Here is a 438986-nt window from a genome sequence, read left to right as displayed (position 1 = left end):
CGCGGGGTGCGCGGAAGCGCGCCCGGAGGTGGACGAGAAGGACTGGAATGACGAGCAGGCCGAAGCCGATGTGGACGTTGAGAAGCGTCCAGAAGGCGATTCGGACCTCGACGCCGAGCACCCACGCGATGCCGGTACCGAGTGCCGCGAGCGCGACGACCGCGAGGAGAATCGAGACGGCTGTGTGGCGGTCCCGGAGCCGCGAGTCGACCACGCGGTGGCGGACCCGATAGAGTTTGAAGCCGACGAGCGCGACCAGCGAGAGGCCGGCGACGCCGTGGACGACGAACAGGAGGACGTTGGCCGGATGGCCGGCTCCGAGGCTCAGCACGCCCGAGAGCGTCTCGAAGACGACGAGCGCGAAGATGGACCAGTCGACCGCCCGCGGCGGCGGTTCGAACCGCCGGAGCGCGCGGGTCGCGCGGCTTGCCATGAGAAGTGATAGCGTTTCGAACGGGAATAGGGTGTCGAGAGAGACGGCGAGAACGGAGCCGGGCGCGAAACGAAGATGGGGACGGAGACGGAGACGGGGACGGGGACGGGGACGGGGACGAAGACGAGCGCGAAAACCGAGCGGCGGTTCAGTCGTCGGCCGTCAGCGCCGCGGGGAGGTCCGCCGGAAGGCGGTCGCGGTCGTGTTCCGCCTCGAAGTCGAGGTCGGGGCCGACGCCGTAGATGCGCTTGGGGTTGATGTCGCCGTGGCTGACGAAGTAGTGCCGGACGATGTGGTCCATGTTGACCGTCTTTGCGACCCCCAGAAGCTGGTAGAGTTCCTTCGTGTAGTTCCAGAGGTTGTCGTACTCGTGGATGGCCTTCTTGTTACACTTGAAGTGCGTGTGGTAGACGTGGTCGAAGCGAATCAGCGTCGCGAACATCGCGATGTCCGCCTCGGTGAGCACGTCGCCGGCGAGGAACCGCTGGTCGTCGAGGACCTCGTCCCAGTGGTCCAGCGCGTCGAACAGTTCCTCGACGGCCTCCTCGTAGGCTTCTTGGGTCGTCGCGAACCCGGCGCGGTAGACGCCGTTGTTGACCGGCTCGTAAATCTCGTCGATGAGGCGGTCGACCTCCTCCTCGTAACCGTCGGGGTTGAGGTCCACGTCGTTGTCGGCGATGGGGTCGAACGCCTCGTCGAGCATCCGCATTATCTCGCGTGACTCGTTGTTGACGATAGTCTCGCGCTCTTTGTCCCACAGCACGGGCACGGTGACGCGCCCGGTGAACTCGTCGTCGGCGCGGAGGTAGATGTCGCGGAGGAACTCCTCGCCGTACAGCGGGTCCGGGAGGTCCTCGGAGAACTCCCAGCCGTCGTCGATGCGGACGGGTTCGACGAGCGACAGCGAAATCGCGTCTTCGAGGCCCTTCAGCGCGCGCGTCATCGCGGTGCGGTGTGCCCACGGGCACGCCCGACAGATGTAGAGGTGGTATCGCCCGGCCTCGACCGGGAACCGCTCGTCCTCGCCGACCCAGTTGCGGAAGTCGGTCGTCTGGCGCTCGAACTCGCCGTCTTCGTTGTTGGCGACGAACTTGTCGGTTCGCCACTCGCCTTCGTAGAGCATGTTCATGCTACCACGACCTGGAGTGCTCGCATGTCCGTCCGTTGGGACCTGAACACCAAAAGTTGGGAGGCGACATCGGTGTAACCGGCCGGCTATCCGGGGCGGCGACGCATGTCGTCACCTCGTGTAAGAGAGTCGTCAGAATCGGCACAGCCCCGTGTGATTCGATTACACAGTCACACCCGCGCGACTAACTCGGTGACTGTCAGTTTGAGAAAAAGCCATCATAGATTATGACAATTGTGGGGATGTCGCATGGTGGTACTAGACATCGAGACGGAGGATGGACAGCGCGAGGCGCTTCGCCGGATGCTCACGATTCGAGCGTTCGACACGAAAGCGGCCGACCTATTCAGCGACGGCGAACTCCCCGGGTTCGTCCACCTCTACGTCGGTGAGGAAGCGGTCGGGGTCGGCGCGTGTTCGGCCCTCGAATCGGACGACTACATCACGAGCACCCACAGGGGACACGGCCACTGCATCGCGAAGGGCCTCGACCCGGACCTGATGATGGCCGAACTGTTCGGCAAGGCCAACGGCTACTGTAACGGCAAAGGCGGGTCGATGCACATCGCGGACGTCGACGCGGGGATGCTCGGGGCGAACGGCATCGTCGGCGCGGGGCCGCCGCTGGCGACGGGTGCCGCGCTCACCTCGCATCTGAAGGGCGAAGACACCGTCGCGCTGGCGTTCTTCGGCGACGGCGCGGTCGCACAGGGACAGGTCCACGAGGCCATCAACCTCGCGGCGACGTGGAACCTCCCGGCGGTGTTCCTCGTCGAAAACAACCAGTACGGCGAGGCGACACCCGTCGAGAAACAGCACAACGTCCAGAACCTCAGCGAGACCGCGGAGGCGTACAACATCCCCGGTTTCACCGTCGACGGGATGGACATCACCGCGGTCTACGAGGCCGTCAAGGAGGCGCGCAAGCGGGCCGCCGACGGCGAGGGACCGACGTTCATCGAGGCCGAGACGTATCGGTACCACGGCCACTTCGAGGGCGACCAACAGCCGTACCGGACCGAGGAGGACGTCGCGATTTGGAAGGACCGCGACGCCATCGAGTCGTTCAAGCGACGACTCGTGGACGCGGGGACGATAACCGAAGACGAGTTCGACGAGATGAAAGCCGAAATCGACCAGCAGATCGAAGACGCCGTCGGGAAGGCGAAAGACGCGGCGTACCCGGACCCGAGCGAGGCGTACGAAGACATGTTCAACGCGGCCGTTCCGGAGATTAGCGACTTCTCCAGCGGGATGCGGGCCGACGGAGGTGAGGACCGATGAGCACCGAGACCAGCAGCGGGACCGGCCCGGACCAGACGAAGGAGATGACCATCCGGGAGGCGATTCGACTCGCCCTCCGCGAGGAACTCGAACGCGACGACGACGTGTTCGTCATGGGCGAGGACGTCGGGAAGTTCGGCGGCGTCTACGAGGTCACAGGCGACCTCGTCGAGCAGTTCGGCGAGGAGCGCGTCCGCGACACGCCCATCAGCGAAGCCGGCTTCATGGGCGCGGCGGTCGGCGCTGCGGCGACCGGAACGCGGCCGGTCGTCGAAATCATGTTCTCGGACTTCATCGGCGTCTGCTCCGAGCAGATAATCAACCAGATGGCGAAGAACCGCTACATGTTCGGCGGTAAGACGGAGATGCCCGTCACCGTCAGAACGACCGAGGGCGGCGGGAGCGGCGCGGCCAGCCAGCACTCCGGGACGATTCACACGTGGTTTGCCCACTTCCCCGGCGTGATGGCCGTCGCGCCCGCGACGCCGGCGTCCGCCAAGGGGCTGTTGAAGTCGGCCATCCGGTCCGACGACCCGGTCATCGTCTTCGAGAACAAGCAGATATACGAACAGAAGGGCGAGGTGCCGCTCGACGACGACTTCACCATCCCAATCGGCACCGCGAGCGTCGAGCGCGAGGGCGAGGACGTGACCGTCGTCGCCACCCAGCGCATGGTCGGCGAGTCGCTCGAACTCGCCGAGGAACTCGCGGGACAGACGAGCGTCGAGGTCATCGACCTCCGGTCGCTCTACCCGATGGACACCGAGACGCTGGTCGAGAGCGTCAAAAAGACCGGTCGCCTCGTCATCGCCGACGAAAGCCCGCTGTCGTACGGGACCCACGCTGAGGTGGCGACGCGCGTCATGGAGAACGCGTTCTACAGCCTCGACGCGCCCATCCAGCGGGTCGGCGTCGCCGACGTTCACATCCCCTTCAGCCCCGCGCTCGAAGAGGAGGTGCTTCCCCACGGCTCCGACGTGGAAGCCGCAATCAACCGCATCGTGTAAGTGACGACCACTATCGGTCTCGTCGTCAACCCCGCCGCCGGCCGCGACATCCGTCGGCTCACCGGCGGCGCGAGCGTCAGTAACAACTACGCGAAACGCCGCACCGCGGGCTGTGTCCTCGCGGGGCTGACGCTCGCCGACGACGTGGACGTGCTCGTCATGCCCGACAGCACGGGGCTCGCCGACCGCATCGTCGACGACGCGCCCGATGAACTCGGCGTCGAGTTCGTGGACATGACGGTCACGGCGTCGGGACGGGACAGCAGAACGGCCGCGGCCCACTTCGCGGACCACGCCGACGCCGTCGTCGTCCTCGGCGGCGACGGCACGACGCGGGACGTGGCCCAGACCATCGGCGACGTGCCGGTCGTGAGCATCTCGACGGGGACGAACAACGTCGTCCCGACGCCCGTCGACGGCACCGTCGCGGGCGCGGCCGCCGCGCTCGTCGGAAGCGGAGCCGTCCCCGCCGCGGAGGCGACGACGCGCCACGGGACCATCGAGGTCAACGTCGTCCGGGCCGAACAGACGACGGTCATCCGCGGGCTCGCAACCGTCGGCGTTCTCGACCGCCCCTTCGTCGGCACGCGGGCGATTCTCGACCCGAGCGACATCGTCGGCGGCGTCGTCTCGCGGTCGTCGCCCGCCGAAATCGGGCTCTCGGGAATCGCCGGCGGTCTCGTCACGCACCGGCCGGACGACCCCGGCGGCGTCGGCTTCCGACTGGCTCGCGACGGCGAGAGCGGAGCGACCGCCCCAACGACGGTCAGGGCGATTACCGTCCCCGGACGACTCTCGACGGTCGACGTGGCTGAACACCGCGTCCTCGACGACGGCGAGGACTACGCGTTCGAGGTCGACCGCGGGGTCGTCAGCGTCGACGGCGAGCGGGAACACGAGGTGCGAAACGGGACCGTCCGCCTCCGCCCGGTGAGCGACGGCCCGCGACTGGTCGACGTCGAGTCGGTCCTCGAACGAGCGGCCAGCGACGGGCGCTTCAGGCTCGGGTGAGCCGGCGGCCCCGACCCGGCCCGGCCTGACCGACCAGTTCGGCCGCCGATTTTTTCACCGCCCGCCGGCGGCGATGACGAGCGACCACGGGTTCTCGACGTGTTCGACGAGCGTGCCGAGCATGCGGGCCGCGTCCGCCCCGTCGACGATGCGGTGGTCGAACGACAGCGAAAAGGAGATAACTCGCCGGACGGCCACGTCGCCGTCGTCGGTCGGCACGGCCTCCCGGCGAATCGTGTTGACGCCGAGGATGGCGACCTGCGGCGGGTTGATGACCGGGTCGAACGACTCGACGCCGAGGACGCCGAGGTTCGAGACGGTGAACGTGCCCCCCGAGAGGTCGTCCATCGTGAAGTCACCCGACAGCGCCCGCTGGGTGACCTCGGCGCGGGTCTCGGCGAGTTCGGCGAGCGACAGCGAGGCCACGTCGCGGACGACCGGCGCGATGAGTCCCTCGTCGATATCGACCGCGATGCAGACGTTGTGCTCCCCGTGGAGCCTGTGGACGCCGTCCTCGAAGGTCGCGTTGAACTCGGGGTGTTCGTCGAGGGACGCCGAGAGCGCGAGGAGCAGTACGTCCGTTATCGACACGTCCACGCCGAGGGCGTCGTCGGCGGCGTTCGCCGCGGCGAGCAGTTCCTCCGCGTCGGCGCGGCGGTCGATTGTGACGTGGACCGCCTCACGGTAGCTCTCGCCGAGGCGGTCGGCGATGGTGCGGCGCATCCCCGACAGCGGCCGCTCCGTCTCGACCGGTTCGCTCGCGGCGGTCGCATCGGCCCCGGCGGTCGCCGGCGAGTCGGTTGCCGCCGCGCTCGCGCCGCCCGCCGCCCGCACGTCGGACTCGGTGATGCGGCCGTTCTGTCCCGTGCCCTCGACCGCCGCGATGTCGACGCCGAGTTCGCGGGCGAGGCGGCGGGCGCTCGGCGGGGCAAACACGCGCTTGTCCGCCGTGTCGGCGGTCGCTCCGGAGTCGTCGGTCTCGGCGGGCGTCGCGGACTCCGCCGCGGCTTCCACGTCGCTCTCGGTGATTGCCCCCTGCGGCCCGGTTCCCTCGACGGCCGTGAGGTCGAGCCCGAGGTCGTCCGCGAGTCGCTTCGCGCGCGGCGACGCGCGGACCTCGCCGTTCCCTGACGCCCCGCTCGACCCGCTCGACCGTCGTTTCGCCACCGACGAGGCGTCGCCAGTCGCCGCCGTCTCGGTCGTCTCGGCCGTGCCAGCGTCCGCCGCCGCGTCGTCAGTCGCGGCGGATTCCTCGCCACCCTCGCCGACGCCCGCGTCCGCCTCCAACTGGGTGATGTCCTCGTCCGCACCGGCGACGATTGCCAGCGCGCCGCCGGGCGCTGTCGACTCGCCCTCGGCGAGGACGACGCGCCGCAGGACGCCGTCTTCCTTGGCGTCGATTTCCGCCGTCGTCTTCTCCGACTCGATTTCGGCGATTGGCTCGCCCTCGGTGACCTCGTCGCCCTCCGAGACGAGCCACGCCGAGAGCTCGCCCGACTTCATCTCCAGTCCCAGTTTGGGCATCTTGACTACGTACGCCATGGCAGTAACATACACAATAGAACGTGATATACCTAGGTCGGCGAGTCCGCCGACCAACAGGCTTTACTACTGGGTGATATCACTAGGTGATATGTCGTTCGACGGATTCACCGACGCGACAGAAGCACAGGTCACACGCGCGATTTCGGACTCGTGGATGGAGGAGTTCCGCGAGCGCACCGACACCGAAGTCATCGTCGTCGGCGGCGGTCCCTCCGGCCTCGTCGCGGCCAAGGAACTCGCCGAGCGCGGCGTCGACGTGACCATCGTGGAGAAGAACAACTACCTCGGCGGCGGCTTCTGGCTGGGCGGCTTCCTCATGAACAAGGTGACCGTCCGCGACCCGGCCCAACGCGTCCTCGACGAGCTCGGCGTCCCCTACGAGGAGAGCGACGAGGCCGAGGGGCTGTACGTCGCCGACGGCCCGCACGCCTGTTCCGCGCTCATCAAGGCCGCCTGCGACGCCGGCGCGAAAATCCAGAACATGACCGAGTTCACCGACGTCGTCCTCCGCGAGGACGACCGCGTCGGCGGCATCGTCATGAACTGGACGCCGGTCCACGCGCTCCCGCGCGAACTCACCTGCGTCGACCCCATCGCGGTCGAGTCCGACCTCGTCCTCGACGCGACGGGCCACGACGCGGTCGTCCTCTCGAAGCTCTCCGAGCGCGGCGTCCTCGACGTCAACGGCATCGAACACGCCAAGGAACACAACACGGGCATGGACAAGACCGCCGACGGCGAGTACGGCGCGCCCGGCCACGACTCGCCCGGCCACGACTCGATGTGGGTCTCCGAGAGCGAAGACAGCATCGTCGACGCGACGGGCGTCGTCCACCCCGGCGTCGTCGCCTCCGGCATGGCCGTCGCCACCGCCCACCACCTGCCGCGCATGGGCCCGACGTTCGGTGCCATGCTGCTGTCCGGCCGACAGGCGGCGCAGTCCTGTCTCGACGAACTCGGCCGCGACGCGCCCGAAGTGAGCATCTCCGGGCCCGCTCCGGCCGACGACTGACCGTCTCCCGACGGTCCGATTGTCGGTTCCCCCGACGCCTCTGACACTTGTTTCGGGTCGCTCCCGACCCGTTTTCCGTTACTGCTGGACTCCCTCGCGTTCCTGTTCGTGAACCCAGCCGAGCGTTCGCCGGATTCGCGCCCACCCACGGTTCCACACGAGCAGGAAGCCGGGGACGGCACCGACAGCGAACAACGCGAGATAGTACTGTAACTCGACGACCGGCGGGTACGCCACCGACGCGACTACGTCAACGAGTCGCAGCGCGAACCAGAGCTGTGCCGCGACGAAGTGACTGATGACGAAGGTTCCGACCAGTCGCTCCTGAACGCCCGCCGGTTCGGGCCGCCCGCCGATTCGACTCCGGTAGAGCAGATACCCGACGACGAGCGGTTGGAAGACGACACAGCCGAGCGCCCACAGGAGACTCGCGTTACTCCCCCGCTCGGCGGCGTCGAGAGACACCCAGTAGCCGACGAGCCCCAAGAACAAGAGGTGAAACGCGTTGAAGGGCGCGCCGAGAAGTTCCGCGAGGAACGAGGCCATGCCACCGTTTGACACCGGGGCGACATATCGCTTCTGTCGGCCGGTCGGACCACACGCCGGCGATTGCTACTCGACCACGCCCGCCCGGACCCGCGCGAAGCCGAGCGCGTGGGTCGTCTCGTGGGTCACCCGACACCGCGATTCGAGCGTCCGGTGGGCCGCGACGAGCCGCCGGTTCAGCATCTTCGTCGGTGACGCGCGCATCGTGCGCGACCCCGGCGGCGCGGTGGCGCGGACGAGCGCCCGAAACACCGGATTGAGCGGTCGCCAGCGCGGGTCGGTCGTCTCCGCGAGGTCGACGAGACAGAGTCGCCCGCCGGAGCCGACGAGGTCCGCCCACGACGAGACCACGGCCGCGGGGTCGTCGAACATCCCCGAGACGAAGGTGGCGAGGACGGCGTCCGGGGACTCGGCGAGTCCGCGTGCGACCGGCGGCCGAGTCGCGTCGGCGCGGACGAGGTGGACGTTCGGGGAGTCGCGGGTCCGCTCGCGGGCCACGTCGAGGACGCCGGGGGAGAAATCGACGCCGACGACAGTTCCCTCGGGACCGACGCGCTCGGCGAGGTACGGGAGGTTCGCGCCCGTCCCGCAGCCCATCTCGACGACCGTCTCGTCCGGGGCGAGCGCGAGCGCATCGGCGGCTTCGGTTCTGACGCTCCCAACGCCGGGCGCGCGGCGGGCGAGCGCGTCGTACAGCGTCGCCCACCGGGTGTAGAACGACTGGGCGACCGACGACGGGGAGCGAGAACGGGAACGGGAGTTGGGCTGTTCGGCTGTCATGGGACGGGCCTCAGAGCAGGACGCGGACCACGTCGGCGACGGCGGGCGCGTCGGGGCCGAGGATGTACGTGATGGGTTCGATGCCGTAGCCGCCGCTCTGGTAGACGACGAACGTCTCCGGCAGGTCGCGGGCGGTGAGGAGTTCGCGGACCGGGTCGGTCGGCGCGTCCGGGTCGAACTCGATGCACTCGTAGCCCGCGGCTTCGAGGTCCTCGATGACGCCCGCGTCGTAGACGATGTTGAGCGCGGCGTTCACGTCGGCACCGGCGGCGCGGGCCGAAAGCAGGACGCCCGCGACGTGGCCGCTGACGCCGAACTCGGGTTCACCGGGAACGGTCGCCTGCCCCTTCACGTCGAAGATGCGGCCGGGGATGGCGGCCACGTCGTCGACGCTGTCGGCGTCCGGGAGCGACTCCACGAGGTTGGAGCCGACGTTCGGGATGAGCCCCGCGAAGCCGGAGGTGTTCGTGAGCATGCGGAGGCCGCGGCGGACCGACGAGCGGACCTGCTCGACGGTTCGGAGGCGACCCTCGGGGTCGTGGATGCTCCGGAAGCCGTCGTGGGAGGCGAGTTCGGGCATCTCCTCTTCGTGGAGGTCCGACAGCAGGTCACCCTCTTCGAGTTGGCGGATGAGGACCTCGGCCTCGACGAGCGCCTGCACGGGCGTCATGTCGCCGGTGGCGAGGCCGTCGCCGACGCGGGAGACGAGGTCGACGACGCGGGGGTCGGTGGCGACCCGCTCGTTCGTGGCGACCTCGCCGTGAGCGTACTTCGAGACGGCGCTCTGGCTGATGCCGAGCGCCTCGGCGACCTCCGACTGGGTGAACCCGCGGTCGCGGAGGTCCTCCGCGAGGAGCGCGCGGAACGTCGGGAGGAACGCGTCCACGACGATTTCTTCGATGAACTTCATTCGTCGCCACCGAACTCGGGGTCCGAGCTGAGCCGCGACGCCTGCGGCCCGCGCTGGCCCTGATACTTCGAGCCGCGTTCGACCCCGTAGGGGCGGTCGGCGGGCGACTTCATCTCTGTGAACACGAGCTGAGAGATGCGCATGCCGGGGGTGAGCGCGACCGGCGCGGTGCCGAGGTTCGACAGTTCGAGCGTGATTTGGCCCTCGTAGCCGGGATCGACGATGCCGGCGGTCGCGTGGATGACGACCGCGAGGCGACCGAGGGAAGAGCGCCCCTCGACGGTCGCCAGCAGGTCGTCCGGAATCGCCACGCGCTCTTTGGTCGTGCCGAGGACGAAGTCGCCGGGGTGGAGGATGAAGTCGTCGCCCTCCGGGACGTGCGTCTCGCGGACGTACTCGGAGACTTCGTGCTCTCGGTTCGGGTGGATACAGGAGATGTTCGTGCGCTGGAACTCCAGGAATTCGGTGCCGAGGCGGAGGTCGACGCTCGCTGGCTGGACCTGCATGTCCACGTCGTCTATCGGGTCGACCACGAGGTCACCCTCGGCGAGGCGTGCGAGGATGTCCGAGTCGGAGAGTATCATACTCGAAGGGAGCGCGACGCGGACAAGTAAATCCACCTTCTCGGCGGGAGGTGCCACCCAGTCTCGGCGGGGCGACACCGCCCCGTCTCGGTTCGGAGACGACACCCCGTCTCGGTTCGGAGACGACACCCCGTTCGGCGCGGCTCAGATGAGTTCGAACAGGAGACCGACGAGACTCAGGCCGACGGTGACGACCGCGGCCGACTCGACGTCGAGGTCGCGGGCGCGGGCCATCCCGTAGGTCCGGACGTACGTCGCCCACGCGACCGTGATAACCACGACGACCCCGCTGACGAGGCCGAAGCCCGACAGCGCGGACTGCATCGCGGTGACCGCGGCCTCGGGGGTCGACGGGAGGTCGATTCGCGGGAGGACGTAGGCGAGGTAGCCGGCGAGCGCGAGGGCGCGGGCCGCGCTCGGGACCATCCCCCACGCGGCGACCGTCAGGGACTCGGCGAAGCCGCCCTCGCCGCCGACGAGCGAGGTGCCGAGGTGGAGCATCGCCCCCTCGAAGAGCCAGAACAGCGGCACGCCGACGAGCATCGCCCACGGGACCCACGAGATTTCGTCCCAGACGAGGTCGCCGAGGCGCTCGTCGAACTGTTCGGGGACCGAGGGGTCGCAGCCCGCCGGCGCGTCCATGTCGGCGAACGGGCCGCCCTCTTCGTAGTTTTCGCACATCCATTCCGGCGCGTGCGCGGGGTTGTCGACGCTGACCTGCTGGTCGAGCTGTTGGGTGAACGTGACGAGGATGCCGCCGGTGGCGGCCGCGACGACGAGCGTCACGAGCGCGACGACGGCGAGCGCCCGCCCGGCGTCGAGCGGTCGCGGCCGCGACGCGAAGTACTCGCGCGGCTTGAGGAGGGGCGTTCGGGGACCTGCCATCAGTCGAATCACGAAGATGTCGGTGAAATGTCTTCTGCCCCGCACGCGACGCCCGCGATGGGAGGACATTTACCGCGTCGGCGGGGAGTAGCGGGCATGAAACAGGCCATCGTCGCACGCGCCGACCTCGGCATGGGCCGGGGAAAGCTCGCCGCGCAGGTCGCCCACGCCTCGCTGTCCGCCTACGAGGACACCGACTCGCAGACTCGGAAGCGCTGGAAGGGCGAGGGACAGAAGAAAGTCGTCCTCAAGGCCAACGGCGAGTCCGAACTGTTCAAACTCGCCGACAAGGCCGAGCGGGCGGGCATCCCCCACGCCATCATCCGCGACGCGGGGCACACGCAACTCGACCCCGGCACGGTGACGGCGCTGGCGGTCGGCCCCGCCGACGACGAATCGGTCGACCGCGTGACCGGCGACCTCTCGCTGTACTGATGCGCGAGGCACACCCGCTTGAGCGCGCAGTCGGCATCGACAGCTACGTGAGCGACGCCGACGGCGTCGGCGGCCGCCTTCGCGTCGCCCCCGAGGACTTCCGCGTGCGCGAACTCGAACTCGACTCGCTGAACGTCCGCCCGCCGGACGCGCCGACCGGCGACTTCCCGAACCTCGTGCTCCGCGTCACCCTCCGCGGCTGGGACACCAACGACTTCGCGGGGCGGCTCTCGGACGAACTCGACGCGAGCAGAGAGCGCGTCTCGTGGGCCGGCACGAAGGACAAACACGCCGTGACGACCCAGCTGTTCACGGTCAACGGCGGCGACGCCGACGACGTGCCCGAGATTCCGAACGCCGACATCGAGGTCGTCGGCCGCCTCGGCCGCACGCTGAACTTCGGCGACCTCGCGGGCAACGGGTTCCGCATCCGCGTCCGCGACCCCGAGAACCCCGAAAACGCCGCGGCCGTCACCGACGCCCTCGCCGAGTTCGGCGGCCGCGACGAGCGCGTCGGCGTCCCGAACTTCTTCGGCCACCAGCGGTTCGGCAGCATCCGCCCCATCACCCACACAGTCGGCCTGCACGTCGTCCGCGGCGAGTGGCGCGAGGCCGTGTTGGCGTACTGCGGCGGACCGACCGAGGACGAACCCGAGGAGACGCAGGAAGGCCGCGCCGTCGTCGACGAGGAAGCCGCGTCGGCCGACCCCGACTGGCACCGCGCGCTCGACCGGATTCCGGGCTACCTCGGCTACGAGCGCGGCATGCTCCACCGACTCGCCGAGGACGGCGCGGAGACCGACGAGGACTGGCGCAACGCGCTCGAATCGGTCCCGTCGAACCTCCAGCGACTGTTCGTCAACGCCGCGCAGTCCTACGCGTTCAACCGGATGCTCTCGGAGCGCCTCGACCGCGGCCTCCCGTTCGACGAACCCGTCGAGGGCGACGTGGTCTGCTTCGCCGACCGCGACGCGCCCGAGGGGCTGGAGCTCCCCGACGTGAGCCGACTCCAGACCGCGACGGGCCGCCGCGTCGAGGTCATGGGCCGACACATCGAACGCGGTCGCGCGTTCGTCACGGCCCCGCTCGTCGGCACCGACACCGAACTCGCCGAGGGCGAGCAGGGCGACATCGAGCGGGCTGTCCTCGACGACCTCGACCTCGAACCGGGCGACTTCGACCTCCCCGGCAACTTCCGGTCGACCGGGACGCGCCGGGCGATTCTCGTCCGCACCGACCTCGACGTTGACCGCGAGGGCGGCGCCGACGGCGATGGCGACGCTGACGACGCTGGCGACGACCTCGTCTTCGACTTCGCGCTCCCCCACGGCTCGTACGCGACGGCCGTGATGCGCGAGTACCTGAAGGCCGGCCCGCTCGACCTCTGAAACGGGAATCGAGACGCGAACTTACTGTTTTGCGGCGCTTGCCGCGGGGCTGGCTCCCGCCCGTCGCTCGGCGTCCGCGGTGCGCGTGGTCGCGTAGCCGATGGCCGCGAAGGGAAGCGAAAAGAGCGTCGCGGCGACCGCGAACCCGACCGCGAGACCGACGGTCTCCAACCGGAAGCCGGCGGCCTCCGCGGCCGGCGGGAAGTACGACCACGCGGGGATTGCGAACGCGAGCGCCGAGACCGTCGCGCCGAGGCGGAACCGGCCGCGGGCGCTGGCGACGCCGAGCGCGTATCCGACCGCCAGCGGGAGCGCCAGCGTCGCGGTTCGGGCGACCGAGGGACCGGCGACGAGCGACGCGGCGACACCGCCGAGCGCGACGGGGGCCATCGCGTACAGCGACCCGGTGACGACGCCCTCGGCGTTCGAGCGGCCGGCGAAGACGGCACCGCCGGCGGCGAGGAGCGCGACGCCCGCGCCGGCGACGACGACGGGTCTGTCGCGGGCGAAGACGACGACGAGCGGGACGGCCGCGGAGGCGACGAGCGCGAACGCGAGTTCGGCGGTCGTCCGCGTGTCCGAGGGGTCGCGGTGGGCGACGAACGCGCGGAAGCTCCCGGCGGCGACCCACGCGAGAACGGCGAAGAGCGCCGTCGAGAGAGGCGCGGCCCGGCGGAGGTACGAGGCGACAGCGAGCCCCGTATCGAGCGCCGACTGGCCCAGTTGCGTGGCGAGGCGGACGGTCGTCTCGGGGTCGAGTGCGAGCGCGACCAGTCCGACGAAACCGGCGAGCGCGAGCGGCGACAGCGATGCGAGAAGGGCGCGGCGGCGCATACGAAGTGGACTCTCGGACACGGGGACGAATATGTTTCGCCGGGCGAACCGCGCGTCGGGGACCGCGTCGCGTCCGGACCGACCCGCATAAACGGCCTTTTGTACGCGCACGCCCGACACGTCGATATGCACTGTCGGCGGTGTGGAAACCCGTTAGAGAAGCCGGGAGACTACTGTCTCACCTGCAACACCGCCAACTGCGACGCCGTCGTGGCCGTCTTCGAGGCCGACCGCGCGACGCTGACGTTTCTCGACGAGGAGGACGTGCTCGGCGAGACGACCGTCACGACGATTCCCGAGTCGGACGACGAGACGAAGGTCGTCCAGCTCCGCAACTTCGCCGGTCTCGTCGCCGACGAGATTCGGCGCAAGCGCCCCGAAACCGTGTACGCCGCGGGCGAGCGCGACCCGCTCCGAGAGACGCGCGCCCAACTCCACCACGAGTTCTACCGCGTCTCCGACGACGACCCGGTCCAGCGCGTCCTCGACACCCGCGGCGAGCGGACGCTGGAGGTCGTCGACATCCCGCCCGCGGAGAAGTTGGGCGGGAGCCACAGCACGCTCATCGGCGGGCGACGGGGCCGCCGGGCGATCGGCGTCGTCGCCGGCCACCCGCACGTCAAGAAGGTCATTCCCGGTCCCATCGACGCCGGGGGCACCGGGTCGCGGACGGGGCTCCGGGCGAAGGTCACCCGCGCCGACGACAACGGCAACGTCAGACTCCTCCTGCGAGACGGGTCGAGCGTCCAGGAGAACCGCATCGTCACGACGGCGATGAACCGCGAGACGGGCGAGCGCGTCCGCGACGACCTGAACGAGGCGCTGCGAAAAGACGAGTTACAAGACACGTAGCGGAGGAAAACACGCCGGGCCGGAATCGAGTGGCCGACTCAGGCCGACTCTGCGGCCCCCTCCGAAACCGTCTCGATGTGAATCGGCTCCGTCTCGGCTTCGTCGCGCTGCGTTTCGTACCACGCGACCGTCTCGGCGATGGCGTCTCGCAGCGGCGTCGGTTCGACGGCGTCGCCGAACGTCTCGCGGAACTTCGCGTCGCGGACGACGTACGGCTCCTCGAAGGCGTAGCGCATCTCGGAGAGTTCCTTCAACGGCGCGCTCAGGTAGCCGCCGAGGGTCAGCGCGAGCCCCGGAGCGGCGATGATGCGCGGGAAGCCGGGGTCGACGTCGGCGGCCTCGTAGACGAGGTCGACGAAGCGGCGCGTCGAGACCGTCTCGGGGTTCGGGACGTGCCAGACCTCGCCGAGGGCCTCGTCGCGCTCGCCGAGGAGGACGAGCGCCCGCGCGAAGTCGGGGACGTAGGTGTAGGTGTGGGCGAGTCGCGGGTCGCCGAACACCTTCGCGCGCTTGCCCGCGACGGCGGCTCCGAACACCTGCTCGCCGACGGCCGACTCGCGGACGCGCGGGCCGAAGAAGTCGCTGGCGCGGCCGATGGTGGCCTCGATGCGGCCCGCCTCGTGGGCGTCGAGGACGATGTCGGCGCACTCGGCTCTGGCCTGTCCCTTCGGGCCGGTGGCGGCGTACGGGAGGTCCTCGGTGAGACGGACCTGCACCGGGCCGTACATGTAGAGGTTCTCGGCGACGACGAGGCGCGCGCCGGCGGCTTCGGCTCCCGCGACGATGCCGCGGGTGAGGTCGGGGAACAGTTCGGGCCACTCGTCGTACGGCGGTTGGGCGCAGTGGTAGACGACAGCCGCGTCCGCGAACGCGGCGACGGCGCGGTCGGGGTAGAGCACGTCCGCGAGGCGGCTCTCGACGCCCTCGGGGAGGTAGTCAGGTTCGTGACGCGTCACCGCGGCCACGTCCGCCCCGCGCTCCCTGAGCTGTTCCATCACCGCGAGTCCGACCGGGCCGGCACCGACCACCACGTGTTGTGTCATGGTCTCCCGTACGCGCGCCGGCGACAAAGCGGTGTCTAGGCCCGTCACATGCCGAGACGACTCGTAGGGTTTATCCATACCGGCGAGGTAGTTCGCGGTACTATGGCCGACAAGAAGGCTCGATCCGTCGGTAGTTCCGGGCGCTTCGGCGCGCGGTACGGCCGCGTCGCTCGACGCCGCGTCAAGGAAATCGAAGCAGAGATGCGCAACTCCAAAGTCGACGGCGACGACGTCACCCGCGTCGGAACCGGCATCTGGAAGAACGAAGAGACCGGCGAGGTCTTCACCGGCGGTACCTACCGCCCGCAGACCCCCGCAGGCAAGCAGGTCCGCCGTTCCATCCGCGCCGCGCTCACCGGCGAGGACGAATAACTCCCAAGTAGCCTCGACTCTTCACATCTCACAATGAGCTACAAGTGTTCCCGGTGCAAGCGCGATGTCGAACTGGACGAGTTCGGTGGCGTCCGCTGTCCGTACTGCGGGCACCGCGTCCTCCTGAAGGAGCGGTCCCCCAACGTCAAAGAAGTCGCCGTCGAGTAGCGTGCGTCCAGCGCACAGCGCTTCGCTCGAATTCGACTATTCTGAGGAGCGGCGCGCACGCGTCGTCGAGCGGAGCGTCGCCGTCGAGGAAGGCGAGATAGACGACGCCCGGTCGGGTGCCCGCGTCGACCGCGAGGGACGGACCGTCGTCGTCACCGTCGAGGCCGACGACCTCGTCGCGCTCCGCGCGGGCCTGAACTCGTGGATACGCCTCGTCGAGACCGCAGAGCGCGTCGCGGACGTCGGCGAGCCACTGTCCGGGTCCGCGTAGGAGACCGCGGGTGTTTTAGGGCCGGCGTCCCGTCGGTTCGGGTATGCAGGGAAGTCTGCCGCCGGAAGCCCAAGAGAAGCTCGAAGAACTGCAGAACCTTCAGGAGACCGCCCAGAACGTCTCCGAGCAGAAGCAGTCCTCCGAGACCGCGCTCAACGAAGCACAGACGGCGCTCACCACGCTCGAGGAAATCGACGCTGACTCCAAGATGTACCGCGAGGTCGGCGAACTCCTCATCGAGACCGACTACGAAGCGGCCAAGGACGACCTCGAAGAGAAGGTCGAGAGCCTCGAAGTGCGCGTCGAACAGCTCACGAAGCAGGAGACGCGCGTGCAGGAGAAGTTCGAGAGCCTGCAGGAAGAGCTCCAGCAGATGCTCCAGGGCGGCGCGGGCGGCGCGGGTCCGATGGGCCCCGGCGGCGCGTAAATGCCACAGCCGACGGACGAAGAAGTGGTCCAGACCGCCGCGGAGGCGGCTGAGGGCCTCATCTTCGCCCGCTTCAAGCAGTCTCGCGTCAAGGACTTCGACGTCACCGTGACGTTCGAAGACGGCGTCCTCGACGTGGACGTGTACGTCAACGCGCCCGACGACGCCGACGACGCGGAAGCCGTCGCCGAGGAGGCGGCGCTGACGGCGCAGGAGGCCGTGGACGAACTGTTCGCGGCCGCCGACGAAGAGTAAGGGACGTTCTCGCGGGCACCCCCCGCACTCGGTTTCTCCCGGTGAGCGGTGCCGCCGACTCGACCCTCGAGCAGAGCGAGCGCCGTCGATTTACAGGGTTGGATTTGGATTCCGCAAGTATCACTCCATTCGGGTGTGGTACCACGCGACACAGTTATACATGATAGTGGTGTATGTTACCTCATGTCAATCAGAAGGACGCCGAGAGGGACGACCGCACTGGACCGGTTGCGAGAGCGATACAGCGAGGACGACCTCACCTGTTCGAAGTGTGGCTTCACCGACAGCGACGGTGAGTGGTCCGCCAAGACGACCGGGTCGAGCGTGTTCTACCGGCGGGTCTGTCCGAGTTGCGGCGCTATCGAGACGCGGACGCTCTCGCTGAAGTAGTGCGACGGGGGGTTCGCTCGTCGCTGGAATCGAACCGCGAGTGGCGACGCGGCCGGCGGCGAGAGCGGAACTGAGAGCGAAGGCGAGGGCGACGAGCGGCGGCGAGTCGCCTACGCGAGGAAGAACACGAGCAGGCTGACGGCCATCGCCGCGAGGATGAGCGCGAGCGCGAGCGCCCCGCCCATCGAGACGACGACGTTGGCGTGGCTGGCGAGCGTCTCGGTGCGGTCGTTGCCGAAGATCGTCACCTCGACGCGCTCGGTCGCCATGCCGGCGACGACGGGTTCGGCGTCCGCGAGCGCCTCGTCGACGAGGCGCTCGATGGTCTCGCGGAGTTCGTCGGGGTCGATGGCCGCGCCGACCTGATTTTCCGCCTCGACGGTGTTGACGATGTGCGTGTCGGTCGTCATCACCTCGGCGATGTCGGCTTTCGCGTTCGGCCCGGTCGTGAGTCCCTCGACGATGCGGTCGCGCAGCCCCGGTTCCATGTTGTTCCCGTCGATGAGGACGTACGCGGTCGTCTGGTCGCCGACGCTCGTCGCGGCCACGCGGATGCCCAGCGGCCCGATGCCCTCCCGGGGCGTCCAGTCGGTCGGGTCGAAGGCCGTCCCCAGCGAGAGCGAGTCGCGCGACGACGCCGAGAGTTCCTCGCCCGCGAGTCCGGCGGCGGTAATCATGTCGAACGACCGCTTGCTCCCCGGGGTGACGTGGCCGAGGTCGGCCCCTTGGAGCCCGTTGTTGCAGTTGTGGGCGTCGACGAGGAGCACGTCCCGGAGGCCGCTCGTGCGGGCCTCGGCGGACGCCGAGAGGCCGACCGCGTACTCGACGTCGTCGGCGAACTGCGGGGCGTACGTCGACACGAGGAGCGCGTCGTCGCCGAAGCGCTGGCCGAGCATCTTCGCGTCGCCGGACTGCACGCGGACGCTTTCTGTCACGTCGGAGCTGTACTCGATGCTCTCGTAGGCGTCGTCGGCCGCGTCGAGGACCACGTCGACCTCGCGCTCGGTCACGAGGTTGAAGTCGTGGCCGGCGGTCGCGTGCGGCGGGAACGCGAGGCCCTCGGCGCGTCGGGCGACGCGTTCGGGGAAGTTGCCGCCGCCGATTTCGCCCATCGGCCCGGGGTGAATCATCGGCAGGACGAAGCGGGCCTTCTCGGTGCCGTCCTCGCGCTCGAACGAGAGCACGGTGACGGGGACGATTGCCTCCTGGCCGAGCTGTTCGAAGAAGTCCTCAAGCTCGCGGGTGCCCTCGGCGATGTGGCCGATGAAGCCGCGGATGAAATCGAGAACCGACACCCCGAGGCTCCGACGCCACGGACGGTCGACGATGCGGAGGAAGACGTAGACGCCGAGAGCGTACACCACGCAGGTGATAGCGAGGAGTTGGAAGTGGCTCAGCGCGATAGCCGACAGCTCCGGCGGTGCCCGGTCGGGACGGGCGAGATACGGCATCAGATAGGCGTCGAGGATGGGACCGCCGACCTCGAAGAAGCGGAGCGTCCCGCTGTAGACGAACAGGAGCGCGGCGGACGTGAGGGTCTGGATGCTCGCCGGGACCGCCGCGATGAGCAGCGACGACCGCGAGACGGCCATCACGATGAGCAGGCGGAAGGCGAACACCGACGCGAGGGCGACCACGAGCGCGTCGAAGATGAACGTCTGACCGAGGCCCGTGAAGACGGAGACGATGGCGGCCCCGGTGAGGAACGTGACGATGATTACCTCGCCGGCGAGCGCGAGGAGCGACGAGCGGTTGTGCGTCAGTTTCCCGCCGACGAACCGGTCGACGCCGGTGGTCCCGAACGCCGCGACGACGGTCGGAATCCCGATGAAGAAGATGCCTTCCCAAGCGTCTCTGCCGAGGAAGAAGATACCCCGCCACGAGCTGGCGAGGTCCCCGGAGTCGAACGCCCCGATGCCCGCCATCGCGGCGACGAGCAGGGCGAACCCGAGACTCGTGTACCAGCTGGGCGCGCGGAAGATGAACCGCGAGAGCCCAGCGAGGTCGCTCTGGGTGGAGGTCATTTCCCGAACAGACAGAACGGAGGCCGGTAAATGTCTCGGCTTGCTTCCGAGGAACGACCGTGGGAGACCGCGTCGTGTCGCCGGGATGCGATTTTCTCCCGCGGCGGCGGGGAGAGTCTGGTCGCGGCGACAGACCAACGCGAGTCGCCGCGGACCGCGAGACGGCCTACTGCTCGCAGATGTCGATGAAGTTCTCGAAGACTTCCTCGCCCTCGTCGGTGTGGGCGACCTCGGGGTGCCACTGGACGCCGTAGAGGTCGCGGTCGGCGTCGCTCATGGCCTCGATGGTACACACGTCGCTCGTGGCGGTGTGGGTGAAGCCCTCGGGGACCTCCTTGACCTCGTCGGCGTGGCTGGCCCAGACGCGGGTCTCGGGGGCGAGCGAGCCGATGAGCGGGTCGTCCTCGTCGAGGATTTCCACGTCCACGTCGGCGTAGCCGCCGTAGTCGCCGGAGCCGACGCGGCCGTCGAGTTCTTCGGCGAGAATCTGCATGCCGAGACAGATACCGAGGACGGGCACGTCGAGGTCGAGGTAGTCGGGACTGCGGCCGATGCGGTCCATGTCGGGGCCGCCGGAGAGGACGATGCCGTCCGCGTCGATGTCCGCGGGGTCGGTGTCGTTGTCGACGAGTTCGGTGTCGACGCCGAGGTCGCGGAGCGCGCGCCGTTCGAGGTGGGTGAACTGCCCGTGGTTGTCGATGACGACGATGCGGGTCATGTCCCGGATTGGACCACCGTGCCTAAAAGTCAATCGAAGAGTGGTCGAGATACGCGTATCCGTGCATCAGATTGGCATGTCGGGGGTGGTTGGGGGCGAGAGTCGCCACGGCGACTCACTCGTCGCCGGCGCGGTCCCGGGCCGTCTGAAATCCGAGTTCGTCGAGTTCCTTCGTCCGGCGGCCCTCCCGCTCGGCGATGGCCTCGACGTCGGGCGAGGCGTCGTCGTCGATGCGGGCGAACGACTTGTGGACCTTCGTGTGGCACCACCGACACAGCGCGACCGTGATTTCGTGGGAGGGTTCGTCGCCGTCGCGGCCGCCGTACGACAGGTGGTGTTCTTCGAGTAACGGGCGGGCGGCCGAATCGTGGGCCATGCGAACCTCTTCGAGGCCGCAGCGGACGCACTCGCGGCCGTTCGTCGTCGACGCGTAGTGCGGGCAGTCGCGGAAGTCACAGCCCTCCGCGGCCGCGACGCACTCGTAATTCGCTCGGGCGCGCTCGCGAGCGAACGCCGGGTCGCGGTCGGCGTATTCGCGGGCGAGGCGACACGCGCCGTCGCTCGTGAGGTGGTCGCAGCGACCGGCGTGGTCGTAGGGGTCGTCGACTCCCACGGGCGTCCCTGTCGGCGTCCGCTCCATGGGGCGCGTTCGGGGCGGGGCGGGCCTAAACGTTGCTCTCGACGGCGGACGACCCGCCGTCTCGGCGGTGGATTCATCACGCGCGCCGTCGAAGCCGGCGTCGTGAGACTCGTCCACCGACAGAACGGAACCCAATCGACACTCGCGTCGGACGTCGAGACGGCCGACTCGTTTCTCTCGCAGGCGCGCGGGCTGATGTTCCGCGGCTCCGTGCCGGACGACTACGCCCTCGTGTTCCGGTTCGACGACGCCGACCGCCACAGCCTCCACATGGTGTTCGTCCCGTTCGACATCGACGCGCTCTGGCTCGTCGGCGACGAGGTGACGAAGAAAAAGCGACTGTCGGCGTGGACGGGTATCGGCTTCGGCATGGCCGACACCATCATCGAACTCCCCGCGGGCGCGGCCGACGACGTGGAACCCGGCGATTTGGTCGAACTCTCCGAGTAGGCGTTCGAACCGACAGCCGCGGGAGCCACCGACTGAACGCGCTTCCAACGACACCCCCGTCGAGACACCAATTTCTGTCGGAACCATCTCTTTTATACACTCGACGACATATGTGTTCAACTACTATGTCGGGACCTACCACACCGACGGAGGATAGAGTAAGTCGTCGCGAGACGGCTGGCTGTGAAATTCGACGGTTCTAACCTACAAGGACACGATTCTACCGTGAACGAACGATTCGGGAAGACCCCCGAGCTACGCACTTCTGATTCAGTACAGCTTCTAGACACAACGCTCCGCGACGGCGAGCAGGCCCCCGGCGTCTCGCTGACGCCGGCCGAGAAGGCCGATATCGCCCGCGCGCTCGACCGTGCGGAGGTCGATTACATCGAGGCCGGCAGCGCCTGCACCGGCCCCGGCGAGCGCGAGACGATAAAGCGCGTCACGTCGCTCGGCCTCGACGCGACCGTGACGAGTTTCGCCCGCGGCGTCCAGAACGACGTGGACCTCGCGCTCGACTGCGACGTGGACGGCGTCACGCTCGTCGTGCCGGCGAGCGACCGACACGTCGAGTCGAAAGTCGGGACGACCCGCGAGGACGTCGTCGAGACGACCGACGAGCTCGTCGCCTACGCCAAGGACCACGGCCTCTGGGTCGAGGTCATCGGTGAAGACGGCTCGCGGGCCGCCCCGGAGTTCCTCGAATCGCTCGCGCGCGCCAGCCACGACGCCGGTGCCGACCGCTTCTGTTTCGCCGACACGGTCGGCCACACGAGCCCCGAACACACCTACGAGGTCGTCTCTCGGCTCGCCGAACTGGGGCCGACCTCGACGCACACCCACGACGACCTCGGCCTCGCGATGGCGAACGTCCACGCCAGCCTCGCCGCGGGGGCCGACCTCGTCCACACCACGGTCAACGGCATCGGCGAGCGCGCCGGCAACGTGGCGCTCGAAGAGGTCGCCATCGCGCTCGACCACTGCTACGACGTGGAGTCGGTGAAGCTCGACGAACTCTACGCGCTCGCCCAGAAGGTCGCACAGGCCACGGGCGTCGCGCTCCCGCCGAACAAGGCGGTCGTCGGCCAGAACGCCTTCACCCACGAGAGCGGCATCCACACCGACGGGACGCTCAAGGACGACGCGATGTACGAGCCGTACCCGCCGGAGACGGTCGGCCGCGAGCGCCGCCTCGTCCTCGGGAAGCACGCCGGCCGCGCCGGCGTCAAGGCCGCCCTCGACGAACACGGCGTCGACGCCACCGACGAGGAAGTCGCGGCCGTCGTCGAGCGCGTGAAGGAACTCGGCGACCGCGGCAAGCGCGTCACCGACGCCGACCTCCTCGCGTTCGCAGAAGACGTCCAGGGCCGCGAGCGCGCCCGACAGGTCGAACTGCTCGACCTCACGGCCGCCTCCGGCGGCGGCACGCCGACCGCGAGCGTCCGCCTCCGCGTCGAGGGCGAAGAACGCGTCGCCTCCGGCACCGGGTCCGGCCCGGTCGACGCCGCGGTGAAGGCGGTCCGCGAGGCGCTCGGCCCCGACGCCGACGCCCAACTCGACGAGTACCACGTCGACGCCATCACCGGCGGTACCGACGCCGTCGTGACCGTCGAGGTGACGATGTCACTCGGCGACCGAAGCGTCACCGTCGCGGCGTCGCACGCCGACATCACGCGGGCGAGCGTCCAGGCGATGGTGAACGCGCTGGACCGACTGCTCGCGCCGAATCACACGTCGCCGACGCCCGCGTCGGCCGACGACTGAGAAAACGACCCCGCTTCTTCGCGCCCGCTCCCGCTCTCCGGGCCCTGCTCGCGGGTGACCGAGTTCGCTCTGAGACCGCAGTCTACACCGACTTACTGCGTGTCTTTTGCGACGAGGTAGGTCCAGCCGCCCCGGCGCTCGAACCCGATAGCGGCGTCGCCGAGTTCCGTCTCCGCGAAGTCGGCGACGCGGCCGGTCCGGACCGTCGTCACGTCGATGCGTCGCGTCCCGTCCCGTTCGCTCGTGTCCGCGCTTGCTACGTTCGCACTCATACGTTGGCCGACGCGGGCAGGGAATATGTATCGCATCCTAGTAGAGTGAAAGTGAAATCGAGGGACTGCGCGGGGGGAGGCGCTCACGCGGGGGAGAGCGTGACTCAGGTCGAACTCGGCTTCGAGCCCAGTCCGAAGGTGATGAGAGTGGCCACGATGACGAACGCGACGCCGAAGTAGCCGGCAAGTCGGTAGACCTCGATGGTGAGCAACAGGAACAGGAGGGCGATGATGACTTCGAGTCTGTGTTCGAGTGTGGCGTCCATACGGTCCACCATTCGTGTCTGATTAGTAACTATTTCGGCAGGCGAAGCGTGAGCCGTCTGGCGTATCAGAACCGATTTGCAATCCAGTCTGGACTACCGAAACGATGGTTGGGTTCACGGAGCGCGAGCGGTCGGGAGTGTACAAGTCGATATACGCGCGGCGGGATATCAGGCGGTTCGGCGACGATCCGGTTCCGGAGGAGACGCTGGCGCGACTGCTCGACGCCGCGCATCACGCCCCGAGCGTCGGCTTCTCGCAACCGTGGGACTTCGTCGTCGTCGAGGACGCCGAGACGAAGGCGGCCGTCGCGTCCATCGCGGAGCGGGCGATTGCGGCGGCCCGCGAGGGCTATCGAGAGCCCCGGAAATCGGAGTTTGGCCGGCTGAAGTTGGAGGGCATCACCGACGCCCCGGTGAACATCTGCGTCACCTGCGACCCGACGCGGGACGCGCCGCACGTCCTCGGGCGCAACACGATGCAGGCGATGGACGCCTACTCGACGTGTCTCGCGGTACAGAACCTCTGGCTGGCCGCGCGGGCCGAAGGCGTCGGCGTCGGCTGGGTGTCGTTTCTCTACCCGCACGAGGTCCGCGAAGTGCTCGGGATTCCGCACCACGTCGAGCCGATTGCGTATCTCTGCGTCGGCTATCCCGAAGCCGGCTTCCCGGAGGAGCCGGTGCTTCAGCGAGAGGGGTGGCGCGAGCGCATCGACACGAGCGAACTCGTCCATCGGGAGCGGTGGGAGTCCGGGTCGGCGGAGGACATCGACAAGTGAGACGGCGGCGCGACCAGAAGCACCGCTCAGAGTGTTGTGACCGCGGAGAAGCGCCGAGGGTGAGATTTGAACTCACGTGTCCGAATGGACAGTAGATTTCGAATCTACCGCCTTGGCCGGGCTAGGCTACCTCGGCTTCCATCGTTGTCTCTCTCGCGGATAGTTTAATCCGTTTCGATTTCCGAGGGCCGCGGCGAGGACTCACACGGACGCAGTCGGTGAGTCTGCGCCGAACGGAACCGGCCGGAGTGGGCGGATTCGAGAACTGGTAGACGACCGACCAGAGCGCCGCCGACCAATGGGAATAAGTCGCACGCAGACCCGGGAGGTGTATGGACATCGACACGGCCAGCGAGACGTGCACCGAGGTGCTCGACGCCATCTCGGAGGCCGTCATCGCCGACCGAGCCTTCCTCGAAACCGTCCTGACGGGCGTCCTCGCCCGCGGCCACGTCCTCCTCGAAGACGTCCCGGGAACCGGAAAGACACTCACCGCGCGGAGCGTCGCCACCGCGCTCGGACTGTCGTTTTCCCGCGTGCAGTTCACCCCGGACCTGCTTCCCGCCGACGTGACCGGGACGAACATCTACGACGAACGCGAGCGGACCTTCGAGTTCTCGCCGGGTCCCATCTTCGCGAACGTCGTCCTCGCCGACGAGATAAACCGCGCGCCGCCGAAGACGCAGGCCGCGCTCCTCGAAGCGATGGAAGAGGGACAGGTGACCGTCGACGGCGAGACCCACCAGCTCCCGAGGCCCTTCTTCGTCATCGCCACGCAGAACCCCGTCGAACAGGAGGGGACGTTCACTCTCCCCGAGGCGCAAGTCGACCGGTTCGTCGTGAAGTCGGCCATCGGCTACCCCGACCTCGACGGCGAGGTCGAACTCCTCCATCGGCGCGCCGGCCGGAGCGAACAGAGCCCGAGCGTCGAACGCGTCCTCGACCGCGACACCGTCGCCGCCATCCGCCGCGCGCCCGAGTCGGTCCGAGTCGAGGACGACCTGCTCGAATACATGGCGAGACTCGCGCGGGAGACGCGCACCGACCGCCGAGTCCGCATCGGCGTCTCGCCCCGCGGGACCCAACGGCTGTTCGAGGCGACCCGCGCCCGCGCCGTCATCGAGGGCCGCGAGTTCGTCACGCCCGACGACGTGAAACGCGTCTCGCAGTCCGTGCTCGCCCACCGGCTCGTTTTGACCCCGGACGCACGGGTCGAGGACGTGCGGAAATCGGACGTCGTCGACGACGTGCTCGGCCGGGTGACCGTGCCGACGCTGGAGTGAGTGGGAGCCGTGCGGCGGACACGCCGCTCAGCGCGTGACGACCGTCACGAGCGCGACCACCCCGACCAAGAGTAAGACGACGGCCGTGATGGGCTGGCCCCCGGCGGCCGCCCGGTCCGCGCCGTAGACGACCGCTGCCCCGACCGCGAGCACGACGAGCGTCGCCGCCGCGTGGACGAGTTCGAGCCGGAGCGTGTCGGTCTCGCGGCCGAGGTGTTCGCCGACGGACCGCGCGTTCTCCGCGATGTCCCACGCGAGTATCGAGCCGAGCGCGGCGAGGAGGAGCGCCTCCGTCCCGGCCCCGCTCGCGCCCGCGAAGAGAAGCGAGAGGAAGAACAGCCCGCCCGCGGCGTCGACGATGCGCCGCGAGCCCCGGAACAGCCCGGCGGCGAGCGCGACCGTCGCGACGAGGCCGCCGACCGCCGCGGTCGACGTGGTGAAGCCGAGCGTGAACGTCGTGAGCCCGGCGACTGACAGCGCCATCGCGGTCCCCGTCCGGGTCGGCTTGCGGGTGATTTCGCTCACCGCGACCACCCCGCTTCGGCCCGCGCGAGCGCGACGCCGAGCGGTTCGTCACCCCAGTCGAGGACGCGGACGCCGCTCCGCCGGAGTTCGCGGAGCCGCAGGTCGCGCTCGATGCGCGCGAGTCGCGCGCCGATGGTCGCGGTCGTCGTCGGGTCGGGCGAGACGACCGTCACGGCGTGGCCGTAGGCCTCCAAGCGGCGGGCGACCGACACGCCGTAGTCGTCCACGAGCGGCGAGCAGAAGATGACCTGCGCGTCGCTGGCGAGCCGACGCCGGAGCCGGCGGACCGCGACGGACGGGAAAAAGGCCCCGTCCGGCGGCGTCGGCGCGAACGCCGGGTGGGTCGCGAACAGCCGACGGGCGCGGGCGCGGTGGTCGGCGCCCGACGAGGGGGCGAGCCAGCACTCGTCGGGCCCGAACGCCGCGACGCCGACGCTGTCGCCGCTGTCGAGGAGCGCCGAGAAGGCGACGCTCGCGGCGTCGACGGAGCGCTCGACCGCAGTTTCCGCCTCGTCGTCGGGCGCGACGTGCGCCTCCGGGCGAGTGTCGACGACGAGGACGACGGATGCGGCGCGCTCCTCTCTGAACTCCACGGTGGCGAGTTCGCCCGTGCGAGCGCGGCGGTTCCAGTCGATGCGCCGAATCGGGTCGCCGTGGCGGTACTCGCGGATGGAGGCGAACTCCAGTCCCGACCCCGGCACGTCGGTCTCGACGCGGCCGGCGTACTTCGAGGTGAGGCCGCGAAGCGGCAGGTCGGCGGTCGCGGCGAGTTCGGGCTCACACCGGAGCGTCGTCTCGGCTTCGACCGTCTCGCGGGACTCGACGGCCCCGCTCGGGTCGCGGACGACGACGACCGTCTCCTCCCACGCGTGCTCGCCGCGGACGGCCGTGACCGTATAGGTCGCCGTCGCGGTCGCCCCCGGCCTGAGCGCCGTCCCCAGTCGGGCGGGGCCGTCGGCGACGCCGAGCGCCGGCGGGACGCCGTCGACGACGCGGAGGTCGAACAGCGTCCCTGACCCCTCGTTGGTGACCCGGAGCGTCACCTCGACCTCGTCGTCGGGGTCGGGCGTCGCGTCCGAGAGGTCGCGCTCGATTCGGAGCGACACCTCGGGAATCGCCGCGACCCGGACGTAGCCGAGCACGACGACGCCGAGGCCGGCCGCGAGGAGCAGCGACGCCTCGCGGGTGAACACGCCCGCGCCGGCCGCGACGAGAACGAGGCCGTCGAGACCGGTCCAGCGTTCGGTGTCGAACCCGCGGCTCATCGGCGCTCACCCGCGGGACCGTCGTCGGTGCCGATTCGCTCTATCGCGGCGACGGTTCGCCCGGCGCGGTCGGTGAGCGACGACTGTCCAGACAGGAAGAGCCGGACGCGCTGTCGGAGCGGAATCGAAACGGACGCGCCGAGAAAGCGCGCGGCGACCGGGTCGTCGGTCCAGCCGCCGGTGTCGAGGAGCGCGGCCGCTTCCTCGGGGGCGCGACCGTCGCGGGCGACGAGCGCCTGTGTCGCCCGCGATTCGAGTCGGTCGACGACTCGCTTGCGGGCGGCCCAGTGGGTGTGCCGACCCATCGCCGACACGAGGTCGTCGTCGAAGTCGGAGCCGGGTATCGGGACCGCGACTCTCGCTTCCGGGTCTCCGGTGACCGTGGTGTTCATCGGGGTTTCGCGGCGGCGCTGGACGTACCGAAGCCCCTGAAGCGCCGCGAGCGCTGCGACGAGACCGAGAAAGACGTCCGTCAGTTCGAGGCCGAGCGAGACGCCGGCGACGACCGCGAAGCCCGCGGCCGTGGCGACGACGCCGACGAGCAAGAACAGCCGACGCGCGAGCGTCATCGGTCGTCCCCCGTCGCGTCGGCGTAGGTGTCTTCGATGTTCCTGAGCGCGTCGACCGCGCGGCGCTCGCGCTCCGGCGTCGCCTCGAAGCCGCCGTAGCGGACTTCCTCGAACAGCGTCGTTAGGTCGCCCACGTCGTCGCGGTCCATGCCCGCGTCGACGGCGGAATCCGCGAACTCGGCCGGCGTCGCGGCGCGGCGGTTCGGTACGTCGAGGAGCGCCGTCATCTCTCCCCACGCGCGGAACACTTCGTTTTCCACGTCGGCGTCACCGTCTTCGATGCGCTGGGCCGCGGCCCCGGCGGCCCGGCCGACGGCGGCGACGTTCGGTCCCTCCTCCTCGGCAGCCGGGTCGATTTCGTCGTCGGCCGCGGGCGAGTCGCTGGTCCCGGTGACGAGCAGGAAGACCGCGACGACGAGCGCGACCCCCAACAGGAGGCCGAACAGGAGTGTCGGCGGCGAGACGGCCTGTGCCGCGCCGCCGTCGCCGAGACTGCCGCCGCCGCCGGCGGGGAGAAACGACACGTTGCGCGCGGCGGCCGCGGCGCGAGACGAAAACGAAAACTCGCGGCGACACGCCGTGAGGAGGGCGAACAGGAGAACGACCGGCGGGCCGAGCGCCACGAAGATGGCGAGCGGCGGGAGCAACGAGCCGGTCTCTCGGTAGGCGTACGCGCCGAGGAGGACGAAGACGAGGGCGACCCCGGCGAGGATTCCGGGCGAGAGCAACCACGGGAGACACGGCGTCGGAATGCTAAGGCCGTCGAACGACCCGCCGGTCGGTTGCACGCCGGTCTCGTCTGTGTCACCAGCGACTGCGCCCCCGGTCTCGCCGCCACCGAAGCCGACTGGACCGCCGTCGCTGACGACGGTCGAATCGATGGTGGCGGCGACGACCGAGAGGGCGACGACCGCGAGGAGGGCGAGCGCGAGTGCGCGGAGGGCGGAACGGTCCACGATGGTAGGTAACAGTATGCGGGGTAAAGACATTTCGAGGGACGAAGCGGTCGTCGGGACGTGAGCGACGTCACCTCGGTACCCGACCGGACCGGATGTTGCTGCTAAACTCCTCAACCGCTGCTAGCTTGTCGAGGCCGTGCTGAATACATCGCGCGAGTCGGTCACACACTCGGCCTCGTGATTTATGTTAATACTTTAGCACTACTACGGCATGGAACGATTTTACGTATTTAACGCACTCCTGGCGATATATGGTGCAGCCTTCGCAATCGAATCAATCTCCGCTCTCGCCGACGGGAGCACAAGCCTACCAATCATTTTGGGTAGCATCGCTGGAATAGGACTGGCGAGTGCATCCGTATACGAGATGACTACTGGCTCTCCATCCGACTTCGAGATTGGCGACATAGGGTTCTGGGCTGTCGTTTTGGGTGTTGTGGCACTTCTCTCACTTCAGGTTCTTGAGATTACTCAGATTGTGGGATAGTAACCATTCGAAAGAGACGAGACAGACCACCCGTGCAAGTGAACCACCCGCGGGTACGGCGGACGAAAGCCGAGGCACGACACCCACACACCACGTTTGCAAGTGAATTGGCGGTGGGAAGGAGGGGCTGGGGAGACACACAGACACCACCGTTGCACGTGAAGCGTGGTAACGCCGAGAAGGGGTGCCATCGGCGGGCACTCGGAGAGAGCACGGGTGCAAGTGAAACTCGGTCGCGACTCGAACGTCGTCACCCACCACCGTTGCAGGTGATTTCTCCCGAACTGGACCGTTTACGGGCCGTTCACGACAGAACCGTTTGACTACAAACTGCACCGCGGGCACCGAGACATGTCAACGCTTTAGTTGAACTCGCGCTCTGTTGTTCTACTAGCTACTCTCGTATCCTCCTATTCACTTGCAAAAGTGGTGTGTGTCTGTTCAAACGAGTTCACACGAACCACGGTATGCGGTACCGAGGGTCAGTTAGAAGGCGACGATTCCGACCCGAACACGCCGCCCATCACCCGACGACACCGCCGCCGCAATTCACATGAATCAGATGAAATCGGGGTTTTAAATAAGGGGACGCCACAACGGACCGACGCTAATGCGCCGGTTCGAGCGAAAACAAAACGTCTTCACCAACAAGGACGCCCTCGGGGAGTCCTACAAGCCCGAGCGCATCGAGGAGCGCGACGACGAGATTTCGGAGTACATGGACGCGCTCCAACCGGTCGTCGACGGCTGGGAGCCGAACAACGTCTTCCTGTACGGAAACACCGGCGTGGGGAAGACCGCGGTCACCGAGTTCCTCCTCGAGATGCTCCTCGAAGACGTCTCGCAGTACGACGACGTCGACCTCAGCGTCATCTCCATCAACTGCAAGACCCTCAACTCCTCGTACCAGGTGGCGGTCGAACTCGTCAACGAGCTTCGGCCACCGGGCGCGGAGATTAGCTCGACCGGCTACCCCCAACAGACCGTCTTCAAGAAGCTGTTTCAGGAGTTGGACGACGTGGGCGGAACGGTTCTCATCGTCCTCGACGAGGTGGACTCCATCGGCGACCGCGACGAACTCCTCTACGAACTCCCGCGGGCGCGCTCGAACGGCAAGCTCGAAGACGCCAAGGTCGGCCTCATCGGCATCTCGAACGACTTCAAGTTCCACGACCAACTCGACCCGCGCGTGCAGGACACCCTCTGCGAGCGCGAACTGCACTTCCCGCCGTACCAAGCGCCCGAACTGCAGAACATCCTCGAATCGCGGGCTGAGGTCGCCATCGCCGAGGACGCCTGCGAGGAGGGCGTGCTCAACCTCTGTGCGGCGCTCGCCGCCCGCGACAGCGGGAGCGCGAGACAGGCGCTCGACCTGCTCCGACTGGCCGGCGAACACGCCGAGAACAAAGACGACGAGCGAATCACGCTCGACCACGTCGACATCGCCCGGCAGAAACTCGAACAGGAGCGCGTCGTCGAGGGGATGCGCGAACTCACCGAAAACGGTCACTTCGCGCTCCTCGCGGTCGTCTCGAAGGCCGCCCACGACGAGACGCCGTGTCGGATGCGCGACCTCTATCAGGAGTACCTCCGGCTGTGCAACTCCGCCGGCATCGACCCGCTCGCCCAGCGGTCGGTCCACAACCACCTCTCTGACCTCCGGATGCTCGGCATCCTCTCGGCCGAGGAGAACCGCACCGGCTCGCGCGGGAACTACTACAGCTACGCGCTCGACGTCCCCTTCGCCAGCGCGATGGAAGCGCTCTCGGACGTGCTCGCTCTCGACTCCGTCCTCGACGAGATTCGGAAGACTGCGAAACAGGCCGAGGCAGTCTGAACCCCACCGGACGCCGCGGCCTCCCGAGACCTTTTTCTGAGGCGTGCTGTTCTGAGACGCGACACGCCATTCTCAGACGGTGGTAGTTTCTTAGTGTGCCAGTGAGACGTGAGTAGCATGACGAATCTCTCGCCACGACTCTCTACGGGTATCTCCGGACTCGATACAGTGCTGGACGGTGGGCTACTGCCGAACCGGACGTACATGGTCCGTGGAGCGTCCGGGGCGGGAAAGACCATCGTCGGCTACCACTTCCTGTCCACCGGGGTCGAACGCGGCGAAGACGTGCTTTTCATCTCCTTCGAGGAGTCCGCGGCCGACCTCCGAGCGAACGCCGAGACGCTCGGGTTCGACCTCGCCGCGGTGCCGATTCTCGACCTGAGCCCGTCGCCCGAGGCGTTCCTCGACGACGAGGCGTACACGATGCTGTCGCCGAGCGAGGTCGAAGGGAAATCGACGACGGCCGAACTGAAAGCGGCAATCGAGGAACGCGAACCCGACAGGGTGGTCATCGACCCGCTGAGCCAACTCGGCCGGCTCTCGTCGGACAAGCACCAGTTCCGTCGACTCGTCTCGTCGCTCCTGAGCTACCTCAAGCAGTCGGGGATGACGACGATGTTCACGAGCCAGCCGTCGAGCGACGACACCGACGAGACGCTCGCGTACCTCTGTGACGGGTCGCTGTCGCTCCTGCGGTCCGAGGAGGGACGGTCGGTTCGCGTCGAGAAGTTCCGCGGGTCGGACTCCCAGACGGGGCCGCACGCCATGCGAATCGACGGCGACCACGGCATACGCGTCTTCCCGCGGCTCGTCCCCGGGTCGCACCACCGCGAGTTCGCCATCGAACCGCTCTCGTCCGGCATCGACGACCTCGACACCCTGCTCGGTGGCGGCATCGAGCGCGGGAGCATCACGCTCATCAGCGGCCCGAGCGGCGTCGGGAAATCGACCACCGGAGCCGCGTTCGCGCGGGCGACCGCCGACCGCGGCGAGCGCGCCGCGGTCTACCTCTTCGAAGAGAGCAAATCGAGCTTCCGGCACCGCTCCAAGTCCATCGGCATCCCGATAGACGACCTCGTCGAGTCGGGGAACCTCCGGGTCGACGCCGTCGAACCGCTCTCGATTTCGACCGACGAGTTCGCCCACCGAGTCCGCGCCGAGGTCGAGGCGAACGGCACGGAGTTCGTGATGATAGACGGCACGGCCGGCTACCAACTCAGCCTCACCGACGAGCGAAGCGACATCCGCCGCGAACTCCACGCGCTGGCGCGGTACCTCAAGAACATGGGCGTCACCGTCGTGCTGACCGAGGAGGTACAGCAGGTCACCGGCGCGTTCTACGCCTCCGACAACCACGTGAGCTACCTCGCGGACAACATCCTGTTCATCCGGTACATCGAGGTGCGCGGCGAGATTCGCAAGGCCATCGGCGTCCTGAAAAAGCGGTTCGGTTCCTTCGAGCCGACGCTCTGGTCGTTCGAAATCGGGAGGGACGGCATCGTCGTCGGCGAGCCGCTGGACGAACTCCGAGGCATCCTCACGGGGACGCCGACGTGGAACGAGGATGAGTGACCGTGAGCGAAGACGCGTCGCGGAACGACACACGTTCCGCCGGAGACGCGTCCGGGGACGAACGGATACTCCTCGCGGTCCGCGGCGCTCGCGACCGCGAGCTACTGGCTGAACTCCTCGACGCGTACGAGGTCATCGTCTGGGAACGCGGCCGCGAAGGCGAAGACAGAGGTGCAGGCGAAGGCGAAGACGGAGACGAAGGTGCAGGCGAAGACCCGCTCCCGGAGTTCGACCTCTGTATCGTCGACATGGCGACGTACTCGGCCGTCGCCGACGCGCTCGCCGAGCGCAAAGCCGACGCCGGTGACCGGTTCGTGCCGGTGTTGTTGACGGTCGCCCAAGACGAACAGGCCGTCGCCGCGCGACGACTCGACGACGTTCCCGACGACGTGCTCGCGGTGCCCGCACCGAAGGCGGTCATCCGGTCGCGGGTCGAATCGCTCCTCCAGACCCGGCGGCAGTCGCTCCAACTCGCGTTGTACCGCCGCGCGATGGACAGCGCGACCGTCGGCATCACCATCACCGAGGCCGACGACGACCAGCCGCTCACGTACATCAACGACGCTTTCGAAGAGATGACCGGGTACGACCGCTCGGAGGTACTCGGTCGGAACTGTCGGTTTCTGCAGGGCGAAGAGACCGACTCCGAGCCGGTCGAGAAACTCCACGAGGCAATCGAAGCCGGCGAGAGCGTCGCCGTCAGTCTCACGAACTACCAGAAGGACGGGACGCCCTTCTGGAACGAACTGAAGATATCGCCGGTGTACGAGGACGGCGAGCTCACCCACTTCGTCGGGTTCCAGACCGACGCGACCGTCCGCCACGCGCTCAAGAACCAACTCGTCCACGAGACCCAAACGCTCAAACAGCTCTTCGAGACGAGTCCGGTCGGCATCGCGGTCCTCAACGACGACGGGATTATCGTGCGCGCCAACGAGGCGGCCCAGGAGGTCCTCGGTCTACGGCGGTCAGTCGTGCTCGGACAGTCGTACGACGCCCCCGAATGGGACCTCGTCGACGCACGCGGGGAGCCGCTCGACCACGAGGACCTCCCCTTCGACCGAGTGAGAAAGACCGGCGACACGGTCACGAACTTCGAACACGGCATCGAGGTCGGCGACGAGCGGCGGTGGCTCGTCGTCAACGTCGCCCCCCTGAACGGCGGCGATGGAGAGCGCGTCGGTGCGATTGCCGCCATCGAAGACGTGACAGCACAGAAGCAACAGGAGCGCGAGCGCGAGCGATTGCTCGATCTGTTCGACCAAAGCCAGAAAATCGCCTCGGTTGGCGCGTGGGAGGTCGACGCACAAAACGGGTCTGTCCTGTTTACCAGTGGACTCGCGGAGCTGATCGGTGTCGATCCCGGGGACGACTACGACCTCTCGGACGCGTTTTCGTTCTACCACCCCGAAGACGAACCCAGAGTCCGCGCGGCCTTCGAGCGGCTCGTTGAAACCGGCGAAGAACAATCTCTCGAGTGCCGACTGGAGACGACCGACGGCGAGACGCGCTGGGTGAACGTCCGCGGTGTCGCGACCCAGGACATCGACGCCCCCGTCTACCGGGGGACCGTCCAAGACATCACCGAGCGGAAAGCCCGCTCCCGGGAGCTAGAGCGCTACGAGCGAATCGTCGAGACGACCGCCGACCCGATTTACACGCTGGACGACAACCTCCGGTTCGTCCTCGCGAACAGCGCGACCGCCGACCTGCTGGGCCGCGACCCCGACGACCTCGTCGGCGAACACGTCTCGGCGGTGTTCGGCGAACGCCACTCGCAAGCGCTCTTGGAGGCCATCGCGTCGCTCCTCGCGGGCGATAGCGCCGAGGAGACCATCGAGACGGTCGTCGCCGGCCAAACCGGTTCCGAGCGGCAGTTTCAGACGACTATCGCGGCGAAGTCTTCCGAAGACGAGTTCGACGGTATCGTCTGTATCGGCCGCGACGTGACCGACCTCCACGAACACGAGCGTCGGCTGTCCGTCCTCGACCGCGTCATCCGACACAACCTCCGGAACAAAATGAACATCGCGCAGGCGCATGCGACGATGCTACTCGAAGGCACCGACGACGAGGACACGCGCGAATCGGCAGCGGCCATCGAGCGGGCGACGAGCGAACTCCTCTCGCTCGCCGAGACGGCCCGGAAGTTCAGTTCCGCGCTCGACCCCGACGTGACCGAGCGAGTGCAACCGCAGAACGTCGCTGACTGCGTCCGCAACGTGGTCGAAGGCGCTCGGATCAGCTACCCTGCGGCGACCATCACCGTCGACGCGCCGGAGAGCGCGCACGCGTGGGCGCACTCGACGTTCGAACTCGCGGTGAACGAACTCGTCGACAACGCCGTCGTCTACGGCGGCGACGAGGTCGAAATCGAACTCTCTGTCGCCGACGACGACGGTCCGGAACAGGTGGTCGTCCGCGTCGCCGACAACGGGCCGGGACTCCCACCGCTCGAACGCGAATCGATTATGACCGGGCGGGAGTCACCGCTCCAGCACACGAACGGGCTCGGTCTCTGGTTCGTCCGCTGGGCGGTGACGAACAGCAACGGCTCGATGGATATCGTGGACAACCAACCGAACGGGACGGTCATCGAGCTTCGACTGCCGAGAGCCTAACGCCGAGGCTTCGCTCGGCGGAGTCAGGCGACGGCGGAGACGGCCGTACCGACCGTCGTCGCCCCGAGCATCACGCCGAGTCCGAACCCGAGAATCCGGGCCATCGCCCGCCGAGCGTCCGCTTCCGTCCACCCCGTTCCGGTGTCGAGGTGCGTCTGCATCGACTCGATACCGCGGCCGAGCGCGACCGCCCCGGACCAGCCGAGGAGGCCGAACCCGAACGCGAGCGAGCCGAGCGCGAACGTCGTCTCGACGCTCCCCGCGAAATCACCGACGACCAACGTGGCGACCAGCCAGACGGCGGCGACGAGCGCGCCCGCGAGGGCCGCGGTGCCGACGAGGCGAAGGCGAACGGCCGCCCGTTCAAGCGCGGGGGGCGCGTCCGCGTCCGCCGGCTCCGGTGGCGCTGACACGGTCGGTCAGTCGACCGCTTCGCGCATCCGCGGGTCGAGCGCGTCGCGCATGCCGTCGCCGAGGAGGTTGAACCCCAGCACGGTGAGCGCGAGGAAGAACCCGGGGAAGAACGACCACCACCAGACGCCCGTGAGCAGGCCCTGACTCACGCCGTTCGAGAGCATGAGCCCCCACGAGGGCGTGCCGGCCTCGGCACCGAAGCCGAGGAACGACAGCGCCGCGAGGTCGATGATGGCCAGCCCGAAGTTGAGCGTGCTCTGGACCGTGATGGGCGCGAGGCAGTTCGGCAGAACGTGCCGAATCAGCACCCGCGGGTCGGCCGCGCCGAGCGCGACCGTCGCGTCGATGTACTCGTTTTCGAGCACGGTCAACGCGGCCCCGCGGACGACCCGGGCGAACCGCGGCGTGTAGACGAGCGTCAAGGCGGCGACCGCCCGCCACAGCCCGAGTTCGTCGGGGAAGATGGCGACGAGCGCCAGCGCCAACAGCAGCGACGGGAACGCGAGCAGCACGTCCATCGTCCGCATGATGACGTTGTCGGTCACGTCGCTGTAGTAGGCCGCGACGATGCCGAGGCCGACGCCGAGGACGGTCGAGGCGGCGACCGTGACGGTGCCGAACAGCATCGCGTACCACGCGCCGTAGGCAACCCGCGGCAGGAGACTACGGGCCTGTCCGTCGGTGCCGAACGGGAAGTCGAGACTCGGCGCGGCGCGGTTCGGGTTCGTCCCGAGCTGCGACTGCGTGATGACCTCGAGGTCCAAGAACAGCCGCGCGTACAGCGCGGCGACCACCATCGCGACGATGATGGCGATGCCGGCGAGCGCGAGGCGGTTCGACAGCAGTCGGGAGACGAACGGCGACGCAGTCAAGCGGTCGATGAGCCCGCGCTGGTTGACGTCCGCCGCCGTCTCGTTCGTGGTCGTGGTTTCCGTGCTCACTGTTCGATCCTCGGGTCAAGGACGGAGTAGGTGATGTCGACGCCGAGGTTGACCAGCGTGAACAGGAACGCGAAGGTCAGGACCGTCCCCTGAACGATGGGGTAGTCGCCGACCTTGATGGCCTCGACCAGAAGCGTCCCGATGCCGCCGATGGCGAACACCGTCTCCGTGAGTACTGCGCCGCCGAGCAGGCCACCGAACTGGATGCCGATGACCGTGATGACGGGAATCATCGCGTTGCGGAAGCCGTGTTTCAGGACCGTTATCTTCGCGCCTTGGCCCTTCGCGCGGGCGGTCCGCATGTAGTCCTGCCGGATGACCTCCAGCATCGACGAACGCATCATCCGGGAGATGAGCGCCATCGAGTAAACCCCGATGACCGACGCCGGGAGAATCATGTGGCGGACCGCGGAGACGAACATCTCCCAGTTGCCCGCGATGAGGGTGTCGACCGTGACGAGCCCCGTCACCCGGATGGCCTCGACGTTGTAGAGGACCGAGATGCGGCCGCTCGTCGGGAGCCACCCGAGCACCTGCGCGAACAGCAAGATGAGAAGCGGGCCGCTCCAGAAGATGGGCACGCTGATGCCGGCGAGCGCGCCGATGCGGGTCAGGTGGTCCGTGATGCTGTCCTGCTTGACGGCGCTCAGGATGCCGAGCGGGATGCCCAGCGAGATACCGATGAGCTGGCCGTAGATGGCGAGTTCGAGCGTGACCGGCAGCTTGTTGGCGAGCACCTCGCGGACCGCGGTGTTCCGCTGGATGATGAACGACTCGCCGAACTGGAACTGCGCGGCATCGACGAGGAACCGCCCGTACTGCACCCAGATGGGGTCGTTCAGGCCGAGGCTCTCTTCGATCTGCCGGACGAACTCCTCGCTGGCGCGCTCGCCCGCGATGGTGAGCGCCGGGTCACCCGGCGAGAGGTGCAGAATGGAAAAGACGAGCGACGCCACTCCCACCAGCACGGGGACGAGCAACAGCAGCCGCTTGAGTACGAATCGTGTGGAAATCATGAAAGTCGAGGGCGCGGTCAGTGCCTCAGTTCAGGCTGACCAGGTTGAGGTACGGACCGCTGATGGCGGCGATCTGGAACCCGCTGACGCGGTTGGAGACGCCGCGAAGCTCGTCCGCGTAGTCGAGGTAGACCCACGGGGCTTCGTCGTGTGCGATCTGGTTCGCCTCGTTGTACAGCGACTCGCGCTCGGCCTCGTCGTAGGTGCTCTGGCCCTGTTCGACGAGGTCCATGTAGTCGCGGTTCGCCCACGCCGAGCGGTTACTGGTGTTGTAGCCTTCGGCGTCGAAGCTGACCCAGTCCTGTCCCTCCGTGAGTTCGCCTTCCTCTACCTGCGGGTGCAGGAGGACGTACATGAAGTTGTCCGGGTCGGCGTTGTCGGTGTACCAGCCGAGGAAACACGCGTCGTGGCGGCCCTGGGCGGTGTATTCGAGGAACGGCCCGAACGACTGCTGGTTGATGTCGACCTCGATGCCGATTTCGCCGAGGTTGGACGCGACGGTCTCTGCGGTCTGAATCGGCGACGGGTTGTAGCCGCGGGGGTTCTGGAACGTCGCCAGTTCGAACGAGAAGCCGTCACCGTAGCCGGCCTCTTCGAGGAGGCGCTGGGCCTCCTCGGGGTCGTACGGGTACGGGTCGATGTCGTCGTTGTGACCGAGGACGTTCGGCGGGAGCGGCTGGCTCGCCTGCGTCGCGAAGCCCGAGTAAATCTCGTTGACGATGGCTTCGGTGTTGATAGCGTGGCTGACGGCCTGCCGGACGCGGCGGTCGCGGAACTCCTCGCGGCTCGCCATGTTGAACGCCATGTAGCCGATGTTGATACCCTCGGTGCGGACGAGGTTCGCGTTGCTGGCGTTTTCGACCTGGACGGACGACTGCGCGCCGAGTCCGTCGATGATGTCGAGTTCGCCCGACGCGAGCGACTGAGCGCGCGTCGAGTTCTGTCCGATGGTGACGAAGACGACCTCGTCCACGTTCGGCCCCTCGCCCCAGTACTCGGCGTTGGCTTCGAGGCGGATGCGCTCGTTCGCGTCGTCGAGGTTGCTCAGCTGGAACGGGCCCGTGCCGACGGGGTTCGAACTGAGGTCCGTGCCGTACTCCTCGATTGCGGCGAGAGAGTGCACCGACGCCGCGAACATCGCCAGGTTACGCAGGAACGGCGCGTACGACTGGGTCAGCTGAATCGTCATCGAGTAGTCGCCGTCGACCTGAATCTCGTCGATCCACGAGCCGAGGGTGAACGGCCCGTACGCCGAGACGTAGTCGTCGCCGGCGTAGTACTCGTAGTCGCTGTCGACGAAGCGGCGATACGTCGCCACGAAGTCCTCCGCCGTGAACTCCTCGCCGTTGTGGAACATCACGCCCTCGCGGAGCGTGATGGAGGCCGACTGGCCCTCCAGGGAGTACTCGGTGGCGAGCCCCTGCGTCAGCGTGGACTGGCCCGGCTCGAAGTTGATGAGCGTGTCGTAGAGCTGTTCGGTCACCTTCGCGACCTCGCCGCTCGTGCTGTTCTGGAAGTCGAGCGTCGGCGAGTGGCTGCCGCGACCGTAGCGGAGGACCGACGTCGACCCGCCGTCTTCGGTCTCCGTCTCGGTCTGGTCCGTCTCGCCCTCACCGGTCGTCTCACCGGATTCGGTGGTGGTGTCCTCACCGCCGCCGCCGGAACAGCCCGCGAGTCCGGCCGTCGCTGCAGCAGCTCCTGCGGCCGTCAGGAACCGACGCCGCGAAACATCATTGCCATCTTGTGACATACGTGTACCTATCAATGACTCCCTATAAAAATAACGAAGCGCTGAAGCGAGGAACGAGAGACACCGTCGACCTGTTCCGGTAAAAATACGAGACAATCAAAAAACGTCGAATAGGTGACGAGAGGCCGTATAGGCCCCGACGCGCCGCCTATTCGTCTACGAGGTGACACGCCGCGGGGTGCGCTTGCTCGCCCAGTTCGGGCGCGTCGCGCTCGCAGACGCTCTCGAATCGCTCGCGGAGAATCTCGCTCGCCTCGTCCCAGTCGTCGGCGACGACGCGTTCGAGCGCGCGGTCGACGACGCCCCGGAGTTCGGGCGACAGCGTGTGTGACAGGTGCGACTCGCGGAGTTCGTCCACGACGGCGTCCGCGCCGGCGGTGCCGCCGTCGGCGCTCACCGTCGCTTCGGCGCTCGGGTCGCCCGCGTCCAGCGCCGCGTCGCGGGCGGTCTCGACGTCCAGCGACTCGCGCTCGACGCGCTGGCGGAGGTCCATCACCTCGCGGTAGGCCGCCTGCTCGATGTCGAGGTCCGCGGGCGGGATGACCTGCGGGCACCGCGTCCGGAAGTGACAGCCCGACGGCGGGTTGATGGGGCTCGGCACGTCGCCTTCGAGGATGATGCGGTCGTCGGTCTCGGCGGCCGGGTCGGGCTCCGGAATCGCCGACAGCAACGCCTGCGTGTAGGGGTGCCGCGGGTCGTCGAACAGCTCGTCGGTCGCCGCGACCTCCACGATTTCGCCGAGGTACATCACGGCGACGCGGTCGGAGATGTGGCGAACCACAGAGAGGTCGTGGGCGATAAAGAGGTACGTCAGCCCGAAGCGCTCCTGGAGGTCTTCGAGCAGGTTGAGAATCTGCGCCTGCACGGACACGTCGAGCGCCGACACCGGCTCGTCGGCGACGATGAAGTCGGGGTCGACCGCGAGCGCGCGGGCGATGCCGACGCGCTGGCGCTGGCCGCCCGAGAGTTCGTGCGGGTAGCGGTCGTACTGGCCGACTTCGAGGCCGACCGCGTCGAGCAGTTGGTGGACCCGGCGACGCCGGCGCTCGCTGGTCGAGTCGCCCGGCGTGACGCGGACGGTGACGCCCGAGACGACGTCACCCTCGCGCTCGACTTCGACCTCGGCGCGGAGCCGCTCTTCGACGGCCACGTCGACCTCGCCGTCGGCGACCGTGACGGTCACGGTGGCCGTTGCGACGCCGTTCGAGGAGCCGACGATGGCGTCGATCTCGTCGCTCGCGGTGACCGAGACGCGCTCGGCGTCGATGCCGGTCACGGTGACGTCGGCCTCGCCGCGCACGTCCGGGTCGGACACGGGGAGGTCGTGGACGTCGAGCGGCTCGCGGATGGTCTGGCCGACGGTCATCCGCGGGTCCAGCGACGACAGCGGGTCCTGGAAGATCATCTGCATGTCGCGGCGCATCGCGCGGAGTTCGTCGCTGTCGAGCCCGGAGAGGTCCGTCCCCGAGAAGACGACGCGCCCGCCGGTCGGCGGCGTCAGGTGCAGGAGGCTCCGCCCGGCGGTGGACTTCCCGCAGCCGGACTCGCCGACCAAGCCGAGCGTCTCGCCCTCGTAGACCGTGAAGTCGATGCCGTCGACCGCCTTCACGCTCCGGTCGTCCGCCCCGAGGAAGCGGTCGAGGAGGCCGTCGGCCTGCTCGTAGTACTTCTGCATGCCGTCGACTTCGAGCAGCGGCGTGTCGGAGGGCTCGGTACCCGTCGACGATTCGATGGCGTCGCCGCCGTACTCGTCGGTGTCGAAGTCGTCGAGGATGCACTTCGAGCGGTGGTCCACGGCGTCGTCGCCGTGTTGCTTGTACGGTATCTCGCCCGAGGTACACTCCGGCTGGGCCCACGGACACCGGGGCGCGAAGTGGCACCCTTCGGGCATGTCGATGAGGTCCGGCACGTTGCCCTCGATGGGCGTCAGGCGCTCTTTTTCCTCGCTCGGGAGCGATTCGAGGAGCGTGTACGTGTAGGGGTGCGAGGGGTTGTGGAAGATTTCCTCGACCGGCCCCTCCTCGACGATTTCACCGGCGTACATGACCGCGACCCGGTCGCACGTCTCGGCGACGACGCCGAGGTCGTGGGTGATCATGAGCACCGACATGCCGAGGTCCTCCTGCAGGTCGTCGATGAGGTCGAGAATCTGCGCTTGAATGGTCACGTCGAGCGCGGTCGTCGGCTCGTCGGCGACGAGCACGCGCGGCTGACAGGCGAGCGCGATGGCGATGAGAACGCGCTGGCGCATCCCGCCGGAGAACTCGTGGGGGTACTCGTCGACCCGCGCGCCGGGTTCGGGGATGCCGACCGATTCGAGCACGTCGATGGTCCGCTCGACGACTTCGTCGTCGATGTCGCGGCTGATGCGGGGGAGCAGTTCGCGGACCGCGTTGAACCACGAGTCCTTGCGGCGACCGCCGTACTGGTGGAGTCGGAGGCTCTCTGCGACCTGCTCGCCGACCGTCAGCGAGGGGTTCAGCGAGGTCATCGGGTCCTGGAAGATCATCCCGAGTTCGCGCCCGCGGACGGCCCGCAGCGCCTCCTCGGGGGCGTCGACGAGGTTGACGACGTCGCCGTCGACGAAGGCGGGGTTGGTGTACTCCTCGCGGAACTCCTCGGCGAGTCGGGCGCTCTCGAGTTCGACCGACCCGGAGACGATTTCGCCGGGGTCGTCGACGAGTCCCATCGCCGACAACGCCGTCACACTCTTTCCGGACCCGGATTCGCCGACCAGTCCGACCGTCTCGCCCTCGCCGACCGTGAGGTCGAGGCCGTCGACGGCCTTGACCCGACCCCGGCCGGTCGAGAACTGGGTTCGAAGGTCCGAAAGAGAGAGTAGATTCCTCATTGACTGGGAATGACCTGCATGGCGTGAAATACCTTTTCAATTTTTGCCAATTGATACGTGGGAAACATAATGCTGAATCGCCTGCGGTCGCCCGCGTGACGCGCGAAAGCGCGCGACGGCGGCGGGAGAAGCCAAAGTTTAGGTAGCGGACTCCGACACCATGCCGCATGGAAGAACATCCGCTCTCGGACGAGTCGGGCACGTGGGAGACGGTGGTCGAAGAGTGCGAGGCGCTCGCCGACGACTATCGGGAGCGAGACTGGACGGTCGTCGTCGCCCTGCCGGGGGACGTGGTCCCGGTCCCCGGAGCGGGCGACGAAATCGTCGACCACGTCGGCCTCGACGTGGTCGTCGGCGACGACGTCTATCCCGACCTCGAAGCCGCCGTCACGGGCGCGACGTTCGACGAGTACGAGGCGTTCCGCGCGGTCACCGGCGGCCTCGTCTACCTCGCGCTCGTCGTCCGCGCCACCGACGACGAAGTCGCCGTCTGCCTCCCCTTGTACTACCGCCTCGCGGAGTCCGAACGCATGTTCTCGCTCCTCGACGCCGGCGAGACGATGCGGACGAAGGTCCACCCGCTGGACCCCGACAAGGGCGTCGAGTTCGTCCACGAGGACCCCGACCCGCTCCTCCCGCCGGACTGGGACGCCGATTTGTCGGACGAGTTCGCCTAGTCGTCGCGTCGCCGACCGTCGAAGACGCTTTTTTTCCGCTGCGGAACTTGTTCTCCGTCAGGCCCGCGGCGCGATATTCTGATTCACCCGGAACAGGTTCTCCGGGTCGTACTGGCGTTTCAGTTCGACCAACCGGTCGTAGTTGTCCCCGAAGGCGGCGCGAACGCGCTCGTTCCCCTCGCGGCTGAGGAAGTTCACGGAGACGCCGTCGGAGAGGTGCGGAGCCATCGCCGCGAAGAACTCCCGCGTCCACGCGACGTGTTCGTCGTCCTCGTCGGCGTCGGTCCATCGGGTGAAGATGTTGAACGAGTAGCCAGCGTCGCGGTGGGCATACGCGGACGCGTCCGAATCGAGACGCGAAATCGCGCCACCCAGATGCTCGATGACGATCGACGTGTACGGCGACGTCACCGAGTTCGCGTAGTCGACGAGCGTCTCGATGGCCCCGTCGGACAGCCCGGCCTCGCTAACGAACTGTGATTTCCAGTAGTTCCGGTACCCCGGCGGGTACACGTCGTCAAAGAGTCCCTGGAACTCCGTGTACTGGCGCGGTCGAACCAGGTCGACCGTCGGCTCTTGGAACTCTCGTAGTGGCCGAATCACACGCTCCCCGTCTTCGAGAGCGCCTGCGTAGCACAGGTAGGCGGTGACGACTCGTTCCCCACGGACGTCCGCCGGGACGAACGACGCGGACGGCGCGGTCCTGACCGAGGCGTAACAGCAGAGTTCGTCGGGGGCCGATGCCGTGAACTCCCGGTGGAACCGCAGGAGGTCGCCGGCGACCTCGAACGGGTAGACGAGCACCCCCGCGAGGACCATCGGCCCGACCTCGTGAAGGCGAAACTCGAAGGCGGTCACGACGCCGAAGTTGCCGCCGCCACCGCGGATTCCCCAAAAGAGGTCCTCGTGTTCGTCTTCGCTCGCGTGGCGTACCTCGCCATCGGCCGTAACGACCTCGACCGACCGGAGGGAGTCGATAGTGAGCCCATAGGAACGACTGAGCCATCCCCACCCGCCGCCGAGAGTCAACCCGGCGAGGCCCGTCTCCGAGATAATTCCGGCCGGCGCGCCGAGGCCGTGGACCTGCGTCGCCCGGTCGAACTCCCCGACGGTGACACCCGGTTCGACGCGGGCGGTGTTGGTCTCGACATCGAGTCGTATCTCCGTCATCGACGAGCAGTCGATCAGCAGCCCACCGTCACAGACGCCGTGTCCGGCGACGTTGTGGCCCCCGCCTTGGACCGCGACTGCCAGCCCGTACTGGCGAGCGAATGTGACGGCAGCGACGACGTCGTTCGTGTCCGCTGGCCGGACGACGACGGCGGGATACCGGTCGATCATCGCGTTCCATACCGTGCGGGCCTCCTCGTAGCCGTCCGCTTCCGGACCGAGTGCATCGCCGCGGAGACGAGCGTCGAGGTCGCGGATAGTGGCGTCGTCCACCGCTGGGTAAGACCGGTCCATAACGTATCTTCAGACGTTGTCCGTCGGAATAGGCATTCCTCAGCGAAACAGGAAGTAGTTCAAGACGTACTGACGAGTGGCGAGGTCCACCTCGCCCGCTCGCCGTCAGTCTCGGTCGATTCGGGGTCGATGCGTCCTCTCGTCCGGAGGAGTGCGTTCAGTTCGGACGGGCTGAACGTGAGCGCCTCGCAGACGACACACGCCTCGGGGGCCGTCGGCGACGCGGTCGCGTGGACGACGCCGCAGTGCTGGCACACGTGCAGGTGGTTTCTGTCTCCCATATGCACGCTCACAGAGGCGCTCGGACCACGTGATGATTCTTCCTGCTAAAATCACAGGGGGTGTGTGGGTTTCACCTAGTGAGCACCCACCCACACGCACAGGGGTCCTGAAGGTCACGACGCCCCGAAATCTCCGGGTGTCGCGCCTGTTCTCCCGTCACAACGCGAACAGCTATGCGCACAGCGTGCTAGATTATACCATGGACGAGGCGCTCGACGATATCAGGTACCTCGCGGACTCGCAGCACCGTCCGGTGGTGATTCGGATGCTCGCCGAGGGCCGGTGCTCCAGGGCGGCGCTTCGGGAGGTGACCGGTGCCTCGTCGGCCACCATCGGCCGCATCGTACAGGCGTTCGAAGAGCGTGGCTGGCTCGTCCGCGACGGCTCTCACTACTCGTTGACGCCGCTCGGCAGGTTCGTCGCAGCGTCGTTCGCGCGATTTCACGGTGACATGGCGGTCGCACGCGAGTTGAACGAACTCCTCCCGTACGTACCGCTCGAGGAGATTGGCGTCAGCGTCGAGCAGCTGACCGACGCGACCGTCACGCACGCAACGCAGTACAATCCGTTCGCCGTGGTCTCTCGCGTGCGGGAACTCGAACGAATCTCCGAGACCGCGCGTAGTCTCACCGACTTCTTCCCCGACCCGTGCATCGAGGGTCGATACAGGTCGATCGTCCACGGCACACAGACGTTCGAAGCGGTGTTCGCCCCGGTCGTCTTCGAGTCCGCCATGGACTCGGCGTTTCTCGACGAGTTCGAAGCCATCGTCGCCTCGGACCGTACTGACATTTACGTGTACGATGGCGAGATTTCGCATCCCGTGATGGTCCACGATGGGGTCGGCTGTCTCGTCGTGCGGAACGACGTAGACGTCTCGATCGGCATGATCGAATCGGACGACGACGTGTTCCTCGAGTGGGTGACGGACGTGTTCGAGACCTATCGGGCCGATGCGACCCTGTTGACCGCTGAAGACCTCGCGGCACCGCTCGAAGACGTGCTCGCCGAGGTCTGTGGCTGAGAGACGCGAACGAACGCTTCGAACAGCAGTCTCGACTGTCCTGCGGAGAAACGCGAGCCTCAGCCGAGGATTTCACCTAGTGAGCACTACGCAGCAAGAATCATGACAACACTTCGCACCGAACGTTCGGATGAAGAACTATGGAAATCGTCTTCGCCACGTTCGAATCCGAGCTAGAGCACGATGCCATCGAAGAGACCATGCGCCAGCGGGCGAAGCAGTTCCGAGCGGTGGACGGACTCGTACAGAAGTACTTCGTTCACGACCGAGAGCGCGACCGGTACGGCGCGTGTTTCATCTTCGATTCGGAGGAGTCCCGCGACGCGTACTTCGCGTCGGACCTCAGCGCCGGCGTCGGAGCGGCGTACGCCGTGAAGGGCGAGCCAGCGGTCACGAACGCCCACCTGTTGTTCCCACTCCGCGAGACCGAAGGGCTACCAGAAACCGCGTGAGCAACCACCCAGCGCTGCGCAACACAGGTCGTATAGGCCGTACACGCTACTCCCAGAAGGACTGAATCCGCTCGCTCAGCTCCGACAGCACACGTGAAATGACATCGCGCCAGTCTCCCGCAAACGCCGTGTCCTCACCAGGCGTCGCCGCGTCCGGCGGCGGGTGGAAATGCTCGCGGTCGTTGTGGCTGTTCGGGTGTCTGTCCCACCGACATTCCCACGACCCTCCGTCACGATACTGCTCGAGATAGTGTGCGCTGAAATCGTCCGTCACAAACCACCGAACACGAAGAGATGCACGCGCGACGGCCGCCGGAAAATATCTGGTGTCAAAATCAGCCACGAGGGCGTTCGGTGCGTATGATGGTCGATATTCGACGGTTGAGAACCGAGCGCTTCCACGCAACCGCCGACCAATCCGCTCCAACACATCGCTGTCGATACCGCCGGTACCGTTCGGCTCGTCCTCACGCATTGATGCTCCCAGCACGCCCGCCCGACAACTCATCGCGCCGCGCCGCATCTAACAAGGCTGCACGCTCCTCCAGCGTCTTCCACGTAGACACGGCCTCCCAACGCTCTTCGACAGACTCCTCGTGGCGCTCGTCTGCCAAGGAGACCTCATCAGGCGATGCGACGCCAAACCGTTCCCGGTACGCCTCGGCCGCATCGACCGTCTCTTTGAGCCGCTCGACAATCTCGATCTCCGAGTACTGCTGGCGGATTCGCTCGACTCTGCGCCACCGCAGATACGAATCGTTCCGCTCGTACCGAACCGGTCGCCCAGACAGTTCACGAACGATTCCCATCTCGGTAAACCACGCTAAGTAGTCCCGTGCGGTCTCCGTATCACAGTCTGCACGCTCAGCGATCACCGACACTTTCGTCGGTTCGCGCACCTGCAGGACGACATCCAGCAGACGCTCTCTCGTCGGCCCACCCTTCAGCAGTTCCCCTGGGGATTCCCACGAATCGAACGCAGGCGGTTCTTCGCCCGTGTCCGACATCTCATCGGGCGTATCAGTCGTGTCCATACACGTAGTAACGCCCTTCGCGGTGATATATCTACTGCGAACAGAATTATTTCAGGAACTTCGCAGTTGGTGTGGGAGAGCGTGCACGCAACACTCCGGATGAAAAACGCCTGAAAACCGAACCTATCCCCAAGCTCCGCGTCTATTCCTCGCGCTCCTCGTCGTCCGCCTCGCTAACCGAAATCTCCGTCTCGTGTTCCCGGTCGGCCGCCCGCTGTAACTCCTCGGCACGGAGTTCGGCGCGGGTGTAGGCGTCGTACACCGCGTAGAGCCACACGGCAGGCGCGAGGAGGAAGCCGATGAAGACCATCACCGAGACAGAGGCGACGATAAAGCCGACCGCGAAGACGAGGCCGCGTTCGAGTTCGCGGTTGTACAGCTGTCCGAGGCCGGGGAAAATCGCCGACAACACCGCCGCGACGAAGGGGTTGCCGCCTTCGAGGAGGTCGTCGAGCGCCGAGTCGATCGACGACTTCGGCGGGTCGCGCTGGCGAACCCCGCATTCGGGGCAGATTTCGGCGCGCGCGTCGATGACCGCGCCGCAGTCGCGGCAGAACGCCTCGTCGGGGCCGCGGTCGCGAGTCGAGTCGTCCGCGGAGGTCGATGACATACCTGCCATCTGTCGGCGGGGGACGTTAGTCCTGTGGCGGTCGGGCGTGGGAGCGACCCACCGCCATCTCCGAGGTACTCACCGACGCAGACGCCACCCTCACACACAGTACAAAAACGGCTTCATGAGCGCGACGCGGTCGCCGTCTTCGAGCAGCGTGTCGAAGCCGTCGAGGTTCTCGTTGAACACGCCGTTGACGAGGACACGAGCGTAGGGGCGCGTCTGCTCCCCTTCGGGGTTCTTCCGCCACGTGCCCGGGGGTTGTTCCACCCGCGCCCATCCCCGCGTCGTCGCGTCCGCCTCGCGCTCCGCGATGACGAGGTCACGCACGTCGTAGGCTTCGAAGAACGCGTCGAGGAACGCCCGGAGCGTCTCGCCCGCGAAGGTGAACTCGACCTGATGCGTGCCCGCGGCCGACCTGACGTGTCCGGTCAGGTTGACCTCGACCGTCGTCGTCACCGTCTCGGCCGTCTCCGACGCCGCATCTGTCGCTCCCATCTCTCTCCGTTCCGCCCGCTCGGCAGTCCGTGTCTCCATGCGCTCCGATACGCACCGAATCCGGATGAGCGAGGCCCCGAACACGTTCGGACGCGCCGCAGACCAGACCAGATCAGACCAGACTAGACTACTGCGCCGAACTGTTGTCTGGCTCACAACTAATCCGCTCGCGCCACGACACGAAGGCGCAATGCGAATCGTCCCACCCCGCCTGTACAGTGCAGTCGTCCATAGCTCAGTATTCCTCGGCGCGTCGACCATCGCCGAGGTGTTCGTCGCGTCCGCGCTCGCCGGAATCGCGCCGAACGCCGCCCTCGTCGTCGGCTTTCTCATCACCGTCGGCGTGTACAACTTCGACAAACTCGCCGACCTCGACGCCGACGCCGAGAACTACGCGGAGCGGACCGCCTTCGTGGCGTCCCACCCGCGGGTGTACGCCGCGTGCTCGGTGGTCGCCGTCGCCGTCGCGATCTGGCTCGCCGTCCGGCACGGCGGCGTCTACGCCCTCGGGCTGACGCTGTTTCCGGGCGTCGTCGCGGCGTTCTACAGCGTCCCGCTCGTCCCGCTGTCGTCTGTCGACCGACTCAAGGACGTCTTTCTCGTCAACACCGCGACGGTGTCGCTCGCGTGGGCGGTCCCCGTCGCGTTCATCCCGCTCGCGGTCGCCGCGACGGCACCCGAGTACGCCGCCGGCGCGGCCGGCGCGGCCGTCGCGGCGCTGTGGTTCTTCTTCCGCTCGGCCATCTCGGTCGAAGTCCACAACGTCCGTGACGTGACGGGCGACGCCCGGAACGGCGTCGAGACCCTGCCGACGGTCGTCGGCGTCCGCCGCACGCAACTGGGCCTCTACGGACTGGAACTCGTCTCGCTCGGACTCGTCTGGGCGGCGTCGTGGGTCGGCGTCGTCCCCGCGTGGGCTCCGGTCGCGCTCCTTCCGTCGGTCGCCTATTCGACGTGGATTACCCACGCGCTCACCGGGTCGTCCCGGTCGGTCGAGCGGCTCTGTACGCTCCGTGACGGCGAGGGCGTACTGATGGCCGTCGGCGTCGCGGTCGTCGCTTCGGTTGCCGGTCCCGCCGGTGCGTTCGTGTGATACACACCGAGCCGAGAGCCCGTTCGGAGTGACGCCGACGTAGCTGTCGACCCGAGGCGGCCACCCCGAATTCTCGAATACCCTTTTGTCACTCGATGAATAACTATCTGGATAGTGATTCCGAACATCGGGTGGCCTACTTTCGAACAGGTGGTGTTCGGGGGAACCGCCGGTGCGCATTTCCTCACGCAACCGGTGCCGCTCGTCGTCGTCATCGTGGGGCTGATGATACTCACCGCAGTGATAAGTGGCTACGTCGTCCTGTTCGCGTGGCGGCGACGGCCGACGCCCGGTTCGACCGGGCTGGTCGCGTTCGGCCTCGCCAGCGGGTGGTGGTCGGCGGGCTACCTCTTCGAACTCATCGTCGACGACATGGCGCTCAAACTCACGCTCGCGAACCTCCAGTGGGTCGGCGTCCTCGCGGCCCCGCTCGCGTGGTTCCTGTTTTCGTTTTCCTACGCCGGGCGAGACCGCTACACCGCACCGGCGTCGCTCCTCGCGCTCTCTGCGCTCCCGCTCGCCAGCCTCGTCGCCGTGTGGACCAATCCCCTGCATCACCTGATGTGGGGCTCCGTGACCGTCGTCCCCGCCGTCGGGCGGACGATTACCGTCCTCCAGACCGACTGGGGGCCGCTGTACTGGGTCGTGTTGGGATACAGCTACCTGCTGTGGGTCGCCGGCTCGGCCGTCATCTTGCGGACGGCGCTCGACATGCCGACGATCTACCGACTGCAGGCCGCCACCCTCATCGTCGGGGCGCTGATGCCCGTCCTCGGCAACGCCGCCACGACGCTCCTCGAACTCTACGGCCCGGCCATCGACATGACTCCCGCGGCCTTCGCGTTCGCGGGACTCGCCTGTACCGTCGCCATCAGCCGCTACGAACTCCTCGAAGCCCGACCGGTCCCGCGGTGGGTCGCCCGCGAACGCGTGGTCGAGACGATGGCCGACGCGGTGCTCATCACCGACACGAAGTGGCGCGTCACCGACGTGAACCAGTCGGCCGCGCGGATTCTCGGCGACGACGACGCCGAACTCAAGGGGCGGCCCATCGGCGACGTTATCGAGGAGTTCTCGCCCGACCAGCGGGACACAGACCAAGTCACCGTCAGGCTCGGGTCGGGCCAGCGGTACTTCGAACTCCGGACGAGCGCCTTCACCGACCACCACGGCCGCGACATCGGCCACGCGCTCGTCTTCCGCGACGTGACCGACCGCCGGCTGAATCTCCAGCAACTCGAGGTGATGAACCGCGTCCTCCGACACAACCTCCGGACCGAGGCGAACCTCCTCGAAGGCTACGCGAACCTCGTCTTGGACGACATCGACGGCGGCGAACTCGACGACGCGCGGGACCACGCCCAAACCCTCCACGACCACGCGTCGACGCTCGTCAACATCAGCCAGAAAGCGCGGAAACTCGGCGTGGCCCGCGATAACGACGGGAGCGGCGACATCCGCCTGCTCCCCGCGGCCGTCCAGATACGGGCCGCCGCCGACGCCGTCCGAGCCGACTCCCCCGGTGCGAACATCCGGCTCTCGTCGCTTCCCGACCCCGAAATCGTCTGCGCGCCCACGCTCGAACCCATCGTTCGCGAACTCGTCGAGAACGGCGTCCAGCACAACCCGTCGTCGACGCCGGTCGTCTCCGTGACGGCGACCGCGGACGAACGCGAACTCGTGATTCGCGTCGAAGACGACGGCCCCGGCATCAACGCGAGCGAACTCGCCGCCATCGACGCCCACGGCGAGACGCAACTCAGACACGCCAGCGGCCTCGGGCTCTGGCTGGTGAAGTGGGGCGTCGACCAACTCGGCGGCACCGTCGCGTTCCACCCCCGCGAGGAGGGCGGGACCGAAGTGGTGCTTCGGATTCCCGCGTTGCGGGACGAATGAGGTGTTCAGCGACCGGAGAGATCTGTTATCGCAAGTTTGCCACACTCGTCTCAGACGGAATCGTCGACCGAATACAGCCGACACCCCTATCGGCTGTCATAAAATCACAGTACGGTTGCTCGCTAATCGTAAATATCAATTCTAAGCTTTTACTGAGAAATCGTTGTCAAATTGCATTCAAACCGTTGAAATAGAGGGTTTGTTAATATCATAATCGATAATGCTGCGTCAAATTTATAGCTAGCTATCGAGAAAGACGAGCGATAGTCTCCGAATTCTACCCATTCGGTGACAGTTCGGTGGCAGTCGCCATTCGAGCGCGGTGCAAGCCCGCCTACCCAAGAAGTATGACTCGACCATTCACTCGGGTCCGAAGAGCAGCAGCACGCGCTCGCTCTTCCACCCACGCGCACGCAGTACCGACGGTTAGACATCTCGCTCGACACGGGCTGGTTGGATTCGTCTTCCTCAGTCTCATTGCTGTCGACCCGGCACTCGCCCAAGAGAGCGTCATCTGTCAAACAGACCGACTCCCGACGATGATCTCTGGATTCTTCCAGCTCACGACGACGATTGGACTCATCGGACTCGTCGTCGTCTGGCAGGGGAACTCACTATCGGAGATTTTCACGCTCAGCCCAGACCAACGAGAGAAGATTAAGCGACACAAGCGAACCGCACTCAAGTCGACGCTCACACTCGTCTTACTCGGCCCGCTCTACACCGTCGCTGGAGGAACCATGGGTCTCCCGCTCGCGACGTGTATCGACCTCGTCCCCATCTAGCGGTCGCGTGAGGTCTCACACTTCGGTCCGTAGTGTGACATGCATACTCGCCGCCATTGCGCTCGTCGTGCTGGCTGGCGTTGGAGCAGCAGCAGCCGAGAACGACTCGCAACCGGCCCCGCACACAAATGCGACACGGTGGTCGGACGATGCGGATACCTGTCTCACAACAGACGGCTACCGCGAGCAGTACGGACGCGACCCCCGGCCAGCCGAGCTACTCGCAACGTGTACGGACTTCACCTACGAGACGCCGCCCAACGTAACGGCGGCGAACGAACGCCTTCGGCAGTCGATTACGCCGGGTGACGAAAGCACGTCCATCGGTCCATCGTCGGCCCCGACCGGTTCCAATGGCCGACTCCAAGACGTTCGGGTGTCGCTGCTGACGGTGTCGCCATCGACGCTCGTTCACGAGAATGCGACGACAACGCGGTACGTCCGGCCGACGGGGACCGTCCATGGCTATGTCGATTATCGAGTCGACACCAGCCCAGTCACGACCGGAAACACGACCGTCACTTGGCGACTGCAGTCCCATCGTGTCGAATCCGTCTCGCTTGCCACCAAGACCGACGTTGTCGCGACCGACTCGAACACACAGCAACCGACGTTCACCTACCAGCAGGTGCCGACGGGGCGAACGCAGTTCCGACTCACAGCAACCGTCACCGCTGCGTTCGAACGGACAGTCACGGTCACCGCAAACGGCACGCGCGAGACGACAAGTGAACTCATCACCGCGAACGTCACAGTCACCGACACACGAGACGTCGTCGTCACGCGGCCGGCGGCAACGACGGCCGTCCTCGCGACTCACGACGGGACTCGCAAAGTCCTCCTCTCGAACATGACGTCGTGGAGTCGGTACACGCTTTCGGGGACACCTGACCACGCGGTTCAGAACGTGTGGCGGTTCTACACCGCTGAAGAGCCGGCGTGGCAGACGCTCGACAAAGCGACTGCGACGACAACAGAGACGGTTCGGCCGACAGTCCGACCGCTCGTCGTGCATGCCGTTCCAACACGCCCGCGGCCAGCGCCGACCCATCCATGGGGCCCGGTACAGGTTGCAGAACGAACGGGCACGCAGCACGCACGCCCACAGCTCGACGACTCGAACCTCTCGATTGTACCGACGGCGTACCAGCACGTCGACAGCCTCCGGCTTCATCATCCGGCTGCGTCGTCGGTGACGCTCCACGGACTCGTTTTCGGCCCACCGACGACACGCTCGCTCCCAGCGACGCCACAGCGTGTGCGGAATGTCTCGCTCGAACTGACGACTGTATCACACTCCACCACGGACGCAACGCTTCGCGTAAGCCTCACAGACGAAGCAACTGGCGCACCGCTGTCGACCGAGATACCCGGACCGAACCACTCCGGTGGCACGGTCATCGTCGCTGGAACGCCTGTGTCGCTCAATGCGACCGGACAGGCGACACTCGTCGTTTCTGAACCCGGCGTCTATCGGGCGACGTACCGTCCAGCGACGTGGCGACCGGGACAGCGTGCCTATCGCTCCGCCGATGCGACGACCACGTGGCACCCTCTCACCACGTTCCGGGGCCTTACTGACGCGTTCTGGGAGCTGTCACAACTCCTCCTCGCCGCTGGTGGCGTGTTGTACGCCGCTCGCCAGCTTGGCCACCTCAGTTCTCCAAACACATGATACGACGCAGTATACAACCCGTTTCACCGTTGTACCGATCACGACCGCCAGCGAGGCGGTTGCCCACGAAGACCCACAGTCGAACCCGGAGGCGGCATGGCTGACTCGACGCTGTCTGAACTCGGCAGCGAGTGGTTTGCCGACATTCTCACAGCCGTCACCGGCTGGTTTCAACGCGGCATCACTGACGGCTACGAACAGTTGACTGCGGCCGCCTTCGGAACGCCAACTCCCCAAACGGAGAGCGTCCTTGGCATCGGTGTCCCGACGAACGAGCCGTGGCAGTCACTCCACGAGACGCTCGTCGCTGGGGAGACCACCTTCCTCGCGTTACTGCTCCTCGTGATGGCCGTTCAAGCGAGAAACACGATTCGGGTGTTCAATCTCGGAAATCCGTTGATTGCGAGAGCGACATCGCGGTCGGCATGGACAGGCGGTGTTCTCATCGTCTGCTGGTATTGGATTGCCGCAACATCGCTCACACTCGTTGACGCAGTCACCCTGCTATTGCTCCCCCCGGTGACGAGCGTCGGCACGTTGCTGTCCGACCTGCTGGTCGTGACGATTACGAACCCGATTCTCGCGTTCGGGCTCGGCGCGCTCGGCGCACTTGGGATGTGGGCCCTCCAAGCACTGTTTGTCGTTCGTGATCTCCTGTTGTTCGGGTACATCTTCGCGATGCCGTTCGGCCTCGCAGTCACGTACGCCAACCTCCCCGTCGTCTCGCGACTCACAGCGTCGCTGTGCAGACGATTCATCCCACTCCTGATTGTCCCCCTGCCGATTGCCCTGCTGTTTGGTGCGTACGACCTCATCCTCACGTCGTTCGCTAACTTCGGGCTGCTGCCAGCAAGCGCCTTTGCTCGGTATCTGCTCGCGACGTCGCTCCCGCTCGTGTCGGTCTACATTGCATGGCGACTCTTCCGCGATGTCATCCCGCGAACGACGCGGGCGGTACAGCGGACTGGGCGACTCGCTGCCACCGCTGGAACGGTTGTCGGTGCGGGCGTCGTCAGCGGCCCAGCCGGTGCCGCCTCGGTCGCGAAACTCGGCGCGCGGTCTGCAGCGGCCCGGGCCGTTGAAACCACACTCGAGCCGTCGTCACCACCGCCGACGGCGACACAACACGACCACGTCGCTTCTGACGCGAACGGCCAGCGCGGCGTCCCGACGTATCGCCGAACTGAGAACGACCCTGGATACTACTAATGTCACAAGACACACCTGCAGAACGACGACTCCTGAAAACGCTCGGCGAAGAGGTTCGGATTCCGATCCTCAATATCGAAGAGGGCGACCTCTACCCACTCGTTGGCTTTCCAATCGTCGGGGTCTTCATCGCTGGACTGACCGGTATCGATTCGCTCCTCTGGCCCCTCGGGCTTGGCGGGCTGTGTTGCGGGCTTCTCACCGTCTACGCGACGCCGTCACACCAAACGACGACCGCCTGGCTCGGCGACCTCGTCCACTACTATCTCGGCCGATCATCAGTGACGACCGCATACGCCGACACCGAAGCCGACGCGACTGGGAGCCAAACACAGACACTCGGTGAGTACAACCCCTTCGTCCCGACTGAGCAGACCCAAGACCTCACGAATATCGCCGCTGCGTGGCCTGGCGCAGGCGCGCTCGAACGAACTGACGGGACGATGGTCGGGATGGTCGAGCTCAATCCATCGAACATGGATTTCGCGATGTCTGGCGACTGGGCCCAACGACAACACGTCGCCGAGACGTTCGCAAACAACGAACTCGACTTTCCGCTCGTCCTCCATGCAACGACGCGTCCGTTTCCCGTCGACCGACTGATCGACCGCATCGATGACCGACTCACCGACGAAGATGTGACCGAGAGTCCGGCGTTCGAGCGGCTCCTCACCGAGTATCGCGAAACCCGACCCGAAGAGATGGCTGGCACACAGGAGATCTGCTATTATCTCGGCGTTGAAGTCGACCCGTTCGAAGTCTACAGCGACCTGCACGAGGAGGACACACCGCTAGAGCGACTGACAGCGCTCCCACTCGTGGGGGTGTTGCTCACGCCGTTCGTGACGCGCCGAGAGAGACTGACCGAAGCGGAGGTTCGGGCTCGTCTCTTTGACGCCGTCGACACACGGTGCCGCACACTTGAAACAGAACTCATCGGGAAGCAACGCGGTTGGGCAGCCCGACGGCTCTCAACGACAGAGCAGTTCCTGCTGTCAGTCGAGTTTTGGAATGGAGCCGTCCACGAGTACGGCGACCCGGAAGCGAGTATTCGAACGGCACCAGCGCTCGGACACAGCCAGCGGGAGGAGACCGATGTTTGAGACGCCGGTGCTCCCGTTCCAGTCGAATCTCACGTCGCTGTCGGCACCACTCCTGTGGGCCGTCGTTGGGAGTGGACTGGCGTTTCTGGCTGGCGTCGCGCTCACGGTCGGCTGGCGTCGGCTGAACCAACCGACTGCGGCGTTCGACCCAACTGCCGTCTTCGATGAGTCGGTGTTACAGCAAGCAGACGACGACCGTCAAATACTGGACGCAATTGACACCGCACACGCCTCGATGGCCGCGCCCGCCGCAATCGAGTGGGATACCCGCGCCGCACGTGTCGGTGACCAATGGACGACGACGCTCTATCTGGCGTCCTACCCCGATTATCCCAAAGACGGCTATCTGAACGAACTGTTCAATCTCACCGATATCGAGTTTGACTGTACGGTTCGCTTACAGCCGAAAAATCAAGCTCGCGCTCGCGACCAACTGCAGACGCTCGCCGATAACCTCCAAGTCGACGCGAAACTCGAACAGACTGTTCGTGGCTCGTATCTCCAGACGCGGGCTGACGAAGCCACCGCGACCTACACCGCCGTCGAAGAAGGCCAACACGTCTTCTCACAGGCGATGTTTCTGACCGTGCGTGGTGAGACCCGAGGCGAGCTTCGCGAGGCGGTTCGAACCGTCAAGCGACGCCTTCGCGACCATCCCGCAAACCTCACGCCGAAGACGGCGACCTGTGCACAGGACCGCGGACTCCAAGCAGCCGCGCCGCTCGGTCCCAACCCGTTCGACGAAGACGTAGTTGCCCTCGGCGGGGCCGTGGGAGCGTTGCTTGCGTCGCCACACAATCCAACGATTCTCGAACCCGATGGCGTCGAAGTCGGCATTCACCGACACAACGACAGCCCGGTCGTTATCGATGCGTTCGCCCGCGAAAACGGCTATGCGATGTTCACCGTCGGCGACCCCGGCTCCGGAAAGTCGTTCGGCGCAAAACAGAACTTCATCCGCTCGATTGCAAACTCGAAAGACCGCATCGGCATCATTCTCGAACCACTCAATAACTGGGCCGGCGTCGCCGAAGCGCTCAACGCCCACCGGATTACGGTGGGTGGCAAGATGGGACTCAACCCCCTCGAAATCAAACCGATACCGCCGCGCGTCCAGCGAACGCTCGGCGATGATGCCAGTCCGTTCAACGAGAAAATCGATAGTGTGCTGAGCTTCCTGACGAACTTCTTTTCGCTCCGTGGCATCCACCTCGGCGACCACCGAACGACCCTCGAGTTGGCCATCACCGAAGCGTATCACGAACAGGGGATCACCGACGACGTGGCGACGCATGACAACGAGAGCCCGACGATGCGTGACGTCCTCGACGTGCTGACGACGATGTCCGAGACGCCCGAAGACTTTGTCGTTCGCAGTCCTGTCGAGACGGCGAAGCTCGAAGCGGACGCAGCATGGCTCATCGACCAGCTGCGCCCGTTCGCGGCCGGTGGCCGCTACGAAAATCTCGGCCGGCCGACTGAGTTCGAGATACGCGACGAGAAGCTCATCTATCTCGACCTCGGCCAACAGGAGGGAACCGTCGGTGGCAGTACGAGCCTGCTCATGCAGTTGCTCATCGCCGCCGTCTACGAGCGGGCCAAAGAGACCGACAACGAGGTCGTCTTCGTCATCGACGAAGCCCGCTACATCATGCAGGACACAGAGAGCCTGTCGTTCCTCGAGACGGTGTTCCGACACCACCGTCACCACGACCTCTCGATTCGGCTCGTCACCCAGACCGTCGACGAGTTCTTCCAACATCCGGAGTCGGAAGCGATTCTCGACCAATGTGCCATCAAACAGTTCCACCATCTCGACGGGATGGACGAGACCTGGGCGAACGAGTTCGGCCTCAACTACGCACAGATGCGGTTCGTCCAAGACGCCGTCCCCGGCTCTGACCGACTCGGCTACTCACAAGCGCTCGTTGGACTCGACGGCGAGTGGCGCGGGATTGAGGTGCGGGCGATGCCCGACGAGACCGAGGTCATCGATTACGACCCCGGCGCACACGACCGAGTAGAGAGCCCACTCGCTGACGACTAACGGGGTTTTTTGGTACTAATCTACAGATGAACAAGGCGAGTGCCTCGGGGCTTGACCCCGAGGCGGTTCACGACTCATCGAACAAGAAGGCGCGACGCGAGGGACCCGGTATCGGCTCGTCGAGCCGTGGTCCTCGCAGGCTACGGCGCGGCGGCACCAACGTTGTTGTTCGAGTTGTTGAACGGAAGGTCAATTTCGAGACCGTCGTAGGCTAGTACGGGTTTCTTCGGGAGTCCGGGGCCACCGCCTTCGAAGTCGATCACACCGATGTCAGCCAGTTCAGTCAGATTCCGGTGAACCTGCTTGTAATCACGGTCAACCAATTCTGCGGCTTCGCGGATGCTGTCCGGCTCGTCCTCAGAGATCGCCTCTAACAGTTCGAGGTTCTTCGGACTGAGCAGCCGACTGAGTTCTGCGAACGAGTCGAAGTTCAGCACCGGCTGAGCGTCTTCGAGTTCCTCACCTGCCTGTGCCGCCTTGAGTCGCTGTCTCGTGCGTTCGTCGAGGTCGTTCCCCTCACCAACCGTCACTTTGAGCTTCGTCATGTCGTGGTCACCTGTCGCGATTTCTCACGTTTCCCAGTCCCAGGAGACGGATGACATCTCCTCGGCCTCTTCTTTGAATCGGTCGTAGAGCGTCAGCATCCCAGGGAAGTCGATGATCTTGACTTCAGACCCGGTATGTCGCTCATGACCCTTCGTCCGTTCGTGGGCGTTGTCGTACCGGAGGATGGTGTCCCCACCGAGGCTGCCGAGATGGAGACTGTAGTCCCACCCACTAGGATACTTATCAGCCTCCGTTTGGCGGATGGTTACATTGACGACGTATTCGTCTTTGACAGCCTTCCAATCTGCAATCGTGATGTAGGACGCCATCCGTCACCCTATGTTATTACCTCCATAGGAATAAGCCTATGGACCGAAATACATACCCTACACAGACAGCGCTGTATTCAGCACTCCGTCTGTGTCAACTTCCAAGAATTTCAGAGGGCCACTAACAGATAAACCACCTGCCGCCGATATCGTCGTATGACGCTCCAGGTCCGGACGATTGCGGTCGTCCTCCTCGTTTTCATCGCCGGCTGTACTGGTGCCGGTGGCCCCGCACTCGACACAGGAACAACTGCGTCGCCGACAGCAACGACCACGACAACACCGACTGCGACGACACAATCATCCCAGACTGTCACGTCGGTCAACGGCACACTTGAGGTTCATTTCATCAACGTCGGACAGTCAGTCAGTACACTCCTCGTCGCACCCAATGGTGAGACAATGCTGATCGACACCGGTGATTTCCGAGACGACGGTGAACACGTGCTTTCGTACCTCCAAGCACACGAGATCGATCGCATCGACTATCTCGTGACCTCCCATTCCGATGCGGACCACATCGGTGGGAACGCGGCTGTTATCGACTACTTCGAAACGCAGGCGGACGGTATCGGTGCGGTGTACGACCCCGGGATTACCTCCACCTCCCAGACGTACGAGGCGTATCTCGATGCCGTCGAACAACACGACGTGCCGCTCTACCGCACGCAGGCCGGTGACGAAATCCAAATGGGAGCGGTGACCTCACAGGTCCTGTCACCACCCGAGGGCTACCTCGCCAACGAAGATCGCAACGAGAACAGTATCGTCCTCATGACGCAGTTCGGGTCGACGCGCTTCCTGTTTACCGGCGACGCCGAACACGAAGCCGAAGAGTATCTCGTCGACACGTACGGTTCGCAGTTGCACGCGACGGTACTCAAAACGGGCCACCACGGCTCCGCTGGAAGTACCACCGCACCGTTCCTCGAGGCCGTCCAGCCACAGGTCGCCGTCGTCTCGAGCGCGTACGACTCCCAGTACGGCCACCCGAACGAAGAGACGCTGTCTCGACTCGCAGCGCAGTCCGTCCCGACGTACTGGACGGCAACGCACGGAACGATTGTCTTCGAAAGCGACGGCCAGCAAGTCACCGTGAGCACCCAACGCGATGCACCGACTGACCCGACACAACTCCGTGAGGGGACGGCAGTCGAACCGGGAACGACTGGCGACGTGTCGGCCCGGACGACGATTACGACCGACGGAACGGTCGCGACGCTCACGCCGGTCGCAACCGACGGTGGGACTGAAACTGAGACCGAGCCGACAACTGCGTCGCTTGTCGTCGCTGATGTTCACGCCGATGCTGCGGGGGCCGACACGGACAATCTGAACGACGAGTACATTGTCTTCGAGAACACCGGAAGCGAGACGCTCGATATCTCCGGGTGGACTGTCTCCGATGCCGCAGGTCGGACGTACACCTTCCCATCGGGGACGACACTTGACGCAAGTGCGACGATTACCCTCCACACCGGGACTGGCACGGATACGTCGACAGACTACTACTGGGGCTCTGGGTCGGCCATCTGGAACAACGGTGGCGATACCATCACCGTGACGGATAATACCGGTGCGGTCGTAGTTGAGGAGACATACTGATGATTCCAGACGGGACGTACACGGCGACAGTCGACCGATTCGAGGACGACCGCGCGGTGTTGCTCGTCGAAGCAGACGGTCAAGATATCGACCAACTCGTCGTCGACCGCGATGCGTTGCCGTGGCGAGCGAGAACCCAAAACGCAGTCCTGACGATTTCCGTCGTCGACGGCGCATACGACGGTGGTCGATACGAACCCGACGAAACCGAGGCGCGAACCGAGGCCGCCCAGTCACGCTTCGACCGCCTCTCGCGACGCCCGCCGGCTGCTGACAACGCAGACGACGAAGACGCCTAAGCAGACGGCTGTCGCCGTTTTGTCCACGAGTTGTGCGCTCGAGGAGGCCCAGTTACTACAGAACGACTGTCAGGGACAGCTAAACAGCAGTTCGACGTCCCAATCTTTGGAACTAACTCCTGTTCTGGTGACGGTCAGCGTCTTCCGCTCGTTTGGTTCGAGAACGCCAAACCCCTTCTTTGCGATAGTTGATGGCTCGAACCCTCCTTTCTCCCTGTAGAAAAAGACTTGTGCGGCAACTTGTATCGGGAAATCAACAACACTCGTCACGGTCAAATCTACACTCTCAATTTCTGTCGTCCCATTCGCGTATCCTTCCCACCGAGCTTTGATGAGCGATTCATCCTCAACTTTAGACGTATCACACGTGGGCGCTGCTTGGCCAGACTCGTCGCTCGTCTGTGTCGGCTCAGGGTCCGGGCTCACTGCTTCTGCCTCACTGTCTCCCCCGGTACAACCAGCCAGCCCACCGAGCAGCCCAGTAGTCGTTGCTGCGATGAATGCTCGCCGTTGATAACTGCAATTGTCCATAAGCGAGTATCATAATAATCGCTGATAACGCTATGGACTAAAATACTAAATTTGAGAATTTAGTAGGTCGTTCGCCCAACTCACGCCAGTGCTGTCAGTTCGACGTACCGCGCTCTGAGCGTTGGGACCGAGACGTCCGCGAGTGCGGCGAGTGCAGTCTGTGTGGGTCCCACATCGAACTCAGTTCCCGCGAGGTAGAGACACGCCGCCGCGACGCCAGCCGGGTTCCGCCCGTTTGTGATCCCTTCTTCGTCCGCACTCGTCGCGAGTTCGTACGCCCGCGACTGCACCCGCGAGGAGAGGTCGCTCTCGGAGCCGAGTCGAGTGACGTACGTCCGCGCGGTGACCACCTGTGCATCGATTCCTAACTCGCTGTTGAGCGCCCGGTAGCCCGTCTGGACTTGGTCACACGAACAGCGCGCGACGCTCGCGATTTCATCACGTGGGCGTGGGAGGCCACGACGACGACACGTCGCATACAGGCTCCCCGCGGCGATCATCTCGACTGACCGCCCCCGAATGAGGTCTGCGTCTTGGGCGCGTCGGTAGAGCTGACTCGCCTCTTCGATGAGACTCCACGGCAAGTCGAGTGCGCTTCCCATCCGGCTGATTTCACCGAGCGCGGTCGCGAGATTTCGCTCCGCTTTCGTCTCGAAGCGTGCCCGGCGATGTTCGCGCCGAAGTCGGTGAAGTTGTCGTCGCTTCTTGGCAGACACCGTCCGGCCGTTCGCATCGCGGTTGTAACCGATTTCCGCGGAGACTCCTCTGTCGTGTCGTGCTGGAGTGAGTTGGCCACCCGTTCGCGGAACTGAGTGTGGGTCCTCGTCGAACACACGCGGGCCGTGGGTGTGGTCGAAATAGTACTGGTCGACGATGAGCCCACACGCCTCGCAAGCCGTTTCACCGCCGTCTGTCGCGAGTCGCCCGTCACATTCGGGACACTCGCTAGCATCGATGGATTTCCCGCACGATTCGTCGAAGGTTCGGTTGTAGATTTCTCTCAGAGACATGGGTGTCGGTCGTGAGATGGCCTGGTTCGCCACCCCGCACCCCGTTGGGGGGAATAAAATTGGCTGGCGGTGCGCTCCGGGTTGGAGCGTGTCGTCGTCGCGTTGCCCGCGACCTACACCGACTGAGACGGACAGTCCTGTTCGAACCCGGACGGCTCATGCCGTTCTTCGCCGCACTGGACACAGCGCCAGACGCGCCGCCGACCCTGGTCGAACTGCGCGAGTGTTTCGAGCGACGGTGTGTCGTCGTCCCACTCGGTGACGACGAGAATCTCGTGTCCGGTCGGTGTTCGTTCGGCGATGCCGCTGTCGTGGTTGGTATCGTTCGTTGCCATCAGAAGTGCGAGGTGAGTTCCCCCGCACCCCTCAGGGGGCGATACAATTCACCGCGATTGCCTGAACGCGCTCGTCTCTCGTCGCGACTCTCGTTCACACCGCGCGAAGCGGCCGTCCGGCTGCGGCAGGATGCGCGTCCGGAGTTCGAACAACACCCGCCTCAGGTGCTTGCACTCGACACCGCGTTTCTGGTGGTCCGGACAGCTACAGGTGCCAGCCGCAATATCGACCTCGTAGGTGTTCCCGCTTGAGGAGTCGACTTCGTAGCGCGGGCCGACGGTCCCGAATCGGACGGTCATCGATTCGGTGAGTGCTTTCCACGTCCGCGAATCTTCGACCGCGTAGCCGCCGTCACTCACGAGCGGGCGGCCCGGTGTCGCGCGACACGGCTCGCGGAACTCGTCGCGCCGATTCCGCTCGTGGCCACAGTTCCGACAGCGCCAAAAGCGCGTTCGGTAGCCGTCGCCGTCGGACAGTTCGATGTCGTAGTCAGTTGGCTTGCTTCCTGGCAGCCACTCCGTCACGCGGACGAGGTCGTGACCGCGGTGGGTCGATGTCGATACAGACTGTCTGGTGGGTGGTCGGGTCGTAGTCATTGGCACGGCGAGCGCTCGTGGTGAGCCCCCGCACCCTGTGTGGGGGCGATAAAATTGCTCGGCGGTCGCTCACGCCCATCGGGCCAGCGACGTCTCGGTGGTCTCCGCGAGCGCTCGTTCGATGCGTGCTTTGGTCCACCCACACGGAGCGAGCACGCTCGTTGCCGCCCGAATCAACGCCGTCGCGTAGAACTCAGCGTCGTACGTTGACGGCGCTTCTTCGCGGAGCGCAACGCGTTCACGTCCCTGCTTGTCGTCGTCGACGACAACGTATTCGACCGTGCTTCCTGCAGGCTGTGTGTCGTCATACAGTCCGTCGGCTCGCCGCAGCACCGCAACCGTTTGCGTCGCCTGGTCGTACTCGGTAAGCGGCTTCGACGTTCGCGTGGTGATCACGAGGTCCGAGGGATCGACACGGCCCGCGTGCAACGCATCGATGTGAGCGGCCAGTTTGTCGATGACCGGCCCAGGCTCGTGGTACTGGTCGAACGTCCGAATGAGTTCTTTCTGAGCGCTCCCAACGAAGGGCGGAGTACTCCGTTGGCGACACTCGATGCCTCGGTATTTGTACGCCGACCCAGCCGCTGTTGGCTCCGCGTATTTGCCGAAGTATTTGGTGAGGGCACCCTCCGTAGAGTCACGCTTCGGAACGAACGCAACCCAGTCGAACGCGCCCTCGTACTCTAAGCGAATACCGACATCATCTGTCACCGTTCGGCAGACCTCGGTGAGTGGTCGCTGGTCGTGGTTGGGAGCAGGCGTCACCCACAGACTATCGACGAGGCCGTGGACGACGTCCCAGCCAGCCGCTTCCAACTGATCTTTCGCATCGAGGAGAATCGACCGCGCGAACGCGTTGATCGCCTCGTGGCATTCGATGCGCCCGAACTTCGCGTTCGAAAATCCCTGATACCCAAAACACGAGACGAGAATCCATTTGAGCGCGGCCGACTCTCCCTCGAGGCGCGCACGCTCTGTTGGGTCGGTTGTTTCTTCGAGTTGGTCTTTGATCGCATCGCGGTCCGAGACGAGCGGGTCGAGTACGTCAGGGAGATAGCCGCCCCGGTCACAGATTGAGTACCCAAGCTCGGGCACGTCGGCAGTCGAACAGCAGTCACACCGCACCGTCTCCGGGCTGATGTTGCGGGTGATGATGATGTTCGGATACAGACTCGAAAAGTCAACTTCGTGAACGTCGGTGTGGACGCCAACGTCCGGGGTGAAAGTAAAGCCACCACGGTCGGCGGTGTACAGCGATCCCATCGTCTTCCACGATTCGGGACGCCACGCCCGCCATTGCACGAGCACGTCCCGACGCTGTGCGGCTCGAATCTGGATTGCGGTCAGCACGTTTCCGATAGAGGCCCACGCCTGTTCTTGGAGTGGTTTGCGTGACCGCTCAACGAGGTCGAGACAGCCAGCCAGATTCGTCTCTCGGAGGAAAAACGAGGCCGATCGATTGATGACGACGCGGCCGGGGACGTTGTAGCGCGCTGGCGAGTGGCCGACCTGTCCGTAGGAGTGATACGTCGACTCGCCAGCGAGTGTCTGATACGTCGCGGCGTGCGGGCCACGACCGAGTTCCAGCGTGTGTCCTTCGTCGCGTGCCGCCGCGAACAGTCGTGGAATGACCGAAGCCGCGTTGACAAACAGTACGTCTGGATCACACTCGGCGACGCGCGTCGCCACCGCGTCGACCACCGCCGCCTGCGACCCGCGAACCGCCTCGCCGTCAATCGTCACTCTCGTTAGCTCCTCGTCAGCCGCGCGCGCTCGCGGCAGGCTCAGCTCGACCGTTGTGAGTCGCGTCGTCGGCGTCGGGTCGGTGTTGGTTTCGAGGCAGTACCGGAACTCTGGAGAGAAATCAACGTTGTAACACCGAAGTTCGTCCGGGAGCGCGACCTGATTGGTTTGGCGGGCGAGCGTCGGCACCGCCTCGGCTGCGGTGGCCTCGATCATCGTCACCGGCTCGGGCGACTCGCCGAACCCCGGCCGCCGCTCGACCGTCTTCACAGTGGCAACCGATGGATGTGGTTCGAGTGCGCGTTCGTACGCGGCTCGCGTCTCGCGTGCCCCACGAACGTAGAACCGCGGCCGATACGTCGAATCGATATCGTACGTTGCGGTTCCGGTGTCGCCTGCGGGTGTCCAGCGATACACGTCGCCGTCGATGAAGTCGAACGTGTACCACATCGTCACTCTCGGTCGTCCGGGGGTGACCACGCCGCCTGGTCGGCCACGTCCAGTTCGTCGTAGAGGTCTTCGAGCGCCCGCTGGTGCGCCAAGAGCATCGAGAGAAACACCGCGTCCATCGGCTCCTGTGGGTTCTGATATCCTGCTGCGTCCGCGTATCGCGTTGCATTGCCCCACAAGCGGCTGTATGGGCCCGTGTCCTGGCGTCGAAGCGCGCGCTCGAAGTCGTCCCACTCATGTTCGAGTCGCCGCAACAGGTCGCGATAGGTCGGACTACTGCGTCCCATCGATCATCACCCCGCTTGGCGTCGCTGGTTCGACGGCCATGTCCGAGGCAGTCGCACGATGCGCTAAGACGTCACGCCAGAACGCGAGCGTCGTCTGCATGCCGGTCGCATCGGGATAGACGAGTGTCTCGAAGTCTGGACCGCGGAACCGCGGGCCGAACCGCGTCTGCTCGCAGTAGAGCGTCGATGGCACGGCCCTAGCAACGATTTCCGCGTACGGACTCGTCTCGGGACGGCCGAGGTGCGTCGCAAGCAGACTGGCGTCTGACTCCCGAGCGACTCGCTTGAGTGCGGCGACCGCCCGCGACAAGAGTGGCTTCCCGACCGCGTCGGCAACCTCGTCTGTATCGTAGAGTGCGTCGAGGCCGGGACAGACGACGAGTGATGGGTCGATGTCGCTCTCTGCAACCGTCGCCTGGAGCGTCGTCGCTAACTCCGCGTGCTGGTACGGCGTGAACGCCCGGGCGACGTGGATGCGGTTGAGGAGTCGGCGGCTCGGCGAGAGTCGCGTCAGCGATGCCGCATTCGCGTGATTGGCGGCGTCAAGCCACAACACGTCACCACCGGTGGTGAGGGTGTGGTCCAAGACGAGCGCCTGTAGAATCTGCACGGGCCGCGACTCGTTTTCGACGACGAGTCGGTGGACGTCTTGGTCGAATGTCGGCAGTTCAGGTGGGGACGACTTACGGGTTGCCTGCGCCGTCTCAGTCGCCGACTCGCGGCGACGCTGTTGAAACTGGTGTGGTCGCATACCTTGTTGTTCGCTCAGGAGTCCGATAAGCGAACTCGGGTCGGTACACGAGTTCACGAAACCCCGATGGTCGTGGTCAGAATCGCATGACTGCAGCAACCCATGTTTCGTGCAATTCGTGACCTGCACGAATCAATACGAGGGAGTCTGTTGAAATCGTTGGTCGGTGCTAGGTTGGTGGCGTCATACTGGAGCGAGAGGTATAGTCAGCAACCACAACAGTTTGTTTCGATAGAAATCAGATGGAATAGCCGATGGGTTCTGCACAGGCCCCACGTGTGGGATAAATTGGTTGAATTGTATGTATTCTCCGCCACTTCGTTTGTGCTCCGAGCCAACAACGATTGTAAATCGCTGTGTGTACACCAGGGCACGGATTCATATCACTAGAACTGAATTTTCAATACAGTATGTCTGACTTCCGTAATGAGATTAATGAGGTTCTTGACGAGAACACAAAAGCAGAACTGAAAGATGCGTTAGCAGATCGTTTTGGAGAGCGAACCACAAGCGTGAATCCGCTCACGAAAGCGATGTTCGCCGAGCTCAGATCGGGAACGAGACCGGTTGAATACGCTCGTGAGAGTGATTACTACTCCGACGAGATGTCTCGTGTCGCGAAGAATGCTACCGCGCTGAAGAGACTACTTCACGAACAAGTTGGGCGACCGTTATACGAACCAGTAGAAAGGCTCAGAAAGCGAGACTTTGCCGAGTGTGTCGTCGCTGTTGATGCTTTCCACGAGGGTCGTGAGTATGGAATTGGCCTCCATACACCAACGACACTCCCACTAGCTGTGTCCGAATTTGTTGGTGAGCCACCAGAGAGAAGTCAAACCCCGGATTCGGCCTTCAAAGTTACCGCAGACCTTGAATCATCAACTAGTGTTCAGGAGTTTGATTCAAAGTTCAGCAGCATGGATTCGCCCTACTACGTCTATGTATTGGATTGCACACCAGCCATCGATAATGAACCGGCCAAAATCTGGGATCGGCGCAGAGCTGTCCAGACGAAAGTCGAATCGGGGGTTTCAACCGCGACGCTAGAGCCCAAAGAACAGGCAGTGCACGAACTGAACCAGGGTAATCGAGTCTACTATGTTGGTTCAACGAACAACGTCGTCAAACGTGTCCGAGAGCACCTGACTGGAGCCGATAAAAGCGGGGTGAACTTCACGAATACCCTTCCACCACGAACAGTAGTTAAAATAAAAGAATGCGACTCAAGAGACTCTGCAAAGTCACTTGAGGGTGAGTTAGCGAGGCAGATTTCGAGGAAAGAGAACCTATTTGCCTATTCTGACGAGAAATAGCGACCGATGCTGTGACGACCGCACCATCGTCGATATAATTGAAATCGCTATATGTCGCACACCACTCCACGCCTTCGAGGATATCCAACAGCTCAACTAGGTCGACTGCACCGGCCGATACACCCGGTCTCTGGTCGACCCCTCAGCGTCGATGAGTCGGTATTCGGTCAGTTTTGAGAGATACGACTTCACCGTGCGAAGCTGGTTTGGGTCGTCCATCTGCTGTTCGTAGTGGTCGTAAATCTCCTGCGGGCTCAACGGCCCGTAGGCACGAACGGTATCTAGGACAGCTCGTTGGTGGTCGTTGAGCGCATCGACGTTTCGCTGGCGAATCTGTGCCCGTGCATCCGGCATCGCTGCTTCGAGTACCTCGAACGTGATCTCGTCTCGGTGCTCACGGACGGCGTAGTTGGCCGCCCGACGCAACATCCCAAGCGCGACGCGGGCGTCACCGGCGGCGGCATCCGCAATCCGCTCGAGGATGTCCTGTGAAACCGCACCGGTTTCGAGACCCCATCGGACGCGGACTGACAGAATCGACACGAGTTCGTCGGGAGGATACCGAGACATCGTGACGTGTTCGCCACTCTGCAGGCGACTCTGGAGTCGCGAATTCAGCCTCCCAAAGAGTTGGTCGCGGTCGTTCGCGACGATGAGTTGGGCGAACTTCGGCAGCGAGTGGAGGTCATAGAAGATGTCCGTTGAATCGAGTTGATCTGCCTCGTCGAGGACGACGACGACTGGATTGCCGTCGTACGCTTCGAGTCGCGAGATGAGTTCGTCGTGCGGCGTCGACCCGCGGTGGATATCCGTCGCCAATCCGAGTTCGTCGAGAATCCGATAGAATGCACGGAACTGCGTGTGACTCCGCCAGCAGTTCAGGTGAATCGACTGCACCGCTGGCGCGGCGTCTGTGAGCTGTTCGATGACGTATTTGGCCGTGACTGTCTTTCCAGCACCGGTTGGCCCGGTGATGATGACCGACTGGCCAGGTGCGCCGTCCGCAAACGGTCGCAGGACGGACTCGAGGTGCGTGAGTTCCGCATCTCGATGCTGGAGGTCGTTCGGCACAAAGCCCTCGTCCAACACCTCCGCGTCCCGAATCATGTCGCTGTGGTTGGTGGGCGTGCGTATAGGCGTCTGGTACAGAGTGAAACTGGAACCGGTGTGGTTCTGCGGGAGCGTACCCGCGTCTCCACACTACCGTACTCGTTGGCTGCCCCCGACTGTATCGTCAACCGCCCCGAGTATCGACGCCGTCACCGACCGAATCCGGTTGAGCCGTTCAAGCACCGACTCTACCTCCTCGCCCGCCCACGCAGCGAGATAGAACGCCGAATTACACACATCTAATCCGAACTGCCGACCGACGAGATACGCGACCGCTTCGGCTTCGACTTCGCGCAGCGACCGCTCTGGCAGGCTCGTCCGGTCTGCGTGCAGGAGTCCGTGAGCGAACTCGTGGACGAGCGTCGTCGCCATGTCCGCCTCGTTCGGCCGCTGTCTGACTTCGATGTTCGGCCGCTGTCCACGAGTGAACGTACACACGCCGCGCGCAGCGCCGTGCGACCACTCACTTGGAGAAACGAGTGTCACGTCCAACCCGAGTGGTTCCGCCGCGGCACAAAGCACGGAAACAAGGCCACTCGCGTCTCCGTACGTCTCCGTAGTTAGCGACGGAAGCGGCTCGCCCGTCGTCTGTGATACGTCGAACACGGGGACCGGCTTGAACGAACGCAGTTCCGTCGGCCACTCCGTGGACGGCACACCGTCGCTCTCACAGTCGTCGTCGTGGCTGGCTTTCGGGTCGCCACAGGCTGGACACACGTTCGCCGTGATTGGAGCCCAAATCCAAATCGCTGACTCGCCTTCCGAGACCTGTCTGTCGAACTCCGTTTGCCACGTTCGGTAGCCCGCGACGTGCGTCGCATCCGGACATTGCAGCGAGATTAACAGGGCGTTCCGCGCGGAGTAATCGTGGAATCGGCTTTGGACGTTGAGCCATCGTTGGAACGCCTCGCTTGTGCGTGCGGTGGTCGTCTCGTCGAGGAGGTCGGCAATCCAGTCGTCGATGGCGCTGTGCATCTCGTCGGCACGCGTTGTTCGGTCAGTAAACGATGCGTCTCTGTGGGTTGGTTCTGTCGTTGCCATCTGAATCCCACGGGACACTGAGTACGCCCCGCACCCGTCAGGGGGCGACAAAACAGCCAAAATCTCACCACCGACACAGATCTCACAGAGGAGACGGAGGGGCTCCACTACGTCAGTCGCAGGTCACACGCGCTCTACGATATCGTTGGGCGTGAACAGAGAGACATCCGAGCGCTCGTCAGCAACCGCTCGCAGGCCGTCGGAGAATCCTGAACGAGCGAAGCAACAGTAGTGGTACGTCGGATCACCACCCTCCGGTGGCGTCCAGTCGACCTGCGTAGTGCTCCGCTCTAGGTCGGCAAGGTCGCCTTCGTTCATTTCTCGCTGCGTGTACTTGCATTCCCCAGCGACGAGTGTGCCGTCACTCGCAAGGCCGACAACGTCCAGTTCGTGATGCTTGTGCCACCAATAGCCAATCCCGTGGTAGGTCTTGGGAACTAACGACGGGAGCGCATTCTGACAGACGAGTTCGAACATCGAGCCCATGTACTCCGAGAACGAAGGTGCGACCAACTCCTCGAAAGCATTGTCACCGAGCTGGGCGAGCGTCCCTTCTTGGCCGTACACATAACGGAACCAGAACCGAAACAGCGGTTCATTCAGTCGGTATCGGCTCTTTCGCGTCGCATTGGGATTCGCCGTGACCGGGATATCCCGTGTGACCAGTCGCAGTCGACGGAGCTTCGCGAGATACGATCCGAGTGCGTTCGAATCGATACCGGCGAAGTTAGCAATCTCATTCGCCTCGCGCTTTCCTGTCGCAATCGCGCGGAGGACTGTGTAGTAGGTCTGTGGCTCTCGAATCCCAAACTCTGTCCGGAGGAGGAACTCTGGCTCGTTGTGGAGCACACCGTGTTCGGAAAGCACGTGTGTCTGGATGTTCTCCGCGAGCGATGCCGTTGAGGTGAGCGCCTGAAGATAGTACGGCGTCCCACCGAAGACGCTCCACGTCTCAATCGTTGTCTCTGGGTCGTCTGTGGGGTACAGCTGTCGTGCGTCGGCCAACGCAAGCGGTGGCAAGTCAATGGTTCCGGTCCGGCGTCCGTACAGCGGGCTCCCGCCTCCGAGCACTTTCTCTTCCATCACGCTGATCGACGACCCGACGAGTACCAACGACGCCGCCGTCTGTTCGAGATGGAGGTCCCAGACCCGCTGTATCTTTGAGGGGACTGCATCGTCGGATTCGATCAAGTACGGAAACTCGTCGATGACAACGACTGCGTCCTGCCGCCCAAGCGTCTTGAGAATCGACTCCCAGTCACGCTTGATATCGTCAACGACCGGGTACGTCTCGCGAGCGGTCTCGACGAAGCTTGCGAGCTGTACGTCCGGAGTCTCCTCGGTCGCCTGCCAGTACACCGCATCGTCTCGGTCACGAATTGCTTCACGGACGAGCGCACTCTTTCCGAGCCGCCGCCGGCCATAGATGACGAGCAACTCCGCCGTATCACGGTCGAACCGGGATCGAAGAAACGAGAGTTCGTCGTCGCGGTTGACGAAGGCAGGCCGAGACATAGACTGTGTTTGGCTTGGTAGATCATAGTCGTTCTGATTATCTTAATCGTGATTTTACTAATCGTGATTTTACTATTGCTGGATGACCTGCCCAGCGCAGTTTGGCAGGATAGCCAAAATTAGAAATCTCCAGCAAAGCTATTTTACTCACCACGCTCGTACGACGACCAATGACCGGGGCAGACTCCTCCACAACACCGTGGCAAGGTGACGTCAACGAGGCAGTCATTGCTGACTGGAAAGCAGACACCACGACGTTCGAGCGGATTCGACAGGTAATCGACGTTACAACCAACCCGCAAACTGCCAGCGAAGTTGCTGAACGCGCCCACGTGAGTGAACCAACTGCACGGAAGCACCTCTCAGCGCTCGCTGAGACTGGCCGTGTCAAAGTGATTGCAGCTGACGATGCCACTCGCTACATGCGCGCACCGCAGATGCTGGCGATGCGGCGGATCGCCGACATTCACCGCGAGCACACGAAAGATGAGATTCGACAGGCGATTCGAGACCTAAAAGATGAACGGCAAGCGATCCAAGAACAGTACGACGCGACGACTATCGACGAACTGACCTTGGAACTGGAGTCCGGTGCTGACGGATGGGCAGACCTCACTCGATGGCAGCAAATTGAGCAGAACCTTGAGATCGCCCAGGCTGCGCTGACGCTCTACGACTTCGACCCAGATGATAGCCGGTCTGCAGCGGCTCGGCTCTCTGATCGTGGAAACACGATTCGCAGCCGAGGTGCACTACAGGACGACGGCTCTCACACCACAGCGTAAATGGCAGGTGAGACCGACATTGAGGGCGCGGTTGGCCCAATCGATGATGTCGCGCTTGAAGAGATTCGTACGGTCTTCACACGTGCCGACGGCCTCGTCGAAGATGCGGGATTCGATAGTCGCCTCGACCCAACGAAGCTACAGATTCACTTCCGAGACGGGATCGCCGAGGCGACGTGGTGTCGGTTCGATATTCGCTGGTTCCAGCGTCAGTACTACAGTTTCCACTATCTCGATGAGTGTGGTGTACAGTTTCGCTACGATTACCATCCCAAACCGGACGCACCAGCGAAGCACTTTCATACGCCACCCGACGCAAATTCGGACGATGTAGAGCAGTCCTGTATCGTGACGACAGAGCCAATGCTCGTTGCACGAGCGGTACATCAACTCTGGCGTCGAGCGTACGAAACGGCCTCATTCGGCGCACTAAACACAGCCGAAAATCCGCCGTGAGGTCGTGGCTGCGCGCGCAGCACCGCAGGTGCGAGCACGGAGCGGTGGGTGGGGAGGTGGGGCCGGGCTGGTGGATACGTCAAAAAGAAAACCCCGCCCGCGACGCCTACTCAGCCCACCACGCCTCGCGCGTGAGACTGACAGCTCGGAACGAATCGTCTAACGCACCGTAATTTGCGCTCGTTCCATTTTTGCTATTCACGGGAGTGGAGATTACGAATGACTTCCCGGACACTCTATCATAAGATAGTAGTGCTGAGTTTTTGATTCGTGCCAGAACATCCGGTCGAGCTATTGAGAATGCGAGATTACTATTTTGGTCTGAGGTCCAGTCGAAGTGGAGAAATTTGCTCCCACAGACGATGATGACTCTGGCATACAGTAACTAGATTATCAAGTGTATTTGCTTGCTTGTAATCAAGGACTCCTTCTTCATCAACGTATGCTCGGATTGGAACGATATGATGTACAGACAAGTCACAACCGAAGCGTTCCAGGTGTGACTGGGTCGTGAAATCACAGCCCGGTGTTTGACAGCAGTGATTGTCCCGTTCTAGTGCACGACTTCGTTGTCTTGGCCAGTTTGGACCGTAGTATAAATTACTAGGCTTAGTAGTCTCTATACTTCGACGGGGCTCGTGACCAGCTGCTTCAACAGAATCCTCCCAGTTCCCGAAATTGCGCCAGTAAGGACCAAGCGAGAACCGGCTATGCTTTTCGAATTCATTCGATGAAGGTACATAACCCAGTTTCTCAACCACCCGGTCAATCTCACCAAGAAGTATTGGTTCAGAGATATTGCGACGCATTCGTGGCTCGAACCCTGCAGCACGTAGGGCACGATTCCAACTCCCAAATAGACGCTGAGCGACTGCCGTAGAAAACTCACCACTAGCATCCATCTCCATTGACGATGGAGTCCGCCCAAGGTTCTCTGCTAACTGCCGAATTGCCTTAACCACATCACCCCGAGAAGCATCAAGCTGGAGATTAGGATCCAACCCTGTGGAACGCAATGCTTCGTTCCACGATCCGAAATGGTTTCGAACAGTTCGAACAGAGACGTTTCCATCACGTCTCATCTCTCTTGTAGTGGGTGTTCCGTTCGTCTCTCCAGCTAATCTGAGAATTTCTCCTCTAATAGAGTTCTTCGTGACGGATTTCCTAACGTTTGGCTTGAGCCCTGCTGCTTCTACTGCTGAAGTCCAACACCTGAAGTGTTTTCGAATAGGGGTTGTAGAGCATTCGCCTTCCTCATCCATTTCAGTAGATGTGGGTGTTCTACCTTTCTTTTCAGCCAGCTTTCGTATCGCATCAAGAGATTCCTCTTTAGATATTGATATTTGATGGCCTCGAGTATGACCTGCAATCTCAACGTTGGTTTCAAACGATTCACCACAGATTTCGCACGTATAGTCTCCTTCAACTCTCATTTCTGGATGACGGGATGACATGCCCGCACCCATCTGGGTCCGATAAAATCCCAATTTAAGGTAGCAAAAAAATACGCAATCGACGGCTACTCAGCCCACCACGCCTCGCGCTCTGGGAACGATAGCTCCGACCACCCCGTCACAGCCACCGACACGCGCCCACCGTACCAGCTCTTTGCGACGTTCCGCAGCGTCACCCGCTCGCCTTCTCTCACAACCGATTTTCTCGACTTAGCCCAAATAGTGAATTTTGTCGTTCCAGTCTCATCCTCTATGAGTCCCACTTGTTGAATCGCGCTACTCATAGGCTCCCAAAGTGTCTTCACACGACCTTCTATCGACACCTCACGACGACTGACCTCGCTGACCGCCGCAATCGGAATCACCGTCCCCGGAGCCTGTTGGAACTCTTCGAAGACACCCACGACCGCGCTCATCATCGACTGTCCGTCTGCGACCGCCTCGGCTAACCGCCTGCTGATCACCGACCGCGACCACCTTTCGAGTTTCGACTGCATTCGTCCTGCCTCTCTGTTCACAACGCCCAACTGCTCAGCCGTCAGTTGCTCACGTGGATCCGGTTCTTCCGGGTCAGCCCACCGATTGACACACCCCGCGCGTTTCTTGAACTCTCTCGTTGCCTCGATACTCGACTGTGCGACCGCCGTCGCCGTCCGCATCTCCCGACTCGACGTCTGTCTCCGGTCCCACCGCTCACGCGTCTGTTCGATCTCCCACTCACGTGCAGCCATTCGCTCTTCTTCGGCGAGGGTCAGCCCCCGACCAACCGCGTCCGGATTGTTCAGGTCAACTTTGGCCTGGATTTCGAGTTCAACCGTAGGATGGAGCGCTGGCGTCTCATCGACCACGTCGTCGTCAACCGCTCGAGGGTGGTTGGTGTGCGAAACTTCATTACGGAACTGCTTCTTACTACTCATTGTTGATATCTGAAGGCGCTCACTCGGCGTCTTCTTCCGACACTACGACTCTCCAGCCGCAGTCTTCTCACAGACTGACCGACACCAATCGTCTCACGGCGACGCCGCCGCGCCTTCGCCGGCTTGTCCGGCGCGGCGCGTCGCCAACAGGTGTCCCCCACAGACGAGCGCGGGGGTGAATCTCGAGGTGAGCGCGCGGTCAGGGCAGTCAATCCACCGACCCGCGGGTCGTCGGCCCCGTGCAGGCCGTCCGTCGCAGACGCAACGGCTGAACCGGGACGACGAGACGGCAAGCGGGGGGTTGACAGTCCTGAACGGCGTCGCATACGGCCACAGCGAGGCCGCAGAGAGCGAGGACCCGCCGGAACAGCACCGCGCCCGGACCCGCACGAGCCTGTCCCGTCCGTCGCAGACGCAACGGAAACGCCTCGTGCGGCAGCCCGGTGCGGGCTGGACGCCCGCGGACCCACAGCTCGTCGCGGCCGAGTTTGAGCGCATGCCCGGCAGGCCGCACAGCCAGCCCTGAGTGAGCCCCGGACCGTGGCATACTGGGGGTGAGCACGGCGAACCCCCAGTAGCCACCGCAGCCCGGGCGAACGAGGGGTGAGGGCAAGTGCCCGAACGGCGAGCAGCCCGCCCGGACCGCGCAAGCGGCCACGTCTGAGCCAGCCGGCCGTCGGCGCGACCGCATCGAGGGAGCGCCGACGCAACGGCTGGTGAAGATGCAGCCAGCCCGGTCTCGGTCACGGCCCGGATGCGGGTCGAGTGCTCGCAGACCCGCCCTCGGGGCTGACCGGTATCGGGTGGCTGCACCCGGCCCGACCCGGCCCCGTGACCGTGCCCCGTCCGTCGGAGACGCAACGGAAGCGCGAAACGCCCGGGCCCGGCAGGAACGGTCTGCCCGCCGGAGCGCGCACAACCCGAGCACGTCGCCCCCAAGCGTACGGACGCGCGTCGCTGTTCACTCCGAGAGCGACGAGAGCGACGCTTGGGAGACGCCCACTATTCGGTCACGCCGTCGATGAACTGCTTGGAGAGACCCGACGTGACAGCCAGCGATATCGTCACGTGACATCCTCCTCGCCGTAAACGGCGGGGCTTCCCACACATGGGGAATACCAGTCAGTCGTCGTCACCAGAACCGGCGGTTCTGGTTGGCTCACGAGACGGAGTCTCGTGAACGCTGGCAGAGGGTTTTGACTCTTGGAACGCCGTGAGCGTCATCTGCGCTGGGACGCTCTTCTCACGGTGTCGTTCGAGAGACGCAAAGCGTCTCTCGTGATCCCGAGACGGCTTTGCCGTCTCGGACGGAGTCGTGGCGGTGTCACAACCGCTCCCATCCCGAGGCGAGTCATCGCGTTCCGCCTTGTCAAGCGGGACGCTCTCTCCCCACGGGTCAACCCGTCGTGCGATATTCGCCGAAGCGTTGATATCGGCCTGAAACGTCGAAACGTGGCAGTCGTCGTGCGGACACCGGAACTCGGCCTGCGAGTCACGCCGACCAATACGGTGGCACGAGTGGCACGTCTGCGAGGTGTACGCCGGATTCACGTACTCGACTGGGATGCCTGCTTCCGTCGCCTTGTCCTCGATGCGCCCTTGGAGTCGGGCGAACGCCCACGAGTGAAGCCGACGGTTCATGTACTTCCCGTAGTCGAGTCGTTCGCGGATATACGTCAGATTCTCCATCACCAACACCGGGTTTTCGAACTGTTGGGCGTACTCGACGGCTTCCCGAGACGCCTTCTCCACGATGTCGGTGAGCGCGTTCTGGTAGTGCGAGAAGCGGTCTTGGATGCGCCACTCGGATGCGTCACGCTCTTGGAGTCGTTTCAGGGTCGTGTGCATCTCTTTGCGGAGCTGCTTCGCTCTGCTTCCGCTACACACGAACGGGTCAGTCGGAGAACCATCCTTGAGGGCACAGCCCGTGATGAGGGCAGTTTCTCCGATGTCTAAGCCGATGTGCGTGGCGTCACCGTCCGTCGCTGGTTCTTCGACCGGGTACTCGACGGTGACGTGCAGTACCCAGTTCTTCCGATGTTGTTGAAGTCGTATCTCGCCCGCCTTCGCGTCCTCCGATACGAGGTCGTGCCAGAGGTCTTCCTGTCCGGGGTTGATGCGGAGCGGTATCCAGAAGTTCGTTCCCCGACCGGGACGGGGAACCCACCACGTGAACTCGTAGTCGCGCTCCTCGGAGTGGTCGAACTTCGCGGCTTGGTTCGTGAGTCGTATCGGGTGGCCGTCGTCCAACTCCTTGGCGTTGTACGTCTTGCGGAGCTTCGGGACGTAGTTGCAGAGCGCGGCTTTGGCCTGATACGGCAGGTCGTAGGGCGTCACGATGTCGCTCACTGCCGACATGGTACTCGCCCCGGAGTCGAACGCCTCTTGCAGACCGTCACGGTAGGTTTCGAGCAGGTCGTTGAGTTTCGACTGCTTGTGCGCGGTGGGTGGCGCGAACGTCGCCTGCAACGTCTTCGTGACGGTTGTGGACATCGCTACTGTTCCTCCACGTACTTCATGAGTACGTCGATGCTCACTTGGCCGGTGGTGGCGAGGAAGTATCCCGGTTGCCAGAACGCCTTGTCAAGCGCCTGTCGAACCTCGGGATTCTCGTCACGGATTTTGCGGGACGTGACGCCCTTGAGTGAGTTGATGAACTTGGTGAGGTCGGTCGTTGGCTTCGCCGTGAAGAGGATGTGAACGTGGTCGGAACCGCCGTTGACGTTCTGGATGTTCACGCCGAAGTCCTCGGAGATGTCGCTGGCAATCTCACCGATACGTTCTGCGATTTCGTCGGTGAGTAGGTCTGCGCGGTACTTCGTGACGGTCACGAAGTGATATTGGAGCGCGTAGACCGTTTGCGACCCTTTTTCGAGGTTGTACTTCATTTGGTCGTGCCAGTTTCTATACACCCAATTCTACTAAAGGCTTGCAGTGGTGGGTATTCGGCCTGCAACTGACGGTAGAACGTGTAGGGGTTGTCGGCTTCACGCCCGCCCTAAAGGGCGGGATTCTCGCCTTGAAAAAGATAGCGGGCACCGGTCAGCTAGTGCGGTCGCATCGCAGACGGTCTCAGTCGTCGTCAGCAGTATACGCACCACCGCGACGCTTGATTCGAGCAACGACCATCCGCTGTTCGGACTGACGGAAGGTCACGGCGAGCCGAAAGCCACCGATGCGCACTTTCCGGTGGGGACTGTTCTGGAGTGGTTCGCCGTAATCTGGTGGGTCTCGCCACGGCGAGTCAACAATTTCGTCAAGCTTGTGCAGAATTCGCTCTTGGTCAGGTGGAGAGAGACTAGAAAGGTCGTCCTGCGCTGTTGCTGTGAGTGCCCACGTCCAGTCGCCGTCACTCATTGCGCTCCGTTCCGAACTTCTCACGAGCCTCGTCGGCACTCATCGTCTGTCCGTCACGGATGTCTTCCTCTGCTTGGAGGAGCGCGATGAGTTCATCGCGGTCGAACGTCGGGAATTCGGTCGCGTCTCGCAAGACATACCGGATGAATTCGCTTCGGCTATTGAACCCACGTCCCTGCCATGTGCTGTCGATATCGTCGAGGAACGACTGTGTAACCTTGAAATTCACCGTGACAATCTCATCAGCATCGTTTGAGTTCGTGGTTGCTCCAGACATACGTTAGTAATACGTGCGTCTTACCATATCAATTTCGACGGTGGAGGACATGGTCACTTTCGGGACAGGTAATTCGCCTCTTCGACACCTAACCGCTTTCGCACCTCGTCCGTCCGCGCTAACAGCTGTTTGTACGCCGTCGTATCACGGCCCGGTGGGGTCCGTGGCACGCCATCGAGTTCGTCGACGACGACTGCCGTCTGCAACAACAACTGGACGAGAGCCGCAGGGTCAACACCCTCGTCAGCATACAGGCGAAGCCACGCGTACAGTTCGAATTCCAGCTGTTGTTCGGTCGCGCTATCGACAATCGACTCCGTCTCGCAGTTTAGACACATTGTGAATCAACGCAGGCCAACACACGCGCCTGCACCCCTGCAGGCGCGCAATAAAATACTGGAGCGCACAGACGTCGAACACGGACGCGACGATGACCGACCAGTCACCGGGTGGGACTGAACGGGGCCGCGGCGAGGGCGACGACGGCCGACTGAAGCACCGCAGACGCGAGCAACGCGAGCGTCGAGGCGCGCACGGAGGCCCTCGAGTCGTCGCCGCGGGGGCGTTCAAAACGTCGGTACACCGTCGCTAAAGAGAATGAAAGAGAGATGAGCTAGCCGCCGAGTGCGTTCAGCAGTCGAGAAAGCCAGTAGTCAGTCACGCCAGTTGCTGCTGTTGGGTCAGTTCCAAGGGTAACCTCCTCAGTATCCCCATAGCCATCCCCATCAGTATCTGCCTGTAATGGGTCTGTGCGGTGGATCGTCACCTCGTCCCCGTCAGAAAGGCCGTCACGATCAGTATCTGCCTGCAGTGGGTTCGTGTCTGTCTCGGTGACCTCTCGTGCGTCGACAAGTCCATCGCGGTCCGTATCTTCCTGTGTTGGGTTCGTGTTGTGAATCGTGACTTCCGTCTGGTCTTCGAGGCCGTCACCGTCAGTATCCACCACCGTCGGATCAGTGCCGATATCGTTCACTTCCTCACCATCAGTAAGGCCATCTCCATCAGAATCCATCTCGGTTGGATTACTCCCGAGTGAGACCTCACGTCCGTCAGTAAGGCCATCCGTGTCACTATCGGCCATCACGGGGTCACTCCCCTGTGATTGTTCATCCCCATCAGAGAGTCCGTCTCCGTCGGAGTCACTCAGTGTGGGGTCAGTCGGTCCTGAAACCTCTGCACTATCAGTAAGCCCGTCGCCATCAGAATCCACTGACGTGGGACTCGTTCCGTACGAATTCACTTCTTCACCATCTGTGAGCCCGTCGCCATCGGAATCACTCATCGTCGGATTTGTTGGGCCGCTCCGCTCTCGGTTGTCACTGAGACCGTCACCATCCGTATCTGCCGAGCGTGGGTCTGTGCCAAGCGACCGCTCATCGCTGTCAGTAATCCCATCCCCATCTGTATCTTGATACGTGGGTTCGGATTGGGTACTCGACGATGCTTGGGCTTGACCACTTGGTTCAGACTGCTGATTCGTCGATTCCGACTGGGCTGCAGTATCCGCACCTGGCTGGTCTTGGCTGCTGGGCTCGTACTTTACAGTCCCTGACCAAGTATCGATTTTGTCGTCGACCTCCGTCGTGAGAATACCGGCATTCGGTGGTGGTGCATCGTCATCCCACAAGCTGATCTCGAGAGCCAATTCACGTCGCGAAAACTGCTTATCCCACAAGTCGTCTTTCGTCGAGAGCTCAACGAGCACATTGTCGTCGTTCATACCCACGTTCTTTCGACCGATTCGGGACCCCTCGATCGACATGAGAATGACTGGCTCCATCGCTGGGTCACTGATGATGCCTGTTTTGTCGTAACAACCCCAGCACTTGGTGTCGAGGAGGAGTTCAATAGTGAACGAGGAGTAATACCCGTCACCGTCGCGGTCAACAGTATCGATAATCCGCACGCGCTTGATTCCTGCAGTCTCGTCTGCGTATACTGCCCCGACAGGGACGAACAGCAACGAAATCACGACGAAGAGTACGAGAAGTGACTGTCGCTGGAAGAGCCGTTTGAGAGGTGGTTTTGTGTGTGGCATGCTACCATTTGAAATAGATGGTGAGCAGTCATTACGTCACGCGTCGGTTGGTTCGTCAACTCCTGCGAACTGATATAAGAAGCGTAGTCATAAATGGCAGCAACCAAACAGTACTCAGCAGATGGTCTGATATTTCGTCTGTTCAAACTCGGAGGTTGATGTCGATATTCGTCGATGCATCGGAGTTAGTGAACTTCTGGATCCATACACAATTTGTCAATTTATATATCATATCCGAACGAAGATATTACTCTAACGAGGCGACACCATGGTATCCATTGAGGCAGACATGATCGGTGTTTTGAACCGCCGCTCCGCACTCCTCGAGTGTCTCTTGCAGCAACCGAGAGACAAGCGCACACTTGTTGACAAATTAGATGTCTCTCGGTCCACGATTGACCGAGGCGTACGCGAGTTAGAGTCTGCAGGAATTGTGGCGTATGAAGGGAGGATGTATGGTCTCACCCCTGTTGGTGAGTTTCTCGGCCAGGCGTTTACCGACTTTCAGGACACAATTGAGACGACGACACGGCTCGCGCCGTTTTTACAGTTAGTCGACCCTGACTGGTTCGATATCGATCTCAGGAGTCTACAGACGGCACGAATCTGGGTTGCTGAGGCAAACGACTCATTTGGGCCACTAGACAGTCACATTGAGACGGTACAGGCGGCACATCGATATCGAGGCCTCTTACCGTCCGTCGGCCGAGAGTCGATGGAAGTCAAATACCGAAGTATCCTCGAACACGAGTCTGAACATGAGGTAATTGTCGACCGTACCGTTGCAGAGGTACTCCAGTCAGAGCCGGTGGTCGATCTCTTCGAAGACATGATTGCAACAGGTCGAGTGTCTGTCTACGTTTGTGACGACCCAATCCCACAGTATCTCGGATTGTTTGACCAGACCGTGATGCAGGTCGGAAGTTGCGGGAATAATGGGATTCCCTATGCACTTCTTGAGACCGCTGACGATGAGTCGTTTGCATGGGCAGCACGCAAATATGAATCATACAAGGATACCGCGACACTACTCGCGGGGCCATCGTAATTGACGGGAGCAATGTACGGGGACCACCCTTCGAAATACGCTGTGTCGCTGATCGATAGAACAGGCGAATGTCCTGTTATCACAACCACACATAGAGAAGGAATTATTTCGAATCACCGTGACCGTTGGGCACTATTCAATCCACAGCCACGCGGTCGTTCATTCGGTTGCGACCAACAACGGATTCGTTCGACCCCACGACCGTCGCCGCGCAGTTCACACGACTGTTCGACCTGCTTTCTGCGCCCACCGACCAACCAACGCTCGAATGGCTCCTCGTCACCGACGGCTCGCCGGCGAGTACCATCGACTACACGCTCAGCATCGATGGTGATCTCGGCGGAGCCATCGACTCGTGGTGTCGCGAACTCGTCCCCGACTCGTTCGAGATTACGACGACGACGACCGACCCGTTAGATCGACTCTCGCCTGCCGAGCCAGACGCCGCCCCTGAAGCCGAAGCGCTCGAACGCTACCGCCCACCTCGCTATCGGGCGGTCGAGTTCGTCGGCTGTCCCGACCGCCGCGACGACTGGCAGACGACTCTCACGCCGTACGACGCGTTCCACGAGACGGACACACGACCACCGCTTGCGACGGTCGTCTCGACGCTCGCGAACGCGACCGTTCCGATGGCCGTCCAAGTGCTCGTCACCCCGCATGCTGACTGGCGACACCACGCCCGCGACCGTCGCCGCCGCCTGACGAACGGCCGCGATACGCTGTCACAGCGACTCGTCGACGACTGGATTACCTCGACGAACACCGACGCCAACACCGCCGACCCGACGGTCAACTCGCGACTCGACGCCCTCGACGACAAGGACGCCCGACGGTCGTTCACCGTCACCGCCCGCGCGGTGGCGACGACGACAGACCCCGATGAATCACTCCCCGAGCTCACTACGTTGCAGACGGCGTTCGCGCCGCTCAGCGGCGATCACTACTACATCGAAGGCCGCGAGCGAACCGGCGACGACGCACAGGCGGTCTTCGAAGCCCTCCGCAATCGCGTCGCAGTCGACCCCGAACACATGAGTCTGCGGACGAAACTCCCGTGGACCGACCACGCGAGTCCCGCGCTCGTCATGGATGGGCGCGAACTCCCCGCACTCTGTCTCCTCGATGCGTCGGCACTCCCAGCCGATGCCCAGCGCGCACTCGCGCCGACGCCGACGGACGAACACGGGCTCACCCGACCGGCGCGTGACCGCCTCGAACGCTATCGCGACCCCGGGATGACGCTTGGCTACGCCCAGAGCGCCGACGGCGAAGCCGACGCCGCACCCATCTCACTTCCGCCGTCGCTCCAGCCGCTGCACGTCGGCTGGTTCGGCCGAACCGGCTCCGGGAAGTCGACCAGTCTCGTCACCGCCATGCTCGACAATCACGACGCGACCGCGGGCGCGGATATCCTCATCGACCCCAAAGGCGACGGCATGGCCGCGGACTATCTCCGCGCGCACTACGCTCGCCACGGCTCGCTCGAGAACGTCTACTACTTCGATTGCACGGAGACACTGCCGGCGCTATCGTTTTTCGATATTCGCGACCAACTCGATGCGGGCATCGACCGCACGACTGCCGTCGAGGACGTCGTCGACCACTACGTCGATATCCTCATCGGCATCATGGGTCGCGACCGCTTCGAGCAGGCCGTTCGGTCGCCCGACATCATCCGCTACGTCCTCAAGGCGATGTTCGACCCCGTCCACGGCGCGGACGCGTTCACCCACCGCGAGTTCCAGACCGCGGTCGCCAGACTCCACGAGACGCGCGACCCGCCACCGGTCGTCGACGACGACCTCCAAGCCATGCTCGCGGGCGTCGCGGCCAACTCCAAGCGCTCGTTCGACGAACTCATGCAGGGGGTCGCCAACCGCATCGAGAAGGTGCCGCTCGACGCCCGGCTTGCACAGCTGTTCAATCACGTCCACGCCGAGGACGGAACTGGCCCGCGATTCGACCTCCGAAGCCATCTCGACGACAACGCCGTCATCATCATCGACACGGGTGGGTTGCGACCGGCATCGCGACGCGTCATCACACTCGTGTTGTTGTCGTCGCTGTGGACGGCGCTGCGTCGCCGCACCCAACACCACCCCGACGGCGACCATGATCACCCACTCGTTAATCTGTATCTCGAAGAAGCCTCTCAGCTGTCGACGTCGTCGTTGCTGTCGAAGCTTCTGTCGCAGTCGCGGTCGTTCGGCCTGTCGATGACGCTCGCGATGCAGTTCCCAGCACAGCTTCGCGAGGCCAACCCCGAAGCGTATCGCGAGGTTCTGAACAACGTCTCGACGATTGTCACCGGCAACGTCGCGGTCGACCCCGAGTTCAGCCATCGCTTCGCGACGACTGACCACCCTGCAAACGAGGTCCAAGCCCGCCTTCGCGCGCTCCGCCGTGGCCAGTGGCTGACCACGCTCCCCGCTGGGTTCGGCCACGCCGAACCGACGCCGTTCGTCCTCCAAAGCGCGCCGCTGCCCGCGGGCCATCCCGAAGGGAACGCACCGTTTTCCGACGCCCGCGAGACGGCGTTCGCCGCGACGTGCGACCTGCTGGAAGCGCGGTCACGAGACGCCCATGGCCTCGATGTCGATGCACAGAGGCGCCGGTCACAACAGGCCCCCACGCCGACATCTGACGACCCGACTGGGACGCCCGAAGCGACTGCACGGACGCCCGAGTCGACCACACAGCCGCCCGAGGAGTCGGCAGACGCACCGTGGAACGCGCCGATTCCCGAAGCACGGGTCAACTCGACGCTCCCCTACACGAGTCGGCTCCCGCCGACGGTCGTCTATGACCCCGAGGCGCACGCGGCGAAATGCGACGAGTGTTCGACGCGCTATGACCCGTCGCTCACGGGGCTGAAAAACGCCATCGGGTGTTGTCACAGTCTCGACGAGGTCGACCGCGACGACATCCCGATTTCGAACGTGCCGCTGACGCTCACGCCCGAAGAGCGCCGCAAGAGCGTCTTCACGGATGCACAGCTTCGGTTCCTCCAGGCGGTGTATTCCGCACACCAACGCCGCTTTGACACGGAATTCGAGTACGACATCCTGTACGACAGTATGGTCCGCCTCCAGGAGTACACGGGCATCGACCACGCCTCGGTTCGCGAACTCGTCGATGGTGGCACGCTCGCCCTCGACTGTACCTATCCACACAAACTCTATACGGTCACGCCGAAGGGCCGCCGCGCGATTGGGGTTCGCCACCGCGAGGGCGTCGCGTATGGCCACCGCCGCGGCGACCTCAGCGAATCGAGTCTCCACGTCGTGATGGTCGAAGTCGGCCGGCGCTATCTCGAACAGGCGTTCGTCGAGGACGACGATTCGGCCGCCGTCGAGGCAGTCTCGTATTTCGACCACGAGGGCTCGCGACTCGACGCCGTCTGTCTCGATGCTGATGGAGAGATTGTCGTCACCCTCGAAGCAGAGCGGGTGAACAACGACCTGCTCACCGCGGTCCCCGAGGACTTCGATAAGATGGCCGCCTGCGATCCAGAAGCGGCCATCTGGGTGGTGAAAAATCGGGCTGATGCACACGAGGTGCTCCGCGGGCTCAACGAGCCGAAGGAGGGCCCGCCGCGCGTCGAGAAAACCTACAGTACGAACTCGCCGCCGAAGACGTTCCAAATCGACCAGCCCGGGTTTTCGGAGATGCACACGCTTCAGCAGTTGCGCGATTCGACGTTGGACCACTCGTAGCGGTGGCGTAGGCTGGGTGATGGTCTCGTCTTCGAAGGAGGGGAGCGCGTAGTGAGTTGTCGTCGGCACGATAGCCATTGCGTCGTCGGCGAACGAGTGCGAAGAGGAGTGAACACGACCAAGTAGCGTATCGAAACCCGGACCCGAAGAGGCGCTGTCGACGTTTCAGACCGTCAACGAGTGAACCACGCTGGATAGGTTCATCCCTCGTAGTTGTCCCAGACTACACCGACTCGCCGGTTGACCCACGGGACGACAACGTCCGCGAGAACGTCACCGAGATGCAGCGGGTAGTCTCGATTCACGCCATCGGTGTGTTGTGCCGCCGGCGGTTCGTGAAAATGATCCCGTGAGTAGTCGGGACTGTCGTGTCGGTCCCACCGGCACAGCCAGCGATCACCGTGTCGAGATTCGACGTACGTGATGTGGAAGGTCCCGTCCGTGTACGCCTGCACTTCGATGTATGCAGCGTCGACGACCGACTCCGGATAGTACAACGGACGAACCGTGAGGACAATCGAGTCCGGTCGGTTCGCAGGAAAGACGGCTATCGATGAAAGCCAGGGTTCATCCCCGAATCCGCTGGCAAGGTCTCGAAGGAGCGCACGGTTCGGCTGCCGTTTTGTTCGCTCGGGGGGCACGCTCAGGCGAGCCCTTCGTGCTCCGAGTGGTTGTCGTGTGCCTGTCGAAGGTCTCGAATCTCAGTCTGGATGGCCTCCCACGAGGTGATGTCGAGCCAGACCTGCTCTGGGTCGCCGTAGTCGTGATAGTCGAGTGGGTCGAGCGCACCCGGTCGGTCAACGCCGTAGTTGTCTCGGTATGCTGCGTCTTCCGCGAGGAGTTCCCCGAGGCGCTGTTTGTACTCCTGCTCGCTGAGCGAAGCCAGTCGGCGCTGGCGTCGCCACTCGAAGTAGGCTTCGTTGCGCTCAAAGCGTATGGGGTCGTCGCCAACCTGCGTCAACACGCCGATGTCGGCGAGTCGAGTGAGGTGCCGCCGCGCGGTGTTCGGGGCACATTCTGCCCGCGTCGCAATCTCCGAGACGCGCGTTGGCTCGGTGAGTTCGAGTGCGACACGGTAGACGCGGTCATCTGCCGGGGCTTCATCGAGTCGCTCACGGAACGATGTCGAAAAATCGGGTGGTCGACCCGACGACGGCGTGTCTGTCATGCGCATCAATATGCGCTTGCGCGCAATATAATTTCTGCCTACGCAATTATTCTTTCACAAGGAATGACACCCCACCTAACAGGGTGGGACTGAACGGGGCCGCGGCGAGGACGAAGACGGCCGACTGTAGCACCGCAGGCCGAAGGCCGAGGCGCGCACGGCGGCCCTCGAGTCGTCGCCGTGGGGGCGTTCGAGGTGACGAAAACTCCTTAGATGGTATCTCTGTTTCCGAGCACGTACCCAAGCAGAACAATCAACAGGGTTCCGACGTACGTCTCGAACAACACAACGAATTCAGTATACTGTCTAGGAACCCATGTCACGAGGTTTCTCGGTGGGTGTGGAGCCGACGTCACGAGCGTTGAAACACTATAGAAGAGACTCCCTCCAGTCCAACTATCTGCTGTTCCCACAATCGAATACCAAAATGTTGATATTAGTAACAATAACGCCGTCCAGATGAGGACGTAACTTACGCGTACCCCGTACCCAGTCAACCCTTGGGAAACCAAGTTTCCAAGATATTTGACCAACTGACCATTCTGAGAGGCTTCTTTCGTTCGGGCCTTGCGTTGCAGGTAGTACAGTCCCCGATGGGTGTCATCAAGCGCTTTCTGTCTGAACGCCTTGCGAATTACTTCGTATCCCTCTGCCAATACATTCCATTCCGATGCATTGGCGGGTTCCGAACAAAAGCCATGAAATGTGGTGTAGCCGCTGATTTCTACATCAGAGAATCGGATCCCCCGGACGTCTACTGAAACGAACGTAGTCCCACGGAGGTCAGAACCTGTGAGATCCGTATCAACGAGCTCTGCACGGTGGAACTTAGCTCGTTGTAACTTTGTACCAGATAGGTCTGTATTGTATAAATTTGCGTCCTTGAAATCAATATCCCCTAATCTTGAACCGCTGAGATCTCCGTTCGTGATATCAACACTAGCAAACTCGTTTCCCGTCAAATCTTTCTGGCTAAAATCTGCACCAAATGCAGAGATATTTTGAAAGTTACATCGGTGAATTTGTGTTTGTGACAAGTCAACACCGCTAAGATCCGCATGTGCAAAATCAGAATTTGACAACTTTGAACCCTCAAGACCCGAGTTAGTAAGGTCCGCTTTGCGTAGAGTGCTATTGGTGAAATCAGTGTATCTGAGATCAGCACCAGTAAAATCCGCATCAGATAGTTCTGCGTGAGAAAGATTCGCGTGTCTGAGATCAGCACCACGTAGATTCGCATTCTCAAGATTAGAGGAGCTGAAGTCCACTCCCTGAAGGTTCATCCCAGATAGATCTACTCCGTGAAGGTCTTCGCCAACTAAGTTGCGTCCACTCATTTATTTCATTTCAGATTTCGCCTGCTTGGGCCATTCAGTATCATTGTCACCAATACGAAGAATGGGTTAAATAGCTAAGGTAACTGCTCGTCAGTCACTAATTGGTGTGTGACACAGACGACGAGTAACGCCTCACTTCACCGCAACCACCCGAACAACGACCACCCCCCACGTTCCTCGTCTGCGTCTCGTTCTAACTCGCGAACCCGTGCTTCGGCCGCCTCGCGCGCCGCCCGTTCGGCTTCGAGTGTCGCCTGCAGCTGTTCGTTCTCGTCGAGTGCTGATTCGAGCTGCGTCGTGAGTTCTTGTATCCGACCACTCACTTCACGCCCGCCGAGTGGGGATGGGACTGTCGGCGGCTGGTCGGCCGACGAAGCACCTCGGTCAGTCGAGGACACGGTGTCACCGGCGTCGGTCGCTGCCCGACCGTCGGCTGCATCCGCCGCCGCCGACCGGCCCACACTCGACCCACTCGACGACTGATAGTACTCGCTCGTCCCGGCGATTGCCCGCTCGATGGTCGTCTCGCCGTAGGTCGACCCATCCGCGAAATGAACGGCGTCCCATTTCGGCCGAGACAGCCCCGAGTCGCGAATCAGGCGGTCGATCTGCTGGGCGTCACCGGCCGTCCAAAACGCGAGCATCGAACACAGCGCCATGTCCGCTTCGGAGTGGCTGTCGTAGCCGGTCGTGTCGCCGCGCCACAGGCGGCTGAACTTCTCGCCGTTCGCGGCGTTCGTAGCCCGCTCGATGAGCGCGTCGTCAGACAGGTCGTTGCCCGGGCCAGTCGACCCGTTGGTGGTCGTCGCTGTCGCTGTCGTCGGCGTCGTCGTCGCTGACTCCACAGCTGCCGGCGTCTCGAAGTACGCGGCGTGAATCGCTTCGAGTTCGTCGCCCCGTTCGGCAATCGTCGTCGGCGTCCCGTCGACGTGGTCGCCGGTCACGGTGAAAAACCGCGCATCATCGTACAGTTCGAGGTCCCCGGTCCGGTTGCCACCTGGGGGCAGCACCCCGCGGATGATGACGTGGTAGCCCGTCCCCGAGGGACTGACTTCCGTATACGAGTCCAGGCGGTCGATGAGTTCTTGTGCCCACTCGTCGGTCACGCCTGTCTCGGGGTCGCGACACTTGTCGAGGTCGATGCCGACGAACGGCCCGCCGTCGGTGAACACATAGCCCACGCCGTCCGCCGGGCCATCCTGGGCGTACGTGCGCGCCTCCTCGAACGTCGTCCATGTCGCCGGGTCGGTCGCCGATGCGTACCCCCCTGTCACGTCCCGCGGAACCTTCGTTTCGTCTCCACCACGCGTCTGTCTGCGCCATCCCACCCAGGTCGCCTGTTCGAGGAGTGATTCTGGAAGCTGGTCCCGGGTCGGGAGTGATGGCGTCATTGCGAGTTGTGGTCTCGACAGCCCCGTGATAGCTGTTTCCCGCACGTTCACAAGGTTGATACTCAGCGCCGAAACCTACACCCCTGATTGCAGGGGTGAACCGAACCACACGCGCTACACCCCCGGTTTCCAGGGGTGTACATGCACGCCGGTTCTCCGCAAGGGTGTACTCGGTTGTGACCCCTTCAGGGGTGTATCGAACCAGCCGTGAGCCCCCGCGAGTCGCTCCGATTCGAGACACCGATTCGTTCGTGTTCGCCACGCTCGACGCCCCTCGCGACGTGTTTCGGGTGATGAACACATCACTTGCTGGCGCACACGCCCGTCGTCACGCCGCGAGACGCGACTTCTCACACCCTCGATTCCCCGGTACACCCCATCGTACAGGGGGTGTATCGACCGATTTCGATTTCGCGTTCGAGGGGGAATCTGGCGTCGTACCCCCACATCTGTCGGCACTTTCCGTCCCGTGTTCCACCCCCCGCGACGACACCCGTCTCCCCTGTGGACGCTCGCCAGCACGCTTCTCTCGCGGGTCGCTCGACCCGAACGACTGGTATCGATGGCCGCCGTTGGTTGGCCCGCGCGATGGCTGTTTGGGTGGGTGTTGTTGCGGGAAAATCCAGGGGTGTACTCCAGTTGAAACAGAGGTCGCCGTGCGCCCGAACTGAAAGCGGTCGAAAAAGCGGTTAGGCGCTCGGCACGTAGCCGAGGACTTCGTATGTGTGTTCGGCGTCGTCTTCGGATTTGGGCTCGGTGTAGCGCGCCTCGTGGACTCGGTCCAGTCGGGCGGCGAGGAGCGTCTTGTAGGCGTCCAGAATCGGCGCTTCGGTGAGCGGCGCTTCCGGCCCCTCGTCTTGGCCGACGATGTTCGCCATACAGAGCACGCCGTCGGGGGAAAGCAGGCCCGCCACCACGTCGAGAAACCGGTGGAACTCCGGGACGCTCATCGTGTCCCCGAGATAGTAGATGGTCTCGCTCCAGACGATGACGTCGAACTGCTCGTCGAGGGAGTCGAGATACGCGCTCGCCTCGCCGGCGGAGAACGTCGCCCGGTCGCTATCGGTCCGCTCGCGAGCGCGCTCGACGGCAGCCTCGGAGATGTCGATGCCGTGGAGTTCCGCGTCGGGGAAGCGTTCTAAGAGGAGTTCCGAGTGAACGCCCTCGGCGCAGCCGATCTCCAGAATCGACTCCGGCGAGCCGACGTGGCTCTCGACGACGCGGTTCTGGCGGCGGTACTTGCGCTGCTCGTAGGTCGAAGAATCGAAGTCCCACGGGTCCGGTTCGTCGAACTCGTCGTCGAAGTAGTCGGCGTTCCAGCCGTCGTTCGGCACGTTAGTTCACCTCCGTGTCGCTGGTCTCGGCCGGATTGTAAATGCTCTGGATGACCCGAGATTGGAGCGCCGGGTCTTGGAGCCAGAGCTTGCAGAGAGCCCCGTAGGCGAACAGTTGAATCGCCACGAAGAGGATGAGGTCTCGGGCCTCGGGTTCGACGGCGTAGGCGTCGAGTCGGACGAGCCCGTCCCGACCGTACAGCGAGCGCTCGCGGACGGCCTGCTCTGCGGGTCCACCGTTCAGCGTGAACGCGATGAGCGGGACCTTCTGGTCGAAGTCCGCGGACTGGAGGACGTTCCAGACGGAGGTTTCGTCGCCGAACAGCACGTCGTTCCACTCGCGGTACGTCGCGGAGCCCTGTTGCGGAATCGCCGTCACGAGGTAGCTCGAACCGCCGTGGAGGACGTTGACTAGGCGGTGGACGATGTTCTGGAGGTTCGTCGCCTCGCCGTGGACGTGGAGGAACTCCGTGAGCTTGAGTTGCGCCTCGTTTCCGAGCCCGCGCTGCGACGCGAGGGCCCCGAAGATGGGGTCGCTCTGGAGGTCGTTGTGTCGCTGGAGCTCTTCGATGGCCGCGAGAATATCGCTTTGGCCGGAGAGGCCGGCGGCGTCGTCGCCCTGTTTGAACTGGCCTTCGACGAACTCGTCGAGGGCCCTGAACCGCGCCTGAAACCGCTGGAGGTCGACGTAGTCGTCGAGGAAGACGACCTGCAGGACGGCGAGCTGGGCGACGACACTTTTCGTCGCGTAGATTTCGATTCGCTCTTCGACGCCCGGAAGCGGGACGACGTGGTCGGCGCGCTCCGCGAGCGGGCTGTCCGGGTCCGTTACGGCGACGACGGTCGCCTGTTGATTCGAACAGAGGTCGAGTATCGAATCAGTCTTCCCGCTCCGCGAGATGGCGAGAATCGTGTCGTCGGCCGACGAGTGCATCCCGGTGGCTTCGACGCCGCTGCGGACCTGTGACCGGATGCCGCGGTCGCGGAGGCGGTCGGCGAGCCAGTAGCCAACCGACGTTGAGGACCCCTGCCCCGCGATTGTGACGGTGCCGTCGGCGTCGAACACCGGCCGCCGAACCTCCTGTCGGAAGGCGTCGTCGGAAATCGTCTCCCAGACCTGCGCTTCGATGGCCTCGTACACGCCCGTCCGCTCGCCCGTGTCGCGCGCAATCGAACGGAGGTCGTCTTCGAACAGCTTCGGGATGTTGACCGACGCGCTGTCGTCCGTGAGATTCGCCTTGATGACCGACCGGACGTATTCGGACGTTTTCTTGTTCTTCTGCTGGGCGATCTCGTCCACCTGTCTCTTGACCCGCTTCGAGACGCGGGCCTGGAGTATCTCGTCTTTCGTCATGACCGCCGGTATGTCAAACGGTGAGATAGTTCTTGTCATCGCGTATGTCATACGATTCTGCACTACTGTATACGCATATAAACTGTATACGAGGGTACAAAATACAGCCAATTATGTCACACGCAAGATATTTGTTTACAGTCATACAATCTGTTTGTGTGACGCGAAGACGAAAACGAGAACGTCACGAGAACCCCCACAAACCCGATACACAACAGATTACGATGACCAACGATTCAACCCATCCCAGCAAATCGACGGAATCGAATTCGAACACTCCGAATATAGACATGAACTCGCGGTTCGGACACGGGTGTACCCGCCCGGCGTCCGAAGAGACGGAGCGGCGGCCGTCCGTGACGACGGTGGTCGTCCGCGCCACCCTCGCGGCGCTCGTCGTGCTTTCGCTGTTCGCGGTCGCCGTTCCGGTCGTCACGGCCGACGCGGGGTCGGCGGCGCTGTCCGGACCCCCGACCGCTTCGGTGAGCGCGGACGAGGCGCTCGACGCCCGCGAGGCGGCGAAAGACAGACTCGCGGAACTCCGCCGCCTCGACGACCGACCGATGGTCTCGGTCGAGGCGAGCACGCTCCAGACGGTCCAGAACCGCATCGAGACGGGGAACCTGAGCTACACGCGGGCGAACTACGACACCGCAGCCGAACACTGGTCGGTCGCGGAGAAGCAGGCGACCGCGGCCCTCGCCCGCGCCTACGCCGAGGGGACCGCGCGGAACCTCAACGCGACGGTCGGCTTCATCGAAAAGCGCGAGGCGAAGGGCTACGCGACGGCCGACACCGCCGAGTTCGCCGAGCGCGCCGCCGAGCTTCGCGCGCAGACCCCGGAAACGCTCGCCGACCACCGGAAGCGCTACCGAGCGGCGCGACAGCTGAACAGCGACGTCGAGTCGTCGCTTCCCTCGATGAACGCGGTCCGACTGGCGAACTGGCTGTCGCCGATGTGGGTCGCTGGCGGGGTTGTCGTCGCCCTCGGTGCGGTGACGAGCGTCGTCGGATTCGCCCTTGGCCGTCGCGGACAGTCCGAACCGGAGACCGAAGACACCGGTACCGAACCCGAGGTCGAGGGGTCCGGCCTCAGATAACCACTCACGGAGACATCCATGAACATATCCAAATACGTACGCAACGCGGTTCCGTGGAGCGGCACCGACGAGTCGAACGACGACGCGGTCATCACCGACGGTGCGGGCGGCGGGGCGGTCGAGGCGAACGCGGCGGCGGACCGACCGAGCGCCGACGGCGACGACCACGACGAGAACAGCGTGGGCGTGTTCTTCCCGCCGAACACGCTCGCGGACGTGGTGCGGCGCGAGTGGATTTCCCGGGCCGAGGAGATGCTCGGAACGTCGATTCCGTCGCGGTTCGTCCAGGACGTGCAGCTCGGTCGCAACCCGCTTCGCATCGAGGACGTCACGCCGATGCTCGCCCCGGAAGTCGAGCGCGAACTGCTCAGGCTGTCGTACGACGCCGATCACGCGCTGGTCCCGTCGTCGCTCGGAACCGGCTTTCCGGCCTACAAGTTCGTCGACGTCGGCCTCGTCTTCGAGGAGACGGTCGACGTGGTCGTTCCCTCGCACAAGACCGCTGACGGGCTGCACAAGAACCCGCAGAACGCGCTGTTGGCCGGCCTCGGCGTCGCGGTCATGGACGCGCCGGCGATACTCATCGACCACCGGGCGCAGGCGGTCGGGATGGACGACGTGCCACCGGAACTGGCGAAGTTCCTCGCGGCGACGACCCACACCGACGTGGCGAACCGGTCGTTCGGCTACTGGAGCGCCGCGATGACGACGGTCCCCATCGGCGGCCGCGCCGAGATGGACCTCAACCCCGCGGTTCAGCGGGCGGCAAACAGCCTCACGCCGTGGCTGTCGGCCGAGCAGTGGGCTCCGTGGGCCATCGAAAACGGAGACATCGAACCCGACGCGACGGTCCCGACGCTGGCCGAACCGGACCTGATGGTCGTCCTCCCCCACGGCGTCACCCTCGGCCAGCACCACAACCTCCGGACAATTCACGCGGACGTGGCCAACGCCCACGTCGTCGGCTTCTGGCCGCTTGACGCGGCGTGGATACACACTCACGTCCGCCGGGCCGGCGCGGCGTACGTCGACGCGGAGGTCCACGACGAGTCGTCGCCGCTCCGGCAGGTGTGGGAGGCGCACACGGCGAAGTTCGGCGTGAGCGACCCCGTCGACCGGTGGGAGCGCTTCTTCGCCGACCACATCGAGCCGGCGCTCCCGGAGCAGTAAGCCGCACCGCCCGCAGACCACCCACGAACGCGCGTTTTCACCGACCATGACAGACGATATCCAACTCGTAGAACTGAGCGCAGTCATCGAGCCGACCGACGACGACCACGAGCGAGCCGACGAACCGATCGACAACGACTCCAGCTCCAGCCGACGCCGCCGCCTCCTTTGGGTCGCGCTCGGCGTGACGGCCGCCGTGCTCCTCGGACTGGGCGTGGTCGCGGTCGTCGCTCCGGAATCGGTCGAGGCGGTCATCACGACGAACCTCGGTCTCTTGGGGCTGATGCCCGCACTCCGTCCGCGCTTGTGGGCGCTCCGACGGACCGTTCGGAGGGTGGTCCCGTTCAGGACGACCCGAGACGAACCACCGGACTGCCAGCCCGAGGGTGCGCCTTCGCTCGATGGGGCGGACGACGCGGACGACGCGGACGACCCAGACGACCCAGACGACGAGACGAGCCCGGACGGCTCGGACCTCTCGGACGCGGACGACGCTCGTGGCGCGAGCGACCCGCCGTCGATTTCGGTGAGCCGCCTGTCCGACGAGCGGGACGTGTCCGTCATCGTCGACCACCTCATGCGCGCGTCGGACTCGCGGCCGCTCCCGGACGCGTTCGGCGTCGTCTCGCCCATCAAGCGCCCGCTGGCGTCGACGCTCGAAGGCATCCCGCAGGAACTCGGCGTTCACTGTCGGGACGTGAGTCCCGTTCTCGTCGGGACCGCGAACAACGAGACGACCGTCGAGCGACTCGGCCGGACGTACGAGCTACTGCTCGTGGTCACCCCGGACCACGAGGCCGTCCTCTCGGACGTGCTCCGGTACCTCCCGGCGCTGATTCGGACTGACGGGATTTCCGGCGTCGGTTCCGTCCGCACCGTGACGCTCCCGGCGGCGGAGCGACCCGGAACCGAACGCGAGAGTCAGGGGACGCTGAAGGCACTCCGCGGACACAAGGGGGAGCCTCGGCACCCGATGGCCCGGACCGAACCGGACTTCATCGCCGCGTCGGCACCGTCCGAGTGGACCGGCCCCGTCCGGTCGGTGCTGTCCGACTACGCGCCGGTCATCGAGGTCGTCGAGTGGGACCGCCCCGCGATTCACGTCGCGGGGTTCGTGTTCGCGTCGGCGGTCGACCTCCCCGACCACGTGACCGCGTCGGGCGACGACTCTCCGGGGCACGCGCCGTCCGGTGACTCGTCGTCGTCCGACGCCGACGGGCCGCCGACCGGGAGCGGCGGGTCGACACCGACGAGACGTTCGGTCCCCGCTGGCGAGTCGACGCCCACCTCGCCGCCCGATTCCGACGGGCCGCCGAGTACCGACGCTTCGCCCGAGTCGTCGGGTGAGGGCCCTCCGCAGTCGCCCGAGACGGACGAGAAGGCGGTGCCCCGCGACGGGACGACCCCGCAGACCACACCGGACGGCGGCCGCGCGTCGGGCGGGTCCACCCTGCCCCGTTCGTCGCAGTCGCCGCCGCAAACTGGAGGGGATGCGCCCGAGGAGGAGGCACCGGAGACTGGTTCGGAACCAGATGACTCGACGACCGGGCCGGAGCCCGACCAAGACGGATCGAACCGGACGAATCGCGGGTCCGATTCGACCCCGGCAAAAGACGATTCGAGTCCGGGCGCTGGGAGTTCGGGGACTGATTCCGACGACGACCAGTCCGACGCGGAGGGCGAGGGAGACACTCGTGGAGGCGAAGCCGGCGGCGGCGACGGTGCTGGCGGCGCTGGCGGCGCTCCCGACGCGGGAGACGACGCGTCATCGAGCGAAAGCGCGGCGTCGGACGAATCGCCCCCTGCGTCGGGCTCCGCGGAAGCGACGCCCGAGAGCCGGCCGGCCGCCCCTGAGAGCGGACCGAATCGCTCCTCGTCGGACGGAGCGCCGAGCGGTCGGGGGCCGTCCGGTGGCGGGGAGTCGCAGACGACACCGGAGCCCGAGACGACGCTCCCGGCAGAGTTTCCGGTCCCGGCGGGGACGACCCCGGACGACGGCGCGGGCAGTCCGCCGAGCGGTGACGGCTCGGAGTCGCCGTCGTCGGAAGCGACGCCGACCCGGCCCGAGGGGTCGTCAGCGTCGCCGTCGTCGACGCCGGAGACGCCCGCGGACGATATCGACGCCGGCGCGGGAATCGTCCCGTTCGGCGACGCGCCCGCGTCGAGCGACCCCTCGGTCGTCGACGTGACGGAGCACGTGCTGAACGAACTGACGTTTCAGGCCACCGCGACGCCGGGCCGTGAAGTCTACTCGACGGTGTACGCCGACGAGCGCGGTCTGATTCGCCACCACCACGCCATCGACCACCCGGACTTCCTCCGGAGTCGCACGGACTCCATCTCGTTCACCTCGGAGTTCTTCTCGCACCTCCGGCGACTGGCCAGCCTCCACAAGGACATCGACCACCGCCTGGCCGGCGGCGCACACTCCCACCCGGTGAGCGGGCGACCGCTCCAGAGCGGCGCGGACAAGCGGTTCGTCCGGAAGGTCTGGCGGAACACCCGAAACACCTCGTTCATCGTCGGCGTGACCGAAGGCGAGGGGCCGGACGAGTGGACCATCACGGACGACGGCCGCGAGGTCCGCCGCCAGTCCAACGACCACCTCGTGCGAATCCGCGCCTTCTCGGGGCGAAACGAGCCGAAGCGGATTCGACTCCATCAGAACATGGGTCAGTAGTCGCGCAGTAGGCGCCGAATAATATACATTTTGAAACATTTGGGTAAATATATTATTTTGAGTATTTCTCAGCACTGAAGTCGAATATCGGCGCGGCCACGAGAAAACACGGCAAGAACGCCCATAGCTGGAGAATACGACTAGATACTATCTATAGTGGTCGATGTATTCGAATCCAATGTCAGAGAAAGAGAAAATTGGCGTAGAGCGCGGTATTGAACATTCTGACCCCAATAGGAGGCGTGCACCTATCAGGTGAAAATTCAGAAAACGCTGTCTTGGTGACTCAGAGCTATCTATTTTCAGTACATAAAATTATTCTGTTAGAATGGGTGCGAACGCATGTGGCACTGTGTGTTCGAACGTGCGCCGAACGACACCACTGGTCGATTCAACCGACTCAGTACGACAGCGTCCACTCGCGGTCGATGAGCCAGGCGTCGAGCTTTCCGAGCGGGTCCTCGTCGACGTGCGTGCCGTGACTCACGAGGACCCGTTCGATGTCGTAGTCGAACAGTTTGACGAGGTTTCGCTCGGCTTCCTCGTGGCTCAGGTCGTTGAACTGCGCCGCGGGCGGGACGAGGAACCCCGGCGGGAGCCCGCGACGGTCCGACCCCTCCAAGACGTCACCGGCGATGAAGACGCCCTCGTCTTCCAAGAGCAGCCCGCTGTTCGCGACCGTGTGCCCCGGGACCTGTACGATTCGAATCCCGCCGTCGAGCACGTCGTCGTGGCGGAAGTGCCGGTCGGCCTCGACGTCGAGCGCGTCGTAAAAGCCCTTCGCGCCGCCGGGGACGAGGAGTTCCGGGTCGAACGCGTCTACCACGGCGGGCGTCCCGCCGAAGTGTCCCTCGTCGCCGTGGGTGATGACGAGCCGGTCGACGCCGCCGAACGCCGAGTCCAGCACGGACACCAACTCGTCGCCGTCGTCCGGAAACGCCGCGTCGACCAGCGTGGTCGTTCCGGACGGTCGGTCTTCGAGGACGAACACGCGGACGTGGTCGAACTGTACCGTGTACACTCCATCTGCGACTGCTGTTACCGTCATGTACGGTCGAGGCTACGGAGAGTTGCGGTAAAAAGGGGGACGCGCGTTCTCAGGGGCGTGTAACGGGTGGACGGGAAACGGCCCCGAGCGTCGACGGCCCGCGGAGCGAACGTCCCGGAAAACGGCTATTCCTGCGCGACGAGCGTCGAGACGACCGGACACGACGCGTTCAGGAGAATCGACTGAGCGACGCTTCCGAACAGCATCTTCCCCGTGCGCGAGCGGCGTCGCGGGCTCACCACGACGTAGCTCGCGTCCTGTTCGTCGGCGTACTCGGTGACCTCGTCGGCCGGGTCGCCGACGAGTCCCACCGTCTCGTACGGGACGGACAGTCCCGACACGGCGTCTTCGGCCATCTCGGCGGCGGCGGACCGAATCTCCGCCATGTCCTTCGGCTTCTCGGCCTGCGCGCTCGTCAGCCCGAGGTCGACGAACTCCGAGCGAGTCAACGCGTGGACGACGTGGACCGGTTCGTCGAACGCCGCCGCTAGCGATGCGGCTTCCGCGACAACGTGTGATGAGCGACCTGACCGGTCGACTGCTGCAACAACGACCATACCAGCGTGTACCACGGAGAGATATAATATCGTTTCGCCGAATCTCGTTCGGAGCAACCGCGTCGACGCGGCTCGCGGTCCCGACGGTCGTCCTCCGCCCACGGGTTCGCCCGGCGAGCAGTATCTGAGTTCAACGATGTCGTAATACGGGTCGGAATCGGCGAGCTTCGTTACATTTGTACTGCTGTAATTCCGATGCCAGACGGGAGAAAAATACCCCTGTATTTCAACATCCTCAAAACTGAGGGCGAGTCGAGCGGTACGCTCCGCTCTCGACGAAGGTACGACAGAGAGATGCGGAAGCGAGCGGGCCGAAACCCTGCCAGCCGCGGCAGGGGCTCAGCGAGGCGACGGGAGCGCAGCGCGGTTCGTGGACAGTCGGCGACGCGAGACGGCGCTCGACGGAACGCGCGTGCCGCGAGAAAAGAAAAGCGGACGAGGTCTGAACGCGGTGCTACGCGCGAATCGAGCGGACGGCGGGCAGCGCAATCGCGCCCAGGCCGAGCAGGATGATGACGAGGGCGATGGGGCTCGTGAGGAAGATGCTCGGCGAGCCGCCCGAGAGGACGAGCGACCGGCGGAGGTTCTCCTCCGCGATGGGGGCGAGGATGAGCCCGAGCACCATGGGTGCCAGCGGGTACCCCCGGAGCCGCATCGCGTACCCCAACACGCCCGCGCCGAGCATAATCCACGCGTCGAAGACGTTGCCCCGGAGGGCGATGGCTCCGATGACACACAGCACGAGGATGACGGGCCAGATGTGGGACTTCGGGATGTTGATGAGGCGCGCCCAGTAGTTCGCGCCGAGCAGGCCGAAGATGAGGATGAACACGTAGATGAGGAGGAACCCGACGAAGATGGTGTACAGCAACACCGGCTCTTCTTGGTACAGGCCCGGCCCGGGGTTCACGTCGTGGACCAACAGCGCGCCGATGAGGATGGCGGAGACGGAGTCGCCCGGAATCCCGAGCGTCAGCGTCGGAATCAGCGCGCCGCCGGTGCTCGCGTTGTTCCCGGACTCGGCGGCCGCGACGCCGCGGACGTTCCCCTCGCCGAACGACGGGATGCTGTCTTTGAGCCAGCGGGTGGCCTCGTTGTACGTGATGAACGCGGCGATGTCGCCGCCAGCGCCGGGAATCGCGCCGATGAACGACCCGAGAACGCCCGAACCGACGCTGACCGGTGCGATGGACCGCAGGTCAGAAAGCGAGGGGAACACGCCGGATATCTCCTGGTCGACGCGGTCGTTCCCGCTGTTGATGCCCTGCGAGTACTTGCGGAGTCCCTCGGCGATGCCGAAGAGGCCGATCATGACGGCGATGAACTCGACGCCCGTGAGCAGTTCGGGGATGTCGAACGTGAAGCGGTGGAAGCCGGTCACGGGGTCGATACCGACCGTCGCGACGAGCATCCCGAGCAGGCCCGAGACCATCCCCTTCGTGAGCGAGTCGCCGCTCACGCTGGCGATGATTGTCAACCCGAAGAAGGCGAGCGCGAAGAACTCCGGCGACCGGAACCGGAGGGCGGCGTCGGCGATGACCGGCGAGAAGAACATCAGCGCGAAGACGCTGATGACGCCGCCGACGAACGACGCGATGGTGCTCACGCGAATCGCGCGGCCCGCCTCGCCCTTCTGGGAGAGCGGGTAACCGTCGAAGATGGTCGCCGCCGCCGACGGGGTGCCCGGCGTGCGGATGAGAATCGCCGGAATCGACCCCGCGTAGACCGCGCCACCGTAGATGCCCAACAGGAGAATCATCCCCTGACTCGGCTCCATCGTGAAGGTGAACGACAGCAGGACCGCGATGGTCATCGTCGCGGTCATCCCCGGAATCGACCCCATGAGGATGCCGAGGAAGATACCCCCGATCATCAGCAGGAGGACGAACGGGTCGGCGAGGTTGACGAGCGCCTGCGAGATGTACTCAACCACCATCAGAAGGTCACCACCAGCGGGAGCTGCGGCAGCAGCCGCGACACCGGGATGATGCCCTCAGGCAGGCGCACGAGGAAAATCCGGCCGAAGATGTAGAATAGCGCGACCGGGAACCCGATCGACAGCGCCACGACGAGGAGCTTCGAGCGGATGTCCGAGTAGTAGAGGACGACCGGCATGAACAGCATGGTCGACACGAGGAACCCTAAAAGCGGCATCAACAGGACGTACCCGACGAGGAAGGCCGCGACGACGGCGGCGGGTCCGAAGTCGAACTCCGACATTTCGAGTTCCGTGTCGGAGCCCGTCAGCACGTCGATAGCGGCGAAGAAGATGATGCCGACCGACACCGCAATCGGGAAGAACGACGGCCCGACGCCGTCACCCGACGGGAACTGGCTCGCAAAGAAGATGACGACGACCGAAAACAGGATAAAGAGGACTGACAGCGGACTTGAACGAACACTCTCCAAGCCGATTCTATCAAGGACGGCCCCGACTTTCTGAATCACCATTATTTTTTCTGCCTCGTGGTATGATACCAAGCAATCGTTCGTAATAAACATATTGGTCTTTACGAGCCCGTTCGGGGCTGAAAGTCACGATTTCGACACGAAAGCCGCAGGCGGCCGAGTCGATTGTCCAGTCGCGCCTCGGGTTGGCCGTCGAGAGTGGACGACTGCACAACGAGAGCGGTTGCAACGGCCGGCCGGTACATTCACGCGTTCGACATGTCTACGGGCGACAACGCCGCGTTTCGCGGCCATCGATAGAATTAACCAGCGCTGCGAACTACCGTTCCACCGGAATGAGTGTTAGCAACGTCACCGAGGGTATCGACCAGATTCAGTTCGAACACGTCCGGGTGCTCGTGTTGAAGGACACGCCGACGGGGAAGACGACGCTCGTGGACACCGGCTTCGACGAGGACGGCGACGAACTCGTCGAGCTTCTGGAACGGGAGTACGGCGGCGTCGACCGCGTCATCATCACCCACGGCGACCACGGCCACCACGGCGGCCTCCCGTCGGTGATGGAGGCGTTCGACCCCGAACTCCTCGCGTCGGCCAACGAGTCGAAGCTCCACGAGGCCATCGACTACGAGCCGGACGTGACGTTCACCGACGGCGACGTGCTCGACGGAAACATCCGCGTCATCGAGGTGCCGGGGCACACGAAGGCGACCTCGGCGCTCCTGCTCGAAGACCGCGGCATCCTCATCTCCGGGGACGCCCTCGACGGGGCCGACCGCGCGGGCCTCCCGGCGGGCTACCTCCTCCCGCCGCCGGCGCTGTTCAACGACGACCACGAGGCCGCCGAAATCAACCTCTACGACCTGCTCCAGTACGACTTCGAGACGCTGCTCGTCTTCCACGGGTCGCACGTCTTCGAGGACCCGAAGGGCAAACTCGACGACTTCCTCGTCGAGCGCGAGTGGGACCCCCGTCCGGAGTGACCCTGACCCGCCGAACCGAGCGGCGTTGACGGCGTCACATCCTCGATAGCCGACTCCGCGGCATGCTTTTCCGACCGTCGACCCCGAGCGGCCGCGCCGTAAACGGCGTCCGACCGAGACACGAACGAGTGACGTGACAGACGAGCGGGGTGGTGAGCGACCTGCGTCTGAGAAAAACCGCGGTCGAGAGATGAATCGCTGAGGAGAGTCGGCTGCGAACGAGACGGAACTGGTCGCGTCAGTCTCGAAGGACCGAAACGTCGAACACCGGCTTGCAGGTCTCGCCGGCGAGGAACGCCTCGAAGGCGTCTTCGGATTCGGTGAGTCGGAACCGGTCGTCGAGGAACGTGGCGTGGTCCACGTCGCCCGAGCCGATGAGCCGGAACGCCCGCTCGAAGTCCTCGTAGGTCGCGCCGTAGGTACACTGGAGGTCGACCTCGGCGCGGACGAGCGGCGTGAACTCCATCGTGGTCTCGCCGGTCTGGCCGACGAGGACGATTTGGCCGCCCTTGCGGACCTGTTCGACCGCCATCGGCAGTCCCGACGGGTGGCCCGTCGTGTCGAACACCACGTCGAAGCCGACGCCGCCGGTCAGGTCGCGCTGGGTGGCGGTCAGGTCGTCTTCCTCGATGTTGACCGCGGGGTAGCCGAGTTCCTCCGCGAGCGGCAGTCGGTAGTTCGTGTCTCGACCGACGCCCGCGACGACGACCTCCGCGCCCTGCGAGGCGGCCACCTGCGCGCAGAGCAACCCGATGGGGCCGGGGCCGGCGACGAGCACTCGGTCGCCCGCCTCGACGCGGGAGTTCCGGAGGACCGCGCGCGTGCAAATCGCCGTCGGCTCGACGAGCGCCGCGTGCTTCGGGTCGACGTTCGAGGGCACGGACTGGAGCGCCGACTCGGGAACGGCGATGTACTCGGCGTACGCGCCGTCGTGGTCGATACCGGTCAGTTCCGCGTCCTGACAGATGCTCTCCTCGCCGATTTGGCACTGGAAACACTCGCCGCAGCCGCGAATCGGTCGCTCGACCACGCGCTCACCGACGGAAAACCGGGTTGCGTCGTCGCCGCGCTCGACCACGCGGCCGGTGTACTCGTGACCGATGATGGTCGGCATGGTCATCCGCTCGAAGGCGGACTTGAACTTGTAGATTCCCGCGTCGCTCCCGCAGAGCCCGGCGTAGTCGATTTCGATGAGGACCTCGTCCGACGCCGGTTCGGGTGTCTCGACGTCGACGAGTTCCATAGCTCCGGGCTCTCGGCTCGTTTTGGCTAACCCGCGCATACATCTCCTTGAATACCGCCGGGGTATAAATCTACGCTCTTGGGGGAGAAGCTTGCGGGCGGAAGCCGGCCAGACGTGCGCGAGCGTCCCGCCACGCGCCCGCTCGCCTCGGCGCTCGCGGACCTCGCGGGCGCACAGAAGCGAAGCACTGCGCCGACTCCGCTGGCCTCGCGTCATATTCAGAGGGACCGCAATGCTTATTGTATGGATTGTTCAAACATTCGGGTACAATGGGAGACGATACCATTAGCAATCGGAGTGGACGCAGCACGCTGAACAGACGGAACTTCATCAAGGCAGCCGGCGTCGGCGGCGTGGCGCTGTCTGCCGGTTGTCTCGGCAGTCTCTCCGGACAGCAGGAGTGGCCCTCTCGGCCGGTCGAAGTCATCTCCCCGTGGTCGGCCGGAGGTGGGGCCGACCGGACCAGCCGCGCGGTCGCCGACGCGGCCGAGAACCACACCGAGGTCTCGTGGAACGTCAGCAACCAGACCGGCGGCTCCGGCTCGGTCGGGATGAACGCGGCGGCCAACGCCGAGCCCGACGGGCACACCATCGGCTGTACGGCCCCCGAAATCGCGCTGTTCGAGCACCTCGGTATCGCCGACCTCAGCCCCGACGACATCACGCCCATCATGCAGTACACCGAGTTCCCCGCGGCGCTCGTCGTCAGCGAGGACGCCGAGTTCTCCACGCTCGACGAGTGGATCAACTACGGGAAGGACAACACCCTGCAGATGGCGAACTCCGGCTTCGGCTCGTCGTGGCACATGGCCGCGGCGGGTATCGCCAGCGAGGCCGGCGTCAACGTCGAACACATCTCCTACGAGGGTGCCGCGCCGGCCATGACGGCCGTCGTGAACGGCGAGGTGGACTGTACCGCGGTCGGCGCGGCGGAAGTCGCCCCGCAGGTCCAAGACGGCGGACTGACCGCCCTCGGCGTGGCGTTCGACCAGCAGGTCGACGCGCTCCCGAACACGCCGACGCTCGCCAACCAGGGCCTCGACATCTCCATCGGCTCGTGGCTCGCGCACTTCGCGCCCGCCGGCATCGACGACGAGCTGAAGCAGGAGCTCGCCGACGTGTACAGCGCCGTCTACGAGGACGACTCGTTCGTGGAGTTCATGGAGAACAACGACTTCATTCGCGTCGAACGCGGCCCCGACGAGCTCGCTGACTTCCTCGACCAGCAGTACGAGTTCTACGGCAACCTCGTCGACGAACTCGGCATCGAAAAGCAGTAACGCCGCAGTCGAATTCCGAGCCCCGCGACCGACTGACTCCCCACGCGACACGTACCTGCGCCCTTCTCCCTTTCGGACCCGCGTCACCGCGAGCGACGGCCGTACCGACCGGACCGGACCCGCGACGCGCGCCGCGAACCGCACGCGTTCGACCGACCGATAGTTTAACGTGAATCGTCCGCATCAGGTCGGGTATGCACACGATAGAGCCCGACGTAGAGCGACCGGACCGCGAACTCGTCGAGGCGTTCGAAGAGATTCCGAGCACCATCGTCTCCGACGTGACCGGTAACATCGGACTGACCATGGACGCCGGCCTCCGGCCCGCCTACGAGGGCGTCGAGATGGCGGGCACCGCGGTCACGGTGAAGGCCGCCCCGGGCGACAACCTCATCATCCACAAGGCAATCACGCTGACCGAGCCCGGCGACGTGCTCATCATCGACTGCGACGGCTACACCGACACCGGCCACGTCGGCGAACTGATGTGCACCTCCTGTCAGGCGAACGGCCTCGCCGGGCTGGTCATCGACGGCGCGTACCGCGACAGCCGGGAAATCGCCGAGATGGAGTTCCCGGTGTACGGCCGCGGCGTCAACCCGCAGGGGCCGCTCAAGCAGGACCCCGGGTCCATCAACGTCACCGTCTCCGTCGGCGGCGTGAGCGTCGACCCCGGCGACATCGTCATCGGCGACGACGACGGACTGGCGGTCATCCCCCGCGAGGGGGCCGAAGAAGTCCTCGAACGCGCCCACGAGAAGCTCAGCGCCGAGGACTCCGTCCGCGAGGAAGTACTGGACGGCGAGTACCTCTACGAACTCAACGGCTACGACGAACTGTTCGAGAACCTGACCATCGTCGGTCCCGAAGACTCGATTCAGTAACGCCACCGAAGCCGCGGCGGACAGCGACCGCGACTGACCCGCGAAGTCCGCATCTCGACTGGCATGCCACCCGGCGACCCGCGTTTTTTTGCGAGCACCCGACCCGTAGCGAGCGACGCCTCGACCCGTGACGCCGGTGGCCGAAGCGTTCGCCCCTCGAAATCCAACATCGTTGAAACGAATCGGTGCTATTAGGGACGCGGTGGTCAATTGTCGAATCATGACGAACTCCACCGGGTCGGGCTCGCGGCGGATACAGAGCGTCGAACAGGCGTTCGACATCATCCGGTACCTCCGCGAGGTCGACGGCGCGACGCTGTCGGAGACCGCCGAGGACATGGAGATGCCGGTCAGCACGGCGCACATCCACCTGGCGACGCTCGTGGACACCGACTACGTCGTCAAGGTCGGAAGCGAGTACCGCTGTAGTCTCCGCTTTCTCGAGATGGGCGGGGCGATGCGCGACGGGATGGCGCTGTACCGGGTCGCCAAGCCGGAACTCGACGAGCTGAAAGAACAGACCGGCGAGCACACCAACGTGACGGTCGAGCAAAACGGGTTCGCCGTTCAGCTCTACAAGGCCCAGAGCCCGGAGTCCATCGACGACGACGCGCCGCTCGGCGACCACCTCTACCTCCACTCGACGGCGACGGGGAAGGCGATGCTCGCGGAGCGCTCGCGGGACGAGGTCGACCGAATCGTCGACCGCCGCGGTCTCCCCGCCTTGACCGACGACACCATCACCGACCGCGGGGCGCTCCACGAGGAACTCGCGGCGATTCGCGACCGGGGGTACTCCATCAACCGCGGCGAACACTACCCCGGGGTCTGCGCCGTCGGAACCGCCATCGTCTCCGAACCGGACGACGCCGTCGGCGCGATAAGCATCAGCGGTCCGATGAGCCGCATGGAGCCCGAGCGCATCGAGGAGGAACTCGCCCCGTCGCTTCTGAACAAGAAGAACATCATCGAGCTGAAAATAAAGCAGTACTGAGCGGGCGGCCTCACCGCCGTCGGCCGTGGCCGTCGCTCTCGGAGTCGGTCTCTCGTCGGCTCACTCGGGCGGGCTGTCCCACTCGGAGCCGTCGTCGGCCGGTTCGTAGTCGAGGACCGCCTTCGCGTGGTCGATATCGAACCAGCGGGCCTTGTTGCCGCTCACCGCGTAGAACGTGTCGTAGGTGACCGACTCGTCTTCGAGACAGCATTCGAGCAGGTGCGCGAAGTCCCGCTGGGAGGTCCACGTCGCTTTGAGCCGCTTGACCATCTCCTCGTACTCGGGGCTGCCGCGCTCCCACGAACCGGTCTGGGACTGGTCCCACACCTCGCCCTCCTCGACTTTGTGCTCGTCGCCGCGGTCGACGCCGCGCTCCGCGTCGCCGTAGGGATGGTCGTACCGCTCGGTCCGGACGCTCGAGATGCGAATCGAGTAGACCTGGCTCGGCGCGCCGTCGCGGCGGGCGTGCGTCCGGCAGATGTGCTCGCCGAACACCTTCGAGGCCCCGTAGTAGCCGTCCGGCTTCGGGAGCGTCTCGTGGGTGAGCCGGAAGGGGTCGTACTTGCTGGGGTAGTCTTCCTCGTAGAGGTCGGGCGCGAGGTCCTCTTCGTACAGGCCCATCACGCGCTGGGAGGAGGCGTAGATGAGCTTCTCGACGCCGGCGTCCTCCATCGCCTTGAGGACGTTGTACGTGCCCGTGATGTTCGGCTCGATGATGTCCTCGAAGGACGCGCCCGCGTCGGACTGCGCGGCGAGGTGGATGACGGCGTCCTGCCCGTCGAACGCCGGGCGAATCGCCTCGTAGTCCGCGATGTCGGCGACAAACGTCTCGTACTCCGGATGTTCGGTCCGGTCGAGATACGTGAACTCGTACTCGTCTCGTTCCGCGAGGTGGTTGAGAATCGCTTCGCCCGCCTCACCGAACGGACCCGTGACTAGGACTTGCTGCGTAACCATCGTTACTGAGGGATACGGAACTCCCCGATTTAAATCTTGGTGGCGTCGGTAAGTTCAGCCCGGTCGAACGAGCGACGCGCTGACCGTCCGGATTTCGACATCGTTGAAACAAATTCGGTCTGTAAGACCATGATAATTACAGATTTAGGATTGTAATCCATCGCGGGGAAACGGCGTCGTCTCCCGAGATTTCGCGGCTCTCGCGTCGTTACAACATTGTAGAAACGACGGTGTCAGCGACTGCGACTGGAGTTTCACGGGGACGACAGGAATCGCCGCGGAGCGCTCTCGAGGGAACTACTTTTATACGAGTGCTTGGTATCAAATCTCATGGGTGCGGACGCATACGCGTTAGCCGGAGTGACCGACACGCTGACCGAAGCGACGGCCGCGGAGGGCATCGCGGACTTCGTCGAGTTCCGGATGGACGGGGCGGACCGCCCGCTCGACGCGCTCGGCGAGTACGAGGGAGCGCTCCCGCTCGTCGTCTCCAACCGGCCGGAGTGGGCCGGCGGCACCGCCGGTGAGTCCGAGCGACTGGAGACGCTCGCGGCCGCCGCCGCGTTCGACGCCGTCGAGATGGTCGACGTGGAACTGCGGACGATTCGCGAGTGCGAGTGGCTTCGGGACGAACTGCGCGGACACGACGTCGAACTGATCGTCTCTCACTACGACCGCCGCGAGACACCTCAGAAATCAGAGCTAAATAGAATCATATCAGAGTGTAATACGTACGGGGACGTGGCGAAGCTCGTCGTGTTCGCCGAGGAGAAGACGGACTCGCTCTCGCTGTTGCAGTCGCTCAACGCCGCCTCCGAGAGGGGAGTGCGAGTCACCGGATACGCGTTGGGGGATATCGGCCGGCACACTCGCGTTATCGGCGTCTTTTACGGTGCGTCCATCGCCTACGCGCCCGTCGTCAGCGACGAGCGCGGCCCGAACGACATCGACCTCAGAAAACTGTCGAACCTGCTCGATTGGGTCGCTTCCGCGCGCTGAGGCCGTACTGCCGGTGTCGAACACGTGGACACGGATACCCACCGAAGCGACCGGCCTGCCCGGGAGACAGTCCGCGACATCCGGGACCGCAGGACGAGCGCTTCGAAGACGACGGGCCGGAAGAAGGAAATTTGTATCAGAATTACATTATTCAATATTTTCCGATAGATTTGGTATAACTCGCTCTCTCGACCGCGCGTCGTCCAGCTATCGTCTGGCTCCGCGCAACTGAGCGGGCAGTCCCGAGCGCACGCACGCTCTCGATGTACCCAGCACCGACGACCACCTCCGCCGGTCCCAACTCGGGTTAACAGCGAATGGCCGACGATGAGCGACGAACACCGACGATGTCTCGGAAGCATTCAAAACCGCGCCGACAGAGCGTCGGCTCACGCCGATTATTCTGGATGAACATTCCGGAGAATCCGCCGAAGACGGCGTCTCTCACCGCCTACGAGGAGGTGAGAACTCTTGCACCGACAGCTAACATTTATACGCAGCGGAGTGATAGGCGTTCACATGAAACTCGACGAGTCTGCGCTGGCGGCAACAACAAACGACCTCACACGAGAGGTCGACGCACGAGGGGTGGCAGACCTCATCGAATTCCGAATGGACAAGGCGGACGACCCGCTCGAACAACTCGCCGCGTACGACGGCGAACTCCCGATAATCGCGACCAACCGCGCTCGCTGGTTCGGAGGAAAGGCCAGCGACTCCGGGCGGCTGGACGACCTCTTTTCCGCATCTCGATTCGACGCCGTGGAGTTCGTCGACATCGAACTCGAGACCGTTCGCGCCAAGGAGTGGTTGGCCCACGAGTTCCGCGAGAACGACGTCCAGCTCATCATCTCGCACCACGACTTCGACGAGACGCCCGACCGCGAGGTCCTCGACGCCATCATCGAACAGTGCGCGGAGTTCGGCGACATCGCGAAGGTGGCGGTCTTCCCGCGGAACCAAGGTGACACGCTCACCCTCCTCGAGGCCGTCAACGACGCGACCAACCGCGGCATCGACGTGGCCGGCATCTCCATGGGCGAAATCGGGAGCCACACGCGGGTCATCGGCCACCTCTACGGGTCGAAGCTCGGATACGCGCCCCTGCTCGCCGACGACAACGACTACGCGCCGGGGCAGATTCCGCTCGAAAAGCTCGCTTCGCTCATCGAACTCACGAAAAACGAGCGCGTCGACGGACAGGTCATCGACACGCTCCGGAGCGAAGTGTCGGTGCCGAAGGAACTGACGCTCTCGGACTGACGCCGGAAAACCCGACGGCCGTCCGCCGTCAACAGACTCGTTTCATCTCTTTTCGCCGCGAACTCGTCGCTCGCCGTCAGTCGGCGAGTCGCTCGACGTCCGTCAGCACCGCGCTCGCCGTCTCGGGACCGCCGGCCCCTCGGCCGGTGATACCCAGTCGACCGCAGTAGTCGGCTTCGATTTGAACGGCGTTTTCCGTCCCCGACGGGGCGACAGCCCCGTTTTCAGGTACCAGTCGCGGGCCGACGCGGACCCCGCCGTCCGCGACCTCGACGATGAGTCGAATCGTCTGGCCGTCTTCCTGTGCCAGGTCGAGCATGCTCCCCGAGAGTTCCTGAATCCCCTCGACGTCGGCGTCGTCGAGCGTGAACTCCGTCTCGCCGTCGGAGAGGACGTTGGCGACGATGACACCCTTGAGGGCCGTGTCCGTGCCGTCGACGTCGAACGTCGGGTCCGCCTCGGCGACGCCGAGGTCCTGGGCCTCCGCGAGCACGTGCTCGTAGTCGAGGCCCTCGGCGGCCATCCGCGAGAGGACGAAGTTCGCCGTCCCGTTCAGGACGCCGTAAACCGCCGACACCCGCGACGGACCCACGTCCTCGATAGTCGAGAGGATGGGAAGCGCGCCGCCGACGGTCGCGCCGAATCGGACGGTCCCCTCGCTTTCGGCTTCGAGCGCGCGCAGGTCGGCGTAGCGTTCCGCGACCGGACCCTTGTTCGCGAGCACGACGTGGCGGTCGTCCGCCAGCGCCCGCTCGACGTGCGAAAAGCCGGGCTCGGCGTCGCCGAGCGTCGTCGGCGTCGCCTCCACCAACACGTCGTAGTCGGCGTCGAACACCGCCTCGGGGGCCGCCTCGCCGACCACGCCGTCGTCTCGTTTCTTCGAGAGCACCGCGTCGGCGTCGAGGCCGTCGGCGTCGACGGCGGCGCTCTCGGAGTCCGCGAACGCGGTCACGGCGTGGCCGTGCTCCGCGGCCAGTTCGACGACGGCACTCCCGACCGCACCGGCGCCGAGGACACAGAGCCTCACGCGCGACCTCCCACGGTCAGCGGCTCGACGAGTTGCAGGTCCTTCTCGTCGGCGATTTCTCGCATCGCGGCGAGGACTTCTTCAGTCGCCCCCGACGCCGCGGCCAACTGGAAGCGGGCGCTGGAGACGTCGATGGAGCCGGCGGGCGCGGACAGCGAGATGTCGGTGACCGTCGCGTTCCGCGTCGCCTCGATCTGCGTCAGCGTGTCGGAGAGGTCCGTCTCGATGAGGTGTCCCGAGAGGATGATGGTCAGGCGCTCGCTGTAGCGCTCGGTTCCGGCCTGAATGACGTTGATGCCGGCGTCGCTCAGGCCCTCGACGATGTTGTCGAAGCGGTCGGGAGTCGCCTCAATATCGACTTCCACCGGGATGTAGCCGCGCGGGGTGACGTTGCCGCGCTCGTGGAAAATCGAGAGGAGGTTCCCCCCGTGCTCGGCGATGGGCTGCAGCGAGCGCAGGAGTTCACCGGGTTCGTCGACGAGTTCGAGCCGGAGCGTGTACGCTTGGACGTCGTTGTGCACCTCACTCATCCATACAACACCGTACCAACGTGTCGTTCATTGTCGGGAGTCGAGCGAGCACACCCATATACGTATTGCGTTCGAACGGCTCGGACGCCGACCGCGGACGCGGCCGTCGTCCCGCCTGCTGTGAGAGAGTCATCACTGAGGGTTCGCCGTACGCGCGTCGGCCCGAAATGTACTCAGGTTCGCTACAAAGATTACCGCGCCGAGGCGGCGATTTGGAGCGAGGAGAAAAACCAATTTTGCACAATACTCTTTGACGAGATATCACTGGCTACGAGCGACTTCTGAATCGATATTTGTCAAACAACATATAGTAGCATATATTTATTGAATTGCCAATGTCTTCCGGAAAATTTCAGAATATAGTTTCTGAGTATATTCGTTTGGGTTAGTTCTCAGATTCGCCACGCCATCTTTCGTGCATGAAATTTACATAACTATCCACCCGAACTACACGATTCTAAACAAACAATTGTTAACATCCCACACAGCGTAGAGACAACTGTATCCACCGCGGCGGCGAGCGAGAACGCGGCCGCTCGCGGACGGGTACGAGAGAGGGGAAACTCAGAATGGCATCAGCAAGCACACCGACACCGACGCCGACGGGGAACGAGCGAATCGCCCGACGCTTCCCGGAGGAAGTCGCGAGCGAGGGGAACATCGGCCTCATCGACGAGATTTGCGCCGAGGACATCCTCGACCACAGCCCGCTCGGGGAGGTTCACGGGCGCGACGAACTCAAAGCGCAGATTTCGGGACTCCGAGAGTCCTTTTCGGATTTCTCGGCCACGGTCGAAGACGCGATTACGGAGGGCGACATGGTCGCCATGCGCGTCACGCTCCGCGGGACGCACGACGGCGCGTTCATGGGCATCGAACCCACCGGGAAGACGGTCGAGGTCGGCAACATGGTGTTCAGCCGTATCGAAGACGACATGATAGTCGAGCGGTGGGTCCAACCGGACATGCTCGGCATGCTCACGCAACTCGGCGCTGTCGAACTACCTGAGGCGTGACCTGAACAGAGACCGATACTTTTTGTGCGACGGACGCGCCGCTCGGCAACTGAGAAGGAAGCACGGGCGACCGGGCACCCGCCCGCACTCCACGGACACTGGGGAAAAACTCCCCTGTATACGCAACCCAAGTGCAGGTATGTACCTGCAGTAGACGCCTACAACGTCCTCGGTTAAAACATTTTTCAAGTGTCATATGCGACGTGTGGACAGCAATCACCCCTCGGCGACCGGCGAGTCAGCCGTCGAACGCCGAGAGCCGGCGGCGTTCCTGTGCGAGGATTCGCTCCCAGTAGTCGAACAGGACGCTGTCGAGGTCGTACACGTCGGCGATGCGACGGACCCACTCGTCGTCCGAAAACAGCAGTCGCTGGAAGGTCCGCACGTCGGGGTCGAGTTCGGTCCGGCGGCCGGCGTAGTAGGCGACGGTCTGCTCGCGGGTCCGCTCGACCAACAGCGGCGGGACGAAGATGCCCGACTCGCGGGCGACGTAGGTGAACCACTCCAGATGGAGAACCGCGTCGGCGAGGACGAACCGCTCGGCGAAGCCGTCGACGTACGCCGTCGCGGGGCGACCGTCGACGTACACGTCGTCCGGGCGGGAAAACCGCGGCACCGACAGGTGCGGGAGGTCGTCGGCGTAGCGCTCGGCGACCCGCCGAAGCCGGAAGTCGGCGTAGGCACAGGGGGCCGCGAGGCCGAGTTCGTACCACAGCGGCATCCACTGACAGAACGGGTCGCAGAACACCGCGTCGGCCAGCAGGTCGGCGGCGACGGAGCGGGCGAGGTCCGGTGGGAGGTCGGTCCGCCCCGCCCGCATGGCGTCCGTCGCGCGGACCACCCGCGACTCGAAATCGCCGACTCGGAGTCCCATGCCCGCGGCCACGTCGTGGACGTACTCGGCACCGATTCGGTACCAGTCCGCGAAGTCGGCGGGCCGGCGGAGTCGAAGGAGGCGCAGAACGGTCACAGGAGAACTACGGACGACGGCGGTTTGGCTCTATCCCCGCGTGGGCGAGGCGAGGACGACACCTACCGTCGGTCGAACGAGAGCGCGAGCGGCGTCGCGTTGGTCAGGTTGTCGCTGACCGGGCAGCGCGATTCCACGGCGGCGAGCCACGCGTCGATGGTCGCCTCGTCGGCGTCCACGTCGGCGGTGACCGCGACGCGAATCTCCTCGTAGCCGGCGCGGCCGTCGTCGCGCTTGCCCATGAACTTCGCGGGGTTCAGGTCGCCCTCGATGGAGATTTCGAGGTCTCGTACGTCGAGGTCCATCTCGCGGGCGACCACGTGCCCCGTGACGTTCAGACAGCCGGCGAGCGCCCCGAGGACGTACTCGACGGGGTTCGGCCCGGCGTTCGCTCCACCGAGCGATTCGGGCTCGTCGACGACGAACTCGAAGCCGCGGGTGGAGACGCGGGTCTCGGTCGGGGATTCCGCGCGGGCGCTGACGTCGAAGGTGAGTTGTTGGGGTTTCTCTGCGGACATAGCCGTACAGACGCGCACGCGGCCGATAACACCAGTCGGCGGTTCTCAGCCCTCGGGAAGCGTGTTAGCGGCTGTCTGTCCCGGGTTCTATCGCGGCCGAGTCGCGCGCGTCGTCCGCCAGCACGTCGTCGAGTCCCCACTCCGACGCCCTCGCGCGAGCCTCCTCGCGGGCCTCGGATCGGATCTCCTCGATCGCGTCGGCGTCGGCGAGGAACGCCTCGACCGCGCTCTGGTCGCGGCCCTCTTCGCGGCGGGCGGCGGGGGCGGCGTCGACGGTCCGTTCGGCCAACCGCTCGTCGCCGGCGAGGACGCGGGCCGGCTCGCCCGGCAGGATGCGGAACGCCTCGACCTCGTGGGCGTCCGCGAGGGCCGCGGCGTCGACGGCGTGGACCGCGGCGCGGGTCGGGCCGGTGACGGCGAACCCCTCCAGGCCGTCGCGGCCGCCGACCTCGCGCTCCGTGTCGTAGGCGAGGACGGGAATCCCGTCTTCGAACGTGACGACGCCGCTGGTGGTCTCGCCGAGGAGGAGCGCGTCCTGCGGCTCGAAGACGACGTAGCCGGTCAGTTCCTCGTCGAGCACCGCCCGCAGGACCGCCGCGGCGTCGTCGACGACGCGCGACCGGCGGAGTTCGCCCCGCGGGATTCTCATATCCGCTCGGGGACGACGGCGCTCTTGAACCGCTCTGCCACGTCGCGGCCGTCGCCGTCGCGCACGTCGAGTCGAGCGGCCGCCTCGCGGAAGGCGTCCGCGGCCGGGTCCTCGGGAGCGTGCGCGAGGAGGGGCTTCCCCTCGCGGCGGGCCGCCCGGACCGCGTCGCTCTCGGGAACCGAGGCGAGCGTCTGCCCTCCGAAGTAGCGGCCGGCCTGCTCGGCGATTTTGTCGACGTTCTCGTCGGGTCGCACGCGGTTGAACACCACGCCCGCCGTGTCGGTGCCGTAGGAGTGAGCGTACTCCTGGACTTTCAGCCCGTCGGACAACGACGGCACGGTGGGCTGGAGGACGACGACGATGCGGTCCGCGAGGACGACCGGAAGCACCGCGCTCTTCGAGCCGAGCGCGGCGGGCGAATCGAGAAGCAGCACGTCCGTGTCGGCGGCGAGTTCGGCGACCACGTCCCGGAGGCGACCGGGGTCCGCGGCCTCGAACGCCGCGAGACTCGTCCCGCAGGGGACGACCGACATGCCGAACCGCTCGTAGACCGCGTCGGACACCGCGGCGTCGCGCTCGTCGACGAGTAAGTCGTGGAGCGTCACGTCGGCGTCGTCCAACCCGGCGTGGAACAGCAGGTTCGCCATGCCCGTGTCCGCGTCGATGACGGTCACGTCGTAGTCCTCGGCGAGCGCCATCCCCAGCGCGAGCGTACTCGTCGTCTTCCCCGTGCCGCCCTTCCCGCTGGCGACGGCGAACGCCTCGACCATGCCCCCACGTGTCCGGTGATTTCGCATAAGTGTTCGGAACGGCTGTGGACGCGCGCCGACGAATACTGTGTCAAACGGTAACAACCATTAATAGTGAGCACATCATGGTGCGAAACGGCCACTGATGTTCCGAATTGTAATCCAATCGTTCGCTTTCGTCGTCGACGACTCGACGTTCGCGGTGTACGCGACCCTCCTCACCATCGCGTTCATCGTCTATCTGAATCGGTGACTCGGCGTCAGCGAGACGCGACCGCGGCGACTCAGGCCGCCTCGGCGAGCGCGTCGAGCAGGCGGTCGTTCTCGTCCGGGCGGCGGACGTTGATTCTGACGTGCGAGTCGAGCCGCTGGTAGTCGCGGGCGTCGCGGACGGCGAAGCCGCGACGCCGGGTCTCGTGAAGGACGCGGTCGACGTCGTCGGCGCGGAACAAGACGAGCGTGCTGTCGGCCGGGTGCGGTTCGTAGCCGAGTCGGTCCAAGCCCGCGACCACCCGCGGGCGCTCCCGTTCGACCCGGTCCCGCGTGGCTTCGAGGAAGGCGTCCTGTTTGAGACAGAACGTCGCGACCTCGACCGCGGGGGCCGACAACACCCACGTACACCGCGCCCGCGAGAGCCGGTCGCCGAGGTCGCCCGTCGCGGCCGCGAACCCAGCTCGAAGCGAGGGGACGCCGAAGATATTCGTCACCGAGTGGAGCGCGATGACGCCGTCGAGGCCGGCCGTGCTCGGGAGGCGGGTGAAGCCGAGGTACGACTCGTCGACGATGACGGGCGTGCCGACCCGGCGGCAGGCGTCGATGAACGCCCGAAGCTCGTCTCTCGGGTACGCCGTCCCGACGGGGTTCGCGGGGTAGCTGAGAATCACCGCCGCGTGCTCGCCGGGGTCGACGGTTTCGAGCAGTCGGTCGTGGGGGACGTGGACCGGCTCGCCGCCTTGGAGCCGGATTTCGCGGGCGTACTCGCCGCAACAGGGTGCCGGGAGCGCCACGCTGTCGCCCGGCGAGACGGTCACGCCGACGGCGAGCCGCATCGCCTCGATGACGCCCGCCGCGGGGACGACCTCCTCGGGGTGACAGCCCACGAACTCCGCGGCCGCGACGCGAAACCGAGAGTAGTCGTCCAGCGAGTATCGCCGCGAGGTGGAGAGCGCCGACTCGTAGACGCCGGCGATGCCCGCCGGCCGCTCCGGGTTCGACCCGGTGCTGAAATCGACGAGGGAGTGGTCGGCGGTCCCGCCGTGGGTAACGTGGTCGACATCGGGAACGGAACCGGGATCCATACCAACGTGCTAGCCACCGACTATAATCAAGGCTTCTACGGGAACCATTTAGCTACCACCGTTGATTCCACACCCTACGGGCCGTTTTCTCGGTAGTTCTCAAATCGAAGAGACGGTCGCGCGGTCGTCGGCGACGACGCCGTAACTCGCCTCGTCGACGCCCCGCGGAATCGGGTCGTCGGCGTACCGCGAATCGAGGCTCGCGAGCACCGCGTCGCGGACGCAGACCCGCGCGGCGTTGCCGACCTCGGTCGCGCTTCCCGAGAACGTCACCGGGTCGCCCGCGGGGTCGCACGCGGCGACCACGGCGTCGGTCGTCGTCCCCGGCGCGCCGCAGCGAGCGAGGAGCGTCGCCGCCTTCGCCTCGGCGGCCACGGCGACGAGGTTCGCGAGCGCACCCGGCTCCAGCGACCGCGTCGTCCCGACGAAGACGTTGACCGTGCCTGTCGGGTCACCGCCGTCGCCGCCGGCCGTCACGTCAGCGGTGTCGGACTCGTCGTCCCATTCGCCCGACTCGTCGGCCCGCTCGCTCGGGTCGCCGTCTATCGGGAGTTCCGCCGGGTTCGACACGCCCGCGGTGGCGACGACCTCGACCGGGCCGAACCGGGCGCGCCGGGCGTGTTCCTGCCCCACGCCCGTCAGGAGCGTCGGCCCGCGCTCGTCGAAGCCGGCCGACGAGAGCCGACGTTCGACGTACGCGTCGAGGTCCGTCTCGGGCCAGCCCTCGGGGACGGTGACGTTGAACGCGGCGTCGGCTCGCGACTCGCCGCCGGCGTAGCCCGTCGAGAGCCAGCGCGTGTCCGGACGGCCCAGCCGACAGACGCCGTCGCGGCGCGTCGCCTCAAACATCGTCGGCGACGGCGGCGAGCGCCCGGAGCAGTTCGTCGTTCTCGTCGGGACGTTTCACCGCGACGCGGACGTGCGAGTCGAGCGTCGGGAACGTCGTCGCGTCCCGGACGGCGACGCCGCGGTCGCGGGCGGTCTCGACCACCGCGTCGACGTCGCGGTCGCCGACGTCGAGGAGGAGAAACGGCGCGTCCGACGGGTACACGTCGAAGGCCTCGGACAGCGTCTCGCGGAGTCGTTCGCGCTCGTCCGCGACGCGCTCTCGCGTGCGCGAGACGAACTCGGCGTCGTCCATGCAGTACGCGCCGACGGCGGCCGCGGGCGTCGAGAGCGACCACGCTCGTCGGGCCACGGCGAGTCGGTCGCCGAGGTCGTCGGTGGCGACGGCGAACCCGGCGCGGACGCCCGGCAGGCCGAACATCTTCGTCAGCGACCGGGCGACGACGACGCCGGGTTCGCCCGCGAGGCTCGGCTCGTCGGTGAAATCGAGGAACGCCTCGTCGACGACGAGGACCGTGTCGGCCTCGCGGCAGCGCGCCGCGAACGCCCGGAGGTCGCCGGCGGGCGCGAGTTCGCCCGTCGGGTTGTTCGGCGTGCAGACGACCGCGACCGCGTGGCCCGCGGGGTCGGCGTCGAGGAGTTCGTCGTGGGCGACGGGAACCGGCTCCGCGCCCTGCAGGCGAATCTCGCGGTCGTACTCCCCGAAGCTCGGCTCGGGGACGAGCGCGGTGTCGCCGGGCGACAGCGTCACCTCGAACGCGAGCCGCAGGGCTTCGAGGCCGCCGGCGGTCGGCACGACCGCTTCGGGCACACAGCCGACGTAGTCCCCGGCGGCCGCCCGGAAGTCGGCGTAGTCGTCGTCGGGGTAGCGGGTCGAGGCGTCGAACGCCTCGCGGTACACCGCCTCGACGCCCGCGGGCCGCTCGGGGTTGGTGTTCGCGCTGAAGTCGACGACGGTCGGGTCGGTGGTCCCACCGTGGGGGACGCGGCTCCCCGCCCGGACGGATTCAGGGTCCATCGTCGATGTCGGCGTCGGCCCCGTCGGTGTCGACCGCCGCGGTCTCGACGGCCTCGGGGTCCAGCGTCGAGAGCACGTCGAGCGTGGCCGCCTCCACGTCGTCGAGGACGCCCATTCGGTCGGCGAGCATGAGCGCGCCGCCCATGCCCGCGCCCTCCTTGGCCTCGCCCGCGGCGTAGCGGTCCAGCGGGTGCGTCTCGAAGCCGGGGTCGGTGACGGTCAACTCGAGGTCGAGCGCCTCGGCGGCGTCGGCCAACTCGGGCACGTCGTCGGCGAGGTACGAAGTGGTGGCGAGGGTCAGGTCGCCGTTCGCGCCGGCGTGGCGGGCGAGCGCGGCGGCCGCGAGCAGTTGCGTCCCGCCGCCGAGCGTCACGTCGATGCCGTTTTCGAGCGCGCCGACGGTGAGTCCGGCCACGACCGGAAGCACCGGGTCGCCGAGGTAGCGGGCGGCGCGCCGGGGCTTGTGGGCCGCGAAGCCGGGTTCGACGTCGCTGGCTTCGAACGCCTCGGCGACGACCTCCTCTTTCAGGCTCGTCGGGTTGTCCGGGAGCGACGACGAGACGGGGAACTCCTCGCCGAGCGCGCGGAACACCGCGAGCGCGGTGGTCGTCCCGCCGGGGACGGTCTCGCCGATGACGAGTTCGTCTTCGGGGAGCGCGAGGCCCATCCGCCGGGCCGCCTCGAACGCGCCGGGCGCGGTCGGGACCGGTTCGCTCTCGCGGATGTCGCGGCCGGGTCGCGCGCCCACGTCGATGGTCGGCGCGGCGCTCGGCTTGGCGAGGCCGGCGTCGACGGTGAGCACGTCGAATCCGGTGAGTTGCTTGACGGCGCGGGTGACGGCCGCGGGCGTCGGACAGCCCGTCGGGCTGACCGGCGTCACCGGCGAGCGGACGGGCTCGCCGTACTCGATGATTTCGGCGTCGGCGCTCGGCGTGTGGCCGACGAGCGAGGGGTCCGCGCCGGCGGCGCTGATACCGGGAATCTTCGCCGTCTCGGTCGTGCCGGCGACGAGGACTACTCGCATCGGTCCTCCGCGAGCGCGATGTCTGTCGGGCGGTTCACGTTGAGTGCGAGTCTGGTGTCTGTGGAGAGGTACATGGTCGAATCGGTGTTGGTGTCGGCGTCAGTGTTGGTGTCTGCGTCCGTGTTCGTCTCGGCGTCGGTCTCGCCATCTGCGTCCGCGGGACCGACGACGCCCAGTCCGGTCGGGCAGACTGCGGTCCCCTCGTGGTCGAAGACGAGCGCGTCGTCGACGCTGGCGCCGAGTTCTCGCTTCAGTTCGACGGGGACGCACGCGGTGGCGGCCCCGCCATCGGCGGCCGCGACGACGGCGTCGACGTGTTCGGGTGCCACGAGCGGCAGGTCGGAGACGACGGTGACGGCCGGTCGGGAGACGCGGGCCAGCGCGAATCCGAGGTCGGAGACGTAGCCGTCGCCGGGGGCCTCGATGGGGTCGAGGCCGAGGTCGGCGGCGCGGTCGCGGGTGTTCGGCGTGTGCGGCGAGGTGACCGCGCGGACGGTTTCGACGCTCGAATCGCGGAGCGCCGCGGCGACTCGGTCGAGCATGGGTCGCCCGCAGATGTCCACGAGCGGCTTTTCGACCGGCGCGTCGAGGCGGGTGCCGCGGCCGCCGCACATCACGAGAGCGTCCATACCACCACCCCCACGTGGACGGCCGCGGCGCGGGCTAGCTCGTTCGTCGCGCCGAGCAGGTCGCCCGAGACGCCGCCGAGTCGGGCGCGACCCCACGAGCGGACGAGCAGCGCGACGACCGGCCCGCAGCAGAGCGCCGCGACGACGGCGGGGCCGCCCGTGACCGGCGCGACCGCGACGACCGGGAGACAGGCCACGGCGACGGCGAGCAGCCCCGACGGGCTGTTCTCGCCGACGAGCGCCGAGCCGAGCCCCTCGTGGGCGGGCTCGCCGAGACAGACCAGCGTCGCCATGCCGGCTTTCGCGCCGACCTCGGCGGCGAGCGCGATTGCGACGGCGGCCGTGAGGCCGATACGGCCACCCGCGCCCGCGAGACCGAACGCGCCGAGCGCGAGGACGACGAGCGTCAGGCCGAACGCGAGCAGGCCGCCGACCCCCGTCTGGGAGTCCTTCAGGACCGACAGCCGCCGGTCGGCGTCGCCGTGGACGACCGCGGCGTCGCCGAGGTCTGCGAGGCCGTCGGCGTGGGTGACGCCGGTCACGAGGTACAGCGTCACGAGGTACAGCGCGGCCGCGGTCGGAATCGGGAGCGGGAGCAACAGCGGGAGCGCGGCGAGCGCGCCGACGACGTAGCCGACGAGCGGAAACGCCACGGGCGCGCGTCTGAAGGCGTCCCAGTTCGACTCGTCGCCGCCGACGGGGAGACGGGTGAGGAAGCCGAGCGCGCCGCGGAGCGCGGTCAGAACCACGCGACCACCCCCGCGACGGCGAACGCGGCGAGCCCCGCCCGCGAGACGAGTCGGACGCCCCGCGCGGCGGTCGCCGCGTCGGGGGCCTCGGGTCCCCCGTCGAGCAGGTAGTGACCGGGCTTTTCGAGTCGCGTTTCCAGCAGGACCGCGAGGGTCGCCATCGGCCACCCCGAGTTGGGCGACGACGGGCGACGCGCCAGCTCGCCGACCCGCGTCACCGTGGCCGGCGCGCCGGCGACGACGGCCAACAAGACGGCCGAGACGCGCGCCGGGAGCCACATCACCGCGTCGTCGAGGCGGGCCGGAACGCGACCGACCGGCTTGTGTCGGTAGCCGAGCATCGAATCGAGCGTATTGACGCCTTTCACCCACGCGGCCGCGCCGACCGCGAGCGGGAGCGAAACGGGCGCGAGGAGCGTAAACGCGAACAGCGGGGCGACGAGGCCGTCGGCGAGGTTCTCCGCGGCGCTCTCGACGGCGGCGCTCCGGATGTCGGCCGCCGAGAGCGACGACGGGTCGCGCCCGGCCAGCGCCCGGAGTTCGTACCGGGCGGTGTCGAGGTCGGCTTCGTCCGCCGTGGCCGAGACGACCGTCTCCGCCGCGTCGAGCAACATGCGAAGGCTCGTGGTCGAAAACAGCGCGAGCGCGGCGACGGCCGCGCCGAGCCACGGCGAGACGAGCGTCGCACCCCACGTCGCGCCCGCGGCGACGCCCGCGGCGAGCGCCGGGAGCGCGACGGCCGCGACCCCGCCGACGAGCGTCGGACGGGCCCACTCGCGGTCGACGGGGCAGACGAGTCGTCCGAACAGCGCGACCGGGTGGATTCGCGCCGGCGGTTCGGCGAACCCTCGGTCCAGCGCCGCGGCGGCGACGACGGCGGCCGCGGCGGTCACGGGCACGGGTCCTCCCCGGCGCGTAGCCTCGCCGCGACCGATTCGAGCGTCGTCTCCCGGAGGTTCACGAACCGGCCGCCGACGCCCTCGACGCCGCCGTCGGAGTCCGGGTCGTCGCCGACGTGGACTAACTCGGTCGCCTCGACGCCGAGGCCGCGAGCGGCCGCCTCGAACGCTTGCGGGTGGGGTTTCCGCCAGCCGCAGGCGACGCTCGTCGTGATGTCGTCGAAACCGCGTCTGTCGAGGTCCGACCGGATGAGCGTCCGCGCGACGAGTTCGGGGACCGAGCAGTTCGAGAGGAGGCCGACCGGGCCGGCCTCGCGGGCAGCCGCGACCGCTTCGACCGCGCCGGGACGGGTGGTCACCTCGGGGTCGAACGCCGTGATGACCGCCCGCCGAGCGGCGTTGTCCGGCGAGGCGACGCCCCGAGAGCGGAGCGCCGCGGCGACGTGGGCCGGAAGCGGGACTTCCGCGCCCTCGGGCGCGTCGATGTGGACCTCGCGGTAGGCGTCGTCCCAGTCGTCGGGGACGGCGACGCCGTACTCGCGGAGCGCGTCTGCGACCGCCGCGCCGGGGTCTGAGGGGTACTCGGCGTCGACGAGCGTACCGAAGAGGTCGAACGTGACTGCCACTAGAATTTCATTGGCGAAACTGTACTTGAATATAGCGAAGCGGGGGGTTCGGCTGTGGCGGCCCCATCGAGTGTCTCGCTGGTCGTCAGCGACGAACCTCGGGACCGTCCCCTCGAGCGCGTCGCCCCCACCGTTCGAGGACGTACCATCCCCCCGCGAGGAGCGCGATCCCACTCCCGAGCAGGTACCCCACGTCGTGGAGGTCAGTGCTCACCCCCGCGTATCGGGTTGACAGCGGTGGTTGAGTCACGTGGTAGTACCGCCCGTCGTGTGCGACGAGAACGGCGGTCAGGCGTTCGTGTGTGGTGAGTTCCCCCGTTCGAACGAGTTCGCGTAGTCGAGGGGTGGCGGCGGAAACCGCGAGGTCGTCGTAGAACGCGCGGAGTGTGACTCGCTCGGTGGTGACTCGTACCGTCCCGTCTTCCTCGTATTCGTGGAGGCGGTAGACCTCACTCACGTCTGAGGTGGTGCCGCTAGTCCCGACGACGGCATACCGGTGGTCGACGAGCGACCCGGGGAGCGCCGCTTTCGTCCGAGACCCGTTTGCCGCCTCGCGGAGCGCCGTCCGTTCCGGTCGGTCACCGGGACCGTCGCTGGCGATGAACGCCGCCGACGGCCCCGCCAGGTCGACCGTGGTGTCGTCTACGACCACCGCTGCGGCGCCCTCGGAGGAGGCAGACAGCTCTCTCACCTCGTAGGTGTACGTCCTGTCGGGGGTCGTCGCGTCGAGCGCAACGGACCCGCCGATGAGCGCGACCCCAACAGCGACTGCGAGGAGGAGCGTCTTGCGGGAGGGCACTACTGGGTTCGAACGTGTTGGCGGATAAGTATCTTCTGTGGATGGGTGGCAGAGACTCGGGCATTACCGAGCTGCAGATTCAGCCGGGCTATCACCGCTTGCGGAGTCTGACAAGACCCCCGGTTTCACTTCCGGGTGGTGGTGTGCCCTAGTCGTCCAACCACCGCACATATAGCTACGACCAGTTCGTCGCTTCGAGCCGTGAGTCTACAGGGAACCGAAGCACCCGACTTCACGCTCGAACGCACCGCCGGCGACGACGTCACCCTCTCGGAGACGCTGGAGACCGGGCCGACCGTCGTCCTCATCAACCGCGGGACGTGGTGTTCGTTCTGCGCCGAACAACTGCAGACGTTCGACCAGGTCGCCTACGACCTCTGGTTCAACGACGGCGTCGACGTGGTCCCGGTTGTCACGAGCGACCTCGGCGACGCGGTCGAGATGCGCGACCGGTTCGACTTCGACTTCCAACTGGCCGCCGACCCGGAAGGCGAGGTCGCTGCGCGGTACAGCGGGACTGAAGAGACCAGCCACGGCGTGACCGGCATCGCCGGCACCTACGTCGTCGACGAGGGCGGTGTCGTCCAGTACGAACAGGTCGCCGACCACCCGGCCGACCGGACCTACGGAAATTGGGTCCGGTACTTCATCCGCAACGAATACGAGGACGTCTTCGAGAGCTAACCGGCTGTCGCACCTCGGTAGCCGCTACTGGGACACCTCACCAGCGATGGTGAACGTGCTCGCGCGCGTACGCGTCATACGCTTCTTCGACGTGCTGGAACTGCTCCGCCGACAGCGGCGGGAGCGACGCCGCGGCGACGTTGTCGCGGATGTGTTCCGGCGACGTCGACCCGGGGATGATGGTGCTCACGGCGTCGAACGAGAGAATCCAGCGGAGCGTGAACTGTGCGAGCGACACTCCCTCGGGGACGACCTCTGCTATCGAGTCCGCGGCGGCGAGACCGTCTTCGAACGGGATTCCGGCGAACGTCTCGCCCACGTCGAACGCCTCGCCGTTTCGGTTGTAGTTCCGGTGGTCGTCCTCGCCGAACTCGGCGTCTTCGGAGAGCGCGCCGGTGAGCAGCCCCGACGCCAGCGGGACGCGGACGATGACGCCGACGTTCCGGCGCTGTGCCTCCCGGAAGAACAGTTCGGCCGGCCGCTGTCGGAGCGGGTTGAAGATTATCTGCACCGTCTCGACGCCGTCGTACTCGATGGCTTTGAGGCCGTCTTCGGCCTTCTCGACGCTCACGCCGTAGTGGTCTATCTTCCCGCCGTCGCGGAGGTCAGAGAGCGCGTCGAACACCTCCGGCTGGTAGTACACGTCCCGCGGCGGGCAGTGGAGTTGGACGAGGTCGAGCGAGTCGACACCGAGGTTGTCCCGGCTTCGGTCCACGAACCGTTCGAGGTTCTCGCGGTTGTAGCCGTCCGCCTCGTGCGGGTCGAGCCGTCGCCCCGCCTTGGTGGCGACGGTGACGTCGTCGTCGCGGTCGTCGAGCACGTCGCCGATTCGGCGTTCGCTGTCGCCGTCGCCGTACACGTCCGCGGTGTCGAGGAAGTTGATGCCCGCGTCGAGTGCGGCTTCGATGGCGTCGTACGCTTCCTCGTCGGTCACCGGGCCCCAGCTACCGCCGAGTTGCCACGTTCCCAGCGCGACCTCAGAGACGTCGAATCCAGTCGTACCGAGCGGTCGAGAATCCATGGCGTCCGATTTCGAACAGACGGGGGTAAATGACGGGGTCGCGGCGAGATATACGCCGATTGTTCGTGAGGATTCTAGCGGGGTAGAATCTGACCGCTCTCCCCGATTTGAACTCACTCGCAACGCTTCGCGTCGCTCGCTGCTCAAATCGGGTCGAGAAGTCCGTCACATGCAACACCGCTCGCTGCGCTCGCGGGTGTTGAAGTTCAGTCCGCTCTCCCCGATTTGAACCCAGTCAGACGACGCGTTCACTTCGTTCACGCGCTGCGACTGACCTGCTCAAACCGGCTCGACCGGGTTTTGCAAGCAAAATCCGCTCTCCCCGATTTGAACGGGGGACAAGCCGATCTACAGTCGGCTGCTCTGCCAGGCTGAGCTAAGAGCGGTCACCGATTGCTATCCGGTCGATGCGTTTAACCATTATCATTCTCGCCGCCGCGTGCACCGTGCATGTGTGCCGTGTGTCAGACAGGTGCGAACATTGATATGCCGCCGAGATAATCCCGGAGTAATGAGTAAAATCACGTTCCGCGCCGACGACGCCCTCGTCGAGCGCTTGGACCGCCTCGACACCTCGAAAAGCGAGGTGATGCGCGAGGCGCTCCGCCGGTACCTCGACGACCTGGAACGTGACGACGCCGCGGACGACGACGCGTCCGACACCGACGGCCTCGACGGCGCGCTCTCGGCGCGGGTCGAGGAACTCGTCGACGAGCGACTCGACGAACGACTCCCGACGCTCGTCGAGGAAGCGGCGGCGGCCCGCGAGTCCGAGCGTCCGACGCCCTCGGACCTGAACGTCAACATCAACGTCGATGGTTCGAACGGCGAATCACGCGTAAACGCGGGTGTAGCCCGGGAAGAAAACCCGAATACGGTTCGTAAGACACGGGACGAACTGCAGTCGTCAAAGGCTGACGACCGCGAGATGAGCTGTGGCCAATGTGGCGAATCCGTGGGGAAGGACCACGTGTACTGCCCGAACTGCGGCGAGAAAACCTCCCATCGCGTGTTCTGCGAGTGCGGCGACGAACTCCGCTCCGACTGGGCGTTCTGCCCCGACTGCGGTCGCCGGACGCCCGCAGCCGACGTTCTGGAATGAGCATAACCGGCGATTAAAGCGTCCTATACGGGATATTCAGCCCCGTCTTACAATCGCCGTTACATTTATATTCTATCCCTCTGTGGTGATTATCGCGTAAGACGGTTGTCTTACAGCCACCCGACGGCGGCCCGCATCCCGGCGTCGTCCGTCGGTTTTCGGGTGTAAGACACTCGCACACGAGTGCGGCGCGCCGTCTTACCGGGGGAATGTAAACATGGAGCGTGTGACACTACGAATTCCGAAGCAGCAAATCGAGGAGGTCGAGCGGATGGTCGAGACGGGAGAGTTCCCGAACCGATCCGAAGCCATCCGTTCAGCCGTTCGCGATATGCTCAACGAACAGACTACTGACAAGCGACAGCGCGAATCTACCAGCAAGCGCGGCTGGGCAAAGGTGTAACTATGCAGGATATCGTTCGCGAGGCGATGGAACGGGACGAGGCCGAGCGCAAGACGCAGTCGTCGCTCGACGACAGCGACGACCAGTTCGGTGACCCGCGAATCGTCATCGTCGGCGCCGGTGGTGCTGGCAACAACACCATCAACCGCCTGTACAACATCGGTGTCGAGGGGGCCGACACGGTCGCCATCAACACCGACAAGCAGCACCTGAAGATGATCGAAGCGGACACGAAAATCCTCGTCGGGAAGTCCCTGACGCAGGGTCTCGGCGCCGGTGGTGACCCGTCGATGGGTGAGCGTGCGACCGAGATGGCACAGGGCACGATCAAAGACGTGCTCGGCGACGCCGACCTCGTGTTCGTCACCGCGGGGATGGGTGGTGGCACCGGTACCGGTGCGGCCCCCGTCGTCGCGAAGATCGCAAAGGAGCAGGGCGCAATCGTCGTGGGCATGGTCTCGACCCCGTTCAACGTCGAGCGCGCCCGCACGGTCAAGGCCGAGGAGGGACTCGAAAACCTCCGCAACGAGGCCGACTCCATCATCGTGCTGGACAACAACCGCCTCCTCGATTACGTCCCGAACCTGCCCATCGGCAAGGCGTTCTCGGTCATGGACCAGATTATCGCCGAGACCGTCAAGGGCATCTCGGAGACGATTACCCAACCGTCGCTCATCAACCTCGACTACGCCGACATGTCGACAATCATGAATCAGGGCGGCGTCGCGGTGATGCTCGTTGGCGAGACGCAAGACAAGAACAAGACCCAAGAAGTGGTCAACGACGCGATGAACCACCCGCTTTTGGACGTGGACTACCGCGGTGCGTCCGGCGGTCTCGTCCACATCACGGGCGGCCCCGACCTCACGCTGAAGGAGGCCGAGGGAATCGCGAGCAACATCACCGAACGGCTGGAAGCCGCCGCGAACGTCATCTGGGGCGCTCGCATTCAGGACGAGTACAAGGGGAAAGTCCGCGTCATGGCCATCATGACGGGCGTCCAGTCCGCGCAGGTCCTCGGCCCGACGACGCAGAAGCAGGCCGACAAGTCGCGTCAGAGCATCCAGTCGCGCGAGTCGCAGCAACAACAGCACTCGGGTTCAAGCTCGGAGTTCGATAGCTCGGAACGAGCCCAGACGGCGCAGAGCGGCACGTGGTCCGACGGCGGCCGCGACGAGGTCGAGAAGAACAACGGTCTCGACGTCATCCGGTAACGCCCTGTCTGACCCGCGCGGACGCCGCCGCGCCCGTCGGGTACACTCGTGGGTTCTTTTTCGCTGACGCGGTTCTCCGACCGTGAGCGTCGACGATGGCTCGGTCGGTGTGACCTCACCCGTCGCTGTCTGACTGTCCGACTCGTAAGACACGGCGAGAAATCGGCGTTCCGTACCGCTCAGACCGCTTCTATCGACTCGATGAGCCGGCACTTCCGACAGACGTCGCCGGCGGTCTTCGACCCGCAGCGCTCGCAGTCGTTGAGGTCGACGCGGCCCTCGCCGCGGTACTCGCGGGCGGTCAGTTCGGCTAACTCCTCGTAGCCGGCCATGATGGAGTGGCGGGTGCCGGGGTGGTTCTCTTCGAGTTTCAACAGCAACTGCTGAATCTCGCCGCGGTAGGCCTCCGAGGAGTGGGGGCACTCGGTGATGTGCGCCGGGAGGTCCTTCAGGTGGGCGTAGAGCGCGACTTCCTTTTCGGGCACGTCGCGCAGCGGCTTGGCCCGCGGGATGAACTCCCCGGCGTCGCGGCGCTTTTCGAAGTCGCCGATGCTGGCGTCGAAGTGCTTTGCGACCTGCTTGAGGTCGCCCTCGAAGAAGTTCATGAGCGCCGTCTGCGCCTCGTCGTCGAGGTTGTGGCCCGTGAGCAGTTTGTCCGCCCCGAGCTCGTCGGCGAAGCGTTCGAGCAGGTCGCGGCGGAACACGCCGCAGTAGGCGCAGGCGGCCATGTTCTCGGGGTCCTTTTCGACCACGTCGTCCATCTGGACGCCGAACTCGTCTTCGTAGGTGACCAGTTCGTGGTGGATGTCGAGGTCTTCCGCGAGTTCGACGCAGGCGTCGACGGACTTGTCGCGGTAGCCCTCGATGCCCTCGTGGATGGTGAGGGCGACGAGTTCGATTCGGGGGTCTCGACCGAACGTGTCGTCGAGGATGTGTGTGAGGACGACGCTGTCCTTGCCGCCGGAGAGTCCGATAACCCACGTCTGAGGGTTCTCCGGGCTGGCGTCGCGGGGCAGCATGTTGTCCTCGCGGATGCGGCGGCGCACGCGTTTCTCGACCGAGGCGCAAAAGTGGTCTTCGCAGAGGTGGGCCCCGGAGTAGGCCGCGTGCATCACCGCGTCGCGGCCGCACTTGTCGCACTCCATTGCCGGTCGCTTGCCCGGCGGGAGGGATACGGGTTTCGCCTCGGGGCGGGCGTCGCTCGCTCGACCGGCGACCCGACCGCGCTCGGTCACACCCATCACGCTCGGTCGCAACCGGTTTGACCCTCCGAACCCCACGGACAGTCGATGGACAGAGACGCCGCCCTCGACCGAGTCGACGCCGTCGTCGACGCCGTCGAGTCCGAGACGCTCCCCGTTCCGGTCCGCGAGGTGTGGGTCTACGGCGACGTGGCGCTCGGCCTCGACCCCCTCGACCGACTCGACGTGTACGTGACGAAAGACATCCTCCTCCGCGGCGACCCCGACGCGGCCGAGGCGTTCGAGCGGTCCCACGGCGTGAAGGGCGTCGGCAAGAGCGTCCGCGCCGAGTGGGCGCGCGAGCATCCCGACCTGCTGCGAGCCAACGCGAACGGCTACGCGGCCCCCGAGAAATGCCTCGCCGCTCACCTGCTCCCCGACGACGACGAACCGGTCCACCTCGAAGTGTGCAACGCCTCGTTCGAGGACAACGTCACCCAGCGGCTGAAGGGCGCGGTCGCCCGCGAGGCCTACGAACAGATTCTCGACCCCCGCGGCGTCTGCCTCTACGCCGACGGCCAGCGCTCGCCCGACGCGATGTCGAAACTCCGGAACAGCGAGTTCGCCTTCCCGACGCTCTCGGGCGCGCTGGAGATGCTCGGACTGGAAGGCGACGAGGCCGAGACGGCCGTCGAGGCGATGCGAGCCTACCGGGCCGAACAGACCGGCACGTCGGTCCGCGGCGACGTGGTCTGAGGGCGGAACCGAGCCGGGCCGACCGGCTACCAGTCGCGGGCGTCGTCGCGGCCGCGGTCGCGGTCGTCGATGCGCTCGGAGCCCCAGCCAGAGCCGTCACCTCGGTCGTTCTCGTCCGGGCGGCGGTCGGTTCCGCGACCGTGTTTTTCGTTGTACCGCATCCCCTCGTCGCGGGCGCGGCGTTCCGCCTCCTCGCGACTCATCGTCGGTAAGTCGCTCGTCTCGCCTTGAATCGCGGCGTAAAGGGCGATTGCGGCACCGATGCTGAGGAGGACGAAGAGGAAGAACACGAGACCACCGGCGGGCATGTGCGTACTCGCGGGCGGGAGGCAGGAAATCGTTTTGGAGGTGGTTTTTTCACTGGAGTAGTTCAACTACTCAACATGAGCCCTCCACCAAGTGCCGACCGCGACGGCTGTCCGAAGTGCGGCCACTCCGAGACCGAAATCGACTCCATCGCGACCTCGGGGACCGGTCTCTCCAAGATGTTCGACATTCAGAACCGCCAGTTCACCGTCGTCTCGTGTGCGAACTGCGGCTACTCGGAACTCTACCGCGGGCAGTCGAGCGGGAACTTCGTCGACCTGTTCCTCGGCTGAGCGACCACGCTGCGCCGGTTACGATTCCGCGCCGCCGTCCTCGGACATCCATTTTTCGCCCCACTCCGAGATGTCGTCGAACGCCGGTAGCAGCTCTTCGCCCTTCTGCGTGAGCGAGTAGTACACCGCGATTGGACTGCCGTCTTCGACCTCCCGCTCGACGTACCCCAGTTCTTGGAGGTCGTCCAGCACGCGCGAGAGCGTCTGGGAGTTCGCGCCGCTCGCGCGCTTGAGTTCGTTGAACCGGAGGTCGCCCTCGCGCAGCACGTGGATGACCGTCATCCGCCACCGCGAGCCGATTTCTTCGAGCGTCTTGATGACCGGACACTGTTCGTACTTCGTTTCGAGGTTCTGGTGCGGTGACATCGGCGTGACCTACTCACACCGAGGTTCGCTTAGATATAATAAACTCACCCTCGTTGACCAAGTATGACGATGTGACCGCATCGTCGCGGCGAACCGAGCGACGAACACACTCACGACACGACCCACAGCACACCATCATGCACGTACTCCTCCTCGGTGCGAGCGGCCGAATCGGCACGCGAATCGCGAACGAACTCCTGAACCGCGGCCACGCGGTGACCGGCGTCTCCCGAAGCGGCGACGTCGACGGCGTCGACGACCCCGACTTCTCGGCGGTCGCCGGCGACGCGACCGACGCCGACCAAATCGCGCGACTCGCCGCGGGCCACGACGCGGTCGCCTCCGCGCTCGGCCCGGGCGACGACGAGTCGCCGGAGGTCCTCGTCGAGATGCTCGACGCCGTCATCGACGGGATGCGCCGCGCCTCGGTCGACCGCCTCGTCTGGACCGGCGGCGCGGGCATCCTGAACGTCGGCCCCGACACGCGGCTCATCGACTCGCCGGAGTTCCCCGACGAGTGGAAGCCGGTCGCCAGCGCCGCCATCGAGGCGTACGGCCTGCTCGAAGACGCCGACGACCTGCGGTGGACCTACGTCGCGCCCGCGGCGTTCATCGAACCCGGCGAGCGGACCGGCGAGTTCCGGACCGCACTCGGCGAACTCGTCGCCGACGAAGACGGCGAGAGCCGCATCTCCATGGAGGACTTCGCAATCGCGTTCGCGGACGAACTGGAGAGCGGCGACGCAGTCCACGAACAGCTCGCGGTCGGCTACTGAACAGATAGCTTTTTTCGGCCGTCGAGTCGGGTCGCGTTGAATCGGTCCGGCGGTGACCCGACTACACTCGCCCCGTCGTCACGTCGAACGGGACGACCTCGGCCCGGCGGTACTCCCCGTCCCGAATCTGCTGGACGACTTCGCGCCCCATCTCGCGCCACTCGCGGCGGACGGACTCGTAGGAGTCGTCGTCGAGGCCGCGGCGGAGGTCGGCCTCGTGGCGGTCGAGCCCCTCGCCGGTCGCCTTCTTGGCCGCGCTCCGCACGTCGTGGTCGTCGTACGGCGGCTCGGTCAGCTTCCGGTGGTGGTACCGGCGGGTTCCGACGACCGAGAGGCCGGCGTCGGCGAACAGCCCGCGGACGCGGTCGCCGAGCGCCACGTCGGTCGCCACGCCGTCGCGGAACGCGTCTCTGACGCGGCGGTCGAGCGCGGCCTCGGCCTCGACGGTCGAGTCGACGCCGACGGCGGCGTTGTCGGGTTCGACCGTCGCCACGAGGTCCGACGAGACGCGGGCGAACTCGGAGAGCGCGGCGGTCGGGTCGGGGAGGTTCACGAGGAGCGCCTGACAGACGACCAAATCGAAGCTGTCGGCGGCGAAGGGAAGTCGGGTCGCGTCGCCGGCGACCGCCTCGATTCCGGCGCGGTCGCTGGCGACAGAAAGCAGGTCGGTGTCGGCGTCGACGCCGACGACGCGGGCGTCCGAGGCCTCCGCGAGGACGCGCGTGAACTCGCCGGTCCCGCAGCCCACGTCGAGGATGCGAGCCCGGCCGTCGAGGTCGAGGTCGGCGAGGGCCGCGCGGGAGTCGTCCCACATGCCCGCTCGCGTCCGCCGGAGGTACGATTCCGAGAAACGTCGCACACGCGGTGTCGGGCGCGGCGACCCAAAAAACAGTCGATGCGACGGGTCAGTGACTCCCCGTCCGGTGTCTTACTCCGCGTCGGCGCGGAGTTCGCGGACGCGCTCGATGTTCCACGCGAAGCCCTTGCCGTCCTCGGTGGGCGTCTCCAGGACGAGCGGCACGTCGTTGTCGACGATGGCGTCGTGGTTGATGAACGCACGCATGCCCGCCTCGCCGATGAGCCCCTCGCCGATGAGGGCGTGTTCGTCCTTGTTCGTCCCGCACTCGTGTTTCGAGTCGTTGAGGTGGACGCACTTGAGGTGCTCCAGACCGACCTCGGCGTCGAGTTCCTCGAACGTCTCTTCGACGCCCGCCGCCGTCGAGAGGTCGTAGCCCGCGGCGAACGCGTGGGCCGTGTCGAGACAGACGTCGAGGTCCTGTTCGGACTCCTCGAGGACGTAGCCGAGGTGGGCGAAGTCGTCGCCCATCTTCGTGCCCGACCCCGCGTCGGACTCGATGAGAACGGTGACGCCGTCGGGGATGTCGAGGTCGTCGAGGACGGAGACGGCGTTGTCGAGGCCCTGCTGTTCGCCCGCGCCGGTGTGGGCACCGAGGTGGACGTTCACGTACTCGATGCCGAGTTTGTCGGCCATATCGACCTCCGTCTGCATCGAGTCCAGCGACTTCTGTCGGAGGCCGTCTTTGGGCGTACAGAGATTGACGAGGTACGACGAGTGGATGACCCACGGCCCCGACAGTTCGTCGGCGGTCTCCTCGCGGAACAGTTCGGCCTCCTCGTCGGAGATGTCGGGGTCGCGCCACACCTGCGGCGAGGTGGTGAAAATCTGCCCGCAGTTGCCGCCGAAGGCGACCTGCCGGAAGACGGCGTTGGCGACGTTACCGTGCGGTGGGGTCTCGTCGTCGGAGGAGACCTTCGAACTGGACATCGAGACGTGTGCGCCGACGTGCATGCAGAGTCCGACGGCGTACCCGAACAAAGGGACTTCGGAGTCGGCGGCGACGGCGACGGGAGCGGTGGCGGCCGGTCAGTCGGACCGCGACCCCGGACGCCGGCGTACCCAGTCGTCAGCGCGGTACTTCTCGTCGACCTTCGCGCGCGCCCGGTCGAGTTCGTCGTCGGTCCACGACCCCTCGTCGGCGTCGACGAACCCCGAGAGCGACTCGGTGAGCGCCGCGACGAACTCCTCGCGGGAGGCGTCGACGAGTTCGTCGATACCGACGACGCGCTCGCGGAACGCCTCGGGCGTCACGTCGTGGCCGTCGAACACGTCGAGGTGGGTCTCGGCGTCCACCGAGTAGGTGAGCGAGCCGTGCTGGACGACGGCGTCGCGGCGGCGGTACTGGGCGTTGCCCGCGACCTTCCGGCCCGCGGCGACCATGTCGTGGGCGGGGTGGAGCGCCCGCAGGTAGCAGGCGGGATGCCAGATGACGGGCACGTCGTCGTCGACGAAGTCCACGTCCACGCCGACCGCGCGAATCGCGTCGAGAATCGGCTCGCACAGGAGGTGATAGCAGTCCATGAGGTCGCCCGGCAGCTCCGATTTCGGCGCGGCGATGGAGTAGGCCACGTCGCCGTGGCGGTCGTGGTAGATGCCGCCGCCTCCCGTCTGTCGGCGGGTCACGTCGATTCCCTCGCGTTCGCAGTAGTCCCAATCGACGGTCTCGGGGTCCTGTCCGTAGCCGAGCGAGAGGCAACTCGGCTCCCACGAGTAGACGCGGACGGTCCGGGGGCCGCCCGCGGCGGCCGTCTCGCCCGCGACCTCGTCGAGCGCCATCTGCATCGGCCCCGGTCGGACCTCCTCGCGAATCACGCGCCACTCGCGGTCGGCAATCGACCCCTGCGAGTCGTTCATACGTCGGCTTCGTCCATCCGGGAGAAAGCGATTTCGACGCTCGGCCGCGAGCCGTCCGGCCTCGTCGCGACGGTCACCGGTCGGGCGGCCGACCGGCGGCGCAGTCGACGCGGCCGGCGCGGCCGACGCGAGCGATTCGATTAAACCGCACCGCGGTGACGTGGAACCATGAAGTTCAACCGCGTCGCCCTCGCCGCGACCGACCCCATCTCGCTGTGTGAGTTCTACGTCGAGACGCTCGGGTTCGCGCCGGTCACCGGGTCACAACGCTCGGCGACCGCCGGGGAGACGACCCTGTGGTTCGAACTCGGCGACGCCGACCCCGGCCACCTCGCCTTCACCGTCTCGGCCGCGGTCGACTCCGTTGTCGCGTGGTTAGACGAGCGCGCGGACGTTGACGTGCTCGACACCGACGGGGGGCCGAGCGTCCGGTTCGACTTCCTCGGCTGTGACTCCGTCTACTTCGAGGACCCCGAGGGCAACGTCATCGAGTACGTCTGCTACGACGGCGACGCCACGGGCGAGTTCGACCCGGCGACCGACCTCCGCGGCGCGACCGAGGTCGGGATGGCGGTCCCGAACGTCGAGGAGTTCGTGGCGTCGCTGACCGAGGCCCTCGGCATCGAGCCGCTGGAGTCGTTCGAGGGCGGCGACCTCGTGTTCGTCGGCGACCGAGACGCCCGCTTCGTCGTCTCGCCGGTCGGCCGCGCGTGGTACCCGACCGACAGCGAGGCGACCGTCGGCCCGGTCTCTGCGCAGTGCGACGCCGACGGCGTCTTCGACCCCGAGGGACTTCCGTACCGCGTCAACGTCGAGTGACAACTCGTTTCAGAGAAGCGTTATTACACTCACGAGAGTCAACGAACCGTGAACGTCTCTCGTCTCGTCGGCGCGGGGTCGCTCAGCCTCACCGGGCTGGCCCTGTTCGCCATCGTCTCGAACAGCGTCGCCTCGGTCGCATCCGACCTCGCGGGGCTCGTCGCCGCGGGCTTCGGCCTCCTCATCGCGGTGCTCTTCGTCGCCGTCGGCCCCGTCGTCTACCGAAGCGACCTCAAAACCGTCCATGTCGCCCGCGTCGCCGGCTGGAACCTCCTCGGCGTCGTCGTCACCGTGTTCGTCCTCGCGCTCATCGGGAGCTACCAGCGGGCCGCGGGCGGGACGGTCAGCGAACCGCTTTTCAGCGCCGCCGTGGTCGTCGGCGTGAGCGCCGTCGCGCACGTCCTCATCGGCCTCAACGACGTGCGCCGGATTCGAACCCGCGAGCTGTCCGAACAGTACAGGCGGTCGGCGGTCATCAACCGACTCGTCCGCCACAACCTCCGGCACACCGCGCAGTTGCTCCTCGGCTGGGGAGACCAACTCGCGACCGACGGCGGCGACGACGAGACCGTCCGCATCGGCGAGCGCCTGAAAGCGACCGGCGACGACCTCGGCACGATGAGCGACCAGGTCAAGACCGTCACCCAACTCGTCGACAGCGAACCCGAGGGCGAGACGGTCGACCTCAGCGCGCTCCTCGAATCGCTCGTCGACGACCGCTCGGCGGCCACCCCGGAGGCGACCATCACCGTCAGCGGCGACGGCCCCGCGACAGTCGTCGGCGGGAAGAAGCTGAAAATCGCCTTCCGCGAGGTCGTCGAGAACGCGCTCGAACACGCCGGCCCGGCTCCGACGGTCGAACTCGCGTACGAGCGCGTCGGAAGCGAGGTCGTCGTGCGCGTGACCGACGACGGACCGGGCATCCCCGACCACCAGCGCGAACTCATCGAGCAGAACGTCGAAGAGAGCGACCTCGCCCACGGCAACGGGCTGGGCCTCTGGCTCTCGAAGTGGATCGTGGAGGCCTACGGCGGCAAACTCCGACTCCCGCCGACCGAAGAGGGCGAGGGTGCGGTCGTCGAGTTCCACCTCGACGCGGCCTGAGTCCACAGCCTCGGAGGCGGGGAGATAGTGATTTTCGCGCGGTTTCGCCGATTGAACCGGGCGCTCGGAGACGTACTCCCAATCAGGAGCGCGTTTCTGGGATAGGAGCCGACCGGTTATACCCACCGAGCGGAATTATCCAATAATGCGCGAGGTCGTGTTTACCATCGAGTACGAGCGAGGGGTCGACCCACTGATGGACGTCTTCATCGAGTCTCCCGATTTGTACGCGCGGTCGATGCAGGTGCAAGCGACCAGCGAGGCGGTATGGGGCATCGAGAAGCTCGTCGGCACACCGTCCGTCCTCGACGAGTACGACGAGCGCCTCGAACGGGTCGCCCAAGAGTCGAGTTTGGTCGGGATGTGCGGCGCACCGGTCACCGAGTACAGGTACGAGATGCTCTCGTCGAACCCGGAATCGCGGAAAATCTACTCGCTCCAGCGGGAAGGTGACGGCCCGCGGTCACTCCCGATCGCCGCCGCGAACCACCTCGGTGAGGGAGTGATAATGCGGTCGGAACGCCACGGCGACCAGTTCCGCTGGCACCTCCTCGTCGACGGCTCGCTCGGAACCTTACACGACGACGTTCGAGCGAATCTCCGCGACGGACTTTCGCTGACGGTCGAACGACTCGGTGAACCCCCCTGTCTGCTCGAAGATGGACGGACACAGCACGACCTTACGACAGCGTAAAAGACAGCACTGGAAGCCGCGCTCACTCGCGGCTACTACGAAGAACCTCGGAAGGCCTCGGTTAGCGAGATCGCCGAGGAGATCGACGTGCCGAGCTCCACGCTCCAGTACCGACTCAACCGAGCCGAGGCGTGGCTTGCCGAACAGTTCGCCGCCGACTCGATGACCGTCGATATCGACACGTCCCTCGACCTCGGGGACGTTGAGTTCATCGAGTAGTTGCCACCACGCCCGAATCGAGGGAGTTGGAATATTTCAGAACAAATCGTAACCGGTCAACTCCCCAAGCGAGGTGCGTATGACAAACGACTCCGAGATTCGCGTACGACTCGTGCGAAACGCGACGGTGCTTGCGACGGTCGATGACACCACGTTCCTCGTTGACCCCATGTTCACGCCGCAGGGCGAGATGCCGACGGTGACGGACAATCCGGCGGTGCCCGAGTTCCTCACGACGGCGAACCAGAAGCGAAATCCGTTGGTGCCGCTCCCGGACGTCGAACTCGACTACGACGCCGTGGTCGTCACGCATCGTCACCCCGACCACTGGGACGAGGCAGCCAGAGAGAAACTCGATGCGGACGTGCCGCTGTTCTGCCAACCCGAGGACGCAGGCGCGTTCAGCGACGAGGGCTTCACCGACGTGCGACCCGTCGAGGACGAGACGTCGTTCGACGGGGTGACGATCCACCGGACGCCGGGACAGCACGGCCACGGCGAACTCGCCGAGGGGATGGGCCCTGTCTCCGGGTTCGCCTTCGAGGGCGAGAAGTCGCTGTACATCGCCGGGGACACCATCTGGTACGACCCAGTAGCGGAAACGCTCGACCGGTTCGAACCTGAGATGGTCGTCCTCAACGGTGGGGAAGCACAGTTCGACCAGGGCGAACCAATCACGATGGGCGTCGAAGACATCGCGGCCGTCCGGGAGGCCACGGATGCGACCGTGGCAGTTGTCCATATGGAAGCCATCAACCACTGTCTGCTCTCCCGTGAGGAACTGCGAGCGGAGACCGAGAACGTCCTCGTCCCCGAAGACGGTGAGCAGGTATCTCTGTAACGGCAGTTCCACGGGGCGACTACGGTACGAACGGTAGGTAGGCACTGTGCGTAGCAACTCTTTCGGTCAGTTCTGACGGGGACGCCGACCCCCACACCACCCTCCGAAACTGCGTGAGTCGTCACGCCCGATTTCGTATCGTCACATGCAATTTATCATGGGCGACATTCGCCGACTCGCGGGCCTTTTACGCCTCGCCGACGGACGGACGTGCATGGTACGGAACGTCGCCGGCGTCATGGCCGAACTCGAGCCCGAGGACTTCTACCTCCTCTCGGGCGTCGAGCAGGGCATGCGCTTCAGCGAGTGGGTCAACCGGGAGAAGCTCCCGAAGAACTCGGGGCTGACCGCCGAAGAGGTCGACTACCGCATCGACCGCTGTATGACCCGCGAGCTCATCGAGCGCAAGACCATCCAGTACGAGGGGTACAAGCTCACGGTCGAGGGGTACGACGCGCTCGCCCTCCGGACGTTCGCCCAACGAGACACCATTCAGGGGTTCGGCGCGCCCCTCGGCGTCGGCAAGGAAAGCGACGTGTTCGAGGTGCAGTCGTTCAAGCCGCTCGCGCTCAAGTTCCACCGCGAGGGGTACACCAACTTCCGCGAGGTGCGCCGCGAGCGCGACTACACCTCCGAGAACCACCACGTCTCGTGGCTCTACACCGCCCGCAAGGCGGCCGAACGCGAGTACGAGGCGCTCGAAACCCTCTTTCCGCAGGTGTCGGTCCCGCGCCCCGTCGACCACAACCGCCACGCGATCATCATGGCGAAACTCGACGGCGTCGAACTCGCCAAGGCGAAGCTCGAATCCGAGCAGGTGACGGGCGTCCTCGACCTGATTCTCTCCGAGATGGCCGAGGCCTACGAGGCCGGCTACGTCCACGCCGACATGTCCGAGTACAACGTCGCGGTCGGCGAGCGCGGCATCACGGTCTTCGACTGGCCGCAGGCCGTCCCGACCGACCACGACAACGCCCGCGAACTCCTCGCGCGCGACGCGAAGAACATCGTCGGCTACTTCCGCCGCAAGTACCCCGCCGAGATGCCCGACGACGTGGATATCGACGCCCTGTCGGCCGCCATCGCCGAAAACGAGTTCGAGAGCGTCACCACCCACGCCTGACGGCCTTTCGCTCGGCGACTCCGCGTGTCACCCGTTGCGAGCGTCAGCTACCGCTCTCGCTCGCCGAGGGGCCACTCGACGAGAGGATAAATCACATACCGCGATATGAAATCCCGAATCCGGCGTCTCAGTCCCGGAAATCGTCCGGGACCGACCCGATGAGCAAGGAGTCTTCGACGAGCGCATCTGTTCCCCGCCTGATTCGCTCGGAGAGCGACTGGTGAGAGACGCCCATCTTGTCGGCCAGTTCGGAGAGCGAGATTCGCCGGGGCACTTCGAAGTAGCCCTCTCGGGCCGCCGTCACGAGCGCCTCGAACTGGCTTTCGGTGAGACCGTACCGTCCGGCCGGTTCGGCGTCCATCTCTCGAATCGACTCGATTTCGAATCGCAGTCCGTGTTCCTCCGCGAAGTCGTGCGTCCGCGCGAAGTCGTCGCGAGCCGGGTAGAGTACGCGGAACTGCCACTCGTCGCCCCAACCGTACGCGTCGAGAATCGTCGCGTGAGAGTTCGTTATCATCTGCAGGAGCAGGTGAACGTGGTCGACCCACGCCATCCGGTAGAGATATTCGTCGTCGAACTCCGAGAGACAGGTAACTTCGTCGACCGACGGGTCTTCTCGCAGGGCGTCGTCGATGTCCGAGCGGTCGGCGTGACGAATCCACACCAAAGGCATCACGGTTTGTTCGCCGCTCTCGATGATACGCTCGCACTCGATTTCGACGCCCGGAAGCGCGGAGAGCGTGTGACCTAACGCTAATTCTTCGGACGGAATCGCGCCCCGTACGATAGTTGCCATGGCGGTGGATAGGCGAGCGTGGTACATTTGTCCGCGGGCGGCCCGGGGCACACGCAGGCCCGCCGGTTACACTGCTTCGGATGCTCGTTCAGAACGTGATTGGACGCCAACTGCTGGATTCGAAGTGGACGAGAACGCTGAGCGTGTTGACCTCGGCCGTCGCGGGGTTCAGGGCGCTGGCGAAGGGCCGAACCAAACAGGGAGTGCTGTTTCTGGCTGCCGGAGCGCTCTCGCTCCGGTGGAGTAGCGCCGGATTCGCGGCGCAACTCGCCGCCGAAGCGTTGAACCGTCGCTAACTCGGGGGTCGGCGTCGGCGAATCAGGCCCCCGCGACGGACCGAACCTTGCCAATGCAGGGGCCGACCTCATTGTGTGCGGGTGGCAATCACGAACGCGATGAGACACACAGTTCACGCCGATGAGACCGGGGACGCTCGCGCTCCGAAGCCGCCGAAACCCGTCGCACACGTGCGGGAGGTGAAACGCGGGGGCACGCGGCCCACCGCCGGACGATGACGCTCTCGGCGCTCGGAGTCGCCGCGCTCACGCCGCTGCAGGGCGGCGGCGGGTTCCTCTACTACGCCGTCGTGTTCCTCGTCTTGGCCCTCGTCGCCGGGCTCGCCGGCTTCCGTGGAATCGCGGGGCTCTCGATGAAAGTCGCGCGCATCCTCGTCGTCATCTTCCTCGTGCTGGCCGTCGTCACGTTCCTCCTATGACATCCTCCCCGGCGCGAACGCCGGGGTTTCCTCTCGCTGGGGGTATCGCTTACCAACCCACGGAGGCAACTTGCGGGTTCGTGCGCTCCTCGTTGGAACAAGAGCGTGGTGACTCTGACCAGCCGTGGTCGTTCCACTTGAGGCACACGGGCCGTGCCATCGGCCGTGCTACGTCGGTCTGCCGTTGACGAGACACACCGTGTCTCGTTCGCCAATCAGAACGTTCTGAGTTCTGATGACGTCTCAGGAACGTTTCGGACGCTGTGAGGTCTGCGTGGCCCTCGAAACCGCACGGGCACGTCAGCGTGTCGCGGTGGCGTGTCGTCCGATCTGTTGAACCGCAGTTCGGACACTCTTGAGAGGTCCATGCTTCCGAACGAACCTCCACCGAGATACCATACTCCTCGGCGGTACAGGCGAGGCGGTTGATGAACGCGCGGAACGCCCAGAAGTTGTGCGTCTTGGCGTTCGTCTCCACCGACCAGTGCGTATCGAGTACGTCCGTCAACGTCCCGACGTACACCGTCGAAACGCCTTCGCCGTGCAACCTTTCGATGAGGTCACGGACAAGTTGCTCCACGCGGCGAAGGATTTGGATACCCCGGACTGAGCATTGTCGGCGGTTGTGTCCCTGTTGTCGGATTCACGCCCGCCGTGAACGGCGGGACTCTCTCCTCGATTCAGGTAGGGGACGCTGAACGCTTTTTCGCGGCGACGCGCCACCGTCAGCCTCGCTCGTCACCCGTCGTCTCGTCACCCGCCGCCTCGTCGCCGGGGTACCAGTCGGCGTCGGCATCGACCCGGTTCGCCAGCACCGCGTTGACGACGACGCCGACGAGCAGGGCCAGCGAGCCGACGTACAGCCACGTCAGGATGAGCAAGACCCCGCCCGCGGCACCGTAGAGTTCGATGCTCTGAGAGACGCCGAAGTAGAGGCGGAGCGCCTGGAGCGACGCCGTCCACCCGAGCGCCGCGAGCGCCGCCCCCGGGACCGGTTCCAGTGGAGAGACGTCGACGCCCGGAAACAGCGCGTACATCGGAACGAAAAGCACGGTGAGCAGCGCCCACAGGAGAACCGGCGCGACGACCGACCACAGCAGTTGTGTCACGCGGAAGGAGACGACGAGACCGGCGGCGGCGATGACGCCGACGCCGACCGCGACCGTCGCCATGACGAGGACGCTGTTGAGGAATCGCCTGAGCGCCGAGACCTCTTTCCGCGTGCCGTACACCTCGCTGAAGACGCTGTCCATCCCGCGAAACAGCCGGAGCGAACTCCAGAGAAAGATACCGAGGGCGAGCGCCGCGGCGCGTACTCGCCCGGCCGAGTTCCCGCTCACCGCTCTGAGCGTCGGTTCGAACTGCGAGAGGTCGACGCCGACGAGCAGTTCGAACGTGGGGAGCAAGGCTTCGACGCGGCCGTACGTCGTGACGAGGACGAAAAGCAGGAGCGTCAGCGGGACGAGCGAGTTGAACGCGTAGTACGCGAGACTCGCGGCCGTCACCGTGACGTTCTTCTCGCGGATGACGGCGAGCGTCCGCGCGGCGAGGCGGCGGGCTCCGTCGCGGTCCATGAGCGTCCAACGCGAGGCCCACGTAATAATTCGGTGGCGGGTCCGCGAACGTACCACGCGGGCGGCGATGCGGGCGGTCTCGAAGGAACAGGAACGGGGTCAGGCAGGCTACTCGGTCGCGGTGAACTCGACCGCGTCGGCCTCGAAGTCCTCGACGAACGCGCCCTGTCCGCCGATGCTGTAGGTCCCCTCGTCCGTCTCGACGACGAAGGCGTTCTCGACCGGGAAGGAGTTGTTCGCGGGTTCGAGGAGCCCCTGCCGGATGTCGACCACGCGGCCGTGGAGTTCGGTCGGGCCGTCGGTGTGGACCATCCGCCCGCTGACGGTCACGTCGAGGTCGATGCCCGCGCGCTCGCAGAGCGCCGCCTGCAGGACGGCGTGGCGGAAGTTGTGGTACGTCGCCGGGAGCGGGTCGGGGTCTGTCGTGTACGCCTCGGCGGCCATCGGCCAGTAGTTCCCGAAGAAGGAGCCGACGATGACCGGGCCGAGGTGCGGTTGGGCGAAGACGATGGCCTGCGACTCGGAGTTCGACCGGGCGACCATCTCGCCGGGGGAGATGAGCCCCGTTCGCGAGTCGACGGTGAGCATCGTGGGCATGAGTTCGTGCCAGACGCGCACCAGCGAGGCCACGCCGTCGAGCGCGAGGTCGTCGTGCGGTTCGACGCCGCTGACGACGAGCGAGACGAGCACGCCGCGCTCGCGGGCCGCCCGAAGCTCGTCTTCGACCTCGTCGAGCACGTCGTAGGGGAGCGACAGCGTGATTTCGGACTCGGCGCGGCCGACGAGTTCGGCGATGCGCTTGAGCACCGTCACGCGGGACTTGATGACCTCGAAGCGCTCTTGGTCGCGGGCGGTGGCCGTGTAGCGTTCCTCCAGCGCGGGGCGCATGGACTCGACGCTCTCGGAGAGCGACTCGATGACCTCCATCGGCGGGAGGGGCCGAATCGTCGTCGGCACGACGTGGTCGTTGACCTCCACGAACCCGCGCGATTCCAGTTCCTTGCTCACGCTGTAGACGTAGCGCTTGGAGACGCCCGCCGCGTCGGCGATCTGGCTCGCCTTCGCCTCCCCGAGTTCGAGCAGCGTCAGGTACGTGTCGACGACCTTCTCTGAGAGCCCGAACTGCTCGAGGAGGTCGGCGAGTTCCCGGTCGTCCATGGTCGGACTGTCATCGACCATGATACTTAATGGCTCGAATCGCCGGCGGCTCGGAGCACGGCCGCGTCGGCGACGGTGACGCGAGCGCGCCCGTCGCCCCCGGCCGCGCCGCCAGCGTCGACTCGCTCGCCCGTCAGGAGGTCGGTCCCCTCGACTTCCGCGCCGAGTTCGACGGTCGTCGGCGCTCCGGCGAAGTTCAGGACGACGACGAGCCGGTCGGTGCCGTCGTCGCGGGCGAACGCGACCACGCGGTCGGACTCGACGCCGCCGTTTCCGGCGGGAGCGACGCTGGCGGGGACGAGTTCGACGTCGCCGACGCGGAGGACTTCGTGGGCGTCGCGGAGACGGGAGAGCCGCCGGTGGAACTCCACGAGGTCGGTGTCGGCGTCGTACCAGCGCATCGTCCCGCGCTGGGCTTCGACGCCGGTCTCTTGGCCGTAGTAAATCATCGGCGCGCCGGGGAGCGTGAACGTCGCGGCCGCGGCCGCCCGGAGCGCGTCCTCACCGACTTCGCTCCGGTAGCGCTCCTCGTCGTGGTTCTCGATGTACCGGAGTTGCACGGCGTCGTCGGGGAAGCCGTGCCAGCGGGCGTCTGCGACCGCGTCGAGGACGGCCGTCGCCGGTTTCTCGCCCGCGCCGACGTCGCGGAGCGACCCGTACAGCGTCGTGTCGTAGTGGGCGTCGAACTCGGTCTCGTGGTACGCGGGGTCCCGCGGGATGGTCTCGTCGAGGAGCAGGAAGTCGGGGTCGTCGGCCTTCACCCGCTCGCGGACCTCCTTCCAGAAGCCGTGGGGGACGCCCCACGCGACGTCGCAGCGGAAGCCGTCGACGACCGCCGCCCACTCGGAGACCACGTCGAGCATCCACGACCGGACCGCGGGCGAGTCGTAGTTGAGGTTCGGGATGCGCGTCCAGTTGAAGTAGTGTTCCGCCGCGCCGGGGCCGCCCCAGTCGACCTCGGAGGGGTCCTCGCGCTCGGGGACGCGGGCGTAGTGGTCCTCGTAGCCGGGGACGCCGGTCGAGTGGAACTGGAAGGCCGGGTGGTCCCGCGACGTGTGGTTGATGACGAGGTCGAAGACGACGCGGATGCCGGCGTCGTGACAGCGGTCGACGAGCGCCTCGAAGTCGCCGCGCGTGCCGAGGTCCGAGGCGGTCTCGAAGTAGTCGGTGACGTGGTAGCCGTGGGTCGTGTGGCTCTCCAGTATCGGCGTGAGCCACAGGCAGTCGACGCCGAGCGATTCGAGGTAGGGAACCCGCCGGGCGAGTTCGTCGAACGTCGGGTCGGGCGTCTCGCCGACGAACGACCGGACGAACACCTCGTAGACGGTCGCGTGATGCGCCCACTCGGGCGCGTCGCCGGGACGCGAGACGGCGAAGCCGGCGAGGCCGGAACCGGTTTCGTCACCCGTACCTCCGGACTCCACGACCAGCGTGTCGAGAACCGAGTGCCGGACGGACGACTCGCCCGACTCGGTCGTCGTCTGGACCGCGACGGCGTGGACGCGGACCGGCTCCGACGAGTCGAACTCGCGGAGCGTTTCGACCGGGACGCGCAGGCTGTCGCCATCGACCTCGCAGTCGCCCGGTTCGAGCGCGTCGCGGCCGTCGAACAGGAACTCGACCGAGAGAGTCGCCTCCTCGGCGTCGGGCGCTGGCTCCGCGTCCGCGACGACGACCAGTTCGTCGCTGTTCTCCTGCCCGACTCGCGCGTCGAGTCGAACCCGCGGGCGGCCCGGTCCGGGAACCTCGACTTCGCCGCGGACCTGCTCCGCGAGGTCGTCGTGCGGGGCGAACCCGAACGGGTGCGTTCCCGGCGGAAGATCCACGTCGAGGGCGTAGTCGTCGCCGACGCGGCGCGGGCGGTCGCGGCCGACGAGGCGATCGTTGAACGGCCCGATGACGGACACCTCGTCGGGCGACGCGGGTTCGAGGTCGGCCGCGGGGACCGCCATCGTCGCCGGGCGGCGGTCGTCGGGGAAGGCGCGAACGGTCTGTTCGTGGCGGCCGTCGGGCGCGTCGAGTTCGAGACGGTACGTGCCGGGAACGTCGGGGGCGAGGTGGGCGACCGGCCCGGAGCCGACCGCGACGGCGCTCTCTTCGGGCGCGTCGAGCACGCGCCAGCGGTACGTTGCGTCTCGTTCCGGGGCTCTCGGGGCGAGTTCGACGGGGCGGCCGACCGTCGTGACTCGCGGCGGACCGGGGTGATGCATACCACCTCTCCGGGGAGGGGGGCCCTTACCGTTTCGAAACGGCATGAAAGTTTGAAGGAACATTACACCAAGATTATTATCTGCGGGGGTCCCACGACTCAGCAATGCAACTACGCGACGCGCTGGCCGACTACAAGCGGCACGCAGACCACCCGACTCGGTTCCCGGGCGAGCGACGGACGACGAGCGGCCTGTTTTCGGGCCTCGGAAGCCGGTTAGTCCACGTCGAGACCGACGGCTCGCTCCGCGACTTCGGCTACCCGCTGTCCGGGCTCTGGGGGGTCGAGCGCTCCCGGTTCGGCGTCCGCCCCGTCGGCGACGAATCCGGCGTCCACTGGTTCGACGAGGGCGCGAGCCAGTCGTACGCGGGCGACGGCGCGCTCGTCGTCACCGAACACGAGACGCCCCACGGCGGCGTGACGCAGTACGACCTCGCGGTCGGCGACGGCCACGTCAGCCGGTTCGAGACCGACGCCGACGTGGAACTCGTCGCCTTCGTCCACTTCCAGCCGGACGGCCGCGACACGCTCGTCGGGCAACTGACCCACGGCGACGCCGTCGAGGCCTACCACGCCGAGGAACACGACTTCCTCGCGTCGTCGCCGGCGTTCGAACACGTCGAGGGTCGCGTGCCCGAGGGCTTCGACGAACTGCTCTCGGAGGGCGAGGTCGAACTGCCGCGCCCCCGCACCGACGACTGCTACGAGGAGGGCCAACTGAGCGGCGCGGTCGTCGGGACCGTCCCGTTCGAGGCGGGCGCGGCCGCCGTCGGCCACCTGCTCACCGACGACACCGAGACGAGCCGGGAGGACGCGCTGGACCGCGTCCGCGACCTCGTCGCCCGCGACCTCGACGACCTCCGCGAGCGCACCGCGGGACAGGTCGAAGGCGCGGTTCCCGACCACCGCGAATCGGCCGCGATGCGCGCTGACATCCGCGTGCTCTCGCTTCTGTCCGGGGCGCTCGGCCTCCGCATCGCCGGTCCCGACTTCGACCCCTACTACGCCTACTCCGGCGGCTACGGCTACACGTGGTTCCGCGACGACGCCGAAATCTCGACGTTCCTCTTCGAGTCCGACGAGCGGCTCGACCTCGGCCTCGACGCGTGGCACGAGCGGAGCGCCCGCGCCTACTGCCGAACCCAGCGCGAGGACGGCTCGTGGCCCCACCGCGTCTGGCCCTTCGACGGCTCGCTCGCGCCCGGCTGGGCGAACGCGCGCCTCGAATCCGGCGACGACGCGGACTATCAGGCCGACCAGACCGGGAGCGTCATCGCCTTCCTCGCGGCCTACCACGACCGCTGTGCCGACGACGACCTCCGCGCCGACATCGAGGAGACGCTGGCGAGCGCGCTCGACAGCCTCGACGACACCCTCGGCGACGACGGCCTCCCCGTCGACTGCCAGAACGCGTGGGAGAACATGACCGGCCGGTTCAGCCACACCGCGGCGACGTTCCTCGAGGCCTACGCCGAACTCGCGCTGTCTGACCTCGACTCGGCGCTGACCGACCGGGCCGCAGAGCGCGCCCGCGAGGTGTACGAGGGCATCGACCACCTCTGGAGCGAGGGCCGCGGCTGTTACGCCCTCCGCGTCGCCGACGGCGAACTCGACGACCGCTACGACTCCGCCGCGCTCGCGCTCGCGTCGGCCCACCGGACCTACGACCGACTCGACGGCGTCGACGACGACCGGCTGGACCGGCTCGTCCGCCACGTCGAGTCCGTCTTCGACGGCCTCTGGCACGACCCCGACGACAGCGACGTGAAGGGACTCGTCCGCTTCGAGGGCGACGACTGGCGGATGCGCGAGCAGTCCTCCGAGAAGATTTGGACCGTCTCGACCGCGTGGGGCGCGAACGCCGGCGTCGAACTCGCCGCCCTGCTGGCCGCCCACGACGACGACCGGGCCGGGGAGTTCGCCGACGAGGGCCGGGCGCTCCTTGACCTCGTCCTCCCCGACGGCCCGCTGTGCACCGACGAGGGCTACCTCGCGGAGCAGTTCTTCGACGACGGCACGCCCGACAGCGCGACGCCGCTCGGCTGGCCGCACGCGCTCCGGCTGGCGACGCTGGCGACGCTCGACGCCGACGACGCCTTCGACGGGGAGTAAGTCGGCGGCGACGCGGCTGTCGAACAGCGAGGGACCGCCGCGAGAAAACAGCGAACTACTTCTTCACGACTGCTGCGTCGGGGCCGCGCGCCGCTTGGACTCGCGGTAGAGGAGCGACTCGCCGGTCCGCGGGTGGAAGACGTGGAGGTCCGACTCGTCGAAGGTGACGCCGACCGTCTCGCCCGTCTCGGGTTCGATGTCCGAGTCGACGCGGGCGATGAAGTCGGGGCCGATGTCGAGGTGGAGGTAGTTGTCCGAGCCGATGGGCTCGACGACGCCGACGGTCGAGTCGACGACGTTCTCGCCGGACGAGGCCGTCACCACGTCCTCCGGGCGGACGCCGACTCGGAGGTCGGTCGCGTCGGTGGCCTCGCGGAGCGTCGCCGAGAACGATTCGGACAGGCGGTAGGAGAACGCCCCGTCGCCGACGAGGACGAGACGGTCGCCCTCGCGTTCGACCGACACGTCGAGGAAGTTCATCGAGGGCGAGCCGACGAAGCCGCCGACGAACTCGTTGGCGGGGTTCTCGTACACGTCCTTCGGGCGGCCGACCTGCTGGAGTTTCCCGTCGTTGAGGATGACGATTTTGTCGCCCATCGTCATCGCCTCCTCCTGGTCGTGGGTGACGTACAGCGAGGTGATTCCGAGCTCGTTCTGGAGGCGCTGAATCTCGGTCCGCATCGTGGTGCGGAGCTTCGCGTCGAGGTTCGAAAGCGGCTCGTCGAAGAGGAACACGTCGGGTTCGCGGACGATGGCGCGGCCGAGCGCGACCCGCTGTTTCTGCCCGCCGGACAGCTCGTCGGGCTTGTCGTCGAGGAGGTTCTCGATGCCCATCATCGCCGCCGTCTCGCGGACGCGCTCGCGGCGCTCGTCCTTCGAGAGGTCGGTGCTCATCCGCAGGCCGAACGCCATGTTCTGCATGACGGTCTTGTGCGGGTACAGCGCGTAGTTCTGGAACACCATCGCCACGTCGCGCTTGCGAGCGTGCTGGTCCGTGACGTCCTCGCCGCCGATTCGAATCGTGCCGCCGGAGGGCGATTCCAGCCCCGCGACCATGCGGAGCGTCGTCGACTTCCCGCAACCCGAGGGGCCGACGACGGTGATGAACTCGCCGTCCTCGACGTCGAGCGAGAGGTCCTCGACGGCGACGACGCGACCCCGGTCGTACTCCTTGCGAAGCGCTTCGAGCGTGAGACGTGCCATTACTCCCTGTCTAGCCCCATCGTCCATAACCGTTTTCCTATTTTCTGAATTTGTGATGCAATAGTTCGTATTATATTTTATCGCTTGTTTTCGGCTTACTGAAAGCCTCTACACCACATATCGCGAATCGAACCCGACCATCGGAGTGGCAATTTTCTCCGCGAATGCGGCCGTCATTCCGAACTATTAAATATATGAACACATAGTTCATCATAGATTCGTTATGCCAATGAACCGCCGCACAATCCTGAAGCAACTGGCAGGCACGACGGCCGTCGGCGCACTCGCAGGGTGCGTGGGCGTGTCGGAGACCGATTCGACGCAGACGCCCGAACAGAGCGGTGCGGAGGGCGACGACGGTGGCGAAGAGACCACCGCGGGAGCGGAGACCGAGTCCGCGGGCCCGAGCGGGACGTTCACGCTCTGGCATCAGCGCGCGGAAGCCGAGAAGAAGGCGCTCGAAGCCAACGCCGAGACGTTCACCTCGGAGACGGACCACACGGCCAAGCCCGCCGAAATCGCCGACCTCCGGAAGAAGACCACCTCCGCCATCCCGGCCGGACAGGGCGCGGGCATGTTCGACTGGGCCCACGACTGGACCGGCGAGTACTACCAGAACGGCTTCCTCTCGGACCAGAGCGACCAGCTGGACGTGGACCTCTCGGTCTACACCCGCCCCGCGCAGGAGGCGGTCCAGTTCGACGGCGCGACCGTCGCGCTCCCCTACGCGGCCGAGACCGTCGGCCTCATCTACAACAAGGAGATGGTGGACGAAGCGCCCGAGACCATCGCCGACATGACGGCCATCATGGAGGAGTACCACGACCCCGAAAACGGGATGTACGGCCTCAGCTACCCGCTGAACGCCTACTTCATGAGCGCGTGGGCTCACGCCTTCGGCGGCTACTACTTCGACGAGTCGAACGTCGAACTCGGCCTGTCGAACGAGGCGACCCTCGACGGGTTCCAGTTCATCCTCGACAACTTCGTCCCGTACCAGCCCAAGGACACGGGCTACGACCCGCAGGCGGCCGTCTTCCTCGAAGGCAACGCGCCCTTCGCCATCAACGGGCCGTGGTTCCTCGGCGACGTTCGCTCCAACGACATCGACGCCGGCATCGCCCGGCTCCCCTCGCCCGAGGGCGACGCCGAGCCCAAGCCGTACACGACGGTCAAGCAGCTCTACTTCACGTCGACGCTGGAGGGCGACGAGGCGACGGCGGCCGCGTCCCGCGCGTTCGCCGAGTGGTACACCACGAACACCGACGTGCTCTCGGCGAACGCCGAGGAGTTCGGCTACATCCCGGTCCACAAGGAACTCGCTTCGAGCAGCGACCTCCCCGAGGCCGTCAAGGGCTTCTCGGAGTCCGTCTCGCTCGGCACGCCCATCCCGACGCACCCGAACATGGGCGACGTGTGGGGGCCGCTCGAAGACGCCTTCAACAGCGTGAAAAACGGCGACGCGGAGCTCGAACCCGCGTTCACGAAGGCCGAAGAAAACATCCGGTCTAACTGGGAGTAAGGACGATGAGCGTCGTCGACAGCGCCGTCGAGCGCGTCGCGGACAGCCCGGTCGTGAGCAAGGACGACCTGCCCTTGCTGTTGGTACTGCCGGGGCTGTTCGTCTTCCTCGCGTTCATGCTCTTTCCCGTCCTGTACCTGGTGTATCTCTCGTTCACCAACGCGGAGCCGGCCACGCTGTTCCAGGGCAAAGAGCAATGGGTCGGCCTCGCCAACTACGCGACGGTCCTCTCGGACGGCCAGTTCTGGAACTCGATGGGCGTGACGTGGCTGTTCGTCGCCACGTCGGTCGCGCTCAAGGTGCTCGTCGGCCTCGGCATCGGGCTCGTGGTGACGGGCAACCGCGTCCGCGGCAAGCGGTTCATGCGGGCGCTCATCATCATCCCGCTGGGCCTGCCGGGAATCTTCACCATCACCATCTGGCGCGGCATCTTCAGCTCCGCCGAGTTCGGCCTCGCCAACCAGTTCCTCCGGATGGCCGGCCTCGACTCCATCGCCTGGCTCTCCGAGCGCTGGATGGCCTTTCTCGCCTACAACGTCACCGAGGCGTGGCTGGCGTACCCGTTCATGGTCATCATCACCGTGAGCGCCCTGCAGGACGTCTCCGAGGAGCTCCACGAGGCGGCGATGATAGACGGCGCGGGATTCTTCGCCCGCTTCCTGCACGTGACGCTTCCCTCTATCAAGCGCCCCGTGCTGTTCGCCTCGATTCTCACGGCCGCGGCGTCGTTCCAGCAGTTCCTCATCCCGTACGTGTTCAATCAGGGCGGGCCGTCGCGGACGAACGAACTGCTCATCGTCTACGGCTACCGCGAGGCGTTCCGCTTCCAGAAGTACGGTGAGGGCGCGGCCATCATGCTGGTCGCCGTGGCCGTCATCGGCGTCTTCATGATGCTGAACGTCAAGAAGGGACAGCTCGCCGAGGGGGTGGACGACGCATGAGCGCCATCTCCGACATCGCGGCCGAGCTCGCCGACGACGCGCGGACCGCCGCGATGGCCCCCGTCGAGTCGGTCAAGGACGCCAAGTACACCCTCGAAGGCATCCGCGAGGGGCGCGTCAGCCCCGCAACGGTGCTGAAGACCGCCGGCATAACCCTCGGTGCCGCGGTCGTCGTCGCGCTCCTGTTGTTCCCGCTGTACTGGGTCGCCGTCGGGGCCTTCTCGGGCACCGGCGCGTCGCTGTACTCGTCGAGCGGGATTCGCCTGTGGCCGGCCGACCCGACCATCGAGCCGTTCCTGTGGGTCATCGGCGACCTCATCGTCCCGAGCTACCGCATCAGCCTCGGCCTCGGCGGCTACGAGGTGTTCCTGCAGACGCCCGAACTGACGTTCCTCGACGTGTCGCAGTACGGGGTCACGGAGACTTCCGAGTTCAAGCGGTTCTTCGCGAACAGCCTCACCGTGGCGATTCCGACGGTGATACTGGCGATGTGTCTCATCGTCCCCAGCGCCTATGCGCTGTCGCGCCGGCAGTTCATCGGGCGCTCGAAGGTGCTGTACGGCTACGTGCTGTTCACGCAAATCGGCGGCGGCCTCGGCGTCGCGCTCCTCATCGCGCTGTACGCCCTGTTCGTCCAGTTCGGCTTCAACGACAGCAAGCTCGCGCTGTCGGCGTACTACGCCGCCACCGCGGTCCCGTTCAACACGTGGCTCCTGAAGACGTACATGGACGGGATTCCCGTCTCCTACGAGGAGGCCGCGATGATGGACGGCGCGCCGTCGTGGAAGATCGTCACCGAAATCATCCTCCCCCTGTCGAAGGCGGGGCTGGCGACGGTGTTCATCTTCACCTTCCTCACCGGGTGGACCGAGTTCGTCGTCGCCCAGACGCTGCTTTCGACGGACAACTACACCCTCCCCGTCGGGCTGTACTCGCTCGTCGGCCGGTACTCCATCCCGTGGGCCCGGTTCTCGGCGTTCGCGCTGACGTTCGCCGCGCCCATCATGCTCATCTACCTGTTCGCACAGCGCTACATCGAAGGTGGCCTGTCGTTCGGCGGGATGGAAGGCTGAGCCGCGTCGGCGGCACCCTCGATACCGTCTTTTTCGACCGTTTCACCGCGCCAGTCGGTGGCACGCGCGTCGCTCGAATCCGAAGTCCTTAACCCTCCCCTGTTGGTAGTTCCGCCAACTCGCTGGCAATGCGGGCACGCCAGAGGGCACCCGTCACGAACGGGACGAAATGTGGTCTCAGGGGAGTTCCCCGACGGACTGAATCGCAAGCGCCCGCGGTGATATACAATGGCACGAAGCTTCTATTCCCACATCAAGGAAGCGTGGAAGACCCCGAAGGAAGGCAAGCTGGCCGAACTCCAGTGGCAGCGAAAACAGGAGTGGCGCAACCAGGGCGCTATCGAGCGCATCGAGCGCCCCACCCGCCTCGACAAGGCCCGTGAGCTCGGCTACAAGGCCAAGCAGGGCATCGTCGTGGTCCGCGTCTCCGTCCGCAAGGGCGGCGCGCGCAAACAGCGCCACAAGGCCGGCCGCCGCACGAAGCGCCAGGGCGTCAACCGCATCGGCCGCCGCAAGTCCATCCCGCGCATCGCGGAGGAGCGCGCCTCTCGCAAGCACCCCAACCTGCGCGTGCTGAACTCCTACGGCGTCGGACAGGACGGCTCCCAGAAGTGGCAGGAAGTCATCCTCGTCGACCCCGAGCACCCGGCCATCCAGAACGACGACGACCTCAACTGGATCTGCGACGACACCCACGAGGGCCGCGCCTTCCGCGGTCTCACCAACGCGGGCAAGAAGAACCGCGGTCTCCAGAACCGCGGCAAGGGCACGGAGCACATCCGTCCGTCCATCCGCGCCGGCAACGGCCGCGGCAAGTAACGCCCCGCGCACCGCGCCAATCTCCTCTCTTTATCGACCGCCGAGCCGCGACTTCGTCGCCGTCGGAATCGACGGCCCGTACGCTTATTCCGGCCGCTCCGGACTACTGACACGACTGCATGGTCAGTATCGAAATCAGCGGACCGCTGCTCCTCGCCGCCGCGGTCCTCGGGGCGGCGTGGATATACCGGGACGCGAAGCGCCGCGCGATGGACACGGCGGACATGTGGGCGGTCGGGTTCTTCGTCGCGTTCGTCCTCCTGCCGGTGCTCGGCGGCCTCGCCGTCTTCGTCTTCTACCTCCGAAACCGGAACCGGCGGCGGGGGTCGCCCGTCGCGGTTCCCGGGGCGTAGGTTCGGGCGTCGCTCTGCGAGTCGAGAAGAGCAGTCGTGAAACCCCGTCGGCGACTCAGAACGGCGACGTGGGTCCGAGGTCCGCCTCGCCCTCGGACCCGTCTTCGACCTCCCACGCGTCGAAGCCGCCGCGGAGGCTGGACACGTCGGCGTCGACGTTGCTGTCCAGCACCGAGGCGACCTGCTTCGAACTCTTGCCGACGTAACACGAGACGACGACCTCGGCGGGCCACTCGCGGTCGAACACCTCGGGGCCGAGCGTCGCCGCCGGGAGGTTCTCCGAATCGGGGATGTGTCCGGACGCGTACGACGAGGGGTCTCGAATGTCGACGACGGCGATGTCTTCGTCGTCGGCCAGTCTCTCGCGTAGTTCGTCGGGCGTCGTCTCGGCGACCATACCCGACGTGACGGGCGGAGCGTCAAAGGCGCGTCGCTTCCGGCGATGTCGTCGTCGGAGACAGCGGTCCGCGACCCGGGCCACGGGAACCGGTCCGCCCGTGCCGCGGCTTTATTCGGGGGCGACGCCAACCTCGGGATATGACGCTCTCACTCGACGCCACCCAGTTGGACCGCTACTCGCGGCACATCATCATGGACGAGGTCGGCCCGGAGGGCCAAGAGCGACTGCTCTCGGCGCGGGTCGTCGTCGTCGGCGCGGGCGGGTTGGGCGCGCCGGCCATCGAGTACCTCGCGGCGGTCGGCGTCGGCGAACTCGTCGTCGTCGACGACGACGTGGTCGAGCGGAGCAACCTCCAGCGGCAGGTCATCCACCGCGACGACGACGTGGGCGTGGCCAAAGCCGAGAGCGCCGCCGCGTTCGTCCGCGGGCTCAACCCCGACGTGTCGGTCGAGCCGGTCGAAGCCCGCGTGGACAAGTCGAACGTCCACGAGATTCTCGCGGGCGCGGACGTGGTGGTCGACGCCTCGGACAACTTCCCGACGCGCTACCTCCTCAACGACGTCTGTCGCTTCGAGGGAATCCCGCTGGTCCACGGCGCGATATACAAGTTCGAGGGGCAGGCGACGACGCTCGTCCCCGAGGGACCGTGCTACCGGTGTCTGTTCGCCGAAGCGCCCGAACCGGGGACCGTCCCCGACTGCGCGACGACCGGCGTCCTCGGCGTCCTCCCCGGGACGGTCGGCTGTATTCAGGCGACGGAAGCGATGAAGCTCCTCCTCGACGAGGGCGAGGTGCTCGACGGCCGGCTCCTGTTTTACGACGCCATGGATATGACGTTCGAGACGGTCCCGTACCGGAAGAACCCGGACTGCCCCGTCTGCGGCGAGGGCGGCGTCGACTCCATCGAGGACATCGACTACGTCGAGAGCTGCGCAATCAGTCTCGACTGAGAAGAGAACTCCAACGCGGCGTCGTCGAACGCCCCGAGTCGGTCGCGCTACCGGTCGAACTGGAACCCGCCGAACTCGTCCGCAGAGCCGCCGTCGGTCGCCGTGCGAACCGAGTCGGCGTCCGCGCCGTCGACCACCTCGTCGAAGTCCATCGCGTCCAGTTCCTCGACCGCCGCCGCGTCGCCGCCGACGAGGGCGTCCACCCGGTCGGCGAGCGCGTCGAGCGCGACCGTCTGGTCGGCCGTCGCGTCGGTGATGTCGGTCGTCGACGCCTCGGCCGCGGTCGCGTGTTCCTGGGCCACCTGAATCGTGGTCGTGACCTCCTCGATGTTGGTCGCCTGCGAGTCGGTCGCGCGGGCGACCTCGGTGACGCCGTTGGCCGCGGAGTCGGCGGCGTCGGCGATTTCCGAGAGCGAGGCGAGCACGTCCTCGATTTCGCCGGAGGCGACCTGAATCTGCTCGTGGGACTGCTCGGAGGCCAGTACCGTCTCGTCGGCCTGTTCCTGAATCTCGGCGATGCTGTCGGCGATTTCCTCGGTGTGCTCGTGGGTCTGGTTCGCGAGCTGTTTGACCTCGTCGGCGACGACCGAGAAGCCCTCGCCGGCCTCGCCGGCGCGGGCGGCCTCGATGTTCGCGTTGAGCGCGAGCAGGTTCGTCCGGTCTGCGACCTCCGCGATGACCTCGACGACCTCCTCGATGACGACCATGCGCTGTTGGAGTTCGGTCACGCTGTCGAGCAGTTCGTCGGAGATGTCGATGACCTGGTCGGTCGCGGACCGGATGCTCTGGCCGGCCTCCTGCCCGTTTTCGGCGGCCGCGCGGGCCTGATTCGCCGCCGAGGCGACCTCGTCGGAGGTGGCCGCTATCTCCTCCATGCTGGCCGAGAGGTCCTGCATCTCCTCTGCGCCCGTCGAGAGGAGGTCCGCCTGCTCCGTGACCTGCGACTCGATGTCGGTCGCGGCGGTCGCGGCCCGCTGAATCGCGCCGCCGAGGTCGGCCGTCGTGGCGTCGACCTCGCTGGCGAGGCGGTCGAACCGGGTCGCCATCTCGTTGAGGTCCGAGACGACCGCCAGCGTCTCGTCGTTGAGGACGCCGCGGTCGTCCGTGAACGACGCGCGGGCCGAGAGGTCGCCGGCCGTGAGGCTCCCGATGGTGGTCGAGACCTCGTCGACGAGCGCCTCCGACGCCCGCTGTTTCTCCACGGCGTCGGTCCGGTCGTGGACCGCCTCGACGACGCCGACCAGTTCGTCGCCCTCGAACAGCGGTTGGGCGGTGAAAGCGATGTGCCGGTCCGCGCCGTGTCGGTCGGTCATGGTACTGGTGTCGCGGTAGAGCCGGCTCCCCTCGTCGACCACGTCGAGCCCGTGGACCTCGTCGGCGGTCCGCGGGTCGTCGAGCACCTTGTCGGCGAGCGTCTTCGCCCGCCGGCCGTCAGGGTAGAACAGTTCGCTCACGTGTTCCGACCCGAGCGCCTCCGCCGCGGGAACGCCCGTGAGTTTCGTAATCGGGCCGTTCCACGTGATGACCCGGCCGTCGGCGTCGAGGACGAACACCGGCATTCCCACGCCGTCGAGCAGGCTACCGGTGTCCAGTCGCTCCGCCGCCAGCGCGACCGTCCCTCGTTCGTCAGCCTGTGCGCCACCGTCGGTCCGCGTCCGAGCCCCGACCCCCGGGACCAGCGCCGCGAGTCGCGAAAGCAGGTCCATACGTCCACCTCACGCGGATTGCCGGTATAACGCTACGCTCCGAGATATCATATTTGATATTGTGTGGTATAAAAGTGATATTTTCTGGCGAACGGAGACGGAGAACGAACGGTCGAGAAACGCGGTCGTCGGGCGGGAGAGCCGAATGGGGACCGGGGAAGGCCGAGTGAGGGACCGGAGAGGGCCGGGTGAAGGACCGGAGGGCCGAATGGGGGACGAGTCGTTCGGAGGGTCGCAGGGTGCCCTGCGACGGGTGCGGCGTCAGTCGAGTCTGTCGGAACGGCCGTCGTCGGTGCGGTCGGAACGGCCGTCCGCGTCGAGACCGCCGTCGGTCGCCGGGGCGTCGAGTTCGGCGGTCGACGCGGCGTCTGCGTCGGCGAACGCGCCGTCGCGGTCGGCGGCGTCGTGGTCGACGGTGAACTCGGAGACGAGCGACATCAGCCGCTCGGACTGGGTAGCGAGACGGTCCGCGCCGTCGGAGACCTCGCTGAGCGAGGCGGTCTGTTCTTCGGCCGCGGCCGCGACCGACTCGGCGCGCTCGGCGGTCTCGTCGCTGATATCGGAGACGCGGTCCATCATCGACGCGACCTCCTCGGTCGAGGCGGCCTGTTCGTCCGTGGTCCGGCTGATTTCGTCGACGCCGTCGGTCGTCTCGCGGACGTTCTCGACGATGGTGTCGAGCGAGTCGCGGGCGGTCTGGACCGCGTCGACGCCGGAGTCGACGGCGTCGCGCGTCTCGCGCATCTCGGAGACGGACGCCGCGGACTTCGCTTGGACCTCCTCGATAGTCGCCTCGATTTCCTCGGCGGAGGCCTTGGTCTCGCCGGCGAGTTCCTTGACCTCGTTTGCGACGACCGAGAAGCCCTCGCCGGCCTCGCCGGCGCGGGCGGCCTCGATGTTCGCGTTGAGCGCGAGGATGTTCGTCTGCTCCGCGATGTCGGTGATGAGTTCGACGATGTCGCCGATTTCGGCCATGTCGCCTTCGAGGTCCTCGATGCGGTCGACCGTCCGGCGGGTCTGCGTCTCGACGGTCTCGATGGTGTCGATGGCGTTGGCGGCCGCCTCGTGGCCGTCCTCGCTCGCTTCGAGGGTGTGCTGGGCGGTCCGTTCGAGCTCGCTCGCCGAGGAGGCGACCTCCTCGATGGTCGCAGAGAGGTTGCTCGTCTCGCTCGTCGTCTGCCGGAGGTTCTCGCGCTGTTCGTGCGCGCCCTCGGCCATGACCTGCGTGGACTCGCTGACCTGTCGGCTCGCGCGCTCTATCTCCTGGGAGCTCGCGGTGACCTCCTGGCTGGCCGCGGCGACGGTCTCGGCGAACTCGACGACCTCCGCGACGGTCGCTTCGAGTTCGTCGGCCATGTCGTTGAACGACCGCGCCATCTCGTTCATCGCGTCGTTGTCGGCGTCCTCCGACATCCGGCGCGTGAGGTCGCCGTCGGCGGCGTCCGCCATCGTCTCACTGAACTCGGCGGCCGTCGCTTCGAGTTCGGTGATGAGGGCTTCGAGTTCCGTGTGCGTCTGGCCCATCGACTCGCCGAACGACCCCGGGATGTCCTCGTCGAGGACGGGGTCGTCGAAGCGCTTGTCCGCGAGCGCCTCGGCCTGCCCGGCGACGGTCGTCAGGTACGACTGCATCGACTCGAAGGAGTCGTACAGCCGGCCCATCTCGTCGATGCGGGCGGTGTTCGGGAGGTCGCCGTCGACCTCGCCGTTGGCGATGTCGTCGGCGTTGCGGGCGACGACCGAGAGGGACCGCGCGGTGCCGCGGCCCATGGTCGCGCCGACGAGGAACAGCGCGCCGACGCCGAACGCGACGAGGAGCATCACGTTCGTCGTCACCTGCGACTGGAGCGCGAACGCCCGGTCGGCCGGGACGTGGTAGGTGAGCACCCAATCGGTGCCGGTGATGGGCGCGTACGCCATCGCGTACTCGCCGGACGCCATGCCCGTGCGGGCGGAGACGACCTCGTAGCCGGTCTGTCCGGACAGCGCCGCGTCGATGGCCTCGATGGACGAGCCGTCGGCGGCCGCGTACTGGTCGAGGATGGACGCCTTCCGGTTGTCGAAGAGGATGGTTCCCGACTCGGAGACGACCTTGGTGTCGCCGGTCGCGTAGGGCGATTCGAACTGGTGGGAGCCCGCTGCGAGCGACGCCGTCAGGACGATTGCGCCGTTGGCTCCGGAGACGGGCGCGGCGAACGCGACGACCGGCTCGCCGCCGGACTCGTACGGCTCGGTGACGGTCACGGACTGGCCCGACGCCAGCGACGCGGCGTCGTCGGCCCACGGCGCGGACAGCGAGTCGAGCGACTGCCCGGTCGCGCTGTCGGTCGTGCTCGCGACGACCGCGCCGGTGTCGGCGTCGACGTAGTGGAGCGAGCGGACGTCGCCGGAGAGTTGGATGAGCTTCCCTTCGAGCCACCGCTGGTGGTCGGCGGGCGGAGTCCCGGCCGGTTGGTCCGCGAGCGACTCGGCGAGGAACGAGACGGTGGACTCCTTCGAGGTCACCCAGTCGGCGACCGACTTGGCCTCCGTCGCCGCCGCGCCGCGAATCTGCGACTCGGTCTGCGACTCGACGACGGATTTGGTGTCGAAGTGGATGTACGCGCCCGCGCCGCCCATGACGAGCGCGATGAGGAGGAGCACGACCCCGAACTTCGCCGCGTAGCGGCGGCGAATCACGTTCGGAAGCGCCCGTTCGAGGAGGCTCGTCAGCCGCGAAAACGGGTTCATTGGTCACCTCCGGACTCGAAGAACTGGCGCTGGAGGAGTTCGACCTGCTCGACCGAGCCGTTGTGGACCCGCTCGACGAGGTACGAACTCAGCGGTTCGAGCGCCTCGGTGAGGTCGACCCCGCTCGACGCGCCCTGGTAGTTCAGTTCGCGGCCGGCGTCGACGAGCGTTCGAACCCGGTCGAACTCGCCGACAGAGACGGTGTGTCCGGTTCCGCCCGAGACGGTCTGCAGGGCGTCTGCGATGGCCGGACCCGACGCCTCGCCCGCGTACTCCGCCGCGGTCGCCATGAGGAACAGGGCGTCGTAGGCGTTCGCCGCGTAGGGTTGCAGCGGCGCGATGTCGGAGAGCCGCTGGGAGAGGTGGAAGTAACCGTCAGTCCGAACCGACGACAGCGAGGCGCTGTAGAAGCCCTCGTAGTAGGGCGGAATCTCGCCGTCGAACAGGCCGGCCGAGAAGACCCACGGGGCCTCGTAGTCGGACGCGCCGTAGGCGTCGAGGACGCCCCCCTCCTGTCCGGGGACGCTGACGAAGCCGACCGCGTCGGGCGAGTCGGCGAACACCTCGTCGACGACGCCGCCGAAGTCGTCCGCGGCCGGGTCGTAGCTGACCTCGGTGACGACCTCCGCGTCGAGTTGGTCGCCGAGTGCGGTGCCGAGGTCGGAGCCGAAGGCCCCGTCGACGGTGAGCACGGCGACCCGGTCGGCGTCGGCGTACTGCGGCGCGTCGAGAATCTTCGCCATCGCGGTCGCCTGCAGGCTGTCGCTCGGGACGGTGCGGCCGAAGAACTTCCGACCGTCGGCGCGCCCGGCCTCCGAGAGCCGCGGGTTCGTGCTCGCCGGACTCATCTCCATGACGGCGTCGTCGGCCGCCTCGGGGGCGAGCGCGAGCGACACGTCGCTGACGAGGCCGCCGACGAAGCCGACGACGCCCGCGTCGGCCAGCGAGGCGTAGCCGTCCGTCGCGACCGACGCGGACCCCTCCGTGTCCACGGTGGTCAGTTCGACCGGCCGCCCGAGCACGCCGCCCGCGCGGTTGATGTCTTCGACCGCCTGCTCGGCGGCGCGTTTGCCGTGCACTCCCACCTGCTCCAGCGACCCGCTGACGGGCAACATCGCCCCGAATCGAACGGGCTCCCCGGACTCCGTTCCGAACGTCCCCACGCACCCGGACAGCGAGCCGAGCCCCACCGCGCCGGCGGCGGTGCGGAGAAACGTTCGTCTGTCGTACCTTGCTGTCACAGATTTCCCGAGACAACTCCCGTATATAATTTTGGGCCGCCGATTATCATACGCTGTATTTTTGGGACGATTGTCCAACATCGAACACGAGATATGGATGTGCTACCACGCAACAGCCGAGCGAGTCGTCGCGCCGAGGGGTCAGTCTCGGGGCGCTCGCACTCCCTCACGACTGGGGCATCGTAGCGTTTTATCCGCCGGCCCGCCCACGTGCGGACATGACTACTCAGGGAATCGTCGGACAGTTCCTCTCGCTGAAAGAGGAGACCGACGCCGACCTGCTCGCCATGCAGTGCGGCGACTTCTACGAGTTCTTCGCCGACGACGCCGAGACCGTCGGCCGCGAACTCGACCTCAAGGTCTCCCAGAAGTCCTCGCACGGGTCGTCGTATCCGATGGCGGGCGTGCCGCTGAACGACCTGACGCCCTACCTCAAGGCGCTCGTCGAGCGCGGCTACCGGGTCGCCGTCGCCGACCAGTACGAGACCGAGTCCGGCGACCTCCGCCGCGAAATCAAGCGCGTCGTCACGCCGGGGACGCTCCTCGAAACGTCGCGCGCCGACGCGCAGTTCCTCGCGGCCGTCGTGACCGACGGCGACGGGGTCGGCCTCGCGTTCGCCGACATCACCACCGGCCAGTTCCTCGTCACCGAGGCCGCGACCGTCGACGACGCCGCGGCCGAACTCTACCGCTTCGCCCCCGTCGAAGTCCTCCCCGGCCCGGAACTGCGCGGCGACGACGAGACCCTCTCTCGGCTGCGCGAGGCCACGGACGCCTCCTTCTCGCTTTTCTCCACCGAGGCGTTCGCGCCGGGTCGCGCCCGCCACGCCGTCCGCGAGCAGTTCGGCGCGTCCACGGTCGACAGCGTCGGCCTCGACTCCGACCTCGCGACCCGCGCCGCCGGCGGCGTCCTCGCCTACGTCGAGGAGACGGGCGCGGGCGTCCTCCGGTCGATGACCCGCCTGCAGGTCTACCACCCCTCGGACCTGCTCGAACTCGACGCGACCACCCAGCGCAACCTCGAACTCATCGAGACGATGCACGGCGACCGCTCGGGGTCGCTGTTCGACACGATAGACCATACCGTCACCTCCCCCGGCGGCCGCCTCCTCCGGGAGTGGTTGACCCGACCGCGGCGCGACCGCGACGAACTCGCCCGCCGACTCGACGCCGTGCAGTCGCTCGCCGCGGCCGCCCTCGCCCGCGAGCGCGTTCGCGAGGTGCTCGACGGGGCGTACGACCTCGAACGGCTCGCCTCCCGGTCGGCGTCCGGGAGCGCCGGCGCGTCCGACCTGCTGTCGGTCCGGGACACCCTCTCCGTGCTTCCCGCGCTCGCCGACGCCATCGAGGGGACCGAACTCGCGGACTCCCCGCTCGCGGAAGTCGTCTCGCGGCCGGACCGGGACGCCGCGGCCGACCTCCGCGCCGACCTCGCCGACGCGCTCGCCGAGGACCCGCCGAAGACGGTCACGCAGGGCGGGCTGTTCCAGAAGGGCTACGACGACGAACTCGACGCCCTCATCGAGCGCCACGAGTCGGCGAAGTCGTGGCTCGACACGCTCGCCGACCGCGAAAAGCGGGACCACGGCCTCTCGCACGTCACCGTCGACCGCAACAAGACCGACGGCTACTACATCCAGGTCGGCAAGTCGGTCGCCGACCAGGTGCCCGAACACTACCGGCAGATAAAGACGCTCAAGAACTCAAAGCGCTTCGTCACCGAGGAGTTAGAGGAGAAAGAACGCGAGGTGCTCCGGCTCGAAGAGGCCCGCGGCGACCTCGAATACGAACTGTTCGAGGACCTCCGCGAGCGCGTGGCCCGGCGCGCCGAACTCTTACAGGACGTGGGCCGGACCATCGCCGAGGTGGACGCGCTGGCGTCGCTCGCGACCCACGCCGCCGGCAACGGCTGGACGCGCCCCGAACTCACGGACGCCGGGGCGCTCGACATCGAGGCCGGTCGCCACCCGGTCGTGGAGACGACGACCGACTTCGTCCCGAACGACCTCCGCATGGACGACGAGCGCGGCTTCCTCATCGTCACCGGGCCGAACATGTCCGGCAAATCGACGTACATGCGGCAGGCGGCGCTCATCACGCTCCTCGCGCAGGTCGGTAGTTTCGTCCCCGCGCGCTCGGCGACCGTCGGCGTCGTCGACGGCATCTACACCCGCGTCGGCGCGCTGGACGAACTCGCGCAGGGTCGCTCGACGTTCATGGTCGAGATGCAGGAACTCTCGAACATCCTCCACTCGGCCACCGAGGACTCGCTCGTCATCCTCGACGAGGTGGGCCGCGGAACCGCCACCTACGACGGCATCTCCATCGCGTGGGCGGCCACCGAATACCTGCATAACGAGATACGGGCCAAGACGCTCTTCGCCACGCACTACCACGAGCTGACGATCCTCGCGGACCACCTCGACCGCGTCGCCAACGTCCACGTCGCGGCCGACGAGCGCGACGGCGACGTGACCTTCCTCAGGACCGTCGTCGACGGCCCGACCGACCGGAGTTACGGGATTCACGTCGCCGATTTGGCGGGGGTTCCGCGCCCGGTCGTCGACCGCGCCGCCGACGTGCTCGACCGGCTCCGCGAGGAGAAGGCCATCGAGGCGAAGGGGTCCGGAACCTCGGAGCCCGTACAGGCCGTCTTCGACGTGGGGAGCGGACAGATGAACGTCGCGGAGGGCGGCGACGCCGCCGGCGATTCGGCGGGCTCCGGCGCGCCCGCGAACGGCGCGACGGGCAACGGGTCGGCCGGGGCGCTCGCCGGGGCGAGCACCGAGGCGGCCGACGCCGAGACAGAGACCGAGTCCGGGGCCGCGGTGGACCCGGAGGCCGAAGCCGTCCTCGACGAACTCCGGGCGACCGACGTGAACGACACGTCGCCGCTGGACCTGATGGCGAAGGTGCAGGCCTGGCAGTCGAAACTGGACGGCGGTGACGGCGAATGAGCGACATCAAACAGCTCGACGAGAAGACCATCCAGCGCATCGCCGCCGGCGAGGTGGTCGAACGACCCGCCTCGGTCGTCAAGGAACTGTTCGAAAACAGCCTCGACGCGGACGCGACGCGCATCTCCGTGGCCGTCGACGCCGGCGGCGTGGAGGGCGTCCGCATCCGCGACGACGGCGTCGGCATGAGCGAGGAGGACCTCGAACTCGCCGTCCGCGAGCACACGACGAGCAAAATCGGCGACATCGAGGACCTCGAAGCCGGCGTCGGCACCCTCGGCTTCCGCGGCGAGGCGCTCCACACCATCGGCGCGGTCTCGCGGCTGACCATCCGGTCGAAGCCCCGCGGCGGCGACGTGGGGACGGAGCTGAACTACGAGGGCGGCGAGGTCGAGTCGATTCGGCCCGCCGGCTGTCCCGAGGGGACGGTCGTCGAGGTCGACGACCTGTTTTACAACACGCCCGCGCGCCGGAAGTTCCTCAAGACGACGGCGACCGAGTTCGACCACGTCAACGCGGTCGTCACCCACTACGCCCTCGCCAACCCCGACGTGGCCGTCTCGCTCGAACACGACGACCGCGAGGTGTTCGCCACCGAGGGTCGCGGCGACCTCCAGTCGACCGTGCTCTCGGTGTACGGCCGCGAGGTCGCGGAGTCGATGGTTCCGGTCGACCGCGACGCCCCCGGCGTCTCCGTCTCGGGGCTCGTGAGCCACCCCGAGACGACCCGAAGCACCCGCGACTATCTCTCGACGTTCGTCAACGACCGCTACGTTACCGACCGCGTGCTCCGCGAGGCCGTCCTCGACGCCTACGGCGGCCAACTCGACGCCGACCGCTACCCCTTCGCGGTGCTGTTCGTCGAGGTCGCGGCCGACGCCGTGGACGTGAACGTCCACCCGCGGAAGATGGAGGTCCGCTGGGACGACGAGGCCGGCGTCAAGCGCGACGTGACCGACGCGGTCGAAGACGCCCTGCTGAATCACGGCCTCGTCCGGTCGTCGGCCCCGCGGGGCCGGTCGAAAGCCGACGAGGCGGCCATCGAACCCGGCTCGCCGGACGACGACGACGCGGCGTCGATGGACCCCCACGAGGTCCGGGAAGCGGAATCGGCCGGCGAAACAGACGACGCGGACCCCCCGTCCGCGCGGGACGTGCAGTCGGCGCGGGAGGCCCGCGAGTCGGACGCGCGGTCGAATCCGGACCCAGACGCGGTCGCGGCCGACGACGCCGGACCAGACACCACGACTGCAACTGAACGTGGGGCGGGAGTCGGCACCGACAATCCGGCTGACGGCGACGCCGATGCGTCCGCCGAGACGCCCGAGGGTTCGGGGGGTTCGTCCGGTTCGACTTCGCCCTCGACGCCGGCGTCCGCGCCGCCGACGCCGCCCCGCGAGTACGACCTCGCGCCGGGACCGGAGACGACCGAGCAGTCGTCGCTTTCGACCGACGACGAGACTGAACCGGAGGCGGCGCAGGCACCGAGGCCGTCCGACGACCCCGAATCGGAGACCGAGTCGGACAGCGAAACCCCGCCACGTCGTCCCTCGCGCATTACCGCGCCGACGACCCAGCGCGACCTCTCCGGGGAGGAGGCGGACCTCTCGCCCGAGTTCGATTCGCTCCCGTCGATGCGAATCATCGGCCAACTCGCGGACACCTACATCGTCGCCGAGACCGGCGAGGGGTTGGTCCTCGTCGACCAGCACGCCGCCGACGAGCGCGTGAACTACGAGCGCCTGAAGGGCGAGGTCGAAGGCGACACGCCGACGCAGGCGCTGGCCGAACCGGTCGAACTCGAACTCACGGCGCGCGAGGCGGCGCTGTTCGAGGAGTACCGCGAGGCGCTGGCGCAGGTGGGCTTCCACGCCGGGCGGACCGGCGAGCGGACCGTCTCCGTGCGGACCGTCCCGGCGGTGTTCGACGCCGCGCTCGACCCCGGACTGCTCCGCGACGCGCTGACGGCGTTCGTCCGCGAGGAGGCCGACGGCGGCCGGAAGACCGTCGACGCCGTCGCCGACGAACTGCTGTCGGACCTCGCGTGTTACCCCTCGATTACGGGCAACACGTCGCTCCGGGAGGGCTCCGTGCTCGACCTGCTCGCCGCGCTCGACGACTGCGAGAACCCCTACGCCTGCCCCCACGGCCGCCCGGTCATCATCGAGTTCGACCGCGACGAAATCGCCTCGCGCTTCGAGCGCGACTACCCCGGCCACGGCGGGCGACGACGCGAGGAGTAGCCGGCGCGGGTCGGTCGCGTTGCCGCCGCTATCCGCGACCCGGCCTCCGATTCTCGGAACCGATAGCATCGGCGAGGATTCAAGTCGGGGCACCGAGACGGTGGAGGCGATGAACCCGCTGGTCTTTCTGGGCATCTGCTTCGGGCCGCTGGCGCTCGTCGTCTCGTATCTCTTCACGGCGGCGACCGGACCGAGCGTGCCGCCGTGGGCCGACGCGGCCGGGCAGGCGATTCGGCTCTACGGGACGGCAGCCGCCGTGGTCGTCGGCCCGCTGGCGCTCCACGCCGACCGGCTGGACCTCGCCCGCGAGAGCGACTGGGTTCCCTCGCCCGTGTACTACCTCGTGGCGATTCCGTTTCTGAGCATCCCAATCGCGTTCATCTACCTGGTCCGGCGATTGACCGCCGCGTGAGCCGGCGCGGGGGGCGAGCGAATCGACTGCATGCGTGTCATTCGACGGCAACGCCGGAGGTTTATATCGCGCCCGCGAACGGCCGTCCATGACAGCACTCGTGACCTTCGGCGAGACGATGCTTCGGCTGTCGCCGCCGCGTGGCGAGCGACTCGAGACCGCCCGCGAACTCGAAGTGCAGGCGGGCGGCGCGGAGTCGAACGTCGCCGTCGCCGCCACCCGACTCGGAGGGGACGCAGCGTGGTTCTCGAAGCTCCCGGACTCGCCGCTCGGCCGGCGAATCGTCGGCGAACTCCGGAGCCACGGCGTCGACACCGACGGCGTCGTCTGGACCGACGACGCCCGGCAGGGCGTCTACTACCTCGAACACGGGGCGTCGCCGCGCCCGACGAACGTCGTCTACGACCGCGCCGACGCGGCCGTGACGACGCTGGAGACGGGCGAAACCGACCTCGACGCCGTCCGCGACGCCGAGGTGTGCTACACGAGCGGCATCACCCCCGCGCTCTCCGAGACGCTCCGCGAGACCACGGCCGACGTGCTCGATGCGGCGCAGGACGCCGGGACGACGACCGCCTTCGACCTGAACTACCGGACGAAGCTCTGGTCGCCCGAGGAGGCGGCCGAGGGCTACCGAGCCCTGCTCGGCTCCGTCGACCTGCTGTTCGCCGCCGAACGCGACGCGGCGACCGTCCTCGGGCGCGACGGCGACGCCGAGTCGGTCGCCCGCGGGCTCGCCGAGGACTACGGTATCGAGACCGTCGTCGTCACCCGCGGCGAGGAGGGGTCGCTCGCCGTCTCCGGCGGAGCGGTGTCCGAACAGGGCGTCTACGAGGCGGAGACCCGCGACGCCATCGGGACCGGCGACGCCTTCGTCGGCGGCTACCTCGCCAAGCACCTCGACGGCGGGAGCGTGGCCGAGTCGCTGCAGTGGGCGTCGGCGACGGCGTCGCTCAAGCGGACCGTCGACGGCGACATCGCGGTCGTCAACCCCGAGGACGTCGAGCGCGTCGTCGCCGACGAGGGCGACGGCATCTCGCGGTAGGGTCGCCCGGCGACCGGCGGCGACCGGCAGGCGTATTTCCGTCCGTCCAGTAGCCGCCGACATGGAGGTCACGACGACCGGCCGGTTCCGGGTCTATCGCAGTCCGCGCGACGGAGACGAACTCCTCTTGCTCGAACTCCCCGAGGAGCGCGTCGACTGGACCGACCCGGCCGTCGAGACCGACGCCGACGACGCCTACTCACCGACCTACGTGCCACAGACCGGCTACGACGGCGACCTCGCAGAGCGCGTCTCGGCGCTCGAACCCGGAAACGAAATCGAGGCGACGTTGACGTGGGACGACGGCGACCCGCAGTTTGCGGACGTGTCGGTCCGCGACCGGACCCGCTTTCGGTTCGTCGGTGCCGCGACGGGGCTGTTCGAGGCCGCCCGCGAGACGTGGCAGGCGACCGGCGACGGCGAGGCCATCGGCTCGCGCGTCACCTACGGCACCGACGGCGACCCGAACGCCGTGCTCTACGTCTTCGCGAAACAGCCCGGCGCGCGCGACCTGTTCGACGAGTTCGGCGACGGCGTCGTCCCCGTGGACCCGCTTTTAGACCGCCTCGACGACGAGGCCGACGTCCCCGACGCGCCCCGCGAGGTGTTCGTCTTGCGCCCCCTCGACGAGGAGTTCGTCCTCGTCGCCATCGCGCTCGACCGAGACGGACTGTTCGCGCGGACGATGCGCGACACCTACTGCTGACGCGCCGCGGGTCGTCGCCGGTCACTCCCGAGGCGCACTCGGTCACTCGGCGTCGCTCGGCGCACGGGAACCGCACTCAGAACACCGATAGACGGCCCGCCAGCCGCCGCCGGTGACGAACCGCCGCCGAAACGAGTGTCTCGCGCCGCACTCGTCGCAGACCGTCGGCGGTCCGTTCGGGTCGGACGGGTCGCGCATACGCCGAGTCGTGGCGGAGAGGACTAAATGCCACCGTCGCCAGTCGTCGCCGACGCCGTCGTGTCCGGGCGGCGAGCGGCCGGCGAGCGGGCGGGGTGCGGCCGGCGACGAGTTCGACTGAACTGACAGACTCGACAGAAAAGCGGGGACGACGAAGCGTTAGTTCTCTTGGGTCCAGCGCTGGTAGACCGCGGAGCCGCCGAGAACGGCGAAGACGAGCGAGCCGAGACCGGGCGCGCCGACGCCGGAGATGACCGGGACGCCGACAGCAGCGGCGATCATGAGGACGATGCCGAGCGCGGCGAGCGCGGCGTAGTACTCGCTCCACGAGAGTTCGCCCTCGGGGACGACCTCCATGTAGACCGTCACGTCGCCCGCCTCGGCCAGCGAGACGACCTTCGACTCGTCGTCGTAGTTCACGATGTCCAGTTCGGCGAGTTTGGGGATGTGGGTCTGTTGCAGCGAGACGTAGGCGCTCTGGCGGATGTTCCGCGGCGGCGGCGACTCCCCGGTCTCCGCTTCCGCGATGCGCTCCGAGAGTTCGCGGAGGGTCAGGTCGCCGTCTTGGAGGAACTCGATGGCCATCCGACGGCGGTCGTTACTCAGTACCTCGTGGATTCGCGTCTCGGAGAGTCCGGGTTCGGATGTTGTCGCCATACGAGGATTCGATCGATTTGTGACTGGTCGCTTCTTCTATATTAACAGTTCGCCTCCGGAATCGCCGTCCGGAATAACGAGTATCGGCAGAAACCAAGGCCCTTATTTCACTCTAACGCCCGAATTGCGGCTCTATTTCGACTGCCAATCGGCCAAAAGATACATTAATGACACGTTCTGCGCCCGACGCGACCCGAAACGTAGTGGCCCGGTGACACGAATTTCTCGCACGCATCACCGGGGGTTACGATGCGGTCGTCGCCAACGGCCCCGCGCCTGCGGACTGTCAGGAACCGCTCGGCCCGTTCGCCAGCGAAGGGGCGTCCGGCGGAACGAGCCCGACGAGCCCGACGAGAAGACTCAACAGGCCGCGGCGACGACATCGGTCGATGAGCGACCCCGTCCCCGTCATCATCTACACGCGTACGGAGTGTCACCTCTGCGACGAGGCGGAGGCGACCGTCCGCGAGGTCGCAGGCGAGACGGACGTCCCGGTCGAAATCGAACTCGTGAACGTCGATACCGACGACGAACTCAGCGAGAAGTACGGGGAGCGAGTGCCGTACGTCTACGTCGACGGCCGACCGGCGTTCAAGTTTCGCGTCGACGCCAACCGGCTCAGGGAGAAACTGACCGCGGCCCAGGAGTGAGCGCCGTCACTCGGCGTCGTCGATGTCGACCCACTCGACGCCGCGGAACTCGAAGCGCGCGCCGCCGTCGGTGCCGTCGGTGAGCGTGACCGACCAGCCGTGGGCCTCGGCGATGTTTTCGACGATAGCCAACCCGAAGCCCGTCCCGGTTCGGTCGGTCGTGTACCCGTGTTCGAACACCCGCTCGCGGAGCGACTCGGGGATGCCGTCGCCGTCGTCTTCGACGTAGAAGCCCGCGTCGTCGTCGAGTCGGCCGACGGTCACGGTCGCGGCCGCGCCGCCGTGCTCGGCAGCGTCACCAGACGTAGTCTGATTGCCTGTGGAACCGTGTTCCACAGCGTCGTCGGATGGAGTCCGACTGCCTGTAGAACCATGTTCTACAGCGTTGCGAAACAGGTTCTCGAACAGTTGGAGGAGCCTGCCCGTGTCGGCGCGGACCACGCCGAGGTCGAGCGGTTCGAGACGGGCGTCCTCGGTGGCGACGAAGCTCCACGCGTGGGTGACCTTCGACCGGAGGTCGACCGCCTCGAACTCCGTGACCGGCGAGCCCTGTCGGGCGAGCGTGAGCAGGTCGCTGATGAGGGCGTTCATCCGTTCGAGCGCCGTCTCTATCTTTTCGAAGTGCTCCGGGTCGCCGGTGTCGGCCGCGATTTCGAGGTAGCCCTTGGCGACCGAAAGCGGGTTTCGGAGGTCGTGTGCGACCACGGAGACGAACTCGTCGAGGCGCTCGTTCGCCGCCGCGAGTTCGGCCTCGCGGTCGCGGAGCGTCTGTTCGCGCTTCGCCCGCTCGACGGCCGACGAGACGGTGGACGCGAGCAGTTGGAGGAGTTCGACGTCGACGTCGGTGAACGCCCCCTGACGGGTGTCGCCGGTGAGGAGGACGCCGTACTCGCCGAGCGGGACGTGGACCTCAGACTCGATGGACGAGTCGGGGTGCTGCACCTCCGACCCGCCGACGGTTCGCTCGTACACCCGCACCTCGTTGGCGTCGAACGCCTCCCAGATGAGCGTCTCCTCGCCGTCGCGGTGGAGGGTGGGCGACTCGCCGAACACCTGCCGGGCGGCGTCGGACTGCGCGACCGGGACGAGCGCGTCGTCGTCGGGGTCGTAGAACCACACGCCCGAGATGGGCCAGCCGACCACGTCGCGGACGGCCTCGACGGCGACGGCCGCGACCGCCTCGCTCGTCTCGACGCGGAGGAGTTCGCGGGCGACCGACTGCAGGTCGCGAAGCGCCCGTTCGAGGCGCTCGCGCTCGGCGGCGTCTCTCCCCGGGAGACGCGTCCCCGCGTTCACTCCGGCTCCGGAGTCGCACTGGTCCGCGACTTCCCCGGCGTCGAGGCTCGCATCGTCGGTACCGGCTCTGTCCGCCGCGGCTGTGGCATCGGAGGCGACCTCTCGGATGAAGACGCTTACCCCGCTGTCGTCGGGGTAGATTCGCGCCGAGACGCGAACGTCGAAGGCGTCGATTCGGGTGTCGAGTCGCGTCGTGGCTCCCGACGCCATCGCGGCTTCGAGCGCCCCGTGAATCTCGGAGCCGACCTCGGGGAACAGCTCGCGGAAGTCGCGGTTGAGTGCCTCCGCGGCCGGAACGCCGGTTCGCTCGGCCATCGCGTCGTTCCAGTAGCTGACGGCCCAGTCGTCGTCTAACGCGAAGATGCCGTCGGTGACGCGGCCGTAGACGGTCGCGAGGTGCGCGTCGGACTCGGTGAGTCGCTCCTGGACGCGGTACTGCGACACCGCGTTGAACACGCGGCTCGCGAGGAGGTGGAAGTCCTCGTCGCCGGCGGTCCGCCGGACGTAGTCGCTGACGCCGAGCGAAATCGCGCGGCTCGCCACCGCCTCGTCGCCGTGGGCGGTGTAGAGGATGAACGGCAGGTCGGACGAGCGGGCGCGAACGGCGGTGAGGAGGTCGAGGCCGTCGCCGTCCCGGAGGTGGTACTCCGAGACGACGCAGTCGACGCCGTCGTCCTCGACGACGGAGATACCGTCGATGACGGCGGTCTCGCCCCGGACGTCGAGCCGGTCGGACTCGCGTTCGAGCGCCGTCGCGACGAGGGCGACGAACTCCGGGTCCCGGCCGACGTAGAGGACGGAGATGGGGTCGTCACCGCCGTTCCCGGTGGTGTCGTCGGGGGTGGACATACTCGTTCGAGAGCCGTGAGTTCAATAGGTGTTTCGTCAGCAGCAGCGACCGACGGCCACGGGTTCAGCGACGGGGGCGAGCCGTACGGTTCGCGCTCCGGTCGCTCGGACGGGGCGGGCGTACGACTATGGCCTCGGCACCCCTTTGGATACTCATGGAAGCTGACAGACGACTCCTCCGACAGGCGCGCGAGCGACTCGACGGGTGGACCTACACGGCCCGCGACCGGGCCTACCGCGAGCTGTTCGCCGGCGACGACGCCGCCGTCACCGCCGAGGAGCGGCAGCTTCTCGACGAGGTGGACGCGGAGCTCGCCGGCGACGGCGGCGACGGACTCTGGGGGACGGACGAGTACGCGGTCGTCATGGGACACCCGAAGAATCACCCGATTTCGGTCGTCTGCACCCGTCACTCGGAGATTCCCTCGTCGTGGTCGCGGGGCGGGGAGAGCCTGACCGAACCGGAGCGCGAGCAGTTCAACGACCTCCTGTGGGACTACTGCGAGCGCGTCCGCCGGTACGTCCAAGACGAGGTCAACGAGTTCGTCGGGGTCGCCGGCGTCCCCGAGGAGTAATCCGAGGCCGATGCGCGTCATCCACCCGGCGGACCACCGGCCCTGTTATCGCTGCGGCGAGCGCGCCGACGTGGTCGTCGCCCGCGGCCACGACCTTCGGTACTGCTGTTGGGACTGTTCGTACTCGCTTCTCGAACACGGCGGCGTCATCGTCGCCGGCGAACTGGGGAAGTCCCGCCCCAGACCCCCGTGAGCCGGCGGCAGGCCGCCAGAGACCCCATATCGCCGCTCTGGAGCTCCGTTCGCCTCGATTCCGACGCCGTGAGAACGAGTCCCGCATTCAAGCCCGCGGAGACCCTAACAGTCGACTATGAGCGACGCAGATACGCTGGACGCCGTCCGTGAGTTCGAACACGACGGAACCACGTACAAGATGGCGGACCTGACCGTTCTGGAAGAACAGGGGCTCTGCGAACTCGACCGACTGCCGGTGAGCATCCGCATCCTGCTTGAATCCGTGCTTCGAAACGTCGACGGCGACATCGTCACCGAGGAGGACGTGCGGAACGCCGCCTCGTGGGAGCCGGACGTGCCGAACGTCGAAGTCCCGTTCACGCCGTCTCGCGTGGTGCTACAGGACCTGACGGGCGTGCCCGCGGTGGTCGACCTCGCGGCGCTCCGGTCGGCCGCCGACCGCGCCGGGAAGGACCCGAAACTCGTCGAACCCGAGGTCCCCTGTGACCTCGTCATCGACCACAGCGTGCAGGTGGACTTCTTCGGCTCGCCCGACGCCTACGAGAAGAACGTCGAACTGGAGTACGAGCGCAACGCCGAGCGCTACAAGGCGCTCAAGTGGGCGCAGAACGCCTTCGACAACTTCAGCGTCGTCCCGCCGGGGACGGGCATCGTCCACCAGGTGAACCTCGAACACCTCGGGCGCGTCGTCCACGACCGCGAGTGGCGCGGCGACCGCTGGCTCCTCCCCGACACGCTCGTCGGCACCGACAGCCACACGCCGATGATAGGCGGCATCGGCGTCGTCGGCTGGGGCGTCGGCGGCATCGAGGCCGAGGCGGCGATGCTCGGCCAGCCCATCACGATGAAGCTCCCCGAGGTCGTCGGCGTCAGACTCGACGGCGAACTGCCGGAGGGGGCGACCGCGACCGACCTCGTGTTGCACGTCACCGAACAGCTCCGCGAGGTCGGCGTCGTCGACCGGTTCGTCGAGTTCTTCGGCCCCGGCGTGGGGAACCTCTCGGTCCCCGACCGGGCGACCATCTCCAACATGGCCCCCGAACAGGGGTCGACCATCAGCGTCTTCCCGGTCGACGAGGCGACGCTGGACTACCTCGAACTCACGGGCCGCGAGCCCGAACACATCGAACTCGTCCGCGAGTACCTCGACGCGCAGGGGCTCTTCGGCGAGCAACACCCCGAGTACACGGAGACGGTCGAAGTCGACCTCTCCGCCGTCGAGCCGAGTCTCGCCGGGCCGAAGCGCCCGCAGGACCGCGTCGCCATGGGCGACATGAAGACGCACTTCCGAAAACTGCTCCACGGCGAGTTCGAGGAGGTCGTCGACGACGTCGACGAGGAGGCCATCGCCCGCTGGCTCGGCGAGGGAGGCGACGGCGGCGACGGCGAACTCGCGGGCGACGGCGGGACGCTGACCGAGACGCCCGAGACGGCCCCCGAAGAACCCGACCTCGGCGAACTGACCAAACGCGTCGAAGTCGACCTCGGCGGCGAGACGGTCGAAATCGGCCACGGGAGCGTCGTCGTCAGCGCCATCACGTCCTGTACGAACACGTCGAACCCGTCGGTCATGGTCGCCGCGGGCCTCCTCGCGCGCAACGCGCTGGAGCGGGGTCTCGACGTGCCCGACTACGTCAAGACGAGCCTCGCGCCGGGGAGCCGCGTCGTCACGGAGTACCTGAAGAAGGCCGACCTGCTCCCGCACCTCGAAGCGCTCGGCTACGACGTGGTCGGCTACGGCTGTACGACCTGCATCGGCAACGCCGGCCCGCTTCCGGAACCCATCGAGAACGCCATCGACGAACACGGGCTGTGGACGACGAGCGTCCTCAGCGGCAACCGCAACTTCGAGGCGCGCATCCACCCGAAGATTCGCGCGAACTACCTCGCCAGCCCGCCGCTCGTCGTCGCCTACGGCCTCGCCGGCCGGATGGACATCGACCTCGAGACCGACCCGCTCGGCACCGACGACGAGGGCAACGCCGTCTACCTCGCCGACATCTGGCCGGACGCCGACGAGATTCGAGCGACCATCCACGACAGCGTCGACCCGTCGATGTTCCGCGAGAAGTACGCCGAGGTGTTCGAGGGCGACGAGCGCTGGGAGGCGCTCGAAGCGCCGACCGGCGACGTGTACGACTGGGACGACGAGTCGACCTACATCCGCGAGCCGCCGTTCTTCACGGACTTCCCGCTGGAGAAACCCGGCGTCTCCGACATCGAGGACGCCCGCTGTCTCCTGACGCTCGGCGACACGGTGACGACCGACCACATCAGCCCCGCCGGGCCGTTCGGGTCGAAGCTCCCGGCCGGCCAGTGGCTCATGGACCACGGCGTCGACCCCGTGGACTTCAACACCTACGGCTCCCGCCGCGGGAACCACGAGGTGATGATGCGCGGGACGTTCGCCAACGTCCGCATCGAGAACCAGATGCTCGACGACGTGGAGGGCGGCTACACGGTTCACCACCCGACGGGTGAGGAGACGACCGTCTTCGAGGCCAGCCAGCGCTACCGCGAGGAGGAGACCCCGCTCGTCGTCCTCTCGGGCGTCGAGTTCGGGACCGGTTCCAGCCGCGACTGGGCGGCCAAGGGGACTGACCTCCTCGGCGTCCGCGCGACCATCGCCGAGAGCTACGAGCGCATCTACCGCGACAACCTCGTCGGCATGGGCGTCCTCCCGCTCCAGTTCGAAGACGGCGACTCGTGGGAGTCGCTCGGCCTCGACGGCTCCGAGCAGTTCGACATCCGCGGCCTCGACGACGGCCTCGAAGTCAACGACGAACTGACCGTGGTCGCCACGAAGGACGACGGAAGCGAAATCGAGTTCGACGTGACCGCGCAGGTCGGCACGCCCGCCGCGGTGACGTACGTCGAAAACGGCGGTATCCTCCACTACGTGCTCCGTCGGCTCCTGACCGAGAACTGAATCAGGACGCTGCGCCGGGGAACTGAGTTGGGGAACTGAGTCGGAGCGGCGACCGGCCGCCTCCGACCCACGCGTCGGACTCGCCGAGAATCACGAACCGCCGAAGACGCGTAGATTCATCAGCCACGGCGTGCTATGTGATGTCATGGCAACCGTGACACCCGCGGTCCGCCCGACGTGGACGGACCTCATGCGTCGCGGAGCGGCGACCGCGGCGGTCGCGACCGTCGCGAACGCGCTCCTGTTGACGCTCGTCCTCGAAACGGGTCTCGTCGAGGTCTTCGGACCGCTTTCGTACCCGCCGGTCGTGTTTCTCTCGGCCGCCGGCGCGGTCGCGGCGACGCTCGTCTACGGACTGCTCGCGGGCCGCGTCGCGGACGCGGACCGGACGTTCCTCAGGGTCGCCGTGGCGGTGCTCGTAGTGTCCTTCGCACCCGACCTCGGACTCCTGTACGTCGACCCCGGAGCGACGGTCCCGGGCGTTCTCGTGTTGATGCTGATGCACGTCGTGGTCGCGGCGGTCTGCGTGGCGTCGCTCACCGAACTCGGCTGGGGCGTCCCGGAGGGTAAACGACCGGACCCGACCGACGAGTGACCGCCTGACGCTCGACGCGCGGGCGCTTCCGTGCCACTCGTATTTAGGACGGCCTAAAAACCGAAGACACTATGTTGTTTTAGGTTGCCCTAAATGGTATGACCAGAGCGGATTCCGAGGCAACCGCGTCGACGGCGTCCTCGCAGGGAGATTGAGATGAACGCTGAGCGCACCGCGGGCGTCAGGGACGCGCTGGACCGCGTCGAACGCGAGCGCGAACAGGTGCTGGCGAAGCGGCGGGCCGTCAGGCGGTTCGAGCGGCGCGTTCGAAAGCTCGCCGCACGGCCGGAGCGCCCACCGAGCGGGACCGTCCGAGCGACCGCCTGCGGGACCACATCGATACCCGCGGCGACGCGACGAGACGCCGGCCCGGGGCGACGGCGGGTCCGGGAGCTATTCGCGGAGACGATACGCCCGCACAGCGTCTCCGACGTGAACGGGTCCGAACCGCTCGCGGTGACGATTCGCGAGGAGTTCGGCCCCGAGGTCGCGACGGCGCTCTCCCCCGACGCTGGGGGGCGGTTCACACCGGCGGTCAAGGAGGCGGTCGTGTCGGCGGCGACGGACCGGCAACGGTGCCTCGACGGGATGCGCCGGGCGCTCGACGCCGAGGAACGGTCGCTCCGGGCGGCGCTCGCCGTGCTGGACGAGTGCGAGAACTGGCTGGGCCGGGCGGACGCGACGCCGCTTTCGGAACTGGGGTTCGAGGGGCTCCGGCAGCGCCACGAGACGCTGGCCGACCACCGAGAAGCGTGCGACCGACTCGTCCGCGAGCGACAGCGGCATCTCGACGGGGCGACCCGCCACACCGCGGCGGTCGAAATCGACCACCGGTTTCTCGCCGAGTATCTCTACGAGGACCGCGCGACCGACTACCCGGTCTTGACGGCCGCGACCCGCGCGGCGGGCGTCTGCGCGGATTGCCAGCGGGCCGTTCGCGACCACCTCGTCCGCCGCGTATGATCGGCGCGCCGCAGTACCTCCTCACGCTGTACATCGCCGAGCGGGAGGACGACGAGGAGACGCCGATTTCGCCGGGCTACGTCGCCGACGCGCTCGACCGCTCGCCGCCCGCGGCGACCGAGCGCCTCCAGAACCTCGACGCGAAGGGGCTCGTTCGCTACGAGCCCTACGAGGGCGCGACGCTCACCGACGAGGGTCGCGACGCCGCCGGAGAGCTCTACGACACCTACCGAATCCTCTCGCGGTTCTGTCGGGACGTGCTCGGCGTCGACGACCACGAAGAGGAGGCGATGCAACTGGTCGGAAACGTCAGTCCGACGGTTGCCGAACGGCTCGCGGCGACGCTGCTCCGCGGGGGCGACAACCGCGGCGAAGCGACCGAGGCGAACGGGGCGGCCGAATCGGCCGAATCGGCGTCGCAACCCTCCCCCGACAGCCCCGCGAGCTGAACACGTCGCGGTAAAGTCGCCTCCGGTACTGATAGTTGTCAACAAATAGCACGCAAATACCGCCGCAGAACCGCACCCTTTTTGTTTTAGGTTTCCCTAAATCATCGTAATGGCCGCTGGTACGCAGTCGAACGCTGAATCCGCGTCGGAACCGGACCGACCCGACTCCCCCGAGATATCCGTCTGCAAGGGCGGGCCGGGGAAGTCGGTGTTCATGGAGTCGGGCAACAGCGACGGCTGGATTTCGAGCGACGTGACCGTCGACGTCACGCGGTAACTCCGTTCGGACCGGGTTGCGCGGAGTGCGGACCTGACGAGCGCAGTAGCTGAACAGCGCTGGCAGCTATCGCGAGAAAAAGCGTAGAACGTCGGAAACGTCGGAACGGGGGCGTCGTCCTCCGACGCGTCGGCGGCGGTGCTTACTGGACGAGCGTGTCGTCTTCGAGGTAGTGGTCGATGACGTGGGCGTGTTCTTCGATTTCGATGAGCTGCTCGCGGAGCATGTGCGCCGTCGCGTGGTCGCCGAGACCCGCGGCGAGTTCGATGTGCTCGCGGTAGCTCTCGATGATGTCGCCGTACATCTCGAGGTCGTTCGAGAGCGACGTGCGGATGTCGTAGACGTCCTCGTCCTCGGGCTCGACGGTCGCCGCCTCGCTCAGCGCCGGCATGCTGGCGTGGGGGACGCCGCCGATGGACTGGAGGCGCTCTGCGATTTCGTCCGCGGCCTCCTCGACTTCCTCGTAGGCCTCCTGGAGGAACTCGTGGATGCGGAGGTGCTCGGCACCCTCGACGTTCCAGTGGTGCTTGTGGAGCTGGTGGTAGAGGACGTAGGCGTCCGCGAGGTCGGTGTTCAGCGCTTCGATTATCTGTTCGGCCTTCTCGGTGTCGAGCCGAACGGGGTTGTCGCCGACGCTGCCTGCTTCCTTGAGGACTGACTTCTGCGTGCTCATTACAATCAGTAGTTGGGACCGAGGCCACTTAATACTTATCCGAGAACAAACAATTTTTCGTGTGGCCTAAAACATCGTTTGCCGGAACCGTCTGATTGCTTCTAAAACGGCGAATGACGTGTGTGAGATAGGCACACGACCTGGGCCGGTGAATACACCTGTCCGTGATAGGCACGCACAATATATCACATTCATTATGAATTTTCGAGTGGGTGGCGCGGCGTCTCGTGGGGCCGATTCGCGCGTTTCAACCGGGTCGTCGCGCCGCTCGAAGACGGACGGCGAGGGAACGACGCCAGAGTGGCTCGCAAGCAGTCGCCGGGCGGTCGCCGTCGACTCTATAGACCGCGGGACGGCGACGGGGTCCGTCAAGAAATCCGTTCGAATCACGTCCGCCGAGCGGACCGCTCGTGTTTCGAACGGCCGGAGCAGGGGCGGTATCGTACAGAATCGGCCGATGCGCTGTGGGCTCGATTCCGTGTGGAGAACGTATGGGCCCTATGGGTTTTGACATATTGGACTCTCGCCCGGCTCACGTGGCCCGGAAGTTCGTATTTAAACATCCTTACAAATCGTCCGGGATGAAGTCTTGTCGGCGGCGCATGCGCTGGCGAGACGAAGCACGGTCGTAGTGCTTCTCCAGAACCGTCTCACTCACATCGCCACGGTCGGACAGCACCTCCCGAGGAGTACCGGCATCGCGATACGCAGTAATCGAGCCAGCACGGAACGGGTGCGACGAAACCGAGAACGGACACGTACTCGCGTGTTCCAAGTACGTCGCGTCGCAGTCCTCGATGTCGCGGTTGTCCGGGCATCCCTCGCCGATTTCGCACGGACGCGTCCACTTGTAGCACCACATCCGAATCGTCGTCGTCGACGGCCGGCCGTGGGTCGTCGTAATCAGCGGAGCCCGACCGTGCTCGTCGGTCACCCGGTCGCGATGCGGACCATCGATGTACTCCTCAACGACCTTCGCGACGTGCGGCTTCAGCGACACGTCGCGTTCGCCGTGCGTCCTGTTCTTCAGGCCGGTCCCAGTCGCCGGTCGGTGCCGGAAACAGAGCGCACCCTCCTCGCGGTCGAAGTCAGACACATCGAGCGCCCGCAGTCCGCCGAGCCGGCACGACGTTCTCCAGAGGAGCAACAGCGCGACGTGTTCCACGGTCGCGTACTCCCACTGGTTGAGGTAATCGAGAATCGAGCGCGCACGCTCGGCCTCGAGCACAGCATCCGAAACTCCCTCTCCGTCGTCAATCCGAGGAATCCGAATGCGCTCGGCGAGTTCCTCCGAGACGCCCTCGATGTCGGCGATGAAGCTCAGGAACGTCCGAAGCGTCGAGACCTGCCCCTTCATCGTCACCGCGGCGCACGGTTCGTCGCCCTCGAAATTCTCCTCACGCTTGAACACGCGGTACGCGTGAACCGTCCGCAGGTCCACGTCGTTCATGTTCATCACTTCGCCCGACCCGTGGTCCGGCGACTGGAGCCAGCGGACGAACGATTTCAGTCGGTACCGATGGGACTGGAGCGTGTCGTCCGAGAGGTCGTATCGACGAGCATCGAGGTAGTACGACATCGCCGACTCGGGGGTAATCGGGTCGAGCTCGTCGCTCATCGAATCACCTCCGTGAGGTAATCACGAGTGAACCGAACGGATTCGAGATGTGCTCGGGTATCGTCGGAGCCGTCGAGTTCGTGAACGAGGTCGAGGAACCGACACCAGTCGACGCTCATCGAATCACCTCCGAACCGGATTCACTTCCGGCCCATTCGCTACGCTTACAACCGGGGTGCGTTAACTCAATCATGGCTTCCATTGTGAGGCCGCGGTCCGGGTCGAGGGTGCTAACTTTGGTAGGGTGAGCGCCCTCGAAAGGGACCGTCAGCCGGGTAATCCATTCGAGATGTCTACTTAAAGTCCTGAGCCATAGCTGCGGAGTGAAAGTGTACGTTTGAGCGAAAGTGAAACCAATTTCTGTCAATCTGTCAACAGCCATCTGTCGTGGGGCTTCAATAGCCCGAGTCGTGTAGGCAAACATGCTTCCGTACCTCGGTTACGGGAGCCACCGCGGGCCGGTGTTGGCGCACCGGGTCCGCTTCTGACGCGACTGAACAACAGTCAGCGTCGCGTGTAGCTCTCGATACTCTACCGTATTCTTTGAGTTACTAATAATTAACTCAGAATTGTCGATAGGCAATCTCTATTGTTTCGTAGATTATTCTACGTGAATTATACCAGTACCAGAGATAAACAACGAGTATGCGACTGGACGCGGATTGGATGACTCGCGCCGACGACCGAATCTTAGAGTTCCTTTCAGAGGAGGGTCCTCACCCACCGAAGAAGATGGCCGATGATGGTCGAGTCAGGTTCGGGAGACAGTATATCGGTGTCCGGTGTCGGGATTACTTGGTCCCGTACGGGCTCGCTCAGAATCTTGGAAACGGTGTCTACTCCATCACCGAACTTGGTGAGCAGTACCTCGCCGGGGAGATCGACGCCGCCGAGTTAGAGAACAGCGAGTGAGCAAGCACCCACCACCCTTACCCGTAAAGGGGGCGGGTGGATGGGTGGTTAGTGGTTGACAACAAGTATTTAATTTATGTTCTTTGGGAGCTTAGATAACACATTCTGATCAAAAGCGTGCTTTATTCCAGTAACTAACGAGGGATAGACAAACTCGCCTTCTATCGGGTCCGATTCAATTTCGTCGAGTGGTATACTTTTAGATCTTAGAATCCAACCGTCGCCAACGACGAATTTTAATTTAGACACATCTTTGTGTATCTCAAAAGATATAGTCCCTGTACCATCTGTCTTCCCAAATATCGTATTCTTGGAAGTCTCTATTTTAACAGGGAGACCAATTACTGGGCCTCCAGCTTCGTCAGTTATTTCCACAATTACCGTTCTAGACTTGTCTAATTCCGTCTCTGTTGAGGGCTCATACAAAACATCACCAGTAGACACATCCTGAAAATTCTCCGAATTATGAGGCATGTTATTTAGAGAGACGACCACGAGATACGCTATTTTAACGAAATACACAACCAAAATGACAAAAAAGAGAAGCACTCCAAATATCAGCAAAATAAGAGCGATCACCGGCTGAAAAGCACGCATCAAAAACGGATCTGAAGACATGAGTTATCTAATTGAATGACTCTTAGAACTAATTAAACCCTTGCCAGAGACTAACACTAGTGATATTAGACATATTCAGTCGACGTTCGCCGTCAACATAATCCTGATTCATCGCACCGAGTGTCAGATTATCTGGAGTCCCGTCACCAATGAGTGTTATTGTAGAACCTTCTTCAATCGATTTGAGTGTTCCAACAACAGACTTTCCATTGACAAATTCAACCTCAACCTCTTTTCCTAAAAGGTCACTATATGAATATTTATCTGACATCAATCACATGATGGATTGTCAACTAATAAATCTAATGAAAGATAATACAACCGACATGTGTCATTTAGTCTTAGTGTTCGCGAGCACCTCGTGAAACTCCTCCCAGTCTTCGAACTGTTCCTGAAACAGGTCACTCGGCAGGTTCCACGCCCACGGCGCGGCGTCGTCCGGATCGTACTTCTCTAACGTCGGTTCGAGGTTCACGAGCGAGCCGCCGAACAGCTCACCCGCGGGCGAGTCTGAATCGGCGTCCCAGTCGCGGTAGAACGTCACTTCGTCCTGTGCCTCTTTGTAGAACGACAGCGTCGAGAGCCGTTTCTGTTCTGGGTGGACGTCCTTCCCGGTGTGACTCACCACGCCGACGGACTCGACGCCGAGCTTCGAGAACCGCTTAATCGCGGGCGTCCACTGGGAGGCTACTTCCCGGCTGAACGTCCGGGCGTCGAAGTGCGTCGAGCCTTCGTCGATGGTGACGGTCTTCGGCCGTTCGCGGTGGGTCAGCAGTACGTCCATCAGGTCGTACATCGACCGCACCACGATGTCCGCGCCGTCCCACGTCCCCACGTTCGAGATGACCAGCAGGTCATCGCCGAAGTGCGCCCGCGCGAGGTCGCCGTTCAGCAGGAACATCGTATTCGTCTTGCCCGTGTTCGGGTTCCCCGCACCGGTGATCGTCGTGAGACCACCGCCGTTTTCCAGCTCGTCGACGAGCCGAAGCGGCAGCGTCAGCGAACTGGCGTCGAGGTCCTGCTGGGTCACGCCGACGAGGTACGAAAGCGCGGTCGCGTGCGACGACTGCACCGCGCGGGTCGCGGCTTGGGTCCGCAGCGACGAATCGACGAGCCTGCCCAGCGAGGTCTCGGCGAACGAGTCGGCCAGCTCGTCGTCGTCGGCGAGGTCGAGCGAGTTCAGGAACGACAGGTTCGCGTGGTCGCCCTGCGAGACCGGCAGTCCCGCGTGGTCGAGCAGTCGGTGGTCGCCGTCGATGCGTCCGCGGACCTGTTCGTACAGCTTCGCCGCCGTCAGCAGTCGTTCGTCGGTCACAGCCGGTCACCCACCTGAATGTCGTGGAGACAGCGCCGGCAGAGGTGGCCTTTCGCCGTGGGGTTTCGGGGGAACATCGACCGTCCGCAGTAGTCGCACTCGGCGGTAGCGTCCGGGTCGGTCACGCGGATTCACCTCCGTCGAGGGGATGCGGGCCGAACTCGCGGGTCGAACTGCCGTCGAGGTCGTGAGCGGAGTCGCGCCCATCTCCGTCCCCGTCGGAGCGGTCAAGCGTGAGCTCGTCCGCGTCGTCCGTCCCGTTCCGCGCGTGGTTCCGCACGAGGTACGCCGTCACCAGCGGCAGCGCCGCCGAGATGAACAGGTGCGTATTCGTCACCGGGTAGTACGACGCCGCCACCGCGCCGTCGTCGAGGAAGCGCATCGGCACGTCGAGCGCCCGCGGCGGTATCATCAGGATACCGAACCACAGGCCAGCGACGATACCGACCGATACCGAGAGGGCGATTATGTACTGTTCGCGCGTCGAGAGTTCGAGTTCGAGTTTCATTCTGATTCACCGTTGGCTGCGTGTTGCTTCCGCCGCTGGTCGAGGTCGGCCAGCGGGTCCGGTGCAGGGTCGCCGTCACCTGGAGCCCACTCGGTCGGGTCCTCGTCGAAGATTGAATCCGAGCCGTCCAGGTCGAAGTCTTCGAGCACGCTATCAATCTCCGCGTGCAACGCGTCGCCGTCGTCCGGCAGCGCGCCTTTCTCGAACGTCCGCACGACGTGTTTCACGGTCTTGACCGCCGCCGCCCGGACGATAGCGAAGGAGTTGATTTCGAGCGATTCGCCTTTCCGCGCCTTCGGTTCCAACTGCTTGCGATTGTACCGGAGGTATTCGAGCGCCCGCGCCAGCACCGGGTCGGGCAGCGAGCCGACCCACGTCCCGGCGACCTCCCGCGCGTCGAGGTCGACGCCGCGGCCGAACGCGAGGTTCGGCGTCGCCCACCACAGCTGTCCGTCGACGACTGTCCACTCGGACCACCGCGGCGTCGGGCAGGTGTAGACACCCGCGCCGTCGCGGTCGAGCAGGTCGAGGTCAACGAGCCACATCATCTGCGGACCGCCCATCAGGTCGACGGCCTGTCCGCCGACCCAGCGCCCGGCGATGACCGCCGAGAGGCCAGCCGTGAGGCCGATAATTTGGAGCGAGCGAGGCACGTGCACGTCGAGGACGAGCACGAGGCCGACGAGCAGCAGGGAGCCAGCCACGGCGAGGTGAACGCCGTAGCGCATCACCCACACGAACGCCGTGACGAGTCGTCCCGCGTCGCGGTCCGGTGCGACCGTCGTCGAGGACGCACCCATTTCTGGTTCGTCGGGAGTCTCCCGCTGAGGCGCAGCTGAGCTTTCGGCGTCGTCGCTCATGCGACACGCTCCATTCCCCGGTGGAGGCCGAAGCGCCGCCGGACGATTATCAGGAGCGCACCGAACGACGTGCCGAACGCGCCGCCGATAGCCGCGTCTCGCACGTCCGTTCCGGTGAACGGACCGGCGATGAGCGCCGAGCCATCCTCGAACCGGATTTCCGTGTACTGTTCGTTTCTGATGCTGGTCGAGGTCGTCAGCGTCACCCGCGGTTCGGGCGACGCGACGCGAATCGTCGAGCGTCCTTTCGGCACGGAGCGACGGACGATGTTGCCCGAGGCGACGCCGGCCGAAGTCGAGCCGGTCGGCGCGGTCACCGTCACCAGCCGAGGCGCGTCGGCTTCGAGCGTGATGATGGCGGTGCCATCGCGGTATTCCGCGTCGACGATACGTAGCAGCGGGTCGCCGGCTACGTCGCCGAAGTACGTCGTCTCGTTCGACGACTCCGAAGCCGTGGGCGGAGCCGCGGCTGTCGTCGTCTCTGTCGGAGCAGACGCGGTCGAGGTCTCTTGAGCGACGACTGTACCGGGAACGGCGAGCAGCAGAGCGATGCAACTGACGAGTATGATGGTGTGTATTCGAGTCATACGGGTAGGGGTGGGGCAGGAAGGTTGGCGAGCGTTACAGCAGCGACCCGAACCAGTCGCCCGACCAGTCGGGCACGCCGAGCAGGTCGAGCAGCAGGTCCGAGCCCATCCCGATGAGGTCGACGCCGATGAACTGGAGTCCAGCGGCGATGATGACCACGCCGAGGATGAGCCCGAGAGGGAGCTGCTTCAGCAGGAAGACGAGCATCCTACGTGTTGCCCTCCCGCTGGATGAGCAGCACCGCCGCCGCGCCGACCAGTAGCGCGCCGCCGATCAGTTGCGTGTTCAGTCCGCCAGCCGGGTTTCGACCGCCGTCGGTCGACCCGGCGGTGCCAGCCTCTTGTTCGAACCACTCGCGGAGTTCCAGCAGTTGGTCGAGTTGCGACTGGAGTGCGGTCGCGTTCGTGTCCTCATAGACGTACTGCTGGGTCGAAGTCGTGTTCACGGCCTCTCCGGTCTGGACGTTGAACGCCTCGACGATAGTGAAGTTATCACCGTACTCCGAGAGGTCGTATATCCCGCTGTCGTTGGCGTTCTGGTACGCGAAGTAGAACGTCCCGTTGTAGTCCGAGAACTGGTAGGTCGAGCCGGTGTCCCAGCCAGCGGGAGCGTCCTCGCCGGTGTAGAACATCGTCCCGTTGACGATGGTCGTCCCGTTCTGTCCTTCGACCGCGATGGTGTGCGAGGAGTTGAGGTCGCCGGAGTAGCCAATCGACGCGAGCTGCACGGCCGCGTACGAGTAGTAGCCGGTCGTGTTGAACTCGGTCGACGCTTCCGCGCCGATGGTTGACGGGTCGAGGCGGGCGAGGTCCGTCGAGTCGATATCGCCAGCGGCGTACTGAGCGTAGTAGCCTTCGACGACCTGCGCCATGTTCGCTTTTACCTGCTGTTGCTGGGCGTCGAGGCTTTCGAGCAACCCGGAGTAGTCCCGTCCGTGCAGGACATCAGTATGGTTCAGCGTCTCCGGCGACTGGACGGCGAGACTGTCATCCTCGTTGTAGTACTCGCCACCGTTTGACCAGCCGTGAAGCTCGTTCGAATAGGCGTACAGGTCTGGCGCGAGCGAGGTCTTCGGCAAGAGCCCGACTGCGGCGTTCGCGTCGGTCCCGTCCCCGTACTCGTTGTGCGGTTGGAGCCAGAACCGCATCGTGACGTTCGTCCCGTTGACGAGCGTGTAGTTCATCTCGTGAACGCCCGTCTGGAACCCGCCAGCGTTCTTCGCGTACTCGCCGGGAACTTGGTACTCGTGGTTGTCACCCGGCTCGTGGAAGGTGAGGTTCGTCTCCGTCTGGTTCAGGTACTCCAGTTCGGACATCTTTGCGTTCCAGTCGCGAATGATGTTCTGCTCGATTTTGGCGTAGTAGGCCGTCACCGTCTCGTTCGCGCGGTCTTTGGCGAGCGATTCAGCGGTCTCGTTGTTGATGTCGTTGACCACCTGAATCTTCGCCTTCGAGTAGGCGACCGTCCGGGTGTCCTGGAGCCGGTTGTCGAGCGTCGTGTTGAACGACTCTACGGAGTCTTTCACCGCGAGCCCGGACGCGTAGCCGTCGGTCGACGTGATGTTTTCGAGGTCGTCGTACGAGACACCGCCCTGCAGGCAGGCCTCCTTGTCGCCGCCGAGCAGCATCGAAAACGTCTGTTCGAGCAGGTCGGTCGGACCGCAGTTCTCGTAGTCGACGGTGACCGTCGTCGAGGCCGCAGCGACCGGGCCGGTCGCCGCGGTCGTGACCATCAGCACTACGAAGATGAACGCGAATCCGCGTCGAGCGAACTCACGCATCAGAGGCCTCCCGTGACGATGAACGCAGCTGCACCGAGACACGCGGCGAGGTAGCCGAGCGTCGCAGTCGCTTCGAGTCTGGTGAGGCCGAAAGGAAGGGTCATGGTCTGGTTACCTCACGGCGACCGCCCAGCCGACGACCGTAATCAGGAACGCGACTTGCGCGCCCAGCGGGTCGCCCAGTCCGAGCAGGAGGTCCTTCAGTTCGGTCACGTACTGCCATCCGAGGATGACAGCGGGCGACGCGACGATGAACGCCATTTCCCACGGCTCGTAGTGTTCGAGCGACTTCGTCTCGCTGGACATGAACGCCAGCGCGTACACGAGAATGCCGCCGAGCGTCGCGTGCTCGCTCGTCAGCGTATAGTTCGACAGCCACGTGATGGTGATGTCGGAGATACCGCCGAAGGCGTACAGGCCGGTCGCGACGAACACGACCGACAAGAGCGCCGGGATGGTCCGCAGCATCGCGTAGTCCGAGGCAAGACCGCTGAGGCCCTGCGAGTAGCGCGACGCCATTACTCGCCCCTCACGTCGAACACGTGGTACTCGCGTTCTTCGGTCGAGCCGTCGTCGTTTTCGAGTTCGTACGTCCGCGTCTCGGCGGTCTTCTTGACCGCGAGCCAGCTGCCGTTGCCGAGGCCCTTCTTGTCGATGGTCCGGCGAATCTGGCCGTTCGACCAGAACTTCACCCGGTCGCCGAGATCGCCGCCGCGGGCGAGGTGGATTACGTCGTTTTCGTTCGGTCCCACGTCGCGGTCGATGTCGACGATAACGCCGATGACCGGCTCGTCCACTTCGAACTTGATTTCCTCTACTCCGTCGTCGTAGTCGTCTTCGACTTGTGTTTCTTCGAAGTCGTCGAACGACATTGGTTCAGACGCCATACAAGAACAGGGTGGGTTCGAGGTACAGTAGTCCTAAAGGGAACTCTAGTGAAATTGGTAGGTACAGGCTCAGAAAACGCAGATTACTGATTCAGCGAGCAGATTTCAAGATAAGTCTGCTTATCAGCACCACCAATGGCACAGATATTCTTGAAAATTCTACACTAGAGTTGTATTGTCATCAAAAATCTACCCGCTGCAGCACAGCTATCTAAAACCAATGTATCTCTGAAAAGTTGGGAAGGGGAACCCAACTAACCCTAAACCGGCCGGGCACCCGGATTAGGGATGTTGCCGGTGTTAACACAGAGGCACCCCGGCATTGTGGACTCCACACAATTATTATTAAGTCTATTGATTGGACAGATATCTCTATAACATCTGGAGAAAGCCAAACACAGTTGCTCGAGACGGTCTCTGTATTCAGTCCGACCTCGCAGGATGCCGCATGCACTCGCGGTCTTTGTCGAAGTAGTCCTCAACGTGCAACACGTGGTCGGCACTCTCCGGTCGGTCGAGGCCGTGCTGTTCGACCAAGTGGCGCGCCATCCACTCCGTCTGGTAGATACCGACATTACACTCGGAACAGCGCCACATCTCGCCTTTCTGTAGGGTGTACTGAAGTCGCGTCTCTTGCAGCACCCGCTGGACGGGGAGTTTCAGCGGAGCCATGTCGACGCCGCCGCCTCCGGGCAGGTGCTCCTCGCCGTCGCGGTCGATAATCGCTTCCAGTCGCCACTCAGACGAGAGCGAGGCACGGCGGAACGACTCTGGTTCGGAGTCGTCCTCGCCGTTCATCACCGATTCGACGAACTCGGCGTGCTTCGGGTCAATCATGTTCCGGCCGAGCATCGACGCCACCGAAGGCGTCTCGTCGCTGTACTTCAGCTCCGTTTCTACGCGCTTCCGTATCCGTGTCTTTGTCGGCGATTCGCCGACACTCGCCGCCGCTTTGGCGCTCGGCCAGCGTTCAGCCAGCGAGAGTTCCGAATCCGAGGCGTCCGACTCGCCGCCATCCGCGAGGGCTTCGGAGAGATCGTCATCAGGTATCGGTTCGTCGAGCCGTTCCTGGTCGATAGCCCAGCCGGAGTTACAGCACGCGCACACGACGTCGGGGCCACGGCCGTCATTCCACACGACGGCCTCGCCGTGCGCGTCGGTCTGGTTCGACTCGCTAGACTCGGCGCGCTGTTCGCACGCATCCGCTTTGATGGCTTCCGTGACGATTTTCGACCGTGAGGTTCGACGTCGAGCAGCCGACCAGTAGATTGCACCCCACGCGAGGTATTCGACCGGCTTGTCCAGCAGCTCCTCTGTGTAGCCGCCCATGTACGCCGCGAGGTACGAGCCCATGTTTTCGACGCCGGCGTTGAGCGAGATACAGCCGTCAGAGTCGTTCAGGTAGTCCGTGTTTCTGTAGTCGTGGGCGCTGAACGAGGCGTATTCGCACTCCTCGACGTGTTTGTCTATCACTCGTTCGAACTCCGGGCCGACCACTTCGAGGTCGAGGTCGGCCGCGTCGAAGTAGACGCCCACGTGCAGGTGCGAGTAGCACGCGTTCATCCCGCTGCCGTCGCCACCCATTCCGTGCGGTTCTGCTTGGAGCCAGTAACCCCATTCGTCGGCCTCGAGGCCGAGATGGTATTCCATCGTGTTGCGCAGCGTGTCGCGCACGCCGTCGTACGAAAACGCGTCGTGGAGCGCGTCGGTGTGTTCGACCGGCGGCAGCCGCTCCCCGTTCGGTACGGACGAGGCGGTGAACGTGAGCATCGCGGTCGCGGGCGAGCCCCACGCCGCGACTGCTTCGCCGCCGGACGGCCGTTCGCCACCGCCCATCTGTCGCTGGAGCGCGAGCGCGCGAGCGTACTGCTTGCGCGAGTACGTCTCGCCCCACGCGTCGGTCAGCGGGAGTTCGAACTCATCGCCGTCGTCGTTCGCGAAGCGCGCGAGCAGTCCTTTGTAATCGACGTGAGAGGTAAGAAACGCGCTCAGGGCGTCGGCCCACGTCGCTGCGCGGCGTTTCTCTAACTCCGTCACGTAGAACCCGTTTTCCATCGGATCCTCTGCCTCTACGTACGTATCGCGCCAGTCCGCTTCGGTCACGATGCGCCGGAGCTTTCGACCGTGTGTTTCGCACACCGGCGTTTCGGCCAGTTCGGGGTATTTCTCGGTGAACTCCAGTACGCGTTCGTGGACTCGTTCTTCGTAGTTGTCCTCTGCTGGAGAACCGTCGGTAGAGGGCTCTACAGAGTTAGTCTCCTTGGAAGGCCGAGAGGCCACACCGTCGGCTGGTGAGTCGCGACCGCCGGGTGCGGGGGTGCCCTCGCTACTCACTGCTACCCCCGTCTGTGCGGATGAAATCGCTCAGACGGCACTGGGCCTTACCGCCACTCGTTTTCGGCCGGCGGCCGCCGGCCTCATGCGGACCGGCTTCCGGGTCAGGGGCAAGCCCCTGCTTCCGGCCGCTCCGGGCGGACTGGGACCCGCCCTCCGCTGTTCCGGTCCTTGCGGTGGTTTCCTCGGCCAACTGGTGCGCCCACAAAAGCGAGGTGAGTCGGTGGTCCCGCGTCTCGTCCTCGATGGCGGGGATGCGCGCGCAGTACTTGCACTCGCGCATCTTTGCCGCGCGCGTCGAGTGATCGACGAGGCACCACTCGTGGCAGCTCCGACATCGGTACTCGACGTACCGCCACAGGTTCGTCGCTCGACGAGCCTGCGACATCTACCGAACACCCCCGGCTAAAGTTATCGCCCGACCGCGGGCCGGTCCGTAAGCAGAGCTTATGGAATTGGGATTTTTGGGCGTTTTGAGATTTCGCGGAAACGGCGAATTTAGACGCCTGAGGGTCCGTAGAGTGCCTTTTTCATCAGCAACAAACCGACTAAAATTATTATGGGCCCTATGGGGTTCGAACCCATGACCACCCGGTTATGAGCCGAGCGCTCTGACCAGACTGAGCTAAGGGCCCTCGGTCGATTCTTTCCCGTCGTCCCTCTTATGTCTTATCAGAAGCCGCCGCCGGCGAATCGGAGACGCACCGCTCATCGACGTGAGAAACGGAGAAGCGCCACCGCCAGGACTCGAACCTGGGACAACCTCGTTAACAGCGAGGTGCTCTACCAACTGAGCTACGGCGGCTTTCGTCTGCACTCTCTCGTATTCGATGTTTCTTGATAGGGCTTTCGTTTTCACCCGACGGCTGGCGGATGCCACCGCCTGACGCGGTCGGGGGAGCACCGTCACGCTTTCGCCCGCCCGCGGGAAACCAGCGGGCATGACGAACTCGGACCTCGACGCGGTCGTCGCCGCGGTCCGCGAGCGCATCGACCCCGACGAGGCGGAGCGTCGGGCGCTCGCGGAGGCCGCGTCGGCCCTCGAATCCCGCGTCCGCGACGCCCTCGCGGACCTGCCGGTGGACGCCGACGCGCTCCAAGTCGGCAGCACCGCCCGCGGCACGTGGCTCTCGGGCGACCGCGACATCGACCTGTTCGTGCGCTTCCCGGCCGACCTCGACCGCGAGGAGCTCGAAACGTACGGCCTCGAAGTCGGCCACGCGGTCCTCCCCGACGGCCACGAGGAGTACGCCGAACATCCCTACGTGAAAGGCGACTACGACGGCTTCGACGTGGACCTCGTCCCCTGTTACGACGTGCCCACCGCCTCCGACATCCGCTCGGCGGTCGACCGGACGCCCTTTCACAACGCCTACCTGACCGAGCGCCTCGACGACGACCTCGCGGCCGACGTGCGCGTCTTCAAGCGGTTCCTGAAGGGTATCGGAGCCTACGGGAGCGACCTCCGCACCGAGGGCTTCTCCGGCTATCTCGCCGAACTCCTCGTGGTCGAACACGGCGGCTTCGAGCCGCTGCTTCGGGCGGCCGCCGACTGGAGCCCGCAGGTCGATTTCGACCCGGAAAGCCACGGAACGCGGCGTTTCTCGGACCCGCTCGTCGTCATCGACCCGACCGACCCCGAGCGGAACGTCGCCGCGGTCTGCTCGGCTGAGAACGTCGCCCGACTCCAGCACTACGCCCGCGACCTGCTCGCTGAGCCGCGCGAATCGCTGTTTTTCCGGCCCGGCCCGCCGGCGCTCGACGCCGACGGCGTTCGGAGCCACCTCGACCGCCGCGGGACCACGGCCGTCGCCGTCGTCTTCGACTGCCCGGACCTCGTGGACGACCAGCTCTACCCGCAGCTGAGAAAGTCGCTGACCGGCGTCACCGACGGCCTCGACAGGCGCGGCTTCGACGTGTTCCGGCGCGCGACGTTCGCCGCCGACGACGCCGGCGACGAAGCAGAGGCCGTCCTCTTCGCGGAACTCTCGGTTGCCGAGCGTCCCGCGGTCGAGCGCCACGAGGGGCCGCCGGTCCACGTCCGACGCCACGCCGAGGGGTTTTACGACGCGTACGAGGACGGCGACGACCACTACGGACCATTCCTCGACGGCGACCGCTACGTGGTCGAGCGGGAGCGGGAGTTCACCTCGGCGACCGACTTCCTCGAAAGCGACGCGCTGTTCGACGTGGCGCTCGGAAAACACGTGAAATCGACGCTCAGGGAGGACGGCTACGACGTGCTCGTCGGCGACGACGTGGCCGCGCTCGCCGAGTCGTTCGGCGCCGACTTGGGTCGTTACTTCGTGCCGAGACCGTGAGCAGCGCGCACGTCGTCGACTAGCTCGACGTTCTTCTCGTCGGGGTCTTCCTCGGGGTCCATCGCGATGCGGCCGTCGAACGTCTCGTGGACGGTCGCGACGCCCTCGGAGAGGGTGTCGAGGCCGTAGCCGCCTTCGAGGACGAAAGCGATGGCGGCGTCGGTCGCCTCACAGAGGTCCTGGACGCACTCGGTGAGCATCGCGTACCCCTCGGTCGAGACGCGCATCCGCGAGATGGGGTCGTGGCGGTGGGCGTCGAAGCCGGCGCTCACGATGAACAGGTCGGGGTCGAACCGTTCGACTGCGGGGGCGACCGCCTCGTCGAACGAGTAGACGTAGTCGGCGTCGCCCGCGCCGGCGTGGAGCGGCACGTTGAGAGTCGTCCCCTCGCCGTCGCCCTCGCCGGTCTCTTCGACCTCGCCCGTGCCGGGGTAGAGGCCGTCCTCGTGGATGGACGTGTAGAACACGTCGCCGCGGTCGTAGAAGATGTCCTGCGTGCCGTTGCCGTGGTGGACGTCCCAGTCGAAGATGGCGACGCGCTCGGCGAGGCCGTCGTCGATGACCGCCTGCGCGGCGACGGCGGCGTTGTTGAAGAAACAAAAGCCCATGGCGTCGTCCTCGACGGCGTGGTGGCCCGGGGGGCGGCCGAGCGAGAACGGCGTGTCGCGGCCGTCGTCGCCGTCGAGGGCGGCCCGGGCGGCCCACTCGGCGAGGCCGGCGGAGGTGAGCGCGGCGTCCCACGACGCCTCGACGGCGACGGTGTCGGGGTCCCAGTTACCGCCGCCGTCGCGACAGAAGTCGTGGAACTCGTCGACGTAGCCGTCTTCGTGGACGGCCGCGACGGTCGATTTCTCGGCGGGGGGCGCGTCGACGTACTCGACGCCGTGGCGCTTCGCCAGCCCGCGTCGTATCGCTCGGAGTCGGTCGGCCGTCTCGGGGTGTCGCGGCCCGGTGTCGTGGTCGAGACACGTTTCGCTGTAGCCGAATTGCATTATTCGAAGAGGGAGAAGTAGGTCTCGATGTCCTCGGATTGGACCGTCCGCCGGTCGGCGTGGTGGGCGAGTTTGACGGCGGCGCCCGCCACGTTGACGGCGTAGTCTTCGAGGATATCGGCCAGGGCGATTCGAGCGTCCATCGCGACGCGGTAGCGGTCGTCGATTCGGAGGCGGGCGATACGGTCGATGGGGGCGATAGGGAGGAGGAGTTCGTCGCGGTCGACGACCTGCTGGACGCCGAAGTCCTCGGCCATCAACGTCTTGCGACCGTCCGCCGTCGCCCGGTCGGCGGCGTCTATCGCGAGTTCCGCGCCGCGGTCCTGAATCCGGCGGGCGAGCGCCTCGGCGGCGCCGGCGCTCACTCGCAACTCACCTGCGTTCTGCCGGATAATCGCGTCTACCGGGGCGAACGGTAGCTCGACACTCATACCCACATATCGGGTCCGTGCGGCGTATAATCCTTTCCGTCGCGGCCCCTTCTGTATTTTATCGCACGCAGCGCTCCCGAGCGATGGGATTTCGCTGTGAGAACCCGCAAAACCGGACGAACGATGAGTGGGATTCGATGGCCCGCCGACGGCGGGACGATGGGCGACCGGCCGTCGCCTCGGCGCTTCGCAGCGCCGTCGTTTCGTCGCGCCCTCGTCGTTACCGCTGTGCGCCGGTGTGGACCTCGACCGTCTCGGCGCTGATGCGGCCGTCGGTCTCCGTGCCGGAGACCGTCACCTCGTCGCCGAGGCCGAGGTCGGCGTCGGTGTCGACGGTCTTGGTCTGCGTGCCGTCGTCGAGGATGACCGGCGTCCCGGCCTGCACGACCGTCCCGGTGAACTCGACCGACTCGCCGGCGGACTCCGTCGCGGTCGCGTCCGACGAGGACCCGCCGTTCGCGGCGGACGCGTCACCGGACGACTCGGACGAACCGCCGCCGGAGAACGCGCCGAGGCCCTGGTCGCTCGGCGGCGTCGGTCCCGAATCGCCGGCATCGGTCCCGGCCGCGCCCTCGGGGGCCTCGTCCATCACGGTGACGGACGACCGCCAGCCGGCGGAGGCTTCGAGGTCCTCCTGCCAGCCGTCTTTTATCTCCACGTCGGTGATGACGACGTAGTCCGCGAGGTCGACGTCGGCGTCGGCCTTCTCGCCCCAGAGGGCGACCCGGATGTCGCCGGTGTCGTCCTTGACGCGGATGTTGCGGACCTGTCCCTCGGAACCGTCGTCGCGGTCGAAGGTGCGCTTGCCGTCCGCCTCGATGACGCCGCCGGCGATGTCGACCGTCTGGCCGAGTTCGAGCGTGCCGATGTCGGTCGTCTCGGGGACGTACTCGATGTCCTCGTCGATGACTTCGACCGCGCCGCGGGAGCCGACGTGGAGTTCGAGCGAGCCGTCGCGCTCGCGGACGTAGCCGTCGACGACCTCGACCGACTGGCCGGTTTCGAGCTCCTCGGCGAGGTCCGCTCGCTCGTCCCAGAGCGTGACGCGGACGCGGCCGGTCGGATCGCCGACCGAGAGGTTCGAGACGCGACCCTCGGTACCGTCGTCGCGGTCGAACGTTCGGACGGTTCCGGTGTCGAGAATCTTGCCTTCGAGGTTCACGTCCGAGAGGCCGAGCGCGAGGTCTTCGACGCGGTAGGTGTCGAGCACCTGCACGTCGACCTCGGCGTCGAGGTCCTCTTCGACCTTGCTCGCGCTGACCTCGACGCCGTTGTAGCCGTCTTTCGGGCGACCGCCGATGCGGAGGACGGTGCCGACTTCGAGGTTCTCCTTCGCGCCGGCGGCCATCTCGTCCCACAGCGAGACGCGGATGCGACCGGTCTCGTCGGCGACCTCAATGTTGACGACCCGCCCGTCTTCGTCCTCGCCGTCGCGTTCGAACGTCCGGACCTCGCCGATGCTGACGACCTTGGCGAGGAACTTCACGTCCTCCATGCCCGGTTCGATGTCGGCGATGCCGTTGACCTCCTCGTCGCGTAGTTCGTGGGCGATGAGCATCGCCGCCGTCTCCTCGTCGGCGAGGCCGCCCATCTGTTCGACCTTATCGTTGACCGCCGCCTCGAACTTCTCGAACTCGACATCGGTGTCGAGGTCGTCGTAGACCTCCCGAATGACGCCCATCAGGCGTCACCTCCCGGAACGAAGCGCGCGCGTCGCGGCAGACCAAACGTCGTACTCATACTATGGACGAACAGGGAAGGGCGGCGCTTAAGCGTTGTTTTCCTCCGGATTGGACCGCCGAACCGGCCGCGCGAATCGAGCGACATAGCGGGGGTGGCCGCGGCCTCGGATTTGAACCTTCGGACCGTCAGGCGTCCGCGTCGACGCGGGCGACCTCGCGGCGACCGTCGGCGTCGTCGTGGACGACGACCGCCCGGCCGGGGAGGCCGCTTTCGAACCGGAGCGTCGCCTCGTAGCCGCGGGCGACCGGCGATTCGGCGCAGTTCTTCACGTCGGTCCGCTCGACGGCCTCGACGACGAGCGTGGCCGTGTCCGCGTCGGCGTCGTAGTCGGCCCGCGTGAGTCGGGCGATGGTGCACTCGGTCGCCCCCGAGACACAGCCGACGACCGAGAACCCGGTCTCGGTCTCGGTCGCGAGCGCCCCGTCGGCCGGACAGGCGTCGGCGCGGACGGGCGTGAACGAGCGCCCGACGAGTCGCGGACGGCGGGGTGTCTCCATCGGCGTCGACGACGCGGTCTCGGTCTCGGTGCTCGCGGTCGACTGCTCCGCCGCGTCGCCGCCGCTCGCGCACCCCGCGAGCGAGGTGCACAGCCCGAGGGTTCCGAGGAGGAGCGCGCGTCGATTCACACACGAGACTAGGCTCGCCGGCGAAAAAGTCCTTTGCGTGCGGTCCGCACGGTCGCCGCGGCGGACGGAAACGGGTCGGAAACGGGCCGGAAACGGCGTGGGAGACGACCGTCGTTCACGCCGGAGACCGGGTTCCGTGCCCGGAGTTCGACGCCCGCCTCGTGCCGTGGTCCCGCGGTTCACTGGGAGTTCACATCGTAACCGTCTTAAGTAACCGTCGAGTACCGAAGAATGCAGCAAGACAGTCCTGATAGGGTAGTGGACTATCCTCCTGGCTTGCGGAGCCAGGGACCGGAGTTCAAATCTCCGTCAGGACGCTTTCCTTTAGAACACTATTCTCCGAGAGCCCTCTGTGGCTCTCGGTCTGTCTGCGGTGAGCGGCCACCGAGGAGATTTGAACAGGGAGCGTAGCGAACGCAGTGAGCGAAGTGAGTGAGTTCAAATCTCCGTCAGGACGTTTCTCTCTAGAACTACACGACGAGCGAAGCGAGGAGTCCGTTCCTCGTTGAAACTCTGTCTCGGAGATTTGAACAGGGAGCGACCGAAGGGAGCGAGTGAGTTCAAATCTCCGTCAGGACGTTTCTCTCTGGAACTGACCTCCGAGAGCCTTCTGTTCTCCCGGGTCGGTCTACAGTCTCCGTACGAAATCTGAACGGCGAGCGATATCGCCGCGAGCGAGTTCAGCGCGCGTCAGGACTCGGCGTGGGCGGCCAGTCCGAGGTCCAGTTCTTCGACCCCGTCGAGCACTAGGTCGGCCATGCGGCGCGCTCCGTGCTCGCTGAAGTGCGTGTCGTCGGCGATTCCATCGGGGTAGTTCGGATGTTCGCCCGGCTCCAGATGGTTGTAGAGCGCCGTCGAGTCCGCGGGACCGAGTTCCTCCAAGAGCGAACGCGTTCGCTCGTCCATGTCGATAAACGGCACGTCGCGGTCGCGCGCGACGGCTCTCGTCAGGTCGGCGTACTCGCGGTGGGTGTCCTTCGGGACGCCGTCGTCGTCGAAGTGACGACGCGCGATGGAGGTGAGCAACACGGGCGTCGCCCCCTGCTCGCGCGTCTCGCCGACGAACGTCCGGAGGTTGTCGACGAACGCCTCCTCGGTCGTGTGCTGTTCCTTCGAGGGCACCTCGTCGTTGTGGCCGAACTGGACGAACACGTAGTCGGTCTCGGTCAACTGCCGGACGACGGGACGCCAGCGGCCCTCCTCCAGAAACGTGCGGGTGCTCCGGCCGTTTCGGGCGTGATTCGCCACCGCGACGGCGTCGTCGAAGCGGTCGGCGAAGGGCATTCCCCAGCCGGTTTCGGGACGCTCGTTGGCATCCTTATCGGCCATGGTGGAGTCCCCGACGAGATGGACGGTAATCGACTCGGACGACATTTCGATAGCGCTCGTCCGGGCGGCCTATAGAGTCACCGGTCGGGTCAATCCGCGGGGCGAACGCGTCCCCTAACCGTCGCTAACGGGTGCCTACCCGTCGCGGGTACGAGCGTGGCGGTTGACGAAACCGAACGCGGACTCCCGAGCGCACTCGGCAGTCTGGCCGGAAAAAACGAGCTTACGCCTCGTCGTAGGGCGGTTCGAGGTCGCGCGACCCGTCGTCGTCGCGGCGACGGACCGACGCGGTCGTGCGAGACCGCTGTGGGCGGGGACGAGGCGCCTCCTCGGACCGGGGCTTCGCGGCCCACGACCCGTGGCAGTCCCGACAGTAGTTGCCTTTGTACGCCCGCGTGAACAGGTACTGCTCACCGCAGCGGATACAAACCGGGGACTGGGTCATCGTACGACACCTCGGACGAGGGTTTCGAGGGCATTCATATGCTATCATACCACATATGTTCCCGAGAGGCATAAGTATGCAAGGCCTACAGCGGGTGCCCCCGCTTTTCGCGGAATCTTTACTCGTAGACGGCGAACGGTTCGCATGGACGATTCGCTTCGCGCAGGCGTCGCCATCTACAACGCGGGCGCGTACCGGGCGGCCCACGGCGCGTGGGAGGCGACGTGGCTCTCGCTCGACCGCGGGAGCGACGACGAGCGGTTCCTCCACGGCCTCATCCAGTTCACCGCGGCGGTCCACCACGCCCGCGACGGCAACGACTCGGGCGCGGTCGGCCTCGCCCGGAGCGCATGGGAGTACCTCGACGGCCTCGGCGACGACTACCGCGGCGTCGACCTCGCCGGCGTTCGGGCGTTTCTCGCACGACTCGAAGCCGACCCCGCCGTCGCCGACGACCCGCTCGCGCTCCGACTCGCCGGGCGAGTCGTCACCTACGACGACCTCGATTTCGACGCGGTCGCCGTCGCGGCCGAGACGCTCGCGGAGGAACTCGACGGCTACGACGAGGCTATCGTCGCCGACGCGGTCGGGTACGCCCGCGAGGAGGTCGCCGACGGGACGCAGACGCAGTTCACGGCGATGGTGTTCGACTTCGTGCGCAACGAGGCCCAGCGCGGGCTGGTGTTTCAGCGATTGAGTGAGCACGTCCGCCGTCGGCGGCGGCGCGAAGACGACGTGAGCGGCCTATTTGAGTGAGAAAAAGAGAGGTCTGTCGAACGTCGTTGGTGACGATATCGTTTCAGAAATACGCCTTCCTAATTACGAGCAGTAGCCAGACGACCGGGGCGAGGGCGATGAGCAAGCCGACGATGCCGATCAGATAGTCCCCTTCGACGAGTCCCCGCGCCCATCCCCTCCCGAGGTGAAAGACGAACAGGGAGCAGGCGAGCAAAACCGCGGTGCGGAGCGAGACTCCCGAGTCCTCCGCATTGGAACCAAGTAACGACATTACGCTCTCGTTCGTGTCGAATTTCTATAAAATTTCTCCCGTTCCGTTCGTACGCCTCCAGACCGGCTGTTTCACACGACGACCTAGCTGGAGAACGGGCGTTCAAGAGGCCCAAAAACCGAGGTTCCGACGCCGCAATCAGGCTTCGTCCAGCGGTTCGCCTTCGAAGGTGAACTCGGCGGAGTTGTCCTGGGGGTCGTAGCCGAGCACCGCGCGGGCGCGGTCGATGGAGTAGTACTTGCGGTCGTTGTCGGAGATGCCGTAGACGATTTCGTAGTCGTAGTCGGCCTCGATACAGCACTCGAAGAGGTGCGCGCAGTCGCGGTACGACAGCCACATCGCCTGGCCGCGCTCGTACTCCTTCGGCGGGTGGTGCTGGGTGAGGTTCCCGATGCGGACGTTCACGACCGAGATGTCGTGGTGGTCGTGGTAGTACCGGCCGAGCGTCTCGCCGGCGGCCTTGCTCACGCCGTAGAGGTTACTCGGGCGCGGGAGTTCCGTCCCGTCGAGTCGGAACTCGTGGTGCGGACGGTACATGTCCGGGGTCCGGTCCATCGTCTCGTACGCGCCGACGGCGTGGTTCGAGGAGGCGAACGCGAACTTCTCGACGCCCGCATCGACGGCGACGTCGAACATCTGCTGGGTGCCGTCGATGTTGTTCCGCAGGACGCTGTCCCACGGCGCTTCGGGACGCGGGTCGCCCGCGAGGTGGATGACGGCCTCGACGCCGTCCATGGCGTTTCGCACGGCGGTCTCGTCGGTGACGTCGGCGACGTACACCTCCGTGGGGTCGACCGAGTCGGGTATCTTCTCGTCGGAGAGTGGCTCGCGGTCCAGCAGCCGCCAGTCGTAGGCGTCGCCGATGTGCCCTAGTATCGCCTGGCCGACGCGCCCGCCAGCCCCCGTCAGCAAAACCGGCTGGTCCATTCGGTGTAAGTTCTAACAAGAGAGGCTAAGTAAGGACCGGTTCGCGCTCGCGCGACCCCTCAAACCGCCGAACTTTACCCGAGGGCGACGGAGTTCCGGGTATGGTCACAGACCCGCAGACGGCCTGCTTCGAGGCGGGCATCAAGTTCGGAACGCTCTACCACCAGTTCGCCGGGACGCCGGTCTCGCCCGACAGCGCCCGGAGCCTCGAACGGGCCATGGCCGAAGCCATCGAGAACCAACCGTACTGCGAGTCCGTGTCCGTGCACATCCTCGACGACGCGCTGGCAGCCGAACTCGCCGAGTCGACCGCCGACTACACGGAACTCACGGGCCGGTTCATGGAAGTCGAGATGGAAATCGACTACGAGGGCGTGCGCGTCCGGACGCGCATGGAGATGGAAGACGGCTACCCGCTGATGAAACTCGTGTCGGTCGAATGAGCCGGCCGCGAAGCGCCGCCCGCGGGCTCGTCGTCCGCGACGGCGAACTCCTCACGATTCGGTACCGCACCGACGGCGAGGACTGGTACGTCGCGCCCGGCGGCGGCCAACAGCGCGGCGAGTCGCTCGCGGAGACGGTCCGCCGGGAAGTGTACGAGGAGACCGGCTACGAGGTCGCCGTCGGGTCGCTCGCGTTCGTCAGGGACTTCGTCCCCTCGACGCACTACGACGACAGAGGCGACGACGGCCACCAAGTGGACCACTTCTTCTGGTGCGAGCGAGTGAGCGAGGACCCGGACGACCCGACAGAGCGCGATTCGGTTCAGGTGGGCGTGCGGTGGCTCCCCCTCGACGAACTCGGCGAGGTCCGATTCTTCCCCGGCCCGCTCGGCGACCGACTTCGGGACGGCGACCCCGACGAGATGGGCGGCGGACGCGACGCGGTCTACCTCGGCGACGTGGACTGAGAATCCACCCGCGACGAGCGCGGAGTCGTTCGATTTCACTTTCACTTTCGGGGTCGTTTTTAAACCCCCGCGCGCCGAACGTGTGAGCATGAGTCAAAGCACGCTCGGCGACGACGACCTGTTCGGAGAGGCGGCGGCGGAGATGCGCGCCGACGTCGAGGAGCACCTCGACGAGGCCCGGTCGGCGCTGCCCGACCCGGACGACGTGTGGGACGCGGAGGCCGACAACGTCCTCGGCGTCCTCAACGGTCTCCGCTCCTCGCTCGACGTCGAGGGCGCGGCCGAACACGTCCGACAGGCCAAGAAGTGGTACGTCATCGGCCAGCGCGCCGAGGCGTTCGACGACCCCGAGGACCTCGAAGAAGCCATCGAGGAGCTCCAGGAGCTCATCGAGATGGTCGAGGAGGCCCACGAACTCGTCGGGGAACTCACCAACACGATGCCCCAGCTCCGCGGCGCGCTCACCGACGCCGCGGAGGCGGCGGAAGCGGCCGACGACGAAGAAGAAGAGGAAGAGGAGTAACCCGCCGACCGGCCCGCCGGTGAGCCGGCGCGCCGACTTGCGAGCCGTTCAGTCGAGTTGCCGGCGCTCGACCGCGTCGAGGAGCGACGCGAGCGCCTCGGCCGCGAGCGATTCCAGCTCCGCGCCGCGGTCGGCGTCCCCCTCGGCGGGGTCGCCGACGACGCCGTTGTCGGTGAACTCGTCGGAGTCGTGGGCGAGGTTGACGCCCGAGACCCACTCGCCCCAGCGGTCGGCACCCCCATCGCGGGCCTCGTCGATTCGGTCCTCGCGGACCAGTTCGGGGTGCGTGTGACGGAGTAAGGCGGTTTCTAGCGGACCGCCGTGGCCCATGTCCGAGGAGTGGTCGCCGACGGCGTCGAACCACGTGAAGGCGACCGCGTAGACGTCGCCCGTCCGCGAGACGCGCCGGCAGAGTTCCGCGAGCGCGTCGATGTTGCCGCCGTGGCCGTTGACGACGACGACGCGGTCGAAGCCGTGGTGGGCGAGCGATTCGATAGTCTCGCGGACGTACGCGCGAAAGGTGTCCGGCGAGACCCAGAGCGTGCCGTCGAACGCGCGGTGTTCCTCGGCGACGCCGACCGGGATGGTCGGGCCGACGACGACCTCGCCGTCGAACGCGTCGGCACCCGCCTCGGCGACCGATTCGGCGTTGAGCGCGTCGGTTCCGAGCGGCGCGTGCGGGCCGTGCTGTTCCGTGCTTCCGACCGGGAGGAGCGCGAGGTCGCCGTCGAGGGCAGCGACCTCGGTCCAAGTGGCTTCGGAGAGTCGCATGCGCAAAGAAGTGTTTGCCCCCTCTTAGTGGTACGCGAAGCCTCAGTCGTCGCCGGCGTCGACCTCGGCCTGCCGGCGGGCCGCGCGCTCGACGAACTCGTCGGGGAGTTGGTCGATTTCGCCGGCTTGAACCCCCCACAGATGGGCGTAGAGACCGTCCTCCGACAGGAGGTCGTCGTGCGCCCCGCGCTCGACGATGCGCCCGTCTTCGAGGACGACGATTTGCTCCGCGTCCTTGATAGTCGACAGGCGGTGGGCGATGCTGAACGTCGTCCGGTCGGCCGTGAGTTCGTCCAGCGAGCGCTGGATGAGCATCTCCGTCTCGGTGTCCACGTCCGAGGTCGCCTCGTCGAGGACGAGGATGTCCGGGTCCTTCAGGATGGCGCGGGCGATGGAGACGCGCTGGCGCTGGCCGCCCGAGAGCTTCACGCCGCGCTCGCCGACCTTGGTGTCGTAGCCCTCGGGGAGGTTCGAGATGAACTCGTGAGCCTCGGCGGCTTTCGCGGCCGCGACGACCGCCTCGTCGTCGGCGTCGAACGTCCCGTAGGTGATGTTGTCGCGGACGGTCCCGTAGAACAGGAACGTCTCCTGGCTGACGTAGGCGATGGACTCCCGGAGGCTGGAGATGGTCACGTCGCGCACGTCTTGGCCGTCGATGTTGACGTGCCCCTCGTCGGGGTCGTACATGCGCATCAGGAGCTTGAGAATCGTCGATTTCCCCGCGCCCGTGGGGCCGACGAGCGCGAGCGTTTCGCCGCCGTCGACCTCGAAGGAGATGTCCTCGACGATGGTCTCGCCGTCGCCGTAGCCGAAGGTCACGTCGTCGTACTCGACGCGGCCCTCGGAGACGGCGAGGTCGGGCGCGTCGGGCTGTTCGGCCAGCCGCGCGGGCTCGTCCATCAGGCCGAAGATGCGGGCGCTGGAGGCGTGGGCGCGCTGGTACATGTTGATAATCTGCCCGAACTGGGCGAGCGGCCAGACGAACTGCTGGGTGAGCAGGATGAAGGTGACGAACTCGCCGACCGCGAGGTCGCCGGTGAAGGGACCGGGGCCCTCTCCGTTGATGACCCACAGGCCGCCGACGACGAAGGTGAGGGTGAAGCCGATGCCCGCGAGGATTCGGAGCGCGGGGAAGAACTTGATTCGGGTGTTGATGGCGTCCCAGTTGGCGTCGAAGTAGTCCATCGAGACGCCGTCGACGCGGTCGGACTCGTGGGGTTCGGCGTTGAACGTCTTGATGACCTGGATGCCGCCGAGGTTGTTCTCCAACCGGGAGTTGAGTTTGCCGACCGACGAGCGCACGTCGGCGTACTTCGGCTGGATGATATCGACGAACTTCCACGTGAACAGCGCGATGAGCGGGACCGGCAACAGGGCGACGAGCGCGAGTTGCCAGTTGTACGACATGAGGACCACCGCGATGGCGACGACCATCACGGAGAGGCGGAAAAACGAGTTCATCCCGTCGTTGAGGAACCGTTCGAGCCGGTTCACGTCATTCGAGAGGATGGACATCATCTCGCCGGTCTGCTTGTCGGCGAAGAAGTCCATGTTGAGCAGTTGCATCCGGTCGTAGGTGTCGGTCCGGACGTCGTGTTGAATCTGCTGGGCGTAGGCGTTCCAGCCCCAGTTTCGGAGCCAGTGGAACAGCGCGCCGGCGGTGAAACTGAACACGATGATGCCGACGGCAAAGAAGAACTGACCGTCTCTGGTCGCGGGGACGTACGGCGCTATCCACGCCTCGGGGAGGACGGGAAACCCGGCCGCGAAGGACTTGTCCTGCCGGATGATGGCGTCGATGGCGAGGCCGAGGATGACCGGCGGCATGAGGTCGAGCACGCGGGCGGCGACGCTCGCGAGGACGCCCACGACGAACTCGAAGGTGTTCTCGCGGCCGTACTCGGCGAACAGCCGCCGCATCGGGTTGTCGACCCGCGCTCGTTGGTCCTCGAACGGGTCGTCGTCGTCGATATCAGGGGGCACGACAACGGTTCAGGGGGCGCTCGAAGTAAAGTACTCGGGTGCGGGAGGGGTCCGCCGGTAGATTAGCACCGGGCGTTCCGGACCGTGTTCCCGGTCGAACCGCCTGATTCGACGACCGGTTGTTGGCTGACGCCGCAGAGGTCGTTCTGGATGAGCCGATTGCGGTGAGAGTCCTCCAGCGTGACGCCGTGAGCCAAGAGTCCCGTCGTGACGACGTTCTTGTGAATCGCGTTTCGGTCGCTTCCCGCGAGTTCGAAGCCGGCGATGAGAATATCGACCTCGTTCTCGACGAAGCGGTTCCGGTGGCTGTCGCGGAGTTGGAAGCCGGGACCACCGCCGTCGGCGAGGTTCTGTCGGAACAGGTTTCGATTGCTTCGGACGAGTCTCACCAGGAAGTCCTCGGTGAGGAACTCGCAGTCGACGAACTCGTTTCGGTGCGAGTCAGTGAGCGTGAGCACGACGGGACTGATGAGTGTACACGACTCGAACCGCGTCTGCGTGGTTCGTCTGAGAACCACGCTCTCCGACTCGAAGATGAAAAAGCTCGTATTCCTCACCTCACACCGCGTCGAGTCCGCGAGGACGAACTGCGAGAGCGGGTCATACTGGTCACCCGGATGGCCGACGACGCGCGAGTCCGCGATCGACACCCGGCTCGAATCGGTGATTCGGCCGCCCTTCGTCAGCACGATGTCGGTTATCGAGACGCGACTGCCCGAAATCGTCGTCTCGCCGTTCACGGCGTAGCCCCGGCCGTCGACGCGGACGTTGTCGGCGAGAACCTCCAGACAGTCGAGATTGCCGTCGAGGACGTACCGCCCCGATTCGGTGATGCTCGCGCATCCCGAAAGCACCACCTCGTCAGTTCTCAGTTGCAACACGCCCGGCATGAGCGCCGGAACTGCGGCGAGGCCCAGCCCCCGAAGCGCTCTTCTCCTCGTGAGTCGAGTCGACATGACACCTTCTCAACTACAACACGTCGGCACAAATACAGATATTGTGAGATGCATACCAATTACGTATCAGAATTCGTGACGTACTGTCATTCCGACCGGCGGGGTCGAGTGGGGTTCGGACTCGGCGCTCAGACGACTCGTTTTTCCACTTCTGGGTCGATACCCGCCTCGACGAGGTCCTGTCGGACGCGCTCGCGCAACGGGTCTGGGACCGTGTCGCGACTGACGGGGACCGCGACCTCGCCGTCGCCTTTCACCTTCCAGTAGAGGACGCAGTCCGACGGTTCGTAGTACTCGATGCTGTAGGCGTCGTCCGCCCCGCGGTAGTGGACCCGCGCGGCGAACCCCTCGGTGCGCCACCCTTCGAGTTCCGAGAGCGCCGCGACGTGTGCTGTCATAGTGGGGTCAACGGTCGCCGGCCCTTCGGGTGTTTCGCATCTACTCGACTTCGACACGGTCTCCCGCGTCGATGCCGGTCTCGTTCGTGTACCCGTACGGGAGTTCGAGAACGTACTTCCCGGTTCCGCGGTAGCGGGTGAGGTCGGACTCGCTCGTTCCCTCGGGGTCGAGTTCGGCGTGGTGGATGCGCGTGATGGTGCCGTTTTCGGCGACGAAGACGATGTCCAGCGGGAAGTCCATGTCGCGCATCACGTAGGCGTAGGTGCCAGACGAGTCGTGGACGAACCACATCCCTTCGTTTTCGGCGAGCGACTCGGTGTCGCTCAGGCCGGTAAAGCGCTTGGCGCGGGTGTCGGCGACGCGGGCGTCCACGGTCGCCAGCGTCTCGCCGGTCTCGTCGTCAACGACGGTGAGCGTGGTCCGTTCGTAGTCGTCGGTCGAGCCGGGGACGACCGCGGGGTTGGAGAGGTACGCGACGCTCGCGACCGCGACGACGACGGCGACGACGAGCAGCGCGGTTCGCGCGCGGGAGGTCATTGCCAGACGTGACGGTCGCCGCGGGTCTAAGGGTTCCGGGGGACCGGTCGAAACGAAAACCGTTATGAGCGCGAACCGGTTCGATTGAGATGCAGGGCTCGTGGTCTAGTTGGTTATGACGCGGCCTTTACAAGGCTGAGGTCGGTGGTTCGAATCCGCCCGAGCCCATCAAATTTCGTGACGAACCGAACGGTGAGTCACAAATCTGTTCCGTGAGGGCGGGAGAACCTTGCGGCAACCGAGCGTAGCGAGGTTGACGGAGTGGTTCGAATCCGCCCGAGCCCATCAAATTTCGTGACGAACCGAACGGTGAGTCACAAATCTGTTCCGTGAGGGCGGGAGAACCTTGCGGCAACCGAGCGTAGCGAGGTTGACGGAGTGGTTCGAATCCGCCCGAGCCCACTTCTGACGACACGCCACGACGAGCGTAGCGAACGGCAGAGCCGTGAGCATAGCGAGGAGTCTGTGTCGTCTGAGCCGACTCACACACTCCGTTGCATCACCAAAAGCGACATCGGGACGTTGGCGGCGACAAGACCGTACGCGCCGCCGAGGAGCGGTTCGACACCCAGCGACGGGGCGAGGAGGTAGCCGCCGACGAACCCGAGCGGGTCGAAGACCAACGCGAGGATGATGAGCTGTACTGCGAACGGTTTGGAGGTGAACCAGCGGGGGAGCATCTGTGACACAGTCGTCTCGGAAGTGTTGCCCCACAGACCATTTAGTTCTGTGTGGTCGCGCTCAGAGCCACGAGGACGCGAACCCTTTTAGCCCGACACGAACCCACCACCGAGTAGTGAACACAGTCGCACGACTCCGTGAGACCCCTTGGCGGGCGGCCGTCGCGCTCGGCTACGCGCTCGTCGTCCTCGTGGCGTCGATCGTTCCGACGCCGCCGGGGAGCCTCACACCGATGGGTCCGCTCGGACTCGTCGGACTCGATAAGTGGGTCCACGCGGCCGGGTACGCCGGTCTCGGGTTCGCCTTCGCGTCCGCGGTGCGCGCCAGGGGACGCAAAGAGGTCGTTGGAGCCGTCGTCGTCGCCGCCGCGTTCGGGGCGGGTATCGAACTCGTGCAGGCGGTGCTGCCGTACCGGTCGTTCGGCGTCGCCGATGCGGGGGCGAACCTCCTCGGTGCGGTCGTGGGCGGGGCGCTCTGGGTCGCGGTCGCGTGGGTCGCGGAACCCCGGAGGTAGGGTTATCTCACCCCCTCACGAAGGGCGAACGAACGGTGAACGCAATGGGCACGAGACGACTCATCCGGGCACTCGGTCTCGCGGGAATCGGCGTCGTCGGGACGTACCTCCTCGCGGTTCGACCGTGGCACAGGCGCTGGGGGACCACCGACGACGAGGCGACGGGCTGGCTCCCCGGCGATGATTTCGTCGGCGACGCGGACGTCACCTCGACGCGGGCGATTACGATTGCGGCCCCCGCGCGGGCGGTCTGGCCGTGGCTCGTCCAGTTAGGGCAGGACCGCGGCGGCTTCTACAGCTACGAGCGATTGGAGAACCTGTTCGGCCTGCAGATTCACGACGCGGACCAAATCCTCCCGCAACACCAGCGGCTCGACGTGGGCGACGAGATACGACTCGGCCCGCCGGGCTCGGGCGCGCCGTCGTTCCGCGTCGCCTTGGTCGAACCCGAGCGGACGCTCGTGTTGAGTGCGCCGGGCTGGGAGACCGGCGAGAGCCCGGCGGTGTGGACGTTCGCGTTGCACGAGGTGGCACCCGGCGCGACGCGGTTGATCATCAGATACCGCGGCCGGTCGGAGACGCTCCGCGGGCGCGCGATGAACCGCTTGGTCGTCGAGCCGGTCCAGTTCGCCATGGAACGAAAGATGCTCAAGGGGATTCGGTCGCGGGCGGAGCGGGCGCGGGCGAGCGCGACGGGCGGTCGGCACCGCTGACCCAGCGCCGACGGGCGATTCGAAAGTCTTTTTGATGCGGTCCGGCTTCGGAAGAGTGCGAGCCGCCTTAGCTCAGACTGGGAGAGCACTCGACTGAAGATCGAGCTGTCCCCGGTTCAAATCCGGGAGGCGGCATTTTCCTGCGAACTACCGAAGGAGCGTCGCGACTGAGTCGTGAGCAGTGAAAATGCGACCCGACCGGATTCTGAATCAGCGAGCAAATCGAAGATTTGCGAGCGAGGTTCAAATCCGGGAGGCGGCAGTCGAGTCCTCGACGACCAATCGGAACAACGCCCGAGTTCGGCGGCTCAGACCCGTAGACTCGAACACACAGCAGCACAGGGACCTGCGGCGTTCTTCAGAAGACTTATCCGCGTGAGGTCGCTGGATTCAAAGGCAATGGCGAAAGGTAAGGTCGACTTCTTCAACGACACTGGCGGCTACGGTTTCATCTCTACTGACGACGCGGACGACGACGTGTTCTTCCACATGGAAGATGTTGGCGGTCCGGACCTCGAAGAGGGTCAGGAAATCGAATTCGACATCGAGCAGGCCCCCAAGGGCCCGCGCGCGACGAACGTCACCCGCCTCTAAGCAGGCTTCCGTTCACCGCAGTACATTCACAAACTGACGAACTTTCCTCCGTTTTTCACGACCGCGAGCGACGGCGTTTCGGCGACCGGGTGAGTGAGTCACAGACATGCGGAAGGGTTATCCGTCCGCAGGGTCGTTGTACAGTCGCAATGGCGAAAGGTAAGGTCGACTTCTTCAACGACACTGGCGGCTACGGTTTCATCTCTACTGACGACGCGGACGACGACGTGTTCTTCCACATGGAAGATGTTGGCGGTCCGGACCTCGAAGAGGGTCAGGAAATCGAATTCGACATCGAGCAGGCCCCCAAGGGCCCGCGCGCGACGAACGTCACCCGCCTCTAAGCAGGCTTCCGTTCACCGCAGTACATTCACAAACTGACGAACTTTCCTCCGTTTTTCACGACCGCGAGCGACGGCGTTTCGGCGACCGGGTGAGTGAGTCACAGACATGCGGAAGGGTTATCCGTCCGCAGGGTCGTTGTACAGTCGCAATGGCGAAAGGTAAGGTCGACTTCTTCAACGACACTGGCGGCTACGGTTTCATCTCTACTGACGACGCGGACGACGACGTGTTCTTCCACATGGAAGATGTTGGCGGTCCGGACCTCGAAGAGGGTCAGGAAGTGGAGTTCGACATCGAACAGGCCCCCAAGGGCCCGCGCGCGACGAACGTCACGCGCCTGTAATTCGGTTTCCGAATTCAGTAACAGACGAATCGATTTCTGAGAGTTTTTTTACGCACCCCTGAGCCGTGAGGCTGTGCTGTAGGACCCCCGCCGCGAGTAGACGCAGTCCCGACCGGGCGTCACGAACCTGTCGAACCCAGAAGGCTCTTATCCTCTCGTAGTTGTGCATCAAACGAACAACAATGTCCGACGACGGGGAGCTGGAACCTCCCGCGGGAATAGACGACTCCCACATCGGCGCGGGCGTCTTCGACGAGACGATGGGCCCTGGCTCGTCGTTTGCGCACCTATACCGGGGTGAGATACACCGGATGAAGTCGTGGCGCGAGCGACTCGACCGGACCAGCAACTGGGCGATTACGCTGATGGCCGGGATTCTGACGTGGTCGTTTTCCGCACAAACGCACCCGCACTACATCATCCTCCTCGGGGTAGTGACGCTGAGCATCTTCCTCTGTATCGAGGCGCGGCGCTTCCGCGCGTACGACATCTGGCGCTCTCGGGTCCGAATGATTCAGCAGAACGTCTGGGCGTACGCGCTCGACCCGGACGGCGGCGTCCTCGACGAGAGCTGGCGGGAGAAACTCGGCGAGGACTACCGCACGCCGAACATGAAGATACCCTTCGAGGAGGCGCTGGCTCACCGACTCCGCCGGGTGTACCTGCCGCTGTTCCTCGTGATGCTCGTCGCGTGGGTCATCCAGCTCACGGCGTACACGGACGGGACGACGCTCGTCGGGAGCGCCGGCGTCGGCGGCGTCCCCGGAAACATCGTCGTCGCCCTCGTCGCCGGGTTCTACGCGACCCTGCTCGGCATCTCGTTCCGCCCGCGCGAGTGGCACGTCAACGGCGAACTCATCCCGAGCGACGTCACGGGATGGGAGCAGTCGGAGTACGGCGACTCGTAGCGTCGCAATTCGAAATGGTTTTTTCGCTCCTGCGCGTCTGTCGAATCGCGCCGCCTTAGCTCAGACTGGGAGAGCACTCGACTGAAGATCGAGCTGTCCCCGGTTCAAATCCGGGAGGCGGCATATTCTGAGATTCTGAGCGGAGCGAAGAATCGAAGAAACGACGCCGGACTGATTTGAACCAGCGAGCAAATCGAAGATTTGCGAGTGAGGTCCAAATCCGGGAGGCGACCCTTCTCAGACTGAGTTCAAATCCGGGAGAAAAACGAAACCGACACCCCGCTTAGGCCCGCGCCTCGTCGAGCCACGCGGGTTCGTCGACGGTCGTCGAACCGACGCCCGTAAGCGAGTACTCCCACGACCCGCGGACCTCGGTGCCGTCGTCCATCCGCCCCGAGAACGCCCACGATTCGTGACGCGAGAGGCCGTCTTCGTCGACGAGGACGGCGTACTCGAAGTTCGTAACCTCCAGGTTCCCGGGCTCGCCCTGCGCCGCGGCCGACCCGGCGAGAATCAGCGCCTCGCTCGCGGACGAAAGTTCGTAGCGCTCGACGGACACGCCGTCGAACGTCTCGGTGCCGGCGAACGTCAGGTCGTCGTCAGCGCCGTACGCGCGGGCCTGCGAGAGCGCGATGGCGGTGGCGAGAACCTCCATCGACCCCTCGTAAGAGGTGTACGTGGCCTCGTCGCCGTCGCCAATCCGGACGTACGTCACGCCGTCGGCGACGTACTGCTCGACGCCTCCCGCGTCGGGTTGGCCGTCGGTCGCCGAGGTCGTTCGACTGTACGACCGCTCGGCTTCGAGGTCGGCGTAGAACTCGCGGGTGACTTCGGTCTCGACGCCGTTCGCGTCGACGCCGGTGTACGACCAACTGACGGAGAAGCTCCCGGCGTCGCGGAGGAGACGCTCGGGGTCGCTCAGTTCGAAGTCGTCGGTTCCGCTCGCGTCGGAATCCGCGCTGTCGCCGCCTCCATCGGGCTCGTCGATGTCGTCGGTTGGGGCGGCCGGCGCGACGTCCGCGCCGCCGGTACAGCCGGCGAGGAGCACGAGAACCGCGACAATCAGGACGGGGATACGGTTGGAATACACGACAACCATACGACGAGTAGAATCTTAAGTAGGTACCGCAAATCGCGTCGGTTCGGCGCGGCCGGCGGGGAAACTCACGAGTGAAGAGGTGAGCGGAGCGTTCAGACCGTCACCGACGCCGACTTCGCCACGTCGCGGTGCGAGACGCGGACCTCGACGCCCGACGGGGTGACGGAGACGGTCACGTCGTCGACGGTGCGTTCGTACTCGGCGGTGTGGCTGCCGGACCGGGAAACGCGCAGGCGCTTCGAGAGGAGGCCGGCGTCCACGAGCGGGTCGAGTTTTCGGTACGTCGTCGAGAGCGGGAGGTCGCACGCCTCCGAGAGTTCGCTCGCGGACCGGGCGACGCCGTCTGTCGCGTCGAGAATGCATCGGCAGTCGTCGTCTTCGAGAAGCGAAAAGAGCGCGTCGACCGCGGCGTGGTCGTCGACGACGCGGGGTTCGGACGAGGCGGTCGGGGAGCGGACGGCGAAGGGAAACGAGGCCTGACTCATACTTCTGTAGACTCGACGGACGGGGACCAACGGATAACCACGATAGCGTGGGACGTTTATATACTCGGGCGGACGCGGGCGCGGCCGTCTCGACTGCTACCCCTCTTCGAGGACGTCGCCGAGCAGCTTCGTCAGGGCGGCCGCGAGATGTTCCGAAAAGGTCGACTGGTTGATTTCGAGTTCGGCCGCGACCTCGGTCGCGTTGGCTCCGCGCGGGCGCTCGAAGTAGCCCATGTCGTAGGCCGTCTGGAGGACTTCGAGCTGACGGGCGGTGAGCTTCCCGCGGTCGACGAAGACGCTGTCGCCGGGGGCGTCGCCGGTGGGCGAGCGCACGAGGCGCTTGATGTCGAGTCCGGGAAAGCGGTCGCGAAGCTCGCCGATGACGGCCTGCAGCTGTTCGTAGTCGGCGGCGTGGAAGACGAGCGTCAGACTGCCGCGCTGGGCGAAGTAGCGGTCGACCGGACAGCCGAACTCGCCGAGGCACTCGCACGGGCAGCCGGCGCTCCCGTCGTGGGTGTAGCGGTAGAGGTGCTTCGAGCCGTAGGAGAAGATGGGGTCGAGCGCGGACGCCTCCGGCGGGTCGTCGGCCTCGACGACGAACTCGGAGACGCTGACGTCGCCCGGCGTGGAGACGACGCTGGTCGAGACGGAGTCGACGACGGAGTCCGTCGAGTGAGCGACCGAGGCGACGGGGCAGACCGACGGCGAGTCGAATTCGACCGTGGCGCGGATACCGGCGGGCATGTGTTACGCGCGGGCGCGCCGGTGTTCGCCGCGGGACGCGACGACCGCGGACATTACTTGTCGGACTCCGCGGCGTCCAGTTCGACGGCCCGGCCGCCGAGCGTCTCGGGGTCGAGTTCGAACAGCTGGATGTCGAGGTCGCGCTTCGTCTCGCCCCAGATTTCGAACAGCGGGCGCTTGGCCTTGCCGTACTGGACGATGCGTTCGACGGTCAGCTCGTCGGGGTCGACGCGTTCGAGCGTCCCCTCGGCGATGATGCTCCGGTAGCTCCCGTCGTTCGACTCGTGGACGACGAGTCGGGCCCGCGGGGACGACGTGAGGAACTGCCGCTTTTCGCTTTCGGGCGTGGAGACGAGACGGAGATAGAAGCGACCGCTCTCGCCGTCGTAGCCGTAGGAGATTGGAATCGCGTATGGTTCGTCCGCCTTCGCGAGCGAGAGGACGCCCGTCTCGTGACGGGACAGGACCTCGCGTATCTCGTCGGGCGAGAGTTCGGTCTGTTGGTCCAGAGACATCGGTTCGTACCACCAGACTCGCGGCCGACGTAATTACTGTTACTTCTCGGCGGTGTCCGAGAGACCCCAATCGGGCGATATCGGCGGGGTCGGTCGCAGGCGCGAGTCGCTCAGGCGGTCGAAAATCAGGTGGTCGAGAAGGCGTCGGTCGTGAGCGCGGCGCTACAGATGACACAGCCGTTTTCGAGGAGGGCGTCGCGCATGGAGTCGTTGACCAGCATGGACTCCGCACACTCCGGGCAGACGAATGTGTAGTCCGCGCTGTCGCTCATGTGGTTCGTAGTACGCGTGGCACACGTATATGTAGCCTACTGTTTTTCGAACGCCGAGGGCGCGGTGGAGCGAACGCCCCAACCGGGCACGGAGAAGAATGGAACCTCACGCGGAACACGGAGCGAACGCCTCGGTCGAGGTCGGACTCCCGCAGATGGGACAGCCGCGTTCGAGGACCGCCGCGCGCATCCCGTCGTTGACGGCGAACCCCTCGCCGCACTGCGGGCACGTGAACTCGTAGTCGTCCGTCGGCGACGTGGCGCTCATCAGTCCACCTCCGGCGGTGCGAGCGTCGCCGTCATCGCGACCGCCCCTCTTCGCCGTCTTCGCCGCCGTCCGTGGCGACCTGCCGGAACGCGAGCGACACGCCGGCGTCGTCGAACGAAAACGAGAGCGTGTCGAAGGTGGTCGCGAACTCCCGCGGGTGGTGCGTCGCGGTCTGAATCCGCAGTCGCTCGTCGAGGAGCGACGCCTCGGTGAGCAGGTCGAGCTTCCGGTAGACCGTCGACAGCGGCACGTCGCAGAGTTCGGCGCACTCCTGCGCGGTCCGCGGGGCCCCGTCGCAGGCGGCGAGGATTCGCCGGCTGTCGCCGTCGCTGAGCGCAGAGAGGACGGCCGACGGCTCCGCGGCGACCTGCTGGGGTCGGGTCAGGTCGAGCGTCGATGCACCACGTGCGGCGAAAGCGGAAGAGGAGTTCATACTTCGATAGACGACGGACAACGGGAGGTATCTCCGCCCGCGCTATCCGGGGTGGTTTAAGTACTCGACCCGTCTCCGGCTTCGAGTTGGGCCAGTCTGCGGCGCACCGCGGGGTTCGAACTCGGCGCGAGGATGAAGTGGCCCGCACCCATCGTGAGACTCCGCAGGTACCAGTAGACCGCGCGCTCGACCGGGCGGAACCGGCCGTCGGTCAGCGCGACCGCGCCGCGCCACGCGTTCCGCCGTCCCTCGCGGAGCGTGAAAAACGACAGCGCCTCGTCGAACCGACCCAGCGACTCGTCGATGTCGGCGACGCCGTCGGCGTACCGCTCGGCGATGAGGTCCTGTTCCTCGTCGACGAGGCGGCGGAGGACCCGATTTATCCGGCGGTGGTCGTCGTACTTCGCGGGTCGGTCGGGGTCGATGCCGACCTCGTGGAGCGCCAGCGCGAGGTCGTAGTTCACGTGCGCGTTGACGCCGAGCAACACGTCCTGCACCACGAGCGACTCCCCGGCGAGCGCCGTCTCGAAGGAGAGTTGCCACGGGTCGGGCACGTCGTCGTGGTCGCCGCGCTCGAAGGCGCGGAACGCCCGGCGGTAGTGGTCCGCGAAGGTGACGAGGTAGTCGGCGACCCACTCGGGGTCGGTGAACTCGCCGCCGCCGAGTCCGCGGTCGACCTCGGCGGTCACGCGGACGTAGATGGTCAGGAAGGCGGCGCGGCGGTCGCCACGCTCGTACAGGAGCGATTCGAGCGCCGACAGCCGCTCGTGGGCGTCGGCCACGTCCCGGAACGGCGCGTCGACGAGTTCGAGAACCTCCTCGGTCGCGTCGCGAGCGACGCCGGCGAGCGACGGGTTCGGCGTCCGCACCGCGGCCGCGAGCTTTCGTCCCTCCTCGAACGTCGTCCGTCGCATGGGTTGGCCGTCCAGACGGTCCCGCCTTCGATAACGATACCGGCGCGCACGCGCTCGCGACCGAGAATCCGCGGGTGGGACGCTCACGCCCGGCGCTGGAGACCGGACCGCGAGTCGATGCGAAGCTCCCACCCGAGGATGTCCTGCATCGGCTCCGTCTCCGAAAAGAGGGTCGGATACCAGGCGTTGTCTTCGAGCACGTCGTGGACGCGGTCCCAATCGCCGTCGTCGACCCGGCGGAGTTCGCCGTCGACGACGACACTCTCCCATTCGTCCCGCGAGGGAGCGTTCCAGACGGCGAAGCTCGCGCGGGCGGTCCGCTCGGCGAACTCGGTCTTCTTCGAGGACTCGCCGGGACGGAGGAAGACGAAGTAGAGTCGTCCCCGGTCGGCGTCGTAGCCGAACGAGAGGGGAATCCCGTAGGCGACGCCGTCGTCGGCGAGCGAGAGAACGCCGACGCCCTCCTCGCGGAGCAGGCGGTCTATCTCCTCCGACGGCATCTCGATTCGGTTGTGTTCGGCGAAGTCAGGGGCCATGGGAAATATACGCACGGAGATGGCATAAGCCTGCCAGCGACCCGGAGACCGGCGACCAGCGACCGACGGGCGGCCTCGGCGCGCGACGCGGGGCTTATCCCCGGCGGCGACGAACCGCGGGACGACACCCGGATGACGGTGAACACACTCCACCGGCCGACGCACCGCGACGCCCTCGTCCACCTCGAAGCCGCCTTCGAACGCGGCGACATGGTGACCGTGTTCGGCCGGTGCACGGTCGACTACGACGGCCGCGCGACGAGCGAACTCGGCCCCGGCGACCGGCTCGTCGTCCTGAAGCCGGACGGCTCGATTCTGGTCCACACCGACGAGAAGCGGACGCCCGTCAACTGGCAGCCGCCGGGGTGTACCCACTCCGCGAGCGTCCGCGACGGCCGGCTTCGAGTCCGGAGCACGCGCACGAGCCCCGACGAGCGACTCGACGTGCACTTCGAGCGCGTCGAGCAGTGTTCGGCCTACGCCGTGAACGACCGCAGCGACCTCGAACTGGTCGGCAGCGAGGAGGACCTGCGGCAGCACATCCTCTCGGACCCCGACATCCTCGAACCGGGCTTCGAGCCGCTCGAGACCGAGCGGCAGAGCGACGCGGGCGCAATCGACATCTTCGGCGAGGACGCCGACGGCGTCCCGGTCGTCGTGGAGTTGAAGCGCCGGCGCGTCGGCCCCTCGGCGGCGAGTCAGCTCCGACGGTACGTGGACGCGCTCCACCGCGAGTTCGGCGACGACGAGCCGGTTCGCGGCGTCCTCGTCGCTCCCTCGGTGACCGAGCGAGCGGCGGACATGCTCGACCGCGAGGGACTGGAGTTCGTCGCGCTCGACCCCGAGACGGGCGCACCGCCGGTCGAGGAGGACGACGGAGAAGCCGAAGCGGGCGAAGAAGCAAACGACGGCGACGGCGGCGACGACGACGCCTAATCAATCCAGACCGGCGGCGGCGACGAAGTTCTCGACGGTCCGAGCGGCCGTCACGTCGTCGAAGTCGCGGTCGGCGTCGCCGTCGGGCCAGCCGAAGTCGTCGGCGATGCGGTCGAGGAGGTCGGCCGTGAACTCGGGGTGGTACTGGACCGTCCAGACGGGCGCGTCCTCGTGGCGCGTCGCGAGGTGGTCGTAGTAGTCCGCGGCGGCGACGGTCTCCATGCGGTCGCCGGGGGCGACGACGTAGTCGCCGTGGACCATCGGGATGCGCCCGGAGACGCCATCGAACAGGGGGTCGTCGCCGAGGTCGACGTCGGCGATGCCGCGGCGCTGGTCGCCGGCTTCGACGGTGCCACCGAGCGCGTCGTTGACGAGCTGGTGGCCGAAACAGACGCCGAGCGTGGGCAGTTCGCGGGCGACGAGGTCGCGAGCGAGCAGGCGCGCGTCGGCGAGCCACGGGCGCTCGTCGGCCTCGTAGACGCCCGCGGTGCTCCCGGTGAGCACGACGGCGTCGACGTTCGAGAGCGTCGGGAGGCCGTCGTCGGGGAGCGAGTGAACGGTCCCCTCGCGGCCGTCGAGGGCGAGGTCGGCGAGCGCGTCGGTGAAGTACGCGGGGCCGTCCGCAGGCATGCAGTCGCAGACGAGCAACATGGTCCGAACCGTAGCGACGGCGGCGCATAAGCGTGTCTCCCGGTCGCGGGGTCGACTCGTCCGCCGCCGGGGACCGGCGGGACTCGATACGGTTCGGTGGCCCATCGCGGCGAACCGACGTGCGAGCCCCTGACACGACCGCGGCGGGCGAATGAAGCTTCGAAGCGTTTTTAGCCCGCCTGACCCTTCGGTTTCACAAGTAACCATGTCAGACAAACCCGCCTCTATGTACCGGGAGATTACGAACCCGGCGTACACCCGACGCGAGTACATCACGGGTATCCCCGGTTCGAAGATCGCACAGCACAACATGGGCGACCTGAAAGCTGACCCCGAGGACTACCCCGTCCAGATCAGCCTGAAGGTCGAAGAGGAAGTGCAGATTCGCCACGGTTCGCTCGAATCCGCGCGTCTGTCTGCCAACCGTCTCATGCTCAAGCACGCGGGCGAAAAGCAGTACAAGATGATTCTGCGCAAGTTCCCGCACCACGTCATCCGCGAGAACAAGCAGGCGACCGGCGCGGGTGCGGACCGTGTCTCCGACGGGATGCGCCAGTCGTTCGGGAAGGTCGTCGGGACCGCCGCTCGCATCCCCAAGGGCGAGACCGTGTTCACCATCTACTGCGACGTCGAGGACGCGGAGACGGCGAAGGACGCCTTCCGCCGCGCGTACAACAAGATGTCGCCGCCGTGCCGCATCGTCGTCGAGCGCGGCGAAGAGCTGCTCGTCGCGTAAGTTCGCGACCTCGCGCCGGCGCGTGGTCGGAACGCGCCTCGCCTCGAACCCATCATTTTTCCCCCGGGACCTCACCTCGTAGCGTATGCTTCGGTTGGCGGTCACCACCTCCAGCGAGACGTTCGAGCGAATGCGCGGCCCGCTCGGCGACCGCGGCATCGACGTGGGACACCTCCCCGCCGAGGGGTTCGCGCTCGACCTCTCGACGCCGCCGGCCGAGTCGTTCGACGCCGGCTTCGTCTACCCCTCGCGTCCGATGGAAGGCGGCGTCGTCACCGCCAGACACGACATCCCGTGGGTGAACACGCGCGAAGACGTGCTCACCTCGCGGAACAAGGCGGGCGTCATCGCGACGCTCGAACGCGCCGGGCTGCCGGTTCCGCGGAGCGTCTACGTCTCCAACCCGGCCGACGAGTCCGACCTGCTCGACGCCGTCGAGTCGGCGGGTCTCGACTATCCGGTCGTCGTCAAGCCGAACTCCACGACGCGGGGCGTCGGCATCGCCAAGGCCCACGACCCGGACTCGCTTTCGGGGCACGCGGACGTGCTGAGCCTCGTCCACGACTTCCGCGCGACCGGCGACAAGTCGTTCCTGATTCAGGAGTGGCTGCCGGACGCCCGCGACTACCGCGCGATGGTGCTCGACGGCGAGGTCGTCGGCGCGGTGGAGCGCCGACTGACGGAGGGCGCGCGCGACGGCGGGCGCTGGAAGCACAACGTCCACCGGGGCGCGGAGGCGGTCGGGACGGACCTCCCGAAGCGACACCGCGACCTCGCCGAAGCGGTCGCCGACGAGTTGGGCATCCGCTATCTCGGGGTTGACCTGCTGGAATCCGACGGGCGGGTCGTCGTCTCGGAGACGAACGCCCGGCCGACCATCGACGACGACGCGAAGTACGACGCCGGCTTTTTCGACCGACTGGCGGCGCTCGTCGAGCGGGTCGCAAAGAAGTCCTGAGCGGGCCGCGCGAAGTCGAGTCGCTACTCGACGTCGATTGCGGCGGAGTCCTCGGCGCGGTCGAACGTGACCTGCAGGACGCCGTTGTTGAAGGTGGCCGATGCGGAGTGCTCGTCGACGCGGGCCGGGAGGCGGATGCGTTCGTCGTACTCGCGGCGGTCACCGGCGGCGCTGATAGTCAGCGTCTCACCGTCGCACTTGAGGTCGATAGCGTCTTTGTCGACGCCCGGGAGGTCCGCGACGAGTCGGAGTGTAGAGCCCTCATCGTACACGTCGATGTGGGTCTCGGAGGCGAATCCGGCGTCGCCTCCGGTCATGTCGTTCATCATCCGTTCGATTTCGTCGAAGATGTTGTCGAACGGGTCGTCGCGGTCGTCTCTGACCATGGGGGCCGCTATGAAATCGGAGGATAAAACGTTTCTGCCTGTGACAGTCACCTGGCAGCGAACCGCCAGTATTCGGCCGCGAGCGACCGTCTACGGACGGACGGCGCGTCCCCGTGCGGGCGTGTCAATTCTCGTCCGTGTCTGATTGGTTGTGTTTGTTTCTGTGTCAATATTGATTGCTGATGAAAGGTAACGTTCGATTCAGTCGGATTTACCGAAACAGATATACTCTTGCGCCCGGCATATCAATACGGATACTACTCGAACATGAGTGAAAAATCCTACCTCAGCGCGGGCGAGAACGTGGATGAATCGGACGTGGTGCGGGTGGCACTCAACGGCTTCGGCCGCATCGGCCGAAACATCTTCCGTGCCGTCCTCGACAACCCGAAGGTCGAACTGGTCGCCATCAACGACGTCATGGACTTCGACGACATGGCGTACCTCGCGAAGTACGACTCCGTCATGGGCCGACTCGACGGCGTCGAGCGCGACGGCGATTCGCTGTCCATCGGCGGCACCTCGGTGAGCCTCTACAACGTCCAGTCCCCCGCGGAGCTTCCGTGGGGCGAACTCGACGTGGACGTGGCGCTCGAATGTACGGGCATCTTCCGCACGAAGGAAGACGCCTCCGCACACCTCGAAGCGGGCGCGGACAAGGTCGTCATCTCCGCGCCGCCGAAGGGCGACGAGCCGGTCAAGCAGATCGTCTACGGCGTCAACCACGACGAGTACGACGGCGAGGACATCGTCTCGAACGCCTCCTGTACGACCAACTCCGTCACGCCGGTCGCGAAGGTGCTCGACGAGGAGTTCGGCATCGAGAACGGTCTCCTGACGACCGTCCACGCCTACACGGGCAGCCAGAACCTCATCGACAGCCCCCACGCGAAGCAGCGCCGCGGGCGCGCCGCCGCCGAGAACATCGTCCCGACGACGACCGGCGCGGCGCAGGCGGCCACCGAGATTCTGCCCCAGCTCGACGGCAAGCTCGACGGCATGGCGATTCGCGTCCCCGTGCCGAACGGCTCGCTCACCGAGCTCGTCGTCCGCCTCGAAGACAAGCCCTCCGTCGAGGAGATCAACGACGCCTTCCGCGCCGCGGCCGACTCCGGCCCGCTCGCGGGCGTCCTCGGCTACACGGACGACGAAGTCACCTCGCGTGACATCCTCGGCCTGCCGTTCTCCAGCACCGTCGACCTCAACACGACGAACCAGGTCAACGACGGCGGCCTCTACAAGATTCTGACGTGGTACGACAACGAGTACGGCTTCTCCAACCGGATGCTCGACGTCGCCCACTTCGTCACCCACCAGTAGACGCCCCCACGAACCGCCCGCCCTTTCAGCGCGACTTACCCACCACTAAGTAATTCCTCTACGTCCTTCCACCCGATGTTCAAGACCCTCGATGACCTCGACCCGGAGCAGCGCGTACTCGTCCGACTCGACCTCAATTCGCCGGTCGAAGACGGCGAGGTCCAAGACAACCGACGGTTCGACCGCCACGCGGAGACCGTCCGCGAACTCGCCGAGGCCGGCCACCGCGTCGTCCTCATGGCCCATCAGGGCCGTCCCGGCGACGACGACTTCGTCTCGCTCGAACAGCACGCCGACATCCTCGCGAGCCACATCGGCCGCGACGTGGGATTCGTCGCCGACACCTACGGCGACGAGGCCATCGCCGCCATCGACGCGCTCGAAGCAGGCGAGGTGCTCCTCCTCGAAAACACGCGGATGTGCGACGAGGAGCTTCCCGAGGAGGACCCCGAGGTCAAGGCCGACACCGAGTTCGTCCGGACCCTCGCCGAGCACGTCGACGCCTACGTCAACGACGCCTACTCGGCGGCCCACCGCTCGCACGCCTCGCTGGTCGGCTTCCCGCTCGTGCTCCCCGCCTACGCGGGGCGCGTGATGCAGACGGAGTACGAGGCCAACTCATCTATCGCCACCCGCGAGTTCGACGGGCAGGTGACGATGGTCGTCGGCGGGACGAAGGCCACCGACGTCATCGACGTGATGAACAACCTCGGCGACAAGGTCGACCAGTTCCTCTTGGGCGGCATCGCCGGCGAACTGTTCCTCCGCGCCGCCGGCAACGACGTGGGCTTCGACCACGAGGGCATGGACTTCTTCGACGACCAGTGGGAGGCGAACCGCGAGACTATCGAGTCGCTCCTCGACGAGCGCGGCGACCAGATTAAGCTCGCCGTCGACCTCGCCTACGAGGACGAGACCGACGACCGCGGCGAAATCGCGGTCGCCAACATCACGGAGAAGGACCGCGCGTACCTCGACGTCGGCTCGATGACGGTCGACGAGTACGACCCCATCATCCGCGACTCCGAGGCCGTGTTCGTGAAGGGCGCACTCGGTCTGTTCGAAGACGAGCGCTTCGCGGTCGGCACGACCGGCGTCCTCCGCGCCATCGCCGAGACCGACTGCTTCTCCGTCGTCGGCGGCGGCGACACCTCCCGCGCCATCGAGATGTACGGCATGGACGAAGGCGACTTCGGCCACGTCTCCATCGCCGGCGGCGCGTACATCCGCGCGCTGACCGGCGCGCCGCTCGCCGGCGTCGAGGCGCTGCAGCAGGACTGAATCCGCGCAGCGTCACCCGTCTCTCTTCTCGGCGAACACGCCGGCCGCGCCATCGACGAGAATCGCGACGCCGCCCGCGAAGACCAACAACGTGAGGAGTCCGCCGACGGCGTTGTCGTCGGGAAAATTTCCCGAGGCGCGAACCGCCAGCGTCCACCCGGCGCTGAACGCCGCGTAGCCCGCCATCGCCGCGCCGATGACGACGTTCGTGCCGCCGCCGAGCGTCACGCTGAGCGCCGGCGACCCGACTTCCCCGGCGTCGTCGGCGGCGGTCTCGTCGGAGCCGTCCGTCTCGCTCGCGTCGCCGTCGGTGCCGTCTCGTTCTGACACGCCCCGAACGGGGACCGCGCGGGACATAAGTGTCACCCAACGTTGATAGCCGACGCCGCCGAACCGACGCGCATGAAACTCGGCGTCGTCTCCGACACGCATGACAACCTCGACTACGTCGAAGCCGCGGTCTCGCACTTCGAATCCGAGGGCGTGGACGCGGTCGTCCACTGCGGCGATATCGTCGCGCCCTTCTCGGCCGCGCCGTTCGACGCGGACTTCGACTTCCACGCCGTCCGCGGCAACAACGACGGCGAGTGGGCGCTCCGCGAGACGGTGGACTCGTTCGGCACCTACCACGACGACTTCGCGCACCTGACGCTCGACGGCCAAGAGATAGCGGTCTACCACGGCACCGAGGCCGGCCTGGTCGACGCGCTCGTCGAGTCCGAGACGTACGACTTCGTCCTGCGCGGCCACACCCACGAGCGGGTGGTCGAACACCGCGGGAAGACGACGCACATCAACCCCGGTGGCCTGCCGATTCCCGGCGCGGACGACGAGTTCCACGTCGCGGTCGTGGACCTCGACACCGGGAACGTGGCGTCGCGGTCGCTCTGAGGGAGCGAAGCGAGTGGGAGGCCCGTTTGGTTTTCCCAGTCAGCTGTTTGTCGTGTGAAACAGCTGCTCGGTAGTGCGTACGAACGTTCCGACTCTTATTCGACGATCTCGAATGGTGCGGCGAGTGCGATTCCCGTATCGTTATCGGAGAATCCCCAGTAGATGAATCGGTACGTTCCTGCCGTATGTATCGTACACCGTTGAAATGGCCCCCAGAAGTCGTTCGCACTGAGTTCCATCTCCCATCGGAGCTCGTCGCCAGGGGCCAGTATTTGTTCAGAGGATGACCACTCGTACTCGTCTCGCACACCGATTGTGTTTCGCCACGTCCCCTTATCGACCAAGCGCTGAATCATGTATCGTGGTTTCCCGAGTGTGGTGAGGGAGTCAGTAGACTCGTTTGTGAGCGTCGCGACGAATTGCTCACCTGGCGAGATAGATTGTGGCACTGTCAGAGACGCATATCGAAGGTAGTCCACTATCGGTCGATTGGTAAACACGTCCCCAACGTCTCGATAACCCGAAGGACAGACGTTCTGGTCACGTCGCGTAATAGTATTGAGGCACCCAGACAGGGCCGCCGTTCCGATTGCACCGGCGAGTGCGAGAAATCGGCGGCGGGGAAGAGGAGGGCTCATATCAGTAACAGACGCTACTGCCGTCATATATTTATTCTAACCTGATACCGATGAATCCGACACCCCACGCGCTGGACTAGTTGAGATGTGGTTTCTCTGTACTAACCGCACAGCGTCAGACGACACCGTCTGCTGCGGATTCGAACAGCCGAATGGGTGAAAAAGCCGCGACTGCACCGAACTGAGCGGGCGATTCGCCGATTAGTCGTCGGCGAACTCCGCGCGCGCCTGCTCAGCGAATCCGGACGGACTACCGGAGATACCGATACCGAGCGTCTGGTCCGTGAGTTCCATGCTCGTCTGCTGGTCTTCGACGTCGAACATCGCGCGGATGGCGTCGACGTTCTCGGGAATCACGTCGGACTGCTGGTGGATGGCCTGGAACAGGTAGAGGTCCCGGCCGTTGACGCCGATGGACTCGCCCCATACGCAGTTTTCCCACATGTCGCCGCGCGGGCGGCCCGCGTCGAGCGCGAAGTCCATGAGCTTGCCCGCGCCGTCGATGCCCATCCCCTCCGGGATGACGTAGACGCGGTTCTCGCCTTCGAGCAGTTGCCGGACGTGCGCGCCGGTCACGTCGTCTTCGAGCGTGACGTTGAGCGCGTGGACGTGCATCAGCGTCGCCGGGACCTTCAGCCCGAGCGTGTCGATTTCGAGGTCCGGGAAGATGGTCTTCACGTCGGGGCCGTGGTGCGAGGGAATCTTGATGGGGTTCGGGAGAATGTCGTTTATCGGCCCGCGGGAGTTCTGACCGGGGTCGCCGCCGCGGCGGACGAGCGTCGCCCGGACCTTCTCGACGCCGTACTCGGCTTCGAGCGGCGCGATGATGCGCGAGAGACCGGTCGTGTTACACGAGACGACGCGGACGTAGTCGGCGTCGCGGGCGGCGTCGAAGTTGGCCCGCGCGTTGAAGCTCACGTCGGCCACGTCGGCGTCCTCGCCGCCCTGGAAGATGGCGGGCGTGTGGTGCGTCTCGTACAGTTCGCGGTTCTCCGCGCCGATGCCCGACGGCGTGCAGTCGACGATGACGTCCGCCTTGGCGACCAGTTCGTCCACCTCGCCGGCGAGGTCGACGCCAGCCTCGGAGAACAGCGGTGAACGTTCGGGAATCGCGGCGTACATCGGGTAGCCGCGTTCGCCCGCGGTGTGCGCTTCGAAGTTGGGCTGGGTCTTGGCCACGCCGATGAGTTCCATGTCGGGCTGCGCGTTGATCGCGTCGGCGACGCGCTTTCCGATTGTGCCGTAGCCGTTGACACCCACTCGTATCATGGGTGACAAACGACCGGGCCCGACCATAGTTATTTCGATGGTTAATACTTAGAAATTAACTCTCGGGCGAGTGAGTCCCTCGATTACCTCCGAGGCGAGTGAAACCGACGGTTCGGGGCGACGGGGCGGAAACCGAGCGCGAGGGGGCAGATGGGAACGCCTAACAGCGCCGGCGGCGCAGGTTCTCCCATGCCCGAATCCGACGCAGACCTCCGCGCCGCCAGCGAGACGGCGGTCCGCCAGTGTCTCGACCTCCAGCCCGACGAGTCGCTCGTCGTCGTCACCGACGACAAGCGCGAGCGCATCGGCGAAGCGCTCTACGAGGTCGCCGGCGAGGTGACCGACGACGCCACAATCGTCCGCTACCCGCCGGGCAACCAACACGGCGAGGAGCCGCCCGCGCCGGTCGCTGCCGCGATGAAGTCCTGCGACGCCTTCCTCGCGCCGACGACGAAGAGCCTGAGCCACACCCGCGCTCGCGGCGACGCCTGCGATGCCGGCGCTCGCGGCGCGACGCTTCCGGGCATCACCGAGGAGGTGTTCGTCACCGGCCTCGACGCCGACTACGACGCCATCTACGACCACAGCGCGGCGATGCTCGACGCCGTCGGCGACGCCGACGAACTCCGCGTCACGACCGAGAAGGGCACGGACATCACGTTCGTCCGCGGCGACCGCGAGTGGCTCGCCGACACCGGCGCAATCGCAGCGGCCGGTTCGTTCTCGAACCTCCCCGCGGGCGAAATCTTCCTCAGCCCCGCGTCCGCGACGGGCACCTACGTCGTCGACGGGACGATGATGCCCCACGGCCTCCTCGACGAGGGACGGGAACTTCGCTTCGAGGTCGAAGACGGCTACGTCACGGAGATTTCCGACGACGACATCCGCGAGCAGGTCGAGGCCGCGGCCGAGGAGGTCGGCGACGACGCCTACAACCTCGCCGAAATCGGCATCGGCACGAACGTCGGCGTGACCGACCTCGTCGGCTCCGTCCTGCTCGACGAGAAGGCCGCGGGCACGGTCCACATCGCCATCGGCGACGACGCCGGCATCGGCGGCGACACCGACGCGCCGCTCCACCTCGACGGTATCATCCGCGAGCCGACGGTGTACGCCGACGGCGAGGAAGTCGACCTGCCGCAGCCCTGAGCGGGTTCGCGCCGCGACCGCGGCCGGTTCGTCCGTGCGTCCGACGGGACACCTGCCACCGACTCCCACGCCGAAACGGAGAAAGGCGGCTTTTTACGGCCTGATGGGCTAGCGACCCGTATGAGCCTACCCGACGCCGGCGAGCGCGTCCCCCTCTCCTGCCCGACGTGTTCGCCCGACGAACCCACCGTCCACGAGGTGCTGAAGCCCGGCGGTCACTCGACCGTCCGGTGTACCGAATGCGGCCACGTCCACAAGGAGAACGTCGAGATTCCCGACGAAATCGAGATGAACGTCGTCGTCTCGCAGGACGGCGACTCCGTCTCGACCGGGGTGCCCGCGCCGGTCGGCGCGACCGTCGAGGTCGGCGACGAGTTCATCGTCGACACGCCCGAGGCGATTCAGCTCGTGCGCATCACGGGCATCGAAGTCGGCCCCGAACAGCGCGCCGACGAGGCCGCGGTCGGAGACGTGAAGACCGTCTGGACCCGCGTCGTCGACAACGTCGCGGTCAACGTCACCATCCACCCGAAGGACGGCAAGCGCGAGGACACCCGCAGCGTCACCGTCAACGTCCCCGGCGACTACGAGTTCGTCGTCGGCGAGACCGAGTCGTTCGGCGACGAGGAGGTCGAAATCGAAGGCCTCGTCGTCCGCTCGGACGCCCCGGAGTACCGCCACGGCAAGCTCGACCACCCCGGCGACATGGTGTACGCGAAGGACGCGAAACGCGTCTACGCCCGCGACCAGAGCTCGGCGGCGTGGTCGGCCTGGTAAGACGGAACCGAGCCACTCCGACCCGCCGACCCGCCGACGAGCTGTTCCGCTCGCCCAACGCACGACCTTTTGTTTCCCGACCCGTCGGTGCGACCATGCCTACCCGCGACCGGTCGCAGTCGTCGGTCGAATCGCTCGCGCTCCTGTGGGCCGCCCGCGAGAGCGGCGTCATCGACGCGCTCACGACGAGCGCCGGCACCGCCGAGGCCGTGGCCGAGACCGCCGGTATCGACCCCCGAGCCGCCCGCATCACCGTCGAGGCGCTGGCCGCGATGGGCTTCATCAAGCGCGTCGGCGACGAGTACGAGATAACCAACCGCGCGCTCGGCTTCCTCGCCAAGCGCGACGTGCGCTCCATCGGTCGCCTCCCGCACGCGCTCGACCGCTTTTCGCTCTACGCCGACCTCCCGGAGACGATGGCGACCGGCGAGTCGCCTGCGTTTCCGGACGACTGGCTTCGGAACCGACTCGGCGCGCACGACGCCGCCGGGGAGTCGGTCGTCCGCGCCTGCGTGACCGCCGCGGTCCGCGAGGCCCCCGACGCGACGCGCGTCCTCGACCTCGGCGGCGCGTCGGGCGTCTTCGCCCGCGAGTTCGTCGCCCGCGGCCGCGACGTGACGCTCGTCGACGACGCGGACACCGTCGAAGTCGTCCGGCCGCTCCTCTCGCGCGCCGGCGTTGACCTCGTCGCGGGCGACCCGACCGACCCGCCGGCGACGGGATTCGGCCTCGTCTTCGCCGGCGACGCCTTCGCCGGGCGCGACCCCGAGGCCGCGCGGGCGCTCGTCTCGGGCGCGCACGACGCCCTCGAACCCGGCGGTGCGGCGGTGTTCGTCGATAGTCTCCACGGGCGCTGCTCGACCGAGGCGACCGCGGGGCGGGCGGTGGACGCGCTCGCCACGGGCCGCGGCGACCTCCACGACGAGCCGACGGTTCGCTCGTGGGTCGAATCGGCCGGATTCGGCGGCTGTACGGTCCGAGACGTGCCGGGAACCGACCTGCAGGCGGTCGTCGGCGAGCGTGCGGTTGATTAGGACCGACCTCCGAGTTCGGCTATGGACAACTCGGTGCTGCGCGACGACATGGTCGACGGCCTGGAGCACTCGCTGGAGTCGCTCCCGGAGGCCGTCTCCATCGCCATGCGCAGCGTCCCGCGACACGAGTTCGTCACCGACTCGCCGTATCAGAACCGCCCGACCGAGCACCGCGACACGAACACGACCATCCTCGCGCCGACGACGGTCGCGCGCCTCCTCTCCGCGCTCGACCCCCAGCCGGACGACGAGGTGCTCGTCGTCGGCGCGGGCGTCGGCTACACCGCCGCGGTCCTCGCCGAAATCGTCGGCGACGCTCACGTCCACGCGGTCGACATCACGCGCTCTCTGGTGTACGAGGCGCGCGAGAACCTCCAGCGCGCCGGCTACGGCGGCGTCCTCGTGGACTGCCGCGACGGCGCGGAGGGGCTGGCCGACTACGCGCCTTTCGACCGCATCCTCGTCGAGGCCTCGGCGGTCCGCCCGCCCGCGCGACTCCTCGCGCAACTCGCCGACGACGGCCGACTCGTCATGCCGAAAGGCGTCGGCGAGCAGACGCTCGTCGCCGTCGAGGACGGCGAGGTGGCCGAATCGTTCGGCCCGCTGTCGTTCAAACCGCTGCTCGTTGACGGCGAGCAGACGGGGAGCATCGTCAGAAACCGGACGCGACGCGAGGACCCCGAGTACGAGGGCCGGGGCTGGCACGCCGGCCACGGCTGGGAACAAGACTGGATAGACTGGGGCGGTCGCGGATAGGAGACGGAACGACGCTGGCGGGTCGGGACGGGCGCGGCAGGCCGACGGCTACGTCGCGCCTTCGAGGTAGCCGTACCGGAGCCCCTGAATCGCGGTGGCGAGCGTCCAGACGGCCATCGCGAGACACATCGCCCAGAGGACGCCGAGAATTTCGAAGCCGCTGATGAGGGCGTAAATCACGAGCGTGAGCGTCAGAAACCGACCGATTGTGTCGTCTTCGCCGGGGAGGAGGAACGCGAGCCGGGACATACGCGGGGAGACGCGGCCGAGGGAGTTAGTGTTTGCCGACGTGTCGGCCGGCCCGACAGTCACGCTTCTCCGGGCGCGGGAACCACCAATGTACGATTTAGCCGCGGAGCGCGTAACTAGAGCCGGTGAATCAACCATGGAGAAGAACGTCGGCGGCTACGACCGCATCGCGCGCGCGGTCCTCGGACCGGTGCTCATCGTCGTCGGGGCGGCGAGCCTCGCGGGCTTCCTGACCATCGCGGCCGGAACCCTCGGACTCGTCATCGCGGTCGCGGCGCTCCTCGTCGGAGCGGTCCTCGCGGCCACGGCGGTCACCCAGAAGTGCCCGCTGAACGCCCTGCTGGGCTTCAACACCTACGAGGGCGCGAAGACGACCGAGACCGAATCCGCGGGCAAGCCCCGCGCGCAATAATCATTTTCGAGTGAGATGCGGGCATCGGCCCGTGTTCCGATGTGTGAGCCGCGCAAGCGGACGCCTCGCAGCCAACCTCGAATTATCAAAGCAGATAGCTCGCGGGAAACACCTTTCTCGCCCCTCCCGAGACCAGGAGTAGCGATGACGCCACCACTCCCGACGCGGGAACAGCTCCCGGACGACCTCCTCGAACGGGCCAACTGGGTCGGGTGGCGAACACAGACGCGCGGTGGAGCGGAAACGACGGTTCTGAAGGACGCGACCGGCGGGCCCGCGTCGGTGACCGACCCGTCGACGTGGACGACGTTCGACGAGGCGCTCGCGTCCGCGCGGGACGGCCCCGCCGACGGGGTGGGGTACGTCTTCACCGACGACGACCCGTTCGTCGTCGTCGACATCGGCGAGTGCCGGGACAGCGAGACCGGCGCGACCGAGCGCTGGGCGTGGGAACTCGTCGACCGCCTCGACTCTCACACGCAGATAAATCCCTCGGGGACGGGGTATCACGTCCTCGTCCGCGGGACGCTCCCGTCGGGGAGTGACCGAGCCGGAAGCCTCGGACTCTCGGACGACGCGGGCTTTTTCCCCGTGACCGGCGACCGACTCGAGGGCACGTCCGCGGCGATTGCCGAGCGGAGCGACGTGCTCGCAGCGATTCACGGCGCGTACTTCGAAGCCGACCCGGAGCCGTCGCCGACCCCGGCGGTCGAGTCGGTCGCGCCGGATTCGGACCGAGCGCCCGTCGACGCACGTCTCGACGAGGTGAGCGGCCCGGGCAACGACCTCGCGGACGACGAGGTTATCGACCGCGCGTCGACCGCCGTGAACGGCGTGAAGTTCACCCATCTGTGGCGGGGGGACACGAGCGGCTACGACGACCGCGACGAGGCTGACGCGGCGCTGTGTTCGATTCTCGCGTTCTGGACGGCCGGCGACGCGCGCCAGATGTGCCGCCTGTTTCGGGACTGCGGGCTCTTTCGGCCGAAGTGGGACGAGGTGGCGCACGCGGACGGGTCGACCTACGGCGCGAAGACGGTCCACCGCGCGATTCGAGAGACGAGCGAGTTCTACGACCCGTCCGGCTGGTCGAGCGCGGTTCGGCCCGCGGCGACGCCCACGGACGAGGACCGACGGGGGGACGGCCGGTCCGACAGCGCGCTCGACGGGCGGTCCGACGACCCGGAGAGTGAACCGCGGGGACCGCCGCCGACCACCGCGTCGCCGGTCGGCGAGCGCGACGCGTTCGACCGCTTCAGCGAGCTCCGGGCGCGGCTCGACGAGGCTGTCGACGAGAACCAGCGACTCCGCGACGAACTCGACGCGGAGCGCGAGCGACGACGCGACCTCGAAGCCCGGGGACGCGGCGGCGGGGCCGGAGAGAGAGACGAAAAAGCGGGGCGCAGGTGGTCGCTGTTCGACTGGCTTCGGTCGCGAGCGACGCTACGTTAGCCGTGTTCTGAGCTGATTCACGACTTGAGTCCGCTTCCGGTGAGCGGCACGACCACGTCGGCGTCGCGGTCGAGGACGCCCGAGAGCCGCAGTTCGCGGAGCGCCGCGGGCGCGACGGCGCAGGTCGGCTCCGTGTAGAAGCCGTGGCGGTGGAGCCTGTCGAGTTCGTCTTCGACCGCGTCGGACGAGAGCGCGATGGCGTCGCCGCCGGTGTCGTCGAGCGCCTCGTGAATCTGTGCCTCGCGGACGGGTTCGAGAATCTGGATGCCGTCGGCCACGTCGTTGGTCTCGTCGGGCGTGTGGTGGCGGGCGTCGGCGATGGGCGAGTAGCCGGCGGCCTGCGCACCGTACAGTTCGGGCATCCGGTCGGTCCAGCCCGCCTCGTAGAGCGCGCGGAAGCCGCGGTACGCGCCGAGGAAGAGCGTCCCGTGGCCGAGCGGCGTGACGACCGCGTCGGGGACAGACCAGTCGCGCTGGGCGGCGATTTCGTAGGCGACAGTGGCCGTCCCCGCGAAGAAGGCGGGGTTCCACGCGTGGCTCGCGTACCACGCGTCGTCGGCCTCGACGGCCTCGACGCAGGCGTCGGTCACGTCCTGCCGGGTGCCTTCAATGCGGACCGGTTTGGCCCCGGCGCGCTCGATGGCGCGGAGCTTCGAGGGCTTGACCGACGCGGGCACGTAGATTTCGGCGTCGATGCCGGCGCGCGCGGCGTAGGTCGCGACGGCGGCCCCCGCGTTGCCCGACGAGTCCTCGACGACGCGCTCGACGCCGAGTTCGGCGGCGAGAGAGAGCATCGTCGTCGCGCCGCGGTCCTTGAACGAGCCGGAGGGGAAGACGTACTCCAGTTTGAACGAGGCCTCCCACTCGGCGGCGTCGACGAGGGGCGTCATCCCCTCGCCGAGGGTCGCGCGCGGCTCGGTCGGAAGGAACTCGTCGAACGCCCAGAGCCCGTCGCGGTAGTCGAGGTCGGCGTCGCCGGGGGCGGCCGCCGACGGCGTCGGGTCGGCCGCGAAGTCCAGCGGCTCGCCGCAGGTGCAGCGCCAGCGCCACGCGTCGTACGTCTCGCCGCAGGCGTCGCACGCGAGTCGGAGCCGAGCGGGGAGGTCGTGTGATGTCGTCATGGGAAGTGAGGTGGGTGTGAGGTGAGGTGGTACGGGTGAAGTGAGCCAGCAGTCAGTACGTGTCGAGGTCGATGCCGACCGAGCAGACGTACTCGCCGGAGGCGACCTGCGGGAGGCGGCGCGCCCGCCAGAAGATGCCGTCGTGGTCGGCGGTGACGCGGGCTTTGAGCTTCCCGAACACGTCCGTCACCTCGAAGACCACGTCGCCGGCGGAGACGCGCTCGCCGAGGTCGCGCTTGAACCGGACGAGGCCGCCGACCGGCGAGCCGTACTGGTCGAAGCCGCGGGCGCGGGTCTGGGCTTCGAGCTCCACGTCGCCGTCGAGGAAGTCGTAGCCGCGGAGGACGTTGTAGACGCCGCGGACGCCCTTCTCGATGCTCTCTTCGTCCCAGCCGACGCACCCGCCGAGTTCGGGGTCGATAGTCGGGATGCCGGCGTCCGGGCCGGCGCGGGCGAGCTGGCCGTCCGGGCCCTTCTGGTCGAGGACGTAGCCGCAGCCGAACGTCTTGGCGAGCCGGAGGCATTTCGCGTGCATCCGGTGGTGGCGGCCGCAGCGGACGCGGACCTCGTCTATCATCTGGCTCGTCGAGCCCTGATGGAGGTCGACGATGAGGTCGGCGTCGCGGGCGGCGGCGAACGTCGCGGCCGCGATGCGCTCCGAGGAGGTGCCGCGCTCGTCGCCGGGGTACGCCCGGTTCATCTTCGTGTCGTCTATCGGGTTGCGGTGCTGTGCGACCTGAAAGGCGTGGTAGTTGACGATGCCGACGACGAGAATCGCGCCGGAAATCTCCGCGGGGTCGAGCTGCGGGACGACCCGCTGGATGACGCCGACGCCGTTGAGTTCGTCTCCGTCCGAGGCCGCCTGCATGTAGAGCGTCTTGCCCGACGACGCGCCGTTGATGACGGCGACGGGTAGGCCGACGCTCCCGCCGTCGCGGGACTCGCCGACTTCGAGACGGCCCACGTCCATCTCCCCGGGGGCCGCACTCGCCGTTCCCAAGGTAATCATATCGCCAACCTCGGACCGGCCTCCCTTTAGGGGTTCGGTCCGCTGAGCCCCCGAGGAAAGCGTTGCCGCTATGGTCTCGCGGCCGCTACCGGCGACCGTGACAGACGACGTTCCCGAACGGCCGCCGACGGGGGGACTGGTACAGGCGCTTGACGTGCCACGAAACGCCGCTATCGGGGCGGCCGTCGGCCTCGCGTTGGCCGTCGTCGCCTACCTCTTTCGGGTCCTCGAACTGTTCGGCCCGTTCGCCGGCACCCGCGAGTACCCGATACTCGGCCCCGAGGGCTGGTTCCTCATCCTCGCGTTCGTCCTCGCCTCAGCGACGGCGCTGCTCGTCGCGACAGTGCTCACGCTCGTCTCGGCGTATCGACTGAGTAAAACGCTCTGAGCCGTCGAATCGGTCGGGTCGGTCGAGTCTGGCTGAGTCGGGTCGGCCTGGACCGGCTCGGTCCCCGGCCTACTCGTCGAACTCGCGCTCGTCGCCGACGAGTTCGCCCAGTCGCTCCGCGCCGGCTCTGGTCCCCTTCGCGATGATGAGGTCGCCGCCGTGGAGCCGCGTTTCCGACCCCGGCGAGACGACCCACTCGCGGCCGCCGGCCCGGCGGACGGCGATGACGCGCATCCCCGTCTCGGACTTGACGCGCCGGTCGCCGAGGGTCGCCTCCGCGAGGTCGCTTTTCGGGGCGACCCGCAGGCGGATGATGACCTCGTCGGACTCCTTGACCGCGGCGGCGACGACCGGGTGGGCGTCGATGCCGCGGAGGACGCCCTCGGCGATTTCGAGCGCGGCGTCGGAAATCATCTCGGTCGCGCTCGCGAGTTGGACGAGTCCGCGGAGCGAGACGGGGTCTTCGACCCGACTCGCCGCGCGGAGCGTCCACGCCTCGAACCGGGACTTGAGCGCGTCCACCTCGGCTTCGAGCTCCTCGACCTCCTCGGCGACGCCCTCGCTGTCGAACAGCACCGCGCCGTAGGCGAGGTCGACCGCGAGTTCGCTCATGTCCTTCATCAGGACGATGGAGTCGACGGCGCGTTCGAGGTCCTCGATGGTCGGCTCCGGCACGTCCGGCGGGTCGTATCGGAGGCCCGTGGCGGCCTCGTGGACGGTCTGGAGGCCGTCGTCGCGGCCGCGGAGGAGGAGCACGTCGCCGGCGCGAAGCGCCGTCTCGTGGTCGGGGTTCGTCACCCACTCGCCGGCGCGGTGGATGGCGACGACGCGGACGCCCGTCTCGGTCTCCATGTTGATGTCGCCGAGCGTGCGACCCGCGTACGGCGACTCGTCGGTGAGTTCGCACCGAATCGTCGTCTCGACCGCCTCCGGAAGCGCCGCGCGGATGGCGTCCGGGAGGCCGATGTCCTCGATGACGACCTTGGCGATGTCGCCCGCTGCGTCCGAAATCTTCTCGGCCGCGCCGACGACGCCGAGGACGGGCGCGAGTTCCTCCGCGTCCTCGGGGCTCCGGGCCGCCATCATCAGGCTCATGCGCGCCTGCAGTTGGAGGATGTCCATCCGCTCTTCGAGGTCGAGGACCTCGGCCGCGAGGTCGTCGTTCGCGTGGAGGACGGCGGAGTACGAGAGGTCGATGAGTAACTCCGCGGTGTCTTTCATCTCGGCGAGGACGGCCTTGACGCTGACAGGCTCGTACTCGATGTCCTCCGGATTCATGCGCCCGCCTTCACGACGGGACGGCAAAAGACTTGCCAGGAATAGTGGTGCCACCGTGGTTCGAGAGAACTACGTCGCGGGCGCATATGACTCCGCGGGTCGCCCGAACCGCGCGCGGCTCCCTCGGTGAACCCCGTATAAGGGCACCGAAAACAACGACAATCGTCGAACACTATTTTAGACACCGACTGCCCACGAAATCGGCAGACGGGGCTGCCGTTGTATGTGTATGGCGGTCGATAACATATGAGTGAAAACGATAACGCTTTTTTGATATGGTAGGCAACGTTCTGGGTATGTCAGGCGAACTGAAGCGGGGGCTGGAAGGTGTGCTGGTCACCGAATCGAAACTCAGCTTCATCGACGGCGACGCGGGACAACTCGTTTACTGCGGTTACGACATCGAAGACCTCGCACGGGACGCAAGTTACGAGGAGGTACTCTACCTCCTGTGGCACGGAGAGCTGCCGACGCGCGAGGAACTGGACGCGTTCTCCGACGAGCTGGCGGCCCACCGGGGCCTCGACGACGGGATTCTCGACGTGACGCGCGAGCTCGCAGAGCAGGACGAGTCGCCGATGGCGGCGCTCCGAACGCTCGTCTCTTCGATGTCGGCGTACGACGAAAACGCCGACTTCGAGGACGTGACCGACCGCGATGTCAACCTCGAGAAGGCAAAGCGCATCACGGCGAAGATGCCGTCGGTGCTCGCGGCCTACGCCCGCTTCCGTCGCGGCGACGACTACGTCGAACCCGACGAGAGCCTGAATCACGCGGCGAACTTCCTCTACATGCTCAACGGCGAGGAGCCGAACGAGGTGCTCGCCGAGACGTTCGACATGGCGCTCGTGCTCCACGCCGACCACGGCCTGAACGCCTCGACGTTCTCCGCGATGGTCACGTCCTCGACGCTCTCTGACCTCTACAGCGCGGTCACGTCCGCCATCGGCACGCTCTCGGGGTCGCTCCACGGCGGCGCGAACGCGAACGTCATGCGGATGCTGAAGGACGTCGACGACAGCGACATGGACCCGACCGAGTGGGTCAAAGACGCCCTCGACCGCGGCGAGCGCGTCGCCGGGTTCGGCCACCGCGTCTACAACGTCAAGGACCCCCGCGCGAAGATTCTCGGCGCGAAGTCCGAGGCGCTCGGCGAGGCCGCCGGCGACATGAAGTGGTACGAGATGTCGGTCGCCATCGAGGAGTACATCGGCGAGGAGAAGGGCCTCGCGCCGAACGTGGACTTCTACTCCGCGTCGACGTACTACCAGATGGGCATCCCCATCGACCTCTACACCCCCATCTTCGCCGTCTCGCGCGTCGGCGGCTGGATAGCGCACGTCCTCGAGCAGTACGAGGACAACCGCCTCATCCGCCCCCGCGCCCGCTACACCGGCGAGAAGGGTCTCGACTTCCCGTCGGTCGACGAGCGATAGGCAGCGAGTCGACGAATCGCACGCGACTTTTTCCCGTTCCCCGTCTCCCGGAGCGACGCGTCGTCCCCCGCGGTCGCTCCCGTTCCCGCTTCCGCGTTCTCCGCGCCGTTCCGCGTCGCTGGTTCCGTCTCGCGGTCAGTCGTCTTCGCCCGCGTCGTCGACGCCGACGCTCCCGCGTTCGACCATGAGCGAGTCGGCGTGGCCCGCCCAGTCGGCGTAGTAGAACGCCACGAGCGCGAACAGCCCCATCCACGTGAACGACAGGACGATGCCGATTCGCGCGCCGAGCGGGCCGTAGCCGAACACCTCGACGAGCAGGTAGGACGCGCCGACGAAGAAGCCGAACACCCCGGTCAGCCGGGCGACGAAGGGGATTCGCGTCGCGCCCGCGCCCTGCAGCGACCCGGAGAGACCGACGAAGAGCGCCAGTCCCGGCGCGGCGAGGCCGTAGGCGACGGCGAACTTCACGGCCCATTCGAGGTCCGCGCCGCCGCCGGAGCCGACGAGGCCGACGATGGGCTCGGTGAACGCCGCGAGGAAGAGCCCGATACCGCCGACCGTGGCGACCGACAGGAGCGCCACCGCCCCGCCTTGATACCGCGCGGTCTCGCTGTCGCCCGCTCCGAGCGCCTGCCCGACGAGGACGCTGGCGGCGACGTTGTAGCCGCGCGCCAGCGGGCTGGCGACCTGCTGGTAGACCCGGCGGCCGATTTGGAAGCCGGCGTTGACGGCGTCGCCGAAGCCGAGGAGCAGGGCGTTGAACGGGAACTCGGCGAGTTCGGCGGCGAGGCCCTCGCCGACCCGCGGGGTGGCGATACGCACGAGTTGGCTGGCGACCGTCCGGTCGCGGGGCCGAACCAGCGAGGTCGGCGACGCGGGTCGGGCGAGCGCGGCGAGGAGCAGTCCCGCCGAGAGGACGTTGGCGGTCGAGGTCGCGAGTCCCACGCCCAACACGCCGAGCGCGGGCAGGCCGACGAGGCCGAAGCCGAGACCGACCGACAGCCCGATGTTGACGACGTTGGCGAAGACGTTGACCAGCATCGGCGTCCGGGTGTCGCCGACGCCCTGAAGCGACCGCGAGCCGACGAGCGAGACCAACCGGGCGGGCGAGGTGGCGAAGATGACCGCGAGATACGTCGTGCCCAAGGCGACCGCCCTGTCGCTCGCGGGAAACGCGCCGATGGCCGCCTCGCCCAGCGTGAACCCGAAAATCAGGAACGGGACGCCCGCGAGGAACGCGAGGAGGAGCGCCGTCGAGATTGCCTCGCTCCGGTTGGCGTCCGCGCCGCTCCCCGTGTCCTGACTGGAGAGCGCGATTGCGCCGCCGCCGAGTCCGAGACCGATTCGGAGGGGAAACCGAGCGTAGAGGTCGGCGAGGCCGATAGCGACGACCGCGGCGGGAGAGAGCGCGGCGGTGACGGCCACGTCCACGGTCCGCATCGCCGTCTGGGCGGTCTGCTCGGCCATCACCGGCCAGGCGAGCGAGAAGATACGCTTCCAGACCCGCCGGAGGCGGCCGAGGTTCATGCCGAGGCCACGGACCTCGCGCAGTTGACGGTATCGGAAGCGGCGGTCCCGTCTGGCACTCTCGATGCGACGCGCGAATGACGGGTGTCATACGCGAGCGATGGGTCTCCGCTGTCGTGCGGTTTCACTTTCACTCCGGGTGGGGGACGTTTATATGCACGGGGACCAGAAAGACAGTTGCACGTCACACGCGTGCATTCCCCCTTTCCCCTTTCCCGACCGGCGAGCGACGGCGACGGCGCGCGTCGACGGAGCCGAATCCGAGTCCTCAACCGACGACCATGAGGGTTGACATCACGGCCCTGATACGGACGAGTTCCCGAACGATTAAACACAGACACGGGCGATTTCTGACCATGCTCACGCTTGACGACGTACGCGCCGCCCGCGAGCGCGTCGAAGCGGTCGCCCGATGGACACCGCTGGAGTACTCGCACACCTTCTCGGAGATGACGGGTGCAGAGGTGTACCTGAAACTGGAGAACTCCCAGCGCACGGGGTCGTTCAAGATTCGCGGGGCGACGAACCGCATCACCACGCTCTCCGACGAGGAGAAAGACGCCGGCGTCGTGACCGCGAGCGCCGGCAACCACGCGCAGGGCGTCGCGCTCGCGGCGTCGCGAGCGGGCGTGAACTCGAAAATCGTCATGCCGGAGTACGCGCCGATTTCGAAGGTGAAAGCCACCGAGCGCTACGGGGGCGACGTGGTCCTCTACGGCAACGACTACGACGAGGCGCAGGCCAAGGCCCACGAAATCGAGGCGGACGAGGGCCGGACCTACGTCCACGCCTTCGACGACGAGTACGTCATGGCCGGACAGGGAACTATCGGTCTCGAAATCGCGGAGGACTGCCCCGACCTCGACACCGTGGTCGTCCCCATCGGCGGCGGCGGCCTCATCTCCGGCATCTCGACGGCGATCAAAGCGCAGTTCCCCGACGCCCGCGTCATCGGCGTGCAGGCGGAACAGGCCTCCAGCGCCGCGGACTCGTTGAACAAGGGGTCGATTCAGACCATCGACGAGGTGGACACCATCGCCGACGGCATCGCCGTCCGCAGAATCGGCGACAAACCCTTCGAGGTCATCCGCGAGCGCGTCGACGAGGTCGTCACCGTCTCCGACGAGGAAATCGCCGTGGCGCTGACCTACCTGCTCGAACGCTCGAAGACGCTGGTCGAGGGCGCGGGGGCCGTCGCGCTCGCGGCGCTGGTCTTCCAGAAGTTCGACTACGAGGAGGGCGAGGTCGTCGTCCCCGCGCTGTGCGGCGGCAACATCGACATGAACACGCTGACGACCGTGGTGATGCGCGGGCTCGTCGAGACCGGCCGGTACCTCAAGATTCGGACCGAGCTGAAGGACCGCCCCGGCTCGCTCGAACAGCTCATCGAGATAATCGCCGCGGAGAAGGCGAACATCTACGCCGTCAGGCACGACCGCACCTCCCGGAAAATCGCGCTGAACGCGACGGAGGTCGAAATCGACCTCGAAATGCGCGGGCCCGACCACGTCGATTCGCTCCTCGGAGAGCTCCGCGACGCGGGCTACGACGTGGAAGTCCTCGACTGACCGCGTCGCCGGGGGCGGTCGGGAACCGGGTTCGAGGCCGGCCGCTCAGACGAGTCCAGTGACGCCCATAAACACGAGGAGCGCGCCGATGCCGCGGTAGAGCCAGACGGGGGCGTCGGACTCGCGGGACTCCTCCGCGGGCGAGCGGCGGAGGAACTCGAACCCGAACGCGTGGATTCGCGCGGGGAAAACGAGGTACGCGACGCCGAGAACCACGGCTCCGGCGTACCCGGCCTGCCACAGGATGTTCATGTTCTAAATCCGAACTGTTCGGGCATATCTTCGTCGGTTCGCGGTATCCGACGAACGCCGCCTTTTTACCCGGACGATTATGTCGAATTCGGGCGGGAGACCCCGCCTACGATGATTTTCAGTTCGTGGGAAGCATGCGGGGATTGACTCTCCCCCAATACGAAGGCCTTTAAGAAGGAAGTCCCCGCTTCCCGGTTCGCCTCGGCGCCAGCGACCCCGCACCCAACCATGCTCGACCCAGTCATCGCCAGTCGGCTGCAGTTCGCGCTCACGACCATCGTCCACATCATCTTCCCGGTGATGAGCATGGGCCTCGCGCCCTTCCTCATCTACTTCACGTGGAAGGATATCCGAACCGACGACCCCGTGTACGAACAGCTCAGGCGGTTCTGGACGAAGATTTTCGCCGTCTCGTTCGTCGTCGGCACCGTGACCGGCATCGTCCTCGAGTTCGAGTTCGGGACGAACTTCGCGGCGTTCTCGACGGCGGCCGGCGAGCTGTTCGGCGGCCCGCTCGCCACCGAGGGGATGATGGCGTTCATGCTCGAAGCGACGTTCCTCGGGGTGTTCGTCTTCGGCCGCGAGAAGGTCTCGGACGCCCTGTACATGGTTTCGGCCATCGCCGTCGGCCTCGGTACGTGGCTCTCGGCGGTGTGGATTCTCGTCGCCAACTCGTGGATGCAGACGCCGCGAGGGTACGAACTCGCCAGCGAGAGCGGCCAACTCGTCGTCTCGCTCGTCGACCCCATCGCGGCGTACGCCAACCCGCGGTTCCCGTGGATGTTCGTCCACATGCAGAACGCCGCGGTGCTGTCGGTCGCGCTGTTCATGGCCGGCGTCGCGGCGTACCACGTCTGGCAGCGCGGCATCGACGCCGACGACGACCGCGAGGCCGCGCGCTTCTGGCGGAAGACGCTCAAAATCGCGCTCGTCGTCCTGCTCGTGACCGCGCCGTTTCAGGCGATTCACGGCGACGCCTATGGCCGCCACGTCTACGAGACCCAGCCGCAGAAGTTCGCCGCCATGGAGGCAGTCTGGGAGACCGACAGCTACGTCCCGGAGTACATCTTCGCCATCCCGACGAGCCTCGAACACATCACCGACCCGCGCGCCAAGGAACTGCTCGGCATCGGGATTCCCGGCGGGGCGTCGTGGCTGGCGAGCGGGGGTGACCCCCAAGCCGAAATCACCGGCCTGAACGAGTTCGACACGGAGGCCCCGCCGGTCGCAATCGTCTTCTGGTCGTTCCGGCTCATGGTCGCCGCCGGCTTCTGGTTCATCCTGTTGGCCTTCTGGGCGGCCTACCGCTGGTGGACCGACGACCTGTACGACGACGACCTGTTGCACAAGGCGTTCGTCGGGTCGTCGCTCCTCGGCATCTTCGCCGTCGAGGTCGGCTGGATAGTCACCGAGGTGGGCCGACAGCCGTGGGTCATCCAGGGCGTCCTCAAGACGAGTGACGGCGTCTCACCGGGGCTCACCGGCTTCGAGGCGACGCTCACGCTCGTCGGCTTCGCGGTCGTGTACTCCGGCCTGCTCGCGCTCTACACCTACGTGATTCGCCGCATCATCCGCGAGGGGCCGCCGAGCGTCGACGAGACGGCGGCGGGCGCGGAGACCGCTTCCCCCGCGGGGGTGAGCGGCGATGACTGACTACGGCGCGTTCGCCACCGGCCCGCTCTTCGGCCTGCCGCTGCAAGAGCTGTGGTTCGGGCTCGTGTTCTTCATCCTCGGGATGTTCCTGTTCCTCGACGGCTTCGACTTCGGCGTCGGGGCCATCTTCGCGACCCGCGACGACGACGAGGAGCGCGAGACGCTGCTCGCCGCCATCGGCCCCTTCTGGGACGGCAACGAGGTGTGGCTCGTCGTGTTCGGCGGCGCGCTGTTCGCCGCGTTCCCGGCGGTGTACGCGAACCTCTTCAGCCGCCACTACCTGCTCATGTTCGCCATCCTCGGGGCGCTCATCCTCCGCGGGCTCGCCCCCGAGATGTACGAACAGCGCCACGACGAGGCGTGGCAGACGTGGTGGGGCCGGGCGTTCGTCGTCGGCAGCGTGAGCACGCCCTTTTTGCTCGGCGTGTTCGCCGCCCACTGGCTCCTCGGCGTGGAGTCGCTCCTGTCGCTCCCCGGCGTCGTCGTCGGCCTCGCCGTCGTCGCGCTCACCGTCGTCGCCGGCGTCGGCTTCCTCGCCATGAAGACCCGCGGGAGCCTCCAGCGCGACGTGGCCGACTACGGCCCCCGTGCGATGGCGGCCTACCTCGCGCTCGTCGTCGTCACGCTGGGTTATCTCGTCGCCGTCCGGCCCGACCTCGGCGTCCTCGCGCCGATTCCGCTGGCGCTCGTCGTCGTCAGTCTCGCCGCCGCCGCGGGCTACCTGCTCGCGCTCCGCGACGGGCGCTACACGCTCGCGTTCGCGACCGTGCCGGTCCTCGTGTTCGCGTTCGTCGCGCTCGTGGCGACGCTCATGTTCCCCTTGGCCGACCCCGCGACCGGACTGACCGTCGCGGACGCCATCGTCTCGGTGCTCCCGTTGAACATCATGAGCGTCGCGTCGGCGCTCCTCCTGCCGCTCGTGTTCGCCTACTTCGGCATCCTCTACTCGACGTTCAGCGGGCCAATCGAGACCGGCGAATCGTACTCCTGACCGACTACAATCGACCCTTCCCCCACAACCAATCCACCCATGGCTACGCTCCCCAACACAACCCCCACCGCCGAATCGCTCACGAAACCGCTGACCCTCCTCGGCCTCGGACTGGTCGCCGTCAGCGTCGCCGTCGCGGGGTTCGCGCTCCGAGACGGCGACGTCGTCACCGCCCTCGGGATGGGGCTGTTGTTCGCCTCGGGCGTCCTCACGACCGGCATCAGCCTCTCCGGGAAGTCGATCTAACTGACGGGCTGCGACCGGCTCGCTCCGCCGCGGACCCGGTCGTTCCACCCTATTTTATCACGTCGTGGCGAAATCCACCGCGTATGAAGCGCGTCATCGAGACCGACGAAGCGCCGGCCGCGGTCGGTGCGTACAGTCAGGCGACGACCAACGGCTCGCTGCTCTACACGGCGGGGCAGATTCCGCTGACGCCGGACGGCGAGCTCCTCGACGACGAGGACATCACGACGCAGACGACGCAGTCGCTCGACAACGTGATGGCCATCCTCGCGGAGGCCGGCGCGGACGCGAGCGACGTGCTGAAGACGACCGTGTTCCTCGCCGACATCGACGACTTCGAGGAGATGAACGAGACGTACGCGACCTACTTCGACGAGGAGCCGCCGGCCCGCTCGGCGGTCGAGGTCGGCAACCTGCCGAAGGGCGTCGGCGTCGAAATCGAGGCCGTCGCCGTCGTCGACGAGGAGTAACGTGGCCCGCCGCGTCCGGTCCGCGCTCGCGTGGGGCGCAGCGAGCCTCCTCCTCGTGGGCGTCCTCGCGCAGGGCGCGGTCCTCCTCGGACTCGGCATCGACGTGTCGTTCGGGGCGGTCGCCGCGGTGGCGGTCGCGTCCGGCGTCGCCGTCGGGTCCGTGACATACGTCATCGAACCCCGACTCGAACGGAAAGGAAGGGCTTAAATTATCCAGGCGGGAACGTTGCGTTGTAAGCCAGGATGGCCGAGCGGTAAGGCGCACGCCTGGAAAGCGTGTTCCCTCTGGGATCGGGGGTTCAAATCCCTCTCCTGGCGCTTCTTCCGAACTCAACTCACGTAGCAGCGCGTCTCGTCGCGCTGCGGGCGGCGAGTTCGGGAGAACGCCGCCGGAGGATTTGAACCAAGGAGCGAAGCGAACAGAGTGAGCAATGTGCGACACGAAGTGTCGCAGTGAGACGAACGGCGGAGCCGCGAGTCGTGAGCGACTGAGGCTCAAATCCCTCACCTTCGCATCCGGTGCACATAGCTTCTCCCGCAATCGCCGGCCGGCGAGAACCGTCGCCGGAGTCTATGGCCCCACTCGCCAAGGACCACTTACGTCGAAACTGGCAGGGCACCCCCAGTTCGACGCGACCCGAGGCACTACCACAGACCCAACCTACGGTACCGCCACAGAAGCGACCGTATCAACTGTTCGGACAAAACATTCATCCCCATGAGATACGATACCACGATTGACAATGCCTGACACCAAGACCGGCCGCGAGAAGAAGGGCCTCAACAAGCGGACCCAGCTCACCGAGCGGCTGTACGAACGAGAGTTATCGGTGTTAGACGAAGACGACGACGAGCCCCCGCTCGACGCCGCGAGAGACGAGACCGACGGCGAGTTCCTCGCGGACGAACTCCCCGACGACGACTGACGGCGCGGCCAACGCTGCCGCCGACCACGCGAATTTTTATCGGGCGCAACAGAACGTGTGAGCGTGCACCACCGCGCGAACTACGCGACCGTGTTTATCGGGTCGCACCTCCACCCCGAAGGAGAGACGCTGGACCTCGACTGGGCGGACGACGCCGGAAACGAGACGGCGACGTTCGAGTTCGACGTCCCGACCGACGACCCGCGAGAGCCGTACCTCGGTATCCAGGCGTTCGACGTGGGCGAGTACGGCCACGAGATTCGAATCAACGGCGACTCGCTTTCGGGGTTCGACATCCCGCCGGGCGACGGCTGGCAGTACTGGGTCGACACCGTGACCGGCGCGAGCCTCGTCGAGGGCTCGAACACCATCCGAGTCGTCCGCGACGACGACGGCGACGACGCGTTCGCCGTCGGAACGGTGACGGTCCACTGGAAAGAGCCGGTCGAAGAGTAGCGTATAAAGCGCCCCGGCCGGGACAGAATTGTGGTGTGAAATGACGTACCACAGTAACTCCCCGAACACCCGAGAGGAGGCATCTGTCGCGCGGTTACCGGGATAACGCGGCGAACGCGCGGAGTTCAGTGCTCGATTCGTCGGCGAAGCTTTTTTATAGAATCACAAACAATCAAGGCCTGTCTATGAGCCAGCGAATGCAGCAGGGTCAGCCGATGATCATCATGGGCGAGGATGCACAGCGCGTCAAGGACCGCGACGCGCAGGCGTACAACATCCGCGCCGCACGAGCAGTCGCCGAGGCGGTACGTTCTACACTCGGCCCGAAGGGGATGGACAAGATGCTCGTCGACTCGATGGGCGACGTCACCATCACGAACGACGGCGTCACCATCCTCAAGGAGATGGACATCGACAACCCGACGGCCGAGATGATCGTCGAGGTCGCCGAGACGCAGGAGGACGAAGCCGGCGACGGAACGACGACGGCGGTCGCCATCGCGGGTGAACTCCTCAAGAACGCCGAGGACCTCCTCGAACAGGACATCCACCCGACGGCCATCATCCGCGGCTTCAACCTCGCCTCCGAGAAGGCGCGCGAGGAAATCGACAACATCGCGGAGCGCGTCGACCCCGACGACGAGGAACTCCTGAAGAAGGTCGCCGAGACCTCCATGACGGGCAAGAGCTCCGAGCTCAACAAGGAGCTGCTCGCGGACCTCATCGTCCGCGCCGTCCGACAGGTCACCGTCGAAGCCAACGATGGCTCCCACGTCGTCGACCTCGAGAACATCTCCATCGAGACGCAGACCGGTCGCTCGGCGTCCGAGTCCGAGCTCCTCACCGGTGCCGTCATCGACAAGGACCCCGTCCACGACGACATGCCGGTCCAGTTCGACGAGGCCGACGTGCTGCTGCTCAACGAGCCCGTCGAGGTCGAGGAGACCGACATCGACACGAACGTCTCCATCGAGAGCCCCGACCAGCTCCAGAAGTTCCTCGACCAAGAGGAGGCCCAGCTGAAAGCGAAGGTCGACCAGATCGTCGACTCCGGCGCTGACGTGGTCTTCTGCCAGAAGGGCATCGACGACCTCGCCCAGCACTACCTCGCGAAGCAGGGCATCCTCGCGGTCCGCCGGACGAAGAAATCCGACATCCGCTTCCTCAAGAACATCACCGGTGCGGCGGTCGTCTCCGACCTCGACTCCATCGAGGCCGGCGACCTCGGTCGCGCCTCCATCCGCCGCGACGAGGCCGACGAGCTGTTCTACGTCGAGGGCATCGGCGACGACGTCCACGGCGTCACGCTCCTGCTCCGCGGCTCCACCGACCACGTCGTCGACGAACTCGAACGCGGCGTCCAGGACGCCCTCGACGTCGTCGCGTCGACGGTCGCCGACGGTCGAGTGCTCGCCGGCGGCGGCGCTATCGAGGTCGAACTCGCCTCGCGCCTCCGCAACTACGCCGACTCCGTCTCCGGCCGCGAGCAGCTCGCGGTCGAGGCGTTCGCCGACGCGCTCGAACTCGTCCCGCGCGTCCTCGCGGAGAACGCCGGTCTCGACTCCATCGACACGCTCGTCGACCTCCGCGCGGCCCACGAAGAGGGTCAGGTCCGCGCCGGGCTGAACGTCTTCACCGGCGAGGTCGAAGACGCGTTCGAAGCGGGCGTCGTCGAGACGGCTCACGCGAAGGAGCAGGCCGTCGCCTCCGCCTCCGAAGCCGCGAACCTCGTCCTCAAGATAGACGACATCATCGCGGCCGGTGACCTCTCCACCGGCGGCGACGACGACGACGAGGGCGGCGCACCCGGCGGCATGGGTGGCATGGGCGGCATGGGCGGTATGGGCGGCGCGATGTGAAAATCGGCTAACGCCTTTCACCCATCCCCCGACGCCTGCACCGCGCGACGAATCACTCATTTTTGGCGCAAAACGGCTGCCGAGCATCCGAAGAGCCGCGGCTGTGCCTCCGAACGACGGTACGCGGGGGAGAAGCAACCGATGGGCGTCGATTCCGACTCTCGCGACGATCGGACGAGAGCCCCACGCTGATTCACCGATGTCAGAGAAGTTGGATAATTATCTCACTTTCTCAGATACACTTGCAGTTGTGTTCAGAAATGGAACGAACTAAGTAGCAGGTACGGCAACGTGTCTCTATGCGCAAGACGCTGCTGTTGAACAAGGACGACGTTCACGAGAACGTCCAGATGCCGGAGCTCATCTCGGCCATCGAGGACGCCTTCGCCGCCTACGAGTCCGGCGACGCCCAGATGCCGCCGAAGTCCTACATCGACCTGCCGCAGTACAACGGCGACTTCCGGTCGATGCCCGCCTACTTAGACGCGGGCGACTGGGACGCCGCGGGCATCAAGTGGGTCAACGTCCACCCCGACAACGGCGACAAGTACGACCTGCCCACCGTCATGGGCACGATGATTTACTCCGACCCCGAGAACGCCTTCCCGCTGGCGCTCCTCGACGGGACGGAGCTCACGATGCTCCGCACCGGCGCGGCCGCGGCCGTCGCCACCGACTACCTCGCCGTCGAGGACGCCTCCTCGATGGGTATCGTCGGCGCGGGCGTCCAGTCGTACACGCAGCTTCGCGCCATCAGCGAGGTCCGCGACATCGAGGAGGTCGTCATCTCCGACCTCGACGAGGAGCGCGTCGCCGACTTCATCGACGCCTTCGAAGACGAGTTCGACATCCGCGCCGGCTCCATCGAGGAGGCCGCAAGCTGTGACGTGCTGTCGACGGTGACGCCCGTCGAGTCGCCCATCGTCCCGCGCGACGCGGTCGGCGACCACACCCACATCAACGCGATGGGTGCCGACGCCGAGGGCAAACACGAACTCGCAGACGAGGTGCTCTTGGACGCCAAGCTCGTCATCGACGACCACGCCCAGACCACCCACTCCGGCGAAATCAACGTCCCGTACAATCAGGGCGTCCTCACCGACGACGACATCTACGGCGCAATCGGCGACATCGTCCTCGGGAACCTCGACGGCCGCACCGACGCCGACGGCATCAGCGTCTTCGACTCCACGGGACTCGCGATTCAGGACGTCGCGGCGGCCCACGTCGCCTACGAGCACGCGTTCGAGAACGACAACGGCTACGCGTTCGACCTCCTCGGTCTCGCCGAGTAAGGTCGACCGACCCGACGCTGCTGGCATTCACCGTTCTCTTTTGCGGTCCGACCCCCGAGCTACGGGCTCGGCCCCCGCTGTGCGTTGAGGTAGCCGAACACCTTCGAGAGCACGTAGACGATGGCGATGAAGGGCAAGAACGGAACCATCAGGACGACGAGGATGAGAAACATCGTCCACCCGATGGAGTCCATCTCGCTGTTCGTCCGCGGTCGGGTCCCCGGCGTAACGGTGTGGTAGGCCTTCTGTGCGAGGCTCAGCGAGTCGTCTTCGCTCATGAAATAGTGTTAGTTCGGCGAGACGATAAACCGAACGCCGGACCGCGGGGCCGACCTCACCAATGTCGGTACTTCGCCCGCTCTTCGGTCGCGCCGCAGTCGGGGCACTCGTAGGTCCGCCTGTCTTCGAGGTCGGTCCGCTTTTCGTCGTCCACGCGATACATCTCGACTTCGCATGCCTCGCACAGCATGTGTTAATTATCGTATGTGATACCGTAAATCTAGGGGAGCGCCCGGATAGTCGGCTCAGTTGGCGTTTTTAGCAGTGCTCGCGGCTGCGTATCAGCGCTGAAAAATAGAATCCGGTCGTGTCGCGGCGCGCCCGGCTATTCGAGGTGGACCGCGGGGCGGAACGGAATCGCCTTCGAGGCGCGGTCGGCGGGGTCGACGATGTCGGGGTCGTCCTCGGCGAACACCTCGACCTCGGCGTCGAACTCGCGGGCGAGGAAGTCGGCCGCGCGCTCGTAGGTGCCGGCCTCGTCCAGTTCGAGCTGCGCGCGGAGCGTCGATTCGTCGCGCCCGCGGGTCTGGTCGACGAGGTCCTGCACGAGGTCGTTCACGTCGTTGCCCTTCTCGCGGAGGTCGGGGTCCTGCATGACCTGACCCATGATTGCGCCGACGTTGTCGCCGTTGTCGACGACCGTCTCGAACACGTCGCGCTTCCAGTCGGCGGCGACGTAGACCCGGATGGTGTCGGGGTCGGAGTCGGTCACGTCGATGATGTCGCGCACGTCCTCGGTCAGGCGCTCGACCTGTCGCTCTTCGAGTTCGACCGGCTCGTCTTCGAACTCGGCGTCCGGTTCGGGCCATGGCGCGTCCTCCGCGGGCGTGCCGGTCAACTGCTCGTGCAGCTCGTTCGTCATGAACGGGATGAACGGCGCGAGCAGGCGCAGACGGGTTTCGAGGACCGTCCGGAGCGTCCACTTCGCGGCCGGGCGGTCGAGGTCGGTCCGGCGGCGGTACCACCGCAGCGACTCCTCGAAGTTGTAGAACGCCGCCTGACTGGCCGAGCGCGTCTCGGACTCGTCCATCGCGGTCGTCACGTCGCGGACGGTGTCCTGCAGCTTCGACAGGAGCCAGCGGTCGACCGTCTCCAGTTCGGGCCGCTCGTCCGGTCCGGGGTCGGCGATAATCTCCTGCGCGCGGTTCCAGAACCGTTCGAGCTGGTCGTGAACCGAGCCGACGAGGTCGTCGCGCCAGTCGTAGTCCTGCCACGGCTCCGCGGAGTTGAGCAGGAAGAAGCGGACGGTGTCCGCGCCGTACTCGCCGATGGCCTCGCCGGGGAGGACGACGTGACCCTTCGAGGACGACATCTTCTGGCCTTCGAGCAGGCCCATGCCCATGATGACGATGCCCTGGGGCCACTGCGGCTCGTCGAACAGTTCGCCGTGGTGGAACTGGTAGAACGTCAGGTGGTTCGTGATGAGGTCGTTTCCGGAGAACCGGTAGTCGACGGGGTACCAGTAGTCCCACTCCTCGCGCAGTTCGAGCGCTTTCTCGGGGGCGTCGTCGACCGCGTCGGCCCCGTAGAACAGCGCGTCGAAGAACTCCTGGGTGAGTTCCTCGGTCGGAATCTCCTGCAGGCGGTGGGCGATGGTGTAGTACGCCATGTAGATGGTCGAGTCCGAGAGGGGCTCGATGACGAACTGGTCGTCCCACGGCAGGCGGGTTCCGAGGCCGTAGTTGCGGATACACGGCCACCCGTTGAGCCAGTCGATGGTGTGGTGGTACTCGTCGCGGGTGTTCTCGGGGATGGCGTCCAGCCCGTCGGCCACGTCGTGGGCGAGTCGCTTCCAGTCCTCGTCGTCGTACGAGAGGAACCACGTGTCCTGTTCGGCGACGACGACGTCGCCGCCGCAGCGGCAGACGACCTCCTCGGAGAACTCCTGCATCACGTCGAACTGGCCGGCCTCGATGCCGTCGGCCTTGTAGTCGTCGCGGACCTCCTCGACGAGGCCGCCGGCGTAGTCGCCGTAGAACTCTTTGAGGCGACCCGCGTGGAACTCCTTGTTGTAGAGGTCCTTCGTGGCCTTTTCGAGGGCGGGGTCGTCAGAGGACTCGATTCCGCGGTTCTCGACGGCCGACTTCGCGGGAATCTCGCCGTACGCGTCGTCCTCGGAGTTGATGTCGAGAATCGGAATCGGTTCGATGGCCGCCACGTCGGCGGGGTCGATGCCGAACGATTCGAGGTAGTCGGCGTCGGCCTTGGCCTCCTGCAGCGCCACGTAGTCGTCGGGGCTGTGGGCCGGGACGGACATGACGACGCCCGTCGCGTTGTCGGCGTCGACGAAGTCGGCCGGCAGGACGAGCACGTCGTCGCCGGTGACGGGGTTCTCGACCGTCTGGCCGACGAGTTCGGCACCCTCGACGGTTTCGAGAACCTCCACGTCGCGGGCCTGATATTCGAGTTTGTCGGCCGCGTACTCGGAGACGAACCACGTCTCGCCGTCGACCTCGGCGACCACGTAGGTCGCCTCGGGGTCGATGTAGGCGTTGGTCACGCCGCGGACCGTCTCGGGGCGCAGGGTCGCCATCGGGACGACCACGTCGCCGCCGTCTCGCTCCCAGCCGAAGCGGACCAGCGTGTACTCCTGGAACTCGGCGTTCTCGCCTTCGAGCAGGTCGTGGGTCGTGACCGGCTGTTCCTCGTTCGTACAGAACTTGACGGGGTGGAGGCCCTTCTCCAGTCGCCCGCGCTCGCGGAGCGTCCGGTACTGCCACTCGACGAACTTCGAGTAGCGCTCGTTGTTCGTGGTGAACTCGCGCCGCCAGTCCACCGACAGACCGAGCGACTGCATCCCCTTCTTGTAGTGTTCCTCGATGAAGTACCGCGCCCAGCCCATGGGCGATTCGAGGTCCGAAAGCGTGTCCTCGGGGACGTTGTAGGTGTCGGTCAGAACCGAGAGCTGTTTCTCCTCGCGGTTTTTCAGGCGCTCGACCGCGCCGATGATGGGCGTGCCGGTGACGTGCCACGCGATGGGAAACAGGACGTTGTCGCCCTGCTGTCGTCGGTAGCGAGCGTACACGTCGGGAACGGTGTACGTCCGCGCGTGCCCGATGTGCATCCCGCCGCTGGGGTACGGATAGGGCACCGTCACGAACGTCGCGTCGTCGGCGTCTGCGTCCGGGTCGGCCTCGTATCGGCCGGTCTCGGACCAGCGCTCCCGCCAACGCGCTTCGAGTTCCTGCGGGTCGTAGTCCATATCCGTGGTAGTGGTACCCCGGCCTAAAATAACTCCTATACTCGACTTGTGTGGCTGTCTGATTGCGGCAGATATTGCCACACGGTGGCACGAGACAAACGGGAGAGACTGGCCGCGAAACGGCGTCGAGTCCTCGTTTCGCCAGAATCGAGACCGGTACAGAACTGACGGCGCAAATCGCGACCGAAACGCGCCGACGGGCGGGCAAAGAAACGAAAACGGGAACGAAAACGGAAACGAAAGCAGCGAGCGACCCACCAAGAGAGAGCCTGTCGCGGGCGACGCGCCAGCGGGTATCGGGGCGGCGACGCCGGCTCAGTCGATGTCGATGCGGCGGGAGTCGTCGGGTTCGACGTCGCGCTTGGGGAGGGTGACCGTCAGGACGCCGTTGTGGTAGCCGGCGGACGCGCCGTCCTCGTCGACCGACTCGGGGAGGCGAATCGTGCGGCGGGCGGACTCGTGGCGGCGCTCGCGGCGGAGGTATTCGCCGTCGGCGCGTTCCTCGTCGAGTTCGCGCGTCGCGTCGACCGTCAGCGTGCGGTTGGCGACCGACAGGGAGATGTCCTCCTTCTCGTAGCCCGGGAGGTCGATGGTGACGACGATTTCGCCGTCGTGGTCGGTGACGTCGATTGCCATCTCGTGGCGGACCTGCGCCATCACGCCCGAACGGTCGAACTGCCGTCCCATCTCGTCGAACTGGCGGGACATTCGCTCGAACAGTTCCTCGAAATCGTCGAAGGGGTTGGTACGTCGCATCATGTGTTTTTTCACCGAGGCATATGGACGCCGTCTGAGGAGATAATCGTTTCCGGAACGTAGATAGCAATTCGCACGCTACAGGACTTGAAACACCGATATTCAAAAGATGAGCCGCGTCACTCGATGTCGATTTGCGTGGAGTCGTCGCCCGCGGGTTCGGCCTTCGGGAGCGTCACGGTCAGGACGCCGTTTTTGTACGACGCCGTCACCTCGTCGCGGACGACCTCGGCGGGGAGCGTAATCGTCCGGGAGACGGACCGCTGGCTCCGCTCGCGGCGGACGTACCGGTCGTCGTCGACCTCCGACGACTCCTCGTGGTCGGCCGCGATGGTGAGTCGCCGCCCGCTGACGCTCACGTCGAGGTCGTCCTTCTCGAAGCCGGGGAGGTCGGCGACGACCTCGATGACCTCGTCGTCGTCGACGACGTCGAGGGAGATGTCTTGGAACCGACCGATACCGGACTCCTCGAACGACCGGCCCATCCGGTCGAACAGGTCTTCTATCTCGTCGAACGGGTTTCGCTGCATACGCGTCCGAGTACGTCGCCGACGGCAAAGAAAGATGTGCTCAGACCCACATATCGAGAGCGCCCGGCCGGACTGCGGAACGGGGGCCGCGGATGCTCAGTACAGGACGTGCCGCGTGTCGTACGACCCGAGGACGCGAACCCAGCCGTTGCGGGCGATGCCCTCGACCTCTTCGAGCGCCTCCTGCATCCGCTCTTCGTAGAGGCCGGCGTCGGCGTCGATGTGGAACAGGTAGTCGCCGAGGCGGTTGCCGCTCGGGCGCGACTCGATGCGCGAGAGGTTGATGTCGCGTTCGGCGAACGCTTCGAGCAGTTCCAAGAGGAGTCCGGGGTAGTTGGCGTTGGGGTAGACGACGAGCGAACTCTTGCCGCCGGCGTCCGAGCGGGCGGACTCGGGCGCGATGACGAGGAACCGCGTCGCGTTCGACGACTGGTCCTGGATGTCCTCGGCGATGATTTCGAGGTCGTCGCCAACGTTGTCGGGGTGACCGATGCCCGCGACCGACGGGTCCGCGCGGGCGCGTTCGACGCCGCGGGCCGTGCTGGCGACGGCTTCGAGCTTCGCGTCGGGGTAGTTCTCTTCGAGGTAGGACCGACACTGCGCGAGCGCCTGCGAGTGGCTGGCGACGACGTCGAAGTTCGCGCTCTGGGCCAACAGCGCGTGGCGGATGGGCGTGACGATTTCCTGGACGACGCTCACGTCCGAGTTCGCCACGGCGTCGAGGCTCTCGGTGACGCTCCCTTCGATGCTGTTTTCGATGGGAACGACGCCGCGCTCGAACGACCCGTCGGCGACCGCTTGGACGATGGAGGTGACCGATTCTCGGAAGGCGACGTCGTCGGCGACCGCGCGGGCGGCGCGATGGGAGTACGTGCCCGCCGGGCCGAGCGTGACTGCCTGCATGGACACCCCTTCACGAAGCGGCGACAAAAGACCGTCGGGGCAGGCAGATTCGGCCTATCGCTCCGCGCAGAACTCGACGAAGTTGCGGAGGATGGTCAGCCCGGTCTCGCCGGACTTCTCGGGGTGGAACTGCGTGCCGAAGACGGTTCCCTCCTCGTTGGCGACGACCGCGGGGAACTCCACGCCGTAGTCGGTCGACGCGACGACCGCGTCCTCGTCGTCGGGGTCGGCGTAGTACGAGTGGACGAAGTAGGCGTACTCGCCGTCGACGCCCTCGACGAGCGGGTGGTCGCGCCGGACGTTGAGTTCGTTCCAGCCCATGTGCGGGACCTTCTGTCCCTCGTCGAAGCGGACGTTGCGGCCGGGGATGAAGTCGAGCCCCTCGACCTCGCCCTCGCCCGCGTGGTCGGCCTCCTCGGAGGAGGTCAGCAGCATCTGCATCCCGAGACAGATACCGAAGATGGGCGTCCCGTCGGCGGCGGCCTCGGCGAGCGGTTCGCGGAAGGGGCCGGCGTTCTCCATCCCCTCGGAGAACGCGCCGACGCCGGGGAGAACGATGCCGTCGGCGTCGTCGAAGTCGGCCGGGTCGTCGGAGACGACGACGTTCGCCCCCGCGCGTTCGAGCCCTCGCATGGCGCTCCGGAGGTTTCCGAGCCCGTAGTCGACCATCACCACGTCGGCGAGGGTCTCTTCGGGCGACTGTGTCGTGCTCATGCGTACACGTGCGAGACCGGGAGGCAAGTGAGTTTCCGTCGCGGCGACGGTCGCCCGATGACCGCGGGACCGACGCGGTATCACAAAATCGCCCGACTGTTCTATGTTTACTCACAGAGTACGCAATATGACTTTATATCTATGTATCTATACGGAGAAAGAATAGGAAGATTTAACCTCAGTGTGTCTGAGTGTTCTGACGAATCACATGTCTTCCCGACGGAGTTTCCTCAAGAAGACCGGCGCGCTCGGCGCGCTCGGCGTTTCGGGGTTGAGCGGGTGTATCGGCAGCGTCACGGGTGGGTCGGACTCGGTCAACTTCCTCCTCACGCCGTCCGAATCGGACGTGGACATCAAACAGCAGTATCAGCCGCTGTTCGAGTACCTCGAATCCGAGGCCGACGTGACGGTCGAATCGTCGGTCGCCGCGGACTACGCCGCGGTGTACCAGGCGTTCAAGTCCGGGCAGGCCGACCTCGCCGACTCCTCGCCGACCATCGCCATTCAGGGCGGCAACGAGGGCGTGACCGAAGTCATGGGTATCCGCGTCGCCTACGGCGCGGCGAAGTACTTCTCCATCATGACGACGACGCCCGACAGCGGTATCGAGGAACTCGCCGACCTCGAAGGCGAGACCGTCGCGTTCGCCGACCGCCTCTCGACGAGCGGGTCGCTGTTCCCGCTTTTCATGCTGAATCAGGCCGGCCTCGACACGGGCAACGCCCCCGACGGCGAGCCCGTCGACTTCACCGGCCAGTGGTCCGACCACGCGACCGCCCGCGAGACGCTCGTCAACCGCGACGAGGTCGTCGCCGCCGGCACGGGCGCGTTCTCGACCGCGCCGCACGTCCCGAAAGACCAGTTCCCCCAGCAGTTCCTCGACACCTCCGCCGAGAACGACGGCGACCTCGGAACCGCGGACCCCGAACTCCAACTGCTCGCGGCTTCCGACCCCATCCCCCGCGCACCGATAATCGTGCGCTCCGAGCTGGAGTCCGGACTGAAGTCGTCGCTGACGGACGCGCTCACGAGCGTCACGCAGGACGACCTCATCAACGAGGACCTCTCCGACGACCAACAGCTCTGGTTCACCGGCGTCGAGCCGGGCACCGTCGAGGACTACCAGCCGATTCAGAACGTCATCGACACGCTCGGAATCTCTCTCGGACAGTAATCAACTCACAAACAATTCCATTGCAGTATCATTTTGGCGGTGCCGCGCCCACGAACCGTAGACGCGGGAAGTCCGCCCACACACTATGAGTACCATCGAAGTACGTAACCTCACGAAAGCGTTCGGCGACGTCCGGGCGTTGGACGACGTCTCTTTCACCATCGAGGACGGCGAGTTCGCCGTGCTCCTCGGGCAGTCTGGGGCGGGGAAGTCCACGCTCCTTCGCTGTCTGAACGGCCTGACGAACCCGACGTCCGGCGAGATTCGAATCGACGGCGAGCCGGTCAAAGGCCCGCGCGACGACGTGGCCATGATTTTCCAGCAACACTACGTGCTGGGACAGCTCAGCGCCTACGGCAACGCGCTGACCGGCGCGCTCAACCGCACCTCGTTCTTCCGTAGTCTCGTCGGCTGGCACGCGGAAGAAGACAAGTTCGAGGCGCTCCGCGCGCTGGAGACGGTCGGACTGCTCGACCAGGCGAACCAGCGGACCCGAAGCATGAGCGGCGGCCAGCAACAGCGCGTCGGCATCGCCCGCGCGCTCGTCCAGGGGCCGAACCTGCTTTTGGCCGACGAACCCGTCGCCAGCCTCGACCCCGCCAGCGCCGAGACGGTGATGGGGTACATCCGGAGCGCGGCCGCGGAGCGCGACCTCTCGACGCTCGCGAGCCTCCACCAGGTGAACCTCGCCCGGGAGTTCGGCGAGCGGTTCCTCGCGCTCCGCGACGGGAAGCTCGTCTTCGACGGCTACCGCGAGGACCTGACGGTCGACGTCATCGACCGCATCTACGGCGACGTCCAGACCGCGGACATCCGCGAGGGGACCGAGGTGAGCGCATGAGCGGCGGCGATTCGACCTCGGACGACGACGCGCGAAGCGGCGAGGACCGACCCCGCGACGCCCGAGCCGACGGCGGCACCGAGGCCCAGTCAGGGACGCTCGACCGCGCGCTCCGAGACATCACCCTCACCAAGCGCATCAAGTGGGGGATGGCGTTCCTCATCTCGGTCGTCTTCGGCTTTTTCTTCTTCGAGGCGCTCTCGGAGGTCGGCTTCTCGGTCGCGGAAATCCTCTACTACTGGCCCGAGTTCCAGGAGGCGCTCGGGGACTTCTTCCCGCGGACGACGCTGTTCGGCCTCCCGTTCGTCGATTTCGGCTCCTACTGGCAGTTCATCCAGGAGCGGGACCTGTTCGGCGCGGCCATCGTCACGCTGGCGATGGGCTTCGCCGGAACCGTCCTCGGCATCCCCGGCGCGCTCCTCCTCGGCGTCCTCGGCTCCGAGCGCGTGACGCCCTACCCCTTCAACTTCATCTTCCGCGGCACGATGAGCGTCATCCGCGCCATCCCGGCGCTCGTCTGGGCGCTCATCTACATCCCGCTCGGCGGCGTCTCGCCGTTCACGGCGACGCTCGCCATCGGGACCGACACGATGGGCAACCTCGGCCGCCTGTTTACCGACGCGCTCGAAGAGGTCGAAGACGGACCGATAGAGGCCATCGAGTCGACCGGCGCGAACCGCCGGCAGACGGTCGTCTTCGGGATGCTCTCGCAGGTCTTTACGCCCTTCATCGCGTGGACGATGTACATCCTCGAAATCAACACGCGCATCGCCGTCACGATGGGGCTCATCGGCGGCGGTGGCATCGGCTACGTCCTGCAGACCCAGCGGAGCCTGTTCAAGTACACGAACATGATGGCGACGATTCTCGTCATCTTCGTGCTCGTCGTCTCCGTCGAGTTCGTGAGCCAGCGCGTTCGCTCGTACATCCGCGGCGAGGAAGAAGAGGGCATGAGCGTCCTCAAACTCGTCATCGAGTTCCCCCAGCGGATGGCCCGCTCCATCTGGGAGTAACTCCGGCGACCCGACTCGGCGGTTCTCTCGCGGTACGGTTTTTATCGGTCCGTCGCGTCTCACAGCGTAGCCTATGCCGTCGTCGCCGCGTTCCACTCCTTCGCCGTCGCACGCCGCCTCCTCGGGGTCTGGTCTCGCCGCCTCGCCCGTCGCCCTCGCCGCGCTCGTGGTCGCGAACCTCGTCCCCCTCGTCGGCGTCGTCTGGTTCGACTGGAGCCTGAAGGCGCTGCTCGTCGCCTACTGGCTCGAAAGCGGCGTCGTCGGCCTGCTGAACGTCCCGAAGATTCTCGCCGCCAGCGGCCGCGGCGACGGCGGGTCGAGCATCAACGCCACCATCAACGGTCGGCGGGTTGACCTCTCGCCGCCCGAATCGCCCCGCGACGGCTTTCACTTCTACCCCTCGAACGTCCCCATCGCGGGCTTTTTCGCCATGCACTACGGGATTTTCTGGGTCGTCCACGGCGTGTTCGTCTGGTCGTTCGACGCCTTCGCGGGCGGGGCGGCCGGCGCGGTCGGCGGCGTCCCGCTCGGCGCGGTCCTCCTCGCGGCGGGCGCGACGGTCCTCAGCCACGGCGGGTCGTTCGCCGCCAACTTCGTCGGCCGCGAGGAGTACCGGAGCGTCTCGCCCGGCACGCAGATGTCCGAGCCCTACCGCCGAGTCATCGTCCTCCACCTGACCATCATCCTCGGCGCGTTCCTCGTCGCCGCCTCGGGCGCGCCCGCCGCGGCGCTCGTCGTCATGGTCGTCGTCAAAACCGCGCTCGACGCGGGCGCGCACCTCAGGGAACACGCCCGGGCAGAAAAGCGGGCGAAACCGCCCGAAGAACCGGTAGGCGAGCGAATCGAAGTCAACGACGCCTCGGCCTGAGCGCCGGAGTGAACGGGCGCTCTCGCGAACTCAGAAGTCGCCGAGGCTGGCCTGTCCGTCCGAGGAGTCGGCGAGTCCCGAGAGGTCGGCGGCGCGCGCGATGGTCTCGAAGAAGCCCTCGCGCTGGCTCCGGTCGTAGAGCGTCGCCGCGGGGTGAACCGAGAGGAGGACGCGGTAGGAGGCGTCGCCGACGCGGGCGTCCACGACCGACCCTGACTCGTTCGTGATGGCGACGCCGCGGTCGAGCAGGTGCTGCGAGGGCACTTTCCCGAGGGTGACGATTAGCTCGGGGTCGACGAGTTCGAGTTCGTGGGCGAGGTAGCCCCGGCAGTTCGACAGTTCGTCGCTCGTCGGGTCGCGGTTGTCCGGCGGGCGGCAGCGCACGCAGTTGGTGATGCGAACGTCGGCGCGGGCGAGGCCGGCCTCGCGGAGCGCGTCGTCCAGCACGGAGCCGGAGCGGCCCACGAACGGCTCGCCGCCCTCGTCTTCCTTCGCGCCCGGCGCTTCGCCGAGGAAGAGCAGGTCGGCGTCGTCGGGGCCGACCCCGTTGACGATGCGACTCCGCGAGTCGACGAGTTCGGGGCACTGCTCGCAGCCCGTCACGCAGAGGCCCTCCATGTGTTCCATACTCGGTTCGAGGGCGGGGACGGCTTAATCCCCGGCGAAGCGTCGCGCGGCGCGGGCGGCCATCCGGGCCACGCGAATCGGTTCGGGACGACCGCCGACCGGGGTGAACCCGCGGACGACCCGCGCGGCCTCGTCGTCGTCGCAGCCGGCGGCCCGGACGAACACCGTCTCGCCGTTCACATCGAGCCGTCGACGGGGCGGGGGCGCGCGGTACGTGGCGAGTCGCCGGTCGAGCGCCGCGCCCGAGAAGTGAGCCGAGAGCGCGGGTTCGAGCCCCTCGCTCTCCTCGAAGGAGACCGAGACCACCGGGAGGTCGAGGTCCGCGGCGAGGCGCTCGATGTCGACGAGGTTGAACCACGCCGGGGCGATGCCGGAGACGAGCAGGTAGCGCACGTCCTCGCGGTCGAGCGAGGCGTACAGCGAGGCGATGGCGTCGGTCGCGTCGTCGCCGCCGACGGTGCACGTCTCGAAGGCGAGGCCGTCGACGACCCGGTCGGCGCGGACGACCGCGCCGCAGAGCACGCTCTCCGGAGACGGGTCTGTCGAAAAATGAACGTCGTCAGCGTCGTCTGTGGGTGCGCGCGCCGCCCCGGGGGAAGATTCCGCGACCCCGAGGGCGCGAGACCCCGGCTTCACTCGTCTTTAATCTCCTGGAGCCGGTCGAGGAGTTCGTCGTTGGACGCGCCGATTTCGAAATCGACCTCGCCCTCGTGTTTCTCCTCGCTCGTCGTGACGCCGTCTTCCTCGTCGAAGTCGACGTTCTGGTCTCCTTGTTCGGACTCGTCGTAGCTCCCAAATCCCATACAGTCATACGTACACGACCGAGCCCCAAAAAGGATTTGTCGCGCGAGTTCGACGTTCGGTGGCGAGTTGCGGTGTCGCGGGGAACGTCTCGCCCGTCCGACTTTTTCCGTTCGGGCGCGTACGCGGAGGTATGGAAGTCATCCCAGTCACCGCCGACGCCGAGAGCTTCACCTGCAACGCCTACCTCGTCCTCGGCGCGCGAACCGTCCTCGTCGACGCCGGAACGATGCCCGGCGTCGAGGAGGTCGTCGCCGAGCACACCGACGACCTCGACGCGGTGGTCGTCACCCATCAGCACTCGGACCACGTGGGCGAACTCGACGCGGTGGTCGAGCGGTTCGCCCCGGACGTGTACGCCTACGCCGACCACCCGCTTCGAACGCACGAACTCGAAGACGGCGACCGCGTCGAGATGGGCGACGAATCGTTCGAGGTCATCTACACGCCGGGTCACGCCGACGACCACGTCTCGCTCGTGAGCGGGCGGTCGCTGTTTTCCGGCGACGTGTTCGTCTACAACGACGGCGCGTTCGACGACGGCAGCTTCGGTCGCACCGACATGCCGGGACAGTCCCGCGAGCGCCTCATCAGCAGCCTGCACACGCTCCTCGACCGCCTCCCGTCGACCGTCGAGGCGCTGTACGCCGGCCACGGCGACCCCTTCGAGAACGAGGTCGGGGGCGACACCGTCCGCGACGCGCTCGAACGCGCGCTCGAACGCGCGGAGCGCCGCGAACCGAAGTACCCGGAGGCCTGAGATGGCGACCGACACGACCGGGGGCGCGGGCGGCGACCTGACGCGACTGCACTACGTCGGCGTCGGCCTCGCGGCCGTGACCGGCGTGATTCACCTCGTCCTCGGGGCGGGCGCGCTGGCCGCGAACCTCGCCGACCCGCTCGGCATCGCGTTCATCGGGGCCGCGGCGGGCTTCGCCGCCGGCATCGTCGGCGTCCTGCGCGGCGACGAGCGCCTCCGCTCGCGGGTGGTGTTGCTCGGCATCCCCTTCACCGTCGGACAGGTGGTCCTCTACGTCGCGCTGAACTGGCCGAATATCTTCGGAATCGGCGGCATCGTGGACAAACTCGTCCAGCTCGCGCTGCTCGCGGTGCTGGTCGAACTGTATCGGCGAGACGCCTGAGAGAGAAGCGTGCGGGCTTACGCGGCGCGGCGTTCCTTCGACTTGGGTCGAAGGTGCTTGTAGCCGCACTTGCGGCACTGCTTTGCCTTCTGGGGGTTGCGCGCGTTGCACCGCATGCAGATCTGCTTCTCGAGCGTCCGCTTCGTCGCAGCGTCACTAGCCATGCATACGAGTCCCCCCGCCGGTCGTATAACGCTTGCGAGACACACCGCCGGCGCTCGCGGCGCTCTCGGCGGCCATCTGGATGGGTCGGAAAACGCGGCGGTCCGCGGCGCGCCTACGCGCCGGCCTGGCTCAGCGCCGATTCGATGTCGTCGCGCTGGGTGACGCCCACGAAGCGGTCGACGATGCCGTCGTCGTTCTCGACGATGAGCGTCGGGAGCGAGCGAACCTGATACTGGTTGGCAACGTCCTGTTCCTCGTCGACGTCGACCTTGACGAACTCGACGTTCTCGTAGTCGCCCTCGAGGTCGTCGAGAATCGGGTCCTGCGTCTTACAAGGGCCGCACCAGTCCGCGTAGAAGTCCAAGAGTCGAACAGTCATCGTATCCCGACGCAACTTGCCTGCCCCCGCGCATAAGGATTACTCATGGGCCCGCACCTCTCCGGTTGTGCTTCCGGTCATTCAAAACGGGTTCCGACCCGTCGACCCCCGAGACGGCCGCGAGCGGGCTCGTCCGATGAGCGAGGTTTTCCGGCCGCGGCGGGGCGCGTTCCGAGCGCGAGCCGAAACGTTTACGCGGCGGACGCACGGACGGTGGAACATGAGCAAGGGCCAGAACAGCGGCGGTCTGATGTCGAGCGCGGGCCTCGTCCGCTACTTCGACGCGGAGGACCGCAACGCGATTCGAGTCGACCCCAAGACCGTCGTCGCCACGGGAGCGCTGTTCGGCATCGGCATTCTGGTGCTGAACGCGCTCGCGCTCTGAACCGCGCCGACCGCCGAACGGACGCTTTTTGTCCGCGGCTTCCCGAGACCCCTCCATGACCACGCTACGCGCCGGCGTCGTCGCCGTGCAGGGCGACGTGTCCGAGCACGCTGACGCCGTCGAGCGGGCCGCCGCGGCCCACGGCGTCGACGCCGAAATCGTCGAGATTCGAAGCGACGGCCTCGTCCCCGACTGCGACGTGTTACTCATGCCGGGCGGCGAGTCCACGACCATCTCCCGACTCCTCGAACGCGAGGGCATCGACGACGAGATTCGCGCCCACGTCGACGCCGGGAAACCCGTCCTCGCCACCTGCGCCGGCCTCATCGTCGCCTCCCGCGACGCCAAGGACGACCGCGTGACCACGCTCGACCTCCTCGACGTGACGGTCGACCGCAACGCCTTCGGCCGGCAGGTCGACAGCTTCGAGGCTCCGCTGGACGTGGCCGGCCTCGACTCGCCGTTCCCCGCGGTGTTCATCCGCGCGCCCCTCATCGACGAGGTCGGCGACGGCGTGGAGGTGCTCGCCGAGTGGGACGGCAACCCGGTCGCCGTCCGCGACGGCCCCGTCGTCGGCACCTCCTTCCACCCCGAACTGACGCCCGACAGCCGCATCCACGACCTCGCGTTCTTCGACGAACTGGCGGTCGAAGTCGACGCCTGAGCGGAGCGCTCGACCGGCGGCGCGGACTCCCCGACGGGGGTGCCGCCGGTCACCGGAACCAGAGGGTCTTTTTCCGCGCCCGCCCGTCGTGCGACCATGGACGCCGACACCCCGACCGACGAGGTCCTAGACGAGCTCTTTGCGACCATCGAGTCGCGCAAGGTGGAACTCCCCGAGGGCTCCTACACGACGACGCTTTTCACCCACGAGAAAGGCGAGAACTACGTCCTCGAAAAGCTCGGCGAGGAGACGACCGAGGCCATCCTCGCGGCCAAGGACGACGACCGCGAGGAACTGCTCTACGAGAGCGCCGACCTCGTCTACCACCTGCTCGTCCTGCTGTCGATGAAGGACGCCTCGCTCGACGACCTGCGCGAAGAGCTGAAAGCCCGCTTCTGAGACGGCCGCGGCGGCTCCCGCGACCGCAACGTTCGACCGCCGCCGCTCGCCGCCCGCAGTTCCCGGACGAGACGGCCCGATTGCAAAGCACCAAGGGCGTGCACCCACGATAGCGCACTCTCTCGATGCACGCCTCCCGAAGCCGCGTCCGCCAGTTCGCTCCCGCGCCCTCCACGACCCACCGCGCCGCGCCCGTCACCCGAGGGTCGGCCGCGTGAGTCGGCTGTTCGGCGGCGACGAGCCGTCAGTCGAGTTCGTCGCCGGGAGCCTCATCGCGGGCGTCTTCTTCGGCGGCGTCGGCGCGGGCGTCGCCTTCCCGACGCTGCCGACGCTCGGTCCCATCATCGGCATCACGCCGTTCGTGGTCGGCCTCATCCTCTCGGCGAACCGCTTCACTCGGCTGGTCGTGAACACGCCCGCCGGGCAGATACTCGACCGGATGGGGACGCGCCGGCCGATGATAGCCGGGTTCGTCGTGCAGGGGCTGTCGCCGTTCGGCTACGTCCTCGGGCTGAACCCCGGCCCGATTCCGCTCGACAGCGCGACTATCTTCCTCCTGTCGCGGGCCTGCTGGGGCGTCGGCTCGGCGTTCGTCTTCGTCGGCGCGTTCAGCACCATCACGCACGTCACCTCGGGCGAAAACCGCGGGAAGTGGGTCGGCTACATGCGCGGCGGCCAGAGCCTCGGGTTCCCCGCGGGCCTCGTCGTCGGCGGTCTCGTCACCGACGCGTTCGGCTACGCCACCGCGTTCGCCGTCGCGGGCTGTGCGGGCCTGTTCGCCGCCCTCGTCGCCATCTCCGTCCTCCCGGACGTGCAGACCGACGTGACGGCGGCGAGTTCGCTCCGCGACGTGCCGCGGCTGGTGCGGTCGGACATCCGCATCTTCACCGTCGGCACCGTGAACTTCGCCGTCCGCTTTCTGTTTGCGGGCGTCCTCCTCTCGACGGCCGTGCTGTACGCGACGGCGAACGACATCTCGCTCGGCGGCCTCTCGGGGGCGGGCGTCAGCGGCGTCGTGATGGCCGTCGGCGTCGTCGCGTCGAGCGTCACGACGCTCGTCGTCGGGCGGTACTCCGACCGCCTGTCGAACCGCGCGGCGCTGACGCTGCCCGCGCTCGGCGTCCTCGCGTCCGGATTCACCCTGCTGGCGCTCGTGCCGACGCTCCCGTCGACGCTCGCGGGCGTGGCGCTCATCGGCGTCGGCGTCGGCGGGTCGAACCCGCCGCTGTTAGCCTACCTCGGCGACCTCAGCCCGGCCGACGACGTGGGCAAACTCGGCGGCGTCTACAACGTCTTCGGCGACTCGGGGTCGACCCTCGGCCCGCTCGTGGCCGTTCCGATGGCCGAGGTGGTCGGCTTCCGCGTCGAGTACCTCGCCTGCGTCGCGCTCGTCGCCGTCGTCGGACTGCTCGTGGCGCGGACGCTCTACGGGGAGGCGGCGACGGTGCCGCGGTCGGAACCGTCGTGAGAAATCGCGTCAGGCGCGGGTCGAACGCCGTTACTTGAACTCGATGCCGAGGTCGTGCATCCCGTCGTTGTTCTGTGCGACGTTGATGAGAAGCGGCGTCACCGCCTCGATTTCGGCGGCGTTGGCGAGGCCGCCGCCGTCGAGGGCGCGGAGGCCGTCGATGCCCTCGGCGAGCAGGCGCACGGTCTCCTTTGCGTCCTCGTCGTCGGCGACGAGGAGCGTGTCGATGCCGAGGTCGGCGTCGAGGTCGGCCAGTCGACCGGCCGCGAGGTTGTGGAACGCGCCGACCACCGGCACGTCGTCGGAGGCCGCGTCGGCGACGAGCGCCGTCACGCTCCCCGCTTTCGGCGGGTGGTAGTGGAAGCCGTCGTCGTCGCGCTTGATGCCCGCGGCGGGCGTGACGAGCACGTCGCCCTCGGACAGGGAGTCGGCGACGGCCTCGACGGTGTCGGAGACGTGGTACGGCGGCACGGCGAGGACGACCACGGAGGCGCGGTCGGCGGCCATCTCGTTCGTGAAGCCGTTTACCTTCACGTCGCGGCCGCGGCTGGAGAGTTCGGTCTCGTACTCGTCGGCCTTCTCGCGGGCCTTGTCGGGGTCGCGCGACCCGATGATGACCTCGTGGTCGGTGTGGTAGGCCCAGCGGAGGGCGAGGCCCTCGCCGATGTCGCCGGTCCCACCGAGGAGTGCGATTCGCATACTCACACCTCCGGACCGAGCCGACCTAAAGGGTTGTGCGACCGGTCGGTTCTGCCTGTGTCCGCGACCGGGGGGAACTATCGACTGTCGTCGTCGGACTCGACGAGCGCCTGCACCCGCTCGAAGCCGTCGCGGTAGACGAGCCACCACGCGACCACCGGGGCCAACAGCAACAGCGGCCCGACGAGGAACAACTGCGTGAACGGGTCCGGCGGGAGGAGGTACGTCCCGACGACGACCACGAGCGCGTCGAGCGCGAGCAGCGTGACGACGAAGGCGCGGAGGTGTCCCATCAGCGGCCCTCCGGCGGCGAAACGGGAGTCGGAGTCGGAGTCGGAGTCGGTGCCATCAGTCGAGGAGGTCCGGAACCTCGTTCACGTCCTCGACGACGGCGGCCGCGCCGATTTCGGAGAACTTCTGTCGGCCGTCGTCGCCGGTCAGGCCGCCCGAGAGGACGCCGACGCCGTAGTAGACGCGGTCGGGGTCCGCGGCGTCGGCGTTCAGCGCCGTCTTCACGTCGTCGAGGGTGTCGCCGACGAAGACGACCGACTCGGCTCCGAGGCGCTCCGCGACCGTCACGAGCGCGGCCGGGTGGGGCTTTCCCTCCTCCCAGTCGTCCATCGTGAACCGGTGGTCGTCGGCCACGTCGAGGGCGACGCGGTCGAGCGCGATGTCGGCCTCGGCGCTGGGCCGGCCGGTCACGACGCCGAGTTCGCGGTCGCCGAGCGCGTCGAGCGTCTCCGGGCGGAGGAGCACGGGTTCGTCGTGGATGTAGCCGGCGGCCTCGAACGGCGGCTCGCCGCCTTCGAGGTCGCCGTAAAGGTCGCTTCCGAGATAGAGCGCCTGAAACGTCTCCCGGAGCGCCTCGGGGTCCCACTCGTCGAAGACGACGCTCGGGTCGGAAAACAGGGCTTCGACGGTCGCCTCGGCGGCGTCGAGGCCGCCGCCGCGGGCCTCGATTTCGTCGGTGAACTCGGCGACCGACAGGTCGGTCTCGCGGACGGCGAGGACGTACAGCGCCGCCGCGTACGTCAGTTCCCAGTCGTTGTTGAAGCCGCCGGCGTCCTTGAACAGTTGGACCTCGTCGCGGGAGATGGTCGTGCCGTAGTGTCGGTCCACGGATTCGACGATGGCGCGCCGGTAGGAGTCGGCGACGTCGACGAGCACTCCGTCGATATCGAGGACGACAGCGTCCGCGTGCATACCGGAAGCGCGCGGCGAGCGGGCAAGTGCCTTACTCTTGGGCCCGGGCGGGCTAGTCCCGCCGGGCGCGCTGGCCCCGCCGCCCGTGCTCGGCGACGTACAGCGTGTCGCCCGGAAGCCTCTCGCGGGCGACCGGAATCGAGGGTTCGTCGTAGCCGAGCGTGGTAAACAGGAAGTCGGCGTCGGCGCGGCGGGCGACCTCGACCGCGGGTCCGTGGAGTTCGACGGGGACGTTCAGGGCGTAGACGACGCCGGCGTCGGCGTAGGGGCCGAGGTCGGAGGCGTCAGCGCGGGCGAACACGTCGTCGCGGACGAACGAGACGTCCTCGGGGACGGGGAACTCGTGCACGTCGACGGCGACCACGTCGACCCCGCGGTCGGCGAGGGCGGCCGCCACCGACGGCTCCCGACCGACCCCGAGTTCGACCGCGCGGTCGTACCCCGACAACCGTCCGACGAGCGCGTCGCGAAGCGATTTTTTCACGTCGGGATATTTATGAAGCGTCCCCGCTTAATCCCTCGCATGCTCGTCGATATCGTGCCTATCGGGGATATTTCTGCGGCCGTCAAGCGGGAGGCATCCGCCGGACTCCGCTCCGTCTACGACTGCGACGTGACCGTGCACTCGAATCAGGCGATACCCGAGGGCGCGTTCGACCGGAGCCGAAACCAGTACCGGGCCGAGCAGTTCATCGAGCTGGCGAGCCGCATCGGTCGCGGCGAGAAGAACATCGGCATCACCGAAAAGGACCTCTACTACCGCCGCCGAAACTACGTCTTCGGCCTCGCGTACCTCAACGGCAACGGCTCCGTCATCTCCACGTACCGCCTCCAGACCTCCACCGACGGCGGCATCACGAACAAACCCGCCGACGAGGTGCTGTCCGACCGCGTGCGAAAGGAGGTCGTCCACGAGATCGGCCACACCCTCGGCCTCGAACACTGCGACAACAACAAGTGCGTCATGTCCTTCTCGCCGACGGTCCGCGAGGTGGACGTGAAAGAAGAGAACCTCTGCGGCACCTGCAGTCGGCTCGTCCACTAGCGCTCGGGAACCGGTCTCGGTTCGTCTGGGCTCGGTTTGTCTCGGCTCGGCTCGCCCCGTCTCGTCTCACCCTTTTTCTCGTCGCGGCACGTGTGTACAACCATGAACTTCGTCGTTGCAGTAGACGGCTCTGCGGCCGCCGACAGAGCGCTCGACCACGCGCTCACGATGCTCGAACCGCTGGGTGCGACGGTCACCATCGTCCACGCGGTCGAACCGCAGGTCCTCGTCGAAGGCGGCGAGGAACCCGTCGCGGGCGTCGCCAGAACCGGCGACCGAATCGTCGCCGAGAGCCTCGAAGACGCGGAATCGCGCGCCGAACACGTCCTGCAAGCGGCCGCCGAACGCGCCGCCGACGCGGGCGTCGAAGCGACTACGGAACTCCTCTACGGCGACCCCGTGGAGGCGATTCCGACCTACGCCGACGAGGCGGGCGCCGACGGCATCTTCGTCGGCCACCGCGGCCTCTCGAAGCGCTACGAGGGGCTGGTCGGCAGCGTCGCCAAGGAACTGGTCGAGCGGGCGTCCTGCCCCGTCACCGTCGTCCGCTGAATGCGCCGACTCGACGGGCGCGACGGCGGCGGACAGCCCCTCAGGACCGCCCTCGCGCTCTCGGTCGTGACCGGCGAGCCGTTCGAGATGGCGAACGTCCGCGGAAATCGCTCGACGCCCGGGCTGAAGGCCCAGCACGTCGCCTGCGTCTCGGTCGCGGCCGCCGTCTCGAACGCCGACGTCGCCGGCGACGAGGTCGGGTCGTCGACGCTCCGCTTTTCGCCCCGCGAGGTCCGAGCCGACCCGGTCGAGGCGGCCGTCGGCACCGCCGGGAGCGCGACGCTCGTTTGCGAGACGCTGCTCCCCGCGGCCGTCGCTCTCGACGACCCGCTTTCGCTCACCGTCACCGGCGGCACCGACGTTCGGTGGTCGCCGCCGACGGACTACCTCCGGTACGCGAAGCGCCCGCTGTGTTCGGCGTTCGGCGTCGAGTTCGGCGTCTCGGTGCCTCGTCGCGGCTTCTACCCGGCCGGCGGCGGCACGCTTTCGCTCCGCATCGCGCCGGCCGAGCCGACACCGGTCGAACTGACCCGCCGCGCGGAGCCCGACGAACTCCGGGTCTACTCGGTCGCGAGCGAGTCGCTCGCGGACGCCGCGGTGGCCGAGCGACAGGTCGAGGGCGTCCGCGACGCGCTCGCCGAGGCGGGCGTCGACCTCCCGATTCGGTCGTCGGTCTCGTCGGCCGAGAGCGACTCGCCCGGTTCGGCCGTGGTCGTCGTCGCTCGGGGCGGAGAAGACGAGAGAGCAGGCGACGGTTCCGCGTCGCTCGTCGCCGGCTTCGACGCCTACGGCGAGCGCGGCACGCCGGCCGAGACGGTCGGGTCGCGGGCGGCCGACTCGCTTCTCGACTGGCTCGGCGGCGACGCGCCGGTTGACCGCCACATGGCCGACCAACTGCTCGTCTGGGTCGCGCTCGCCGGGGGTCGCGTGCGGATTCCCGCCGTCACGGACCACGTGCGGACGAACCTCGACGTGATTCGTGCCTTCGGCTACGACGTGACGCTCCGGGCGGGCGAAGACGGGGACCGCGGCGCGGGGGCGGGCGCTGGCGCAGGTCCGGGGGCGGAGACGGAGGCGAGGACCGGCGCGGTCGTCGAGTCAGACGGCGGCCGCTGACCCGAAGCTCCGGCTTCGGCAGCCTCAGGGCGCGTATTTTCCGGTCAGTTGCGTCTCGGCGGTGACGTGTCCCGCGATGGCGCGTTTCAGGTCGGCTTTCGTCGCGCCGGCGACGAGGTCGAGGGAGGTGTCGAGCGCGTACAACAGGAACCGATAGGTGTGCTCGCCGTCCGGCGGGTTCGGGCCGCCGTAGCCCGTCTCGCCGTAGCTGTTAGTTCCCTCGACCGCGTCCGGCGGCGTCTCGCCCGCCTCGATGGCGTCGGTGCCGGGGTCGATGTTCCAGACCAGCCAGTGGTCCCACACCTTGCCCGCGGGTTTCACCGCGTCGGGGTCGTCCATCACGAGCGCGAGCGAGGCGGTCCCGGGGGGAACGCCCCCGATTCGGAGCGGCGGGCTCTCGTTTTCGGTCGCGTAGCCGTGGGTGCGGGGTATCGGGCTTCCGTCGTCGAACGCCGGGCTTCGGAGGGTGAGCCCGCGGCGGCGCTCGCTCGAATCACTCGATATCATTACCCGCCCGTTGGGCGACCAACGACAAAACGATTCGTTCGGCCGAATCGACCCGTCAGCGGCCGTGAACGACGCGGATTTCGATTCCATCAGGGTCGGAGACGACGAGCGAGTCGGTCGCGCCGGCCGCGCCGGCCGCGTCGCCGTCGCCGGGTTCGTCCCCGCCGAACCCGCCCTCGTCGAACTCGTGGCCGCCGTCGACCAGCGACTCCCGGACCGCGTCGAGCGTCGCGGCGTCGGGGACGACGACTTCGAACCACTCGATGCCGCGGCCCTCGCCGGCGGGGGCGCTTCGGGTGTTCCAACTGTTCAGACCGACGTGGTGGTGGTACTCGCCGGCGGCGACGAACGACGCGCTGGGGTAACCCTCGTCGCGGACGCGCATGCCGAGCGCGTCGACGTAGAAGTCCCGCGAACGGGGGACGTTCGTGACTTCGAGGTGGACGTGGCCGAGGTCGGTGCCGTCGGGCGCGCGGTCCCCGCCGGCGGCGTCGTCGGCGAGCGACCCGAGGTCGAGCGCGAGCGTGTCCATCGACACCCGGCGGTCGTCGGTCCACGGCCACTCCTCGCGGGGCCGGTCGTAGTAGACCTCGACGCCGTTTCCCTCCGGGTCGCGGAAGTACAGCGCCTCGCTGACGAGGTGGTCGGACGCGCCGGAGAGGGTCGCGCCGGCGTCGGTTGCGCGGGTTCTGGCGCGGGAGAGCACGTCGCCGAGCGCGCCCCGGTCGGGCACGCGAACCGCGAGGTGGAACAGCCCGGCCTCCCGGCGACCGCGCTCCGGGGCGTCGGGGTCCTCGTCGAGGACGACGACGGGGGTCTCGCCGGCCGAGAGGACCGCCCGCGAACCGTCGCGCTCGCGCTCGACCGCGAGGCCGACCACGTCGCGGTAGAACGGGACGACGCGGTCGAGCGAGCCGACGCGAAGCGCGACCCGGCCGAGGTGGGTGTCGTCCGTGAGCGAGCCATCCGAGGGGGAAGCGTTCGTCATACCCACGTCTTCGAGCGTGACCGTGAAAACGCCCGTAGTAACATCGGAGTCACTCGCGGCGCGAGGCGTAACCGAGGGTGAGGGAGCGAAGAACGGAGAAACGGAGGGGTGGAAACGCGAGCGAACGGGTCGCTATTCGGCGTAGTAGTACTCGCCGGCGCGCTTCTGCTCGCGGTCGAGTTGCGAGTCGGGCTTGTTGATGCGCGGGCGCTGGGTGCGCTCGTCGCGGCGGAACGTGATGTCGAGGTCCGACAGGAAGTCGTTCATGCCGTCGCGCATCTCCTGGGGCTTCGAGGCGTGGCCCTCGATGGACGGCTCGCCGTCGAACACCATCAGGCGGTCCGCGAGCAGGTCCATCATGTAGATGTCGTGGTCGATGACCATGACCGTCGCGTCGTGGTTCTCGGCGTAGCGGCGGATGGCCGAGGTGGCCTGCACGCGCTGTTCCACGTCGAGGTGGGCCGACGGCTCGTCGAGCAGGTAGAGGTCGGCGTCCTGCGAGAGGCACGCCGCGATGGCGACGCGCTGGCGCTCGCCGCCGGAGAGGTCGGTGAGGTTGCGCTCCATGATGCGGTTGAGCTGGAGCGGGTTCGCGATTTCGGTGTTCCAGTACGACGAACCGAACTGGTCGGTGATAGACGAGAGGAACGCGTCGACCCGCATCGGCTGGTCGATTTCGATGTACTGCGGCTTGTACGAGATGTCGAGCGCGAAGTCGAGTTCGCCCATGTCGGGCGTCAGGTCGCCCGTAAAGAGCTGTGCGAGCGTGGACTTCCCGATGCCGTTGGGACCGACGATGCCGAGCACTTCGCCGTTGTAGATGGTGCCGGCCTCGACGTCGAGGGAGAACTCGCCGTCGCCGTAGGACTTGGCGAGTTCGGGGTACTCGACGAGGGGTTCGGCCTTCGTCGTCTCGCGCGGCGCGTGCTCCTCGAAGGTGATTGCCTCCGGGCGGATGCGCATGTTCTCGTTCGAGAGATACCCCTTCAGGTACTCGTTGATGCCGTTTCTGACCGACTTGGGGTCGGTGATGACACCGTACGCGCCGGGCTCACCGTAGGCGACGTGGAGCGTGTCGGCGAGCAGGTCGAGGATGGCGAGGTCGTGTTCGACCACGAGCACCGCGCGGTCTTCTTCCTCCGCGAGTTCGCGGATGAGCCGCGCGGCGGTGACGCGCTGGCCGATGTCGAGGTACGGCGAAATCTCGTCGAGGAAGTAGAAGTCGCGGTCGCGGGCGAGCGTCGCCGCGAGGGCGACCCGCTGAAGCTCGCCGCCGGAGAGCGTCTCGATGTCGTTGTCGACGACGGGACCGATGTCGAGGCGGTCGATGTAGGAGTCGAGCGCGCCGCGCTCGTCGGTCGCCTCCAGGAGGTCGCGGGCCGAGCCGTCGAACTGCTTGGGAATCTGGTCGACGTACTGCGGCTTGCGCGCGATGGAGACCTCGCCGTCGCGGACCTGCTCGACGTAGTTCTGGAGTTCGGTCCCGCGGAAGCGGTCGAGGACGGCCTCCCACGTCGGCTCGTCGCCGTAGTTGCCGAGGTTGGGGACCATCTCGCCTGCGAGGGCGCGGACGGCTGTGGTCTTCCCGATGCCGTTCGGTCCGAGGATACCCGTGACCGAGCCGGACTCGGGGACCGGAAGGCCGTACAGCGAGAAAGCGTTCTCGCCGTAGCGGTGGGTCGGCTCCTCGTCGAGCTCCGAGGGGAGGTTGATGATTTCGATTGCATCGAAGGGGCACTTCTCGACGCAGATGCCGCAGGTCTCGCCGAGGCAGATTTCCTCGGAGATGCGCACCTGGTCGGGACCGCCCTGCTCGGCGTCCTCGCCGCGGAGCGTGATGCACTCTTTGCCCGTCCGGTTCGGCGGACAGAAGTTCGAGCACTCGTAGCTACAGCGGTCGGGAGAACACCGGTCTAAGTCGACGACGGCGATACTATCGTCGGCCATCGTTAGATCTGAACACCCGAAGTCAGGAGGATGGCGAACGTGATGAACCAGAGCGCGAAGGTCATGAACACCACGTAGAGGTAGTCCTTCGCGCCGAACCCGTTGACGTCGACGCCGACGACGCGAAGCACCGGGAACTGGACGAGGACGAACGCCCCGAGGATACCCACGGCCAACTGATTGGTCGCGGCCTCGGGACTCGTCCCCACCACAGCCCCGGAGAGCACCGCGGCGGCGATGCCGGCGAGGCAGGAGAGTGTCGTGACCGTCACTCCGCGAATATGACTGGAGAGACCGGTCTGCGTTTCCGTGGCCATGTGTTCCTCTGCGATATCCGGCGTCAAAAGGCGTTCGTTCCTGCCGCCGCCGCGCGGATAAAGCGTTGTCGGCCGGTCGCGGGCCAACAAGGTTTATGCTGGTAGCGCGTTTCGATTCGTAACGATGGCTGGAACAGAAGAGGAGAGTCTCGACGACCTCCCACCGAGTGCGAAGCTCGTTTTCAAAGTGCTCGAATACAACGGTCCGCTCACCCAGAAAGGCATCGTCGAAGAGTCGATGCTCTCGGCGCGAACCGTTCGCTACGCGCTCGAACGACTCGAGGGAATCGGTATCGTCGACGAGGACGTCTACTTCGCCGACGCCCGACAGAACCTCTATCAGTTGACCGATCTCGCGCCGCAGCAGGCGCAGGCCAAAGCCGACGGCGGCAAGGAAAAGGCCTGCTGCGCCGAGTAACTAGAACCGCCGCGGAACCACCGCACGCTTCGCAGTCGGTGTCGGAAGAGACCAGTTGCGACGCGTCGCCCCGGTCGAAAACGACCGACAGACGACGAAAACGACGATTCGGCCGTTCTCCTAGGCCGGAACGACCGTAATCTGCTGTTTTCTATCGATAGCGTTCTCCAGTTCTTCGGCGATGGCGCTGCCGCGCGAGACCTGAATGTCCCCGCCGCGGCCGACCGTCGCCGTGAACAGGTATTCGTCGTCCGCGCGGACCTCGACGGTCTCGCCGACGTGGCCGTCCATCCGGACGATGACGTGCCGCGAGGTGACCTCGGGCGTCACGACGACACCCTCGCCGGCCCCGCCGGCCCCGCCGCCGGAACCGGACGCGCCGGACTGACCCCCGGCGTTCGCGCCCGCGTGCTGGCCCGACGACGAGGGCTTTTCGTCGTGGGTCCGCACGTCGATGTCGATGCCGAGGCGGTCTTCGACGTCCGAGATGCGGCCGCCGCCCTTCCCGATGACGTAGGAGATGTCGTCTTCCTCGACGTAGACGACCGCGCGGTTCTGTCCCTTCAGGTCGACGTCGACGTGGCCGCGGGCGATGGAGCGAATCTCGCGTTCGATCTCCTGTTTCGCCAGCCGGGAGACGCCGCTTTCTTTCTCTTCTCCGCCCTCGCCGAGCGGGACGGTGACGACCTGCCGGTTGAACGTGTAAATCTCGTACTCCGGCGTGCCGGTCTCGAAGTCCCGAATCTGGATGACCGGGCGGGCGAGGTCCTCCGCGAAGAGGCCCTCGGGCACCTTGACCTCGGTGCTCACGTCGTACACCGTGTGGACCTCGCCGTCCTCGATGTAGACGACGGTGTCGACGACCTGCGGAATCATGCCGAGTTCGACCCGGCCGACGAGGCGCTGGAGCGCGTCGATGGCGCGGGTGGCGTGGACGACGCCGACCATGCCGACGCCCGCGAGGCGCATGTCGGAGAACACCGAGAAGTCCTCGGTCTTTCTGACCTCGTCGTAGATGGTGTAGTCCGGGCGCACGAGGAGCAGGGAGTCGGCCGTCTTCGCCATGTCGCCGCCGAGGGCGGTGTACTGGGTGATGTCGGGGCCGACCTGCAGGTCGCGGGGCTTTTCCATCGTCTTGACCGCGTAGTCGCTGTCGTTGAGGAACTCGGCGACCGCCTGCGCGAACGTGGACTTCCCGGCACCGGGCGACCCGGCGATGAGGACGCCGCGCTGGCGCTCGGCGAGTCGGTCGCGGAGTTCGTCGGCGAACTCGTAGTCGTCGAGTTCGGTCTTGACGATGGGCCGGACGGCGGTGATTTCGATGCCATCGGCGAACGGCGGGCGGGCGACCGCGATGCGGTAGTCACGGAACTGGACGATGTCCATGCCCGGCTCGGAGAGTTCGACGAAGCCGTCGGTGGCGGCGCGGGCGGAGTTGACGATGTCGTCGGCCCACTCCTTCATCGTCGCCTCGTCGGTCGGCTCGTCGGCGATTGGCTGGTAGTGCATCTCGCCGACCGCGCCGCGTTTGGCCTTCGGGCGGGTGTCGGTCTTGAGGTGGACCGACATGGTCTGGTCGTCGAAGAAGCGCTCGATGATGAGTCCGCCGGAGCCGCGGACCGCGGCCTCGACGTACTCGACCGAGACGCCCTTCGCCTTCGCCACTTCGGCCTGCACCACGTCGCTCGTCAGGAGCGTCGCCGACCGCTCGGTGGCGATGTCGCGGATGAGCGCGTCGATGTCGCCCTCGCCGGCACCCTTCGTCTCGCCGGAGCTCGGGCGGCGACCGACGTACTTGAGGTCGATGACGCCGTCGTCGGCGAATTCCGCGAGACGCTGGAGCTCGGAGAGGCCCTCCCAGCCCGTGTCACGGCCGTCGTTGGCCTGCGATTCGAGTTCGCTGACGACCGCCTCGGGGACGAGTACGTCGGCACCCTCGTAGGTGCCGTCGTCGACTCGCTCGGACACGCGACCGTCGATGACCGCGCTCGTGTCCGGCACTATCTTCATGCGCGTGGGTTTGGGCGGGTGACGGATAAGGTTGTAGATAAAAGCGGTGACACCGCCGACGGGGCGGCGGGTGGTACCGCGGCTCTCGACTTCGATTCAGTCGTCGCCGGGCGCGACCGCTCGCCTCCCTCCGATGACTTCGAACGACCCGACGAGGCCGTCGAGGTCGGCCGCCCGCGACGACAGCACCTCGGTCTGGTCCGCGAGGTCGCCGATGGACGCGGACTGCTCCCGTGCCGTCTCGACGACGGTCCGCGACTGGCCGGCGGTCTCCTCGGAGATGTTGGCCACGTCGTCGACGCGGGCGGCGATGTCCGCCGCCGACGTTGCCTGCTGGTCGGTCGCGGCGCTCACCTCGGCCACGCTGGCGTCGATGTCCGTCACCATGTCCACGATGCTCTCGAACTCGCCGATGGCCTCGGTGACGGTCTCCAAACTGTCGGCGACCTGCCGGTTCATCTCCCGCACGTCGGCGAGCGTCTCCTCGGAGTGGTCGGTGATGTCGGCGATGAGGCCGGACACCTCGTCGGCCGAGTCGCGGGTCTCCTCGGCGAGCGACTTGACCTCCTGGGCGACGACGCCGAAGCCGTCGCCGGCCTCGCCCGCGTGGGCGGCCTCGATGGCCGCGTTGATGGCGAGCAGGTCGGTCTGAGAGCCGACGTGGTCGATGAACGCCGCGATTTCGTCTATCTCCTCGATGCTCTCGGTGAGTTCGGCGACCGCGTCGGCGGTGCGGTCGATTCGGGCCTCCACGGTGTCCAACTCCCGCATCGCCTCGGTCGCCGCGTCCCGGCCGACCTCGCCGCGCTCGGAGGCGGTCTCGGCGGTGGTGGCGACCTCGTCCGCGGAGGCGGCTATCTCCTCGACGGTCGCCGAGAGCGTGTTGAGTTCGTCGGAGACGGTCTGGAGGTGTTCGGTCTGCGCCCCCGCGCCGTCGGAGATTTCGGTGACCGAGGCGGCGACTTCCTCGCTGGCGGCGTCGGCCCGGCGGACGTGCTCGCGGGCGGTCGAACTCATCTCCGACACCGCCTGCGCGAACGACTGCACCTCGCCGATGGTCGACGAGAGGGTGCGGACGAGGTCGTTGTAGGTCGCCGCGACCTCCTCGTATCGCTCGTCGTCGACACCCCAGTCGTCGGTGTCGATGGTGGCGGTGAGGTCGCCCGCCTGCGCCCGCGAGGTCGCCTCGGCGAACGCTTCCACGAGGTGCTGGAGGTTGCGCGTGTAGTCGGCGAGGTCGCGCTGCATCCGGTCGAGCGCGTCGCCGAACTCGCCCGGCAGGTCCTCGTCGAGCGCCGGGTCGTCGAACCGCTGGTCGGCGAGCGCGCCCGCCTGCGAGGCGACGATACAGAGGTGGTCGTGCATCGCGCCGAAGTCGTCGGCAAGGCGGGCCACCTCGTCGTTCCCGGGCACGCCCGGGGGCCGGGCCGAGAGGTCGCCCGCCGCGACGCCCGCGGCCGCCGACGAGATGGACTCGATGGGCGAGACGATGTCTTTTCGCGTGATGATAATCGTGTTGACGAACGCGAGGCCGGCACCGAACAGGAAGAGCGCCGAGAGTTCGAGTCGGAGCGCGCCGGTCGCGACCCAGGGGAGCGCGGCCTGTGCGAGCGAGACCGCGAACTGGATGGCGACGGCTACGACGACCTTTCTCTCGACCGAATCCGAGATTCCGAGCGCGTCCATGCTTCCCCAGAGCAACCGTTCGTACGTCGAGACGAGTCGCATACTCGGACGTGCGGGGAACGCACAATAAGCCGGCCCGTGCATTCTCGTATTTTGATAACGTGGGGGTGCCGAGCGGCGCGACAGCAGTCGTCCTCCGGCGCGGCGGGCCGCGCGCGGACTGCCGGACGCCACACGCTTTTGAAGCGACCCCCCGAGGGGCCGGCATGGACGAACTCCGCGACCTCACGGCGGCCCTCGTGTCGGTGCCGAGTCACGAGGACGAGACCGCCGTCGGCGACCGCATCGAATCGTGGCTCCGCGAGGAGACCGACGCCGACGTGACCAGAGACGACGCGGGGAACGTCGTCGCCCGCGTCAACCCCGGCGTCGGCGAGTCGCTCGCGCTCGTCGGCCACCACGACGTGGTCCCGCCGGCCGACCGACAGACGGCAGACGACGGCGACTACGTGGTCGAGACCCGCGACGGCCGACTCTACGGCCGCGGCTCGGCGGACATGAAAGGGGCCGTCGCGGCCTCGATGCTCGCCTTCCGCGACGCCGCCGCCGAGGCCGATTCAGAGGTCGTCTTCGCCTCGTTCGTCGGCGAGGAAATCGGCGGGGAAGGCGTCCGCGCCGCCCTCGACGACGGCTTCGAACTCGACTACGCCGTCGTCGCCGAGGGGTCGACGAACTACACCGGCCCCGACCGGACCGACGTGGTCGTCGCCCACCGCGGCCGCCGGGCGAGCACCCTCGTCGCGTCGGGGACCGCCTGCCACGCCAGCGAACCCGAGCGCGGCGAGAACGCCGTCTACCGCGCGACCGACGCCGTGGACGTGGTCCGCGACCTCTCGGTGCCGGACGCCGAGGTCCTCGGCCACCCCGTCTCGGGGAGCATCGCCGTCACCGAAATCGACGGCGGGAGCGCGTGGAACGTCATCCCGGACCGCTGCGAGGTGACCATCGACGAGCGGACCGTCCCCGGCGGCTTCGCCGACCTCGCCCGGACGGAGGCAATCGAGGGCGTCGAGTGGGTCGTCGAACAGGACCTCCCGCCGATGGCGTGCGACGACGCCGACTTCGCCGAGCGCGTCCTCGACGCCGCCCGGTCGGTCCACGAGGCCCGCGGCGACGCAGAGCCGGAGCAGACGACGAAGCCCCACGCGACCGACGCCGGGTGGCTGGCGCAGGCCGGGACGACCTGCGTCGTCTACGGCCCCTCGGAACCCGGCGAGGCGCACACGAAAGACGAGAGCGTGTCGCTCGACGTGCTGGCGCGGTGTTACGAGACGTACCGTGACCTCGTTGAAGACTGGTGAGAGCGGTCAAATCCGCCGGCGACGACGCCTGAACACCCCACCCACGACGACTCCCGACAAACCACCGGGCGGGACTGAAAGGGGCCGCGAGCGAGGGCGAACCCCGGCGGCGTGAGCACCGCAGGCCGGAGGCCGAGGAGCGCGCGTCGCCGCGGGAGTCGTCGCTCGCGGGGGCTTTCGCGGTGGTATCGACCGCGGCCGTTACGGCGGGGGCGATTGCGGTATCCCCGAGGACGGAGCGACAAGCGACAACCGCGTATCAAAAGCCCACCACGGATAACCGGCTCCTGCGATTTAATACGCCTCCGAGACCACCATTCGTACCATGGCGCAATCCTCCGCAGAGTCCGACTCGGAGTCGGCGTACGAACAACTTCTCCAGAAGTACAAGCGAATCGCCAACGTCGAGAACGCCGGCGGCATCCTCTCGTGGGACCAGCAGGTCATGATGCCCGACGAGGGGACGCCCGCGCGCTCCCAGCAGATGTCGGCGCTGTCGGCGCTGAGCCACGAACTCCTGACCGACGACGAGTTCGGCGACCTGCTCGACGCGGCCGAGGCCGACGACCCGACCGACGAGCAGGCCGACGTGCTGCGCGAACTCCGCCGCGACTACGAGCGGGCGGCCCGCGTGCCGAACGACCTCGTCGAGAAGATTTCCGCGGCGTCGTCGGAGGCCATCCCGGCGTGGAAGCAGGCGAAGGCCGAAGACGACTTCGAGACGTTCGCGCCGCATCTGGAGAAGCACGTCGAACTGAAGCGGCAGTACGCCGAGCACATCGACCCCGACCGCGACCCCTACGAGGTGCTGTTCGAGGACTACGAGCCGTGTCTCCCCCTCGAACAGGCCGAGGAGATTCTCGCCGAGGTGCGCGAGGTGCTCGTCCCGATGATAGATGACATCCGCGAGTCCGACGTCGACCTCGCGGTGGACGCCTTCGAGGGCGAGTTCCCCGAGGAAGACCAGGAGGCGCTCGTCCGCGACGCGCTCTCGACGCTCGGCTACCCGTGGGAGCGCGGCCGCCTCGACACCGCCCCGCACCCGTTCTCGTCGGGGACGCAGTTCGACGCCCGCGTGACGACCCGCTACGACGACTCCGACGTGCTCGGGTCGCTGTTCTCGACCGTCCACGAGTTCGGCCACGCGCTGTACACCCTCGGCCTGCCCGACGAGCACTACGCGACGCCGCTCGGCGAGAACCGCAACCTCTCGGTCCACGAGTCGCAGTCGCGGCTCTGGGAGAACCACGTCGGGCGCTCGCGGGCCTTCTGGCGGCACTTCCTGCCCACGCTCGAAGAGCGGTTCCCCGAGGTCGACGCGACGGTTGAGGAGGCCTACGAGGCGGCTAATCAGGTGTACGACGACAACCTCATCCGCGTCGAGGCGGACGAGCTGACCTACCACCTGCACATCGTCATCCGGTTCGAACTCGAACGCGAACTCATCGCCGGCGACCTCGCCGTCGAGGACGTGCCGGAGGCGTGGAACGACAAGTACGAGGAGTACCTCGGCATCCGCCCGGACACCGACTCCGAGGGCTGTCTGCAGGACATCCACTGGGCGTACGGGAACTTCGGCTACTTCCCGACGTACTCGCTCGGCTCCATCATGGCCGCCCAACTGTTTTCGGCCGCCGAGGAGGACATCGACGACCTCGACGGGAAACTGGCCGACGGCGAGTTCGGCGACCTCCGCGAGTGGCTCCGCGAGAACGTCCACCAGCACGGCCGGCGCTACGAGACCAACGACCTCGTGAAGCGGGCCACCGGCGAGGACTTCGCCGCCGACGACTTCCTCGGCTACGTCGAGTCGAAGTACGGGTCGCTGTACGACCTGTAGGCGAGACTGACAGTCCGCCGCAGTCCCCCGATTTTCGACGCTTCGGAGTCGTCGCAGGAACTAAATAGGGGTATGCCATATCATACCACGTATGGCCTCAGCACCCAGTGACGACTTGTTCGACCAGTTCTTGACCGACCGCGGTCACGAGACAGAACCGGTACGCTGGGACCGATCCTATAACAAGCTGCAGTGTCCCGACTGCGGGGCCCTGCACGACATGGGCGCGGCGACCTGCTCCGTCTGCGGGTGGGTGCCGGAGGCCTGACGCGTCCGAACTGACCAAGCCACAAGCACCTGTTCTCGACGGTTTCTCACCCGTTCGGTGAGCCGTCCGCGAACGCCCGGCGAGTTACACTACTCCGGGCGCGTTCGCCCTCGTCCGAAGCACGTCGCTTATCACCGATAAGGCCGTGAACGTGCACAATGAGCGAATCCGACGTGACCGTCACCCGGCTGTTCGGCGGCCCGGGAAGCGGGAAGACCACGGCCTTGCTCGACAAGGTCGAGGAGATTCTCGAACAAGACGGCGTCACCATCCGCGACATTCTCGTTGTCTCTTACACTCGAGCCGCGGCGGCCGAGGTCCGCGACCGGCTCGCGGAGCGTCTCGACATCAACCCGCGGTCGCTGAAGGGGAACGTCTCGACGATGCACGCGAAGGCGTACGAACTGCTGAGCCTCTCGCGGAACGACGTGGTCGGCGAGAACGACAAACAGGAGTTCTGCGAGGACTACGGCATCGAGTTCGAAGACGAGTACGGCGGCGCGGGCCGTCGGACCGCTCGCTCGACCACCATCGGGAACAAGGTCATCGCCACGAGCCAGTGGCTCCAGCGCACCCGCCGCGACGTCTCCGACTGGTACGACGTGCCGTTCCAGTGGAACGTCGAGGAGGTCCGCCTCCCGCCTGAGGTCGACCCGAACGCGCAGGAAGGAAACAAGTACACGCCGACGTGGCCCTCCGACGACGACCGCATCGACATCCCCGAGGCCATCCGCGCGTGGCGCGCCTACAAGGGCGAACACGGGTTGGTCGGATTCGCTGACATGCTCGAACGCGTCAAGCAGCGCGCGCTCGTCCCCAACGTCGACTACCTCGTCATCGACGAGTTCCAGGACATCACGACCCTCCAGTACGACGTGTACGAGGAGTGGAAGCCCCACATGCGAGGCGTCCTCATCGCCGGCGACGACGACCAGGTCGTCTACGCGTGGCAGGGCGCGGACCCGAACCTCCTCCTCGACGCCGAACGCGACAACGACGAGATTCTCCCGAACTCCTACCGACTCCCGTCGAACGTCCTCAACGTCGTCAACCGGGAGATTCGCCACATCGACAAGCGACAGGAGAAGGACCTCAAGCCCCGCAAGGAAGGCGGCGCGGTCGAGGCCGTCGAGAGCCCGTCGATGCTCGAACTCGCCCGGAACGTCCGCTACACCGTCGAGAAAGACGAGGGCACCGTGATGGTGCTGTTCCGCGCGCGCTACCAGATGTTCCAGTTCATCGATGAGTTCCTGCCGTCGGGCATCCCCTTCTCGACGCTGACCGACCAGCGCATGTGGACCGACCGGCTCACGCAGTACGTCCGCGCGGTCGAGGCGCTGGAGGCCGAAGAGCCCGTCGACGGGCTGGAGGCCCGCCGGCTCGCCGACATGCTTCAGGACTCCGCGTTCGGCACGAACGACCGCGACGACCTCTTCGACGCCATCGACGACAGACAGGAGGAAGCCGGCGTCGACGACATCACGAACATCGAGTTCACGCCGAAGGAGATCAAGAACTTCGCGCCCTTCGCCCCCGACAGCGCGTCCGCAAGCGACATGGTGCGCAAGGTGACGAGCTTCCAGCGCAAGTCCGTCAACGCGTACTTCGGCGGCGACTACGAGGGGATGGACCCCAGCCGCGTCCGCGTCGGCACCATCCACTCCGCGAAGGGTCGCGAGGCCGACCACGTGTTCATGGCGACCGACCTGACCGAGAAGGTCGTCGAGCAGATGGCCGCCTCCGTCTCCGACGAGGAGCTCGAAGCCCGCGGCATCGAGGAGTTCACCGCGACGACGAGCCCCGTCCCGCTCATCACCGACAACGAGCGCCGCGTCTTCTACGTCGGGATGTCCCGCGCCAGAGAGCGCCTCATCGTCCTCGAAAACCTCGTCACCGGCGCGCCGACGCTCCCCATCAGCGTCCTCCTCCACAACGAGATTCGCGAGGACCCCGCACAGGAGCTCGTCGACGACGCGCAGGAACCGCCCGCGCCCGAACCCGAGGCGTAACGTCCCGTGCGAGGGAGACCTCGCGGCGGCGACGCCATCGACGCCGCCGTCGACGAGCGAGACGCCGTCGGCTTCGTCGCCGTCCCCCGCGGCCCCGACCCGACGAGTCGCTACCTCACGGGTCGTGACTTCGACGCCGACCTCGTGTTCGTCCGCGTCGCCGGCGAGACGCATCTTCGAGTGCCCTCGACCGTCGAACCGCCGTCCCTCCCGGTCGCCTCGGTCCGCGTCGACGACAGACCGCCGGGGAAGGCCGCCGCGGCCGTCCTCGCGGAACACGCCGCTTCCGAAGGGACCGTCCTCGCGCCGCAGACGATTCCGCACGACGCCGCGCTCCACCTCGAATCGGCGGGCTACGACCTCGCGTCGACCGCGGCGGTCGAAGACGCCCGCGCGGTGAAAGACGACGACGAGCGCGACGCCATCGAGGCCGCCCAGCGCGCGGCGACCCGCGGCGTCGGTCGCGCGGCCGCGATACTGTCGGCGGCGACGGTCGAAGCGGCCGACGACCGCGACGGCGGCCGCGTGGGTGACGACCGCGACGACGACGGCGAAGCCGTCCTCTCTTGGGACGGCGCGCCGCTGTCGACCGAGCGACTCCGCCGACAGGTGAACGCGACGCTCGCGGCCGAGGGCGTCGATACCGCGGGTGCGACGACGGTCCGGCCGGGAATCCGAGGCGACGGGAACGAACCGGTCGAACTCCGGCCGGGCGAGCCGATAGTCGTCTCGGTCGGCCCGCGCGGGCCGACGGGCTACCGCGGCGCGCTGGCCCGCACGTTCGTCGTCGACCCCGACGGCGGGTGGGAGCGCCGGGCGCACGTCGCCTGCGACGCCGCCAGAAAGGTCAGTCTGGTCGAGGCCGACCCCGGCGACGACGCCGGCTTCCTCGGGAGCGAACTCCGCGCGGAGACCGCCGCGTTCGGCTTCTCGATGGCCGACGAGGTGACGAGAGACGTGGGCGGCGGAATCGGCCTCGCGGCCCGCGAGGACCCGCCGCTCGACGGCGATAGAGAACTCGTCGCCGGCAACGTCCTTCGGATTCGGTCCGCGGTCACGCACCCGGACCACGGGCGAGTCGAGCTGACCGACGTGCTGGTCGTCGGCGAAGACGGGCCGCGACTGCTCGGCGACGCGCCGACCGGTCTCGACCCGAGTCGCTGGTAGTTACTCCTCTTCGTCCGGCTCTTTCGCCACGCCGCCGATGACTTTCTCGGCCGCGAGCGAGGGGATGTCCTGCGGCATGGTGAGGAACTTCGGGAGCGCGACCATCAGCACCGCGAGAAGGAGCATCGCGCCGCCGAAGACGGTCTGGCCGTCGGCGAGGAGCGTGAGTCCGAAGCCGCCGACGGGGATGGCGAAGATGAGAGTCGCCGCGAGACCGACCATCTCCAAGATTCCGAGTCGCATCGCCCGAGGGTACTCCGCGGGCGACTAAAAGCGTCGCGACCGGCGATGAACGGGGGCGTTCTCGCTCGTGGAGAACCGAACGACCCGTCGCCGCGGCCGACAGTCTCGCGGGGTAGGATTAAGCCGCCTCCGAATCGACTGCCCGCATGGTCGCCATCACGTCCGGGATGCTCGTCGTCTTCGGTCTCGTCGTCGTCACGATGGCGCTTTTCGTGACGGAGGCGGCCCCGCCGGACGTGACGGCAATCGGCGTCATCGTCGCGCTCGTCGTGCTCGAACCGTGGACCGGGGTCGACCTCCAGACGGGGCTGTCGGGGTTTTCGAGCGCCGCGACCATCACCATCCTCTCGATGTACGCCCTCAGCGAGGGGATTCGACAGACCGGCGCGATTCGCGTCCTCGGCGACGCGGTCGCGTCCTTTACGAACGGAAGCGAGAACCGACTGCTCGGCGCGGTCGTCGGCCTCACCGGCCCCATCGCGGGCGTCGTGAACAACACGCCGGTCGTGGCGGTGTTCATCCCGATGGTTTCGGACCTCGCCGACCAGGCGAACGTCTCGCCGTCGAAGCTCCTCATCCCGCTTTCCTACGCCTCGATGCTCGGCGGCACGCTCACGCTCGTCGGGACGGCGACGAACCTCGTCGCCAGCGAGGCCTACGCCGAGGCGACCGGGTTGCCGCCGTTTTCGATGTTCACGTTCACCCCCCTCGGCGCGGTGGTGTTCGTCGTCGGCGCGGGCTACCTGCTGACGGTCGCGCCGCGGCTCCTGCCCGAGCGAATCGAGCCCGGGAACCGAACCGGCAACTACGGCGTCGAGCCGTTTCTCGCCCGCGTGCTCGTCCCCGCGCGGTCGCCGCTCGTCGGCATCCCGGCGGGCGAGGTTTCCGACGACACCTACCGCGACCTCAACGTCGACATCCTGGACGTGCTCCGCGGCGGCGAGCACTTCATCGCCGCCGACTCCGACCGCGAGGTCGAGTCGCGGGACATCCTGACCATCCGGGGCGACCCGGCGACGATTCGGCGCTTCTGCGACCTCGCGGACCTGCGGTTCCTCCCGCGCGCGTCGGTCACCGACGCCGAACTCGACCTTCCCGACCGCGTGGCGCTCGTCGAACTCGTCGTCCCCCGCGAGTCAGGACTCGTCGGCGAGACCATCGGCGGGGCGCGACTCCGCGAGCGGTACGACGCGACCGTGCTCGCGGTCCGGCGGCGCGGCGGCGACCTCATCCGCGAGCACTTCCGAGACGTGGACCTCCAGGTCGGCGACTCGCTGCTCCTCCAGACGACGAACGAGACGGCGCGGTACCTCCGCGACAGCGGCGATTTCGTCGTGACGAGCGAGGTCGCCGACGAGTTCATCGAGGACAACGGCGAGCTGTCGCCCACGGCGCTCCGCGCGTTCGCCGTCATCGCGGCGGTCATCGGACTGGCCGCCCTCGGCGTCGTCCCCATCGCCATCGCCGCGCTCGGCGGGGTCGCCGCGATGGTCTCGCTCGGCTGTCTGTCGGCGAGCGACGCCTACGACGCGGTGAGCTGGAACGTCATCTTCCTGCTCGCGGGCGTCATCCCGCTCGGTCGGGCGCTCCAACTGACCGGCGGCGTCGCGCTGCTCTCGGAGTTCGTCGGCGTCGCCGCGACCTACCTGCCCGTCGTCGTCGTGGTCGCCGCGTTCTACCTGCTCACGGGGCTGTTGGCGAACGTCATCACGCCGGTCGCCAGCGTCGTCCTCCTGTTGCCGGTCGCCATCGACACCGCGTTCGGCCTCGGTGCCGACCCCTTCGGCTTCGCCATCGCGGTCACCTTCGGCGGGAGCACGGCGTTCATGACGCCTATCGGCTACCAGACGAACCTGATGGTGTACGGTCCCGGCGGCTACCGCTTTACCGACTACCTCCGCGTCGGCGCGCCGCTCCAACTGTTACTCACGGTCGTCACGACTGCCGGAATCGTCCTCATCTGGGGACTGTGAGGCCGCCGCGGCGACTCACTCGGCTCGCTTTTGGGTCTCGCCCGCGTTCCGTCGCTGCTCAGACTCCGACCGGACACCGTCGCGGACGCCGTCGCCGTTCGACGGGTCGTAGGCCGCCGGTCCCGAGGGGAGCGTCTCGGGGTCGTCGACGCTCAGGCCCGTGGTGACGAGCAGTCTGAGACCCCGGCGGACCGGCATGTCGAGTTCGCGAATCTCGTCGGGCGAGACCATGATGAGCGCCCCGGCGGTCGGGTTCGGGCTGTGCGGGACGAACACGGTGAAGAGTTCGTCGTCGGACACCGCCGAGACCGACGGGGGAGCCTCGTTGGTGACGAAGCCGATGGAGAACAGCCCCTCGCGCGGGTACTCGACCAACACCACGCGGTCGTAGCCGGCGGTCGGTTCCGTGAGCGATTCGGAGACCTGCCGGACGCCGAAGTAGATGGTGCGGACGAGCGGGAGGAGCCGGACGCCGCGCTCGAAGCTCCCGAAGAGCCGCTGGCCGAGGCTCATCGACGCGAGGTAGCCGAGAAGCGAGACGGCCACCGCGATGATGAGCGCCGACAACACCTGCGAGATGAAGACGATGTCGCCGGAGTAGTTGAGCGCCTCGGCGAGGAATGGCGACACCTGACGGACGACCGGACGGAGCGCGGCGGTGATTCGGTTGAACGCGAACTGGAGGACGAACACGGTCACGGCCAGCGGGGTGACGAGAATGAGACCGGTGACGAAACTGCTCCGCAGTCGGGCCAGAACGTCCATACCGACTCTCCGGACGACGGGCGTAAAATTGTATGGGCGAGAGTGTCACAGAAACGTGATAGAGAACGGAAACGATAGGCATTAACTTCACCCGTCCGAAGCCGCGGGTATGTTCACGGGAATCGTGGAGGGGCCGGGCGAAATCGTCGACGTGGCCGACACCGACGGCGGTCGCCGCCTCCGCATCCGCACCGACCTCGCGTTCGACGACCTCCACCACGGCCAGTCAATCGCGGTCTCGGGCGTCTGTCTGACCGTCGAGGCGTTCGGCGACGACTGGTTCGAGGTGTTCCTCGCGGCGGAGACCGTCGAGAAGACCTACCTCGGCGACGCGGTCGAGGGCGACCGCGTCAACCTCGAACGCGCCCTCGCGGCCGACGACCGCTTCGACGGCCACATCGTCCAGGGCCACGTCGACGGCACGACGACGGTCGCGAACGTCGAGCGCGTCGGCGACGACTGGTTCTTCGAGTTCGACCTCCCAGAGTCGCTGGCGAAGTACGTCGTCCAGAAGGGCTCGGTGTGTCTCGACGGCATCAGCCTCACCGTGGCCGACCGCCGCGAGGGCTCCTTCGCCGTGGCCATCATCCCGACGACCTACGACCTGACGACGCTCTCGGAAAAGGAGGTCGGCGACCCGATTCACGTCGAGGTCGACGTGGTGGCGAAGTACGTCGAGTCGATGCTCGACGGTTACGCCGAGCGGTTGGTCGCCGAGTAGGGCGACCGGTTCTTTCGTTTCGTACGTTCCCGCGCCGTCGCCGGCTCAGTCCTCGAACTCCGTCTGCTCCGACGCGAACGACGCCGCGCTCGGCCCGGGCGCGTGAGCGCTGTGGTAGGCCTGACTGTAGCTGCGGAGCTTCCCGATGAGGTAGAGCCCGAAGATGCCGTCGTAGATGATGACGTAGACGAGGAAGGCCGCGAGACCACCGATGCCGGTTATCCCCGCGATGACGGACGAGCCGAGGCCGACCGTCGAGTTGTACGTCGCGTGGACGAGCGCCGCGAGGATGAGGCCCTTGATGACGATGGGCCCGGCGTTCTCCTTGTTGAACTTGGCGAGGCCGAGGTAGTAGCCGGCGATGGCCGAGTAGATGACGTGGCCCGGACCGGCGAGCGCTCGGACCGCGGTAATCGTCCCGCCGGCGGCGATGATGCCGACGCCGCCGGACCCGACGTCGAGTCCCGACGAGGTGAGGTTCCGAGTGATGTACAGGGCGTTTTCGATGGTGGCGAAGCCGAGACCGGCCATCGCGCCGTAGACCGCGCCGTCGATGACGGCGTTGAAACTGTCGTGGGAGTAGGCGTACAGCCTGACCGCGAGGAGCTTGACGGTCTCTTCGACCGGACCGACCACGAGGAAGTAGAACACGATACTGCCGAGGAAGCCGATAGACAGCTGGAACTCGGCCGCGATAGTCTGACCGACGTTGCTCAGAAGCGAGTTGAGAATCGCGGCGAACGTGGCCGTGAGGACGCCGAGGAGGAACGTCACCACGAGCATCGACAGCGGCTCGTTTTGGGTCACGTCGGAGTAGTAGACGTAGCCCGCGAGCGCGAGCGCCGGAAGCGCCGAAAGCAGGGTGAGCGCGCCGACCTGCGGGTCGGTGAGCGCCGAGAGGCCGCCGATACCGACGAGGATGAGCAACGCGGCGAGGACGACCACCGCGCGGGTCGACGCGACCAGCACCCGGTAGAGCGCGACCGCGAGCCCGTCAACCGAGGTTCGTTCCTCCCACGTGGCGATGTCGTAGAGGTCGTCCGAGCCGTCGGACGCCTGCTCGACTGGGTCCTGCTGGTCCATCACGTGGCATAAAGGGTATCGCATCTGGTAATAGCTTCGGCCACGGCACCCCGCGGCCGACCGGCTGAACGGTCAATAGTCGGCTGGCCGGCGACCGTTCGTCCGGCCCAGCGACCGACTGCCGACCGTACGACGTTAATGCCTCCGCTCCGAAGGGCGGGTATGCACTTCGACCCCCGCGAACAGGCGGCGCTCCGCGAGGTCGGCCTCGACACCGACGACCTCCGGGCCGCGTCGGACCTCGTGAGCGACGCAGTCGAATCGGACGCAGACGCCATCGCCGCGTTCTTCGGCGACGGCGGGACGGTCTACTCGGACATGGAGATGGCCCACAGCGCGAGTGACGTGCAGGAACACGCCGTCGACCACGTCGACCTCTACACCCACGGCGCGGACCTCCGCGGCTACCTCAAGTTCGACTCGTGGGGCGTCCCCATCGAGGGCGGCCGCGTGCTCAGTGAGGAGAGAATCGAACTGACGCTCGGCCCGACGGTCGACGCTCGCGTCACCTTCGCCCGCGACCCCGACGAGCTATGAGGGTCCGCGTCCGCGGTATCTACGCCACCGCGCTCACGGGCGTCTTCCTCGACGACGGCCACGACGTGGTGCAGGCGTCCGGCCCGATTCGGGAGCGCTTCGACGCCGAGTTCGACTCGTCGGACCACGACGTGTCGGTCGAGACGACGCGGAACCGACAGGGCGTCGGCGCGACCGGCGCGCCCGAGGCGGTCGCGACGGCCACAGAGCGACTCACCGAGCTCGGCATCGACACCTTCGCGTGGGACGACCCCGCGCCGACCGGCGCGGTGTTCGACGCCCGCGTGACCGACACCCTCGGCGGCGGCGCGGTCTGCGACCTCGGCGAGGCCGAGGGCTACCTCTCGTACGGCGACTTCGACGGGCACGTGGAAGTCGGCGACGAGGTCCGCGTACAGGTCGCCGAGTCGGCCCCGCCGTGGGCCTCCCGCCGCGCCGAACTGACCGGCGACGTCCGCGCCGTCGCGGGGCTGGCGACGCTCGACCCCGATTCGGAGGGCGTCCGCGTCGACACCCGCGACGAGGCCGCAGCCCGCGAACTGGCGGGAATGACGGACCTCCTCGGCGGCGACCCGCCCGAGGGCTGGGGAATCCGCTGGCACCGCGACGCCGTCGACGCCGACATGAGCGCCCTGAACGACGCGCTCGACCGGGCGGCCGAGGTGGCCGCGGAACTCGATGGCGCGCTCTCCGAACCCGTCGACGCCCCGCGGGCGGTCGCGGCTCCCACCGCGACGACGTGGGTCTGGTTCGGCCGCGAGACCCGGTTCGAACTCGACGCCCAGCGCCGGGCCGTCGAGACGACGATGCCCGGCCACCACCGGACGAAGGCCGCCTCGCCGAAGGCCTCCGCCGGCGTCGACCTCGCGGAGTCGCTCTGCGAGTCGGTCGGCGACGGCGAGTTCCCCTTCGACGTGGTGACCGCGCAGTTCGGCCCGCTGGAAGGCGACGACGTGGAAATCGGCCACGGGAAGCCGGACGGTCGGCTCATCACGCTCGGCTCCGGCGAGGTGACGGACCGCGACCCCGAGGGAACGGTGGAACTCCGGCGCGGCATGACCGGCGGCGGCACCTACGACGCCCTCGGCGTCGACCGCGAGTCCGGCGACGTGGCGGTCACGAAGTTCCGCGAGGGGCGCTGGTGGTACCCGACGGTGTACCGCGACTCCGACGGCGGTGTCAAGGGCACCTACGTCAACATCTGCACGCCCGTCGAGTGCTTCCCCGACCAGATTCGGTACGTCGACCTCCACGTTGACGTGGTGAAACACGCCGACGGGACGGTCGAGCGGGTCGACGACGACGAACTCGACGAAGCCGTCGAGGCCGGCCACATCTCCGAGGAGTTGGCCGAAAAAGCGCGGTCGGTGGCGTCGAGTCTGGAGTCGGCGCTGTCGGGGGAGGCGTAGCAACTTCGGAAGACGGTCAGTCGTCGTTGCCGGGGAGGACTCAGTCGTCGTGGTGGCGGGAGTCGTCGATAGGTCGATAACTGGACTGGCAGACGAACACCCCGCGAGGGCAACGAGGTGAGCGAGCGCGAGGACGACCAATCTATTCACACGGCCGACACGGCTGGATACGTATCGAGAATCGCGGAGCAGAGTGCTCGCGTTGGAGCGAACCGTACGGCTACGACCGAAGGGAGTAGCCGCCTTTTTTGGTCCAGATTTTTTGGCGGGGGTTCGAGGCAACGAAGTTGCCGAGGACCCCGTCAAAAAAGGTGGGGGTTAGAAGTGACCCGGTCCCTCGTCGCCGTACTGCAGTTCGCCGCCGCGGCCGCCCTCGACGGTGCTGCTGCCGTGGTCGCCGGAACTGGGGACCTTGACCTGCACGTCGGTAATCTCGTCGAACGTCATGATGAGGTCCGACTGGATGTTCTGGGCGGTGATGTTCGAGATGCCGCACCCGGCGCACGCGCCCCCGAGTTCGACGACGACTTCCCCCGATTCCGCATCGGCCTTGCGCACGACGCTGTTGCCGCCGTGCATCTGGATGATGGGCATCTGGCCGACCATCCACGTCTCGACGCGCTCTTTGAGGCTCTCCGACTCGTCGCTCATACCCCGACGCTTCGAACCCCACGGATTAGAATGAAACGGTTCTCCCAACGCGCCGGCCGGCGAGAGAAAGGCTGTCTCGGTCGTTCGTGATAGATTCGGCGGGGGAACCACGGAAGCCGGGAAACCGGCGCGTCGGGCGTCGGAGCCGGTCGCCCGCAGTCGCGCCGCCCTCAGTCGCGCCGCCGGTGACGACGGGCCAGCCAGCCGGCGACGCCGAGGGCCGCCGCGCCGACACCGAGTCCGAACCCCGGCGCGTCGGTCGTCGATGTCGATTCCGACGACTCGTCTCCGGGTTCGGGCGCGGTCGTCTCGTTCGCGGTCGGCGTCGGCGTGTTGACGAGCGATTCGGTGGTCGTCTCGGGACCGAGCGTCGGCGGGTCGCGCTGGTCGCCGGCGTGGTCGGGGAACGTGTAGAGCGCGGGCGACGCGTCGCCGACGCCCCAACTCGACGCGACGAACACGCCCTCGTCGGCGAAGGGATAGGCGTACCGCGCGGTCCAGAAACTCGCGCGCTCGGGGTCGCGCCACCACGCGAGTTCGACGGGGTCGGTCGGGTCCGACACGTCGTGGCGCTTGACGCCGCCGCGGTACCACGAGGTGTAGAGCCTGTCGTCGCGGAAGTCGAAGTTGTGCGCCGTGGTCCAGACGCCGCCGACCGTCGGGTCCGGACTGGTCGGCGGCTCGATGGTCGAGAGTATCGTCGGATTCGCGGGGTCCGACACGTCCCAGAGTTCGACGCCGCTCGGCCCGCCGACGAGGTCGGTCGTCCCGTCGTCGCGTTCGACTTCGACGGCCCACGACTCGATGCCGACTCCGAGGAGGTCGCCCGAGTCGTCGGTGGCGACGTAGTGGTGGTTGCCGGGCGGCGTCCGCCCCTCGCGGTGGCGGTCGCGGGCACCCAACCCCGACAGCTCCTCGGGGTCGCCGGGTGAGACCGACCCGAGGACCGAGGGCGACGCGGGGTCCGAGAGGTCGACGAGCCACGTCCCGGCGTCCCAGAGGGCGACGTGCGCGACTCCCTCGCGGACCCACACGTCGTGGACGGACCGGACCGAGGCGGGTACGTCGGCCCAGCGGTCGTCCGCGGAGACGACCGACCAGCGGCCGAGTTCGTCGCCGGTGTCGGTGTCGAGAACGACCAGCGGGTTCCGGTCGCCGTCGTTGGCGGTGAGGTACGCCCGCCCGTCGGCGGCGAAGCAGTTGTGAATGGGGAACTCCGTCTCGTGGAAGGCGATTTCCTCGGGGGTCGCGGGGTCGGACACGTCGACGACGAGGACGCCCGCCGGCGCGCCCAGTATCGGGTTGGCCGGGCCGACGACGAGGAGCGTGTCCCCGTCGAGCTTCACGTCGTAGATGCCGCGGAAGGGACCGTCCTCGCGGTCGGAAAGCGGGTCGCGGCGCTCGGCGAGGAGTTCGGGGCGGTCGGGCGCGGAGATGTCGACGACGGCGTAGCCGCTGGTCGCGGCGACGAAGGCGGTCTGGCCGTCGGCGGAGACCACGGCCTCTTTCGCGCCGTCGATGTCGATTCGACCCAGCGGCTCGAAGGGACCGGGGTGGGCGGTGACGGGGCGGGAACCGGCGACGGAGACGGTCGTGGCGGCGACCGCGCTCGCGCCGATGGAGCGGAGGAACTGGCGGCGGTCCACGGTGAGTCTGAGAGTGCCGAGGAGAAAAATCGGACGGAGGTCCTTGGGTAGCGGGAGGGCCCGGGAACCGGGGGAAAGCGGGGACCGCTCAGTCTGCACTGGGTTGCGTGAGAACTGAAGCGACGCCGGCGGGGATGGGTGGGTGGGTGGGTGGGTGTGGGTACCCCGTCGGCGTCGGTCGGTCGACGATGGTGGTGGGGGTTGTCGACCAGTCCCGTTCTAGGCTTCCGGTGGAACGCCCGTGCACCGTTCGGTTCGACGAGAACGGGAACGCGCCGACCGGCGCGCCGAGCGACTCGGCGTCGTCGGGTGCACGTCATCGCGTTTCTCGACCGGGGTTATAAGAGTGCGCCACCGAGTATCAATCGAGATAACTCGGGGCGGAGAAGCGAAGCACCGCGTTACAGTCGAGACCGGTCGCCGGTGCCACCTGCGCCGGAACTGGCGAATCCTCGCCGCATCACAGCCGCGAGCGGTCGCCAGTCCCACCGGTCATCGCGCTCGCCAACGCCCCCTCGACCACGACCTCGTCGCCGAGCGTCGTCAGTTGAATTTCGGGGATGTTCGACATGACCATCTCGCTCATCTGCTCGCGGATGGGCTCTAACACGAGGTCCGGATTGTTGAGCGCGACCGCGCCGCCGACGTAGATGATGAGCGGCGCGTACGCGTGGACGATGTTGGCGACGCCCATCGCGTTCCAGTGGCCCAGTTGGTTGATGATGTGGTCGGCGAACTCGTCCTCGCCGGCGTGTTCGAACACGTCGACCGCGGAGAAATCGGGGTCCGACACGGGGAGTGCGGTGTCGACCGGGTCCTCCTCGTGGAGTTCGCGGGCGTACTTCGGGATGTTGTTCCCCGAGCAGTAGCCCTCCCAGTGACCGTTGTGGCCGCACCCGCACGTCATGAAGCCGTTCGGGTCGAGCGTCAGGTGGCCGACTTCACCGGCGTTGCCGTCCCAACCGGCGAGGACGTGCCCGTCGACGCAGACGCCCGCGCCGATACCCGAGGAGATGGTGAGATACACCATGTCGTCGGGGTTGCGGTCGGAGTGGAACCGCTCACCGATGACCCCGGCGTTCGTGTCGTTGTGCAGGTACACCTCGTCCGTCTCCAGGAGCACCGAGAGGGGACCGGTCAGCGGGATGCGGTCGATGGTGTCCGGTAGGTTCGCCGGGTTCTCGACCGCGCCCTCGGCCAGGTCGAGCGGGCCGATAGCACCGATGCCGGCCGCGACCGCGTCGCTCGGGTCGATACCCGCCTCGGCACACGCCTCGCGGACGACGCCGAGGACCGCCTCGGTGACCGCGATTCCGGTCGGGCCGCGCGGAGTGTTGTCACGGGCCTCCCCGAGGATAGTTCCATCGTCGTCGCCCACCACGGAACGGACGTTCGTCGCCCCCAGGTCGACGCCCACGTAGTACGCCATCGTTCCCATAGCGATGCGCCCTCCACTTAACTAAGCGGGATTCTCGGTAGATTTACTCGCCACGATGTAAGTCGGTGGCCGCGGCCTACGCGGAGTTGTTGGTCGGGAGCTTGGGGATGAGCCACGAGAGGAACGACTCCATGCTGCGCGACTGCATCCAGACGGTCCCCGGTCCGGTGAAGGTACAGACGAGCCCCTCGCCGCTGAACAGGGTGGACTTCAGGCCGCCGACGCGCTCGACCGAGAAGCTCGTCGTCTCGTCGAAGGCGACGATGTGGCCGGTGTCGACCGTGTAACGCTCGCCCTCGCCGAGTTCGACCTCGTGGATGGCGCCGTAGCTCGACAGGAAACTGTCGCCGGTGCCGGTCAGTTTGAGCAGGAACAGGCCCTCGCTCCCGAAGAAGGTCTTCGCGCCGCCGAAGGAGGTGTCGAGGTCGAGCGCGGGGTCCGAGGCGATGTACGACCCGGACTGCACGAAGAGCGTCTCGTCTTCGAGGCGGTGGTGGACGATGTCACCCGGGAGCGGGGGCGCAAAGGAGACCTCGCCCGCCTGCCGCGCGCTGAACGTGTTCTGGAAGAACGACTCGCCGCCGAGGACGCTCCGCTTGAGTGACCCGAAGAGGCCGCCTTTCGCGTTCGTCTCGATGTCGATGCCGTCGGAGTAGCTGACCATCGCGCCGGCCTCCGACCGGAGCGACTCGCCCTCGTCGAGCGAGACGGTGAGGAGGGCGAACGACGGGCGGTAATCGATGGAGTGGTCCATGCGGGAGATGACGGCGCGCTAAGATATGTAGTTGCCTGCGAAACCCGGTCGAGTCGGTGGTCTCGCCGGCGCTCGTCCGTTACGCCGTCACTTGGTGTCCGCGCGGACGAACGTCACGGGACACGACGATTCGAGCATGACCTCCTGTGCGACGCTGCCGAAGACGGCCTTACCGGTCGGCGAGCGCTTTCGACCGCCGACGATGAGGCGGTCGGCGTCGACCTCGCCCGCGAGTTCGACGAGCTTCTCGCCGTGGTGGCCGACTCGGCCGTGGACGACGTAGTCGATGTCCGCGTCGTCGAAGCGCCGCGTGAGCTCTCGGACGATGGCGTGTCGTCGGGCCACGTCGTCCGCGGAGACCTCCTCGGCCGTGATGTCGAAATCGAGGTTGTCGAGCGCCTCGTCGTACTCGTCTCTCGTGAAAACGTGCCCGATGACGACCGTCGCGCCGGTCGGTCCGGCCACGTCGATTGTCTCCTCGGCGAGTCTGTCGATTCGCTCGGCGTCGCCCGCGCCGACCGCGAGCAGGATAGTTTCGATAGCCATACCAGCCCGTTCGCCCCGGCGTCACTTAATCGTGCCGGGGATTTTTACTCAGAATCGAAATAAAAATTCGTGTTCGACGGTTTCGCAGTCGCTGACAGCGGGAGTGTCACGCGGTAGCAATATGTACGTTTCGCTGGCGGCACCACCGCTCGGCGGGTGGGTGCGCGAGAAAAACCAGCCCGCGTCGGACGGCTCAGACGTCGGGCGCGTCGTCTTCGACCGCGCGCTTCATCGAGTCGCGGCGGGACTTCGCGTCGCGGCCCGTCGCCTCGAGGAGGAAGTCGTTCTTCGCGCTGACGGCCTCGCCCGCGGCTTCGAGGTCTTCGGGAGCGAGGTCGGCCGGGTCGGCCTCCTCGAAGTTGACCGCGAGCTTGTCCTTCTTGCCGCTGTACTTGACCGCGCCGGCGACGATGCGGGTGAACACGGGGTTCTTGGGCTCGCCGACGACGTAGAGGTCGCTTCCTTTGAACTCCTCGGTGTCCGTGATGGGGCCGAAGTAGTCTTCGACCGTCGCTTTCATGTCCGGAATTCGCTCTTCGAGCGTCTCCCCACGACGCATCTTGTACTCCTTCATGGACGCCTTTTCGACAGGGGATGGTTTACCTGTTTCGCGACTCTGCGACGCCTGCGAGGGCGTGCCGCGGTCAGGATTCCCGCTCGGCGATGTAGCCCTTTTTACACTCGGGGCAGATGTCGCCGGCCCGCATCGACGACGAGGACGCGCCGCGGGCGTGACCGCAGTTCGGACAGTAGTACTCGACGGCGTCGTCGGGGGCCTCGTTTCCGACGTTCGACTCGTCGGCGCGGACGAAGTCGTCTTCCTCCGCCTCGACGTACTGACCGTTCGACTGCTGGCTTGGCGAGCTGTTGCCCTCCGGGGCCAGTCCGCCGCCGAACGAGACGGAGACGGGCTCGCCGTCGTCGGGCTGAGCGTTCCATCCCTCGTCGTCGCCCGGCGCGTCGGGCCACGCGCCGCGTTCGCGGGTCTGTGTCTGTTCGGGCTCCGCTTCGGCGTCGGCTTCGACGCCCGCCTCGGCGTCCGCGTCGATGAACTCCGCGTCGTCGCCGTCGGCCGGCGGCGTCGGGTCGTCGGTCTCGACCTCGTCGACCTCGTCGGGCCACTGCGTCCGGTCGCGGGTGGCCGACTGCTCCTCGTCGTCGTCGAGGATGATGCCGTCGTCGGTCACCGGCGGGGCGTCGACGCTCCCGGCGTCGTCAGCCGCGTCCGGCCCGTCTGCGGGTTGGGCGTCGGCGGCGTTCGCGGCCTCGGCCGGCTGTTGCGCCGCGGGGTCCGCGCCGGCGTCGGCGTCGGCGTCCGCAGCGGCGTCGGCGGCGGCGTTGGCGTCGTCGACCTCGGCCCGCGTCTCCGCGTCCGGAGCCGTCTCGATGGCGGCGTCCTCGCTGTCGGAGACGCCGGGCTGCGGGTTCGCCGGTTCGAAGCCCGCGGCCGCGGTCTCGACTTCGCCCTCCGTCATCCCGACCTCCTCGGGCGTTCGGATGGCCGTGACCTCCTTGTTCTCGCTCATCACCTGTTCGTGTCCGCACCGCGAACAGACCTGTATCTCCCGAATCGAGACGACCACCTCGTCGCCGCGTTCCTCTCGCTCCCGTTCCGTCTCGGGGTCTCCGTAGGAGTGCCCGAGAAGACGGCAAGTAAGTCCCATTACGCGAGGATTCCGGGGTTCGGAAACAAAAAGGTACCCCCTGCCTGTCGGACGTCCGTCAGACGGGCGGTACAAGTAAACAGGAGGCGAACGATGTACCCGCTATGAGAGCGAGGCGGGAGTTCCGGAACCGCCGCGACATCGAGGTCGCGGTGCTCGACGCGCTCGTCGACCGCCACGACGAGGGGATGACGGTGTTCGAACTCCGTGCCGCCGTGGACGCCGACATCGACACCATCGAAGAGGCGCTGTCGGCGCTGAAAGACGAGGGCCTCATCGTGGTCGAGGAGGCCGACACGCGGGTGCTCATCCACGCCGACGAGCGCGTCGTTCCGGACCCGAGCGAAGCCGTCGAAGAGGACGCGTCGTTGTTCGAGAAACTTCGCGAGCGGTTCGGGCTCTGAGCGAGCCAGCGCGGAGAACGGTCTCGTTTTGACTGTCCGGTCCGCCCGCGGCCGCCGCCGGCGGACCGCCGACCGAAAGCCGGGCGAGTCGTCCGGGAGTGGGAGGGTTTTACGCGCCGAAGGCGAAACGGGGGGTAATGACACTCGTCGCCGACATCCACGAGGCACACGGTGCGACGTTCGAGACGCGCGGCGGAATCGAGGTCGTGAGCCACTACGGCCGCCCCGAGCGGACCCACCGCGCCGTCAGAAACGGCGTCGGCGTCATCGAACACGGCTACGGCGTCGTCGTCGTCGAGGGCGAAGACCGGGTCGACTACGTCGACAACGCGGTGACTAACACCGTCCCGGACGAGGACGGCGAGGGCGTCTACGCCCTGCTTTTAGACCCCGACGGCCGCATCGAGACGGAGATGTACGTCTACAACGCGGGCGAGCGACTGCTGATTTTCACCCCGCGGGACCGCGCCGAACCGCTCGTCGAGGAGTGGCGCTCGAAGACGTTCCTCCAGCGCGTCAAACTCCGCGACGCGTCCGACGAGTTCGGCGTCTTCGGCGTCCACGGCCCGCAGTCGACCGAGAAGGTGGCGAGCATCCTCTCGGGGGCGGGCGCGCCCGAACCGGAGCTCTCCTTCGTCCGCGGCTCCATCGGCGGCGAACTCGGCGTCACGGTCGTCGCCTCCGACAACCCGACCGGCGAGGAGGGCTACGACGTCATCTGCCGCGCGAAGGACGCCGAAGACGTGCTCGACGCGCTGCTGTTCTACGGCAACCCCTCGGTCCCCGTCGGCTATCAGACGTGGGACAGCCTCACCGCCGAGGCCGGCACGCCGCTCTTCGAGTCGGAACTCCGCGGCAACCTCCCGAACGTCGTCGGCGTCCGCAACGCGCTCGACTTCGACAAGGGCTGTTTCGTCGGCCAAGAGGTCGTCTCGAAGGTCGAAAACCGCGGCCGGCCCTCGCGCCGACTCGTCGGCTTCCGCGCCGACGACCTCCCCGACGCGGGCGCCGAGGTCTCCGCCGACGGCGAGTCGGTGGGGACCGTCACCCGCGCCGTGGAGAGCCCGATGCTCGAATCCCCCATCGGCTTCGCGCTCGTGGACTACGGCCTCGACGCCGACGACCTCGAAGTCGCGGTCGGTGACGACCGCGTCGGCGCGACCCGCGAGTCGCTCCCGTTCGTCGAGGGAAGCGCGGTGTCGGCGCGGCTGCCGACGTATCCGGGCGAGAACTGAGAGGGAACGCTCGGGGGTCGCAGTCCCTCAGAACAGCTTCTTCAGGTGTTCGCGCGAGAAGAACGAGCTCGGTTTGTCCATGTGGACGCCGATTTCCCCCGACAGCGACCGGAGCCCGACCCGCTGGAGCCACTCGGGGAAGGAGTAACACCGGCGCACGAGGTGGCCCAGCCGAATCTCCCGGGAGAGTTCGTCGCGCCACGCGTCCTCGTAGGCCGACAGCGTCTCGGGGTCGTCGGGGTCGATGGTCGACGCGGCGATGTCGGCCGCGGTCATCCCGTAGAGGATGCCGCCGCCGGTGAACGGCTTGGTCTGGGCGGCCGCGTCCCCGATGAGGAACGCCCGACGGGTCGTCGTCCGGTCCGGCGGGCCGATGGGGATGGCACCCGAACAGAAGTGCTCGGTCTCCACGTCGTAGGTGTCGGTGAGCGCGTCGAACATCTCGTTGACCTCAGCGCCCGGCGGGGCCGCGAGGCCGTACTCGACGCCGGCGTCGCCGCGGGGGATGCGCCACGCGAAAAAGCGCGGGACCGTGAGGTGCACGTCCACGAAGTCGCCGTCGTCCGGGTCGGGGTCGAACGCGAGGACGCCGTGAAGCGTCTCCGACGGCTCCGGGAGGTCGAGCGCTCGGCGGACCCGCGAGGTCGGGCCGTCGCACCCGGCGACCATCTTCGCCTCGAACCGGACGGTGCCGGCCTCGCCGGCCACGCTGGCGGTCAGTCGGACCCGGTCGTCGAGTTCCTCGACGGCGGTCACGGTGTGGCCCTCGCGCACGTCTGCTCCGGCGTCGCGGGCGCAGTCGGCGAGGGTACGGTCGAGTTCGACGCGGTCGATGACGTTCGAGACCTCGGTTTGCTTGTAGAACGGGTAGGCCTTGGAGTTCGGGCCGCCGACGCGGAAGTTCGCCCCGTAGATGCGGTTCTGAAACAGGCGGTCGCGCGCCTCGTCGGGGACGTACTCCCAGATGTCGGTGCTGACGTGTCCGGAGCACGCGAGGGGCGTCCCGACCTCGCCTTTCTCCAGCGCGAGCACGTCGTAGCCCGCGTCGGCCGCGCGGCGGGCGAACCGCGCGCCGGCGGGACCGACGCCGACGACGGCGAAATCGTACATGCTTGGCCGTTGCCGCGCCGACCCATGAATCTTCTCGCTTCGGACGAGGGGACGACCCGGACGAAAAACCGCCCGACTACTCGACGACCGCCAGCCCCGCCGCAGTCCGTCGTGTCCCGTCCCACGGGACCTCGATTCGGTCCCACGAGTCGCCGAAGTCGGTCGTCCGGTAGAGGCCGCGGTCGTTCGCGGCGTAGCACTCGCCGCCGGACAGACCGGCGGCGAGAACCGCCCGCGTCGCGCCCGGCCCGGTCGGGAGTCCGGTCTCGTCGAGGCGTTCCCACGACTCGCCGCCGTCCTCCGACGAGTCCGCCCGGCGGTAGAGGTACGCCGCCGCCGACTCGACCCGGTGGGCGCGCATCGGCCCGGAGGCGGCCGACAGGAGCACCGAGTCCGGGTCCGCGGGGTCGACGACGACGCTCCAGCAGTAGCCGTGGCCCAGCCCCGCGGTCGGCGTCGTCCACGTCTCGCCCGCGTCGTCGGTCTCGGCGTAGCCGTCGCCCGCGGCGACCCGGACGCGACCCGGTCGGTCGGGGTGCGTCGCCATCGAGTGCGTGTCTCGCTTGCTCGACGGCACGCGGTCTTGCCACGTCTCCCCGCCGTCGAGCGAGCGGACGAGCGCCCCGGCCTCGACCGCGACGAACAGCCGGTCGGGGTCGGTCGGGTCCGGTTCTATCCAGCGGACGTGGTGGGTGTGCGGGCGGGGCGGAAACGCCCACGACGACGCCGAATCGAGGTCCGAAAGCGGCGCGAGTTCGGCCCACGTGTCGCCGCCGTCGGGAGAGCGGAAGACGGCCGAGGGCTCGGTTCCGGCGTAGACCACGCCCGGGTCGGCCGGCGAGACGGCGAGGCTCGTCACCGACTCGGGGAGCGCGTCGGTGCCGACCGCGTGCCACGACGCCCCGCCGTCGGTCGTTCGGAAGACGCCGGCGTCGAAGGTCCCGCAGAACGCCCGGTCCGGCGCGCGCGGGTCGGCCGCGACGCACTCGATTCGGTGGTCGGCGAGTCGCCGACGGGCGGTCGAGTCGTCGGGCGACCCCGAGACCGAGAGGACCGCGCCGTTCGCGGCGGCGTAGAGGTGCATGGGGGGACGTAGGGGCTCGACGGTGAAAAAGCGGGCGCGGGGCGTGGCTCGCGGCGGTCGCGCGGGCCGCGGGCGACTGAGAGCGGACCGACGACTACGACAGGTCGCGCCGCTCGAACACCTCGGCCGCGAGGACGACGAGGACGCACGTCACGGCGACGAGCACGGCGATGCCGCCCCAGTCCACGTCGCCGGCGACGAGGAGTTCGCCGGGGTCGAGGTAGCGCGTGAGCGACAGGGCTCCGAGGAACTCGTAGTCGGTGTCGACGGTCAGGGAGTCGAGGAGGAACGTCCCGAAGACGACGCCGATGGCCGCGCCCTGCGCCCGGCGGACGCGCCCGAAGAACGCCGACGCGAGGAGGCCGACGGCGACGCAGGCGACGAGGTAGAGGCCGCCGACGGCGTGGACCGCGAGGAGGCGAGTGAGGTGAATCTCCTCGTCGATGAGGCCCGCGCCGACGACGACGGCCGCGAGGAGCGCGAGGTCGACGACGGCGACCGCCGGGAGCATCGCGAGGAACTTGCCGACGACGAACCGGGTGCGCGAGACGGGCCGGACGAGGACGAGTTCGACCGACTGTCGGTCGACCTCGCCGGCGACGAGCGACCCCGCGGCGTAGGCGAAGTAACTCCCGACGATGAGGAGCCAGACGAGTTGGTAGAGTTCGACCACGAGGTAGCCTTCGAGCGAGGAGATGTCGGTGACGCTCCCGACGAAGGCCGCCTGGAACTCCTCGGGGTACGACTCCAGCAGTTCGGCGAAGTCGATGTCGGACTCGCCGAACGACGGGAAGACGGCGATGGTGAGCCCCGCGGTCGCCACGAGGAGCACGCAGACGATGACGAGGCCGCGCCGTCGCCGGGCGAACTCGAAGGACGCGATGTCGAGTTCACGCATTCGCGGACTCCTCGGCGTCGGCGGGCGACGGCTCCGCATCGTCGTCGGTCTCGCCCGACTCGTCGTCGGTGGCGGCGCTGTCGCCGGCGTCAACGCCGTCTTCTCCGTCGCCCTCGTCGTAGAAGTGCATGAACACGTCCTCGATGGCCGTCTCGCGGACTTCGAGGTCGTCGATTCGGTAGCCCTCGAGCGCGTCCACGAGCGCGTCGTAGTTGCCCGAGGTGACGAGTCGGAGGGAGCCGTCGGGTTCGATGCGGGCGTCGATGGTCTCCGGAAAGTCGAAGTCGGCGAGGTCGATGGAGTCGGGCGACTGGACCGTGACGACTTTCCCGCTCCGGGCGAGCAAGTCGTCGATGTCCTCGACGGCGACGAGCCGCCCGTTCCGGATGATGGCGACGCGGTCGCAGACCTCGCGGACCTCCCCGAGGATGTGCGTCGAGAAGAACACCGTCACCCCGCGGTCGCGCTCCTCGCGGAGGAACTCGTAGAACTCCTGTTGGACGAGGGGGTCCAACCCCGAGGTCGGCTCGTCCATCACGACCACCCGCGGGTCGTGCATGAACGCCTGCACGATGGCGAGTTTCTGCCGGTTGCCGCGGGAGTAGGCCCGGACCGGCCGGTCGAGCGGCACCGGAAAGCGGTCGAGGAGTTCATCGCGGCGGGCGTCACCGGAGAGCCCGGCGAAGTAGTCGAGGGTCTTGCGGCCGGTCACGTCGTCGTAGAACCGCGGATCGCCGGGGATGTGGCCGACGCGTCCGAGCACGTCGAGGAAGGCCGCGCGGTCGTCCACCGGAACGCCGAGGATGCTCGCCGTGCCGTCGGTCGGTTTGAGCAGGCCGAGAAGCAGGCGAATCGTCGTGGACTTCCCCGCGCCGTTGGGGCCGAGGAAGCCGAACAGTTCGCCCTCCGAGACGGAAATCGAGAGCTCCTCGACCCCGCGAACGTCCCCGTAGAACTTGGTGAGGCCGTCGATGTCGATGGCGGGGACGGACATACCGACACGTAGGCGCGCTCCGAACGTATCCCTTGCGTGACGTTACCACCGACTGAGAGCCGAGCGTGTTGTTAAGCTTACATACCGCGTATCTAGCGCGACTGAAGCGGGCTCGCCCGCCGATCACGTCGTCCCTTACACCATGACTCGTCGTCCCCGGCGGGCGAGCGCGGCGCTCCTCGCCACGCTACTGGTCCTGTCCGCCCTCGCCGGCGCAACCGGGAGCGCCGCGGCCGCCAGCCGAGTGACCGGAAGTCCCGACCTCTCGATTATCGCGCCGGAGAACCGGCTCGTCGCCGGCACCGAGACCGCGGTCGAAGTGTTCGTCGTCAACAGCGGGACGGTCACCGACGACGGCCCCGAGGAGTACGAGGCGCTCGTGCAGACGGCCCGCGCGCTGACCATCCGCGGCGAGTCGAAGGGCCCCATCACCGTCGTCAGCGGCGAGGTTCCCATCGGGACCGTTCCCGAGGGCGTCTCCGGGCCGGCGTCGCTCCGCCTCCGGGTCGCCGAGGGGGCGCGTCCCGACACTTACGAGGTCCCCGTCGAGTTCACCTACGACTACACCGCCTCGGTGTACGTGGACGGCGAGACGGTCCGGACGACCCACCGGAGTCGGACCATCACGCGGACGCTCGACGTCGTCGTGGAGCGCCGCCCCGCGTTCGCGGTCCGGACGGTCGACGCCGCCCTCGCGGTCGGCGACAGCGGGACCGTCGCGGTCGACATCGAGAACGTCGGCCCCGTCGGGGCCGCGGACGCGACGGTGACCGTCACCTCGACCGACCCGGAGATAACGTTCGGAAGCGGCGTCGCCTCCGCCGAGACGTTCGTCGGCGAGTGGGAGGAAGGTGCGACGGAGCGCGTCGAGTTCCGCGCCCGCGTCGCCGACGACGCCATCGTCCGCAACTACTCGGTCGACCTGACCGTGACCTACCGAGACGAGGACGGTCAAACGCGGACTTCGCGGTCGTTCGTCGCCGGGGTGCGCCCGACCCGCGGGGCCGACTTCGAACTCGCGGACGTGGACGCCGCGGTCGCCGTCGGCGACACCGGTACGCTGACGCTCGAACTCGTGAACGTCGGCGACGCGACCGCCGCGGCGACGACCGTCGGCGTGGCGTCCGCCGACTCCGAGGTGACGTTCGGGGCCGGCGCGCCCGCCGCGGAGGCCTACGTCGGCGCGTGGGAACCCGGCGAGACGAGGCGCGTGAGCTTCCGCGCCCGCGTCGCCGACGACGCGCTCGACCGGCCCTACTCGCTCGACGTGACCGTCTCGTTCCGCAACCCCGGCGGCGACCGGAAGGTCCAGTCGCTCGTCGCCGGTCTCGACCCCGGAGCCGGCCCGGCGTTCGCCGTGACGGTCGAAGAGAGCACGCTCAGAGTCGGCGGCGTCGGCCGCGTCGTCGGCACCGTCGAGAACGTCGGCGAGGGCGAGGCCCGAGACGTGGTGCTCCGCCTCGAATCCGAGGACGCGGCGCTGACGCCGACCGACCTCGACGTGACCGTCGGCACGCTCGCGCCCGGCGAGGCCGCCGAGTTCGAGTACGCCATCGGCCTCGCCGCGGGTTCGACGCCGGGGACGCGCCGACTCCCGTTCGTCGTCGAGTACCGACCGCCGGGCGACGAACTGCGCGCGGCCGACCGGACCGACGTGCTCGCGGCCGTGAGCACCGGCGACCCCGCCGTCGCGGTCGAACCGCGGAACGCGACGTTCGAAGTCGACTCGAACGGTCGGCTCGTTCTCGCGGTGACGAACACCGAGGCGACGCCGCAGACCGACGTGACGGTCAGACTCGTCGCCGAGGAGCCGCTTTCGAGCGAGGACGCCGTCGCGTTCGTCCCGCGGCTCGACGCCGGCGAGACGCGCCTCGTCGTCTTCGACCTCGAAGTGAGCGGCGACGCCGTCCCGAAGACGCAGGTCGTCGGCGTCGACGTGAGCTACGAGGACGACGCCGGCAGACAGCTCTCGACGGGCACCCAGCGGGTCGCCGTCGAGGTGGTCGAACCGGCGACGACGTTCCCCCTCTTCCCGGCGCTCGTCGTGGTTCTCGCGCTCGCTGGCGTCGGCTACTGGTGGTATCGGCGTCGCTGAGGGCACCGTCGGCGCTGAAGAAAAATCGGCGCGCGTTCAGTCGTCGTTCGCCACTTTCGCGGGCTTGCGACGGTCCGAGCGCGGGCCCTCTTCGTCCACGTCGGGGAGGTAGTCGCGGAGGTACCGACCCGTGTGGGAGTCGGGGTTCTCGGCGATTTCCTCGGGGGTGCCGCTGGCGACGACCGTGCCGCCGCCCGCGCCGCCCTCGGGACCGAGGTCGACGATGTGGTCGGCGTTCTTCACGAGGTCGAGTTCGTGTTCGACCACGAGGACGGTGTTGCCGTTGTCGACGAGGCGCTGGAGCACCTCGATGAGCTTCCGCTCGTCTTCCTTGTGGAGGCCGGTCGTCGGCTCGTCGAGCAGGTAGAGCGTGTCGCCGGTCTGCTTCTTGCCGAGTTCCTCGGCGAGCTTGACGCGCTGTGCCTCGCCGCCGGAGAGCGTGGTCGACGGCTGGCCGAGCTGCATGTAGCCGAGGCCCACGTCGTGGAGCAGTTGGAGGCGTCGGCGAATCTGCGAGTTCGCCTCGAAGAAGTCGAGCGCCTCGTCGACCTCCATGTCGAGCACGTCGGCGATGGTCTTGTCCTTGTACGTCACGTCGAGCGTCTCGGCGTTGTAGCGCGCGCCGTTACACTCCTCGCAGGGCACGTACACGTCCGAGAGGAAGTTCATCTCGATTTTGACGTTGCCCTGTCCCTTGCAGGCCTCACAGCGGCCGCCCTTGACGTTGAAGGAAAAGCGGCCCTTCTCGTAGCCGCGCTGTTTCGAGAGCTTCGTCTCGGCGAACAGTTCGCGGACGTAGTCGAAGACGCCGGTGTACGTCGCCGGGTTCGACCGCGGGGTGCGGCCGATGGGCGACTGGTCGATGAGCCGGACGGTCTCGATTTCGTCGTAGCCCTCGATGGCGTCGTGCTCGCCGGGGTCGACGGAGGTGTTGTCGTTCATCCGCCGGGCGAGTCCCTTGTAGAGAATCTCGTGCATCAGGGTGGACTTGCCCGACCCCGAGACGCCGGTGATGGCCGTGAACGTCCCGAGGGGAATCGGCACGTCGAGGTCGTCGAGGTTGTGCTGGCGCGCGCCGCGGACGACGAGTTCGCCGTCGCCCTCGCGCCGCGCGTCGGGCACGTCGATGTCCTTGCGGCCCGAGAGGTAGTCGGCCGTGATGGAGTCGTCGGCCGCGACGATATCGTCGAAGTCGCCCTGCGCGACGACCTCGCCGCCGCGCTTGCCCGGGCCGGGGCCCATGTCGATAATCTCGTCGGCCCGGCGCATCGTCTCCTCGTCGTGTTCGACGACGATGAGCGTGTTACCGAGGTCGCGGAGGCCTTCGAGCGTGTTGAGCAGTTTGTCGTTGTCGCGCTGGTGGAGGCCGATAGACGGCTCGTCGAGGACGTAGAGGACGCCCACGAGGCCGGAGCCGACCTGCGTGGCGAGGCGGATGCGCTGGGACTCGCCGCCCGAGAGCGTGGCGGCCTCGCGGTCCAAGGTGAGGTATTCGAGGCCGACCTCGGTCATGAAACCGAGGCGGGCGCGAATCTCCTTGAGAATCTCCTGTGCGATGGTGCGGTCGCGCTCCGAGAGGTCGGCTTCGAGGCCCTCGAAGTGTTCGAGCGCGCCCGCGATGGTCATGCGGTTGACCTCGGGGAGCGTCGTGCCGCCGACGCGAACGTGGCGGGACTGCTCTTTGAGCCGCGAGCCGTTGCAGTCGGGGCAGGTCGTGACGGCCATGAACTCCTCGATGTGGTCGCGCGTCCGGTCGGAGTCGGTCTCGACGTGGCGGCGTTCGAGGTTGCCGACGACGCCCTCGAAGGGGTGTTCCTTGTGGCGCGTGCCGTTCTTCGTCGTCCACTCGAACACCACGTCCTCGGAGGTCCCGAACAGGAAGGCGTCCTGCACCTCGTCGGAAAGCTCCTCGAACGGCGTGTCCACGCTGACCCCGAAGTGGTCGGCGACGTTGTCGAGCTGGCGGCGGTAGTACGTCCGGTTGTAGCTCCACGGCTCGAAGACGTGCTTGAGCGGCTTCGACGGCTCGGTGACGACGAGGTCGGGGTCGACCTCCTTCGCCTTGCCGAGGCCCTCGCACTCCGGGCAGGCCCCGTGGGGGCTGTTGAACGAGAACGACCGCGTCTCGATTTCCGAAAAGCGGAACGACGAGTTCGGGTTGCCGAGTTCCTCAGAGAACTCGACGACGAGGCGGTCATCGCCCTCGCCCGCGAGCGACCCGGTCGAACGGGTGTTGGACGCGAAGGGGAGGTCCTCGGGCGGGTCGGGGACGATGAGTTTGAGGACGCCGCCGGCCTCTTCGAGGGCGGTCTCGACGGAGTCGGCGATGCGCGAGCGCGCCTCGGGCGCGACCTTCACGCGGTCGACGACCACGTCGATGGTGTGGTCGTAGTTCTTGTCGAGCTCGGGCGTCTCGAACGAGAGGTCGAACTCCTCGCCGTCGACTTCGACGCGGGCGTAGCCCTCGGAGACGAGGTCCGAAAACAGGTCCTTGAACTCGCCTTTCTGGTCGCGGACGACCGGCGCGACGACCTTCGCGCGGGTGCCCTCGGGGAGTTCGAGAATCTGGTCGACCATGTCCTGTGCGGACTGCTCGCCGACCTCCTCGCCCGTGATGGGGTCGTACTGGGTGCCCACGCGGGCGTACAAGAGGCGGAGGTAGTCGTGGAGTTCGGTGACGGTCCCGACGGTCGACCGGGGGTTGTTGGCCCCGTTCTTCTGGTCGATGGAGATGGCGGGCGAGAGGCCCTCGACGGCCTCGACTTTCGGCTTGTCCATCTGGCCGAGGAAGTTCCGCGCGTAGGCCGAAAGCGACTCGATGTACCGCCGCTGACCCTCCGCGTAGACGGTGTCGAACGCGAGGGAGGACTTGCCTGACCCCGACAGGCCGGTGACGACGGTAAACGTCTCGCGGGGGATGCGAACGTCGAGGTTCTTGAGGTTGTGCTCTTCGGCACCGCGAACCTCGATGTAGTCCTTGCTCATTCGGACGACTCTAGGAACGAGAGGACCGAATAGGCATCGGTTCGGGCCGTTCGAGCCGCATCGCTCGCGTCGGCGACTCGGGGAGAAATCGGAGCGTAAGCGGGGTGTCGTCCGCCGGCGTCAGCCGTTGAGCTTCTGCCGCGAGATGGAGATGCCCGTCGGCGTGATGACGATCTGGTCGTCGCCCTTCTGGACGATGTCGCCGTCCACCTCGCGCGCGACCTGCCGGAGGTCGTCGATGATGTGTTCCATCGTGTTGTCGGAGGTCGTGTGGCGGGTGATGTCCGCGATGACCAGATTGCCGTCGTAGACGGCGTCTTTGATGGCGATAACGTCCTGCTGGCCGCCGATTTCGGCGATGTGAACCGAGAGGCCGGCGTCGCCGCGAGCGGTGTCGAAGTCGTCGAGGTCGAGTTCGACGTAGTCCTCGGTCGTTCGGGAACCACCACCACCGAGAATCTTACTCATGATACCCATAGGACGTAGAGAGGCCACAACGGGGTTAGTTCTTACGTCAGACGATTGTCTCTCACCAGACATGTCTGGGCGCTGAGACGGGGCGAATCGACGGCAGTACGGCCACAGGAGGGTAGTGCCGCGGGAGGCGACGACGCCGGCGGACGCCCGACGTGTGCGCCATCCGCGTCGTTTCGCCGGGTGTTTTTACCTCGCGGCGCGCGGGAGCAGACGAACACGATGACCTTCAGCATCTGCGTCCGCGAGTCGTACGTCGACGACGGCGGCGACGACCAGCACCGCTTCGGCGTCGCCGTGACGACCCGCCTGCCGGGCGTCGGGGCCCTCTGTCCGTTTGCAAGTGAACACGGCGCGGTCGCGACACAGGCGCTGACGAACGTCGAACTCGGGGAGAAGGGCATGGACTACCTCGAAGACGGCCTCGCCGTCGACGACGCCCTACAGGCGCTGTTGAACGCCGACGACGGCCGGGCGGAGCGACAGCTCCACGGCGTCGGCTCCGAGACGACGTTCGCCTTCACCGGCGACGACTGCCTCGGCTGGGCGGGCCACCGCGAGGGCGACGACTACACGGTCGCTGGCAACCTGCTCACGGGCGCGGCAGTCGTCGAAGCCGCCGCCGACGCCTACGAGCGAAGCGTCGACGGCGACAGCGACGAGCCGCTCGCGAAGCGGCTCATCGACGCGCTCGGCGCGGGACACGCCGCGGGCGGCGACAAGCGCGACGACCTTGACGTCCAGAGCGCGGCCGTCGTCGTGACCACGACCGAGGACCGCGAGATGGAGCCGTACTACAACGACCTCCGGGTCGACGCGACGGAGACGCCGCTTCGGGACCTGCGGGAGACGTTTTCGATGGCGCGAGAGGGGTACGAGGCGGCGCTGGAGAAGTACGCCGAAGAGTAGCCGACGCGGCCGAGAGCCGCGCGCGCCGGGGCAAGAAATAGTCGGCTCAGACGGAGAACTCGAAGAGGTCGTCGCCGACGTGGTGGATGGACTCGACGACCTTGCCGGAGTCGCCGACGAGGTCCGCCCCGTCTTCGAGCGCGCGACCCACGGCGAGCACCTTGCCGTGGGTCTCCTCGGCGATGACGACGAGGTCGCCCGCCTCGATGGTGTCGTCCGCCTCGGTGATGCCGGGGCGCATCACGTCGGCTCCGCTGGAGACGAACGAGACCGCGCCCGCGTCGACCGTGACGACGTTCGTCGTCGGCGGGAACTGGTTCGCGCCCTTGACCGTGAGAAACGGCTGGTCGTCGACGTACATGACCGCCGGCTCGCCGTCGACGAGGACGACCTCGTAGTCGGCGTCGGCGAACTCGACCGCCTCGAACGCGTCGCCGTCGAGGGCGACGCCGAGGGACGATTCGATGGAATCACACAGGGCGTCGATTTCGTCGCTTCGGAGGTGGTGGCGAGACTTGACCTTCATACCGGGTCGTGGACGCTCACGGCCGATAAATCGACCGCTCCGCATCGAGTGTCGGCGACGACTCCGGGGGCCGGTCGAACGCGAGTCGACCCGAGCCAATCCAAAACCAACCCGAAGCAACCCGAAGCAACCCGAACCGAACCGCGTCGGCGTCTGACGCGCGTCAGACTGTGACAGGATAAACTGCTAAGTACGATTGGGTCCACTCCAACGATATGTGGCGCTCCCGGACGAACCGGGACCGGAAACGTGTCGTGTGCATCGCATGCGGTGACGCGGTCCTCCGGTCGGCGGCGCGCGAGTACGACAAAGAGGGGAACCGCTGGGAACGGCACGGCAAGCGGTTCGAACACCTCTGTAAGTCCTGTTATCGGGGGCTCTGTCACCAGCCCCGCGAGGAGCTCGAAGGCCTCCTCATCGACATCGAAGAACACGGCATCACCAACGAGGAGTTCCTGCTTCGCTACTTCGACGCGGTCAAAGAGCGGTACGAATCTCCCGGCGAGCGCGGCCGCTGAGGTCGCTTTCCTTGGCCCGCCGCCGGGGCGCGCGCGAGCGTGCTCACGAGTGACGTCGTTTCCCTCTCGTCGCGGCTCGTGCCCGACACTCATTTCTCCCTGCCCCGTCTAGTCGGGGCTATGTCAGACGACGCGCAGGCGTACGCCGGGACCGCCGAAGGGCAAGGACCGGTGGAGATAGACGCCGAACTCGCGCGACACCTCCAGAACAAGCGCGAGGACCTGTTCGAGGAGTTCGAGATTCGAGACAAGTTCCCGCCGGAAGTCCTCTCGGAGGCGCGTGCGCGCACCGACGGCGTCCACGAGGAGATCGAAGACGAGTTGGAACACCGCAAGGACCTCCGAGACCTCACGACGTGGACGACAGACCCCGTCGACGCCCAGGACTTCGACGACGCCCTGAGCATCCGCGAGAACGAGGAGACGTACACGCTGTGGGTCCACATCGCCGACGTGACCCACTACGTCCACCCCGGTTCGGAGATGTGGGCCGAGGCCGTCAAGCGCGGCAACACCGTCTACCTCCCCGCCTACACCATCCACATGCTCCCGCCGGCGCTGGCCGAGACGGTCTGTTCTCTCGTCCCCGAGGAGGACCGCCTCGCCCACACCGTCGAGATGGAGATCAAGAAGGACACGCTCTCGTTCGAGTCTATCGACATCTACAAGTCCGTCATCCACTCCAACGAACGGCTCACCTACACGCAGTGTGAAAACCGGCTGGAAGACCCCGACCTCCCCCTCCACGAGGAGAACGCGCTGGTCTTCGACCTCGCCGACCAACTCCACGAACAGCGCAAGGAAGACGGCTCGCTCGTCCTCAACCCGAGTCGCGACCGCGCCCACACCATCATCGAGGAGTGCATGCTGAAGGCGAACAAGGCCGTCACGCACGAACTCATGTGGAACCGCGGCGTCGAGGCGATGTACCGCGTCCACCCGCAACCCACTCCCGACCAGTGGGACAAGGCGCTCCGCGAAATCACCGAACTCGACGGCGTGAGCATCCAGTCCACGTCGTGGGACGAGCCCCGGAAGGCCGTCAACGACGCCTTGGAGAGCGCGAACTCCCGCACGCTCAACAAGATTCAGCGCGCCGTGCTGAAGGTCATGCCCCGCGCGAAGTACATGAACGACCCCTTCGGCGGCCACTACGCGCTCAACTTCGACATCTACGGCCACTTCACCTCGCCCATCCGGCGGCTGTCGGACCTCATCAACCACTGGATCGTCCACGAGAACGACGTGCCCGAAGACCTCGTCGAGCTCTGCGACCGCGCCTCCGACCGTCAGAAGGACGCCGAGACGGCCGAGCGGCTCTACAAGCAGTTCCTCCAAGAAGTCGGCTTGGACCCCTACGCGGTCAACAACCGCGGCATCGTCACCGTCGACGACGACGGCGAGGTCATCGACGAAAACGGCCTCCCGCCGCGCGAATAACCGGGCATAACCGGACGGTCGTCCTCGTCGCCCGCGGCCGGCGAGACGAACGCGAGACCACGGGCTCAGTCAGCGACGTACCGAAGCGACCGAAAGGCGCTCACCGCCGCGGCCCTTACTCCTCTTGTTTGTGCGTGAACAGCAGCACGTCGCCGTCGTGCTGGGTCACACAGAGGTCGAGCATCATGCTCAGTTCGAGACTGTTGTAGTCGTTTTCGCAGACGACCAAGTCGTCGAACGGTTTCTCACAGGCCGGACAGGCGATGGAGACGGTGTTCTGGTAGGTGGTGACGCCGCCGCTCGACTCGTAGGGCGTGAGCGACGACCGGAGTTCGTCGAGTTCCTCGTCGTTCATGGACGTGTTGTGCGCGCGGCGTGCGTATAATTCTTCACGGTCGGACACCGGTTACGGTCTGACGACTCACGAGTGCCCGGCGTCGTCCAACCCGCAGGCCCACCGGAAGTGCGGGTGAACCCACGACAGCCCCGCGGCGTTGGCTTCGACCCACGACGACGGGTCGCTCAGCCGACGCGACAGCACCGTCGCGCGCTCCTCGTGAGTCCCCTCCCGGTCGAACGGTATCAGTTCGAGCGTCCGCGACGCGGGATTGAAAAAGACCGCCCGCTCGGTGTCCTCGTCGAGTCCGACCAGCCGCGAGCCGTTGGCGTCCTTCTGGAGGAGCGCCTGCGCCATGCGGTGTTGGTGGACTCCCCGGCGCGTCTCGCGGAGCTTCGAGACGATGGCTCGAAAGAGGGCCGTCGGGTCCGACGGGGGTTCGCCTCGTCGTGTTTCCATACCGACGCCCTCGGAGCGAGACGGTAAGAGAGTCCGCCATGAGCGGAGTGAAAGTGTCGGGTTCGGCGGAAGTGAAGGCGTGTCAGCGAGCCAAGCTCGACGACCGAGTCACGTTGGGTGGCGTCGCGAAAATGGGAGCGGACTCGCGGGGTCCCCACGAACGAAGCGAGTGGGGGCAAGCGAGTCTATTGACTGACGGAACGAAGTGACGGAAGGAAATGGACTCGCGGGGATATTGAACTCACTCGCAACGCTCCGCGTTGCTCGCTGCTCAAATCCCCGCTCGAACAGGCACGATTACACTCGACACCGACGTGACTCGCAGGGCTCCTGACGGAGCCACTGCTCGAAGGCGTGGTGTCGAGAGAAAGTAGTGGACTCGCGGGGGAGTGTTAGTCGGGTTCATGATGGCAGGTGTTCTTTTCTGACTTCCATTTTCTCGCGGGCGGTGCGCGCGTCGTAGTGCTGGTACAGGATTTCGAGCGACACGTCGGAGCGTTCCGAGATGATTTCCGGCTCGACATCCCGCGACAGGTAGTGCGTGATGTGTCCTCGACGAACCGCGTGGGGCGACTTCGACGACGGACACTTGTTCGGCAACCCGTGCGTGCCGCGGGCTTCGCAGGCCGATGGGTCACGGTCGTGCGGGCACGGAAGGCCGAACTCGCACGGTTGGGTCGCCTTGTTGACGATCTTGTACAGGGTGTCGCCCGTGATGCGCCCGTGACTCGTGGTGATGAGCGGACGACGCCCGTAGTCGTCGGTGACTTTGTGCCGGTTCTCGGCGATGTACTCCTGCAGGATGCGCATCCATTCAGGACCGATGTACACCCACCGTTCGCCCTTGTTCCCGTTCTTCAGCGGGGTGTCGGACTCGGGTCGATGGACGATCTGAATGGCGTGCTCGTCTTCGTTGAGGTCGCCGACATCCAGTCCGCGGACAGTTCCGCGGCGCATCCCCGTCCGCCAGATGAGCGCCATGACGGCGTGCATCCGGCTCGCGTAATGGTAGCGGTCCAGATACTCCAGAATCGTCTCTGCGGTATCCGGCTCCAGATGGATGTCGCGCGCCTCGGCACCGTCGGGGAGTTCCGGCGCGTGTAGCTTCTCGCGCAGTCCGTCCTCGACGGCGTCCAGGTCGCTCCAGAAATCGAGCGCCATGCGGACGCTACTGAGTTGCTTCTGGAGCGTGATGGGCGCGATGTCGCCCTGACGCCACGTAACGAAGTCGTTGAGCTTCCGTCCGGTGAGATCGTTGAGGTTGTCGATGCCAGCGACCTCGCACCAGCGGAGGAAGTGATTCAGTCGCGTCTTCGCGTTCTGCAGGGTCGACTCGCGGACGCTCGGCTCACGGTAGGCGATGAATCGCTCAACGCCGTCCTCGGGGGAGAGCGGTTCGAGGTCAGTCACTCGAATACCTCCCGAACGGCAGTCTTACGTGCCTCGCGCCGCTGTCTGTCTGTGGGGGAGTGGTACTGTTCCACGGCTCCAGTCCCCCGTTCTAAGCGTCGACCTGTGGACTCTCGGTGAGCCGCAGGTCTGGTTCATCGAATGGCGAGTCGGGCGCTTGCTGGATGAGGTGACGGACGTACTCCGCACGACTCATTCCGTAGTTCTTGCTCTGTTCGTCGACTTTCTCCACCATCTCTGGCGGCATCGAGATGGTGACGTTGACCGATAGTGCCATGCGTGAATAAGTGAGCAGAATAGTGACTTATAACTTACTGACTCAGAAGACTATTGAGTCAATAAGTTATTGGCCACACCTCATCAATCACTAAGTCGTTACACCAAATATGAGCACGAGTCCGGACAATGGGACGAAAAACGTCTCTGCGCAGGTCAGCAATGACTTCGCCGAAGAATTTGATCGAGCCCTCAAAAGAGCACAAATAGAAGGTACTGTCCCACTTGATTTGTCACGTGCGGAGGCGATTCGCCGTCTTATGCAGTTAGCAATCGATGACCCATCTATTCTTGCAGAGACAGAGGACCGTTGACTTTCAAGGAACTATCTAGGGAGATACTTTACCCAATACCCGGAGGTCTGCAACCATTGAGCGACACCACTTGAATCCAAACCATTGGGTGTTGAGTGAGAAACTACAAAATATCAATGAGACCAAGATTATTTATTTCTAATCAATAAATAGAGCCTCAATGAGTAATTCATCAGGGCAGGGATACGACTACGACGGTTGGTTGAGGTTCAACGGACTGTTTTTTACAGAACCACACGGAGAAATGGAACCCGAAGACCTTCTAGAAGCCTTCGACGAATATGCCGAGGGTTCCCCAAGAGATCCTTCTGAAGGCTATCGTGAGACAGAGTTGGCAACAAGATTGGCCAACGTAGCAGACTTAAGCGGTAGTATGGCTGAGTTTGCGGAGAATATCTACACATATGAATTCATATCAGAACAGTGGGTGATGGTGCCAGATTTACATGACCCAGAAGGGCAACCACTAGATCACGCATACCGGACCGATCACAAAAAAGTCGAACTAATTTGGGACTTTGATGACGTGCTTATTTTCCAAGGTACCAAGAACATAATCACCAATAAGCGCAAAGAACTTCGGGGTTCATTGTCTAGAACCTTGAAAATTGAGAAAGTTAGGTTCGACTTTGATTATCTCCTGTGGTTACTCTATCAAAGTGATCAGGGTAATAGAGTCGGGTCTGGTCTGCGCGTGAACAGCGTTTCAAATTGCACAACTACTGGAACGTCGAGGATGGGTGAGCAGGTTGCTGTTGACGGAGCCTCAGAAGTAGTTCGCTCAGTACCATTTATTTCCGCATTATTGGAAGGGAATAAAATAGACAGCCTCGAAGCCGACATGCTATTGGGGAATAACTATCTCGTGGCAGAGATTGACTCAGATGGCTGGATTCATGTCAAAGCGTCGCGCGAAGATATGAAATCGCTGAACAAGCTAAGACAGATGGGCCTCGCTGCAAGGTTCGTCGTTGAACTCCTCCGTAGCTACGAGTCATGGCTACAGCTACCGAGAAATAAACAATACCCACCAGAGTCTTTCTTCCACCGTCTACTCGATATTTGCGAGGAAGAGGGCTATCTTCCGATCCGTGAACCAGAAGACCTCTTGAGAGAGTACGAACGAAAGCGAGATGGGCGTATAGAAGGACCAAGTGCAGCCTATTCACTGTCAAAGTTCAACTAATATCAACCGTAAGAAACCACAAGAGACACTAGTACTAGGAATCAATCTCAAGGTACGAAAGAGGAGGATATCATGTCAACTCGGGATCTCGCAAAAGCAAAAAATCTGGAAAAATACTGGCGTCCCGAGTCAAGCGGCTTTGGAACTCCTCGAATTCATATCGATTCAATTAATGAGAAAAGGCCAGAGGCCAACTGCGAAAAATATCCGTACGAAGGCCAGCTAGTACTGTACGGTGATTACACATTCACCGAAGAAGGACGACATGGCCGAGAGATAACTACAGAGGGCAGTTATGAGTATAGATCCGGATCCGGGCTGTTCCTGATAAAGAACGAACAGTCGAAGCCAACTCAAAGAGAGATAATTAGCGAGATAAATCAAATAGTCGGAGATGATGGAAAAATATCGCCCATCAAGTCGATTCAGAGGCATCATTTGTGGAACTTCTTTAAGAGTGCCGACGAATTCAATCAGGTCAGTCTCAGAACGGATGAGGGTAAAAAAACAGTTAGTGACATCTTGATGAGTGGTGACATTGGGGAGTCAAGTACTGTTGAGTCCCACCTAGAGAACCACCTGATTGAGAGCGCACGGGTTATGTTTGATCCACCAAGTAACGTGGATCCAGTAGTTGTAAAGTATAACCGTGGTCAATTAGAAATACCAGACGAGCCACCGGAGGCATTAGAGTACGTGGTTCAGCTGTTTGAGCGGGACGTAATCCATCCCTCTAGTCAGTAGTGACGCTTTTCATACTGTTCTCGATATTGCTTTCAGCGATTATTCTTAAGAGGGATTTCCGCGGAGAAACTGACCGAATTATTGCTTTTGTCGATGATTACAGAACATCAACTGTATACTGGAGTTCGAGTTTTGTTGGGGGCTTACTGGGGACAGCGAGTCCATCATCTTGGAAACCATACTCAACGGCAGTTGTTGGAGGGATATTTTTACTTCCAGTATTTTCGTACTATTATCTAAAGAAGCCCTTTGGCATTTATTGTGAGTATCGCCCGGTCGATCCCGAAGAGGCAAGGGTGGATATGTTTGCTGAATCAAATCAAATCGTAGAACTCACACAAGGTGAAGAGACATACGACATCGATTTGAAATTCACCTCAGACAAACATATCAATCAAGTCAAGGTCCGCCTCAGACCACCAGAGGGGTCAGAGATTTATTTTGTGGACCCTGTTGAAGGTGTCACTTTTAATCAAAACGATAACCGTCTAACAATCAAGATGGATGGTGGTGAAGAGCCAGTTATCGGAGTATATGTTCAGCCCTTAAAAAATAGACTGAGTACCAGCAGAACTCATGAGTTTAGAGTTGTCGAAGAGCATTCGGGAGAAACCATCGAGAAAGTTACTTTGAAACCGTAGTTTAATCATCATAGAATCATCTTCCGCTGTTCCTTGAACTCCTCGTGACCCGCTTCGTTCCACCCACCAGCCTCACGAACCCACTTACTCACCGTCGACGGCTTCGCCCGACGAATCCGAATCTCGCCCTTGTCGAAGTCGTACAGGACGAACGCGTACCACGCAACACCCCGAGCGTCCGCCGCGAGTAACGAGCGCGTCTGGTCGTGTCGAAGCCGAAAGCGCCCGTGCGCGGGATACTTCTCACCGATCCGCACGGAAGTGGATTTGACCTCGATCTTCGCGCCGCTGTTGGGATGGACGCAGTCGTACCAGAACGCCTCGTCCGGTCGGTGGTCGAGGCCGTAGACCTCGGCCACCAACTCCTCAGCGAGTGTCGCGGTCTCGCCGCTCTGCAGTCGCTCTTTTTGATGCCGCGAGAGGTCTCGCATCCGGACGACCTTCATGCGACACCTCCTGGTCGAGCAGTCGCTACTCGATCGAGGGAACGGAAGTCCAGCACCCGCGATGGGTGCTGGAGGGTAAATCGGACAGGGGCGATTACGTCTCCGTGAAGCGGTTTTGAAACGATTTCGATAGCCGCAACCATCATCCGTACACCTCCCGCGTCTCACCGTGGTAGACGGCTCTCGGCGGCTCAGTCGGACGGATTACGACGTACTCCCACCGCTCTGAGGGAAGCCCCTCGCCGTCGAGATCTTTCAGGTTGTAGTAGCGGATGAAACCCCGGTGGAACGTCGACGGCGGACCGACCCACACGAGGTATTTGCACTGCTTGACCGGCGGGTAGTAGAAGTCCTGGGGGTCCTGTGAGGCGATGACGACCTTGACGCCCTTGTCTCGGTCCTCGTGAAGCATCGCGGCCAGCGTGTTGACCTTCGCGCTGGACTCACTCTCGGAATCGGGTAGATGCCGATGGGCCTCGTCGACGACGACCTGGACGGGATAGCCGGTGCGCTCGTGGTAGTCGTGGGCGATGGCACGTACATGCTCTATCACCTCCATCGCGTCGTCGCACACCCACCGGATGCGGGAGGCAGTCGCCCGGCGAGCTTCAGCTGCGGAGTAGACGGTCGTGGCGTCGTCGAGGTCGCGCCCGGAGATGCCACCGGCGTCCGTATCGTCGATCCAGATAGAGAGACCCGGGAACGTGTCGTGCATCTCCCGGAGGAACGTCGTCTTCCCGGAGCCGGAGTCACCGACGACCGTGACGTGATACCGGTCCATTACCGGCCCTCCGTACTCACCAGCGACGCGAGGTCCGGGTCGATGCCATCGCCCTCGTCGTGACCCGCGTCGTCCTCACCGGCCTGCTGCGCCTTCTCGATGTTCTTGCGCATGACGACCAGCGTCTCCAGCGTCCCGACAGTCACGTCGACGATAGCCGGGACGCCGTCAACGTCGATCATCTTCTGGAACCCGCGGACGAGTCGCTTCGGACCGCCACGGTCCGGGTCCCACGGCGATTCCATCCCGTCGAGCGACTGGTGCGGTTCGGTGGCGAACAGCATCTCCCGCGCTGTCGATTCCGACCCCATCGCTTCCTCTGCAGGAGCGCCCTCTGCCGCGGCGTGAGACGGCGCGACGCCTTCCTCCGGCGTGAGGGACTCACCGGGAGACGGCGGCCCCTCAGCCATTGTAGACCTCCTTGCAGTCGGCACAGATGTAGTCGTACTCGTGCGCCCACGTGGGAAGCGCCCGGCGGTGTTCGTCGACGATGCCGTACCGGTCGCTTCCACAGTCGGGGCACTCAGGGTCTTGCGGCTCTCCGCCGTCGGTAGCGACGCCCTCAACTGGGTCAGGCGCATCGAGTGCCGGGTTCCCGCCGTCAGTCACCGCCTCAACCTCGGGTTGAGTGTCCGGCACTTCCGTGTCCGCCGATTCGTCTTGTGTGCCGGACTCAGTCTCCCGGACTGAAACCGGGTCATCGAGCGGTTGAATCATCGTGTCGTGGTCTTGGAGGTAGCATGAGGTCTCATGGTTGTGGATTCCCTGAGCGCGGAAGTACAGACCACAGTGCTCACATTGCTGGTCAGTCGCCGATTGGGGTTCGTAGGTTCCACCGCTCATGCGACTGCCCCCGCGACGAAATTGAGCGCCGAGGCGATGCTCGCGCCCGTCGAACCAGACAAGTGTACGATACCGCTGAGTACGCCACACTCGCCCGCGACGCCGAGGAGAAAGGCGTTCTTGACGAACGGGCGGGAACTCTCAGAAGCCCGGAGATGGGCAACGAGAGCGCCCAAAACGAGTGTCGGATAGCCAAGCACAGGCATGAGATGTTCTTATCGACGTGACTATATGAAACATCAACGAGTCTCGACACTCAATTATTGAGCGTTGAGTGCTGTACACTCCACTTTCGGCTTTTGAACACCCGGCCATCGACTCGAATGCAATGCCAAAGGTTGGAGTTCCGTTCCTCGACACCGAAGTCGACACGGACGAACCCGGAGAATCGGCACAGAACCTCGGTCTCGCCACTATCGGCGTGATGATCTTCCTCGCCATCATGGGCGCGGCGACGTGGGCGTACAACAAGCTGAAGGAAACGACTGGCGTCGACCAGGGGACCGGTATCCCGGTGGCAGGTGAGTAAGCATGTCGACGCCGCTCACCTACAACACCGAACTCGCGGAAGCTGGTAACTCGAAGCCGGTCAAGGGCGCGATGCTCAAGCAGACGACGCTCCGCGCGGGCAACGAAATCGTCGTCTACGAGGAGTCGTGTCCCGCCGACAAGTACCTGTTCTGGGGCTTCGGCTACCGGAACAAGCAGGCGGGGAACGCCTCGCACATCTACGCCCAAGTGAAGGCCAGCGGTAACGGAAGCGCCACGGCTGGCGACGCGATTAAGGGCGACCTCATCGCGGTCATCACCGACTCGGAGGGCCGCGACGTACTCCACCGCTACAACATCGGCGACCTCGAAACCCTCGCCGACGCCGCGGCGGACCCACGTACTGAGCGACCCATCATGCCTGCCCTCGCTCCCATCGCGCGGGAGGACCAGCGGATTCAGCTTCGCATCGTCGCGGACGAGGAGTCCGACGGTGCCGAGATCGACCCGAGCGCGTCGAGCGCCCGTATCTACCACGGGAAGCTCAACTAACCCGGAGGTCCCTCTTTCATGTCTACCAACTCAGAGCGCAAGAGTAGCCTTCGCTTCGCCGGGAACGTCGGTCCTGACGACGTGGAGACCGAGACGTACGCCCTGCAGAAAGACGCGACAGTCGAGGAAGTCGCCGTTCGAATCTACCAGGGGCCGCGTCTCGATCTCCAGATCGTCCCGTTCGTCGAACGGGGTGAACCGGGATACAGAGAGCGTATCCCGCTGGTCGAACTCCGCGGGAAGGAGTACGTCGACGGCGACGACGACTACTGGATCTTCCCGACCAGCGAATCGGTTCACGAGGGTGAACTCCTCGGGGTCGAGGTCCGCAACATCGACGGATCGAACACCTACGACTACGCCGTCGACATGGTCGTCGATAGAGCCGGAGGTGTGGCCCGCCCGGTCAACTCCTTTCTCGGCCAGCTACGGAGGCTGTTCTGATGGGTGTTGACCAGTTCAGCCAAGAGGTCCGCGGCTCCGGTGGCACCCTCGCCACCAGCACGCAAGGGACCGTCGAGACGGACAACTACGCCCACGGCGACGGCTTCGACTTCGACGGCACCGCGTACCCCTACATGCTGAATCCCGCCGAGACGATTCAAGAACTCGTCCTGACGAAGTCCGGGAACATCGATATGGAGGTCACAACCACCGGGGGTGACACGTTCACGATCCCCCTCGCCGGGAACGTCGGCTCGTTCGACAAGTGGGAGATCGACACCGTGACCTTCCGTGACCCGGACGCGACCGCGTCGACGCTCGCTGGAGGGTGGGCTGGCGAATGACCGGCATCGCACCCTCTGCGACCGGCGGTCAGATCGGCGACCCGGTGAACGTCTCGCTCGCCGCGAGTGAGAACATCAGTCCACCGAGCGGCGAGGTCTGGCGACTCACCATGCTCGGGTTCGATGAGTCGAGTTCCGCGACTGCGACGCTGGATCTGAACGGGACGCCGGTCATCAAGCGAAGCAACTCGGGAAGCAACGAGGCAGACGCAACGCTCGTCGAAATCTATCTCACGGACAGCGATACGCTCGCGGCCAACGACGCGGTGAGCTCTGTGACGCTGTCCGGCCACACAGTAATCTAATGTACACGAGAACGCACGACTCGGGCGCAGTCATCGAATGGACGCCCAACGACACGGAACTGGCAAAGCAAGCACTATCGGAGACGGACGGAACCGGAGTTACCTCCAAGTCGGAGGTCTCGGCGAACGCACCGCTGGAACTCGGGAAGGAAGTCGCTCGCGCCGTCACAGAACGCTACCGTCAGCTGCTGGCGGAAAAGACGAGCGGGGGTGCGTGACCGATGGTGTACGTCGCACCAGACGACTCGCCGAGCGCCGGGGAGACGTACGACCCGCGCGAGGACCTCACCGCGGGCGAACGCCTCGCCAACCAACTCGGCGGTGGTGGCGGTGATGATGACGACGATGACGATGACCGACAAACCTACTCGGACATCGTCGACGACGAGGACCTCAACAACTCCGAGTCGGGCATGCCGGGCGCGGGGACGCCGACCAACGACATCGTCAGTCCTGACCCGAACGAAAACAGCGACGGCGACGAAGTGACGATCAACCCGGACGGGTCCGCCTCGGTTGACACCGACCGGACGAGCCGGACCATCGACGAAATCCGAGAGAACGTTTCGGATCTCGTCGGCGGAAGCGAATCAGGCTCTGCCGTCGACGAACTCGGCAACGTCGAGGAAGCCATCCGCGACTTCCGTGAGGACCTCGCCGGGATGGGCGAGGTACAGTCCGGTGCGCAGGGTGGTTTCAACCTCGGAACCCTTGGGGTTACGGCCCTCATCATCGGACTCTTCGCGGCACTCGCGGCCGCCATTGGTGGTGGTGAGTCGCGGTGAGCCTCCTCGGCTCCGTCGCGGGCGGCCTCGATCACCTGGCCGGCTCCGTCGACGAATCCATCGGTCGGCAGTTCGACGATGAACCCGGCGGCGGATTCGCCGACGTCGGGCGTACTGGCGAGACGAACGACTCCGAGACGGACACCTACAACAACAGGTATCTCCGCGGAGACTCCGCTCGGTCGCTCTACGACACGGTGATGGACTACGACGGCACCCTAAACGGCCAAGAGGATACTGTCGATCTCCTTGGCCCCGGCCTGTGGGGTTCGGAAGGAAGCGCCGTCGACGTGGTTGTCGAACGCGATGGAGAAGAACACGGCACCGCGGAGATGAAGACGAAGCTCTTGCTCGCCTTCCTCGCGGCGCTCGTCGTTCTGTACCTGGTCGCGCCGCTCCTCGAACTGATCCTCGCGGTCGGTGGTGACGGTGAGTGAGCTCACGGACTTGCTCTTGCAGACGACTGACCCAGTTGTCGCGTTGCTCCTGGTCGTCCTCGGACTGTACGTCCGCGAGGTGAAAGTATCGCTGCACGAGGACATCCGCGGTGTTCGCTCGCGGATCGGTCGACTGGAGAACGTCTATATCCCTGATGGTGGCGAGGTCGTCGACGATGATTGAGGCGTTGACGCAGACAGTTGACCTACCGTTGTGGTTGGTGCTGACGCTGGCAGGGTATCATCGGGTATTCGCGGTTGCTCTCCAAAGAGACAAAAATCGCTATGTGAATGGGGTCTAGTACGACCGACGGCGGCCGAAGCCGGTATTAGATGTCTTATTCCACTCTTCTGTTTGGAAGTCATCTCGTTGATCGATAGCTTCAATACCTTTTTGCTCTGCTCGTCCAACTACGGCTTCACAAATCTGTTTTACATTATCATGCTCATCATGATAGGTCTCTGCAGGCCGAACATAATCGCGCCCACAGTCAGGGCATTTCCATACCTCAGCTCTCCCACGAATAAGTCGGTTTTTTTTCACCGGTGTTTAATTCAGTCCCACAGTTCGGACAGAACGGACCCTTAATGTAAGCATTGGTGCTGTAGTTACTGCCGTGTGGATTATACCCGTACTTTGCTCGCCACTTCACACCATATTTATCAATATATCCGCCCCAAAGTACGTTTTGAGGCGGATTTCTTGCTACAGCAAGAGGCGGCCCAGGGTCTGGCTTCTTTTGTTTTCGCCGCCATTCGAAAAGTCGGCGAATCAGGACCAAGAAGATGAAAACAAACACAGCAATGAGGCTTACCTGAACCAATAGATTGTTGAAAATGCCAATCTCGATAGAACTCCCAGAATTACTAGTTGAGAAAGATGAAATGACCACAATAAGACCTCTAAACAATGCTGCACCAACTACAGATATAACGATATCACGCAGGGTAGATTTCACATCGATCATTTTTCAGATATTTAGATCTCTCATCACATGTACTCTGTTATCTAATTAGACACGAAGACATTCAGCATATCACGGTTACCGTCTGACAAGTAGTATCCCACCAAGAAACTTGTTGGCGGCCTCGAAGCCACCAAGCCCCCAGAAAACCCGCACCGTCGACGCTCCGACGACGCTCCGACCGACGTACCTACGACTAATGAATAGTTGCTTACGAGAGGCTATACTGCTGTATTCTTAATTATTGAGTTGGTGGTGGCCGGTCCGAGGCGTGTTTCATCGGCTATCGACCCCCGGCAGTCTCGGAGTCACCAACAAGTCGCTTGGCGAGGTCACTCCGACCCACAGAGCGTTCGACCGTCCGAACCAGCGATCCGGTGAGTAGTTCGGGATTCACCGTGAGGCGCTTTTCCTCGCCCGACTCGTCGATGTGGAACGCCTCGAAAGACGAGACGAGGTCAGTCCAAGCGTCGTCGACGGACTGCCAGCGGAGGTCGTGCTGTGGGCGAGCCATCGCCTGAACCTCGGAGTTCGACACCGACCCGATCTGGTCCGCACGCTTCCCACCCGCGTTTCGCGGACCCGCGTTCTTCCCCTTCGCAGTCTGAACGATAACCTCGTCACGGGAGATGCGCATCGCGACCTCTTTCTTCGATGGACCACCGTCCGGGCGTCGACCGTCGTCGATCTGTTCGGCCATCGCCAACGCGTCCTCGGCAAGCTGTTCCGCGCGCTTCCGAGCTTCCCGCTCCTGTTCGAGTTCGTGTTCGAGGCGGTCGAGCCGGTCGACGATGCGGTTGGCCGCGTCGATGGGACCGAGGTCCGTGTTCATCCGCTCTTCGTCGTCCGGGACGGCGAGCGTGTTGAGCAACTTTCGGAACGCGACGACTTCGAGGTGACTGAGGTCCGGTCCTGCACCCTGCGACCCCGAGGGTTCGTCCGCGCTCATGCCGACCCTCCGACCTCGGACGCCTTCGAGAACTCCAGTTCCCCGTCAGCGACAGTCGTCGTCTCGTGACCCGTCTCGTCTTCGTGCGCGTCCGAGACGAGGTCTGCGGCGAGCCAGTCGCCCGCACGGACGTGCCAGCCGCACCGAAGACACTTGGCGTGAACCTTCTCGCCGCTCATGGCTCATCGACCTCCTCAACGTAGGCGCGGTGGCCGGACCGATCTGCGTGGAACGCAGCGAGGTTCCGAGCCGTCTGTTCCGACTCGACCGGCTCCGGCATCTCGGCGTCGCAGTCGCGACACGTTGGGAGGAAATTCATGCCGCAATTCCCTCCGAAAAATCGCCCGACGTGGTCGGGGCGGATGCCGAGTAATCAGTAACTCTCGACGCGGCGGACGTTTTGTGCGGCCGCTGGCCGATGAACGTTACAGCGTGAGACCGCAAGAGAGGTGTCTTGCAGGCCTTAGAAACGTTGTGAAAACGTGGATGGACTCGCGGGGATTTGAACCCCGGGCCTCTTCCTTGCGAAGGAAGCGATCTGCCACTGATCTACGAGCCCTCATTCCCACGGAGTCGTGGGATACACTTATACCCTATGTTTTGTCCGCGGTCGGGCATGCGATAGCATCCCGTTCCGTCGGGTGATTCTACGGACGTCTGCTCGCGTGTCGAACGGAAGTGAGATGACACGCGCCTTAGCGCTGAAAGTCAGCTCGGAGGCAGAGTCCTCCGGACGCGCGCCTCGACAACCGCGAGTGTGACGGGCGGGCCGTCACGAACGGGCGATCCGGGAGTCCGGACAGCGCCGTCGTTAGTCTTCGAGGACGATCTCGATGCTGACGTCGTTCGGAACCTGAACGCGCATCAGCTGGCGCAGAGCGCGTTCGTCAGCGTCGAGGTCGATGAGACGCTTGTGGACGCGCATCTCCCAGTGCTCCCACGTCGCCGTCCCCTCGCCGTCAGGCGATTTGCGGGCGGGGACTTCGAGCGTCTTCGTGGGCAGCGGGATCGGCCCGCTGAGGTTGACGCCCGTCTTGTTCGCGATCTCGCGGACGTCGTCGCAGATATCGTCGAGGTCTTCCGGACTCGTGCCGGCGAGCCGAACGCGTGCCTGTTGCATCGTTATCGCTCGTTGACTTCGAGCACTTTGCCGGCCGCGATGGTCTGACCCATGTCACGGACAGCGAAGCTGCCGAGCTCCGGAATCTCGGAGGACGGCTCGATGCTGAGCGGCTTCTGCGGACGGACGGTCACGATGGCGGCGTCGCCGGACTTGATGAAGTCCGGGTTCTCCTCAGCAACCTCGCCCGACGCGGGGTCGAGCTTCTGGTCGATCGACTCGATGGTACACGCGACCTGCGCCGTGTGGGCGTGGAAGACCGGCGTGTAGCCAGCGGTGATGACCGAGGGGTGCTGCATGACGACGACCTGCGCCTTGAACGTCTCGGCGACCTTCGGCGGGTCGTCAGCCGGGCCACAGACGTCGCCGCGGCGGATGTCGTCCTTGCCGACGCCACGAACGTTGAAACCAACGTTGTCGCCAGGTCCGGCCTGGTCGACTTCCTCGTGGTGCATCTCGACGGTCTTGACCTCGCCGCCGACGTCAGAGGGCTGGAAGCTCACGTTGTCGCCGGGGTTGAGGGTACCCGTCTCGATACGGCCGACCGGGACCGTACCGATGCCGGAGATGGTGTAGACGTCCTGGATGGGCAGGCGCAGCGGCGCGTCCGTCGGCGGCTGCGGTGCCGGCAGGTTGTTGAGCGCTTCGAGCAGGATGTCGCCGTCGTACCACGGCGTGTTGTCGGAGCGCTCGGCGATGTTGTCGCCTTCGAAGGCCGAAATCGGGACGTAGGTCGCGTCGTCGGAGTTGAAGCGGACCTGCTTGAGGAGCTTGTTGACCTGCTCCTTGACGTCCTTGTACTTGTCTTCGCTGTAGTCGACGACGTCCATCTTGTTGACCGCGATGATGAGTTCGCCGATGCCCAGGGTGCGGGCGAGGAAGACGTGCTCGCGGGTCTGAGGCGCGACACCGTCGTCGGCGGCGACGACGAGGACCGCGTTGTCAGCCTGCGAGGCACCGGTGATCATGTTCTTGACGAAGTCGCGGTGGCCAGGACAGTCGACGATGGTGAAGTAGAACTCGTCCGTGTCGAACTCCTGGTGGGCGATGTCGATGGTGACACCGCGCTCGCGCTCTTCGGCGAGGTTGTCCATGACGTAGGCGAATTCGAATCCGCCCTTGCCCTTCTCCTCGGCTTCCTCTCGGTGCTGCTCGATGACGTGCTCCGGGACGGAGCCGGTCTCGAACAGGAGTCGGCCGACGAGCGTACTCTTACCGTGGTCGACGTGGCCGATGATGGCCAGATTCTGGTGGGGTTTGTCGCTCATTGGTGTGTTCACGCGCTAAGGCGCTCTGTGGGGAATGTTTTTGCTGAAACCCCTAAAACGATTTCGATACGCGCTACGGGCCGTCTAACCGCCGTACTGCGATTTGCGGAACCATACCATGGTCCCGGAAACGGCGTGTCCGGTGGATACCGACAGTCGAAAGAAACAGGGGTACGGGCCGCCTGTGCCGCTATTCGAGGCGTGAAACGTCGGACAGGACGGCGGTCGCCGTCTCCGGACCGCCCGCCCCGCGGCCGCTGATATTCAGTTGACCCGCGTGTTTGGTCTCCAACTGGACGATGTTCTGCGTGCCCGTGACCGACAGCGCGGAGCCCTGTGGAATCAGCCGCGGAGCGACGCGGACCCCGTCGGCCGTCGCCTCGCCGATGAGGCGGACCGTCCGACCGTCCTCGGCGGCGAGGTCGAGCGCCGTTCCCGGCACGTTGCGGATGCCCTCGACCTCGGCGTCGTCGAGCGCGTACTCGGTCTCGCCGTCGGAGAGGACGTTCGCGAGGATGACGAACTTCAGCGCGGCGTCGATGCCGTCGACGTCGAACGTCGGGTCCGCCTCGGCGACGCCGAGGTCCTGGGCCTCCGCGAGCACGTGCTCGTAGTCGAGCCCCTCGGCGGCCATCCGCGAGAGGATGAAGTTCGCCGTCCCGTTCAGCACGCCGCGAGCGGCGGTCACGTGGGGCGCACCGAGGTCCGAGATGGTCGAGAGGACGGGAATCGCGCCGCCGACGGCGGCCTCGAACTGGACGGTCCCCTCGCTTTCGGCTTCGAGCGCGCGCAGGTCGGCGTAGCGTTCCGCGACCGGACCCTTGTTCGCGAGCACGACGTGGCGGTCGTCCGCCAGCGCCCGCTCGACGTGCGAAAAGCCGGGCTCGGCGTCACCGAGCGTCGTCGGCGTCGCCTCCACCAACACGTCGTAGTCGGCGTCGAACACCGCCTCGGGGGCCGCCTCGCCGACCACGCCGTCGCGTTCCTTTCGGTCGTGGACCGCGCTCGGGTCGAGTCCGGCGGGGTCGACCGCGGAGGAAGACGAGTCCGCGAACGCGACGACGTCGTGACCGTAGTCGCCCGCGAGATCGAGAACCGAGCCGCCGACCGCGCCCGCGCCGAGCACGGCGAGTCTGAGGCTCATTGGGACCCCTCCGCGAGCGGTTCGACGACGTGCAGTCCCTTCTCGGCGGCGAGGTCGCGAACGACCGACAGCGTCTCGTCGACGCGGCCGGAGCGGACCGCGAGTCGGAGTCGGGCGCTCGACGCCTCGTCGGTCCCCTCGCGGGCGGACAGCGACAGGTCCTGCAGGGTCGCGTCCGCCGAGGACTCGATGCGGTGGAGCGTGTCCGAGAGGTCGGAATCGACGATGTCGCCGACGAGGATGACCATTACCTCCTCACCGAAGTGCTCCGCGCCGGCGCGGATGACGTTGACGCCGGCCTCGCGGAGCGCCTCGACGATTCGCTCGAAGCGGTCGGGCGGGCATTCGAGGTCGACCTCCACGGGGATGTGCCCCCGGGGAGTCAGACTCCCGCGTTCGTGGAAGATGGAAAGCAGGTTACCGCCGTTGTCGGAGATGGGCTTGAGCGCGGCTAAAAGCTGTCCGGGCTCGTCGACGAGTTCGAGCCGAATCGTGTGCGGTTTCGGCATCTCGCCGCTCCCGTCGGTCTCGGCGTCGCTCCCGCCGTCGAGGTCCTGTGCGCTCATCGCCCCACCCCCGTGGGCCGTCCCGACGCTGTTGTCCGCGACGCGCGGTTCGGTCGTGGTTTCGCGTCGTCGCGCCAGGAGTCGAGAGACGTACCCTTACGCATACGTATCCGTGATTCGGCCACGTGGTATAAGCCTTCGCAGCCGACACGGTTTGCCGACGTCGACAGCGTGCTGGCATGTGTCACGGAGAGGTCGACCGCGACAGAGCGCTCGAAGACGGTCTCGGCCACCGGGAGACGACGCGGGAAGGCCGTCGGACGCGGCACGGTGGCGGGCCGACGGACCGGGGCCATCGCTGCCCGGGTGAAAAAACGAAAGAAGGCGCGAAGGTTCGCGCTTAGATGTAGTCGATAGCCTGCGAGAGCTCGAGCTTCATGCCCTTGCGCTCGCGGATCTCCATGATCTTCTCGCGCTGGAGGTTGTCCGAGAGCACGCGGAAGCCGGCGTTCTCCGTGTTCCAGGAGGCGCGACCTTCCGTGGCCGAACGGATGTCCGACGAGAAGCCGATCATCTCTTCGACGGGCGCGATGCCCTCGATGACCATGAGGTCACCTTCCTGGTACATGTCGTCGACGCGGCCGCGGCGACCCTGAATCTCGCCGGAGGCCGAGCCCATGTATTCGGAGGCAACGTCGATGCGGACGTTCTGGATGGGTTCGAGGAGCTTCACCTGACCCGCGATGAGCGAGCGGTGGACCGCGTCACGCGTCGCAGGGATGACCTGGGCGGGACCGCGGTGGATGGTGTCCTCGTGGAGTCGCGCGTCGTGGAGGCGCAGGAGCGTCCCCTGAACGGGCTCCGCGGCGAGCGGACCGTCGTCGAGCGCCTCTTCGAGACCCTCGATGACGAGTTCCATCGTCTCGTTGAGGTGCTGGATACCCTTCGTGTCGTCGATGAGGATGTTCGTCCCGTGGATGTGTTCGACGTTCTGGGACGTGTCCTTGTCCATGCCGGCTTCCTGGAGGGCCTCGCGGCGCTCCAGTTCGGGCATGTCCATCGAGATTTCGCCGAGCTTGATGGAGTCGACGATGTCCTGCGAGAGGGGTTCCGCCGTGATGTAGAACTTGTTGTGGCGGTTCGGGGAGACGCCCTCGACCTCGTGGGACTTGCCCTGGACCTGCTCGCGGTAGACGACAATCGGCTCACCGGTGCGGACCGGGATGCCCTGGTTGTCGCGGATACGCTGGGTGATGACTTCGAGGTGGAGCTCGCCCTGACCGGAGATGAGGTGCTCGCCCGTGTCCTCGTTAATCTCGATGCGGATGGTCGGGTCTTCCTTCGCGACCTGCTGGAGCGTCTGGATGAGCTTCGGCAGGTCGTCCATGCGCTCTGCCTCGACGGACTTCGTGATGACGGGCTCGGAGATGTGCTCGATGGACTCGAACGGCGTCATCTCGACGGAGGAGACGGTGGAACCGGCGATGGCGTCACGGAGACCCGTGACGGCCGCGATGTTCCCCGCGGGGACGCCGCGGTCGAGTTCCTCGCGCTCGCCGCCCATGAAGACACCGACGGACTGGACGCGGTTCTTGCCCGCGGTCCCGGAGACGTAGAGCTCCTGCCCCTTGCGGATGGTGCCGGAGAACAGGCGACCCGTCGCGATTTCGCCCGCGTGGGGGTCCATCGAGATGTCGGTCGCCATGAAGACGACTTCGCCGTCGTCGTCGACTTCGCGCATCTGGCGCGCGAGGTCGGACTCGGAGTCACCGCGCCAGACCGTCGGGATACGACGGGGCTGGGCGTCGAGCGGGTTGGGGAAGTGCTCCGCAACCATGTCGAGGACGACGTCCGAAAGCGGCGTGCGCTCGTGGAGTTCCTGGCGGTCGCCACCGCGCTCGAGTTCCATGATGTCGCCGAAGGAGATACCGGTCTCCTCCATCGACGGCATGGAGACGCCCCACTTGTAGAGGGCGGACCCGAAGGCGACGGTTCCGTCTTCGACGGAGACCGTCCAGTCGTAGTCCTTCTCCTCGGTCATCCCGCGGATGAGTTCGTTGACGTCGGAGATGACGTCGACGAGACGCTTCTGCATCTCCTCGGGACCTTCCTGCAGCTCGTTGATGAGGCGGTCGACCTTGTTGATGAAAAGCGCCGGCTTGACGCCCTCGCGGAGCGCCTGACGCAGGACCGTCTCGGTCTGCGGCATGGCACCCTCGACGGCGTCGACGACGACGAGCGCACCGTCGACGGCGCGCATCGCGCGCGTCACGTCGCCACCGAAGTCGACGTGGCCCGGCGTGTCGATGAGGTTGATGAGGTGGTTCTTGTCTTCCCATTCGTGGGTCATCGAGACGTTTGCGGCGTCGATGGTGATGCCGCGTTCCTGTTCGTCTTCCTTCGTGTCCATCGCGAGCTGCTGGCCGGCAGTCTCGTCAGAGATCATGCCCGCACCCGCGAGGAGGTTGTCGGAGAGGGTCGTCTTACCGTGGTCGACGTGAGCGGCGATGGCGATGTTCCGGATCTGCTCCGGCTTGTCCATCAGTTTCTCACATTCCTGGACGATCTTCTTTCGTCGGCCCATTATACAGGGGTCTACCGGCAGGAGGGTCAAAAGAGTAGTGTTTTTGCCGAGCGGATTTCCCATTTTCAGCCGTCCTACCGCCGGGGTATGAGCATTTTTGTCACGATAGGCGAGACTGTCCGCCGGACGCGAATCTCGGTGCCGGGGTCGGCGTAAGAGTCATGTTGATTGATAACATTTCTCAAGTCGAATGGACCTCCGAGTCGTCGGGGGCGCACCGGCAGACCCGTTCTTGAGCGCCGCCGACCTGTTCGAAACCGAGTTCGAGCTTTCGTACCCCGTGTACGTGCGCGTTCGCGATGATCCCGACTCCCGCACGTGGGCCGGCCACTATCAGGACCGCCACGTCCTCAACATCTCCCGACAGGCCGCCACCAGCGCGATGGCCCGCGAGCTCGCGCTCCACGAACTCTCACACATGGCCCGAAACGAAGAGGGGCACGTCTCGCACTACCAGTCCACGCGCGAGGCGGTCTTTCTCGCGCTCGCGGGGCGCACCGTCGAGCGCCGAAAGCTCGCGCACTGCTATCAAATCGCCAACCACTGCAAGGACATCTACGCCGACGACCTGACGCTGTCTGTCGCGCCCGCGGACAAGCTCGTCCAGTTCCTCGAGTCGCAACTGGCGGCGGCGCTCGCCGACCGACCGCAGGCGTCCGGCCGCCCCGGCTCCCGACTCGTCACCGCGGGTTCGGACCCCGAAATCACGGCCGTGAACGCCGCGTTCGCCCTCGCGCTCGTGGAGCGACACGACCTCGTCGAGTCCGACCACCGGCTGTACGACCTCGCCCACGCCGCGGGCGACGACGCGCCGTCGGTTTCTCTCGAGACGTTCAAAGAGCACTTCCGAACGCTCGCCGACGACCCCTCGAAAAGCGAGTACCGCCGGACGCTCGTCGACGTGGTGAAACACTACGTGGTCAATCCGGGGATGGCCGCCGACTGAGCGACGCGCGCCGGCCGCGAGGCGTCAGGCGAACGCTGTGGTCCCACGGGCCGACCGTACAGCGTCGTCACTCGGCGCAGTGAAAAACGAAAGAGAGTGGAGAGATTACCGGGCCGCTTCGGCGACGCGCTCTTTCTCCTCTTTCTGGGAGATAGCGTACGTCTGGACGTCGTAGTCGGCCGCGCCGATGAGCTGCTGTGCGAGCGCCTCGGCGGCGGTGGTCGTCGTCTTGTAGGAGCCGCTGAGCGTACCCTGCGCGATGAACTTCAGCGCCTCGTCGACGCGGCGCTGCGGGGCGACGTCGACGGCCTGCGGGACCGAGATACCGCCGTACTTGAGGCGGACGGTCTCCTCGCGGGGACCGGCGTTCTCGACCGCGCGGATGAGCACCTGCACGGGGTTCTCCTCGGTGCGCTCGTTGACGATTTCGAACGCTTCCTTGACGATTTTGCTCGTCTTCTGCTTGTGTCCCGTGTTGTCCTCGGTCTGCATCAGGCGGTTGATGAGCCGCTCGACGATGCTGATTTCGGACTTCTGGAACTGCTTCGAGGCGTGACGACCCATCGTGTGGGCGATGGGCGTCGCCTTGATGTACCGGCTCATGCTGGGGTCGGTGTACTCCATCTCGGAGACGTCCCAGACGCCGAACAGAAGCGCGTTCTCCTTTGCTTCCTCGCTGCTCGCGGGGGACTCGGGCTCGGGTGCGTCGCTTTCCGACATGGTTAGCGCACCGGCTTTTCAGCGTTCCCGCGGACGAGTTCGATCATCGAGACGCCGTTGACCTTCTCGACCTTGTAGTTGACACCCGAAAGGTCACCCATCGCGCGACCCTTCGCGCCGCCGATACCGGCGATGGTGACTTCGTCGTGTTCGTCGATGAACGAAATCGCGCCGTCACCGGGACAGAAGGCGGTGACCTGCTTTCCGTTCTTGATGAGCTGAACACGGACGCATTTCCGAATCGCCGAGTTCGGCTGCTTCGCTTCGATACCGACCTTCTCGAGGACGATGCCGCGACCCTGCGGAGCACCCTCGAGCGGGTCGGACTTCTTGCCGAGACCGCGCTCACGGCGCGCGTACTCAGAGTCGGACCAGCGGCGCTTCTGCCGGTCCTGCTTGAGCTTGCGCGCGGCGTATTTGCCGTTCGCCATAGTGAACAACAGTTCCAGATGGAGCTACTTAAGCCTCCCTTTTCGAATCCGACGAGACGGCTTCAGGAGCGATTAGCGACCCCTAAGGAGGAATCTGAGGTCGTTTCTCCGATTCGAACGACGCCCCCTCCGCGGCGAAGAGGGACTAAACCGCCCGGAGATGGTGTCGTTTCGTCCACCCGTGCGAACGACACGCACGCGGGGTGACGCGCCCGTCTGACCGGGTCACTCGCCGCCGCGCTCCCCGACGAGGTCCACGTCGAGGCGGCCGCTGACCTCCCGGCCCGACGCCGGGCCCAGCGTCAGCCCCTCCTCGTCGAACCGCCGCTTGACTCGACGCCGGTACTGCGAGCGGACGTCGACGAGACTCACGTCCATCGGCGATTCGACCCAGAACTCCGCCTGCAGGCCGATCGAACTCCCGGCGAACTCGAGGATGCGCGCGGTCGGCTCCGGGTCGTCGAGCACGCGGTCGTCCTCCCGCGCCGTCTCGACGAGTTCGCGGAGCGCCAACTCCGTGTCGTCGGCGTACGCGACGTCGACGCGCTCGGTGATTCGGTACCGCTCTCGGCCGTACGGGCGGGTGAGCGCGTTCGTCGTGAGTTCCGTGTTCGGCACGGAGATAGTCTCGTTATTCACCGTCCGCACGCGCGTGACCCGGAAGTCGACCGCCTCGACGACGCCCTCGCCACCGGGCCACGATATCCAGTCGCCGACGTTGAAGTCCGGGTCGGCCACGAGAAAGAGGCCGCTGATGAGCGCGCCGATGACCTCCTGCCCGGCGACGCCGACGACGAGCGTCAGCGCCGCGACGATGAGCGCGGTGTCGGTCAGCACCGACGCGTAGCCCGCGCCGACGACGCCCGCGAGCGTTGCGAGCGCGATGACGAACGCGTGCGCGTAGGTCTCCGTCGCCGACTGCAGCGTCGGGTTGTTCCGGTTCCGGGCGCTGACGAGCCTCGTCACGCCCGGGACGACGAGGAGCCGACCGACGAGATAGACCACGACCGCCGCGGCGGCGAACCCCACGGTCGCGCTCGCGAGCTCCTCGTACTCGGCGAATCCCGTCGGGTCGAGTTGTCCGACCGCGACTCCGACAGACTGTCGTATCGGCGACATGCGTAGCTCGCCGTTCGGTGAGGACAAAAACGTGTGGTCGAGTCGACCGCCGCCCTACGTCAACTGGATGTCGTCGATGTCGTAGTGACGACGCGCCAGCTCGCGCGCGGTGTCGATGGTCTTTCCGCTCGCGCCGATGGCGACGCCGCGGTCGGCTTCGGCGACCTCGACGTACGCGACGGTGTCGTTCTGCCGCGAGAGAGTCACGTGTCGGACGGCCGCCGGCGCGAGCGCGCTCGCGACGAACGCCTCCGGCGTGTCGGCGTCCTCGACCAGTTCGACCGACCGACCGAGTTGTCGCTCGACCGACTGGACGGTCCGCCCGCCGGGGCCGATAGCCGTCGCCATGTCGCCCGCGGCGACGAGGAAGACGACGCGGTCCTCGAACACGAGGCAGTCGTGGGCGGTCGCCTCCGTCTCCTCCTCGAAGAGGGCGATGAAGCGCCGGGCCGTATCCGACAGCGTAACTTTCATCGTCAGTCGTCAGACGGTTCGGGTGCCGCGTTGGCGTCCGCGTCCTCGACGTCGAGCGAGCCCATGCGGAGGTCCACGTCGCCGGTGCCGATCGCAATCGGCTTGCCGACGATGACGTTCTCGATGACGCCGTCGAGGTCGTCTTCCTCGCCGTGGATGGCGGCGTCGAGCAGGTGGTTGACCGTGACCTCGAACGCGGCACGGGCGAGGACCGAGTCCTTCGACCCGGAGATGCCGTGACGACCGATGGACTCGATGGTCCCGTCGTTCGTCATGATGTCCGCGACGAGCATCAGGTGGCGGATGTTCACGTCGTCGAGACCCTGCTCGCGGAGCGTGTTCATCGTCTCGTCGATGATGGCCTCGCGGGCGGCCTCGATGCCGAGCTGCTTGTGCACCTCGTGGATGTTGTTCGAGGTGGTCCGAGAGGCGTCGACGCCCTCGATGGCGAGCGCGTCGCCGAACGCCGAACCCTCGGTGTAGAGGACGAACTCCTCTTCGTCGGTGTCCTCGTTGTTCTCCTTGCGGATGACGACGCGGGAGACCTCCTCGATGCCCTTGAACACGATGTCGCGAAGCTCCTCGACGAGTTGGAGGAGTCGGCGGTAACTCGGGCTCTCGGGACCGAACTCGATGAGCGTCCCCTCGCGGCGGGTCTTGATACCGAGCGCGTCCTCGATGGTCTCCGCGATTTCGCTCGCGACGACGCCCTCGTCGTCGTAGGTCGGCCAGCGTTCGAGGAGCGTCTCGTCGTTGAGGTTGATCTGGACGACCATGTCGGCGACGTTCGTCGAGATGTCGCCGAGCGCCAGAATCTTCGTGGACTCGATGTTCCAGACGACCTGGTGGGCGAGTTCGCGGTTGTTCGCGTACTCGTCTTCGAGGTACACGGTCATCATCGGCGTGTCGGGGGTCTTCCGCGCGTCCACCAGTTCGATGAGGCGCGGCAGCCCCTGCGTGACGTCGATTTCGGCGACGCCCGCGTAGTGGAACGTGTTCATCGTCATCTGCGTCCCCGGCTCACCGATGGACTGCGCCGAGACCGTCCCGACGGGGTCGAGCGGGTCGACGCGGGTGTCGAGGTAGCGCGCCTCGACGGCCTGCGCGATTTCGCCGGCCTGTTCGAACGAGACGCCCTCGCGCTCTTCGATGGTCTGGTAGATGCGGTCCTTCAGGCGTCGAGACAGCTCTTTGGACTCGACGACGTCGACGATGGCGTCGTCGACGAACTCGTAGTCGTCGGTTGCGTCGTGTTCAGTCATCGGATTCGACCCCCGCACGGGCGTCGACACGCGGTTCGGCGTGCTCGGAGAGGTTGGTCGGCGGTTCGCGCTCGCCGAGGAAGCGTTCCTTCTCCTCGGCGGAGCTGAACTCCGAGGTGAGGATGCGGTCGGCGATGTTCTCGACGTCGATCGGCGTCTCGTCGTCGGACGAGACCTTCACCGGGCTCGTGCCGTCTTCGCCGAACTCGAACTGGACGATGGTCCCCGACGTGTCGCGGACGGAGCCGTCGTACTGCGCTTCGAGTTCGGAGAGGGCGTTGATGAGCCGACGCTGCAGGTACCCGGACTTCGAGGTCCGGACTGCCGTGTCGACCAGCCCTTCGCGGCCACCCATCGCGTGGAAGAAGAACTCACGCGGCGTGAGGCCGGCGCGGTAGGAGTTCTCGACGAAGCCGTGGGCCTCGGCCGAGAGGTCGCCTTTCTGGTAGTGGCTCAGGGTACGACCCTCGTAGCCGCGGTTGATGCGCTCGCCCCGAACCGCCTGCTGGCCGACGCAGCCGGCCATCTGGGTCAGGTTGAGCATGGACGCACGCGCGCCGGACTTCGACATCACGACCGCGGGGTTGTCCTCCTCGAAGTGGTCCTCCGCGATTTCACCGGCGGAGTCACGCGCCTTGCCGAGGCGCTGCATGATCTTCATCTCCAGGGTCTCGTCGACGGAGCGGCCTGGCAGGGACTCAAGTTCGCCCGCCTCGTAGATTTCGATGAGTTCCTGAATCTTGTCGTAGGCGGCGTCGATGGCCTCGTCGACCTGCGCCGTCGCCTCGTCCGGGATGGACTCGTCGTCGATACCGATGGAGAGCCCGAAGTGCATGATGGCGCGCATCGCGAGCGAGGCGATCTCGTTGATGAAGATGCGCGAGCGCGTCTTCGAGTAGTCCTTGGCGAGGGCGTCGACGATTTCGCCGCCGAACGCGCCGACGGCGTCCTCGTCGATGGTGCCCTGAGTGAGCTGGCCGTCCTCGATGGTGACCGTGTCGCCGACCTTCGAAGTGAACTCCATGTTCAGGTCGTCGGGCAGGAGTTCGGAGAAGATCTGCTGGCCGGTCCAGTAGGGCTGGCCGTCCTCGTTTTCGCCCGCGGGCTCGGGCAGGGTGTCCACGCGCGTCGCGCGGAGCAGGTCGAGCGCCTGCGTCTCGACGAACTCGGGGTTGTCGTGGGTGAGCAGGTAGGTCCCCGAGATGTGGTCCTGAATCGCGCCGATAATGTTCTCACCGAAGCGCGGCGAGAGAATCTGCTCTTGGACGCGCATGAGGACGCGCGCCTCGGCACGGGCCTCCTCGTTCTGGAGGGCGTGCATGTTCATCTCGTCGCCGTCGAAGTCGGCGTTGTACGGCGGACAGACGACGGTGTTCAGGCGGAACGTCTTGTACGGCATCACGACGACTTCGTGCGCCATGATGGACATCCGGTGCAGCGACGGCTGTCGGTTGAAGATGACGATGTCGCCGTCGACGAGGTGGCGGTTGACCTCCCAGCCGAGTTCGACCTTCTCCGCGAGTTCCTCGCAGTTCTTTTCGGTCACCTTCAGGCGGCGGCCGTCCGGACGGCGGACGTAGTTCGCGCCGGGGTGGCTCTCGGGTCCGTTACGGACGTACTGGCGAGCCTCGTCGATGTTGCGCTCGGTGACGTTCATCGTCTGGGTCATCTCGGACGCGACGCGGTCCGGGACGCCGACCTCGTTGAGCGACAGGGTCGGGTCCGGCGAGATGACGGTACGAGCCGAGAAGTTGACGCGCTTGCCGGACAGGGAGCCGCGGAAGCGACCCTCCTTACCCTTCAGGCGCTGGCTGAGCGTCTTCAGCGGGCGGCCGGAGCGGTGCCGCGCCGGCGGCGTGCCCGAAATCTCGTTGTCGATGAACGTGGTGACGTGGTACTGAAGCAGCTCCCACAGGTCCTCGATAATCAGCTGCGGGGCACCCGCCTCGCGGTTCTCCATGAACCGCTGGTTGATGCGGATGATGTCCACGAGCTTGTGGGTCAGGTCGTCCTCGGAGCGCTGGCCGTTGTCCAGCGTGATAGAGGGACGCGCCGTGACCGGCGGGACGGGGAGGACGGTCAGAATCATCCACTCGGGGCGCGACCGGTCGGGGTCGATGCCGAGCGTGATGAGGTCCTCGTCCGGGATGTCCTCGAACCAGTCGCGGATGTCCGAGGGCATCAGCTTGTTCATGTCCTCTTCCGTGAGGTCGAGGTCGAGCGCCTTCTCGAGCGCCTTGCGGTCGTCGCCGACCGGGCGGAACTCGCCGGCGAGCACCTGGTTGACGCGCTCGGCGTCGAGGCCGGTCTCGTTAGCGAGGGTGACGGGGTCGACGCCCTCGTCGTCCTCGTCGTCGGGGTCGGGCTGCATCGCTTCGGCGATGCGCTCGGAGTAGTCCCCGGCGAGCACGTTCTGGACCTCGTAGTAGGTCGTCGGCTTCTCGTGTTTGATGTCGTGCTGCGGCGAGCCACAGTGGGGACAGCGGTGGGCCTTGCGGGCCTGCCGGACCGCCGACTTCATCACGTCGCTCCAGTCGTCGCCGAGTTCCTTCGTGCGACCGAGCTTGTCGCGGTACTCGTCTGCTTCCTCGTCCGTGAGCGAGAGGCGACCGCACTCGCGGCACGTCGAGCGGAGCAGGCGGCGGATGAGCTTCGTGAAGCCGACGTGGATGACGGGCGCGGCCAGTTCGATGTGGCCGAAGTGCCCGTTACACGACCCGGAGTGCTGGCCGCAGGTGCGGCACTGCAGGCCGGGGTCGATGACGCCCAGCCGCGGGTCCATGAGACCCATGTCGATTGGGTAGCCGTCGTCGTCGTAGGTGTCCGCGGTGATGACCTTCGTCGCGGACATGTCTCGGTACGTCTCCGGGTCCATCAACCCGAACTGGATGCTGCCGATTTCTTTGGGTGTCTGCATTGACATGAGTGGTTAGACCGCGTCCTTCAGTTCGATTCGCGGCCGGACGCCGAGCGCGACCATCTCGTCGAGGAGCAGCTTGAACGCGTAGCTGATCTCGATCTCGTGGATGTTGTCCTCGTCGCCGGTGACCGGGTCGTAGATGCGGCGCTGGTCGCGGTCCTCGACGGCGACCATGCCGGTGTCGGCGGAGATGTAGACCTTCTCCTTGTCGGAGGAGTCGAGCAGGCGCTCCTGGAGCACCATCGCGGCACCGTGGCCGATGACGGTGTCGCGCTCCATCTCCCCGAGACGGAGGCCACCCTCGCGGGCGCGCCCCTCCGTCGGCTGGCGGGTGAGCACCTGCACGGGACCGCGCGAGCGGGCGTGCAGCTTGTTGCTCACCATGTGGTACAGCTTGTGGTAGAAGATGATGCCGACGAAGATTTCGGCCTCGATCTTCTCGCCGGTGACGCCGGAGTACATGACCTCCTTGCCGGAGGACATGAAGCCGCGCTCTTCGAGCGCCGAGCGGAGCTCCTCTTCGTTTTCGCCCTGGAAGGCGGTGCCGTCGACGCGGCGGCCTTCGAGCGCACCGACCTTGCCGCCGAGCATCTCCAGCACGTGGCCGACCGTCATCCGCGACGGCAGGGCGTGCGGGTTAAGCACGAGGTCGGGAACGACGCCATCCGCGGTGAACGGCATGTCCTCCTGGGGTGCCAGGTGGCCCACGACGCCCTTCTGTCCGTGGCGGGACGCGAACTTGTCGCCGAGTTCCGGAACGCGCTGGTCGCGGACGGACACCTTGGCGAGCTTCGAGCCGTCTTCGCCCTCCATGAGCGTGACCGTGTCCACGACGCCGGACTCGCCCGAGCGCATCGTGACGGAGGTCTCGCGGCGCTTCTGCGGCGAGAGCCCCGCCATGTCGTCGGGTTCCTCGAGGAACCGCGGCGGCGAGGTCTTGCCGAGCAGCACGGAGTTCTCGTCGACGACCGTCTCGGGGTTGACGAGGCCGTCCTCGTCGAGGTGCGAGTAGGCGTCTTCACCGCGCGCGCCGCGCACGTCCTGCGACGGAATCTCGAAGCGGTCTTCCTGACCGCCGGGGTAGCGGCGCTCTTCGCCCTCGTAGGTGCGGAAGAAGTGCGAGCGGGCGAGGGCGCGTTCGACGGAGCCCTTGTTCATGACGAGCGCGTCCTCGATGTTGAAGCCCTCGTAGGACATGACGGCCACGACGAAGTTCTGGGCCGCGGGTCGCTCGTCGAACCCGATCTGCTCCGTGGTCTGCGTCTTGACCATCGAGAGCTGCGGGTAGTGCATGAGGTGCTGACGGGTGTCCGGGCGGATGCGGTAGTTCGCCGCGGGCAGCCCGAGGGACTGCTTCATCATCCCTGCACCCATCGTAATGCGGGGCGAGGCGTTGTGCTCCGGGTACGGAATCATCCCGGCACCGATGCCGAAGATGAGCTGCGGGTCGATTTCGAGGTGCGTGTGGTCCTCGTTGAGTTCGTCCTCGTCGACCGCGACGTAGATGTCTTCTTCCTCCTCGGCGTCGATGAACTCGACGAGTCCGCGCTCGACGAGGTCGTCGAAGTCGAGGTCGTTGTTGTCGAGCGCCTCGACGTGGTCGTCGTCGAGGAGCGGCTCACCGTCTTCGACGACGATGAGCGGACGGCGGGCGCGGCCCGCGTCGGCGTTGATGATGACTTCGCGGGTGCGCTCTTTGACGGAGACGTTCACCATCTGGCTCACGTCGCCGCGGCGGCGCGCCTCTCGGATCTGTGCCGCGAGTTGGTTGGGGTCCGGGTGGGTCCCGACGAGACTACCGTTGACGTATACTTTCGCTTCTCGCTGTGCCTGAGCCATGTTAGTCGTCCGCGGGTGTGGCGTCGACGCTGTCGATGCCGGGGATACCCTCGACACCCATCGACGCGAGTTCTCGTTTCAGCGACTGTTCGTCTTCGACGTTCTGGGAGAGTTCCATCGCCTGCGCGAAGTTCTTCACCAGACCGCAGTTCGGTCCCTCGGGAGTCTCGGAGGGACAGATGCGACCCCACTGGGTCGCGTGCAGGTCGCGCGCCTCGAAGTGCGGCTGCGACCGCGACAGCGGACTTCGGAGGCGGCGAAGGTGCGACAGCACACCCATGTAGTCGGTGCGGTCGACGAGCTGGGAGACGCCGGAGCGGCCGCCGACCCAGTTACCCGTCGCGATGGGGTGTTCGAGCCGCTCGGTGAGCACGTCGGACCGGACGACGGTGTTGACCGTCAGGTTCCGGTTCCGCATGTTGGCGCGCTCGAGCTGGTACTTCACGTCGCGTGCCAGCTTGTTGAGCGCCGTCCGGAAGAGGTCCTTCATGAGGTCGCCGGAGACCTTCAGGCGCTTGTTGGCGTAGTGGTCCTTGTCGTCGGAGTCGCGGCGCTGCAGCGCGAGTTCGAAACACGCCTCGGCCATGCGACAGAGGTAGTACGCCTTGTTCATGCGCACTTCCTCTTCCTCCGCGCCCTCCTCGTGGAGGTGCGGGAGCAGGTAGCGGTCGATGACGTAGTTGGCGCGCTTGAGCTGGTAGTTCTTGCCCTGGCCGCCGGCGACGCGCTTGCCGAGCGCCTCGATGGCCTGCTCTTGGGTCTGCACCTCGGCCTCCTCGAGGTTCTCGAGCATGAACTTCACAATCTCCGGGTCGTCGGAGACGCGGTGGACGATCTCCTCGTCGGATTCGAGGCCGAGCGCGCGGACGAGCGTGACGAAGTTGACGCTCCCGGAGACGGACGGGAACGACACTTCGAGGAGTCCCTCGCGGTTGCGCTCGCAGAGCACGAGCGCGCGGTAGCCGCGGCGCTGGCTAAACGTCTTCGCGACCTGAATCTCGTCGCCGTACTTCGTGTCGTACTCGGCGAGAATCTTGTTCGGCGCCAGGTCCTCCGAGGTCATGAGCACGCGCTCGGAGCCGTTGACGATGAAGTAGCCGCCGGGGTCGACGGGGTCTTCGCCGATTTCGACGAGGTCCTCGTCGGAGAGCTCGGCGATGTTGCACTTCGAGGAGCCGACCATGATGGGCATCCGGCCGACCTTCGTCTCCGCGGTGTCGACGACGACCTCCTCTTCTTCTTCGCCGCCGCGGACGATGGACATCTCCATGAACACGGGGGCGGAGTAGGTGATGTTGCGCAGGCGCGCTTCCTGCGGGAAGAGCAGTTCCTCGGAGCCGTCGGCCTCGCGGACGCGGGGCGTCTCCACGCGGACGCCACCGAGTTCGACGTAGACGGGTTCCTCGCCCTCCTTGTCGCCGATGTCGGTCTCGATGGTCGCCTTCTCCTCGACGACGTCCATCATGCCGCGTTCGAGGAACGCGTTAAACGAGCGGAAGTGGTGTTCAGCGAGCCGTTCTTCGGAGAAGTACTTGCGAGAGACCTCGCGTCGCGCTTGTCGGTTCATTCGATCACCAGTCGGTATACGACTGCTTTGTCTGTCGTTCGAGAGTTCCGAACGATCTTGATGACGTCGCCGGGCTCTGCGTCCTCGGGGAGCGCCGGGTCCTTCAGCTTGATCTTCGGGAGGTTCGTCTTCTCGACGTTATACTCCTGTAACACGTCCTCGACGGCCTCGTCGTCGAGTTTCGTGTGTTCCGGAACCAGTTTGTGTTGGCTTACGTCTACCATGTATGGTGCTGCTGGGTGCTGGAAGAAGCTGTCACGGGATACTACGGCTGATTTTGGGACGCACCCATTTAACACTTGCCAACTGCGTCGAAGAAAGGCGACGCTATCGGAGGTCACGCACCGGAGATGCGCGAATCGTCACGTGTTGGCATGGGGTATCGCGATATAAATGTCTTCGGGGCAAGAATCGCGGTACCGCGGGCCAAGGGCAACCCAGATGGTAAGTCTTATCTATAAACCTCGGCTACGGATGAGTGCAGACGGAGGGCCCGGGTGGTGTAGTGGCCCATCATACGACCCTGTCACGGTCGTGACGCGGGTTCAAATCCCGCCTCGGGCGCTCTCCGTACCGCAAAACTCACTTCAGTAAGCCCGGGTGGTGTAGTGGCCCATCATACGACCCTGTCACGGTCGTGACGCGGGTTCAAATCCCGCCTCGGGCGTACTTTTCGATGAATTACTCTCTGAGCGCCGAGTCTCGTCTCGGCGCGAGCGTAATTCTCGTGAATACCCCAAAGGGATTGAACCCGACGACGAGCGAGTGTAGCGAGTGACGTCGGCACGGTTCAAATCCCGCCTCGGGCGCTTCTCTGATTTCAACTCCTCCAGCGAGGCGTCTCGTCGCCGAGCGACAGTGAGTGAAATCTGTAAGCGACGACAGGCGGGATTTGAACCAAGGAGCGAAGCGAGCGGTAGCGAGCGGAGCGACTGAGGTTCAAATCCCCGACCCTTACCGGAAGAGCGCCGTAAGGGAGCGTCAACACCGCCATATTCTCGCGTGACGTCGGTACAGTATGACGAGTGGGACAACCGACGGGCGGGTCGTCGTGGTGACCGGCGCGAACGAGGGAATCGGTTACCACACGCTAGTGGCGCTCCTGAAGAAGGGCTACCGAGTCGCCGGGCTCGACGTCAACGTGGACGCCCTTCGCCTGCTTCAGGAGGCGTATCCCGACCGCGTCCGCGTCTACGAGTGCGACGTGACGAACGACGACGACGTGGAGGCGGCGGTGGCTGGACTCCTGGACGAGTGGGGACACATCGACATCCTCCTCAACAACGCGGCGATATTCAACTTCGGCTTGTTCGACGACCGAACGCTCGACGACACGCGCGAGGAGTTCGAGGTGAACTACTTCGGCTACCTTCGGATGATACGGGCCGTCCTGCCGCACATGCGGGCCCGAAACTCGGGGCACATCCACAACGTGAGTTCCGGCGTCGGACTCGTCGGCACGCCGGGACTATCGGGGTACGCGTCGACGAAGGGCGCAATCGAGGCGTTCACCCGTTCGCTTCGGATGGAACTGCAACGCGAGAACGTCTCCTGTTCGGTGATGCACCCGCCTTACACCGCCACCCGGTCGGCGGCCCGACTCGGACTCCCGTCGTCGATGATGAGTGACCCCGAAGACGTGGGGCGGAAGTTCGCCGACAAAATCGAGTCGACCCGTCTCGTCGTCACCGCCGACCTGACGACCAGAGTCGGGCTGTATCTCGCCCGCCGCTTCCCGTTCATCGTCAGGCGGGGGACCAAACGGTTCCTCGACGAGCGCAAGGCGGCCGTCGAATCGGGCGGGCGGTGAGCGCCGGACTCACCCGACCGTCCCGCCCACAGCCCCGCCAATCGCCACGCCGACCAACGCCGCCACGAGCGTCCCGAACGCGTACCGAGCCGCCGTGTCGTAGTCGCCCGCGTCCGCGAGTTCCGCGACGCCGACCGCGAACGACGAGAACGTCGTGAAGGCCCCGCAGAATCCGGTTCCGGCGAGCGCCACCGCCGCGTCACCGACGGGCGCGGAGACGAGAACCCCCAGCGCGACGCTCCCGAGGACGTTGACGGTGACGGTGCTCCACTTGCCGACGACTCGCTGGTCGACGGTGTGCCGAGAGACCGCGCCGGCCATCCCACCGACGCCGACGAGGACGGCCGAGAGAAGCGAGAGACTCATCGCCGCCCTCCGAACGCGAGGCCGAGCGCGGCGGCGGCGAAACCGAGCGCGTAGTTCGCGCCGACGTTGAGCGCGCCGCCCATCGGCGACAGCGACGCGGTCTGGACGGCGAACGTGCTGTACGTCGTGAACGACGAGAGCAGCCCGGTCCCGAAGAACAACTGCGCCCGGCGGGAGGAGACCGACGTGATGAACGTCCCGAGGACGAAGCTCCCGAGGACGTTCACGGCGAGGGTACCGCCCGCGCCGGGAATCGCGACGGAGACGCCGTAGCGCAGTAGCGCCCCGGCGAAGCCGCCGAAGGCGACCAGTGCCAGTTCCGAGCGGTCCATACGGCTCTTCTCCGGCCGGACTACTCGATGGTTTCGGAACGGTCACGGTCTGGAACCGCCCGCGGCGTCGCGCCCCCGTCCGGCGTCTCTCGGGGACGCACCCGCACGTCGTGGACCGTCTCCGTGGTGTCGTCGACGACGAGCGCGCAGCCGCGTTCCCGCGGGAGCCGAGCGCGGAGCGATTCGTCGAAGTACGTCGGGTCTGCGGCCGCCATCGCCGACACGTCGGGACCGGCGGTGAGTCGGTGGACGACCCGGAGGTCGGCCTGCGAGACGGCGACCTCGGGGAGCGCGGCGGGGCGCTGAGTCGCGAGAACGACGCCGACGCCGGGGGCTCGCCCGCGCGTGAGAAGCGTCCGAAGCGCGGAGTCTGCGAGCCCGCCGACGAACGCGTGGGCCTCGTCGAGAAGCACCCACGGGATGCGAGAGACAGCGTCCGCGACGCGGGCGTCGTAGAGACCGCGGGCGACGACGCGGACGACGGCGCTCGCGGGGGTCTCGTCCAGTCCCGAGAGGTCGAGCACGTCGGGCGCGGGACCGCAGAGCGACCGCGGGTCGAGCCCGTCGGGGTGGAACACGCCCCACGAGTCGGCGAGCGCGAGGTGGTTCGCCGCGGCTCTGCGCGTCTCGGGCGCGGCGTCGGCGTCGTCGACCGCCCCGCGCATCGCAAGGAGCGAGTCTTCCTCGGCCGCGAGTCGCCAGACGAGCGACCCCGCGGGGGCGGTCGGGTCGAGACCGAGCAGGTCCGGCCACGCGCTCGGCGGGAGCGCGTCGGCGCGGACGCTCGGCGCGTCGTGGACCGTCCCGTCTATCGGCGACGCTTCGAGGCCACCGAAGACGCCCATCGGGTCGATGACGACCGGCGCGACGCCCGCGGCGCGCGCCAGACCCTCGGCCATGACGCCGAGCGTGTGGGATTTCCCGCTTCCGCGCTTGCCGACGACGACCGCCGCGTGCGGGCGGTTCACGTCGAGGCCGACGGCCGCGCCCTCGCTCCCGTCGCGGGCGCGGTAGTTCCCGAACCGGCAGACGGGGCCTTCTTCGTCCGAGTCGCGGCCGATGGTGTGCATGGCGCGGACTGGTCCCGCGATGCGACTTGAACCTCCGGGCGAGAGTTTATATACGAACCCGCGGCCAGACGGCCCATGCTCGATACGTTCCGGTCAGACACGCGCGCTATCGAAGGTCTCCCCGTCCGCCTCGTCGTCGCCCTCGTGGTCGGCGTCGCCAGCATGAGCGTCATGCTCAACATGCTCTCGGGAGTGCAGGGTCTCGCCACCTCGGAACTCGACGTGAAGCCGACGCCAGACGTGGTCGGTCCGGGCGCACAGGACCTCGACTTCACCGTCGTCGACCACGAGGGAAACCCCGTCGAGGGGGCGACGGTCATCGTGAAATCCGGTACCGCGGAAATCGACGGCGTTGAGACGGCAAAGACCGGCGGCGGCGGGGCAGCGACTGTTCACGTCGACGCCGAACTCGGGGCGAACCGCGAGGACGGGACGCTCGTCGTGGACGTGAAGCCGCCCGCGGGGAGTTCCTTCGTCGACCGCCGGGAGAACACGAACGTGCTCGTCGTTCAAGACTGAGCTCGGTACCCGGAGTCCGAAACGCAGAAACCGGGAGCCGCGGGCTCAGCGTTCGGGGTGCGTCGCCGCGTCGAAGCCGCCGCGAACGAGCGGTTTGGCGATGTGTCGGCGGGCGCAGGGCGGCACCTCGTACCAGCCGAGTTCGAGGTCGCGGTCGACCGCCCGCTCGACTTTGCCGGGCGCGTCGGTCCCGCAGTCGCGACACCGGTAGCCCTGATTCCGCCCGGCGCTTTTCATCGTCCGCCCGCAGTCGGGGCAGACCGGCGTCGCGGGCTCCGTGCGCACGAGGTCGCGGACCGCGAACTTCTCCAGTTTGAGCGTCCCGTCTCCGACCTCGCCGCAGGCGGTGAGGGCGTCGCCGACGCGGAGCGCCCGCACCCGGTTCCGGAAGCGCTTCGTCGGTTCGAAGGCGGCGACGGAGACCGTCGAGTCGCCGGCTTCGAGGTCGAAAAAGACGTGGCCGCCGGCGCGCGTCTCCGGGTCGGAGGCGACGGTGCCGGCGACGCGGTAGGCGCGGCCGTCGCGGAGGTCCGAGACGACGCCGTCGCGGAGGTGCGCGTCGGTCCCCTGATTCGTGAGGAACGTCGCCGAGCGGTCGACGGGCTCGGAGTCGATGGCGGCGGCGACCTCGCGGACGGTGTCGGCGTCGTCGCCGCGGATGCCGTGGAGAATCGGTCCCGGCGCGTTCGGCACGCAGACGGCCTCGCCCTCCTCGCGGTCCACGGTGTCCCACGCGTCGGGATACGCCGCGTCGGCCGCGCCGAAGACGGAGTCCAAATCGACCTCGCGAGGCGTCCCGCAGCGGTGGAACTCGCGGTAGGAGATGTGTTCGTAGGTCCACTCGTCGAAAGCGGCCCACGCGCCGACGGCCGCGAGCGCGCCGATGCGCCCCCGCCCGCCGTGCCAACCCTCGGTCAGAAACCCGGAGCGCTCCGCGAGGTCGACCGCGTCGTCGAGGTCGTGGAAGTCGCGGACGGCGTCGCGGGCGAAGTCGGCGACGGCGGTCGAAACCGTGTCGGGCGACCCCGGCGCGACGACGAGGCCCGGACTGGTTCGGTCGTCGTCGAGGACGGCCCAGCGGTCGAGCTCGTCGCGGGCGACGTCGAGCGCCGCGCCCGCGGGGAGGTCGGTGTGAAGCGCCAGCGCCGCGTTCCCGCGGGTCTTGTGTTCGACCGCGGGGTTCAAGCGGACGAGGAGTCGCCGCTCGACGGTCCCGCCGCGGGCCTCGACTGCCTCTGCGACGAGCGTCGCCAAGTACGTCGTACACATCCCGAGGGTGCGGGAGTCGGTGTCGTCGAGGCCGATGACGGTCATCGCCGGAGATTGCCGGAGGGCGCAGTAACGCCTTTCGGGTCGGTCGCGGCTATATAAATGCGGCATCGAGAAGGGATACACGTCGGCGAGGGCGGCGATACCGGGGAAAACGCTTTATGGGCCGAATCGCTTATTGCCCCCTATGTCCCGGTCAGCGCTGGTTGGTAATGTCGCCGCGATGCTCCAAGACGCGGGCTTCGTCGTGAGCGACCGCATCGCCATCCGGCCGAAGAGCTTCGACCTCGCCGCCCGGAGAGGTGAGGACCTGTTGCTCCTCAAGATACTGGGGAACATCGACGCGTTCGACGGCGTCACCGGCTCCGAGATGCGACGCCTCGGCTCGTACCTCGACGCCACGCCGTTGGTCGTCGGGCTTCGGACCCGAGACGAGGACCTCAAACCCGGAGTCGTCTACTTCCGTCACGGCGTGCCGGTGTTGAACCCCGACACCGCCATGGACCTGTTCGTCGAGGAGGTTCCCCCGCTCATCTACGCCGCCCCCGGCGGTCTGTACGTGAGCCTCGACGGCGACGTGCTCGCCGAAGAGCGGCAAGAACGCGGGTGGAGCCTCGGACAGCTCGCGACCGAGCTCGGCGTCTCGCGGCGCACCGTCTCGAAGTACGAAAACGGCATGAACGCGAGCATCGAAGTGGCGATTCACCTCGAAGAGCTGTTCGACCGGCCCTTCTCGAGCCCGGTCGACGTGCTCACGGGCGCGGAGGACGTGCGCGACGCCGAGCCGACTCCCGAAGACCCGGACGTGGACCCCGACGACGAACACGTTCTGTCGGTGTTGACGCGCGCCGGCTTCACCGTCCACCCGACCGCCCGCGCACCGTTCAAGGCCGTCAGCGAGGACGCCGGACGCAAGAAGGAGACGAACGTCCTCACGGGCCACTCGTCGTTCACCAGAAGCGCCGAAAAGCGCGCCCAAATCATGTCTTCGCTCGGCGAAATCACGCGGACGCGCTCGGTCTACTTCGTCGAGGAACAGCAGAAGCGCGAGTCGGTCGACGGAACCGGCATCGTCAGCTGCGAGGAACTCGCCGCCATCGACGACCCCGACGAGATTCGCGACCTGATTCGAGAGCGGACCCGCGACCCCGCAGAGAGCTAACCGCAGGGTCGCGGCACGCTATCGTGCGGTTGCTACTATGGTTATCGTCGTCGCCAGCGTAGCGGTTGCTATGTCGAACGTGCGAGGGCCGAACGGGAACGACGGCGTGAGTGAGGAATCGCGGGCCGCCGTCGAAACGCTCGCGGCCGCGGTGTGGCGCGAGGCCGCCTCGTGGCCGGCGGTCGAGCGGACGGCGCTTTTCGGCTGCCCGTCGTTTCGGGCGAACGGGACGCTCTTCGCCGTCGTCTCCGAGCAGGGACTCTCGCTCACGTCGCTGTCGGCCGAGTCGCGGGCGGCGGTGGCGAAACGACACCGCGTCCTGCCGTTCGAGGCGAACGGGCGCATCGTCGGGTCGTGGGCGACCGTCGATATCGAGCCGAGCCGAATCGCCGAACTCTCGGACGCGCTCCGCGCGAGCTACGAGACCGCGTGCGGTCGAAAACGAGAACAGTAAGCGGGAGCCCGACGGCCGCCGCGAGAGGGGAGGGAGGGGGTTACGCCGCCGAGCCGTAGGTCTCTTCGAGGTAGTCGACGATATCGTCGCTCTCGGGCATCCCCTCGACGCCGTGTTCCTCGTCGACGAGGACGGGAACGCCGGTCTGGTCGCTTACCTCCTCGACTTCCGTGCGCTCGGCGTGGGCGCTGGGAACCATCCGCGACTCGTATTCGAGGTCGAGTTCGGCGAGCTTGTTCTTCACCTTCGCGCAGTACGGACAGCCCTGCAGTTCGTAGAGGACGAGTTGAGACATCGCTCGGAGGTATGGAGTCCGAGCGGAAAAACGCGGCGGTGGTGTGTGTCGCGGACGCATCGGAGAGAAACGCACGCCCGCGGGGGAACCGAGCGGTCGCGGGTCGGCGTCTCAGACCTGCGCTTGCAGCATGCCCGAGGTGCGGATGACGAAGTAGAGGAAGAACGCGACGGCGAGTCCCCACTGGCCGGCGCTGACCTCGTCGTACTCGCCGGCGGCGACCTTCACGAGCGGGTACGAGACGATGCCCGCCGCGATGCCGTATGCGATGGAGTACGTGAAGGGCATGACGAGGATGGTCATACCGGCGGGGATGGTGACGGTGATGTCGTCCCACGCGACGTCGACGACGTTGCGGAGCATCACGACGCCGATGACGACGAGCGCGATGTGGGAGGCGTACTGCGGAATGGCCGTCGCGAGCGGGACGATGGCGAGCGAGCCGAGGAACAGGAGGGCGACGACGAGCGCGGTGAGGCCCGTGCGGCCGCCCTCTTCGACGCCCGTGGCGGACTCGATGTAGGTCGTGACCGTCGAGGTGCCGAGCATCGCGCCCGCGGTGGTACCGACCGCGTCGGCCATGAGCGGCTTGTCGATGTCGGGGAGGTCGCCGTTCTCGTCGAGGAAGTCTCCGGCCTGGCCGACGCCGACGAGCGTGCCGGCGGTGTCGAAGAAGTCGACGAAGAAGAACGTGATGACGATGAGGGCGAAGCTGAACGCCTCGACGTTGCCGAAGCCGGAGATGAACGCACCGGCCAGCGGCGTGATGTCGTAGGTGGCCGCCGAGGAACCGGCGACGAGACTGGCCTCAGACGAGACGACGCCCGAGACGGTGAGGCCCCAGCCGAGAAGCGACGTGCCGACGATGCCGATGATGATGGAACCGGGGACGTTCGCCGCGTAGAGCGCGAACGTGAAGAACAGGCCGACGATGGAGACGATGGCGACGGGGTTCGACGCAAGGTCACCCATCGTGATGAGCGTCGCGGTGTCGTCGACGACGATGCCCATCGCCTGCAACCCGATAATCGCTAAGAACAGCCCGATACCGGTTCCGACGGCCATCTTGACCGGTTCGGGGAACACCTTGATGATAGCTTCCCGCGCGCCGGCCGCGGTGAGCGCGATGAAGATGATGCCCTCGACGAAGACGGCCGCGAGCGCCGTCTGCCACGGGACGCCCAACGCACCGACGACGGTGAACGCGAAGAAGGCGTTCAGGCCGAGGCCCGGCGCTTGCGCGAAGGGTCGGTTGGCGTAGAACGCCATGACCGTGGTCGCGATTGCGGCCGCGAGGATGGTGACGACGGCGAGCATGGACTGGACCTCGCCCGGCGTGTACCCGGCGATGGCGATGCCGTCGACGCCCTCGATGTACGGTTGGTCTGTGAGAAGCGACGGGTTGACCACGACGATGTACGACATCGTGAGGAACGTCGTGATGCCCGCGAGAATCTCGGTCCTGACCGTGGACCCGTGTTTATGCACGTCGAAGTAGTTTGCGAGGGTTTCAGAGAGCCCCATGATGCACGACTAAGCATACCCACGATTGCACACATAAGCATTACCATCCTCCCGGGGAGAATTACCCACGAACGTGAGTTAAACGACCCATTCGACGTGTGAGAACGGCACAGAAGTGCCTATTTTCCCACCAGTTGTAAGTGAACTAACGAGTTTAGAGCCGTTTATCCGAGCGGCCGCGGGGGAGCCTCAGTCGAAACTGCTCAGCGCGCCGACCGGGGCGTCGGTGAGTTCGCGGGCGCGGTTCGTCCCCTCGTCGCCGACGGCGATGAGCGCGAAGACGCCGGCGATGTCGGCGTCGGCCTGCAGCGCGATGTCCAAGAGGAGTTCCTGCGTCTCGCCCGAGCGGATGAGGTCGTCGACGACGAGGACGCGCTCGCCGTCGTCGATGGCGCTGGCGGGGAGGTAGTAGGTGAGTTCGATGCCGGACGCGAGGCGCTGGCGCGACTCGATGAAGTCCTCGACGGCGGTCTCTTTCGACTTCTTCGCGTACGCGAGTCGCGCGCCGAAGTAGCTCGCCATCGCCGCGCCGAGAGTGATGCCGTCGGTCGCCGCGGTCAGAATCACGTCGGGGCGTTCGAGGTTCAGCGTGTTCGCCGCGACGGGCGCGACGAGGTCGAGGAACGACTGGTCGAAGACGACGCCGGAGTTGTCGACGTAGCCCTCGTCGTCGAATCGGACGCGGGCTTCGAGTTCGTCGGCGAGCGCGTCGCGGCCGACGCCCTCGACGACCTCCCGGGCGCGTTCGACCCCGGGCAGGACGTGCCCGTTGACGTAGCGGTTGAGGTCGCCGGCCGGCAGTCCCGTGAGTTCGGCCAGCTCGTCGTACGTCCGGGTCTCTTTGAGCATCCGGAGCACGGAGACAGCCTGCAACTGGAGTGCGGCCTTCTCTGCTCTGTTCATGCCTCCGCCTTCGTACTTGCACAAAAATGAATACTTCGATTGCCGATTCCGAGTGAATTAGTCACAAGCGTGTATTAGCGGTCGGCGTCAGCCAGCAGATCCTCGGCGGTGAGAAGCGACTCCAGTTCGATGTCGTGTTCGGCTAACAGCTCCGCTGCGCCCTCCTGTCGGTCCACGACGACGATGACGCGGTCGACGACCGCGCCGGCCTCGCGGAGCGCCTCCACGGCGTCGACGGCGCTCTGGCCGGTCGTCGCGATGTCTTCGAGGACGACGACTTCCTCGCCCTCGTCGAGCGCGCCCTCGATGCGCTTCGCGGTCCCGTACTCCTTCGCCTTCTTGCGGGCGATGACGTACGGCTTGTTCGTCTCGACCGCGGTCGCGGCCACGAGCGGGACCGCGCCGAGCGCGACGCCCGCCAGCTTGTCGTCGTCCGCGACGCGCTCCGCGAACGCCTCAGCGATGAGCTTCAGACACCGGGGGTCGGTCTCGAAGAGGTACTTGTCCACGTAGTAGCTCGACGTGCCGCCGTGGGAGAGTTCGAACTCGCCGAACTGGACCGCGTCGGCGGCTCGAAGCGCCTCGATGAGTGCTGCGTTCGCCATCTTGTTTCGAGAGGGTTCAGGGAGGCGCTTAAGCGGGACGGTTCGGGGGCGGTTCGGACCGGTCCGGAGGAAGTTCGGAGCGGTTCGAGGCGGTTCGCGATGCTCAGGGTGGTTCGGACGCGGCGACCCCCGCGACCGCGGAACTGTGGGCGACCCCTACTTTCCGGTCTTCTTCGTCACGCGGAAGTCGCGGGGCGGGTCGAGGATGCCCGCGACCGTCCCCATCGAGTGGACGACGGTGACGACCGGCGCGAGCGGGACCGCGAGCGCCCACGAGAACTTGTCGCGGCCGTAGTAGACCACGCCCCGGAGGTACCAGAACGCCGTGAGCGCGCCGAGCGCGAGCGACGCGAGCGCGAACAGGCCGCTGGCGACGAGGCCGACGCCGAGGACCGACAGGGGGACGGCGACGACCGTGACCACCGGCGAGAGCGCCCACGCGTAGTTGCGGACGCGAGTGAGAAGCTGATAGTGAGCGGGGAGCGCCGTCGCGGCGTCGAGGTTACCGGCGGCCCAGCGGCGGCGCTGTTGGAGAATCTCGGTGAGCGACGGCGGGGCCTCGTTGGCGCAGGTCGCCGTCGCGAGGTCGAACGTGAAGTCGTCGAGTTCCTGTGCGGCCGCCCAGACGAACGCGGTGTCCTCGACGAGCGTCTCGCGGTCCCACGTGACCGCCTCTTCGACCTCTCGGCGGACGGCGATACCGCCGCCCCACGCGAACAGCGGAATCGAGAGGCGCGCGAAGGCGCGCTGTTCTATCTGGACGCCCATCCGGTAGACGTCGGCGAGGTAGGAAAACAGCGAGTCGGTCCGACGCGGCCGCTCGCGCAGTTGGACCACGTCGGAGCCGGGAAGCCCGTCGAACGACTCCAGCAGGCTGTCCTCGTCCAGGTAGAGGACGTACTCGCGGTCGGTTTCGAGGTTCCGCCGCGCCCACTCGATTGCGCGGCCCTTCCGGACGGCGTCGCAGTCGAACTCGTCAGGGACGGCGTGGACCGCTGCGCCCGCGACGTCGATGTCGGTCTCGGCGACGACGTGGACCTCGTCGAACGACGCCGGGAGCGAGTCGACGGTCGATTGGACGACCGACTCGGCGTCGACGGTGAGGATGCGGACCTGAATCTCGTCGGGGCCGTACTCCGGGGCCGGGGGCTCGTAGCCCGCGCCGACGACGTAGGTGAGGACGACCCAGACGAGGGCCGTGAGGGTGAAAAGCGCCGTCGTTCCGACGACCAGCAGTTCGCCCGCGGCGGTCCAGTCGACCCCGCCGGGTGCGAGCCACGGCGCGGCCGTCCCGACGGCCGCGAGGACGGCCACGAGTCCACCGACGATGAGTGAGATTCGTTCTGTCTTCATCTGGCCGAGTCGCAACCGTCGGAGGGACTTGAACCGAGGCGTCCGTCCAGCGCAGTACGGGACGTTTGACCCGGATTATCCCGAGTTAATCGCGGTGTCTCGCGGTGATATCGGCTTCGTAACAGGAACGAGCGGGGACCGAAGGGGCGGCGGCGCGAGCGACCGCGGGACCGACCTCGTCGACTCGCGCGCGTCGGTTGGCGACCCGGCGCGCGGACGCTCGGCCGCCTACCACGGCTCGTTTTTCAGCCCGAGCAGGTACGCGCCGACGTTGGTGACGACGTGGAGCACGGGCGTCATCACGAGCACGACCGCGAGCACGGGGAGGGTGAACGTCGCCGAGAACCAGCCGGGCGCGGCGACGAGCGCGAGGACGAGCGCGCCGACGACGAAGTCGAGCTGGTCGAGGCCGGGGAAGGCGGCACCGCGCTCGCGGCCCGACCGACGCTTGAGGAACGACGCGCCGATGTCGCCGAGCATCGCGCCGAGCGCGAGGCCGAACCCGGCGGCGAGCGGGAACGTCGGGAGCGAGACGCCGAGTGCGCCCGAGACCGCGGGCCCGACGGCGTTGAGGACGACGGCGAGGAGCGTCCCGGCCAGCGTCCCGGCGGCGGTGCCGCGCCACGTCTTTCCGTCTCCGAGGACGCGCCGGCCGCCCCACGTGCGCCCGCCGTCGATGGGGCGGCCACCGCCGGCGAGGACGGCGGCGTTGTTCGGCACGTACGCGGGCAGCATCGCCCAGAAGGCGGTGGCGACGAGAGAGACGACCATACCGACCCGTCGGCGGCGAAGAATGTAAGTTCCGACGGTTCGTCGCCGTTCGAAGCGCCGGGGTCGTTCGATTTCGCGTCCGAACCGATGATAACCCTCAATAGCTGAGGGTCGTAATCATTCGTTATGATTCCGCCCATCGCGAGCAGGTTCGTCGCGGGAGAGTCCGCGGCGGGAGCGCTCGACCACGCCCGACGGATGAACGACGACGGCGTGGCGGTCATCCTCAACCTCCTCGGGGAGCACTACGGCGAACGCGGCCCCGCGGACGAGGACGCGGCGGCGTACGTCAGCCTCGTCGAGGACATCGCCTCGACCGGCATCGACGCCTGCGTGTCGGTCAAGCCCTCCCAAATCGGCCTCGACGCGGGCGACCGCGTGTTCGAGGAGAACTGCCGGCGCATCGCCGAGGCGGCGGACGAACACGGCGTCTTCCTGTGGTGCGACATGGAGGACCACGAGACGACCGACGTGACCCTCGACGCCTTCGAGGAACTCGCCCGCGAGTTCGACGGCGGGATGGGGCTGTGCGTGCAGGCGAACCTCAAGCGCACCCCCGAGGACCTCGAACGCCTCGCCGACGTGCCGGGGAAAATCCGCCTCGTCAAGGGCGCGTACGACGAGCCGGCGGCGGTCGCCCACAAGCAGAAATCGGCGGTCAACGAGGCGTACAAGGAACTCCTCGCGTACCTGTTTCGGGAGTACGACGGCGGTATCGCGGTCGGCAGCCACGACCCCGAGATGATAGCCTACGCCCGGGACCTCGGCGCTGAGTACGACCGCGACTACGAGGTGCAGATGCTCATGGGCGTGCGCGAGGACGCACAGCGCGAGCTCGCCGCCGAGGGCGTCGAGGTGTGGCAGTACGCGCCCTACGGCGACAAGTGGTTCTCCTACTTCTACCGCCGGGTCCGCGAGCGCAAGGAAAACGCCCTGTTCGCGCTCCGGGCCGTCGTCGGCGTCTGAGAGGGCGGTGGGGTGCGGGTACGCCCCCGTCCCGCACTAGAAATCCCCTTATGCCCGCGGGTTCACGTACCCGATATCAATGTCCTCGTGGAGACGCGACTTCGCCAGCGGCCTCGTGGTTCTCGTTCCGCTCATCGTCATCCTGTACGTCCTCTCCATTCTGTACGGCGCAATCGTCCGCATACCGGGAGTCGACCGCCTGTTGGAGTTTCCGGAGCCGTACACCTACCTCTCGGAGGTGTTCGGATTCTTCGTCGCCATCATCATCTTCCTGTTGTTGGTCCTCTCGGTCGGCTACCTGATGCGGACGACGGCCGGTCGCCTGCTCGAATCCGGCCTCGACGGCGCCATGAACAAGGTCCCGCTCGTTCGCGTCATCTACAACGCTTCTAAGCTCGCGGTCGAAACCGCTCTCACTGGTACCGAAGACCTCCAGAAGCCGGTCCGTCTCGAAACGTGGCCGGGCATCCGCATGACCGCGTTCAAGACCGGGAAGACGACCAAAGACGGCAAGGAGATCGTCTTCATGCCGACCGCGCCGAACATCACCACCGGGTTCGTGATGGAAGTCGACCCCGAAGACATCGAGGAGACCGGCGAGAAGGTCGAAGAGGCCCTCACGCGCGTCCTCTCGGCCGGGTTCGCAGAACAGGACCACGTGGACGAGTTCAACATCGAAGTGACCGAGGAGTCCGGCGACGGGCGCGTCCCCAGCAACGAGTAAGGATTCGGCGGCGGCGGCCGTCGCTATCGGGACGCGGCGGTACAGTGACGTGAAAAGGGAGCTCGTTTTCGCGGGCGTCTACTGCTCGTCGACGTAGGTGAACCACTCTTCGTGGTCGTCGGTGCGGCGCTCCACGAGGTCGAAGAAGGCGGTCTGCAGTTCTTCCGTGACCGGGCCGCGGGTGCCCTCGCCGATGACGACGTTATCGACCTTGCGGATGGGGGTCACTTCGGCGGCGCTGCCGGTGAAGAACAGCTCGTCGGCCGTGTTGAGTTCGCCGCGGCTGATGGTCGCGCTGTCGTCGACCTCGTAGCCGCGCTCGCGGGCGAGCGTGATGACGGTGTCGCGGGTGATGCCGTCGAGGATGCTCTGGGAGAGACCGGGGGTGTAAATCTTCCCGTCGCGGACCATGAAGATGTTCTCGCCGGGGCCCTCTGCGACGTTGCCCTCCTTGTTCAGGACGATGGCTTCGACGTAGCCGTTGCGGCGGGCTTCCTCGCCCGCGAGCATGGAGTTCACGTAGAGCCCGGTCGTCTTCGCGTTCGTCGGAATCTGGCTGGAGGCGTGCTTGCGCCACGACGAGACCATCACGTCGACGCCGTTTTCGAGCGCGTCCTCGCCGAGGTAGGTCCCCCACGGCCACGCCGCGATGGCGACCTCAGTCGGGTTGTCCTTGGGGCTGACGCCGAGCGAGTCGTAGCCGTAGAACGCGATGGGGCGGATGTATCCGCCGTCGAGGTCGTTGCGCCGGATGACCTCCAGGGTCGCCTCGGTGAGTTCCTCGCGCGTGTACGGAATCTCCATGTCGTAGGGCTTCGCGGACTGATAGAGCCGTTCGAGGTGCTCCTCCCAGCGGAAGATAGCCGGGCCGCGGTCGGTGTCGTAGGCGCGAACCCCCTCGAAGACGCCCGTCCCGTAGTGGAGACCGTGGGTGAGGACGTGCACCGTCGCGTCCTCCCAGTCCTTGTACTCTCCACTCTGCCAGATCGTCGAGACATCCATCTCGTCAAATCCCATGTAGTGGCCTTCGGCGGCCCCCCTCTAAAATCATGACGACCCGACCACCGCGTCCCCCACGGTTTTGTCCGCGGGCCGCCATGACGGGGTATGAGCCTCGAATCCGTCGCGGTCACGGGCGGGACCGGAAACCTCGGGCCGACCGTCGTCGCCCACCTCCGCGCGAGCGGCTACACCGTCACGAATCTCTCGCGGCACAGCGAGTCGTCGCTCGCGGACCGCGACTACCGCGTGAGCGCGCTCGACCCGGGCGACCTCACCGCGGCGCTCAGCGACGTCGACGCCGACGCGGTCGTCCACCTCGGAACCATCTCGACGCCGACGAACGACCCCGGCCACCGCGTCTTCGAGAGCAACGTCCAGTCGACCTACGTCGTCCTCGAAGTCGCCGCCGCGCTCGGCATCGACCGCGTGGTCGTCGCCTCCAGCATGAGCGCCATCGGCGGGAGCTTCGAACCCGACCCCGCCCGCGTCGACTTCCTCCCGGTGGACGAGACCCACCGCGCGACGCCCTCGAACCCCTACGGCCTCGGGAAGTACGTCGCCGAGCAGACCGCCGCGGGGTTCGTCCGCCGCGACGACGCCCCCGAAACGGTCGCCAGCCTCCGGTTCCCGTGGATGCCGAGCGAAGAGGAGGCCCGCCGGACCTTCGCCGAGGCCGACCGCTCGCTGTCGGGACTGCGGGACGCCGGGCACTTCCACACCGCGCGCAACACGCTCTTTTCGTACCTCGGCAGAGAGGACGCCGCGCGACTCGTCCGTCGGGCGCTCGAAGCCGACTTCGCGGGCCACGAGGTGTTCTGGGCCGCGGCCGCCGACACCTCGACGACCGTCGAGTCGGCGAGGGTCGCCCGCGAGGTCTACCCCGGCGCGGAGGTGAGAACGACCCTTTCGGGCCACGAGGCGCTCGTCTCGACCGAGAAGGCGGAGCGGCTGCTCGGCTGGGAACCGACGTGGTCGTGGCGCGACGGGCGCGCGTGAGAAGGTAAACCGGGGCGGACCCCCCTCGACCGCTCAGACGAGTTCGTCGATGAGGCCGTCGCCGTCGACGAAGGCGAAGCCGTGTCGGTCGGCGTAGTCGCGGGCGGCGTCCTTCGAGAGGGCCGCGCCGGTCTCGTCGTCGAGCATCTCGCAGACGACGACCGCCGGCGGGATACCCGCCTCGTCGGCCATCGCGAGGCCGAGTTCGGTGTGGCCCTGCCGGTCAGAAAGCAGGTTCGGCGCGCCGCGGAGCAGGTGGACGTGTCCGGGCGCGCGGAACTCGCCGCCGAAGTCGTCGGCGTCGTAGTCGCCGGCGCGGGCGGCTTGGGCGACGGGCGCGAGTCGAGAGATGGTCATCGCGCGGTCGCGGTCGGTGATGCCCGTAAACGAGTCGCGGTGGTTCACGGTGAAGGAAAACGACGACCGAGAGTCGTAGGCGAGGTCGTGAGACGACGCGGCCGGGTGGTCGAGCACGTCGTCCATGAACGGGAGGCCGAGGGACTCTGACACGTCGTTCGGGAGAGCGACGCAGACGAGACCGCCGGCGTCGTTTCGCATCCGGGCCACGTCGGCGGGGCCGACCGCGCCCGCGGGGTAGACGAGGTCGGTCTCTCCCTCGCGGTCGTCGAAGTCGTGGACGAGCACCGGTTCGCCGGCGCGGAAGGCGTCGAGAACGCGCGAGACGGCGTCGAAGTCGCCGGTCGACTCGGCGGTGCGGCTCATTCGTAATCCGCCTCCTCGACGCGGACCGTGACCTCGTCGTCGTCGTCGAGGTCGAGTTCGTCGCGGAGCTTATCGGGCGCGATTATCTCCAGTTGCGACTCGTCGTGGTGGGTTCGCTCGGGGACGATGATGTGGACCGGCTCGTAGGACTCGTCGCCGACCGCGACCGAGGCGGCGTAACACGTCGCCGGGCCGAAGGTGCGTTCGTCGTCTTCCCAACCGTCTATCGGGACCGCGTCGAGGGCGGTCATGCCGGCGCGAGCGCGGACCGCGTCGTCGTCGAGGCGGACGTTCAGCGTGCCGGGGAACGGCTCGTAGCCGAGCCGGTCTTTGAACTGCTCCATGTAGCCCGAAAGCGAGATGTAGTGGCGACCCTCGCCCATCCCGCCGGTGACCTCGCCGTCGAGGACGACAACCGAGGGCGTCTCGAAGATGCGTCGGTAGTCGGCGTACTCCTGTCTGAGCGCGGACTCGCCCGCGTCGGTGATGGTTATCCACTGGCCGTCGGCGACGACCTCGCGGTCGATGAAGTCGGCTTCTTCGAGGCGCTGGAGGCGACGAGAGGCCGTCTGGTTCGACACGTCGAGTCGGTTCGCGACGCCGGAACAGGAGAGCTTGACCGGGCCGGAGCGCCCGCCGTCGAGCGCGACGAGTTTGAGCGTGGCCAACTCGTCGTACCCGACCGCCGCGGCGACTGCCGATTCTGACATACTCTCGGCTTCGAACGCGCGCCCCATAAGCGTATCGTATGTGGAATGCGTTCCAAAAATGAGATGGCTTGCGGGGAGAGAAGCGGCGGGGCGCGACCGCCGTGGATACGCGACAGTTCCAATCGCGGACGGGTAAGTCCGTCGGTCAGTCTATCGCGGCGAAAAGGGTGTTGTCCGGGGGCAACGCGGCCGAACCTCGCGATTCGGGAAACCGGTGCCGGCCGCTGTGGTCGGTGTGGGGGTGCGTTGAGACGCGGAAAGCGCCGTGGGTGTGTGGTGGGTAGTGCGGTGGGTGGTGTGGCGAGCGCGTGCTTCCGCGTGCGTCGGACCTGTCAAGGTCTGCGGCCGGGTGGCGACTTCAGAGGGAGGACGCTCTCCGCTCGGTGCTGACCTGTGAGATACCCGCGTTCGCCGAGCAACTGGGACACGCGTACACGTTGCCGTCCTGGTCGCCGAAGACTCGGACGAAGTTGTTCGACACGAACGCATCGCAGTGGTTGCATTGACTCATGGGTGGGGTGGTGAGAGCGGCGGGTCGCCGCCCGTGATTTGAATGTCGTCCGCTTACGATATACCACTATTACCTAACCAGTAAGGTATCGGAGCGAGCGGCGGTGAGACCACCCCGTCGACCGGGGAAGCGAGCGTCACCGTTCGATGCGGCGCGCGGTCGCTCGGACGGTTCGGAAAGGCCTTTAGCCGCCTATCGAGAATCCGCGTACATGTTCAGACAGTTCCGTGAGGAGGTCGAGACGGCGCTCTCTGCGGCGCTCTCGTCGCTCGACCTGCCCACCGACGACCTCGGGGTCGAGGAACCGCCGGAGGACGTACCCGCGACGCTCGCCTCCAGCGTCGCCTTCAGACTCGCCGGGGTCGTCGGCGCGCCGCCGCCGAAAATCGCCGTCGACATCGCAGACGAACTCTCCGTCGAGGGCTACGACTACCTCGCCGCGGTCGACACGCAGGGCCCGTACGTCAACTTCCACGTCTCCGACGCCTACTACGACGACACCCTCGAAGCCGCCGCGGCCGACGAGGAGTACGGTCGCCTGCCCGCGACCGGCGACAGCGTCGTCGTCGAGCACACGAGCGCGAACCCGACCGGTCCGGTCCACGTCGGTCGCACCCGCAACCCGGTCATCGGCGACGCCGTCGCCAACCTGCTCGACTTCGCCGGCAACGACGTCGACCGCCACTACTACGTGAACGACGCCGGCCGCCAGATGGCCGTCTTCACGTGGGCCTACGAGACGTTCGACGAAGCGGAACTCGACAGCGAACCCGCGCGCGAGCGCGTCGAGTACGACCTCGTCCGCTACTACCGCAAGGGCAACGCGTTCCTCGAAGAGGCCGACCCCGAGGAAGTCGAACAGGCCGAAGCGGAAATCACCGAGATACTCCAGGGCATCGAGGAGGGCGACGAGGAGACCTACGCCCGCGTCGAGACCGTGGTCGACCAGGTGCTCGGCGGCATGCGCGAGTGTCTCGAACGCCTCCCCGCGGAGTTCGACGAGTTCGTCAAGGAGACGCGGTTCATGTTCGACGGGAGCACCCGCGACCTCGCCGAGCGCCTCAAGGAGACCGACCACGCCGTCTACGAGGAAGACGCGTGGCAGCTCGAACTCGACGACTACGGCTTCGAGAAGAACCTCGTGTTCCTGCGGTCGGACGACACCTCGCTGTACACGACCCGTGACCTCGCCCACCACGAGTGGAAGTTCGACAACTACGACCGCGCCGTGACCGTCCTCGGCGAGGACCACAAGCTCCAGTCCGGACAGCTCCGCGCCGCGCTGGACGTCCTCGGCAACGACGTGGACAAACTGGAGAACGTCATCTACTCGTGGGTCAACCTCCCCGGCGGCGAGACGATGTCCACCCGCAAGGGGACGGGCGTCATGCTCGACGACCTCCTCGACGAGGCCATCGACCGCGCCCGCGACGAGGTCGAGACCCGCCTCGAAGGCCGCACCCGCGACGACGACCTCGGCGAGGCCGACATCGACCGCATCGCCCGGCAGGTCGGCATCGGCGCGGTCCGCTACGACATCGTCTCCAAACAGCCCACGAAGACCATCACCTTCGAGTGGGACCAGGCGCTCAACTTCGAGGCGCAGTCCGCGCCGTACATCCAGTACGTCCACGCGCGCTGTTGCGGCATCGCCGACGAGGCGGCCGCCGCCGGCCTCGACGCGAGCGAGGTCGACCCGACCGTGCTGACGACCGACGCCGAGCGCGACCTGCTGGCGACCATCGCGCGGTTCCCCGCCGTCGTCGAGGCCGCGGCCGACGACCTCGAACCCCACACCGTGGCGACGTTCGCCCGCGAACTCGCCGAGGTGTTCAACACCTTCTACCGCGAGTGCCCCGTGCTCGACGCCGACGAGGAGGTCGGCGCGGCCCGCCTCGCGCTCGTGGAGGCCTCGCGGAACGCGGTGGCGAACGCACTCGCTATCGTGGGCGTGGAAGCGCCCGAGTCGATGTGACCGCGGGCTGAGCGAGTTCTTCGGAGACGGCTTTTTTCCGGCGGTTCAGAAGAAAAGCGGGAGCGCCGCGGCCCCGGCGATGAGCGACCCGCCGACCGAGAAGACGACGGCGGCACCGCTGCCGAGCGCGAGGACGAGAAACAGGACTATCCACCAGAAGGGAACGGACTCAGAGTCTGCCATAGAGGGCTTTCCGCAGACGCGAGTAAAAGGCCTTCCCGTTTAGCCGAGGAAACGACTGAAGAATCCCTTTTTCTTCTCGTCGCGCTCGTCGTCGTCGAACGACTCGACCTCCTCGACGAGCGAAGTGGTGTAGACGCCCTCCTCGTCGCCGCCGGCTTCGGGCGATTCGCCGGCGTCGGCGTCCGCATCAGCATCAGCGTCGGCGGTACTCGGCTCGGCCTCGGCGACGAGGGGTTCGTCCGCGCCGTGCGCGTCCGTCTCCTCGGCGGCGGGGTCGAAGTCCGCAGGGACGGACTCCGCGGATTCGGAACCCTCAGATTCGGAACCCGCAGTCACCGGGTCAGCATCGTCCGCCGGCGTCTCGGAAGCCTCGGCGGGGTCGTCGGACGGTGAACTGGGCGACAGGTCGCCGACCGACTCTTCTTCGACCGCCCCTTCGGCGAGCGGGTCCGCGCCCGTCGCACCGGCGTCGGCGTCGACATCCAGGGCGGCCTCGTCGTCGGCGTCACCGAGGGCCTCGTCGTCGGCGGTCGAGGTGCCGCGAGTGACCGCTTCGAGGTCCGCCGCCAGCGGGTCGCTCTCCGGTTCCTCGTCGCCGACCGATTCGGGGGCGGCGACCATCGAGTCGTCGGACGCGTCGGCGGCCAGCGGGTCGGCCGGCGCGTCGTCATCACCGGCTTCGACGGCGGCCGCACCAGCGTCTGGGGCTTCGACGACACCGTCGGGTTCGGCGGAGTCGTCACCATCCATCGGGTCGGCGACTGCGTCCGCTTCGACCGCGTCCTCGGCGGGGTCCGCGTCGGGTTCGGTGGAGTCGTCCGACGCCTCGACGGAGCCACCGGAGAACGGAATCGACGCCGCGAGGTCGTCATCCGGTTCGGGGTCGGCGTCAGTGTCCTCGACCGCCGGGTCCGGGTCCGTGTCAGTGGTCTCGGCTTCGACTTCGGGTTCCGGGTTCGGCTCGGGGTCCGCTTCGGGGTCCGCGTCGACCTGAACGACCGACGTGTGCTCACTCGCCTCCGGCGTGTCCGCTTCGTCGTCGACTCGGCCGTCGTCGCTGGCCGCGTCGGAAGCGGGTTCCGCGGTGGCCGCCGGTTCGGGTTCCGTGTCCGACTCGTCCGCCGCGACCTCGGAGTCGGCCGAGTCGACCGCGTCGTCCGGAATCGGCACCGGCTTGCCGGTGAGCGCTTCGGCGAGGGCGCGGTAGCCCGCGGCCGCGATGCTGTCGGGCGAGCGGGCGACGACCGGAACCTGCGTGCTGAGCGCCTCGCGGATGGCCGGGTCCTCGGGGACGACGGCGATGACGCCGGCGTCGAGGAGCGAGGCGACCACGTCGGCGTTCGGGTTCGACTGGTTGACGCGCGTGAGGACGACGCCGACCACGTCGGCGCCGATGCGCTCTGCGAGCTGTCGGGTCTTCTCGGTGTCCCCGAGCGACTCGCGCTCCGTCGTGGAGACCAAGACGACCTCGTCGGCGAGCTTCAACGGGACGAAGGTGTCGTCGCTCAGCCCCGCGCCGGTGTCGATGATGACGATATCGTAGCTCGCTTCGAGCGCCGAGACGACCGGTTCGAGCTCCTTCGCGTTCGCCGTCGCGAACGCTTCGAGGGCGTTCGAGCCGGGGAGCACCGAGAGTCCCGCCGGTCCCTCGTAGACGGCCGCCTCGACCGCCGCCTCGCCTGTCAATACGTCGTGAAGCGTCGCCCCGTCCGGGTCGACGCCGAGCGCGCCGGCGAGGTTCGGCATCCCGAGGTCACCGTCGACGACGACGACGTCGTGACCGGCCATCGCGAGCGTCGTCCCGAGGTTGGCCGTGGTCGTCGTCTTTCCAACCCCGCCTTTCGCGCTGGCAACTGCGTACACCCGGGCCATAATTCCAACGTCGAAGTCCACCCATGACAGCCACATAAATGTTCTCCGACCGCGCTGGTCTCCACAATCAGTTCGTAGGGCCGCTCATGCGGCGAGATACCGCGGGACGTGCCCAGTCAAAGGTTACTTAGCCGCTGGAGGGACTAGGTGGAGTGATGAGTAGCGACGCCGAGGAGGCGAGCGAGGACCGCCGAAAGTACGAATTCAAGAAGGTCATCGAGGACCTGCGAGAGTACGAAGGGTCAGGAACGCAGCTCGTCACCATCTACATCCCCGAAGACAAGCAGATTTCCGACGTGGTCGAACACGTCATCACGGAGCACAGCGAAGCGTCTAACATCAAATCGAAGCAGACGCGAACGAACGTCCAAGACGCCCTGACGAGCATCAAGGACCGACTCCGGTACTACGACACCTTCCCACCGGACCGCGGTATCGTCATGTTCTCCGGAGCGGTCAACTCCGGCGGCGGCCAGACGGACATGGTCACGAAGGTGCTGGAGAGCCCGCCGGAGCCGATTCAGTCGTTCCGGTACCACTGCGACTCGAACTTCCTCACCGGACCGCTCGAGGACATGCTCATGGACAAGGGCCTGTTCGGGCTCATCGTCCTCGACCGCCGCGAGGCCAACGTCGGCTGGCTCAAGGGCAAGCGCGTCGAGCCGGTCAAGAGCGCCTCGTCGCTCGTCCCCGGTAAGCAGCGCAAAGGTGGTCAGTCCGCCCAGCGTTTCGCCCGCCTCCGCCTCGAAGCCATCGACAACTTCTATCAGGAGGTCGCCGGGATGGCCAACGACCTGTTCGTCCCCAAGCGACACGAGATGGACGGCATCCTCGTGGGCGGTCCCTCGCCGACGAAAGACGAGTTCCTCGACGGCGACTACCTCCACCACGAACTGCAGGACCTCGTCGTCGGGAAGTTCGACGTGGCCTACACCGACGAGTCCGGACTGTACGACCTCGTCGACGCCGGCCAGGACGCGCTGGCCGACCAAGAGGTCATCAAGGACAAAAAGCAGATGGAGGAGTTCTTCGAGAAGCTCCACCGCGGCAACGAGTCCACCTACGGATTCGAGGCGACCCGGAAGAACCTCGTGATGGGGTCGGTCGACCGCCTCCTCATCTCCGAGGACCTGCGGAAGGACATCGCCATCTACGACTGCGACGGCCAAGAGGAGTACGAACTCGTCGACCACCGTCACAACACGCCGACCCACGAGTGCGAAGGCGGCTCGGAGGCCGAACTGAAAGAGCGCGAGGACGTCATCGAGTGGCTCATGGACCTCGCCGACCAGCGCGGCACCGAGACGAAGTTCATCAGCACGGACTTCGAGAAAGGCGAACAGCTCTACGACGCGTTCGGCGGTATCGCCGGCATCCTCCGGTACTCCACCGGCGTCTAAACGACTCCTCCTCGGCGTCTTCGCGCGCCACGGTGTCAGACAGCACGGAGCGGCGGCGCTCAGAGGAACGCGTCCAACTGCGCCTGCCGACGGGCGACGTCGAAGTGAGGGTCGGCCGCCTCCCGCTGGAGTCGGTCGAGCGTGAGATGCACGTCGATGCCGGACCGTTCGGCGAACTCGACGCAGTCGACGATGCCGGCGCGGTTGAGCGCCAGCGAGTCGAGCATGCCGACGAGGAGCGCGACCGAAGCGCCCGCGTCGCCCTCGGGAAGCACGTCCGCGAGCGGGCGCGAGTCGCCGTCGGTCGGCGCCGTCTCCGCCGGGTGAAGTCGGAGGCAGCCGGCACACAAGCCGACGGTCAGCGCCGCCTCGGGCGCGTGAGACTCGAGCGGTTCGGGCACTGCGAAGACGGCGAGTTCACCGTCGCAGTCGGGACAGGACATGGAAGTCTCTACGCGCCGAGACGGTGAAAAACGGTCGGAGACCCGACCGAGAGAGAACTAGAGAGAGAACGGTCGCGCGGGGTCGGCCTCAGTCGGCCGTCGCCGCTTCCGCTTCGGCGGCGGCTTCCTCGGCGGCGCGTTCTTCCTTCTCTTCTTCTTCCTTCTTCGCCTTGATCTTCTTCAGGCGGAAGATCTCCTCGCGTTCCTGTTCTTCGAGCTTCTGCTCGATGTACTCCTGGTTCTCGTAGAGCTCCGGCAGGAGTTTGAACTCGAGCGCGTTGACGCGGCGCTTCGTCGTCTCGATTTCCTCGAGCATCTTCTTCATCGCCGTCTCGACCTCCGCGGCGAGGATGATGGATTCGAGGAGCTCCTCGTAGGCGTCGGCGGCCTCGTCGATGCGGGCCGAAGAGCCGAGCAGCCCGTAGCCGCGCTGGTCGAGGGTCTTTTTCACGCGCGAGGACTCGATCTGCGGGACGACGACGCCCATGATGTTCTTGGACTGCGTCGTGATTTCCGGGTACTCCTTCAGCGCGGCGGCCGCGCCGCGGACGGCCACGTCGCCCTCCATGGCGCGGGCCATGTTGATTTTGTTCTGCGCGCGCTCGTAGTCCTGGTTGAGGTTGGCCCGCACGTCCTGGGCCTGGTCGAGGATATCCATGAACTCCATGATGAGCCCGTCACGCTTCTGTTCGAGCGTGTCGTGGCCCCGCTCGGAGAGTTCGATGCGATCTTCGATCGCCATCAAGTTCTTGCGGGTCGGCTTGACGTCTTCGGCCATCGTTGGCGGGGGTTGTTCGCCTGGGGTGTTAATCTTTTACTGTCTGGCCGGCCGGACCGCCCGAAATCCGTCGTGGCGGAGTGATGTCACGTCTGTTGGTCGACGACCGCGATTCAGTTCGCGGGTCGCCACGGTGCTGATGTCGACGTACCGAGAGTGGTAGACATCGAGCGGCTATCGAAAAACGAAGAGACCCGTTAGTATGGCTCCCCGTCGAAGAATCGAGAGATGAGTTTTCGCTCCGCCGCGTGCAGGTGCTGGTGAAACGTCGCCCGCGAGACACCCATCGTCTCCGCGAGTTCGTCGCCGGTGACGGCGTGCGGCCACTCGAAATACCCGCCGAGATAGGCGAGTTGGAGGGCCGACTGCTGGCGGTCGGTCAGGTCGTCGTTGACGCTCGCGACGAACTCGCGGCGCGCCTCCGGCGGTTCGGAGCGGTTCGTCACGGAGCGGAGTTCGGCGTTCGCCGCGACCGACTTGAAGTCGTCGAGGAGCGCCCGCCCCGCCACGCGGTCGGGGACGACGACCGTAAGTCGACAGCCGAGGCGGTCTACTTCGAGGTCGACGAGTCGCCCGCCCGCGTCGGCGACGAGGTGGACGAGCGACCCGTCGGCGAAGGTGAGTTCGTAGAGTTCGGCGTCGTCACCGCGGGGGAGGACGTCGACGCTCCGAAGGCCGTCGAGCGCGGTGTCGGCCTCGTCGAACTCCGTCGCGGGGTCCGTCGAGACGAACAGACTCACGGTCCCGTCGTCGTGCTGGGCCGAGCCGCGGTACGAGAGTTCGCAGTCCCCCGCGGCGGCGAGTCGGACCAGCGGCTGCGTCTCGTCGCGCACCTCGATTTCGAGTTCGAGCCGCTCGTCGGACAGCAGGGACCGCCGGCTCTCGAACGCGTCGATGGCCGCGCCGACCGCCCGACCGAGCGTCCCGAAGACCACCCGAACCTGGTCGTCGAGTTCCGCGGCGTCGGTGTAGACGGTCAACACGCCGTAGAGCGTCCCGCGGTGGGCCAGCGGAACCGCGATGACCGAGTCGAACGGGACGAGCGCCTCCCCGGAGACGCTCCCGTCACCGACGGTCGCCGACTGGACGGTCCGCGTCTCCGCGGCGCGAGCGGTGGGGTCGTCGGGGTCGGACCGGTCGATTTCGAGGCCGTCGAGGAATTCGGTGTCGGTTCCGGCCCGCTCGTTCGGGACGATGACCGCCGGTGCGAGGTCGCAGTGACCGACCCACGCGCAGGTGAACGACCCGGCGGCGGTGACTCGGTCGCAGACGGCGGCTTCGAGTTCCTGTCTGCTCTCCGCGCGGACGAGCGCGCTCGTCACGTCCGCCAACAAGCCCTCGATGTGCTCGACGAGCGTCTGGAGACGCTCGCGCTCTTCGTCGACTCTCTCGGCGTACCGCTCGGCGGCCGCCTCCGCGCGCACGCGCTCCGTGATGTCGGTCTGGAAGCCGACGTAGTGTGTCACCTCGCCGTCCGGCCCGCTCAACGGCGCGACGTCGACCCGGTTCCAGAACGTCTCGCCGTTCTCGCGGTAGTTCAGCAGTTCGACCGACGCCGACTCTTCGGCCTCGATGGCGCGGCGGAGTTCGGCAACGCGCTCGGGGTCGGTGTTCGGGCCCTGAAGGTATCGGCAGTTCCGTCCCAGCGCCGCGTCGGCCGAGTAGCCGGTCATCGCCTCGAACGCCTCGTTGACGTAGACGAGCGGTCGGTCGGGAAGCGAGCAGTCGGCGACGGTGATGCCGACCGGTGCCTCGTCTATCGCCTGTTCCTTCAGGTCCTCGGTTATCTTGCTCGCGGCCGTCGCGCCGCGGCGACGCCACGCGACGACGCTTTCGACTCGTTCGGGAAGCCGCTCGAAGAGGTTCGAGTCGACGACCGGCACCACGTCGGCCGCGCCGGCGTCGCGGGCGGCCGCCGCCGAGAGGTCGCCGTCGGTCGGGACGACGACGACCAGCGGGACCGCGAGCGCGCCGTGGACCGCTTCGACGTCCGCGAGCCGGTCGGTCGCAAGCACGACGCAGTCGACCCGGTCGTCCTCGGCGCGCCGGGCCACCGCATCGACGGACGCGGCGAACGACACCGAAAGCGGCGAGAGCGCGTCGAAGAGTCGCTCCCGGTCGACGGCGGGACCGACGACCGCGAGGACGTGCGCGCGAGACGAAGTGGCGTCCATACGGGGGTGTGGTCGCCGAGCCATAAGGAAGTTCTCGCGGACGGTGGACGGCAGACGGCGGACGGCGGACGGCGCGCGGCCGCACGGCTCGGGGCGCGAATAGAAGAGGAGAATCGAACCGAGGGACGAACGCGGCGTTCGTCGCGGTCTAGGCTTCCGCTTCGACCGACTCGGCGTCTTCGTGGTAGTAGTCCTCGATGAGCTCCTCGTCGATACGGTTGAGCTCGGACTTCGGGAGCATCGACAGGAGGTCCCAGCCGATGTCGAGGGTGTCCTCGATGGACCGGTCCGTGTCGAAGCCCTGGTTGACGAACTCGGCTTCGAAGCGCTCGGCGAAGTCGAGGTACTTGTTGTCGCGCTCGGACAGCGCCTCGCGACCGACGATGTTCACGAGGTCGCGCAGGTCTTCACCCTCCGCGTACGCCGCGTACATCTGGTCGGACACGTCGGCGTGGTCCTCGCGGGTGAGGCCCTCACCGATACCGTCGTCCATGAGACGCGACAGGGACGGAAGCGGGTTGATCGGCGGGCGGATGCCCTGCGAGTTGAGGTCGCGGTCGATGTAGATCTGACCTTCCGTGATGTAGCCGGTCAGGTCCGGAATCGGGTGCGTGTCGTCGTCACCCGGCATCGTGAGGATGGGAATCTGCGTGACGGACCCGTCGCGACCCTGGATGCGACCTGCACGCTCGTAGAGCTGTGCGAGGTCGGTGTACATGTAACCGGGGTAACCACGGCGACCGGGGACCTCTTCGCGAGCCGCACCGATCTCGCGGAGCGCCTCGCAGTAGTTGGTCATGTCGGTCAGGATGACGAGGACGTGGTAGTCCTTGTCGAACGCGAGGTACTCGGCGGTGGTGAGGGCGAGACGCGGCGTGACCGTCCGCTCGACTGCGGGGTCGTCCGCGAGGTTCGTGAAGACGACGGAGCGCTCGAGTGCGCCCGTGCGCTCGAAGTCCTCCATGAACTCGTTCGCCTCTTCCTGCGTGATACCCATCGCGCCGAAGACGACTGCGAACTCGGACTCCTCGCCGCTTTCTTCGTCCTCGGGCACCGTCGCCTGACGGGCGATCTGGAGCGCGAGGTTGTTGTGGGGAAGCCCCGACGCGGAGAAGATTGGGAGCTTCTGGCCGCGGACGAGGGTGTTCATGCCGTCGATGGCGGAGACGCCGGTCTGGATGAACTCCTCGGGGTACTCGCGGGAGTAGGGGTTGATTGCCGCGCCGACGATGTCCCGACGCTCGTCGGGGACGATTTCGGGGCCGCCGTCGATGGGCTGGCCGGACCCGTCGAGCACGCGGCCGAGGAGGTCCTCGGTCACGGGCATCTTGAGGGTCTCGCCGAGGAACCTGACGGACGCGTTCCTGTCGATACCGGTCGTGCCTTCGAACACCTGAATCGCGACGAGGCCCTCGGAGGATTCGAGAACCTGTCCGCGCTTGGTTTCGCCTTGGGGCGTCTCGATTTCGACGATTTCGTCGTAACCGATCGGCTCGTCGACCTCGGCGAACACCAGCGGGCCGCTGATTTCGGTGATAGTCTGGTATTCCTTCATGGTCTCAGTACAGCTCGCGGAGCTGCTCGGTGATCTCTGCTTTGAGGTCCTCGATGTACGCCTCCCAGTCTTCCTGCACACCGATGCGGTTCAGACGGGGAGCCGCCTCGATGGCCTGAATCTCTTCGACGGGGACGCCGGCTTCGAGCGCCTTGAACGCCTCGTCGTTGAACGCGTGGATGGCGGTGAGGATACCGTACGTCTTCTCGGGGGAGCAGTACGTGTCCGTCGGGTGGAACGCGTTCTGCTGGAGGTACGCCTCGCGGAGGTAGCGAGCGATTTCGAGGGTCAGCTGCTGGTCCTCCGGCAGGGCGTCCTTACCGACGAGCTGAACGATTTCCTGCAGTTCGTTCTCCTCGTCGAGCACGTCGACGGCCCACTGGCGCTCTTCGGCCCAGTCGTCCTCGACGTTCTCGACGAACCACGGGTCGAGCTGCTCTTGGTAGAGCGAGTACGACTCGTTCCAGTTGATCGCCGGGAAGTGACGGCGCTCTGCGAGGTCCGCGTCGAGCGCCCAGAACGTCTTCACGATACGCAGGGTGTTCTGCGTGACCGGCTCGGAGAAGTCGCCGCCCGGCGGCGAAACCGCGCCGATGACGGAGACGGAACCTTCCTCGCCGTTGACGGTCGTGAAGTAGCCGGCGCGCTCGTAGAACTCGGAGAGACGCGCGGCGAGGTACGCGGGGTACCCCTCTTCGCCGGGCATCTCTTCGAGACGCGAGGAAATCTCGCGCATGGCCTCGGCCCACCGGGAGGTGGAGTCGGCCATCAGCGCGACGTCGTATCCCATGTCGCGGTAGTACTCCGCGATGGTGATGCCGGTGTAGATACAGGACTCGCGGGCCGCCACGGGCATGTTGGACGTGTTCGCGATGAGGCACGTCCGAGCCATGAGCGGGTTGCCGGTCTTCGGGTCGTCGAGTTCCGGGAAGTCCTCGATAACCTCGGTCATCTCGTTACCGCGCTCGCCACAGCCGACGTAGACGACGATGTCCGCGTCGGCCCACTTGGCGAGCTGGTGCTGGGTGACCGTCTTCCCGGACCCGAACGGACCCGGAATCGCGGCCGTTCCGCCCTTCGCGATGGGGAACAGACCGTCGAGGATGCGCTGCCCCGAGACGAGCGGTTCGCGCGGGGTCTTCTTCTCCGCGGCGGGACGCGCCTGACGCACCGGCCACTCCTGGTGCATCGTGATCTCCTCGCCGTTGTCGAGTTCGACGACCGTCTCGGTGACGGAGAACTCGCCTTCCTCGACGGCGACGACCTCGCCGCCCTCGAAGTCCGGCGGGACCATGACCTTGTGTTCGATGGTCACGGTCTCGGGGACCGTTCCCACGACGTCGCCGGAGGCGACCTCGTCGCCCTCGGAGACGGTGGGTTCGAACTCCCACTTCTTTTCGAGGTCGATACCCGGCGCGTCGACACCGCGGTCGAGGAACGCCGAGTTCATCTTCTCCTCCAGCACGTCCAGGGGGCGCTGCACGCCGTCGTAGATGGCGTCCATCATCCCCGGACCGAGGTCGACGGTCAGCGGTTCGCCCGTACTCTCGACGGGTTCGCCGGGACCGACACCGGAGGTCTCTTCGTACACCTGAATAGTCGTGAGGTCGCCCTCGATTTCGATGACCTCGCCCATTAGGCCTTCGTCGCCGACGTAGACGACGTCGTTCATGCGGGCGTCGAGGCCACGGGCGGTCACGACCGGACCACTCACGCTTGCGATGACTCCGTCCTCGCGAACGGAATCTTGTGTTGCCTGACTCATGTTTGGTTATTCGTCCATCAGATCGATACCGATTGCTCTCTTGATCTGGTCACGGAGGCCGCTCGCGCCGCCGGAACCGCCGAGCGTCACGAGCGTCGGCTCGATGCTGCGCTCGACCGACTGCCGGGCGTTGCGCGAGAGGTGGTCGAGGTCGTCTTCGTGCATCACGATGATGCCGACGTCCTCGTCCTCCAGCGTTCGCGTCACGGCTTCGTCGAGTTCGTCGTCCTTCGCTTCGTCCGGGACGTTCTCGAACTTGCGGACGCCCGCAAGCCGAAAGCCCGTGGTGAAGTCCGGACTGCCGATAACTGCGATTTCCTGGCTCATAGGATGACCAGCTCCTCTTCTATTGCATCGGGGTCCAGCCCGGCCTCGCGGCCGCGGGCGATGGCCCGGATGTTGTCGACCTCGCGCTCCTTGGCGAGGATGTACGAGACGATTGGCGTGACGGAAAGCGGGAACACGTAACCGAGCGTGTCCGCGTACTCCAAGAGCGCCGCGTCGAGGGCGCGCTCGAAGCCGATGAGGCTGTCGGCCTCTTCGAGGTCCGAAAGGGCCGTCGAGAGGCGGTCGCCGTACCGGCTGTCACGAATCTTCGACACCAGCTCGTCCGGGCTGGTCGCCAGCGACGCGAGCTCCGACGCGCGGAACAGCGTGCCGCCCTCGATGAAGTAGTCGACGGGGTCGAGGTCGGCACCGCTGCGAGCGATGCGGAGCGCGTTGCGAGCGTTTCGGAAGTCGATTTCGGCTTCGAGGAACTCGCGGTACTTCTTTGCCTCTTCGCCGACGACCAGACCCTCGAGCAGCTGCTCGTAGAAGGCGCGGTCGACCGCGTTCTCCAGGGGGACGAGGACGCCGACTTCCTCGTACTCCTCGTAGGCGGCCGCGAGGCCGTCGCCGAAGATGGTACCGGAGAGGATGTTGACGACCTCCTCCATCTCGCCTGCGTCGAGCAGCCGCGAGAAGAGCCGGTCGTCGAACTCGCCGGCGCGGATGAGGTCGGATTCGACCTCCTCGCGAGATGCGCCGGAGTAAATGCCGCGGATAATCGTCTTCACGTTCCACGCGTCGAACTTCCGGAGGTACCGCGCGATGAGGTCGTAGAGGCGGCCGTCTGCCCAGTCGAGGATATCGTTGAACTGCTTCGCCAGATTCTGGTTCAGCGCGTACTCGATGAGGTCGACGCCGGAAAAACGGCTGCCGAGCGCGTTGACCTCGGTTTCGTACTCCGATTCCTCCATGAACCGAGCGATTTCGGCCGGTCCCATGCGGACCAGTTTGCGGTACTCCTCGTCGCCGAACAGGGCACTACGTCGCGCTCGAACGCGAGCGATGACGTATTCGGGATTCGAGCCGCCTGTAGTGCTCATTGGTCGTCGAACAGTCGCGCACTCACTTCCTTCAGATTGTCCTCCCAGACTGTGTCGAGGACCGAGTCGAAGGTGTTGTTCACCCGGACGCGCGAGTTCGAGCCCTCGACCACGACGCCACCGAGGCAGTCGCGCTCGCCGGCGAACTCGTAGCCGTCGTAGTCTTCGAGGATGCTCGAAAGCAGGTCCTCGTCGTCGGCACGGCCGTAGACGGAGACTTCGTCTTCGTCTTCGAACTCGACCGACGCCGCGTCGAGCAGCGAGCGGGTGAGCTCTTCGCGACGGTCGCCTTCCAGCTCGGCGAGCTCGCTTTCGACCTGCTCGCGGACGCGCTGGAGCACGTCACGACGGGCGCTGAGTCGAGCCTGCTTGGCTTCGAGTTTCGCGCTGGAGAGCGCCTGTTCGCGCTCCCGTTCGAGTTGTTGCTCGACGTCCGCCTTCCGCGACTCGAGGAGTTCTTCGGCGTCGGCCTCGGCCTCGGCGACGATTTCGTCCGCCTGGTCCTGGCCGTCCTGCCTGATGTCCTCTGCGCGTGCGCGGGCTTCGTCTCGGATGTCCTCAACGACGTTGTCCAAACTCATAATGGGAAAGAGAGGGGGTGCTTAGGCCGCGAAGACAACGACCAGTGCGAGGATAACGAGGGTCTCGGGGAGAACCGTAAGGACCAGCCCGTTAACGAAGAGGTCCTCGTCTTCCGCGATGGCGCCCATCGCAGCGGAACCGATGCCACGCTCCGCGTAGCCTGCGGCGAAGGCGGCGATACCGACGGAGAGGGCCGCTGCAGCGCCTTCGGTGATCGCAGGCGAGGAAGCGGTTTCATTCTGCAGTGCAGTCATGAGGGGTTCAAGTGCTTCAATCATTGTGTGTTCCTGAGTACCGGATTGTCGTCTCCGAACGTCTGCATGTGGCGTCAGCCGTATCATAAAGGTTCCCAAAACGTCTGGAGCGGTCTGTCTACGACGGCGGAATCGTCGTCATTGCAAAAGCGGCCGCTCCGAGCGAACGAAGTCAAAAAAGAATCGCCGGAGAGGGTTAGTCTTCGGTCGTGAACTCGCGGTCGTACCCGAACGGATTGTACTCGCGGCCGCCGCCCTCGAAGAACTTGTTGAAGAACTCGACGTACTCGAGACGCACGGCCTGTAGGCCGGCGCTCGTGACGCCGAGCGCGAGGACGACCAGGTGACCGACGACGAGGACGAGCAGTCCGCCCACGACGCCCGCGGCACCCGTGTGGAAGATGCCGCCGAACAGGACCTCGGTCACTTCGTAGCCGTGGTAACTCAGCGTTTCACCCGCGCCGAGTGCCGCCACCGCGGCGGAGTCGGGCATCCCGCCGAGCCCGAAGTGCCAGCCGCCGTGGTCGTCGACGTACACGCCGAAGACGAGCAGGTTGACGGCGAACGCCATCGACGCCTTCGCGATGAGGACCGCGCCGAGACGCGTGTACGACAGGACGTTCGAAAGCGGGGCGGCGAACTCGACGAGTTCGGCCAGTTCGGCCATCCCGAGGAGCACCGCGCCGAGGATGTACATCCCGAAGCCGGCCCAGCCGACGATGAACGAGAAGCCGGAGAAGCCGAGCGGGATGAGCCCGTCAGCCGCGAACGTGGTGAACAGGAACTCCGGCGGCACGCCACCGAGCGCGTCGCTGAAGATCCAGATCCACAGGCCGTTCAGCATGAGGATCCACGAACCGCTTTCGAGGACTGCGTCCTTCGCGCCGTGGAGTTCGTAGTTCTCGAAGAAGTCGAGGATGTACCCCACGTTGATGTGGAAGATACCGACGGCGACGCTCACAGTGAGCCAACCGAGGGCCCACTCAGAGGTGGCCGGCGACAGTCCCTTCTCGATGGGCGGGTGCGACATCCCGAGCACGCCTTCCCAGAAGTACTCGGTGATGAGGTGGAAGCCGAATATCTCGCCGTAGAGGATGCCGAACAACGTCGTGAACAGCCCCGCGGCGATGGTGACGCCACCCATGCTCTTGATCGCGCCGTCATCGAACTTCGAGTAGAGGAAGAAGCCGATGGCGGTGTAGATGACACCGTACCCGAGGTCACCGATCATGAACCCGAAGAACGTCGGGAACGTCAGGAACAGGATGATGGTCGGGTCGAACTCGTAGTAGCTCGGGCGATTGACCGCCTGAACGAGGATTTCGAACGGCTTGACTGCGCCGCTGTTCTTCTGGACGACCGGCGGGTCGTCGCTGGACATCGAGACGGTTCCGCCGTCGGTGGCGGCGACCGTGCCACCACTCTCGGCGACATCCTCGCGCGCGTGGTCGTGCCCGTCACGCGAGAACTCGGCGCGTTCGAGCTCCTCGACCGCGACGTGCTCGCCGACCTCGTCTTTGAGCGTGCTCGCGAACGTGTTGTACCGCTCGCTCGGAATCCAGCCCTCGGCGACGAAGGCGTTCTCCGTCGTCGCGAACGAGAGCGGCGCTTCCGTCTTCTGGACGTCGATTGCGAGGCGCTCTTCGGCGGCGAGGAGGAACTCGCCCTCCTCGACGGCGATGTCGTGAAGCTCGGACTCGACGGTCTCGAGCTTCGACTCGATTTCGCGCTTCTGCTGTTCGAGGTTGCGGATGTGCTCTTCGGGGCTTCCCGAGGCGTCCGGGACTTCGAGCGTGGCGAACTCGACGCCGACGAGCGCGTCGGCGAGCGCCATCTCGTCGGCACCGTCGACCGGGCGGCCGAAGATGGCGTGCGTTCGCTCGCCCGAGAAGATCTCGTAAGCGTTGATCTCGTCGGCGTCGACGACGGCGCGCTCGACGGGTTCGACCTTCCCCTGTCCGACGACGACCTGCAGCGTCTCGTACCCCGAAAGCAGGTCGAGGTCGAGCCCGAGGTCGACGAACGGCTCCATCGCGTCGATTTCTTCGTCCACCGCGCGGAGCTCGTTTTCGAGCTCTGAGCGGCGGTCGTCCAGTTCGTTGACCTCGGCTCGAATCTCTTCGAGGGGCTCGCCGAGCGCGTCGTCGGGGACGATGCGCTGCCGGCCGGAGTCGGTGTCTTCGACCCCGAGGATGCTCTTGAGCGAGCGGACGGTGACGAGCTTGTCGGACGCGCTCTCGGCGCCTTCGATGGGCGACCCCGTCTCGAATCCGAACTCCTCCTGCCACGAGCCGTCGTATTCGGTGACGTGCAGCAGTCGGAGGTCGTGGACAGCCTCGATGACCTCGGGCATGACGCCCTTGGAACCGGTCACCGAGACCTTGCTCATCTGCTCAGGTCTGAGCATCAACCGCCTCCTCGAATTTGCCGATGGCGAATTCGACCGCGTCGTCGATGTGGTCTTCCGCCTCGGCAACCAATTCGTCGCGGGCGTCCTCGCCTTCTTCGAGGATGCGTTCCCGCTCCGTCTCTATTTCCGCGCGTCCCTCCTGTAGACGCTCGGATTCGAGCTCTGCGGCCTCTTCTTCGGCCTCGGAGCGAATCTCATCGGCTTCGCGACGCGCCTCCGCGACGAGCTCCTCACGTTTGGCCTCGGCCTCTTCAACGATGTCGTCGGCCTCCTGCTCGGCCGTTTTGATTCGTTCGAGAACCTCTTGTCTCGGCATACTCGTATCACAGGAACGTTGCACAAGCGCTGTATAAGGTGTTTGCGGAAAGTCTGTGACAGACGCTCGGGGAACGCGGCGGTTTACCCCCCGTGAACGCCGACCGGCGCGGCGAATCCGCACCGTTATCATCGGTGAGTCCTAATCCCGGCGCGATGGGAGTCCTCGAAAACAAAGCGCGGGCCCGCCTGTTCTACAAGTACCTCTCGAAGGTGTACGACCGGGTGAACCCGTTCATCTGGAACGAGGAGATGCGCGACGAGGCGCTGGAGATGCTCGACATCCAGCAGGGCGACCGCGTCCTCGACGTGGGCTGTGGCACCGGCTTCGGAACCGAGGGACTGCTCCGCTACACCGACGACGTCCACGGCCTCGACCAGAGCATCCACCAGATGCAGAAGGCGTGGGAGAAGTTCGGCAAGAACGACGAGGTCAGGTTCTATCGCGGGGACGCAGAGCGGCTCCCCTTCGCCGACGACTCCTTCGACGTCATCTGGTCGTCCGGCTCCATCGAGTACTGGCCGAACCCGGTCACCGCGCTCGAGGAGTTCCGACGCGTGGTGAAGCCGGGGAGCAAAGTCCTCGTCGTCGGTCCCGACGACCCGAAATCCGGCGTCTTCCAGAAGTTGGCGGACGCCATCATGCTGTTCTACGACGAGGAGGAGGCCGACCGAATGTTCGAGGCCGCCGGCTTCGTCGACATCGAACACCACATCCTCCAGCGCCAGCCCGGCAGTCCGCGGGCCATCGTGACCATCGCGCGCGCACCAGAGGAATAAATCGCGACCGCCGCGTTCGACTCGGACGCTCGTTTTCGTCACCCCTGACTCACGACGCGCTCGCTTCGAGCGCCGCGACCGGCGTCTCCCCGTCGAAGACGCGGACGGTTACCGTCGCGCCGAGTTCGATGTCCGGGTCGTTCGTCCCCGCGAGTTCGAGCGTCGCCGTCTCGCCCGCGGTCCACCGGGAGTCGGCCGCGGCGTTGAACGGACCGGTCGGTCCGGGACGGAACCCGCTGGCCGAGAAGAACGGCACGGGCGGTTGGTGGGCGAGCGGCTCTCCGTCCACGGAGATTCGAATCGCGAGTGACTCCACGTCGAGTGGCGCGCCCCCCTCGTGGGTCAGCGACAGCGTGTCGCCCGAGACCTCGAGCGACAGCGCCGTCGGCCGGGTCGGCGTCGGCGAGGAGTCGGCCGCGTCGAACGCCGCCGCGCCGACGGCGGCCGCGACGACGACCACGAGACCGATGAGGAGCACGCTCCCGAGGAGCACGGACGAGCCGCGAGTCGAGCGGCGGAACTGACGGGACATCGAGACGGGGTGGCCCCGTCATGGGATAAGAAGCTCCGGTCAGATGACCGCCGGCGGACCGGGCGGTGCGCCCTCCGAACCGACCGACGCGGAACTCGTCGACTCGGTCGGCGTCGAGGTGATCATCGCGGCGCTGTCGTTCGCCTCCGCGGTCGTGTTCATGACGAGGTCGGGCATCGGCGTCGGTGAAGTGGTGAGCACGACCGCCGAGTTGCCCTTAATCACCGTAATGGTGTAGGGGGACGACGGCGAGACGGTCCAGAGCGTCCCGTCGGTACCGGTGTGGCCGAGAAGCGTGCTCTCTTGGCTGGCTTCGAGCCCGATGGTGACGTTCGCGTCTACCGGGTCGTCGCTCCCGCTTTCGTTCAGCTGGATTCGGAGCGGTCCGCCGGGGTAGGTCCGGTCGACAGTGAGCGCGAGGCCGTCTTTGACCTCGGTCGCGACGGCCCCGGTCGCAATCGAACCGAGGGGGCGGGTCTGCGATTCCTTGAACACCCGTCCGCTCCCGGCGTCGACGTAGGCGGTCAACTGACCGCGGTCGTAGTTGATTCGCACGCGGTGGCTGTCACCGGCGCTGATGACGTTGGTCCCGTTCTGCGCGGCGCGGCTCGAGTAGATGGTGGGGTAGCTCTCCGCGACGATGTCGAGCGCCTCCTCGTAGGAGACCGTGCTCTGGTCGCGGTTGCGGAGCCCGGCGCGGTAGGCCTCGCGGACGTACTCTCCGTCAGCTACGACGCCGAGGACGACGCCCGTCTCGCTCGTTCGGACGGAGAACCGCGCGGCATCGGACTCCCCGGTCATGACCAAGACGGCGTACTTTCGGACGGGACCCGTGAACGTGTCGAGTTCGCGTTCGAGCGCCGCGAGCCGGCCGGAGTTGATAGAGAAGTCCGGCGTCTCGGTGGCGAGTTCCCGGAGGGCGACGCGTCGCTCGTTGAGGCCGCGGGCCTCGGCGTCGATTCGCGCGAGTTCGACGAGGAGTTCGCGCGCGGTGAGCTCCCCCGCGTTGAACTGTTCGACTGCGGAGCGCTGTGCGCTTTGCAGCGCAATCGCGCGCTGCTCGATGCTGTTTATCTCGTCGAGAATGAGCTGTTGGCGGGTGCTGTCGTCGCCCGCGGACTCGATACGCTCGATCGACGCGCGCGACTGAACCTCGCCGCTGGCATCGAGGCCGGCGAAGCCGAGGGACGGGCCGAGGTCGACATGGGCTGGCTCGACGGTCGCTCGAACCAGTTGCGACGACGGGATATCGAGGACGTGAATCGTCTCGTTGGACGGGGACTGGACCTGCGCGGGGGCCGGCTCGTCGAGAGCCGTCGCTTGGGCCGAGCCGTCCGCGGGACCGACCGCGCCGAGAACCGGCGACGCCACCAAGAGCATGACGACGACGAGCGGGAGGGCCTTCATCGCCGTGAGGGTACACGGTGCCGGTACTAAAATGACCCTCTTGACGCCGTCGTCCCCACGAGCCACGGGAGTCGGCCTCGGCGGCGTATGACGCTGTTGAGTCGATGGAAAGCGTTTTCATCGCCGGATGAAACGGATTTACGTATGCGGAGCGCCGCCCTCATCGTTGCCCTCCTCACCATCGTCTCCGGCGTCGCAGTCCCGGCGGCGGCCACAGATATGACTGCGGTTGGCGCTCACGGCGTTGACGCGGCAGTCGACGATTCCGGAGTCGGCGATTTCGGTACCGACTCTCGCTCGCAAGCGCCCGCCGCCCTCGGCCGCGCACCGCTCGTCACCCAGCAGACGAGTCTCGAACGGTCGCCGCGGACGGAGATATCGATTCGAGTTCACGACGACCGCTCGGCGGACTGGCGCATCGAGATGCGCTACGAGCTCGAGACGCGAAACGAGACCGCGGCGTTCGAAGAGTTCGCACAGGAGTACGAGCAGGGAACCACCGACGTCGGCCCCGACGCCGCCTTCTTTCAGCGCGTCAGCCAGACGGCCGCCGAGCAGACCGGTCGGTCGATGACCGTCCAGAACGCGACGACGACGGGGTACGTCGAAAACGGGACCGGCGTCCTCGTGTTGAGGTTCACGTGGACGAACTTCGCGGAACAGACCGACGAAGGGCTGCGCGTCGGTGACGCCTTCTCGGCCGGCGGCGGCGAGACGTGGGTCACCTCCCTGCAGTCGAACCAGAACCTCACGATTCAGACGCCCCCGGGCTACGCCGTCAGCGACACGGACATCCCGCTGGAGAACAACGCCGTCGTCGCCGAGGGACCGCGGACGTTCGAGTCGACCGAGCAACTAAGCGTGAGTTACGTTTCCACAGGGTCGGACGGAGCCATCCCGTGGACGCTCGTCGGTGGCGGTGCCATCGTCTTCTTGGTGCTCGTGGCGGGTGTCGTCCTGTTCACCCGGCGGCGACCGGGCGGCGCGGACGCGGTCGAACCGTCGGCATCGACGCCCACGCGGCGTCAGGAGCCGACGCCGGAACCGTCCGACGAACTCGGCACCGACGGAGAGGTTGACGACGACGGCGAAGCAGGCGAAGCGCCCGACGATGTCGACCTCGACTTACTCTCGGACGAAGAGCGGGTCGAACTCCTCTTGGAACGGAGCGGCGGGCGGATGAAGCAGGCGAACATCGTCAAGGAGACCGGCTGGTCCGACGCCAAAGTCTCGCAGCTCCTGTCGGCGATGGCCGACGAGGGGCGCGTCGAGAAACTGCGCCTCGGCCGCGAGAACCTCATCTCGCTCCCCGACGAGGACGAAGACGAGGAGTAATCGGGCGACGGCGTCGCCGACGACCGCGGTGCGAAAACGTTTATTCTCCCCGGTCGGTAGTGAACGTTGATGAAAGTTCTCGTAACCGTCAAGGAGGTCGCCGAGGTCGAAGAGGACTTCGAGCTCGACGGGCTCCGCGTGGCGGACCAGTACCTCGACTACGACCTCAACGAGTGGGACGAGTACGCGGTCGAGGAAGCCGTCCAAATCGCCGAGGAGAGCGACGACGACGTGGAGGTCGTCGCCGTCACCATCGGCCCCGAGCGGTCCGAAGAGACCATCCGCATGGCGCTCGCCAAGGGCGTCGACCGCGCGGTCCGCGTGTGGGACGACGCGCTCGACGGCGTGGACCTGCTCGACGTGGGCGCGAAGACGCGCCTGCTCTCGGCGGTCGTCGAGGAGGAAGACCCCGACCTCGTCCTGACGGGCGTGCAGGCGAACGACGACAGCTTCGGCGCGACCGGCGTCTCGCTCGCCTCGGCCATCGACTTCGAGTGGGCCGCGGTCGTGAACGCGCTCGACCTCGACGCCGACGGCGGCGTGGCGAACGTCCGCCGCGAACTCGAAGGCGGCGTGGAGGAGCTCACCGAGGTCGACCTGCCCGCGGTCCTCACTATCCAGACGGGTATCAACGAGCCCCGCTACGCGAGCCTGCGCGGGATTCGGCAGGCCCAGTCGAAGGAGATCAAGCCGCTCGCGCTCTCCGACCTCGGCCTCGACGCCGCGGCCGTCGAGTCCGACCTCGTCCTGACCGACGTGTACGAGCCGGAGACCGAGTCCGACGCGACCTACTTCGAGGGTGACGCCGGGGAGCAGGCCGCCGACCTTGCGACCGTCCTCCGCGAGAAGGGGGTGGGCGCGCAATGAGCGACGTGCTCGCCGTCGTCGAGCACCGCCGCGGAAGCCCCCGCGACGTGTCGTTCGAACTCGTGACGGCCGGCGCCGACCTCGTCGGCGACACCGGCGGCGACCTCCACCTCGCGGTCATCGGCGGCGACGTGGACGCCTTCGCCGAGGCGCTCTCGCTCGCCGGCGTGGACGCGATTCACACCGTCGCCGAGGGCGACGAGTTCAACCACGACGTGTACGTGCAGGCCGTCGAGGCCCTCTCCGAGGAGCTCGACCCCACGTACGTCCTCATGGGCAACACGGTCAACGGCCTCGACTACGCCCCCGCGGTCGCGGAGCGCCTCGACCTCCCGCTCGTGACCGACGCCATCGGCCTCCAGAACGACGGCGGCCTCGTCGTCACCCGCGAGATGTACGCCTCGAAGGTCGAATCGACCGTCGAGGTCGACGCCGACCGCGCCGCGGTCACCGTCCGCCCCGGCGAGTGGGACGCCGCCGAGGAGCCGGGCGAGCCCGCGGTCGAGGCCTTCTCGTTCGACCTTGACGAGTCACGCGTGCGCTCGCGCGTGACTGGCTTCGAGGAAGTCGGCAGCGGCGACGTGGACATCACCGACGCCGACGTGCTCGTCTCCGTCGGCCGCGGCATCGAAGAAGAAGAGAACATCGAGCTCGTGCAGGAACTCGCCGACGCGCTCGGCGCGACGCTCTCGTCGTCGCGGCCCATCGTCGACAACGGCTGGCTCCCGAAGGACCGGCAGGTCGGCCAGTCCGGGAAGGTCGTCACGCCGAAGTTCTACATCGCAATCGGCATCTCCGGCGCCGTCCAGCACGTCGCCGGGATGAAGGGTGCCGAGAACATCGTCGCCATCAACACCGACCCCGACGCGCCCATCTTCGACATCGCCGACTACGGCATCGTCGGCGACCTCTTCGAAGTCGTTCCGGAGCTTATCGAGCAGTTCGAGTAAACGTTCAATCTTTTTGGTCCAGGTTTTTGCGGACGCGAACCTGTGAGCGTCCGGAAAAAGGTGGTCGCATGTGGTTCCGGAACTCATCGAGCAGTTCGAGTAAACGTTCAATCTTTTTGGTCCAGATTTTTGCGGACGCGAACCTGTGAGCGACGTCTCCGGGGCACGTGTTCTCTGAGCGCCGCACCCCAGTCGCGCGGTTTCTCCAAATCCGGTACGTACTTCCCTACCCAACCCTACGAACCGACAATGGAATACCTGGAGCGCCGGGTCACGATGGTAAACGACCGCCTCGAGGAGGTCGTCTCGGCGGTCGAGCCGTCGGAACTCGCCGACCAACTCGACCACGTCGCTCTCGCGGGGGGCAAGCGCGTCCGCCCCGCCGTGACCATCCTCGCCTGCGAGGCCGTCGGTGGCACCCCCGAGGACGCCGTCGACTTCGCGGTCGGCGTCGAACTCGTCCACAACGCCTCGCTCGTCGTCGACGACATCATCGACCGGTCCGACATCCGCCGCGGCACGCCCAGCGCGTGGGCCGAGTACGGCTACGGCCCGGCAATCATCGCCTCCGACGGCCTGCTCGGCGAGGCGTTCGCCCTCCTCTCGTCGTCAGACCGCGCCACCCGCATCGTCGCCGAATCGATGGTCGAACTCGGCGAGGGCGAGGCGACCGAACTCGTCGCGGTCCCGTCCAACGAAGACGAGTACATGCAGCTCGCCCACCGCAAGACGGGCGCGCTGTTCCGCGCCGCCGCCGAACTCGGCGCCGTCGCCGCCGGCGGCGACGCCCACGTCGTCGAGGCGTTCGGCGACTACGCGGCCCGCGTCGGCGTCGCCTTCCAGATTCGCGACGACGTGCTGGACGCCACGGCCGACGCCGAGGAACTCGGCAAGCCGACGGGACAGGACGCCGAGATGGGCCGGCCGTCGCTCGTACAGGTGACGGACCTGACCCCCGAGGAAGCGAACCGCCGGGCCCGACAGCAGGCCGACGAAGCGCTTTCGGCCCTCGACTCCTCGGGCGTCGAAGACTCGGAGCCGCTGGAGTACCTCCGCGACCTCGCGGAGTTCGTCATCGTCCGCGAGAGCTGACGGGGCGACTTCGAGTTCGGCACCGACGACGCTGAAAACCGACAGAAAACGCCGAGCGGAGCGACCGTCCGCGACTGATTACGCGGGTTGCTCGCCGTCGCCGTCCGAGCCGGTCGGGTAGCGCGACTCCGCCACCGCGAACGTGAGCGTGCTCAGCACGCCGAGGAGCGTGCCGACCGTGAGCGCGACGGCGAGGCCGGGGAGGTAGAACTTCTGGACGCCGACGACGCCCTCGGGGAGGAAGAAGCCGGAGAGCGCGTACAGCACGATGGCGATGGCGAACACGTAGAACGGCGCGTTGAGGTAGCGCCACTTGAACCGGTCGTGGAGGTACTCGTCTGTCACCTGCCCGAGGCTGCTCGTGATACCGGCGGCGGCGAACCACTCGACCGCGCCGTGGACGAGCGTCGCGAGGATGAGTCCCGGCGCGGGGTCGCCGCCGACGCTGTCGGAGACGGTTTCGAGGAGTTCGACCCCGCGGACGCCGCCGACGACGAGGAGCGCCGCGGCGGCGACGTAGGTGATGATGGTGACGCGACCGGCGTAGAGGACGTTTCGCGCCCGGTTGGCCGCCTCGTCGACGGCGGATTCGAGGCCGAGCCCGCGGAACAGCGTGTACAGGCCGAGGAGCGCCGAGATGAGGCCGAGAACGACCGCGCCGGGCACGTCGAAGAAGCTGGCGATGGTGACGAAGGGGTAGATGAGAAGCAGGATGCCGAGCGGGACGAGGATGGTCCCGCGGGTCTCGGGGTCGGCGAGCACCTGCTTCATCGTGTAGTACATCGATTCGAGGTTCTGGGCCTGTCTGACGACGACCCGACGGACCCCGTCGATGGGGACGCGAGAGCGGATGACCGGCAGGACCGACTCGTCCTGTGCGCCGTCGGTGATGACGATGGCGTGGACTGGCTCGCCGGTCGAGAGGCTCGCGAGGACGGTGTCAATCTCGTCGCCGATGGCGCGGTTCGCTTTCACGTCGCTTCCTTCCAACCCGGTGACCGCCGCGACCTCGACCTCCTCGTCTTCCGATTCGAGGAGTTCGTCGTGGACCTGAATGCCCTGAAAGAGGACGTTCACGTCGGAGTCCTCCGGGTCCGCGGTGGCCAGCGCCACCGCGGCGTCCTCGACGCGCTGTCGGCCGACGACGGGCGTCGAGAGACCCGTCTTGCGGCCGAGGTCGTCGTCGAGGTCGACACAGAGGACCAAGAGCATCGTTGACTCCTATGCCACGGGGATATATCTGCTTTCGGGGGCGCGGTCGCGGTGGCGCGGTCCGTCGGTCTCGCGGAGCGAACGGGCGGTCGCCGGGGCACGGTCGTCGTCCTCTTCGGTTCGCCCCGGTCAGTCGGTCGCGCCGGCCTCGCCGACGGGGTCGAAAAGCACCTCGAAGCGCGCCCCGGACCTGCCGTCGACGACCCGAATTACCCAGCCGTGGGAGTCGACAATCTGCCGGACGATGCCGAGTCCGAGGCCGTTTCCGTCGCCGTCTTTGGTGGAAAATCCCGAGTCGAAGACGTGGTCGCGAATCGACGCCGGGATGCCGGGGCCGTTGTCCTCGACGAAGAAGCCGCGGTGCGATGGGAGGGCACCGACGCGAATCACGAGCTCCGAGTCGTCGCTCGCGGTGGACGCGTCGTCACGGTCGCTTCGGCCGTGCTGGAGCGCGTTCCGAAACAGGTTCTCGAAGAGCCGCGTCGCCCGGCTCTCGTCGGCTTCGACCACCGGGAGTTCGCCGACCTCGCAGCGCACGTGGCCGGCGTTGGGCGAGCACATCTCCCACGCGGTTGCCGCGGCGTCCGCCAGCGAGACTTCCTCCGCGTCGAGGACGGAACGCCCGTCGCGGGCGAGAGAGAGCACGTCTTCGACCACGTCGGTGATGCGCCGGTGGGCGCGCTCGACGTAGTCGAGGTGGCTGCCGTCGTCGAGTTCGCGAGCGAGTTCGAGCCGGCCCTGCGCGACCGACAACGGTCCGCGGATGTCGTGTGAGAGGACGCGGGCGAAGGCGTCGAGCCGGGCGTTCTGCTGGGCGAGTTCGCGCTCGTGGCTGATGCGCTCCGTCAGGTCGGACATCACGCCGAGGATGTTTGTCACGTCGCCGTTCTCGTCGAGGAGCGGGACCGCGCGGGCGTTCGCCCAACGGATGGTTTCGCTCCCCTCGGGGATGAACCGGAACTCGAACTCGTACTGCTCGTCGACGGCACCGTCTCGGATGTCGACGAACATCTCGTCGATGGCTCGCCGCAGTTGGTCGCGGTCGTCGACGTGGACGAGTTCGAGGAACGAATGTGGGTTCTCGTAGAGGAGCGACACGTCTCGCCCCCAGACGCTCTCGAACTGGTCGTTGATGTAGACGATGTCCAGTTCGGTCGGCTCCGAGATGAACACCATGTCCGGGAGCGACGAGATTATCTGCCTGGTGAGGCGCTCGGAGCGCCTGAGGAGCCGTTCGGACTCCAGTCGGGCCGTGACGTCCATCGCGGTCCCGACGACGACGGACTCGCCGTCGACCGCCGTCCGCTGACCGGTGATTTCCAGCGTCGTCTGCCCGCCGGTTCGGTCGCTGACGCGGACGGTGTACGACATCGATTCGACGCTTCCGTGTTCCCGGCTCTTCAGGCTCTCGTCGACGATGGCGCGGTCCTGCTCGACGATGAAGTCGGTGATTGGGCGGCCGACCACCTCGTCGGTGTCGTAGCCGAGCAGGTTCGAGAGGTACTCGTTGACGAACTCGATTCGACCGTCGCGTATCACGTACAGGCCGACGAGCGACTGGTCGGCGATGACCCGGACCCACGCGTGCAGTTCGTCGAGTTCGGTCGACTGACGGGCCGCGGCGACCGCCTTCGAGATGCGGTAGGCGAGCACCGCGAGTTGAGCCTCTGTCGGCGGTTTCTCGACCACGTCGGCGACACCGGCGTCGAACGCCTCCCGTACGACGTCCACAGAGTCGAGCCTCGTGAACAGAATCACCGGCGGCGGGTTGGGTAACTCTCGGAGACGGAGCAGCGCGTCGAAGCCCGTGGAGCCGCCGAACTCGAACTCGGTGACGATACAGTCGAACGGCGACTCGGCGTGCGCCTCGAGCGCCGCGACCGGGTCGTCGACCGCCGAGACCTCGAGACGGTCGCACGCCTCGAGCGCCGGAACCGTGTCTGCGACGGTTTCGGGGTCGTCGTCGACGAGAAGGACCCGGACCGGACCTTCAGCGTGGACGACGGGACCGAGAGACATGACATACTGTCAGTCATATACAACAATAACCGTACCGGCGGGCGGAACGGTTCCCGGGCAAAGTCGGACGCCTTTTGACGATGCGCCAAGTACGGTTCCGTAATCGAATGATCTCGAAGGGATGCGAACAGTGCGCCATGGGCGGCAAGATGGTGCTGTTCGTCTACGGGTACTGCGACCAGCGCGATTGTTTCTACTGCCCGCTCGGCGAGAATCGCAAGAACGTCACCGACGTGTACGCCAACGAACGGAAAGTCGAGTCCGACGCGGACGTCATCGAAGAGGCGAAACGCATGGACGCGCTCGGCTCGTCTATCACCGGCGGCGAGCCACAGGAGGCGCTCGACAAGACCTGCCGCTACATCTCGCTTCTCAAAGACGAGTTCGGCGAGGACCACCACATCCACCTCTATACGGGTATCACGGGCGGTCGCGAGAACATGCGCCGCCTCGCCGAGGCCGGCCTCGACGAGATTCGCTTCCACCCGCCGCTCGAACTCTGGGGCGACATGCACGGCACCGAGTGGGAGGACATCCTCTACATCGCTCGCGAGGAGGGCCTCACCCCGGCGTTCGAGATTCCGGGCATCCGCGCGGAACGGGAGTTCCTCGACTTCCTCGACGAGGGGGCCGCCGAGTTCTGCAACATCAACGAGTTCGAGATGTCCGACGGTAACTACCGCCGGATGCAGGAGAAGGGCTACGAACTGCAGGACGGTCACATGTCGGCGGTCGACGGCTCGAAGGAGGCCATCCTCGACGAGATGGGCGACCACGAGCGCGTCTACTTCTGTACCTCCGTGTTCAAGGACGCCGCCCAGCACCGAAACCGCCTGAAGCGCATGGCCCGCAACCTCCGCCGGCCGTTCGACGAAGTGACGGACGACGGCACGCTCGTCTACGGCAAGACCTACACGCCCGCCGAGCGCTTCATCGAACTCGGCGTCCCCGACGAGTTCTACAGCATCAAGTCGAACCACGTCGAGGTCGCGTGGTGGCTCCTCGAAGAGATGATAGAAGACGGCGACGTGGACGACGGCGAAATCGTCGAGCAGTACCCGACCTACGACGGCACGGTCGTCGAGCGGACGCCACTGGCCTGAATTCGGACGTTTTTGGTCCAGATTTTTGCGGAGTGAGCGCCAGCGAACTCCGGAAAAAGGTGGGACCGGCACGGTCGTCGAGCGGACGCCACTGGCCTGAATTCGGGCGTTTTTGGTCCAGATTTTTGCGGAGTGAGTGCGAGCGTCACGACCGGAAGCGGTGGTGCCGCCGCGTCCGAGTTCTCGTGAGCGCGACGAACAGACTCGGCGTGAGCGCGAGCGCCGCGGCCGCGGCCGTCGTCGGACCGAGCGGAAGCCGCATCGCGACGCCGGCACCCGCGACCGAGACGCCGACGAGCGCGCCCGCGGCGATACCGACGCGCTGTTGACGGTGCGTCGGGCGGAACCCGCGGGCGTCGGCGTAGAGCGCCCCCGAAAGCCCGAGGACGAACCCGAGGAGCGCGCTCACCGTTCCGAGGCGGGGCGCGAGCGCGAGGAACGCCGCGCCGACGACCGCACAACAGACGAGCGACTGGACCGGAGACAGGGGGTTCACGTCCGCGCCGAACCGGACCGCGTAGGCGACGGGCGGAAGCGTGACCACCACCGCGGCGAACACGCCATCGAGCGGTTCGACCGTGGCGCGTTCGAGGACGGCGGTCGTCGCGGTCAACAGCCCGATGGCCGCGCCGAGGCCGAGGACGACCCGCGGAGGGAGCGCCTCGGAGGGGTCGTCAGACCGGAGGACGCCGAAGGCGGCAAAGGGGTAACAGACGACGGCACCGAAGAGGAGCGGGCGAAACAGCGTCCCCGAGAGGACCGCCGCGGAGACGGTCGCGGACAGGCCGAGGAAGACGCCGATGAGGAGTGCGAACTCGGGGACGCGTTCTGCCATACCGCGGGGTTCGGGCGAGCGACAGAAAGCGTTTCGGCGGGCGGCGGGCTACCCGCAAGCGTTTAGAGTGCCCCTAGTGTACCTCCCCGCATGTCCGACTGTCCACTCGCGGACGACTGCCCGAGCTTCTCAGAACGAATCGCGGGCATGGGGTGCCAGTACTACGGCGACCGCGGCGGCGCGGAGTGGTGCGACCACTACGAGCGCCCCATCTACGAGCTCAAACAGCAGCCCGTCAAGCCGGGCGAGGAGGTCATCGTCACCGTCGAGGACATCCACGAGAGCGGTGCGGGAGTCGGTCGGACCGAAGACGGTTTCATCGTCTTCGTCGACGGACTGCTGCCGGATGCGCGCGCCATCGTCCGCATCGACCGGGTGAAGGGGAGCCACGCCCGCGCGAAGAAAATCGTCGAGCGCCTGCCGCTGGACCCCGAAGCCGAAGACAGCGAGACGGGCGAGACGGGCGAGGCGACCGGAGCCGACACCGAATCCAAATCCAAATCGAGCGGTCGCGACGGCCCGAAGCGCCCCGAGGCGCTCGGGAGCCGAGACAACTTCTGGGGCGAATAACGCCGACTCGTCGGCGGCGTCCCGTGGACAGTCAGCCTGCTGTATCTTTTTTCACCCCCGAGACCTACCCCGTGGTATGAGCGACGCCGGACGCGACGACGAGACGGTTCCCGACGTAGACGAACTCCTCGATAGAGCCGGGTTCGACCCGGAGACGAGCGTCCTCACCCGGAGGCAGGCGGAGGTGCTCGCGCTGCGCGAGCGGGACGTCCGCCAGTCGACCATCGCCGACTTCCTCGGCACCTCGCGGGCGAACGTCTCCAGCATCGAAGCCAGCGCCCGCGCCAACGTCGAGAAGGCCCGCGAGACGGTGACGTTCGTCGACGCGCTCACCGCGCCGGTCCGCGTCGAGGTCCCCGCCGGAAGCGACCTCTACGACGTGCCCAAGCAGGTGTACGACGCCTGCGACGAGGCGGGCGTGAAAGTGAACCAGACCGCGCCGGACCTGATGAAAATCGTCTCCGACGCGGCCGGCGACGCCGTGGAGGGGCGAGAAATCAAAGAACAGCTCTTCGTCGGCGTCACGAGCGACGGGCGCGTCCGTGTCCGCCGGCACGCCGACGGGGTCTGACCGCGCGCCCGCGCTGGAATCGATCTCACCGCCGGCGTCCTCGGTTCACCCCACGTCGTGCCGCGAGGCCCACGCTTTTGCTCGCGGCGCTCGTCGGCCCGCGCATGGAACTCGGACTCGACGGCGACACGGTCGTCGTCACGGCGAGTTCGGCCGGCCTCGGGCGCGCGAGCGCCGCGGCGCTGGCCGACGAAGGAGCGAACGTCGTCGTCTGCGGGCGCGACCCCGAGCGCCTCGCGGCGACCGAATCGGACCTGAGCGACCTCGACGGCGACGTGCTCGGCGTCGAGACCGACATCACGAGCAAAGGAGACGTCGAAGCGCTGGTCGAGGCGGCCGTCGAGGAGTTCGGCGGCGTCGACCACGTCGTCACCTCGGCCGGGGGCGTGCCGCCGGGCGGGTTCGCCGACCTGACCGAACAGGAGTGGTACGGCGCGTTCGACATGCTCGTCATGAGCGCCGTCTGGACCGTCCGGGCGGCCCGACCGCACCTCGAAGCGAGCGACGCGGGCACGATTACCTGCATCACCTCCACCTCTGTCAGGGAGGTCATCGACGACCTCATCCTCTCGAACGCGGTCCGCCGCGGCGTCATCGGCCTCGTGAAGTCGCTCTCGCGCGAACTCGCGCCGGGCGTGCGGGTGAACGCGGTGCTGCCGGGCGCACACGAGACGAGTCGCATCGAGGAACTGGTCGAGGCGGCCGTCGAGCGCGGCGACCACGAGACCTACGAGGAGGGCCTCGACTCGTGGTCCGACGGGATTCCGCTGGGTCGCGTCGGCGACCCGCGCGAACTCGGCGACGTGGTCGCGTTCCTCGCCAGCGACCGCGCGAGCTTCGTCACTGGGGCCTGTGTCCCGGTCGACGGCGGACGACTGCGGAGCGCCTGACGCGGCGCTCGACCCGTCTCAGAACGCGTCGCGGTCGCGGAGGATAGAGACCGCATCGCGCACTTTCTGCGCGTCTTCTTTCGGCACGACGAGCACGCGGTCGCCCCACGCGACGACCGCGAGGTCGGAGACGCCGACGAGCGAGACGTTCGCGCCGTCGGTGGCGACGACGTTGTCCGCGGCGTCGACGAACACCGGGTCGTCGCCGAGCGCGACGTTGCCGTCCTCGTCGGCGTCGACGATGCGTTCGAGGGCGTCCCACGAACCGAGGTCGTCCCACTCGAAGTGGACCGGCACGACCGCCGCGTCCGCGGCGCGCTCCATCACCGCGTAGTCGATGCTGACGCCCTCGACCGCTTCGAAGCCGGCGTCTGTCTCCCCGTCGTCGAGGGCGTCGAGGAGGGGCGCGAGCGGCGAGTCGCGGACGGCCGAAAACAGCGCCTCGGGCGTCCACGCGAACATCCCGGCGTTCCAGAGGTAGCCCTCGTCGACGTAGCGGGCGGCCGTCTCGGCGTCCGGTTTCTCGTGGAACGCGGCGAGGTCGCGGTAGCCGCCGCGGTCCGCGCCGGGTTCGATGTAGCCGTAGCCGGTGTCCGGACGGGTCGGGTCGACGCCGAAGGCGACGAGCGCGCCGGTGTCGGCGGCGACGCGCGCGCCGCGGGTCATCGCCTCGGCGAAGCCGTCGCCGACGTGGTGGTCGCTCGGGAGGACGACGACGACCGGGTCGTCGTACAACTCGGCGATTCGGTGGGTCGCGTAGACGAGCGCCGGGCCGGTGTCCTTGGCCGCGGGTTCGACCACGACCTCGGCGTCGGGCGCGTGGTCGGCGATGTCGTCCGCGAACGCGGGCCGCGTCGAGACGACGACGTGGTCGGCGAAGTCGGCGCGGGCGACGGTCTCGGCGAGGAGGGAGCGGTCGCCGCCGAGCGGGAGGAACTGTTTGGGCCGGTCGCTCCGGCTCGCGGGGTACAGGCGGGTGCCGGTGCCGCCGGCGAGGACGAGCGCGACGAGTGGTCGGTCCATGTCGGAGGGTGGCGCTACAGCCTCAAAACCGTACCACGTCTCCAACCGCGTCGCTACCGATGTCGCCGACCATGTCACTACTCATCTCGCCTACCACGTCTCGACCATCCCCTCGCGGATGTCCTCGACACAGCCCTGACAGTCGGGGTGGTCGGGGTCGAAGCAGGCGGGACGGCCCTTCGCGTCGACGGCGACGGCGCGGCGCTCGGCGTGGCGGCGGCAGACGATTTTCGCGCGACCCTCGGCGTCCCGCGGGAGGGAGTGCGTCGGAGACGAGTCCCGACCGTCTCGATAGGCGCGTTTGGCCTCCTCGTAGCGCTTGCCGGCGGTGCGGGCGGCGCTGCGGATGATGCTTTCGAGGCGGTCGTCCATGGTGTCGAGTGCGTGCCCCGAGGCTATCAATTCCTCGCTCGGTGCGGCGGTTCTGGCGCGCTCTCGGCCGCGACGTTCACTTTCACTGCGCCGTTTGCAACTTTTTATATGAGTACGCATCCAAGGTCAGTATGCCTCCCAATGGAAACCAAGGTGGAGGCGAGGTAGACCATGACTGATTTGCGAACCCATGCGGCTGAGATAGCCGACCAGTTCTCGGACCACCTAGACGTGTCCGCGGACGAAGTCGAAGAACGATTAGAGAGTCTCGTCACCGAGTACCGCGTCCCCGTCGACGAAGCGCGGCGGAGCGTCGTCAACAGTTACCTCGACGAGGCCGGTATCGAGCGCGACGAGCTCGCCGGCGGCTCCGGCGGAAACGAACAGACCCTGCTCAACGACATCGACGAAGACGAGCAGTGGGTCGACGTGCGCGCGAAGGTCGTCGAACTCTGGGACCCCCGGAGCGAGTCCATCGCGCAGGTCGGCCTGCTCGGCGACGACTCCGGGCGGATGAAGTTCGTCTCGTTCACCACGTCCGAACTCCCCGAACTCGAAGAGGGGAAGTCGTACGCGCTCGGCAACGTCGTCACCGACGAGTACCAGGGCAACTTCTCCGTGAAGCTCAACCGGACGACGAGCATCACCGAACTCGACGAGGAGATCGAAGTCGGCGACGACTCGACCAGCGTCGAGGGCGCGCTCGTGGACATCCAGTCCGGGAGCGGCCTCATCAAGCGCTGTCCCGAGGAGGGCTGCACGCGCGTCCTCCAGAACGGGCGCTGTTCGGAACACGGCAGCGTCGAAGGCGAGTTCGACCTCCGCATCAAGGCCGTCGTCGACGACGGCGACGAGGTCCACGAAGTCATCTTCAACCGCGAGATGACGGAGGAGCTGACCGGTATCGAACTGGACGAGGCGAAGCAGATGGCCATGGACGCCCTCGACACCACCATCGTCGAAGAGGAGATGCGCGGTGACCTCGTGGGGTTCTACTACCGCGTCACCGGCCCGACGCTGGGCCGGTACGTGCTCGCCAACGAAGTCGAGCGGCTGAGCGAGCCGGCGGACGCAGAAGAACTGCTCATCAAAGCGAGGTCGATGTAAATGAGTTCCAACGAAATCCCCACCCGAGAGGTCGCCCGGCGCGTCTTCGCACAGGAGTTCAACGACGCCGGTTACACGTTCAAGGAGTCCGACGACGAGCGCGCGCCCGTCTACCTGCTGCTCCCGACGGGAGAGAGCGCGAACCGCGTCTTCCTCGTCGGCACGCTGACCGAGAAGGAAGACGTCGGCGAGGACAACGAGTACTGGCGGGGTCGCATCGTCGACCCGACGGGGACATTCTTCGTCTACGCCGGCCAGTACCAGCCCGAGGCCGCCAGCGCGCTGCGCGACCTCGACGCGCCCGCCTACGTCGCGGTCGTCGGCAAGCCGCGGACGTACGAGACCGACGACGGCAGCATCAACGTCTCCGTCCGCCCCGAGTCCATCACCGAGGTCGACGCGGCCACGCGCGACCGCTGGGTGACGGAGACCGCCGACAAGACGCTCGACCGCATCGCGGCGTTCGACGACGAGGGCAACGAGTACGCGCGGATGGCCCGCGAGCACTACGACCTCGACCCCGAGGAGTACAAGCGCGCCGCCATCGCCGCGCTCGAAAGCCTCGAACAGGCCGACGAGCTGAGCGCGTAAGCGAACGCCCCGCCCGCGCGACCCGGCGCGTCAACGAGACGCGCACCGGTCGCCGACCACCGAACGTATCAAACGCCGACTGACGGCCGATTTCCACCGTCACACGCCCCTTTTTGCGACGAATCACGACGCCCGAGACCCCTCGTCTGACGAACCATTAAGTGGCCTCACCACGGACCGACGAATATCATGGGCAACAAGAACAAGACCATCTCGTTTCGCGTCAACGAAGACGCGTTCGAGACCCTTCGGGAGATAGCCGAGGAGCGGGACATCTCCCTGTCCGCCGTCTTCCGCGACTACGTGGACACGTTAGTTGCCCACGACGGTCAGGTGCAGGTCGTCCCCAAACACGAACTCGAGAAACTGCGCGAGGGCGAAGACGAGTCGTTCCCCCCGACCGTCGAGGTTCCCAAGAGCTTCATCCGCGAGCACGAGCGCCTCGAACTGGAGGCCGAACACCTCCGCGAGCAGCTCGAAGAGCACAAGGGCTACGTGAACTACCTGCGCGAGCAGGTCGAAAACGACCACGACGACGTCGAAGAGGTCATCCAACTGGAGGACCTCGACACGGGCGACGAGCCGTCGTTCCGCCTCGGCTAAGCCGACCGACCGCCGGCGCTCTCTACGCCGTTATCGATTCGCGGTAGCGGGTCCGATTCAGCGAGGACCGACGAGGTCCTGCTTCGCCCGTCGCGCGTCGTCCTGCATTTCTCTGTCTCCTTCCACGTCCGCGAGCGCCTCGACCGATTCGAGCGTCCGGACCGCGTCGTCGAGGAACGAAAGCACGTCGCCGGGGTAGGCGTACACCATGTAGTCGTCGCTCATCACGTCCACGATGGCGTCGGGGCCGAGCCCCTGCGCGCGGAGTTCGAGCAGGTACTCGATGAACTGGCGTTCGGGGTAGCCGGTGTAGATGTCGTCCGAATTTTCGCAGTCGAGGAAGTCCTGCGCGAAGTCGAGCAGGCGGTCGCGGGTGGCGTCGTCCACCTTGGTGAGCCCCTCGCCGGAGTAGAGGATTTCGAGGGTCGCACCGCTGAAGACGCGCTTGGGGATGTTCGTATCCAGTTGCGAGACGATTTGGCGGTGATTTTTGAGGTAGATCTTGTCCGTGATAGCCACTGCTACCCGCAGCTTCGGGCCTCCGCGGCAAAAGCGTCCCGCTCCCGTGCGAAGCCCCAGCCGCGTTCGGCCGTCTCGGGCCGCGAACGTACTTGCTCGCGGCGCGCCACTAGGGACGAATGGAGACGAGACGCATCGGAATCATCGGGAGCGGCGACGTGGCGAAAGCCCTCGGGCGGGGATTCGCCCGCCACGGCTGGGACGTGAAGGTCGGGACTCGGAGCCCGGACAAACTGCGCGCGTGGACCGACGAAACCGCCGGAACCGACGACGACATGGACGTCGGCAGCTTCGCCGAGGCCGCGACCCACGGCGACGTGGTGGTGCTCGCGGTCCGCGGCGACGTCGCGAAAGAGGCGCTCGACCTCGCCGGAGTGACGAACTTCGCGGGGAAACTCGTCCTCGACGCCACGAACCCGCTCGACTTCACTGGCGGCGAACCCCGGCTCCTGTTCGGCGGTACGGACTCCCTCGGCGAGCGAGTGCAGGCGATGCTCCCCGACGCATCGGTCGTGAAATGCTTCAACACGGTCTCACACCACCAGATGGTCGACCCGGAGTTCGAGGCGGAGACGCCGCCGATGTTCGTCTGCGGCGACGACGCCGACGCCAAGGCTCGGGCCGAGGAGATACTCACCGAACTCGGCTGGCCCGGCGTCGAGGACGCCGGCGGCATCGAGTCCGCCCGATATCTGGAGGCGCTCGTCCCCCTGTGGGTTCGCGTGGGCGAAAACAGAGACACGTGGTCGCACGCGTTCGGCGTCGTGCAGTAGTCGGCGGGGTCGCGGGGGCGGTGGCCCGACCTCTGTCACGTACTGTCATTCCGGGACCGTAGCGTAACGTATTTTAGTCGTAGCGGATTAGGAGGGATTGCAGCGTGTCCGGGTTGGGGTAGTGGACTATCCTTCAGCCTTGTGGAGGCTGAGACGCGGGTTCAATTCTCGCACCTGGACCTCTTCTCTAAATTTCGACGGGTGAGCACCGCGTCGCGTGTACGAGTCCGCAGAACCACCCACCAGACCCAAGTGTGTCATGAACAAACATACCACGTGGGATGAGAACCCAACTCCGCGCGGACAACTCGGTGTTCGACCGCATCCGCGACGCGATACTCAACCGCGGCGACCCGGAGGACAACGAAGCGCCCGTCGGCCCAACGGTACCGACGGGCTGACCGGTCGGTTCCGCAGGTCGCCGCCGGTCCACCTCGCTTTTCCGCGCTCGAACTACCGAGCGCGAGCCGCCCCGAACCGTCGATAGCGCGGCCGTCGCCGACAACCCGAAGGGAACGCCGGAAACGAGCACGTCTTTCTATCGGGCGTCCTACGACCCGGCCATGCAGGTCGCCATCCTCACCGTCGGCAACGAACTGCTCGCGGGGGACATCGAGAACACGAACGCGACGTGGTTGGCCCGGCGACTCACCGAGGGCGGGGCGACGGTGGCGCGGATTCAGACGGTCCCCGACGACCACGGGGTCATCGCCGAGACGGTCGCCGACTGGGCGGCCGCCTTCGACGCGGTCCTCGTCACCGGCGGCCTCGGCGGGACGCCGGACGACATCACGATGGAAGCCGTCGCGGCCGGCCTCGACCGGGCGTTCGTCGTCAACGACGAGGCCGAAACGCAGGTCGAAGCGACCATCGCGGCGATTCTCGAACGCCGGCCGGACATCGACTTCGACCTCGAACCGGAGTGGTACGCGTCGATGCCCGCCGACGCCGAGGTGCTCCCGAACGAGGAGGGCCTCGCACCCGGCTGTCGGGCGGGAAACGTCTACGTCCTGCCGGGCATCCCCTCGGAGATGAAGCCGATGTTCGAGGGCATCGCCGAGCGGTTCGCGGGCGACGTGGAGTCGCGGGAGTGCTACGCCGACGCACCGGAGGGTGCCGTCGCCCGCGAACTCGGGATGGTCGCCGAGCGATTCGGTGTGGGGGTCGGGAGCTACCCAAACAGCGGCGGGCCGACCCGAATCAAACTCACCGGCGGCGACTCGGCGGTGCTCGACGAGGCGGTGGCGTGGTTCCGGGCGAACGCGACGGTCGACCTCTACGACAGCGAGGCGGCTGTGACGGCGGCGCGCGAGGAGAGAACGGGGAGCGACGCTCCCGAGAACTGAGAGCCGGTCGGCGAATCAGCGGAGTTGGGCGAGTCCAGCGTCGGACCGGGGCATGGCGTCGAGCGACCCGCGGCTGCGGATGATGTTGAAGGCGGTGACGAGGTCCGAACGGGAGACGAGGCCGACGAGGTCACCCGTCTCGTCGACGACCGGGAGACGACCCACGCCGCGTTCCTGCATGAGCGCGATGGCGTCCATCGCGTCGGCGTCGGGGGAGATGGTCGCCAGTTCGTCGCTCATGATGTCGTCGACGCGGAAGGCGTCGCGTTCGACCTCCTTGACGCCGCGGGCGTCGTCGAGGGTGACCATGCCGACGAGGTTGCCGTTTCTGAGGACCGGGTAGCCCGTGTGGCGCTCGACGAACATGCGTTCGAGGAGTTCCGCGACTGAGGTCCGCTCGTCGACCACGTCGAGGTTCTCGCGGCCGGTCATGATGTCGCGGACGACCACGTCCTGGAACGTCGCCTTGAGGACGGTCTGTTGGGCCTCGCCGGACGCCCCCATGTAGATGAAGAAGGCGAGCGCGACGAGAAACAGGTTGAAAAAGAGGCCGAACAGGCCGAGCAGGAACGCGAACACCTTGCCGACCTCGGCGGCCATCTGCGTCGCTTTCGCGTGCGGGCGGTTGCGCGCGAGAAGCGCCCGGAGGACGCGGCCGCCGTCCATCGGGAAGCCGGGGAGCATGTTGAACACGGCGAGCGAGACGTTCACCAGCGCGAGGTAGCCGAGGACGAACTGCGCGGGAGCCTGCGAATCGGGGAGCAAGACGAAGCCGGCGTAGGAGACGACGCCGATGGCGACCGAGACGAGCGGGCCGGCGACGGCGATGGTGAACTCCTGTTTCCAGTCCTCGGGAATCTCCTTGAACCGGGCGACGCCGCCGAAGAGCCAGAGCGTGATGGACTCGATTTCGTAGCCGTAGCGCATGGCGACGAGCGAGTGGCCGAACTCGTGCAGCAGGACGCCGGCGAACAGCCCGATGGCGGCCGCGCTTCCGAGTATCCACTGCATCGACCCCGCGGAGATGGCCGCGCCGTCGATGTTCGCGCCGAAGAGGTCGTTGACCACGAGCGCGAGATTCGTCACGTCCGAGCCGATGAGCCACGCGAAAAGCGGGAGAACGATGAGGAACGTGAGGTCCAACTTTATCGGGATGCCGAAGGCGCTACCGATGCGGATTCCTCGCATACCCGTAGTAACCCCGGAGGGGCCTTAAGCAGTCAGGGCGAAGAGACGGGGAAATGCTTACGCGGGCGGGCAATCGACGGGGAGATATGAGCGATTCCCGACCGGAGCCGGTGGTCAAGCGGAGCGCGGACATCGAGTACGAGCGGGTCGGCGCGGCCGACGGGATGTCGAAAGGCGTCCTCGTCTCCGAGGCCGACGGCGCGCCGAACTTCGCCATCCGGCGGTTCGTCCTCGACCCCGGCGCGACGGTGCCGAAACACACCAACGAGGTCGAACACGAGCAGTACGTCCTCTCGGGGCGGTACGTCGTCGGCATCGGCGACGAGGAGTACGAGGTCGAAGCCGGCGACTCGCTTTTGATTCCCGCCGGCGTCGTCCACTGGTACCGAAACGAGTCCGACGGGGAGGGGTCATTCCTCTGTGCGGTCCCCAACGGCGACGACGCCATCGAACTCGCCGACGACGCCGACGCCTGAGCGTGGCCGGGGACGCGGCGGCCGCGGCGGCCAGCGTACGAAGCCGCATGCGGGTCGCTATCGAGCCTGAGCGTTCGCAGGCGAATCGCTGAAATACCACGTCGCCGTAGCAGGCACCGTGTCTAAACAGGTCACCCGCGTCGACACGCTCTTTCTCCACCAGACGGGAGACGACTACCTCGTCGTCGCCCGCCGGGACGGAAAGCGGGTGCTCCGCGGCAAGCTCGAACTCAAAGAGACGAACGCGGGGCCTCGACCCCTGCGCTTTCTGGTGACTCGGAAGGGAGACGACTCGCCGCGCGACCCGAGTCAGTTCGTCGAGCTCGCCCGGTCGGCCGCCCGCATCCGCATCTCACAACAGACGCCGAAGGACGGCCGCGACGAGCTGAAAGAGATGCTCGACGGCTACCAGTTGGAGGCGCTGACGGTGCGGACCTGCCGCCGCTGCGCCGTCAACGGCCGGTACTCGCCCATCACCGACGACACGGCCATCAAGGCCGAACACGAGCACATCTGTCGCGACTGCGCCGTCCAAGAACTGGAGGGCGAACTCTCCTTCGCGGGCGGGCTCACGCAGGCCGCCCAAGAGCGCCTGGAGGAACTGCTCTACGAGACGGGCGACCTGACCCGCATCACGAACTTACTGCAGGGCGAGTTGGACCCCGACCTGACGAAGTTCGACACCATCAGCGCGACGACGGAGGACGTGGAGTTGGTCGAGACGAGCACGCTCGACCTCCACCCGAACCTGAAGTCGATGCTGACCGAGCGCTTCGACACCCTGCTTCCCGTCCAGAGCCTCGCCATCGACAACGGGCTGCTCGACGGCGACGACCAGCTCGTCGTGAGCGCGACGGCGACCGGGAAGACGCTCGTCGGCGAGCTCGCCGGCATCAACCGGATGCTGAACGACGACGGAAAGATGCTGTTTCTCGTCCCGCTGGTCGCGCTCGCGAACCAGAAGCACGAGGACTTCAAGGAGCGCTACGGCCACCTCGGCAAGGTGACCATCCGCGTCGGCGCGAGCCGAATCAACGACGACGGCAACCGATTCGACCCGAACGCCGATGTCATCGTCGGCACCTACGAGGGCATCGACCACGCGCTCCGGACGGGCAAGGACCTCGGCGACATCGGCACGGTCGTCATCGACGAGGTCCACACCCTGAAAGAAGAAGAGCGCGGCCACCGCCTCGACGGGATGATAGCCCGCCTGAAACACTACTGCGAGGCCCGCGCGAAGCGCCGCGAGAGCTACGGCGGCGCGCAGTGGATTTACCTCTCTGCGACCGTCGGCAACCCGAAGTGGCTCGCACAGAACCTCCGGGCGAACCTCGTCGAGTACGAGGACCGCCCCGTCCCCATCGAGCGCCACGTCACCTTCGCCGACGGGCAGGAGAAGCCGCGAATCGAAAACCGCCTCGTTCGGCAGGCGTTCGACTCGAAGTCCTCGAAGGGCTACCGCGGCCAGACCATCATCTTCACCAACTCGCGGCGACGGTGTCACGAAATCGCCCGGAAGATGGACTACAACGCCGCGGCGTACCACGCCGGCCTCGACTACGGCCAGCGAAAGCGGGTGGAGCGACAGTTCGCCAATCAGGACCTCGCGGCCGTCGTGACGACCGCCGCGCTCGCCGCCGGGGTCGACTTCCCGGCGTCGCAGGTCATCTTCGACACGCTGGCGATGGGCATCGAGTGGCTCTCCGTCCAGGAGTTCAGCCAGATGCTCGGCCGCGCCGGCCGCCCCGACTACCACGACAAGGGCGTCGTCTACCTGCTCGTCGAACCCGACGCGAGCTATCACAACACGATGGAGATGACCGAAGACGAGGTCGCGTTCAAGCTCCTCAAAGGCGAGATGGAGGAGGTCCGGACGGTGTACGACCAGTCCTCGGCGGTCGAAGAGACGCTGGCGAACATCGTCGTCGCCGGCAAGAAGGCGAAGGCGCTCAACAGCCGGATGCTCGGCGAGGTGCCGACGACCCACGCGGTGGGAAAGCTCCTTGAGTGGGGCTTCATCGACGGCCTCGACCCGACGCCGCTCGGACTCGCCGTGACGCGGCAGTTCCTCTCGCCGAGGGAGGCGTTCGCCATCCTCGACGGTATCCGGAAGGGGTCGTCGCCGTACGAAATCGTCGCCGACCTCGAACTCGACGAGGAAGGCCGGTAGCGTCTGGACGCCCTCAGCGGGGGCGGATATTCCGAATCCCGCACGCTTTTTGGCCGCCGACGCGTCGGTGACCGCGTGGTAGCGATAACGCCGGACATCCTCGTCGTCTTCGCCGTCATCCTCGTCGCGCTGGCGTTTTTCGCGACCGAACCCGTGCCGGTCGACGTGACGGCAATCGGCGTGATGGTGTCGTTGATGCTGATTCAACCCGCCTCGGAGGCGCTCGCCTCGGCGGGGATGCTCGGCGCGCCCATCGTTCTCTTCGAGTCCTACCCCGGCGACGCCCTCTCGGGGTTCGCCAACACGGCGACGCTGACCGTCCTCGCGATGTTCATCCTCAGCGAGGGCGTCCAGCGGACCGGCATCATCCAGCTCCTGGGCGCGAAGATATCGACGTTCACCGGCGACAGCGAACTCCGACAACTCGGTGCTACCGTCGGCGTCGTCGGCCCCATCTCCGGGTTCATCAACAACACCGCCGCGGTCGCCATCCTGTTGCCGATGGTGACCGACCTCGCAGAGCGCGGGCGGACCTCGCCCTCGAAGCTCCTCTTACCGCTGTCGTACGCGTCGATGTTCGGCGGCATGCTGACGCTCATCGGGACCTCGACCAACATCCTCGCCAGCGACGTCTACTCGCGCATCACGGGCGAAGCGCCCTTCACGATGTTCGAGTTCACCGCGCTCGGCGCGGTGGTCATGGTCGTCGGCGTCATCTACCTCATGACAATCGGCCGGCGGCTCACGCCGGCGCGAATCGAGCCCCGACGCGACCTGACAGAGGAGTTCGAGATGGCGGAGTACCTGACCGAGGTCGTCGTCCGCGAGGACTCCCCGCTCGTCGGCCAGCAGGTCCAGCGGGCGCTCGTCGAGACCGAGTTCGACGTGGACCTCCTCCAACTCATCCGCGGCGAGAGCGTCTTCCTCGAACCGCTCGGCCCGAAGGAGATTCAACCGGGCGACGTGTTCACCCTCCGGACCGACCGCAACACGCTCGTCGAACTGCTCGACGTGGAGGGACTCGACCTCGTGCCGGCGACCGTCACCGAAGACGAGCTCGAACTCGCCGACCGCGGCCAGAACCTCGTCGAGGTCGTCGTCGCACCGGGGTCGGCCCTGGTCGGCGAGTCGCTCGCCTCGGCGAGTTTCAGACAGCGGTACGACGCGACCGTACTCGCGCTCCGCCGCGGCGGCGAACTCATCCGCCGGCGGATGGACAACCTCCCGCTCCGCGTCGGCGACACGCTGCTCGTGCAGGCGACCGTCGAGAGCATCGAGCGCCTCGACAACAACCGCAACTTCATCGTCGCCCAGGAGATCGAGCGCCACGACTACCGCGAATCGAAGATTCCGGTCGCCGTCGGCATCGTCGCCGGCGTCGTCGCGCTCGCCGCGCTCGACTTTCTCCCCATCGTCGTCGCCGCGCTCCTCGGCGCGCTCGCCATGGTCGCCACGAAGTGTCTCCGGCCGACCGAGTTGTACGACGCCGTTCAGTGGGACGTCATCTTCCTCCTCGCGGGCGTCATCCCGCTCGGCATCGCGATGGAGAACTCCGGGGCCGCCGAACTCCTCGCCGAACTGGTCGTGATGACCGGCGACTACCTCCCCCTTATCGCGGTCCTCGGCGTGTTCTACTTCGTGACGGCGCTCCTGACGAACGTCATCTCGAACAACGCGAGCGTCGTGCTCATGATTCCGGTCGCCATCGAGGCCGCGACGACCCTCGGAGCCGACCCGTTCTCGTTCGTCCTCGCGGTCATGTTCGCGGCGTCGACGGCCTTCATGACTCCCGTCGGCTACCAGACGAACCTGTTCGTCTACGGCCCCGGCGGCTACAAGTTCACGGACTACATCCGCGTCGGCGGCCCGCTACAGTTGCTTCTCGGGGTCGTGACGACGCTCGGCGTCGCGTACTTCTTCCCCCTGACCTGACGGGGCGGAACGAAACCCTTTACTCCGCGACGGGGAGAGTCGTATGTGCGGGACCGTGGGTTAGCCTGGTATACTTCGGGCCTTGGGTGCCCGTGACCCCGGTTCAAATCCGGGCGGTCCCACTCTTTGTGCGAAGAACAACGTGATGAGCCAAAGAGTGACAACCCTCGGATTTGAACCCGACGAGACCGAACGGAGTGAGGTCTCGGCACGGTTCAAATCCGGGCGGAGAACCGCGGGACGACGGCGAGAAGACTTTTGAGACGAGCGAGGAATCTCTCGACAGAGATGTCAATCCAGCCGCTCGATGTCCTCGGCGGGGTCATGTTCCTCGCCGGTCTCGCGGTCGTGACCGGCGTGGTCGCGTCCGCGGTCGCCCCGGGACAGCGCCTCGGCGTCGGTGCCTCGCTCATGGTGCTCGGAACGGCCGCCGTCGCCGGCCCGCGTATGTATCAAAAAGCCCTCGAAACGACGAACTAACCGGCATCGACCCCCGGCCGACCCGTTTTCGGGTCGTCGGGTCGAGTTTGCGGTCGCGCTCGCGGAGTCACCGCCGCTTCTTTCGGTACCAGAACCGACAGCCGACGGGCGACTCGCCGGCGTCGATGTCGAGCCGGCTGAGAAACAGGTCGCGGACCGCGAGAGTGACGACCAGTTCGACTGAATCGTCTCCCTCGCGTCCGTTCTCGGCCGGGCGCGCGCGGACCACCCAGTGACCGTCGCGTTCGGCGACCGACTCGACGACGCCCTCGGTCCAGCGGTCGCGGTCGTGGGTCGGTTCCCTCGCGTGGATTCTGTCGTGAACCATCGGCTACGCCGCCCTCACGGCCGCACCGGTGACCGCGCTCCGAGTGGTTGCGTTCCTGTCGGCCTCGCGTTGTTCGGTCTCGTTCGTCCGCTGGACAACGTAGCGCTGGCCGACCATCGGGTCCAAGAGGCTGTCGACGGGCGCGCGGTCGTCGGTGAGAAGCGGCACGTCGCCGGTTGGTTCGTCGTTCCGGTAGGACGTGAGTTCGGCCGCGAGGTCGATGCCGATGTCGCGGCGCTGGTTGCGCGCCTGTAGCTCCTCGGCCGTCACGAGCGTCTCGTCTTTCGTCGCCACGACCTCGATGTTCTGGACGACGACGCTCCCCGCGGTGGGGAAGCTGTACACCCGCGGGTAGACCGACCGCATCGTCTTGTACTCCGCGCGGTAGAACTGCGAAGCCGGGCCGCTCGGCGCGGAGATGACGTTGGCGAACAGGACGCCGTCCTCGTCGAGGCGGTCCGCGGTGAGCTGCATGAACTCCCGGGTCGTCAGCTGGAACGGGACCTTGTCCTTCCGGTAGGCGTCGAGGACGATGAGGTCGTACGTCCGGTTCGTCTCCCGGAGGTACTGCCGGCCGTCCATCGTGTGGACGTTGAGCCGCGGCGACTCCTCGACGCCGAAGTACTCCTCGGCGACGGAGACGACTTCGGGGTCGAGTTCGACCACGTCGACCGTCACGTTCGGGTACTGCTCCAAGAACACGCGCGGGCCGGTGAACCCGCCGCCGCCGACGAACAACACGCGGTCGATGTCGTCCGAGAGGAGGAAGGGGACGTGGAAGTACGAGGTGTAGTCGAAGACGTGCCGCGTCGGGTCGTCGAGGTCCATCGCGCTGTGGGGCTGGCCGTCGAGGTAGAGCGTCCGCGTCCCGCCCGAATCAGCGACGCGGAGCTCCTGATAGGCGGTCTGGGTGTGGTAGACGGTCGTGCCGCGGGAGTCGAGGCCGATGCCGCCGGTCAGCGACGCGAGGACGAGGACGGCGGCGATACCGACGCTCCAGACCGCCTCGTCGCGGCCGATGTTTGGCCGGGCGAGCGCAAGCGCCGTCACGACCGAGACGAGTCCGAAGACGAGCCCGATGTTGGTGACGCTCAGAGAAGGGATGAGGAAGTACGTGGTGGCGAACGCGCCGATGATGCTTCCGACGGTGCCGACGGCGTAGACGTGGCCCGACGCCGCGCCCACGTCGGACCGCCCCGAGAGTTCGGCCGCGTAAGGGCTGATGAAGCCGAGGAAGTAGGTCGGCGGCCCGAACAGGAGCGTAATCGCCGGGAGCGACGCGAATCGGCTCGGGAGGGGGAGGCTCGTCGTCGACTGGATGAACAGGTCGCCGAGGAGGATGACGCCCGCGATGTAGGCCGCGGTACCGATGAAGACGCGGACGAGCGCGCCGTTCGAGGCCTCCGCGGCCCGCTGCCCGCCGCGGTGGTAGCCGAGACTCAGCGCCGCGAGGAAGACGCCGATGATGCTCCCCCACGTGTAGATGCTGCTGCCGAACTCGGGGGCGACCATCCGACCGGCGAGAATCTCCAAGCCCATGCTCGTGACCCCGGAGACGAACACGGCGAGTTCGGGACGCGTCATCCGGAGCCACGAGCCGGCGGCGGTCGATGCCATGTCAGTATGCCAAGGGGCGCGGCCGTATTAATTCACGCACGGCGGCGAGCCGGACGACGCGTGCGGGTGTTCGACCCCGCCGCCGCTGCGACGCGCTCGCGCGAACCTTCTTATCTGATAACGGAGCCAGCCCGACCCGTGTCCTCCCTCGTCGCCGCGTCCGACCTCGCCCGCGCCGCGTACTGTCCGCGACAGCTCTACTACGCCCGCCGCGACGACGACCGAGCGCCGCCGCCCGCGGTCCGCGAAGTTCGCGCGCTCGCCTTCGCGTACCCCGACCTGCTCGACGCTCCCGACGACGAACTCGCGGCGCGCCCGATTTCGGTGTCGCCGGCGGCGTACCGCGAGAACCTCGCTCGACTCCGCGAGCGCGACGACTGGGGCGCCCTCACCGACCCCGTCGCCCGCGACGCGCTCCTCGCGGGGAAGGACTGCCGCGGCGTCGCGCACAAACTCGTTCGGTCGCCCGGCGACGGCGACCACGACCAACCGACGGTTCCATCGCTCGTCTCGCCGGGCGAACCGCCCGAGCGCGGCGTCTGGGAACCCCAGCGCGTCCGGGCCGTCGCGCTGGCGAAGGCGCTCGCGTGGGAGCGCGAGGCGTCGATACCGCGGGCGCTGGTCGAGTATCCGGCGGTCGGCGTCGTGCGAACGGTCAGGCTCACCACGGGGAACAAGGCGGCCTACCACCGGGCGCTCCGCGTCGCCCGCGACCTCGACTTCGTCCCGTCGCGGTTGCGGGACTCCGCGAAGTGCGAGTCGTGCGCCTACCGGGAGCGGTGCGGCGTGAAAACGTGGTCGTTGGCGTCGCTGCTCGGTCGGTGAGGGGGGGGCCACGTCGCCGGCGGCGGGACGGCGACCGACGCCGCCCGCTACGCGTCGCTGTCGTGCTCGTCGAGCCACGCCTCGATGTCGTCGGCCATCGCGCCGCGGCGGTGGACGACGCCGCGGCCGGGGTCGACAACGGTGCTCTCGGTGCCGGGCGTCGTCCCGCCGTCGAGGACGACGGCGACCGCCTCCCGAATCTCGTCGGAGAGCTGCGAGGGGTGCGTGATGCTCCCGGTTCCGGAGCGGTTGGCGCTGGTCGCCGTGACGGGCGTCCCGGCCGCGCGGAAGAGGTCCAAGGCGAGTTCGTGGTCGGGAACGCGGACGCCGACGCGCTCTTTCCCGGCGACGAGCGCGTCCGGCAGACTGTCGCGTCGCTCCACGACGACCGTCACCGGCCCGGGGAGGAACCGGCGCATGAACGCCTCCTCGCGCTCGTCGGCGACGACGTGCTCCAGCGCGGCGTCCACGTCGGGGAAGCCGGCGGAAAGCGGTTTGTCTCGGTCGCGGCCCTTGATGTCGAAGACGCGTTCGACCGCGTCGGCGTTCGTCGCGTCCGCGCCCATGCCGTAGACCGTCTCGGTCGGATAGACGACCGCCTCGCCGCGGCGGATGGCGTCGGCGGCACGCTGTACGTCGTCGTCGCTCATGGACGAACGGACGCGCAACGGGCGAAAAAGCGTGACGAAACGGCGATTCCGTGCGGGGCGGAGACGCGGGTCGGCACGGACGGAGCCGAGGGCTCGGCCCGCGTGCGTCGCTCCGAGCGGCGGGGGCGACTTACAGGCCGGCGAGCGCGTCAGCGAGTTCCTCGTAGTCCGGGAAGTCCGGCCACTCGTCGGCGACCCAGCGGTACTGGACCGTCCGCTCCTCGTCGAGGAGGAACACGGCGGGGCGGTGTTCGGTGACGCCGGCCATCCCGTCGAGGTCGTGTTCGAGGTCGTAGTCGGTCGCGACGTCGGCCGCGGGGTCAGAGAACAGTCGGGCGTCCACGTCGCGTTCTTCGAGGAACGCCTTGTGCTCGTAGGGCGACGAGATTGAGACGCCGACCGCCTGCACGTCCGCCGGGACGCCGCGGTCGCGGAGTTCGTTCCAGACGTACGTCGCCGGGAACGCGCCCGCCATCGTGTGGAACACGAGGAGGACGGGGCCGTCGTCGGTGAGGTCCGAGAGGGACGCGTCCGCCCAGAACTCGTCGTTGACGAGCGGACGGGTGAAGTCCGGAGCGGTGTCGCCCGTCGCCGGCGCGTCGTGGTCGGGGAGGTCGACGACGTCGAAGTCGACCATCAGGCTCCCTCCCCGTAGGTGTTTTCGAGGTACTCGACGATGTTCGCCGACTCGGACATCGTGACGCCGGTGTTGTCGTCCACGATGGCCGGGACCGAACGCTTGCCCGAGACGCGCTTGACGACGTTCCGGTCGGAGTGCATCGGCTCGACGAACCGCGACTGGTAGGCGAGGCCCTGGTCGTCGAGCGTACGGACGACCCGCTCGCAGTACGGGCACGCCTGCAGTCGGTACAGCGTAATCGCCGGTTGCTCGTCTGCCATGGGCGGCTGTTGGGAAGAGCGTCGCCTAAGCCCTTCGCTCGCGGGCATCCGCGCCGCAATATCGGTTCGGCGTCGGTTCGCCGACCGGACCAGCGAGGGCGGACGAGACGCCGACCGAGAGGGGTTCGAGGGCAACTCTTAATTCCGGTCCCGCGCAAGACAGTGTAGTTACATGGGTTTGCCGCCGCTACAGTTACCACCAGCCACGACACTCGCGGCCGCACAGGTCTCGAACATTCCGCTGGACGACACGACGATAACGGTCCTCGGTGTGATCGGAATCATCGTCCTGATCGGCCTCTCGGCGTTCTTCTCCTCGTCCGAGATTGCGATGTTCTCGCTCGCAAAACACCGCGTCGACTCGATGGTCGAAGACGGTGTGCCGGGCGCAGAGCGGGTGAAAGCGCTCAAGGAAGACCCGCACCGGCTTCTCGTGACCATTCTGGTCGGAAACAACATCGCGAACATCGCGATGTCCTCGATATCGACCGGGCTGCTCGTCTTCGTCGGCTTCCAACAGGGAGAGGCGGTCGCAATCGCGACGTTCGGGATTACGGCGATCGTCCTGCTGTTCGGCGAGAGCGCGCCGAAGTCCTACGCGGTCGAAAACACCGAGTCGTGGTCCCTCCGCATCGCGCGGCCCCTGAAATACGCCGAGCTGCTGTTGCTCCCGCTCGTCGTCTTCTTCGACTACCTGACCCGCGTCATCAACAAGGTCACCGGCGGTCAGACCGCCATCGAGACGACCTACGTCACCCGCGACGAGATTCAGAACCTCATCGAGACGGGCGAGCGCGAGGGCGTCATCGAGGAGGAAGAACGCGAGATGCTCGACCGCATCTTCCGGTTCAATTCGACTATCGCGAAGGAGGTCATGACCCCGCGCCTCGACATGACCGCCGTCCCCAAGGACGCGACCATCGACGAGGCCATCGAGACGTGCGTGCAGGCCGACCACGAGCGAGTCCCCGTGTACGACGGTAACCTCGACAACATCATCGGCATCGTCAACATCCGGAACCTCGTCCGCGAGAAGTACTACGGCGAACGCGGCGTCGGCATCGCCGACATCGTCTCGCCGACGCTCCACGTCCCCGAGTCGAAGAACGTCGACGAACTCATGGCCGAGATGCAGGACACCCGGATGCAGATGGTCGTCGTCATCGACGAGTTCGGGACCACGGAGGGGCTCATCACCCTCGAAGACATGGTCGAGGAAATCGTCGGCGACATCCTCGAAGGCGACGAGGAAGAGCCCTTCGAGGCGGTCGACGAGAACACCTACCTCGTCCGCGGCGAGGTCAACATCGACGAGGTCAACGAGATGCTCGACATCGAACTCCCCGAGGGCGAGGAGTTCGAGACGCTCGCCGGCTTCATCTTCAACCGCGCCGGTCGTCTCGTCGAGGAAGGCGAGGAAATCAGCTACAACGACATCGTCATCCGCATCGAGCAGGTCGACAACACGCGCATCATGAAAGCGCGCATCCGGACCAACTCAGGCATCGAAGCCGCCGACGGCAACGGCGACGACGAGAACGGCGGCGACGAGGAAGCGGAAGTCGAGCCCGACACCTGACCGGTCCGACCCGACAGAACCCGTTCGTCTCGACATCTGAACCCGATTCGTCCCCGCTCCGACTGAACTCGTTTTCGAACCGTCGTCCGCCGTGACTCACCCGAGGAGCGTAAACGAGAGAACCACGAGCGCCAGCGACGCCAGCGCGAGGAACGCCAATCCGGTCGCGTCGGCGGTGCCGTCGCCGAGGCGTCGCGCTCGCCCGCGGAAGCGAATCGCCAGCGCGAACGCGCCGAGTCCGACGGCTCCGAAGGCGAACCCGCGAAGCGAGATGCCGGTCACGACCGCCATCGCGACGTGGTAGACGCCGAAGACGGCCCAGAGGGCAGAAACGAGGGTGGCGAGCGCGACGCGGAGTCCACGAACGTTCACAGACCGAGTACGCTCGACACGAGCGTAAAGACGCCGTAGCCCAGCCCGAACGCGAGCGCGAGCGAGCCGACCCACGCGAGCACCGTGTACAGCATCTTCCGCCGGGAGACGCCCGACCCGCCGGCGGCGTAGCCGGAGCCAATGATGGCGCTGACGATGATCTCGTTGAACGACACGGGAACGCCGAGGGCGACGGCGGTCTGGGCGATGGCGAACGAGGGAATCATCGCCGCGATGGAGCGCCGCGGCCCGAGCGAGGAGTAGTCCTGCGCGAGCGCCTTAATCATGCGCGGCGCGCCGGTCCACGACCCGGCGAGGAGGCCCACTCCGCCGCCGACGAGGAGCGCCGGGAGCGGGACCGCGACCACGTCCAGCAGGGGAACGAGCGGCCCGATAGCGAGACCGACCTGACTGCCGCCCGCCGAGAAGGCGACGAGGCCGCCGAGGACGAGCAGGAATCGCCGCTGACCGCGGGTCTTGTCGGTCGTCACCCAGCGACCGACGACCGCGGCCGCGACGAGCGCGACGAAGAGGGAGGCGGCGACGAACCAGACCGTCTCGCCGAGGCCGACGAGGCCGGTCGCCTCGACTGCAGCGGCCCGGGCGACCGAGGCCGAGCCCGCCGCGCCGCCCAGCCCCGCGAACTCCATGTTGGCGACGAGCAGGCCGACGATTCCGGCGAGCGCGGGGACGGTCCACTGCTCGGAGACGCCGTCGGCGCGGAGGAGCCGGGCGGTCGCGTACGACGCCCCGCCGCCGACGAAGGGGGTGAGCACCCACAGCGAGACGATTTGCTGGTACTTCGCCCACGCGGGGTCGCCGCCCATGGCGAGGCCGACGCCGACGACCGCGCCGGTGACGGTGAAAGCGGTGGCGATTGGGTAGCCGGCGAAGACGCCGAGCGCGACGAGCACCGCCGCGGTGATGAGCGCGACGACCGCGGCCCCCGCGGTCAGCGTGACGCCGCCGATGAGTTCGGTGCCGACGGCGTTGGTGACGTTCGCGCCCTGGAGGAACGCCCCGGCGAACCCGAGCAGGCCGACGATGAAGCCCGCGCGCATCACCGAGATGGCGTTGGCTCCGACCGCGGGCGCAAAGGGCGTCGAACCCGACGACCCCGCGCCGATGGCCCACGCCATGAACAGGCTGGCAAGGGCGGCGACGACGAACGTGGCGAGCGTCGCGGCGGCTACCACGGGGCGACACCTCGGCGGTCGTCGGCGTCGGCTGTTGTCCCGTCCATCAGCGGCGGCGCGCCTCGTCGTACCCCTCGCTCAGGCCGAGGAGCGTCCGACGGACGAGGAGATACCCGAAGAAGACGAAGAGCAACAACGCGACGAGCAGCCCGACGAACACGGGATTCCCCGCGAGAAAGTCGACGAGGCCGTCTACGACCAAAGGGTCGGTCATGTGGATGGGTTCGGCGGGCACGAGGTATAGCAATTTCGGCGACGGGTCGTGAAAGAATACGAACACTCATGGGAAAACGCGAGTAACGCCGATTTGATGGCCGACCTCATCCCCTCCAGCCCGGGCGACCCGGACGACAACCGGGACGACCGAGACCCCAAGGTTATCGGCCTCGACAGCGACGAGGCGGACGACCTGCTCGGAGCCATCTCCTCGTCGACCGCCCGGTCGGTCCTCGCGTCGCTCCACGAGTCGCCGGCGACGCCCTCCGACCTCGCCACCGAGGTCGACACGTCCCTCCAGAACGTCCAGTACCACCTCGGGAACCTCTCGGAAGCGGGGCTCATCGAGGTCGCGGACACGAGGTACTCCGAGAAGGGACGCGAGATGAACGTGTACACCCCCGCGGACCGGGCGCTCGTCGTCGTCGCCGGGCGCGAGGACGAGACGAAGGGGCTGAAAGGCGCGCTCACGCGCCTCATCGGCGGCGTCGGCGTCCTCGGCATCGGCGCGGCCGTGGTGAATCGGCTCGCTCGAACCGAGTCGGTGCTCCCGTTCGGCTTCGGTACCTCGGCCGGCGGTGCGGACGGCGCTGGCGGTTCGAGCGACGCTGGCGGTTCCGAAGCCGGCCAAAGCGGCGGGTCGGGCGGCGACCTCAACGCGACCTATCAGTCCGAGTCGGCCGACGCGACGACCGCGGCGGACTCGACGACCCAGACGGCGACTGAGACCGCGACGACGACCGACGGCGGCGGCGGGTTCAGCATCGCCGAGGCGACCACGACGGCGGATTCGACGACGCAGACCGCGGAGGCGACCCGGACCGCGGCCGAGACGACGCGGACGGTGACGGAAGCCACGCAGACCGCCGCTGAGACCGCGACCGCGACGCCAACGCCGACGGCGGTTCCGGACACGACGGCCGCACAGACGGCCACGGAGACCGCGGTGCAACTCACGAGCGGGTCGGGCGGACTCGCCGAGACTATCGGGTCGCTCTCGCCGGGGACGCTGTTCTTCCTCGGGGGGCTGACCGTGCTTCTCGCGTGGGTCGCGGTGGGCGTGCTGCGTGACTAAAACGGTTGTTTGAGCTTACGGTGCGTATTTGATACCGTCACCCGTAGGAGTGAGTACGAGGTCGCGCGTGGCCCCCCAACGGCGACGGGACTGCCATCCGTGCCCCTGCCCCTCACCCCGTCGTCTCGCGTGGCCTCGGACTGTCCCCAACAGGCTTCCCGGCCTGTTCCCGCTGATTCTTCCGGCCCTCCGCCGGACCCCACTGCATTACTCGTCAGGGACGATACGGAACGTCTCGAAGGTGTCGCCGTCGACGGTGACGAGTCGCCCGCGGAGCCCGCCGTCCGGCAGTTCCTCCAGTTCCGCGTGCGCCTTGCGGTTGCCCCGCGGTTGCGCGTGACTCCCCGGGTTGAGGAGCGGAATCGGCCCGGTGCCGTCGAAGCCCGGCCGGTGGCTGTGGCCGAAGATGACCGCGTCGGCCCCGCGCTCGCGGCCGAACATCGAAAGCGCGGTGTTCCCGCCGCGTCGGGTGTGCGTCACCGCGAACTCGACGCCGCCGTAGGTGACGTTTCGCGCGACCGGAATCCGGTCGCGAATCTCGGGGCCGTCGTTGTTGCCGTAGACCGCGAGGAAGGTGTCGGCCTCGTCGATGAACGCGTCGAGGACGGACTCGCGCATGAAGTCGCCCGCGTGGACGACGAGGTCTGCCTCGCGGACCGCGTCGAGGGTTCGGTTCGTCAGTCGATGGCCGTCCGTGCTGTGGGTGTCGGAGACGACAACGAGCATGCGCCGGGGTAAGCGCCGGAGGGATTGAAACCTACCGGCTGCGGCGTCGGTCCGGTCGGAGCCGCCGCGGTCGGCGAGCGGTGTCCCGGTTCCTCGTCGGTAGGTCTATCCGAGCGCGGGGAGTGGCCCACGATATGGCAGGCAGTACGTCCGTCGTCGTCGCCGCGCTCTTCGCGAACGGGGCGATTGCGATTCTCAAGTTCCTCGGCTATCTCGCGACCGGGAGTCCCTCCATGCTCTCCGAAACGTATCACTCCATCTCCGACACCGGCAATCAGGTGTTCCTCCTCATCGGCATCCGTGACAGCAAACGCGGCGAGACCCAGTCACACCCCTTCGGCCACGGGAAATCGCAGTTCTTCTACTCGTTTCTCGTCTCCGTGATGCTGTTCGGTATCGCCGGTTGGGAGTCGGCCAAGCACGGCTACGATGCCCTGATGCACCCCGGCCACGGCGGGGGCGGAGAGGCGCTCGTCCTAACCGGCTTCGAAATCGAGCCCGTGTTGGTCAACGTCGCCATCCTCCTCGGCGCAATCGCCTTCGAGAGCTACGCGTTCCTGAAGGCGAACGCCGAACTCCGCCGGCAGATGGAGGAGTACCAGTGGAGCGGTCTCGTGGAGGCGTTCCGGGAGACGAGCGACGTGACGACGCTCACGGCGTTCACGGAGGACACCGTCGCCCTCGTCGGCGCGATGCTCGCGCTCGTCGGCATCGGCCTCACCGAACTCACGGGTAACGAGCTGTTCGACGCCGGTGCGGCGCTCCTCATCGGGATACTGCTCATGGGCTTCGCAATCGCGCTCGCGTGGGAGAACAAGCGCCTCCTCATCGGCGAGAGCGTCCCCATGGACGAAGAACAGACCCTTCGCAACATCGTCAAAAACGACCCGCGGGTCGTCCACATCGACCGCTTCCGCGCGAGCTACGTCGGCCCCGAGAAACTCCTCGTCGCCCTCGACGTGAGCTTCGACCCCGAACTCGACACCGAGGAGATAGACGACCACATCAGCGAAATCGAGGCCGAACTCAAGGCGGCCGACGAACGGGTCCACTTCGTCTACATCGAACCCGAGTTGTAGCCCGGACTAGCTCTCGGCGACCTCCCGCGACTCGACCGCGTCGGCGACGAGTTCGACCGCCGTCTCCGCGTCCTCCCGCGAGACGTTCAGGTTCGTCGTAAAGCGCGTGTGATACTCGCCGAACGTCCCGCCGAGGACATCCACGCCCTCGCACAGTTCGACGAACTCCTCGGCCGTCAGCCCCGCGTCTTCGGAGTCGACGACGACGATGTTCGTATCGGGCGTCGGCACCGACAACCCGGCGACGGCGTCGAGACCCTCGGCGAGGACGCGGGCGTTCTCGTGGTCGTCGGCGAGGCGGTCGATATTGTCGAGCGCGACGAGTCCCGGCGCGGCGATGAGCCCGGCCTGTCGCATGCCGCCGCCGAACTGCTTTCTGACGCGGAGGGCCTCTTCGATGAACGACTCCGGACCGGCGAGCACCGAGCCGACGGGCGCGCCGAGCCCCTTCGAGAGACAGAACATCACCGTGTCCACGCGCTCGACCATCGCCGTCGGGTCCTCGTCGAGGGCGACGCAGGCGTTGAACACGCGGGCACCGTCGAGGTGAACGGGGATTCCGAGGTCGTGAGCCGCCTCGGCCGCGGCGTCGACGTCGGCTTTCGGAACCGCGACGCCGCCGCGGGCGTTGTGGGTGTTTTCGAGGCACAGGACGCCCGTACCGGCGACGTGCAGCGACTCCTCGCGGGCGTGCTCGCGGACCTGCTCGGGGGTCGGCGCGGCGCGCTCGCCGGCGTCGTAGGCGCGGACCTGCAGCCCCGAAAGCTGGGCGAAACCGCCGACCTCCCACTTGTAGACGTGCGCCTTCGCGTCCACGAGCGCCTCCTGACCGGGGTCGGCGTGGACGCGGGCGGCGATTTGGTTTCCCATCGTCCCCGAGGGCACGAACAGCGCGGCCTCCTTGCCGACCAACTCGGCGGCGCGCGCTTCGAGTTCGTTCACGGTCGGGTCGTCGCCGTACACGTCGTCGCCGACGTCGGCGTCGCGGGCGGCGTCGCGCATCTCGTCGGACGGGAGCGTGACGGTGTCGCTTCGGAGGTCTATCATGCGCGGAGAGACCGCGCCGACGGAGAAATAAACGGTGGTCCGCGTGGCGTTCCCCGTCCGCGGCCGCAATATTTGCGCTTCGAAAGGTGTTTGCCCCGGGGACACACACGACGCGGTATGGACCCGCGCATCCGCGAGCACGCACAGACCATCGTCGACCACTCCACGAGCGTCGAGGCCGGCGACAACGTCGTCGTCTCCGCGCCCTCGGTGGCCGAGGACCTCGTCACGGCCGTCCACGAACTGCTCGGCGACCGCGGCGCGAACGTCGTCGCGATGGACGCGAACCCCCGCTTTACCCGCGCGTTCCTCCGCGCCGGCGACGACGACTACGAGACGCCCGAGCACGTGCTGGCGCTCTACGAGGAGACGGACGTCATCATCCGCGTCCGCGGCGAGACGAACGCCACCGAGCAGAGCGACGTGCCGCCGGAGACGAACGCCGCGTACAAGCGGGCGTACAAGCCCGTGCAGGGCGAGATGCTCTCGAAGCGCTGGTGTCTCACTCAGTACCCCGCGAAGGGGAGCGCCCAGCTCGCGGGCATGAGCACAGAGGCCTACGAGAACTTCGTCTACGACGCCGTCACCCTCGACTGGGACGCGCAGGGCGAACTCCAACAGCAGTTGGTCGACATCCTCAACGACGGCGACGAGGTCCGTATCAAGTCGGGCGACGAGACCGACGTGACGATGAGCATCGCCGGCAACACGGCCATCAACGACACGGCCGAACACAACCTCCCCGGCGGCGAGGTGTTCACCGCGCCCGTGAAGGACTCCGTGAACGGTGAGGTCTACTTCGACCTGCCGCTGTACCGACAGGGCCGCGAGGTCTCCGGCGTCCGCGTCCGCTTCGAGGACGGCGAGGTCGTCGACTACTCCGCCGAGGGGAACGAGGAGGTTTTAGACGGCGTGTTCGACACCGACGAGGGCGCGCGCTACCTCGGCGAACTCGGCATCGGCATGAACCGCAGCATCGACCAGTTCACCTACAACATGCTGTTCGACGAGAAGATGGGCGACACCGTCCACATGGCCGTCGGCTCGGCGTACCCCGAGACGGTCGGCGCGGACAACGAACTCAACGAGAGCGCCGAGCACGTCGACATGATCGTCGACATGTCCGAGGAGTCGGTCATCGAGGTCGACGGCGAGGTCGTCCAACGGGACGGCACGTTCGTCTTCGAAGACGGGTTCTGACCGGGGCGGCCGCGCGCCTTCCTGCTCGCGGACAACTCGCAACATTTCGTCTCCAGTTTATCGACCGGAAAATCGCTCGTCGTCGTCGGGTTTTCCAGTCGAAACAGTAGCCTTCGAACAGTCGCCGAAATCAGCACCGAGACGCGGGGACGGGTCCGGTCTGTCTCGGCCGGAGTCAGCGGAGTCTCCAGTCGAAGCGGTGCCCTTCGGTCTATAGACAGACGTGTGACAACAATACACAGACCCCAGTAGGTTTATTTCGAATAGTCGACGAACACGAACCGATGCCAGCGGTTCAGTGCCGGGAGTGTGGACGAGACGTGGCGGTCCACGAGATAGAGACCACGACGAAGACGACGCCCGACGGCTTCGACACGAGGTATCGGTGTCCCTACTGTAAGTCGGAGATGCGAGACGTGAAAACGCGAATCGTCTGACGGCGTTACTGGTCGAGGTCGAGTTCGAACTGCTCGTTTTCGGTGACCGAGTTGAGCACGACCGAGGTGTTGGACTCGCGGATGTCCGCGTCGGTGAGCAGTTTCTTGATCTGCGTGTTCATGCCGTCGGTGTCGCGGAACTTGCCGATGGCGATGATGTCGTAGTCGCCGGTGACCTCGTACACCGAAATCATCTGTTTCTCGGCGCGGAGGCGCTCGGTGATGTCGGGGAGCGCGGAGCCCTCGACTTTGAGCTGAATGACGGCGGTTACGTCGTAGCCGAGCGCGTCGTAGTTGACGCGGGGCGTGTACCCCTCGATGACGCCTTCGTCTTCGAGATCTCGCAGGTGATTCGAGACGGTCGTGACCGACACGTCGAGTTCTTCGGCGAGGCTTCGCAGGCTCGCTCGGCCGTCGCCGAGGAGTGCGTTGATGAGCTTCGCGTCGAGGTTTTCGTACGTCATTACATCTACACACCGTCCCGGGGCATTAGAATTTTACGAATATCCAATTCTGTGGCGAGGTGCGGGGAATTGCATTAAGCGGAAAGGTCTTTATAGTGCGGGTGTTCGAATCGCGTGTTCAGGAAAATGACGGAAGACAACGCACTCACCGACGGCGGCCTGAGCGACGAGGCACAGGCAGTCATCGACGAGATCGAAGAGAAGAATGTCGACTTCCTCCGACTCCAGTTCACCGACATTCTCGGAACGGTCAAAAACGTCTCCATCCCGGCCTCGCAGGCCGAAAAGGCGTTCACTGAGGGCATCTACTTCGACGGTTCCTCCATCGACGGCTTCGTGCGCATCCAGGAGTCCGACATGCGCCTCGAGCCCGACCCGTCGACGTTCGCCGTCCTCCCGTGGCGGAAGAAGGAAAACAGCGCCGCAGGTCGCCTCATCTGCGACGTGTTCAACACGTCCACCGGCGAGCCCTTCAGCGGCGACCCGCGTGGCGTCCTCAAGCGCGCCATCGCCCGCGCCGAGGAGCTCGGCTATGACGTGAACGTCGCACCCGAACCGGAGTTCTTCCTGTTCGAAGAAGACGAGAACGGCCGCGCGACGACCGTCACGAACGACGCCGGCGGCTACTTCGACCTCGCGCCGAAGGACCTCGCGTCCGACGTGCGCCGCGACATCATCTACGGCCTCGAGAGCATGGGCTTCGACATCGAAGCCTCGCACCACGAGGTCGCCGAGGGCCAGCACGAGATTAACTTCACGTACGACGACGCCCTCTCGACGGCCGACAACGTCGCCACGTTCCGGTCCGTCGTTCGCGCCATCGCGTCCGAACACGACCTCCACGCGACGTTCATGCCCAAGCCCATCCCGCGCATCAACGGCTCCGGCATGCACACCCACATCTCGCTGTTCCAGGACGGCGAGAACGCGTTCCACGACGGCGACGACGAGTTCGACCTGAGCGACACGGCCAAGAGCTTCGTCGCGGGCATCCTCGACCACGCGCCCGCCATCACGGCTGTCGCCGACCCGACGGTCAACTCCTACAAGCGCCTCGTCCCCGGCTACGAAGCGCCGGTCTACATCGCGTGGTCCGACCGTAACCGCTCGGCGCTCATCCGCAAGCCGGCCGCCCGCACGCCGGCCGCCTCGCGCATCGAGGCCCGCTTCCCCGACCCGTCCTGTAACCCGTACCTCGCGTTCGCCGCGCTCATCCACGCCGGTCTCGACGGCGTCGAGAAGGACCTCGACTGCCCCGACCCGGTCCGCGAGAACATCTACGAGTTCGACGAGGAGAAGCGCGAAGAGTACGGCATCGAGACGCTCCCGAAGGACCTCGGCGGCGCCGTCGACGCCCTCGAAGAGGACGAAGTCATCCAGGACGCTCTGGGCGACCACGTCTACGAGAAGTTCGTCGAAGCCAAGCGCTCCGAGTTCAAGGACTACCTCGTCGACGTCTCCCAGTGGGAACTCGACCGGTACCTCGAGACGTTCTAACCGTCGCGCACGCCTAACACCGATTTTTCTTTCGCGACCGCTCGCCGGAGAGCGACGGCCAGAGCGCCGCGCGGAGAGCGAGCGCGAGCCGTCGTCGCCGCGGTGGCCGAGCCGCGGTAGCCGAGCCGCGACCGACTCGCGAAGCTCGCTGGGTTGTGAGCGGTCGCGGAACCGGTGCAGTGGTGCAGTCCGAAAAGAGAAGCGCCAGCCTCGCGTCGGGCGTCGGCGTCGCCCGAGTCAGTCGGCGCGCTGGGTCGCCCCGTCGCCGAGTCCGATTCGGCCCTGTAACTTCGGCGCGACGAGGATGAACGCGACCACCGCCCCGGTGGCGAGCACCGTCACCGGGACCGGGGCGTCGACCACGTCGACGCCGACCCAGAGGCCGCCCGCGCCGAGGAACGCGACGAGCGCCACCGGCGGCGACAGCGTCGGCAGCGACTCGTGGTCGGCGAGTCGCGTCCAGCCGACGAGGCCGCCGAGCGACCCGCCGAGGGCCGCCGCGGCGTTTTCCGTGTGTCCGGGGACGCCCGTGGCGAACACCACCGCGAGCGCGAGGACGCTCAGGCCGGCCGCGATGGCGAACAGCCGCGCCGGGTCGAGGTGGCCGGCCGCGTCGGGGTCGTCCGCGGCGGCGACCGAAAAGACCGCCTTCAGAAAGACCAGGCCGAGGAGGACGCCGACGACGATGTCGACGCCGTAGTGGACGCCGAGGAAAATCCGCGAGAGCGAGACGGTGCCGACGACGGCCGCCGCGGCGACGAGTCGGCGGCGGCGGTCCCACACGTCGAGAAGCGAGACCGCGGCCCCGTAGACGACGGTCGTCCCGAGGGCGTGGCCGCTCGGGAAGCCGAAGCCGTCGTCGGTGGTAAACGACACGAACAGGTCCGAGAGCGGCGACGGCCACGCGGGGGCGTCGGCGACGGTCGCGGTCGGCGGTCGCGGCAGGGCGAAGCCGACTTTCAGCGCGGTGACGAGCGCCAGCGACCCGAGCGCGAGGCCGACGAAGGCGGCCGCGGTCCGCCGGGGGCGGGCCGTGATTCGGGGGCGACAGAGCCAGTACAGCGACGTGAACGCGACGAAGAAGAACCACTGGTCGCCGAGCTGGGTGACGAGACCGAACAGGAAGACGAGCGCGTCCGGCGCGTCGGCGAGGGCTAACTCACCCAACCCGCGGGTCTGAAGCGGGAGTTCGAACCGGGACATCTCAGCCGCGGCGTTCGCGGACCGCGTCGACGGCGCGGCCGGGGAGGCCGAGCGCGTTCAGGCCGATGCCGAACATGACGAACAGGACGTAGAGCCCGAGCGTCGACAGGAAGATGATGAGCATGGCGACGACCGCGATGAGGTCCGACTGGAGGTAGTAGAACGCGCCGAGCGTGAGGACGACGCCGTAGCCGAGCACGAGATAGGGCCCCCAACCGCGAGCCTTGCCGCGGCGCATCCGACGGCGGACGTAGCGCTTCAACTCGGCTTCGAGCTTGGGCTTTTCGACCGTCCGGTCCGTCACGTCGTCCTCGAACGCGTCGAGGTCGGCGCGGAGTTCCTCGACCTGCGATTCCAGCTCCTCGATGTCGGGAGCGCCGCGCGGGGAGACGGACGCGCCGGTCTCCGCGTCGCCAGCGTCCGCCGTCCGCGGCCCATCGGTGTCACCTCGGTCGTCGCTCATATCCGTACGAGCGTCATGTCGGCCTCCCGTATGTTGTACCTGCCGGTCCACTCCGGGCGGTCCCCCCGGCGGGTCACGCGGTTCCGCGGGCAGGGCGTCGCCGCCGACCCCCGCGAGGACCGCGTTGATGACCGCGCCCGAAAGCAGGATGAGCCCCGAGAAGTAGAACCACGTCACGAGCAGCAGGAGCGTCCCGAGCGCGCCCGCGACCGACGCGCCGGCCACCGACGCGTACACCCCGAATCCGATTCCGAGGACGGTCCAGCCGACGGCCGCGAAGACGGTTCCGGGGACGACCTGCCGCGGCGAGAGGTCGGCGTCGGGGAAGACGTAGTACAGCGGGAAGAACGCCGCACAGAGCGTGAGCAGCAACAGGAGCGGCGAGAGAAGTTGGAGGAACGGCACGTCGAGGAGGCCGAGCAGCGCGGTCAGCACCGCGACGCCGATGGTGCCGACGCCGATGCTGGCGAGGGCGATGGTGCCGTCTCGAAGTTGGTCGAGGAGGCCGCCTGCCTCGGAACCGTAGATGCGCGAGAAGGCGATGTCGAGGCCGCGAAAGAGCTTCAGCGCGCCCCAGACCGTCAACGCGAGGCTCACCGCTCCGACGCTGCCCTGTCCGGTCCGGTCCGTGAGGGCCTCCTCGACGAGGTCCTGTCCGGTCGGGACGAGGTACTGTTCGACGAGCGTCTGGAGTTGCGCCTGCAACTCCGCGCCGCCGACCGCGGTGGCGACGACGACGCCGAGCACGAGAAGCGGAATCAGCGAGACGAGCGCGTAGTACGAGATGCTGGCCGCGAGAAACGAGATTTCCTTCTCCCGAATCGTGTCGACGACGGTCCGCGCGACGGGAACGACGGTTCGAATCTTGGCGCTCACGTATCACCAAAACGACACGGGAGACAAAGAAGCTACCCGCCGACGCGGCGGCGTGAGCCGGTTACGGGCACGGCCGCTCGGGCCGCGGAGTCAGGCTTCGGGGTCAAGCGCGGCGGTCGCCTCGCGTATCTCCGCGACCGTCGCGTCGGTCTTGAACGCGGTGCCGTGGTAGTGCGCGGGCGTGGCCTCGTAGCCGGCGTCGCGGAGCGTTTCGAGGAACGTCTCCATCTTCGAGGCCGAGCGCCCCCAGAGCTTACAGAGGCGGTGCTGGTCGAAGTGAGTCGGCGTGTCGAGTTCGACCGCGAGCGTGTCGAGGAGTTTGCGGGCGCGTTTCGCGGTGCCGAAGTCCTCCGTCACCTCGTCGCGGACGGCCTCGGCGAACGCCGGTTCGGAGACGGGGCCGAGCCAGATGGGGCCGGCTTCGAGAATGCGGGTGGAACCGCAGTTGCCGCACGCTTCGGGCGGGTGGGCGATGAGCGAGTACTCGGCCTCGCGGTGGAGGCAATCCTCGCAGTGGTAGACGAAGCCGGTCGATTCGAGGAGTTCGTCGGCCTTCGTCGCCCGCTCGTCGAGTTCGAGGTACGCCCGCGCGTAGTGGCGCGTCGCGTGCGAGAGAATCGGGACGGCGGCCTTGTCGTAGCGGGCGGCGGTGCGGACCATCGCGCCGAGGAGCGTCCGAAGGCCCATCTCGGGGTGGTAGTCGGTGTTCTGCGGGAGACAGCCGTACTTCCGGATGCCGCTTTTCTGGTGTGCGCCGCACAGCGGGGCGGTGTCCGTGGCGGTGACGCAGACGAGGTCGCGGGTGTTGGCGAAGGCGGGGTCGGCGAAGGGCATCGGCGTGCCGAAGGGGTCGAGGTCGACCACGTCGAAGACGGAGTCGTACATGAGGGCGTTGGCGTTGCGGTGGACCGCCTCGCCGCCGTTGCCGGCGCGGTCGAGGTTCGACTGGGCGAGTTCGACGGCGTCGGTGTCGAGGTCGGCGCAGGTCACGTCGTAGCCCTCGGCGGCGGCGCGGACGCCCCGGATTCCCGAGGCGGCCATCGCGTCGAGGTAGCTCTCGGCGCGGGGTTCGCGCTCGCGGAAGGCCCGGAGGACGGCCGCGGTGATGTCCCGGTTCAACTCCTGTGTGGGGTTGTAGAAGACATCGTCGCCGGTCCCCGCTGACGCCCCGTCGCGGGCGTCGGGAACCTCGATTTCGACGCCTCCCTCGCTCACGTGCATACCCGCAGTCGCCCGCGCGGGCGGAAACCGGTTGCGATGCGATTGTGCGACGCGGTTGCGGCGGGCGTCCTCCCCCGCGGCATCGAATGCGTTTTCACCGCCACCGACGAAATCGAGGGCGTGGATTCGGCCGACGACTGGCGAGCGGCCCTCGAAGCGGCCGGGCGGCTCTCGCCGCAGATCGTGCAGGCCATCGTCGACGCCCACGGCGACCGGGGCGTCACGGCCATCGAGGCCGTCTCCGAGCGACGGGTGAAGCGCTACCGCGACTTCGACGTGGTCGTCGGCTACGACGACGAGTACGTGGTCGAAGACCGCGGCTGTACCTGCAAGGACTCCCAGTACAACCTCGACCCCGACGAGGGCGAGCGCTGTTGGCACGTCCTCGCGGTCGACGTGGCCGAGGCGCTCGGCGAACTCGACCACCACGACATGTGGTACTCCGACGTGCGGGAATTTCTGTAATCACACGTCTCGGCCCCGCGCCCGTTCGGTCCGTCGCCGCGTCGCGGGAACGACCACAATCCTTTCCGAACCCCGCCGCGAACCTCGGGCCAACGGATGGCTGATTTCGACCTCTCTATCGACGAAAAGCGGGTGTACGCGGACAAGTCCGGCAAGCAGACGGTGTACGTCGCCGCGGGCGTCGGGGTCGTGACCGTCGACGTGTCCGACGACCTCGTCGGCGGCTTCCGCGTCGACCGCCGGTGCGCCGCGCGGGACGCCGCCGGGTCGCCCGGGGAAGTCGCCGTCGCCACCGACGAGGACGTACTGCTCGTCCAGGGCGACGACTACCACGAACTCGACTTCGGGCCCGCGAGGGCCGTCGGCTTCCACCGGAATCGCGTCGTCGCCGCCGCCGACTCGGGGCGCGTCGCCCGCCTCGACGAGTCCGGGTGGACCGACCTCGGCGAGGTCGATTCGGTCCGCGCCCTCGACGGGAGCCTCGTCGCGGCCGAAGACGGCGTCTACCGCATCGGCGACGACGGTCTCTCGCACGTCGGCCTCGACGACGTAAACGACGTGTCCGACCCCGCGGGCCGTCTCGGCGGCGATTCGGGAACCCCGCTCGCCGCGACCGACTCGGGGCTGTACGCGCTCGGCAACGGCTGGATGGACGCGCTCGACGGGGCGTTTTCGGCGGTCGCGTCGATGCCGGACGGCCGCGCCCACGCGGTCGGACCGGACGGCGTCGTCGCGCGCGACGACGAGTCGGACGCGTGGAACGCCGCCCCGATTCCGCTGGACGAGACGGTCGTCGCGCTCGCCCACGACGCCCGCGCCGCCTACGCCGTCACCGACGCGGGGAGCTTCTGCGTTCGGCTGACCGGGGGCGACTGGCGGACGCAGGTGCTCGGATTGGACACCGTCGGCGTCGCGGTTCGCTGACACGCGACGCGGCTGTACGCAACGAAAAGCGGTTTTACCCCCCACGAGAGACGAACGGGTATGCTCGTACCCGGCGCATCCTCCCAGGCACTCGCGGCCGCGCTCGCCGCCGAACTCGGCGAGTCGCTCGCGGCCGTCGAGTACGACCGCTTCCCCGACGGCGAGACGCTGGCCGCCGTTCCCGGCTTCGACGCCGACGCCGCCACCATCGTCGCCAGCACCGCCAGCAACGACGCCTACGTCGAACTCCTCCAACTGCAAGACGCGGTCCGCGAGGCCGGCGCGTCCGAGGTCACGACGGTCATCCCGTACATGGGCTACGCCCGACAGGACAAGGCGTTCGAGGCCGGCCACCCGATTTCGGCCCGCGCGGTCGCCCGCGCCGTCAGCACGACGACCGACCGCGTCGTGCTCGTCAACCCCCACGAGGACGCCGTCTCGGAGTTCTTCGACGTGCCCGTCGACATCGTCGACGCCGCCGGGCGACTCGCCGAACCGCTCCCCGCGCTCGACGACCCGCTGTTTCTGTCGCCCGACTCGGGGGCCATCGGCATCGCCGAGACCGTCCGCGACGCCTACGGCGAGGGCGAGACCGACTACTTCGAGAAGGTGCGCCACTCCGGGACCGACGTCGAAATCACGCCGAGCGACGCCGACTTCGAGGGCCGCGACGTGGTCATCACCGACGACATCATCGCCACCGGGTCGACCATGAGCGAGGCCGTCGCCGTCCTCACAGACGGCGGCGCGAAGCGCGTCTTCTGTGCGACCGTCCACCCGCTTCTCGCCCGCAACGCCCGCACGAAACTCGCGCGCGCCGGTATCGAGCGCGTCGTCGGCACCGACACCATCGAGCGCGACGTGAGCGAGGTGTCCGTGGCCCCCGTTCTCGCCGACGAGCTCGAACGGTAACAGATCACACAGTCTCTCGAAACGGTTTTCCCAGTCCCCGTATCTCGGAGTAACATGGGACGCTACGGAGACATCGACTACCCGCGGATGACCAAGACCGGCCTCGGACTGGGGCTCGCGCTGTTCCTGTTCGGCGCTGTCGGCGCGAAAGTCGCGCTCGCGATGAACGGCGGCGCACTTCCGGGCTGGGAGCGCACGCTGTTTTTCGACGCCGAGTGGCTCGGCATCGCGCTGGTCCTGTTCTCGCCGATTATCTTCGGCATCGTGCTCCCCCTGACGGAGTAGATGGCCGACGCCGACCCGCGGTTCCCCGACGACGACGAGACGCTCGTCCTCGAACCCGACTGCGACCGCTGTCCGGCGCTCGTCGAGTGCCGCAACCGCATCTCGTGGGGCGTCGGCCCCGACGACGCGACCGTGATGGTCGTCGGCGAAGCGCCGGGTGCGGGCAACCCCGACGCCGACCGCTGGCGGGGCGGCAACTGGACCGGGATGTCCTACACGGCCCGGCACTCGGGTCGCCGCATCCGCGAGACGATGGCCGCCGTCGGCTACGAGTCGGGCGTCTTCTACACGAACGCGGTCAAGTGCTTCCCCTCGGACGGCGAGGGGTCGAACCGCGCGCCCACGGCCGCCGAAAAGGAACACTGCCGCGACCACCTCGTTTCCGAGCTCGAAGTCGTCGACCCCGACGTGGTGGTTCCGACCGGCCGCCACGCGACCGAAACCGTCCTCGCGCTCGACGACACCTCGCTGGACGGCTTTCTCGATACTGTCCTCGAACCCGTCGAGAGCGAGCGGTTCGGCTACACCGTACTCCCGCTTTTGCACCCCTCGTACCGCGACGTGTGGCTCTCCCGACTCGGCTACGAGTTAGACGAGTACCTGGCCGACTTGGAATCGCGTCTCCCCTGAGGCCACCACGTCGCCGACGCGGACCGCGACGACCGCCGACTGCACCGACCGTGCCGCTCGATACCCCGCACATTCATGGCTGAGGGTTGACATTATTCGGTCACACCGATGCTCGGCGACCTCATCGCGGACCTGATTATCGACGTCGTTCTCCACCCGTTCGTGAAAGCGATGGACCCGTTCGTCGCCGGCGTCAAGAAGCGACTGGCGCGGATTCGGGCGCGGTTCGGCGGTGACGGAGGTGACAGAGGTGACGATGTCGGCGCGGCCGCCGACAGCGGGAACGCCGGAGTCGGCCGCGGATACGACGCCGCCGACCGCGAACGGTCCACCGAGCGGAACTGACGCGACCCGGACGCCGAACCGGTGCGAACTTTCTTTTTCCCGCCAATCGACGTGCCACGTATGTCCGACTGCATCTTCTGCGCCATCGTCGACGGCGACATCCCCGGCCGAATCGTCCACGAGACCGACCACTCGCTGGCGTTCCTCGACGCCAACCCGCTCGCGCCCGGCCACACGCTCGTCGTCCCGAAGGAGCATCACGCCCGCCTCGACGAGGTGCCGGCCGACGCGGCCGCCGACCTCTTCGCCGCCGTGAACGACCTCGTCCCGCGCGTCGAGGCGGCGGTCGACGCCGACGCGACGAACGTCGGCATCAACAACGGCCCCGCCGCCGGCCAGGAAGTCGACCACGTCCACGTCCACATCGTCCCCCGATTCGAAGGCGACGGCGGCAGCCCCATCCACGCCGTCGCAGGTGAGCGACCCGACCTCTCCGACGAGGAACTCGCCGACATCGAGGCGGCCATCTCGGGCTGACGGAGCCGACCTCTCCTGCCGGCGCCGCGCTCACCAGCAAATCGTGTCGATATAAAAACACATACGGCCGCCGCGAGTACCGGCTGTCGTGACAGTCCTCCAATCGTTTCGAACGGCCCTCCGAATCGTCACCGAGACGCCGGTGCTCGTCGCGTTCGCCCTCGCGTTCGGGCTCATCGGCGCGTTGAACAGCGCCTCCGGTCCGACCGGTGCCGTTGGCTCGCTCCTCCAACTCCTCGCTGTGCCGGCGCTCATCGGCGCGTTCTACACTGTCGCCGACGGCGCGCGACCCGGTTCCGACACCGACCTGCGCGCGACTACCGCGGCACAGCGCTACTACGTCAGCCTGTTCGGCGCGACGCTCCTCGCCGGCCTCGTCGTGGTCGTCGTCGCAATGGTCGTCGGCGGCAGCGTCCTCGGCTACATCGGGTTCGACCGATTCAACGCGGTGCTGAACGGCTCCGCGAGCCTTACGCTCGTCGAGCTCGGGGCGCTCGGCGTGGCCGGCGTCACCATGGTAGCCGTCATCTACGTCTTCACGTTCTTCGACACCGCCGTCGTCCTCGACGGGAAGACCGCGGGCGGGTCGCTCAGCCGCAGCGTCGACTTCGTCTTCGGCAACCTCCGGCACGTCGTCGGCTACGCGGTCGTGGCGACCGTCGCAACCTCGGTCGTCGACCTGCCGGTCCTCTGGCTCGTCACCCTCGACGGGGCGACCACCGTCGCCGGCGCGGTGACGGCGTTCCAAGCGCCGATGCCGGCGGTCGATATCGCCGTCGTGGCCGTCGGCTCGACGGTCACCACGCTCGTCGGGCGAACTTACAAGGTCTGTTTCTACCGGGCCTGCACGGACGAGACGCCGGGTTCAGACCCCGAAGCGGCCGACGACGAGTGGTCGGTCTAGCCCCACCGCCGGCCGTCGAAATCACCTCTGCGAGCTGAATAGTGTCGTCCGGCGACACCAATACCGGCCGACCGAAGCTATTAATTCGAGAACCCGACCAGTCGCGGTATGCCGATTCCCCCCAGAACCACCGCGCTCGTCGGCGTCGCCGGCGGCGCGGGGACGACCCGACTGACGCTCGAACTCGCCGCGGCGCTCGCGACCGACGGTCGCGACGTGGCGGTCCTCGACGCGGCGTTTGCCACGCAGGGGCTCTCGGACTACGTCTCGGGAGCGCTCGACCCCGACGCGACGTCGCTCGTCACCGACGCGGCGGACGTGCCGCTGGAGTCGGGGCTGGTAGACTTCGAGACCGACGCCGAGGGACGCGTCGCCGTCTGCCCCGCCGCGGCCCCGTTCGAGCGACTCGCGCGGGCGATGACCCCCGACGCCGCGCGGGCGTTCGAGGGTCGCATCGCCGAGGCCGCAGACAGCTTCGACCACGTGCTCGTCGACGCGCCGCTCCTCGCGTCGAATCAGACCGTCGCCGCCGCCGCGGCCTGCGACCGCGTCGCGCTCGTCGCGCCCGCCACGGACCGCGGTGCCGACGCCGTCGGTCGTCTCAGCGCCCGGGCCGCCGACATCGGCGCTGATATCGACGCGGTCGTCTCCACGTTCGGCGCGCTCGGCGACGCGGACGTGGTCGTTCCCGAGACCGAGGCGAACGACATCGCCGACGCGCCGGCGTGCCGCGACGACGCCGACCTCGCGGCGGGCGTCGCCGCGGTCGCGGAGGTCCTTCTCGACGTGGAACTCGATTCGGTGACGGCCGCCGGCGGCGTGCTCACCTCGGTCGGCGAGTACGTCCGTCGCTGAATCGCGCGACGCGCCGAGCGAGTTTCGAGAGAGCAGACGGACGGCTGGTGAGCGCCGCCGCTCGCGAGCGTGAAAACGGGAGGTGGGGAGGCGTGTCCCGCGTCAGAACTGCATGTCGGTGACCGAGCTCATGGTCTCGGCCAGCGAGTCGCGCTTCGCGACGGCCGCGTCGGTGCGGTCGGTCAGCGCGCCCTCGACGGCTTCGACGAGGGGGTCGATGGGGTCGTGCGTCTCGACGTACGTCGCGAGTGCGAACTCCGACGGCTCGGCGCCGGTGAGCGCGAGCGCGTCGGCGCGCGAGATTCGTCCGTCGATCCAATCGCGGACGATGCGTCGCGCCTCGGGTGCGAGGGGAGTCACGCCCGCTTCGCCGCAACGGTGCAAGACTTTCGCCGCCGTGACCGGAGCGACGCCTGCGTCGCTCGCGCTCTCGCCGACTGACGTGCCCGACCCGTGTGCTTCGACAACCCGCTCCGCGGCCGCAGGCGCACAGGGGAGCGCGTCTGCGTGCGCCTCGAAGCGCTCGCGGAGGGAAACACCGGTGTCGTCGACAGTCGGAACGCAGCGCGAGCGCTGTTCAGTCGTCGTCGTCTCTAACGCGGCGGCGATATCCGACAGTCCCATCGCTCGGTGGTCCGCACCTATCGACTAAAAGCGTTCCTAATCAGTATCAAAATTGAGTCTGTAACCCACCGGTTACCGGTAGGCTCTAGCGGCAGTAATCGGGGTTCTACCCCCGTTTCAACCCGTGTTTAAATACCCGTTCGAGACCGATTTTCAATTGTGATGAGCGAAGCACGTTCCCCCCAGGGTTGCCCCGAATGCGACGGACACCTCGGTTTCGAAGCCGGCGAGACGGTCTGTACCGACTGCGGTCTCGTCGTCTCGGAGTACCGCATCGACCACGGCCCCGAGTGGCGCTCGTTCGCCGACGACGACCGGAACCCCGCCCGCACCGGCGCGCCGCTCACCCGCTCGCGCCACGACCGCGGCCTGTCGACCGAAATCGGCCGCTCGACGCGTATCAAGGGCCGCAAGCGCCGGCAGTTCGCCCGCATGCGCCGCCAGCACAACCGCGCTCGCATCTCGACCAAGCGCGAGCGCAATCAGGTGTACGCCTTCACCGAGATTCGCCGCGTGACGAGCGCGCTGTCGCTGCCGAACCACATCCGCGACCAGGCGTGTTCGCTGTTCGAGTCCGCCCAGAACGAGGACCTCCTGCGCGGGCGCTCGCTCGAAGGGTTCGCCGCGGCCTGCGTCTACGCCGCCTGCCGCGTCGCCGGCGTCTCCCGGAGCGTCGAGGAAGTCTGCGACGTGTCGAAGGCCACCGAGGCGGAACACCAAGCGGCCTACGGCGCGCTCAACCGCGACCTCGGTCTCCCCGTCGCGCCCGCCGACCCGACCGAGTACCTGCCGCGGTTCGCGACCAAGCTCGACCTCGACAGCGACACCGAGCGCCGGGCGCGCGAGTACGTCGCCGAAGCCCGCGAGGAGGGCGTCGTTGGCGGCAAGAACCCCTGCGGCGTCGCCGCGGCGTGTCTCTACACCGCGGCTCGCGACCGCGGCGAGGACTGCACGCAGGCCGAGGCCGCCGACGTGGCCGACGTGACGCCCGTGACGCTCCGCAAGACGTACGTGGCGCTCCGCGAGTGAGCCGACGCCGACAGGCGACGGGACTCGCTAACTGAGACGACGGCGAGGAAGACGCGAGAATCGAACTGCGTCCGCACGAACGGACCGAAGACGAGACGACGTTTCTACCGACCGCTTACGCGAACCGCGTCCGCGAGTTCTCGAACGCGACTACTGGGAAGGCTCTTCGGCGACGACGCGACGACCGGCTCGAACCGCTCGACCGCCTCGGCCAGTCGAGAGTCCGCGGGGACCGCCGTCGCCGGCGCGCCGAGCACGTCGGCGAAGGCGTCGAGCGGCACCTCGTCGACGACGCGGTTGACCGCGACGGCGGCGAGCCCGCAGTCGAGTTCGCGCGCGAGTTCGCGGGTCCGCACCGCGTCGGCCAGCGCGTACCCCTTCGGGGACGCGACCACGAGGCAGGCGTCGGCGACGGTGAGCGGAACGCCGGCGTCGGCGCGCATCCCCGCGGGGCAGTCCACGACCACGTCGCCGTAGGCCGCTTCGACCGCGTGAAGCGCGTCGGCGAGGAGACGCACGTCGGCCGCCCGCGCGCCGGCGAGCGTCCGACCGCACGGCAGAATCGAGACCGGGCCGCCCGAGCGAACGGCTTCGAGCGGGTCCGCGCGCCCCGCGAGCACGTCGTGGAGGTCTGGGCCGGGCGCGTACGGGAGGTTCGCCATCCCGAGGTCGGCGTCGACGACGACCGCGCCCAGTTCCGCCGCGAGTTCGAACGACAGCGTCGACTTCCCGACGCCGCCCTTCCCGGAGACGACCGCGAGAATCACGCGAGCCTCCGAAGCGCGTCCACGTCGGGGTCGGCGTCGGCGGCGCGGTCCGCGAGCGCCGTCGCGCGCGCCGCGAGTCGGCGAAGACGCTCCCGGTCCGCGTCGAGCGAGTCGAGCGCGTCGATGCAGACATCGGCCTCCGAGAGCGTCGCCGCGGCGTCGGCGACCGACGCGCCGTCCAGTCGCTCGGCGAGGTCGATGCGACGCTCGAACGCCGCGAGCGACTCCAGCGACTCCGGCGGCTCCAGCGACTCCGGCGGCTCCGGCGGCTCCGACCCGAGCGACTGGTCAGTCCCGCGGCCGCGTTCCTCGGAAGTCCCGACCGCCGCCGACACGTCCGCGTCCGTGGGCTGTTCGGACGGTTCGGGACGTTCGGAGCGGGTCTGTGGCTCGGGGCTCGGAAGCGGCTCGCGGCGCTCGCCATCTGACGCGTCGCTCGTCGTGCTGGGCGTCGGTTCGGGCGTCTCCGACTCCCGCGTCGTCGGCGGCAGGTCAGAAGAGACCGGGACGGCATCGGCCGGCGGCCGCGCCGAACCGAGCGTTCGAACCGCATCGTCGGGCGTCGAATCGCTGGCTCGCTCCGCCTCGTCGGCGCGACCGAGCACGTCGATGCCGACCGCGTGTTCGGGGCGGGCGTCGAGGTCGGCGGTCGCGGTGTCGCGGGTGGCCGTCGACGACGGGGAGACGGCGTAGCCGAGCGCGACCGTCGAGCCCGCGGGGACGACGCCTTCGAACCCCTCGTCGTCCCAACCGGCTTCGGGAACGCCGGCGCGACGCGGCGGGAGCACCGACCCGCCGAGTCGGTTGCGAAGCCTGACGCGCCGGTCGACCGGCGCGTCGTTGTGGACTCGGACCGAGACGAGGGCGACGCCGTCGTCCACGGTCACGTCGATATCGGAGTGCATGGCGGGGCTGGCCGCCGCTTCGTATATAAATCAACGCCCGGTGTGGCTCGCTCACCCGTCGTTCGGCCGGCATCTGACGACCGGCGCGTCGAGCCAGTTCGCCGCGGCGTCGGCGTCCGAAACCCGGCCGCCCGAGATGACGACCGGGGCGGACAGGTCGGCGAGGCGGGCGGCGGCGAGCGCGCGTGCGACGGGGTCCGATTCGAAGTCGGCCACCGACGCGGGCGACTCCGTAGTCGCCATCAGCGATGGGGCCGCCGCGAGGCTCCGGAGCGCCGCCTCGAACGCATCGCCGAGTTCGGCCGCGAAGTACGCCCGCGCCTCTCGACGGCGGTTCTCGACCGCGTCTTCGAGTTTGAGTCGCGCCTCGCGGCTGTCTCGCTCGGTTCGGGCCGCCCGTTCGAGCGCCGAAAGCCGCTGTTCGGCCGCGACGCGTTCGGTTTCGACCTCGGAGAGTTCGGTCGCGACCGCCACGAGTTCCGATTGCGCCGTCTCAGTCGCCTCGTCGTCGCCGGCGTCTCGGTGAGCGTTCACCCGACCGCGAAGGGTTGCGACGCGCTCTCTGAGTCGGGACTCGTCCTCGCCGGCGGCGGCGACGCGGCGGCGGGCCTCGCGGAGCGCGGCCGCGGACGTGTCGATGGGTTCGCGCTCGTCCGCCTCCACATCCACCCCGTCGTCGCGGCGCTCGGCGAGTTTCGCTTCGAGTCGGTCGAGCTCGTCGGCGACGGGAGAGCGAAGCCCGCGGGACCGACCGACCGCCGCGAGGAGCCAGCCGCGGGACGGTGTCGGCTTCGAGACGGGAATCCGACCGAGGCGGTCGTACCCGGAACCCGGCGGCGGACAGTCGATTCGGAGCGCGCCGGTCCCGTCGTCCCCGTCATTCCCGTCGTCCCCGTCGCCCCCATCGTCCACCCGTATGGCAGCGACGACCTCGTCGGCACCGACGTCGAACGGTCCGTCGGCGAGGTCGATAGCCGGTCCTTCGCGGACGGTCCCGTCGGGGAGTCGAAGCCTCATAGCTCGCGGCGCTGCATCTCCGCGGCCGACGGGTGGTCGGTGCCCGAGGCGAACTTGCTGTACGGCGTCGCCGGGGACTCGCGGTCCTCGTAAGCGGCCGCGGCCTCGCGGACCGCGTCCGGGACCGCCGCGAACTCGTTGAACGGTTCGGTTCGCTCGATTTGCACGGCCTCGTCGTGTTTCTCCCGAAGCCGAAGCGCGAGGAAGGCGGCCAACTCCGTCTCGTCGAAGAGCGCGGCGCGACCCAGTCGACGGACCACGACCTCGTCATGGGTCCGACAGATGTTCCGAAGCGTCGTCCGCGCCGCCTGCGAGTAAGTCACGACCAACAGCACGCACGCTCGGTCACGGAGTCGGGAGAAAAATCGTTCGACAGCGGCGCTCTCGCGTCAGTCGACTGTCACAGACAGGGGAGACTACGGCGTCTCACCCGAGTTCGAATCTCCGCGCGACTCGTCTCGCCTCAGACGCGCTCGACCGAGAACGTCACGTCGTCGGCGTCGCCGGCCGCCTCGTCAAGGAGGTCTCTGACCCGCGTCCGCGCGTCGGCCTCGTCGGCGGCGAGGACGACGAGACCCTCCGCGCGGTCGTCGCCGACGGCCGTCCACGCGTCGAGCGTTCCGTCGCCGGCGTCGTCTTCGAACTCCGTCGCGAACGTCCGGAGGACGGTCACGACGCGCCGCTCGGTGCTGGCGAGGTCCGCGTCGCCCGATTCGAGGTCGCGGATGGCGTCTTCGATGTTGCGGATGGCGGAGATTCGGTCCATCGGTCGTCTGTCCCGTCGCCGCACGCTCCACTAAGTTCGTCGGTTCCGCGCGGGTCGGTCGCAGACGGTCGCGAGTCGAACGGCCGTCTCAGGAGCGTTCGTCCGGTAGCTCCTCGAAGAAGTCGGCGACGAACGTGAAGTGCTCCGCCACGAGGTCGCAGTCCGCGAAGGCCTCTCGCGCCTCGCTTTCGAGGGCGGTCTGCTTTTCGGGGATGTCGTTGTCGCCCGCGGTCGCCGCCTCGTCGAGCACCTCGCTGGCCCGCGCCATCGCGTCGGTGAGGCAGGCGAACTCCTCGGAGCGGGAGGCGATTGCCGCCACGGGGTCGCGTTCCGAGACCCGCGCGTTCACGTCCTCGAATGCGCTCATCGCCCGGAAGAACGACCCGGTGGCGTCGCCGTAGCTCTCGCCGAGGTACTCGTCGAACCCGTCCTGTAATCGTCGAATCGCGTCGCGGAACGAGACGATGTCGTCGGCGAAGGCCTCGAACTGACCGATCTCCCGCTCGAAAAAGTCGACCTTCCGCCCGTAGTCCGCCGGTTCGAGGGCGGTGAGTTCGTCGAGGGCGTCGGCCTCCGACTCCTTCCGTAAGCTATTGAGCGTGTCTCGCGTCGGTTCGAGCGCCTCCGCTATCTGTTGGACCTGCGTGTCGATGCGGTTGAACTCCTCGCCGTACAGCCTGGAGACCGCGTTGTTGGTGCGGTAGAACGCCTGATTTGCGTTCTCGTGGGTCTTACCCGTCCACCAGAGGAACCAGAAGGCGCGTCGGAGACGCCCGAGACGCGCTCGCTGGGCGTCGGTCTTGTCGAGTTGGTCGAGCGTGTTGAAGTGGCCGCGCGCGAGGTATAGCGAGTCGGCGTCGTCCTCGAACGAGAACTGCGTCGTGGCGTTCAGGTCGTGGAAGCCGCCGTCTTCGCCCGCCACGGACGCGAAGTCATCGACCGCAGCGTCGAGGTCTTCCACGGCGAGGCCGAGGATTCGGTCCACTCTGTCCGGCTCTTCCGTGGTCGTCTCGGTCGTCGGCTCCTCCGTCGTCGTCGTCGGCTCCTCAGTCGTGGTCGTAGTCGGAGTTTCCGTCGCCGTCGGCGTGGCAGTCGTCGTCGTCGGCTCCTCCGTCGTCGTCTCCCCACCGTCCGCTGACGAACATCCCGCGAGGAAGAGTGCACCCGCGGTCGCCAGATACGCTCGACGATTCATACGTACTACATGACTTTCAGATTACATAGGAGTGTTGGTGCAAATAAACGACACGCGCTCGAGACTGTCCGCTCGCTAAGATAGTGTGGAAGTCGGTACAGTGCGGAGTTCGTGACAGTCGAGAAATCGAAGGCGGCCGCTCAGGTCGCGCGGTAGACGTCGCCGCGGGGCTCGTAGATGTCGCCTTTCATCTTGAGCTTGTCCAGCTGGTCGTTGACCGTCTTCTCGTCCATGTTCAGCTCGCTGTTGGCGCGTTCGAGGACCTCCTCGTGGGGCGCGCCCTCCTCGTACTCCTCCTGCATGGTGCGGATGAGTTCGAGCAGGTTCTTGATGCGGTCGCGCTGGGTCTTCGAGCGGCCGGTCTCGACGATGTCGGCGTCGAACTCGCCGGTTTCCGGGTCCATGCCGATGTCGCGCAGGCAGGACTCGACGATGCCCGTGACGCGCTCTGCGTCCTCGCGGGTCACCTTGTCCGAGAGGCGGACGCGAGCGGACGCCTCGCCGAGCCGGACGAGCGCTTCGAGCTTCCGGGCGGTCACGGGGACGGGCGCGTCCTCGTCGGCGCCGCGGGCGCGGAAGTCCACGTAGAAGTCGCGGATGACCTGCTTCGCCTCGTCGGTCATCGTCGGGTAGCAGGTGCGCTTCGAGTAGGCGATGTACTTGCGGAGGAGCTCCGCGTCGATGGTGGGCGCGACCTCGTCGGTGACGGCGTCGACCTGCTGTTCCGTGAACTCGGAGTTGGCGACGTTCGTCCGCTGGGTGTTCAGCTCGCCCGCGTAGTTGGTCTTGAGGATGTGGTCCGCGAGCTTGGAGTCCTCGTCGGGGTCGGGGTCGTCGGTGACCGTGAAGATGAGGTCGAACCGGGAGATGAGCGCGGGTTCGAGGTCGATCTGCTCGCCGATTGGCTCGTACTGGTCGAAGCGGCCGTACTTCGGGTTCGCCGCGCCGAGGAGCGAACACCGCGACTTCAGCGTCGCGTTGATGCCGGCCTTGGAGACCGAAATCTGCTGTTGTTCGAGCCCCTCGTGCATCGCGGAGCGGTCCTCGGGCCGCATCTTGTCCAGCTCGTCGACCGCCGCGATACCCTTGTCCGCGAGGACGAGCGCGCCGGCTTCGAGCGTCCACTGCTGGCCATCGCCGAAGTCGTCGCGGACGGCGGCGGCGGTGAGACCCGCCGAGGACGAACCCTTGCCGGAGGTGTAGACCGACCGGGGAGCGATATGTCTAATGTATGACAACATCTGCGATTTGCCAGTTCCGGGGTCCCCTATCAGCAGCATGTGCAGGTCGCCGCGAATCCGCGACCCGTCGGGCAGGTGTTTCGTGACGCCCGAGAACAGTTGGAGAATCATGGCCATCTTCTCCTGCTCGTAGCCGTAGATGGCGGGCGCGACGGACTCGACCATCTTCTCGTAGATGGCCGGGTCGTTCGAGAGTTCGACGATTTCGGCCACGTCCTCGTCGGATATCTCCATGTCCTCGAACTCCTCGTCCTCGATGGTGAGCGAGATGCCCTCCATGTAGTAGTCGAAGACGGGCGTCTTCTCGTTGCCCGAGGTCTGCTGTTCGATGTGGAGGATGCCGACCGCGGTGACGTGGTCGCCGGCGGTGACTTTGCCGGTCACGTCGTCCGAGAGGTTGATGTCGATGCTCTGCGGCGTCTCGCCCCCGCGCAGGCCCTCGGGTGACTCCTGGACGCGCAGCTTCTGGGAGTCGATGAAGTTCGACTGGTCGAAGTCGATGCGGAACGGCCCCTGACGCTCGCATCCCTGACACTCGTGTGGTTCCTGAAAGCCGCCGTCGCCCTGCGGGATGTAGCTCATCGTCCCGCAGCGCTGGCACTCGAAGGCGGCCTCCGTGATTTTCGGGCGCACGTCGGTCGCCTTGCGGACGATTCCCTGCACCGAGATGAGCGTCCCGATGTGGTCGTCGTTGACCCGGATGTTCCGGATATCGACCGTCTCGGGGAGGTTGCGCATCCGGACGTGCGCCTGACCGAGCTTCACGTCCGCGGGGAGGTCGAACAGGCGCAGTGCCTCCTCGGCGTACTCCTGGAACTGGCCGGGCTTCGTGATGTAGTCGTCGGCGAGCTCCGCGTCGAACCGATAGAGGTCGTCGTAATCGATGTACAGCGACCGCTTTTCCTTCGGATACTGCTGTGCGAGTTTTCCGATCTCCTCTCGATAGTAGTTGCGGTAGAACTCGATGAACCGCTCCGTCAGGTCTCGGTTCTGGGGGGCCTGCGCCATCGCACAAGGGTATGTCCCCAATCGGTTAAGAACCTTCGTCGTTCGGCCGACCCTCCGTCGTCCCGACGGGTCGGCCGCGCGCCGGGACTCGCGCGGCCCGAGGGGTCACAGCGGCCGCCGCTACAGCGACACGTCGGTCTCGATGTCCTCGGTCGCCTCGCGGAGTCCGTCGCGGCGGGCGTCCTCGGCCATCCGGTTCGAGAGGTCGTCGTCGGTCAACAGCTCCGCGAAGTCGTCGCGGAAGCGGTAGTTGGCCCGGCTCGAGCGGATGTCGGCCTCGGCGGCGGGGCGGCACTCGGCGACGACTTCGACGGGCACGTCGAGCGTCTCGGCGATGGTCTCGTCGTCCGCGCCGTCGACGAGCAGGTTGTCGAAGCGGTCGGCGTCGAACGGGAACTCGCGGTCGGCGTCGCGGACGAGGTGGAGGTCGAACCGGGCGGTGCGAATCGCCTCGGGCGACGCGTCGAGTTCGACCGCGAGGTCGGCGTCCGCGTCGCCGTCGAAGTAGCCGACGACGAGCGCGACGAGCGCGTCGTCGTCGAAGTCGGTGTCGAACGCGTAGCGCTCGCGCATCGTCGCCACGGTGTCGCGGACGCGCTCGCGGACCGCTTCGGGGTCGTCCACGTCGGCGAGCGACCCGCGCGACTCGGACTGCTGTTCGGTCACGGTGTCCGACCCAGTCGCCTCGATGAAGATGTCGCGAAGCTCGGCGGTCTTTTCGTCCATACCCGGAGAATGGCACGCCCAGCGTCTTTAATGATGCTGACCCGGGAGCCGCCGAGCGCCGGGAGGCGACTCGAATCGGCCGACGAGACCGAGGGCCGACCCCGCCCACGCACTCTGTAAACCGATAAGTTAAACAGGGTTTACGAGACAGCGATGGACATGGCAACTGAACACGAGTCAGTCGAACTCGTCGGCGACGAACTCGTCGGCAACATCGCCCGCGCCGCCCTGTTCGCGGCGCTCATGGGCGCGGGCAGTTACGTCTCGTTCCCGAACCCCGTCTCGCCGATTCCGGTGACGATGCAGGTGCTCGTCGTCTTCCTCGCGGGCATCTTCCTCGGCCCCGTCTGGGGCGGCGGCTCCATCGCGCTCTACCTCGCGGCCGGCGGCCTCGGCGCGCCGGTGTTCGCCGGCGGCTCGGCCGGGCTCGCGCCGCTCGTCGGCCCGACCGCGGGCTACCTCTGGGCGTACCCGGTCGCCGCGGTCATCGTCGGCCTCGTCGTCCACGGCGGCGTCGACATCGGCGACTACCGCGTGAGCACCGCCCGGCTCGTCGGCGCGATGGTCGCGGGCACCGTCGTCGTCTACGCCTTCGGGACGCTCGGCTTCGCGTACGTCCAGAGCGTCGGCCTCGAATCCGCCTTCTGGACGGCCTCCGCCGCGTTCATCCCCGCTGAGGCGTTCAAAATCGCCGCCGCGGTCGGCATCGTCCGCTCCGACGCCATCGCCGCCCAGTAGATGATTCGCGTCGAGGGCCTCGTCCACCGGTACGGCGACACGGTCGCGGTCGACGGGGTCGACCTCGCCATCGACGACGGCGAGTGCGTCATCGTCGCGGGCGCGAACGGCTCCGGCAAGACCACGCTCGTCCGGCACTTCAACGGCCTGCTCGACCCCGACGAGGGCTCGGTCTCGGTCAACGGCCGCTCCGTCTCGGACCACCTCGTCGCCGCCCGAACCGCGGTGGCGATGGTGTTCCAGCACCCCGAGGACCAGCTCGTCGCGGCGACTATCGGCGCTGACGTGGCGTTCGGCCCGGAGAACCTCGGGCTCGACCGCGACGAAATCGACCGCCGCGTCCGCGAATCGCTCGCCGCGGTCAACCTCGACGGCCGGGAAGACGAGCGCGTCGACGCCCTCTCCGGCGGCGAGGTCGAACGCCTCGCCATCGCCGGCGCGCTGGCGATGCGACCCGACCACCTCGTCTTGGACGAACCGTTCACCGGCCTCGACGAACCCGCCCGTCGCTCCGTGCTCGCGCGCCTCCGCGACCTCCGCGCCGAGGGGACGAGCCTCGTCGTCGTCACGCACGACCTGCGCGACGTGGCCGAACTGGCCGACCGCGTGGTCGTCCTCGCCGACGGCGACGTCGCCCTCGACGCCGCGCCCGACGAGGCCGCAGACCGCCTCCCCGACCTCGACGTTCGCCCGCCGTGTTGACCTACGAACCGGGCGACAGCCTCGCCCACCGACTCGACCCGCGGACCAAGCTCGGGGTGCAGGTCGGCTTCGCGGCGGCCGGCTTCGCGCATACCACACCCACCGGGCTCGTCGCCCTCGGCGTCGTCGCCGCGGGCTGTCTCCGCGCCGCCGACACGTCACCCGTTTCGGCCCTCAGCGACCTCCGCTACGCGGTTCCGTTCCTCGCGCTCGGTCCGGTCGTCGAGGCCGCCCGCCTCGGCGCGCCGTGGTTCGACCCCGAGGCGGCCGTGGACCCGGCGCTCGCCAGCGTCCGCGTGCTGCTCGTCTTCTTCGTCGCGGCGGCGTACGTCAGGACGACGCCCGTGCGCGAGTCCCGCGCGGCGATTCAGCGGCTCGTCCCGGGTCGCGTCGGCGTCGCGCTCGGCGTCGGCGTCGCCCTCGTCTTCCGGTTTCTTCCCTTGGTCCGCCGCGACCTGCTCCGCGTCCGCGAGGCGCAGGCCGCCCGCCTCGGGAGCGAGCGACGGCTGGACGAGCGGCTCTCGCTCGTCGCCGCCGGCGGCCTCCGGCGGTCGTTCGCGCGGGCCGACGCGCTCGCGCTCGCCCTCCGCGCGCGGTGTTTCGCCTGGAACCCGACGCTCCCGGAGATTCGGTTCGGCCGGCGCGACGCGCCCGGGCTCGTCCTCGCCGTCGCGCTCCTCGCCAGCCTCGCGCTCTGAGGTCGCCGGGGCGCTCGTAATCCGCCGACCGACACGCCTCGGGTGGCAAGATTTAACCCTCCGTTCTCCGGTGATTGATTATGGACTTTGCGGCACAGGCGGATGTTACGCGAGAGACGTTCTGGACGATTAGTCCGGTCGGCGAGGCGCTCTTCTACGGCCTCGCCGCCATCGCGTCGCTCGTCTTCCTCTACGGGGTGTACGAGCGGTTCGCTCGATACGCGCGGGGTGGTGAAGACCCGTTCGACCGGCTGTCGGACCTGCCGGGACGGACGGTCCGGGCGGCGAAAGTGGTGTTCTCCAACGAAAAGCAGTTCAAGCGCGACCGGTTCGCCGGCGTGATGCACGCCTTCATCATGTGGGGCTTCCTGACGCTCCTCATCGGGACGACCATCCTCGCCATCGACATCGACGTGTGGCGGCGGGTGACGGGCAGTTCCTTCTTCGTCGGCGACTTCTACCTCTCGTACTCGTTCGTCATGGACCTCATGGGCCTGTTGTTCGTCGTCGGCGTCGGGATGGCGCTGTGGCGGCGCTACGGGGTCCGACACCCGCGGCTG

472 protein-coding genes, 14 tRNA genes and 3 pseudogenes (2 of these 489 running past the window's edge) are annotated in these 438986 nt (G+C 66.5%); 218 read left to right on the top strand and 271 right to left on the bottom strand.

What is annotated here, in order from left to right; genetic code table 11:
- Both C5C07_RS03780 and C5C07_RS03775 read right to left on the bottom strand, forming a co-directional pair.
- Positions 1–433 carry the 5' end (the start) of a molybdopterin-dependent oxidoreductase gene (locus tag C5C07_RS03780; protein ID WP_115804585.1) on the bottom strand. It extends 641 nt beyond the left edge of the window, so 433 of the gene's 1074 nt are visible here — the first part of the coding sequence; its start codon is at positions 431–433; its stop codon lies beyond the left edge, outside the window.
- A 148-nt stretch (positions 434–581) separates the two neighbouring features.
- The gene (locus tag C5C07_RS03775; protein WP_115804584.1) at positions 582–1562 is read right to left on the bottom strand and encodes a glutathione S-transferase family protein; all 981 of its coding nucleotides are present in this window, start codon (positions 1560–1562) and stop codon (positions 582–584) included.
- 249 nt (positions 1563–1811) lie between these two features.
- On the opposite strand from C5C07_RS03775, the gene C5C07_RS03770 reads away from it, so the two are divergent.
- Genes C5C07_RS03770 through C5C07_RS03760 form a run of 3 tightly spaced genes read left to right on the top strand, consistent with a single transcriptional unit; the run spans position 1812 to position 4864 of the window.
- Positions 1812–2846 carry a thiamine pyrophosphate-dependent dehydrogenase E1 component subunit alpha gene (locus C5C07_RS03770; RefSeq protein WP_004972921.1) on the top strand — a complete coding sequence of 345 codons (1035 nt, stop codon included), beginning with the start codon at positions 1812–1814 and terminating at the stop codon, positions 2844–2846.
- Complete coding sequence (locus C5C07_RS03765; protein WP_004972922.1) at positions 2843–3853, top strand: alpha-ketoacid dehydrogenase subunit beta; 1011 nt, start codon at positions 2843–2845, stop codon at positions 3851–3853. The genes C5C07_RS03770 and C5C07_RS03765 overlap by 4 nt, the downstream gene beginning before the upstream one ends.
- Positions 3854–4864, top strand: a complete 1011-nt coding sequence (locus C5C07_RS03760; protein WP_004972924.1) for an NAD(+)/NADH kinase — start codon at positions 3854–3856, stop codon at positions 4862–4864.
- A 54-nt stretch (positions 4865–4918) separates the two neighbouring features.
- Here C5C07_RS03760 and C5C07_RS03755 read toward each other — a convergent pair whose 3' ends face one another.
- Positions 4919–6406: a dihydrolipoamide acetyltransferase family protein gene (locus C5C07_RS03755; RefSeq protein ID WP_049904952.1), complete on the bottom strand. Its 1488-nt coding sequence runs from the start codon at positions 6404–6406 to the stop codon at positions 4919–4921.
- A 91-nt stretch (positions 6407–6497) separates the two neighbouring features.
- Between C5C07_RS03755 and C5C07_RS03750 the strand changes: the two genes are divergently transcribed.
- Positions 6498–7421, top strand: a complete 924-nt coding sequence (locus tag C5C07_RS03750; protein ID WP_004065032.1) for a sulfide-dependent adenosine diphosphate thiazole synthase — start codon at positions 6498–6500, stop codon at positions 7419–7421.
- Positions 7422–7499: 78 nt separating this feature from the next.
- Here C5C07_RS03750 and C5C07_RS03745 read toward each other — a convergent pair whose 3' ends face one another.
- The 5 genes from C5C07_RS03745 to C5C07_RS03725 all read right to left on the bottom strand — a co-directional run bounded on the left by C5C07_RS03745 (position 7500) and on the right by C5C07_RS03725 (position 11126).
- Positions 7500–7967 carry a hypothetical protein gene (locus C5C07_RS03745; protein WP_004972928.1) on the bottom strand — a complete coding sequence of 156 codons (468 nt, stop codon included), beginning with the start codon at positions 7965–7967 and terminating at the stop codon, positions 7500–7502.
- Between the two features lie 66 nt (positions 7968–8033).
- Complete coding sequence (locus tag C5C07_RS03740; RefSeq protein ID WP_115804583.1) at positions 8034–8747, bottom strand: class I SAM-dependent methyltransferase; 714 nt, start codon at positions 8745–8747, stop codon at positions 8034–8036.
- A gap of 10 nt (positions 8748–8757) precedes the next feature.
- Positions 8758–9657 (bottom strand): thiamine-phosphate synthase family protein, encoded by a 900-nt coding sequence (locus tag C5C07_RS03735; RefSeq protein ID WP_004065036.1) that lies wholly within the window; start codon positions 9655–9657, stop codon positions 8758–8760.
- Positions 9654–10241, bottom strand: a complete 588-nt coding sequence (gene dcd / locus C5C07_RS03730) for a dCTP deaminase (protein WP_004972933.1) — start codon at positions 10239–10241, stop codon at positions 9654–9656. The genes C5C07_RS03735 and dcd overlap by 4 nt, the downstream gene beginning before the upstream one ends.
- A gap of 144 nt (positions 10242–10385) precedes the next feature.
- A complete protein-coding gene (locus tag C5C07_RS03725) occupies positions 10386–11126 on the bottom strand; it encodes a Yip1 family protein (protein ID WP_115804582.1) in 741 nt (246 codons plus the stop codon).
- Positions 11127–11222: 96 nt separating this feature from the next.
- On the opposite strand from C5C07_RS03725, the gene pth2 reads away from it, so the two are divergent.
- Together pth2 and truD are read left to right on the top strand one after the other, a co-directional pair.
- Positions 11223–11561, top strand: coding sequence for a peptidyl-tRNA hydrolase Pth2 (gene pth2 / locus C5C07_RS03720; RefSeq protein WP_004972937.1), 339 nt, complete (start codon positions 11223–11225; stop codon positions 11559–11561).
- On the top strand, positions 11561–12949 hold the full coding sequence (gene truD, locus C5C07_RS03715; RefSeq protein ID WP_115804581.1) for a tRNA pseudouridine(13) synthase TruD: 1389 nt from the start codon (positions 11561–11563) through the stop codon (positions 12947–12949). The genes pth2 and truD overlap by 1 nt, the downstream gene beginning before the upstream one ends.
- A 21-nt stretch (positions 12950–12970) precedes the next feature.
- Here truD and C5C07_RS03710 read toward each other — a convergent pair whose 3' ends face one another.
- Positions 12971–13783 (bottom strand): hypothetical protein, encoded by an 813-nt coding sequence (locus C5C07_RS03710; protein WP_004972942.1) that lies wholly within the window; start codon positions 13781–13783, stop codon positions 12971–12973.
- 126 nt (positions 13784–13909) lie between these two features.
- Here C5C07_RS03710 and C5C07_RS03705 point away from each other — a divergent pair, with 126 nt between their 5' ends.
- Positions 13910–14635, top strand: coding sequence for a DUF2103 domain-containing protein (locus tag C5C07_RS03705; RefSeq protein ID WP_115804580.1), 726 nt, complete (start codon positions 13910–13912; stop codon positions 14633–14635).
- A 38-nt stretch (positions 14636–14673) separates the two neighbouring features.
- Here C5C07_RS03705 and C5C07_RS03700 read toward each other — a convergent pair whose 3' ends face one another.
- Positions 14674–15678, bottom strand: coding sequence for an NAD-dependent epimerase/dehydratase family protein (locus C5C07_RS03700; protein ID WP_115804579.1), 1005 nt, complete (start codon positions 15676–15678; stop codon positions 14674–14676).
- Positions 15679–15780: 102 nt separating this feature from the next.
- On the opposite strand from C5C07_RS03700, the gene C5C07_RS03695 reads away from it, so the two are divergent.
- The 6 genes from C5C07_RS03695 to C5C07_RS03670 all read left to right on the top strand — a co-directional run bounded on the left by C5C07_RS03695 (position 15781) and on the right by C5C07_RS03670 (position 17561).
- Positions 15781–16050 carry a hypothetical protein gene (locus C5C07_RS03695; protein WP_004972948.1) on the top strand — a complete coding sequence of 90 codons (270 nt, stop codon included), beginning with the start codon at positions 15781–15783 and terminating at the stop codon, positions 16048–16050.
- A gap of 33 nt (positions 16051–16083) precedes the next feature.
- A complete protein-coding gene (locus C5C07_RS03690; RefSeq protein WP_004044283.1) occupies positions 16084–16218 on the top strand; it encodes a DNA-directed RNA polymerase subunit P in 135 nt (44 codons plus the stop codon).
- Between the two features lies 1 nt (position 16219).
- On the top strand, positions 16220–16489 hold the full coding sequence (locus C5C07_RS03685; RefSeq protein WP_004972949.1) for a KEOPS complex subunit Pcc1: 270 nt from the start codon (positions 16220–16222) through the stop codon (positions 16487–16489).
- Positions 16490–16532: 43 nt separating this feature from the next.
- Positions 16533–16916: a prefoldin subunit beta gene (locus tag C5C07_RS03680; RefSeq protein WP_004972952.1), complete on the top strand. Its 384-nt coding sequence runs from the start codon at positions 16533–16535 to the stop codon at positions 16914–16916.
- Entirely contained in the window at positions 16917–17171 is a 255-nt protein-coding gene (locus tag C5C07_RS03675) for a DUF3194 domain-containing protein (protein ID WP_004972953.1), read from the top strand.
- 183 nt (positions 17172–17354) lie between these two features.
- On the top strand, positions 17355–17561 hold the full coding sequence (locus C5C07_RS03670) for an HVO_0649 family zinc finger protein (RefSeq protein WP_050458698.1): 207 nt from the start codon (positions 17355–17357) through the stop codon (positions 17559–17561).
- Between the two features lie 110 nt (positions 17562–17671).
- On the opposite strand, the gene C5C07_RS03665 is transcribed toward C5C07_RS03670, so the two are convergent.
- The 3 genes from C5C07_RS03665 to C5C07_RS03655 all read right to left on the bottom strand — a co-directional run bounded on the left by C5C07_RS03665 (position 17672) and on the right by C5C07_RS03655 (position 20943).
- Positions 17672–19585: a DUF2070 family protein gene (locus C5C07_RS03665; protein ID WP_115804578.1), complete on the bottom strand. Its 1914-nt coding sequence runs from the start codon at positions 19583–19585 to the stop codon at positions 17672–17674.
- Between the two features lie 166 nt (positions 19586–19751).
- Entirely contained in the window at positions 19752–20303 is a 552-nt protein-coding gene (locus C5C07_RS03660; RefSeq protein ID WP_004972959.1) for a GMP synthase subunit A, read from the bottom strand.
- Positions 20304–20418: 115 nt separating this feature from the next.
- The gene (locus C5C07_RS03655; RefSeq protein ID WP_115804577.1) at positions 20419–20943 is read right to left on the bottom strand and encodes a hypothetical protein; all 525 of its coding nucleotides are present in this window, start codon (positions 20941–20943) and stop codon (positions 20419–20421) included.
- Between the two features lie 102 nt (positions 20944–21045).
- On the opposite strand from C5C07_RS03655, the gene C5C07_RS03650 reads away from it, so the two are divergent.
- A complete protein-coding gene (locus tag C5C07_RS03650; protein WP_115804576.1) occupies positions 21046–21393 on the top strand; it encodes a DUF192 domain-containing protein in 348 nt (115 codons plus the stop codon).
- Positions 21394–21618: 225 nt separating this feature from the next.
- Positions 21619–23157 carry a (R)-citramalate synthase gene (locus C5C07_RS03645; protein WP_115804575.1) on the top strand — a complete coding sequence of 513 codons (1539 nt, stop codon included), beginning with the start codon at positions 21619–21621 and terminating at the stop codon, positions 23155–23157.
- Between the two features lie 92 nt (positions 23158–23249).
- Here the strand turns inward: C5C07_RS03645 and C5C07_RS03640 are convergent, their stop codons facing one another.
- Positions 23250–23429: a hypothetical protein gene (locus C5C07_RS03640; RefSeq protein ID WP_004972970.1), complete on the bottom strand. Its 180-nt coding sequence runs from the start codon at positions 23427–23429 to the stop codon at positions 23250–23252.
- Positions 23430–23533: 104 nt separating this feature from the next.
- Complete coding sequence (locus tag C5C07_RS21570; protein ID WP_007275755.1) at positions 23534–23695, bottom strand: hypothetical protein; 162 nt, start codon at positions 23693–23695, stop codon at positions 23534–23536.
- A gap of 104 nt (positions 23696–23799) precedes the next feature.
- On the opposite strand from C5C07_RS21570, the gene bluB reads away from it, so the two are divergent.
- Entirely contained in the window at positions 23800–24471 is a 672-nt protein-coding gene (gene bluB, locus C5C07_RS03635; protein WP_115804574.1) for a 5,6-dimethylbenzimidazole synthase, read from the top strand.
- A 51-nt stretch (positions 24472–24522) separates the two neighbouring features.
- Here bluB and C5C07_RS03630 read toward each other — a convergent pair.
- Positions 24523–24607, bottom strand: a tRNA-Ser gene (locus C5C07_RS03630).
- Positions 24608–24803: 196 nt separating this feature from the next.
- On the opposite strand from C5C07_RS03630, the gene C5C07_RS03625 reads away from it, so the two are divergent.
- The gene (locus C5C07_RS03625; RefSeq protein ID WP_050458694.1) at positions 24804–25754 is read left to right on the top strand and encodes a MoxR family ATPase; all 951 of its coding nucleotides are present in this window, start codon (positions 24804–24806) and stop codon (positions 25752–25754) included.
- A gap of 27 nt (positions 25755–25781) precedes the next feature.
- Here the strand turns inward: C5C07_RS03625 and C5C07_RS03620 are convergent, their stop codons facing one another.
- Genes C5C07_RS03620 through C5C07_RS03605 form a run of 4 tightly spaced genes read right to left on the bottom strand, consistent with a single transcriptional unit; the run spans position 25782 to position 29069 of the window.
- On the bottom strand, positions 25782–26288 hold the full coding sequence (locus C5C07_RS03620; RefSeq protein ID WP_004972979.1) for a hypothetical protein: 507 nt from the start codon (positions 26286–26288) through the stop codon (positions 25782–25784).
- The gene (locus C5C07_RS03615; RefSeq protein ID WP_115804573.1) at positions 26276–27544 is read right to left on the bottom strand and encodes a DUF58 domain-containing protein; all 1269 of its coding nucleotides are present in this window, start codon (positions 27542–27544) and stop codon (positions 26276–26278) included. Before C5C07_RS03615 ends, C5C07_RS03620 begins: the two co-directional genes overlap by 13 nt.
- On the bottom strand, positions 27541–28113 hold the full coding sequence (locus C5C07_RS03610) for a hypothetical protein (protein ID WP_115804572.1): 573 nt from the start codon (positions 28111–28113) through the stop codon (positions 27541–27543). The genes C5C07_RS03615 and C5C07_RS03610 overlap by 4 nt, the downstream gene beginning before the upstream one ends.
- Positions 28110–29069, bottom strand: coding sequence for a DUF4129 domain-containing protein (locus C5C07_RS03605; protein WP_115804571.1), 960 nt, complete (start codon positions 29067–29069; stop codon positions 28110–28112). The genes C5C07_RS03610 and C5C07_RS03605 overlap by 4 nt, the downstream gene beginning before the upstream one ends.
- Positions 29070–29283: 214 nt before the next feature.
- Between C5C07_RS03605 and C5C07_RS03600 the strand changes: the two genes are divergently transcribed.
- From C5C07_RS03600 to C5C07_RS03585, 4 genes are all read left to right on the top strand, one after another.
- On the top strand, positions 29284–29559 hold the full coding sequence (locus C5C07_RS03600) for a hypothetical protein (protein WP_049913366.1): 276 nt from the start codon (positions 29284–29286) through the stop codon (positions 29557–29559).
- A gap of 610 nt (positions 29560–30169) precedes the next feature.
- Positions 30170–31396, top strand: coding sequence for an orc1/cdc6 family replication initiation protein (locus C5C07_RS03595; RefSeq protein ID WP_004972987.1), 1227 nt, complete (start codon positions 30170–30172; stop codon positions 31394–31396).
- 117 nt (positions 31397–31513) lie between these two features.
- Positions 31514–32968: an ATPase domain-containing protein gene (locus C5C07_RS03590; RefSeq protein WP_115804570.1), complete on the top strand. Its 1455-nt coding sequence runs from the start codon at positions 31514–31516 to the stop codon at positions 32966–32968.
- A complete protein-coding gene (locus C5C07_RS03585) occupies positions 32965–35589 on the top strand; it encodes a PAS domain S-box protein (protein ID WP_115804569.1) in 2625 nt (874 codons plus the stop codon). The genes C5C07_RS03590 and C5C07_RS03585 overlap by 4 nt, the downstream gene beginning before the upstream one ends.
- Before the next feature lie 23 nt (positions 35590–35612).
- Here C5C07_RS03585 and C5C07_RS03580 read toward each other — a convergent pair whose 3' ends face one another.
- The 5 genes from C5C07_RS03580 to C5C07_RS03560 all read right to left on the bottom strand — a co-directional run bounded on the left by C5C07_RS03580 (position 35613) and on the right by C5C07_RS03560 (position 42561).
- A complete protein-coding gene (locus C5C07_RS03580; protein ID WP_050458688.1) occupies positions 35613–36002 on the bottom strand; it encodes a hypothetical protein in 390 nt (129 codons plus the stop codon).
- Between the two features lie 6 nt (positions 36003–36008).
- Complete coding sequence (locus tag C5C07_RS03575; RefSeq protein WP_008091946.1) at positions 36009–36944, bottom strand: ABC transporter permease; 936 nt, start codon at positions 36942–36944, stop codon at positions 36009–36011.
- Positions 36941–37960: an ABC transporter permease gene (locus C5C07_RS03570; protein WP_008091945.1), complete on the bottom strand. Its 1020-nt coding sequence runs from the start codon at positions 37958–37960 to the stop codon at positions 36941–36943. Before C5C07_RS03570 ends, C5C07_RS03575 begins: the two co-directional genes overlap by 4 nt.
- Before the next feature lie 25 nt (positions 37961–37985).
- Positions 37986–39710, bottom strand: coding sequence for an ABC transporter substrate-binding protein (locus tag C5C07_RS03565; protein ID WP_115804568.1), 1725 nt, complete (start codon positions 39708–39710; stop codon positions 37986–37988).
- 148 nt (positions 39711–39858) lie between these two features.
- Complete coding sequence (locus tag C5C07_RS03560; RefSeq protein ID WP_115804567.1) at positions 39859–42561, bottom strand: ABC transporter ATP-binding protein; 2703 nt, start codon at positions 42559–42561, stop codon at positions 39859–39861.
- A gap of 167 nt (positions 42562–42728) precedes the next feature.
- Here C5C07_RS03560 and C5C07_RS03555 point away from each other — a divergent pair, with 167 nt between their 5' ends.
- Positions 42729–43238, top strand: a complete 510-nt coding sequence (locus C5C07_RS03555) for a hypothetical protein (RefSeq protein WP_115804566.1) — start codon at positions 42729–42731, stop codon at positions 43236–43238.
- A gap of 57 nt (positions 43239–43295) precedes the next feature.
- On the opposite strand, the gene C5C07_RS03550 is transcribed toward C5C07_RS03555, so the two are convergent.
- Both C5C07_RS03550 and C5C07_RS03545 read right to left on the bottom strand, forming a co-directional pair.
- Positions 43296–44702 (bottom strand): FAD-binding oxidoreductase, encoded by a 1407-nt coding sequence (locus C5C07_RS03550; RefSeq protein ID WP_115804565.1) that lies wholly within the window; start codon positions 44700–44702, stop codon positions 43296–43298.
- Positions 44703–44761: 59 nt separating this feature from the next.
- Positions 44762–44983 carry a hypothetical protein gene (locus tag C5C07_RS03545; RefSeq protein ID WP_004973012.1) on the bottom strand — a complete coding sequence of 74 codons (222 nt, stop codon included), beginning with the start codon at positions 44981–44983 and terminating at the stop codon, positions 44762–44764.
- Positions 44984–45183: 200 nt separating this feature from the next.
- Here C5C07_RS03545 and C5C07_RS03540 point away from each other — a divergent pair, with 200 nt between their 5' ends.
- A complete protein-coding gene (locus tag C5C07_RS03540; protein WP_115804564.1) occupies positions 45184–46008 on the top strand; it encodes a winged helix-turn-helix domain-containing protein in 825 nt (274 codons plus the stop codon).
- 140 nt (positions 46009–46148) lie between these two features.
- Complete coding sequence (locus C5C07_RS03535; protein WP_004973017.1) at positions 46149–46460, top strand: YdhR family protein; 312 nt, start codon at positions 46149–46151, stop codon at positions 46458–46460.
- A 46-nt stretch (positions 46461–46506) separates the two neighbouring features.
- Here C5C07_RS03535 and C5C07_RS03530 read toward each other — a convergent pair whose 3' ends face one another.
- The 4 genes from C5C07_RS03530 to C5C07_RS03515 form a co-directional block, all read right to left on the bottom strand.
- Positions 46507–46935, bottom strand: coding sequence for a hypothetical protein (locus C5C07_RS03530; RefSeq protein ID WP_115804563.1), 429 nt, complete (start codon positions 46933–46935; stop codon positions 46507–46509).
- Positions 46928–47494, bottom strand: coding sequence for a hypothetical protein (locus C5C07_RS03525; RefSeq protein ID WP_004973018.1), 567 nt, complete (start codon positions 47492–47494; stop codon positions 46928–46930). The genes C5C07_RS03530 and C5C07_RS03525 overlap by 8 nt, the downstream gene beginning before the upstream one ends.
- A 142-nt stretch (positions 47495–47636) precedes the next feature.
- Positions 47637–48104 carry a zinc ribbon domain-containing protein gene (locus tag C5C07_RS03520; RefSeq protein WP_004973020.1) on the bottom strand — a complete coding sequence of 156 codons (468 nt, stop codon included), beginning with the start codon at positions 48102–48104 and terminating at the stop codon, positions 47637–47639.
- A gap of 99 nt (positions 48105–48203) precedes the next feature.
- On the bottom strand, positions 48204–48602 hold the full coding sequence (locus tag C5C07_RS03515; RefSeq protein WP_199522719.1) for a MoaD/ThiS family protein: 399 nt from the start codon (positions 48600–48602) through the stop codon (positions 48204–48206).
- Between the two features lie 190 nt (positions 48603–48792).
- Between C5C07_RS03515 and C5C07_RS03510 the strand changes: the two genes are divergently transcribed.
- The 7 genes from C5C07_RS03510 to C5C07_RS03485 all read left to right on the top strand — a co-directional run bounded on the left by C5C07_RS03510 (position 48793) and on the right by C5C07_RS03485 (position 58410).
- The gene (locus tag C5C07_RS03510) at positions 48793–49695 is read left to right on the top strand and encodes a UbiA family prenyltransferase (protein WP_004973023.1); all 903 of its coding nucleotides are present in this window, start codon (positions 48793–48795) and stop codon (positions 49693–49695) included.
- Between the two features lie 114 nt (positions 49696–49809).
- The gene (locus tag C5C07_RS03505; RefSeq protein WP_049904958.1) at positions 49810–51591 is read left to right on the top strand and encodes a histidine kinase N-terminal 7TM domain-containing protein; all 1782 of its coding nucleotides are present in this window, start codon (positions 49810–49812) and stop codon (positions 51589–51591) included.
- Positions 51592–52130: 539 nt separating this feature from the next.
- Positions 52131–52376 (top strand): hypothetical protein, encoded by a 246-nt coding sequence (locus tag C5C07_RS03500; RefSeq protein ID WP_004973027.1) that lies wholly within the window; start codon positions 52131–52133, stop codon positions 52374–52376.
- A 34-nt stretch (positions 52377–52410) separates the two neighbouring features.
- Entirely contained in the window at positions 52411–54051 is a 1641-nt protein-coding gene (locus C5C07_RS21015; protein WP_147302006.1) for a hypothetical protein, read from the top strand.
- Between the two features lie 96 nt (positions 54052–54147).
- A complete protein-coding gene (locus tag C5C07_RS03495; RefSeq protein WP_115804562.1) occupies positions 54148–55260 on the top strand; it encodes a hypothetical protein in 1113 nt (370 codons plus the stop codon).
- Positions 55260–56363 carry a hypothetical protein gene (locus C5C07_RS03490; protein WP_115804561.1) on the top strand — a complete coding sequence of 368 codons (1104 nt, stop codon included), beginning with the start codon at positions 55260–55262 and terminating at the stop codon, positions 56361–56363. Before C5C07_RS03495 ends, C5C07_RS03490 begins: the two co-directional genes overlap by 1 nt.
- Positions 56356–58410, top strand: a complete 2055-nt coding sequence (locus C5C07_RS03485) for a VirB4 family type IV secretion system protein (RefSeq protein ID WP_233510275.1) — start codon at positions 56356–56358, stop codon at positions 58408–58410. Before C5C07_RS03490 ends, C5C07_RS03485 begins: the two co-directional genes overlap by 8 nt.
- Positions 58411–58550: 140 nt before the next feature.
- Here C5C07_RS03485 and C5C07_RS03480 read toward each other — a convergent pair whose 3' ends face one another.
- Positions 58551–58955: a transcriptional regulator gene (locus C5C07_RS03480; protein ID WP_115804559.1), complete on the bottom strand. Its 405-nt coding sequence runs from the start codon at positions 58953–58955 to the stop codon at positions 58551–58553.
- Between the two features lie 24 nt (positions 58956–58979).
- Positions 58980–59285, bottom strand: a complete 306-nt coding sequence (locus tag C5C07_RS03475; RefSeq protein WP_004973038.1) for a DUF6516 family protein — start codon at positions 59283–59285, stop codon at positions 58980–58982.
- Between the two features lie 156 nt (positions 59286–59441).
- Here C5C07_RS03475 and C5C07_RS03470 point away from each other — a divergent pair, with 156 nt between their 5' ends.
- On the top strand, positions 59442–60890 hold the full coding sequence (locus C5C07_RS03470) for a lamin tail domain-containing protein (protein ID WP_115804558.1): 1449 nt from the start codon (positions 59442–59444) through the stop codon (positions 60888–60890).
- Positions 60890–61189, top strand: coding sequence for a DUF3006 domain-containing protein (locus C5C07_RS03465; protein WP_115804557.1), 300 nt, complete (start codon positions 60890–60892; stop codon positions 61187–61189). The genes C5C07_RS03470 and C5C07_RS03465 overlap by 1 nt, the downstream gene beginning before the upstream one ends.
- A 69-nt stretch (positions 61190–61258) precedes the next feature.
- Here C5C07_RS03465 and C5C07_RS21010 read toward each other — a convergent pair whose 3' ends face one another.
- The 7 genes from C5C07_RS21010 to C5C07_RS03435 form a co-directional block, all read right to left on the bottom strand.
- Entirely contained in the window at positions 61259–61720 is a 462-nt protein-coding gene (locus C5C07_RS21010; RefSeq protein WP_147302005.1) for a hypothetical protein, read from the bottom strand.
- 80 nt (positions 61721–61800) lie between these two features.
- A complete protein-coding gene (locus C5C07_RS03460) occupies positions 61801–62553 on the bottom strand; it encodes a transcription initiation factor IIB family protein (protein WP_233510273.1) in 753 nt (250 codons plus the stop codon).
- Between the two features lie 290 nt (positions 62554–62843).
- Entirely contained in the window at positions 62844–63065 is a 222-nt protein-coding gene (locus tag C5C07_RS03455; protein WP_004973044.1) for a hypothetical protein, read from the bottom strand.
- A gap of 48 nt (positions 63066–63113) precedes the next feature.
- Positions 63114–63662 (bottom strand): SWIM zinc finger family protein, encoded by a 549-nt coding sequence (locus C5C07_RS03450; protein WP_233510271.1) that lies wholly within the window; start codon positions 63660–63662, stop codon positions 63114–63116.
- 69 nt (positions 63663–63731) lie between these two features.
- Positions 63732–65855 carry a type B DNA-directed DNA polymerase gene (locus tag C5C07_RS03445; RefSeq protein WP_115804555.1) on the bottom strand — a complete coding sequence of 708 codons (2124 nt, stop codon included), beginning with the start codon at positions 65853–65855 and terminating at the stop codon, positions 63732–63734.
- A gap of 2 nt (positions 65856–65857) precedes the next feature.
- Positions 65858–66142 (bottom strand): hypothetical protein, encoded by a 285-nt coding sequence (locus C5C07_RS03440; RefSeq protein WP_042664242.1) that lies wholly within the window; start codon positions 66140–66142, stop codon positions 65858–65860.
- Positions 66129–66893, bottom strand: a complete 765-nt coding sequence (locus C5C07_RS03435) for a hypothetical protein (RefSeq protein WP_115804554.1) — start codon at positions 66891–66893, stop codon at positions 66129–66131. Before C5C07_RS03435 ends, C5C07_RS03440 begins: the two co-directional genes overlap by 14 nt.
- Before the next feature lie 410 nt (positions 66894–67303).
- On the opposite strand from C5C07_RS03435, the gene C5C07_RS03430 reads away from it, so the two are divergent.
- Entirely contained in the window at positions 67304–68206 is a 903-nt protein-coding gene (locus tag C5C07_RS03430) for a GIY-YIG nuclease family protein (protein ID WP_115804553.1), read from the top strand.
- A gap of 96 nt (positions 68207–68302) precedes the next feature.
- Here the strand turns inward: C5C07_RS03430 and C5C07_RS03425 are convergent, their stop codons facing one another.
- The 3 genes from C5C07_RS03425 to C5C07_RS03415 form a co-directional block, all read right to left on the bottom strand.
- A complete protein-coding gene (locus tag C5C07_RS03425) occupies positions 68303–69313 on the bottom strand; it encodes a Cdc6/Cdc18 family protein (RefSeq protein WP_115804552.1) in 1011 nt (336 codons plus the stop codon).
- Positions 69314–69406: 93 nt separating this feature from the next.
- A complete protein-coding gene (locus C5C07_RS03420; protein ID WP_369333272.1) occupies positions 69407–70291 on the bottom strand; it encodes a DUF955 domain-containing protein in 885 nt (294 codons plus the stop codon).
- A 189-nt stretch (positions 70292–70480) separates the two neighbouring features.
- Positions 70481–71872, bottom strand: a complete 1392-nt coding sequence (locus C5C07_RS03415) for an ATP-binding protein (RefSeq protein ID WP_115804551.1) — start codon at positions 71870–71872, stop codon at positions 70481–70483.
- Between the two features lie 170 nt (positions 71873–72042).
- Here C5C07_RS03415 and C5C07_RS21855 point away from each other — a divergent pair, with 170 nt between their 5' ends.
- Together C5C07_RS21855 and C5C07_RS03405 are read left to right on the top strand one after the other, a co-directional pair.
- Entirely contained in the window at positions 72043–72657 is a 615-nt protein-coding gene (locus tag C5C07_RS21855) for a winged helix-turn-helix domain-containing protein (RefSeq protein WP_004973061.1), read from the top strand.
- Positions 72658–73113: a hypothetical protein gene (locus C5C07_RS03405; protein WP_004973063.1), complete on the top strand. Its 456-nt coding sequence runs from the start codon at positions 72658–72660 to the stop codon at positions 73111–73113.
- A gap of 311 nt (positions 73114–73424) precedes the next feature.
- Here C5C07_RS03405 and C5C07_RS22200 read toward each other — a convergent pair whose 3' ends face one another.
- The 7 genes from C5C07_RS22200 to C5C07_RS03365 form a co-directional block, all read right to left on the bottom strand.
- Positions 73425–74546: a homing endonuclease associated repeat-containing protein gene (locus tag C5C07_RS22200; RefSeq protein ID WP_369333273.1), complete on the bottom strand. Its 1122-nt coding sequence runs from the start codon at positions 74544–74546 to the stop codon at positions 73425–73427.
- A gap of 86 nt (positions 74547–74632) precedes the next feature.
- Positions 74633–75484, bottom strand: coding sequence for a DNA-binding protein (locus tag C5C07_RS03400; protein WP_115804550.1), 852 nt, complete (start codon positions 75482–75484; stop codon positions 74633–74635).
- 1122 nt (positions 75485–76606) lie between these two features.
- Positions 76607–77977: an RNA-guided endonuclease TnpB family protein gene (locus C5C07_RS03390; protein ID WP_115804549.1), complete on the bottom strand. Its 1371-nt coding sequence runs from the start codon at positions 77975–77977 to the stop codon at positions 76607–76609.
- Positions 77978–77979: 2 nt separating this feature from the next.
- Positions 77980–78372 carry an IS200/IS605 family transposase gene (tnpA, locus tag C5C07_RS03385; protein WP_115804548.1) on the bottom strand — a complete coding sequence of 131 codons (393 nt, stop codon included), beginning with the start codon at positions 78370–78372 and terminating at the stop codon, positions 77980–77982.
- A gap of 184 nt (positions 78373–78556) precedes the next feature.
- Positions 78557–78841 carry a type II toxin-antitoxin system RelE/ParE family toxin gene (locus C5C07_RS03380; protein WP_115804547.1) on the bottom strand — a complete coding sequence of 95 codons (285 nt, stop codon included), beginning with the start codon at positions 78839–78841 and terminating at the stop codon, positions 78557–78559.
- Positions 78834–79118: a ribbon-helix-helix domain-containing protein gene (locus tag C5C07_RS03375; protein ID WP_115804546.1), complete on the bottom strand. Its 285-nt coding sequence runs from the start codon at positions 79116–79118 to the stop codon at positions 78834–78836. Before C5C07_RS03375 ends, C5C07_RS03380 begins: the two co-directional genes overlap by 8 nt.
- 613 nt (positions 79119–79731) lie before the next feature.
- The gene (locus tag C5C07_RS03365) at positions 79732–81156 is read right to left on the bottom strand and encodes a binary toxin-like calcium binding domain-containing protein (RefSeq protein ID WP_049904965.1); all 1425 of its coding nucleotides are present in this window, start codon (positions 81154–81156) and stop codon (positions 79732–79734) included.
- 268 nt (positions 81157–81424) lie between these two features.
- Between C5C07_RS03365 and C5C07_RS03360 the strand changes: the two genes are divergently transcribed.
- Together C5C07_RS03360 and C5C07_RS03355 are read left to right on the top strand one after the other, a co-directional pair.
- Positions 81425–82204, top strand: a complete 780-nt coding sequence (locus C5C07_RS03360; RefSeq protein WP_004973078.1) for a winged helix-turn-helix domain-containing protein — start codon at positions 81425–81427, stop codon at positions 82202–82204.
- A gap of 125 nt (positions 82205–82329) precedes the next feature.
- Positions 82330–85923 (top strand): TraM recognition domain-containing protein, encoded by a 3594-nt coding sequence (locus tag C5C07_RS03355; protein ID WP_115804544.1) that lies wholly within the window; start codon positions 82330–82332, stop codon positions 85921–85923.
- A gap of 200 nt (positions 85924–86123) precedes the next feature.
- Here C5C07_RS03355 and C5C07_RS21005 read toward each other — a convergent pair whose 3' ends face one another.
- The 6 genes from C5C07_RS21005 to C5C07_RS03330 form a co-directional block, all read right to left on the bottom strand.
- Positions 86124–86564, bottom strand: coding sequence for a hypothetical protein (locus C5C07_RS21005; RefSeq protein ID WP_147302004.1), 441 nt, complete (start codon positions 86562–86564; stop codon positions 86124–86126).
- Positions 86565–86566: 2 nt separating this feature from the next.
- Complete coding sequence (locus tag C5C07_RS03350; RefSeq protein ID WP_115804543.1) at positions 86567–87091, bottom strand: helix-turn-helix transcriptional regulator; 525 nt, start codon at positions 87089–87091, stop codon at positions 86567–86569.
- 209 nt (positions 87092–87300) lie between these two features.
- Entirely contained in the window at positions 87301–88428 is a 1128-nt protein-coding gene (locus C5C07_RS03345; protein ID WP_115804542.1) for a pentapeptide repeat-containing protein, read from the bottom strand.
- Positions 88429–88565: 137 nt separating this feature from the next.
- On the bottom strand, positions 88566–89819 hold the full coding sequence (locus C5C07_RS03340; protein ID WP_199522718.1) for a hypothetical protein: 1254 nt from the start codon (positions 89817–89819) through the stop codon (positions 88566–88568).
- 689 nt (positions 89820–90508) lie between these two features.
- Positions 90509–91153, bottom strand: coding sequence for a trans-aconitate 2-methyltransferase (locus C5C07_RS03335; RefSeq protein WP_050458676.1), 645 nt, complete (start codon positions 91151–91153; stop codon positions 90509–90511).
- A 1-nt stretch (position 91154) separates the two neighbouring features.
- A complete protein-coding gene (locus C5C07_RS03330; RefSeq protein ID WP_004973087.1) occupies positions 91155–92507 on the bottom strand; it encodes an SIS domain-containing protein in 1353 nt (450 codons plus the stop codon).
- 290 nt (positions 92508–92797) lie between these two features.
- On the opposite strand from C5C07_RS03330, the gene C5C07_RS03325 reads away from it, so the two are divergent.
- Genes C5C07_RS03325 through C5C07_RS03315 form a run of 3 tightly spaced genes read left to right on the top strand, consistent with a single transcriptional unit; the run spans position 92798 to position 97457 of the window.
- Positions 92798–93607 carry a hypothetical protein gene (locus tag C5C07_RS03325; protein ID WP_004973088.1) on the top strand — a complete coding sequence of 270 codons (810 nt, stop codon included), beginning with the start codon at positions 92798–92800 and terminating at the stop codon, positions 93605–93607.
- 18 nt (positions 93608–93625) lie between these two features.
- Positions 93626–94777: a hypothetical protein gene (locus tag C5C07_RS03320; RefSeq protein WP_004973091.1), complete on the top strand. Its 1152-nt coding sequence runs from the start codon at positions 93626–93628 to the stop codon at positions 94775–94777.
- Positions 94778–94823: 46 nt separating this feature from the next.
- Positions 94824–97457: a hypothetical protein gene (locus C5C07_RS03315; protein WP_115804540.1), complete on the top strand. Its 2634-nt coding sequence runs from the start codon at positions 94824–94826 to the stop codon at positions 97455–97457.
- A gap of 400 nt (positions 97458–97857) precedes the next feature.
- On the opposite strand, the gene C5C07_RS03310 is transcribed toward C5C07_RS03315, so the two are convergent.
- The 4 genes from C5C07_RS03310 to C5C07_RS03295 all read right to left on the bottom strand — a co-directional run bounded on the left by C5C07_RS03310 (position 97858) and on the right by C5C07_RS03295 (position 101513).
- Positions 97858–98505 (bottom strand): MBL fold metallo-hydrolase, encoded by a 648-nt coding sequence (locus C5C07_RS03310; RefSeq protein ID WP_049904967.1) that lies wholly within the window; start codon positions 98503–98505, stop codon positions 97858–97860.
- 125 nt (positions 98506–98630) lie between these two features.
- On the bottom strand, positions 98631–99062 hold the full coding sequence (locus C5C07_RS03305; RefSeq protein WP_115804539.1) for a universal stress protein: 432 nt from the start codon (positions 99060–99062) through the stop codon (positions 98631–98633).
- 454 nt (positions 99063–99516) lie between these two features.
- Entirely contained in the window at positions 99517–100998 is a 1482-nt protein-coding gene (locus tag C5C07_RS03300; protein WP_004973100.1) for a tripartite tricarboxylate transporter permease, read from the bottom strand.
- Positions 100998–101513: a tripartite tricarboxylate transporter TctB family protein gene (locus C5C07_RS03295; RefSeq protein ID WP_115804538.1), complete on the bottom strand. Its 516-nt coding sequence runs from the start codon at positions 101511–101513 to the stop codon at positions 100998–101000. The genes C5C07_RS03300 and C5C07_RS03295 overlap by 1 nt, the downstream gene beginning before the upstream one ends.
- Before the next feature lie 293 nt (positions 101514–101806).
- Here C5C07_RS03295 and C5C07_RS03290 point away from each other — a divergent pair, with 293 nt between their 5' ends.
- Entirely contained in the window at positions 101807–102454 is a 648-nt protein-coding gene (locus C5C07_RS03290; protein ID WP_004973102.1) for an MBL fold metallo-hydrolase, read from the top strand.
- A gap of 238 nt (positions 102455–102692) precedes the next feature.
- Here the strand turns inward: C5C07_RS03290 and C5C07_RS03285 are convergent, their stop codons facing one another.
- Positions 102693–103736 carry a zinc-binding dehydrogenase gene (locus C5C07_RS03285; protein ID WP_049968089.1) on the bottom strand — a complete coding sequence of 348 codons (1044 nt, stop codon included), beginning with the start codon at positions 103734–103736 and terminating at the stop codon, positions 102693–102695.
- 230 nt (positions 103737–103966) lie between these two features.
- Between C5C07_RS03285 and C5C07_RS03280 the strand changes: the two genes are divergently transcribed.
- The 3 genes from C5C07_RS03280 to C5C07_RS03270 all read left to right on the top strand — a co-directional run bounded on the left by C5C07_RS03280 (position 103967) and on the right by C5C07_RS03270 (position 106855).
- Positions 103967–104977, top strand: a complete 1011-nt coding sequence (locus tag C5C07_RS03280; protein ID WP_004973104.1) for a tripartite tricarboxylate transporter substrate binding protein — start codon at positions 103967–103969, stop codon at positions 104975–104977.
- 194 nt (positions 104978–105171) lie between these two features.
- Entirely contained in the window at positions 105172–105861 is a 690-nt protein-coding gene (locus C5C07_RS03275) for a 4-carboxy-4-hydroxy-2-oxoadipate aldolase/oxaloacetate decarboxylase (protein ID WP_004973111.1), read from the top strand.
- 220 nt (positions 105862–106081) lie between these two features.
- Positions 106082–106855, top strand: coding sequence for an IclR family transcriptional regulator (locus C5C07_RS03270; protein ID WP_004973112.1), 774 nt, complete (start codon positions 106082–106084; stop codon positions 106853–106855).
- A gap of 60 nt (positions 106856–106915) precedes the next feature.
- On the opposite strand, the gene C5C07_RS03265 is transcribed toward C5C07_RS03270, so the two are convergent.
- Positions 106916–107812: an NAD(P)-dependent oxidoreductase gene (locus C5C07_RS03265; protein WP_115804537.1), complete on the bottom strand. Its 897-nt coding sequence runs from the start codon at positions 107810–107812 to the stop codon at positions 106916–106918.
- Between the two features lie 330 nt (positions 107813–108142).
- Between C5C07_RS03265 and C5C07_RS03260 the strand changes: the two genes are divergently transcribed.
- Both C5C07_RS03260 and C5C07_RS03255 read left to right on the top strand, forming a co-directional pair.
- Positions 108143–108811 carry a type I 3-dehydroquinate dehydratase gene (locus C5C07_RS03260; protein WP_115804536.1) on the top strand — a complete coding sequence of 223 codons (669 nt, stop codon included), beginning with the start codon at positions 108143–108145 and terminating at the stop codon, positions 108809–108811.
- A gap of 588 nt (positions 108812–109399) precedes the next feature.
- The gene (locus C5C07_RS03255; protein ID WP_115804931.1) at positions 109400–110074 is read left to right on the top strand and encodes a type I 3-dehydroquinate dehydratase; all 675 of its coding nucleotides are present in this window, start codon (positions 109400–109402) and stop codon (positions 110072–110074) included.
- Positions 110075–110150: 76 nt separating this feature from the next.
- Here the strand turns inward: C5C07_RS03255 and C5C07_RS03250 are convergent, their stop codons facing one another.
- Entirely contained in the window at positions 110151–111101 is a 951-nt protein-coding gene (locus C5C07_RS03250) for a homoserine dehydrogenase (protein ID WP_050458668.1), read from the bottom strand.
- On the bottom strand, positions 111098–111631 hold the full coding sequence (locus C5C07_RS03245) for an amino acid-binding protein (RefSeq protein WP_004973130.1): 534 nt from the start codon (positions 111629–111631) through the stop codon (positions 111098–111100). The genes C5C07_RS03250 and C5C07_RS03245 overlap by 4 nt, the downstream gene beginning before the upstream one ends.
- 569 nt (positions 111632–112200) lie before the next feature.
- Here C5C07_RS03245 and C5C07_RS03240 point away from each other — a divergent pair.
- Positions 112201–112647: an ester cyclase gene (locus C5C07_RS03240; protein WP_004973132.1), complete on the top strand. Its 447-nt coding sequence runs from the start codon at positions 112201–112203 to the stop codon at positions 112645–112647.
- Positions 112648–112885: 238 nt separating this feature from the next.
- Here the strand turns inward: C5C07_RS03240 and C5C07_RS03235 are convergent, their stop codons facing one another.
- The 13 genes from C5C07_RS03235 to C5C07_RS03175 form a co-directional block, all read right to left on the bottom strand.
- Positions 112886–113617 carry a hypothetical protein gene (locus C5C07_RS03235; RefSeq protein ID WP_004973141.1) on the bottom strand — a complete coding sequence of 244 codons (732 nt, stop codon included), beginning with the start codon at positions 113615–113617 and terminating at the stop codon, positions 112886–112888.
- 62 nt (positions 113618–113679) lie between these two features.
- Positions 113680–114135 carry an OsmC family protein gene (locus tag C5C07_RS03230; RefSeq protein WP_004973143.1) on the bottom strand — a complete coding sequence of 152 codons (456 nt, stop codon included), beginning with the start codon at positions 114133–114135 and terminating at the stop codon, positions 113680–113682.
- A gap of 64 nt (positions 114136–114199) precedes the next feature.
- Positions 114200–114784 carry a hypothetical protein gene (locus C5C07_RS03225; RefSeq protein WP_115804535.1) on the bottom strand — a complete coding sequence of 195 codons (585 nt, stop codon included), beginning with the start codon at positions 114782–114784 and terminating at the stop codon, positions 114200–114202.
- Positions 114781–115554: a P-loop NTPase gene (locus tag C5C07_RS03220; RefSeq protein ID WP_004973148.1), complete on the bottom strand. Its 774-nt coding sequence runs from the start codon at positions 115552–115554 to the stop codon at positions 114781–114783. Before C5C07_RS03220 ends, C5C07_RS03225 begins: the two co-directional genes overlap by 4 nt.
- A 263-nt stretch (positions 115555–115817) precedes the next feature.
- On the bottom strand, positions 115818–116831 hold the full coding sequence (locus tag C5C07_RS03215; protein WP_050458666.1) for a histidinol-phosphate transaminase: 1014 nt from the start codon (positions 116829–116831) through the stop codon (positions 115818–115820).
- Positions 116832–116930: 99 nt separating this feature from the next.
- Positions 116931–117680 (bottom strand): adenosylcobinamide amidohydrolase, encoded by a 750-nt coding sequence (locus C5C07_RS03210; RefSeq protein WP_115804534.1) that lies wholly within the window; start codon positions 117678–117680, stop codon positions 116931–116933.
- Positions 117673–118695 carry a threonine-phosphate decarboxylase CobD gene (gene cobD / locus C5C07_RS03205; protein WP_115804533.1) on the bottom strand — a complete coding sequence of 341 codons (1023 nt, stop codon included), beginning with the start codon at positions 118693–118695 and terminating at the stop codon, positions 117673–117675. The genes C5C07_RS03210 and cobD overlap by 8 nt, the downstream gene beginning before the upstream one ends.
- Positions 118685–119719 carry a nicotinate-nucleotide--dimethylbenzimidazole phosphoribosyltransferase gene (locus C5C07_RS03200; protein WP_050458663.1) on the bottom strand — a complete coding sequence of 345 codons (1035 nt, stop codon included), beginning with the start codon at positions 119717–119719 and terminating at the stop codon, positions 118685–118687. The genes cobD and C5C07_RS03200 overlap by 11 nt, the downstream gene beginning before the upstream one ends.
- Positions 119710–120348, bottom strand: coding sequence for an NTP transferase domain-containing protein (locus C5C07_RS03195; RefSeq protein WP_233510265.1), 639 nt, complete (start codon positions 120346–120348; stop codon positions 119710–119712). Before C5C07_RS03195 ends, C5C07_RS03200 begins: the two co-directional genes overlap by 10 nt.
- On the bottom strand, positions 120333–121097 hold the full coding sequence (gene cobS / locus C5C07_RS03190) for an adenosylcobinamide-GDP ribazoletransferase (protein ID WP_115804532.1): 765 nt from the start codon (positions 121095–121097) through the stop codon (positions 120333–120335). The genes C5C07_RS03195 and cobS overlap by 16 nt, the downstream gene beginning before the upstream one ends.
- Positions 121088–121996, bottom strand: coding sequence for a CobD/CbiB family cobalamin biosynthesis protein (locus tag C5C07_RS03185; RefSeq protein WP_115804531.1), 909 nt, complete (start codon positions 121994–121996; stop codon positions 121088–121090). The genes cobS and C5C07_RS03185 overlap by 10 nt, the downstream gene beginning before the upstream one ends.
- Positions 121987–122622 carry an HAD family hydrolase gene (locus C5C07_RS03180; protein ID WP_115804530.1) on the bottom strand — a complete coding sequence of 212 codons (636 nt, stop codon included), beginning with the start codon at positions 122620–122622 and terminating at the stop codon, positions 121987–121989. The genes C5C07_RS03185 and C5C07_RS03180 overlap by 10 nt, the downstream gene beginning before the upstream one ends.
- An 85-nt stretch (positions 122623–122707) precedes the next feature.
- Positions 122708–123421 carry a hypothetical protein gene (locus tag C5C07_RS03175; protein ID WP_004973167.1) on the bottom strand — a complete coding sequence of 238 codons (714 nt, stop codon included), beginning with the start codon at positions 123419–123421 and terminating at the stop codon, positions 122708–122710.
- A 201-nt stretch (positions 123422–123622) separates the two neighbouring features.
- Here C5C07_RS03175 and C5C07_RS03170 point away from each other — a divergent pair, with 201 nt between their 5' ends.
- On the top strand, positions 123623–124105 hold the full coding sequence (locus C5C07_RS03170) for a peroxiredoxin (RefSeq protein WP_050458659.1): 483 nt from the start codon (positions 123623–123625) through the stop codon (positions 124103–124105).
- Positions 124106–124142: 37 nt separating this feature from the next.
- Here the strand turns inward: C5C07_RS03170 and C5C07_RS03165 are convergent, their stop codons facing one another.
- Both C5C07_RS03165 and C5C07_RS03160 read right to left on the bottom strand, forming a co-directional pair.
- A complete protein-coding gene (locus tag C5C07_RS03165; protein WP_004973170.1) occupies positions 124143–125126 on the bottom strand; it encodes an aldo/keto reductase in 984 nt (327 codons plus the stop codon).
- Between the two features lie 312 nt (positions 125127–125438).
- Positions 125439–125512: transfer RNA gene (locus C5C07_RS03160), tRNA-Tyr, on the bottom strand.
- A 125-nt stretch (positions 125513–125637) separates the two neighbouring features.
- Between C5C07_RS03160 and C5C07_RS03155 the strand changes: the two genes are divergently transcribed.
- The 3 genes from C5C07_RS03155 (at position 125638) to ftsZ (ending at position 127845) form a co-directional block, all read left to right on the top strand.
- Positions 125638–126228 carry a zinc ribbon domain-containing protein gene (locus tag C5C07_RS03155; RefSeq protein ID WP_004973173.1) on the top strand — a complete coding sequence of 197 codons (591 nt, stop codon included), beginning with the start codon at positions 125638–125640 and terminating at the stop codon, positions 126226–126228.
- A gap of 217 nt (positions 126229–126445) precedes the next feature.
- A complete protein-coding gene (locus tag C5C07_RS03150) occupies positions 126446–126631 on the top strand; it encodes a ribbon-helix-helix domain-containing protein (protein ID WP_004973176.1) in 186 nt (61 codons plus the stop codon).
- Positions 126632–126633: 2 nt separating this feature from the next.
- Entirely contained in the window at positions 126634–127845 is a 1212-nt protein-coding gene (gene ftsZ / locus C5C07_RS03145; RefSeq protein WP_004973177.1) for a cell division protein FtsZ, read from the top strand.
- Between the two features lie 179 nt (positions 127846–128024).
- On the opposite strand, the gene C5C07_RS03140 is transcribed toward ftsZ, so the two are convergent.
- Positions 128025–128990: a TIGR00269 family protein gene (locus C5C07_RS03140; RefSeq protein WP_004973180.1), complete on the bottom strand. Its 966-nt coding sequence runs from the start codon at positions 128988–128990 to the stop codon at positions 128025–128027.
- Positions 128991–129134: 144 nt separating this feature from the next.
- Here C5C07_RS03140 and C5C07_RS03135 point away from each other — a divergent pair, with 144 nt between their 5' ends.
- A complete protein-coding gene (locus C5C07_RS03135; RefSeq protein ID WP_004973183.1) occupies positions 129135–129782 on the top strand; it encodes a hypothetical protein in 648 nt (215 codons plus the stop codon).
- A 26-nt stretch (positions 129783–129808) separates the two neighbouring features.
- On the opposite strand, the gene C5C07_RS03130 is transcribed toward C5C07_RS03135, so the two are convergent.
- A complete protein-coding gene (locus C5C07_RS03130; RefSeq protein ID WP_115804529.1) occupies positions 129809–130090 on the bottom strand; it encodes a hypothetical protein in 282 nt (93 codons plus the stop codon).
- A gap of 75 nt (positions 130091–130165) precedes the next feature.
- Here C5C07_RS03130 and C5C07_RS03125 point away from each other — a divergent pair, with 75 nt between their 5' ends.
- The gene (locus C5C07_RS03125) at positions 130166–130381 is read left to right on the top strand and encodes a zinc ribbon domain-containing protein (protein WP_004973188.1); all 216 of its coding nucleotides are present in this window, start codon (positions 130166–130168) and stop codon (positions 130379–130381) included.
- Positions 130382–130399: 18 nt separating this feature from the next.
- Here the strand turns inward: C5C07_RS03125 and C5C07_RS03120 are convergent, their stop codons facing one another.
- Positions 130400–130747 carry a helix-turn-helix domain-containing protein gene (locus tag C5C07_RS03120; RefSeq protein ID WP_004973197.1) on the bottom strand — a complete coding sequence of 116 codons (348 nt, stop codon included), beginning with the start codon at positions 130745–130747 and terminating at the stop codon, positions 130400–130402.
- 137 nt (positions 130748–130884) lie between these two features.
- Between C5C07_RS03120 and C5C07_RS03115 the strand changes: the two genes are divergently transcribed.
- Positions 130885–131523, top strand: a complete 639-nt coding sequence (locus tag C5C07_RS03115; protein WP_115804528.1) for an NAD(P)-dependent oxidoreductase — start codon at positions 130885–130887, stop codon at positions 131521–131523.
- Between the two features lie 61 nt (positions 131524–131584).
- On the opposite strand, the gene C5C07_RS03110 is transcribed toward C5C07_RS03115, so the two are convergent.
- The 3 genes from C5C07_RS03110 to C5C07_RS03100 all read right to left on the bottom strand — a co-directional run bounded on the left by C5C07_RS03110 (position 131585) and on the right by C5C07_RS03100 (position 134236).
- Positions 131585–132337 carry a methyltransferase domain-containing protein gene (locus tag C5C07_RS03110; RefSeq protein ID WP_049905018.1) on the bottom strand — a complete coding sequence of 251 codons (753 nt, stop codon included), beginning with the start codon at positions 132335–132337 and terminating at the stop codon, positions 131585–131587.
- A 114-nt stretch (positions 132338–132451) separates the two neighbouring features.
- The gene (locus tag C5C07_RS03105; RefSeq protein WP_004973207.1) at positions 132452–133333 is read right to left on the bottom strand and encodes a deoxyribonuclease IV; all 882 of its coding nucleotides are present in this window, start codon (positions 133331–133333) and stop codon (positions 132452–132454) included.
- A gap of 75 nt (positions 133334–133408) precedes the next feature.
- Entirely contained in the window at positions 133409–134236 is an 828-nt protein-coding gene (locus C5C07_RS03100; protein ID WP_050458655.1) for a biotin/lipoate A/B protein ligase family protein, read from the bottom strand.
- Between the two features lie 168 nt (positions 134237–134404).
- Here C5C07_RS03100 and C5C07_RS03095 point away from each other — a divergent pair, with 168 nt between their 5' ends.
- The 5 genes and pseudogenes from C5C07_RS03095 (at position 134405) to C5C07_RS03075 (ending at position 139036) form a co-directional block, all read left to right on the top strand.
- The gene (locus C5C07_RS03095; RefSeq protein ID WP_115804527.1) at positions 134405–135055 is read left to right on the top strand and encodes a VOC family protein; all 651 of its coding nucleotides are present in this window, start codon (positions 134405–134407) and stop codon (positions 135053–135055) included.
- A gap of 48 nt (positions 135056–135103) precedes the next feature.
- Complete coding sequence (locus tag C5C07_RS03090) at positions 135104–136159, top strand: sensor histidine kinase KdpD (protein WP_115804526.1); 1056 nt, start codon at positions 135104–135106, stop codon at positions 136157–136159.
- 145 nt (positions 136160–136304) lie between these two features.
- Positions 136305–137072, top strand: a pseudogene (locus C5C07_RS03085) (helix-turn-helix domain-containing protein).
- Positions 137073–137151: 79 nt separating this feature from the next.
- Positions 137152–137913 carry an MBL fold metallo-hydrolase gene (locus tag C5C07_RS03080; RefSeq protein WP_004973217.1) on the top strand — a complete coding sequence of 254 codons (762 nt, stop codon included), beginning with the start codon at positions 137152–137154 and terminating at the stop codon, positions 137911–137913.
- Between the two features lie 214 nt (positions 137914–138127).
- On the top strand, positions 138128–139036 hold the full coding sequence (locus C5C07_RS03075) for a serine/threonine-protein kinase RIO2 (protein ID WP_004973221.1): 909 nt from the start codon (positions 138128–138130) through the stop codon (positions 139034–139036).
- Positions 139037–139163: 127 nt separating this feature from the next.
- Here the strand turns inward: C5C07_RS03075 and C5C07_RS03070 are convergent, their stop codons facing one another.
- Positions 139164–139832 carry a helix-turn-helix domain-containing protein gene (locus C5C07_RS03070; protein ID WP_115804525.1) on the bottom strand — a complete coding sequence of 223 codons (669 nt, stop codon included), beginning with the start codon at positions 139830–139832 and terminating at the stop codon, positions 139164–139166.
- 95 nt (positions 139833–139927) lie between these two features.
- On the opposite strand from C5C07_RS03070, the gene C5C07_RS03065 reads away from it, so the two are divergent.
- A complete protein-coding gene (locus tag C5C07_RS03065) occupies positions 139928–140128 on the top strand; it encodes a hypothetical protein (protein ID WP_147299476.1) in 201 nt (66 codons plus the stop codon).
- Positions 140129–140343: 215 nt separating this feature from the next.
- On the top strand, positions 140344–140547 hold the full coding sequence (locus C5C07_RS03060) for a DUF1328 domain-containing protein (RefSeq protein ID WP_004973225.1): 204 nt from the start codon (positions 140344–140346) through the stop codon (positions 140545–140547).
- 49 nt (positions 140548–140596) lie between these two features.
- On the opposite strand, the pseudogene C5C07_RS03055 reads toward C5C07_RS03060, so the two are convergent.
- From C5C07_RS03055 to C5C07_RS03040, 4 genes and pseudogenes are all read right to left on the bottom strand, one after another.
- Positions 140597–141124, bottom strand: a pseudogene (locus C5C07_RS03055) (zinc ribbon domain-containing protein); the annotation flags it as partial.
- Positions 141125–141272: 148 nt separating this feature from the next.
- Positions 141273–142121 (bottom strand): YihY/virulence factor BrkB family protein, encoded by an 849-nt coding sequence (locus C5C07_RS03050; RefSeq protein WP_050458649.1) that lies wholly within the window; start codon positions 142119–142121, stop codon positions 141273–141275.
- Between the two features lie 108 nt (positions 142122–142229).
- The gene (locus C5C07_RS03045; RefSeq protein WP_004973235.1) at positions 142230–143300 is read right to left on the bottom strand and encodes a TrmB family transcriptional regulator sugar-binding domain-containing protein; all 1071 of its coding nucleotides are present in this window, start codon (positions 143298–143300) and stop codon (positions 142230–142232) included.
- Positions 143301–143305: 5 nt separating this feature from the next.
- The gene (locus C5C07_RS03040; protein WP_115804524.1) at positions 143306–145489 is read right to left on the bottom strand and encodes an alpha-amylase family glycosyl hydrolase; all 2184 of its coding nucleotides are present in this window, start codon (positions 145487–145489) and stop codon (positions 143306–143308) included.
- A 104-nt stretch (positions 145490–145593) separates the two neighbouring features.
- Between C5C07_RS03040 and C5C07_RS03035 the strand changes: the two genes are divergently transcribed.
- Positions 145594–147600, top strand: coding sequence for a glucan 1,4-alpha-glucosidase (locus C5C07_RS03035; RefSeq protein ID WP_115804523.1), 2007 nt, complete (start codon positions 145594–145596; stop codon positions 147598–147600).
- 63 nt (positions 147601–147663) lie between these two features.
- Here the strand turns inward: C5C07_RS03035 and C5C07_RS03030 are convergent, their stop codons facing one another.
- Positions 147664–148803 (bottom strand): ABC transporter ATP-binding protein, encoded by a 1140-nt coding sequence (locus C5C07_RS03030; protein ID WP_115804522.1) that lies wholly within the window; start codon positions 148801–148803, stop codon positions 147664–147666.
- Positions 148804–149032: 229 nt separating this feature from the next.
- On the opposite strand from C5C07_RS03030, the gene C5C07_RS03025 reads away from it, so the two are divergent.
- The 5 genes from C5C07_RS03025 to C5C07_RS03005 all read left to right on the top strand — a co-directional run bounded on the left by C5C07_RS03025 (position 149033) and on the right by C5C07_RS03005 (position 153511).
- Positions 149033–150325 (top strand): substrate-binding domain-containing protein, encoded by a 1293-nt coding sequence (locus C5C07_RS03025; RefSeq protein WP_004973243.1) that lies wholly within the window; start codon positions 149033–149035, stop codon positions 150323–150325.
- A gap of 5 nt (positions 150326–150330) precedes the next feature.
- A complete protein-coding gene (locus C5C07_RS03020; RefSeq protein ID WP_004973245.1) occupies positions 150331–151266 on the top strand; it encodes a carbohydrate ABC transporter permease in 936 nt (311 codons plus the stop codon).
- Entirely contained in the window at positions 151263–152339 is a 1077-nt protein-coding gene (locus C5C07_RS03015) for a sugar ABC transporter permease (RefSeq protein ID WP_050458644.1), read from the top strand. Before C5C07_RS03020 ends, C5C07_RS03015 begins: the two co-directional genes overlap by 4 nt.
- A 228-nt stretch (positions 152340–152567) precedes the next feature.
- The gene (locus tag C5C07_RS03010; protein ID WP_050458643.1) at positions 152568–153158 is read left to right on the top strand and encodes a 50S ribosomal protein L15e; all 591 of its coding nucleotides are present in this window, start codon (positions 152568–152570) and stop codon (positions 153156–153158) included.
- Positions 153159–153277: 119 nt separating this feature from the next.
- The gene (locus C5C07_RS03005; RefSeq protein ID WP_050458642.1) at positions 153278–153511 is read left to right on the top strand and encodes a hypothetical protein; all 234 of its coding nucleotides are present in this window, start codon (positions 153278–153280) and stop codon (positions 153509–153511) included.
- Between the two features lie 55 nt (positions 153512–153566).
- Here C5C07_RS03005 and C5C07_RS03000 read toward each other — a convergent pair whose 3' ends face one another.
- A complete protein-coding gene (locus C5C07_RS03000; RefSeq protein WP_115804521.1) occupies positions 153567–153908 on the bottom strand; it encodes a rhodanese-like domain-containing protein in 342 nt (113 codons plus the stop codon).
- A gap of 140 nt (positions 153909–154048) precedes the next feature.
- Here C5C07_RS03000 and C5C07_RS02995 point away from each other — a divergent pair, with 140 nt between their 5' ends.
- Positions 154049–154861 carry a molybdopterin-synthase adenylyltransferase MoeB gene (locus tag C5C07_RS02995; protein WP_004973264.1) on the top strand — a complete coding sequence of 271 codons (813 nt, stop codon included), beginning with the start codon at positions 154049–154051 and terminating at the stop codon, positions 154859–154861.
- Positions 154862–154908: 47 nt separating this feature from the next.
- Here the strand turns inward: C5C07_RS02995 and C5C07_RS02990 are convergent, their stop codons facing one another.
- The 3 genes from C5C07_RS02990 to C5C07_RS02980 all read right to left on the bottom strand — a co-directional run bounded on the left by C5C07_RS02990 (position 154909) and on the right by C5C07_RS02980 (position 160472).
- Complete coding sequence (locus C5C07_RS02990) at positions 154909–156567, bottom strand: methyl-accepting chemotaxis protein (RefSeq protein ID WP_115804520.1); 1659 nt, start codon at positions 156565–156567, stop codon at positions 154909–154911.
- A 261-nt stretch (positions 156568–156828) separates the two neighbouring features.
- Positions 156829–159297 (bottom strand): methyl-accepting chemotaxis protein, encoded by a 2469-nt coding sequence (locus C5C07_RS02985; protein ID WP_004973268.1) that lies wholly within the window; start codon positions 159295–159297, stop codon positions 156829–156831.
- Entirely contained in the window at positions 159294–160472 is a 1179-nt protein-coding gene (locus C5C07_RS02980; protein ID WP_394325149.1) for an ABC transporter substrate-binding protein, read from the bottom strand. Before C5C07_RS02980 ends, C5C07_RS02985 begins: the two co-directional genes overlap by 4 nt.
- Before the next feature lie 284 nt (positions 160473–160756).
- Here C5C07_RS02980 and mutS point away from each other — a divergent pair, with 284 nt between their 5' ends.
- The 5 genes from mutS (at position 160757) to C5C07_RS02955 (ending at position 167901) form a co-directional block, all read left to right on the top strand.
- Positions 160757–163495, top strand: coding sequence for a DNA mismatch repair protein MutS (mutS, locus tag C5C07_RS02975; RefSeq protein ID WP_115804519.1), 2739 nt, complete (start codon positions 160757–160759; stop codon positions 163493–163495).
- The gene (gene mutL, locus C5C07_RS02970; RefSeq protein WP_115804518.1) at positions 163492–165738 is read left to right on the top strand and encodes a DNA mismatch repair endonuclease MutL; all 2247 of its coding nucleotides are present in this window, start codon (positions 163492–163494) and stop codon (positions 165736–165738) included. The genes mutS and mutL overlap by 4 nt, the downstream gene beginning before the upstream one ends.
- A gap of 109 nt (positions 165739–165847) precedes the next feature.
- Positions 165848–166150: a hypothetical protein gene (locus C5C07_RS02965; RefSeq protein WP_004973272.1), complete on the top strand. Its 303-nt coding sequence runs from the start codon at positions 165848–165850 to the stop codon at positions 166148–166150.
- Between the two features lie 88 nt (positions 166151–166238).
- Positions 166239–167195 carry a bifunctional 2-dehydro-3-deoxygluconokinase/2-dehydro-3-deoxygalactonokinase gene (kdgK1, locus tag C5C07_RS02960; RefSeq protein WP_004973274.1) on the top strand — a complete coding sequence of 319 codons (957 nt, stop codon included), beginning with the start codon at positions 166239–166241 and terminating at the stop codon, positions 167193–167195.
- A 61-nt stretch (positions 167196–167256) separates the two neighbouring features.
- Positions 167257–167901, top strand: a complete 645-nt coding sequence (locus C5C07_RS02955) for a DUF6663 family protein (RefSeq protein ID WP_050458634.1) — start codon at positions 167257–167259, stop codon at positions 167899–167901.
- Positions 167902–167943: 42 nt separating this feature from the next.
- Here C5C07_RS02955 and C5C07_RS21560 read toward each other — a convergent pair whose 3' ends face one another.
- Together C5C07_RS21560 and C5C07_RS02950 are read right to left on the bottom strand one after the other, a co-directional pair.
- Entirely contained in the window at positions 167944–168099 is a 156-nt protein-coding gene (locus tag C5C07_RS21560) for a hypothetical protein (RefSeq protein ID WP_004973279.1), read from the bottom strand.
- Positions 168100–168258: 159 nt separating this feature from the next.
- Positions 168259–168756, bottom strand: a complete 498-nt coding sequence (locus tag C5C07_RS02950) for a hypothetical protein (protein ID WP_004973284.1) — start codon at positions 168754–168756, stop codon at positions 168259–168261.
- A gap of 389 nt (positions 168757–169145) precedes the next feature.
- On the opposite strand from C5C07_RS02950, the gene C5C07_RS02945 reads away from it, so the two are divergent.
- The gene (locus tag C5C07_RS02945; protein WP_115804517.1) at positions 169146–169406 is read left to right on the top strand and encodes a glutaredoxin family protein; all 261 of its coding nucleotides are present in this window, start codon (positions 169146–169148) and stop codon (positions 169404–169406) included.
- A gap of 6 nt (positions 169407–169412) precedes the next feature.
- On the opposite strand, the gene C5C07_RS02940 is transcribed toward C5C07_RS02945, so the two are convergent.
- Positions 169413–171551, bottom strand: coding sequence for an ATP-binding protein (locus C5C07_RS02940; RefSeq protein ID WP_115804516.1), 2139 nt, complete (start codon positions 171549–171551; stop codon positions 169413–169415).
- A 155-nt stretch (positions 171552–171706) separates the two neighbouring features.
- Here C5C07_RS02940 and C5C07_RS02935 point away from each other — a divergent pair, with 155 nt between their 5' ends.
- The 7 genes from C5C07_RS02935 (at position 171707) to C5C07_RS21555 (ending at position 177534) form a co-directional block, all read left to right on the top strand.
- On the top strand, positions 171707–172126 hold the full coding sequence (locus tag C5C07_RS02935) for a hypothetical protein (RefSeq protein ID WP_050458631.1): 420 nt from the start codon (positions 171707–171709) through the stop codon (positions 172124–172126).
- A 10-nt stretch (positions 172127–172136) separates the two neighbouring features.
- On the top strand, positions 172137–172319 hold the full coding sequence (locus C5C07_RS02930) for a hypothetical protein (protein ID WP_004973290.1): 183 nt from the start codon (positions 172137–172139) through the stop codon (positions 172317–172319).
- Between the two features lie 117 nt (positions 172320–172436).
- Complete coding sequence (locus C5C07_RS02925; RefSeq protein ID WP_115804515.1) at positions 172437–175250, top strand: aconitate hydratase; 2814 nt, start codon at positions 172437–172439, stop codon at positions 175248–175250.
- Between the two features lie 145 nt (positions 175251–175395).
- Positions 175396–175845, top strand: coding sequence for a DUF6069 family protein (locus tag C5C07_RS02920; RefSeq protein ID WP_049904976.1), 450 nt, complete (start codon positions 175396–175398; stop codon positions 175843–175845).
- Between the two features lie 156 nt (positions 175846–176001).
- Positions 176002–176808, top strand: a complete 807-nt coding sequence (locus tag C5C07_RS02915; protein ID WP_004973297.1) for a hypothetical protein — start codon at positions 176002–176004, stop codon at positions 176806–176808.
- Positions 176805–177257: a metal-dependent transcriptional regulator gene (locus C5C07_RS02910; RefSeq protein WP_004973299.1), complete on the top strand. Its 453-nt coding sequence runs from the start codon at positions 176805–176807 to the stop codon at positions 177255–177257. The genes C5C07_RS02915 and C5C07_RS02910 overlap by 4 nt, the downstream gene beginning before the upstream one ends.
- A gap of 109 nt (positions 177258–177366) precedes the next feature.
- Positions 177367–177534: a hypothetical protein gene (locus tag C5C07_RS21555; protein ID WP_004973301.1), complete on the top strand. Its 168-nt coding sequence runs from the start codon at positions 177367–177369 to the stop codon at positions 177532–177534.
- A gap of 142 nt (positions 177535–177676) precedes the next feature.
- On the opposite strand, the gene dpsA is transcribed toward C5C07_RS21555, so the two are convergent.
- The 3 genes from dpsA to C5C07_RS22075 all read right to left on the bottom strand — a co-directional run bounded on the left by dpsA (position 177677) and on the right by C5C07_RS22075 (position 179944).
- A complete protein-coding gene (gene dpsA / locus C5C07_RS02905) occupies positions 177677–178207 on the bottom strand; it encodes a DNA starvation/stationary phase protection protein DpsA (protein WP_004065235.1) in 531 nt (176 codons plus the stop codon).
- A gap of 565 nt (positions 178208–178772) precedes the next feature.
- Positions 178773–179825, bottom strand: coding sequence for a site-specific integrase (locus C5C07_RS02900; protein WP_115804514.1), 1053 nt, complete (start codon positions 179823–179825; stop codon positions 178773–178775).
- Positions 179822–179944 (bottom strand): hypothetical protein, encoded by a 123-nt coding sequence (locus C5C07_RS22075; RefSeq protein WP_255565239.1) that lies wholly within the window; start codon positions 179942–179944, stop codon positions 179822–179824. Before C5C07_RS22075 ends, C5C07_RS02900 begins: the two co-directional genes overlap by 4 nt.
- A gap of 526 nt (positions 179945–180470) precedes the next feature.
- On the opposite strand from C5C07_RS22075, the gene C5C07_RS02895 reads away from it, so the two are divergent.
- A complete protein-coding gene (locus tag C5C07_RS02895) occupies positions 180471–180737 on the top strand; it encodes a PhiH1 repressor (protein WP_049968433.1) in 267 nt (88 codons plus the stop codon).
- Positions 180738–180806: 69 nt separating this feature from the next.
- Here C5C07_RS02895 and C5C07_RS21000 read toward each other — a convergent pair whose 3' ends face one another.
- From C5C07_RS21000 to C5C07_RS02840, 13 genes are all read right to left on the bottom strand, one after another.
- Positions 180807–181355 carry a hypothetical protein gene (locus tag C5C07_RS21000; protein WP_147302003.1) on the bottom strand — a complete coding sequence of 183 codons (549 nt, stop codon included), beginning with the start codon at positions 181353–181355 and terminating at the stop codon, positions 180807–180809.
- A 28-nt stretch (positions 181356–181383) separates the two neighbouring features.
- Positions 181384–181626 carry a hypothetical protein gene (locus tag C5C07_RS20995; protein WP_147302002.1) on the bottom strand — a complete coding sequence of 81 codons (243 nt, stop codon included), beginning with the start codon at positions 181624–181626 and terminating at the stop codon, positions 181384–181386.
- Positions 181627–181686: 60 nt separating this feature from the next.
- On the bottom strand, positions 181687–182670 hold the full coding sequence (locus tag C5C07_RS02890) for a hypothetical protein (RefSeq protein ID WP_115804513.1): 984 nt from the start codon (positions 182668–182670) through the stop codon (positions 181687–181689).
- A 121-nt stretch (positions 182671–182791) separates the two neighbouring features.
- The gene (locus C5C07_RS02885; protein WP_115804512.1) at positions 182792–183178 is read right to left on the bottom strand and encodes a hypothetical protein; all 387 of its coding nucleotides are present in this window, start codon (positions 183176–183178) and stop codon (positions 182792–182794) included.
- The gene (locus C5C07_RS02880; RefSeq protein WP_115804511.1) at positions 183175–183978 is read right to left on the bottom strand and encodes a hypothetical protein; all 804 of its coding nucleotides are present in this window, start codon (positions 183976–183978) and stop codon (positions 183175–183177) included. Before C5C07_RS02880 ends, C5C07_RS02885 begins: the two co-directional genes overlap by 4 nt.
- A gap of 56 nt (positions 183979–184034) precedes the next feature.
- A complete protein-coding gene (locus tag C5C07_RS02875) occupies positions 184035–184625 on the bottom strand; it encodes a hypothetical protein (RefSeq protein WP_115804510.1) in 591 nt (196 codons plus the stop codon).
- A 34-nt stretch (positions 184626–184659) separates the two neighbouring features.
- Positions 184660–184833, bottom strand: coding sequence for a hypothetical protein (locus tag C5C07_RS21550; RefSeq protein ID WP_199522717.1), 174 nt, complete (start codon positions 184831–184833; stop codon positions 184660–184662).
- A gap of 1 nt (position 184834) precedes the next feature.
- Positions 184835–186406, bottom strand: a complete 1572-nt coding sequence (locus tag C5C07_RS02870; RefSeq protein ID WP_115804509.1) for a hypothetical protein — start codon at positions 186404–186406, stop codon at positions 184835–184837.
- A gap of 111 nt (positions 186407–186517) precedes the next feature.
- Entirely contained in the window at positions 186518–186925 is a 408-nt protein-coding gene (locus C5C07_RS02865) for a hypothetical protein (protein WP_115804508.1), read from the bottom strand.
- Positions 186925–187293: a hypothetical protein gene (locus C5C07_RS02860; RefSeq protein ID WP_233510261.1), complete on the bottom strand. Its 369-nt coding sequence runs from the start codon at positions 187291–187293 to the stop codon at positions 186925–186927. The genes C5C07_RS02865 and C5C07_RS02860 overlap by 1 nt, the downstream gene beginning before the upstream one ends.
- Positions 187294–187716: 423 nt before the next feature.
- Positions 187717–189348: a hypothetical protein gene (locus C5C07_RS02855; protein WP_115804506.1), complete on the bottom strand. Its 1632-nt coding sequence runs from the start codon at positions 189346–189348 to the stop codon at positions 187717–187719.
- Positions 189349–190187: 839 nt separating this feature from the next.
- Positions 190188–190262, bottom strand: a tRNA-Ile gene (locus C5C07_RS02845).
- 97 nt (positions 190263–190359) lie between these two features.
- A tRNA-Asn gene (locus C5C07_RS02840) sits at positions 190360–190432 on the bottom strand.
- Positions 190433–190568: 136 nt separating this feature from the next.
- Between C5C07_RS02840 and cca the strand changes: the two genes are divergently transcribed.
- Positions 190569–191948, top strand: a complete 1380-nt coding sequence (gene cca / locus C5C07_RS02835; protein ID WP_004973303.1) for a CCA tRNA nucleotidyltransferase — start codon at positions 190569–190571, stop codon at positions 191946–191948.
- Here the strand turns inward: cca and C5C07_RS02830 are convergent.
- From C5C07_RS02830 to C5C07_RS02815, 4 genes are all read right to left on the bottom strand, one after another.
- Positions 191927–192940, bottom strand: coding sequence for a histone deacetylase (locus C5C07_RS02830; protein ID WP_004973306.1), 1014 nt, complete (start codon positions 192938–192940; stop codon positions 191927–191929). The genes cca and C5C07_RS02830 overlap by 22 nt on opposite strands.
- Entirely contained in the window at positions 192940–193371 is a 432-nt protein-coding gene (locus C5C07_RS02825) for a histone (RefSeq protein ID WP_004973309.1), read from the bottom strand. Before C5C07_RS02825 ends, C5C07_RS02830 begins: the two co-directional genes overlap by 1 nt.
- 220 nt (positions 193372–193591) lie before the next feature.
- Positions 193592–195052 carry a single-stranded DNA binding protein gene (locus tag C5C07_RS02820; RefSeq protein WP_004973311.1) on the bottom strand — a complete coding sequence of 487 codons (1461 nt, stop codon included), beginning with the start codon at positions 195050–195052 and terminating at the stop codon, positions 193592–193594.
- A gap of 187 nt (positions 195053–195239) precedes the next feature.
- Positions 195240–195740, bottom strand: a complete 501-nt coding sequence (locus C5C07_RS02815) for a hypothetical protein (RefSeq protein ID WP_115804505.1) — start codon at positions 195738–195740, stop codon at positions 195240–195242.
- Between the two features lie 244 nt (positions 195741–195984).
- On the opposite strand from C5C07_RS02815, the gene C5C07_RS02810 reads away from it, so the two are divergent.
- A tRNA-Arg gene (locus tag C5C07_RS02810) sits at positions 195985–196057 on the top strand.
- A gap of 373 nt (positions 196058–196430) precedes the next feature.
- Here the strand turns inward: C5C07_RS02810 and C5C07_RS02805 are convergent.
- Together C5C07_RS02805 and C5C07_RS02800 are read right to left on the bottom strand one after the other, a co-directional pair.
- The gene (locus C5C07_RS02805) at positions 196431–197114 is read right to left on the bottom strand and encodes a rhamnogalacturonan acetylesterase (RefSeq protein WP_004973314.1); all 684 of its coding nucleotides are present in this window, start codon (positions 197112–197114) and stop codon (positions 196431–196433) included.
- 178 nt (positions 197115–197292) lie between these two features.
- Positions 197293–197514, bottom strand: a complete 222-nt coding sequence (locus C5C07_RS02800) for a hypothetical protein (RefSeq protein ID WP_050458621.1) — start codon at positions 197512–197514, stop codon at positions 197293–197295.
- A gap of 144 nt (positions 197515–197658) precedes the next feature.
- On the opposite strand from C5C07_RS02800, the gene C5C07_RS02795 reads away from it, so the two are divergent.
- On the top strand, positions 197659–198270 hold the full coding sequence (locus C5C07_RS02795) for a DUF309 domain-containing protein (protein ID WP_115804504.1): 612 nt from the start codon (positions 197659–197661) through the stop codon (positions 198268–198270).
- A 43-nt stretch (positions 198271–198313) separates the two neighbouring features.
- Here the strand turns inward: C5C07_RS02795 and C5C07_RS02790 are convergent, their stop codons facing one another.
- Positions 198314–198523, bottom strand: a complete 210-nt coding sequence (locus tag C5C07_RS02790) for a hypothetical protein (protein WP_115804503.1) — start codon at positions 198521–198523, stop codon at positions 198314–198316.
- A gap of 138 nt (positions 198524–198661) precedes the next feature.
- Positions 198662–199450 (bottom strand): NAD-dependent glucose-6-phosphate dehydrogenase, encoded by a 789-nt coding sequence (gene azf, locus C5C07_RS02785; RefSeq protein WP_050458618.1) that lies wholly within the window; start codon positions 199448–199450, stop codon positions 198662–198664.
- A gap of 101 nt (positions 199451–199551) precedes the next feature.
- On the opposite strand from azf, the gene C5C07_RS02780 reads away from it, so the two are divergent.
- The 3 genes from C5C07_RS02780 to C5C07_RS02770 all read left to right on the top strand — a co-directional run bounded on the left by C5C07_RS02780 (position 199552) and on the right by C5C07_RS02770 (position 200883).
- The gene (locus C5C07_RS02780; protein ID WP_050458617.1) at positions 199552–199893 is read left to right on the top strand and encodes a dihydroneopterin aldolase family protein; all 342 of its coding nucleotides are present in this window, start codon (positions 199552–199554) and stop codon (positions 199891–199893) included.
- Positions 199890–200360, top strand: a complete 471-nt coding sequence (locus C5C07_RS02775) for an NUDIX domain-containing protein (RefSeq protein WP_115804502.1) — start codon at positions 199890–199892, stop codon at positions 200358–200360. Before C5C07_RS02780 ends, C5C07_RS02775 begins: the two co-directional genes overlap by 4 nt.
- Positions 200361–200448: 88 nt before the next feature.
- On the top strand, positions 200449–200883 hold the full coding sequence (locus C5C07_RS02770) for a DUF5790 family protein (RefSeq protein ID WP_004973330.1): 435 nt from the start codon (positions 200449–200451) through the stop codon (positions 200881–200883).
- A gap of 48 nt (positions 200884–200931) precedes the next feature.
- On the opposite strand, the gene C5C07_RS02765 is transcribed toward C5C07_RS02770, so the two are convergent.
- The 5 genes from C5C07_RS02765 to C5C07_RS02745 all read right to left on the bottom strand — a co-directional run bounded on the left by C5C07_RS02765 (position 200932) and on the right by C5C07_RS02745 (position 205529).
- Positions 200932–201654: a creatininase family protein gene (locus C5C07_RS02765; protein ID WP_004973334.1), complete on the bottom strand. Its 723-nt coding sequence runs from the start codon at positions 201652–201654 to the stop codon at positions 200932–200934.
- A gap of 42 nt (positions 201655–201696) precedes the next feature.
- A complete protein-coding gene (locus C5C07_RS02760) occupies positions 201697–203574 on the bottom strand; it encodes an ABC transporter ATP-binding protein (RefSeq protein ID WP_394324754.1) in 1878 nt (625 codons plus the stop codon).
- 125 nt (positions 203575–203699) lie between these two features.
- Complete coding sequence (locus C5C07_RS02755; RefSeq protein ID WP_115804501.1) at positions 203700–204593, bottom strand: NosD domain-containing protein; 894 nt, start codon at positions 204591–204593, stop codon at positions 203700–203702.
- A gap of 128 nt (positions 204594–204721) precedes the next feature.
- Complete coding sequence (locus C5C07_RS02750) at positions 204722–204991, bottom strand: hypothetical protein (RefSeq protein WP_115804500.1); 270 nt, start codon at positions 204989–204991, stop codon at positions 204722–204724.
- Between the two features lie 40 nt (positions 204992–205031).
- Complete coding sequence (locus C5C07_RS02745; RefSeq protein ID WP_004973342.1) at positions 205032–205529, bottom strand: DUF192 domain-containing protein; 498 nt, start codon at positions 205527–205529, stop codon at positions 205032–205034.
- Between the two features lie 94 nt (positions 205530–205623).
- Here C5C07_RS02745 and C5C07_RS02740 point away from each other — a divergent pair.
- A tRNA-Val gene (locus C5C07_RS02740) sits at positions 205624–205697 on the top strand.
- Positions 205698–206011: 314 nt separating this feature from the next.
- Here the strand turns inward: C5C07_RS02740 and C5C07_RS02735 are convergent.
- Complete coding sequence (locus C5C07_RS02735) at positions 206012–206209, bottom strand: hypothetical protein (RefSeq protein ID WP_004973344.1); 198 nt, start codon at positions 206207–206209, stop codon at positions 206012–206014.
- Between the two features lie 116 nt (positions 206210–206325).
- On the opposite strand from C5C07_RS02735, the gene C5C07_RS02730 reads away from it, so the two are divergent.
- The 8 genes from C5C07_RS02730 (at position 206326) to C5C07_RS02695 (ending at position 209750) form a co-directional block, all read left to right on the top strand.
- Positions 206326–206724, top strand: coding sequence for a VanZ family protein (locus tag C5C07_RS02730; protein WP_115804499.1), 399 nt, complete (start codon positions 206326–206328; stop codon positions 206722–206724).
- Positions 206725–206768: 44 nt separating this feature from the next.
- Complete coding sequence (locus C5C07_RS02725; RefSeq protein ID WP_004973350.1) at positions 206769–207437, top strand: hypothetical protein; 669 nt, start codon at positions 206769–206771, stop codon at positions 207435–207437.
- 61 nt (positions 207438–207498) lie between these two features.
- Positions 207499–207572, top strand: a tRNA-Phe gene (locus C5C07_RS02720).
- Positions 207573–207836: 264 nt separating this feature from the next.
- A complete protein-coding gene (locus C5C07_RS02715) occupies positions 207837–208031 on the top strand; it encodes a cold-shock protein (RefSeq protein ID WP_004057907.1) in 195 nt (64 codons plus the stop codon).
- Positions 208032–208180: 149 nt separating this feature from the next.
- Positions 208181–208375, top strand: coding sequence for a cold-shock protein (locus tag C5C07_RS02710; RefSeq protein ID WP_004057907.1), 195 nt, complete (start codon positions 208181–208183; stop codon positions 208373–208375).
- A 149-nt stretch (positions 208376–208524) separates the two neighbouring features.
- On the top strand, positions 208525–208719 hold the full coding sequence (locus C5C07_RS02705) for a cold-shock protein (protein WP_004057909.1): 195 nt from the start codon (positions 208525–208527) through the stop codon (positions 208717–208719).
- A 182-nt stretch (positions 208720–208901) separates the two neighbouring features.
- A complete protein-coding gene (locus tag C5C07_RS02700; RefSeq protein ID WP_115804498.1) occupies positions 208902–209627 on the top strand; it encodes a DUF2270 domain-containing protein in 726 nt (241 codons plus the stop codon).
- Between the two features lie 49 nt (positions 209628–209676).
- Positions 209677–209750 (top strand) — tRNA-Phe (locus C5C07_RS02695).
- 160 nt (positions 209751–209910) lie between these two features.
- On the opposite strand, the gene C5C07_RS02690 is transcribed toward C5C07_RS02695, so the two are convergent.
- The 9 genes from C5C07_RS02690 to C5C07_RS02655 form a co-directional block, all read right to left on the bottom strand.
- On the bottom strand, positions 209911–210717 hold the full coding sequence (locus C5C07_RS02690; protein ID WP_049905020.1) for a hypothetical protein: 807 nt from the start codon (positions 210715–210717) through the stop codon (positions 209911–209913).
- Between the two features lie 101 nt (positions 210718–210818).
- Positions 210819–211211, bottom strand: coding sequence for a helix-turn-helix domain-containing protein (locus C5C07_RS02685; protein ID WP_004973356.1), 393 nt, complete (start codon positions 211209–211211; stop codon positions 210819–210821).
- A 96-nt stretch (positions 211212–211307) separates the two neighbouring features.
- Positions 211308–211955, bottom strand: coding sequence for a helix-turn-helix domain-containing protein (locus tag C5C07_RS02680; protein ID WP_115804497.1), 648 nt, complete (start codon positions 211953–211955; stop codon positions 211308–211310).
- 53 nt (positions 211956–212008) lie between these two features.
- Positions 212009–212470: a pyridoxamine 5'-phosphate oxidase family protein gene (locus tag C5C07_RS02675; protein WP_004973359.1), complete on the bottom strand. Its 462-nt coding sequence runs from the start codon at positions 212468–212470 to the stop codon at positions 212009–212011.
- Positions 212471–212595: 125 nt separating this feature from the next.
- Complete coding sequence (locus C5C07_RS21545; protein ID WP_004973360.1) at positions 212596–212742, bottom strand: hypothetical protein; 147 nt, start codon at positions 212740–212742, stop codon at positions 212596–212598.
- A 106-nt stretch (positions 212743–212848) separates the two neighbouring features.
- Complete coding sequence (locus C5C07_RS02670; RefSeq protein WP_004973363.1) at positions 212849–213010, bottom strand: zinc ribbon domain-containing protein; 162 nt, start codon at positions 213008–213010, stop codon at positions 212849–212851.
- 31 nt (positions 213011–213041) lie between these two features.
- Positions 213042–213443 (bottom strand): helix-turn-helix domain-containing protein, encoded by a 402-nt coding sequence (locus C5C07_RS02665; RefSeq protein WP_004973364.1) that lies wholly within the window; start codon positions 213441–213443, stop codon positions 213042–213044.
- 56 nt (positions 213444–213499) lie between these two features.
- Entirely contained in the window at positions 213500–214357 is an 858-nt protein-coding gene (locus tag C5C07_RS02660; RefSeq protein ID WP_004973367.1) for a DUF5995 family protein, read from the bottom strand.
- A gap of 83 nt (positions 214358–214440) precedes the next feature.
- Complete coding sequence (locus tag C5C07_RS02655) at positions 214441–214893, bottom strand: pyridoxamine 5'-phosphate oxidase family protein (RefSeq protein ID WP_004973371.1); 453 nt, start codon at positions 214891–214893, stop codon at positions 214441–214443.
- A gap of 132 nt (positions 214894–215025) precedes the next feature.
- On the opposite strand from C5C07_RS02655, the gene nucS reads away from it, so the two are divergent.
- Positions 215026–215829, top strand: coding sequence for an endonuclease NucS (gene nucS / locus C5C07_RS02650; protein WP_115804496.1), 804 nt, complete (start codon positions 215026–215028; stop codon positions 215827–215829).
- Here the strand turns inward: nucS and C5C07_RS02645 are convergent, their stop codons facing one another.
- Positions 215830–216480: a type 1 glutamine amidotransferase gene (locus C5C07_RS02645; protein WP_004973377.1), complete on the bottom strand. Its 651-nt coding sequence runs from the start codon at positions 216478–216480 to the stop codon at positions 215830–215832. It lies immediately after the preceding gene.
- 205 nt (positions 216481–216685) lie between these two features.
- Here C5C07_RS02645 and C5C07_RS02640 point away from each other — a divergent pair, with 205 nt between their 5' ends.
- Complete coding sequence (locus C5C07_RS02640; protein WP_050458603.1) at positions 216686–217216, top strand: 50S ribosomal protein L16; 531 nt, start codon at positions 216686–216688, stop codon at positions 217214–217216.
- A gap of 85 nt (positions 217217–217301) precedes the next feature.
- On the top strand, positions 217302–218174 hold the full coding sequence (locus tag C5C07_RS02635) for a RimK family alpha-L-glutamate ligase (RefSeq protein WP_115804495.1): 873 nt from the start codon (positions 217302–217304) through the stop codon (positions 218172–218174).
- A 23-nt stretch (positions 218175–218197) separates the two neighbouring features.
- Here the strand turns inward: C5C07_RS02635 and C5C07_RS02630 are convergent, their stop codons facing one another.
- Positions 218198–218560, bottom strand: a complete 363-nt coding sequence (locus C5C07_RS02630; protein WP_004970480.1) for an Hsp20/alpha crystallin family protein — start codon at positions 218558–218560, stop codon at positions 218198–218200.
- A 267-nt stretch (positions 218561–218827) separates the two neighbouring features.
- Here C5C07_RS02630 and gap point away from each other — a divergent pair, with 267 nt between their 5' ends.
- Together gap and C5C07_RS02620 are read left to right on the top strand one after the other, a co-directional pair.
- On the top strand, positions 218828–219880 hold the full coding sequence (gene gap, locus C5C07_RS02625; protein WP_004044440.1) for a type I glyceraldehyde-3-phosphate dehydrogenase: 1053 nt from the start codon (positions 218828–218830) through the stop codon (positions 219878–219880).
- Between the two features lie 75 nt (positions 219881–219955).
- Positions 219956–221161 (top strand): phosphoglycerate kinase, encoded by a 1206-nt coding sequence (locus C5C07_RS02620; protein ID WP_115804494.1) that lies wholly within the window; start codon positions 219956–219958, stop codon positions 221159–221161.
- Positions 221162–221173: 12 nt separating this feature from the next.
- Here C5C07_RS02620 and C5C07_RS02615 read toward each other — a convergent pair whose 3' ends face one another.
- On the bottom strand, positions 221174–221491 hold the full coding sequence (locus C5C07_RS02615; RefSeq protein ID WP_231608292.1) for a hypothetical protein: 318 nt from the start codon (positions 221489–221491) through the stop codon (positions 221174–221176).
- Positions 221492–221563: 72 nt separating this feature from the next.
- Between C5C07_RS02615 and C5C07_RS02610 the strand changes: the two genes are divergently transcribed.
- Positions 221564–222052 (top strand): metallophosphoesterase, encoded by a 489-nt coding sequence (locus C5C07_RS02610; RefSeq protein ID WP_115804493.1) that lies wholly within the window; start codon positions 221564–221566, stop codon positions 222050–222052.
- A gap of 839 nt (positions 222053–222891) precedes the next feature.
- Here C5C07_RS02610 and C5C07_RS02600 read toward each other — a convergent pair.
- Entirely contained in the window at positions 222892–223959 is a 1068-nt protein-coding gene (locus tag C5C07_RS02600; protein ID WP_049904983.1) for a type II glyceraldehyde-3-phosphate dehydrogenase, read from the bottom strand.
- Between the two features lie 189 nt (positions 223960–224148).
- Between C5C07_RS02600 and C5C07_RS02595 the strand changes: the two genes are divergently transcribed.
- The 4 genes from C5C07_RS02595 (at position 224149) to C5C07_RS02580 (ending at position 227675) form a co-directional block, all read left to right on the top strand.
- Positions 224149–225108, top strand: coding sequence for an aminopeptidase (locus C5C07_RS02595; protein ID WP_004973391.1), 960 nt, complete (start codon positions 224149–224151; stop codon positions 225106–225108).
- 120 nt (positions 225109–225228) lie between these two features.
- A complete protein-coding gene (locus tag C5C07_RS02590; protein WP_004973393.1) occupies positions 225229–225885 on the top strand; it encodes an HVO_0476 family zinc finger protein in 657 nt (218 codons plus the stop codon).
- 95 nt (positions 225886–225980) lie between these two features.
- Entirely contained in the window at positions 225981–226919 is a 939-nt protein-coding gene (locus tag C5C07_RS02585) for a bifunctional 2-polyprenyl-6-hydroxyphenol methylase/3-demethylubiquinol 3-O-methyltransferase UbiG (protein WP_115804492.1), read from the top strand.
- 21 nt (positions 226920–226940) lie between these two features.
- On the top strand, positions 226941–227675 hold the full coding sequence (locus C5C07_RS02580) for a protein-L-isoaspartate O-methyltransferase (protein ID WP_004973396.1): 735 nt from the start codon (positions 226941–226943) through the stop codon (positions 227673–227675).
- A 48-nt stretch (positions 227676–227723) separates the two neighbouring features.
- On the opposite strand, the gene C5C07_RS02575 is transcribed toward C5C07_RS02580, so the two are convergent.
- Complete coding sequence (locus C5C07_RS02575; RefSeq protein ID WP_050458596.1) at positions 227724–227924, bottom strand: hypothetical protein; 201 nt, start codon at positions 227922–227924, stop codon at positions 227724–227726.
- Between the two features lie 136 nt (positions 227925–228060).
- Between C5C07_RS02575 and C5C07_RS02570 the strand changes: the two genes are divergently transcribed.
- Both C5C07_RS02570 and C5C07_RS02565 read left to right on the top strand, forming a co-directional pair.
- The gene (locus C5C07_RS02570) at positions 228061–228336 is read left to right on the top strand and encodes a DUF2892 domain-containing protein (protein ID WP_050458595.1); all 276 of its coding nucleotides are present in this window, start codon (positions 228061–228063) and stop codon (positions 228334–228336) included.
- 144 nt (positions 228337–228480) lie between these two features.
- On the top strand, positions 228481–229788 hold the full coding sequence (locus C5C07_RS02565; RefSeq protein WP_115804491.1) for a hypothetical protein: 1308 nt from the start codon (positions 228481–228483) through the stop codon (positions 229786–229788).
- A gap of 17 nt (positions 229789–229805) precedes the next feature.
- Here the strand turns inward: C5C07_RS02565 and C5C07_RS02560 are convergent, their stop codons facing one another.
- Positions 229806–230909, bottom strand: coding sequence for a pyridoxal-phosphate dependent enzyme (locus tag C5C07_RS02560; RefSeq protein WP_115804490.1), 1104 nt, complete (start codon positions 230907–230909; stop codon positions 229806–229808).
- 52 nt (positions 230910–230961) lie between these two features.
- Positions 230962–231918: a succinylglutamate desuccinylase/aspartoacylase family protein gene (locus tag C5C07_RS02555; protein ID WP_004973402.1), complete on the bottom strand. Its 957-nt coding sequence runs from the start codon at positions 231916–231918 to the stop codon at positions 230962–230964.
- Between the two features lie 70 nt (positions 231919–231988).
- On the opposite strand from C5C07_RS02555, the gene C5C07_RS02550 reads away from it, so the two are divergent.
- On the top strand, positions 231989–232306 hold the full coding sequence (locus C5C07_RS02550) for a hypothetical protein (protein WP_004973404.1): 318 nt from the start codon (positions 231989–231991) through the stop codon (positions 232304–232306).
- Positions 232307–232375: 69 nt separating this feature from the next.
- Here C5C07_RS02550 and C5C07_RS02545 read toward each other — a convergent pair whose 3' ends face one another.
- The gene (locus C5C07_RS02545; RefSeq protein WP_050458590.1) at positions 232376–233584 is read right to left on the bottom strand and encodes a potassium channel family protein; all 1209 of its coding nucleotides are present in this window, start codon (positions 233582–233584) and stop codon (positions 232376–232378) included.
- A 296-nt stretch (positions 233585–233880) separates the two neighbouring features.
- Here C5C07_RS02545 and citZ point away from each other — a divergent pair, with 296 nt between their 5' ends.
- Positions 233881–235020: a citrate synthase gene (gene citZ / locus C5C07_RS02540; protein WP_115804489.1), complete on the top strand. Its 1140-nt coding sequence runs from the start codon at positions 233881–233883 to the stop codon at positions 235018–235020.
- Between the two features lie 135 nt (positions 235021–235155).
- Here the strand turns inward: citZ and C5C07_RS02535 are convergent, their stop codons facing one another.
- Positions 235156–236547 (bottom strand): MATE family efflux transporter, encoded by a 1392-nt coding sequence (locus C5C07_RS02535; protein WP_115804488.1) that lies wholly within the window; start codon positions 236545–236547, stop codon positions 235156–235158.
- Between the two features lie 356 nt (positions 236548–236903).
- Between C5C07_RS02535 and ilvA the strand changes: the two genes are divergently transcribed.
- The gene (gene ilvA / locus C5C07_RS02530) at positions 236904–238115 is read left to right on the top strand and encodes a threonine ammonia-lyase (protein WP_004973413.1); all 1212 of its coding nucleotides are present in this window, start codon (positions 236904–236906) and stop codon (positions 238113–238115) included.
- 45 nt (positions 238116–238160) lie between these two features.
- On the opposite strand, the gene C5C07_RS02525 is transcribed toward ilvA, so the two are convergent.
- A complete protein-coding gene (locus C5C07_RS02525; RefSeq protein ID WP_115804487.1) occupies positions 238161–238367 on the bottom strand; it encodes a hypothetical protein in 207 nt (68 codons plus the stop codon).
- 228 nt (positions 238368–238595) lie between these two features.
- Here C5C07_RS02525 and C5C07_RS02520 point away from each other — a divergent pair, with 228 nt between their 5' ends.
- The 10 genes from C5C07_RS02520 (at position 238596) to C5C07_RS02475 (ending at position 246263) form a co-directional block, all read left to right on the top strand.
- Positions 238596–240020 carry a cytochrome ubiquinol oxidase subunit I gene (locus C5C07_RS02520; RefSeq protein WP_115804486.1) on the top strand — a complete coding sequence of 475 codons (1425 nt, stop codon included), beginning with the start codon at positions 238596–238598 and terminating at the stop codon, positions 240018–240020.
- A complete protein-coding gene (locus tag C5C07_RS02515) occupies positions 240013–241011 on the top strand; it encodes a cytochrome d ubiquinol oxidase subunit II (protein ID WP_004973420.1) in 999 nt (332 codons plus the stop codon). Before C5C07_RS02520 ends, C5C07_RS02515 begins: the two co-directional genes overlap by 8 nt.
- Positions 241012–241050: 39 nt before the next feature.
- Positions 241051–241257, top strand: coding sequence for a hypothetical protein (locus C5C07_RS02510; RefSeq protein ID WP_004973422.1), 207 nt, complete (start codon positions 241051–241053; stop codon positions 241255–241257).
- An 83-nt stretch (positions 241258–241340) separates the two neighbouring features.
- On the top strand, positions 241341–241727 hold the full coding sequence (locus C5C07_RS02505) for a Rid family detoxifying hydrolase (RefSeq protein ID WP_004973424.1): 387 nt from the start codon (positions 241341–241343) through the stop codon (positions 241725–241727).
- Position 241728: 1 nt separating this feature from the next.
- Entirely contained in the window at positions 241729–241935 is a 207-nt protein-coding gene (locus C5C07_RS02500) for a hypothetical protein (protein WP_004973426.1), read from the top strand.
- A 29-nt stretch (positions 241936–241964) separates the two neighbouring features.
- Positions 241965–242045 (top strand) — tRNA-Ser (locus C5C07_RS02495).
- A gap of 425 nt (positions 242046–242470) precedes the next feature.
- Positions 242471–242653, top strand: coding sequence for a hypothetical protein (locus C5C07_RS02490; RefSeq protein WP_004973428.1), 183 nt, complete (start codon positions 242471–242473; stop codon positions 242651–242653).
- 63 nt (positions 242654–242716) lie between these two features.
- Entirely contained in the window at positions 242717–243109 is a 393-nt protein-coding gene (locus C5C07_RS02485) for a hypothetical protein (protein ID WP_049904984.1), read from the top strand.
- A gap of 215 nt (positions 243110–243324) precedes the next feature.
- On the top strand, positions 243325–244968 hold the full coding sequence (gene thsB, locus C5C07_RS02480) for a thermosome subunit beta (protein ID WP_004973432.1): 1644 nt from the start codon (positions 243325–243327) through the stop codon (positions 244966–244968).
- A gap of 299 nt (positions 244969–245267) precedes the next feature.
- The gene (locus C5C07_RS02475; RefSeq protein WP_004973433.1) at positions 245268–246263 is read left to right on the top strand and encodes an alanine dehydrogenase; all 996 of its coding nucleotides are present in this window, start codon (positions 245268–245270) and stop codon (positions 246261–246263) included.
- A gap of 59 nt (positions 246264–246322) precedes the next feature.
- Here the strand turns inward: C5C07_RS02475 and C5C07_RS02470 are convergent, their stop codons facing one another.
- From C5C07_RS02470 to hisH, 7 genes are all read right to left on the bottom strand, one after another.
- Entirely contained in the window at positions 246323–246541 is a 219-nt protein-coding gene (locus C5C07_RS02470) for a hypothetical protein (protein ID WP_004973435.1), read from the bottom strand.
- A 56-nt stretch (positions 246542–246597) separates the two neighbouring features.
- Positions 246598–246732: a hypothetical protein gene (locus C5C07_RS22070; protein ID WP_255418486.1), complete on the bottom strand. Its 135-nt coding sequence runs from the start codon at positions 246730–246732 to the stop codon at positions 246598–246600.
- A 135-nt stretch (positions 246733–246867) separates the two neighbouring features.
- Positions 246868–249744, bottom strand: a complete 2877-nt coding sequence (leuS, locus tag C5C07_RS02465) for a leucine--tRNA ligase (RefSeq protein WP_115804485.1) — start codon at positions 249742–249744, stop codon at positions 246868–246870.
- A gap of 315 nt (positions 249745–250059) precedes the next feature.
- Entirely contained in the window at positions 250060–250503 is a 444-nt protein-coding gene (hsp14, locus tag C5C07_RS02460; RefSeq protein WP_004973439.1) for an archaeal heat shock protein Hsp14, read from the bottom strand.
- Between the two features lie 116 nt (positions 250504–250619).
- Positions 250620–251030: an archaeal heat shock protein Hsp14 gene (hsp14, locus tag C5C07_RS02455; RefSeq protein ID WP_050458585.1), complete on the bottom strand. Its 411-nt coding sequence runs from the start codon at positions 251028–251030 to the stop codon at positions 250620–250622.
- A 96-nt stretch (positions 251031–251126) separates the two neighbouring features.
- Complete coding sequence (pheA, locus tag C5C07_RS02450; RefSeq protein ID WP_004973442.1) at positions 251127–251933, bottom strand: prephenate dehydratase; 807 nt, start codon at positions 251931–251933, stop codon at positions 251127–251129.
- A gap of 54 nt (positions 251934–251987) precedes the next feature.
- A complete protein-coding gene (gene hisH, locus C5C07_RS02445) occupies positions 251988–252647 on the bottom strand; it encodes an imidazole glycerol phosphate synthase subunit HisH (protein ID WP_004973446.1) in 660 nt (219 codons plus the stop codon).
- Positions 252648–252855: 208 nt separating this feature from the next.
- Between hisH and C5C07_RS02440 the strand changes: the two genes are divergently transcribed.
- From C5C07_RS02440 to C5C07_RS02425, 4 genes are all read left to right on the top strand, one after another.
- Entirely contained in the window at positions 252856–253821 is a 966-nt protein-coding gene (locus C5C07_RS02440) for a phosphate/phosphite/phosphonate ABC transporter substrate-binding protein (RefSeq protein ID WP_004973447.1), read from the top strand.
- Positions 253822–253906: 85 nt separating this feature from the next.
- Positions 253907–254662 carry a phosphonate ABC transporter ATP-binding protein gene (locus C5C07_RS02435; RefSeq protein ID WP_004973448.1) on the top strand — a complete coding sequence of 252 codons (756 nt, stop codon included), beginning with the start codon at positions 253907–253909 and terminating at the stop codon, positions 254660–254662.
- Positions 254659–255675, top strand: a complete 1017-nt coding sequence (phnE, locus tag C5C07_RS02430) for a phosphonate ABC transporter, permease protein PhnE (protein WP_233510259.1) — start codon at positions 254659–254661, stop codon at positions 255673–255675. The genes C5C07_RS02435 and phnE overlap by 4 nt, the downstream gene beginning before the upstream one ends.
- Positions 255676–255748: 73 nt before the next feature.
- Entirely contained in the window at positions 255749–256543 is a 795-nt protein-coding gene (locus tag C5C07_RS02425; RefSeq protein WP_115804484.1) for a DUF6498-containing protein, read from the top strand.
- A gap of 30 nt (positions 256544–256573) precedes the next feature.
- On the opposite strand, the gene C5C07_RS02420 is transcribed toward C5C07_RS02425, so the two are convergent.
- From C5C07_RS02420 to C5C07_RS02410, 3 genes are read right to left on the bottom strand one after another with little or no spacing between them, the layout of a single operon-like run.
- Positions 256574–257170, bottom strand: coding sequence for a uracil-DNA glycosylase family protein (locus C5C07_RS02420; RefSeq protein WP_115804483.1), 597 nt, complete (start codon positions 257168–257170; stop codon positions 256574–256576).
- A gap of 24 nt (positions 257171–257194) precedes the next feature.
- Positions 257195–257806: a DUF99 family protein gene (locus tag C5C07_RS02415; protein ID WP_115804482.1), complete on the bottom strand. Its 612-nt coding sequence runs from the start codon at positions 257804–257806 to the stop codon at positions 257195–257197.
- On the bottom strand, positions 257803–257973 hold the full coding sequence (locus C5C07_RS02410) for a DUF5786 family protein (protein WP_004044482.1): 171 nt from the start codon (positions 257971–257973) through the stop codon (positions 257803–257805). Before C5C07_RS02410 ends, C5C07_RS02415 begins: the two co-directional genes overlap by 4 nt.
- A gap of 131 nt (positions 257974–258104) precedes the next feature.
- On the opposite strand from C5C07_RS02410, the gene C5C07_RS02405 reads away from it, so the two are divergent.
- On the top strand, positions 258105–258731 hold the full coding sequence (locus tag C5C07_RS02405) for an MBL fold metallo-hydrolase (RefSeq protein ID WP_050458578.1): 627 nt from the start codon (positions 258105–258107) through the stop codon (positions 258729–258731).
- Between the two features lies 1 nt (position 258732).
- Positions 258733–259113 (top strand): hypothetical protein, encoded by a 381-nt coding sequence (locus C5C07_RS02400; RefSeq protein ID WP_004973454.1) that lies wholly within the window; start codon positions 258733–258735, stop codon positions 259111–259113.
- Between the two features lie 17 nt (positions 259114–259130).
- On the opposite strand, the gene C5C07_RS02395 is transcribed toward C5C07_RS02400, so the two are convergent.
- Positions 259131–259277 carry a 50S ribosomal protein L40e gene (locus C5C07_RS02395; RefSeq protein WP_004044485.1) on the bottom strand — a complete coding sequence of 49 codons (147 nt, stop codon included), beginning with the start codon at positions 259275–259277 and terminating at the stop codon, positions 259131–259133.
- A gap of 113 nt (positions 259278–259390) precedes the next feature.
- Complete coding sequence (gene trxA, locus C5C07_RS02390) at positions 259391–259672, bottom strand: thioredoxin (RefSeq protein WP_394295171.1); 282 nt, start codon at positions 259670–259672, stop codon at positions 259391–259393.
- Between the two features lie 205 nt (positions 259673–259877).
- Here trxA and C5C07_RS02385 point away from each other — a divergent pair, with 205 nt between their 5' ends.
- From C5C07_RS02385 to C5C07_RS02370, 4 genes are all read left to right on the top strand, one after another.
- Entirely contained in the window at positions 259878–260042 is a 165-nt protein-coding gene (locus tag C5C07_RS02385) for a preprotein translocase subunit Sec61beta (protein ID WP_049904986.1), read from the top strand.
- A 55-nt stretch (positions 260043–260097) separates the two neighbouring features.
- The gene (gene pdxT / locus C5C07_RS02380; RefSeq protein ID WP_004973460.1) at positions 260098–260706 is read left to right on the top strand and encodes a pyridoxal 5'-phosphate synthase glutaminase subunit PdxT; all 609 of its coding nucleotides are present in this window, start codon (positions 260098–260100) and stop codon (positions 260704–260706) included.
- 96 nt (positions 260707–260802) lie between these two features.
- Positions 260803–261105 (top strand): phosphoribosyl-ATP diphosphatase, encoded by a 303-nt coding sequence (gene hisE / locus C5C07_RS02375; RefSeq protein WP_115804481.1) that lies wholly within the window; start codon positions 260803–260805, stop codon positions 261103–261105.
- Between the two features lie 214 nt (positions 261106–261319).
- The gene (locus C5C07_RS02370) at positions 261320–262573 is read left to right on the top strand and encodes an MFS transporter (RefSeq protein WP_004973464.1); all 1254 of its coding nucleotides are present in this window, start codon (positions 261320–261322) and stop codon (positions 262571–262573) included.
- A gap of 30 nt (positions 262574–262603) precedes the next feature.
- On the opposite strand, the gene npdG is transcribed toward C5C07_RS02370, so the two are convergent.
- From npdG to C5C07_RS02350, 4 genes are all read right to left on the bottom strand, one after another.
- Positions 262604–263272, bottom strand: a complete 669-nt coding sequence (gene npdG / locus C5C07_RS02365; RefSeq protein WP_115804480.1) for an NADPH-dependent F420 reductase — start codon at positions 263270–263272, stop codon at positions 262604–262606.
- 77 nt (positions 263273–263349) lie between these two features.
- Positions 263350–263565, bottom strand: a complete 216-nt coding sequence (locus C5C07_RS02360; RefSeq protein ID WP_004973468.1) for a hypothetical protein — start codon at positions 263563–263565, stop codon at positions 263350–263352.
- Positions 263566–263620: 55 nt separating this feature from the next.
- Positions 263621–264475 (bottom strand): TIGR01548 family HAD-type hydrolase, encoded by an 855-nt coding sequence (locus C5C07_RS02355; RefSeq protein ID WP_115804479.1) that lies wholly within the window; start codon positions 264473–264475, stop codon positions 263621–263623.
- A gap of 52 nt (positions 264476–264527) precedes the next feature.
- Positions 264528–264959, bottom strand: a complete 432-nt coding sequence (locus C5C07_RS02350) for a UPF0146 family protein (RefSeq protein WP_115804478.1) — start codon at positions 264957–264959, stop codon at positions 264528–264530.
- 39 nt (positions 264960–264998) lie between these two features.
- Between C5C07_RS02350 and C5C07_RS02345 the strand changes: the two genes are divergently transcribed.
- The 3 genes from C5C07_RS02345 (at position 264999) to rtcA (ending at position 267188) form a co-directional block, all read left to right on the top strand.
- On the top strand, positions 264999–265520 hold the full coding sequence (locus C5C07_RS02345; protein WP_004969113.1) for an archaemetzincin family Zn-dependent metalloprotease: 522 nt from the start codon (positions 264999–265001) through the stop codon (positions 265518–265520).
- 102 nt (positions 265521–265622) lie between these two features.
- Positions 265623–266072 carry a universal stress protein gene (locus C5C07_RS02340; protein ID WP_115804477.1) on the top strand — a complete coding sequence of 150 codons (450 nt, stop codon included), beginning with the start codon at positions 265623–265625 and terminating at the stop codon, positions 266070–266072.
- Complete coding sequence (gene rtcA, locus C5C07_RS02335; protein WP_115804476.1) at positions 266073–267188, top strand: RNA 3'-terminal phosphate cyclase; 1116 nt, start codon at positions 266073–266075, stop codon at positions 267186–267188. It begins immediately after the preceding gene.
- A gap of 24 nt (positions 267189–267212) precedes the next feature.
- On the opposite strand, the gene C5C07_RS02330 is transcribed toward rtcA, so the two are convergent.
- The 4 genes from C5C07_RS02330 to C5C07_RS02315 form a co-directional block, all read right to left on the bottom strand.
- Positions 267213–267695 (bottom strand): YbhB/YbcL family Raf kinase inhibitor-like protein, encoded by a 483-nt coding sequence (locus C5C07_RS02330; protein WP_115804475.1) that lies wholly within the window; start codon positions 267693–267695, stop codon positions 267213–267215.
- Between the two features lie 55 nt (positions 267696–267750).
- Positions 267751–268683, bottom strand: a complete 933-nt coding sequence (locus C5C07_RS02325; protein ID WP_115804474.1) for a VOC family protein — start codon at positions 268681–268683, stop codon at positions 267751–267753.
- Positions 268684–268815: 132 nt separating this feature from the next.
- Positions 268816–270630, bottom strand: a complete 1815-nt coding sequence (locus tag C5C07_RS02320; protein WP_004973485.1) for a ribosome biogenesis/translation initiation ATPase RLI — start codon at positions 270628–270630, stop codon at positions 268816–268818.
- A gap of 2 nt (positions 270631–270632) precedes the next feature.
- Positions 270633–270947 carry a hypothetical protein gene (locus C5C07_RS02315; RefSeq protein ID WP_004973486.1) on the bottom strand — a complete coding sequence of 105 codons (315 nt, stop codon included), beginning with the start codon at positions 270945–270947 and terminating at the stop codon, positions 270633–270635.
- Between the two features lie 124 nt (positions 270948–271071).
- Here C5C07_RS02315 and C5C07_RS02310 point away from each other — a divergent pair, with 124 nt between their 5' ends.
- Positions 271072–271365, top strand: a complete 294-nt coding sequence (locus C5C07_RS02310; RefSeq protein ID WP_004044502.1) for a helix-turn-helix domain-containing protein — start codon at positions 271072–271074, stop codon at positions 271363–271365.
- A 120-nt stretch (positions 271366–271485) separates the two neighbouring features.
- Here C5C07_RS02310 and C5C07_RS02305 read toward each other — a convergent pair whose 3' ends face one another.
- Positions 271486–273375: a PINc/VapC family ATPase gene (locus tag C5C07_RS02305; protein ID WP_115804473.1), complete on the bottom strand. Its 1890-nt coding sequence runs from the start codon at positions 273373–273375 to the stop codon at positions 271486–271488.
- Between the two features lie 96 nt (positions 273376–273471).
- Positions 273472–275103 carry a methyl-accepting chemotaxis protein gene (locus tag C5C07_RS02300; protein WP_115804472.1) on the bottom strand — a complete coding sequence of 544 codons (1632 nt, stop codon included), beginning with the start codon at positions 275101–275103 and terminating at the stop codon, positions 273472–273474.
- 164 nt (positions 275104–275267) lie between these two features.
- On the opposite strand from C5C07_RS02300, the gene C5C07_RS02295 reads away from it, so the two are divergent.
- The 5 genes from C5C07_RS02295 (at position 275268) to C5C07_RS02280 (ending at position 281646) form a co-directional block, all read left to right on the top strand.
- Positions 275268–276362 carry a M20 family metallopeptidase gene (locus tag C5C07_RS02295; RefSeq protein WP_050458569.1) on the top strand — a complete coding sequence of 365 codons (1095 nt, stop codon included), beginning with the start codon at positions 275268–275270 and terminating at the stop codon, positions 276360–276362.
- 325 nt (positions 276363–276687) lie between these two features.
- On the top strand, positions 276688–278202 hold the full coding sequence (locus C5C07_RS02290) for a carboxypeptidase M32 (protein ID WP_115804471.1): 1515 nt from the start codon (positions 276688–276690) through the stop codon (positions 278200–278202).
- Between the two features lie 91 nt (positions 278203–278293).
- Positions 278294–278470 carry an HVO_0416 family zinc finger protein gene (locus C5C07_RS22150; RefSeq protein WP_004973500.1) on the top strand — a complete coding sequence of 59 codons (177 nt, stop codon included), beginning with the start codon at positions 278294–278296 and terminating at the stop codon, positions 278468–278470.
- Positions 278471–278628: 158 nt separating this feature from the next.
- Positions 278629–280479 carry a UvrD-helicase domain-containing protein gene (locus C5C07_RS02285; RefSeq protein WP_004973502.1) on the top strand — a complete coding sequence of 617 codons (1851 nt, stop codon included), beginning with the start codon at positions 278629–278631 and terminating at the stop codon, positions 280477–280479.
- 6 nt (positions 280480–280485) lie between these two features.
- The gene (locus C5C07_RS02280; protein WP_115804470.1) at positions 280486–281646 is read left to right on the top strand and encodes a M24 family metallopeptidase; all 1161 of its coding nucleotides are present in this window, start codon (positions 280486–280488) and stop codon (positions 281644–281646) included.
- On the opposite strand, the gene C5C07_RS02275 is transcribed toward C5C07_RS02280, so the two are convergent.
- On the bottom strand, positions 281647–281889 hold the full coding sequence (locus tag C5C07_RS02275; RefSeq protein WP_004973507.1) for a hypothetical protein: 243 nt from the start codon (positions 281887–281889) through the stop codon (positions 281647–281649). It abuts the gene before it with no gap.
- 146 nt (positions 281890–282035) lie between these two features.
- Between C5C07_RS02275 and C5C07_RS02270 the strand changes: the two genes are divergently transcribed.
- Positions 282036–283862, top strand: a complete 1827-nt coding sequence (locus C5C07_RS02270) for an SLC13 family permease (protein WP_004973510.1) — start codon at positions 282036–282038, stop codon at positions 283860–283862.
- 15 nt (positions 283863–283877) lie between these two features.
- Here C5C07_RS02270 and C5C07_RS02265 read toward each other — a convergent pair whose 3' ends face one another.
- Positions 283878–284627 (bottom strand): DUF502 domain-containing protein, encoded by a 750-nt coding sequence (locus C5C07_RS02265; protein ID WP_004973511.1) that lies wholly within the window; start codon positions 284625–284627, stop codon positions 283878–283880.
- A 109-nt stretch (positions 284628–284736) separates the two neighbouring features.
- Between C5C07_RS02265 and C5C07_RS02260 the strand changes: the two genes are divergently transcribed.
- Positions 284737–285348: a riboflavin synthase gene (locus tag C5C07_RS02260; RefSeq protein ID WP_004973513.1), complete on the top strand. Its 612-nt coding sequence runs from the start codon at positions 284737–284739 to the stop codon at positions 285346–285348.
- A gap of 45 nt (positions 285349–285393) precedes the next feature.
- On the opposite strand, the gene C5C07_RS02255 is transcribed toward C5C07_RS02260, so the two are convergent.
- The gene (locus C5C07_RS02255; protein WP_004973514.1) at positions 285394–286431 is read right to left on the bottom strand and encodes a PrsW family intramembrane metalloprotease; all 1038 of its coding nucleotides are present in this window, start codon (positions 286429–286431) and stop codon (positions 285394–285396) included.
- Positions 286432–286593: 162 nt separating this feature from the next.
- Here C5C07_RS02255 and C5C07_RS02250 point away from each other — a divergent pair, with 162 nt between their 5' ends.
- Complete coding sequence (locus C5C07_RS02250; RefSeq protein WP_004973515.1) at positions 286594–286968, top strand: hypothetical protein; 375 nt, start codon at positions 286594–286596, stop codon at positions 286966–286968.
- Positions 286965–288377, top strand: a complete 1413-nt coding sequence (locus C5C07_RS02245; RefSeq protein WP_115804469.1) for a DUF402 domain-containing protein — start codon at positions 286965–286967, stop codon at positions 288375–288377. Before C5C07_RS02250 ends, C5C07_RS02245 begins: the two co-directional genes overlap by 4 nt.
- A gap of 318 nt (positions 288378–288695) precedes the next feature.
- On the opposite strand, the gene C5C07_RS02240 is transcribed toward C5C07_RS02245, so the two are convergent.
- The 7 genes from C5C07_RS02240 to C5C07_RS02210 all read right to left on the bottom strand — a co-directional run bounded on the left by C5C07_RS02240 (position 288696) and on the right by C5C07_RS02210 (position 295076).
- On the bottom strand, positions 288696–289028 hold the full coding sequence (locus C5C07_RS02240) for a NifU family protein (RefSeq protein WP_004058105.1): 333 nt from the start codon (positions 289026–289028) through the stop codon (positions 288696–288698).
- Positions 289029–289198: 170 nt separating this feature from the next.
- Positions 289199–290674, bottom strand: coding sequence for an LVIVD repeat-containing protein (locus C5C07_RS02235; protein ID WP_115804468.1), 1476 nt, complete (start codon positions 290672–290674; stop codon positions 289199–289201).
- A gap of 460 nt (positions 290675–291134) precedes the next feature.
- The gene (locus C5C07_RS02230) at positions 291135–292103 is read right to left on the bottom strand and encodes an ROK family protein (RefSeq protein ID WP_004973524.1); all 969 of its coding nucleotides are present in this window, start codon (positions 292101–292103) and stop codon (positions 291135–291137) included.
- Positions 292104–292188: 85 nt separating this feature from the next.
- A complete protein-coding gene (locus tag C5C07_RS02225; protein WP_115804467.1) occupies positions 292189–292866 on the bottom strand; it encodes a TIGR00266 family protein in 678 nt (225 codons plus the stop codon).
- Between the two features lie 87 nt (positions 292867–292953).
- Entirely contained in the window at positions 292954–293412 is a 459-nt protein-coding gene (locus C5C07_RS02220) for a universal stress protein (RefSeq protein WP_004973529.1), read from the bottom strand.
- A gap of 193 nt (positions 293413–293605) precedes the next feature.
- Positions 293606–293986, bottom strand: coding sequence for a DUF5611 family protein (locus tag C5C07_RS02215; RefSeq protein WP_004973531.1), 381 nt, complete (start codon positions 293984–293986; stop codon positions 293606–293608).
- A 70-nt stretch (positions 293987–294056) separates the two neighbouring features.
- The gene (locus tag C5C07_RS02210; protein ID WP_004973534.1) at positions 294057–295076 is read right to left on the bottom strand and encodes a hypothetical protein; all 1020 of its coding nucleotides are present in this window, start codon (positions 295074–295076) and stop codon (positions 294057–294059) included.
- Between the two features lie 20 nt (positions 295077–295096).
- Between C5C07_RS02210 and C5C07_RS02205 the strand changes: the two are divergent.
- A pseudogene (locus C5C07_RS02205) lies at positions 295097–295480 on the top strand (DUF6432 family protein); the annotation flags it as partial.
- Between the two features lie 137 nt (positions 295481–295617).
- Positions 295618–296715, top strand: a complete 1098-nt coding sequence (locus C5C07_RS02200; RefSeq protein ID WP_115804466.1) for an aminomethyltransferase family protein — start codon at positions 295618–295620, stop codon at positions 296713–296715.
- 27 nt (positions 296716–296742) lie between these two features.
- Here the strand turns inward: C5C07_RS02200 and C5C07_RS02195 are convergent, their stop codons facing one another.
- From C5C07_RS02195 to C5C07_RS02180, 4 genes are all read right to left on the bottom strand, one after another.
- Positions 296743–297825 (bottom strand): geranylgeranyl reductase family protein, encoded by a 1083-nt coding sequence (locus C5C07_RS02195; RefSeq protein WP_004973541.1) that lies wholly within the window; start codon positions 297823–297825, stop codon positions 296743–296745.
- A gap of 76 nt (positions 297826–297901) precedes the next feature.
- Positions 297902–298909, bottom strand: a complete 1008-nt coding sequence (locus tag C5C07_RS02190; RefSeq protein WP_115804465.1) for a hypothetical protein — start codon at positions 298907–298909, stop codon at positions 297902–297904.
- A 94-nt stretch (positions 298910–299003) separates the two neighbouring features.
- Positions 299004–299807, bottom strand: coding sequence for an ABC transporter permease subunit (locus C5C07_RS02185; protein ID WP_004973546.1), 804 nt, complete (start codon positions 299805–299807; stop codon positions 299004–299006).
- The gene (locus tag C5C07_RS02180) at positions 299800–300801 is read right to left on the bottom strand and encodes an ABC transporter ATP-binding protein (protein ID WP_115804464.1); all 1002 of its coding nucleotides are present in this window, start codon (positions 300799–300801) and stop codon (positions 299800–299802) included. Before C5C07_RS02180 ends, C5C07_RS02185 begins: the two co-directional genes overlap by 8 nt.
- 142 nt (positions 300802–300943) lie before the next feature.
- Here C5C07_RS02180 and C5C07_RS02175 point away from each other — a divergent pair, with 142 nt between their 5' ends.
- Complete coding sequence (locus C5C07_RS02175) at positions 300944–302896, top strand: COG1361 S-layer family protein (protein WP_115804463.1); 1953 nt, start codon at positions 300944–300946, stop codon at positions 302894–302896.
- Positions 302897–302932: 36 nt separating this feature from the next.
- Here C5C07_RS02175 and uvrA read toward each other — a convergent pair whose 3' ends face one another.
- Both uvrA and sepF read right to left on the bottom strand, forming a co-directional pair.
- Positions 302933–305881, bottom strand: coding sequence for an excinuclease ABC subunit UvrA (gene uvrA, locus C5C07_RS02170; RefSeq protein ID WP_115804462.1), 2949 nt, complete (start codon positions 305879–305881; stop codon positions 302933–302935).
- A gap of 120 nt (positions 305882–306001) precedes the next feature.
- On the bottom strand, positions 306002–306358 hold the full coding sequence (gene sepF / locus C5C07_RS02165) for a cell division protein SepF (protein WP_004969075.1): 357 nt from the start codon (positions 306356–306358) through the stop codon (positions 306002–306004).
- Positions 306359–306577: 219 nt separating this feature from the next.
- On the opposite strand from sepF, the gene C5C07_RS02160 reads away from it, so the two are divergent.
- Positions 306578–307264 (top strand): DUF1028 domain-containing protein, encoded by a 687-nt coding sequence (locus C5C07_RS02160; RefSeq protein ID WP_004973554.1) that lies wholly within the window; start codon positions 306578–306580, stop codon positions 307262–307264.
- A 46-nt stretch (positions 307265–307310) separates the two neighbouring features.
- Here the strand turns inward: C5C07_RS02160 and C5C07_RS02155 are convergent, their stop codons facing one another.
- A complete protein-coding gene (locus C5C07_RS02155; protein ID WP_004969073.1) occupies positions 307311–307790 on the bottom strand; it encodes an RNA-binding protein in 480 nt (159 codons plus the stop codon).
- 215 nt (positions 307791–308005) lie between these two features.
- Here C5C07_RS02155 and C5C07_RS02150 point away from each other — a divergent pair, with 215 nt between their 5' ends.
- Positions 308006–308308 carry a small CPxCG-related zinc finger protein gene (locus tag C5C07_RS02150; protein WP_004973556.1) on the top strand — a complete coding sequence of 101 codons (303 nt, stop codon included), beginning with the start codon at positions 308006–308008 and terminating at the stop codon, positions 308306–308308.
- Positions 308309–308428: 120 nt separating this feature from the next.
- The gene (locus tag C5C07_RS02145; protein WP_004973558.1) at positions 308429–309748 is read left to right on the top strand and encodes a ribonuclease R family protein; all 1320 of its coding nucleotides are present in this window, start codon (positions 308429–308431) and stop codon (positions 309746–309748) included.
- Positions 309749–309863: 115 nt separating this feature from the next.
- Here C5C07_RS02145 and C5C07_RS02140 read toward each other — a convergent pair whose 3' ends face one another.
- The 4 genes from C5C07_RS02140 to C5C07_RS02125 all read right to left on the bottom strand — a co-directional run bounded on the left by C5C07_RS02140 (position 309864) and on the right by C5C07_RS02125 (position 312231).
- Positions 309864–310103: a hypothetical protein gene (locus tag C5C07_RS02140; protein ID WP_004065334.1), complete on the bottom strand. Its 240-nt coding sequence runs from the start codon at positions 310101–310103 to the stop codon at positions 309864–309866.
- A gap of 66 nt (positions 310104–310169) precedes the next feature.
- Entirely contained in the window at positions 310170–310544 is a 375-nt protein-coding gene (locus tag C5C07_RS02135; RefSeq protein ID WP_004973561.1) for a hypothetical protein, read from the bottom strand.
- Positions 310545–310946: 402 nt separating this feature from the next.
- Positions 310947–311954, bottom strand: coding sequence for a tyrosine-type recombinase/integrase (locus C5C07_RS02130; protein WP_115804461.1), 1008 nt, complete (start codon positions 311952–311954; stop codon positions 310947–310949).
- 91 nt (positions 311955–312045) lie between these two features.
- A complete protein-coding gene (locus C5C07_RS02125) occupies positions 312046–312231 on the bottom strand; it encodes a ribbon-helix-helix domain-containing protein (RefSeq protein WP_115804460.1) in 186 nt (61 codons plus the stop codon).
- Positions 312232–312704: 473 nt separating this feature from the next.
- Here C5C07_RS02125 and C5C07_RS20990 point away from each other — a divergent pair, with 473 nt between their 5' ends.
- The 3 genes from C5C07_RS20990 (at position 312705) to C5C07_RS20980 (ending at position 315115) form a co-directional block, all read left to right on the top strand.
- Complete coding sequence (locus tag C5C07_RS20990; protein ID WP_147302001.1) at positions 312705–313730, top strand: hypothetical protein; 1026 nt, start codon at positions 312705–312707, stop codon at positions 313728–313730.
- A 72-nt stretch (positions 313731–313802) separates the two neighbouring features.
- Complete coding sequence (locus tag C5C07_RS20985; protein ID WP_147302000.1) at positions 313803–314474, top strand: hypothetical protein; 672 nt, start codon at positions 313803–313805, stop codon at positions 314472–314474.
- Positions 314474–315115 carry a hypothetical protein gene (locus tag C5C07_RS20980; protein ID WP_147301999.1) on the top strand — a complete coding sequence of 214 codons (642 nt, stop codon included), beginning with the start codon at positions 314474–314476 and terminating at the stop codon, positions 315113–315115. Before C5C07_RS20985 ends, C5C07_RS20980 begins: the two co-directional genes overlap by 1 nt.
- Before the next feature lie 8 nt (positions 315116–315123).
- On the opposite strand, the gene C5C07_RS02115 is transcribed toward C5C07_RS20980, so the two are convergent.
- From C5C07_RS02115 to C5C07_RS02100, 4 genes are all read right to left on the bottom strand, one after another.
- On the bottom strand, positions 315124–315561 hold the full coding sequence (locus C5C07_RS02115; protein ID WP_115804458.1) for a hypothetical protein: 438 nt from the start codon (positions 315559–315561) through the stop codon (positions 315124–315126).
- Between the two features lie 142 nt (positions 315562–315703).
- On the bottom strand, positions 315704–316342 hold the full coding sequence (locus tag C5C07_RS02110; RefSeq protein ID WP_050458546.1) for an ATP-binding protein: 639 nt from the start codon (positions 316340–316342) through the stop codon (positions 315704–315706).
- Positions 316342–316752 carry a hypothetical protein gene (locus C5C07_RS02105; protein WP_050458545.1) on the bottom strand — a complete coding sequence of 137 codons (411 nt, stop codon included), beginning with the start codon at positions 316750–316752 and terminating at the stop codon, positions 316342–316344. The genes C5C07_RS02110 and C5C07_RS02105 overlap by 1 nt, the downstream gene beginning before the upstream one ends.
- The gene (locus C5C07_RS02100; RefSeq protein WP_233510257.1) at positions 316745–317185 is read right to left on the bottom strand and encodes a hypothetical protein; all 441 of its coding nucleotides are present in this window, start codon (positions 317183–317185) and stop codon (positions 316745–316747) included. Before C5C07_RS02100 ends, C5C07_RS02105 begins: the two co-directional genes overlap by 8 nt.
- Positions 317186–317247: 62 nt before the next feature.
- On the opposite strand from C5C07_RS02100, the gene C5C07_RS21260 reads away from it, so the two are divergent.
- The 10 genes from C5C07_RS21260 to C5C07_RS02050 all read left to right on the top strand — a co-directional run bounded on the left by C5C07_RS21260 (position 317248) and on the right by C5C07_RS02050 (position 320725).
- On the top strand, positions 317248–317412 hold the full coding sequence (locus tag C5C07_RS21260) for a hypothetical protein (protein WP_158546579.1): 165 nt from the start codon (positions 317248–317250) through the stop codon (positions 317410–317412).
- A gap of 101 nt (positions 317413–317513) precedes the next feature.
- Complete coding sequence (locus C5C07_RS02090; RefSeq protein ID WP_050458542.1) at positions 317514–317714, top strand: hypothetical protein; 201 nt, start codon at positions 317514–317516, stop codon at positions 317712–317714.
- A 2-nt stretch (positions 317715–317716) separates the two neighbouring features.
- Positions 317717–318226 (top strand): hypothetical protein, encoded by a 510-nt coding sequence (locus tag C5C07_RS02085; protein ID WP_058826724.1) that lies wholly within the window; start codon positions 317717–317719, stop codon positions 318224–318226.
- Between the two features lie 18 nt (positions 318227–318244).
- Complete coding sequence (locus C5C07_RS02080) at positions 318245–318670, top strand: hypothetical protein (RefSeq protein WP_147301998.1); 426 nt, start codon at positions 318245–318247, stop codon at positions 318668–318670.
- Complete coding sequence (locus C5C07_RS02075) at positions 318670–319014, top strand: hypothetical protein (protein ID WP_115804456.1); 345 nt, start codon at positions 318670–318672, stop codon at positions 319012–319014. Before C5C07_RS02080 ends, C5C07_RS02075 begins: the two co-directional genes overlap by 1 nt.
- Entirely contained in the window at positions 319011–319319 is a 309-nt protein-coding gene (locus C5C07_RS02070; protein ID WP_115804455.1) for a hypothetical protein, read from the top strand. The genes C5C07_RS02075 and C5C07_RS02070 overlap by 4 nt, the downstream gene beginning before the upstream one ends.
- On the top strand, positions 319319–319537 hold the full coding sequence (locus C5C07_RS02065) for a hypothetical protein (RefSeq protein WP_115804454.1): 219 nt from the start codon (positions 319319–319321) through the stop codon (positions 319535–319537). The genes C5C07_RS02070 and C5C07_RS02065 overlap by 1 nt, the downstream gene beginning before the upstream one ends.
- Before the next feature lie 3 nt (positions 319538–319540).
- A complete protein-coding gene (locus tag C5C07_RS02060; protein WP_050458535.1) occupies positions 319541–320104 on the top strand; it encodes a hypothetical protein in 564 nt (187 codons plus the stop codon).
- Positions 320101–320541 carry a hypothetical protein gene (locus C5C07_RS02055; protein WP_115804453.1) on the top strand — a complete coding sequence of 147 codons (441 nt, stop codon included), beginning with the start codon at positions 320101–320103 and terminating at the stop codon, positions 320539–320541. Before C5C07_RS02060 ends, C5C07_RS02055 begins: the two co-directional genes overlap by 4 nt.
- Entirely contained in the window at positions 320534–320725 is a 192-nt protein-coding gene (locus C5C07_RS02050) for a hypothetical protein (protein ID WP_115804452.1), read from the top strand. The genes C5C07_RS02055 and C5C07_RS02050 overlap by 8 nt, the downstream gene beginning before the upstream one ends.
- Before the next feature lie 325 nt (positions 320726–321050).
- Here the strand turns inward: C5C07_RS02050 and C5C07_RS20975 are convergent, their stop codons facing one another.
- The 10 genes from C5C07_RS20975 to C5C07_RS02010 form a co-directional block, all read right to left on the bottom strand.
- Complete coding sequence (locus C5C07_RS20975) at positions 321051–321509, bottom strand: hypothetical protein (RefSeq protein WP_147301997.1); 459 nt, start codon at positions 321507–321509, stop codon at positions 321051–321053.
- 280 nt (positions 321510–321789) lie between these two features.
- Entirely contained in the window at positions 321790–322455 is a 666-nt protein-coding gene (locus tag C5C07_RS02045; protein WP_115804451.1) for a hypothetical protein, read from the bottom strand.
- Positions 322452–322634: a hypothetical protein gene (locus tag C5C07_RS02040; RefSeq protein WP_115804450.1), complete on the bottom strand. Its 183-nt coding sequence runs from the start codon at positions 322632–322634 to the stop codon at positions 322452–322454. Before C5C07_RS02040 ends, C5C07_RS02045 begins: the two co-directional genes overlap by 4 nt.
- Positions 322631–322774, bottom strand: coding sequence for a hypothetical protein (locus C5C07_RS21255; protein WP_158546578.1), 144 nt, complete (start codon positions 322772–322774; stop codon positions 322631–322633). Before C5C07_RS21255 ends, C5C07_RS02040 begins: the two co-directional genes overlap by 4 nt.
- A gap of 168 nt (positions 322775–322942) precedes the next feature.
- Positions 322943–323014 (bottom strand) — tRNA-Ala (locus C5C07_RS02035).
- Between the two features lie 252 nt (positions 323015–323266).
- Positions 323267–323575: a 30S ribosomal protein S10 gene (rpsJ, locus tag C5C07_RS02030; protein WP_004044563.1), complete on the bottom strand. Its 309-nt coding sequence runs from the start codon at positions 323573–323575 to the stop codon at positions 323267–323269.
- 2 nt (positions 323576–323577) lie between these two features.
- Positions 323578–324843, bottom strand: a complete 1266-nt coding sequence (gene tuf / locus C5C07_RS02025) for a translation elongation factor EF-1 subunit alpha (protein ID WP_004969067.1) — start codon at positions 324841–324843, stop codon at positions 323578–323580.
- Positions 324844–325033: 190 nt separating this feature from the next.
- Positions 325034–325987, bottom strand: coding sequence for a homoserine dehydrogenase (locus C5C07_RS02020; RefSeq protein ID WP_004973563.1), 954 nt, complete (start codon positions 325985–325987; stop codon positions 325034–325036).
- Complete coding sequence (locus C5C07_RS02015; RefSeq protein WP_004973566.1) at positions 325984–326553, bottom strand: amino acid-binding protein; 570 nt, start codon at positions 326551–326553, stop codon at positions 325984–325986. The genes C5C07_RS02020 and C5C07_RS02015 overlap by 4 nt, the downstream gene beginning before the upstream one ends.
- A gap of 340 nt (positions 326554–326893) precedes the next feature.
- On the bottom strand, positions 326894–329077 hold the full coding sequence (locus C5C07_RS02010) for an elongation factor EF-2 (RefSeq protein ID WP_004973569.1): 2184 nt from the start codon (positions 329075–329077) through the stop codon (positions 326894–326896).
- Positions 329078–329267: 190 nt separating this feature from the next.
- Here C5C07_RS02010 and C5C07_RS02005 point away from each other — a divergent pair, with 190 nt between their 5' ends.
- Complete coding sequence (locus tag C5C07_RS02005) at positions 329268–330023, top strand: DUF5781 family protein (RefSeq protein WP_004973570.1); 756 nt, start codon at positions 329268–329270, stop codon at positions 330021–330023.
- 105 nt (positions 330024–330128) lie between these two features.
- Here the strand turns inward: C5C07_RS02005 and C5C07_RS02000 are convergent, their stop codons facing one another.
- From C5C07_RS02000 to C5C07_RS01960, 9 genes are all read right to left on the bottom strand, one after another.
- Positions 330129–330743 (bottom strand): 30S ribosomal protein S7, encoded by a 615-nt coding sequence (locus C5C07_RS02000; RefSeq protein WP_004973571.1) that lies wholly within the window; start codon positions 330741–330743, stop codon positions 330129–330131.
- 2 nt (positions 330744–330745) lie between these two features.
- Positions 330746–331174: a 30S ribosomal protein S12 gene (locus tag C5C07_RS01995; protein ID WP_004044570.1), complete on the bottom strand. Its 429-nt coding sequence runs from the start codon at positions 331172–331174 to the stop codon at positions 330746–330748.
- Positions 331175–331399: 225 nt separating this feature from the next.
- A complete protein-coding gene (locus tag C5C07_RS01990) occupies positions 331400–332293 on the bottom strand; it encodes a mechanosensitive ion channel family protein (RefSeq protein WP_004973574.1) in 894 nt (297 codons plus the stop codon).
- Between the two features lie 54 nt (positions 332294–332347).
- Positions 332348–332767, bottom strand: a complete 420-nt coding sequence (locus tag C5C07_RS01985; RefSeq protein WP_004973575.1) for a NusA-like transcription termination signal-binding factor — start codon at positions 332765–332767, stop codon at positions 332348–332350.
- A gap of 2 nt (positions 332768–332769) precedes the next feature.
- Entirely contained in the window at positions 332770–334029 is a 1260-nt protein-coding gene (rpoA2, locus tag C5C07_RS01980; protein ID WP_050458527.1) for a DNA-directed RNA polymerase subunit A'', read from the bottom strand.
- A complete protein-coding gene (locus tag C5C07_RS01975) occupies positions 334022–336946 on the bottom strand; it encodes a DNA-directed RNA polymerase subunit A' (protein WP_004973579.1) in 2925 nt (974 codons plus the stop codon). The genes rpoA2 and C5C07_RS01975 overlap by 8 nt, the downstream gene beginning before the upstream one ends.
- Before the next feature lie 12 nt (positions 336947–336958).
- Entirely contained in the window at positions 336959–338788 is a 1830-nt protein-coding gene (rpoB, locus tag C5C07_RS01970; RefSeq protein WP_004973581.1) for a DNA-directed RNA polymerase subunit B, read from the bottom strand.
- A gap of 1 nt (position 338789) precedes the next feature.
- Positions 338790–340355 carry a DNA-directed RNA polymerase subunit B'' gene (locus C5C07_RS01965; RefSeq protein WP_004969057.1) on the bottom strand — a complete coding sequence of 522 codons (1566 nt, stop codon included), beginning with the start codon at positions 340353–340355 and terminating at the stop codon, positions 338790–338792.
- Positions 340352–340579, bottom strand: a complete 228-nt coding sequence (locus C5C07_RS01960; RefSeq protein ID WP_004044577.1) for a DNA-directed RNA polymerase subunit H — start codon at positions 340577–340579, stop codon at positions 340352–340354. Before C5C07_RS01960 ends, C5C07_RS01965 begins: the two co-directional genes overlap by 4 nt.
- A 267-nt stretch (positions 340580–340846) precedes the next feature.
- Here C5C07_RS01960 and C5C07_RS01955 point away from each other — a divergent pair.
- The 3 genes from C5C07_RS01955 (at position 340847) to C5C07_RS01945 (ending at position 342165) form a co-directional block, all read left to right on the top strand.
- Positions 340847–340919, top strand: a tRNA-Asp gene (locus tag C5C07_RS01955).
- A gap of 30 nt (positions 340920–340949) precedes the next feature.
- Positions 340950–341022, top strand: a tRNA-Asp gene (locus C5C07_RS01950).
- 351 nt (positions 341023–341373) lie between these two features.
- Positions 341374–342165: an SDR family oxidoreductase gene (locus tag C5C07_RS01945; protein WP_115804449.1), complete on the top strand. Its 792-nt coding sequence runs from the start codon at positions 341374–341376 to the stop codon at positions 342163–342165.
- Positions 342166–342174: 9 nt separating this feature from the next.
- Here the strand turns inward: C5C07_RS01945 and C5C07_RS01940 are convergent, their stop codons facing one another.
- From C5C07_RS01940 to C5C07_RS01930, 3 genes are read right to left on the bottom strand one after another with little or no spacing between them, the layout of a single operon-like run.
- A complete protein-coding gene (locus C5C07_RS01940) occupies positions 342175–342531 on the bottom strand; it encodes a CrcB family protein (protein ID WP_115804448.1) in 357 nt (118 codons plus the stop codon).
- Positions 342528–342863, bottom strand: coding sequence for a CrcB family protein (locus C5C07_RS01935; protein WP_050458525.1), 336 nt, complete (start codon positions 342861–342863; stop codon positions 342528–342530). The genes C5C07_RS01940 and C5C07_RS01935 overlap by 4 nt, the downstream gene beginning before the upstream one ends.
- A 20-nt stretch (positions 342864–342883) precedes the next feature.
- Positions 342884–343933, bottom strand: coding sequence for an ATP-binding protein (locus C5C07_RS01930; protein WP_115804447.1), 1050 nt, complete (start codon positions 343931–343933; stop codon positions 342884–342886).
- A 75-nt stretch (positions 343934–344008) separates the two neighbouring features.
- On the opposite strand from C5C07_RS01930, the gene C5C07_RS01925 reads away from it, so the two are divergent.
- Positions 344009–344452, top strand: coding sequence for a carboxypeptidase regulatory-like domain-containing protein (locus tag C5C07_RS01925; protein ID WP_115804446.1), 444 nt, complete (start codon positions 344009–344011; stop codon positions 344450–344452).
- Positions 344453–344497: 45 nt separating this feature from the next.
- Here C5C07_RS01925 and C5C07_RS01920 read toward each other — a convergent pair whose 3' ends face one another.
- Entirely contained in the window at positions 344498–345766 is a 1269-nt protein-coding gene (locus C5C07_RS01920) for a tRNA(Ile)(2)-agmatinylcytidine synthase (protein WP_050458523.1), read from the bottom strand.
- 142 nt (positions 345767–345908) lie between these two features.
- Here C5C07_RS01920 and C5C07_RS01915 point away from each other — a divergent pair, with 142 nt between their 5' ends.
- Positions 345909–346883: a transcriptional regulator gene (locus C5C07_RS01915; protein ID WP_004973594.1), complete on the top strand. Its 975-nt coding sequence runs from the start codon at positions 345909–345911 to the stop codon at positions 346881–346883.
- Positions 346884–346953: 70 nt separating this feature from the next.
- Positions 346954–347337: a hypothetical protein gene (locus C5C07_RS01910; RefSeq protein ID WP_115804445.1), complete on the top strand. Its 384-nt coding sequence runs from the start codon at positions 346954–346956 to the stop codon at positions 347335–347337.
- Positions 347338–347377: 40 nt separating this feature from the next.
- Here C5C07_RS01910 and C5C07_RS01905 read toward each other — a convergent pair whose 3' ends face one another.
- The 6 genes from C5C07_RS01905 to C5C07_RS01880 all read right to left on the bottom strand — a co-directional run bounded on the left by C5C07_RS01905 (position 347378) and on the right by C5C07_RS01880 (position 352788).
- Positions 347378–347632, bottom strand: coding sequence for a glutathione S-transferase N-terminal domain-containing protein (locus tag C5C07_RS01905; RefSeq protein WP_004973596.1), 255 nt, complete (start codon positions 347630–347632; stop codon positions 347378–347380).
- 111 nt (positions 347633–347743) lie between these two features.
- A complete protein-coding gene (locus C5C07_RS01900; RefSeq protein WP_004973598.1) occupies positions 347744–349156 on the bottom strand; it encodes an NCS2 family permease in 1413 nt (470 codons plus the stop codon).
- A 189-nt stretch (positions 349157–349345) separates the two neighbouring features.
- Entirely contained in the window at positions 349346–350059 is a 714-nt protein-coding gene (locus C5C07_RS01895) for a phosphoribosyltransferase family protein (RefSeq protein WP_004969046.1), read from the bottom strand.
- Between the two features lie 74 nt (positions 350060–350133).
- On the bottom strand, positions 350134–350664 hold the full coding sequence (pyrE, locus tag C5C07_RS01890; RefSeq protein ID WP_004973603.1) for an orotate phosphoribosyltransferase: 531 nt from the start codon (positions 350662–350664) through the stop codon (positions 350134–350136).
- Positions 350665–350820: 156 nt separating this feature from the next.
- On the bottom strand, positions 350821–352017 hold the full coding sequence (locus C5C07_RS01885; protein ID WP_004973604.1) for a glycosyltransferase family 2 protein: 1197 nt from the start codon (positions 352015–352017) through the stop codon (positions 350821–350823).
- Between the two features lie 228 nt (positions 352018–352245).
- Positions 352246–352788 (bottom strand): CDP-2,3-bis-(O-geranylgeranyl)-sn-glycerol synthase, encoded by a 543-nt coding sequence (locus C5C07_RS01880; RefSeq protein WP_004973607.1) that lies wholly within the window; start codon positions 352786–352788, stop codon positions 352246–352248.
- 126 nt (positions 352789–352914) lie between these two features.
- Between C5C07_RS01880 and C5C07_RS01875 the strand changes: the two genes are divergently transcribed.
- Positions 352915–353754, top strand: a complete 840-nt coding sequence (locus C5C07_RS01875; protein WP_115804444.1) for a proline dehydrogenase family protein — start codon at positions 352915–352917, stop codon at positions 353752–353754.
- A 79-nt stretch (positions 353755–353833) separates the two neighbouring features.
- On the top strand, positions 353834–354478 hold the full coding sequence (locus C5C07_RS01870; protein WP_050458520.1) for a DUF502 domain-containing protein: 645 nt from the start codon (positions 353834–353836) through the stop codon (positions 354476–354478).
- 78 nt (positions 354479–354556) lie between these two features.
- On the opposite strand, the gene C5C07_RS01865 is transcribed toward C5C07_RS01870, so the two are convergent.
- Positions 354557–355495, bottom strand: coding sequence for a branched-chain amino acid transaminase (locus C5C07_RS01865; RefSeq protein ID WP_115804443.1), 939 nt, complete (start codon positions 355493–355495; stop codon positions 354557–354559).
- A gap of 90 nt (positions 355496–355585) precedes the next feature.
- On the opposite strand from C5C07_RS01865, the gene C5C07_RS01860 reads away from it, so the two are divergent.
- Positions 355586–356476: an NAD(P)-dependent oxidoreductase gene (locus tag C5C07_RS01860; RefSeq protein WP_115804442.1), complete on the top strand. Its 891-nt coding sequence runs from the start codon at positions 355586–355588 to the stop codon at positions 356474–356476.
- 33 nt (positions 356477–356509) lie between these two features.
- On the opposite strand, the gene ribB is transcribed toward C5C07_RS01860, so the two are convergent.
- Together ribB and C5C07_RS01850 are read right to left on the bottom strand one after the other, a co-directional pair.
- Positions 356510–357199, bottom strand: coding sequence for a 3,4-dihydroxy-2-butanone-4-phosphate synthase (gene ribB, locus C5C07_RS01855; protein ID WP_004973617.1), 690 nt, complete (start codon positions 357197–357199; stop codon positions 356510–356512).
- Positions 357196–357936, bottom strand: coding sequence for a DUF120 domain-containing protein (locus C5C07_RS01850; protein ID WP_199522716.1), 741 nt, complete (start codon positions 357934–357936; stop codon positions 357196–357198). The genes ribB and C5C07_RS01850 overlap by 4 nt, the downstream gene beginning before the upstream one ends.
- Positions 357937–358631: 695 nt before the next feature.
- Between C5C07_RS01850 and argS the strand changes: the two genes are divergently transcribed.
- Entirely contained in the window at positions 358632–360395 is a 1764-nt protein-coding gene (gene argS / locus C5C07_RS01845; RefSeq protein ID WP_115804441.1) for an arginine--tRNA ligase, read from the top strand.
- Positions 360396–360440: 45 nt separating this feature from the next.
- Here the strand turns inward: argS and C5C07_RS21540 are convergent, their stop codons facing one another.
- On the bottom strand, positions 360441–360578 hold the full coding sequence (locus C5C07_RS21540) for a hypothetical protein (RefSeq protein WP_193492883.1): 138 nt from the start codon (positions 360576–360578) through the stop codon (positions 360441–360443).
- Between the two features lie 39 nt (positions 360579–360617).
- The gene (minD, locus tag C5C07_RS01840) at positions 360618–362450 is read right to left on the bottom strand and encodes a cell division ATPase MinD (protein ID WP_115804440.1); all 1833 of its coding nucleotides are present in this window, start codon (positions 362448–362450) and stop codon (positions 360618–360620) included.
- 155 nt (positions 362451–362605) lie between these two features.
- On the opposite strand from minD, the gene prf1 reads away from it, so the two are divergent.
- Positions 362606–363850, top strand: coding sequence for a peptide chain release factor aRF-1 (gene prf1 / locus C5C07_RS01835; RefSeq protein WP_004973628.1), 1245 nt, complete (start codon positions 362606–362608; stop codon positions 363848–363850).
- Positions 363851–363909: 59 nt separating this feature from the next.
- Here prf1 and C5C07_RS01830 read toward each other — a convergent pair whose 3' ends face one another.
- From C5C07_RS01830 to ahaH, 11 genes are all read right to left on the bottom strand, one after another.
- Positions 363910–364293, bottom strand: coding sequence for a DUF6276 family protein (locus C5C07_RS01830; protein WP_004973630.1), 384 nt, complete (start codon positions 364291–364293; stop codon positions 363910–363912).
- A gap of 88 nt (positions 364294–364381) precedes the next feature.
- Positions 364382–365071, bottom strand: a complete 690-nt coding sequence (locus C5C07_RS01825; protein WP_004973633.1) for a V-type ATP synthase subunit D — start codon at positions 365069–365071, stop codon at positions 364382–364384.
- 197 nt (positions 365072–365268) lie between these two features.
- On the bottom strand, positions 365269–367245 hold the full coding sequence (locus C5C07_RS01820; protein ID WP_004973634.1) for a bacterio-opsin activator domain-containing protein: 1977 nt from the start codon (positions 367243–367245) through the stop codon (positions 365269–365271).
- Between the two features lie 148 nt (positions 367246–367393).
- Positions 367394–368800: an ATP synthase subunit B gene (locus tag C5C07_RS01815; RefSeq protein WP_050458515.1), complete on the bottom strand. Its 1407-nt coding sequence runs from the start codon at positions 368798–368800 to the stop codon at positions 367394–367396.
- A 4-nt stretch (positions 368801–368804) separates the two neighbouring features.
- Positions 368805–370565: an ATP synthase subunit A gene (locus tag C5C07_RS01810; protein WP_004973639.1), complete on the bottom strand. Its 1761-nt coding sequence runs from the start codon at positions 370563–370565 to the stop codon at positions 368805–368807.
- A gap of 6 nt (positions 370566–370571) precedes the next feature.
- Complete coding sequence (locus C5C07_RS01805; RefSeq protein ID WP_004044608.1) at positions 370572–370892, bottom strand: V-type ATP synthase subunit F; 321 nt, start codon at positions 370890–370892, stop codon at positions 370572–370574.
- The gene (locus C5C07_RS01800) at positions 370889–371935 is read right to left on the bottom strand and encodes a V-type ATP synthase subunit C (protein WP_050458514.1); all 1047 of its coding nucleotides are present in this window, start codon (positions 371933–371935) and stop codon (positions 370889–370891) included. The genes C5C07_RS01805 and C5C07_RS01800 overlap by 4 nt, the downstream gene beginning before the upstream one ends.
- Entirely contained in the window at positions 371932–372516 is a 585-nt protein-coding gene (locus tag C5C07_RS01795) for a V-type ATP synthase subunit E (protein ID WP_004973643.1), read from the bottom strand. Before C5C07_RS01795 ends, C5C07_RS01800 begins: the two co-directional genes overlap by 4 nt.
- Positions 372517–372537: 21 nt before the next feature.
- Positions 372538–372795 carry an ATP synthase subunit K gene (locus C5C07_RS01790; protein ID WP_049913345.1) on the bottom strand — a complete coding sequence of 86 codons (258 nt, stop codon included), beginning with the start codon at positions 372793–372795 and terminating at the stop codon, positions 372538–372540.
- Positions 372796–372967: 172 nt separating this feature from the next.
- Positions 372968–375178 (bottom strand): V-type ATP synthase subunit I, encoded by a 2211-nt coding sequence (locus tag C5C07_RS01785; protein WP_115804439.1) that lies wholly within the window; start codon positions 375176–375178, stop codon positions 372968–372970.
- On the bottom strand, positions 375165–375497 hold the full coding sequence (gene ahaH / locus C5C07_RS01780; protein ID WP_004973649.1) for an ATP synthase archaeal subunit H: 333 nt from the start codon (positions 375495–375497) through the stop codon (positions 375165–375167). The genes C5C07_RS01785 and ahaH overlap by 14 nt, the downstream gene beginning before the upstream one ends.
- Positions 375498–375652: 155 nt before the next feature.
- On the opposite strand from ahaH, the gene C5C07_RS01775 reads away from it, so the two are divergent.
- Complete coding sequence (locus C5C07_RS01775; RefSeq protein ID WP_004973651.1) at positions 375653–376276, top strand: methyltransferase domain-containing protein; 624 nt, start codon at positions 375653–375655, stop codon at positions 376274–376276.
- Positions 376277–376325: 49 nt separating this feature from the next.
- On the opposite strand, the gene C5C07_RS01770 is transcribed toward C5C07_RS01775, so the two are convergent.
- Both C5C07_RS01770 and C5C07_RS01765 read right to left on the bottom strand, forming a co-directional pair.
- The gene (locus C5C07_RS01770) at positions 376326–376808 is read right to left on the bottom strand and encodes a type IV pilin (RefSeq protein ID WP_115804438.1); all 483 of its coding nucleotides are present in this window, start codon (positions 376806–376808) and stop codon (positions 376326–376328) included.
- 39 nt (positions 376809–376847) lie between these two features.
- Entirely contained in the window at positions 376848–378215 is a 1368-nt protein-coding gene (locus tag C5C07_RS01765; protein ID WP_115804437.1) for a hypothetical protein, read from the bottom strand.
- A 144-nt stretch (positions 378216–378359) separates the two neighbouring features.
- On the opposite strand from C5C07_RS01765, the gene C5C07_RS01760 reads away from it, so the two are divergent.
- The 4 genes from C5C07_RS01760 to C5C07_RS01745 all read left to right on the top strand — a co-directional run bounded on the left by C5C07_RS01760 (position 378360) and on the right by C5C07_RS01745 (position 382459).
- A complete protein-coding gene (locus tag C5C07_RS01760) occupies positions 378360–379550 on the top strand; it encodes a hypothetical protein (protein ID WP_115804436.1) in 1191 nt (396 codons plus the stop codon).
- A gap of 69 nt (positions 379551–379619) precedes the next feature.
- Positions 379620–380417 (top strand): electron transfer flavoprotein subunit beta/FixA family protein, encoded by a 798-nt coding sequence (locus C5C07_RS01755; protein WP_004973659.1) that lies wholly within the window; start codon positions 379620–379622, stop codon positions 380415–380417.
- Positions 380414–381367: an electron transfer flavoprotein subunit alpha/FixB family protein gene (locus tag C5C07_RS01750; protein ID WP_115804435.1), complete on the top strand. Its 954-nt coding sequence runs from the start codon at positions 380414–380416 to the stop codon at positions 381365–381367. The genes C5C07_RS01755 and C5C07_RS01750 overlap by 4 nt, the downstream gene beginning before the upstream one ends.
- Before the next feature lie 249 nt (positions 381368–381616).
- The gene (locus tag C5C07_RS01745; RefSeq protein WP_050458509.1) at positions 381617–382459 is read left to right on the top strand and encodes a polyprenyl synthetase family protein; all 843 of its coding nucleotides are present in this window, start codon (positions 381617–381619) and stop codon (positions 382457–382459) included.
- Between the two features lie 78 nt (positions 382460–382537).
- Here C5C07_RS01745 and C5C07_RS01740 read toward each other — a convergent pair whose 3' ends face one another.
- Complete coding sequence (locus C5C07_RS01740) at positions 382538–383671, bottom strand: DUF373 family protein (protein WP_004973664.1); 1134 nt, start codon at positions 383669–383671, stop codon at positions 382538–382540.
- Positions 383672–383800: 129 nt separating this feature from the next.
- Complete coding sequence (locus tag C5C07_RS01735) at positions 383801–385690, bottom strand: PAS domain S-box protein (protein ID WP_115804434.1); 1890 nt, start codon at positions 385688–385690, stop codon at positions 383801–383803.
- Between the two features lie 107 nt (positions 385691–385797).
- Between C5C07_RS01735 and C5C07_RS01730 the strand changes: the two genes are divergently transcribed.
- The gene (locus C5C07_RS01730) at positions 385798–386793 is read left to right on the top strand and encodes a radical SAM protein (RefSeq protein ID WP_049904989.1); all 996 of its coding nucleotides are present in this window, start codon (positions 385798–385800) and stop codon (positions 386791–386793) included.
- 145 nt (positions 386794–386938) lie between these two features.
- On the opposite strand, the gene C5C07_RS01725 is transcribed toward C5C07_RS01730, so the two are convergent.
- The gene (locus tag C5C07_RS01725; protein WP_004973668.1) at positions 386939–387628 is read right to left on the bottom strand and encodes a hypothetical protein; all 690 of its coding nucleotides are present in this window, start codon (positions 387626–387628) and stop codon (positions 386939–386941) included.
- 90 nt (positions 387629–387718) lie between these two features.
- Between C5C07_RS01725 and C5C07_RS01720 the strand changes: the two genes are divergently transcribed.
- The 3 genes from C5C07_RS01720 to C5C07_RS01710 all read left to right on the top strand — a co-directional run bounded on the left by C5C07_RS01720 (position 387719) and on the right by C5C07_RS01710 (position 389659).
- The gene (locus tag C5C07_RS01720; RefSeq protein WP_049904990.1) at positions 387719–388198 is read left to right on the top strand and encodes a TRAM domain-containing protein; all 480 of its coding nucleotides are present in this window, start codon (positions 387719–387721) and stop codon (positions 388196–388198) included.
- 76 nt (positions 388199–388274) lie between these two features.
- Positions 388275–388769 (top strand): Tfx family DNA-binding protein, encoded by a 495-nt coding sequence (locus tag C5C07_RS01715; RefSeq protein WP_004973672.1) that lies wholly within the window; start codon positions 388275–388277, stop codon positions 388767–388769.
- A gap of 104 nt (positions 388770–388873) precedes the next feature.
- Positions 388874–389659 carry an SDR family oxidoreductase gene (locus C5C07_RS01710; RefSeq protein ID WP_050458506.1) on the top strand — a complete coding sequence of 262 codons (786 nt, stop codon included), beginning with the start codon at positions 388874–388876 and terminating at the stop codon, positions 389657–389659.
- A gap of 18 nt (positions 389660–389677) precedes the next feature.
- Here the strand turns inward: C5C07_RS01710 and C5C07_RS01705 are convergent, their stop codons facing one another.
- Positions 389678–390682, bottom strand: coding sequence for a mannose-1-phosphate guanylyltransferase (locus tag C5C07_RS01705; protein ID WP_115804433.1), 1005 nt, complete (start codon positions 390680–390682; stop codon positions 389678–389680).
- 90 nt (positions 390683–390772) lie between these two features.
- Positions 390773–391054 carry a hypothetical protein gene (locus C5C07_RS01700; RefSeq protein ID WP_004973677.1) on the bottom strand — a complete coding sequence of 94 codons (282 nt, stop codon included), beginning with the start codon at positions 391052–391054 and terminating at the stop codon, positions 390773–390775.
- A gap of 171 nt (positions 391055–391225) precedes the next feature.
- Between C5C07_RS01700 and C5C07_RS01695 the strand changes: the two genes are divergently transcribed.
- The 3 genes from C5C07_RS01695 to C5C07_RS01685 all read left to right on the top strand — a co-directional run bounded on the left by C5C07_RS01695 (position 391226) and on the right by C5C07_RS01685 (position 393355).
- Positions 391226–392161, top strand: coding sequence for a replication factor A (locus C5C07_RS01695; RefSeq protein ID WP_115804432.1), 936 nt, complete (start codon positions 391226–391228; stop codon positions 392159–392161).
- Positions 392162–392752 carry an RPA family protein gene (locus C5C07_RS01690; protein ID WP_004973682.1) on the top strand — a complete coding sequence of 197 codons (591 nt, stop codon included), beginning with the start codon at positions 392162–392164 and terminating at the stop codon, positions 392750–392752.
- A gap of 189 nt (positions 392753–392941) precedes the next feature.
- Positions 392942–393355 (top strand): ribbon-helix-helix protein, CopG family, encoded by a 414-nt coding sequence (locus tag C5C07_RS01685; RefSeq protein ID WP_004044633.1) that lies wholly within the window; start codon positions 392942–392944, stop codon positions 393353–393355.
- Positions 393356–393412: 57 nt separating this feature from the next.
- On the opposite strand, the gene C5C07_RS01680 is transcribed toward C5C07_RS01685, so the two are convergent.
- Complete coding sequence (locus C5C07_RS01680; protein ID WP_004973684.1) at positions 393413–393874, bottom strand: DUF5814 domain-containing protein; 462 nt, start codon at positions 393872–393874, stop codon at positions 393413–393415.
- A gap of 119 nt (positions 393875–393993) precedes the next feature.
- Between C5C07_RS01680 and C5C07_RS01675 the strand changes: the two genes are divergently transcribed.
- From C5C07_RS01675 to C5C07_RS01665, 3 genes are all read left to right on the top strand, one after another.
- Positions 393994–394647: an NADPH-dependent F420 reductase gene (locus tag C5C07_RS01675; protein WP_050458504.1), complete on the top strand. Its 654-nt coding sequence runs from the start codon at positions 393994–393996 to the stop codon at positions 394645–394647.
- A gap of 107 nt (positions 394648–394754) precedes the next feature.
- Positions 394755–394827 (top strand) — tRNA-His (locus tag C5C07_RS01670).
- A gap of 383 nt (positions 394828–395210) precedes the next feature.
- Positions 395211–395993, top strand: coding sequence for a molybdopterin-binding protein (locus tag C5C07_RS01665; RefSeq protein ID WP_115804431.1), 783 nt, complete (start codon positions 395211–395213; stop codon positions 395991–395993).
- 15 nt (positions 395994–396008) lie between these two features.
- Here the strand turns inward: C5C07_RS01665 and C5C07_RS01660 are convergent, their stop codons facing one another.
- On the bottom strand, positions 396009–397181 hold the full coding sequence (locus tag C5C07_RS01660) for a M50 family metallopeptidase (RefSeq protein ID WP_115804430.1): 1173 nt from the start codon (positions 397179–397181) through the stop codon (positions 396009–396011).
- A gap of 86 nt (positions 397182–397267) precedes the next feature.
- Between C5C07_RS01660 and C5C07_RS01655 the strand changes: the two genes are divergently transcribed.
- From C5C07_RS01655 to C5C07_RS01635, 5 genes are all read left to right on the top strand, one after another.
- Positions 397268–397657: a cupin domain-containing protein gene (locus C5C07_RS01655; RefSeq protein WP_050458503.1), complete on the top strand. Its 390-nt coding sequence runs from the start codon at positions 397268–397270 to the stop codon at positions 397655–397657.
- 118 nt (positions 397658–397775) lie between these two features.
- Positions 397776–399830, top strand: a complete 2055-nt coding sequence (locus tag C5C07_RS01650) for a DEAD/DEAH box helicase (RefSeq protein WP_004973700.1) — start codon at positions 397776–397778, stop codon at positions 399828–399830.
- Between the two features lie 75 nt (positions 399831–399905).
- Positions 399906–401762, top strand: a complete 1857-nt coding sequence (locus tag C5C07_RS01645) for an SLC13 family permease (protein WP_004973701.1) — start codon at positions 399906–399908, stop codon at positions 401760–401762.
- 49 nt (positions 401763–401811) lie between these two features.
- Positions 401812–401884 (top strand) — tRNA-Pro (locus C5C07_RS01640).
- A 166-nt stretch (positions 401885–402050) separates the two neighbouring features.
- Positions 402051–402242 (top strand): hypothetical protein, encoded by a 192-nt coding sequence (locus C5C07_RS01635; protein ID WP_004973703.1) that lies wholly within the window; start codon positions 402051–402053, stop codon positions 402240–402242.
- A gap of 67 nt (positions 402243–402309) precedes the next feature.
- Here the strand turns inward: C5C07_RS01635 and C5C07_RS01630 are convergent, their stop codons facing one another.
- Together C5C07_RS01630 and C5C07_RS01625 are read right to left on the bottom strand one after the other, a co-directional pair.
- Positions 402310–402570, bottom strand: coding sequence for a hypothetical protein (locus C5C07_RS01630; RefSeq protein WP_004973705.1), 261 nt, complete (start codon positions 402568–402570; stop codon positions 402310–402312).
- 3 nt (positions 402571–402573) lie between these two features.
- Complete coding sequence (locus C5C07_RS01625; protein ID WP_050458501.1) at positions 402574–404187, bottom strand: spermidine synthase; 1614 nt, start codon at positions 404185–404187, stop codon at positions 402574–402576.
- Between the two features lie 138 nt (positions 404188–404325).
- On the opposite strand from C5C07_RS01625, the gene C5C07_RS01620 reads away from it, so the two are divergent.
- A complete protein-coding gene (locus C5C07_RS01620) occupies positions 404326–405012 on the top strand; it encodes a hypothetical protein (RefSeq protein WP_115804429.1) in 687 nt (228 codons plus the stop codon).
- Between the two features lie 47 nt (positions 405013–405059).
- Here the strand turns inward: C5C07_RS01620 and C5C07_RS01615 are convergent, their stop codons facing one another.
- From C5C07_RS01615 to C5C07_RS01605, 3 genes are all read right to left on the bottom strand, one after another.
- On the bottom strand, positions 405060–405662 hold the full coding sequence (locus C5C07_RS01615; RefSeq protein ID WP_004973721.1) for an L-threonylcarbamoyladenylate synthase: 603 nt from the start codon (positions 405660–405662) through the stop codon (positions 405060–405062).
- Between the two features lie 130 nt (positions 405663–405792).
- On the bottom strand, positions 405793–406299 hold the full coding sequence (locus tag C5C07_RS01610) for a redoxin domain-containing protein (protein ID WP_115804428.1): 507 nt from the start codon (positions 406297–406299) through the stop codon (positions 405793–405795).
- Positions 406299–406562 (bottom strand): glutathione S-transferase N-terminal domain-containing protein, encoded by a 264-nt coding sequence (locus C5C07_RS01605; protein WP_004973724.1) that lies wholly within the window; start codon positions 406560–406562, stop codon positions 406299–406301. Before C5C07_RS01605 ends, C5C07_RS01610 begins: the two co-directional genes overlap by 1 nt.
- Positions 406563–406734: 172 nt before the next feature.
- Here C5C07_RS01605 and C5C07_RS01600 point away from each other — a divergent pair, with 172 nt between their 5' ends.
- Complete coding sequence (locus C5C07_RS01600) at positions 406735–408141, top strand: hemolysin family protein (RefSeq protein ID WP_049904991.1); 1407 nt, start codon at positions 406735–406737, stop codon at positions 408139–408141.
- Between the two features lie 96 nt (positions 408142–408237).
- On the opposite strand, the gene C5C07_RS01595 is transcribed toward C5C07_RS01600, so the two are convergent.
- The 3 genes from C5C07_RS01595 to C5C07_RS21535 are packed head-to-tail and all read right to left on the bottom strand — an operon-like array spanning position 408238 to position 409923.
- Positions 408238–408513, bottom strand: coding sequence for a hypothetical protein (locus tag C5C07_RS01595; protein WP_004973728.1), 276 nt, complete (start codon positions 408511–408513; stop codon positions 408238–408240).
- On the bottom strand, positions 408510–409709 hold the full coding sequence (locus C5C07_RS01590; RefSeq protein ID WP_004973730.1) for an inorganic phosphate transporter: 1200 nt from the start codon (positions 409707–409709) through the stop codon (positions 408510–408512). Before C5C07_RS01590 ends, C5C07_RS01595 begins: the two co-directional genes overlap by 4 nt.
- A gap of 46 nt (positions 409710–409755) precedes the next feature.
- Positions 409756–409923: a hypothetical protein gene (locus C5C07_RS21535; RefSeq protein WP_167321013.1), complete on the bottom strand. Its 168-nt coding sequence runs from the start codon at positions 409921–409923 to the stop codon at positions 409756–409758.
- A 96-nt stretch (positions 409924–410019) separates the two neighbouring features.
- On the opposite strand from C5C07_RS21535, the gene C5C07_RS01580 reads away from it, so the two are divergent.
- The gene (locus tag C5C07_RS01580) at positions 410020–411000 is read left to right on the top strand and encodes a winged helix-turn-helix domain-containing protein (RefSeq protein WP_115804427.1); all 981 of its coding nucleotides are present in this window, start codon (positions 410020–410022) and stop codon (positions 410998–411000) included.
- Positions 411001–411207: 207 nt separating this feature from the next.
- Here C5C07_RS01580 and C5C07_RS01575 read toward each other — a convergent pair whose 3' ends face one another.
- Positions 411208–411726, bottom strand: a complete 519-nt coding sequence (locus tag C5C07_RS01575; protein WP_050458497.1) for a metallophosphoesterase — start codon at positions 411724–411726, stop codon at positions 411208–411210.
- 134 nt (positions 411727–411860) lie between these two features.
- Between C5C07_RS01575 and C5C07_RS01570 the strand changes: the two genes are divergently transcribed.
- Positions 411861–412805, top strand: a complete 945-nt coding sequence (locus C5C07_RS01570) for a cation diffusion facilitator family transporter (protein ID WP_115804426.1) — start codon at positions 411861–411863, stop codon at positions 412803–412805.
- A gap of 6 nt (positions 412806–412811) precedes the next feature.
- Here the strand turns inward: C5C07_RS01570 and C5C07_RS01565 are convergent, their stop codons facing one another.
- Positions 412812–413852, bottom strand: a complete 1041-nt coding sequence (locus C5C07_RS01565) for a low specificity L-threonine aldolase (RefSeq protein WP_115804425.1) — start codon at positions 413850–413852, stop codon at positions 412812–412814.
- A gap of 117 nt (positions 413853–413969) precedes the next feature.
- On the opposite strand from C5C07_RS01565, the gene C5C07_RS01560 reads away from it, so the two are divergent.
- Positions 413970–415052, top strand: a complete 1083-nt coding sequence (locus C5C07_RS01560; RefSeq protein WP_115804424.1) for an aminopeptidase — start codon at positions 413970–413972, stop codon at positions 415050–415052.
- A gap of 284 nt (positions 415053–415336) precedes the next feature.
- Positions 415337–415489 carry a hypothetical protein gene (locus C5C07_RS21530; protein ID WP_004045356.1) on the top strand — a complete coding sequence of 51 codons (153 nt, stop codon included), beginning with the start codon at positions 415337–415339 and terminating at the stop codon, positions 415487–415489.
- A 5-nt stretch (positions 415490–415494) separates the two neighbouring features.
- Here the strand turns inward: C5C07_RS21530 and lrp are convergent, their stop codons facing one another.
- Positions 415495–415953 carry an HTH-type transcriptional regulator Lrp gene (lrp, locus tag C5C07_RS01555; protein ID WP_004973746.1) on the bottom strand — a complete coding sequence of 153 codons (459 nt, stop codon included), beginning with the start codon at positions 415951–415953 and terminating at the stop codon, positions 415495–415497.
- 126 nt (positions 415954–416079) lie between these two features.
- Here lrp and glnA point away from each other — a divergent pair, with 126 nt between their 5' ends.
- Entirely contained in the window at positions 416080–417450 is a 1371-nt protein-coding gene (glnA, locus tag C5C07_RS01550) for a type I glutamate--ammonia ligase (protein WP_004973748.1), read from the top strand.
- Positions 417451–417687: 237 nt separating this feature from the next.
- Here glnA and C5C07_RS01545 read toward each other — a convergent pair whose 3' ends face one another.
- The 3 genes from C5C07_RS01545 to C5C07_RS01535 form a co-directional block, all read right to left on the bottom strand.
- A complete protein-coding gene (locus tag C5C07_RS01545) occupies positions 417688–418653 on the bottom strand; it encodes a phosphatase PAP2 family protein (RefSeq protein ID WP_115804423.1) in 966 nt (321 codons plus the stop codon).
- 1 nt (position 418654) lies between these two features.
- Positions 418655–419992: a YihY/virulence factor BrkB family protein gene (locus C5C07_RS01540; RefSeq protein ID WP_115804422.1), complete on the bottom strand. Its 1338-nt coding sequence runs from the start codon at positions 419990–419992 to the stop codon at positions 418655–418657.
- Positions 419993–420082: 90 nt separating this feature from the next.
- Positions 420083–421213, bottom strand: a complete 1131-nt coding sequence (locus C5C07_RS01535) for a tRNA (guanine(26)-N(2))-dimethyltransferase (protein WP_115804421.1) — start codon at positions 421211–421213, stop codon at positions 420083–420085.
- Positions 421214–421333: 120 nt separating this feature from the next.
- Here C5C07_RS01535 and C5C07_RS01530 point away from each other — a divergent pair, with 120 nt between their 5' ends.
- From C5C07_RS01530 to C5C07_RS01490, 9 genes are all read left to right on the top strand, one after another.
- A complete protein-coding gene (locus C5C07_RS01530) occupies positions 421334–421678 on the top strand; it encodes an SWIM zinc finger family protein (protein ID WP_049905024.1) in 345 nt (114 codons plus the stop codon).
- A 96-nt stretch (positions 421679–421774) separates the two neighbouring features.
- Positions 421775–422602 (top strand): hypothetical protein, encoded by an 828-nt coding sequence (locus tag C5C07_RS01525; RefSeq protein ID WP_004973757.1) that lies wholly within the window; start codon positions 421775–421777, stop codon positions 422600–422602.
- Between the two features lie 60 nt (positions 422603–422662).
- A complete protein-coding gene (locus C5C07_RS01520; RefSeq protein WP_115804420.1) occupies positions 422663–423514 on the top strand; it encodes a ribose-phosphate diphosphokinase in 852 nt (283 codons plus the stop codon).
- A 54-nt stretch (positions 423515–423568) separates the two neighbouring features.
- Positions 423569–423799: a hypothetical protein gene (locus tag C5C07_RS01515; protein ID WP_004973761.1), complete on the top strand. Its 231-nt coding sequence runs from the start codon at positions 423569–423571 to the stop codon at positions 423797–423799.
- Positions 423800–424429 carry a uracil-DNA glycosylase family protein gene (locus tag C5C07_RS01510; RefSeq protein ID WP_004973764.1) on the top strand — a complete coding sequence of 210 codons (630 nt, stop codon included), beginning with the start codon at positions 423800–423802 and terminating at the stop codon, positions 424427–424429.
- A gap of 108 nt (positions 424430–424537) precedes the next feature.
- The gene (locus tag C5C07_RS01505; protein ID WP_004973766.1) at positions 424538–424774 is read left to right on the top strand and encodes a hypothetical protein; all 237 of its coding nucleotides are present in this window, start codon (positions 424538–424540) and stop codon (positions 424772–424774) included.
- Between the two features lie 60 nt (positions 424775–424834).
- Positions 424835–425251: an HIT family protein gene (locus tag C5C07_RS01500; RefSeq protein ID WP_008610406.1), complete on the top strand. Its 417-nt coding sequence runs from the start codon at positions 424835–424837 to the stop codon at positions 425249–425251.
- Between the two features lie 88 nt (positions 425252–425339).
- Entirely contained in the window at positions 425340–426155 is an 816-nt protein-coding gene (locus C5C07_RS01495) for a hypothetical protein (protein WP_115804419.1), read from the top strand.
- 108 nt (positions 426156–426263) lie between these two features.
- Positions 426264–427010, top strand: a complete 747-nt coding sequence (locus C5C07_RS01490; protein ID WP_050458487.1) for a cell division inhibitor — start codon at positions 426264–426266, stop codon at positions 427008–427010.
- A 102-nt stretch (positions 427011–427112) separates the two neighbouring features.
- On the opposite strand, the gene C5C07_RS01485 is transcribed toward C5C07_RS01490, so the two are convergent.
- A complete protein-coding gene (locus tag C5C07_RS01485) occupies positions 427113–427634 on the bottom strand; it encodes a hypothetical protein (RefSeq protein ID WP_004973771.1) in 522 nt (173 codons plus the stop codon).
- 162 nt (positions 427635–427796) lie between these two features.
- Between C5C07_RS01485 and C5C07_RS01480 the strand changes: the two genes are divergently transcribed.
- Positions 427797–428663 (top strand): transcription initiation factor IIB family protein, encoded by an 867-nt coding sequence (locus tag C5C07_RS01480; RefSeq protein ID WP_004973774.1) that lies wholly within the window; start codon positions 427797–427799, stop codon positions 428661–428663.
- A gap of 104 nt (positions 428664–428767) precedes the next feature.
- Here C5C07_RS01480 and C5C07_RS01475 read toward each other — a convergent pair whose 3' ends face one another.
- From C5C07_RS01475 to C5C07_RS01440, 8 genes are all read right to left on the bottom strand, one after another.
- Positions 428768–429430, bottom strand: a complete 663-nt coding sequence (locus C5C07_RS01475; protein ID WP_004973776.1) for a P-loop NTPase — start codon at positions 429428–429430, stop codon at positions 428768–428770.
- On the bottom strand, positions 429427–430335 hold the full coding sequence (locus C5C07_RS01470; protein ID WP_115804418.1) for a hypothetical protein: 909 nt from the start codon (positions 430333–430335) through the stop codon (positions 429427–429429). The genes C5C07_RS01475 and C5C07_RS01470 overlap by 4 nt, the downstream gene beginning before the upstream one ends.
- 51 nt (positions 430336–430386) lie before the next feature.
- Positions 430387–431352, bottom strand: coding sequence for a hypothetical protein (locus tag C5C07_RS01465; RefSeq protein WP_115804417.1), 966 nt, complete (start codon positions 431350–431352; stop codon positions 430387–430389).
- Positions 431349–431687 (bottom strand): hypothetical protein, encoded by a 339-nt coding sequence (locus C5C07_RS01460; RefSeq protein WP_004973784.1) that lies wholly within the window; start codon positions 431685–431687, stop codon positions 431349–431351. Before C5C07_RS01460 ends, C5C07_RS01465 begins: the two co-directional genes overlap by 4 nt.
- A gap of 128 nt (positions 431688–431815) precedes the next feature.
- Positions 431816–432118 carry a hypothetical protein gene (locus C5C07_RS01455; protein ID WP_004973786.1) on the bottom strand — a complete coding sequence of 101 codons (303 nt, stop codon included), beginning with the start codon at positions 432116–432118 and terminating at the stop codon, positions 431816–431818.
- An 88-nt stretch (positions 432119–432206) separates the two neighbouring features.
- Entirely contained in the window at positions 432207–433313 is a 1107-nt protein-coding gene (locus C5C07_RS01450) for a hypothetical protein (RefSeq protein ID WP_115804416.1), read from the bottom strand.
- A 140-nt stretch (positions 433314–433453) separates the two neighbouring features.
- Positions 433454–435562: a minichromosome maintenance protein MCM gene (locus tag C5C07_RS01445; protein WP_004973790.1), complete on the bottom strand. Its 2109-nt coding sequence runs from the start codon at positions 435560–435562 to the stop codon at positions 433454–433456.
- Positions 435563–435682: 120 nt separating this feature from the next.
- Positions 435683–436288, bottom strand: a complete 606-nt coding sequence (locus C5C07_RS01440; protein WP_004973794.1) for a hypothetical protein — start codon at positions 436286–436288, stop codon at positions 435683–435685.
- Positions 436289–436447: 159 nt separating this feature from the next.
- On the opposite strand from C5C07_RS01440, the gene C5C07_RS01435 reads away from it, so the two are divergent.
- The 4 genes from C5C07_RS01435 to C5C07_RS01420 all read left to right on the top strand — a co-directional run.
- On the top strand, positions 436448–437026 hold the full coding sequence (locus C5C07_RS01435) for a biotin transporter BioY (RefSeq protein WP_050458483.1): 579 nt from the start codon (positions 436448–436450) through the stop codon (positions 437024–437026).
- Entirely contained in the window at positions 437027–437728 is a 702-nt protein-coding gene (locus C5C07_RS01430; RefSeq protein WP_004973797.1) for an energy-coupling factor ABC transporter ATP-binding protein, read from the top strand.
- A complete protein-coding gene (locus tag C5C07_RS01425; RefSeq protein ID WP_115804415.1) occupies positions 437722–438426 on the top strand; it encodes an energy-coupling factor transporter transmembrane protein EcfT in 705 nt (234 codons plus the stop codon). Before C5C07_RS01430 ends, C5C07_RS01425 begins: the two co-directional genes overlap by 7 nt.
- Positions 438427–438506: 80 nt before the next feature.
- Positions 438507–438986, top strand: the start of a protein-coding gene (locus C5C07_RS01420; RefSeq protein ID WP_115804414.1) for a (Fe-S)-binding protein. The gene runs 1638 nt beyond the window's last position; only the first 480 of its 2118 coding nucleotides appear in the window; the start codon lies at positions 438507–438509; the stop codon falls past the right edge of the window.

The sequence above is a fragment of the Haloferax sp. Atlit-4N genome (genome assembly GCF_003383025.1).
Lineage (GTDB): Archaea > Halobacteriota > Halobacteria > Halobacteriales > Haloferacaceae > Haloferax > Haloferax gibbonsii.
Note: the sequence above shows the minus strand (reverse complement) of the source record. Positions and strands in the feature narration are given on the sequence as shown.

Excerpts from the sequence above, each read along its gene's own strand:
- C5C07_RS02520 (WP_115804486.1), top strand. The coding sequence starts at position 238,596 with ATGCTCGACCCAGTCATCGCCAGTCGGCTGCAGTTCGCGCTCACGACC.
- hisH (WP_004973446.1), bottom strand. The coding sequence starts at position 252,647 with ATGAGCACGACACAGTCGCCCGAAGAGACCCTCGCCGACGTGGTGATG.
- C5C07_RS03225 (WP_115804535.1), bottom strand. The coding sequence starts at position 114,784 with ATGAGAATCCCGCGGGGCGAACTCCGCCGGTCGCGCGTCGTCGACGAC.
- C5C07_RS03705 (WP_115804580.1), top strand. The coding sequence starts at position 13,910 with ATGCACTGTCGGCGGTGTGGAAACCCGTTAGAGAAGCCGGGAGACTAC.
- C5C07_RS03215 (WP_050458666.1), bottom strand. The coding sequence starts at position 116,831 with ATGGATCCCGGTTCCGTTCCCGATGTCGACCACGTTACCCACGGCGGG.
- C5C07_RS03530 (WP_115804563.1), bottom strand. The coding sequence starts at position 46,935 with ATGCGTGAGGACGAGCCGAACGGTACCGGCGGTATCGACAGCGATGTG.
- C5C07_RS03050 (WP_050458649.1), bottom strand. The coding sequence starts at position 142,121 with ATGGACCGCGACGGAGCCCGCCGCCTCGCCGCGCGGACGCTCGCCGTC.
- C5C07_RS01865 (WP_115804443.1), bottom strand. The coding sequence starts at position 355,495 with ATGGGATTTGACGAGATGGATGTCTCGACGATCTGGCAGAGTGGAGAG.
- C5C07_RS02645 (WP_004973377.1), bottom strand. The coding sequence starts at position 216,480 with ATGTTGCTCGTCTGCGACTGCATGCCTGCGGACGGCCCCGCGTACTTC.
- C5C07_RS03570 (WP_008091945.1), bottom strand. The coding sequence starts at position 37,960 with ATGATTTCCACACGATTCGTACTCAAGCGGCTGCTGTTGCTCGTCCCC.
- C5C07_RS02620 (WP_115804494.1), top strand. The coding sequence starts at position 219,956 with ATGTTCAAGACCCTCGATGACCTCGACCCGGAGCAGCGCGTACTCGTC.
- C5C07_RS02000 (WP_004973571.1), bottom strand. The coding sequence starts at position 330,743 with ATGTCGGAAAGCGACGCACCCGAGCCCGAGTCCCCCGCGAGCAGCGAG.
- C5C07_RS01885 (WP_004973604.1), bottom strand. The coding sequence starts at position 352,017 with ATGAAGACAGAACGAATCTCACTCATCGTCGGTGGACTCGTGGCCGTC.
- ilvA (WP_004973413.1), top strand. The coding sequence starts at position 236,904 with ATGCTCACGCTTGACGACGTACGCGCCGCCCGCGAGCGCGTCGAAGCG.
- C5C07_RS03590 (WP_115804570.1), top strand. The coding sequence starts at position 31,514 with ATGACGAATCTCTCGCCACGACTCTCTACGGGTATCTCCGGACTCGAT.
- C5C07_RS01435 (WP_050458483.1), top strand. The coding sequence starts at position 436,448 with ATGGCAACTGAACACGAGTCAGTCGAACTCGTCGGCGACGAACTCGTC.
- C5C07_RS03390 (WP_115804549.1), bottom strand. The coding sequence starts at position 77,977 with ATGTCCACAACCGTCACGAAGACGTTGCAGGCGACGTTCGCGCCACCC.
- C5C07_RS03275 (WP_004973111.1), top strand. The coding sequence starts at position 105,172 with ATGCACACGATAGAGCCCGACGTAGAGCGACCGGACCGCGAACTCGTC.
- C5C07_RS02775 (WP_115804502.1), top strand. The coding sequence starts at position 199,890 with ATGAGCCGGCCGCGAAGCGCCGCCCGCGGGCTCGTCGTCCGCGACGGC.
- C5C07_RS03745 (WP_004972928.1), bottom strand. The coding sequence starts at position 7,967 with ATGGCCTCGTTCCTCGCGGAACTTCTCGGCGCGCCCTTCAACGCGTTT.
- C5C07_RS03520 (WP_004973020.1), bottom strand. The coding sequence starts at position 48,104 with ATGTCATCGACCTCCGCGGACGACTCGACTCGCGACCGCGGCCCCGAC.
- phnE (WP_233510259.1), top strand. The coding sequence starts at position 254,659 with ATGAGCGGCGGCGATTCGACCTCGGACGACGACGCGCGAAGCGGCGAG.
- C5C07_RS02075 (WP_115804456.1), top strand. The coding sequence starts at position 318,670 with ATGGGTGTTGACCAGTTCAGCCAAGAGGTCCGCGGCTCCGGTGGCACC.
- C5C07_RS01510 (WP_004973764.1), top strand. The coding sequence starts at position 423,800 with ATGGCCGACGCCGACCCGCGGTTCCCCGACGACGACGAGACGCTCGTC.
- C5C07_RS03565 (WP_115804568.1), bottom strand. The coding sequence starts at position 39,710 with ATGTCACAAGATGGCAATGATGTTTCGCGGCGTCGGTTCCTGACGGCC.
- C5C07_RS02475 (WP_004973433.1), top strand. The coding sequence starts at position 245,268 with ATGCGCAAGACGCTGCTGTTGAACAAGGACGACGTTCACGAGAACGTC.
- argS (WP_115804441.1), top strand. The coding sequence starts at position 358,632 with ATGTTCAGACAGTTCCGTGAGGAGGTCGAGACGGCGCTCTCTGCGGCG.
- C5C07_RS01635 (WP_004973703.1), top strand. The coding sequence starts at position 402,051 with ATGTCAATCCAGCCGCTCGATGTCCTCGGCGGGGTCATGTTCCTCGCC.
- C5C07_RS02705 (WP_004057909.1), top strand. The coding sequence starts at position 208,525 with ATGGCGAAAGGTAAGGTCGACTTCTTCAACGACACTGGCGGCTACGGT.
- C5C07_RS03485 (WP_233510275.1), top strand. The coding sequence starts at position 56,356 with ATGTTTGAGACGCCGGTGCTCCCGTTCCAGTCGAATCTCACGTCGCTG.
- C5C07_RS03345 (WP_115804542.1), bottom strand. The coding sequence starts at position 88,428 with ATGAGTGGACGCAACTTAGTTGGCGAAGACCTTCACGGAGTAGATCTA.
- C5C07_RS01915 (WP_004973594.1), top strand. The coding sequence starts at position 345,909 with ATGTCCCGGTCAGCGCTGGTTGGTAATGTCGCCGCGATGCTCCAAGAC.
- C5C07_RS01810 (WP_004973639.1), bottom strand. The coding sequence starts at position 370,565 with ATGAGTCAGGCAACACAAGATTCCGTTCGCGAGGACGGAGTCATCGCA.
- C5C07_RS03060 (WP_004973225.1), top strand. The coding sequence starts at position 140,344 with ATGACGCTCTCGGCGCTCGGAGTCGCCGCGCTCACGCCGCTGCAGGGC.
- C5C07_RS01830 (WP_004973630.1), bottom strand. The coding sequence starts at position 364,293 with ATGTCCTGTCCCGACTGCGACGGTGAACTCGCCGTCTTCGCAGTGCCC.
- C5C07_RS02230 (WP_004973524.1), bottom strand. The coding sequence starts at position 292,103 with ATGGCGTACTACGTGGGCGTCGACCTGGGGGCGACGAACGTCCGTTCC.
- C5C07_RS01910 (WP_115804445.1), top strand. The coding sequence starts at position 346,954 with ATGTCGAACGTGCGAGGGCCGAACGGGAACGACGGCGTGAGTGAGGAA.
- C5C07_RS03130 (WP_115804529.1), bottom strand. The coding sequence starts at position 130,090 with ATGCCCGCCGGTGGTCTCGTGTTCTTCCTCTTCGTCCTCCTCAGCATC.
- C5C07_RS01580 (WP_115804427.1), top strand. The coding sequence starts at position 410,020 with ATGGCCGACCTCATCCCCTCCAGCCCGGGCGACCCGGACGACAACCGG.
- C5C07_RS03030 (WP_115804522.1), bottom strand. The coding sequence starts at position 148,803 with ATGGCACGTCTCACGCTCGAAGCGCTTCGCAAGGAGTACGACCGGGGT.
- tnpA (WP_115804548.1), bottom strand. The coding sequence starts at position 78,372 with ATGAAGTACAACCTCGAAAAAGGGTCGCAAACGGTCTACGCGCTCCAA.
- C5C07_RS01775 (WP_004973651.1), top strand. The coding sequence starts at position 375,653 with ATGGGAGTCCTCGAAAACAAAGCGCGGGCCCGCCTGTTCTACAAGTAC.
- C5C07_RS02895 (WP_049968433.1), top strand. The coding sequence starts at position 180,471 with ATGCGACTGGACGCGGATTGGATGACTCGCGCCGACGACCGAATCTTA.
- cca (WP_004973303.1), top strand. The coding sequence starts at position 190,569 with ATGACGAACTCGGACCTCGACGCGGTCGTCGCCGCGGTCCGCGAGCGC.
- C5C07_RS03440 (WP_042664242.1), bottom strand. The coding sequence starts at position 66,142 with ATGGGACGCAGTAGTCCGACCTATCGCGACCTGTTGCGGCGACTCGAA.
- thsB (WP_004973432.1), top strand. The coding sequence starts at position 243,325 with ATGATCATCATGGGCGAGGATGCACAGCGCGTCAAGGACCGCGACGCG.
- C5C07_RS03240 (WP_004973132.1), top strand. The coding sequence starts at position 112,201 with ATGGCATCAGCAAGCACACCGACACCGACGCCGACGGGGAACGAGCGA.
- C5C07_RS21855 (WP_004973061.1), top strand. The coding sequence starts at position 72,043 with ATGACCGGGGCAGACTCCTCCACAACACCGTGGCAAGGTGACGTCAAC.
- C5C07_RS03045 (WP_004973235.1), bottom strand. The coding sequence starts at position 143,300 with ATGGTCGATGACAGTCCGACCATGGACGACCGGGAACTCGCCGACCTC.
- sepF (WP_004969075.1), bottom strand. The coding sequence starts at position 306,358 with ATGGGTATCATGAGTAAGATTCTCGGTGGTGGTGGTTCCCGAACGACC.
- C5C07_RS03115 (WP_115804528.1), top strand. The coding sequence starts at position 130,885 with ATGCACGTACTCCTCCTCGGTGCGAGCGGCCGAATCGGCACGCGAATC.
- C5C07_RS01535 (WP_115804421.1), bottom strand. The coding sequence starts at position 421,213 with ATGCACGTGAGCGAGGGAGGCGTCGAAATCGAGGTTCCCGACGCCCGC.
- C5C07_RS02965 (WP_004973272.1), top strand. The coding sequence starts at position 165,848 with ATGAACCCGCTGGTCTTTCTGGGCATCTGCTTCGGGCCGCTGGCGCTC.
- C5C07_RS03535 (WP_004973017.1), top strand. The coding sequence starts at position 46,149 with ATGGAAATCGTCTTCGCCACGTTCGAATCCGAGCTAGAGCACGATGCC.
- C5C07_RS03315 (WP_115804540.1), top strand. The coding sequence starts at position 94,824 with ATGACAGACGATATCCAACTCGTAGAACTGAGCGCAGTCATCGAGCCG.
- C5C07_RS03100 (WP_050458655.1), bottom strand. The coding sequence starts at position 134,236 with ATGAACGACTCGCAGGGGTCGATTGCCGACCGCGAGTGGCGCGTGATT.
- C5C07_RS03140 (WP_004973180.1), bottom strand. The coding sequence starts at position 128,990 with ATGGAGTGCGACAAGTGCGGCCGCGACGCGGTGATGCACGCGGCCTAC.
- C5C07_RS01925 (WP_115804446.1), top strand. The coding sequence starts at position 344,009 with ATGCTCGATACGTTCCGGTCAGACACGCGCGCTATCGAAGGTCTCCCC.
- C5C07_RS03755 (WP_049904952.1), bottom strand. The coding sequence starts at position 6,406 with ATGGCGTACGTAGTCAAGATGCCCAAACTGGGACTGGAGATGAAGTCG.
- C5C07_RS03600 (WP_049913366.1), top strand. The coding sequence starts at position 29,284 with ATGGAACGATTTTACGTATTTAACGCACTCCTGGCGATATATGGTGCA.
- C5C07_RS01695 (WP_115804432.1), top strand. The coding sequence starts at position 391,226 with ATGACTGATTTGCGAACCCATGCGGCTGAGATAGCCGACCAGTTCTCG.
- gap (WP_004044440.1), top strand. The coding sequence starts at position 218,828 with ATGAGTGAAAAATCCTACCTCAGCGCGGGCGAGAACGTGGATGAATCG.
- C5C07_RS01795 (WP_004973643.1), bottom strand. The coding sequence starts at position 372,516 with ATGAGTTTGGACAACGTCGTTGAGGACATCCGAGACGAAGCCCGCGCA.
- C5C07_RS03435 (WP_115804554.1), bottom strand. The coding sequence starts at position 66,893 with ATGCGACCACACCAGTTTCAACAGCGTCGCCGCGAGTCGGCGACTGAG.
- C5C07_RS20985 (WP_147302000.1), top strand. The coding sequence starts at position 313,803 with ATGTCAACTCGGGATCTCGCAAAAGCAAAAAATCTGGAAAAATACTGG.
- C5C07_RS01430 (WP_004973797.1), top strand. The coding sequence starts at position 437,027 with ATGATTCGCGTCGAGGGCCTCGTCCACCGGTACGGCGACACGGTCGCG.
- C5C07_RS01455 (WP_004973786.1), bottom strand. The coding sequence starts at position 432,118 with ATGGACCGAATCTCCGCCATCCGCAACATCGAAGACGCCATCCGCGAC.
- C5C07_RS01720 (WP_049904990.1), top strand. The coding sequence starts at position 387,719 with ATGTCCGACTGTCCACTCGCGGACGACTGCCCGAGCTTCTCAGAACGA.
- C5C07_RS03615 (WP_115804573.1), bottom strand. The coding sequence starts at position 27,544 with ATGAGCCGCGGGTTCGACACCGAACGCTGGACCGGTCTCGACGGCCTC.
- C5C07_RS02935 (WP_050458631.1), top strand. The coding sequence starts at position 171,707 with ATGGAAGCTGACAGACGACTCCTCCGACAGGCGCGCGAGCGACTCGAC.
- C5C07_RS02940 (WP_115804516.1), bottom strand. The coding sequence starts at position 171,551 with ATGTCCACCCCCGACGACACCACCGGGAACGGCGGTGACGACCCCATC.
- C5C07_RS21255 (WP_158546578.1), bottom strand. The coding sequence starts at position 322,774 with ATGAATTTCCTCCCAACGTGTCGCGACTGCGACGCCGAGATGCCGGAG.
- C5C07_RS02155 (WP_004969073.1), bottom strand. The coding sequence starts at position 307,790 with ATGAAGGTCAAGTCTCGCCACCACCTCCGAAGCGACGAAATCGACGCC.
- C5C07_RS02670 (WP_004973363.1), bottom strand. The coding sequence starts at position 213,010 with ATGAGCGCCACGTCGCCGACGGACGACTACGAGTTCACGTGCCCGCAG.
- C5C07_RS02880 (WP_115804511.1), bottom strand. The coding sequence starts at position 183,978 with ATGGGTGCGTCCTCGACGACGGTCGCACCGGACCGCGACGCGGGACGA.
- C5C07_RS03420 (WP_369333272.1), bottom strand. The coding sequence starts at position 70,291 with ATGCACAGCGCCATCGACGACTGGATTGCCGACCTCCTCGACGAGACG.
- C5C07_RS03425 (WP_115804552.1), bottom strand. The coding sequence starts at position 69,313 with ATGATTCGGGACGCGGAGGTGTTGGACGAGGGCTTTGTGCCGAACGAC.
- rtcA (WP_115804476.1), top strand. The coding sequence starts at position 266,073 with ATGCGCCGACTCGACGGGCGCGACGGCGGCGGACAGCCCCTCAGGACC.
- C5C07_RS21570 (WP_007275755.1), bottom strand. The coding sequence starts at position 23,695 with ATGGACGCCACACTCGAACACAGACTCGAAGTCATCATCGCCCTCCTG.
- C5C07_RS21550 (WP_199522717.1), bottom strand. The coding sequence starts at position 184,833 with ATGCTCGTCTTCCTGCTGAAGCAGCTCCCTCTCGGGCTCATCCTCGGC.
- C5C07_RS02345 (WP_004969113.1), top strand. The coding sequence starts at position 264,999 with ATGCTCGTCGATATCGTGCCTATCGGGGATATTTCTGCGGCCGTCAAG.
- C5C07_RS01525 (WP_004973757.1), top strand. The coding sequence starts at position 421,775 with ATGGCTGATTTCGACCTCTCTATCGACGAAAAGCGGGTGTACGCGGAC.
- C5C07_RS03305 (WP_115804539.1), bottom strand. The coding sequence starts at position 99,062 with ATGGTCGTTGTTGCAGCAGTCGACCGGTCAGGTCGCTCATCACACGTT.
- C5C07_RS01690 (WP_004973682.1), top strand. The coding sequence starts at position 392,162 with ATGAGTTCCAACGAAATCCCCACCCGAGAGGTCGCCCGGCGCGTCTTC.
- C5C07_RS03450 (WP_233510271.1), bottom strand. The coding sequence starts at position 63,662 with ATGACTACGACCCGACCACCCACCAGACAGTCTGTATCGACATCGACC.
- C5C07_RS02245 (WP_115804469.1), top strand. The coding sequence starts at position 286,965 with ATGAGGGTCCGCGTCCGCGGTATCTACGCCACCGCGCTCACGGGCGTC.
- C5C07_RS02310 (WP_004044502.1), top strand. The coding sequence starts at position 271,072 with ATGGCTGGAACAGAAGAGGAGAGTCTCGACGACCTCCCACCGAGTGCG.
- C5C07_RS03415 (WP_115804551.1), bottom strand. The coding sequence starts at position 71,872 with ATGTCTCGGCCTGCCTTCGTCAACCGCGACGACGAACTCTCGTTTCTT.
- C5C07_RS02005 (WP_004973570.1), top strand. The coding sequence starts at position 329,268 with ATGGACCTCCGAGTCGTCGGGGGCGCACCGGCAGACCCGTTCTTGAGC.
- C5C07_RS02760 (WP_394324754.1), bottom strand. The coding sequence starts at position 203,574 with ATGCGGCGGCTGTTCGCCGAGTACGGCCGCGAGAACACCTTCGAGTTC.
- C5C07_RS02800 (WP_050458621.1), bottom strand. The coding sequence starts at position 197,514 with ATGACCCAGTCCCCGGTTTGTATCCGCTGCGGTGAGCAGTACCTGTTC.
- C5C07_RS02160 (WP_004973554.1), top strand. The coding sequence starts at position 306,578 with ATGACCTTCAGCATCTGCGTCCGCGAGTCGTACGTCGACGACGGCGGC.
- C5C07_RS01875 (WP_115804444.1), top strand. The coding sequence starts at position 352,915 with ATGATTCCGCCCATCGCGAGCAGGTTCGTCGCGGGAGAGTCCGCGGCG.
- C5C07_RS02440 (WP_004973447.1), top strand. The coding sequence starts at position 252,856 with ATGTCTTCCCGACGGAGTTTCCTCAAGAAGACCGGCGCGCTCGGCGCG.
- C5C07_RS02060 (WP_050458535.1), top strand. The coding sequence starts at position 319,541 with ATGGTGTACGTCGCACCAGACGACTCGCCGAGCGCCGGGGAGACGTAC.
- C5C07_RS01740 (WP_004973664.1), bottom strand. The coding sequence starts at position 383,671 with ATGCTCTTGGTCCTCTGTGTCGACCTCGACGACGACCTCGGCCGCAAG.
- C5C07_RS22075 (WP_255565239.1), bottom strand. The coding sequence starts at position 179,944 with ATGAGCGTCGACTGGTGTCGGTTCCTCGACCTCGTTCACGAACTCGAC.
- C5C07_RS01685 (WP_004044633.1), top strand. The coding sequence starts at position 392,942 with ATGGGCAACAAGAACAAGACCATCTCGTTTCGCGTCAACGAAGACGCG.
- C5C07_RS02470 (WP_004973435.1), bottom strand. The coding sequence starts at position 246,541 with ATGAGCGAAGACGACTCGCTGAGCCTCGCACAGAAGGCCTACCACACC.
- C5C07_RS03270 (WP_004973112.1), top strand. The coding sequence starts at position 106,082 with ATGACGAACTCCACCGGGTCGGGCTCGCGGCGGATACAGAGCGTCGAA.
- uvrA (WP_115804462.1), bottom strand. The coding sequence starts at position 305,881 with ATGAGCAAGGACTACATCGAGGTTCGCGGTGCCGAAGAGCACAACCTC.
- C5C07_RS03675 (WP_004972953.1), top strand. The coding sequence starts at position 16,917 with ATGCCACAGCCGACGGACGAAGAAGTGGTCCAGACCGCCGCGGAGGCG.
- citZ (WP_115804489.1), top strand. The coding sequence starts at position 233,881 with ATGTCAGGCGAACTGAAGCGGGGGCTGGAAGGTGTGCTGGTCACCGAA.
- C5C07_RS02330 (WP_115804475.1), bottom strand. The coding sequence starts at position 267,695 with ATGATATCGAGTGATTCGAGCGAGCGCCGCCGCGGGCTCACCCTCCGA.
- C5C07_RS01735 (WP_115804434.1), bottom strand. The coding sequence starts at position 385,690 with ATGTCTCTCGGTCCCGTCGTCCACGCTGAAGGTCCGGTCCGGGTCCTT.
- rpsJ (WP_004044563.1), bottom strand. The coding sequence starts at position 323,575 with ATGCAACAGGCACGCGTTCGGCTCGCCGGCACGAGTCCGGAAGACCTC.
- C5C07_RS02320 (WP_004973485.1), bottom strand. The coding sequence starts at position 270,630 with ATGGCCGACGATAGTATCGCCGTCGTCGACTTAGACCGGTGTTCTCCC.
- C5C07_RS01760 (WP_115804436.1), top strand. The coding sequence starts at position 378,360 with ATGCGGAGCGCCGCCCTCATCGTTGCCCTCCTCACCATCGTCTCCGGC.
- C5C07_RS01965 (WP_004969057.1), bottom strand. The coding sequence starts at position 340,355 with ATGAACCGACAAGCGCGACGCGAGGTCTCTCGCAAGTACTTCTCCGAA.
- C5C07_RS01755 (WP_004973659.1), top strand. The coding sequence starts at position 379,620 with ATGAAAGTTCTCGTAACCGTCAAGGAGGTCGCCGAGGTCGAAGAGGAC.
- C5C07_RS03430 (WP_115804553.1), top strand. The coding sequence starts at position 67,304 with ATGTCTGACTTCCGTAATGAGATTAATGAGGTTCTTGACGAGAACACA.
- C5C07_RS02555 (WP_004973402.1), bottom strand. The coding sequence starts at position 231,918 with ATGATTACCTTGGGAACGGCGAGTGCGGCCCCCGGGGAGATGGACGTG.
- C5C07_RS02405 (WP_050458578.1), top strand. The coding sequence starts at position 258,105 with ATGGAAGTCATCCCAGTCACCGCCGACGCCGAGAGCTTCACCTGCAAC.
- rpoB (WP_004973581.1), bottom strand. The coding sequence starts at position 338,788 with ATGGCTCAGGCACAGCGAGAAGCGAAAGTATACGTCAACGGTAGTCTC.
- C5C07_RS01560 (WP_115804424.1), top strand. The coding sequence starts at position 413,970 with ATGGACCCGCGCATCCGCGAGCACGCACAGACCATCGTCGACCACTCC.
- C5C07_RS03445 (WP_115804555.1), bottom strand. The coding sequence starts at position 65,855 with ATGTGGTACACGTTCGACTTCATCGACGGCGACGTGTATCGCTGGACA.
- C5C07_RS02865 (WP_115804508.1), bottom strand. The coding sequence starts at position 186,925 with ATGGCGTCGCGCTACTCGCAGGGCCTCAGCGGTCTTGCCTCGGACTAC.
- C5C07_RS02820 (WP_004973311.1), bottom strand. The coding sequence starts at position 195,052 with ATGGGCGTCATTCGGGAGGTCTACGACGACCTCGACACCGATGTCGAG.
- C5C07_RS01605 (WP_004973724.1), bottom strand. The coding sequence starts at position 406,562 with ATGGCAGACGAGCAACCGGCGATTACGCTGTACCGACTGCAGGCGTGC.
- C5C07_RS02875 (WP_115804510.1), bottom strand. The coding sequence starts at position 184,625 with ATGACTCGAATACACACCATCATACTCGTCAGTTGCATCGCTCTGCTG.
- C5C07_RS01565 (WP_115804425.1), bottom strand. The coding sequence starts at position 413,852 with ATGATAGACCTCCGAAGCGACACCGTCACGCTCCCGTCCGACGAGATG.
- C5C07_RS22150 (WP_004973500.1), top strand. The coding sequence starts at position 278,294 with ATGGCCTCAGCACCCAGTGACGACTTGTTCGACCAGTTCTTGACCGAC.
- C5C07_RS01765 (WP_115804437.1), bottom strand. The coding sequence starts at position 378,215 with ATGAAGGCCCTCCCGCTCGTCGTCGTCATGCTCTTGGTGGCGTCGCCG.
- C5C07_RS02100 (WP_233510257.1), bottom strand. The coding sequence starts at position 317,185 with ATGAGCGGTGGAACCTACGAACCCCAATCGGCGACTGACCAGCAATGT.
- C5C07_RS02565 (WP_115804491.1), top strand. The coding sequence starts at position 228,481 with ATGACGCCACCACTCCCGACGCGGGAACAGCTCCCGGACGACCTCCTC.
- C5C07_RS03470 (WP_115804558.1), top strand. The coding sequence starts at position 59,442 with ATGACGCTCCAGGTCCGGACGATTGCGGTCGTCCTCCTCGTTTTCATC.
- C5C07_RS03075 (WP_004973221.1), top strand. The coding sequence starts at position 138,128 with ATGGTACGGAACGTCGCCGGCGTCATGGCCGAACTCGAGCCCGAGGAC.
- C5C07_RS02270 (WP_004973510.1), top strand. The coding sequence starts at position 282,036 with ATGGTCGCCATCACGTCCGGGATGCTCGTCGTCTTCGGTCTCGTCGTC.
- C5C07_RS02435 (WP_004973448.1), top strand. The coding sequence starts at position 253,907 with ATGAGTACCATCGAAGTACGTAACCTCACGAAAGCGTTCGGCGACGTC.
- C5C07_RS03710 (WP_004972942.1), bottom strand. The coding sequence starts at position 13,783 with ATGCGCCGCCGCGCCCTTCTCGCATCGCTGTCGCCGCTCGCGCTCGCC.
- C5C07_RS02360 (WP_004973468.1), bottom strand. The coding sequence starts at position 263,565 with ATGGGACACCTCCGCGCCTTCGTCGTCACGCTGCTCGCGCTCGACGCG.
- C5C07_RS02660 (WP_004973367.1), bottom strand. The coding sequence starts at position 214,357 with ATGCGACGGACGACGTTCGAGGAGGGACGAAAGCTCGCGGCCGCGGTG.
- C5C07_RS02195 (WP_004973541.1), bottom strand. The coding sequence starts at position 297,825 with ATGTACGATTTCGCCGTCGTCGGCGTCGGTCCCGCCGGCGCGCGGTTC.
- C5C07_RS01930 (WP_115804447.1), bottom strand. The coding sequence starts at position 343,933 with ATGCACACCATCGGCCGCGACTCGGACGAAGAAGGCCCCGTCTGCCGG.
- pyrE (WP_004973603.1), bottom strand. The coding sequence starts at position 350,664 with ATGGCGAACGCAGCACTCATCGAGGCGCTTCGAGCCGCCGACGCGGTC.
- C5C07_RS02885 (WP_115804512.1), bottom strand. The coding sequence starts at position 183,178 with ATGAAACTCGAACTCGAACTCTCGACGCGCGAACAGTACATAATCGCC.
- glnA (WP_004973748.1), top strand. The coding sequence starts at position 416,080 with ATGACGGAAGACAACGCACTCACCGACGGCGGCCTGAGCGACGAGGCA.
- C5C07_RS21000 (WP_147302003.1), bottom strand. The coding sequence starts at position 181,355 with ATGTCTTCAGATCCGTTTTTGATGCGTGCTTTTCAGCCGGTGATCGCT.
- hsp14 (WP_004973439.1), bottom strand. The coding sequence starts at position 250,503 with ATGATGCGACGTACCAACCCCTTCGACGATTTCGAGGAACTGTTCGAG.
- C5C07_RS02925 (WP_115804515.1), top strand. The coding sequence starts at position 172,437 with ATGAGCGACGCAGATACGCTGGACGCCGTCCGTGAGTTCGAACACGAC.
- C5C07_RS02220 (WP_004973529.1), bottom strand. The coding sequence starts at position 293,412 with ATGGCTATCGAAACTATCCTGCTCGCGGTCGGCGCGGGCGACGCCGAG.
- C5C07_RS03040 (WP_115804524.1), bottom strand. The coding sequence starts at position 145,489 with ATGCATCACCCCGGTCCGCCGCGAGTCACGACGGTCGGCCGCCCCGTC.
- C5C07_RS03740 (WP_115804583.1), bottom strand. The coding sequence starts at position 8,747 with ATGACAGCCGAACAGCCCAACTCCCGTTCCCGTTCTCGCTCCCCGTCG.
- C5C07_RS01725 (WP_004973668.1), bottom strand. The coding sequence starts at position 387,628 with ATGGCAGAACGCGTCCCCGAGTTCGCACTCCTCATCGGCGTCTTCCTC.
- C5C07_RS02585 (WP_115804492.1), top strand. The coding sequence starts at position 225,981 with ATGCCTACCCGCGACCGGTCGCAGTCGTCGGTCGAATCGCTCGCGCTC.
- C5C07_RS01935 (WP_050458525.1), bottom strand. The coding sequence starts at position 342,863 with ATGGACCGCTCGGAACTGGCACTGGTCGCCTTCGGCGGCTTCGCCGGG.
- C5C07_RS03545 (WP_004973012.1), bottom strand. The coding sequence starts at position 44,983 with ATGGGAGACAGAAACCACCTGCACGTGTGCCAGCACTGCGGCGTCGTC.
- C5C07_RS01615 (WP_004973721.1), bottom strand. The coding sequence starts at position 405,662 with ATGAGCGACGACGACGTACAGCGTGCCGCCGACGCCATCCGCCGCGGC.
- C5C07_RS02210 (WP_004973534.1), bottom strand. The coding sequence starts at position 295,076 with ATGGGACTTACTTGCCGTCTTCTCGGGCACTCCTACGGAGACCCCGAG.
- C5C07_RS01715 (WP_004973672.1), top strand. The coding sequence starts at position 388,275 with ATGAGCGACGCCGGACGCGACGACGAGACGGTTCCCGACGTAGACGAA.
- C5C07_RS01820 (WP_004973634.1), bottom strand. The coding sequence starts at position 367,245 with ATGGACGCCACTTCGTCTCGCGCGCACGTCCTCGCGGTCGTCGGTCCC.
- C5C07_RS21540 (WP_193492883.1), bottom strand. The coding sequence starts at position 360,578 with ATGGCAGACTCTGAGTCCGTTCCCTTCTGGTGGATAGTCCTGTTTCTC.
- C5C07_RS02685 (WP_004973356.1), bottom strand. The coding sequence starts at position 211,211 with ATGAGTCAGGCCTCGTTTCCCTTCGCCGTCCGCTCCCCGACCGCCTCG.
- C5C07_RS01945 (WP_115804449.1), top strand. The coding sequence starts at position 341,374 with ATGACGAGTGGGACAACCGACGGGCGGGTCGTCGTGGTGACCGGCGCG.
- C5C07_RS01630 (WP_004973705.1), bottom strand. The coding sequence starts at position 402,570 with ATGGTTCACGACAGAATCCACGCGAGGGAACCGACCCACGACCGCGAC.
- C5C07_RS02915 (WP_004973297.1), top strand. The coding sequence starts at position 176,002 with ATGAACGCTGAGCGCACCGCGGGCGTCAGGGACGCGCTGGACCGCGTC.
- C5C07_RS02085 (WP_058826724.1), top strand. The coding sequence starts at position 317,717 with ATGTCGACGCCGCTCACCTACAACACCGAACTCGCGGAAGCTGGTAAC.
- C5C07_RS02490 (WP_004973428.1), top strand. The coding sequence starts at position 242,471 with ATGCCTGACACCAAGACCGGCCGCGAGAAGAAGGGCCTCAACAAGCGG.
- C5C07_RS03700 (WP_115804579.1), bottom strand. The coding sequence starts at position 15,678 with ATGACACAACACGTGGTGGTCGGTGCCGGCCCGGTCGGACTCGCGGTG.
- C5C07_RS03295 (WP_115804538.1), bottom strand. The coding sequence starts at position 101,513 with ATGGTGATTCAGAAAGTCGGGGCCGTCCTTGATAGAATCGGCTTGGAG.
- C5C07_RS02580 (WP_004973396.1), top strand. The coding sequence starts at position 226,941 with ATGGACAACTCGGTGCTGCGCGACGACATGGTCGACGGCCTGGAGCAC.
- C5C07_RS21555 (WP_004973301.1), top strand. The coding sequence starts at position 177,367 with ATGGCCGCTGGTACGCAGTCGAACGCTGAATCCGCGTCGGAACCGGAC.
- ftsZ (WP_004973177.1), top strand. The coding sequence starts at position 126,634 with ATGCAGGATATCGTTCGCGAGGCGATGGAACGGGACGAGGCCGAGCGC.
- C5C07_RS03770 (WP_004972921.1), top strand. The coding sequence starts at position 1,812 with ATGGTGGTACTAGACATCGAGACGGAGGATGGACAGCGCGAGGCGCTT.
- kdgK1 (WP_004973274.1), top strand. The coding sequence starts at position 166,239 with ATGACAGCACTCGTGACCTTCGGCGAGACGATGCTTCGGCTGTCGCCG.
- C5C07_RS02240 (WP_004058105.1), bottom strand. The coding sequence starts at position 289,028 with ATGAGCGACGAGTCGGAGAGCCTCAAAGAGCGCGTCGAGACGTGGATG.
- C5C07_RS01700 (WP_004973677.1), bottom strand. The coding sequence starts at position 391,054 with ATGGACGACCGCCTCGAAAGCATCATCCGCAGCGCCGCCCGCACCGCC.
- C5C07_RS02070 (WP_115804455.1), top strand. The coding sequence starts at position 319,011 with ATGACCGGCATCGCACCCTCTGCGACCGGCGGTCAGATCGGCGACCCG.
- C5C07_RS03490 (WP_115804561.1), top strand. The coding sequence starts at position 55,260 with ATGTCACAAGACACACCTGCAGAACGACGACTCCTGAAAACGCTCGGC.
- C5C07_RS01800 (WP_050458514.1), bottom strand. The coding sequence starts at position 371,935 with ATGAGCACTACAGGCGGCTCGAATCCCGAATACGTCATCGCTCGCGTT.
- C5C07_RS01990 (WP_004973574.1), bottom strand. The coding sequence starts at position 332,293 with ATGTCGCCGATACGACAGTCTGTCGGAGTCGCGGTCGGACAACTCGAC.
- C5C07_RS01815 (WP_050458515.1), bottom strand. The coding sequence starts at position 368,800 with ATGAAGGAATACCAGACTATCACCGAAATCAGCGGCCCGCTGGTGTTC.
- prf1 (WP_004973628.1), top strand. The coding sequence starts at position 362,606 with ATGAGTAGCGACGCCGAGGAGGCGAGCGAGGACCGCCGAAAGTACGAA.
- C5C07_RS03025 (WP_004973243.1), top strand. The coding sequence starts at position 149,033 with ATGAACCGCCGCACAATCCTGAAGCAACTGGCAGGCACGACGGCCGTC.
- C5C07_RS02515 (WP_004973420.1), top strand. The coding sequence starts at position 240,013 with ATGACTGACTACGGCGCGTTCGCCACCGGCCCGCTCTTCGGCCTGCCG.
- C5C07_RS03310 (WP_049904967.1), bottom strand. The coding sequence starts at position 98,505 with ATGACGGTAACAGCAGTCGCAGATGGAGTGTACACGGTACAGTTCGAC.
- C5C07_RS03340 (WP_199522718.1), bottom strand. The coding sequence starts at position 89,819 with ATGACGCCATCACTCCCGACCCGGGACCAGCTTCCAGAATCACTCCTC.
- C5C07_RS02400 (WP_004973454.1), top strand. The coding sequence starts at position 258,733 with ATGGCGACCGACACGACCGGGGGCGCGGGCGGCGACCTGACGCGACTG.
- C5C07_RS02870 (WP_115804509.1), bottom strand. The coding sequence starts at position 186,406 with ATGCGTGAGTTCGCTCGACGCGGATTCGCGTTCATCTTCGTAGTGCTG.
- C5C07_RS03200 (WP_050458663.1), bottom strand. The coding sequence starts at position 119,719 with ATGCGAGTAGTCCTCGTCGCCGGCACGACCGAGACGGCGAAGATTCCC.
- C5C07_RS01665 (WP_115804431.1), top strand. The coding sequence starts at position 395,211 with ATGCAGGTCGCCATCCTCACCGTCGGCAACGAACTGCTCGCGGGGGAC.
- C5C07_RS01675 (WP_050458504.1), top strand. The coding sequence starts at position 393,994 with ATGGAGACGAGACGCATCGGAATCATCGGGAGCGGCGACGTGGCGAAA.
- C5C07_RS03210 (WP_115804534.1), bottom strand. The coding sequence starts at position 117,680 with ATGTTTGAGGCGACGCGCCGCGACGGCGTCTGTCGGCTGGGCCGTCCG.
- C5C07_RS02410 (WP_004044482.1), bottom strand. The coding sequence starts at position 257,973 with ATGGGATTTGGGAGCTACGACGAGTCCGAACAAGGAGACCAGAACGTC.
- C5C07_RS02745 (WP_004973342.1), bottom strand. The coding sequence starts at position 205,529 with ATGACCTCCCGCGCGCGAACCGCGCTGCTCGTCGTCGCCGTCGTCGTC.
- mutS (WP_115804519.1), top strand. The coding sequence starts at position 160,757 with ATGACTACTCAGGGAATCGTCGGACAGTTCCTCTCGCTGAAAGAGGAG.
- C5C07_RS03300 (WP_004973100.1), bottom strand. The coding sequence starts at position 100,998 with ATGGTGGTTGAGTACATCTCGCAGGCGCTCGTCAACCTCGCCGACCCG.
- C5C07_RS03515 (WP_199522719.1), bottom strand. The coding sequence starts at position 48,602 with ATGGGAGCGACAGATGCGGCGTCGGAGACGGCCGAGACGGTGACGACG.
- C5C07_RS03625 (WP_050458694.1), top strand. The coding sequence starts at position 24,804 with ATGGACATCGACACGGCCAGCGAGACGTGCACCGAGGTGCTCGACGCC.
- C5C07_RS02180 (WP_115804464.1), bottom strand. The coding sequence starts at position 300,801 with ATGTCCGTCCCCGCCATCGACATCGACGGCCTCACCAAGTTCTACGGG.
- C5C07_RS20975 (WP_147301997.1), bottom strand. The coding sequence starts at position 321,509 with ATGATCGATGTGAAATCTACCCTGCGTGATATCGTTATATCTGTAGTT.
- C5C07_RS01975 (WP_004973579.1), bottom strand. The coding sequence starts at position 336,946 with ATGCAGACACCCAAAGAAATCGGCAGCATCCAGTTCGGGTTGATGGAC.
- C5C07_RS01730 (WP_049904989.1), top strand. The coding sequence starts at position 385,798 with ATGATCTCGAAGGGATGCGAACAGTGCGCCATGGGCGGCAAGATGGTG.
- C5C07_RS03525 (WP_004973018.1), bottom strand. The coding sequence starts at position 47,494 with ATGGACACGACTGATACGCCCGATGAGATGTCGGACACGGGCGAAGAA.
- C5C07_RS02680 (WP_115804497.1), bottom strand. The coding sequence starts at position 211,955 with ATGCCCGCCGGTATCCGCGCCACGGTCGAATTCGACTCGCCGTCGGTC.
- cobD (WP_115804533.1), bottom strand. The coding sequence starts at position 118,695 with ATGGACCCTGAATCCGTCCGGGCGGGGAGCCGCGTCCCCCACGGTGGG.
- C5C07_RS01705 (WP_115804433.1), bottom strand. The coding sequence starts at position 390,682 with ATGGACCGACCACTCGTCGCGCTCGTCCTCGCCGGCGGCACCGGCACC.
- C5C07_RS02010 (WP_004973569.1), bottom strand. The coding sequence starts at position 329,077 with ATGGGCCGACGAAAGAAGATCGTCCAGGAATGTGAGAAACTGATGGAC.
- C5C07_RS02560 (WP_115804490.1), bottom strand. The coding sequence starts at position 230,909 with ATGACGACATCACACGACCTCCCCGCTCGGCTCCGACTCGCGTGCGAC.
- C5C07_RS02385 (WP_049904986.1), top strand. The coding sequence starts at position 259,878 with ATGAGCAAGGGCCAGAACAGCGGCGGTCTGATGTCGAGCGCGGGCCTC.
- C5C07_RS02635 (WP_115804495.1), top strand. The coding sequence starts at position 217,302 with ATGCTTCGGTTGGCGGTCACCACCTCCAGCGAGACGTTCGAGCGAATG.
- C5C07_RS03495 (WP_115804562.1), top strand. The coding sequence starts at position 54,148 with ATGGCTGACTCGACGCTGTCTGAACTCGGCAGCGAGTGGTTTGCCGAC.
- C5C07_RS03665 (WP_115804578.1), bottom strand. The coding sequence starts at position 19,585 with ATGACCTCCACCCAGAGCGACCTCGCTGGGCTCTCGCGGTTCATCTTC.
- C5C07_RS02630 (WP_004970480.1), bottom strand. The coding sequence starts at position 218,560 with ATGGTCAGAGACGACCGCGACGACCCGTTCGACAACATCTTCGACGAA.
- nucS (WP_115804496.1), top strand. The coding sequence starts at position 215,026 with ATGACGGTGAACACACTCCACCGGCCGACGCACCGCGACGCCCTCGTC.
- C5C07_RS02285 (WP_004973502.1), top strand. The coding sequence starts at position 278,629 with ATGAGCGAATCCGACGTGACCGTCACCCGGCTGTTCGGCGGCCCGGGA.
- C5C07_RS01770 (WP_115804438.1), bottom strand. The coding sequence starts at position 376,808 with ATGTCCCGTCAGTTCCGCCGCTCGACTCGCGGCTCGTCCGTGCTCCTC.
- C5C07_RS01785 (WP_115804439.1), bottom strand. The coding sequence starts at position 375,178 with ATGCTCAGACCTGAGCAGATGAGCAAGGTCTCGGTGACCGGTTCCAAG.
- C5C07_RS01575 (WP_050458497.1), bottom strand. The coding sequence starts at position 411,726 with ATGCTCGTTGTCGTCTCCGACACCCACAGCACGGACGGCCATCGACTG.
- C5C07_RS01545 (WP_115804423.1), bottom strand. The coding sequence starts at position 418,653 with ATGTCCCGGTTCGAACTCCCGCTTCAGACCCGCGGGTTGGGTGAGTTA.
- C5C07_RS03560 (WP_115804567.1), bottom strand. The coding sequence starts at position 42,561 with ATGAGGAATCTACTCTCTCTTTCGGACCTTCGAACCCAGTTCTCGACC.
- C5C07_RS02110 (WP_050458546.1), bottom strand. The coding sequence starts at position 316,342 with ATGGACCGGTATCACGTCACGGTCGTCGGTGACTCCGGCTCCGGGAAG.
- C5C07_RS02710 (WP_004057907.1), top strand. The coding sequence starts at position 208,181 with ATGGCGAAAGGTAAGGTCGACTTCTTCAACGACACTGGCGGCTACGGT.
- minD (WP_115804440.1), bottom strand. The coding sequence starts at position 362,450 with ATGGCCCGGGTGTACGCAGTTGCCAGCGCGAAAGGCGGGGTTGGAAAG.
- C5C07_RS03260 (WP_115804536.1), top strand. The coding sequence starts at position 108,143 with ATGGGTGCGGACGCATACGCGTTAGCCGGAGTGACCGACACGCTGACC.
- C5C07_RS02955 (WP_050458634.1), top strand. The coding sequence starts at position 167,257 with ATGGAGGTCACGACGACCGGCCGGTTCCGGGTCTATCGCAGTCCGCGC.
- C5C07_RS21535 (WP_167321013.1), bottom strand. The coding sequence starts at position 409,923 with ATGACCGACCCTTTGGTCGTAGACGGCCTCGTCGACTTTCTCGCGGGG.
- C5C07_RS02860 (WP_233510261.1), bottom strand. The coding sequence starts at position 187,293 with ATGGCGTCTGAACCAATGTCGTTCGACGACTTCGAAGAAACACAAGTC.
- C5C07_RS02765 (WP_004973334.1), bottom strand. The coding sequence starts at position 201,654 with ATGCGACTCTCCGAAGCCACTTGGACCGAGGTCGCTGCCCTCGACGGC.
- C5C07_RS02260 (WP_004973513.1), top strand. The coding sequence starts at position 284,737 with ATGTTCACGGGAATCGTGGAGGGGCCGGGCGAAATCGTCGACGTGGCC.
- C5C07_RS01805 (WP_004044608.1), bottom strand. The coding sequence starts at position 370,892 with ATGAGCCAGGAAATCGCAGTTATCGGCAGTCCGGACTTCACCACGGGC.
- C5C07_RS02145 (WP_004973558.1), top strand. The coding sequence starts at position 308,429 with ATGTCAGACGACGCGCAGGCGTACGCCGGGACCGCCGAAGGGCAAGGA.
- ahaH (WP_004973649.1), bottom strand. The coding sequence starts at position 375,497 with ATGCCGAGACAAGAGGTTCTCGAACGAATCAAAACGGCCGAGCAGGAG.
- C5C07_RS01870 (WP_050458520.1), top strand. The coding sequence starts at position 353,834 with ATGTCCTCGTGGAGACGCGACTTCGCCAGCGGCCTCGTGGTTCTCGTT.
- dcd (WP_004972933.1), bottom strand. The coding sequence starts at position 10,241 with ATGATACTCTCCGACTCGGACATCCTCGCACGCCTCGCCGAGGGTGAC.
- C5C07_RS03375 (WP_115804546.1), bottom strand. The coding sequence starts at position 79,118 with ATGTCTGGAGCAACCACGAACTCAAACGATGCTGATGAGATTGTCACG.
- C5C07_RS01655 (WP_050458503.1), top strand. The coding sequence starts at position 397,268 with ATGAGCGATTCCCGACCGGAGCCGGTGGTCAAGCGGAGCGCGGACATC.
- C5C07_RS02340 (WP_115804477.1), top strand. The coding sequence starts at position 265,623 with ATGAACTTCGTCGTTGCAGTAGACGGCTCTGCGGCCGCCGACAGAGCG.
- C5C07_RS01995 (WP_004044570.1), bottom strand. The coding sequence starts at position 331,174 with ATGGCGAACGGCAAATACGCCGCGCGCAAGCTCAAGCAGGACCGGCAG.
- azf (WP_050458618.1), bottom strand. The coding sequence starts at position 199,450 with ATGGACCAGCCGGTTTTGCTGACGGGGGCTGGCGGGCGCGTCGGCCAG.
- C5C07_RS03035 (WP_115804523.1), top strand. The coding sequence starts at position 145,594 with ATGCAACTACGCGACGCGCTGGCCGACTACAAGCGGCACGCAGACCAC.
- C5C07_RS02420 (WP_115804483.1), bottom strand. The coding sequence starts at position 257,170 with ATGGAACACATGGAGGGCCTCTGCGTGACGGGCTGCGAGCAGTGCCCC.
- C5C07_RS02020 (WP_004973563.1), bottom strand. The coding sequence starts at position 325,987 with ATGAGCCTCAGACTCGCCGTGCTCGGCGCGGGCGCGGTCGGCGGCTCG.
- C5C07_RS02045 (WP_115804451.1), bottom strand. The coding sequence starts at position 322,455 with ATGAGCGCGGACGAACCCTCGGGGTCGCAGGGTGCAGGACCGGACCTC.
- C5C07_RS03480 (WP_115804559.1), bottom strand. The coding sequence starts at position 58,955 with ATGACGAAGCTCAAAGTGACGGTTGGTGAGGGGAACGACCTCGACGAA.
- C5C07_RS01470 (WP_115804418.1), bottom strand. The coding sequence starts at position 430,335 with ATGCACTCCGATATCGACGTGACCGTGGACGACGGCGTCGCCCTCGTC.
- C5C07_RS02950 (WP_004973284.1), bottom strand. The coding sequence starts at position 168,756 with ATGGCGACAACATCCGAACCCGGACTCTCCGAGACGCGAATCCACGAG.
- C5C07_RS02945 (WP_115804517.1), top strand. The coding sequence starts at position 169,146 with ATGAGCGACCCCGTCCCCGTCATCATCTACACGCGTACGGAGTGTCAC.
- C5C07_RS02535 (WP_115804488.1), bottom strand. The coding sequence starts at position 236,547 with ATGAACCTCGGCCGCCTCCGGCGGGTCTGGAAGCGTATCTTCTCGCTC.
- C5C07_RS01485 (WP_004973771.1), bottom strand. The coding sequence starts at position 427,634 with ATGGGACTGTCGGATATCGCCGCCGCGTTAGAGACGACGACGACTGAA.
- C5C07_RS02225 (WP_115804467.1), bottom strand. The coding sequence starts at position 292,866 with ATGGACCACTCCATCGATTACCGCCCGTCGTTCGCCCTCCTCACCGTC.
- C5C07_RS02040 (WP_115804450.1), bottom strand. The coding sequence starts at position 322,634 with ATGAGCGGCGAGAAGGTTCACGCCAAGTGTCTTCGGTGCGGCTGGCAC.
- C5C07_RS01900 (WP_004973598.1), bottom strand. The coding sequence starts at position 349,156 with ATGGGGCTCTCTGAAACCCTCGCAAACTACTTCGACGTGCATAAACAC.
- C5C07_RS02600 (WP_049904983.1), bottom strand. The coding sequence starts at position 223,959 with ATGATACGAGTGGGTGTCAACGGCTACGGCACAATCGGAAAGCGCGTC.
- C5C07_RS03265 (WP_115804537.1), bottom strand. The coding sequence starts at position 107,812 with ATGGTTACGCAGCAAGTCCTAGTCACGGGTCCGTTCGGTGAGGCGGGC.
- C5C07_RS03125 (WP_004973188.1), top strand. The coding sequence starts at position 130,166 with ATGAGCCCTCCACCAAGTGCCGACCGCGACGGCTGTCCGAAGTGCGGC.
- C5C07_RS03320 (WP_004973091.1), top strand. The coding sequence starts at position 93,626 with ATGAACATATCCAAATACGTACGCAACGCGGTTCCGTGGAGCGGCACC.
- C5C07_RS03550 (WP_115804565.1), bottom strand. The coding sequence starts at position 44,702 with ATGGACCGGTCTTACCCAGCGGTGGACGACGCCACTATCCGCGACCTC.
- C5C07_RS01440 (WP_004973794.1), bottom strand. The coding sequence starts at position 436,288 with ATGGACGAAAAGACCGCCGAGCTTCGCGACATCTTCATCGAGGCGACT.
- C5C07_RS02255 (WP_004973514.1), bottom strand. The coding sequence starts at position 286,431 with ATGGACCAGCAGGACCCAGTCGAGCAGGCGTCCGACGGCTCGGACGAC.
- bluB (WP_115804574.1), top strand. The coding sequence starts at position 23,800 with ATGGTTGGGTTCACGGAGCGCGAGCGGTCGGGAGTGTACAAGTCGATA.
- C5C07_RS03380 (WP_115804547.1), bottom strand. The coding sequence starts at position 78,841 with ATGAGTGACGGCGACTGGACGTGGGCACTCACAGCAACAGCGCAGGAC.
- C5C07_RS02200 (WP_115804466.1), top strand. The coding sequence starts at position 295,618 with ATGACACTCGTCGCCGACATCCACGAGGCACACGGTGCGACGTTCGAG.
- C5C07_RS03660 (WP_004972959.1), bottom strand. The coding sequence starts at position 20,303 with ATGACCCGCATCGTCGTCATCGACAACCACGGGCAGTTCACCCACCTC.
- mutL (WP_115804518.1), top strand. The coding sequence starts at position 163,492 with ATGAGCGACATCAAACAGCTCGACGAGAAGACCATCCAGCGCATCGCC.
- C5C07_RS03070 (WP_115804525.1), bottom strand. The coding sequence starts at position 139,832 with ATGGCAACTATCGTACGGGGCGCGATTCCGTCCGAAGAATTAGCGTTA.
- C5C07_RS03775 (WP_115804584.1), bottom strand. The coding sequence starts at position 1,562 with ATGAACATGCTCTACGAAGGCGAGTGGCGAACCGACAAGTTCGTCGCC.
- C5C07_RS03105 (WP_004973207.1), bottom strand. The coding sequence starts at position 133,333 with ATGCACGTCGGCGCACACGTCTCGATGTCCAGTTCGAAGGTCTCCTCC.
- C5C07_RS02545 (WP_050458590.1), bottom strand. The coding sequence starts at position 233,584 with ATGAATCCGGAGGACATCGAGTACGAGCCTGTCAGCGTCAAGGCCGTC.
- C5C07_RS02175 (WP_115804463.1), top strand. The coding sequence starts at position 300,944 with ATGACTCGTCGTCCCCGGCGGGCGAGCGCGGCGCTCCTCGCCACGCTA.
- C5C07_RS02090 (WP_050458542.1), top strand. The coding sequence starts at position 317,514 with ATGCCAAAGGTTGGAGTTCCGTTCCTCGACACCGAAGTCGACACGGAC.
- C5C07_RS03325 (WP_004973088.1), top strand. The coding sequence starts at position 92,798 with ATGAACTCGCGGTTCGGACACGGGTGTACCCGCCCGGCGTCCGAAGAG.
- C5C07_RS02525 (WP_115804487.1), bottom strand. The coding sequence starts at position 238,367 with ATGAACATCCTGTGGCAGGCCGGGTACGCCGGAGCCGTGGTTCTCGGC.
- C5C07_RS01515 (WP_004973761.1), top strand. The coding sequence starts at position 423,569 with ATGGGACGCTACGGAGACATCGACTACCCGCGGATGACCAAGACCGGC.
- C5C07_RS02105 (WP_050458545.1), bottom strand. The coding sequence starts at position 316,752 with ATGGCTGAGGGGCCGCCGTCTCCCGGTGAGTCCCTCACGCCGGAGGAA.
- C5C07_RS03280 (WP_004973104.1), top strand. The coding sequence starts at position 103,967 with ATGGGAGACGATACCATTAGCAATCGGAGTGGACGCAGCACGCTGAAC.
- C5C07_RS01825 (WP_004973633.1), bottom strand. The coding sequence starts at position 365,071 with ATGGCCGAAGACGTCAAGCCGACCCGCAAGAACTTGATGGCGATCGAA.
- C5C07_RS03750 (WP_004065032.1), top strand. The coding sequence starts at position 6,498 with ATGTCGTTCGACGGATTCACCGACGCGACAGAAGCACAGGTCACACGC.
- C5C07_RS03555 (WP_115804566.1), top strand. The coding sequence starts at position 42,729 with ATGGAAGAACATCCGCTCTCGGACGAGTCGGGCACGTGGGAGACGGTG.
- C5C07_RS01860 (WP_115804442.1), top strand. The coding sequence starts at position 355,586 with ATGAGCCTCGAATCCGTCGCGGTCACGGGCGGGACCGGAAACCTCGGG.
- C5C07_RS02610 (WP_115804493.1), top strand. The coding sequence starts at position 221,564 with ATGAAACTCGGCGTCGTCTCCGACACGCATGACAACCTCGACTACGTC.
- C5C07_RS01790 (WP_049913345.1), bottom strand. The coding sequence starts at position 372,795 with ATGATTGAAGCACTTGAACCCCTCATGACTGCACTGCAGAATGAAACC.
- C5C07_RS21010 (WP_147302005.1), bottom strand. The coding sequence starts at position 61,720 with ATGGACAATTGCAGTTATCAACGGCGAGCATTCATCGCAGCAACGACT.
- C5C07_RS01570 (WP_115804426.1), top strand. The coding sequence starts at position 411,861 with ATGGCAGGCAGTACGTCCGTCGTCGTCGCCGCGCTCTTCGCGAACGGG.
- C5C07_RS02640 (WP_050458603.1), top strand. The coding sequence starts at position 216,686 with ATGTCAGACAAACCCGCCTCTATGTACCGGGAGATTACGAACCCGGCG.
- C5C07_RS02665 (WP_004973364.1), bottom strand. The coding sequence starts at position 213,443 with ATGAACTCCTCTTCCGCTTTCGCCGCACGTGGTGCATCGACGCTCGAC.
- C5C07_RS03595 (WP_004972987.1), top strand. The coding sequence starts at position 30,170 with ATGCGCCGGTTCGAGCGAAAACAAAACGTCTTCACCAACAAGGACGCC.
- C5C07_RS03165 (WP_004973170.1), bottom strand. The coding sequence starts at position 125,126 with ATGGATTCTCGACCGCTCGGTACGACTGGATTCGACGTCTCTGAGGTC.
- C5C07_RS03095 (WP_115804527.1), top strand. The coding sequence starts at position 134,405 with ATGAAGTTCAACCGCGTCGCCCTCGCCGCGACCGACCCCATCTCGCTG.
- C5C07_RS01480 (WP_004973774.1), top strand. The coding sequence starts at position 427,797 with ATGAGCGAAGCACGTTCCCCCCAGGGTTGCCCCGAATGCGACGGACAC.
- C5C07_RS03330 (WP_004973087.1), bottom strand. The coding sequence starts at position 92,507 with ATGACGAAAGACGAGATACTCCAGGCCCGCGTCTCGAAGCGGGTCAAG.
- C5C07_RS02920 (WP_049904976.1), top strand. The coding sequence starts at position 175,396 with ATGGCAACCGTGACACCCGCGGTCCGCCCGACGTGGACGGACCTCATG.
- C5C07_RS01850 (WP_199522716.1), bottom strand. The coding sequence starts at position 357,936 with ATGGGGCGCGCGTTCGAAGCCGAGAGTATGTCAGAATCGGCAGTCGCC.
- C5C07_RS01880 (WP_004973607.1), bottom strand. The coding sequence starts at position 352,788 with ATGGTCGTCTCTCTCGTCGCCACCGCCTTCTGGGCGATGCTGCCCGCG.
- C5C07_RS02825 (WP_004973309.1), bottom strand. The coding sequence starts at position 193,371 with ATGAGTGTCGAGCTACCGTTCGCCCCGGTAGACGCGATTATCCGGCAG.
- C5C07_RS03765 (WP_004972922.1), top strand. The coding sequence starts at position 2,843 with ATGAGCACCGAGACCAGCAGCGGGACCGGCCCGGACCAGACGAAGGAG.
- C5C07_RS22200 (WP_369333273.1), bottom strand. The coding sequence starts at position 74,546 with ATGAGAGTTGAAGGAGACTATACGTGCGAAATCTGTGGTGAATCGTTT.
- C5C07_RS01660 (WP_115804430.1), bottom strand. The coding sequence starts at position 397,181 with ATGCGAGGAATCCGCATCGGTAGCGCCTTCGGCATCCCGATAAAGTTG.
- hsp14 (WP_050458585.1), bottom strand. The coding sequence starts at position 251,030 with ATGCAGCGAAACCCGTTCGACGAGATAGAAGACCTGTTCGACCGGATG.
- C5C07_RS02290 (WP_115804471.1), top strand. The coding sequence starts at position 276,688 with ATGGCGCAATCCTCCGCAGAGTCCGACTCGGAGTCGGCGTACGAACAA.
- C5C07_RS02770 (WP_004973330.1), top strand. The coding sequence starts at position 200,449 with ATGAGTCAAAGCACGCTCGGCGACGACGACCTGTTCGGAGAGGCGGCG.
- C5C07_RS03405 (WP_004973063.1), top strand. The coding sequence starts at position 72,658 with ATGGCAGGTGAGACCGACATTGAGGGCGCGGTTGGCCCAATCGATGAT.
- pheA (WP_004973442.1), bottom strand. The coding sequence starts at position 251,933 with ATGCAGGCAGTCACGCTCGGCCCGGCGGGCACGTACTCCCATCGCGCC.
- C5C07_RS02295 (WP_050458569.1), top strand. The coding sequence starts at position 275,268 with ATGGACGAACTCCGCGACCTCACGGCGGCCCTCGTGTCGGTGCCGAGT.
- C5C07_RS02425 (WP_115804484.1), top strand. The coding sequence starts at position 255,749 with ATGCCGTCGTCGCCGCGTTCCACTCCTTCGCCGTCGCACGCCGCCTCC.
- C5C07_RS02725 (WP_004973350.1), top strand. The coding sequence starts at position 206,769 with ATGGGCACGAGACGACTCATCCGGGCACTCGGTCTCGCGGGAATCGGC.
- C5C07_RS02675 (WP_004973359.1), bottom strand. The coding sequence starts at position 212,470 with ATGTCTCTGGACCAACAGACCGAACTCTCGCCCGACGAGATACGCGAG.
- C5C07_RS22070 (WP_255418486.1), bottom strand. The coding sequence starts at position 246,732 with ATGCTGTGCGAGGCATGCGAAGTCGAGATGTATCGCGTGGACGACGAA.
- C5C07_RS01490 (WP_050458487.1), top strand. The coding sequence starts at position 426,264 with ATGCCGATTCCCCCCAGAACCACCGCGCTCGTCGGCGTCGCCGGCGGC.
- tuf (WP_004969067.1), bottom strand. The coding sequence starts at position 324,843 with ATGAGCGACAAACCCCACCAGAATCTGGCCATCATCGGCCACGTCGAC.
- C5C07_RS02250 (WP_004973515.1), top strand. The coding sequence starts at position 286,594 with ATGCACTTCGACCCCCGCGAACAGGCGGCGCTCCGCGAGGTCGGCCTC.
- C5C07_RS02185 (WP_004973546.1), bottom strand. The coding sequence starts at position 299,807 with ATGCGTGAACTCGACATCGCGTCCTTCGAGTTCGCCCGGCGACGGCGC.
- rpoA2 (WP_050458527.1), bottom strand. The coding sequence starts at position 334,029 with ATGACTGAACACGACGCAACCGACGACTACGAGTTCGTCGACGACGCC.
- leuS (WP_115804485.1), bottom strand. The coding sequence starts at position 249,744 with ATGGACTACGACCCGCAGGAACTCGAAGCGCGTTGGCGGGAGCGCTGG.
- C5C07_RS01710 (WP_050458506.1), top strand. The coding sequence starts at position 388,874 with ATGGAACTCGGACTCGACGGCGACACGGTCGTCGTCACGGCGAGTTCG.
- C5C07_RS03230 (WP_004973143.1), bottom strand. The coding sequence starts at position 114,135 with ATGTCCGCAGAGAAACCCCAACAACTCACCTTCGACGTCAGCGCCCGC.
- C5C07_RS03655 (WP_115804577.1), bottom strand. The coding sequence starts at position 20,943 with ATGGAGCGGACGCCGACAGGGACGCCCGTGGGAGTCGACGACCCCTAC.
- C5C07_RS02510 (WP_004973422.1), top strand. The coding sequence starts at position 241,051 with ATGGCTACGCTCCCCAACACAACCCCCACCGCCGAATCGCTCACGAAA.
- C5C07_RS03350 (WP_115804543.1), bottom strand. The coding sequence starts at position 87,091 with ATGACAGACACGCCGTCGTCGGGTCGACCACCCGATTTTTCGACATCG.
- C5C07_RS02930 (WP_004973290.1), top strand. The coding sequence starts at position 172,137 with ATGCGCGTCATCCACCCGGCGGACCACCGGCCCTGTTATCGCTGCGGC.
- C5C07_RS02215 (WP_004973531.1), bottom strand. The coding sequence starts at position 293,986 with ATGAAGGAGTACAAGATGCGTCGTGGGGAGACGCTCGAAGAGCGAATT.
- C5C07_RS03610 (WP_115804572.1), bottom strand. The coding sequence starts at position 28,113 with ATGACGCTCGCGCGTCGGCTGTTCTTGCTCGTCGGCGTCGTCGCCACG.
- C5C07_RS03285 (WP_049968089.1), bottom strand. The coding sequence starts at position 103,736 with ATGCGCGGGTTAGCCAAAACGAGCCGAGAGCCCGGAGCTATGGAACTC.
- C5C07_RS03290 (WP_004973102.1), top strand. The coding sequence starts at position 101,807 with ATGAGTGTTAGCAACGTCACCGAGGGTATCGACCAGATTCAGTTCGAA.
- C5C07_RS02080 (WP_147301998.1), top strand. The coding sequence starts at position 318,245 with ATGTCTACCAACTCAGAGCGCAAGAGTAGCCTTCGCTTCGCCGGGAAC.
- C5C07_RS02910 (WP_004973299.1), top strand. The coding sequence starts at position 176,805 with ATGATCGGCGCGCCGCAGTACCTCCTCACGCTGTACATCGCCGAGCGG.
- C5C07_RS02265 (WP_004973511.1), bottom strand. The coding sequence starts at position 284,627 with ATGGACGTTCTGGCCCGACTGCGGAGCAGTTTCGTCACCGGTCTCATT.
- C5C07_RS02750 (WP_115804500.1), bottom strand. The coding sequence starts at position 204,991 with ATGACAGCACACGTCGCGGCGCTCTCGGAACTCGAAGGGTGGCGCACC.
- C5C07_RS03020 (WP_004973245.1), top strand. The coding sequence starts at position 150,331 with ATGAGCGTCGTCGACAGCGCCGTCGAGCGCGTCGCGGACAGCCCGGTC.
- C5C07_RS01895 (WP_004969046.1), bottom strand. The coding sequence starts at position 350,059 with ATGAACAGAGCAGAGAAGGCCGCACTCCAGTTGCAGGCTGTCTCCGTG.
- C5C07_RS02190 (WP_115804465.1), bottom strand. The coding sequence starts at position 298,909 with ATGCACCTCTACGCCGCCGCGAACGGCGCGGTCCTCTCGGTCTCGGGG.
- C5C07_RS02150 (WP_004973556.1), top strand. The coding sequence starts at position 308,006 with ATGTGGCGCTCCCGGACGAACCGGGACCGGAAACGTGTCGTGTGCATC.
- C5C07_RS01465 (WP_115804417.1), bottom strand. The coding sequence starts at position 431,352 with ATGAGGCTTCGACTCCCCGACGGGACCGTCCGCGAAGGACCGGCTATC.
- npdG (WP_115804480.1), bottom strand. The coding sequence starts at position 263,272 with ATGCGAATCGCACTCCTCGGTGGGACCGGCGACATCGGCGAGGGCCTC.
- C5C07_RS01750 (WP_115804435.1), top strand. The coding sequence starts at position 380,414 with ATGAGCGACGTGCTCGCCGTCGTCGAGCACCGCCGCGGAAGCCCCCGC.
- C5C07_RS03680 (WP_004972952.1), top strand. The coding sequence starts at position 16,533 with ATGCAGGGAAGTCTGCCGCCGGAAGCCCAAGAGAAGCTCGAAGAACTG.
- C5C07_RS03510 (WP_004973023.1), top strand. The coding sequence starts at position 48,793 with ATGCGAATCGTCCCACCCCGCCTGTACAGTGCAGTCGTCCATAGCTCA.
- C5C07_RS02300 (WP_115804472.1), bottom strand. The coding sequence starts at position 275,103 with ATGCGACTCGTCTCGACGTACGAACGGTTGCTCTGGGGAAGCATGGAC.
- C5C07_RS02715 (WP_004057907.1), top strand. The coding sequence starts at position 207,837 with ATGGCGAAAGGTAAGGTCGACTTCTTCAACGACACTGGCGGCTACGGT.
- C5C07_RS01520 (WP_115804420.1), top strand. The coding sequence starts at position 422,663 with ATGCTCGTACCCGGCGCATCCTCCCAGGCACTCGCGGCCGCGCTCGCC.
- C5C07_RS03465 (WP_115804557.1), top strand. The coding sequence starts at position 60,890 with ATGATTCCAGACGGGACGTACACGGCGACAGTCGACCGATTCGAGGAC.
- C5C07_RS01920 (WP_050458523.1), bottom strand. The coding sequence starts at position 345,766 with ATGACCGTCATCGGCCTCGACGACACCGACTCCCGCACCCTCGGGATG.
- C5C07_RS03365 (WP_049904965.1), bottom strand. The coding sequence starts at position 81,156 with ATGCCACACACAAAACCACCTCTCAAACGGCTCTTCCAGCGACAGTCA.
- C5C07_RS20990 (WP_147302001.1), top strand. The coding sequence starts at position 312,705 with ATGAGTAATTCATCAGGGCAGGGATACGACTACGACGGTTGGTTGAGG.
- C5C07_RS02995 (WP_004973264.1), top strand. The coding sequence starts at position 154,049 with ATGACGCTCTCACTCGACGCCACCCAGTTGGACCGCTACTCGCGGCAC.
- C5C07_RS21560 (WP_004973279.1), bottom strand. The coding sequence starts at position 168,099 with ATGCGCGACCCGTCCGACCCGAACGGACCGCCGACGGTCTGCGACGAG.
- C5C07_RS02735 (WP_004973344.1), bottom strand. The coding sequence starts at position 206,209 with ATGCTCCCCCGCTGGTTCACCTCCAAACCGTTCGCAGTACAGCTCATC.
- C5C07_RS02305 (WP_115804473.1), bottom strand. The coding sequence starts at position 273,375 with ATGAAGATAGTGCCGGACACGAGCGCGGTCATCGACGGTCGCGTGTCC.
- C5C07_RS02575 (WP_050458596.1), bottom strand. The coding sequence starts at position 227,924 with ATGTCCCGGCTCGCGTTCCTCCTCCCCGGCGAAGACGACACAATCGGT.
- dpsA (WP_004065235.1), bottom strand. The coding sequence starts at position 178,207 with ATGAGCACGCAGAAGTCAGTCCTCAAGGAAGCAGGCAGCGTCGGCGAC.
- C5C07_RS03150 (WP_004973176.1), top strand. The coding sequence starts at position 126,446 with ATGGAGCGTGTGACACTACGAATTCCGAAGCAGCAAATCGAGGAGGTC.
- C5C07_RS03725 (WP_115804582.1), bottom strand. The coding sequence starts at position 11,126 with ATGGCAGGTCCCCGAACGCCCCTCCTCAAGCCGCGCGAGTACTTCGCG.
- C5C07_RS03015 (WP_050458644.1), top strand. The coding sequence starts at position 151,263 with ATGAGCGCCATCTCCGACATCGCGGCCGAGCTCGCCGACGACGCGCGG.
- C5C07_RS01610 (WP_115804428.1), bottom strand. The coding sequence starts at position 406,299 with ATGGTCGACTTCGACGTCGTCGACCTCCCCGACCACGACGCGCCGGCG.
- C5C07_RS21545 (WP_004973360.1), bottom strand. The coding sequence starts at position 212,742 with ATGAGCGACAGCGCGGACTACACATTCGTCTGCCCGGAGTGTGCGGAG.
- C5C07_RS02570 (WP_050458595.1), top strand. The coding sequence starts at position 228,061 with ATGGAGAAGAACGTCGGCGGCTACGACCGCATCGCGCGCGCGGTCCTC.
- C5C07_RS02990 (WP_115804520.1), bottom strand. The coding sequence starts at position 156,567 with ATGGACCTGCTTTCGCGACTCGCGGCGCTGGTCCCGGGGGTCGGGGCT.
- C5C07_RS03360 (WP_004973078.1), top strand. The coding sequence starts at position 81,425 with ATGGTATCCATTGAGGCAGACATGATCGGTGTTTTGAACCGCCGCTCC.
- C5C07_RS02505 (WP_004973424.1), top strand. The coding sequence starts at position 241,341 with ATGAAGCGCGTCATCGAGACCGACGAAGCGCCGGCCGCGGTCGGTGCG.
- C5C07_RS02125 (WP_115804460.1), bottom strand. The coding sequence starts at position 312,231 with ATGGCACTATCGGTCAACGTCACCATCTCGATGCCGCCAGAGATGGTG.
- C5C07_RS01505 (WP_004973766.1), top strand. The coding sequence starts at position 424,538 with ATGCTCGGCGACCTCATCGCGGACCTGATTATCGACGTCGTTCTCCAC.
- C5C07_RS03475 (WP_004973038.1), bottom strand. The coding sequence starts at position 59,285 with ATGGCGTCCTACATCACGATTGCAGATTGGAAGGCTGTCAAAGACGAA.
- C5C07_RS02780 (WP_050458617.1), top strand. The coding sequence starts at position 199,552 with ATGGTCACAGACCCGCAGACGGCCTGCTTCGAGGCGGGCATCAAGTTC.
- C5C07_RS03640 (WP_004972970.1), bottom strand. The coding sequence starts at position 23,429 with ATGAGTGCGAACGTAGCAAGCGCGGACACGAGCGAACGGGACGGGACG.
- C5C07_RS01625 (WP_050458501.1), bottom strand. The coding sequence starts at position 404,187 with ATGGCATCGACCGCCGCCGGCTCGTGGCTCCGGATGACGCGTCCCGAA.
- C5C07_RS03540 (WP_115804564.1), top strand. The coding sequence starts at position 45,184 with ATGGACGAGGCGCTCGACGATATCAGGTACCTCGCGGACTCGCAGCAC.
- C5C07_RS02065 (WP_115804454.1), top strand. The coding sequence starts at position 319,319 with ATGTACACGAGAACGCACGACTCGGGCGCAGTCATCGAATGGACGCCC.
- C5C07_RS01450 (WP_115804416.1), bottom strand. The coding sequence starts at position 433,313 with ATGAATCGTCGAGCGTATCTGGCGACCGCGGGTGCACTCTTCCTCGCG.
- C5C07_RS02015 (WP_004973566.1), bottom strand. The coding sequence starts at position 326,553 with ATGAGCGCACAGGACCTCGACGGCGGGAGCGACGCCGAGACCGACGGG.
- C5C07_RS02135 (WP_004973561.1), bottom strand. The coding sequence starts at position 310,544 with ATGGAAACACGACGAGGCGAACCCCCGTCGGACCCGACGGCCCTCTTT.
- C5C07_RS02315 (WP_004973486.1), bottom strand. The coding sequence starts at position 270,947 with ATGGCCACGGAAACGCAGACCGGTCTCTCCAGTCATATTCGCGGAGTG.
- C5C07_RS21530 (WP_004045356.1), top strand. The coding sequence starts at position 415,337 with ATGCCAGCGGTTCAGTGCCGGGAGTGTGGACGAGACGTGGCGGTCCAC.
- C5C07_RS02275 (WP_004973507.1), bottom strand. The coding sequence starts at position 281,889 with ATGCGACTCGGAATCTTGGAGATGGTCGGTCTCGCGGCGACTCTCATC.
- C5C07_RS01600 (WP_049904991.1), top strand. The coding sequence starts at position 406,735 with ATGGGTTTGCCGCCGCTACAGTTACCACCAGCCACGACACTCGCGGCC.
- C5C07_RS03120 (WP_004973197.1), bottom strand. The coding sequence starts at position 130,747 with ATGTCACCGCACCAGAACCTCGAAACGAAGTACGAACAGTGTCCGGTC.
- C5C07_RS02755 (WP_115804501.1), bottom strand. The coding sequence starts at position 204,593 with ATGTCGACTCGACTCACGAGGAGAAGAGCGCTTCGGGGGCTGGGCCTC.
- C5C07_RS02325 (WP_115804474.1), bottom strand. The coding sequence starts at position 268,683 with ATGACGAACGCTTCCCCCTCGGATGGCTCGCTCACGGACGACACCCAC.
- hisE (WP_115804481.1), top strand. The coding sequence starts at position 260,803 with ATGGACGCCGACACCCCGACCGACGAGGTCCTAGACGAGCTCTTTGCG.
- C5C07_RS20995 (WP_147302002.1), bottom strand. The coding sequence starts at position 181,626 with ATGTCAGATAAATATTCATATAGTGACCTTTTAGGAAAAGAGGTTGAG.
- pth2 (WP_004972937.1), top strand. The coding sequence starts at position 11,223 with ATGAAACAGGCCATCGTCGCACGCGCCGACCTCGGCATGGGCCGGGGA.
- C5C07_RS03735 (WP_004065036.1), bottom strand. The coding sequence starts at position 9,657 with ATGAAGTTCATCGAAGAAATCGTCGTGGACGCGTTCCTCCCGACGTTC.
- C5C07_RS03455 (WP_004973044.1), bottom strand. The coding sequence starts at position 63,065 with ATGGCAACGAACGATACCAACCACGACAGCGGCATCGCCGAACGAACA.
- C5C07_RS03110 (WP_049905018.1), bottom strand. The coding sequence starts at position 132,337 with ATGTGGGACGACTCCCGCGCGGCCCTCGCCGACCTCGACCTCGACGGC.
- C5C07_RS02590 (WP_004973393.1), top strand. The coding sequence starts at position 225,229 with ATGAGCCTACCCGACGCCGGCGAGCGCGTCCCCCTCTCCTGCCCGACG.
- C5C07_RS03500 (WP_004973027.1), top strand. The coding sequence starts at position 52,131 with ATGATCTCTGGATTCTTCCAGCTCACGACGACGATTGGACTCATCGGA.
- C5C07_RS01985 (WP_004973575.1), bottom strand. The coding sequence starts at position 332,767 with ATGAAAGTTACGCTGTCGGATACGGCCCGGCGCTTCATCGCCCTCTTC.
- ribB (WP_004973617.1), bottom strand. The coding sequence starts at position 357,199 with ATGAGCCGCACCGCCGAGTCGACCGGCGACTTCGACGCCGTCTCGCGC.
- C5C07_RS03220 (WP_004973148.1), bottom strand. The coding sequence starts at position 115,554 with ATGGTCGAGGCGTTCGCCGTCGCCAGCGGGAAGGGCGGCACGGGGAAG.
- C5C07_RS03080 (WP_004973217.1), top strand. The coding sequence starts at position 137,152 with ATGACAAACGACTCCGAGATTCGCGTACGACTCGTGCGAAACGCGACG.
- C5C07_RS03670 (WP_050458698.1), top strand. The coding sequence starts at position 17,355 with ATGTCAATCAGAAGGACGCCGAGAGGGACGACCGCACTGGACCGGTTG.
- pdxT (WP_004973460.1), top strand. The coding sequence starts at position 260,098 with ATGACCACGCTACGCGCCGGCGTCGTCGCCGTGCAGGGCGACGTGTCC.
- C5C07_RS02140 (WP_004065334.1), bottom strand. The coding sequence starts at position 310,103 with ATGAACGACGAGGAACTCGACGAACTCCGGTCGTCGCTCACGCCCTAC.
- lrp (WP_004973746.1), bottom strand. The coding sequence starts at position 415,953 with ATGACGTACGAAAACCTCGACGCGAAGCTCATCAACGCACTCCTCGGC.
- C5C07_RS02795 (WP_115804504.1), top strand. The coding sequence starts at position 197,659 with ATGGACGATTCGCTTCGCGCAGGCGTCGCCATCTACAACGCGGGCGCG.
- C5C07_RS03135 (WP_004973183.1), top strand. The coding sequence starts at position 129,135 with ATGGACAGAGACGCCGCCCTCGACCGAGTCGACGCCGTCGTCGACGCC.
- C5C07_RS01445 (WP_004973790.1), bottom strand. The coding sequence starts at position 435,562 with ATGGCGCAGGCCCCCCAGAACCGAGACCTGACGGAGCGGTTCATCGAG.
- C5C07_RS03690 (WP_004044283.1), top strand. The coding sequence starts at position 16,084 with ATGAGCTACAAGTGTTCCCGGTGCAAGCGCGATGTCGAACTGGACGAG.
- truD (WP_115804581.1), top strand. The coding sequence starts at position 11,561 with ATGCGCGAGGCACACCCGCTTGAGCGCGCAGTCGGCATCGACAGCTAC.
- C5C07_RS03010 (WP_050458643.1), top strand. The coding sequence starts at position 152,568 with ATGGCACGAAGCTTCTATTCCCACATCAAGGAAGCGTGGAAGACCCCG.
- C5C07_RS02830 (WP_004973306.1), bottom strand. The coding sequence starts at position 192,940 with ATGCAATTCGGCTACAGCGAAACGTGTCTCGACCACGACACCGGGCCG.
- C5C07_RS02655 (WP_004973371.1), bottom strand. The coding sequence starts at position 214,893 with ATGGCCCCTGACTTCGCCGAACACAACCGAATCGAGATGCCGTCGGAG.
- C5C07_RS02985 (WP_004973268.1), bottom strand. The coding sequence starts at position 159,297 with ATGAACCCGTTTTCGCGGCTGACGAGCCTCCTCGAACGGGCGCTTCCG.
- C5C07_RS02805 (WP_004973314.1), bottom strand. The coding sequence starts at position 197,114 with ATGTCGTCCGAGTCGATTACCGTCCATCTCGTCGGGGACTCCACCATG.
- C5C07_RS02855 (WP_115804506.1), bottom strand. The coding sequence starts at position 189,348 with ATGGAAAACGGGTTCTACGTGACGGAGTTAGAGAAACGCCGCGCAGCG.
- C5C07_RS03005 (WP_050458642.1), top strand. The coding sequence starts at position 153,278 with ATGGTCAGTATCGAAATCAGCGGACCGCTGCTCCTCGCCGCCGCGGTC.
- C5C07_RS03155 (WP_004973173.1), top strand. The coding sequence starts at position 125,638 with ATGAGTAAAATCACGTTCCGCGCCGACGACGCCCTCGTCGAGCGCTTG.
- C5C07_RS03695 (WP_004972948.1), top strand. The coding sequence starts at position 15,781 with ATGGCCGACAAGAAGGCTCGATCCGTCGGTAGTTCCGGGCGCTTCGGC.
- C5C07_RS03195 (WP_233510265.1), bottom strand. The coding sequence starts at position 120,348 with ATGGACGCTCTCGTGATGTGCGGCGGCCGCGGCACCCGCCTCGACGCG.
- C5C07_RS02395 (WP_004044485.1), bottom strand. The coding sequence starts at position 259,277 with ATGGCTAGTGACGCTGCGACGAAGCGGACGCTCGAGAAGCAGATCTGC.
- C5C07_RS01940 (WP_115804448.1), bottom strand. The coding sequence starts at position 342,531 with ATGAGTCTCTCGCTTCTCTCGGCCGTCCTCGTCGGCGTCGGTGGGATG.
- C5C07_RS02700 (WP_115804498.1), top strand. The coding sequence starts at position 208,902 with ATGTCCGACGACGGGGAGCTGGAACCTCCCGCGGGAATAGACGACTCC.
- C5C07_RS03400 (WP_115804550.1), bottom strand. The coding sequence starts at position 75,484 with ATGAGTAGTAAGAAGCAGTTCCGTAATGAAGTTTCGCACACCAACCAC.
- C5C07_RS02900 (WP_115804514.1), bottom strand. The coding sequence starts at position 179,825 with ATGAGCGACGAGCTCGACCCGATTACCCCCGAGTCGGCGATGTCGTAC.
- C5C07_RS01500 (WP_008610406.1), top strand. The coding sequence starts at position 424,835 with ATGTCCGACTGCATCTTCTGCGCCATCGTCGACGGCGACATCCCCGGC.
- C5C07_RS02550 (WP_004973404.1), top strand. The coding sequence starts at position 231,989 with ATGGTCTCGCGGCCGCTACCGGCGACCGTGACAGACGACGTTCCCGAA.
- C5C07_RS03245 (WP_004973130.1), bottom strand. The coding sequence starts at position 111,631 with ATGAGTGAGGTGCACAACGACGTCCAAGCGTACACGCTCCGGCTCGAA.
- C5C07_RS02355 (WP_115804479.1), bottom strand. The coding sequence starts at position 264,475 with ATGCACGCGGACGCTGTCGTCCTCGATATCGACGGAGTGCTCGTCGAC.
- C5C07_RS01745 (WP_050458509.1), top strand. The coding sequence starts at position 381,617 with ATGGAATACCTGGAGCGCCGGGTCACGATGGTAAACGACCGCCTCGAG.
- C5C07_RS01905 (WP_004973596.1), bottom strand. The coding sequence starts at position 347,632 with ATGTCTCAACTCGTCCTCTACGAACTGCAGGGCTGTCCGTACTGCGCG.
- C5C07_RS01960 (WP_004044577.1), bottom strand. The coding sequence starts at position 340,579 with ATGGTAGACGTAAGCCAACACAAACTGGTTCCGGAACACACGAAACTC.
- C5C07_RS02790 (WP_115804503.1), bottom strand. The coding sequence starts at position 198,523 with ATGTCGTTACTTGGTTCCAATGCGGAGGACTCGGGAGTCTCGCTCCGC.
- C5C07_RS02115 (WP_115804458.1), bottom strand. The coding sequence starts at position 315,561 with ATGAAGGTCGTCCGGATGCGAGACCTCTCGCGGCATCAAAAAGAGCGA.
- C5C07_RS02595 (WP_004973391.1), top strand. The coding sequence starts at position 224,149 with ATGCCCGAATCCGACGCAGACCTCCGCGCCGCCAGCGAGACGGCGGTC.
- C5C07_RS03000 (WP_115804521.1), bottom strand. The coding sequence starts at position 153,908 with ATGGTCGCCGAGACGACGCCCGACGAACTACGCGAGAGACTGGCCGAC.